Annotated in this window: 383 protein-coding genes, 2 tRNA genes, 1 other RNA gene, 1 pseudogene and 1 riboswitch (1 of these 388 only partly in view); of the genes and pseudogenes, 213 read left to right on the top strand and 174 right to left on the bottom strand. The window is 56.6% G+C overall.

Annotated features, from left to right (window positions below):
- The 4 genes from J0X19_RS06855 to J0X19_RS06840 all read right to left on the bottom strand — a co-directional run.
- Nucleotides 1-295, bottom strand: the start of a protein-coding gene (locus J0X19_RS06855; protein ID WP_206983010.1) for a hypothetical protein. The gene continues 1,949 nt to the left of window position 1, outside the view; the window shows 295 of its 2,244 coding nt (coding positions 1-295); it begins with the start codon at nucleotides 293-295; the stop codon falls past the left edge of the window.
- Entirely contained in the window at nucleotides 292-1,932 is a 1,641-nt protein-coding gene (locus tag J0X19_RS06850; protein ID WP_206983008.1) for a BatA domain-containing protein, read from the bottom strand. Before J0X19_RS06850 ends, J0X19_RS06855 begins: the two co-directional genes overlap by 4 nt.
- 52 nt (nucleotides 1,933-1,984) lie before the next feature.
- The gene (locus J0X19_RS06845; RefSeq protein WP_206983006.1) at nucleotides 1,985-2,857 is read right to left on the bottom strand and encodes a DUF58 domain-containing protein; all 873 of its coding nucleotides are present in this window, start codon (nucleotides 2,855-2,857) and stop codon (nucleotides 1,985-1,987) included.
- A gap of 126 nt (nucleotides 2,858-2,983) precedes the next feature.
- Nucleotides 2,984-3,964, bottom strand: a complete 981-nt coding sequence (locus J0X19_RS06840; RefSeq protein ID WP_206983004.1) for an AAA family ATPase — start codon at nucleotides 3,962-3,964, stop codon at nucleotides 2,984-2,986.
- Between the two features lie 293 nt (nucleotides 3,965-4,257).
- On the opposite strand from J0X19_RS06840, the gene J0X19_RS06835 reads away from it, so the two are divergent.
- Nucleotides 4,258-5,373 (top strand): glycerophosphodiester phosphodiesterase, encoded by a 1,116-nt coding sequence (locus J0X19_RS06835; protein WP_206983002.1) that lies wholly within the window; start codon nucleotides 4,258-4,260, stop codon nucleotides 5,371-5,373.
- A 255-nt stretch (nucleotides 5,374-5,628) separates the two neighbouring features.
- Here the strand turns inward: J0X19_RS06835 and J0X19_RS06830 are convergent, their stop codons facing one another.
- The 10 genes from J0X19_RS06830 to J0X19_RS06785 form a co-directional block, all read right to left on the bottom strand.
- A complete protein-coding gene (locus J0X19_RS06830) occupies nucleotides 5,629-6,585 on the bottom strand; it encodes a 1-phosphofructokinase family hexose kinase (protein WP_206983000.1) in 957 nt (318 codons plus the stop codon).
- Nucleotides 6,586-7,004: 419 nt separating this feature from the next.
- Nucleotides 7,005-7,667, bottom strand: a complete 663-nt coding sequence (locus tag J0X19_RS06825) for a hypothetical protein (RefSeq protein ID WP_206982998.1) — start codon at nucleotides 7,665-7,667, stop codon at nucleotides 7,005-7,007.
- On the bottom strand, nucleotides 7,668-8,438 hold the full coding sequence (locus tag J0X19_RS06820) for an LVIVD repeat-containing protein (protein ID WP_206982996.1): 771 nt from the start codon (nucleotides 8,436-8,438) through the stop codon (nucleotides 7,668-7,670).
- 19 nt (nucleotides 8,439-8,457) lie between these two features.
- Nucleotides 8,458-8,973, bottom strand: coding sequence for an LVIVD repeat-containing protein (locus J0X19_RS06815; protein ID WP_206982994.1), 516 nt, complete (start codon nucleotides 8,971-8,973; stop codon nucleotides 8,458-8,460).
- Between the two features lie 271 nt (nucleotides 8,974-9,244).
- Entirely contained in the window at nucleotides 9,245-10,180 is a 936-nt protein-coding gene (locus J0X19_RS06810; RefSeq protein WP_206982992.1) for an NAD(P)-dependent oxidoreductase, read from the bottom strand.
- Nucleotides 10,181-10,305: 125 nt separating this feature from the next.
- Entirely contained in the window at nucleotides 10,306-10,566 is a 261-nt protein-coding gene (locus J0X19_RS06805) for a YMGG-like glycine zipper-containing protein (RefSeq protein WP_206982990.1), read from the bottom strand.
- Between the two features lie 229 nt (nucleotides 10,567-10,795).
- On the bottom strand, nucleotides 10,796-13,249 hold the full coding sequence (locus J0X19_RS06800; protein WP_206982987.1) for a S9 family peptidase: 2,454 nt from the start codon (nucleotides 13,247-13,249) through the stop codon (nucleotides 10,796-10,798).
- Nucleotides 13,250-13,449: 200 nt separating this feature from the next.
- A complete protein-coding gene (locus J0X19_RS06795) occupies nucleotides 13,450-14,160 on the bottom strand; it encodes a pirin family protein (RefSeq protein WP_206982986.1) in 711 nt (236 codons plus the stop codon).
- A 72-nt stretch (nucleotides 14,161-14,232) separates the two neighbouring features.
- Nucleotides 14,233-14,805 carry a nitroreductase family protein gene (locus J0X19_RS06790; RefSeq protein WP_206982978.1) on the bottom strand — a complete coding sequence of 191 codons (573 nt, stop codon included), beginning with the start codon at nucleotides 14,803-14,805 and terminating at the stop codon, nucleotides 14,233-14,235.
- Nucleotides 14,806-14,978: 173 nt separating this feature from the next.
- Nucleotides 14,979-15,692: a pirin family protein gene (locus J0X19_RS06785; RefSeq protein ID WP_206982976.1), complete on the bottom strand. Its 714-nt coding sequence runs from the start codon at nucleotides 15,690-15,692 to the stop codon at nucleotides 14,979-14,981.
- 446 nt (nucleotides 15,693-16,138) lie between these two features.
- Between J0X19_RS06785 and J0X19_RS06780 the strand changes: the two genes are divergently transcribed.
- Entirely contained in the window at nucleotides 16,139-18,316 is a 2,178-nt protein-coding gene (locus tag J0X19_RS06780; protein WP_394369098.1) for a S9 family peptidase, read from the top strand.
- An 82-nt stretch (nucleotides 18,317-18,398) separates the two neighbouring features.
- Here the strand turns inward: J0X19_RS06780 and J0X19_RS06775 are convergent, their stop codons facing one another.
- Entirely contained in the window at nucleotides 18,399-19,721 is a 1,323-nt protein-coding gene (locus tag J0X19_RS06775; protein WP_206982974.1) for a serine hydrolase, read from the bottom strand.
- 329 nt (nucleotides 19,722-20,050) lie between these two features.
- On the opposite strand from J0X19_RS06775, the gene J0X19_RS06770 reads away from it, so the two are divergent.
- Nucleotides 20,051-20,959, top strand: a complete 909-nt coding sequence (locus J0X19_RS06770) for a glutamate--tRNA ligase family protein (protein WP_206982972.1) — start codon at nucleotides 20,051-20,053, stop codon at nucleotides 20,957-20,959.
- 97 nt (nucleotides 20,960-21,056) lie between these two features.
- Here J0X19_RS06770 and nfi read toward each other — a convergent pair whose 3' ends face one another.
- Nucleotides 21,057-21,746: a deoxyribonuclease V gene (gene nfi / locus J0X19_RS06765; protein WP_206982970.1), complete on the bottom strand. Its 690-nt coding sequence runs from the start codon at nucleotides 21,744-21,746 to the stop codon at nucleotides 21,057-21,059.
- Nucleotides 21,747-21,930: 184 nt separating this feature from the next.
- On the opposite strand from nfi, the gene J0X19_RS06760 reads away from it, so the two are divergent.
- Both J0X19_RS06760 and J0X19_RS06755 read left to right on the top strand, forming a co-directional pair.
- A complete protein-coding gene (locus tag J0X19_RS06760; RefSeq protein ID WP_206982969.1) occupies nucleotides 21,931-22,500 on the top strand; it encodes a DUF1990 family protein in 570 nt (189 codons plus the stop codon).
- On the top strand, nucleotides 22,493-23,218 hold the full coding sequence (locus J0X19_RS06755) for a DUF1990 domain-containing protein (protein ID WP_206982967.1): 726 nt from the start codon (nucleotides 22,493-22,495) through the stop codon (nucleotides 23,216-23,218). The genes J0X19_RS06760 and J0X19_RS06755 overlap by 8 nt, the downstream gene beginning before the upstream one ends.
- A gap of 1 nt (nucleotide 23,219) precedes the next feature.
- On the opposite strand, the gene J0X19_RS06750 is transcribed toward J0X19_RS06755, so the two are convergent.
- Complete coding sequence (locus J0X19_RS06750) at nucleotides 23,220-23,873, bottom strand: cytochrome b/b6 domain-containing protein (protein WP_206982966.1); 654 nt, start codon at nucleotides 23,871-23,873, stop codon at nucleotides 23,220-23,222.
- A gap of 160 nt (nucleotides 23,874-24,033) precedes the next feature.
- Here J0X19_RS06750 and J0X19_RS06745 point away from each other — a divergent pair, with 160 nt between their 5' ends.
- The gene (locus J0X19_RS06745) at nucleotides 24,034-25,074 is read left to right on the top strand and encodes an NAD(P)-dependent alcohol dehydrogenase (protein ID WP_206982965.1); all 1,041 of its coding nucleotides are present in this window, start codon (nucleotides 24,034-24,036) and stop codon (nucleotides 25,072-25,074) included.
- Between the two features lie 230 nt (nucleotides 25,075-25,304).
- On the opposite strand, the gene J0X19_RS06740 is transcribed toward J0X19_RS06745, so the two are convergent.
- The 4 genes from J0X19_RS06740 to J0X19_RS06725 form a co-directional block, all read right to left on the bottom strand.
- Nucleotides 25,305-26,849: a serine hydrolase gene (locus J0X19_RS06740; RefSeq protein WP_206982962.1), complete on the bottom strand. Its 1,545-nt coding sequence runs from the start codon at nucleotides 26,847-26,849 to the stop codon at nucleotides 25,305-25,307.
- 129 nt (nucleotides 26,850-26,978) lie between these two features.
- Entirely contained in the window at nucleotides 26,979-27,473 is a 495-nt protein-coding gene (locus J0X19_RS06735) for a hypothetical protein (RefSeq protein WP_206982960.1), read from the bottom strand.
- Nucleotides 27,474-27,706: 233 nt separating this feature from the next.
- A complete protein-coding gene (locus J0X19_RS06730; protein WP_206982957.1) occupies nucleotides 27,707-28,942 on the bottom strand; it encodes a pyridoxal phosphate-dependent aminotransferase in 1,236 nt (411 codons plus the stop codon).
- Between the two features lie 195 nt (nucleotides 28,943-29,137).
- Nucleotides 29,138-29,854 (bottom strand): hypothetical protein, encoded by a 717-nt coding sequence (locus J0X19_RS06725; RefSeq protein ID WP_206982956.1) that lies wholly within the window; start codon nucleotides 29,852-29,854, stop codon nucleotides 29,138-29,140.
- 580 nt (nucleotides 29,855-30,434) lie between these two features.
- Between J0X19_RS06725 and J0X19_RS06720 the strand changes: the two genes are divergently transcribed.
- Complete coding sequence (locus tag J0X19_RS06720; RefSeq protein WP_206982954.1) at nucleotides 30,435-30,845, top strand: response regulator; 411 nt, start codon at nucleotides 30,435-30,437, stop codon at nucleotides 30,843-30,845.
- 91 nt (nucleotides 30,846-30,936) lie between these two features.
- On the opposite strand, the gene J0X19_RS06715 is transcribed toward J0X19_RS06720, so the two are convergent.
- Nucleotides 30,937-31,128: a hypothetical protein gene (locus tag J0X19_RS06715; RefSeq protein ID WP_206982952.1), complete on the bottom strand. Its 192-nt coding sequence runs from the start codon at nucleotides 31,126-31,128 to the stop codon at nucleotides 30,937-30,939.
- Between the two features lie 285 nt (nucleotides 31,129-31,413).
- Entirely contained in the window at nucleotides 31,414-31,812 is a 399-nt protein-coding gene (locus J0X19_RS06710; protein WP_206982950.1) for a hypothetical protein, read from the bottom strand.
- A 388-nt stretch (nucleotides 31,813-32,200) separates the two neighbouring features.
- Between J0X19_RS06710 and J0X19_RS06705 the strand changes: the two genes are divergently transcribed.
- Complete coding sequence (locus J0X19_RS06705) at nucleotides 32,201-32,728, top strand: DinB family protein (protein ID WP_206982948.1); 528 nt, start codon at nucleotides 32,201-32,203, stop codon at nucleotides 32,726-32,728.
- A gap of 37 nt (nucleotides 32,729-32,765) precedes the next feature.
- A complete protein-coding gene (locus J0X19_RS06700; protein WP_206982946.1) occupies nucleotides 32,766-33,197 on the top strand; it encodes a hypothetical protein in 432 nt (143 codons plus the stop codon).
- A 288-nt stretch (nucleotides 33,198-33,485) separates the two neighbouring features.
- Here the strand turns inward: J0X19_RS06700 and J0X19_RS06695 are convergent, their stop codons facing one another.
- The 5 genes from J0X19_RS06695 to dnaX all read right to left on the bottom strand — a co-directional run bounded on the left by J0X19_RS06695 (nucleotide 33,486) and on the right by dnaX (nucleotide 42,614).
- Nucleotides 33,486-33,749: a hypothetical protein gene (locus J0X19_RS06695; protein WP_206982945.1), complete on the bottom strand. Its 264-nt coding sequence runs from the start codon at nucleotides 33,747-33,749 to the stop codon at nucleotides 33,486-33,488.
- 1,198 nt (nucleotides 33,750-34,947) lie between these two features.
- Complete coding sequence (locus J0X19_RS06690) at nucleotides 34,948-35,487, bottom strand: hypothetical protein (protein WP_206982943.1); 540 nt, start codon at nucleotides 35,485-35,487, stop codon at nucleotides 34,948-34,950.
- Nucleotides 35,488-35,700: 213 nt separating this feature from the next.
- Nucleotides 35,701-36,963 carry an NADP-dependent isocitrate dehydrogenase gene (icd, locus tag J0X19_RS06685; protein WP_206982941.1) on the bottom strand — a complete coding sequence of 421 codons (1,263 nt, stop codon included), beginning with the start codon at nucleotides 36,961-36,963 and terminating at the stop codon, nucleotides 35,701-35,703.
- Between the two features lie 155 nt (nucleotides 36,964-37,118).
- A complete protein-coding gene (locus tag J0X19_RS06680) occupies nucleotides 37,119-40,154 on the bottom strand; it encodes a M16 family metallopeptidase (protein WP_317194757.1) in 3,036 nt (1,011 codons plus the stop codon).
- 282 nt (nucleotides 40,155-40,436) lie between these two features.
- A complete protein-coding gene (dnaX, locus tag J0X19_RS06675; RefSeq protein WP_206982938.1) occupies nucleotides 40,437-42,614 on the bottom strand; it encodes a DNA polymerase III subunit gamma/tau in 2,178 nt (725 codons plus the stop codon).
- Nucleotides 42,615-42,931: 317 nt separating this feature from the next.
- Between dnaX and J0X19_RS06670 the strand changes: the two genes are divergently transcribed.
- The 11 genes from J0X19_RS06670 to J0X19_RS06620 all read left to right on the top strand — a co-directional run bounded on the left by J0X19_RS06670 (nucleotide 42,932) and on the right by J0X19_RS06620 (nucleotide 57,441).
- Nucleotides 42,932-43,411 carry a nuclear transport factor 2 family protein gene (locus tag J0X19_RS06670; RefSeq protein ID WP_206982937.1) on the top strand — a complete coding sequence of 160 codons (480 nt, stop codon included), beginning with the start codon at nucleotides 42,932-42,934 and terminating at the stop codon, nucleotides 43,409-43,411.
- A gap of 187 nt (nucleotides 43,412-43,598) precedes the next feature.
- Nucleotides 43,599-44,336, top strand: a complete 738-nt coding sequence (locus tag J0X19_RS06665) for a LytR/AlgR family response regulator transcription factor (RefSeq protein WP_206982935.1) — start codon at nucleotides 43,599-43,601, stop codon at nucleotides 44,334-44,336.
- A gap of 322 nt (nucleotides 44,337-44,658) precedes the next feature.
- Complete coding sequence (locus J0X19_RS06660) at nucleotides 44,659-46,752, top strand: ATP-binding protein (RefSeq protein WP_206982933.1); 2,094 nt, start codon at nucleotides 44,659-44,661, stop codon at nucleotides 46,750-46,752.
- Between the two features lie 303 nt (nucleotides 46,753-47,055).
- The gene (locus J0X19_RS06655) at nucleotides 47,056-49,191 is read left to right on the top strand and encodes a beta strand repeat-containing protein (RefSeq protein WP_206982931.1); all 2,136 of its coding nucleotides are present in this window, start codon (nucleotides 47,056-47,058) and stop codon (nucleotides 49,189-49,191) included.
- A gap of 39 nt (nucleotides 49,192-49,230) precedes the next feature.
- Nucleotides 49,231-49,767, top strand: coding sequence for a DUF6252 family protein (locus tag J0X19_RS06650; protein WP_206982929.1), 537 nt, complete (start codon nucleotides 49,231-49,233; stop codon nucleotides 49,765-49,767).
- A gap of 60 nt (nucleotides 49,768-49,827) precedes the next feature.
- The gene (locus J0X19_RS06645) at nucleotides 49,828-51,336 is read left to right on the top strand and encodes a hypothetical protein (RefSeq protein ID WP_206982920.1); all 1,509 of its coding nucleotides are present in this window, start codon (nucleotides 49,828-49,830) and stop codon (nucleotides 51,334-51,336) included.
- 32 nt (nucleotides 51,337-51,368) lie between these two features.
- Entirely contained in the window at nucleotides 51,369-52,823 is a 1,455-nt protein-coding gene (locus J0X19_RS06640; protein ID WP_206982918.1) for a T9SS type A sorting domain-containing protein, read from the top strand.
- A 97-nt stretch (nucleotides 52,824-52,920) separates the two neighbouring features.
- Nucleotides 52,921-53,097, top strand: a complete 177-nt coding sequence (locus J0X19_RS06635; RefSeq protein ID WP_206982916.1) for a hypothetical protein — start codon at nucleotides 52,921-52,923, stop codon at nucleotides 53,095-53,097.
- A 113-nt stretch (nucleotides 53,098-53,210) separates the two neighbouring features.
- Nucleotides 53,211-55,391, top strand: coding sequence for a prolyl oligopeptidase family serine peptidase (locus tag J0X19_RS06630; RefSeq protein ID WP_206982914.1), 2,181 nt, complete (start codon nucleotides 53,211-53,213; stop codon nucleotides 55,389-55,391).
- A gap of 196 nt (nucleotides 55,392-55,587) precedes the next feature.
- Nucleotides 55,588-55,958: a transfer-messenger RNA gene (gene ssrA / locus J0X19_RS06625) on the top strand.
- A gap of 208 nt (nucleotides 55,959-56,166) precedes the next feature.
- The gene (locus J0X19_RS06620) at nucleotides 56,167-57,441 is read left to right on the top strand and encodes an acyltransferase family protein (protein WP_206982912.1); all 1,275 of its coding nucleotides are present in this window, start codon (nucleotides 56,167-56,169) and stop codon (nucleotides 57,439-57,441) included.
- Nucleotides 57,442-57,552: 111 nt separating this feature from the next.
- Here the strand turns inward: J0X19_RS06620 and J0X19_RS06615 are convergent, their stop codons facing one another.
- The 8 genes from J0X19_RS06615 to J0X19_RS06580 all read right to left on the bottom strand — a co-directional run bounded on the left by J0X19_RS06615 (nucleotide 57,553) and on the right by J0X19_RS06580 (nucleotide 69,790).
- The gene (locus tag J0X19_RS06615; protein ID WP_206982910.1) at nucleotides 57,553-60,627 is read right to left on the bottom strand and encodes a reprolysin-like metallopeptidase; all 3,075 of its coding nucleotides are present in this window, start codon (nucleotides 60,625-60,627) and stop codon (nucleotides 57,553-57,555) included.
- Nucleotides 60,628-60,854: 227 nt separating this feature from the next.
- The gene (locus J0X19_RS06610) at nucleotides 60,855-62,072 is read right to left on the bottom strand and encodes an alpha/beta hydrolase (protein ID WP_206982899.1); all 1,218 of its coding nucleotides are present in this window, start codon (nucleotides 62,070-62,072) and stop codon (nucleotides 60,855-60,857) included.
- Nucleotides 62,073-62,464: 392 nt separating this feature from the next.
- On the bottom strand, nucleotides 62,465-63,394 hold the full coding sequence (locus J0X19_RS06605; RefSeq protein WP_206982898.1) for a helix-turn-helix domain-containing protein: 930 nt from the start codon (nucleotides 63,392-63,394) through the stop codon (nucleotides 62,465-62,467).
- A 74-nt stretch (nucleotides 63,395-63,468) separates the two neighbouring features.
- Nucleotides 63,469-64,452 (bottom strand): aldo/keto reductase, encoded by a 984-nt coding sequence (locus J0X19_RS06600; protein WP_206982895.1) that lies wholly within the window; start codon nucleotides 64,450-64,452, stop codon nucleotides 63,469-63,471.
- A gap of 144 nt (nucleotides 64,453-64,596) precedes the next feature.
- Nucleotides 64,597-65,646, bottom strand: a complete 1,050-nt coding sequence (locus J0X19_RS06595; RefSeq protein ID WP_206982893.1) for an aldo/keto reductase — start codon at nucleotides 65,644-65,646, stop codon at nucleotides 64,597-64,599.
- 147 nt (nucleotides 65,647-65,793) lie between these two features.
- Nucleotides 65,794-66,579, bottom strand: a complete 786-nt coding sequence (locus J0X19_RS06590) for a DUF2490 domain-containing protein (protein WP_206982891.1) — start codon at nucleotides 66,577-66,579, stop codon at nucleotides 65,794-65,796.
- A gap of 87 nt (nucleotides 66,580-66,666) precedes the next feature.
- Nucleotides 66,667-69,354, bottom strand: coding sequence for an ATP-dependent helicase HrpB (hrpB, locus tag J0X19_RS24750; RefSeq protein ID WP_242582177.1), 2,688 nt, complete (start codon nucleotides 69,352-69,354; stop codon nucleotides 66,667-66,669).
- A 112-nt stretch (nucleotides 69,355-69,466) separates the two neighbouring features.
- Nucleotides 69,467-69,790, bottom strand: a complete 324-nt coding sequence (locus J0X19_RS06580; protein ID WP_206982888.1) for a rhodanese-like domain-containing protein — start codon at nucleotides 69,788-69,790, stop codon at nucleotides 69,467-69,469.
- Between the two features lie 119 nt (nucleotides 69,791-69,909).
- Here J0X19_RS06580 and pnuC point away from each other — a divergent pair, with 119 nt between their 5' ends.
- From pnuC to J0X19_RS06560, 4 genes are all read left to right on the top strand, one after another.
- The gene (gene pnuC, locus J0X19_RS06575; protein ID WP_206982886.1) at nucleotides 69,910-70,527 is read left to right on the top strand and encodes a nicotinamide riboside transporter PnuC; all 618 of its coding nucleotides are present in this window, start codon (nucleotides 69,910-69,912) and stop codon (nucleotides 70,525-70,527) included.
- Between the two features lie 117 nt (nucleotides 70,528-70,644).
- On the top strand, nucleotides 70,645-71,193 hold the full coding sequence (locus J0X19_RS06570; RefSeq protein ID WP_206982884.1) for an AAA family ATPase: 549 nt from the start codon (nucleotides 70,645-70,647) through the stop codon (nucleotides 71,191-71,193).
- 61 nt (nucleotides 71,194-71,254) lie between these two features.
- A complete protein-coding gene (locus J0X19_RS06565) occupies nucleotides 71,255-72,133 on the top strand; it encodes an aldose 1-epimerase family protein (RefSeq protein ID WP_206982882.1) in 879 nt (292 codons plus the stop codon).
- A 2-nt stretch (nucleotides 72,134-72,135) separates the two neighbouring features.
- Nucleotides 72,136-72,570 carry a GNAT family N-acetyltransferase gene (locus J0X19_RS06560; RefSeq protein WP_206982880.1) on the top strand — a complete coding sequence of 145 codons (435 nt, stop codon included), beginning with the start codon at nucleotides 72,136-72,138 and terminating at the stop codon, nucleotides 72,568-72,570.
- 265 nt (nucleotides 72,571-72,835) lie between these two features.
- Here J0X19_RS06560 and J0X19_RS06555 read toward each other — a convergent pair whose 3' ends face one another.
- Nucleotides 72,836-73,105, bottom strand: coding sequence for a hypothetical protein (locus J0X19_RS06555; RefSeq protein ID WP_242582174.1), 270 nt, complete (start codon nucleotides 73,103-73,105; stop codon nucleotides 72,836-72,838).
- A 246-nt stretch (nucleotides 73,106-73,351) separates the two neighbouring features.
- Nucleotides 73,352-73,455, top strand: a riboswitch (TPP riboswitch).
- Nucleotides 73,456-73,513: 58 nt separating this feature from the next.
- On the opposite strand from J0X19_RS06555, the gene J0X19_RS06550 reads away from it, so the two are divergent.
- The gene (locus J0X19_RS06550; RefSeq protein WP_206982879.1) at nucleotides 73,514-75,997 is read left to right on the top strand and encodes a TonB-dependent receptor; all 2,484 of its coding nucleotides are present in this window, start codon (nucleotides 73,514-73,516) and stop codon (nucleotides 75,995-75,997) included.
- Between the two features lie 172 nt (nucleotides 75,998-76,169).
- Here the strand turns inward: J0X19_RS06550 and J0X19_RS06545 are convergent, their stop codons facing one another.
- Nucleotides 76,170-77,915, bottom strand: coding sequence for an APC family permease (locus J0X19_RS06545; protein ID WP_206982876.1), 1,746 nt, complete (start codon nucleotides 77,913-77,915; stop codon nucleotides 76,170-76,172).
- A gap of 214 nt (nucleotides 77,916-78,129) precedes the next feature.
- On the opposite strand from J0X19_RS06545, the gene J0X19_RS06540 reads away from it, so the two are divergent.
- The 3 genes from J0X19_RS06540 to J0X19_RS25220 are packed head-to-tail and all read left to right on the top strand — an operon-like array spanning nucleotide 78,130 to nucleotide 80,741.
- Entirely contained in the window at nucleotides 78,130-79,362 is a 1,233-nt protein-coding gene (locus tag J0X19_RS06540) for an acyl-CoA dehydrogenase family protein (RefSeq protein ID WP_242582170.1), read from the top strand.
- 17 nt (nucleotides 79,363-79,379) lie between these two features.
- The gene (locus J0X19_RS06535) at nucleotides 79,380-80,132 is read left to right on the top strand and encodes a hypothetical protein (protein WP_206982874.1); all 753 of its coding nucleotides are present in this window, start codon (nucleotides 79,380-79,382) and stop codon (nucleotides 80,130-80,132) included.
- Between the two features lie 15 nt (nucleotides 80,133-80,147).
- Entirely contained in the window at nucleotides 80,148-80,741 is a 594-nt protein-coding gene (locus J0X19_RS25220; protein WP_394369097.1) for an acyl carrier protein, read from the top strand.
- Here the strand turns inward: J0X19_RS25220 and J0X19_RS06525 are convergent, their stop codons facing one another.
- Nucleotides 80,742-81,203, bottom strand: a complete 462-nt coding sequence (locus J0X19_RS06525; RefSeq protein WP_206982872.1) for a DUF4268 domain-containing protein — start codon at nucleotides 81,201-81,203, stop codon at nucleotides 80,742-80,744.
- A gap of 155 nt (nucleotides 81,204-81,358) precedes the next feature.
- Here J0X19_RS06525 and J0X19_RS06520 point away from each other — a divergent pair, with 155 nt between their 5' ends.
- The gene (locus J0X19_RS06520) at nucleotides 81,359-81,691 is read left to right on the top strand and encodes an HIRAN domain-containing protein (protein ID WP_206982870.1); all 333 of its coding nucleotides are present in this window, start codon (nucleotides 81,359-81,361) and stop codon (nucleotides 81,689-81,691) included.
- Between the two features lie 145 nt (nucleotides 81,692-81,836).
- On the opposite strand, the gene J0X19_RS06515 is transcribed toward J0X19_RS06520, so the two are convergent.
- Nucleotides 81,837-82,796 carry a hypothetical protein gene (locus J0X19_RS06515; RefSeq protein WP_206982868.1) on the bottom strand — a complete coding sequence of 320 codons (960 nt, stop codon included), beginning with the start codon at nucleotides 82,794-82,796 and terminating at the stop codon, nucleotides 81,837-81,839.
- 300 nt (nucleotides 82,797-83,096) lie between these two features.
- On the opposite strand from J0X19_RS06515, the gene ruvB reads away from it, so the two are divergent.
- The 3 genes from ruvB (at nucleotide 83,097) to queG (ending at nucleotide 86,249) form a co-directional block, all read left to right on the top strand.
- Nucleotides 83,097-84,137, top strand: a complete 1,041-nt coding sequence (gene ruvB / locus J0X19_RS06510) for a Holliday junction branch migration DNA helicase RuvB (protein ID WP_206982867.1) — start codon at nucleotides 83,097-83,099, stop codon at nucleotides 84,135-84,137.
- Nucleotides 84,138-84,231: 94 nt separating this feature from the next.
- The gene (locus J0X19_RS06505; RefSeq protein WP_206982865.1) at nucleotides 84,232-85,092 is read left to right on the top strand and encodes a hypothetical protein; all 861 of its coding nucleotides are present in this window, start codon (nucleotides 84,232-84,234) and stop codon (nucleotides 85,090-85,092) included.
- A gap of 224 nt (nucleotides 85,093-85,316) precedes the next feature.
- Nucleotides 85,317-86,249: a tRNA epoxyqueuosine(34) reductase QueG gene (gene queG, locus J0X19_RS06500; RefSeq protein ID WP_206982863.1), complete on the top strand. Its 933-nt coding sequence runs from the start codon at nucleotides 85,317-85,319 to the stop codon at nucleotides 86,247-86,249.
- 76 nt (nucleotides 86,250-86,325) lie between these two features.
- Here the strand turns inward: queG and J0X19_RS06495 are convergent, their stop codons facing one another.
- The 5 genes from J0X19_RS06495 to J0X19_RS06475 all read right to left on the bottom strand — a co-directional run bounded on the left by J0X19_RS06495 (nucleotide 86,326) and on the right by J0X19_RS06475 (nucleotide 90,224).
- Nucleotides 86,326-86,517, bottom strand: a complete 192-nt coding sequence (locus J0X19_RS06495; protein WP_206982861.1) for a hypothetical protein — start codon at nucleotides 86,515-86,517, stop codon at nucleotides 86,326-86,328.
- Nucleotides 86,518-86,803: 286 nt separating this feature from the next.
- Nucleotides 86,804-87,673, bottom strand: coding sequence for a ferritin-like domain-containing protein (locus J0X19_RS06490; protein ID WP_206982859.1), 870 nt, complete (start codon nucleotides 87,671-87,673; stop codon nucleotides 86,804-86,806).
- A 15-nt stretch (nucleotides 87,674-87,688) separates the two neighbouring features.
- The gene (locus J0X19_RS06485) at nucleotides 87,689-88,396 is read right to left on the bottom strand and encodes a ferritin-like domain-containing protein (protein ID WP_206982857.1); all 708 of its coding nucleotides are present in this window, start codon (nucleotides 88,394-88,396) and stop codon (nucleotides 87,689-87,691) included.
- Nucleotides 88,397-88,546: 150 nt separating this feature from the next.
- Nucleotides 88,547-89,419 (bottom strand): ferritin-like domain-containing protein, encoded by an 873-nt coding sequence (locus tag J0X19_RS06480; protein WP_206982856.1) that lies wholly within the window; start codon nucleotides 89,417-89,419, stop codon nucleotides 88,547-88,549.
- A 31-nt stretch (nucleotides 89,420-89,450) separates the two neighbouring features.
- Nucleotides 89,451-90,224 carry a ferritin-like domain-containing protein gene (locus J0X19_RS06475; RefSeq protein ID WP_317194756.1) on the bottom strand — a complete coding sequence of 258 codons (774 nt, stop codon included), beginning with the start codon at nucleotides 90,222-90,224 and terminating at the stop codon, nucleotides 89,451-89,453.
- Nucleotides 90,225-90,571: 347 nt separating this feature from the next.
- Here J0X19_RS06475 and J0X19_RS06470 point away from each other — a divergent pair, with 347 nt between their 5' ends.
- Together J0X19_RS06470 and aroC are read left to right on the top strand one after the other, a co-directional pair.
- The gene (locus J0X19_RS06470) at nucleotides 90,572-91,963 is read left to right on the top strand and encodes a BatD family protein (protein WP_206982854.1); all 1,392 of its coding nucleotides are present in this window, start codon (nucleotides 90,572-90,574) and stop codon (nucleotides 91,961-91,963) included.
- 165 nt (nucleotides 91,964-92,128) lie between these two features.
- Nucleotides 92,129-93,211: a chorismate synthase gene (gene aroC, locus J0X19_RS06465; RefSeq protein ID WP_206982852.1), complete on the top strand. Its 1,083-nt coding sequence runs from the start codon at nucleotides 92,129-92,131 to the stop codon at nucleotides 93,209-93,211.
- A gap of 80 nt (nucleotides 93,212-93,291) precedes the next feature.
- Here aroC and J0X19_RS06460 read toward each other — a convergent pair whose 3' ends face one another.
- Entirely contained in the window at nucleotides 93,292-94,644 is a 1,353-nt protein-coding gene (locus J0X19_RS06460; RefSeq protein WP_206982840.1) for an HTTM domain-containing protein, read from the bottom strand.
- A 318-nt stretch (nucleotides 94,645-94,962) separates the two neighbouring features.
- On the opposite strand from J0X19_RS06460, the gene J0X19_RS06455 reads away from it, so the two are divergent.
- The gene (locus J0X19_RS06455) at nucleotides 94,963-95,349 is read left to right on the top strand and encodes a hypothetical protein (protein WP_206982831.1); all 387 of its coding nucleotides are present in this window, start codon (nucleotides 94,963-94,965) and stop codon (nucleotides 95,347-95,349) included.
- A 200-nt stretch (nucleotides 95,350-95,549) separates the two neighbouring features.
- Here the strand turns inward: J0X19_RS06455 and J0X19_RS06450 are convergent, their stop codons facing one another.
- The 5 genes from J0X19_RS06450 to J0X19_RS06430 all read right to left on the bottom strand — a co-directional run bounded on the left by J0X19_RS06450 (nucleotide 95,550) and on the right by J0X19_RS06430 (nucleotide 99,907).
- Nucleotides 95,550-95,885, bottom strand: coding sequence for a hypothetical protein (locus J0X19_RS06450; RefSeq protein ID WP_022824248.1), 336 nt, complete (start codon nucleotides 95,883-95,885; stop codon nucleotides 95,550-95,552).
- 43 nt (nucleotides 95,886-95,928) lie between these two features.
- Nucleotides 95,929-96,951: a UV DNA damage repair endonuclease UvsE gene (gene uvsE / locus J0X19_RS06445; protein WP_206982829.1), complete on the bottom strand. Its 1,023-nt coding sequence runs from the start codon at nucleotides 96,949-96,951 to the stop codon at nucleotides 95,929-95,931.
- A 128-nt stretch (nucleotides 96,952-97,079) separates the two neighbouring features.
- Nucleotides 97,080-97,769, bottom strand: a complete 690-nt coding sequence (locus J0X19_RS06440) for a carboxypeptidase-like regulatory domain-containing protein (protein WP_206982827.1) — start codon at nucleotides 97,767-97,769, stop codon at nucleotides 97,080-97,082.
- 105 nt (nucleotides 97,770-97,874) lie between these two features.
- Complete coding sequence (locus J0X19_RS06435; RefSeq protein WP_206982826.1) at nucleotides 97,875-98,504, bottom strand: hypothetical protein; 630 nt, start codon at nucleotides 98,502-98,504, stop codon at nucleotides 97,875-97,877.
- A 161-nt stretch (nucleotides 98,505-98,665) separates the two neighbouring features.
- On the bottom strand, nucleotides 98,666-99,907 hold the full coding sequence (locus J0X19_RS06430; RefSeq protein ID WP_206982824.1) for a metallophosphoesterase: 1,242 nt from the start codon (nucleotides 99,905-99,907) through the stop codon (nucleotides 98,666-98,668).
- A 114-nt stretch (nucleotides 99,908-100,021) separates the two neighbouring features.
- Here J0X19_RS06430 and radC point away from each other — a divergent pair, with 114 nt between their 5' ends.
- The 6 genes from radC to rny all read left to right on the top strand — a co-directional run bounded on the left by radC (nucleotide 100,022) and on the right by rny (nucleotide 106,937).
- The gene (gene radC, locus J0X19_RS06425; protein WP_206982822.1) at nucleotides 100,022-100,777 is read left to right on the top strand and encodes a RadC family protein; all 756 of its coding nucleotides are present in this window, start codon (nucleotides 100,022-100,024) and stop codon (nucleotides 100,775-100,777) included.
- Nucleotides 100,778-100,955: 178 nt separating this feature from the next.
- On the top strand, nucleotides 100,956-101,600 hold the full coding sequence (locus J0X19_RS06420; RefSeq protein ID WP_206982813.1) for a DUF1684 domain-containing protein: 645 nt from the start codon (nucleotides 100,956-100,958) through the stop codon (nucleotides 101,598-101,600).
- Nucleotides 101,601-101,893: 293 nt separating this feature from the next.
- A complete protein-coding gene (gene pheT / locus J0X19_RS06415) occupies nucleotides 101,894-104,344 on the top strand; it encodes a phenylalanine--tRNA ligase subunit beta (protein WP_206982811.1) in 2,451 nt (816 codons plus the stop codon).
- 142 nt (nucleotides 104,345-104,486) lie between these two features.
- Nucleotides 104,487-104,783: a hypothetical protein gene (locus tag J0X19_RS06410; protein ID WP_022824240.1), complete on the top strand. Its 297-nt coding sequence runs from the start codon at nucleotides 104,487-104,489 to the stop codon at nucleotides 104,781-104,783.
- A gap of 31 nt (nucleotides 104,784-104,814) precedes the next feature.
- Complete coding sequence (locus J0X19_RS06405) at nucleotides 104,815-105,105, top strand: cell division protein ZapA (RefSeq protein ID WP_022824239.1); 291 nt, start codon at nucleotides 104,815-104,817, stop codon at nucleotides 105,103-105,105.
- A 134-nt stretch (nucleotides 105,106-105,239) separates the two neighbouring features.
- On the top strand, nucleotides 105,240-106,937 hold the full coding sequence (gene rny, locus J0X19_RS06400; RefSeq protein WP_206982802.1) for a ribonuclease Y: 1,698 nt from the start codon (nucleotides 105,240-105,242) through the stop codon (nucleotides 106,935-106,937).
- A gap of 76 nt (nucleotides 106,938-107,013) precedes the next feature.
- On the opposite strand, the gene J0X19_RS06395 is transcribed toward rny, so the two are convergent.
- From J0X19_RS06395 to J0X19_RS06380, 4 genes are all read right to left on the bottom strand, one after another.
- Nucleotides 107,014-107,496, bottom strand: a complete 483-nt coding sequence (locus J0X19_RS06395) for a hypothetical protein (RefSeq protein WP_206982794.1) — start codon at nucleotides 107,494-107,496, stop codon at nucleotides 107,014-107,016.
- A gap of 129 nt (nucleotides 107,497-107,625) precedes the next feature.
- A complete protein-coding gene (locus J0X19_RS06390; RefSeq protein ID WP_206982793.1) occupies nucleotides 107,626-107,886 on the bottom strand; it encodes a hypothetical protein in 261 nt (86 codons plus the stop codon).
- A gap of 225 nt (nucleotides 107,887-108,111) precedes the next feature.
- Nucleotides 108,112-108,666, bottom strand: coding sequence for a GNAT family N-acetyltransferase (locus J0X19_RS06385; protein ID WP_206982791.1), 555 nt, complete (start codon nucleotides 108,664-108,666; stop codon nucleotides 108,112-108,114).
- Nucleotides 108,667-108,802: 136 nt separating this feature from the next.
- Nucleotides 108,803-110,203, bottom strand: a complete 1,401-nt coding sequence (locus J0X19_RS06380; protein WP_206982789.1) for a mercuric reductase — start codon at nucleotides 110,201-110,203, stop codon at nucleotides 108,803-108,805.
- 235 nt (nucleotides 110,204-110,438) lie between these two features.
- Between J0X19_RS06380 and J0X19_RS06375 the strand changes: the two genes are divergently transcribed.
- Complete coding sequence (locus tag J0X19_RS06375) at nucleotides 110,439-111,110, top strand: hypothetical protein (RefSeq protein WP_206982787.1); 672 nt, start codon at nucleotides 110,439-110,441, stop codon at nucleotides 111,108-111,110.
- Nucleotides 111,111-111,347: 237 nt separating this feature from the next.
- Nucleotides 111,348-112,130 (top strand): hypothetical protein, encoded by a 783-nt coding sequence (locus J0X19_RS06370; protein ID WP_206982779.1) that lies wholly within the window; start codon nucleotides 111,348-111,350, stop codon nucleotides 112,128-112,130.
- A 66-nt stretch (nucleotides 112,131-112,196) separates the two neighbouring features.
- On the opposite strand, the gene sucD is transcribed toward J0X19_RS06370, so the two are convergent.
- Nucleotides 112,197-113,078 (bottom strand): succinate--CoA ligase subunit alpha, encoded by an 882-nt coding sequence (gene sucD / locus J0X19_RS06365; RefSeq protein WP_206982777.1) that lies wholly within the window; start codon nucleotides 113,076-113,078, stop codon nucleotides 112,197-112,199.
- Between the two features lie 229 nt (nucleotides 113,079-113,307).
- On the opposite strand from sucD, the pseudogene J0X19_RS06360 reads away from it, so the two are divergent.
- Both J0X19_RS06360 and J0X19_RS06355 read left to right on the top strand, forming a co-directional pair.
- Nucleotides 113,308-114,282, top strand: a pseudogene (locus J0X19_RS06360) (PLP-dependent cysteine synthase family protein); the annotation flags it as partial.
- Nucleotides 114,283-114,352: 70 nt separating this feature from the next.
- Nucleotides 114,353-114,763, top strand: coding sequence for a response regulator (locus tag J0X19_RS06355; RefSeq protein ID WP_206982773.1), 411 nt, complete (start codon nucleotides 114,353-114,355; stop codon nucleotides 114,761-114,763).
- Between the two features lie 84 nt (nucleotides 114,764-114,847).
- Here the strand turns inward: J0X19_RS06355 and ade are convergent, their stop codons facing one another.
- Nucleotides 114,848-116,521 carry an adenine deaminase gene (ade, locus tag J0X19_RS06350; protein ID WP_206982771.1) on the bottom strand — a complete coding sequence of 558 codons (1,674 nt, stop codon included), beginning with the start codon at nucleotides 116,519-116,521 and terminating at the stop codon, nucleotides 114,848-114,850.
- A gap of 85 nt (nucleotides 116,522-116,606) precedes the next feature.
- Between ade and J0X19_RS06345 the strand changes: the two genes are divergently transcribed.
- The 7 genes from J0X19_RS06345 to J0X19_RS06315 all read left to right on the top strand — a co-directional run bounded on the left by J0X19_RS06345 (nucleotide 116,607) and on the right by J0X19_RS06315 (nucleotide 121,095).
- Nucleotides 116,607-116,768 carry a hypothetical protein gene (locus J0X19_RS06345; protein WP_206982755.1) on the top strand — a complete coding sequence of 54 codons (162 nt, stop codon included), beginning with the start codon at nucleotides 116,607-116,609 and terminating at the stop codon, nucleotides 116,766-116,768.
- An 84-nt stretch (nucleotides 116,769-116,852) separates the two neighbouring features.
- Nucleotides 116,853-117,245, top strand: a complete 393-nt coding sequence (locus tag J0X19_RS06340) for a hypothetical protein (protein WP_206982753.1) — start codon at nucleotides 116,853-116,855, stop codon at nucleotides 117,243-117,245.
- Nucleotides 117,246-117,310: 65 nt separating this feature from the next.
- Nucleotides 117,311-117,769, top strand: coding sequence for a hypothetical protein (locus J0X19_RS06335; RefSeq protein WP_206982751.1), 459 nt, complete (start codon nucleotides 117,311-117,313; stop codon nucleotides 117,767-117,769).
- Between the two features lie 2 nt (nucleotides 117,770-117,771).
- The gene (gene cmk / locus J0X19_RS06330; RefSeq protein ID WP_206982749.1) at nucleotides 117,772-118,500 is read left to right on the top strand and encodes a (d)CMP kinase; all 729 of its coding nucleotides are present in this window, start codon (nucleotides 117,772-117,774) and stop codon (nucleotides 118,498-118,500) included.
- A gap of 112 nt (nucleotides 118,501-118,612) precedes the next feature.
- Complete coding sequence (locus tag J0X19_RS06325) at nucleotides 118,613-119,494, top strand: 4-hydroxy-3-methylbut-2-enyl diphosphate reductase (RefSeq protein WP_206982742.1); 882 nt, start codon at nucleotides 118,613-118,615, stop codon at nucleotides 119,492-119,494.
- A gap of 152 nt (nucleotides 119,495-119,646) precedes the next feature.
- Nucleotides 119,647-120,195: a DUF502 domain-containing protein gene (locus tag J0X19_RS06320; RefSeq protein WP_206982740.1), complete on the top strand. Its 549-nt coding sequence runs from the start codon at nucleotides 119,647-119,649 to the stop codon at nucleotides 120,193-120,195.
- A gap of 108 nt (nucleotides 120,196-120,303) precedes the next feature.
- Nucleotides 120,304-121,095 (top strand): alpha/beta fold hydrolase, encoded by a 792-nt coding sequence (locus J0X19_RS06315; protein ID WP_206982738.1) that lies wholly within the window; start codon nucleotides 120,304-120,306, stop codon nucleotides 121,093-121,095.
- Nucleotides 121,096-121,099: 4 nt separating this feature from the next.
- Here J0X19_RS06315 and J0X19_RS06310 read toward each other — a convergent pair whose 3' ends face one another.
- Both J0X19_RS06310 and J0X19_RS06305 read right to left on the bottom strand, forming a co-directional pair.
- Nucleotides 121,100-121,564, bottom strand: coding sequence for a DoxX family protein (locus J0X19_RS06310; RefSeq protein ID WP_206982737.1), 465 nt, complete (start codon nucleotides 121,562-121,564; stop codon nucleotides 121,100-121,102).
- 88 nt (nucleotides 121,565-121,652) lie between these two features.
- Nucleotides 121,653-122,219 carry an O-acetyl-ADP-ribose deacetylase gene (locus tag J0X19_RS06305; RefSeq protein WP_206982735.1) on the bottom strand — a complete coding sequence of 189 codons (567 nt, stop codon included), beginning with the start codon at nucleotides 122,217-122,219 and terminating at the stop codon, nucleotides 121,653-121,655.
- A 172-nt stretch (nucleotides 122,220-122,391) separates the two neighbouring features.
- Between J0X19_RS06305 and J0X19_RS06300 the strand changes: the two genes are divergently transcribed.
- From J0X19_RS06300 to J0X19_RS06270, 7 genes are all read left to right on the top strand, one after another.
- Entirely contained in the window at nucleotides 122,392-122,694 is a 303-nt protein-coding gene (locus tag J0X19_RS06300; RefSeq protein ID WP_206982733.1) for a 2TM domain-containing protein, read from the top strand.
- Nucleotides 122,695-122,814: 120 nt separating this feature from the next.
- On the top strand, nucleotides 122,815-123,936 hold the full coding sequence (locus J0X19_RS06295; RefSeq protein ID WP_242582144.1) for a PQQ-dependent sugar dehydrogenase: 1,122 nt from the start codon (nucleotides 122,815-122,817) through the stop codon (nucleotides 123,934-123,936).
- A gap of 151 nt (nucleotides 123,937-124,087) precedes the next feature.
- On the top strand, nucleotides 124,088-124,561 hold the full coding sequence (locus tag J0X19_RS06290; RefSeq protein WP_206982729.1) for an ATP-dependent zinc protease family protein: 474 nt from the start codon (nucleotides 124,088-124,090) through the stop codon (nucleotides 124,559-124,561).
- A 60-nt stretch (nucleotides 124,562-124,621) separates the two neighbouring features.
- Entirely contained in the window at nucleotides 124,622-125,569 is a 948-nt protein-coding gene (gene rimK, locus J0X19_RS06285; RefSeq protein ID WP_206982727.1) for a 30S ribosomal protein S6--L-glutamate ligase, read from the top strand.
- A gap of 94 nt (nucleotides 125,570-125,663) precedes the next feature.
- The gene (locus tag J0X19_RS06280; protein WP_242582141.1) at nucleotides 125,664-126,737 is read left to right on the top strand and encodes a succinylglutamate desuccinylase/aspartoacylase family protein; all 1,074 of its coding nucleotides are present in this window, start codon (nucleotides 125,664-125,666) and stop codon (nucleotides 126,735-126,737) included.
- Between the two features lie 393 nt (nucleotides 126,738-127,130).
- Complete coding sequence (locus J0X19_RS06275; RefSeq protein WP_206982725.1) at nucleotides 127,131-127,805, top strand: OmpH family outer membrane protein; 675 nt, start codon at nucleotides 127,131-127,133, stop codon at nucleotides 127,803-127,805.
- A gap of 297 nt (nucleotides 127,806-128,102) precedes the next feature.
- Nucleotides 128,103-131,582: a PAS domain-containing protein gene (locus J0X19_RS06270; RefSeq protein WP_206982723.1), complete on the top strand. Its 3,480-nt coding sequence runs from the start codon at nucleotides 128,103-128,105 to the stop codon at nucleotides 131,580-131,582.
- A 114-nt stretch (nucleotides 131,583-131,696) separates the two neighbouring features.
- Here the strand turns inward: J0X19_RS06270 and J0X19_RS06265 are convergent, their stop codons facing one another.
- The gene (locus J0X19_RS06265) at nucleotides 131,697-132,056 is read right to left on the bottom strand and encodes a hypothetical protein (protein ID WP_206982712.1); all 360 of its coding nucleotides are present in this window, start codon (nucleotides 132,054-132,056) and stop codon (nucleotides 131,697-131,699) included.
- 424 nt (nucleotides 132,057-132,480) lie between these two features.
- Here J0X19_RS06265 and J0X19_RS06260 point away from each other — a divergent pair, with 424 nt between their 5' ends.
- The 3 genes from J0X19_RS06260 to J0X19_RS06250 all read left to right on the top strand — a co-directional run bounded on the left by J0X19_RS06260 (nucleotide 132,481) and on the right by J0X19_RS06250 (nucleotide 136,383).
- Nucleotides 132,481-134,880, top strand: coding sequence for a TonB-dependent receptor (locus J0X19_RS06260; protein WP_206982710.1), 2,400 nt, complete (start codon nucleotides 132,481-132,483; stop codon nucleotides 134,878-134,880).
- A gap of 80 nt (nucleotides 134,881-134,960) precedes the next feature.
- Nucleotides 134,961-135,926 carry a DUF4249 domain-containing protein gene (locus J0X19_RS06255; protein WP_206982708.1) on the top strand — a complete coding sequence of 322 codons (966 nt, stop codon included), beginning with the start codon at nucleotides 134,961-134,963 and terminating at the stop codon, nucleotides 135,924-135,926.
- Nucleotides 135,927-136,104: 178 nt separating this feature from the next.
- Nucleotides 136,105-136,383, top strand: coding sequence for a hypothetical protein (locus J0X19_RS06250; protein WP_206982707.1), 279 nt, complete (start codon nucleotides 136,105-136,107; stop codon nucleotides 136,381-136,383).
- 132 nt (nucleotides 136,384-136,515) lie between these two features.
- Here the strand turns inward: J0X19_RS06250 and J0X19_RS06245 are convergent, their stop codons facing one another.
- The 3 genes from J0X19_RS06245 to J0X19_RS06235 form a co-directional block, all read right to left on the bottom strand.
- Nucleotides 136,516-137,094, bottom strand: a complete 579-nt coding sequence (locus J0X19_RS06245; RefSeq protein ID WP_206982705.1) for a hypothetical protein — start codon at nucleotides 137,092-137,094, stop codon at nucleotides 136,516-136,518.
- Nucleotides 137,095-137,160: 66 nt separating this feature from the next.
- Nucleotides 137,161-137,823, bottom strand: coding sequence for an NAD-dependent epimerase/dehydratase family protein (locus J0X19_RS06240; protein ID WP_206982702.1), 663 nt, complete (start codon nucleotides 137,821-137,823; stop codon nucleotides 137,161-137,163).
- Nucleotides 137,824-137,990: 167 nt separating this feature from the next.
- Nucleotides 137,991-138,578, bottom strand: a complete 588-nt coding sequence (locus J0X19_RS06235) for an HD domain-containing protein (protein ID WP_206982701.1) — start codon at nucleotides 138,576-138,578, stop codon at nucleotides 137,991-137,993.
- A 281-nt stretch (nucleotides 138,579-138,859) separates the two neighbouring features.
- Here J0X19_RS06235 and J0X19_RS06230 point away from each other — a divergent pair, with 281 nt between their 5' ends.
- The 3 genes from J0X19_RS06230 to J0X19_RS06220 are packed head-to-tail and all read left to right on the top strand — an operon-like array spanning nucleotide 138,860 to nucleotide 141,723.
- Nucleotides 138,860-140,251: a sensor histidine kinase gene (locus J0X19_RS06230; protein WP_206982698.1), complete on the top strand. Its 1,392-nt coding sequence runs from the start codon at nucleotides 138,860-138,862 to the stop codon at nucleotides 140,249-140,251.
- Nucleotides 140,252-140,290: 39 nt separating this feature from the next.
- Nucleotides 140,291-140,680, top strand: a complete 390-nt coding sequence (locus J0X19_RS06225; RefSeq protein ID WP_206982696.1) for a response regulator — start codon at nucleotides 140,291-140,293, stop codon at nucleotides 140,678-140,680.
- A complete protein-coding gene (locus tag J0X19_RS06220) occupies nucleotides 140,677-141,723 on the top strand; it encodes an adenylate/guanylate cyclase domain-containing protein (protein WP_206982694.1) in 1,047 nt (348 codons plus the stop codon). The genes J0X19_RS06225 and J0X19_RS06220 overlap by 4 nt, the downstream gene beginning before the upstream one ends.
- 108 nt (nucleotides 141,724-141,831) lie before the next feature.
- On the opposite strand, the gene J0X19_RS06215 is transcribed toward J0X19_RS06220, so the two are convergent.
- Entirely contained in the window at nucleotides 141,832-144,540 is a 2,709-nt protein-coding gene (locus J0X19_RS06215; protein WP_206982692.1) for a cyclic nucleotide-binding domain-containing protein, read from the bottom strand.
- Nucleotides 144,541-144,648: 108 nt separating this feature from the next.
- Nucleotides 144,649-145,488 carry a CvfB family protein gene (locus J0X19_RS06210; RefSeq protein ID WP_206982689.1) on the bottom strand — a complete coding sequence of 280 codons (840 nt, stop codon included), beginning with the start codon at nucleotides 145,486-145,488 and terminating at the stop codon, nucleotides 144,649-144,651.
- 270 nt (nucleotides 145,489-145,758) lie between these two features.
- Between J0X19_RS06210 and fbaA the strand changes: the two genes are divergently transcribed.
- Nucleotides 145,759-146,841, top strand: a complete 1,083-nt coding sequence (gene fbaA / locus J0X19_RS06205; protein WP_206982687.1) for a class II fructose-bisphosphate aldolase — start codon at nucleotides 145,759-145,761, stop codon at nucleotides 146,839-146,841.
- 178 nt (nucleotides 146,842-147,019) lie between these two features.
- Here the strand turns inward: fbaA and J0X19_RS06200 are convergent, their stop codons facing one another.
- The gene (locus tag J0X19_RS06200; protein ID WP_206982685.1) at nucleotides 147,020-148,948 is read right to left on the bottom strand and encodes a BamA/TamA family outer membrane protein; all 1,929 of its coding nucleotides are present in this window, start codon (nucleotides 148,946-148,948) and stop codon (nucleotides 147,020-147,022) included.
- 234 nt (nucleotides 148,949-149,182) lie between these two features.
- On the opposite strand from J0X19_RS06200, the gene J0X19_RS06195 reads away from it, so the two are divergent.
- From J0X19_RS06195 to rfbD, 5 genes are all read left to right on the top strand, one after another.
- A complete protein-coding gene (locus J0X19_RS06195; RefSeq protein ID WP_206982682.1) occupies nucleotides 149,183-150,451 on the top strand; it encodes a putative DNA modification/repair radical SAM protein in 1,269 nt (422 codons plus the stop codon).
- Nucleotides 150,452-150,556: 105 nt separating this feature from the next.
- The gene (locus J0X19_RS06190; protein WP_206982670.1) at nucleotides 150,557-150,742 is read left to right on the top strand and encodes a hypothetical protein; all 186 of its coding nucleotides are present in this window, start codon (nucleotides 150,557-150,559) and stop codon (nucleotides 150,740-150,742) included.
- A 52-nt stretch (nucleotides 150,743-150,794) separates the two neighbouring features.
- A complete protein-coding gene (locus tag J0X19_RS06185; RefSeq protein WP_206982667.1) occupies nucleotides 150,795-151,658 on the top strand; it encodes an alpha/beta fold hydrolase in 864 nt (287 codons plus the stop codon).
- Nucleotides 151,659-151,857: 199 nt separating this feature from the next.
- Nucleotides 151,858-152,766: a TIGR03915 family putative DNA repair protein gene (locus tag J0X19_RS06180; RefSeq protein ID WP_206982665.1), complete on the top strand. Its 909-nt coding sequence runs from the start codon at nucleotides 151,858-151,860 to the stop codon at nucleotides 152,764-152,766.
- Between the two features lie 252 nt (nucleotides 152,767-153,018).
- Complete coding sequence (rfbD, locus tag J0X19_RS06175) at nucleotides 153,019-153,870, top strand: dTDP-4-dehydrorhamnose reductase (protein WP_206982662.1); 852 nt, start codon at nucleotides 153,019-153,021, stop codon at nucleotides 153,868-153,870.
- 99 nt (nucleotides 153,871-153,969) lie between these two features.
- Here the strand turns inward: rfbD and J0X19_RS06170 are convergent, their stop codons facing one another.
- The 3 genes from J0X19_RS06170 to J0X19_RS06160 all read right to left on the bottom strand — a co-directional run bounded on the left by J0X19_RS06170 (nucleotide 153,970) and on the right by J0X19_RS06160 (nucleotide 157,184).
- The gene (locus J0X19_RS06170) at nucleotides 153,970-154,698 is read right to left on the bottom strand and encodes a hypothetical protein (RefSeq protein ID WP_206982660.1); all 729 of its coding nucleotides are present in this window, start codon (nucleotides 154,696-154,698) and stop codon (nucleotides 153,970-153,972) included.
- 79 nt (nucleotides 154,699-154,777) lie between these two features.
- Entirely contained in the window at nucleotides 154,778-156,004 is a 1,227-nt protein-coding gene (locus J0X19_RS06165) for an MFS transporter (RefSeq protein ID WP_206982658.1), read from the bottom strand.
- A 241-nt stretch (nucleotides 156,005-156,245) separates the two neighbouring features.
- On the bottom strand, nucleotides 156,246-157,184 hold the full coding sequence (locus J0X19_RS06160) for an AraC family transcriptional regulator (protein ID WP_206982655.1): 939 nt from the start codon (nucleotides 157,182-157,184) through the stop codon (nucleotides 156,246-156,248).
- 222 nt (nucleotides 157,185-157,406) lie between these two features.
- On the opposite strand from J0X19_RS06160, the gene J0X19_RS06155 reads away from it, so the two are divergent.
- The 3 genes from J0X19_RS06155 (at nucleotide 157,407) to J0X19_RS06145 (ending at nucleotide 159,869) form a co-directional block, all read left to right on the top strand.
- Nucleotides 157,407-158,933, top strand: a complete 1,527-nt coding sequence (locus J0X19_RS06155; RefSeq protein WP_206982653.1) for an aldehyde dehydrogenase family protein — start codon at nucleotides 157,407-157,409, stop codon at nucleotides 158,931-158,933.
- Between the two features lie 151 nt (nucleotides 158,934-159,084).
- Entirely contained in the window at nucleotides 159,085-159,486 is a 402-nt protein-coding gene (locus J0X19_RS06150; protein ID WP_206982650.1) for a DUF779 domain-containing protein, read from the top strand.
- Between the two features lie 71 nt (nucleotides 159,487-159,557).
- Complete coding sequence (locus J0X19_RS06145) at nucleotides 159,558-159,869, top strand: hypothetical protein (RefSeq protein WP_206982648.1); 312 nt, start codon at nucleotides 159,558-159,560, stop codon at nucleotides 159,867-159,869.
- Here J0X19_RS06145 and J0X19_RS06140 read toward each other — a convergent pair.
- From J0X19_RS06140 to J0X19_RS06025, 24 genes are all read right to left on the bottom strand, one after another.
- Nucleotides 159,859-160,323, bottom strand: coding sequence for a DUF4440 domain-containing protein (locus J0X19_RS06140; protein WP_206982646.1), 465 nt, complete (start codon nucleotides 160,321-160,323; stop codon nucleotides 159,859-159,861). The genes J0X19_RS06145 and J0X19_RS06140 overlap by 11 nt on opposite strands.
- Before the next feature lie 191 nt (nucleotides 160,324-160,514).
- Entirely contained in the window at nucleotides 160,515-161,063 is a 549-nt protein-coding gene (locus tag J0X19_RS06135; RefSeq protein WP_206982644.1) for a YMGG-like glycine zipper-containing protein, read from the bottom strand.
- A 221-nt stretch (nucleotides 161,064-161,284) separates the two neighbouring features.
- On the bottom strand, nucleotides 161,285-162,202 hold the full coding sequence (locus tag J0X19_RS06130) for an alpha/beta hydrolase (protein ID WP_206982633.1): 918 nt from the start codon (nucleotides 162,200-162,202) through the stop codon (nucleotides 161,285-161,287).
- Nucleotides 162,203-162,520: 318 nt separating this feature from the next.
- Complete coding sequence (locus tag J0X19_RS06125; RefSeq protein WP_206982632.1) at nucleotides 162,521-164,161, bottom strand: carboxylesterase/lipase family protein; 1,641 nt, start codon at nucleotides 164,159-164,161, stop codon at nucleotides 162,521-162,523.
- Nucleotides 164,162-164,466: 305 nt separating this feature from the next.
- Nucleotides 164,467-167,694, bottom strand: coding sequence for an efflux RND transporter permease subunit (locus J0X19_RS06120; protein WP_206982630.1), 3,228 nt, complete (start codon nucleotides 167,692-167,694; stop codon nucleotides 164,467-164,469).
- A 200-nt stretch (nucleotides 167,695-167,894) separates the two neighbouring features.
- On the bottom strand, nucleotides 167,895-169,046 hold the full coding sequence (locus J0X19_RS06115; RefSeq protein ID WP_206982620.1) for an efflux RND transporter periplasmic adaptor subunit: 1,152 nt from the start codon (nucleotides 169,044-169,046) through the stop codon (nucleotides 167,895-167,897).
- Nucleotides 169,047-169,251: 205 nt separating this feature from the next.
- Nucleotides 169,252-170,613 (bottom strand): TolC family protein, encoded by a 1,362-nt coding sequence (locus J0X19_RS06110; protein ID WP_206982617.1) that lies wholly within the window; start codon nucleotides 170,611-170,613, stop codon nucleotides 169,252-169,254.
- A gap of 264 nt (nucleotides 170,614-170,877) precedes the next feature.
- Entirely contained in the window at nucleotides 170,878-173,289 is a 2,412-nt protein-coding gene (gene pbpC, locus J0X19_RS06105; protein ID WP_206982616.1) for a penicillin-binding protein 1C, read from the bottom strand.
- 112 nt (nucleotides 173,290-173,401) lie between these two features.
- Nucleotides 173,402-173,797, bottom strand: a complete 396-nt coding sequence (locus J0X19_RS06100; protein ID WP_206982615.1) for a SpoIIAA family protein — start codon at nucleotides 173,795-173,797, stop codon at nucleotides 173,402-173,404.
- Nucleotides 173,798-174,126: 329 nt separating this feature from the next.
- The gene (locus tag J0X19_RS06095) at nucleotides 174,127-175,380 is read right to left on the bottom strand and encodes a WcaI family glycosyltransferase (protein ID WP_206982614.1); all 1,254 of its coding nucleotides are present in this window, start codon (nucleotides 175,378-175,380) and stop codon (nucleotides 174,127-174,129) included.
- 3 nt (nucleotides 175,381-175,383) lie between these two features.
- On the bottom strand, nucleotides 175,384-176,217 hold the full coding sequence (locus tag J0X19_RS06090) for a glycosyltransferase family 2 protein (RefSeq protein WP_206982613.1): 834 nt from the start codon (nucleotides 176,215-176,217) through the stop codon (nucleotides 175,384-175,386).
- 42 nt (nucleotides 176,218-176,259) lie between these two features.
- Nucleotides 176,260-176,676, bottom strand: a complete 417-nt coding sequence (locus J0X19_RS06085; RefSeq protein WP_242582138.1) for an LbetaH domain-containing protein — start codon at nucleotides 176,674-176,676, stop codon at nucleotides 176,260-176,262.
- 231 nt (nucleotides 176,677-176,907) lie between these two features.
- Nucleotides 176,908-178,089, bottom strand: a complete 1,182-nt coding sequence (locus J0X19_RS06080) for a glycosyltransferase (protein WP_206982608.1) — start codon at nucleotides 178,087-178,089, stop codon at nucleotides 176,908-176,910.
- A 15-nt stretch (nucleotides 178,090-178,104) separates the two neighbouring features.
- Nucleotides 178,105-179,226 carry a glycosyltransferase gene (locus J0X19_RS06075; RefSeq protein WP_242582135.1) on the bottom strand — a complete coding sequence of 374 codons (1,122 nt, stop codon included), beginning with the start codon at nucleotides 179,224-179,226 and terminating at the stop codon, nucleotides 178,105-178,107.
- A gap of 38 nt (nucleotides 179,227-179,264) precedes the next feature.
- Nucleotides 179,265-180,650: a hypothetical protein gene (locus J0X19_RS06070; protein WP_317194755.1), complete on the bottom strand. Its 1,386-nt coding sequence runs from the start codon at nucleotides 180,648-180,650 to the stop codon at nucleotides 179,265-179,267.
- 105 nt (nucleotides 180,651-180,755) lie between these two features.
- Nucleotides 180,756-182,003, bottom strand: a complete 1,248-nt coding sequence (locus J0X19_RS06065; protein ID WP_206982603.1) for a glycosyltransferase family 4 protein — start codon at nucleotides 182,001-182,003, stop codon at nucleotides 180,756-180,758.
- 34 nt (nucleotides 182,004-182,037) lie between these two features.
- Nucleotides 182,038-182,631: an acyltransferase gene (locus J0X19_RS06060; RefSeq protein WP_206982600.1), complete on the bottom strand. Its 594-nt coding sequence runs from the start codon at nucleotides 182,629-182,631 to the stop codon at nucleotides 182,038-182,040.
- A 1-nt stretch (nucleotide 182,632) separates the two neighbouring features.
- The gene (locus J0X19_RS06055; protein ID WP_206982597.1) at nucleotides 182,633-183,766 is read right to left on the bottom strand and encodes a glycosyltransferase family protein; all 1,134 of its coding nucleotides are present in this window, start codon (nucleotides 183,764-183,766) and stop codon (nucleotides 182,633-182,635) included.
- A 44-nt stretch (nucleotides 183,767-183,810) separates the two neighbouring features.
- Entirely contained in the window at nucleotides 183,811-184,692 is an 882-nt protein-coding gene (locus J0X19_RS06050; protein ID WP_206982595.1) for a glycosyltransferase, read from the bottom strand.
- A 135-nt stretch (nucleotides 184,693-184,827) separates the two neighbouring features.
- Nucleotides 184,828-185,790, bottom strand: coding sequence for a glycosyltransferase family 2 protein (locus J0X19_RS06045; protein ID WP_206982593.1), 963 nt, complete (start codon nucleotides 185,788-185,790; stop codon nucleotides 184,828-184,830).
- A 15-nt stretch (nucleotides 185,791-185,805) separates the two neighbouring features.
- On the bottom strand, nucleotides 185,806-187,107 hold the full coding sequence (locus J0X19_RS06040) for a lipopolysaccharide biosynthesis protein (protein ID WP_206982590.1): 1,302 nt from the start codon (nucleotides 187,105-187,107) through the stop codon (nucleotides 185,806-185,808).
- A gap of 53 nt (nucleotides 187,108-187,160) precedes the next feature.
- On the bottom strand, nucleotides 187,161-189,491 hold the full coding sequence (locus J0X19_RS06035) for a GumC family protein (protein WP_206982588.1): 2,331 nt from the start codon (nucleotides 189,489-189,491) through the stop codon (nucleotides 187,161-187,163).
- A 16-nt stretch (nucleotides 189,492-189,507) separates the two neighbouring features.
- Nucleotides 189,508-190,281 (bottom strand): polysaccharide biosynthesis/export family protein, encoded by a 774-nt coding sequence (locus J0X19_RS06030; RefSeq protein ID WP_206982578.1) that lies wholly within the window; start codon nucleotides 190,279-190,281, stop codon nucleotides 189,508-189,510.
- Between the two features lie 500 nt (nucleotides 190,282-190,781).
- Entirely contained in the window at nucleotides 190,782-196,367 is a 5,586-nt protein-coding gene (locus J0X19_RS06025; RefSeq protein ID WP_206982576.1) for an alpha-2-macroglobulin family protein, read from the bottom strand.
- Between the two features lie 104 nt (nucleotides 196,368-196,471).
- Here J0X19_RS06025 and J0X19_RS06020 point away from each other — a divergent pair, with 104 nt between their 5' ends.
- The gene (locus J0X19_RS06020; protein ID WP_206982574.1) at nucleotides 196,472-197,203 is read left to right on the top strand and encodes a hypothetical protein; all 732 of its coding nucleotides are present in this window, start codon (nucleotides 196,472-196,474) and stop codon (nucleotides 197,201-197,203) included.
- A 4-nt stretch (nucleotides 197,204-197,207) separates the two neighbouring features.
- Here J0X19_RS06020 and J0X19_RS06015 read toward each other — a convergent pair whose 3' ends face one another.
- Both J0X19_RS06015 and J0X19_RS06010 read right to left on the bottom strand, forming a co-directional pair.
- Entirely contained in the window at nucleotides 197,208-197,804 is a 597-nt protein-coding gene (locus J0X19_RS06015) for a Uma2 family endonuclease (RefSeq protein WP_206982572.1), read from the bottom strand.
- Nucleotides 197,805-198,004: 200 nt separating this feature from the next.
- Nucleotides 198,005-200,497, bottom strand: coding sequence for a glutaminase family protein (locus J0X19_RS06010; RefSeq protein WP_206982570.1), 2,493 nt, complete (start codon nucleotides 200,495-200,497; stop codon nucleotides 198,005-198,007).
- Between the two features lie 587 nt (nucleotides 200,498-201,084).
- On the opposite strand from J0X19_RS06010, the gene J0X19_RS06005 reads away from it, so the two are divergent.
- The 3 genes from J0X19_RS06005 to J0X19_RS05995 are packed head-to-tail and all read left to right on the top strand — an operon-like array spanning nucleotide 201,085 to nucleotide 206,797.
- Nucleotides 201,085-204,231 carry a SusC/RagA family TonB-linked outer membrane protein gene (locus tag J0X19_RS06005; protein WP_242582117.1) on the top strand — a complete coding sequence of 1,049 codons (3,147 nt, stop codon included), beginning with the start codon at nucleotides 201,085-201,087 and terminating at the stop codon, nucleotides 204,229-204,231.
- Nucleotides 204,232-204,252: 21 nt separating this feature from the next.
- Nucleotides 204,253-206,121: a RagB/SusD family nutrient uptake outer membrane protein gene (locus tag J0X19_RS06000; protein ID WP_206982566.1), complete on the top strand. Its 1,869-nt coding sequence runs from the start codon at nucleotides 204,253-204,255 to the stop codon at nucleotides 206,119-206,121.
- Nucleotides 206,122-206,131: 10 nt separating this feature from the next.
- On the top strand, nucleotides 206,132-206,797 hold the full coding sequence (locus J0X19_RS05995; RefSeq protein ID WP_206982565.1) for a DUF3823 domain-containing protein: 666 nt from the start codon (nucleotides 206,132-206,134) through the stop codon (nucleotides 206,795-206,797).
- An 87-nt stretch (nucleotides 206,798-206,884) separates the two neighbouring features.
- Here the strand turns inward: J0X19_RS05995 and J0X19_RS05990 are convergent, their stop codons facing one another.
- Both J0X19_RS05990 and proB read right to left on the bottom strand, forming a co-directional pair.
- A complete protein-coding gene (locus J0X19_RS05990) occupies nucleotides 206,885-208,135 on the bottom strand; it encodes a glutamate-5-semialdehyde dehydrogenase (RefSeq protein WP_206982563.1) in 1,251 nt (416 codons plus the stop codon).
- Nucleotides 208,136-208,318: 183 nt separating this feature from the next.
- On the bottom strand, nucleotides 208,319-209,410 hold the full coding sequence (gene proB / locus J0X19_RS05985) for a glutamate 5-kinase (RefSeq protein ID WP_206982562.1): 1,092 nt from the start codon (nucleotides 209,408-209,410) through the stop codon (nucleotides 208,319-208,321).
- Between the two features lie 110 nt (nucleotides 209,411-209,520).
- On the opposite strand from proB, the gene J0X19_RS05980 reads away from it, so the two are divergent.
- Nucleotides 209,521-210,477: a M28 family peptidase gene (locus J0X19_RS05980; RefSeq protein ID WP_242582114.1), complete on the top strand. Its 957-nt coding sequence runs from the start codon at nucleotides 209,521-209,523 to the stop codon at nucleotides 210,475-210,477.
- 98 nt (nucleotides 210,478-210,575) lie between these two features.
- Here J0X19_RS05980 and J0X19_RS05975 read toward each other — a convergent pair whose 3' ends face one another.
- Together J0X19_RS05975 and J0X19_RS05970 are read right to left on the bottom strand one after the other, a co-directional pair.
- Nucleotides 210,576-214,922 carry a DUF2339 domain-containing protein gene (locus tag J0X19_RS05975; RefSeq protein ID WP_206982561.1) on the bottom strand — a complete coding sequence of 1,449 codons (4,347 nt, stop codon included), beginning with the start codon at nucleotides 214,920-214,922 and terminating at the stop codon, nucleotides 210,576-210,578.
- A 444-nt stretch (nucleotides 214,923-215,366) separates the two neighbouring features.
- Nucleotides 215,367-215,819: a VanZ family protein gene (locus tag J0X19_RS05970; protein WP_206982560.1), complete on the bottom strand. Its 453-nt coding sequence runs from the start codon at nucleotides 215,817-215,819 to the stop codon at nucleotides 215,367-215,369.
- A gap of 535 nt (nucleotides 215,820-216,354) precedes the next feature.
- Here J0X19_RS05970 and J0X19_RS05965 point away from each other — a divergent pair.
- Nucleotides 216,355-217,698, top strand: a complete 1,344-nt coding sequence (locus J0X19_RS05965) for an ammonium transporter (protein WP_206982559.1) — start codon at nucleotides 216,355-216,357, stop codon at nucleotides 217,696-217,698.
- A gap of 243 nt (nucleotides 217,699-217,941) precedes the next feature.
- Here the strand turns inward: J0X19_RS05965 and J0X19_RS05960 are convergent, their stop codons facing one another.
- Both J0X19_RS05960 and J0X19_RS05955 read right to left on the bottom strand, forming a co-directional pair.
- Nucleotides 217,942-218,736, bottom strand: a complete 795-nt coding sequence (locus J0X19_RS05960) for a ZIP family metal transporter (RefSeq protein ID WP_206982558.1) — start codon at nucleotides 218,734-218,736, stop codon at nucleotides 217,942-217,944.
- A 242-nt stretch (nucleotides 218,737-218,978) separates the two neighbouring features.
- Nucleotides 218,979-219,254 carry a DUF167 domain-containing protein gene (locus J0X19_RS05955; protein ID WP_206982557.1) on the bottom strand — a complete coding sequence of 92 codons (276 nt, stop codon included), beginning with the start codon at nucleotides 219,252-219,254 and terminating at the stop codon, nucleotides 218,979-218,981.
- 175 nt (nucleotides 219,255-219,429) lie between these two features.
- On the opposite strand from J0X19_RS05955, the gene J0X19_RS05950 reads away from it, so the two are divergent.
- Nucleotides 219,430-221,058 (top strand): lipase family alpha/beta hydrolase, encoded by a 1,629-nt coding sequence (locus tag J0X19_RS05950; protein ID WP_206982556.1) that lies wholly within the window; start codon nucleotides 219,430-219,432, stop codon nucleotides 221,056-221,058.
- Nucleotides 221,059-221,074: 16 nt separating this feature from the next.
- Here the strand turns inward: J0X19_RS05950 and J0X19_RS05945 are convergent, their stop codons facing one another.
- From J0X19_RS05945 to J0X19_RS05915, 8 genes are all read right to left on the bottom strand, one after another.
- Nucleotides 221,075-221,275 carry a hypothetical protein gene (locus J0X19_RS05945; RefSeq protein ID WP_206982554.1) on the bottom strand — a complete coding sequence of 67 codons (201 nt, stop codon included), beginning with the start codon at nucleotides 221,273-221,275 and terminating at the stop codon, nucleotides 221,075-221,077.
- Between the two features lie 140 nt (nucleotides 221,276-221,415).
- Nucleotides 221,416-222,138, bottom strand: coding sequence for an endonuclease III domain-containing protein (locus J0X19_RS05940; RefSeq protein WP_317194754.1), 723 nt, complete (start codon nucleotides 222,136-222,138; stop codon nucleotides 221,416-221,418).
- Nucleotides 222,139-222,318: 180 nt separating this feature from the next.
- A complete protein-coding gene (locus tag J0X19_RS24980) occupies nucleotides 222,319-222,441 on the bottom strand; it encodes a hypothetical protein (protein ID WP_257573064.1) in 123 nt (40 codons plus the stop codon).
- Between the two features lie 229 nt (nucleotides 222,442-222,670).
- Nucleotides 222,671-223,657: a ferritin-like domain-containing protein gene (locus tag J0X19_RS05935; RefSeq protein ID WP_206982545.1), complete on the bottom strand. Its 987-nt coding sequence runs from the start codon at nucleotides 223,655-223,657 to the stop codon at nucleotides 222,671-222,673.
- A gap of 44 nt (nucleotides 223,658-223,701) precedes the next feature.
- The gene (locus tag J0X19_RS05930; protein ID WP_206982543.1) at nucleotides 223,702-224,436 is read right to left on the bottom strand and encodes a ferritin-like domain-containing protein; all 735 of its coding nucleotides are present in this window, start codon (nucleotides 224,434-224,436) and stop codon (nucleotides 223,702-223,704) included.
- A gap of 538 nt (nucleotides 224,437-224,974) precedes the next feature.
- Nucleotides 224,975-225,892, bottom strand: a complete 918-nt coding sequence (locus tag J0X19_RS05925; protein WP_206982541.1) for a hypothetical protein — start codon at nucleotides 225,890-225,892, stop codon at nucleotides 224,975-224,977.
- A gap of 97 nt (nucleotides 225,893-225,989) precedes the next feature.
- On the bottom strand, nucleotides 225,990-226,400 hold the full coding sequence (locus J0X19_RS05920; RefSeq protein WP_206982539.1) for a response regulator: 411 nt from the start codon (nucleotides 226,398-226,400) through the stop codon (nucleotides 225,990-225,992).
- A gap of 141 nt (nucleotides 226,401-226,541) precedes the next feature.
- Nucleotides 226,542-228,029 carry a sensor histidine kinase gene (locus J0X19_RS05915; protein ID WP_206982536.1) on the bottom strand — a complete coding sequence of 496 codons (1,488 nt, stop codon included), beginning with the start codon at nucleotides 228,027-228,029 and terminating at the stop codon, nucleotides 226,542-226,544.
- A 215-nt stretch (nucleotides 228,030-228,244) separates the two neighbouring features.
- Between J0X19_RS05915 and J0X19_RS05910 the strand changes: the two genes are divergently transcribed.
- Nucleotides 228,245-229,054, top strand: coding sequence for a TrmH family RNA methyltransferase (locus J0X19_RS05910; protein WP_206982535.1), 810 nt, complete (start codon nucleotides 228,245-228,247; stop codon nucleotides 229,052-229,054).
- 26 nt (nucleotides 229,055-229,080) lie between these two features.
- Here the strand turns inward: J0X19_RS05910 and nagA are convergent, their stop codons facing one another.
- Nucleotides 229,081-230,199, bottom strand: coding sequence for an N-acetylglucosamine-6-phosphate deacetylase (gene nagA / locus J0X19_RS05905; RefSeq protein WP_206982533.1), 1,119 nt, complete (start codon nucleotides 230,197-230,199; stop codon nucleotides 229,081-229,083).
- A 206-nt stretch (nucleotides 230,200-230,405) separates the two neighbouring features.
- Here nagA and J0X19_RS05900 point away from each other — a divergent pair, with 206 nt between their 5' ends.
- The gene (locus tag J0X19_RS05900) at nucleotides 230,406-230,681 is read left to right on the top strand and encodes an acylphosphatase (protein WP_206982522.1); all 276 of its coding nucleotides are present in this window, start codon (nucleotides 230,406-230,408) and stop codon (nucleotides 230,679-230,681) included.
- Between the two features lie 68 nt (nucleotides 230,682-230,749).
- Here J0X19_RS05900 and J0X19_RS05895 read toward each other — a convergent pair whose 3' ends face one another.
- A complete protein-coding gene (locus tag J0X19_RS05895) occupies nucleotides 230,750-233,590 on the bottom strand; it encodes a DUF7948 domain-containing protein (protein WP_206982520.1) in 2,841 nt (946 codons plus the stop codon).
- 406 nt (nucleotides 233,591-233,996) lie between these two features.
- On the opposite strand from J0X19_RS05895, the gene J0X19_RS05890 reads away from it, so the two are divergent.
- Nucleotides 233,997-235,325, top strand: a complete 1,329-nt coding sequence (locus tag J0X19_RS05890) for a cytochrome ubiquinol oxidase subunit I (RefSeq protein WP_206982518.1) — start codon at nucleotides 233,997-233,999, stop codon at nucleotides 235,323-235,325.
- A gap of 72 nt (nucleotides 235,326-235,397) precedes the next feature.
- Nucleotides 235,398-236,426 (top strand): cytochrome d ubiquinol oxidase subunit II, encoded by a 1,029-nt coding sequence (locus tag J0X19_RS05885; protein ID WP_307788278.1) that lies wholly within the window; start codon nucleotides 235,398-235,400, stop codon nucleotides 236,424-236,426.
- Nucleotides 236,427-236,431: 5 nt separating this feature from the next.
- Here the strand turns inward: J0X19_RS05885 and J0X19_RS05880 are convergent, their stop codons facing one another.
- Both J0X19_RS05880 and typA read right to left on the bottom strand, forming a co-directional pair.
- A complete protein-coding gene (locus tag J0X19_RS05880; RefSeq protein ID WP_206982516.1) occupies nucleotides 236,432-237,175 on the bottom strand; it encodes a YqjF family protein in 744 nt (247 codons plus the stop codon).
- A gap of 126 nt (nucleotides 237,176-237,301) precedes the next feature.
- Nucleotides 237,302-239,110 (bottom strand): translational GTPase TypA, encoded by a 1,809-nt coding sequence (typA, locus tag J0X19_RS05875; RefSeq protein WP_206982514.1) that lies wholly within the window; start codon nucleotides 239,108-239,110, stop codon nucleotides 237,302-237,304.
- Nucleotides 239,111-239,298: 188 nt separating this feature from the next.
- Between typA and msrB the strand changes: the two genes are divergently transcribed.
- The 3 genes from msrB (at nucleotide 239,299) to J0X19_RS05860 (ending at nucleotide 241,229) form a co-directional block, all read left to right on the top strand.
- A complete protein-coding gene (gene msrB / locus J0X19_RS05870) occupies nucleotides 239,299-239,877 on the top strand; it encodes a peptide-methionine (R)-S-oxide reductase MsrB (protein ID WP_206982505.1) in 579 nt (192 codons plus the stop codon).
- 116 nt (nucleotides 239,878-239,993) lie between these two features.
- Entirely contained in the window at nucleotides 239,994-240,788 is a 795-nt protein-coding gene (locus tag J0X19_RS05865) for a DUF3050 domain-containing protein (protein WP_206982504.1), read from the top strand.
- Between the two features lie 87 nt (nucleotides 240,789-240,875).
- A complete protein-coding gene (locus J0X19_RS05860; RefSeq protein WP_206982502.1) occupies nucleotides 240,876-241,229 on the top strand; it encodes a hypothetical protein in 354 nt (117 codons plus the stop codon).
- 95 nt (nucleotides 241,230-241,324) lie between these two features.
- On the opposite strand, the gene J0X19_RS05855 is transcribed toward J0X19_RS05860, so the two are convergent.
- Entirely contained in the window at nucleotides 241,325-241,777 is a 453-nt protein-coding gene (locus J0X19_RS05855; protein WP_206982501.1) for a hypothetical protein, read from the bottom strand.
- Nucleotides 241,778-242,146: 369 nt separating this feature from the next.
- On the opposite strand from J0X19_RS05855, the gene metG reads away from it, so the two are divergent.
- Nucleotides 242,147-244,192, top strand: a complete 2,046-nt coding sequence (metG, locus tag J0X19_RS05850; protein WP_206982498.1) for a methionine--tRNA ligase — start codon at nucleotides 242,147-242,149, stop codon at nucleotides 244,190-244,192.
- A gap of 57 nt (nucleotides 244,193-244,249) precedes the next feature.
- On the opposite strand, the gene J0X19_RS05845 is transcribed toward metG, so the two are convergent.
- The 3 genes from J0X19_RS05845 to J0X19_RS05835 all read right to left on the bottom strand — a co-directional run bounded on the left by J0X19_RS05845 (nucleotide 244,250) and on the right by J0X19_RS05835 (nucleotide 245,951).
- Nucleotides 244,250-244,687, bottom strand: coding sequence for a hypothetical protein (locus J0X19_RS05845; RefSeq protein ID WP_206982488.1), 438 nt, complete (start codon nucleotides 244,685-244,687; stop codon nucleotides 244,250-244,252).
- A gap of 37 nt (nucleotides 244,688-244,724) precedes the next feature.
- On the bottom strand, nucleotides 244,725-245,288 hold the full coding sequence (gene pth / locus J0X19_RS05840) for an aminoacyl-tRNA hydrolase (protein ID WP_206982487.1): 564 nt from the start codon (nucleotides 245,286-245,288) through the stop codon (nucleotides 244,725-244,727).
- Nucleotides 245,289-245,378: 90 nt separating this feature from the next.
- Nucleotides 245,379-245,951, bottom strand: a complete 573-nt coding sequence (locus J0X19_RS05835; RefSeq protein ID WP_206982486.1) for a 50S ribosomal protein L25/general stress protein Ctc — start codon at nucleotides 245,949-245,951, stop codon at nucleotides 245,379-245,381.
- Nucleotides 245,952-246,168: 217 nt separating this feature from the next.
- Between J0X19_RS05835 and J0X19_RS05830 the strand changes: the two genes are divergently transcribed.
- The gene (locus J0X19_RS05830; RefSeq protein WP_206982484.1) at nucleotides 246,169-248,073 is read left to right on the top strand and encodes a CocE/NonD family hydrolase; all 1,905 of its coding nucleotides are present in this window, start codon (nucleotides 246,169-246,171) and stop codon (nucleotides 248,071-248,073) included.
- Nucleotides 248,074-248,156: 83 nt separating this feature from the next.
- On the opposite strand, the gene J0X19_RS05825 is transcribed toward J0X19_RS05830, so the two are convergent.
- Both J0X19_RS05825 and J0X19_RS05820 read right to left on the bottom strand, forming a co-directional pair.
- Nucleotides 248,157-249,086 (bottom strand): ribose-phosphate pyrophosphokinase, encoded by a 930-nt coding sequence (locus tag J0X19_RS05825; RefSeq protein ID WP_022824080.1) that lies wholly within the window; start codon nucleotides 249,084-249,086, stop codon nucleotides 248,157-248,159.
- A gap of 164 nt (nucleotides 249,087-249,250) precedes the next feature.
- A tRNA-Gln gene (locus J0X19_RS05820) sits at nucleotides 249,251-249,323 on the bottom strand.
- A 277-nt stretch (nucleotides 249,324-249,600) separates the two neighbouring features.
- Here J0X19_RS05820 and atpD point away from each other — a divergent pair.
- The 3 genes from atpD (at nucleotide 249,601) to J0X19_RS05805 (ending at nucleotide 252,808) form a co-directional block, all read left to right on the top strand.
- Nucleotides 249,601-251,106: a F0F1 ATP synthase subunit beta gene (gene atpD, locus J0X19_RS05815; RefSeq protein ID WP_206982474.1), complete on the top strand. Its 1,506-nt coding sequence runs from the start codon at nucleotides 249,601-249,603 to the stop codon at nucleotides 251,104-251,106.
- An 88-nt stretch (nucleotides 251,107-251,194) separates the two neighbouring features.
- Nucleotides 251,195-251,440, top strand: a complete 246-nt coding sequence (gene atpC, locus J0X19_RS05810) for an ATP synthase F1 subunit epsilon (RefSeq protein ID WP_206982472.1) — start codon at nucleotides 251,195-251,197, stop codon at nucleotides 251,438-251,440.
- Nucleotides 251,441-251,680: 240 nt separating this feature from the next.
- The gene (locus J0X19_RS05805; RefSeq protein WP_206982470.1) at nucleotides 251,681-252,808 is read left to right on the top strand and encodes a trans-sulfuration enzyme family protein; all 1,128 of its coding nucleotides are present in this window, start codon (nucleotides 251,681-251,683) and stop codon (nucleotides 252,806-252,808) included.
- Nucleotides 252,809-252,929: 121 nt separating this feature from the next.
- Here J0X19_RS05805 and J0X19_RS05800 read toward each other — a convergent pair whose 3' ends face one another.
- From J0X19_RS05800 to J0X19_RS05790, 3 genes are all read right to left on the bottom strand, one after another.
- Nucleotides 252,930-254,078, bottom strand: a complete 1,149-nt coding sequence (locus J0X19_RS05800) for a DegT/DnrJ/EryC1/StrS family aminotransferase (RefSeq protein WP_206982468.1) — start codon at nucleotides 254,076-254,078, stop codon at nucleotides 252,930-252,932.
- 177 nt (nucleotides 254,079-254,255) lie between these two features.
- Entirely contained in the window at nucleotides 254,256-254,939 is a 684-nt protein-coding gene (locus J0X19_RS05795; RefSeq protein ID WP_206982459.1) for an acetyltransferase, read from the bottom strand.
- Nucleotides 254,940-254,959: 20 nt separating this feature from the next.
- Entirely contained in the window at nucleotides 254,960-255,610 is a 651-nt protein-coding gene (locus tag J0X19_RS05790; protein WP_206982457.1) for a sugar transferase, read from the bottom strand.
- 154 nt (nucleotides 255,611-255,764) lie between these two features.
- Here J0X19_RS05790 and ispE point away from each other — a divergent pair, with 154 nt between their 5' ends.
- Nucleotides 255,765-256,586: a 4-(cytidine 5'-diphospho)-2-C-methyl-D-erythritol kinase gene (gene ispE, locus J0X19_RS05785; RefSeq protein ID WP_206982454.1), complete on the top strand. Its 822-nt coding sequence runs from the start codon at nucleotides 255,765-255,767 to the stop codon at nucleotides 256,584-256,586.
- A 105-nt stretch (nucleotides 256,587-256,691) separates the two neighbouring features.
- Here the strand turns inward: ispE and J0X19_RS05780 are convergent, their stop codons facing one another.
- The 3 genes from J0X19_RS05780 to tgt form a co-directional block, all read right to left on the bottom strand.
- Nucleotides 256,692-257,606 carry a DMT family transporter gene (locus J0X19_RS05780; protein ID WP_206982452.1) on the bottom strand — a complete coding sequence of 305 codons (915 nt, stop codon included), beginning with the start codon at nucleotides 257,604-257,606 and terminating at the stop codon, nucleotides 256,692-256,694.
- A gap of 126 nt (nucleotides 257,607-257,732) precedes the next feature.
- Entirely contained in the window at nucleotides 257,733-258,809 is a 1,077-nt protein-coding gene (locus J0X19_RS05775; protein ID WP_206982450.1) for an LptF/LptG family permease, read from the bottom strand.
- 115 nt (nucleotides 258,810-258,924) lie between these two features.
- Nucleotides 258,925-260,055 carry a tRNA guanosine(34) transglycosylase Tgt gene (gene tgt / locus J0X19_RS05770; protein ID WP_206982448.1) on the bottom strand — a complete coding sequence of 377 codons (1,131 nt, stop codon included), beginning with the start codon at nucleotides 260,053-260,055 and terminating at the stop codon, nucleotides 258,925-258,927.
- A gap of 164 nt (nucleotides 260,056-260,219) precedes the next feature.
- Here tgt and J0X19_RS05765 point away from each other — a divergent pair, with 164 nt between their 5' ends.
- From J0X19_RS05765 to rsmG, 3 genes are all read left to right on the top strand, one after another.
- Nucleotides 260,220-261,344, top strand: a complete 1,125-nt coding sequence (locus J0X19_RS05765) for a glycosyltransferase (protein ID WP_206982446.1) — start codon at nucleotides 260,220-260,222, stop codon at nucleotides 261,342-261,344.
- A complete protein-coding gene (locus J0X19_RS05760; RefSeq protein WP_206982444.1) occupies nucleotides 261,335-261,952 on the top strand; it encodes an RNA polymerase sigma factor in 618 nt (205 codons plus the stop codon). Before J0X19_RS05765 ends, J0X19_RS05760 begins: the two co-directional genes overlap by 10 nt.
- Before the next feature lie 162 nt (nucleotides 261,953-262,114).
- Nucleotides 262,115-262,747 (top strand): 16S rRNA (guanine(527)-N(7))-methyltransferase RsmG, encoded by a 633-nt coding sequence (rsmG, locus tag J0X19_RS05755; RefSeq protein ID WP_206982442.1) that lies wholly within the window; start codon nucleotides 262,115-262,117, stop codon nucleotides 262,745-262,747.
- 55 nt (nucleotides 262,748-262,802) lie between these two features.
- Here the strand turns inward: rsmG and J0X19_RS05750 are convergent, their stop codons facing one another.
- Together J0X19_RS05750 and J0X19_RS05745 are read right to left on the bottom strand one after the other, a co-directional pair.
- On the bottom strand, nucleotides 262,803-263,273 hold the full coding sequence (locus J0X19_RS05750; RefSeq protein ID WP_206982440.1) for a hypothetical protein: 471 nt from the start codon (nucleotides 263,271-263,273) through the stop codon (nucleotides 262,803-262,805).
- Between the two features lie 100 nt (nucleotides 263,274-263,373).
- Entirely contained in the window at nucleotides 263,374-264,357 is a 984-nt protein-coding gene (locus tag J0X19_RS05745; protein WP_206982438.1) for a YheT family hydrolase, read from the bottom strand.
- 173 nt (nucleotides 264,358-264,530) lie between these two features.
- On the opposite strand from J0X19_RS05745, the gene J0X19_RS05740 reads away from it, so the two are divergent.
- From J0X19_RS05740 to J0X19_RS05730, 3 genes are all read left to right on the top strand, one after another.
- Nucleotides 264,531-265,217 carry a DUF4142 domain-containing protein gene (locus J0X19_RS05740; protein WP_206982427.1) on the top strand — a complete coding sequence of 229 codons (687 nt, stop codon included), beginning with the start codon at nucleotides 264,531-264,533 and terminating at the stop codon, nucleotides 265,215-265,217.
- 119 nt (nucleotides 265,218-265,336) lie between these two features.
- Nucleotides 265,337-265,597, top strand: coding sequence for a 30S ribosomal protein S20 (rpsT, locus tag J0X19_RS05735; RefSeq protein ID WP_206982424.1), 261 nt, complete (start codon nucleotides 265,337-265,339; stop codon nucleotides 265,595-265,597).
- Between the two features lie 137 nt (nucleotides 265,598-265,734).
- Nucleotides 265,735-267,234, top strand: a complete 1,500-nt coding sequence (locus J0X19_RS05730) for a T9SS type A sorting domain-containing protein (RefSeq protein ID WP_206982422.1) — start codon at nucleotides 265,735-265,737, stop codon at nucleotides 267,232-267,234.
- Nucleotides 267,235-267,329: 95 nt separating this feature from the next.
- On the opposite strand, the gene pyk is transcribed toward J0X19_RS05730, so the two are convergent.
- Together pyk and J0X19_RS05720 are read right to left on the bottom strand one after the other, a co-directional pair.
- Nucleotides 267,330-268,769, bottom strand: coding sequence for a pyruvate kinase (gene pyk / locus J0X19_RS05725; RefSeq protein ID WP_206982420.1), 1,440 nt, complete (start codon nucleotides 268,767-268,769; stop codon nucleotides 267,330-267,332).
- A 108-nt stretch (nucleotides 268,770-268,877) separates the two neighbouring features.
- A complete protein-coding gene (locus J0X19_RS05720) occupies nucleotides 268,878-269,306 on the bottom strand; it encodes an IPExxxVDY family protein (protein ID WP_206982418.1) in 429 nt (142 codons plus the stop codon).
- A 161-nt stretch (nucleotides 269,307-269,467) separates the two neighbouring features.
- On the opposite strand from J0X19_RS05720, the gene J0X19_RS05715 reads away from it, so the two are divergent.
- The 7 genes from J0X19_RS05715 to lgt all read left to right on the top strand — a co-directional run bounded on the left by J0X19_RS05715 (nucleotide 269,468) and on the right by lgt (nucleotide 276,187).
- Nucleotides 269,468-269,704: an acyl carrier protein gene (locus J0X19_RS05715; RefSeq protein ID WP_019948606.1), complete on the top strand. Its 237-nt coding sequence runs from the start codon at nucleotides 269,468-269,470 to the stop codon at nucleotides 269,702-269,704.
- Nucleotides 269,705-269,856: 152 nt separating this feature from the next.
- Complete coding sequence (gene fabF, locus J0X19_RS05710; protein ID WP_206982415.1) at nucleotides 269,857-271,107, top strand: beta-ketoacyl-ACP synthase II; 1,251 nt, start codon at nucleotides 269,857-269,859, stop codon at nucleotides 271,105-271,107.
- Nucleotides 271,107-271,844: a ribonuclease III gene (gene rnc, locus J0X19_RS05705; protein WP_206982405.1), complete on the top strand. Its 738-nt coding sequence runs from the start codon at nucleotides 271,107-271,109 to the stop codon at nucleotides 271,842-271,844. Before fabF ends, rnc begins: the two co-directional genes overlap by 1 nt.
- 147 nt (nucleotides 271,845-271,991) lie before the next feature.
- A complete protein-coding gene (nadE, locus tag J0X19_RS05700) occupies nucleotides 271,992-273,926 on the top strand; it encodes an NAD(+) synthase (RefSeq protein WP_206982401.1) in 1,935 nt (644 codons plus the stop codon).
- Nucleotides 273,927-274,216: 290 nt separating this feature from the next.
- The gene (locus J0X19_RS05695) at nucleotides 274,217-274,771 is read left to right on the top strand and encodes an RNA polymerase sigma factor (RefSeq protein WP_242582111.1); all 555 of its coding nucleotides are present in this window, start codon (nucleotides 274,217-274,219) and stop codon (nucleotides 274,769-274,771) included.
- Nucleotides 274,764-275,069, top strand: coding sequence for a hypothetical protein (locus J0X19_RS05690; protein ID WP_206982394.1), 306 nt, complete (start codon nucleotides 274,764-274,766; stop codon nucleotides 275,067-275,069). The genes J0X19_RS05695 and J0X19_RS05690 overlap by 8 nt, the downstream gene beginning before the upstream one ends.
- 113 nt (nucleotides 275,070-275,182) lie before the next feature.
- Nucleotides 275,183-276,187: a prolipoprotein diacylglyceryl transferase gene (lgt, locus tag J0X19_RS05685; protein ID WP_206982391.1), complete on the top strand. Its 1,005-nt coding sequence runs from the start codon at nucleotides 275,183-275,185 to the stop codon at nucleotides 276,185-276,187.
- A 167-nt stretch (nucleotides 276,188-276,354) separates the two neighbouring features.
- Here lgt and J0X19_RS05680 read toward each other — a convergent pair whose 3' ends face one another.
- Nucleotides 276,355-277,266 (bottom strand): hypothetical protein, encoded by a 912-nt coding sequence (locus J0X19_RS05680; RefSeq protein ID WP_206982388.1) that lies wholly within the window; start codon nucleotides 277,264-277,266, stop codon nucleotides 276,355-276,357.
- Between the two features lie 141 nt (nucleotides 277,267-277,407).
- Nucleotides 277,408-277,629, bottom strand: coding sequence for a membrane protein insertion efficiency factor YidD (gene yidD, locus J0X19_RS05675; protein ID WP_206982385.1), 222 nt, complete (start codon nucleotides 277,627-277,629; stop codon nucleotides 277,408-277,410).
- 203 nt (nucleotides 277,630-277,832) lie between these two features.
- Here yidD and J0X19_RS05670 point away from each other — a divergent pair, with 203 nt between their 5' ends.
- From J0X19_RS05670 to J0X19_RS05650, 5 genes are all read left to right on the top strand, one after another.
- The gene (locus tag J0X19_RS05670) at nucleotides 277,833-280,142 is read left to right on the top strand and encodes a S46 family peptidase (RefSeq protein ID WP_206982377.1); all 2,310 of its coding nucleotides are present in this window, start codon (nucleotides 277,833-277,835) and stop codon (nucleotides 280,140-280,142) included.
- 99 nt (nucleotides 280,143-280,241) lie between these two features.
- Entirely contained in the window at nucleotides 280,242-281,339 is a 1,098-nt protein-coding gene (locus J0X19_RS05665; RefSeq protein WP_206982375.1) for a DUF4357 domain-containing protein, read from the top strand.
- Nucleotides 281,340-281,384: 45 nt separating this feature from the next.
- Nucleotides 281,385-282,236 (top strand): PorV/PorQ family protein, encoded by an 852-nt coding sequence (locus tag J0X19_RS05660; protein ID WP_206982373.1) that lies wholly within the window; start codon nucleotides 281,385-281,387, stop codon nucleotides 282,234-282,236.
- The gene (locus tag J0X19_RS05655; protein ID WP_206982371.1) at nucleotides 282,233-284,338 is read left to right on the top strand and encodes a helix-hairpin-helix domain-containing protein; all 2,106 of its coding nucleotides are present in this window, start codon (nucleotides 282,233-282,235) and stop codon (nucleotides 284,336-284,338) included. The genes J0X19_RS05660 and J0X19_RS05655 overlap by 4 nt, the downstream gene beginning before the upstream one ends.
- Before the next feature lie 348 nt (nucleotides 284,339-284,686).
- On the top strand, nucleotides 284,687-286,384 hold the full coding sequence (locus J0X19_RS05650) for a T9SS type A sorting domain-containing protein (RefSeq protein WP_206982369.1): 1,698 nt from the start codon (nucleotides 284,687-284,689) through the stop codon (nucleotides 286,382-286,384).
- Nucleotides 286,385-286,670: 286 nt separating this feature from the next.
- On the opposite strand, the gene J0X19_RS05645 is transcribed toward J0X19_RS05650, so the two are convergent.
- From J0X19_RS05645 to J0X19_RS05625, 5 genes are all read right to left on the bottom strand, one after another.
- Nucleotides 286,671-290,237 (bottom strand): reprolysin-like metallopeptidase, encoded by a 3,567-nt coding sequence (locus J0X19_RS05645; protein WP_206982361.1) that lies wholly within the window; start codon nucleotides 290,235-290,237, stop codon nucleotides 286,671-286,673.
- A gap of 418 nt (nucleotides 290,238-290,655) precedes the next feature.
- Nucleotides 290,656-292,611, bottom strand: coding sequence for a DUF3857 domain-containing protein (locus J0X19_RS05640; RefSeq protein ID WP_206982359.1), 1,956 nt, complete (start codon nucleotides 292,609-292,611; stop codon nucleotides 290,656-290,658).
- Nucleotides 292,608-294,668, bottom strand: coding sequence for a DUF3857 domain-containing protein (locus J0X19_RS05635; protein WP_206982357.1), 2,061 nt, complete (start codon nucleotides 294,666-294,668; stop codon nucleotides 292,608-292,610). The genes J0X19_RS05640 and J0X19_RS05635 overlap by 4 nt, the downstream gene beginning before the upstream one ends.
- Nucleotides 294,669-294,988: 320 nt before the next feature.
- Nucleotides 294,989-297,016 carry a DUF3857 domain-containing protein gene (locus J0X19_RS05630; RefSeq protein ID WP_206982355.1) on the bottom strand — a complete coding sequence of 676 codons (2,028 nt, stop codon included), beginning with the start codon at nucleotides 297,014-297,016 and terminating at the stop codon, nucleotides 294,989-294,991.
- A 126-nt stretch (nucleotides 297,017-297,142) separates the two neighbouring features.
- A complete protein-coding gene (locus tag J0X19_RS05625) occupies nucleotides 297,143-298,336 on the bottom strand; it encodes an MFS transporter (RefSeq protein WP_206982353.1) in 1,194 nt (397 codons plus the stop codon).
- Nucleotides 298,337-298,514: 178 nt separating this feature from the next.
- Here J0X19_RS05625 and J0X19_RS05620 point away from each other — a divergent pair, with 178 nt between their 5' ends.
- The 3 genes from J0X19_RS05620 to J0X19_RS05610 all read left to right on the top strand — a co-directional run bounded on the left by J0X19_RS05620 (nucleotide 298,515) and on the right by J0X19_RS05610 (nucleotide 301,999).
- Nucleotides 298,515-300,185, top strand: a complete 1,671-nt coding sequence (locus J0X19_RS05620; protein WP_206982351.1) for a catalase — start codon at nucleotides 298,515-298,517, stop codon at nucleotides 300,183-300,185.
- A 341-nt stretch (nucleotides 300,186-300,526) separates the two neighbouring features.
- The gene (gene cmoA / locus J0X19_RS05615; RefSeq protein WP_206982349.1) at nucleotides 300,527-301,273 is read left to right on the top strand and encodes a carboxy-S-adenosyl-L-methionine synthase CmoA; all 747 of its coding nucleotides are present in this window, start codon (nucleotides 300,527-300,529) and stop codon (nucleotides 301,271-301,273) included.
- Complete coding sequence (locus J0X19_RS05610; protein ID WP_206982341.1) at nucleotides 301,274-301,999, top strand: methyltransferase family protein; 726 nt, start codon at nucleotides 301,274-301,276, stop codon at nucleotides 301,997-301,999. It begins immediately after the preceding gene.
- 82 nt (nucleotides 302,000-302,081) lie between these two features.
- Here the strand turns inward: J0X19_RS05610 and J0X19_RS05605 are convergent, their stop codons facing one another.
- The 3 genes from J0X19_RS05605 to J0X19_RS05595 all read right to left on the bottom strand — a co-directional run bounded on the left by J0X19_RS05605 (nucleotide 302,082) and on the right by J0X19_RS05595 (nucleotide 306,941).
- A complete protein-coding gene (locus tag J0X19_RS05605; protein ID WP_206982339.1) occupies nucleotides 302,082-303,611 on the bottom strand; it encodes a hypothetical protein in 1,530 nt (509 codons plus the stop codon).
- 223 nt (nucleotides 303,612-303,834) lie between these two features.
- Complete coding sequence (locus tag J0X19_RS05600; protein WP_206982337.1) at nucleotides 303,835-304,890, bottom strand: T9SS type A sorting domain-containing protein; 1,056 nt, start codon at nucleotides 304,888-304,890, stop codon at nucleotides 303,835-303,837.
- 563 nt (nucleotides 304,891-305,453) lie between these two features.
- On the bottom strand, nucleotides 305,454-306,941 hold the full coding sequence (locus J0X19_RS05595) for a T9SS type A sorting domain-containing protein (RefSeq protein WP_206982333.1): 1,488 nt from the start codon (nucleotides 306,939-306,941) through the stop codon (nucleotides 305,454-305,456).
- Nucleotides 306,942-307,422: 481 nt separating this feature from the next.
- Here J0X19_RS05595 and J0X19_RS05590 point away from each other — a divergent pair, with 481 nt between their 5' ends.
- The 3 genes from J0X19_RS05590 to J0X19_RS05580 all read left to right on the top strand — a co-directional run bounded on the left by J0X19_RS05590 (nucleotide 307,423) and on the right by J0X19_RS05580 (nucleotide 310,581).
- Nucleotides 307,423-309,303 (top strand): ABC transporter ATP-binding protein, encoded by a 1,881-nt coding sequence (locus J0X19_RS05590; protein ID WP_206982323.1) that lies wholly within the window; start codon nucleotides 307,423-307,425, stop codon nucleotides 309,301-309,303.
- 24 nt (nucleotides 309,304-309,327) lie between these two features.
- A complete protein-coding gene (locus J0X19_RS05585) occupies nucleotides 309,328-309,795 on the top strand; it encodes a GNAT family N-acetyltransferase (RefSeq protein WP_206982321.1) in 468 nt (155 codons plus the stop codon).
- Nucleotides 309,796-309,975: 180 nt separating this feature from the next.
- A complete protein-coding gene (locus tag J0X19_RS05580) occupies nucleotides 309,976-310,581 on the top strand; it encodes a DUF4136 domain-containing protein (protein WP_206982319.1) in 606 nt (201 codons plus the stop codon).
- Nucleotides 310,582-310,588: 7 nt separating this feature from the next.
- On the opposite strand, the gene J0X19_RS05575 is transcribed toward J0X19_RS05580, so the two are convergent.
- Nucleotides 310,589-311,509, bottom strand: a complete 921-nt coding sequence (locus tag J0X19_RS05575) for a hypothetical protein (protein WP_206982317.1) — start codon at nucleotides 311,507-311,509, stop codon at nucleotides 310,589-310,591.
- Nucleotides 311,510-311,773: 264 nt separating this feature from the next.
- Between J0X19_RS05575 and J0X19_RS05570 the strand changes: the two genes are divergently transcribed.
- On the top strand, nucleotides 311,774-312,838 hold the full coding sequence (locus J0X19_RS05570) for a glycosyltransferase family protein (RefSeq protein ID WP_206982315.1): 1,065 nt from the start codon (nucleotides 311,774-311,776) through the stop codon (nucleotides 312,836-312,838).
- Between the two features lie 6 nt (nucleotides 312,839-312,844).
- On the opposite strand, the gene paaE is transcribed toward J0X19_RS05570, so the two are convergent.
- The 3 genes from paaE to J0X19_RS05555 form a co-directional block, all read right to left on the bottom strand.
- Nucleotides 312,845-313,924: a 1,2-phenylacetyl-CoA epoxidase subunit PaaE gene (paaE, locus tag J0X19_RS05565; RefSeq protein ID WP_206982313.1), complete on the bottom strand. Its 1,080-nt coding sequence runs from the start codon at nucleotides 313,922-313,924 to the stop codon at nucleotides 312,845-312,847.
- Nucleotides 313,925-314,029: 105 nt separating this feature from the next.
- The gene (locus tag J0X19_RS05560; RefSeq protein ID WP_206982306.1) at nucleotides 314,030-314,611 is read right to left on the bottom strand and encodes a TetR/AcrR family transcriptional regulator; all 582 of its coding nucleotides are present in this window, start codon (nucleotides 314,609-314,611) and stop codon (nucleotides 314,030-314,032) included.
- Between the two features lie 229 nt (nucleotides 314,612-314,840).
- A complete protein-coding gene (locus tag J0X19_RS05555) occupies nucleotides 314,841-316,262 on the bottom strand; it encodes an FAD-binding oxidoreductase (protein WP_206982304.1) in 1,422 nt (473 codons plus the stop codon).
- A 127-nt stretch (nucleotides 316,263-316,389) separates the two neighbouring features.
- Here J0X19_RS05555 and J0X19_RS05550 point away from each other — a divergent pair, with 127 nt between their 5' ends.
- From J0X19_RS05550 to J0X19_RS05530, 5 genes are all read left to right on the top strand, one after another.
- Nucleotides 316,390-316,977, top strand: coding sequence for a C40 family peptidase (locus J0X19_RS05550; protein WP_206982302.1), 588 nt, complete (start codon nucleotides 316,390-316,392; stop codon nucleotides 316,975-316,977).
- Between the two features lie 140 nt (nucleotides 316,978-317,117).
- Nucleotides 317,118-320,357, top strand: coding sequence for a TonB-dependent receptor (locus J0X19_RS05545; RefSeq protein ID WP_206982300.1), 3,240 nt, complete (start codon nucleotides 317,118-317,120; stop codon nucleotides 320,355-320,357).
- A 33-nt stretch (nucleotides 320,358-320,390) separates the two neighbouring features.
- Nucleotides 320,391-321,200: a DUF4397 domain-containing protein gene (locus J0X19_RS05540; protein ID WP_206982298.1), complete on the top strand. Its 810-nt coding sequence runs from the start codon at nucleotides 320,391-320,393 to the stop codon at nucleotides 321,198-321,200.
- A gap of 238 nt (nucleotides 321,201-321,438) precedes the next feature.
- The gene (locus J0X19_RS05535) at nucleotides 321,439-324,963 is read left to right on the top strand and encodes a TonB-dependent receptor (protein WP_206982296.1); all 3,525 of its coding nucleotides are present in this window, start codon (nucleotides 321,439-321,441) and stop codon (nucleotides 324,961-324,963) included.
- A 168-nt stretch (nucleotides 324,964-325,131) separates the two neighbouring features.
- Nucleotides 325,132-325,205 (top strand) — tRNA-Ala (locus tag J0X19_RS05530).
- A 160-nt stretch (nucleotides 325,206-325,365) separates the two neighbouring features.
- On the opposite strand, the gene cysK is transcribed toward J0X19_RS05530, so the two are convergent.
- Together cysK and J0X19_RS05520 are read right to left on the bottom strand one after the other, a co-directional pair.
- A complete protein-coding gene (gene cysK / locus J0X19_RS05525) occupies nucleotides 325,366-326,286 on the bottom strand; it encodes a cysteine synthase A (RefSeq protein WP_206982293.1) in 921 nt (306 codons plus the stop codon).
- Nucleotides 326,287-326,437: 151 nt separating this feature from the next.
- Entirely contained in the window at nucleotides 326,438-327,277 is an 840-nt protein-coding gene (locus tag J0X19_RS05520) for a serine O-acetyltransferase (RefSeq protein WP_206982291.1), read from the bottom strand.
- Between the two features lie 204 nt (nucleotides 327,278-327,481).
- On the opposite strand from J0X19_RS05520, the gene J0X19_RS05515 reads away from it, so the two are divergent.
- Nucleotides 327,482-327,823 carry a cupin domain-containing protein gene (locus J0X19_RS05515; protein WP_206982289.1) on the top strand — a complete coding sequence of 114 codons (342 nt, stop codon included), beginning with the start codon at nucleotides 327,482-327,484 and terminating at the stop codon, nucleotides 327,821-327,823.
- An 83-nt stretch (nucleotides 327,824-327,906) separates the two neighbouring features.
- Here the strand turns inward: J0X19_RS05515 and J0X19_RS05510 are convergent, their stop codons facing one another.
- Together J0X19_RS05510 and J0X19_RS05505 are read right to left on the bottom strand one after the other, a co-directional pair.
- Nucleotides 327,907-329,892 (bottom strand): peptidylprolyl isomerase, encoded by a 1,986-nt coding sequence (locus J0X19_RS05510; protein ID WP_206982287.1) that lies wholly within the window; start codon nucleotides 329,890-329,892, stop codon nucleotides 327,907-327,909.
- A gap of 138 nt (nucleotides 329,893-330,030) precedes the next feature.
- Nucleotides 330,031-330,534 (bottom strand): acyl-CoA-binding protein, encoded by a 504-nt coding sequence (locus tag J0X19_RS05505; protein WP_206982285.1) that lies wholly within the window; start codon nucleotides 330,532-330,534, stop codon nucleotides 330,031-330,033.
- A 121-nt stretch (nucleotides 330,535-330,655) separates the two neighbouring features.
- Here J0X19_RS05505 and asnB point away from each other — a divergent pair, with 121 nt between their 5' ends.
- The 28 genes from asnB to J0X19_RS05365 all read left to right on the top strand — a co-directional run bounded on the left by asnB (nucleotide 330,656) and on the right by J0X19_RS05365 (nucleotide 362,941).
- Nucleotides 330,656-332,572, top strand: a complete 1,917-nt coding sequence (gene asnB / locus J0X19_RS05500) for an asparagine synthase (glutamine-hydrolyzing) (protein ID WP_206982283.1) — start codon at nucleotides 330,656-330,658, stop codon at nucleotides 332,570-332,572.
- A 44-nt stretch (nucleotides 332,573-332,616) separates the two neighbouring features.
- On the top strand, nucleotides 332,617-333,966 hold the full coding sequence (locus tag J0X19_RS05495; protein WP_206982281.1) for a UDP-glucose dehydrogenase family protein: 1,350 nt from the start codon (nucleotides 332,617-332,619) through the stop codon (nucleotides 333,964-333,966).
- Nucleotides 333,967-334,078: 112 nt separating this feature from the next.
- Nucleotides 334,079-335,023 carry a UDP-glucuronic acid decarboxylase family protein gene (locus J0X19_RS05490; protein WP_206982279.1) on the top strand — a complete coding sequence of 315 codons (945 nt, stop codon included), beginning with the start codon at nucleotides 334,079-334,081 and terminating at the stop codon, nucleotides 335,021-335,023.
- Between the two features lie 4 nt (nucleotides 335,024-335,027).
- Nucleotides 335,028-335,432: a sugar 3,4-ketoisomerase gene (locus J0X19_RS05485; protein WP_206982277.1), complete on the top strand. Its 405-nt coding sequence runs from the start codon at nucleotides 335,028-335,030 to the stop codon at nucleotides 335,430-335,432.
- On the top strand, nucleotides 335,420-336,373 hold the full coding sequence (locus tag J0X19_RS05480) for a GNAT family protein (RefSeq protein WP_206982275.1): 954 nt from the start codon (nucleotides 335,420-335,422) through the stop codon (nucleotides 336,371-336,373). The genes J0X19_RS05485 and J0X19_RS05480 overlap by 13 nt, the downstream gene beginning before the upstream one ends.
- Nucleotides 336,374-336,411: 38 nt before the next feature.
- On the top strand, nucleotides 336,412-337,353 hold the full coding sequence (locus tag J0X19_RS05475) for a glycosyltransferase family 2 protein (RefSeq protein WP_206982273.1): 942 nt from the start codon (nucleotides 336,412-336,414) through the stop codon (nucleotides 337,351-337,353).
- A gap of 271 nt (nucleotides 337,354-337,624) precedes the next feature.
- Nucleotides 337,625-339,442 carry a hypothetical protein gene (locus tag J0X19_RS05470; RefSeq protein WP_206982271.1) on the top strand — a complete coding sequence of 606 codons (1,818 nt, stop codon included), beginning with the start codon at nucleotides 337,625-337,627 and terminating at the stop codon, nucleotides 339,440-339,442.
- A gap of 51 nt (nucleotides 339,443-339,493) precedes the next feature.
- Nucleotides 339,494-340,603, top strand: coding sequence for a DegT/DnrJ/EryC1/StrS family aminotransferase (locus J0X19_RS05465; RefSeq protein WP_206982269.1), 1,110 nt, complete (start codon nucleotides 339,494-339,496; stop codon nucleotides 340,601-340,603).
- A gap of 266 nt (nucleotides 340,604-340,869) precedes the next feature.
- Nucleotides 340,870-341,871 carry an STELLO glycosyltransferase family protein gene (locus tag J0X19_RS05460; protein ID WP_206982267.1) on the top strand — a complete coding sequence of 334 codons (1,002 nt, stop codon included), beginning with the start codon at nucleotides 340,870-340,872 and terminating at the stop codon, nucleotides 341,869-341,871.
- 5 nt (nucleotides 341,872-341,876) lie between these two features.
- Nucleotides 341,877-342,863 (top strand): glycosyltransferase, encoded by a 987-nt coding sequence (locus J0X19_RS05455; protein WP_206982258.1) that lies wholly within the window; start codon nucleotides 341,877-341,879, stop codon nucleotides 342,861-342,863.
- Nucleotides 342,864-342,931: 68 nt separating this feature from the next.
- Nucleotides 342,932-343,867 carry a GDP-L-fucose synthase family protein gene (locus tag J0X19_RS05450; protein WP_206982256.1) on the top strand — a complete coding sequence of 312 codons (936 nt, stop codon included), beginning with the start codon at nucleotides 342,932-342,934 and terminating at the stop codon, nucleotides 343,865-343,867.
- A 192-nt stretch (nucleotides 343,868-344,059) separates the two neighbouring features.
- Nucleotides 344,060-344,971 (top strand): ABC transporter permease, encoded by a 912-nt coding sequence (locus J0X19_RS05445; protein WP_317194753.1) that lies wholly within the window; start codon nucleotides 344,060-344,062, stop codon nucleotides 344,969-344,971.
- 30 nt (nucleotides 344,972-345,001) lie between these two features.
- Nucleotides 345,002-346,306 (top strand): ABC transporter ATP-binding protein, encoded by a 1,305-nt coding sequence (locus J0X19_RS05440; RefSeq protein WP_206982254.1) that lies wholly within the window; start codon nucleotides 345,002-345,004, stop codon nucleotides 346,304-346,306.
- Nucleotides 346,307-346,360: 54 nt separating this feature from the next.
- Complete coding sequence (rfbF, locus tag J0X19_RS05435; RefSeq protein WP_206982244.1) at nucleotides 346,361-347,131, top strand: glucose-1-phosphate cytidylyltransferase; 771 nt, start codon at nucleotides 346,361-346,363, stop codon at nucleotides 347,129-347,131.
- A gap of 26 nt (nucleotides 347,132-347,157) precedes the next feature.
- The gene (rfbG, locus tag J0X19_RS05430; RefSeq protein ID WP_206983368.1) at nucleotides 347,158-348,228 is read left to right on the top strand and encodes a CDP-glucose 4,6-dehydratase; all 1,071 of its coding nucleotides are present in this window, start codon (nucleotides 347,158-347,160) and stop codon (nucleotides 348,226-348,228) included.
- Between the two features lie 5 nt (nucleotides 348,229-348,233).
- Nucleotides 348,234-349,148, top strand: a complete 915-nt coding sequence (locus J0X19_RS05425; RefSeq protein WP_206982242.1) for an NAD-dependent epimerase/dehydratase family protein — start codon at nucleotides 348,234-348,236, stop codon at nucleotides 349,146-349,148.
- A gap of 245 nt (nucleotides 349,149-349,393) precedes the next feature.
- Nucleotides 349,394-350,716: a lipopolysaccharide biosynthesis protein RfbH gene (gene rfbH, locus J0X19_RS05420; protein ID WP_206982240.1), complete on the top strand. Its 1,323-nt coding sequence runs from the start codon at nucleotides 349,394-349,396 to the stop codon at nucleotides 350,714-350,716.
- A 29-nt stretch (nucleotides 350,717-350,745) separates the two neighbouring features.
- Nucleotides 350,746-351,777 carry a glycosyltransferase family 2 protein gene (locus J0X19_RS05415; protein WP_206982238.1) on the top strand — a complete coding sequence of 344 codons (1,032 nt, stop codon included), beginning with the start codon at nucleotides 350,746-350,748 and terminating at the stop codon, nucleotides 351,775-351,777.
- Between the two features lie 11 nt (nucleotides 351,778-351,788).
- Nucleotides 351,789-352,712 (top strand): glycosyltransferase family 2 protein, encoded by a 924-nt coding sequence (locus tag J0X19_RS05410; RefSeq protein WP_206982237.1) that lies wholly within the window; start codon nucleotides 351,789-351,791, stop codon nucleotides 352,710-352,712.
- 11 nt (nucleotides 352,713-352,723) lie between these two features.
- Nucleotides 352,724-353,326, top strand: coding sequence for an acyltransferase (locus tag J0X19_RS25100; RefSeq protein ID WP_317194752.1), 603 nt, complete (start codon nucleotides 352,724-352,726; stop codon nucleotides 353,324-353,326).
- A 10-nt stretch (nucleotides 353,327-353,336) separates the two neighbouring features.
- The gene (locus J0X19_RS05400; protein ID WP_206982235.1) at nucleotides 353,337-354,332 is read left to right on the top strand and encodes a glycosyl transferase; all 996 of its coding nucleotides are present in this window, start codon (nucleotides 353,337-353,339) and stop codon (nucleotides 354,330-354,332) included.
- Nucleotides 354,333-354,390: 58 nt separating this feature from the next.
- Nucleotides 354,391-355,482, top strand: a complete 1,092-nt coding sequence (locus tag J0X19_RS05395; RefSeq protein WP_206982233.1) for a glycosyltransferase — start codon at nucleotides 354,391-354,393, stop codon at nucleotides 355,480-355,482.
- A gap of 108 nt (nucleotides 355,483-355,590) precedes the next feature.
- A complete protein-coding gene (locus J0X19_RS05390) occupies nucleotides 355,591-356,619 on the top strand; it encodes a glycosyltransferase family 2 protein (RefSeq protein WP_206982231.1) in 1,029 nt (342 codons plus the stop codon).
- 23 nt (nucleotides 356,620-356,642) lie between these two features.
- The gene (locus J0X19_RS05385) at nucleotides 356,643-357,593 is read left to right on the top strand and encodes a glycosyltransferase family 2 protein (RefSeq protein ID WP_206982229.1); all 951 of its coding nucleotides are present in this window, start codon (nucleotides 356,643-356,645) and stop codon (nucleotides 357,591-357,593) included.
- Between the two features lie 279 nt (nucleotides 357,594-357,872).
- A complete protein-coding gene (locus J0X19_RS05380; RefSeq protein ID WP_206982226.1) occupies nucleotides 357,873-358,967 on the top strand; it encodes a glycosyltransferase family 10 domain-containing protein in 1,095 nt (364 codons plus the stop codon).
- Nucleotides 358,968-359,033: 66 nt separating this feature from the next.
- Nucleotides 359,034-360,122 (top strand): glycosyltransferase family 10 domain-containing protein, encoded by a 1,089-nt coding sequence (locus J0X19_RS05375; protein ID WP_206982224.1) that lies wholly within the window; start codon nucleotides 359,034-359,036, stop codon nucleotides 360,120-360,122.
- 182 nt (nucleotides 360,123-360,304) lie between these two features.
- Nucleotides 360,305-361,417: a GDP-mannose 4,6-dehydratase gene (gene gmd, locus J0X19_RS05370; RefSeq protein ID WP_206982222.1), complete on the top strand. Its 1,113-nt coding sequence runs from the start codon at nucleotides 360,305-360,307 to the stop codon at nucleotides 361,415-361,417.
- 120 nt (nucleotides 361,418-361,537) lie between these two features.
- Nucleotides 361,538-362,941, top strand: a complete 1,404-nt coding sequence (locus tag J0X19_RS05365; protein ID WP_206982211.1) for a lipopolysaccharide biosynthesis protein — start codon at nucleotides 361,538-361,540, stop codon at nucleotides 362,939-362,941.
- Nucleotides 362,942-362,959: 18 nt separating this feature from the next.
- On the opposite strand, the gene J0X19_RS05360 is transcribed toward J0X19_RS05365, so the two are convergent.
- On the bottom strand, nucleotides 362,960-363,925 hold the full coding sequence (locus J0X19_RS05360) for an O-fucosyltransferase family protein (protein ID WP_206982209.1): 966 nt from the start codon (nucleotides 363,923-363,925) through the stop codon (nucleotides 362,960-362,962).
- Nucleotides 363,926-364,117: 192 nt separating this feature from the next.
- Between J0X19_RS05360 and J0X19_RS05355 the strand changes: the two genes are divergently transcribed.
- The 7 genes from J0X19_RS05355 (at nucleotide 364,118) to J0X19_RS05325 (ending at nucleotide 370,992) form a co-directional block, all read left to right on the top strand.
- Complete coding sequence (locus J0X19_RS05355) at nucleotides 364,118-365,020, top strand: glycosyltransferase family 2 protein (protein WP_206982207.1); 903 nt, start codon at nucleotides 364,118-364,120, stop codon at nucleotides 365,018-365,020.
- 25 nt (nucleotides 365,021-365,045) lie between these two features.
- A complete protein-coding gene (locus J0X19_RS05350) occupies nucleotides 365,046-366,266 on the top strand; it encodes a glycosyltransferase (protein ID WP_206982205.1) in 1,221 nt (406 codons plus the stop codon).
- Between the two features lie 26 nt (nucleotides 366,267-366,292).
- Nucleotides 366,293-367,030, top strand: a complete 738-nt coding sequence (locus J0X19_RS05345) for a WbqC family protein (protein WP_206982203.1) — start codon at nucleotides 366,293-366,295, stop codon at nucleotides 367,028-367,030.
- Complete coding sequence (locus tag J0X19_RS05340; RefSeq protein ID WP_206982201.1) at nucleotides 367,027-367,974, top strand: glycosyltransferase family 2 protein; 948 nt, start codon at nucleotides 367,027-367,029, stop codon at nucleotides 367,972-367,974. Before J0X19_RS05345 ends, J0X19_RS05340 begins: the two co-directional genes overlap by 4 nt.
- A 63-nt stretch (nucleotides 367,975-368,037) precedes the next feature.
- Nucleotides 368,038-368,688, top strand: coding sequence for an acetyltransferase (locus J0X19_RS05335; protein WP_206982199.1), 651 nt, complete (start codon nucleotides 368,038-368,040; stop codon nucleotides 368,686-368,688).
- A 73-nt stretch (nucleotides 368,689-368,761) separates the two neighbouring features.
- On the top strand, nucleotides 368,762-369,895 hold the full coding sequence (gene rffA / locus J0X19_RS05330; protein WP_206982190.1) for a dTDP-4-amino-4,6-dideoxygalactose transaminase: 1,134 nt from the start codon (nucleotides 368,762-368,764) through the stop codon (nucleotides 369,893-369,895).
- 29 nt (nucleotides 369,896-369,924) lie between these two features.
- Complete coding sequence (locus tag J0X19_RS05325; RefSeq protein WP_206982188.1) at nucleotides 369,925-370,992, top strand: glycosyltransferase family 4 protein; 1,068 nt, start codon at nucleotides 369,925-369,927, stop codon at nucleotides 370,990-370,992.
- Here J0X19_RS05325 and J0X19_RS05320 read toward each other — a convergent pair.
- Nucleotides 370,989-372,332, bottom strand: a complete 1,344-nt coding sequence (locus J0X19_RS05320) for a hypothetical protein (protein WP_206982185.1) — start codon at nucleotides 372,330-372,332, stop codon at nucleotides 370,989-370,991. The genes J0X19_RS05325 and J0X19_RS05320 overlap by 4 nt on opposite strands.
- Nucleotides 372,333-372,348: 16 nt before the next feature.
- A complete protein-coding gene (locus tag J0X19_RS05315) occupies nucleotides 372,349-373,593 on the bottom strand; it encodes a tol-pal system protein YbgF (RefSeq protein WP_206982184.1) in 1,245 nt (414 codons plus the stop codon).
- 110 nt (nucleotides 373,594-373,703) lie between these two features.
- Here J0X19_RS05315 and J0X19_RS05310 point away from each other — a divergent pair, with 110 nt between their 5' ends.
- From J0X19_RS05310 to dnaJ, 7 genes are all read left to right on the top strand, one after another.
- The gene (locus J0X19_RS05310) at nucleotides 373,704-374,618 is read left to right on the top strand and encodes a M20/M25/M40 family metallo-hydrolase (RefSeq protein WP_206983358.1); all 915 of its coding nucleotides are present in this window, start codon (nucleotides 373,704-373,706) and stop codon (nucleotides 374,616-374,618) included.
- A gap of 123 nt (nucleotides 374,619-374,741) precedes the next feature.
- The gene (locus J0X19_RS05305; protein ID WP_242582108.1) at nucleotides 374,742-376,982 is read left to right on the top strand and encodes a sodium-translocating pyrophosphatase; all 2,241 of its coding nucleotides are present in this window, start codon (nucleotides 374,742-374,744) and stop codon (nucleotides 376,980-376,982) included.
- A gap of 244 nt (nucleotides 376,983-377,226) precedes the next feature.
- Nucleotides 377,227-377,766, top strand: a complete 540-nt coding sequence (gene hpt / locus J0X19_RS05300; protein WP_206982182.1) for a hypoxanthine phosphoribosyltransferase — start codon at nucleotides 377,227-377,229, stop codon at nucleotides 377,764-377,766.
- A gap of 112 nt (nucleotides 377,767-377,878) precedes the next feature.
- Entirely contained in the window at nucleotides 377,879-378,502 is a 624-nt protein-coding gene (locus tag J0X19_RS05295) for an adenylate kinase (protein WP_206982180.1), read from the top strand.
- Nucleotides 378,503-378,695: 193 nt separating this feature from the next.
- Nucleotides 378,696-379,700, top strand: coding sequence for a GTPase ObgE (obgE, locus tag J0X19_RS05290; RefSeq protein WP_206982178.1), 1,005 nt, complete (start codon nucleotides 378,696-378,698; stop codon nucleotides 379,698-379,700).
- A gap of 266 nt (nucleotides 379,701-379,966) precedes the next feature.
- Entirely contained in the window at nucleotides 379,967-380,554 is a 588-nt protein-coding gene (locus tag J0X19_RS05285; RefSeq protein WP_206982176.1) for a nucleotide exchange factor GrpE, read from the top strand.
- A gap of 90 nt (nucleotides 380,555-380,644) precedes the next feature.
- Nucleotides 380,645-381,793 carry a molecular chaperone DnaJ gene (gene dnaJ / locus J0X19_RS05280; protein WP_206982174.1) on the top strand — a complete coding sequence of 383 codons (1,149 nt, stop codon included), beginning with the start codon at nucleotides 380,645-380,647 and terminating at the stop codon, nucleotides 381,791-381,793.
- Nucleotides 381,794-381,886: 93 nt separating this feature from the next.
- Here dnaJ and J0X19_RS05275 read toward each other — a convergent pair whose 3' ends face one another.
- Nucleotides 381,887-383,140 carry a T9SS type A sorting domain-containing protein gene (locus tag J0X19_RS05275; protein WP_206982172.1) on the bottom strand — a complete coding sequence of 418 codons (1,254 nt, stop codon included), beginning with the start codon at nucleotides 383,138-383,140 and terminating at the stop codon, nucleotides 381,887-381,889.
- A gap of 302 nt (nucleotides 383,141-383,442) precedes the next feature.
- On the opposite strand from J0X19_RS05275, the gene J0X19_RS05270 reads away from it, so the two are divergent.
- The 5 genes from J0X19_RS05270 to J0X19_RS05250 all read left to right on the top strand — a co-directional run bounded on the left by J0X19_RS05270 (nucleotide 383,443) and on the right by J0X19_RS05250 (nucleotide 388,108).
- Nucleotides 383,443-383,955, top strand: coding sequence for an RNA polymerase sigma factor (locus tag J0X19_RS05270; RefSeq protein WP_206982164.1), 513 nt, complete (start codon nucleotides 383,443-383,445; stop codon nucleotides 383,953-383,955).
- Nucleotides 383,955-384,581 (top strand): hypothetical protein, encoded by a 627-nt coding sequence (locus tag J0X19_RS05265; RefSeq protein ID WP_206982162.1) that lies wholly within the window; start codon nucleotides 383,955-383,957, stop codon nucleotides 384,579-384,581. The genes J0X19_RS05270 and J0X19_RS05265 overlap by 1 nt, the downstream gene beginning before the upstream one ends.
- An 81-nt stretch (nucleotides 384,582-384,662) precedes the next feature.
- Entirely contained in the window at nucleotides 384,663-385,604 is a 942-nt protein-coding gene (locus tag J0X19_RS05260; protein ID WP_206982160.1) for an ABC transporter ATP-binding protein, read from the top strand.
- A gap of 116 nt (nucleotides 385,605-385,720) precedes the next feature.
- The gene (locus J0X19_RS05255) at nucleotides 385,721-387,085 is read left to right on the top strand and encodes an ABC transporter permease (protein ID WP_206982151.1); all 1,365 of its coding nucleotides are present in this window, start codon (nucleotides 385,721-385,723) and stop codon (nucleotides 387,083-387,085) included.
- 174 nt (nucleotides 387,086-387,259) lie between these two features.
- Nucleotides 387,260-388,108, top strand: a complete 849-nt coding sequence (locus tag J0X19_RS05250) for a ChaN family lipoprotein (RefSeq protein WP_317194751.1) — start codon at nucleotides 387,260-387,262, stop codon at nucleotides 388,106-388,108.
- Nucleotides 388,109-388,207: 99 nt separating this feature from the next.
- Here the strand turns inward: J0X19_RS05250 and J0X19_RS05245 are convergent, their stop codons facing one another.
- Nucleotides 388,208-389,110 carry a hypothetical protein gene (locus J0X19_RS05245; RefSeq protein WP_206982147.1) on the bottom strand — a complete coding sequence of 301 codons (903 nt, stop codon included), beginning with the start codon at nucleotides 389,108-389,110 and terminating at the stop codon, nucleotides 388,208-388,210.
- Nucleotides 389,111-389,190: 80 nt separating this feature from the next.
- Between J0X19_RS05245 and J0X19_RS05240 the strand changes: the two genes are divergently transcribed.
- Genes J0X19_RS05240 through J0X19_RS05225 form a run of 4 tightly spaced genes read left to right on the top strand, consistent with a single transcriptional unit; the run spans nucleotide 389,191 to nucleotide 391,823 of the window.
- A complete protein-coding gene (locus J0X19_RS05240; protein ID WP_206982145.1) occupies nucleotides 389,191-389,826 on the top strand; it encodes a hypothetical protein in 636 nt (211 codons plus the stop codon).
- A 5-nt stretch (nucleotides 389,827-389,831) separates the two neighbouring features.
- Nucleotides 389,832-390,281: a GNAT family N-acetyltransferase gene (locus tag J0X19_RS05235; RefSeq protein ID WP_206982143.1), complete on the top strand. Its 450-nt coding sequence runs from the start codon at nucleotides 389,832-389,834 to the stop codon at nucleotides 390,279-390,281.
- Between the two features lie 17 nt (nucleotides 390,282-390,298).
- A complete protein-coding gene (locus tag J0X19_RS05230; RefSeq protein ID WP_206982141.1) occupies nucleotides 390,299-391,258 on the top strand; it encodes an MBL fold metallo-hydrolase in 960 nt (319 codons plus the stop codon).
- Nucleotides 391,259-391,313: 55 nt separating this feature from the next.
- Nucleotides 391,314-391,823: a hypothetical protein gene (locus tag J0X19_RS05225; protein ID WP_206982139.1), complete on the top strand. Its 510-nt coding sequence runs from the start codon at nucleotides 391,314-391,316 to the stop codon at nucleotides 391,821-391,823.
- 77 nt (nucleotides 391,824-391,900) lie between these two features.
- On the opposite strand, the gene J0X19_RS05220 is transcribed toward J0X19_RS05225, so the two are convergent.
- Nucleotides 391,901-392,254, bottom strand: coding sequence for a HesB/IscA family protein (locus J0X19_RS05220; RefSeq protein ID WP_022823954.1), 354 nt, complete (start codon nucleotides 392,252-392,254; stop codon nucleotides 391,901-391,903).
- Between the two features lie 281 nt (nucleotides 392,255-392,535).
- On the opposite strand from J0X19_RS05220, the gene J0X19_RS05215 reads away from it, so the two are divergent.
- Nucleotides 392,536-393,072, top strand: a complete 537-nt coding sequence (locus J0X19_RS05215) for a DUF7935 family protein (protein ID WP_206982137.1) — start codon at nucleotides 392,536-392,538, stop codon at nucleotides 393,070-393,072.
- 67 nt (nucleotides 393,073-393,139) lie between these two features.
- Nucleotides 393,140-393,670 carry a 5' nucleotidase, NT5C type gene (locus J0X19_RS05210; RefSeq protein ID WP_206982135.1) on the top strand — a complete coding sequence of 177 codons (531 nt, stop codon included), beginning with the start codon at nucleotides 393,140-393,142 and terminating at the stop codon, nucleotides 393,668-393,670.
- 64 nt (nucleotides 393,671-393,734) lie between these two features.
- Here the strand turns inward: J0X19_RS05210 and bshA are convergent, their stop codons facing one another.
- Both bshA and J0X19_RS05200 read right to left on the bottom strand, forming a co-directional pair.
- Nucleotides 393,735-394,874: an N-acetyl-alpha-D-glucosaminyl L-malate synthase BshA gene (gene bshA / locus J0X19_RS05205; RefSeq protein ID WP_206982133.1), complete on the bottom strand. Its 1,140-nt coding sequence runs from the start codon at nucleotides 394,872-394,874 to the stop codon at nucleotides 393,735-393,737.
- A 211-nt stretch (nucleotides 394,875-395,085) separates the two neighbouring features.
- Complete coding sequence (locus J0X19_RS05200) at nucleotides 395,086-398,040, bottom strand: glycoside hydrolase family 3 N-terminal domain-containing protein (RefSeq protein ID WP_206982131.1); 2,955 nt, start codon at nucleotides 398,038-398,040, stop codon at nucleotides 395,086-395,088.
- A gap of 318 nt (nucleotides 398,041-398,358) precedes the next feature.
- On the opposite strand from J0X19_RS05200, the gene mutL reads away from it, so the two are divergent.
- From mutL to J0X19_RS05185, 3 genes are all read left to right on the top strand, one after another.
- Entirely contained in the window at nucleotides 398,359-400,377 is a 2,019-nt protein-coding gene (gene mutL / locus J0X19_RS05195) for a DNA mismatch repair endonuclease MutL (RefSeq protein WP_206982130.1), read from the top strand.
- A 173-nt stretch (nucleotides 400,378-400,550) separates the two neighbouring features.
- Nucleotides 400,551-401,348 (top strand): rhomboid family intramembrane serine protease, encoded by a 798-nt coding sequence (locus tag J0X19_RS05190; protein ID WP_206982128.1) that lies wholly within the window; start codon nucleotides 400,551-400,553, stop codon nucleotides 401,346-401,348.
- Nucleotides 401,349-401,452: 104 nt separating this feature from the next.
- Complete coding sequence (locus J0X19_RS05185) at nucleotides 401,453-402,334, top strand: rhomboid family intramembrane serine protease (protein ID WP_206982120.1); 882 nt, start codon at nucleotides 401,453-401,455, stop codon at nucleotides 402,332-402,334.
- 224 nt (nucleotides 402,335-402,558) lie between these two features.
- Here the strand turns inward: J0X19_RS05185 and mdh are convergent, their stop codons facing one another.
- Complete coding sequence (gene mdh, locus J0X19_RS05180) at nucleotides 402,559-403,500, bottom strand: malate dehydrogenase (RefSeq protein ID WP_206982114.1); 942 nt, start codon at nucleotides 403,498-403,500, stop codon at nucleotides 402,559-402,561.
- Nucleotides 403,501-403,673: 173 nt separating this feature from the next.
- Nucleotides 403,674-405,002 carry a tRNA lysidine(34) synthetase TilS gene (gene tilS, locus J0X19_RS05175; protein ID WP_206982113.1) on the bottom strand — a complete coding sequence of 443 codons (1,329 nt, stop codon included), beginning with the start codon at nucleotides 405,000-405,002 and terminating at the stop codon, nucleotides 403,674-403,676.
- Nucleotides 405,003-405,119: 117 nt separating this feature from the next.
- Here tilS and J0X19_RS05170 point away from each other — a divergent pair, with 117 nt between their 5' ends.
- From J0X19_RS05170 to J0X19_RS05130, 9 genes are all read left to right on the top strand, one after another.
- Nucleotides 405,120-406,007 (top strand): glycerophosphodiester phosphodiesterase, encoded by an 888-nt coding sequence (locus tag J0X19_RS05170; protein WP_206982112.1) that lies wholly within the window; start codon nucleotides 405,120-405,122, stop codon nucleotides 406,005-406,007.
- Between the two features lie 138 nt (nucleotides 406,008-406,145).
- Complete coding sequence (locus J0X19_RS05165; RefSeq protein WP_206982111.1) at nucleotides 406,146-407,858, top strand: OstA-like protein; 1,713 nt, start codon at nucleotides 406,146-406,148, stop codon at nucleotides 407,856-407,858.
- Nucleotides 407,859-407,948: 90 nt separating this feature from the next.
- Complete coding sequence (locus J0X19_RS05160) at nucleotides 407,949-408,773, top strand: outer membrane protein assembly factor BamD (RefSeq protein WP_206982110.1); 825 nt, start codon at nucleotides 407,949-407,951, stop codon at nucleotides 408,771-408,773.
- A gap of 103 nt (nucleotides 408,774-408,876) precedes the next feature.
- Nucleotides 408,877-409,218: a DNA-directed RNA polymerase subunit omega gene (locus tag J0X19_RS05155; RefSeq protein WP_206982104.1), complete on the top strand. Its 342-nt coding sequence runs from the start codon at nucleotides 408,877-408,879 to the stop codon at nucleotides 409,216-409,218.
- Nucleotides 409,219-409,360: 142 nt separating this feature from the next.
- Nucleotides 409,361-409,921: a flavoprotein gene (locus J0X19_RS05150; protein ID WP_206982102.1), complete on the top strand. Its 561-nt coding sequence runs from the start codon at nucleotides 409,361-409,363 to the stop codon at nucleotides 409,919-409,921.
- A gap of 130 nt (nucleotides 409,922-410,051) precedes the next feature.
- The gene (locus tag J0X19_RS05145; RefSeq protein WP_206982099.1) at nucleotides 410,052-410,702 is read left to right on the top strand and encodes a phosphopantothenoylcysteine decarboxylase domain-containing protein; all 651 of its coding nucleotides are present in this window, start codon (nucleotides 410,052-410,054) and stop codon (nucleotides 410,700-410,702) included.
- Nucleotides 410,692-411,618, top strand: coding sequence for a type IX secretion system protein PorD (gene porD, locus J0X19_RS05140; RefSeq protein ID WP_206982097.1), 927 nt, complete (start codon nucleotides 410,692-410,694; stop codon nucleotides 411,616-411,618). The genes J0X19_RS05145 and porD overlap by 11 nt, the downstream gene beginning before the upstream one ends.
- Nucleotides 411,619-411,799: 181 nt before the next feature.
- Nucleotides 411,800-413,473 carry a DNA repair protein RecN gene (gene recN, locus J0X19_RS05135; protein ID WP_206982095.1) on the top strand — a complete coding sequence of 558 codons (1,674 nt, stop codon included), beginning with the start codon at nucleotides 411,800-411,802 and terminating at the stop codon, nucleotides 413,471-413,473.
- Between the two features lie 136 nt (nucleotides 413,474-413,609).
- Nucleotides 413,610-414,428, top strand: coding sequence for an enoyl-ACP reductase FabI (locus J0X19_RS05130; RefSeq protein WP_206982093.1), 819 nt, complete (start codon nucleotides 413,610-413,612; stop codon nucleotides 414,426-414,428).
- Between the two features lie 70 nt (nucleotides 414,429-414,498).
- Here the strand turns inward: J0X19_RS05130 and J0X19_RS05125 are convergent, their stop codons facing one another.
- The 7 genes from J0X19_RS05125 to J0X19_RS05095 form a co-directional block, all read right to left on the bottom strand.
- Nucleotides 414,499-415,707 (bottom strand): porin, encoded by a 1,209-nt coding sequence (locus J0X19_RS05125; protein ID WP_206982091.1) that lies wholly within the window; start codon nucleotides 415,705-415,707, stop codon nucleotides 414,499-414,501.
- A gap of 195 nt (nucleotides 415,708-415,902) precedes the next feature.
- Entirely contained in the window at nucleotides 415,903-416,601 is a 699-nt protein-coding gene (locus tag J0X19_RS05120; RefSeq protein WP_206982090.1) for a hypothetical protein, read from the bottom strand.
- Between the two features lie 150 nt (nucleotides 416,602-416,751).
- Nucleotides 416,752-417,198, bottom strand: coding sequence for a hypothetical protein (locus J0X19_RS05115; protein ID WP_206982088.1), 447 nt, complete (start codon nucleotides 417,196-417,198; stop codon nucleotides 416,752-416,754).
- 5 nt (nucleotides 417,199-417,203) lie between these two features.
- On the bottom strand, nucleotides 417,204-417,884 hold the full coding sequence (locus J0X19_RS05110; protein WP_206982086.1) for a metallophosphoesterase: 681 nt from the start codon (nucleotides 417,882-417,884) through the stop codon (nucleotides 417,204-417,206).
- Nucleotides 417,885-418,000: 116 nt separating this feature from the next.
- The gene (locus J0X19_RS05105) at nucleotides 418,001-418,624 is read right to left on the bottom strand and encodes a hypothetical protein (protein WP_206982084.1); all 624 of its coding nucleotides are present in this window, start codon (nucleotides 418,622-418,624) and stop codon (nucleotides 418,001-418,003) included.
- A 95-nt stretch (nucleotides 418,625-418,719) separates the two neighbouring features.
- On the bottom strand, nucleotides 418,720-419,544 hold the full coding sequence (locus tag J0X19_RS05100) for an alpha/beta fold hydrolase (protein WP_206982082.1): 825 nt from the start codon (nucleotides 419,542-419,544) through the stop codon (nucleotides 418,720-418,722).
- 68 nt (nucleotides 419,545-419,612) lie between these two features.
- The gene (locus J0X19_RS05095; RefSeq protein WP_206982080.1) at nucleotides 419,613-420,620 is read right to left on the bottom strand and encodes a hypothetical protein; all 1,008 of its coding nucleotides are present in this window, start codon (nucleotides 420,618-420,620) and stop codon (nucleotides 419,613-419,615) included.
- A 346-nt stretch (nucleotides 420,621-420,966) separates the two neighbouring features.
- On the opposite strand from J0X19_RS05095, the gene J0X19_RS05090 reads away from it, so the two are divergent.
- Complete coding sequence (locus J0X19_RS05090; RefSeq protein ID WP_206982078.1) at nucleotides 420,967-422,118, top strand: hypothetical protein; 1,152 nt, start codon at nucleotides 420,967-420,969, stop codon at nucleotides 422,116-422,118.
- Nucleotides 422,119-422,679: 561 nt separating this feature from the next.
- On the top strand, nucleotides 422,680-423,027 hold the full coding sequence (locus J0X19_RS05085; RefSeq protein ID WP_206982076.1) for a hypothetical protein: 348 nt from the start codon (nucleotides 422,680-422,682) through the stop codon (nucleotides 423,025-423,027).
- A 53-nt stretch (nucleotides 423,028-423,080) separates the two neighbouring features.
- Here the strand turns inward: J0X19_RS05085 and J0X19_RS05080 are convergent, their stop codons facing one another.
- Nucleotides 423,081-423,695, bottom strand: coding sequence for a YiiX family permuted papain-like enzyme (locus J0X19_RS05080; RefSeq protein WP_242582102.1), 615 nt, complete (start codon nucleotides 423,693-423,695; stop codon nucleotides 423,081-423,083).
- Between the two features lie 520 nt (nucleotides 423,696-424,215).
- Here J0X19_RS05080 and J0X19_RS05075 point away from each other — a divergent pair.
- The 3 genes from J0X19_RS05075 to J0X19_RS05065 all read left to right on the top strand — a co-directional run bounded on the left by J0X19_RS05075 (nucleotide 424,216) and on the right by J0X19_RS05065 (nucleotide 430,500).
- Nucleotides 424,216-427,287: a SusC/RagA family TonB-linked outer membrane protein gene (locus J0X19_RS05075; RefSeq protein WP_206982072.1), complete on the top strand. Its 3,072-nt coding sequence runs from the start codon at nucleotides 424,216-424,218 to the stop codon at nucleotides 427,285-427,287.
- 128 nt (nucleotides 427,288-427,415) lie between these two features.
- On the top strand, nucleotides 427,416-428,978 hold the full coding sequence (locus J0X19_RS05070) for a RagB/SusD family nutrient uptake outer membrane protein (protein ID WP_206982070.1): 1,563 nt from the start codon (nucleotides 427,416-427,418) through the stop codon (nucleotides 428,976-428,978).
- A gap of 160 nt (nucleotides 428,979-429,138) precedes the next feature.
- Nucleotides 429,139-430,500, top strand: coding sequence for a glucoamylase family protein (locus J0X19_RS05065; protein WP_206982068.1), 1,362 nt, complete (start codon nucleotides 429,139-429,141; stop codon nucleotides 430,498-430,500).
- A 148-nt stretch (nucleotides 430,501-430,648) separates the two neighbouring features.
- Here the strand turns inward: J0X19_RS05065 and J0X19_RS05060 are convergent, their stop codons facing one another.
- The 3 genes from J0X19_RS05060 to fabG form a co-directional block, all read right to left on the bottom strand.
- Complete coding sequence (locus J0X19_RS05060; RefSeq protein ID WP_206982065.1) at nucleotides 430,649-431,824, bottom strand: MFS transporter; 1,176 nt, start codon at nucleotides 431,822-431,824, stop codon at nucleotides 430,649-430,651.
- Between the two features lie 179 nt (nucleotides 431,825-432,003).
- The gene (locus J0X19_RS05055) at nucleotides 432,004-432,642 is read right to left on the bottom strand and encodes a hypothetical protein (protein ID WP_206982058.1); all 639 of its coding nucleotides are present in this window, start codon (nucleotides 432,640-432,642) and stop codon (nucleotides 432,004-432,006) included.
- A 92-nt stretch (nucleotides 432,643-432,734) separates the two neighbouring features.
- Nucleotides 432,735-433,484, bottom strand: coding sequence for a 3-oxoacyl-[acyl-carrier-protein] reductase (gene fabG, locus J0X19_RS05050; RefSeq protein ID WP_206982056.1), 750 nt, complete (start codon nucleotides 433,482-433,484; stop codon nucleotides 432,735-432,737).
- Between the two features lie 162 nt (nucleotides 433,485-433,646).
- On the opposite strand from fabG, the gene J0X19_RS05045 reads away from it, so the two are divergent.
- Nucleotides 433,647-434,888 carry an NAD(P)/FAD-dependent oxidoreductase gene (locus J0X19_RS05045; protein WP_206982054.1) on the top strand — a complete coding sequence of 414 codons (1,242 nt, stop codon included), beginning with the start codon at nucleotides 433,647-433,649 and terminating at the stop codon, nucleotides 434,886-434,888.
- A 59-nt stretch (nucleotides 434,889-434,947) separates the two neighbouring features.
- Here the strand turns inward: J0X19_RS05045 and J0X19_RS05040 are convergent, their stop codons facing one another.
- Nucleotides 434,948-435,610 carry a tetratricopeptide repeat protein gene (locus J0X19_RS05040; protein WP_206982052.1) on the bottom strand — a complete coding sequence of 221 codons (663 nt, stop codon included), beginning with the start codon at nucleotides 435,608-435,610 and terminating at the stop codon, nucleotides 434,948-434,950.
- Between the two features lie 367 nt (nucleotides 435,611-435,977).
- Between J0X19_RS05040 and lpdA the strand changes: the two genes are divergently transcribed.
- Nucleotides 435,978-437,372, top strand: coding sequence for a dihydrolipoyl dehydrogenase (gene lpdA / locus J0X19_RS05035; protein ID WP_206982046.1), 1,395 nt, complete (start codon nucleotides 435,978-435,980; stop codon nucleotides 437,370-437,372).
- Nucleotides 437,373-437,453: 81 nt separating this feature from the next.
- On the opposite strand, the gene J0X19_RS05030 is transcribed toward lpdA, so the two are convergent.
- Nucleotides 437,454-438,404 (bottom strand): energy transducer TonB, encoded by a 951-nt coding sequence (locus tag J0X19_RS05030; protein ID WP_206982045.1) that lies wholly within the window; start codon nucleotides 438,402-438,404, stop codon nucleotides 437,454-437,456.
- Between the two features lie 205 nt (nucleotides 438,405-438,609).
- On the opposite strand from J0X19_RS05030, the gene J0X19_RS05025 reads away from it, so the two are divergent.
- Nucleotides 438,610-438,801, top strand: a complete 192-nt coding sequence (locus J0X19_RS05025) for a GldL-related protein (protein ID WP_206982044.1) — start codon at nucleotides 438,610-438,612, stop codon at nucleotides 438,799-438,801.
- A gap of 790 nt (nucleotides 438,802-439,591) precedes the next feature.
- Here the strand turns inward: J0X19_RS05025 and argH are convergent.
- The 3 genes from argH to argB all read right to left on the bottom strand — a co-directional run bounded on the left by argH (nucleotide 439,592) and on the right by argB (nucleotide 442,894).
- The gene (argH, locus tag J0X19_RS05020) at nucleotides 439,592-440,899 is read right to left on the bottom strand and encodes an argininosuccinate lyase (RefSeq protein WP_206982043.1); all 1,308 of its coding nucleotides are present in this window, start codon (nucleotides 440,897-440,899) and stop codon (nucleotides 439,592-439,594) included.
- 154 nt (nucleotides 440,900-441,053) lie between these two features.
- Nucleotides 441,054-442,124, bottom strand: coding sequence for a M20 family metallo-hydrolase (locus J0X19_RS05015; protein WP_206982042.1), 1,071 nt, complete (start codon nucleotides 442,122-442,124; stop codon nucleotides 441,054-441,056).
- The gene (gene argB / locus J0X19_RS05010; protein WP_206982041.1) at nucleotides 442,112-442,894 is read right to left on the bottom strand and encodes an acetylglutamate kinase; all 783 of its coding nucleotides are present in this window, start codon (nucleotides 442,892-442,894) and stop codon (nucleotides 442,112-442,114) included. The genes J0X19_RS05015 and argB overlap by 13 nt, the downstream gene beginning before the upstream one ends.
- Before the next feature lie 622 nt (nucleotides 442,895-443,516).
- On the opposite strand from argB, the gene J0X19_RS05005 reads away from it, so the two are divergent.
- The 13 genes from J0X19_RS05005 (at nucleotide 443,517) to J0X19_RS04945 (ending at nucleotide 456,685) form a co-directional block, all read left to right on the top strand.
- Nucleotides 443,517-444,089, top strand: a complete 573-nt coding sequence (locus tag J0X19_RS05005) for a GNAT family N-acetyltransferase (protein WP_206982039.1) — start codon at nucleotides 443,517-443,519, stop codon at nucleotides 444,087-444,089.
- A gap of 92 nt (nucleotides 444,090-444,181) precedes the next feature.
- Complete coding sequence (gene argG / locus J0X19_RS05000; RefSeq protein WP_206982037.1) at nucleotides 444,182-445,369, top strand: argininosuccinate synthase; 1,188 nt, start codon at nucleotides 444,182-444,184, stop codon at nucleotides 445,367-445,369.
- Entirely contained in the window at nucleotides 445,359-446,339 is a 981-nt protein-coding gene (argC, locus tag J0X19_RS04995; RefSeq protein WP_206982035.1) for an N-acetyl-gamma-glutamyl-phosphate reductase, read from the top strand. Before argG ends, argC begins: the two co-directional genes overlap by 11 nt.
- 18 nt (nucleotides 446,340-446,357) lie before the next feature.
- Nucleotides 446,358-446,825, top strand: a complete 468-nt coding sequence (locus tag J0X19_RS04990; protein ID WP_206982033.1) for a hypothetical protein — start codon at nucleotides 446,358-446,360, stop codon at nucleotides 446,823-446,825.
- A 22-nt stretch (nucleotides 446,826-446,847) separates the two neighbouring features.
- Nucleotides 446,848-448,011 (top strand): aspartate aminotransferase family protein, encoded by a 1,164-nt coding sequence (locus J0X19_RS04985; RefSeq protein WP_206982031.1) that lies wholly within the window; start codon nucleotides 446,848-446,850, stop codon nucleotides 448,009-448,011.
- Nucleotides 448,012-448,885: 874 nt separating this feature from the next.
- Nucleotides 448,886-449,974 carry a glutamine-hydrolyzing carbamoyl-phosphate synthase small subunit gene (gene carA, locus J0X19_RS04980; RefSeq protein ID WP_206982029.1) on the top strand — a complete coding sequence of 363 codons (1,089 nt, stop codon included), beginning with the start codon at nucleotides 448,886-448,888 and terminating at the stop codon, nucleotides 449,972-449,974.
- Between the two features lie 80 nt (nucleotides 449,975-450,054).
- Complete coding sequence (locus J0X19_RS04975) at nucleotides 450,055-450,336, top strand: hypothetical protein (protein ID WP_206982027.1); 282 nt, start codon at nucleotides 450,055-450,057, stop codon at nucleotides 450,334-450,336.
- Between the two features lie 4 nt (nucleotides 450,337-450,340).
- Entirely contained in the window at nucleotides 450,341-450,631 is a 291-nt protein-coding gene (locus J0X19_RS04970; protein ID WP_206982025.1) for a GIY-YIG nuclease family protein, read from the top strand.
- A 105-nt stretch (nucleotides 450,632-450,736) separates the two neighbouring features.
- Entirely contained in the window at nucleotides 450,737-451,105 is a 369-nt protein-coding gene (locus tag J0X19_RS04965; protein WP_206982023.1) for a hypothetical protein, read from the top strand.
- Between the two features lie 95 nt (nucleotides 451,106-451,200).
- The gene (gene carB / locus J0X19_RS04960; protein ID WP_206982022.1) at nucleotides 451,201-454,431 is read left to right on the top strand and encodes a carbamoyl-phosphate synthase (glutamine-hydrolyzing) large subunit; all 3,231 of its coding nucleotides are present in this window, start codon (nucleotides 451,201-451,203) and stop codon (nucleotides 454,429-454,431) included.
- A 39-nt stretch (nucleotides 454,432-454,470) separates the two neighbouring features.
- Nucleotides 454,471-454,938: an SMI1/KNR4 family protein gene (locus J0X19_RS04955; RefSeq protein WP_206982012.1), complete on the top strand. Its 468-nt coding sequence runs from the start codon at nucleotides 454,471-454,473 to the stop codon at nucleotides 454,936-454,938.
- A 397-nt stretch (nucleotides 454,939-455,335) separates the two neighbouring features.
- Nucleotides 455,336-456,280, top strand: coding sequence for an N-acetylornithine carbamoyltransferase (locus J0X19_RS04950; protein ID WP_206982010.1), 945 nt, complete (start codon nucleotides 455,336-455,338; stop codon nucleotides 456,278-456,280).
- 105 nt (nucleotides 456,281-456,385) lie between these two features.
- Nucleotides 456,386-456,685: a hypothetical protein gene (locus J0X19_RS04945; RefSeq protein ID WP_206982008.1), complete on the top strand. Its 300-nt coding sequence runs from the start codon at nucleotides 456,386-456,388 to the stop codon at nucleotides 456,683-456,685.
- A gap of 92 nt (nucleotides 456,686-456,777) precedes the next feature.
- Here J0X19_RS04945 and J0X19_RS04940 read toward each other — a convergent pair whose 3' ends face one another.
- On the bottom strand, nucleotides 456,778-457,707 hold the full coding sequence (locus J0X19_RS04940) for a DMT family transporter (protein WP_206982006.1): 930 nt from the start codon (nucleotides 457,705-457,707) through the stop codon (nucleotides 456,778-456,780).
- A 93-nt stretch (nucleotides 457,708-457,800) separates the two neighbouring features.
- Here J0X19_RS04940 and J0X19_RS04935 point away from each other — a divergent pair, with 93 nt between their 5' ends.
- Entirely contained in the window at nucleotides 457,801-459,138 is a 1,338-nt protein-coding gene (locus J0X19_RS04935) for a replication-associated recombination protein A (RefSeq protein ID WP_206982004.1), read from the top strand.
- A 258-nt stretch (nucleotides 459,139-459,396) separates the two neighbouring features.
- The gene (gene sppA, locus J0X19_RS04930) at nucleotides 459,397-461,157 is read left to right on the top strand and encodes a signal peptide peptidase SppA (RefSeq protein WP_206982002.1); all 1,761 of its coding nucleotides are present in this window, start codon (nucleotides 459,397-459,399) and stop codon (nucleotides 461,155-461,157) included.
- The last annotated feature ends 216 nt before the right edge of the window (nucleotides 461,158-461,373 follow it).

Raw genomic sequence — 461,373 nt, 5'->3', positions numbered from 1 at the left:
GCAAGCCGGTGCTGTCTTCCAGCTCTGGGTATAACCGGTCGAGGCGCTGGGCTAACAACGCTAGCCGGGGTTGCCGCAAGTGGTACAGCCAGAGACCAGCGCCCAGCACCAGCACTGCCACGCCTACTCCGAAAACCAGCGGCCCCGCCGACCAATGCCGCGCCCAAGCACCCAGCGCCAGCACAGCAACAACCAATGGTAGCAGCAACGCTGTAGTGCGCCGGTTGACTTCGCGCCGGTTGATGTCGCGCAGTAAATCCTGGCCGGATATCAAAGAAGTAGCTATAACACTCATGCCGCAGAAACAGAAGGTGTAAGAGTGCCCCGGCGAGCCAACCACCGCTCCAACGCAAACAGCACCAACGCCGCTAGCACCACCCAGGCCCGCAACTCCGTAGTCTGCACCTTGGGGCCAGCCTTCCGGCTTGCTGCGCTTGGGGCAGCCCGGCGGCTGGTGTCGGGCTGCGCGAAGCTGGTAAGCTGGGTGGCATCCAGCTGGCGGGCGTCGTGCGTGGCGTAGGTGGGCGGGGCAACCGGGCGCAGCAGTTGCAACAGCAACTCGGGCAGGGCCGGACTATCGGGCAGGCCGCTCCAGGCGGGTTGCAACCGGGTTTGCAGTTGGTAGAGGCCGCCCGCGCCGTTGGGGTGATGCGTAAGTACCGGGCGCCCAGTGCCATCCTGCCACACCAGCGCGGTGCGGGTTTTGCGTTGGATGGTGGTATCGAGGCGGGTAATGGCAATGGGGGGCGCTACGGCCAGGCCCGCAAGGTCCAGCTCGGTTTGGACGGCTGCGCCAGTGCCCGTGGCTTCCTGCCAAAGCTGAGCACCGCGCGGCACCTGAGCTTGCCAACTGGCAGGAGCAGGTTTTTCGCTGAGCCAAAACAACCAGTCGGGCGGGGGGCTGGTAGAGAAGGTGGTTTCGGCCGAGGCAGTGCGGATTTCCAGCCCCTGCATCAGCCCGATAGAAGCCGCTTGTAAGGCCGCCCGCACGTAGCGCCCCGATTCGGCGTGGAGCGCATCGGTATAGAGCATTACCCGCAGCGGCCCCGGTAGAACAGCCACGGCCGGTTGTCCTGGTTGCCGTAGCGTGGCCGGCCGGCCGGTCGTGCCGGGTTGGTACGGTAGCGCCGGTAAGCCCGGCACGGCCACCGAACCAGCCGCCCGAGGCACCGGGCGTAGTACTGTTTGAAACGTGGTGGCTTCTTCCCGGCTTCGGCCTAGCAACAGGCGCAACGTGTCGGTTCCTGCAAAAGCCGCGCCGGCCAGCCAAACCATTGAATCGGGGAGGGGAACGGGTTGCCACTTTAGTTGCGCCGGCAGCGCCGGCCGTGGCCCGGAAAAGTGCCGCAACGCAGTGCCCGCCACAATGCGCAGGGGCTGATCAGGGAATGAGTCGGCGGCTTGCCGGGCGCGGTGCCAGTAGTTGTCGGGCGGCGGCGGCGGAACCGAAGAGGAAGCGGCGGGAACGGGCGGAGCTGTCAGCTTTGCCAGCGAATCGGGGCTAGCCCAGGCCCGACCGGATACCACCCGAAACCCCGGCGCAAACAGCCGGAGCGCAAAGCCCTGCCGGCGCAACGAGTCTACGGTGGGGCGCAAGGCCGGCAGTACCTCGGGGCGCAGGGCCTCGGGGGCTAGCAGTACTATACCCCGCGGTGCCCGGCTGTTTTGGAAGCGTTGCCACAGGGGCCCGGCCACTGCCAACGCCAGCAACGCCACGATGGCGGCGCGCAGCAGCAGCAACCAAAGCTGTTCGAGTTGGAGGTTGCGCAGCCGCCGGTTGGCCCCCACCACCAGCCACCGCACGCTGCCCACCTGCACCGTTTGGCCCGGCCGCCGGTTCCAGAGGTGAATAGCCACCGGCACGGCTAGCCCCAGCAGGGCCAGCAGGCCAGCGGTGGTGTTTGCGAGGAGAAAGGAAGTGACGGAGTACAACGCGGCTAGGTAGGTGATTCAGGCAAGAAAAACGGCGGTCAACTGTGGGCCGTCACGACAACGCCCGGCGGCGCAGGAACTCGCGCATGGCGCGGTCCAGTGGGTCGGCGGTGTTGAGCTGGTGATAGTCGAAGCCGTGGCGGCGGGCTTGCTGGGCGGTGGTGCTGAGCCAGGCTTGCAGCTGCTCCTGCCAGGAGGCGCGCTGCTGGTCGGCATCAAGCTGGAGGCGCTGGCCGGTTTCCAGGTCCTCGAACGTAACCGGCCCCCGAAACGTGAAGTGTAGCTCGTTTTTGGCCATTAAGTGCAGGAGCAGCACGTCGCCGGATGTGGCCCGCAGGCGTGTCAGCAGGTTCTCTATTTCGGAATTCTCCTCGTACAAGTCGCTCACGCACACGGTGAGGGCGCGTTGGCGGCGGGCGGTGAGGGGCGCCAGTGTACCAGCGTCGGGGAAGGTGCCGGTGGCTTCGGCGGTTTCCAGGGCGTGGTAGAGGCGCGGCAGCTGGCGGGCATCGGCGCGGGGCGGCAGGTGGCGCAGGCCGGCCGGGTGCAGCACCGTAAGGCCCACGGCGTCGCCCTGCTGGGTGGCGAGGTAGGCCAGGGCCGCTACCAGCAGCCGGGCGTAGTCGAGCTTGCTGAGGCCGTTGTCGTCGCGGTGGTTCATGCTGGCGCTGGCGTCGAGCAGCAGGTGCACCGTGAGACTGGTATCCACTTCCGATTCGCGCAGATAGTACCTGTCGGAGCGGGCGGCCAGGCGCCAATCGAGGCGGCGCAGGTCGTCGCCGGGCTGGTAGGGGCGGTACTGGCTGAACTCCATGCCCACACCGTGCCGCCGGCTGGCGTGCTGCCCGTGCAGGAAGCCTTCCGCCGCTTGCTTGGCCGCCAGCGGCAGGTTGCGCAACGCATACAGGAGTTCGGGGGAAAGCATTTTTTAATTAAAAATTGAGAATTACTGAGGCTGATTGATGGTGCCTTTAGATGTAGCCGACGTCTAAAGCAAAGTCCGCAGTCAGTTATGCTACGTGAACAATTTTTAATTTTTAATTCTCAATTTTTAATTGACTTTCACCGCCTTCAGCAACTCCCGCACGGCATCATCAGCGGTGAGGTTTTCGGCTTCGGCGTTGAAGTTGAGCAGCACCCGGTGGCGCAGCACGGCGGGAGCCAAGGCCCGAATATCCTCTAGCGTGGCGGCGAAACGGCCTTGCAGCAGGGCGCGGGCTTTGGCGCACAAAATCAGGGCCTGCCCGGCGCGCGGACCGGCGCCCCAGCGGCCGTAGTCCTTGATGAACTTCACCTCGGAAGTGGCCGGGCGGGTGGCGCGCACCAGCCGGTTGACAAACCCCAGCAGCTCCGCACTCAAGCTGACCTGCCGCACCAATAGCTGCAATTCGCGCACGTCATTGCCGCTGAGCACCGGGCGGACTTCGGGGCGGGCGGTGCCGGTGGTGCCGCTGAGCACGGCCAGCTCTTCCTGCTCGGTGGGGTAGCCAATGCGGATGTAGAGCAGGAACCGGTCGAGCTGGGCCTCGGGCAGCGGGTAGGTGCCGCTTTGCTCGATGGGGTTTTGGGTGGCCAGCAAAAAGAACGGTTTGGGCAGTGCGTGTTCCTGACCGGCGTACGTGACGTGGCCTTCCTGCATGGCCTCCAGCAGCGCCGCCTGGGTTTTGGGCGGCGTCCGGTTGATTTCGTCGGCCAGCACCAGGCTGGCGAAGATGGGCCCCTCGTTGAATTTAAACGAGCGGTGCCCGGTGCCGTGGTCTTCCTCCAGAATTTCAGTGCCGAGAATGTCGGTCGGCATCAGGTCGGGGGTGAACTGGATGCGGCGGAACGGCAAATCGGTGGCCGAAGCCAGAGTGCGCACCAGCAGGGTTTTGGCCAGGCCCGGCACGCCTTCGAGCAGCGCGTGGCCGCCGGCTAGCAGCGCCACCAGCACTTCATCCAGCACCTCGTGCTGGCCCACAATTACTTTGGCAATTTCTTCGCGTAGCGGCGGCAGCTTGGCCAGCAGGCGGGTTACGTCTTGTTCGGTCACGCAGGGAAAGTTGGAAGCAGGTACAAGCTATAGTCAGAAACAGGAGGGGGAAGGCTGCTTAGCGGCTCATATTTCCACGGCAGGCCAGCTAGTAATGAGGTCTTAGACCATCGAAAACACACGCCAGCAACCTGTTCCCTTCTGAAATGAAAACTCATAATACGCACCGCTGCCGGGATAATCAGCAAGCTCACTTAAATCGGTACTGCCCAAATGCCAGCAATTTCGTAATCTGGCCTTCATCTGGAAGTGACATAGGACGCCAACTTTTGCGCTGAACTATTCTGCCAGCTATGCGAAACATTCTTTTACTTTTTAGTGCCACCTGCATGCTAGCTACCAGCGCCTGCCAGGACGACGACAGCACCAACGCCGCCCAATACAACACCCTCGACGGCAAAGCGCCGCTGGTTATTGCCCACCGCGGCGCCTCGGGGTTGCTGCCCGAACACACCCTGGAAGCCTACCAGCGCGCCATCGAGCAGGGCGCAGATTTCATTGAGCAGGACCTGGTGCTCACCAAAGACCAAGTGCTGGTGTGCCGGCACGAGCCCATGCTGTCGGGTACTACCAACGTGGCCGACCTGCCCCAGTTTGCCAGTCGCAAAACCACTAAAATGGTGGATGGTGTGGCCTACAACGACTGGTTTGTGGGCGACTTCACGCTGGCCGAAATCAAGACCATGAAGGCCAAGCAGGCCATGGCCGACCGGCCGCAGCAGTACAACGGGCAGTACACTATTCCCACGTTTCAGGAGGTAATCGACCTGGCGAAAGCGCAGTCGGCGGCTACGGGCCGGGTCATCGGCATCTACCCCGAAACCAAGCACCCCACCTTCCACGAAGCGCAGGGGTTGCCGCTTACCCGCAAGCTGATGGATGCCCTTACGGCAGCCGGCTGGAACAGTAAGGAAGCGCCGGTGTTCGTGCAGTCGTTTGAGGTCAGCAACCTGCGCGCCATCCGCAGCCAGTACAACTCCACGGTGCGCTTGGTGCAGCTCTATGATGCCTACGACGTGGACGCCAACGGCAACATGGTAATGACTGCGCCCAACGGCCAGCCCTACGATTTCGTGGTGGCCGGCGACCCGCGCACCTACAACGACCTCGCCACCGATGCCGGCCTGGATTTCGTGAAAACCTACGCCAACGGCATCGGCCTCTGGAAGCCCTTCATCCAGCCCTACAAAGCCAGTGACATGAGCAAGCTGCCCGCTTCCACGCTGCTTACGCGCGCCCACCAGCGCGGCCTGCTGGTGCACGCCTACACCTTCCGCGACGAAGCCCGCTACCTGCTGCCCGCCTACGCCAACGACCCCAAAGTGGAGTACCGAAACTTCTACGACCTGGGCCTCGACGGCGTATTCTCCGACTACACCGCCACCGCCGTAGCCGCCAAGCAGCAGTAGTAATTGCACTTGCACCAAATACAAAAAAGCCCCAGCCACGCATGTGCGGCCGGGGCTTTTCTGGTTTTAGAAACTAGAGTTAGAAACTAGTTCCCCTCCTCAGATGAGGAGGGGCTAGGGGTAATTGACTCATCGTTGAACGACTAACTAGTTTTAGTTTCTAGCTCTAGCTGTTCAACCACCCCTAACCCCTCCTCATCTGAGGAGGGGAACTAGCTTGCTAGTCTCATAATCCTAGCTTGTAAGTAGCTTCTCTCAACTCACGGCTTTATCCTTGGGCATGATGTCCAGGAGCCAGCGGTAGAGCTTTTCAACGTCGTGCTTCTTGAACAGCTCGGTGCCGGAATTCATGGTGGCGGCCGTGCCGCAGGCCACGCCCAGCCGCACCGCCTCGCGCGCCGACTGCCCGTTGGCCAGCGCGGAAATCATGCCAGCCACCATACTGTCGCCGGCACCCACGGTGCTGCGGCGCTTCACGGTAGGGGCAGGTACGTGGTCCACGAAATCCTCGGTAACCAGGCAGGCGCCCTGCGGCCCCATCGAAACCACAATGATTTCGCACTTGCCGGCCCTGATTAAGCTCTTGGCGGCCTCGCCCACGGCGGCGCTGTCCAGCTCTGATACGCCGGCCATGCGGCACAGCTCACCGATGTTGGGCTTGATGAGGTACACGCCCTCCTGCACCACCCGTTCCAGCGCCGGTCCTGAGGTGTCCACCACCACTTTGGTGCCGCTGGCGTGGGCCATCTGCACAATCTTCACCAGAAATTCGGGGTCGATGCCGGGGGGCAGGCTGCCGCTTATCACCAGAAAATCGGGGGCGGGGTGCAGGGCTTGTAGGGTTTCGAGGATAAGATTCTGCTCGTCGGGAGAAATTTCGCGGCCGGGCATCCCGAAGCGGTACTGCTGATTTGTGGAAGTGTCCACCACAATGAAGTTTTCGCGGGTCCAGTTGATGGTGGTAATCGGGTGCTGCTCGATGCCCTCCTGGGTGAGCAGGTGCTGCAACAGCGTACCCGCCGGTCCGCTGGCCGGAAACACCGCCAACGACTCCAGCCCCAGCCGCTTCAGCGCCCTTGATACGTTGATGCCCCCACCGCCCGGCTCGAACTTGGGCGCGTCGCACCGCAGCTTATGGTCGGGCACAATCTTATCCACTGTGGTGCTTTTATCAACGGTAGGGTTCAGTGTGAGCGTGACGATATGTGCCATAAGAGGGTTATTGGAAGGGCGAGTAAGAGAAAAGTGCCAGCGGCTGCTTGGGGCAGCGGCCGGCCTTGCCGAAACAGGCTAAGCGCCCGGATATCGGGCCCGCAGCACTTCCCCTTACTGGCCATAGCAGGCTACAGTTGCAAAATCAACTGATTTAGCAACAGGCCTTTCAATTCCTCTATACGCAAGGTCGACAATACCCCGCGGCCCAACGTGCCGTGGTCGGGGCGCACGTTTCCGGGGGCGTTGCTGCCGGGGTGGGCTGGCCGGCACACGATGCAGCTAGCCGTTTACAAGAAGCATAGCGCAGAAACTCACAAAAAATTCGCCCTCCATCCTGGTGAGATGGTGAGCTTGCTGCTCAAGTGGCGCCGCCAGAACGTCAACCTCACCATTTCACAATTTCACCACTTCACCATCTACCACGCCACCCCTAATCGGAAGCCGACGGGCAGATAGTGGCCGTCGGCGCCATAGTCGCTCATGCCGCTGGCGTACCGGTTGCCGGCTATTGTGGAGCGGGAGCTGGATTTGCGCCAGCCTAGCCCAACAGACACATCCAGAAATACAGGCAAATCGGGCAGGAAAAACTGGCCACCCAGCACGGCGGCGGCCCCGTACCGGTCTACGGTTTCCTGCTGGCCACGGGAGCGGTACTCGTAGTATGTCAGGCCGCTGGGCGCTACTTCGGGCTCCCAGCTAGGTCCCTGAAATTGCAGCTCGAAGTGCTGGTAGTGCGGCCCGTAACCGAAGTAGAAGCCTTCCAGCGGCGTGGTCCGCTCGTTCAGGTAGATGCGGTGCTGCACGGCCAGCCCGTAGCCGCGCACCCGGTTGCTGCCCTCGGTCAGGTTGGAGGTAATATCTTGAATGTGGCCGCGGTAGAACTGGGGCGTTACCACCAGCGCCTGCCGATACGCCGGCCCCCACACCTTCTCCACGCTCACCTGGTAGCCACTGGCCAGCAAAGGCACCAAGTCGAACTTGGCATTATACGTCCGGGTTGGGGGAGTGGGCACCTGGGCCTGCCCCACCGTCAGACTTCCCGTCACCAGTGCTCCTGCCACTAAAAAACGAAGCCGCATTTACTTGCTTGGCGTAATGGGCAGTACACTTAAAGGAGTAAGCACACCGTTGCGGTAACGGTACTGATGCAGCCCATCGGGCCCGATAGCCAGCAATTGTCCCCGGTGCGGAATTACGTCCGACACGCTCACGTCGAAGGTTTGCAGAGTTTGCAGCGTCGGCGCGTTCTTCGTCCCGAATACCTTCAGCTTGTCTTTGTCGCACACGAATAGCAAGGTGCTATCTACGCCCAAGCCCATTGGGTGCTGCATGGGGTAGGTTTGGGCCAAGCTGGGGGCGCGCAGGTTGGTCAGGTCGATTACTTGCAGCTGGTTGGGGCCGCCGCCGCAGGTGCGGCCGTCGCGCAGGGTTACGTAGGCAAACCGCTCATCCACCACCACTGGGTCGCAGCTCATGACGTGCTCATAATAGGCCACCTGCTGCGGTTGGGCGGGCATCGAGGCATCGAAAATATACATGCCGCGCTGCGTGCCCAGAAACAGGTAAGGTGCCCGCGGGTAAATGGTTTCGATGCCCAAGTTCAGCGGGATTACCTGTCCGCGGGCGGGGGCAGAAGGCGTAGCCAGGTCAAACAGGCGCAGGCTTTGGTTGTCAACTACGTAGAGCGTGTTGTTAAGCACCGTGAAGCGGGCCAAAGAACCACCTTTACCGTCGCTGGCGGCTTGGTCGGCGCTGGCGGGGCTGGCGGCATCGTTGGAGTTGCAGGCACCGAGGCTCAAGGCCAGCACGGCGGCCAGAGAACTAGTGAGGAGGGTAGAAAGGAAGCGCATAAGTCGAGGGAGGATAGAGTTATAGTTTCTGCCAGCCCACCACTACGGCGTCGGCAGGGCGGTTTTCGGGCTGATATTCAGTGGGGACATTACCGGCTTCGGGCATGGGCAACTCCGGCACCGCGTCGCGCACCCGGTTGAGCAGCCGAGCCGCCTGCATGTTCGACACGTCGAAAGTGAGCAGGTCGGAGCCGCTGTCGGCGTAGAGCATGTTGCCTTTCATGGCCACATCCACGTTGCCCGGAATCCGCAGAAACGCCACGGGTTGCGGACTAGCGGGGTTCTGGTTGTTGATGATGTGCACGCCTTCGTACCGCTCGTTGATGAGGATGTACGGGTCGCGGAGGTAGATTTTGCCGGTATTGTGCATCTCCTGGGGTGGCAGCACGGCCACCGCTTGCTCTAGCTGGGTGCGCGGCATCAGCAGCGGCTTGTACATCGGTACCGGAATCTGCTCGAAGGGCTCACCGCCGGGGCAGGCGGTTAAACTAAGCAGCAATGCGCCGCCCAGTAGGCAAGAGTAGAGTTTGTGCATGGCAGGAATAGCTAAGGGTAGATATTCCTGGGAGCCCTAATGGAGCTGGAATGGTTGCATCCTACTGCAAAGAAGAATTTTGCGGAAAAAGCAGCGCCTGCCGTTCCGTAAAAACGAAGTAGGCGGCGTAACAGACGATGTAGCGCGAAGCCTTTGCTTCGCGTATCGTTGCTGAGGTTGTCTATGCGCAACGGCAGTCGTTCAACGATACGCGAAGCAAAGGCTTCGCCCTACACCCACCCCGAAATGAAGTCCACTACTCTAGTTCGGACTAATACCCGCGGCCTAGCTCTACGCTGTTTTCCAGGGGCTGGCCTTGCTGAAAATGGTGCAGGTTACGCAGCAGGATATCTACTTTGCCTGCGTCCTCACCGGGCTGGCCGCCGCCGCTGTGCTGGGTGAGCAGTACGTTGGGCAGCTGCCAGAGCGGATTGTCGGCGGGCAGTGGCTCCTGGCGGGTTACGTCGAGGATGGCGCCGGCGAGGCGGTTGGCTTGCAGAGCGGCTAGCAGGGCGGCTTCGTCGGTGGTGTTGCCGCGGCCCACGCTGGCGTAGATGCTGCCGGGGTGCATGGCGTTGATTAGCTCAGCGGAAAAGAAGTTTTCGGCGCTGCCGGGCAGGCAGTTCACTACAATATCGGTTGCGGGCAGGGCCGCGGCTAGATCTTCTTTGGAATGCAGTTGCGCCTTAGGGTCGGTGCGGGCCAGAAAGCGCACGGCGCAATTAAAACCAGTGAGTTGCTGGGCCACCGCCTGCCCAATGGCGCCACTGCCCAGAATAATCACCCGCTTGTCGCGCAAGAGCCCCAGTTTCAAGCGAATGGGGGCACCTACCCATTTCTGCTCGGACTGCAACACGGCCAGCTCCGGAATGTGCCGGTACCAACTCAGGATGCCGGCCACCATGGTTTCGGCGCAGGGCCACGCAAAAAAGTCGCCGATGTTGGCTACCTGCGCCTTGGTTTGCACCTTTTGGTATCGGTCGATGCCCGCCGAATCTATCTGCCAGAACTGTAGGGCAGTAGGGGGCGTGTTGGCAAACCACTCCGCGGGCGGATTGCCGAGTAGCACCTCCGCTTGCTGAAACGCCGCGGCCTGGTCGGCTTCGGGCAACTCCTGGCGAAAAGTGGCGGTTACGTCGGCGGGGAGCTGGCTGAGCAGGGCCTGACGGGCAGAATCGTTGAGCGAAGGATAAACAAATAAGCGCATACCCAACATACTACCCGTTGCCGGCAAGGTTGCACGAAGGCCTTTATCTTATGGCCGATCTAGTAGCACACAAAAAAGCCCCGCGCCGATGGGCGCAGGGCTTTGTGCATACAAGATTAAGGCGGCTAGTCCTTGCGGGTGTACTGCTCGTAGCGGGCCCGGTCTTTCTTCTTGTCTTTCTTGCGGCCGATGGCACCACCCGCTACCGTACCGGCAGCACCACCAATAATGGCACCTTTGGTGCCACCAACTACGGCGCCACCCAGCACACCGGCACCACCGCCAATAGCGGCGCCTTTGGCTTTCTTACTCCAGCCTTTTTTGGTTTGCGCAGCTACTTCCGGAGCGGCTACCGTACCGCCAAGCATCAGTACAGCGGACAACATGGCGACATATATTTTGAGCGTTTTCATGTGGGCTATTTTTAGAGTACAGGACTTTAAACTGAACTATAGCCTAAAACGCAAACACCGAAAATCAGGTTGTACTTAGAAGGGAATATTGTGTGGAAATCGGGGAAAATGCCTGAAAACAAAGTAAAAACGCAGCCAAAAAATTTAAAAATAACCCCAGACACGTAGCGCATTTGGGGTTACGTGTAAGAGCTAGAGTACCTTACTTCACGGCCGCCTGACCCTCGGCTGCCGTTGACGTGGCACCCACCACCGCCGGGTTCTTCACGTGCTTATCCAGCCAGGTGTTCATTTCCCAGAGCATGTGCATGATGGATTCGCGAGCGGTGTAGCCGTGGCTTTCGGCGGGCAGCACCACGTAGCGCACCGTGGCGCCGTGGCCTTTCAGGGCGTTGTAGAACCGCTCACTCTGGATGGGAAAGGTGCCGGAGTTATTGTCGGCCTCGCCGTGAATGAGCAGAATGGGGGTCTTGATTTTGTCGGCGAAATTGAACGGCGACATGGCGTTGTACACCTCCGGCGCCTGCCAGTACGTGCGCTCCTCGCCCTGGAAGCCAAACGGCGTGAGGGTACGGTTGTAGGCCCCGCTACGCGCAATACCAGCCCGGAACAGGTTGGAATGGGCCAGCAAATTGGCCGTCATGAAGGCACCGTAGCTGTGGCCCATTACCGCCACGCGGCTGGGGTCCACCACGCCCAGGCGCTGCCCTTCGTCGATGGCGGCTTTGGCCGAAGCTACCAGCTGCTCGGTGTAGGTGTCGTTGGGTTCTTTGCTGCCCTCGCCCACAATCGGAATGCTGGTGCCTTGCAGCACGGCGTAACCCTGCGTTACCCAATACACGGGCGTGCCCCAGCTAAGGCGCGTGAACGTGTAGGGCGAGCCTTTCACCTGGCTGGCGTCTTTCTTGTCTTTGAACTCCACCGGATACGCTTCCAGCAGCGTGGGCAGCGAGCCGTCTTCTTTCTTGTAAGTGGGCGGCAGATACAGGTTGGCCGTCAACTCCACGCCGTCGGCGCGCTTGTACTTGAGCACCTGCTTCTTCAGGCCGCCCAGGCTGGCGTAGGGGTTGGCAAACTTGGTGAGCGGCGTGAGGCGGGCGTTGGTGGCGTTGCGCAGGAAGTAGTTCGGGGCTTCCGTCACCGATTCGCGGCGGGTTACGAGCAGGTGCTTGTTGGCATCGAGCAGGGCTATGGGCAACTCGTAATACGGCGCTTCGGAGCGCCACCAGCGGGTGCTTTTTTTGGTGTGCACATCCAGCTCGTCCACAAATGGCCGGTCGCCTTCCGCCGAGGCCCCCGCCCCAAACAGATACACTACGCTGCTTTTGGCATCTGTGGCCAGCACCGGGCGGCCCAGCGCGTTGCGCTTCACGTAGGGCGTGCCGGGGTTGGTGTAGCTGTCCTGCGACGACCTATCGAAAAGCACCGTCAGGGAGTTCTTGGCGCTGGGGTCCAGGGTCCAGGTGGTTTCGTGGCGGTCTGCCCAGCGGTACCCCTGCACCACAGCCAGCTTGTCGGTGCCCCAGTAGATACCGGCGTAGCGCATCGGCAAGGCGGCCAGTTCCTGCGGCGTGTCCTCGAACGGGGCGGGTAAGGTGAATACTTTGTCGCGGATGGGGGCGGTGGTTTTGGGGTTGCCGCCGTCCTGGGCTTCCACCCAGTACACGGTAGCCGGGGCATCTTCGCGCCAGTTGTGGCCGCGCTGGCCAGTGGGTACGGCATCAAAGCTGGTAGGCACGTTGTCGGCCAACGGAATTTCAGCCAACTCTTTCACCACCAAGCCTTCCATGCTCAGCACTTCCACCCGCATCGGAAAGCTGCTCACCGGCAGGGTGTAAGAAAACGGCCGGTGGTGGGTTTTGATGAGGGCAAAGCGCCCATCCGGCGACGGCACAGCCTGCTGAATGATGCCCGGTGAGCCCAGCGGCTGCATGCGGCCATCGGTGCCTACTTTCACCACCTGGGCCTGCGCGTAGTAGTTGAATAGCCGCTCATCGGCGGGGCTTTTCAGCAAATCCTGATAGGTGCGGGCCGCGGCGGCGCGGCCGTTGTTTTCCTGAATGGTAGGGCCCGTGGGGGTGGCCGTAGCGGCCGGAGCCTCGCCGCGCCCGCCCACAATGGCGCGCGCCAGCAGCGTTTTACTATCCGACACCCACTCGTACGACGAGCCAAATACGCCGTTCAGAAACAGGTTGGGCACCAGCCGGGCCGAAGCCGCCGCCACGTCTACCAGCCACAGTTCCACGTGGCTGTTGGTGGTATGGGTGAGGGCAATTTTGGTGTTGTCCGGCGACCAGTTCACTTCGCTGATGCGGGCGTTGGTAGGCAGGCCCTGCACCAGCAGTTCTTTGCCGTCGGGCAGGCGCTTGAGGCGTAGCGCGGTTGCGTAGCTGACCCGGCTCGGGCCGTTGGTGCGCGGGTTGATGCGCAACCCTGCCAGCCGCAGCTCCGGCTGCGACAACTCGGCAATGGTAGGCATATCCTGCACGTTCAGCATCAGCATCCAGTTGCCGTTGGGCGAGATGCTGACACGCGGGGTTGGCGGCGTTTCCGCCAAGGTGGCAATGGCCTTCGGGGGCATCTGGTACGGCAAGTCCTGCGCCCAACCGGCAACACTAATTGTACTGAATGCTAATAAAAGAAGACGTTGTTTCATACAGCGAATAAATCCAATAATTAAGGCGGCTAAGGTCGGGATAATTTTCGAGCTGTAGTTACTGTAGATGCCTGCTTAGGGGTGAAATAAATGCAAAATGCACTGTAGCGCGAAGCCTAGCCTTCGCGCTACAGTGCATTTCAATCAGCTTGTTAACCGGTAATGCAAAAACCGATGGTTTCTGCTAGTGGTCGTCGCAATTAATGGTTGATGGGCGCTTCAATTACAATGAATTTGCTTTTGGTGGAGCAGCTTATTTCCACCGAAGCCGTTTCCCACAGACCAATACTTTCGCGCTGAGCTACTGCCTCGCCATTCACGCCCAAGGCGCCTTCCATCACGAAGATGAATACGCCTTTGTTGAGTGGGTTCAAGGTGTAGGTCAGGGTCTGGCCGGCATCGTAGAAGCCGAGCGAAAGTTTGGCGTTCTGGTTGATCCAGCAATGCGTGGTGCCTTCCTCATTGCTGACAATGGTGGTGAGCTGGTTGCGGCGCTTCTCGGCCGGGAAATGGCGGCGCTGGTAGCGGGGCGTTACGTTTTGCAGCTTCGGCTCCACCCAGATTTGCAGGAAGTTCACCTCGTCGTCGCCGATGTTGTGCTCTTCGTGGCGCAGGCCGCTGCCCGCACTCATAATCTGCACCCAGTCAGTGGAAACTTCTTCCTTGTAGCCCAGCGAGTCGATGTGGTTCATGCGGCCGGCTAGCATCACCGATATGATTTCCATGTTGGCGTGAGCGTGCAGCCCGAACCCGTTGCCGGGCTTTACAAAGTCGTCGTTGAACACGCGCAGCAAGCCAAAGCCGCTCCGCACGGGGTTTGCATACGGCCCGAAACTGAGCGAGAAATTGCTTTGCAGCCAGCCGATGTCCTTTATGCCCCGGTCGGCGGCTTTGATGATGGTGTGTGGCATTGGAAGGTCTGAGGAATGGTGAGAAAGAAACGAAGGCCGCCGCCCAAAGTCTACGCTTCGGGCGGCGGCCAGCTATAGTTTGCCCTCGAAGGCAATTTCGCTGAGGGGCTTGCGCTGGCGGGGCGCTTTCTCGCGGCTCAGGAACGGCTCTTCCAGCTGCTCGGCCCCACCGAGGTAGCCCAGCGCAATCATCACCACGGGCTGCAAACCGTCGGGCAGCTCAAATACCTGCTTGGCCTTTTCCCGGTCGAAACCGCCCATGAAGTGCGTGTATAGGTCCAGGGCAGTAGCTTCCAGCGAGAGGTTGCCGTTGGCCAGGCCCAGGTCGTGGATGGCGGCGCCGTTGGGCGTGCCGTCGTCGTTCAGGGTTTTGGCTAGCGCCAGAATCAGCACGGGGGCGTTTTTGGCCCAGGGCTGGTTGCCGGGCAGCAGGCAGCTCAGCAGCTTCTGGAAGTTCTCCTGGTCGGAGTGGTGGGCGTAGAGGTAGCGCCAGGGCTGGAGGTTCATGGCGCTGGCTGCCCAGGAGGCGGCCTCAAATACCTGGTTCAGCGTGTCGGGCGCAACCGGAGTGCTGGCAAAAGACCGGGGGCTCCACCGTTTGCGGATAGCTTCGAGAACGGGGTAAGTGGTGAGGGCGTGACGCATGATTTGTTAATTGTTATTTGCGGATAGTTGATTGTTGAAACTTAGGCCACTGTAGCGCGAAAATCTGTTTCGCGACGAGCAGAGCGAGTTCCCACGCGCCTGCAACGTCAGCTGACGCTGGATACTCGCGTTGCTCGTTGCGAAACAGATTTTCGCGCTACAGTGGATTGGGCTTAGAACTTCATGGGTACTTCCATCAGCAGCAGGCGCGTGTTGCTGTCGGCTTGGATGGCAAGCGAATTGGTGTCCCATACGCCGAAACCGTCGCGGCGGTGCAGGGGTTGGCCGGCCACCGTGGCGTCGCCTTCCAGCACGAATACGTACACGCCGTTGCCGGGGCGCTTCAGTTGATACTCAGTTGCAAAGCCCGCATCGAAATCGGCCAGGTGAAACCACGCATCCTGATGAATCCAAACACCGGCATCGTCGGGGTTGGGCGACAGAACCTGCTGGAACTGGTTGTGGCGGTCTTCGGCCCGGAACGTTTGCTGGTCGTAGCGCGAAGGCACGTTACGCTGGTTGGGGAACAGCCAGATCTGCAAAAATTTCACTTCCTCGCTGCGGCTGTGGTTTTTCTCGCTGTGCGCAATGCCGGTGCCGGCACTCATTACCTGCACGTCGCCGCTTTGGATAATGCCGTGGTTGCCGGCGCTGTCCTTGTGCTCCAGCGTGCCCGAGAGCGGAATGCTGATGATTTCCATGTTGTCGTGCGAGTGGGTGCCGAAGCCCATGCCGCCGGCTACGGTGTCGTCGTTGAGCACGCGCAACGCCCCGAAGTGCATGCGCTGCGGGTTGTTGTAGCCCGCGAAGCTGAAGCTGTGGTAAGAATTCAGCCAACCGTGGTTGGCGTGGCCGCGCGTGTTGGCGGTATGAAGGAGCGTTTGCATAAGTAGCGAAATTCCAAGTGAGATTTCCTGCCAAAGGTAGGAATATATGTACATACATCAGTTTAAAATTTAAAGTTCATAAATATCTATATAGAGCTAGGTGTGTGGACAGTAAATAAAAGAACAGAAGAACGTCATGTAGCGCGCAGCATCTCGCGTGCTGAAGTCAGAATTACCGGTGCAACATTACCATGCGCGCTGCTGCACTGCGTGCTGCATGACGCTCTTGTTTTGATTACAAATACTTTGGTGTCCACACCCTAGCTGAATAGGAGAGCAGCTTGATGCAACGAAAGCCGGAGAGAAGGGTCTTAGAAACAGAACAGCACCGCCAACCGGTCAGCCAACCTTTGGGAGCCTGTTTCGCTGGCCGCAACCTCGACAAGCAACACCCCGCCGCATTCCGTAATTTCACCCTCACTTTTCAACTGCTTAACCATTCCCACATGCTTAGAATGTGCACGCGGCCACTCGCCGCAGTGATTCTGCTTTTCCAGGTGCTGTTCGTGGCGCAAACTCAGGCGCAGTTCGGCCCCGGCACGCAATGGACCAAAGACGGCTACGGCTACATGGACGCCGACAGCGGCGAAATTGTGCAGCTCGATGCCCGCGACAACAGCAAGCGTACCGTGCTGGTAAGCAAGGCCCTGCTCACACCCCAAGGCCAGCAAGCACCCATCGACGTGCGGCGGTTTGCGTTTTCCGACGACGGCAGCAAAGTGCTCATCCATACCAATACCAAGAAAGTGTGGCGCTACGACACCCGCGGCGACTATTGGGTGGCCGACCTGAAAGCCAACACCCTAAAGCAACTCGGCAAAGGCCGGCCGGAGTCGTCGTTGATGTTTGCCAAGTTCTCGCCCGACGGCAGCCGCGTGGCCTACGTGAGTGAGCACAACATCTACGTGGAAGACCTGGCCTCGTCGGCCATCAAGCCGCTGACTTCGGATGGTACCGTGTCGCTGATCAACGGCACCTTCGATTGGGTGTACGAGGAAGAGCTGGACTGCCGCGACGGGTTCCGCTGGTCGCCGAACGGGCAGAGCATTGCCTACTGGCAGCTCGACGCCGCCAAAACCAAAAACTACCTGATGCTCAATACCACGGACCAGCTCTACCCCTTCACTGTTCCGGTGGAATACCCCGTAGTGGGCGAAGACCCGAGCCGCTGCCGCGTGGGTGTGGTGCCGGCCCAGGGCGGCGCTACCACTTGGATGAACGTACCCGGCGACGCCGTGCAGAACTACATTCCGCGCATGGAATGGGCCGCCAACTCCACCGAGCTGATTATTCAGCAGCTCAACCGCCGCCAAAACGAAAGCAAGCTGCTGCTGTGCACGGCCAGCACCGGCGCCGTAAAGCCGATTTACACCGAAATCGACAAGGCCTGGATTGACGCCAAAGCCGAAGCCATCGGCTGGGACTGGATTGACGGCGGCAAGAGCTTTATCTGGCTGAGCGAGAAAGACGGCTGGCGCCACATCTACACCGTCGGCCGCAACGGCCAGCAGAAGCTGCTCACCAAAGGCAACTACGACGTGATTAGCATGCAGCTCGTGGACGAGAAAAACGGCCTGATTTATTTCACGGCCTCGCCCGAAAACGCCACCCAGACCTACCTCTACAAAGTGGCCCTGAAAGGCGGCAAAGCCGAGCGGGTTACGCCCCAGGACTTAGCTGGCAGCAACAGCTACGATATTTCGCCGAACGGCAAGCTGGCCCTGCACAACTTCTCGAACAGCGCCACCTACCCGGTTTCCGATGTGGTGTCGTTGCCGGCGCACAAGCGCCTGAGCGGCGGCGAAGTATCGGCGCGGGCCAAGAGCGTGAAGGTGCCGAAAGTGGAGTTCTTCCAGGTGAAAACTGTGGACGGCGTGACCTTGGACGGCTGGATGGTGAAGCCCAGCAACTTCGACCCCAGCAAGAAATACCCCATCGTGTTCTACGTGTACGGAGAGCCTGCCAGCCAGACCGTGACGGACCGGTTCGGTACCGGCTTCAACCGCCTCTACACCGGCAGCATGGCCGACGACGGCTACATCTACGCTTCGCTGGAAAACCGGGGCGCCCCGGCGCCGCGCGGGCGCGAGTTCCGCAAGGCCATCTACCACAACATCGGCAAGCTCAACATCCGCGACCAGGCTATGGGCGCCAAGGAAGTAATGAAAAACGCGTTTGTGGATACCAGCCGCGTGGCGGTGTGGGGTTGGAGCGGGGGCGGCTCCAGCACGCTCAGCTTGCTGATGCAGTACCCGCAGATCTACAAAACCGGTATTTCCATTGCCGCCGTGGATAACCAGCTCAACTACGACAACATCTACCAGGAGCGCTACATGGGCCTGCTGCCCGAGGATAAGCACTACTTCGTGGAAAACTCGCCGCTGAACTACGCCAAAAACCTGCGCGGCAACCTGCTGCTCGTGCACGGTACCGGCGACGACAACGTGCATTACAACAACGCCGAGCAGATGATCAACGAGCTGGTGAAGCACAATAAAACCTTCCAGCTGATGGCCTACCCCAACCGCAGCCACAGCATTTCGGAAGGCGAAGGAACCAGCCGCCACCTGGCCGCCACCTACACCAAGTTCCTGAAAGAAAACTGCCCGCCCGGCGCCCGCTAAGCCGCCCGGCCTATCCAAAAAAAAGCCGCTGGAATTATTCCAGCGGCTTTTTTGGGTCTGTAATGCACCCGAATGAACCTGGCTACTGCTTCAGCAGGCGGCGTGAAGCCAATACGCCACCTTCTGCCGATACCCATTGGCACAGGTAAACCCCAGTGGGTAAGCCCGCTACGGATAGCTGAGTGGCAACAGCCTGCTGGTACACGACCTGGCCAGTGGCATCAAGCAAGCGTAGCGTGCGAGTGCCAGCAACCGGCGCCAGGGTAGCGGTGGTAGTGGCGGGGTTGGGGTAAACCAGCGGAGCTTTCAAAGCCGCTTTTGCGTGAGTGGCCAGCGGCCGGCACTGAATAGCGGCCATCAGGTAGCGCCATAGGTCGGTATCGAAAGAGGTTAAGGCCAAGCCCACGTCACCGGCTTCCTTGCCCTGGCGGACCACCACCAACCCCAGGCTGGGCACCACATAAATTTTCTGGTCGTTTTTGCCGAGCGCGGCAATAAGGTCGGCGGGAGCAGTGGGAATGATGGGGCCGGGAAAGGTGATTTGCTGCGGACCAGGTAGCTTGTAGGATGTCTGTCCGTTCAGCCACCACAAATAGCCGTAGCTGCGGTTCAGGGTTTGGGAAGGCGTGGTCATCTGGCGGAAGTAGGCGGTGTCGCGCAGGATGGCAGTACCGTTCCAAGTGCCGCGGGCCAGCGTCAGCAACCCGAACCGGGCCATTTCGCGGGCCCGGCTGTAGTAGATGCCCTGTACCCACAGCCCATTCATGCCAATCCGCGAGGCCAGCCGCTGGTTGGTGTACTGGTTGAAGGTCAGGCCACTGGCATTGGCTACTACGTTTTGCAACAACCGATAGGGGCCGGTGTGGTAGGCCCAGCGGGTACCGGCGTCGGTGCGGTAAAGCAGGCAACTGGCGGTAGTACTTTCGTTGTCGCAGGGTGTGGGGGGCGTGTCGTCGAGGCCGGTGGTCATGGTGAGTTGGTGGCGCACGGTAATCAGCTTCTCCTTGGCCGCTGGCGCCGAGGTCCAACCCCGCCCGAGGGTGCGCGAGGTGCTGTCCGACAGTTGGAGCAGGCCCTCCTGCTGCGCAATGCCCACCAGCGTAGCCGTGAGTGACTTGCTTGCTGAGGCCCAATACCACACCGAGTCCTGCGTGTAGGTGCCGTAGTAGCGTTCCACCACCAAACGGCCATTGTGCAGCACAATAAACGATTTGGTGCGCTTCCGGCCCAGGAAATTCAACAGCGAATCGAGCTGCGGCTGGCACCAGCCCAAGCTTTGCGGCGTAACGCTGGTCCAGGTAGCCGCCGGAGCAAGAGGGGGGAAGTACAGCGCTGACTGTTGGGCCTGGCTTGGCCGGACCCATAGCAGAAGTAGCAGTGTGAGAAAGAGTAGCGAGTGTTTCATGCGGCAGTATACTAAGTGAACTGCCGGGTTGGATACTCTTCAGCTTTGATAGTTTAACTAGTTCTTTATAATATAGTTAGCATGCAAAAAGAAGTGGGAAAACTACTGCGCATCCAGCCTTAGTGAAGCGCTGACTCGGGCCTGCTTAGAGCAGTTTTGAAGGTAGGGGCGGGGCTGGCCCCCGTCCATCGTCGAACGGAATTGTTGAAAAGCGCAGGCGTACTATACCCCGACCCTGAAACCGTTCTGGCTCCGAATTGGTAAGCGCAAGGCCGGGGCAGTATCAACAAACGAAGCAGATGCTGTTAAATTTCCACTCCTAACGCATCATGCTGCTACCTGCTTCCCTTCCTGTTGTATCGCGCCTGGCGCCCACGCCCAGCGGCTTCCTGCACCTCGGCAACGCCGTCAACTTCACGCTGACGTGGCTCCTCACGCGCCGGGCCGGGGGCACGCTGCATTTGCGCATCGACGACCTGGACCGCGCCCGTTTCCGGCCCGCGTATCTGGCCAACATCTTCCAGACCCTGGACTGGCTCGGCCTCAACTACGACCACGGCCCCAGCGGCCCCGACGACTTCGAGCAGCACTATTCCCAGCGCCACTTTCTACCCACTTACGAGGCTGCGCTGCAAGCTGCCCGCGCGGCACATCCTGGCTTGTTTTACGCCTGCCGCTGTTCCCGCACCGAACTGGCCCGCGCCGCTACTACCGGCAGCCACCTCTACCCCGGCACCTGCCGTACCCAGCAGTTGCCGCTAAGCACGCCCGAAACGGCTTGGCGCGCCTATGTGCCCGAGGCCCTTGCCGTGGCCGTACCCGACCTTTGGCAAGGCCCGTACTCCGTGCCTTTGGCCGATGCGCTGGGCGATTTTGTGGTGCGCAAAAAGGATGGAACGGCGGCGTATCAGGTAGCGTCGGTGGTGGACGATGTGCGGCTGGGCGTTACGCTGGTAGTGCGGGGGCTAGATTTGCTGCCCAGCACGGCGGCGCAGCTGTGGCTGGCCGGGCAGCTACCCGGCACCGCGTCGTTCCAGCAAACCCGGTTTCTGCACCACGGCCTGTTGCTGGACGAAGCCGGCCGGAAGCTTTCCAAGTCAACGCAAACCGGCCAGCAGCGCGGTATTCTGGCCGAAGCCGGCACTCCGCAAGTGGTGTATAACGCCGTGGCGCGGCTACTGAGCCTGCCGCCTGCTGCCGCTGAGTCGTTGACCAGTTTGCTGGCGGCCATGCCGTAGCTGTTGGTTGTGAGTTGTCAGTTATGAGTTGCGAGTTGTCAGTTGTTACTGCCGTTCTGAACCAGCAACTGATAACTCGCAACTCATAACTGACAACTCAGCGTAGCTCTTTCTTAAATTCCTCGGCCCAGTGGTCGGCGAGGCGGGTGGGCTCGGGGAGCTTGTAGCCGCGCAGGCAGGCCAGCGTGAGGCGGGTAGCGGTGGCTTGGGTGCAGCGGTGGCCGGGGCTCACGAACAGCGGGTTGATTTTGTCTTTCGAGCGGATAACCTCGCCCAGCAACTCCCCACTACGCGCATCGGTGAGCGGCGAAATACTGCCTTTCAGCATGCCGGGCTCCTGAAACGTACCAGTCAGCTTCTGTTTGGCTACTCCGAAAGTGGGCATGTCGAGCAGCACGCCCAGGTGGGCCGCAATGCCCATGCGGCGCGGGTGCGCAATGCCGTGCCCATCCACCATGATAACGTCGGGCTTTTGGCGCAGCTTTTCGTAAGCCAGCAGCACATTAGGCGCCTCCCGGAACGAGAGTAGCCCCGGAATGTAGGGCACCGGCACCGGCCCTACGTTGTACACTTTCTCCACCACTTCCAACGACGGAAAGCGCAGCAGCACCACCACCGACAAAATGGTTTCGGGAGTAGGAAACGACGAGTCGCAGCCGGCAATGAGCTGCGGCTCTTGTGCCAGCGGCTCCTGCCGGACGCGGGTGCGCATTTCGTCTTGCAGGCGCGTTAGGTCGCGCACAAGCAGTGGGTCGGGAGCGGGGCCGGGCGGGCGGTAGTAAGCCATAGAGTAACTGAGTAACGGAGTAGCTGAGTAAGGGTCATACGGCGCAAATCGGCGCGGGTAGCAACTGCGGCCAGGCCGCGGCTTGTAGCTCGGCCATTAACCTGCTGCTGGGTTACCGCGTTAGGAGGTAGGTACGCCACGCACGCAGTTACTCACTCACTCCGCTACTCAGTTACTCCCGGCCATGCCTAAACCCGAACAACCCGCCGAAACCGGCAGCGGCCCCCATTTCGAGCGCCGCTACTGGGTGGATGTGCAGCACGCACACCACTCCGCCACTGAGCTGATGCAGTACATTCAGTGCAACGTGCCTGACTTTTCGCCGGATTTGCTGGCCGAATTCACGAAATCGAAGGGCGCGGGCACCTGCCTGGAAGTTAATGACGAATTCAAAATCAAGATTCTGGGTCCCTGGAACGGCGACGTGCGCGTATCGGAGCTGGGGCCCGATTACTTCGAGCTGGTGACGCTGGAAAGCCACCCCGAAGCCGGCCGCATCCGGTTTTCGGTAAGCCCCCACGCCTCCCTGCCCGATACCATCCGATTCGAAATTCACTCCTGGGCCCGCTCACGCGACGGGCTGGTGGCTTTCACCTACGACACGCTGGGCATGGGCAAGAAAGTGCAGCAGCAAACCTGGGAAACCTTCTGCCAGCGCGTAGCCTCGTACAGCGGCGGCCTCCAACTGGGCCCGGTGCACGTGGAAACCATCGAGCAAGCCGACTCCGAAACCAACGTCACGCAAGATGCCTAAGCCCCGGCCCCTCAACGAGCGGCAGAAAGCCCGGTTGGCCAGCTATGAAAAAGCCGGCTACAACTTCGACCTCAGCCGTACCCACGAGTACACCCGCGCAACCGGCTGGAACGTGGACGACTACGAAACCGAGCTGCCTGCCGAACAACCTGGCCCCCCCGAACCGCAGGGCTCTTGGGCCGCGGCGCAGGAAGTGTTGCGCAACTACACGTTTCCGCCGCCCAACCTCATTACCGGCATCTTCGTGCCCGACCAGCCGCTGGAAAAGCGCGTGATGGTGCTGCGGGCGCAGTTTCTGGGGTTTTCGTTTTGGTTTGGGGTGCGCATTGGGGGCGTAACCGATGAGCGCCGCACCTTGCCGGAAGGCGGCGAAGAACAAGTGTGGGGCTACAACTACCGCACCTTGGAAGGGCACTTCGAGCGGGGCCAAATCGACTTCACGGTGCATAAAAACCTAACAACCGGCCAGGTGTTGTTTCGCATTCATGCCCTGTCCCAAACCGGCCGCATCCGCAACCCATTCTATTGGCTGGGCTTCAAGCTGTTCGGCCGGATGCTGCAAAAGCGGTTCTCCCGTCAGTCTATGCAGCGCCTGAAAGCTCAGGTGGAAGACATGCTTCAGAAAGGCTGGCAAGCTCCGGTGGAAGGTGGCGCAACGCCGGTTGAATCCACTTCCGCGCATGAGGGCGCCAAAGAGCAATTGAATAAGGCCACCTGAATTATTCCTCCACCGGCTCACCGCCGTGTATCATGTCCGATACGATGCCGGGCTCGGTGGTGACTTCGGCCCGGAACACGCCCACGATGTGTGCTACCACAAAGGCAATGACGAGGTACATCGTGAATTCATGAATTTCCTTCACTGTGTGTTCGATGCTGGGGAAATAGTCTTCAAATACCAGCACCAGGCCTGTTACCACCATTACGGCCAGTATCACATAGAAAACCCGGTAGCTGTAGCGCACCCACACGGCTTTGGTGGCGCCGGCTTCACCCTGGGCGGCGCGGCCCTTGAGGCGGGCCAGTTTGGCATCGGTGCGCTGGCCGCCCCGTTGCAGGAAGCTCACTAGTACGCGGTACGCCAGCAGGCAAGCCAGTGTAATACCAATCCAGATGTGCCAGTCCCAGATGCGGTGCGCCACAATGCGGGTGAGGCCGCGCAGGTCGGCCGGGGGCATGGTCACGCCTTTTTCGGCTAGTGCCTTGCTGAATTCCGGTGCCAGTGTTTTCACCTTAACAATTACAAACAGAAACAGAATGGTAGCCAGCTGCGCCAGCACCAGCGCCGAATTCAACCAGTGCCAGATGCGTAGGCTGCGCGAATTGCGCTTCAGGCTGGTGGCAGATGCGGAAGGAGTGGGTTGTGGGGTCATAGCAGTGTGGGTAGGACGTAAAGGGCTGAAACGAAGTGCTACATACAGGCCGGTAAAAGGTCGAGTTTTCCTGCCGCATTTCGAGCATCCCAAAACCTTCCTTTTGAAAACAGGTTAAACGAATTCGTTCTGCCAGTTTTTTCCAAAACCAACTTTTCTAATGATTGAATCTAAAGGCTACGCCGCTGAAACGGTTAATGCTCCTCTCACACCTTTCCAGTTCGAGCGCCGCGACGTAGGCCCGCACGATGTGCGCATTGAAATCCTGTTCTGCGGCGTCTGCCACTCCGATGTGCACCAGGTGCGCGACGAGTGGGGCGGCTCCATCTTCCCGATGGTGCCCGGCCACGAAATTGTGGGCCGCGTAACGGAAGTAGGCGCGCACGTGAAAGGCTTCAAGCCCGGCGACTTGGCCGGCGTGGGCTGCATGGTTGACTCCTGCCAGCACTGCCCCGAGTGCAACGACGGCCTGGAGCAGTACTGTGACAATGGCTTCGTGGGCACCTACAACGCCAAAGACAAGGACGGCGCGCCCACCTACGGCGGCTATTCCAACAACATCGTGGTAACCGAGAAATTCGTGCTGCGCGTGTCGGAGAAGCTGGACCTGGCCCGCGTGGCGCCGCTGCTGTGCGCGGGCATCACCACTTGGTCGCCGCTACGCGAGTGGAACGCCAAGCAAGGCGACCGGGTAGCTGTAATGGGCCTGGGTGGCCTGGGCCACATGGCCGTGAAGTTTGCCGCCGCAATGGGCTGCGAAGTGACTGTGCTTAGCACCTCCGCCAACAAAGAGGCCGACGCCAAAGCCCTGGGGGCCCACAAGTTTGTGGTAACCAAAGACCAGGATGCCATGAAGTCGGTAGCCAACTACTTCGACCTCATCATCAACACCGTATCGGCCCCCATGGACCTGACGCCCTACGTGGCCAGCCTACGCCGCGACGGAACGATGGTGCTACTCGGCGTGCCCCCGGAAGCGCCGCAGCTGCACGCCTTCAACCTGATTGCCAAGCGCCGCCGCATTGCCGGCTCGCTGATTGGCGGCATCAAGGAAACCCAGGAAATGCTGGATTTCTGCGCCGAGCACAACGTAATGAGCGACGTAGAAGTGATTCGCATGGACTACATCAACGAAGCCTACGAGCGGATGATAAAGTCCGACGTGAAATACCGCTTCGTGATTGACCTGGCCACGCTGTAAGCAGTTCTGGCGGTGCCTCACGGGACCCCTCCGGGGCCGGCCCCCTCTCCGAAAAGGAGAGGGGGAGCCAGTCGTCAAAAACACAAGAGCCGCAGCTGAAAAGCTGCGGCTCTTGTGTTTCTATGCTATGCCACGTTGGTTAGTGGTCATATGTATGGTACTGTGTCGTTAGGCTCCCCCTCTCCTTTTCGGAGAGGGGGCCGGGGGGTGAGGCACCCCACCAGAACTACTTACAGCTTGTTAAACACGTACGGGTCGTACTCCACATAGTCATTCACGCGCAGCTCAACCGTCTTCACCTTGTCGCCATCCACCACGAACTTGGCGGGCATCACGCCGAAGACCAAATCGGAGTAAGTGGCGCGAAACTCCTGACCGTCCATGTAGTCGAGGGTGGCGGTGAGGCCGGGGTGGTTGGGGAGCGTGACGAGCAACTGCTTGCCTTTCTGGCTGACGCTGATGCGGCCGAACAGCGCGTTTTCGTACTCGCCCACGTAGGCTTTGAGCGGCAGCGTTGGTTTATTCTTTTTGCTGACGCGGGCAGCCAGCTCCTTCGTGGGGTCAACTTGGGTGGCTTCAGCCTGTTGTTTGCGTTTCAGGCCCTGCGCGCTCCGGTCCACGTAGGGCATGCCGAGGTAGCTGTCGAGTAGTTGGTAACGCAGCAGCTCGAAGAAACTCTGGTTGTCGTTGTTGGTAAGTACGGCAATGCCCAGCCCGGCTTCCGGCACGAAACACACGTTGCTGACCTGCCCCGAGGCGCCGCCCGTATGCCAGAAAATCTGCTTACCGTTGTAGTCGGCCGCTTCCACGCCCAGCCCGTAGGTGATGAAGTGCATCGGGTAAATCGTGGATTTGCGGCTGGTAATAACGGTATTGGCGTCGCGGGTTTTGCGTAGCGCCGCCCACGGCACCACCTGCTTGCCTTGGTAGCGGCCACTGTCCAGCTGGAATTGCAGCCACTTGGCCAGGTCCGTCACGTTGGATACTATATTGGCGGCGGGGGCCATATTGTCCCAGTTATCAAAGGCTACCTCAGCCAACGGCCCAAAGGTGTTGGAGTACGCGTGGGCAATATTGGGGCGCTGCCCAAAGCCCACCGAAGCGGGGTAGGTGCTGCTCATACCCAGCGGCTGCAACAGGTTTTGCTGCACGTAGGCTTCCCAGGTGGTACCGCCGGTAGCGGCGGGCACTACCTCGCCCGCCGTCACAAAGCCGGAGTTGCTGTAGCCATAGTCGCGCCGGAACTGGCCGCCGGGCTTCATCAGGCGCATGCGCCGCACTATTTCTTTGCGCTCCAGATTAGACTTGAAGAAAGTGAAGTCGCCCTGAAACGTTTTGAAGCCGAAGTGGTGGCTCATCAGGTCGCGCACCGTTACCACTTGGGAAGCCAGCGAGTCGTAGAGCCGGTAATCGGGCAGGTACTTGATTACTTTCTCGTCGAGGTTGATTTTCTTTTCGCCGTCGAGCTTGGCCAGCGCTGTGCCCGTAAACAGCTTGGTGTTGGAGGCAATCATGAACAGCGTGTTGGCATCCACGGGCTCCGGTTTGCCCACCTCGCGCACCCCGTAGCCTTTCTGCACCACCACTTTGCCGTCTTTCACCACCACTATAGCCAGCCCCGGCACTTGCCAGCGCTGCATGCCACGCCGAATGTAGCTATCAAGGCTATCCGTAACAAAGCGGTTGGGCGCGGTGGTTTGGGCTAAAGCAGCGGATGCACTGCCAAGCAGTAAGCCAGCCGCCAGTGTGAGGCGGGGCAGGAAAGAAAGAGGCATAGGAGAGAAGTGACTTTCAAAAAACGAAAGCTACTCAATGAATGTAAATTAGCCTTCCAACGTAGGAGGAATCTGAGTTAAGTTGTTGAGAAATCAATCTGAGTTTTCCTGTAGCCGGAACACAAACACCTACTCTTTCTCCACCGGATACCGAAACGTGCCATCCAGCGTGATGCGCTTGCCGCCGCGGCCCGACTCGCACACGGTACACCGGAAGCTGCCCGCCAGCCAGTGCCGCTCCCCATTGATGGCCGTAATGGTTACCGACCCAGGATTATCAGAACAGGATTTCGAGTAGGCCGCCGTGCTGCCAAACCGGTACGACGCATCCCGGTTGCGCCCACTCAGAATCTCCTGAAAACCATAGGTGCCGGTTTGCAGCGGAAACCGGTCGATAATAATGGTGAGGCCCGCCCCGTCGGGGTCGTCGGCCCGCACCACGTTGAGCGTGAGTGTTTTTGCTTCGCTCAGAAAGAAACGGGAGCTAATCGTGTCGGCGGCTACGGGCTGGCCGTTCACGCGGAGCGTAAGCTGCCGCACCAACGGCCGGGGGGCAGCCGTTTGGGCCCACGTGGAGGCGGGGCTAGCAAGCAAGGCAAACCACAGAAGTGTACTGTATTTCATGGCTTCAGCTTTTGGCAAGAACCACGCCCAACCTACGCAACTTGCCAGTTACAACGCCTAACGCAACGCATGCAAGCATATTGCCGAGCAAAAGCGCCTGGTCACACAGAGCCGACGCCTCAAGCGTGCTGCATTAAGAAGTTGGTAACTCAGCATCAGCACGCGAGATGCTTCGGCGGCGCTCAGCATAACGTTCTAATGGAAATAGTAGAAGTACTTACCAGCACTGCTTCCTACCGGTTTACAACGTCGGCTTCGGCGGGTGTTGTAGCAACGCCAATCCGGCCGGGGTACTGCTGCAAGGCCAGTTCCAGGCAGTCCATAGCCCGGTTGATGGTATCCTGGTTGACTACGTAAGCCAGCCGCACCTGCTGGCGGCCCAAGCCGGGCGTGGCGTAAAAACCCGCCGCCGGCGACACCATCAGCGTTTCGCCTTTGTGGTCGAAGGTTTCCAGCAGCCACTGTGCAAAGTGGTCGGTATCGTCAACGGGCAGGTGGCACAGCACGTAGAACGCGCCGCCGGGGATGGGGCAAACCACGCCGGGCATCTGGCGCAGGCGCGCCACCAGCAGGTCGCGGCGGCTCTGGTACTCGGCTTTGGTGAGGTCGAAGTACGACTCAGGCAGGTCGGTAGCGGCCTCGCCGAGTAGCTGTGCCAAGCCGGGCGGGCTTACCCGCATCTGAGCAAAGCGCAGAGCAGCTTCTTGCAATTGCTTGTTCTTCGTAACGAAAGCGCCAATCCGAGCCCCGCAGGCACTATAACGCTTGGATATGGTGTCGAGTAATACCACGTGCTCATCAGCATCGGGCAGGTGCAGGGCGCTGATGTAGGGCGAGTCGTAGCAGAATTCCCGGTAGGCCTCGTCGGACAGCAAAAACAGGTGGTGCTTGTGGCACAGCGCCAGCACGCCCAGCAGCTCGGCCTGGCTGTACACGTAGCCGGTGGGGTTGTTGGGGTTGCAAATCATAATGGCGCGGGTGCGTGGCGTAATCACCTGCTCGAAATCAGCCAGCGGCGGTAAGGCAAATCCATCTTCGATGTACGACGTGACGGGCACCAGCGTAATGCCAGCTGCTACTGCAAAGGCCGTGTAGTTGCCATAAAACGGCTCCGGCACAATCATTTCGTCGCCGGGGTTCAGGCAGCACATCAAGGCGAACAGGATGGCCTCGCTGCCGCCCGTGGTAACCAAAATGTCCTCGGCCGCCACGTTGATGCTGGCCCGCTGGTAGTAGTCGGCCAGCTTGCGGCGGTAGCTCAGGTGGCCCGCGCTGGGCGAGTACTCCAGCACCCGAATATCGGCTTGCTGCACCGCCGCCATTACCGCCGGGGGCGTTTCAATATCGGGCTGCCCGATGTTGAGGTGGTGCACCTTGATACCGCGCCGCTTGGCCGCGTCGGCGAAGGGTGTCATCTTACGAAACGGAGAAGCCGGGATGTTTTGGCCGCGCTGTGATACTTGCAACATGGGTACAAAGGTAGCCTTGCCGTGCCAAAGCCCTAATACTCACCCAGGGAAAGTGCGTTTTAACCAACCGAAAGCTATGTGTAGCGCACAAATCGGCTCTGTACCCAACCCCCGAAACGTTGCGTGAGTGCCCTTGTAAGGCACGGGCACCCGCGCAACGTTCCGGAAAAGCTGCGGTAAGCTGTTCGTACCAGGCTATAGGGGTTCGCCCGTTGACGGCTCACGGGCGGGGTCGCGCACAATCAGCGTGAGGGTGGTTTGTACGTAGTTGTTCTGCTTGGTTACCTGCGTTTTACCTAGCGTGTCAAAGTCGCCGTTGATGTCGGTAAAGCTGATAACCTGCGTGAAAAGCGGCTTGTCTTCCACGTCTTTCAACAAGTTGCCAACCACCGCGCCTAGTTGCAGCAGCACCTCGGCGGCCCGAGCCGGCGCGCTGGTAATGGCGCCCACCACTTCCGACACCAGGCTGCGGTAGTCGTCGGAGTCGCGGGCCTGGGCCATTACGGCGCCCGTATCGCGCAGGCCCTTCTTGCTTTTCAGCACCGAAAGCAGCACATGCACCTGCGACGGTACCGGGCCGGCCGGCTCGCTTTGCTTCCAGTAGTAGGCGGTTTTATCAACCGGCAAATCTTCCTCGTCGTCGATGCGGGCAAAGCCGGATAAGGTGAGCGTCTGCGGCTCGGGGTTCAGGTTATCGAACACCACCAGCAGCAAATACACATTGGCAAACCCCGGAAAAGGAAAGACTTTGGGGGTGCGGTTGTTCTCAATAAACACCCGCGAGAGGCGCACTTCCAGGCCGGTTACGGTTTGGGAGCTAGGAATGCCGGGCTCCCGAACCAAGGGAGCCACGCGCGCACCGGGCAATGATACAGTATCAATCAGAGCATCAGTCGTCAGGTCAAGAGCCATAGCAAAATAAGAAAAGTGGAAAGGGTAGAATTGAATAGAAAAATACTGAATTTCAATTGGAATACGGCCGCAACCGGCCCTGCGCCTGTGCAGGATTGCGGCCGAAGCACAGGAGCGCCACGCTGGTACTCATCTTCGTAGCAATACGGCACTACCCACCGTACGGAGCAGTTGGTGGTGTGCATGGAACCGTGCCGCCGGCCCGCTGCCGAAACGCTTTTCAGTTTTCAGAAGCAGCCAGAAGCTGCTGTGCACGTTGCGCTACCTCCTGCCGGCTTGTCTGCTTGCTCCGTGTCTTGGGCCCCAGCCATAGCCAATCCCACGGTACCCGCGCAGGTGAAGCAACTGGTGCTGGAAGTATAGGGCAACGGGCTTGGGCTGAGCGAGCAACAGCAGCAACAGCTCCTCCGTATGTTTCGTCGTCTGCACAGCCACGCAGCAGGCTCCGGGGTGGGCCTGGAGATGGTCAAACGGCTGATTGAAAACGCAGTACCATTGCGGTATAGGGCCAGCCAGCTGTGGGCACTACCTTTATGGTCTCTCTCCCCCTGATAAGCGGGCTTTTACCTTCTCCTGGTTCATGGAAAAACTATCGAGCATTCTGCTAGTCGATGACGACTCAACCAATAACTTCCTCAACGAACTGCTTTTCAAGCAACTTGGCGTTACCGACCATCTGGTGACGGCAGAAGATGGCGCTCAAGCTCTAGACCTGCTCACGCAAGCCAATAACCCCGTTAAACCAGCCCTACTGCTGCTGGACGTGAATATGCTGGGCATGAATGGTATTGAATTCCTGGAAGCTTACAAGCAGCTTCCGCAGGCGCAATCCGCCTCAACAGTAATCATCATGCTAACCACCACAATGGATGCCCGTGACCTGGCCCGTCTCGACGAACTAGGCATTGCTGGCTTAGTCAGTAAACCTCTCACTAAGGAGAAAATCAACGACATTCTCCAACTGCATTTCCGCCGCACTCTGCCCGTATAAATAGGCTCCTGCTGCTTAGTGGCTTATCACGCAACAGAAAAGCTCCGCCTAGCGGAGCTTTTCTTATATGTAGAAGTAGGAGTATCGGTTATTAAGCAGCCACGGGTAAGGTGCCGGTAGTTGAGAGAGACCCAACGAACAGGCCGCCGATGAGCACTGCTTGGCCTTGGTGCAAAGCGGCTTCTCCTTCCGCATACGGTATCGTTCGGCCGTCAATAGTAGTGAAGTCGGGGAGGGCTTGCGGGGTGGAAGCCAGAAAAAGAGCTAGGGCGGTGAGTTCCATGATGCAGCTAGGTGGGGTGGTAAGCGCGAATATTGATGGCGTTTATGCCATCAAAGGTCGGGGCGCAGGGCGCTGAGCGAAAGGACATGCATCTTCATTTTGGGACTGGTACTATAATGAGACTACATAATTACTATTATAAGAAATTTCAAGTCGAAGTGCGTCCTATTGAGAATACACCGAGCTGTTTTGATGCGCGTTCAAGCTAAATCGTGACATAGCATCAAGTACCGGCACCAGAAATAATGATGGCGAGCAGTATAAATCCGAAGTGGCACAACTTGGCTATCGTTGGCTTAGCAGCCATTGGGCCGCCTCTGCTTCGTCGTCGAAGAGGCTATAAGGCACCGAACTGCTAGCTTCCTCCCAAACCTGGGTGAACGTGCAATGCGTAGCGGCGCCGGTGGCAAGCAGAACCGCGCTGATAGTGCGCCCAAGGGTGAAGTGGCGAGCCTGCCAATAATTGAGCAGCAGTGCTTGCTCGCTCTCAGTGTAGGGCGAGAGTAGCCGTTGGTCGATAAGCATTTTATGCCAGCGGCGGCGGAAAAGCAACTGCCCGGTGTGGAGCAGGAACTCATGCAAATCGAGCAAGCTGCGAGTACCGGCGTGGTACCGAAGTAAGGCGTAGCCATCAGGATGCGCATACAAGCACCCTGTGGCATTTTGGTAATACAAGGAAGGCATAGGTGGGAGTGGGAAGAGGCGTAATAGGATGCATACGGCGTGGGCCCGCGCGCGGTGACGTGGGCCCCGAACATTACTGAAAAGCCACTCGCCGGAATCATCGGCCGCCAAGCGTTTTTATGCAAAGTAGTTGCAGAGATACAGCTAAGTCTGCCCCGCAAGTGACTTCAGCGCACCCCGTTGCGGCAGTTGCCGGCATCAGTTCTTGGCGCCTTGGTGCTGCATATGAGGTTGGGGGCGGCAAGGAGTTAGGTGGTACTGAGGCAGGCCATGAGCTATACCTTACGCTACGTGTTGTGGCGTAGCTGCTTGTAGACCTGGTTTGCTCTGGCTGCCCAGTGCCCAGCAGTGCACGCCAACAAGCCTGTCTGGTTCGGGTTATGCATGTATGAAGTCACCTGCTACCTCACCGCCCGAATTCTGGTTGCGCGGCCCCCTGCCAGCGGTGCCGCCGTTGCTACAGCCCGTTGCTCACGCGCTGTTGCAAGCCCGCCATGAAGTGGAAACCGCCCTCCACACCTTCCCCGATGCGTTGCTGACGGCGCGCCCGGCCGGGGTAGCGTCGGTGGGGTTTCATCTGCGCCACTTAGCTGGCGTCCTCGACCGGATGCAGACTTACGCCCGCCACCAGCCACTGTCCGAAGTCCAGCTTGCTTACTTGGCCGCCGAAAACGACGTGCCCACTACACCTGGCAGCACAGCAACTCTGGTGCAGCACTTTCATAGCACCGTAGACCAGTTGCTAGCTTATCTGCCCACCGTGCCCGAGGCTACGTTGCCGGAGTTCCGGCCAGTGGGGCGGGCCGGGTTGCCCAGCACCGTTATTGGGCTGCTGGTGCACGCTGCCGAACATACTACGCGCCACGTAGGGCAGCTACTGGTAACGGCGCGGGTGGTGCAGGCCGGAGTAGCGTAAGCAGCGCCGTATGTTTCAGAAACTCGTTTCCCTGCTGATGAAACCGACTCCAGCCCCCGTGCCAACCCCGCCGCCAATTCCGCTTGCCAACACAATAGCGGAATGCCAGCAGCAGTTGCTAGCTAAACTGAAAAGCGGGCAGTTCGCGCTGTCGTCGTCCGACAAGGAAGGCCACCGGACGCTGTGCTACTACCGGGCAACGTTTCTGTTCGTATCGGTGGGGGAGGATGGCACTAGCGTGCTGCGGCTGCCCACCGGGGAAGTGGTGCTAGAGCATCTGTGGCGGCAGAGTGCTTACAAACTCGTGCTCGTAGAAGGCCAATATCAGTGGAACTACAACCTAACCGATGCCGAAAAGCTGGAAGCATGGCAAGGAATTCTGGCTCGCCTCTCGTTTTTCACCGATGGTAATGCGCGTTTTGTGGCCAGCACCTTAGCAGAATTCGCTGAGTTAGCTGCGCCGCAATAGTCAGCGTCAGCGTTTACTGACTAGAGTAAGATGAGTCTGGCACTCTACTGAAACCGGAGCAGGAGTAGCTCGATAATACTTTCGTGACGTATCAGAAGTTGGAAGTAGAGCTATATGTTCCTGTCCGATGACGCTACCTATATCACCGGCCAAGCCCTGCGCTCCAACGGTCGCGAAATCCTGAATACCGTATCCTTAGGTCTTTCTTAAACGCCAGCAAAGCGGATTTTCCCCTGTAACCAGAGGAAAATCCGCTTTGCTGGCGTTTAGCGCGCTATGCGTTGCCGGTTATTGACCGGCTGCTGTCGAGTCGGTGGGGGCTACACCGCTGGTAGTGGTGCCTTCCGAGGTGGTAGGCGCGGTAGTGGCTCCGGCGCTTTCGGGGCTGGTGTTGCCATCCGGAATAGACGCCTTATTGTCGCCCTCCATGCCAGTGGAATCGGAAGCAGAATTAATTTCGGTGGTGGTGGTGGCTTCGGTAGTGTCGGAGTTGCCGCAGGAAGCCAAAGACAGGGAAGCCGCACCCAGGGCGAGGAATAGTGCTTTTTTCATGGGGAAGACTGAAAGTGAGTAAAAAGATAAAAGGCGCTGCCCGTGTGGGCGCTACCCAGCTTAATACCCACTACCAACGCAGGTAACCCGCTTCAGTTGAATCATACACTCCCGCCAGAGCCTACGTGAGCAGAGGAGAGCTGCGCAAGCAGCTATAAACGACAAAAGACCGACTGAAACGGGAAGCTCTTTGCAGAGGCTCTGTGTTTCAATCGGTCTTTCGGGTAAGCTGTAGAAGAAGGATTCGAACCTCCACGGTGTAGTTAGCCGGCCGCCGGACCAGTTTTTCCCGAATCACCACCCCCGAGAGAGGAGGGTATGTCTGCCAGTTTCATCATTCTACAAGATAAATCCCGCGCCGTTTGCGTTGGAGAACAACAAAGGTAGTCCTGAAAATTTAAAAGGCAAGCTTTTGGAACTAAAAAGTTGAAACCACTTAAACAGGATATATCAGAGGTATAGGGCTTTTCTGGAAATGGTTAGCAGGGACTAGGTAGCCGCGGACTTGGGATGCAAAACTACTTTTTGGGCTTCCGCCACAGCCAGAAGGGGAAGCCAGTGCGGGTACTATCATTGAGTGAACGGATATGTACAGTATGAGTCCCATCTGGATTGATTTGCACTGCCGTGTCGTTATGGCGGTGAATCACCGTGTGAGTTCCATTCGAATTGACGACTACGGGAGTTGCACTCTGCGCATTGTGGACGGTTGAATGAGTGCCGTCCGAATTCACAATAACAGCCGTGCCAGCTCCCTGATGTACAGTCGAGTGCGTCCCATCAGGATTGACTACCACGGTGACCTGAGCTAAAGCGCCAAAGTAAAAGAACAGCAGAGAGAAGCTCAATAGTAGGGGTTTCATATACTTATTGCATTAGTTGACAGCGTCTGTGCAAGAATGATGCTAATGCGTATCTGTTACATCAATGCGCCTCAGTATAGGGTACTACCTTTACCCATTCGCACGGTTGTCACCCCGCCAACGCGTCGTCTGTAAAAAGACGAAGCCCCGGCTGCGGCAACAGTCGGGGCTTCAGGAAGTGGGTGGTTAGTAGACCCTCAACCTAGCAGTTATGGGTAAACGTGTGAAACAGAAACCGGTTGGCAAAGCCAATTGGTTTCACGTTGTGCTATTATGTATACAGCATAGAGTAAAGTAAGTCCATAAGTAGATATTAATTATAGTAATTGGTAATACTACAGATCAAGCAATACAGTTTCTGGCAATTGTTTTACTTCTTTATGTCGTTCTAAAATTTCCATTGTTAGATTAACGATACTTCTAGCAGCTTTTATTTCGTTGTTATTATCTTGGCAACCATCATTGTAGCTGATATATTTTATTCTATTATTGGCACGAACTTTTATATGAATCTTGTGAGAAGGTACAATGTCTGATTCACACTCAATTTTCGATGTATCGGGATAAGTGGTATAATTAATTTTTCTTAAAAGAGAATAAAGTTCTTGCTTTTCTTGGATAGTAAATGTTGTATAAACCACTGAATCGGAGTATTCAATTATATTTCTCCCTGTTTCTCTTCCGTTTATTATTTCCTTCTTTTTTGGTTTTTTAACGCCAGAACGCACATAAGTTCCATTGAATGTATCAACCTTATCATGAAACATTCCTTCAATTTTTATAGCAAAATCTGCGGGTATTTCGGATTGGTTCCAAGTGCATGATGAAATTGATAGTGCTACTAGGACTATTATGTATTTAACAGGGCTTTTCATACATTATTAAAATAAAAGGCAGTGGTATAAAGGGAGGTGATGCAGCAGTTTGTTCATTTCGGCGAAGGGTCGTTTTCTAAGTGCTGTTTGCCGTTATCAGTGTTGAGGCAAAAACGTCAATCACCTCTCTTTATACCACCGCCAAATAAAAACCCCGCGTCAGCCTTACAGCCGACGCGGGGTTTCGTTGTTTAATTGGCTATTGCCAAGCTACTACATTCGGTTGATAATCTCGTCGCCGAACTCGCTGCATTTCAGCAGGGTGGCACCTTCCATTAGGCGTTCGAAGTCGTAGGTGACGCGCTTGGAGGCAATGGCGGCTTCGAGGCCTTTGTAGATGAGGTCGGCGGCTTCCTGCCAGCCCAGGTGCTCCAGCATCATGGCGCCCGAAAGGATAACCGAGCCGGGGTTCACCTTGTCCTGGCCGGCGTACTTGGGGGCCGTGCCGTGGGTGGCCTCGAAGATGGCGTGGCCGGTGAGGTAGTTGATGTTGGCACCCGGCGCAATACCAATACCGCCCACAATGGCGGCCAGCGCGTCGGAGATATAGTCGCCGTTCAGGTTCAGGGTGGCTACCACCGAGTACTCGGCGGGGCGGAGCAGAATCTGCTGCAAGAAGGCATCGGCAATGCTGTCCTTAATGAGGATCTTGCCACCGTCGAGAGCGGCTTTTTGCTGGGCATCGGCTACTTCCTGGCCCTGCTTGGCCAATACTTTATCGTACTGGCTCCAGGTGTACACTTTGTCGCCGAATTCCTTCTCGGCCAGCTCGTAGCCCCAGGTTTTGAAGGCGCCTTCGGTGAACTTCATGATGTTGCCCTTGTGCACAATCGTCACCGATGGTTTTTTGTGCTCAATGGCGTACAGGATGGCGGCGCGCACCAGGCGCTCAGTGCCTTCCTTGGAAACCGGCTTGATACCAAACGACGACGTTTCGGGGAAGCGGATTTTCTTCACGCCCATCTCGTCTTGCAGGAATTCCAGCATTTTCTGGGCCTGCGGCGTGCCGTTCATGTACTCGATGCCAGCGTAGATGTCCTCGGTGTTTTCGCGGAAGATGACCATGTCGGTCAGCTCGGGGTGCTTTACGGGGGAAGGCACGCCTTCAAACCACCGCACCGGCCGGACGCAGGCATAGAGGTCGAGTTCCTGGCGCAGGGCCACGTTCAGGCTCCGGATGCCGCCGCCTACCGGCGTGGTGAGGGGGCCTTTGATGCCCACCAGGTATTCGCGGAAGGCATCCAGCGTTTCGTTGGGCAGCCAGTTGTTGCTTTGCTTGAACGACTTTTCACCGGCCATCACCTCTTTCCACACCAGCTTGCGCGCGCCACCGTACGCTTTTTCTACGGCTGCATTGAATACGCGCACAGAGGCCGCCCAAATGTCCGGACCCGTACCGTCGCCCTCGATAAAGGGAATGATAGGCTGGTCAGGTACATTCAGTTTGCCGTTTTTGATGGTGATTTTTTCTGCCATTGGGAAAAGTGTCAGTTGTTAATTGACGGTTACTGGTGTTTTAGTAGTTAGTTTTTAGTGCATAGTGCGTAGTGCCTAGTGCCTAGTGGAGAAAAAGCGGTTCTGGTTTCGAGGAACCGCCTAAGCACCAAGCACGAGGCACTACGCACTAAAAATCAATAGCCGAAAATCTCTTTCAGCGTGAGTTGCTGAAGCTGGCCGTATTTGGCTAGCTCCTTGAAATTGAGACGGTCTTTGGAGCCAATGACCAAGATGGTCTGGTTCTGACCTTTCACGCGGGCCTGCTGAAACTTTTGCAGGTCGGTGAAGCTCATGTTGGGCGTTTGTTCATACACGTCGCGGCGCAAATCGTAGTCGAGGCCGAGGCGCTTGGCCCGCTCGTAGCTGAACAGGATATCCGACTTGGTGATGCGCTCCGTGGCAATGCTGTTGCGGATGGCGTTTTTGGCGATTTGCAGGTTGGCCTCGGCCACCGGCATGTCGTTGAGCAGGGTGTTCATGCCGGCCATAGCCTCGGGCAGCTTGTCGCTCTGCGTGCCGATGTAGCTCATGTTGTAGCTGCTGCGGCCCGCCTTATCGGCATTGGCGAAGCGCGACGAAGCCGAGTAGGCCAGGGCCTTGCTTTCGCGCAGCTCCTGAAACACGATGCTGCCCATACTGCCGCCAAAGTACTCGTTGTAGAGGCTAGTGGTGGGCACAATGCCTTTGTCGTAAACGGGGCCCTTGCTCAAAAACAGGATTTCGGCTTGCACCATGTTGTAGTCCACCCAATAGACCTTGCGCGCGTTCATGGGTTGCTCCGCGAAATCCTTATTGGCCGGTACCGGCGTGAGTTCAGCAGGCGTTTTGTGAAACTTTAATAACACATCTGTAACGCCATTCAGAGTGTCTCTTTTTGCAGGTAAGTTATCATGAGGATAAAGAGTAGTGTTGATGACACCCCATACTTTGCGCGGCCCATAATACAGCACGCGGTGCTGATACGTAGGAATGCTCTTGATGAGTGCCGTGAGCTGTTCGGGTTTCAGGGCCTTCAGCTCTTTCTCGCTGAGCTGGCTGGTGAAGGGGTTCTTGGGGCCGTACTTGGCGTAGTTCACCATGGCCTGGCTCAGAATCACTTGCTTGTTGAGCTTGGCATCCTGGCGCGACTTTAGTACGCCGGCCACCATGTTCTTGAGGGCGGCGGCGTCGGGCTTGGGCGCGTTCAGCAAACTTTCAAACAGCTGCAAGGCCGGCTCCATGTTGCTGTCGAGGCCGCTGAGGCTCACGTAAATCCGGTCCTGGCCGCTGCTTACCGCAAACGAGCAGCCCAGCTTATAGAACTCCTGCTGCAACTGCTCGGCGGTGTACTTATCGGTGCCGAGGTACTGCAAGTAGTCGGCGGCGAGGCCCAGCTTGGGGTCGTTGTTGGTGCCCAGGTCGAGCAGGTAGTACAGGTTGAAGAGGTTGTTTTCGGTGTTGCGGGTGTAGAACACCGGAATGCCCGACGCCAGCTTGGTTTCCTGAATGTCCTTCTTGTAGTCCAGAAACACCGGCTGCAAGTCGGGGGAGCTGAGGCCGGTAACTTGCTTGTAGAAGTCGGAAGCCACCTCACGGTTGACGGGCACGGGCGTAATGGCGGGCTTCACCACCTTCACGGCGTTGGGGTCTTTGCCGGTGCGCTTGTTGATAACGGCGTAGCCGGGGCCGTAGTACTGGTTGGCCACGCGCATCACCTCTTGCTTGGTGATGGTGCCGAAGTCGTTGATTTGCTTGAGGTAATCGGGCCAGTCCTGCCGTGCCACAAAGGCATCGACGAAGGCGCCGGCGCGGGCCTCGTTGCTTTCGTAGCTCTTGGTGCGTTGCAGCTTTTCGTTGTTGATGATGGCCGGAATCAGCCACTCCGGGAAGTCGCCTTTCTTTACTTTGTCGAGCTGCGCGAGGAGCAGGCCGCGCACTTCTTCCAGCTTCTGGCCCTGGCGCGGGGTGGCGTACAGCACGTGGGCGCTGTAGTCGTTGTTGAGCATCGTGAACGAAGCCGCCTGCAACACCTTCTGCTGCTGGTTGAGGTTGAGGTCAATCAGGCCGGCCTGCCCGTTGGTCAGGATTTTGTCCATCATGCGCAGCACCAGCGCCTCGCGGGAGGTAGAGCCGGGGAAGCGGAAGCCGAGCATCACGTTTTCCGCATCGGGGCCCACTATTTCCTTCACGATGGGCGCGGTAATAGGCGCTTCCTGGGCCACCTCAAACGCCGGCACCGGCCGGGCTTTCAGCTTGCCGAAATACTGGTCGATGATGCGGATGGTTTTGTCGTAGTCCAGGTCGCCGCTCAGGCAGAGCGCCACGTTGTTGGGCACGTAGTACTTTTCGAAATACCGCTTAATCTCCGTAATCGACGGGTTTTGCAGGTGCTCAATGGTGCCGATGGTGGTTTGGGTGCCGTAGGGGTGCTTCTGAAACAAGCTGCCATTCAGCGCCTCAAACTCTTTGGAGAAGTCGTTGTCGAGGCCGCGGTTCTTTTCCTCGTACACGGCCTCCAGCTCGGTGTGGAACAGGCGCGGCACCATCTCGCCCAACCGCTCACTCTGGATGGCAGCCCACTTTTCCAGCTGGTTGCTCGGAATATCTTCCTGGTACACCGTCTGCTCGACGGAAGTGTAGGCGTTGGAGCCTTTCGCCCCGATGGCGCCCATCACCTTGTCGTACTCGTTGGCTACGGCGTACTTGGCCGCCACGCTGGAAATCGAGTCGATTTGATGGTAGGTGCGCTTGCGGGCGGCGGGGTCGTTGCGCTGGCTGCGGTACACTTCGTAGAGCGCCTCAATCTTATCCAGCTCGGTTTTTTCGGCCACCCAGTTCTGGGTGCCCAGCTTCGAGGTGCCCTTGAACACCATGTGCTCCAGGTAGTGCGCGAGGCCGGTGGCGGTAGCGGGGTCGTTCTTGGAACCGGCGCGCACGGCCAGGTAGGTCTGGATGCGCGGCGCGTCGTCGTAGTCGGAGAGGTAAACGGTCAGGCCGTTGGCCAGGGTGTAGATGCGGGCTTTGAGCGGGTCGCCATCTACGGTCTGGTACTTGTAGTCTTTCTGCTTGGCTGGCGTGGCATCCGCGGTGGGGGCTGTGGTAGTGGCCGCCGCGCTGGGTTTGCTGGTTTGGCACTGCGTGAGGCCGAGAGTTGCCAGCGCGGGAATGAGAAGCAGAGAAGTTTTTTTCACAAGTTGGCTGGCGCGGCAGGTAGCAGTTCAGAACGGTATTAAGGAGTCAAAGATAGGCGGACCCCCTGGGAATAAAAAGCTCGGCTTATCCCTAAATCCCCCTCCACGGCCTCGAAGTGCGAAATTTTATGTATGGGAAGCACGAATCCGGTTAGAACCGGGGGCTTGTTGGAAAGCTGTGTCGCAAACGTTTGCCTCACACTAAACGAACCGGCTGCACTGAATAGGTTTCAGCACAGCCGGTAAATGATCCAGCTACTCGTTCAGCGCCGGGCGGCGCTTTTAGTCGGCGTCCAGGCCGAGGCGCTGTTGCATTTCCGCCAGCATCGGGAATTTCTCTTTCAGGTATTCCAGCTTGTCGGTGGCGGTGTAGAGCTTGCGGCCGGTACTTTGCTGCTCCACCACTTCGGCCTGCACGTTGAGGCGCGGGTAGCCGGTGCGGCGGCGCAGCTCTCCCAGGAAACCCGCCCGGAACTCGTTGAACTGGTCTTCCTGTACCGGGTTGTCCACGCGCAGTTGAATCAGGTGGTGCTCGTCGGCGGAAATGGGCCGGTTGAGCACGCCGAATTCGCTCATGCTGTGGGTTTTACGTTCCTCGGTTAGCTCTTTCCACACCCGCTGTAGCAGGGCATCATCAATGGGCGGCAAGCCGGTAACGGGGCCGCTGGGTTCGGTATCAGCCACCACTTTGCTGGCGGCGGCTTGCTCGGCCATTTGGGCCTGCATGTCCTTGAGGCTACCCAGGCCGGGCAGCTTGCTGGCAAGGCCCAACGGCTTGCCCAGCAGCGGCATGCCGGGGCGGGGTGGGAGCGGGGCCGCCGTGACGGGCATCTGGCCCGGCTCGTGGCCGGCTATGCTGGGCTTGCCGATTTCCACGTGGGGCACCGTGTCGCGCAGCTGGCTGGTGGTGGGCACTTCCGTAGCCGCCTCATCCTCAATGCTAGGCGTGTCGTGCAGCTCTTCCACGCCGCTGTCTACCGGCACAATCGGCTCGGGGTCGGCAGGGGCGTGGGCGAGTTGGTTGTTAGCTGTTGGTTGTTGGTTGTTGGTTTTCTGAACCGGAGCAGATTGCGCCGTGTCGTTGGAGGAGCCGTACGCAACACGGGTTTCGGCGGTGCCGTCGGCTACGAGCTGGCCGTTGGTGGGAGTTGAGGGCGGCGCGGCAGAGGCAGTAGCCGGGCCAGCACTTACACTACTTTTTTTTTTATCCTCGCCGTTTGATGCGGCGGCCGGGCCGGCCCCCATTTCGCGGGCAAATTGTACGGCGCCGTTGAGGTAAGCCAGCTTCATTAAGGTCAGCTCGACGTGCAGGCGCTGGTTTTTGGCTTGCTTGAACTCCCGGTCACACAAACTCACCAAGTTCAGGGCCGACAGCAGAAACGACAACGACGCGGCCTGGGCCTGCTGCACGTAGCGGCCCCGGATGTTGTCGGATACTTCCAGCAGCTGCACGGTCACGGGGTCTTTGCACACCAGCAGGCCGCGCAGGTGCTCGGCGGTGCCCACCACAAAGTTGTGCAAATCGAAGCCGTTCTGCATCACCTCTTCCAGCAAGAGCAGCGTGGCCGACAGGTTCTCGGTCAGCAGGCCATCTACCAGCCGGAAATAGTATTCGTAGTCCAGAATGTGCAGGTTCTGCACCACGTCCTTGTAGGTGAGGTCGTGGCCCGAGAAGGTCACCATCTGGTCGAACATGCTCAGGGCGTCGCGCAGGCCGCCGTCGGCCTTTTGGGCCAGTAGGTGCAGCGCGTCGTCTTCGGCCTTGATATTTTCCTGGGTGGCTACGTGGCGCAGGTGCCCCCGGATGTCGTCTACCCGAATCCGGTTGAAGTCGAAAATCTGGCAGCGCGACAGGATAGTGGGGATAATCTTGTGCCGCTCGGTGGTAGCCAGGATGAAAATGGCATAGCCCGGCGGCTCTTCCAGCGTCTTCAGAAAGGCGTTGAAGGCCGCATTCGAGAGCATGTGCACTTCGTCGATGATGTACACCTTGAAGCGGCCCTGCTGCGGGGCGTAGCGCACCTGCTCCACCAAACTGCGAATGTCTTCCACCGAGTTGTTGGAAGCCGCGTCCAGCTCGTGCACGTTGAAGGAGGCGTTTTCCTGAAACGCCCGGCACGACGAGCATTTGCCGCAGGCTTCCAGCTCGAAGGGCGTGTTGTCGGGGTCGGCGGCGGCCAGCAGGGCATCGGGCACGATGTCGGGCTGAGCTTCTATCAGCTCGGAAACCGGCCGGCTTTTGCGCACGTGCTCCTCTACAAACTCGCAGTTGATGGTTTTGGCCAGAATCCGGGCGCAGGTGGTTTTGCCCACGCCCCGCGGGCCGCAAAACAGGAACGCCTGCGCCAGATGCTGGCTGGCAATGGCGTTTTGCAGGGTGGTAGTGACGTGCTGCTGCCCCACCACGCTGCGAAACGTGGCCGGGCGGTACTTGCGGGCCGAAACAACGAAATTCTCCATAGCTACTAGCTACAAAGATACGCAAAGCGGTACCCGAATCCGCTGCCGATTAGCAAGGGAAGCGGCAATATCTACGGTAAAAATCTGGCACGGCCACGCTTGCCATGAGCTGTATTAGAGAATGTTTCAGGTTGTTAATCACATGAATATGTGATTGTTATCAGGTGATGATTGCGCGTATTTGCGGATGCTTGGGCAGCGGCTGCAATTGGCCGGCCCGGCTGGTTGTCGCTGGCCGCCTGCTTGTTCCGGCTTTCCGGCAATTTTCTTTCTATTCACCCTTTCAACCGCCTGATTTCGTAGGCTTCCCCCACTTTATGAAACAGTTGCTTTCTGGTTTTTCCGTCCTGTTGCTGCTCGCGCTGGGTTCTGCGGCGGCAGCAACGGCGCGGCCGTACCCCGTGGCTTCCTCTGCCGAAACTGCCCTCACGCCCGATGAGCAGCTGTTTACCAAGCTGGTAGGCGAAGTTGCTGCGGCCATGGAAAAAAAGAATATGCAGGCCTTGGGCGAGCTGATGACTCCCGGCTATACCCATTACAACCCCAACAACGGGACCAGTCACAAAGCCGACGAAACAGCATTCATTGCCACCTGGCCCCCAACCACCATCAAGCTGGTGGGGCCGGTGCAGGTAAGTCGTTCGGGTAATATGGCCGTTACGGTGTCGCAGCACACCTACTCGTCAACTGAAAATGGGCAGGCTACCAGCCGCACGATGCAGCACATGATAGCCTGGACGCTGCATAATGGCAAATGGCAGATGGATATTGTCCAGTCCAAAGAAGTAAAGGCGTAGCATAGCTCAGCACCATGTAGCAATGGCTGAGCAAAGCCCCGGCAAGCGAACCTGCTAGTGGTCCTCTTGCCGGGGCTTTGAAGTTTCCTGGTCTGCCAAGAGTTGCTGCCGGGGACTGGTAGGAACTCGCAAATCCACTTGTTACCCAAGTTGCGCGGTACGCGGGCCGGTACGTATCTTCGCTACTATGCCAGCAGCTTCGCTATCCGGGACGGCCCCAGCGCCCGCGCCTCTCACCTGCGCCGTCGTCGATGATGAGCTGCTGCCCCGGCTGGCGGTGGTGAAGGCGTTGCGCCAGCACCCCGGGTTGCGCTGCGTGGGCCAGTTCGAGAGCCTGGAAGCCCTGACCAGCAGCCTTGATACCCTGCCCGACGTGCTGTTTCTGGATATTGGCATCGGGCAGACGAACGGGCTGGACTATTTCAAAAGCCTGCCCGAGCCTCCCCTGACGGTGTTCATCACCTCGCACCTGGAGTATGCGGTGGAGAGCTTCGAGGCCGCCGCCTTCGACTATATCGTGAAGCCGCTCACCGACGAGCGGTTTGCGCGGGTGGCGGCCCGCCTGCTCGACCACCAGCTCCTGCGCCACAAAGCCACCCTCTACGAGCTGCACGTCGGTGCCGAGTTTATCAGCATTCGGGAGGGGCACCGCACCAGCCGCGTGCCGGTGCAGGACATCGTGTACCTCGAAGCCCTCGACAATTACACCCGCATTCATACAGCCCAGCGCCGCTACCTCACGCTAGCCAACCTGCGCGACCTGTGCGAGCAGCTGCCAGCCGCCCGTTTCCTGCGTATTCACCGCACCTACGCCGTGGCCGTAGCCAAAGTGAGCCAGCTAGCCGGAGCTTCGGTGGTAGTAGATGGGCTGGAACTGCCCGTAGGCCGCACCTACCGGCCGCAGGTAGCAGCGGCACTACTGTAAGCGCCTGATTGCGAAGTGTTAGGCAGGAAGCCCGGCATGCGGAGCTGGTTGAAGCATCTCGCGGGCTGATGGTGTGATGGTAATATTATCTTAAGTGTACTTATACAGACAATAGAGCCGAGTAGGGGCGGGGCTGGCCCCCGCCTTACGCCGGCACCGTTTCAACGATTCCGTTCGACGACGGGCGGGGGCCAGCCCCGCCCCTACCGCCTAAACCGCGCGAGGTTGATAAGTAGCCTTCAACTCTGCATCTTTACCAAGGGCTTATGATGCTCAGGCCGTTGTGGCGGGCAGTGATACTGTTTTGATATTTTGCTCTGGTATGATGCGTGCACTGCGAAACACTTGGCCGCAAGGAGCATTCTTGCTGGCGCTGGCGGCCGGAACAGCCGAGCCAGGGCGTGCGCAACCAACCCAACTAGCGGCTCAGGTTCGTGCCCTCAACCAGCAAGCGCAGCGGCGCGCCGACTTACGGGAGTTTGACGCGGCCGCGCTGCCGCTTTACAACCGGGCTTGGCGCTTGGCGCAAGCAGCCCACAACGATACGCTGGTGGGCCGCCACGCCTACCACGCCGGCCGTAGCTACTACAACTTAGTTCGCCTCGATAGCGCCGTTTTCCTGCTTCGGTTGAGTTGGCAGGCCAGTTGGCGCGCCCAGGATCTAGCCCAGGTTATCAGTGCGGGCAACTTTCTGATGCTCACCTACGGCGACCAGGGCCGCCCCGATTCGGTGCGCGCCATGCTGAGCCGCCTGCGCGCCTTGTACCCGCGCACCCGTCCGCGCACCGAGGCTCGTGCCCGCCTCGACAACGTGCTGGCCGGCCACTACCAGGACCAAGGCAACTACGCCCGCGCCCTCGACTACCGCCTCGCGCAGCTGGCCTATGAGCGCCAAACCCACGATACCGTAGGCACGAGCGTGGCCTTAACCAACATTGGGGAGCTGTTTTACTTGCAGGGCCAGAGCCGGCAGGCCATCCGCTACAAGCTGGACGGCTTGCGGCTGGCCGAACAAACGCCGGCCATGCGTACCACGCTGCCGCAGCTTCACGCCATGCTGGGCAAAACCTATCTGGAGGCTGGCCTTCCCGACTCGGCGCGGCTGCACTACGAGGCGGGTTTGCGCCAGCTGGGCTCGGCCCCCGACCCGGCGGCGTCGGCTTACCTGCACGCCGAGCTGAGCAGTGTGCTAACCCGGCAAGGTAAACTGGCGCTGGCCCGCCAGCACAGCCAACAGGCCGTAGCCGCCGTGGCAAATTCCGAAGACCTTGATACCAAAACTACCGTGTATTTCTACGCCGGCGAAGTGGAGCTAAAGGCCCGCAACTACGCCGCGGCCCGGCGCTATTTGCGGCAGTCGTACGACCTGGCCCTGCGAGTGCAGAACAAAGACCGGTACGAGGCCATTACCCGGCTGCTGGCTGAAGCCGAGGCGGGTACCGGCCACTACGCCGAGGCCTACCGCCTACGCAGCTATTCGGCCGCCCTGCTCGATTCAGCGCACGTGGGGGAGGGGCAGCGGGCTATGGCGGCTATGGAAGCACGCTACCAAAACCAAGACAAGCAGCGCCAGATTCAGCTGCTGAAACTAGAAACGCAGGCGCGGGCCGCCGAGGCCACCCGGCAGCGCCGGGCCACGTATTGGGCCCTGGCCGGGGTGGGCGGACTGCTGTTGTTGCTGGGGCTGATTGGGTACCTATTGCGGCAGCGGCAACGCACGGCCACGCTGCTGGCCCAGCAGAACGCCCGCCTCGCCGAAGCCAACCAGACCAAAGCCCAGCTGTTTTCCATCATCAGCCACGATTTGCGGGCGCCGGTGAGCAGCTTGTTTCAAATGCTGGAAATCATGCTCGACGCGCCCGACTTGCTGGATGAAGAAGCCCGCAACGCTCAGGTTGTGCACCTGCGCCAGACTTCCCGCGACCTGCTGGCCACGATGGACGAGCTGCTGGTATGGTCGAAAAACCAGCTCGACCGACTTGATCTGGTGGGTGAAAACGTGGCCCTACCTGTGCTGCTGGCCGAATTGCACGCTTTGTACGCGCCCCTGGCCCAGCAGAAGCACCTCGACCTGCAAATCAGCTGCCCGCCCAACCTGCACCGCCGCACCGACCCCAATTTCCTGCGCGTAATTCTGCGCAACCTGCTGCAAAACGCCGTGAAGTTTACGCCCCCCGGTGGCCAGGTGCGCCTCGATGCCGAAGCTGGCCCCGGTGCCGCCGTCACCCTGCGCGTCCGCGACACGGGGCCGGGAATGGCTGCCAGTCAACTAGAGCAGATGCTGAATGCTCCCGCTTCTAGTTCGGCACATGGGTTGGGTTTGCGCCTCACCCAGGAGTTTGTGCGCCGCCTGGGGGGTACGCTCCGCGCCGAATCGGTGCCGGGCGCAGGCAGCGTGTTTGCAGTGGTGGTGTAATAAACTACCGAACAATGCGGAGACGCGGCACTTGGCGGCTCGGGGCTGAACGATACCGCGCTAGGTATTTCACCGGGTATCGGAGCCGCCAAGTGCCGCGTCTCTACACCATTCTGGTGGCAGTTCACGCGCTGGAATTGTCGTTTACCAATTTTTTCTGTTGTTCACCCTGGGTACGGGGAGTGGTTGGCGTGAAAGAAGCAGCTTTGGCTATATATCCAATTGCCGAAGTAGTACTGCCTTTCCAACGCCATGTTCCACCTCCTGCTTTCCCATCTAAAATCTCTGCGAAAACTGGCTGCCTTGCTGCTGCTCGTTGGCCTGAACCCGTTGGCCGTGCAGGCGCAGGTAGGCGTGGGCACTACCACGCCCGATGCCTCCGCCGCGCTGCACGTGAGTGCCACCAACAAAGGCGTGCTGTTTCCGCAGGTGAATCTGGCCTCGCTCACTGATGCCGCGGCCGTGCCCAGTCCGGCCCCGAGTGTGCTGGTATTCAACACCAACGCAGCCTTGAGCGGCGGCGTAGGGTTCTACTACAACGCTGGTACTGCTGCCGCTCCCGCCTGGACCCGGCTCAACACGGGCACAACTCCGGCGGGGGCAAACTGGAACCTCACCGGCAATGCCGCCACCGACCCAACTGTCAACTACCTCGGCACCACCGACCGGCAACCACTGGTGTTGCGCACTCAGGGCACGGAGAAGGCCCGGCTGGGCCTAAACGGCGCGTGGTGGCTGGGCGGAGCCCCTATCGGCTCACCTACTTATCCCGATAACAACGTGCTAATGGGCTACCAGGCCGGTAATGCACTGGCAACGGCCGACATCAACAATCAGTTTGTAGGGTACCAGGCGGGATTCAACTCAACCAGCTCGTTCAATCAGTTTACGGGTTTTCAGGCGGGCTACAGCACCACCAACGGCACCGACAACTACTTCAGCGGAATGCGGGCCGGCTATGCCAATACCACCGGCAACTACAACCACTTTGTGGGGTATCAGGCGGGGTTGGCTAGCACTACGGCATCGGGCAACCACTTCGAGGGGTACCGCGCCGGCCAGAGCACCACCACCGGCGACAAAAACCACTTTGTGGGCTACACGGCTGGCATGGCCAACACCACCGGCCGGGAAAACAGCTTCAGCGGGCATGAGTCGGGCCGCAGCAATACCACCGGCAGCCGCAACGTGTTCAGCGGTAGAAGCACCGGCTATGCCAACACCTCCGGCGACGACAACGTGTTTGCAGGAACTAACAGCGGTACCTCCAATACCTCCGGCGACAACAACGCTTTCCTGGGGGCGGGCAGCGGCCACGACAACACCACCGGTAACCGCAACACCTACCTGGGCTTCAATGCCGGCTACCACCTGCGAGGCACCGACAACGTGACCCTGGGCAACGCGGCCGGCTCCGGCGACGTGAGTTCTTCCGTTATCCTACTGGCTGACCAGGTGACGCTGGTGGGCAGCCAAGCCGGCCAAAAAAACACGGCCGATGGCACAGTGGCCATTGGCTATCAGGCGGGGTTGAACAACACTACGGGCCTGGGCAACCAGTTTGTAGGCTACCAGGCCGGCCTCGCCAACACCACCGGCAACGAAAACTACGCCAGTGGCTACCGGGCCGGCCTGCGCCTCAGCTCCGGCGACAACAACAGCCTGGTGGGCAACCTGGCGGGTACCAGCGTCAGTACGGGGTCTTACAACACCGCGCTGGGCTACAATGCCGCTTCCACCCTAACCACCGGCAGCCGCAACACCCTGCTCGGCTATGATGCCGACGTAAACAGTGCTGGCCTGAGTTACGCCGCGGCCATTGGGGCCGGGGCCACCGTAGGGGCCAGCAACGCGCTGGCGCTGGGCGGCAGTACCAGCACCACGCAAGTGCGGGTGGGTATCGGGACGGCTACGCCCAACTCGCGCCTGAGTCTGACGCCCAGCCTTGCGGAGCCCAAAATTACGCTCTTCGACAACGGCAGCACCTCCGCCCACTATGGCTTTGGCGTGAGCACCGGGCAACTCAACTACCACGTCAGCTCTTCGTCTGGCAGCCACGTGTTCTACGCCGGCGGCAAAAACGGCGACGGCACTGAGCTGCTAAGCATTACGGGCAACGGCGAAGTGCAGAAGCCCGCCACCGGTGATGCCAACCTGCTGCCCATTGCCTACGGCCGGGTGGTGGGCAACACGTCCAGCACCTACCCGCAAGCCATAATTACGGCCAACACGATTTCCGGCGAAGTAGACATTCAGTTTCTGGGGGCGCTGGCCGGCCGCAACCTGGGCAATGCTACGGTTATCGTGACCTGCATTACCACGGGCCGTATAGCAGTGGCGCACGGGGCCAGCAGCGGGCACATCATCGTCAACATCAGCAATGCTGCCACCAATGCCGGCGCGGCCGGCGACTTCCAGTTCGTGGTGTACCAGCCCTAGGTTTTCCTCGCAATTCTTCACTCCAATTATCTGCTTACTATGAAAAACTTCCGGTTTCTCACGCGCCCCCTTGCGCCGCTGCTGTGCGGTATGGTGCTGCTTGCTGCCTGCGGCGACGACAAAGACGATGAGGCCACCGCCGCCGGCGACGGTACCGTTACCTGGACGCACAACGGCCAGACCTACACCAGCACCACGTTTTCCAGCGCCATTGTGGATGGCAACAGCAAGCTGATTATTACCGGCTCGTCTACCGACCAGAAGAATGCCGTGTCGTTGAGCTTGCAGGGCATTGATACCAAGGGTGCCAGCGCCTACGACCTGCGCAAAGGCTCGGCGCTGGATAATCTGCCCTCGGCGGCCATTACGCTCAGCACTGGCACCACCGGCACCACCCACAACACGCTGTATGGCCCCAGCGCCAGCAACGGCACCATCACGGTAACGCAGTACGACAAAGCGGGGCAGAAAATCAGTGGCACGTTCAGCTTCACGGCGGGGGCGGTGCCCAACACCAGCGCCACCGGCACCCAGGCCGTCACCAACGGCAGCTTCAGCTTCACCAAGTTCCGGTAGCCCGGCTTTTTGAACCACCTGGTTGTCTTGCTCAGAGCACTTCTCCGGCCCATTCTCGCTATGAAAACGCTGCTACAATTCTTGCTCTTATTCCTGCTGTTGCTTGCCTCCACGGCCTTGCGCGCGCAGGTAGGCGTGGGCACTACCACGCCTGACAGCAAAGCTGCCCTCGACATTCAGGCTGCCGACAAAGGCCTGCTGATACCGCGCCTGACGGCCGGGCAGCGTACCGGTATTGCCAATCCGCCCCAGGGCCTGATGGTGTACCAAACCGACGGCACACCTTCGGGTGGGCTGCAATCGGGCTTCTGGTACTACGCCGGCGCGCCCGCGCAGTGGGTGTTTCTGGACCCTACCCCCAATAGTGGCGGCCTGACGCTGCCGTATTCGGGCACTTACTCGGGTGTTGGCAATGCGTTTGGAGTAAGTAATACGGGTATTGGGGCAGCTATTGTAGCCACCGCAACGCTTAGTGCGGCCGTGAGTGGTACCAGTACGAGCAGCGGGACGGGCGTAGCGGGGGCCTCGGTTGTTGGTACCGGGGTGCGGGGTAGCAGCAGCGGCGCGGGGGTAGGCGTGAGTGGTAGCTCGGCAACGGGCGTGGCCATGCAGGCCCAAAAAGCCGCCGCGGTGCCACTGCTTGGCATCCCTGGCCAAACGGGCCGGGTAGCCGAATTCACCAACAACCATGCTGACAACGACTCCACGGCCCTGTACGCCAGCTCGGTGAGGGAGCGGCCGGCCTTGCGCGCCGTAAATACCTCTACCTCCGGCCAAGCCGCCATCCGGGGGGTGAAGCAGGCTGCCGCCCCCGATGGTAGTGGGGTGGAAGGCGTGATAACCAGCGGCGCCAGCGGCAACGCGGCCGGCGTGCGGGGCCTCGACCAAAGCGGCGCCAGCACGGGCAGCGGCGTACTGGGCCAAACAACCGGCGGCTCAGGGGTGCGCGGCCGGGCCACCGGCTCCAATGGCTACGGGGTGCGCGGCGAGGCGGCGGGCAGCAGTGGCTACGGCGTGTTCGGTACGGCAGCGGGGAGCAACGGCATTGCGGTAGCGGCGCAAGCGGGTGGCCCGGCCACCGCCATATATGGGCTGACTACTGGTACCGGTCGGGCGGGCTATTTCGGGCAGAACAACGCCAGCAGCTCGGCCGCGGTGCTGGAAATCGGGCAGAGCGGTACGGGCCCGGTTTTGCTGCTGAGCGCCGGCACCCGGCCCGCCGAAGTGAACAGTACCGCCACGGGCGCGGCCAACCTGCTGCCCGTGGCCTACGGCCGGGTAGGACCCACGGGCGCCGTGCTCAGCGGCACCGGCAATTTCACGGTGGTCCAGAACGTGACGGGGCTGGGCTCCTACACCATTACCCTAACCGGTATGAGCGGAGTCAACTTCACCAATGCCATCTGCCAGGTAACACCCCGTTTCGGCACTTTATCCAAGCCCAACCAGACCTTCGCGGCCTCTGCCAACGGTGGCCCCAATGGCCGCATCGACGTGCACATCAGCGACCTGACGGCGGGTAATAACCTGGAAGAGCAAGGCTTTTCCTTTGTCGTGTACCAGCCCTGAAAAGCTGTACTGGCTCTTTTCTGCTTATTCCGATGCATACTACAAACAACTTCTGCCGGGCCTTGACCAGCCTAATGGCCTTACTGCCGCTGGCGGCGCCGGCGCAGCTTGCCGTGCCAGCTGGCAGCACCCTGAGCGTAGGTAGCGGCGGCACGCTAAGTGTGCTGGGCGCGGTACTCAACGCCGGAACCATCAGCAACCAGGGCGCCGTGCAGCTTACCGGCAACCTGAGTAGCACCGGTACGCTTAGCGGTACCGCGGGCCAACTGAAACTAACCGGCACCGGCGCCCCCCAAACCCTGAACATAACCAGCCTGGTACCGGCCCTGGAAGTTCTGAATCCGCAGGGTGCCACGCTGGCGGCGCCATTGCGGGTACGGGCGTTGGCGCTTACGGGCGGCGCCATCCGGCTTGGGGCACACACGCTCACGTCCGTCACCGGTGGCAGCATTACCGGCGTTGATGGTGCCGCGGGCCGCTTCATCATCACCGATGGCGCGGGCATGTTGCAACAGTTGGTAGGCAGCACGCCCCGGCTGTTTCCAACGGGCGCCAGCACCACCAGCTACGCCCCGGCCACCCTCACCCGCTCCGCCGGTACCGAGCTGTACGAGTTGCGCACGGCCAATGGCTTCCTGAGCAACGGCAGCACGGGCACCCCACTCACCACCGATGCCGTGGGCCTGCATTGGGAACTGACCCCGCCCGATGCCGTACCGTTCGCCCTCATGGTGCAGTGGCAGGCCACCGACGAGCTGAGCAATTTCAACCGGGCCCAATCGGCGCTGGGGCGCTGGAACGGTACGGCCTACGGGCTGGCAGAAGCCTTCGGGCCGGTAGGTGGTCCGCCGCCCTACGGCCGCACCGTGAGCGGCCTTACCAGTGCCGGCCCCTACGTGGTCCTCGACCGCCAGGCCCCGCTGCCGGTGGAGCTGACGCGCTTTGAAGCCACCCGCCCCGCCGGGCAGCCGCGGGTACTGCTGAGCTGGGCCACGGCTTCCGAAAAGAACAACGCCGGTTTCGAGGTGCAGCGCCAGGATGAGGGCCAGACCACCTTCCGGCGCGTGGGCTTTGTGGCCGGCCGCGGCACCAGCACTGCCGCCACTGAATACACCTTCCAGGACCTCAACGACTTTCGCGGCCTGAGCTACTACCGCCTCCGTCAGCTCGACCACGACGGCACCGAAAGCTTCTCGCCGGTGCGCGCCGTAGCGGGCCTGGCAAGTGGCACCCCGTTCAGCTTGGCCGCGTATCCGAACCCCGTAGCCGCCCAGGCTCCCCTCACGCTGGAAATCACCGGGCCGCTTCCCAAAGACCTGCAACTAACGCTTTATGCCGCCGATGGCCGCGTGGTGTACCGCCTCAGCTGGCCCATTGGCCAAACCCAGCACAAGCTTTCCGCCGACCTGCCCGCCGGGGCCTACTGGCTGCGCTACCACGCTGCCAATGGTACTACCGGCACGTTGCCGCTGCTGGTGAGCGAATAGCTTGCTTCAGTGAATGCGCCGGTGCGGTACCTGCCAGGCACCCGCCGAAGTGCTCTTTTCGCCCCAAGTAGTGCTGCCTCTCTACCCCGTTCAAACCATGAAAACTGCTGCCTTTCTTCTCAAATTCATGTTCTGCGCGCTGCTGATAACCACGCTGGTGCTGGTAGGTTCCAACCTACGGCCTAGCCACCGCCAAGCAACTGCTCCGGCTGCGTTGCAGGCGCAGGGCGCGGCACCTTCGGCATACGCCTACACTCAGGCTGAGCGTCGATGAGCTGCTTGCTCACAACCACATGATTATGTGATTGTGAGCGGGTGCTGATTTTCCGTGCTTAGGTAGTGCTTTCAAGTGCGCCAACCTTGTTCTATCCCCTTTTTGCAGTTGTTATGAAACCAGCTTTTCTCCCCGGTCTTGCCCTGAGTCTGCTAACCGGTACGGCCACCCTGGCGCAACCCACAGCTCCCGGTTTGCCGGCCACGCCCCAGCGCCCCGTCACCGATACCTACTTCGGCAAGAAAGTGGTAGACAACTACCGCTGGCTGGAAAATACCAACGACCCTGAAGTGAAAGCCTGGTTTCAAACCCAGGCCGACTACACCAAGCGCACCCTCGACCAGCTGCCGGGCCGGGACAGCCTGATTAAAACCTTCGAGGCCTACGACAAGCTGCTGACCGTGCGCTACGGCCTGGTGAAAAAACGCGGCAACCGCTACTTCTACCGCAAAACCCTGCCCTCCGAAACCGTGGGCAAGCTGTACGTGCGCGAAGGCAAAACCGGCCCCGAAAAGCTGCTCTTCGACCCCACCGCCTACGACAAAACCAAAACCTACTCCATGACCGGCTACACGCCCAGCCCCGATGGGCAGCAGGTGGCCCTGGGCTTGCAGGAAGGCGGCGCCGAGCTGTCCACGTTGCGTATCCTGACCGTGGCCACCCGCGCGTTTCGGCCCGAAAGCATTCCGGCGGTATTTGGCGGCGAAATCGACTGGCTGCCCGACGGGAGCGGCTTCCTCTACACCCCCAACAACTCCACCGACCCCAAAGACCCCAAGGGCAACCTCGACACCAAAGCCCGCCTGCACCGCCTGGGCACGCCCGTCGCCGCCGACCGGGAATTGTGGTCGAGAATGAAAAACCCGAACATGGGCATCCGGCCCGACCAGTACCCCATCATGGCCTTCGCCAACGACCACACGCAGGTGTACGGGGTGCTTTCTTCGGTTGACCGGCGCATGGATGCCTGGCTGATGAGCCCCGCCGACCTCGCCAAGCCCACTATTGCTTGGAAGCGCCTGGCTGCGCCCACCGACAGCGTGTACAACTTTGCGAAGCTGGGCAGCAAACTGTATCTGCACAGCGTGAAAGGCGCGCCCAAAGGCCAGATTCTGGTGACGGACGCGGCCAGCCCCAACACCGCTAAGGCCACCGTGCTGCTGCCCGAAGGCCCCGGCAACATCACCCGCCTGCTCTCCACCAAAGACTACCTGTTTGTGGTGCTCAGCGACGGTATCAACGAGAAAGTGCGGCAGTACGACCCCCGCACCCAACAATGGGCCGACGTGCCCATGCCCGGCACCGGTACCGCCGGCCTGGAGCCCTATAACCCCACCACCAGCAACGACATCTTCACCTACGTATCCACCTGGAACCGGCCCGAAACCGTGTACGACTACACCCCCGAAAGCCGTAAAATGGTGGTCAGCGCCTTCGACATGCAAGCCCGCTACCCCGGCACCGACGACCTGGTGGTAGAAGAGCTGGAAGTGCCCGGCCACGACGGCGTGATGGTGCCGTTGTCGTTGGTGTATAAGAAGGGCCTGAAAAAGGATGGTAACGCCGTGTGCTTCATGACCGGCTATGCGGCCTACGGTGTGTCGGCCACGCCGTACTTCAGCCGTCGCATGCTGGCCCTGCTCAACCAAGGCGTAATTCTGGCTGAAACCCACCCACGCGGTGGCTCCGAGAAAGGCCAGGCCTGGTACCGGGCTGGCTACCAAACCACCAAACCCAACACCTGGAAGGATTTTATATCCTGCGGCGAATACCTGGTGAAGAACCGCTACACCAGCCCCCAGCACCTCATTGGCGAAGGTACCAGTGCCGGCGGCATCCTGATTGGCCGCGCCATCACCGAGCGGCCCGACCTGTTTGCCGCCGCCATCAGCAACGTAAGCTGCTCCAACGCCCTGCGCATGGAAAACTCGCCCAACGGCCCCGTGAATGCGCCCGAGTTTGGCACCGTCAAGGATTCGGTGCAGTGCATGGGCTTGTATGAGATGGACGCTTTTCAGCACGTCAAGCCCGGCACTAAATACCCTGCCGTGCTCTGCGTAGGCGGCATGAACGACCCGCGCGTGATTGTGTGGCAGCCCGGCAAATTTGCCGCCGCCCTGCAAGCGGCCAGCACTTCCGGCAAGCCCGTGCTCCTGCAAGTCAACTACGACAACGGCCACTTCACCGAAGACAAGAAAGTGACCTTCCGCAACTTCGCCAACATGTACGCCTTTGCCCTCTGGCAAGCCGGCCACCCCGCTTTTCAGCCCAAAAGTGTAGCTGCCGTGAAGTAGCAAGGGTGTTGCGCCAGACTATGCCTAAGCTCGAACCTCATGCTCGGGTTAGCGGAGCACGAGGTTCAGCCAGCTCGAATTTCTTGCTGCTCCTGGCCCGACAAACGGGAACATTTTCACCGGCTCGCAACGTTTTCTGGGGGATGTGCGTACATTCGCACCCCGCTATTCGTGGCGGGTTCGTTCTTTTACAACTGGGGCTGACCGGAATTGACAGCTTGTGCATGTCGCGAGTAAGCGTGTCGGGAGTTGGATGAATCTCCCGCTAAAAAATTGTCCAAACAACAACTGGCGAGTATAGCTACGCCATGGCTGCTTAGTCTAGGTACTAAGTAATTGCCATCGTCCCGCACCCGTAATCCTTCTCACGGGTGAGTTCGGGGCGTCGTAAGAGGTAGGATAGTCTGAGGGGCGCTGCGACGCTCAGGCGAAACTCAAGCAGATAAGGGGAATCCAAGGGCCTGATGTGCGCCTGGCTTCCCTCGAAAATTCAAGCATAGATACACACGTAGAAAGCTCGACGCCTTCCTTGTCTGGACCAGAGTTCGAATCTCTGCAGCTCCACTGAAAACCCCGCTTCCAGTCTGGAGGCGGGGTTTTTGTTTTTCGGGAGAGCAGTTTTCCTAATGGCTATAGATGGATAGCTCGCAGATAGTTAAAGATAAGAGTATGTGCATCAAGTGGCAGTTGGTGAGAAGTAGATTAGACATGAGCTGGTCCAGAGGTTAGAAACGTCTAGTAGCTTTGCATCCCCTGTAAGATCAATCAACTGAATATGCTGTCACAACAATCCTCATTATTAGCCTCTATTCCTGAGAAAAGGAAGGTATTCGATTTCAATTTAGAGGCGCTTCGTGGCGTAGCAGCTCTTTTAGTCGTTTGGCATCATATCGTATATGCTACCAACATACTGGACCCAGCCTTCACACCTACCGGTATCTGGGCATTCGACCCACCAGCCCATTTGTGTGTCTTGGTGTTTTTCGTGCTTTCAGGCTACGTAATAGGAATCTCACACACTGCACCACTTACAAAGGATACAATTCTTGGGTATCTTAAGAAAAGAGCGGTAAGGCTCTATCCTATATATGCCATAAGTATTGCGTTAACTGTTCTGCTTGCAGTAAATTATTATTCTGTCAAAACTATTGTGGGGCATTTTATAATGACCCATGTGCTGTTAGTTCCGGTAATGATGGAAAATGCGCCAGCGTGGTCGTTGCATTATGAAGTATTATATTATATCTTATTTATTTCTGTGTCATATTTTAGACTTAATCCTTTGCTGCTTGCAATTAGTAGCTTTGTTATTGGCTTTAGTAATGCGTATTTATATCCACGCGTTGGCGGCGTGCCGTTACTTAGTGCTTATGCCTTTGGCTTCACCTTCTGGCTAACAGGGCTAACGCTAGCCAAATACATGAAACGGCCAGCTGGAAGCACGTCTTGGAGTCTGATGCTGAGTTTACTATTGCTGCTTTTTTCCCTTGAGAAATTTAATATCTTCTCAACTATACTTAGCAAAGCCAGCATAAAGCTATTTGGATCAGAGCTTTTCTTCAAAAGCCCTGTGCCTTGGTATCAAGCTGCCGTTGCCTTTCAAGATTTCGCTTTCCTTCCGTTCTGCATAATAGTTATGGCAGTGTTTGCTAGCAAGGATTTTCGATATCTAAAGTATGTAACAGCTGTTGTTATTTTGGTGCCAATGTTAACTTTTTACTCGTTTTACAAGCATTACACCACACAAAACAATGCTGCTTTAGTTATTCCATGTATATGTTATATTTTATCAGTATTGGTGTATTTATTCAGAGAAAAATTAGATAATTTTTCTGGTAAAATCATAAATAGATTAATTGTAACGGGTGGTATTTCGTATGGCCTCTACATAATTCACTTTCCTGTATTCTATTTTTTCAATCAAATACAGGAGTTTTCAGGAAGCCTTTTAACATTCGTTATTCGGCTTTTTCTTTATTTGCTGATCGTAGTTGGGCTAGCCTATCTGCTGGAAAAGAAGCTCCAACCTTGGATTAAAAGAATGGTCTGAAATAAGCTTATTGCTTCGTTTGGCTTGTAGTACAGCCAGATAATCTGAAGCCAAAAAATAGCCCCGACACCGGAAACGGGTCGGGGCTATGGGCAAGCGCTGAGACAGGACTTATTTGCTCAGAATCAGGCGCTGCGTGACGGTTTTGCCGGCGCTGATGAAGCGGCAGGTGTAGAGCCCCGCCGTGAGGCCAGCACCGTTGAATGTCCGCTCGTACACTTGGCCTTGCTGGGCAATGCCTTCATAGAGCGTGGCCACCAATTGGCCCAACGAGTTGTATACCTGCACTTGCGCCAAGCCGGTTTGCGCCGCTTCAAAGCGGAAAGTGGCTTGCTCTTTGGCCGGGTTGGGGTACACCTGCAGCTTGTTTAATTCGGCTAGGCCGCTTGCGTTAGTAGCGGCTTTGGCTACGGCGCTGGTGCAGGTGGCATCACCCACTACTACCACGGTTACAGTCTGGGTCGACACGTTGCCGGAGTTGTCGGTCACCGTCAGAGTAACCGGATTCGGGCCCACGTTGGCGCAGGTAAATGTGCTGGGGCTAATGCGCAAGGAGGCAATGCCGCAATTGTCGGTGCTGCCGTAGTCCACGTCATTGGCCTCAATCGTACGGGTGCCGTTTTGGAGACTAACCTGGAAGCCAGCGGCCAAGATGCGCGGCGCTGTGTTGTCTACTACCAACACCGTTACGGTTTGCGCAGTAACGTTGCCCGCGTTGTCGCGCACGGTCAGCGTCACCTGGTTGGGGCCCACGTTGGCGCAGGTGAAGCGGGTTTTGTCGAGCGTCATGGAGGCCACGCCGCAGTTATCGGTGCTGCCGTAGTCTACATCGGCGGCCTCAATGGTGCGCGTGCCGTTGGCTTCCAGCGCCACAATAAAGCCTGCCGCCAATACGGTCGGGGCTTGGCGGTCTTGCACCGTTACGGTGAACGAGCCGGTAGTGGTGCCGCCGCAGCTGGTAGCCGTAACGGTTACCGGGGTAGTGCCCACCGGGAAAACGTAGGGCGAGGTGATGGGCGTGTTGCCGATGGTGTAGCTCACGGTTGGGGCCGGCGTACCGCTTACCGCAACCGCAAAAGGCACGCTGGCGCTGCACTGGTTGGCGTCGGCGGCTACGGTCAGGTTGGTGAGGGCGCCAAGTACCGGCCGCTCGCAAGGCGTGATAGAGAAGTTGGCGTTGGAAATATCGAAGAAGTAGTTGTCGGCCGCTTCCACCATAATGCGGGCCGTGGTGGTGGCTACGTTGGGCACCGTAACCGCAGCCGAGCCATCGTTGGGCGTGTTGGCGAGCAACAGCGTGGGGTAGGTCAGGCCGCCGTCGGTGGAGAGGCGGATATTAACGGTGGCGCAGTTTACGCCGTTGGCATCGGTGCCGGCTACGTCCCACGTAACGGGTTGGGAACTGCCGCCCGTCCAGCTCACCGCCGTGTTGGGCATCGATACCAGAAACGGCCCGGCGGCGCTGGTTGAGCTTAAGCTAACAATGGCGCTGCTATTAAGGCCACCTACTACACCTTGCGCACCGTTGTGTTCGTCGCGTAGCGTCACCCGGAAATTGAGCGGGCGCGTGACGGTAGGCAACCGCTCAACGTTCGTGCTGATGTTGGCAATGATGTCGGTCAGGCGCGGGAAGTAGCGCGTAGGGCTGGTAGTAGGGCTGAACGAGCGAAACAGCGGTATCGTCTGGCCTGATATCTGAGCCGCTACGAGGGTAGCGGCGGCACCCCGGTCGAACTGCTCCCAGTTGTAGGTCAGCGCGTCGCCATCAGCATCCGAACCCACGGCCGTTAGCTTGAAGGGCGTGTTGATGGGCAGCACTTTGCCGCTGGCGGGTAGCTCTACAGAGGGCGGCGTGTTGCCCGTAGCCGTGGTGGTGCCGCAAGTGGCGTTGCTGACAACCGTCTGAATTTCCTCGTAGCTCTCCACGTGGAAATACGGGTCGGAGTTGAGTTGTACGTTGTCGGCGGCGCAGATGCCGGCGTAGGCCATAATGGTGGTGCCGGAGCCAGGCTCGTAGGCGTGCAACGCCGAGCGGTTGCCGCCGGCGCAGCTGCCCAGCGGGCTATTGAACGTGTGGTTGCCGCCGAACTGATGACCCATTTCGTGGGCCACATAGTCGATGTAGAAGGCGTCGCCAATGGGCGAGGTAAGGCCGGTTACGCCCCGCGCCTTCAAGTTGTCACGGCATATCACGCCCAGGCTGGCTACCCCGCCGCCACCCGTGCTGAACACGTGCCCGATGTCGTAGTTGGCCGCCCCAATCAGGTTGGTCAGGTTGGTTTGGTTCTGGCCCAGCATAGTGCTGCCGCTGTTGTTGGTGTAGGGGTCAGTGGCAGCATCGGTGTATACCAGCTGGCTGTTGTTGGCAATCAGTACCAAGCGCACGGCCAGCTCTTTCTCGTACACGCCCACTACGCGGTTAACGGCCGTCACGATGGCGGCCTGGCCCGCGGCTACCGTGCCGCCGTGGAAAGCCGTGTACTCGCCGGTAGCGGCTACGGCCAACCGGAACGTGCGCAGCGTGGTGCCCGCCACGCGTTGGGCCGAGGTAGTGCTTCCGGCGTTGCGTTGGGCAGTGCTACTCTCATTCACGTCGCAGGTGAAGGGCTGCATCTGCATGTCGCGGTGGTAGAAGCTCAGGTAGTGCTGCTGGTCGGTGGTGCTCACCGGGTCGATGTACACCGCACCCTTGCCCGACAACACCTGCGCGTGGAAACCCCGCGGCGTCACGTCGAGCCGAACACTGGCCGTAGGGTCACTCACGCCCACGCCGCTGTAGGTTTTGATGCTGGGGAACTGGGCTGCCAGCCCCGGCTCCATCACCGGCGACTCCACCACCCGAAACTGCTCGGTAGTGCCATTAGGGAGCGGGAGCGAAAACAACAGCGGCGCCGCACCTGCCTGGTTTTCCAGAGGCGCAGCGGCTAGCGCCGCCCGCACGGCGGTAGGATCAAGGGTGAGGGGCCGGGCCTGGCGTAGCGCCGCCAACATCGGCGACTGGGATGCTGCCTGGCGGGCCGCCACATCCTCCTGGAATAGCACCGGGGCCGGGCGGAACTGAGCTTGCGTTTCGGTAGCGCCCAGCAGCGTGAATAGCAGGCCCATTGTGCCCGGCAGCAGCGCCGCTGCTCGGCCCTTCAGGGCTTTGGCACAAGTGGAAAATGGTGATAGGTACGTGTGTTTCATAGATGAAAAAGATAGGTTGGAAGGAAAGGATGTAAATCAGGTAAGTAGCTTGCTGCAAGCTCAACTGTTAGGCCAGTAGCTCCATTGGCGGCTTGAGAATAGAAACAATGTAAGTTTTATTTGGCCTTCTCGAAGAGGTTTCGAGGTATTATTTTATCTGCTGCTAAGCCGGCCTGGCTTCACCAAACCCAACGCACCAGCCAGGCCTAGTGCGAAGCCCACCGTTCCTACGGGTTCAACGTCTGCAACCACGGCAGCACATCGGCCATCATGGGGATGATGCTGGACTCGTGGGTGCCACCGGGAATGGGCGTGAAGGTGACGTTGGTGGCGCCGGCCGTCCGGAACCGGTCGAAGGTGCTTTGGGAGGTGCTGAAGAACACGCTGCCATCGGCGGTGCCGTGGTAGAGGCGGGTGGGGCTGGTGGGCACCCAGTTGAAGAAGCTGTTTTCCTGGAGGCGCTGCTTAAGCACCGGCTCGGCGCTGGGGTTGCTCAGGCTGGCGTAGAAGGTCGGCGTAAACAACGCAGCCGGGCTGGTAGTCAGGGCGGCGTCAATTTCGGCGCGGGTTTTGGTGCCGTTGAGCAGGGCAGGAAGGGCGGCGGCGTACGGGGCCTGGAAGAAGTCGGTGAGTGGGCGGTTCCAGCTGTAGGTGGTATTGTAGGCCTGCAAGAATAAGCCCAGGAAGGCCGGGGTGGCGTAGGTGGGGGTGGCGGCTACGCTGCTGAGCATGCCGGGGAGGTCGTAGCCGCCGGCACCGGCCGCGGCGGCAGTTACGGTCAGGCCGTGCTCGGGCGTGGTTTCAATGGCTTGCTGGGCGGCCATGGTGGCGTAGCCGCCCTCCGAGTACCCCACCAGAAACAGCCGCGGATTGAGGGCCACTTTCTTTTGCTGCAAGTAGTATTTAGCGGCTTTAATCATGTCCACCACGGTGCCGGCCGTAGAAGGCTTGTCGTAGAACGACTGCCGGATATTGCTGGACACACCCAGGCCGATGTAGTCGGGAATGAGCGTGACAAAACCGGCGCTGGCAAACAGCTCGAAGCCCGTAAATGTGGCCGGGAAGTTCGAGGGCGCATCAGCATATTTGAACATGGTGCCGTGCTGGGCGCTGAGCAGAGCCGGCGGCGCGGGCGTGTTGCGCGGCACGGCCAGCATCCCCGATACTTCCAGCAACTGCCCCTGGTAGGTGGTTTTGTACCGGAATCGGCGGAACGTAACGTCGTATTTCAGCTGCGCGGTGAAAGCGCCGAACCCTGCCAGCGTTGCCAACGCCTGCAACTGCGCTTTTGGTACTGTCGTGACGGAATCGGCCGAAACGAAGAGCTGCTCGCCGGTGGGCAGTTCGGGGCTAGGGTCGGGGTCGGGGGAGCTGTTGCAGCCGCCCAGGCACCAAACCGTGAAAAGCAGCAGAAGCCAGCGGGAAGAAAGGAGCGTTGTTTTCATAGCGGGTAGCAAGGAGCGGGAAGAGGCCAGCAACCACGGCAGCGGCTGGTTGCCGGTTGCGGCCGGAAGAAGGCCTCCTGCATCAGGGGGAAGACTGTGTGCAGGTACTTAAATCTCCGGTATTTTTCTGAAAAATCCTGCTATTACTATATTCTATTGCTTGACTTGCCGAGGCGGTTTAGGAGGTAGGGGCCAGGCTTGCCCCCGCCCGGCGTCGAACGGAATCGATGACACGGTGCTGGCGTAGGAGCTCGTTCAACCTGCACCCCGGCCCGGAAACCGCTCTAAAAAACAGCTGCCCTGCAAGAATATGGCCCAGCCTCATAAGCAGCAAAAAGCCCCGTCCTATTCAGAACGGGGCTTGCAACAGTTCATAGCTATGACCTACACCATTAGTGCACCGAGAAGCGGAAAGCGGCGGGCGTCAGGCCGGTTTTGCTTTTGAACAGGCGGCTGAAATACTGCGGGTACTCGAAGCCCAGCTGAAACGCCGTTTCGTTGATGGTGAGGGAAGTGCTCAGCAGCAAGCGTTTGGCTTTCTCAATCAGGGCGTGGTGGATGTGCTGCTGCGTGTTCTGGCCGGTGAGGGTGCGCAGCATGTCGCTCAGGTAAGCCGGCGACACGTGGAGGGCATCGGCAAAGTACTGCACCGTGGGCAACGGCTGTTCTTCCTGGCTGAAATACGCTGTTAGCAACTCCTCGAACCTACTGAGCAAGTCGTGCTCGGCTGAGCGCCGGGTCAGGAACTGCCGGTGATAAAAGCGGTTGGCATAGGTGAGCAGCAACTCCAGCTGCGAAATCAACACGTCCTCACTGAAGGCATCAATAGGCCGCTCGTATTCGCTCTCGATGTTCTGCATCAGGCCGTTCAGCACGGTTTCCTCTTTTTCCGACAAGTGCAGGGCTTCGTGCACCTCGTACGAGAAGAAACCGTAGCTGGCTATTTTCTTACCCAGCGGATACTTGCTCAGCAAATCGGGATGCAGGACCAGCAGCCAACCGCTCAGCTCCGAGGTGTCCAGCGTGGCATCGGCCGCAAAAACCTGGCCCGGCGCCAGAAAAAACAACACCCCGTCCTTGAAATCATACGACTGATGCCCGTAGTACAGCGGCCCATTCAGCCCTCGCTTCAGTGCCACCGTGTAGAATTGCTGCACTATGGGGGTCGTCACTGGCGTCAAGCCCTGGGCTAAGGCCGATTGGCGGGCCTCCGCTAGGTTGATGATGGTGAGCAGCGGATGCGCCGGGGCGGGCAACCCAAAAAACCGGGTGTAATCCGTCACGGTGCTCAACACGCGAATGTCTTTGGGGGCTTTTTTCATGGGTTGGGAGAGAGGATGCGGTGAGGCTGTTTTGCTACACAACACACTAGCCTTTATATTCTTGCAAATAAATTCTACGCGTACGCCGCGCCTGCGGCGCTGCCCACGGGCATGATGGCTTCCAACTCGGCTAGCTCGGTTGCACTCAGCACGAGGCTGGCCGCGGCTACGTTTTCTTCCAGATACTTGCGGCGCTTGGTGCCGGGAATGGCCACCACGCCCTGCGCCAACACCCAAGCCAGCGCCAGCTGCGAAGCCGACACGCCTTTGGCCGTGGCCAGGGCTTTCACTTTTTCCACCAAGGCCAGGTTTTTGGTGAAGTTCTCGCCTTGGTAGCGGGGTAGGTTGCGGCGAATGTCGGTGGCTTCAAAATCCTCGAACTTCGTAATCTCACCCGACAAAAAGCCCCGGCCCAGCGGTGAATAGCCCACGAAGCCAATGCCCATGTCGCGGGTGGCTTGCAGCACGCCGTCTTCCTCCACGCCCCGGTCGAAGAGCGAATACTCGGTTTGTAGGGCGGTGATGGGGTGCACCTGATGCGCCCGGCGAATGATGTCGGCTGACACTTCGGACAGGCCAATGTAGCGCACTTTGCCTTCTTCCACCAGCCGGCTCATGGCACCCACGGTATCTTCGATGGGCGTATTGGGGTCGAGGCGATGCAGGTAGTACAGGTCTACGTAATCGGTGCCCAAGTTGCGGAGGGAGCGGTGCAGGGCTTTGCGTACGTACTCCGGCTGGCCGTTGTAGCCCCAGGTTAACGTTTCGTTGTCGTCTATCTCGAAGCCAAATTTGGTGGCGATGGTGAACTGGTTGCGCCGGCCGGCAATGGCTTTGCCTACCAGCCGCTCATTCAGCAGCGGGCCGTAGAGGTCGGCCGTATCCAGCAGGTTCACGCCCAACTCTTGGGCCCGGTGAATGGTGGCAATGCTTTCCACTTCGTCGGCAGTGCCGTACACGTTCATGCCGGCCAGGGTGGTCATGCCCATGCAGCCCAGTCCTTCCACGGGTACTTCCAGGCCTTGGCTACCCAAGGCTACTCTTTTGAGGGTGCTCATATAAGGTTGCGTAAGAGAGTGTTGAAGATGAAAGCAGACTGCTTTCTGACACTACAAAGGTCCGGTGCCAAGGCCTGGCCGGAAGTATACAAACCACCGCTTCTGCAATACAAAACGTGGGTCTGGCCGCTTGCCGCCCCGCGCTTACTGCCAGCCCTGCACCGTTTTGCCCCCGAATATGGATTGGTTGATTTGGGGCGTGAAGATGCCATAGGGGAAGGGCTGCTCGGGCGCGCTGCCTTCGTTCAAAGTTTGTAACTGCTCGGGCGTGAGGCGTATTGCCAGGGCCGCCAGGTTATCGTGGAGTTGCGGGAGCTTACTGGCCCCAATGATGGGAGCCACCACGCCCGGCTGCGCCAGCACCCAGGCCAGGGCCACTTGGGCCATCGGGCGGTTGGCTTCGGCGGCTACCGTGCGCAACACCTCTACTATTTCCCAATTGCGCTTGGTGAAGAGCGTGTTGCCGAACGGGTTGGCCCCCATCAGGCGGCCTTCGCCGGTGGCGCCGGTTTCAGTTGGCTGATACTTGCCTGCCAGAAACCCCGCCGCCAACGGGCTCCAGGGCGTGATGCTGAGGCCACCTTCGCGGGCGGCGGGCCGGAATTCGTGTTCCAAGTTGCGCTCCACCAGTGAGTAGGCCATTTGCAGCGCAATGGGCCCCGGCACGCCGTGTACCTGCGCCAGCGTGGCCGCTTTGGTGGTGTACCAAGCCGGCATGTTGGAGAAGCCGAAGTAGCGGATTTTGCCGGCCCGTACTAAGTCGCCGAGGGTTTGCAGTACCTCTTCCACGGGCGTTACCATGTCCCAGGCATGCAGCCAGTACATGTCTACGTAATCGGTTTTCAGGCGGCGCAACGAGCCCTCCAGCGCCCGGTAGATGTTTTTGCGGCCGTTGCCGCCCGCGTTGGGGTTGCCGGGGTCGTTGTTCCAGGTGAACTTGGTGGCCAGCACCAGCTTGTCGCGCAGCTGCCGGTCGGCCACCAAGCCACCGACTATTTCCTCACTACGCCCGCCGGCATACACGTCGGCGGTGTCAATGAAATTGCCTTCCGCTGCTATGTAAGCGTCGAAAATGGCTTGGGATACGTCGTCGGGGGAGCCCCAGCGCTGGGTGCCGAAGGTCATGGTGCCCAGCGCGAGTGGGCTGACTACGAGGCCGGAGCGGCCGAGCGTACGAAAAGGAGAATGGCTCATGAATAGGAGGGAGGTACAGAGTGGATGATGGATACCTACAACAGGGTTGAGCTGCAAAGGTCCAAGTACACCTCCCATCCGGGCTATACAAATCCCGGTTTCTGCAACACAAAACGTAGGGTTGCAGCTACAGCAATAGGCTGGCGTTTACTGGCCGACGGGCACGGCCGGCTCCGCGGACCGAGGCCGAAAATCAGGGTTGAAGTTGAGCGTGAATTGCAGCGTGTGGTTGTGCTCGAACACGGTGCCGTTGCCCTGCTGCACCAATTGGTGCAGGTAGCCCGCTTCCAGGGAAGTGGCTTTGCTGACCTGGTACCCCAGTGCCAGATAAGCCCGGTTCTGGTCGAAGGTGTTGCGGGCCACGTTGCGGCCGAAGTTCACGAAGACCTCGTCGTAGGCGGCTACGTAGGGTGTGCGTGGCTGAAGCTGACCCGTTGGCCCCAGCGGCACCGTAAACCGCAGCTGGTAGCGGGTGCGGTTGAGGTAAGTGTAGTCTTCGGCCCCAGGGAAACGCAGCCAGCGCTGTTCCAGCCGGTAGCGGTGCGTGAATTGCACCCGGCCCAGCGCGTCGCGCAGCAACACCTGCTGGTAAAGGCGGTGCTCGGGAAACCGGCTGGCCACCGGATAGTCGCCGTAGGGGTAGGTGAGGGCGTAAGCGTAGCCGGCCGTGAGCATCAGGCGCGGACTCACGTAGTAGTTGCCGCCCACCCGCACGAAGTTCTGCTGCGAGCTGGCTCCCAACTCACTACGCCGCAATTGGGCCTCGGTGTGCACCCCCCAGCGCTCCGACAAACGGGCGTCGCTGAAGTACATCAGCCAGGCGTGCGCATTGTGGTCCTGCAAGCGGTGCGGCTCGGTTTGCGCCCAAGCTTTGGGGGCAGCTAGAATCAGGAATCCGGCAAGGAAAACAGCGTGAAGCTTAGTAAAAAACATGCGGTAACTAAGGCGGGTAACTACCCAATGTTACGCGAATGTTACCAGGCCGGTTCCTCTTAAGCTGCCTCTCTGGCCACCTGCGGGTTACTGCTGGCCGGCTTCAAAACGCTTCTTGGTGAGCTTGGTGGGCGTATGTTCCATCGGTTTGTCGGGCCAGGGGTGCTTGGGGTAGCGGCCTTTCAAGTCCTTGCGCACCTCGAAATAACCTTTCTCCCAGAAGCTGCGCAAATCACGCGTAACCTGCGCCGGCCGGCCGCCGGGGGAAAGCAAATGTAGTAGCAATGGTACTCGGCCCGCTGCCACCGTGGGCGTTTCCGTCAGCCCAAACAGCTCCTGCAATTTCACGGCCAGCACCGGCACGGCGGGGTCGGCGTAGTCCAGCGCCACGCGGGAGCCGCTGGGCACTTCCAGGTGCGAGGGGGCCAGACGGTCCAGCTCCTGCCGCTGGCCCCAGCCGCCGGGCAGCCGTTGCAGCAGCAGCTCGTTCCAATCCAGCCGGCTCACTTCGTTCAGGCTCTTTAACCCAATTAGCTGCGGGCCCATCCAGTCGTCCAGTTCCGCCGCCAGCGCCTCATCCGATACATCGGGCCAGGTATCGGGGGAATGGTGATGCAGAAACGCCAGCCGCTGCCGCAACGCCGTAGCAGCTTCGCTCCACGGCAGGCGTGCAATACCGGCGGTGCGTAAGGCTTCCAGCAGGGCCTGGGCAATCAGCTCGGGGTCGGGTTGGGTGAGTTGAGTGTCGGACAGTACCAGGGCTCCCAGGCGGCGGAGGCGGCGGGCCAGCACCCGGCCGGTGGCGGCATCCCAGCGCACCTCGTCGCGGTTCTCTATCTGGTCGGCGAATAGCTGCTCTAGCTCGGTGCGGCTTACCGGGGCGGCCAGCGCGGCGCGCAACTGGTGCGGCGGGCCTTCCAGGTAGGCTACGGCTAGAAATTGGTCGTCGCGCCCGAAGAACTCGGCGGGTAGCTGCACGCGTTGCCCGGTGGCGAGGCGTACCCGGTCGGCGGTTTCACGCTGGGCAATTCGGTCGGGGTAGGCCAGGGCCGTTAGTAGGCCGGCCGCGTCGGCATCGGTGGAGGTGGCCGCGTCGCGGATGCCGGCGCGTTGGCGCAGGTTGCGGGCGGCGTCCCGTACGCGGTGCAGGGTGTTATGCTGCACCAGCAAGCCCGGCAGCGCCGGCCGGCCGTGCGCAATGGTTTCAAACCGCAGCCGCAAATCGGGCGGGGTAAGCTGGGCATCGGCAGAGCGCAGCACGTCGCGCTCCGACAGCAGAGCCGCCAGGGCCGCCGCGGCCGGACCGTGCCCCAGCTCATGCCCGCGCACCACCAAATGCCCCAGCCGCGGCGCCAGTCCCAGCCGCGCCAGCGCCCGGCCGTGGGGGGTGGGGGTGAGGGGCTTAGGGGCTTGGGGGCTTAGGGACTTGGCTTTTTGTTGGGTTTGCTCAGGGGAGCTGCCGGCTTTTGCAGTGCTGTTATCGGCTGGATTTGGTTGCTCTGGCGCGTCCGGTCCAAGCTCCCAAGCCCCTAAGCCCCCAAGCCCCTCCACGGCTTCCAACCGGCGTAACAGGTCGTTGGCGAGGGCCAGGGCGGGGGTGGGTGGCGTGTCGAGCCAGCGCAGACCGGCGGGGGTAGCACCCCACAAGGCCAGTTCTAGGGCCAGGCCGCTAAGGTCGGCGGTGAGGATTTCGGGCGGAAGATGGGCGGGTAGGGCGTCGTGCTCGGCGGTGGTCCAGAGGCGGTAGCAGGTGCCGGGCCCGAGGCGGCCGGCGCGGCCCCGGCGCTGGTCGGCGGCGGCCTGGCTGACGGGCACGGTTTCGAGGGTGGTGAAGCCGGTACGGGCCTGGAAGCGCGGTACGCGGGCAAAGCCGCCATCCACTACCACCTGCACGCCCTCAATGGTGAGACTGGTTTCGGCAATGGCGGTGCTGAGCACGACTTTGCGCTGCCCGGCCGGGGCGGGGCGCAGGGCCGCGTCTTGCTGTTCCAGCGGCAACTCGCCGTGCAGCAGGTGCAGGCGGGTGGTTTCGGGCAGGGCTGGTTCCAGCTTATCGGCCACGCGGCGCAGGTCGGCGAGGCCCGGCAGAAACACCAGAATGTCGCCTTCGGGGTGGGTGCGCAGGGCTTCGCGTACGGCAGTTGGCACCAGCGTAGCCAGCCGCTCGTTGGGCCGCGTGCCACCCGTGGCGGCCTGGCGCGGGCTGAGGTAGTGCGTCTCGACCGGGAACAGAAACCCGGCGCTAGTCACCACCGGCGCATCCAGCCACGCGCCCAGCCGCTCGGCTTCCAGCGTGGCGCTCATCACCAGAATCCGCAATTCGGGCCGCAATACGGCTTGTACATCCAAGGTGAGAGCCAGCCCGAGGTCGGCCCGCAAGCTCCGTTCGTGAAACTCGTCGAATACCACCGCCGCCACGCCTTCCAGCGCCGGGTCGTCCTGAATCAGGCGGGTCAGGATGCCTTCGGTAATCACCTCAATACGCGTGCGGGCCGATACTTTGCTTTCCAGCCGCACCCGGTAGCCGACGGTTTCGCCCACGGTTTCGCCGAGTAGCTTGGCCAGGCGGTTGGCGGCGGCGCGGGCAGCCAGTTGCCGGGGTTCGAGCACCAGAATCTTGCCGCCTTCCCGCCACGCGGTTTCCAGCAACGCCAGCGGCACCACCGTGGTTTTACCCGCGCCCGGCGGGGCCTGCAATACCACCCGCTTATGCGCTGCCAAGGCTTGCAGCAGGTCGGGTAAGGCGGCGGTTATCGGGAGGTTGGGGAATTGCATGGACTGTTCGGTATCGGTTCCCGCAGAGGGCGCAGAGGTTGGCGCAGAAGTCGCAGAACGTTCTGCGACTTCTGCGCCAACCTCTGCGTCCTCTGCGGGCTAAAAACGGGTGCTAATAGATAGCCACGGTGGGGTCAACCCGGACGCTCCAAGCGTGGATGCCACCGCGCAGGTTCAGCAGGTTGGTTTTGTCGTGGCGGTGCTGGAGGTAGGCCAGGGCCTGCATAGACCGCACGCCATGGTGGCAAATCAGCACGATGGGGCGGTTTTCATCCAGCTCTTCTACGTGGCGCGGCAACTCGCCCAGCGGAATCAGCTGGCTGCCTTCGATGCGGCAATACTCGTATTCCTCGGGCTGCCGCACGTCAATGAGCTGGATGTCTTCGCCGCTCGTGAGGCGGGCGTGGAGTTCTTCGGGCGTAAGTTCGGGCAGCATAGGGCGGAAGCAGCAAAGGCAAAACGCAAAATTAGTCGGTGGCTCGTTAGCTTTGGCCTCGGTTCGGAAGCAGCCCACTGGGCGGCCCAAGCGTACTTCTATCCTCTAAGCTCTGCGTTTTGCTGCATTCGTTGTACGAGTTCCTGACGGCCGCCGTCGGCAATAGTCCGCTGGAATGGGTGGCGGTGCTCACCGGCTTTGCCTGCGTGTGGCTGGCGGCCCGCGAGTCGCTCTGGAATTTCCCCATTGCCATCTTCAGCTGCGCGCTCTACATTGTGGTGTACCGCCGCTCGGGGCTGTATTCCGATTCGCTGCTGCAAGTGATGTTCATTGCTTTGAGCGTGTACGGCTGGTACGAGTGGCTGTACGGCGGGCGCAACAAAACCGAGCTGCCGGTGTCCCGGACGCGGCCGTGGGAGTGGGCGGTTAGCGTGGGCTTCATCGTGGCGTTTACTACCGGGTTCGGCTATTACCTGGCGCACAATACCGATGCCACCGTGCCGTACTGGGACAGTTTTACCACCGCCAGTAGCTTGGCCGCGCAGTACCTGCTGATGCGCAAACGCCTGGAAAACTGGTGGCTCTGGATTATGGTTGACATCATTTACGTGCCCGTGCTTTGGTACAAGCAGCTATATCCCACCAGTGCCCTCTACGCCCTGTATTTGGGTTTGGCCACCTACGGCTACATCCAATGGCGCCGGCAATTGTATAAAGAATTAAAAATTAAAAATTAAAAATGTGCAATTATGTAACCCGGCGAAAACCAGTCGACGTTCCAATTCTTAATTCTTAATTCTTAATTCTTAATTCTTAATTCTTAATTCTTAATTCTTAATTCTTAATTCCAGCTAATGCTCCGCGTTGCCATTACCGGCCCCGAATCGACGGGCAAAACCACGCTCAGCCGGCAGCTGGCGGCGCACTACCACGCCAGCTGGGTGCCGGAATATGCCCGCGCGTATCTGGAAGAAAACGGGGCCGACTATACCCTTGCCGATTTAGAAGCCATTGCCCGCGGCCAGCTTGCCGCCGAAACCCAGGCCGCCGCCGAAGCCCAGGCGCGAGGCCACACCCTATTGTTTGCCGATACCGATTTGCTGGTGATAAAAGTGTGGGCCGAGCACGCCTTCGGCCACTGCCCCGCCTGGATTCTGGCGCGCCTCCAGCAGCAGCGCTACGACCTGGTGCTACTGCCCAACATCGACCTGCCTTGGGAGCCTGACCCGTTGCGCGAGCATCCGCACCTGCGGCAGCACTTCTTCGGGGTGTACCACCAGGCGCTGCAAGACCTGCAAGCGAATTTCGCCGTAATCAGTGATACCGCCGAAGCACGGTTCAAACAGGCGCGGCTACTGGTAGATGCGTTGCTGGCAACGGAGAAGCCGCACTCCGTTATATAACAGCCGTTCGATTCGTACTGCCTTTCGCCTGACTCACAGCATATTTAACTTATTGCGCTTTATGACCACCTACACCCTCGAAAACGACCAGTGCCGCGCCACCATAAATGCCCACGGCGCCGAACTGAGCAGCTTTATCCGCAAAGACCTCGATAACCTGGAGTACATCTGGGAGGCCGACCCGGCGGTGTGGGGCCGCCACGCGCCAGTGCTGTTCCCAATAGTCGGGCGCCTGCCGAACGACACCTACACCTACCAGGGCCAGCAATACCGCCTCACCCAGCACGGCTTCGCACGTGACCAGGAGTTTGCGCTGGTCCGCCAGACGCCAGCCGAGCTGGTGCTGGAGCTGCGCGCCAACGAAGCTACCCGCGCCCTGTTTCCCTTCGAGTTCAGTTTGCTAATCAGCTACCGGCTGGCGGGGCCTATGCTGACTATCGGGTGGGAGGTGATGAACGTGGGTACCGGCGAGCTGCTGTTTGGCATTGGCGCGCACCCGGCGTTTCGCTGCCCATTGCAAGCGGGCGAAACATTTGAGGACTACGACTTTGTGTTCGACCACCCGGTTACGTTTGAGCGGTACTTGCTGGAAGGCGGCTTGCTCAACGGCCAAACCGAGTCCGTACTGACCGACAAAACCACGCTACCGTTGCGCTACGAGCTATTCGAGCAGGATGCCTTGGTGCTGAAGCATTTCGATTTCACCCACGTAACGTTGCGCAGCCGCCGTTCGGGCCGCGGGGTGCGAGTGCGCTTCGATGGGTTTCCCTACCTCGGCCTCTGGACCAAAGGCCCCAGCGCCCAATTCGTGTGCATCGAGCCGTGGCAGGGCATTGCCAGCTCCGTGGGCGACTCCGGCGAGCTAACCGATAAGGAAGGCATACTGAGCTTGCAGCCCGGCCAGGAATTCGCCGTTTCCTACAGCATCACGCTGGAATAGCCGTGGCCGCGCCGCCTGTTATCTGGGCCATTGCTCCCTACCACACCTACGCCCTGCGCCACCAGGTGCTTTGGCCCGATAAGCCACTGGACTACGTGAAGCTGGAAAATGATGCCGACGGCTACCACTACGGCGCTTTCCAGGACGACCGGCTGGTGGCAGTCATTTCGTTGTTCGTGGAAGGCGAAGAAGCTCGTTTCCGCAAGTTTGCCACCGACCCCGCTTACCAGCGCCAGGGCATCGGCAGCGCCTTGCTGCACCACGTACTAGCCGAAGCCCGCCGCCTGGGTGCCACCCACATCTGGTGCGACGCCCGCCAGGACAGCGCCCCTTTCTACGCCCGTTTCGGCTTGCTGCCCGAAGGCCCGGAGTTCTTCAAAGGCCCCGTAGCCTACGTGCGCATGGGCCGCGAATTACAGCCAGAGCTAGAAGTCTAGTTCCCCTCCTCAGATGAGGAGGGGTTAGGGGTGGTTGACCTACCGTTGAACGATACTAGTTCTAGTTTCTAACTCTAGTATTTCAACCACCCCTAACCCCTCCTCATCTGAGGAGGGGAACTAGACTTCTAGCCTATATAGACTAAGCTTCAGATTTAAACTGCAACGGCCCTCCCGGATGCTGCTTCCTGTTGTATCAGCCACGGTGTACAACGGGAAACAGCGCCGGGAGGGCCGTTTTATAAGAAGGCGGAGAAGATGCCTTTTACGTGAGGTGCGGGGCGGTGGGGCGCACCGGGCGCCGGGGGCGGCGGTTGTAGTCAGGCTCCCAGTCGTTGATGGGGCGCGTGATGCCAGGCGGCAGGTCAAGGTCGGGTAGGCCGTCGTCGAGTGGTTCGCCACCATCGTCGTCGTTGTCGGGCTGGGGCGGATTGGGGAAGCGCCGCCGCGGAATCAGCAGGAAATAGACGGTAATGGCAAGAACAACGAGCAGGTACACAAGGGGAGTCATGGCCGAGGGGAACTGGAAAGACATGCGAGCAGACGAGCGATGAGCGTGGAATAAATAACGGAGCCGGGCCAGTTGATGTTTTCGTTGAGGCCAGGGTTTTTGCGAGTGGAAAGCTTTTCTAAGGTAATTGATTATCAACCGAAAGTAAAGTAGCGGCGGCTTTTGTTGTTGCAGCGGCCACTGCAAGCAAAAGGAGCGGGAATCCTCCTAATTTATCCCGGATTGTTCCTCGCTGACAGAAACAACAGACAAAAGCGCCTACCTTTGCTGCCAGAAGTTTAGGGGTGCCCCACGCCACGCAGGCCAAGGCTGAGATCATACCCATTGAACCTGATCCGGGTAATGCCGGCGAAGGGAACAGACGATCCGCGAACGATACAACCGATGCGCCGACCCCTGGCGCGGGTCCGTTCCACTTTTCCGCTTGCATTGTTGAAAAATTTACTGGTTTCCGGGGCGGCGCTGCTGGCGCTACCCTTCTCGGCCTGGGCACAAGGCCCCGTGGCGGGTACCATTACCGATGCCCAAACGGGCACGGCTTTGCCCGGCGCTACGGTACTGCTCGATGGTACGCCCAGCGCCGCCACCGATGCCGCCGGTGCCTTTGCTATTCCGGTGGTACCAGCCGGCACCCACGAGGTGCGTATCACATTTGTGGGCTATGAGCCGCTGGTGCAGCAAGTGCAGGGCCAGGCCGGCGCGCAGCGCCTGAACGTCATGTTGCGCTCCGGCGGGGTGCTCACCGGCGAGGCCTTAGTCACGGCCCAGCGCGCCAACGACCGGACCGCCACGGCCTATACCAACGTGAGCAAGCAGGATTTGGCCAAGCGCAATTTCGGCCAGGATCTACCGTATCTGCTCGACCAGACGCCGTCGGTGGTGGTGAATTCCGATGCCGGGGCCGGCGTGGGCTACACCGATATCCGCATCCGAGGCACAAGCAACACCGGCATCAACATGACCATCAACGGCGTGCCCCTGAACGATGCCGAGTCGCACGGCTCGTTTCTGGTGAACCTGCCGGATCTGGCTTCGTCGGTGAATAGCCTACAGGTGCAGCGCGGGGTGGGTACCAGCCAGAACGGCGGCGCGGCGTTTGGGGCCAGCATCAACATCAGCACCCTCGACAACCGCCGCGAGGCCTACGGCGAAACCCAGAACAGCGTCGGCTCTTTCGGCACCGTGAAAAACACCGCGCAGTTCGGCACCGGGTTGCTCAACGGGCACTTCACGGTGGACGGCCGCTTGTCGCGCATCAAGAGCGACGGATACATGAACCGGGCGGCGTCGGATTTGAAGTCGTACTACTTGGCGGCGGGCTACCAGGCGGGCAACACGCTGCTGAAGTTCATCACCTTCTCGGGCCGCGAGAAAACCTACCAGGCCTGGAACGGCGTGCCCGAACCCGCCCTTACCGGCAACCAGGCGCTGCTCCAGAACTACATAGCCAACGGCGAGCTGAGTGAGGCCGATGCCGAGCGGGTGCGCCGGGAAGGCCGCCGCTACAGCTACTACACCTACGACAACCAAACCGACAACTACCAGCAAAACCACTACCAGCTGCACCTCTCGCAGGGCTTAGGCGAGGACTGGAACATTGGGGCGGCACTGCACCTCACGCGCGGCTTCGGCTATTACGAAAGCTACCGGGCCCGCCGCCGCTTCACCGACTACGGCCTTTCAACCGTAATTATCGGCGGCGACACGCTCACCCGCACCAACCTCGTGGACCGCAAGTGGCTCGACAACTACTTCTACGGCGGCACCTTCGCGCTCAACTACCAGCCCAAAGCCAACGACAAGCTGCAAGCCACCCTCGGCGGCGCCTGGAACCAGTTCGACAACGACCATTACGGGGAGGTAATCTGGGCGCAGTACGCTTCTAATAGCAACATCCGGCAGCGCTACTACTTCAACAACGCCCGCAAAACCGACTATAACGGCTACGCCCGCGCCACCTGGCAGGTGCTGCCCCAGCTGGGCGTGTACGGCGACGTGCAGGTGCGCCACATCGAGTACGACATTGACGGGGTGGAAGACGACCAGAACGACGTCACCACCCGCGCCCGCTACACCTTCTTCAACCCCAAAGCCGGTGCCACCTTCGCCCTGGCCGAAGGGCAGCAGCTCTACGCTAGCTTCGCGGTGGGCCAGCGCGAGCCAGTGCGCTCCGACTTCACCGACCGTCCCGCCGGCGACCAAAGCGCCAAAGCCGAACGTCTCCACGATTTCGAGGGCGGCTACCGCTTCACCCGGCCCGATGGCGAGTTGCTGGGCCCCCACACGTCGTTGCGCTTCGAGGCCAACTATTTCCATATGAACTACCGCAACCAGCTGGTTGCCACCGGCCAATTGAACGACGTGGGAACCGCCCTGCGCACCAACGTGGCCCGCAGTTACCGCCGCGGCGTGGAATTGACCGGTTTCGTGTCGGCCGACGACAAAATCAGTGTCAGCAGTACGCTCACGCTCAGCCGCAACCGCATCCTGAACTACCGCGACGTGACCTACGATGCCGACTATTCGCCCGTGGTGGGAGAAGCGCGCACATCTACCATTTCCTACTCGCCCGGTGCGGTGTCGGCGCACACGCTGGAGGGGCAGCCGCTGAAGAACCTACGCGTGGCGCTGCTCTACAAAACCGTCAGCCGTCAGTACCTCGATAACTCCGAGAACGAGGCTCGCAGCATCAAGCCGTATCAGGTGCTAGATTTCCGGGTGCGCTATTCTATCAAGCCGCAGTTTGTGAAGGAAATCGAGCTGGGCCTGCTGGTCAACAACGTGCTCAACCGCGAGTACGTGGCCAACGGCTACACCTACAGCTACCTCGGTGCCAGCGGCGGCCTGGACACGTTCAACTGGTACTTCCCGCAAGCCACCCGCAATTTCCTGGCTTCGGTGGGGGTGAAGTTCTGAACCGCGGATTATGCAGATTAGTCATTAGTCGGATTCCGCGGATTTCGTGGACGATTGAAACTCAAAAGGGCCTGCCAAGTGGCAGGCCCTTTTGAGTTGGCGCAGCTGTCAGTCGAACGGACAATCGTCACCGAAATCCGTGCAATCCGACTAATCTGCATAATCCGCGGTTCTAGATGATGAGCCGCACCCCGCCCAGCTCGGAGATGCCATAAGGGAACCGGTCACCGGGGGAGCCAATGAACATGAAGTTTTTAGGGATGTTCCATTCCTTGGAGAGCTGGTCGATTAGCTCGGGGCCGAAATGACCGTCGAGGGTTACGAAATCCACCACAATCTGCTCATAGGCGCGGTCGAGTACCCGGATATCGGTCAGCAGCGCCTCGGGGTAGGTTTCGCCTTCTTTGAGCAAGGTCACGATTTTGAGGCGGTTGGTAAACTCGTTTTCCACCACGTAGGCCATCACCTTGTTCAGGTTCGATACATTGTCGCCTTTGGTGAAGAACACGAATTCCTGCCGGTGCAGCTCGCGCAGCTGCCGCCGGATACTGAGCTGCGTAAGCCGCGAAATCCGGGGCGAGTGTTTGGCAAACGACTCGGCCGCGGCCAGCACCAGATTAAGAATGCCGGTGCGGTTGAGCATAACCGATACCACCAGCAAGGTGGGCAGGAAGTATTGCAGGAACACAATCAGGTAGTCGGGCCGCATGCGGATGTTGCCGTAGAGCGCCGTCAGCACCCCTAGTAGGGCCAGCGCCACCGTCAGCAGGCCGGCATAAACAGGCCGCGGCAGCTTCGGGCGTTTGCGCTTGAGCAGGAAGTTGCCCAGCGCAAAAAAGGCCATCACCGACAAAAACGAAATGGTGTACACGCCCGCCAGCGGCCCCAGCTCACCGTTGGTGATGAGCAGCACCGACAAGCACAGCAGGAAGAAGGTGATGAGAATGATGTAGTTGCTGCACCGCTTGTTTTCCTTGAGAAAGAACTGCGGCAGAATCCGGTCCAGGGCCATGCGCTTCATCAGGCCGCTCACGCCCACAAACGAGGTCAGCACCGCGCCGCTAAGCACGGCCACGGCATCCACGGAAATCAGTGTGGCCAGCCACGGGCCACCGGTGCGGTTGCCGAGGTGGGAGAGGAGGGTTTCGGTGTGCTCCCCAACTTCCACCAGTGGTAGCGCCGCAATGGCCAGAAACGCCAGCAGCGGGTTGAACACCGTTACGACCACCCACATGTTGCGCAGCGTTTTCTGAAACACCCCGCGCGCTTGCTCTTCCACAAAGTTGGCCGAGCTTTCAAACCCCGAAATACCCAGCATAGCCGCACTGAACCCCAGAAACAGCGCCGACGAAAGGCTGCCTTTGAGCGGCACGTGCCAGTTGGCCACCAGCGTATCGAGGCCGTGCGTAAACAAATACCAGCCCGTAACGCCCACCAGCAGCGTCAGAGAAAACAGGTGCAGCACAAAAATGCCCACCGCCACCACCGCCGACTCGGAAATGCCCAGGATGGTGAGCAGCAAAAAGAAACCCAGCAGCAGGATGGTGGCCAGAATAATAGGCAGCCCGTGCCAGAGCGTGTGCAGATAGTGCATGGCCTCCGACGCCGAAATAACCGCCGTAGCCATGTACGACAGGATGGTAAGGCAGGCCGCCACTGCCGCGTTGCGCTTGCTGGTGGTGTTCAGCAGCACGTTGTAGGCCCCGCCGTTCAGGGGCAGCGCGCCCACCACTTCGCCGTAGATGCGCCGGAACAGAAACAGCACGGCGCCCACCACTAGCAGCGCCACCCAGGCGTACTGCCCGGCATGCGCAATAGCCAGCGCCGACACGTACAAACACGACGACGAAATATCGTTGCCGCAAATGGCGGTGGCTTCCAGCTCGTTGAGCTTCTTGTGTGGGGTAGACTGGCTCATGGGGTGGCAGAGAGGTAGAAAAGTACTGCTGCTTCTACGCAGCAAACGCAAACTCGAACATCTCCGCCCGTGCCAACCAATTGCAGCAGCCTGCCAGTGCCGGGCGTGGTGCCAGCTGCTAGCCTTGTAGCGCCGCCGAACCATCGGTTGGCGTGGCCGGTTTCACGTATCGAAACCACTATCTTTGAGCTGATTCCACCCAATCTATTTCACCATGTCTTCGCAAGCCGACGTCCTCTCGCCCCAGGCCAAAGCCGCCAAAGCCCACGGTTCCACCAATGCCGCGGGCTTCACCGATTACTATGATATCGACGGACTGCTCACCGAGGAGCACCTGCTTATTCGCCAAAGCATCCGCGACTTTGTAAGAAAGGAAATCAGCCCCAACATTGAAAAATGGGCCCAGGACGCGCATTTCCCCTCGGAAATTGTGCGCAAATTCGGCGACGTCGGCGCGTTTGGCCCCACCATCCCTACCGAGTACGGCGGCGGCGGCCTCGACTACATCAGCTACGGCCTGATTATGCAGGAAATTGAGCGTGGCGACTCCGGTATGCGCTCCACGGCCTCGGTGCAGGGCTCGTTGGTGATGTTCCCGATTTATGCCTACGGCTCTGAAGAGCAGCGCAAGAAGTACCTGCCCAAGCTGGCTAGCGGCGAGTGGCTCGGCTGCTTCGGCCTCACGGAGCCCGACCACGGCTCCAATCCTGGCGGCATGACCACCAAAATCGAAGACAAAGGCGACTATTACCTGCTCAACGGCGCCAAGCTCTGGATTTCCAACTCGCCCGAAGCGCAGGTGGCCGTAGTGTGGGCCAAAGACGACAACGGCCGCATCCGGGGCGTGATAGTGGAGCGCGGCATGGAAGGCTTCAGCACGCCCGAAATCCACAACAAGTGGAGTTTGCGCGCTTCCTGCACCGGCGAATTGGTATTCGAGGACGTGAAGATTCCCAAGGAAAACATCCTGCCCAACATCGACGGCCTCAAAGGCCCGCTGTCCTGCCTCGATTCCGCTCGTTTCGGTATTGCCTGGGGCGCTATCGGCGCGGCTATTGATTGCTACGAGTCGGCCTTGAAGTATTCCTTGGAGCGCACCCAGTTCGGCAAGCCCATCGGCGGTTTCCAGCTGCAACAGAAGAAACTGGCCGAAATGCTCACCGAAATTACCAAGGCCCAGCTCATGGCGTGGCGCCTGGGCACACTCAAAAACGAAGGCAAAGCCACCAGCGCCCAAATCAGCATGGCCAAGCGCAACTCCGTGGATATGGCCCTGCACGTAGCCCGGGAGGCCCGCCAGATTCACGGCGGCATGGGCATCACCGGCGAGTACCCCATCATGCGCCACATGATGAACCTGGAATCGGTCATCACCTACGAGGGCACCCACGACATCCACCTGCTCATCACCGGCGCCGACATCACCGGCATCCAGGCGTTCAAGTAAACGTTGATTTGCCTACCTTGAAACGGCCGTTCTGGAAACAGGGCGGCCGTTTTTTATACGCGCTGTCTACTGTGAATAATACTGCCCGCTTGCTGGTTATAACGCTGTTGTACGCTGTATTTGCGGCAGTGTATCTGCGCGTGGCTTTTCCGGAGCCGCCCGAGCCAAAAATAGAGCGTCGTTGGGCTGCCCCGCGTCTGCTAGTTTCTGATAGTGTTTTGTATGGCTTCGTGCAGGAATTGCTGGCACAATCTAGTTCCGACCCGTCACCAAAAGGAATGGTGCACGCTGATTTTTACATAAGCCAGGTACTGTTCGAACATGCCCCAATACCTAGTCCAGGAAAGCATGTATTCCAGTATGCTGTTCAGGAAGATAACTGGTCGCTAAAGGAGTTATGCAACCGCTACCATCTACTCGCACCTATCGACACAGCCTTCATGCGGCAGCAGATGACGTATTCTACTGGTTTCGGACTGGAACAGCGCTTTTTACCTAACTATAAAATTATCCCGGTTGATACTGTTTGGGCGCTAGTAAGTCGGTTAGGCCACAACTTAAACCATATGCAGGTGCTGCGAGGACGCTACAATACCACTAGTTTTTCTTGGTTGAGCTCTCCTCTTTTCTCTCACGATAAACAGAAGGTTATCGTAGAAATAAACGAAACGTGTGGTGGTGGTTTATGTGGTAGCGGGCAAACATGGCTGCTACAACGGCGCCAGGGCCGATGGCACAAAGTCCGGCTGCTAAGTGAATGGATTAGCTAATGATTGTATCATACTATGGGCCTTGATACTGTTGAGTTAGTTATTGCCTTCGAGAAGTACTTCCAACTCGCTATTCCAGACCAGGAAGCCGAAAAGCTCGGTACAGTAGGGGAAGTGGCCGCTTGTGTAGCCCGGCTCAAAGGCCTTTCCGTTGACCCAGCCCGCACGGCAGCGTATTACACGGTGCTGGCAAAGCTGCTCGGCTGCTTGCAGGCAGTACATCAGGACACGATGGAAGATACCTTGCTGGTTGCTATTTGGCCACCTAGTACCGCCAGCAACACGACACCCCTTGCTACCTGCCTGAAGCTTGAGGTTCCCGCTTTGCCAAACCTCACATCACCAAAATTGCCAGAGCGGCCCACCTGGCTGCAACTGATTTTCGGGCTCAGTTACTCGGCCCCGCAGCCACGAGACTGGTCTACTTGCACCGTGGCCGACATGGCGGATTGGATATTGGCCCAGAACTACGCCAGCTTATTGCCTACACCGGCTACCCTGTACGAAGTGCAACGAGCTACACTAGGCATTACCAGTTATTGTAGTGGGGTAGACGTGCCTGAAATTCAGCTGACCGACAGCTTCACGAATGATTTAGGAATGGACTGACTACCGCAGCTCATCAAACGCGTATTGTGCGGTGCTCCAGAACTCATCTAGGGCCATGAGGCGGGGCTTGAAGAACGAAATCAGGGCGGGCCAGTCGTCGCGGTTGAAGAGGTTGGCCGGGGTTAGCTCGGTGAAGATACGGCTCAGGGGCAGGCCGTTGGCGTCTTCGGCGTGCAACTCCCAGCGCCAAGGCTCACCGAGGCTTTCGTGCAGCATAGCCTTGAGCTGCTCGAACTGCTCGAAAAACAGCTCCCGAATTTCCGGGTCGGGGTGGGTAAGCTCAATGGCTATGGAGGCCCACCGGTTGTCGGCGTGCAGCCGGAAATACACGTGCTTGAGGCCGGTTTTGTAGTTGATCCAGTTGGTGGGCACGCCCTCCGCCGACGGCACGGGGGCCATGTACTGGCCGAACGTGGTCCAGAAGGCTTGGCGGAGTTGGGTGGCTTCGGTTTTGCTGTACATAAAAAACGCTGTGAAACGCCGCTACGGCTGGTGGCCGCGCATGACAAGAGCCGTAAAATACGGGAACAGCAGCCAGTCAGATATGGATTTTCAGTGAACTGCTACGAAGCTGCGCGCTACTGCTTTACTTTACGGCCTCACCAGTTTTCGTTGCTATGGCTGCTCCCGCTTCCGAACCGCTCGTTTTGCTTGAATGCCTGATAGCCGGTACCACCCACCGGGCCGGCCTCGCCGAGTACGAACCGAAATTGAAAGTAGGGCAGCGCCTGGCCCTGGTCCGCGAAGCCGACAGCTCCTACGACGACTGGGCGGTGCGCGTACTCACCACCGACGCCAAGCCGTTCTGGCTCGGCTACCTGCCCGAAGGCCGCAACGAAACCATTGCCCGCCTCCTCGACGCCGGTTTCCCCCTGGAAGCCCAACTCAACCACAAAGCCTGGGAAGAAGACTGGCTGCACCTGGAAATAGAAGTGCTGCTGGTTCGATGATTGGATGATTGAATAAGTAACAAAAGACCGTCATGCTGAGCTTGCCGAAGCATCTCTACCGTTTCGGCTGCACATGTCAGGAGTTAGTGTGGCAGTAGAGATGCTTCGGCAAGCTCAGCATGACGGTCTTCGAAGCCCCTAACCCTTACAACGCGTCGGCGAGGGCAAGTACTTGCTGGCGGGCGGCTAACAGGGCAGGTTCTTCGGGGAAGGTGTGCTGCACCCAGCGGGTGAAGCCGCTCACCATTTCGCCCACGGCCTGCCGGTGGCTAGGAGCCGGCGCGGCAGCCGTTTCCGTTTCGCGCGCCGGAAACAACGCCTCCAGCCCCAGCCGCTCCAGCACCTCCGACACGAACACCATGCCGCACACCTGCATGGCCTGATACAGCTGCACTAGTTCCGGCATAGTCAGCGGCAATTCTTCGGTGGCTTGTAGCTCACCAAGACGGCCAATCATCGGCTCCAGGGCGCTGGGCTGCAAGTTGGGCAAGGCGGCTACGGCCCGTAGAAAGGCATGGTCGCCGGCTTCGGGCAAGGAGTGCACCAGCAGCAACGACAGCCGGACCATTTGCAGCTGCGCCTCCGAAAAGCGGACGGTAGCGGCTGGTGGTGCGGGCGCCGGGTGGGCTTCCACGTAGCCGTGAAATACCTCTTCCACCCGCATGCGGTGCAGCCCCAGCATGAATTCCGCCGGCAAGTGCTGCTCCAGCGTTAGCAGAAACGCGCCGCTTAAGTCCTGGCAATACGTTTTGAGCTGCTGCATCTGCGCAATGCCAATGCCCATCTGGCGCTGCACGTATTCCAGCACCGGCTTGGCCAAACTAGTATCCAGCGTAAGCCGGCCTAACAACAGCAGGTTGTACACAGCAAGAGGCTGCTCCTGCAATGCCGTCAGGAGTTGCTGATGGCTGGCAATAGTGTTCAGCTCGGTTACGCGGGCCGTAGTGAGGCCGGTAAGCGCCATCAGTTGGCGTGGCAGTTCATCCTGTGGGCGACTCAGCAGTTCCAGGCAGGCCATACCATGCAACGACAAACAGTGCGCCAGCTGGTCGTAAAAATCGGAAGGGAGCGTTTCAAGCCAGTTATCAGAGGAAGGCGAAGGCATGCGGCAGCAGTTGCAAGTAAAGCCGCAAGTTACGGCAGGCCGCAACGTACCACGAAGCAAAGCGGTAGACTGCGCAAATCTGCTTTATAGATAACGTGCCAAACACTACACATTAGGCTCCCCCTTTCCTCTAGGAGAGGGGGCCGGGGGGTGAAGCCCCGCCAGAACAGCCAATAAGCCAAACAGTAATTGCTAATCGAATTAGTAAATTATTATACAAGCAAATGTTTTTGCTAAAAAAGGGACAAATTGCCAAAGCAAGATGTTACCTTGCTGAACCCAACTTTTCTTTCGGCTGCTATGCGCGAAACCTATCTAACCGGCGGCTCCGACCATATGGATGCTACCGAAAAGGACATTGACAAGGCCCTCCGCCCACTTTCGTTCGACGACTTTGCGGGCCAGGACAAGGTGGTGGACAACCTGAAAGTGTTTGTGGCCGCCGCCAAACGCCGCGGCGACGCCCTCGACCACGTGCTGCTGCACGGGCCTCCCGGTCTCGGCAAAACCACGCTTTCCCACATCATTGCCAACGAGCTGGAAGCCGGCATCAAAATGACCAGCGGCCCGGTGCTCGACAAGCCCTCCGACCTGGCCGGTTTGCTCACCAACCTGGAGCCGCACGACGTGCTGTTCATCGACGAAATTCACCGCCTCAACCCCGTGGTGGAAGAGTACCTCTACTCGGCCATGGAGGATTACCGCATCGACATCATGCTCGATTCGGGTCCGAATGCGCGCTCGGTGCAGATTTCGTTGTCGCCGTTTACGCTCATTGGCGCTACCACCCGGTCCGGCATGCTGACCTCGCCGCTACGGGCTCGTTTCGGTATCAGTGCGCGTCTGGAGTATTACGATGCCAAGTTGCTGACCAGCATCGTGCAGCGCTCGGCCGAAATCCTGGGCACGCCTATTCATGAGGATGCGGCCTTCGAAATTGCTCGCCGCTCCCGTGGTACGCCACGTATCGCCAACAACCTGCTGCGCCGCACCCGCGACTTCGCCCAAATCAAAGGCGACGGCACCATCACGGTGACCATCGCGCAGTTTGCTCTCAACGCCCTCGACGTAGACGCCCGCGGCCTCGACGACATGGACAAGCGCATCCTCACCACCATCATCGACAAGTTCAAAGGTGGTCCGGTAGGCCTGAGCACCATTGCCACGGCCTGCGGTGAGGAAGCCGAAACCATCGAGGAAGTATACGAGCCCTTCCTGATTCAGGAAGGCTACATCAAGCGCACCAGCCGCGGCCGCGAAGCCACCGAGCACGCCTACCAGCACCTCGGCAAACTCATGCCTCAGCACCTGCGCGGCAACACCGGCGAGCTGTTCAGCTAGAAACTCGGTTTTAGCAGCATATGAAAGCGTCCGAAAGCAGTATCTTTAGCTGCTTTCGGACGCTTTTTTCTTTAATATAAGATAGTTGAAATATATGAAAATTGTACTTGTAATATTATTGTCGTTTATCATTAATAAAGCACTTTGTCAAAACATATTAGTTTCTTGGAGTCAGCAGAATATCGAAGGTTTGACTAAAGAAAAATACGATGAAGCTCAGCGGCTACCTGCTGAACAACTAGCTGAGAAGAATTTGAAAGATGCTAGTTGGTGTGACGTATTTCTAACACTGAATGCATCAGTTAATAATCATAAGCAAAATAAAATATATTTAGAGAAGATAGTTGATCAAATAACAAATGATCAAGAGACGAAGCTTGCTGGTACTAGTCGATTAATTATATGGGATAGGGTAATATCAAACGACATATTATTTGAAGGTAAAGGGTTGGTCATACATAACGATCTGTTTAAAGTTTCTGGGAGAGCAAATGAAATTCTACAAAATCTAACAGGCAAGAATTTTGGATATGTAACAAGCTATTCATCAAATAAAGACGTTATAGATCTGCGAAAGAATTGGATGGATTACCTCTCTAATAAGGAAGTGAAGGAAGTATATTCTGCGACTCAGCCTAATGCTAAAATACCGGAGATTAGTAGTTTAAGTGCATTTCACGCTATAGTTATTTCATTGAATGATAATCCAAAGAAAAGCGAAATAACAAAGAGGTGTTTAAATAATATTTACCAATTAGAAAAAATGCCTAATGATGAAGCATCTCCAGCTCAGTATTGTAATCCTGATAGATATTCTTTTGCCTATTTATCTATGCTAATAGGTGATGAAAAGTTTGATAAAAACAAGGATGCTAAGTGGTGGAATGCTTTCTGGAATAAAAATAAAAGTAATTTGAGTTGGAATAGTAGTAGAGGGTGCTACGAATTAAAATAGGGGAACTTTTTAGGAAGTTGGAAAAGCAAAAAAGGAAGTCATGCTGAGTTTATTGAAGCATCTCTACCGCTTCGTATAAGGCTTTTCAACAAAGCAGAAGAGATGCTTCAATAAACTCAGCATGACCTGCAAACTGAATTTGCAAACACACTCTATGTTGTCAACTCTTGGAACGCTCTGCCATTGGTAGAGCGTTTCGGCTTTTCAGCCGACCTTTGCAGCTCATGCTTCCAACTGCTCACTATACTGCCTTTATCAAGCAACGCGCGGCGGAGCTGGGCTTTATGTACTGCGGTATCTCCAAGGCTGAGTTTCTGGAGGAAGAAGCGCCGCGCCTCGAAAACTGGCTGAACCGCAACATGCACGGCCAGATGGGTTACATGGCCAACCACTTCGACAAGCGCCTCGACCCGCGGCTGCTCGTAGATGGCGCCAAATCGGTGATTTCGCTGCTGCTCAACTACTATCCGCCCCAGGAAACCCAGCAGCCTGGCGACACACTCAAAGTCAGCAAGTACGCCTATGGCCGCGACTACCACTTTGTCATCAAAGACAAGCTGAAAACCCTGCTGGCAGCCATGCAGGAGGAAATAGGGGAGGTCGGCGGCCGGGTATTCGTCGATTCGGCGCCGGTGATGGATAAGGCCTGGGCCAAGCGCAGCGGGGCCGGCTGGATGGGCAAGAATACCAACATAATTACGCCCGGTGCCGGCTCGTTCTACTTCATTGCCGAGCTGATTGTGGACCTGGAACTGGACTACGACGGCCCCATCAAAGACTACTGCGGTACCTGCACCAAGTGCGTGGATGCCTGCCCCACCGGCGCCATCACCGAGCCTTACGTGGTAGATGGCAGCAAGTGCATCAGCTACTTCACCATCGAGCTGAAAGACCAGATTCCGCGGGAAGTGGAAGGCAAGTTTGGCAATTGGGTGTTCGGCTGCGACATCTGTCAGGACGTGTGCCCCTGGAACCGGTTTGCCAAACCCCACCAGGAGCCCCAGTTCAACCCGCACCCTGGCTTAAAGGATTTAAAAGCCTCCGACTGGCAGGAAATCACGCACGAGCTGTTCACCGAGTTGTTTCGGCAGTCGGCGGTGAAACGGACGGGCTATGTGGGCTTGCAGCGCAACATCCGGTTTGTAGCGGGCGAATGAACTGTCAGAAGGCGAACAACAAAAAAGCGCCCTCCCCTAACCTAGGGGAGGGCGCTTTTCATTGGAAGGTTATACGTTAGGCCGCAGGCTGCACAAACACCCGGTTCAGAATACGGTGATAGATACGGGAAAACTGTTCGTAGCACCATACGCGTAACTGCGCTAACTCGGCGGGTACTAGCATGCGAAGAGCCTTGCGTAGCTCTTTCTCGAATAGGATTTTATCGAAGCTCACCTTGAGCAGGATGGTTTTTGCATATTCCAACATGGGAGTAAGCTTGTTTTCTTTTTGGTTGTGGGTGGGAAATAACGGTAGCAGGCATGTATACGGGCCGCTGGGAAAAAGATGCGCCCCGACCGAGGGATAAACTTTAGTGGAAGGGAGAATTATTACAACAATGTAAAGGATTCTCCGCATTTAACGCGTGTAAGATTCCGACGTTGAATTAGTTATATACATTCCGATACTTGCATTATTGCTTTTTAAAGCACAAAAAAAAGAAGCGCTGTAGGCGCTTCTTTTTTGCCAGTAATAGCACGGAAGTCAGATATGGCTAGTAAGTAAACAAGCCCATTATCAATTCTACTTCGGCGGCTGCTAGTGGTTCATCGAAGGCTTCGGGTACACTTTGCGTTAGTAGATTGGCACCCGAGCCAATAGGAAGCAGCCGGAACGGAATGGGCGTGTTGGCAGGGGCCGGTAGCAGCTGAGTGGTAGCGTGTTCGGTGGCATATACCACGGCTGTTCTGCCCGCTATTGTAATGTCGGCATCGGTAGGGCTTGGCCAGGGCTTCACTACAGCGCCCCGCAAGCGGCGCATCGTACGGATACGGGCCGCATGGCGCGCTTCGGTGGAATGCAGCTGTAAGGCAGTTTGCAAAGTGTAGTTGTCTTGCACCAAGAACTCTACAATAGCCTTATAAGCTCGCACACTGGTATCTTCCAGTAATTGAGCCAGCCGTAAAAACTCGTCGAAGTTGCTAAACACGTTCGGGAAAAGGGAGGCCTGCGTGTTGTTCTTACTGCCCGTGAAATCGTAGTTGGGCAGTGTAGGCGTGTCACCGTTCGACGACGAGATGATGCGGGTTAGCAGGGCCACATGCTGTTGCTGGTGTGCCTGCATCTTCACAATGGACGACCGAAAGTTGGCATCGGCCGGAAAAAAGCCGGCAGCCGAAGTGAGAGCACGGCTGTAGAAGGCATTCTGCAACTGCTCGAGGCGTACGGCAAGCTGCAATGAATCGAGCACTGTACGAGTGTCGCCGGCCTGAGAAGGCAGGGCCGCTAGGCTCAGGGGCAGCGCGGCCGCTATGGTTTTCGCCCCAACCCGACGCAGCCCGTCAAGAGCAGCGCGGCGCGAGGCTAGTTGAGTTAAATCGGTAGGCGTTTCGGCCAGATCGGCGAGAAGCTTCAGAATATCCATGGGAGAAAACACGCCTTAGGTGGTCGGCAGGTTCGCCGCCGATAGTTTAATAGGAACAAAGGGCTGAATCAGCACGAATACTTCGGTGGGCGTTTTGGCGTCGTCGAGGCCATCGGCACCAATAGTGGCCCCAAACGAATCGGCCTGTACCATCTCGTGCGCTAATGCCGCATGACGAGACTCGACGGAAGCAATTTTGGCTAAAGCCAGCAAGTTGGCCGTCACAGTCAAGAGCTTGCCTGCCCCATTGTAAGCTGCTGCGCCAATATCTTCCAGCTGCTGCGCCGCCGCCCAAACGCCGGCACGAGTAGTAAGCGTGAACGAAGTGAAGGTAAACTCCAGCGGTGCAGCAGCGCTGCTATCATACGCCTTGCTGCCCAGAATAGCCTTCAGATACTCGCGGTGAATAAGCTCATGGTCGCGCAAGTCGGTGAGGTAAGCCAGTTCACCAGGCTGTAAATCTGCTGGTGGAGCAGCTACCACTTTCAGGTAGAAAGCGGCTTCTAACTGCGTGAGTAGATACGCGTAGTTAAGAATTCCATCGTCGATAGGCTGACCAGTGGAATTAAAACCGCTAAAAGCCAGTACGTTTTCTGCTACAGGAGTTGGCTCAGGGTCGTCGCTGCAACCAGCCAGCACCAGCGTAGACGCTGCCACCGAGGCCCCCGCTACTTTAAAGAACGAACGGCGCTGCATGGCACGCACCAGAAAAGAAGTTGACATACGGAATGCTATGGCAGGGCCGCGGCAAGCGCGGTGCTGAATTCAACAAAGATAACTCGTTATAACCGGATGCTCTAACGGCCCAATAGGTTGCACAAAAAAAGGCATCCCCGGTTAGAGGATGCCTTTTTTGCAAAAAAACCGCGTGCTCTAAAAAGTTACCACTGAGCGGGCGATGGTTGTAACCGTTGTGTTATCGAGGCCTTCATCAAAGGCAGCGCTTACATCATCAGCAGTATAGGTAGCACCCAGCATGGTGGTGAGGCTAGTAATACCACCCTGAGAGATATTGCTTTCAGCTGGGAACGTAGCGGCCGGATTGCCGGCACCGTATACTGCGGCCGGAGCACCATTCGAATCAGCATTCACAATCCACGGCATAATGGTAGTCTGGGCACCAGCCGTAGCATCACGGCGCATGTAGCGGACGTGGGCGGCGTGACGAGCTTCCACCGAGTGGATTTGCAGGGCTACCGTCAGCAGGTTGTAGGTGGTACCACTGAGTGTGGCGCTAGCCGTACGTGGGATATTACCGGCTTGGCCTTTGTAAGCCCGTACCCCAGTGTCTTCGAAAGCCTGCGCAAACGTAAGAAAACTCTGATACGTAGCGAATGCAGAGCCGAAGTTGAAGGTGGGAGATTGCGCGGGACTAGCGTTTGAACCAAGTACGGCGGTGAGCAGGTTTACGTGTGCCAACTCATGGCCCTGTATGGTTTGGATGGCAGTACGCGCAGCACCCGTTAGGGTAGCAGTGAGAGTAGGAGCCGCCAGCGCTTGCGTGTAGAAGCTATACTCCAAACGCTCTAGAAGCAAAGCGTAGTTCAGCACAGCAGTAGGATCAGCTAGGGTCTGCTGACCCATTGCTTTGTTGAAAGCCGAGCCAATAGCAATTGGAGCAGCAGCCAACGCCATTTTCTTGGAAAGGTCGCCCAAGGCATTCAAGGCGCTGCGGCGGTGCGTCAGGCGGTCCATGATTTCCGGATCCACCTTTTCCAACTCAGAGATTATATTGAACAGATTCATAGGAAAGAGAAGTCAGAGATTGGAAGGTTGATTACTTGCCGACGTTGTCGCCGTTGATGGTTTCCTTGATGTAGGTTTGAGCAGCAGCCAATACCGTGGCTACTGGCAGGGCCTGGTCTAGGCCAGCTGCATTTACTACATCACTGCCGGAGAAGCTGCCTGGCGTAAGCAGGTCGCGGATATAGGCTGCGTGACGTGCTTCTACCGAAACAATTTTGCCAGCCAACAGCAAGTAAGTACCACTCTGAATCAAAGCGCCGGCTCCGTTATAAGCACCAACACCCAAATCTTCGAACGTTTTGGCGGCTGTCAGTACCTGCGTCCGGTCAGCGAAATTAATCTTGCTGAAATCTGGCGTCAAACCCGGAATAATCTGGGTAGGTGCAGCAGCCGTAATAGCTGCTTTAAAGAAGTCACGGTGAATGGCTTCGTGCTTGGAAATTGCAGTAAGAGCCGTACGTTCGTCGGTAGTGATACCCGTGTAAGGGGTTGCAATAACTTGCGCATAGAAAGCGGCTTCTAGCTGCTCAAGCGCATATGCATAGTTTAGTACACCAACATCGCCTGAGCCCAAGCTCACCGAGTTAGAATTGCTTCCACCGCTGTCATCATCGTCGCAGCCGGAGAGTAATAGAGCAGTAGCACCGGCAGTTGCGCCAGCATACATGAAGAACGAACGGCGCTTGATGGGGACGTAAAGCGGCTTAGCAAATTCTGCTTCGTCGCTACCCTTTATTAAGTTGTTGGACATGTGGTGGAGGAGATTATGGTAAAGGAAAATTTCGGCAAAGGGATTCCTGTACACAGCTCTGAGTGGGTTGTGTATTGAAGAAAACCTAGATGAGTAAGGGGTATTTGAAGGCACATACGGCGGTGCTTAACAGCAGGATTGCCGAATGCCAGAATTTTATTGCCGGGCTTACTAAACAGGTAAGCTCAACTAAGTAGCTGTTGAGCTCGTGTAGCTGGATAGCTGAGCAGTAAAAGCCCCAAAAACAGCTAGAAACAAGGTTTATGCGTAGCTTTGATAACGTCGTTTTGCACTGTATGCTTCGTTATCTGTTCTGCTGGTTTTTTTTCGTTTGTTGTGTCGGGCAGCCGCGCTGTGGTGAGGCGCAGCAGCCTGCTAAGCAACAAGCGGCAGCTTCGCAGGTGCAGGTTGAACTGGAGTTGAGCGCGGCATCCTTTCCGGTCACCGAGTATTTCACCATCAGCTTTCGGCTGCGTGGAGCGGCGCTGGAACGGTATTCTGCCTTCCCTGACATTGAGGGATTCAAAAAAAGCGGCAAGTCGAGCACCACCACCACGCGCATTGTAGAGGGCCAGACAACCACCGAGCTAATCATCACGCAGCGCTACGCCGCCTATGCCGAAGGCGAGTATGTGGTGAAGCCGTTTACTATGACCATCAATGGGGTGACGGCGCGCTCCGCCGGAGCCACCCTGCAAGTAGGGCCGGCCCCGGCCGCCAATACTGGCCCGGCCCCCAACGGCGGCTTACAAGGCATTGGGTTGCTCGATAAGCTGTTTGGCAAACCGAAACCCCAGGAATACGTAGAGCCTAAAGACAACGCCTTTATGGCCCTGGTACCCGATAAAACCAGCGTGTACGTGGGCGAGGGTGTGCATATAGGGCTGTACTTCTACCTTACACCCGCCGACCAGGGCCTGCTGGCGTTTTACGATTTTGGTGGCCAGCTGCCGGCTATTTTGCAGCAACTGCGGCAGCGCACGGCCTGGGAAGAACCTTTCAATGAGCAGGAAATAGTGCCCGAGCCCGTTACGATAGGGGGCAAGGAGTTTCTGCGCTACCGCCTTTACGAGGCCGAATACTACCCGCTCAACACCGAGCCGCTGGCGTTTCCGGCGGTGGCGCTGCGCATGGTGAAATACCGCCTGGCAAAAAATCCGGCGGAAGGCCTCGATAACCGCCTCGAAGGCTACAAAACCTACCTCAGCACCGCCCGCACCATTACCGTGAAACCGTTGCCGCCGCACCCCTTGCGCGACCAGGTGCCGGTAGGGAGCTACCAGCTGCGCGAGGCCATCAGCCAAACCACCTTCCAGACGGGGCAAGCTTTTACCTACAGCTTTGGGGTGGAAGGGGAGGGCAACTTGGCGGCCATCAATGCGCCGGAAGTGGCACCGCGGGCAGGGCTGGAAGTATATGGCCCCGATGTGCGGCAAGAGCTGACCCGGCAAGCCGGCCGCGTGGGTGGGCGCAAGGTGTTCACCTACCGATTTGTGGCCCGCCGCCCCGGTCAGCTGCCGCTGGACAGCCTGCTGGCGCTGTTGTATTTCGATCCGGCCACCGGCCGCTACGACACGCTACGGGCCGAAGTGCGCCCCACGGTCCGCGGCCCGGTTAGCGCCGCCACCACCTTCCGCGCCCCCTCCGACGACCAGTTCTACCAAAACGTGCTCTTCGACGCCAACAACACCCTGCAACCCCTCGACAGCTACCGCGACGTGCGCCGCTACGCCAACTATATTCTGGCCGCGCTATTGGCTGTGTCGGTGTGGGGGTGGTGGCGGAAGCGGTGAGTTTGTGAAATGGTGAGTTTGTGCGTGGATGTTCTGATAGCTTTGCGGCAGCTTGTGCCAACTAGTATAGAGGCAAGCGCACTGGTGAGTTGATGCGGAGTAGGTTTCCGCAAGTTCAAGTCAACTTACTATTTCACCACTTCACCATCTCACCACCTCACTATTATGTCTAATACCTTCGGCACTCTGTTTCGCATTACCACGTTTGGCGAGTCGCATGGGCCGGGCATTGGGGTGATACTGGATGGCTGCCCGGCGGGGCTGGCCGTAGAGGCCGCCGACATTCAGGCGGCCCTGGACCGGCGCCGGCCCGGCCAGAGCGACCTGACCACCCCGCGCAAAGAAGCCGACCAGGTGGAAATTCAGTCGGGTATTTTCGGGGGCTACACCACGGGTACGCCCATTAGCCTATACATCCGCAACCAGGACCAGGCCAGCCACGACTACTCCCACATCGAGCACGCCTACCGCCCCTCGCACGCCGACTACACCTACGACCAGAAATATGGCCGGCGCGACTACCGGGGCGGCGGCCGCAGCTCGGCCCGCGAAACAGCCGCCCGCGTAGCCGCCGGTGCCATTGCCGATAAGTTGCTGGCGCAGTACGGCATTGTGGTGCGCAGCTACGTGTCGCAGGTGGGGGCCATAGCGGTGCCTGTGGGCTACGAGCAGCTGGATTTGAACCTCATCGACAGCAACACCGTGCGGTGCCCGCACCCCGAAACTGCCGAGCGCATGACCGACCTGATTCGGCAGGTTCGGGACCGGCACGATACGGTGGGCGGCCTCGTAACGGGCGTGGTAACGGGAGTACCAGCTGGCCTCGGCGAGCCGGTGTTCGATAAGCTGCACGCCGAGCTGGGCCGCGCCATGCTGAGCATCAACGCCGTGAAAGGCTTCGAGTACGGCTCTGGCTTTGCGGGTACGCTGCTGTTTGGCTCCGAGCACAACGACGCTTTCTATACCGATGAAGCCGGCGCGGTGCGCACCCGCACCAACCATTCGGGCGGCATTCAGGGCGGCATCAGCAACGGGCAGGATATTTACTTCCGGGTGGCATTCAAACCAGTAGCTACCATTCTGCAACCCCAGCAAACCCTCAACGACCAGAACGAGGAAATTATGCTGGCCGGCCGGGGCCGCCACGACCCCTGCGTACTACCCCGCGCCGTACCCATCGTAGACGCCATGACCAGTCTCGTGCTAGCCGACATGCTGCTCCGGGCGCGGGCGAACAAGGTGAAATAGTGAGTTGGTGAGATAGTGAGTTTGACGTTCTGCTGGTGCCACTTGCGCCGTCGGAACGTCAAACTCACCATCTCACTATCTCACTGTAGCGGCGGCGCGGGCGTTATCCACTTATACAGGCTCAGAGTACGTGGCTCAGCAGCCAGGTTGATGGTAGGCGCCACGATGGGGCGACTGGGACGGCGGTTTAGCTGCACCTGCGACTCGGCGTAGACTGCCACTTGGCCGTGGCCGCGCTTGGCATAGTCTTCGGCCAGAAAGTGCGCGAATTGCAGAATAGCATCCGGCTGCCCGATAAGCTTATTCACCTGCCGCCGGGTAAGATAATTGGCCGGATACACGACGTCGGTGTCGCCGTTGGGCAATACTACCCGGTAGCTGAGCGAGCCGGATTTGGCCCGTAGCATCATGTGCCAGGCAAAATGGTGGCCTTCCTCGGTCCAGTGCACGTCGCCGGGATACAGGAAATGCCGCAAGGGCACCAGCAACTGTACCGCCGCGTACAGGCCGAGGCCTGCCAGCAACACGGGGACGCTACGAGGTATAACCGGCACTGGAGTAGGGGTAGCAGCGGGTAACGGGACGCGGGCAGCAATCCACTGGCGGACGTAGGGCAGACGGCGGGGCCAGTCGGGCGGGAAGAACAGCGCGCCCGTAACCAGCAGCGAAAACCACGGAAACGTGCCCAGCCCAAACACCAGCACGTTGGATATGTGAAAGAACATGGCTGCCCCGAAAGCCCACGGCCGAGTGCGGCGCCACAGCAGCAGCGGCGCCACCAGCAAATCAAACGCCACACCCGCGTAGCTCATCACCCACGGCACGGCCGCACTGCCCAATAGCCCACCAATAACCGGGTACGATGCTTTGGGCGCCAGCCACACCGCCAGGGGGCGGGCCATCAGCCAGTCGGCATTGAGTTTGGCTAAGCCGGCGTAGGAGTACACCACGCTCAGCTGGAACAGCAGCAGGTAGCGGGTCCAGGCGGGCGTGGTGGTAGCGGGTAGCACGCGGCCGGCGCGCACGTCGGCGGAAGCGGCGCGGTGGGCAGGCATCAGGGCCAGCATAGCCGCCACCAAGCAATACAGATAGAAATGGTTGATAAAGCGGGTTTGCTCGGCCAGAAAGAGCAGCGTGTAGCATAAGGCCAGCACCACCGCTGCCCACCGGTACCGCCACCCCGCGGCTACCGCTATGCCCGCCACTATGGCCCCCAGATGCAGCCCAATTATCACGGGCGGCGACCAGTGCGGCATCCACTCGAAAAACAAGTATGAGAAGTGAAACTTCGGCTCGATGTACTCCCGGGTGTAGCCTAGCGCTAGGCTGCCAGCCATTTCCATAGCCAGCATAAACCCAACTACTATACGGGCTACTACCAGCCAGGCAATATCAATCGGACGAAAAAGGGCAGTGGTAAGGCGAGCCAGCATCAAGGCAAGATACGCCAACCAAGCCCCGCCGGGTTTCCGATTTTGTTGGGCAGATACCTTGCCCAAAGCTACCTAACCACTCCTGAAAGCGGCCATGCCAAGCTACGTAGCCCAGAGCCTGCGTTGCTGGCTACTCCACTGAAAGCTGATAAGCGTGCTGCGCAGGTTTTTTAATGGGGTATTAAGTATCTGATTTATAATATGTTGAATTGAATAAGATTCTGGCTTTTATGGCCTTGCCGAGGTGGAGGACGTACACTAGTTCAGAGACGCCCGCCGATTACGGCGCCGTACTCTCCCTATCAAGACCACTTCCCTATGAAAACGAAAAGCCTATTAGTAGCCGCTACCCTGTTCTTCGGAGCCGCTGCTACCACCCAAGCCCAAATCAATCCTACCGCCCCACAAACCGGCGGTACCATGAACCAGACGACCGTACCGGCCGCGCCGCCAGTTAATCCTGGCACCATCGACCAACGGACGCCTACCACCACCAACCCCACGCAAATGGGCACCGGCACCATCGACCAGCGCAACACAGTACCCATGGGTACCAATGTGCCCTCCCAGATGGGCACTGGCGTTGGTACCGTCGACCGCCCCGTAATGGAGCGCTCAACTACCATTGAAGAACGCACCGCCCCCGTGCGCCGCAAGGCCACAACCACCAAGCAGCGGACCGAAACCATGACCACGCGTCCATAAGCTCATATCCGCTACGGTAGCTGTCCTTCGTTGGCAGCCCGCCGGCCAGCCCAGCCCCCGCTTAAGCCTTTCTGGTTTTGGCGGGGGCTGTGGCTTTATAGTATTAGAACCCAGAAAAAAGAACCAAGAGCTTAGAGTAGAGTCAAGGCAGTAACTCTACTCTAAGCTCTTGGTTCTTTTTTCTGGGTTCCGATTTTAGATCAAGCGGCACCCAGCTTGGCACCAAGTTGGAGCAGCAAGTCGCCGAGGGTGCGGAGTTGGGCTTGCGTGTCGGGGGTGGCGGTAGCGGCGGCCTGGTTGGTTTGGGAGCCCAGCATGCTCAGGGAAGCACCAATAGCCTCAGGGTTTAAATTACCGCTGCTCAGCAAGGATTGCAGGTTGCCGATTTCGCGGCCTACATCCTGCAAGGCGGGCTCGCCGCTTTGCAGTAAGTGCTGTTGCCAGGTCTCGGTGTTGTCTTGGGCAGCGCTGAGTGGAATGCTGGTCAGGCCGTTTTGCAGGGCATGTATGGTGGCGCCTAATAGGTCGTTGGTCATGAGGAAAGAATGGTAAGGAAAAAAAAGTGTGACGATTGGAAGGCTATTCGGTTGAAGCCGACGAGACTTTAACGGTTTTGGCGCGGGGCTTCTTCGGCTTGGCTGCCTTGGCCTCCGAAGCGGCCACTACTTGCTTAGGGGTGAAGATGGGCGGCTCGTAGCCCGCCGGCGCCGGAGGCAACAACGACAACTCGCGCATTACGCCGCAGGCCTTGTGGGCGCTAGCTTCTTTGTCCTTGATTTCGAGCATAATGTCTACGTCCAGGTCGCCGAGCTCCTTCAGAAAATCCCGAAACAGGTCTTCCTCAATGGCGGCTACGTGCTTTCCCCGCCGCTCCCCGTGCGACTGAGAGCTGTAGTCCATCATCATGTTGCCGTCGCGGGTGGGGTGCCAGGTGGCGGCAGCCAGGCGCAGGGCCTCGGCCATCGGCTCGCCGTGGTTGAGGCATTCGTGGTGGAAGTTGTCGAAGAGGATGGGGATGCCGGTGGCGGCGTGTAGCTCCAAACAGTCGCGGAGGCTGAACAGCCGGTCATCGTTCTCCACTACCACCCGGATTTGTACGTTGGGTGGCAGCGTGTGCCAGGTGGCAATAAAGCGCGCAATGGCTGTGTCCCGGTCGCCGTAGAGGCCGCCGAGGTGAATTTGCAGCTTGGCAGTACTGTCGAGGCCCATCAAATCCAGCATCGAGCCCTGGTAGACCAATTCGGCAATGCTTCGCTGCACAATATCCGGGTTCGGCGAATTGAGCACCACAAACTGGTCGGGGTGCATGGAAACGCGCATTTTGTGCTCCTTGATAAAGTCGCCGATGGCCTTGAACTCCGGCGCAAACTGGGTTTGCCAGGGGAATGTATTGACGGCGTGCGACCCAAACGGCACGATGTCGGAACCGATGCGGAAGAACAGCAGTCCGTGCTCCAGATTATACTCCAGAATCCGCTTCAGGCAGGCCAGATTGGAGGCTACGGTCTGCTCCACCCGCTCATCGGAGTAAGAAGCCAACCGAAACGTGGACGCCGATGTGCAGTCCAACGAGTTATTCATGCAAGGATACCCGATTTTCATCTTCGGGCTTACGCATGGTGAAAAGTGAAGTTGTGAGATAGTGAAATGGTGAGTTTGATGTTCGAGTTGCGCTACTTGCGCAGTTTGAACAATAAACTCACCATTTCACTATCTCACCACTTCACCTCTTACGGCTCGTAGCCGCGGTTGTCCTTGAAGTTCTTATTGTATTTCTGGCGGGCTTTGCGGGCTTTTTCGGCCGCTTCGGCCGCCTGAATTTCTTCCATCTTGCGGCGCTCCTTGCCGGCCCGGGAAAACTGGTCGTAGATCAAGCTGACGGGGCTGGCCAGCGTCGGGACGGGCGCCTTGGGGGCCGTAGAATCTATCGGGAACAGGGGTTTGGGCGCGGGTGGGCGCTTTACGGCACTGGTAGGCGCGGTGCTGGGGCGCTTGATGTTGCGCAGCGCTTTGTTGATGGCAGCGCGGTCGGGGCGGCCTTCGGTTACGCGCACTTCGCCCAGCAGGATACTGTCGCGCATCAGCGCCACCTGTACCACCAGCTGCGAAAGGCCCGTGCCGCCCAGCGGAACGCGCCGCGTTTTGAAGCCCACCGCCCGGAACACCAGCGTGTCGGTGGGCTGCACCTCAATGCGGAAGTCGCCCTCGGCATCGGCTACCACGCCCCGGCCGCTACGCTGCACCAGTACCGCCGCGCCCGGCACCGGCCGCTGGGTGCCCGCTTCCAGCACCGAGCCCGATACGCGCACCTGCGCCGCGGCACTCAGCGGCAGCAGCAACATCAGCAAACAGCCGGCCAGCCAACCGAGCTGCCAGTAGCGTGTGATGGATATACTTGAAAAAAAAGTTGAAAAGGTCATTGGCTTTAGCAAACGCAAGCAACTCGCAAGTTAGCTCCCAACAGAGCCAAAAAAAGCTCGCACCGTTGCAGATGCGAGCTTCAGGAATTGGTAAGCCGCTGAGAACTACTTAATCTTAACGTCTTTACCGTTTTCGGGCTTGAGTTTTACGGTGCCGTCGTCGCCGTCAATTTTGGCTTTATTACCAGCGGCATCTTTAATTTTTACGTCACCATCGGCTTTCACCTTCATCTTGCCGCCTTCGCCACCATCCATGCTGCTGGTTTCGGTGGAGGCACTAGCCGAGTTGTCCATGCTGCCCGACTCCATGTTGGTGTCGTCCATGTAGGCATCTTCGTAGTAAGTGGGGCGGCTGGTTTCGTAGGCGGTGTAGGTTTCCGCTGGCAGATAGCCTTTCATTTCGGTGTCCGTCTCAGAGTAAGCGCTACGCATAGCAGCAGCCATACCGGTGGTGTCGGAGGTGTACTTGGTGCGCAGGTCGCCGAGGCGCTGGGCGCGGGTGTAGTACGAGTCTTCGAGGCGCGACACCATGGCCGTATCGGTGATTTTCATGTCAGCGGCCATTTTATCGGCAATGCGCTTGGCCCGGCTCCGGTACTGCATGTCCATGTCGCCGGTAGCGGCGGTGCTGGTCGTGGTGGTTTCGGTGGTCGTGGTTTCAGCGGGCTTGTTTTCGTTGCACGAAGCCAAGGAGAAGGCAGCGGCAACTGGCAGGAGCATCAGGAGCTTTTTCATGATAGTAGGTAGACTGTGAGAGGAGAGGGAAGAGAGTAATGGGCGCGTATACGGCTCAGCTATAGCGGCGGTTATTGTGCGGCCAAAACTTTATAACTGAAAAAAAGCCCCGGCAAGTTTTTGCCGGGGCTTCCGTATTGCATAGCCGCTAGTGCCAACTCTTAGGCCCGGCGCAGCTCAATCACCGTTATTTCGGGCAGGAAACCCACCCGGCCGTGGTAGCCGATAAAGCCCAGCCCGGCATTCACGTACAGGTATTGCCGGCCCCGCTGGTACAGCCCGGCCCACTGCTTGTACACGTACTGCACCGGGCTCCACTTCAGAAACGACAGGTTCACGCCGAACTGCATGCCGTGGGTGTGGCCCGAAAGCGTAAGGTCAATATCGGGGTAGCCGTGCACCTGCCCGTCCCAGTGCGAAGGGTCGTGGGAAAGCAGAATTTTGAACGGGGCCGTTGGGTCGGCGGCGGCGTAGGTTTTGGCGAGGTTGCCGTACCGCGCAAAGCCCTGGCCTCCCCAGTTCTGCACGCCCAGAATGGCAATTTTCTCGCCGTTGCGCTCCACCGTGCGGGCTTCATCCAGCAACAATTCCCATCCGATTTTGGCGTGGTTTTGCTTGAGCCGGTCCAGATTGGCCAGCTTCGCTAAGTCGCCGCCTTCCTTGGTCCAGTCCACGTAGTCGGAGTAGTCGTGGTTGCCGAGGATGGAGTAGATGGGTAAGCTGGACTTGATGCCCGCCAGCGTATCAATGTGTTCTTCCACCTCCGTAGCGTAGTTGTTCACCAGGTCGCCGGTCATGAACACCATATCGGCGTTCTGCTGGTTGATGATTTGCACGGCCCGCTGCAACGGCTCTTTGGTGTGAAACGAGCCCGTGTGCAAGTCGGAAATCTGGAGCACCCGAAACCCATCGAACGAGGCCGGCAGGTTGGGAAAGCGCAGCGTAATGCGCTTCACGGTGTAGTCGGTGCCGCCTTTGGCCATGCCCCAAATCAAGGATACAAACGGAATGGCACCCAGCACCAAAGCGGCTTTGCTGATAAACTCACTGCGCGGCATGGCCGGGCCACTACCGCCCCCAGCGGGCCGCGCCTGAAACACCCAGCGGCCAAACCGCACTACGTCTTCCAGCAGCAGCGGCACAATAATGGTCATCTTGGCGGCAATAACGGCCAGCAGCAAACCCCCGAAATACGATTTAAAGGACGGATGCTCGTGGCGGTTGCGCATCCCCCAGATACCCAGCCCCCACACCGCTACCGTCACCACCCAGTATAAAATTGAAACGAGCCGGCGCGTGCCGGGCGCAGCGTGTTGTACTAGCGTCCGGAAGGCTTGATAGCCATACCATTCACCCAACACAACCAGCGCGAAAAACAGAAAAGGAAACGTGCGTCTTGACATAGTTCGATGGCAAACCCGCGCATTTAGATAATAGTTTGTGCCGAGCTACCGGCAAGGTAGTCGGGGATGCGCGGTTTTTGCTTTAAATTCCGCACCCTGCAACCCCTATGCCTTATGTTATCCGTTGACAATCTGTCTGAAAATCAATCCTCCTCAGGCCATACCCCGCTACCCTACGAAACGCCGGCTTCATTCGGCATCAAGAGTTGGGCCGAAGAAGACCGACCCCGCGAAAAGCTGATGCAGAAGGGCCGCGCCGCCCTTTCCGACGCCGAGCTGATGGCTATCCTGCTGGGTTCGGGCACGGCCAAGCTCTCGGCCGTGGACGTGGCCAAGCTGATTCTAAAAGCCGTCAACAACGATTTGAACGCCCTGGCGCGGCTGTCCATCAAGGAGCTGATGCGCCACAAAGGCATCGGCGAGGCCAAGGCCATTACCATTGTGGCAGCGCTGGAACTAGGCCGCCGCCGCAAAGAAGCCGACGCGCCCGCCCGTACCACCATCACCAACTCGCGCGACATTTACCGGGTGGTACAGCCCCATTTGCAGGATTTGCCACACGAAGAGTTCTGGGTGGTGCTGCTCAACCGGGCCAACGTGGTGATGCGCACCGTCAGCATCAGCCGGGGCGGCGTGGCCGGCACCGTCGCCGACCCGAAGCTGATTTTCAAGGAGGCGCTAGAGCAGCTGGCGTCTTCGGTTATACTGGTGCACAACCACCCCAGCGGCAACCGCAACCCCAGCGCCGCCGACATTGCCCTTACCCGCAAGCTCAAAGAAGCCGGCCAGTTCCTCGACCTCCCCATCCTCGACCACCTCATCTACACCGACACCGGCTACTTCAGCTTCGCCGACGAAGGCCTGCTGTAGGGAGTAATTGTTGATTGTTGGGCGTTGATTGTTAAATGTTGGTTGTTGCTTTGTAGGCTGGCTGCAACAAAATCATCTCGCAGTTCCTGTGTAAAAGCTGCATCGTCTGGCTCCCCCTCTCCCCTAGGAGAGGGGGCCGGGAGGTGAGGCCCCCATCAGAACAATCACCACCCAAAACATGCGCCTCAACCCCAAATTGCTTATCGGCCTCGGCCTGCTGGTCGTTTTCGGCTATTTCCTCAGTGACCTGGTGTTCAACGACGACCAGTACGCCGCCCGGCTGCGCAAGGCCCGCCGCGACAAATCCGATAGTTTCCGCCGGGTGCAAGGCTCGCCGCTCAGCGAAACCCAGCGCAACGCCTTCGACAGCCTGCGCTACTACGCCCCCGACAAAGCCTATCGTTTCGAGGCGCAGCTGGAAGCCGTCAGCCAGCCCGACACCATAGACCTTCCGCTGACCACCGGCAAGGCTGATAAATACCTACGCTGGGGCCGGGCTACGTTCATTCTCAACAAGCAGGAGTACAAGCTAACCCTGTTCCAGAAAGCCGACGGTAAGGACTCCACCCTGTTCGTGCCCTTCACCGACCGCACCAACGGCTTTGTCACCTACGGCGGGGGCCGCTACCTCGACGTAGCCAAGCCCGCACCCGGCGACACCGAAGTGCTACTCGACTTCAACGAAGCCTACAACCCGTTCTGCGCTTACAACGACGGTTTCGCCTGTCCCGTACCGCCCCAGGACAACCGCCTGGCAGTAGAAATCAAAGCCGGCGAGCAAGCCTTCCACGACCACGCCGAGCACGCGGGCCAAAGCCATTAAACGTAGCCGCCAGACTCTTTTTGCACGATGTAGAGACGCGACACTTCGCGTCTCGGCGTTGCCGAGGTTGTTTTACGAGGTGTAGTTGTCGTTCAACGCCGAGACGCGAAGTGTCCGTCTCTACATTGTGCTGCGAAATATGACAAGGCTAAATCAGTCGGGTTACATCTCACCATAAGCACTTGGAAAGTAGTTGCCTGCCGGGCCATTGAAGCCGCACGCCCGAATCCGTACCTTTGCCGCGCTGCTGGCTTCCAAGGTCGGCAATCAACAATCAGCTTCCACCAATTCAAATGAAAATATCCCTCGACTGGCTCCGCACGCTACTTCCCACCGACAAACCCGCCGTGGAAATCGGCAAGCTGCTCACGGGCTCGGGGCTGGAAGTGGAGGGCATTGAAGAGCTGGAAAGCGTGCCGGGCGGCCTGCGCGGCGTGGTGCTCGGCACCGTCCTGACCTGCGAAAAGCACCCCGATGCCGACAAGCTCAGTTTAACCACCGTGGACGTCGGGGACGGTACGCCCCGCCAGATTGTGTGCGGCGCGCCCAACGTAGCCGCCTGCCAGCGGGTGGTAGTGGCCCTGGAAGGGGCCATGCTGTACCCCAGCTCCGGAGAACCGTTCAAAATCAAGAAGTCGAAAATCCGCGGGGCGGCCTCCGAAGGCATGATTTGCGCCGAAGATGAAATCGGGCTAGGCCAGTCGCACGCCGGTATTATGGTGCTGGATACCGACCTGCCCAACGGCACCCCCGCCGCCAACTATTTCGGTTTGGGCTCTGATTCGGTGTATGAAATCGGCCTGACGCCCAACCGCGCCGATGCCGCCTCACACTACGGCGTAGCCCGCGAGTTGCGCGCCCTGTTGCGCCAGCCCTGCCACCTGCCCGATACCAGCAAGTTCCACGCGCCCACTGAGGCTGCGCAAACTATCAGCGTAACAATTGAGGACCCGGAAGCCTGCCCGCGCTACGCCGGACTATTGCTGGAGAACGTGCAAGTGGGTCCGTCGCCGGAGTGGCTACAGCGCCGTTTGCGCAGCATCGGCCTGTCGCCCATCAACAACGTGGTGGACGTGACCAACTTCGTGCTGCACGAGTTGGGCCAGCCCCTGCACGCTTTCGACGCCAACCAAATTACCGGTAACCAAATCCGGGTGAAGCGGGCCGAAGCCGGGGAGAAGTTTGTGACGCTGGATGCGGCGGAGCGTACCCTTAAAGCCGAGGACTTAGTTATTGCCGATGCTCACGGTGCGCCTATAGCGCTGGCCGGCGTGTTCGGTGGCAAAACCTCGGGCGTTTCCAACGAAACCACCCGCGTGTTCCTGGAAAGTGCTTACTTCCAGCCCGCCGCCGTGCGCAAAACCAGCCAGACCCACCAGCTCAAAACCGATGCTTCCTTCCGTTTCGAGCGGGGCACCGACCCCAACATGGTGTTGCCCGCCCTAAAGCGCGCCGCCTTGCTGCTCCAGGAAGTGGCGGGCGCCACCATAGCCGCGCCCGTGGTAGACGAGTACCCCACGCATATCGGCCACACGGCTGTGCGCCTGCGCCTGCCCCGCGTGGAGAAGCTGGTGGGCCAGTTCATCGCGCCCGAACGGATTCGCCAGATCCTCACCGACCTTGATATTCTTATCAGCGAAGAGCTAACCGACGAACAACCAACAACCAGCAACCAACAACCAACCTGGATTCTATCGGTGCCGCCGCACAAGGTGGACGTAACCCGCGAGGCCGACGTAATCGAGGAAATTCTGCGCATTTACGGCTACGACCATGTGGCGTTGCGGCCCCACAACTCGGCTACGTTCCTGGCCAACTTCGTGAAGCCCGACCCGGAAATCTTGCGCCAGAACATTTCCCGCTTGCTAAGCGGCATGGGCTTCTCGGAAATCATCACCAACTCCATCACCAACTCCACCTACTTTCAGAAGCCCGGCGAGAAAAACGAGGAACTGGTGCCGCTGCTCAACTTCAACAGCGCCGACCTCGACGTGATGCGCCCGACCATGCTGCACAGCGGCCTGGAAGTGGTGCGCTACAACCTCAACCGCCGCCAGCGCGACTTGAAGCTTTACGAGTTCGGCAAAACCTACCACCGCCAAGCCGACGGTCAGTACCAGGAAAAGAACAAGCTGGTGGTGTACCTGACCGGCAACACCGCCTCCGAAACTTGGCAGCAGAAGTCGGAGAAGGCGACGTACCACCAGTTGGCGGGCGCGGTGCAGCAGGTGCTGGCAGCGCTGGGCTTCGGTTCGCCTACTTCGCAGCCGGTGCAGCATCCGTACCTGGCGGGCGGCCTCACGCTACTCGCTCAGAACCAGCCGGTCGCGCAGCTCGGGGCCGTGTCGGGGGCGGTGCTCAAGCAGCTTGACGTGACGCAGCCGGTGTGGTACGCCGAGCTGGACTGGGATTGGCTGATCAAGAAGTACAAGAACAACCTCGTGGCCCGCGAGCTGCCCAAGTTCCCGGAAGTGCGCCGCGACCTGTCGTTGGTAGTTGATAAGACCATCACCTTCGACCAGTTGCAGCAGATTGCCCGCCGCACCGAGAAGAAGCTATTGCAGACCGTGAATGTATTCGACGTGTACGAAGGCGACAACCTGGGGGCCGGCAAGAAGTCGTACTCGGTGAGCTTCACCTTGCAGGACACCACCCAAACCCTCACTGACCAAGCCATCGACTCGGTGATGCAGCGCCTAATTCAGCAATTCGAGCAGCAGGCCGGTGCGGTTATCCGGCGGTAAGATGCCGTAACGCGGAAGCCACAGGAAATCTGTTCCGCGACGAGCAACGCGAGTACTGAGTGCTGTGCCAACGCGTAGGAACTCGCGCTGCTCGTCGCGGAACAGATTTCCGCGTTACATTCACAAAAAAACTTCTGCTTGCATGGCCTCCTCTCAACAGCTTGCTCAACTAGACCGCCTAGAGCGGCAGGTGAACACCTTAGTGACTGCCTATCAGCGGTTGCGCGAGGAGCTGGCCGATGCCCAAACCACCGTGCAGCAGCTTCAGGCCGACGTGCGCGACCGGGAGCGGCAGCTCAAGGATTTCCAGAATCAGGAGAATATCGTTAAACTTGTCAACACCATAGCCGGCGAGCCGGCCAATGTCAACGAGCTAAAACTGCGCCTCAACGAATACATCCGCGAAATAGATAAGTGCCTTGCCTATTTGAGGGAGTAACCGACCATCCACCCCACCCACGACTGCTCCCATGAGCGAACTATCCATCAAAATCCGCATTGCCGAACGGGACTACCCGATGCGCGTTGAGCCTCAGGACGAGGAACGACTGCGCATGGCCGGCCGCCTGCTAGGCGAGCGGATCAAGGAATTTCGCGAGCTATATGGCATTCAGGACAAGCAAGACCTGCTGGCCATGATTGCTCTGTCCACGATGGCTGACCGTTTGAAAGTCAGCAAGGAAAAAGATGGTACCGACACCGTGCTAACCGAGCGCCTCGCACGCCTCGACGAGCTGCTGTCGGGAGTGGTGCTCGTCTGAGAAGAGAAACAGACGAACGCACCAGCGTATTTTTAGTTTGAAACCCCGAGCGGCGCAGATGGCGCGGCGGGGTTGTTTGGCATGTGGCCTTTGCTGGGTTGTGGCTTCATCATTCCCTTCCAAACCAATAGCCCATGTCCTCCACTATTTATATCGTCTTAGCCGCCGTGCTGTCCCTTGTGGTCGGCATCGTGGTGGGGCGCCTGCTGGCCGGTAAGGCCAACCAGGGCCACGAAGCCGAAGCCAAAGCCCGTGCTCAACAACTGCTGGCCGATGCCGAGCAGCAAGCCACCCGCACCCGCGACGAGCGGATTCAGCAGTCGAAAGACAAGTTTCGCACCCTCAAGCAAGAGTGGGAGCAGGAAAGCCGCCGCCAGAAGCAGGCTTTAGAACAGGAGCTAACCGACCGCCGCGCAACCGTAGTAGAGCAAGAGCAGGCCATCAAGAAGCTCACCGATACCACCCAGCGCCAGCTAGAGCAGATTCAGCGCAAGGAAACCGAGCTGGATGCCACCCGGGAGCGGATAGAAGCCCAAAGCCAAGCCCAGCGCGAAAAGCTGGAAGCCCAGGAAGAAAAACGCCGCGCTACCTTGGAAACCCAGCTGGCCAAGCTCCAGCAGCGCGAAGAAGAAGTGGAAACCGAACTGGAAGAAACCCGCCACCATCTCAACGAGCAGCTCCAGCAAGTACAAGCCAAGCTGGAAACCATTTCCGGCCTGACAGCTGCCGAAGCCCGCGAACAGCTGGTGGAATCGTTGAAGAATGAGGCTCAGATTCAGGCTTCTTCTTATATCAAAGACGTAGTGGCGCAAGCCAAGCTCTCGGCTACCAAAGACGCCAAGAAAGTGGTGCTGGAAACCATTCAGCGCACCGCCGCTGAGCATGCCATCGAAAACTGCGTGTCGGTATTCAACATTGAATCCGACGACGTGAAAGGCAAGATTATCGGCCGGGAAGGCCGCAACATCCGGGCGCTGGAAGCCGCTACCGGGGTAGAAATCATCGTGGACGATACGCCCGAGGCCATTATCATTTCCGGCTTCGACCCGGTGCGCCGTGAGGTGGCCCGGTTGAGCTTGCACTTGTTGGTGAAAGACGGCCGGATTCACCCGGCCCGCATCGAGGAAATTGTGGCCAAAACCCGCAAGAACATCGACGAGGAAATCGTGGAAATCGGGGAGAAAACCATCATCGACCTGGGTATCCACGGTCTGCATCCCGAGCTGATTAAGATGGTGGGCCGGATGCGTTTCCGCTCCAGCTACGGCCAGAACCTGCTGCAACACTCGCGCGAGGTAGCCAACCTCTGCGCCACCATGGCCGCCGAGCTGGGCCTGAACGTGAAGCACGCCAAGCGCGCCGGCCTGCTCCACGACATCGGGAAAGTAAGCACCGAGGAGCCCGAGCTGCCCCACGCCATCCTGGGCATGGAACTGGCCAAGAAGTACAAAGAGCACCCCGACGTGGTAAACGCCATCGGCGCCCACCACGACGAGATGGAAATGACGGCCATGATTTCGCCGCTCGTGCAGGCCTGCGACGCCATTTCCGGCTCGCGCCCCGGTGCCCGCCGCGAGATGATGGAAAGCTACATCAAGCGCCTCAAGCAACTCGAAGAAACCGCCGTGAGCTTCGACGGCGTACTTCAGTGCTACGCCATCCAGGCCGGCCGCGAACTGCGCGTAATGGTCAACGCCGACAACGTATCCGACGAGCGGGCCCAGGAGCTGAGCTATGAAATCTCGCAGAAAATTGAGAAGGAAATGCAGTATCCCGGCCAGATCAAGATTACGGTAATCCGCGAAATGCGGGCTGTGGCCTACGCCAAGTAAGTTTCACAATCTGTTTATTAAGAAGGCCGCCGCAACATATGTTGCGGCGGCCTTTTTTAATTATTTGTTCAATTTATTAAAGCCAATGCCATCTATCCTTATCGTGTATTTGGGCTAGCTCATCATCTATATCACACCAGCCATCACCGTTATATTTATTTTGAAAAAGAAGTGTATGTGTATCGGTTTGTAGCTCAACCCCTGCATATTCTCCTTGTTGGATTACAAATCCTGTTCCTTGAATTTCCAATGAATTGTATCGAGCAAGTCTGATATGCTTTATACTCTCTCCAATAAATAAATTCAACTCATCTTGCTTATTGATATCGTTTAGAATACACTCGTTGAATTCTAAGCCATAATCATCAGCTATTTGTTTGTAATTACTGATTTTCAGATCTATCGAGCGGTTGTTTGCTATTGAAATAATGAATTTTTCTGTAATGCCATTAATCGTGAAAATTATAGCGTATGGCGAATAGTAATAATAATCAATTTCTGAATCGAGGCGATGAATTTTTAAAATTTCTCGCCCTACTAAATTGTTAAATTCATTCATGGTATCTGTGTTATGCGTCTATTTTATAAACAGTACTATTGCCGCTTTAACCAAATGCTTTACCCGAGTTTTCTGCGTACTCGATACGCGTAATAAGTAGGTGAAGCGGCAAAATACGGTATTCGCTCTCTACCGCTGCCGCACCAACTCCAGATACTTCGCGTCGCACTGCTCGAAGCGCGTGTATGGATTCATGGAATTGCCAGTATTCTGGATGACCAGCATGCTGTCTTGCCAAACGGCTTCCACGTCATCTGCTGGATCAGCACCTTTGAGGCCGACGAAGGTGAAATAGGTAGTGGAGTCCTGATGCTGTACCTGCACTTGGCCGTGGTTTGTGCCAGCGGTGTAATTATAGCCGCCGGCTTGCTTTCTGATAGTGATGGACAAGCCGCACACTGCTGTGTCTTGCACCGTGTAGATGCCTGCGTAGGTGGGGTGGACGGGTGTGGCCTTTACGAACGAACGGTCTGCTGCTGCCGGTATGGAGGCTGGGGGCGTAGTGGACGTGGCAGCTTTTTGTTTGCAGGATGATAGTGTTGCAACTAAGCAGGCAAGAGCTACAGAATACACCTTCGAGCGTCTGGCTTTCATTATAGGGAGTAGCAGGGAAGTCTAGCTGAAGCTGCTTGCTGAAACTGTTTCCAGCGCTGGTCTTGTGGCTTCCAGCCAGGCCGTGGGCACACCATTATGGTTGAAAACGCCGACGTGGTGCAAACCAGCCTTGGCCAGCACTGCCCGAGAGGCTAGGTTTTGCATGTCGGCCATGGCGTACAACGTGGGCAGGCGCAGCACTCGGAAACCATAAGCTACCGAGGCTTGGGCGGCTTCGGTGGCAAAACCCTGGCCCCAATAGCGGCGGATGAACCGGTAGCCGACATCATAGAAATCGACGTGGTGGTTGATGGGCTCCCGGACAAGCTTGAGGCCGGCCCATCCAATAAACTCGTTGCTCGCTTTCTTAATAACTGCCCAGCGCCCAATGCCGTTATGCAGATACTGCTGCCGGATAAAGGCTATCATCTCCTGGCTTTGCTCAATGGACAGCACCGGCTTATTGCCCAGGTAGCGGTGCACTTCTGGGTCGGAATCCAGCTCGAACATGCCTTGCGCATCAGTAGGCAGGAATTCACGAAACACCAGCCGCTCGGTTTCCACAACTATCTTCATGAACTGCGGGCTTAGGTGAACTTGCAACCGTCCGAAAGTAGCGGTTCGTTAGGAACTACACGGTAAAAAGCCCGCTATGTGGCAAGGCATAGTGGGCTTTTGAGGTGGTCGAAACCACTGAGCTACTCCTAAACCATTACTCCGGCTTCTTCAACTTCGCAAACACATTGTTCAGGCCCTCGGCCCAACTCGGGTGGGCAATTATCATGTTCTGGAGCTGCTGATATTTCAGCTTGCCCATCATAGCCAATTGAAACATGGTCATGATTTCGCCGCCTTCGGCGCAGAGCACGGTGGCACCCAGAATCCGGTCCTGGGCATCCACCAGCACCTTCCAGAAGCCGCCGGTGCGGCCGGTTTCGCGGGCGCGGCCTATCGTGCTGACGGGCATAGTCGCCACGCGGTACGCAATGCCTTCTTGCTGCGCCTGGCTTTCGTTGAGGCCAATGCGGCCCAGTTGGGGCTCGGTGTACACGCAGTAGGGTAGGGGGCGCTGCTTAGCCGAGCGGCGCTTACCTCGCGTGAGCAGATTGTCGCGGATTACGCGGTAATCGTCGTAGCTGATGTGGGTGAACTGGGGGCCGCCGTGCACGTCGCCGAGGGCGTACACGCCCCGCACGTTGGTTTCGAGTTGGGCATTCACTTCGATGAAGTTTTTCTCATCGAGCTTAATACCCGCCTGTTCGAGGCCGAGCGTATCGGTGTTGGGGGTGCGGCCGGTGGCTACCAGCAAGTGCGTGCCGCGGATGCGCCGCTCGCCCTGCTTGGTGCTGGCCGTGAGCGTGAAGATGCCCTCCGCGTTGCGCGAAACCAGCCGTACTTCAGCATTCAGCACGATTTCCACGCCTTCCTTAGTCAGGATTTCGCTGAGCGACTCGCATACATCGTCATCTTCGCGCTCCAGCAGCTGCTTGCCCGACTCGATGATGGTAACCTCGCTGCCAAAGCGCCGGAACATCTGGCTGAACTCCAGGCCAATGTAGCCGCCACCCAGAATGACAAGGTGCTTAGGTAGTTCTTTAAGATCAAGCAGCTGCGTGGTAGTGAGGTAGGGTAGGCCTTCCAGTCCTTCAATTTCCGGGATGGCGGCGCGGGTACCCGTGTTGATGAAAATGCGTTTGGCGGTGAGCTCCTGCACCGGCCCTTTGGCGGGCGTAAACAACACGTTGCGCGGCCCCGTGAAGGTGGCGTGGCCTTCCAGCACCGTAATGCCTTCGTGCTCCTGGGTGAGGTTGCTCCGCACCCCCTCGCGCATGGCGCCAATGATTTCGTCTTTGCGCGCGACAACCGCGGCCATATCCACTTTGGGTTCGGTGCCCTGCACGCCGTAATCGGAGGCGGTGCGGAGCTGGTGGGCCCGTTCGGCGGAGGCCAGCATGGATTTCACGGGGGAGCAGCCGTAGTTGATGCAAGAGCCGCCCAGTAGGTTTTCCTCGATAAGTGCTACCCGTTGGCCGGCATCGGCAAGAGCAGTGGCAAGCGGGTTTCCGGCTTGGCCGGAGCCAATAATAAGAGCGTCGTAGGAAGTATTGGGCATAAAGCGCGAAGTTTGAACAATGGGAAGCTGCCTCGGTGGCCGCTGCCTTTCAATCAGTACGCAACCCTTGAGCCCGTGGCCACACAACGGCACGAGGTTTCTTGCGTTTGGCTCTTGAATTTTCTGTTTCTGCCCGCCCTCTATGTTTTGTTTGCTTCGTGCGTCCGTTTTGTTGAGCTTACTTTTGTTGGCTAGCTGTTCCTCGCTGTATTTCCCGCCGCCGCCGCAAGTGCCTTTGCTCACTCAAAAAGGGGAGTGGAGTGCCGGGGTGCATACCAATTTCAGCCAAAACACCGCGTTGCAGGGCGCCTATGCCGTGGGTGAACATATTGGGGTAATGGGCTCGGCCTCGTTTCTGCATTCCAATAAGAAAGAAAGCTTTTTTGGCAGCAAAGCCGAGCGCGAATCCGTGGACCACGATTTTGTGGAGGGCGGCGTAGGCTATTTCACCCGCCTGCGCAAAGACCGGCGCGTGCTGGAAGTGTATGGCGGATTAGGCGTAGGCAGCACCAAGCGCACCCGCTTCAACCAGGAAACCAACGTAGCCCCCGAAACGGCAGAAGGCACGCTGCACAAGTATTTCGTGCAGGTAAACTACACCTCCAAAGAAGAGAAAAGCTTCCACGTATTCGGGCGCGACTGGCCGTTCAACTACGGTACCGCCTTGCGGGCCAGCTTTATGCAACTCAACAACTTTAAAGTGAACGGCCTCGACCACGCCCCCGAAGACAACCTGTTTCTGGAGCCTATTACCTACACTCGCATTCAGGTGGTAGGCCCGCTCCAGCTCCAGTTTATCAGCGGCAGCAATTTCGGCTTGCGCACCCGCAAGTTTTTGAAGGCCTCCAATTCAGTGTTTCAACTGGGCATTGTGGTGAACGTGGGCGGGCAGGAAGGACGAAAGTAGCCGCAGCTAATGCAGTATAAGAAAATCAGATTCGCTGACAGGAAATAAGGTTTGGTGGGGCAACAGATGGTTTTTTCAAGCTGGAAACCCGCTTTCTAAAAGTCCAATAGAACAACTTTCTGAGTTGGTGAGCGGAGAAACGCCGGCTTATTTGGCCTCTGTCAATTCCGCATTGAAGTGGCGGCCCAACCGCGCGCCTGCAACCTTTATATTCAGTGTGGTATCAAGTATTTACCTATGGCTATACGTTTACTTATCAGCACCTGTATTCTCTGCACTGTCACGGGTTGTGCCGTGTATGTACCAACCGTGCCCAGCACGCCGCTACTGCGCAATAAGGGCGAAGTGGAAGCTACGGCAGCAATTCGCAGTTTTTCCAGCTTTGAAGCTGGCGCCGCTTGGTCGCCGGCAGGGCGACTGTTGCTAGCTGCTGAAGGAGCCACCCAGTCGAGCCAAGGCAGTGAAACCCGCAACAACGTAACCACCAACTACCGCAACACGCACCGTCAAGTTGGGCTGGGCGTGGGTACGTATCGGTTGCTCGGTCCAGATCAATCGGTGTACTTGGGGGCGCTGGGTGGTATGGGCTATGCCAAAGCCAGAGTCTATGACAACAATATTGAAAGCTTCTACCTCGTCATTCCGTTGTTCGGGCCGCTCGTAGAATATAAGGCCAACTACTTGCGCTACTACGGCCAACTGTACGTGGCCAAGCAGCGGGAACGGGTCAGTTATGGGTTTTCTGTGCGAGGGACAGTGGTGAGCTACACCCATCTTTTGCGCGACAATACTTCCATCCAACCAGTCAACCGGTTTTTTCTGGAGCCTACGGGCTTTGTGCGGGTTGGGCAGGGGCCCATTCAAGGCATGGCAACCATCGGCCTATCCTTGCCCGGCCGCTCCGACCGCCAGAACCCCGACCGGCCGCAATTGGCTCCATCCAGTTCTTTAATTAGCCTGGGGGTAGTAGTGCGGCCTCATTTGTTGCGTCAGCCTCAAGGAAGTGTGGTGCCGAATTAAGCTGTATGGGCAATAAAAAAACCCCGACGCGCGTCGGGGCTTTTTTATTTGTTGAGTAGGCGAAGCTTACTTGCCGCCCAATACGCGCAGCATTGTGTCGCCGATTTCGGCGGGGGAATCCACTACGTGGATGCCACACTCACGCATGATGGCCATTTTCGCTGCGGCTGTGTCGTCGGCGCCGCCTACGATGGCACCGGCGTGGCCCATGCGGCGGCCGGGAGGGGCCGTCTGGCCAGCAATGAAGCCAACTACAGGCTTTTTGTTGCCGGTTTCTTTGATCCAGCGAGCTGCTTCAGCTTCCATACCGCCGCCGATTTCGCCAATCATCACGATGCCTTCCGTTTCGGGGTCGTTCATGAGCAGTTCCACGGCTTCTTTGGTGGTAGTGCCAATGATTGGGTCGCCGCCGATGCCGATGGCCGTGGTCTGGCCCAGGCCGGCTTTGGTGAGCTGGTCAACGGCTTCGTAAGTCAGCGTGCCCGACTTGGACACGATACCGATTTTGCCTTTCGTGAAGATGAAGCCGGGCATAATGCCCACTTTGCACTCGCCGGCCGTCATCACGCCGGGGCAGTTCGGGCCCACCATGCGCAAGCCTTCACGGCCTTTCAGGTACTCTTTCACCGCAATCATGTCCTTGGTTGGAATGCCTTCGGTAATAGTGATAATCACCTTAATACCTGCGTCGGCGGCTTCCATGATGGCGTCGGCGGCAAAAGCTGGCGGCACGAAGATGATGCTGGTGTCGGCGCCGGCCTGCTCTACGGCCTCGGCTACGGTGTTGAACACGGGGCGGTCGAGGTGGCTGGTGCCGCCTTTGCCGGGCGTAACGCCGCCCACCACGTTGGTGCCGTACTCAATCATCTGCTGGGCATGGAACGAGCCTTCGGAGCCGGTGAAGCCCTGCACAATCACTTTGGAATCCTTGTTGACCAGAACACTCATGTAAAGAGGGGTTATAGGTAGGTTGCGGTTGCAGATGAAAAATACTGGCCGCTGCAAGCAGCGGGTGCGCAAAAGTAGGCTTTTTTAAGGCCGCAACAAGGCACTTGTTGTCAATCCGACACAGGATGGATTCAGGCCGCGGTTCCAAGCAAATATCACCGGACCGGGTGGCTCCCATCGGAAATCCGTACCTTTGCCGCCCCCTCTCTCAACAACAATTCCCCCTCACATGTACCTGAATAACATAGTCGAGGCCATTGGCAACACGCCGCTGGTCCGGCTCAACAAGGTCACGGACGGTATCAAAGGTACCGTACTGGCCAAAGTGGAATACCTCAACCCTGGCAATTCGGTGAAAGACCGGATGGCCCTGAAAATGATTGATGACGCTGAAAAGGCAGGTATTCTCAAGCCTGGCGGCACTATCATTGAAGGCACTTCCGGCAACACCGGTATGGGCCTGGCCCTGGGGGCTATTGCCCGCGGCTACAAATGCATCTTCGTGATGAGCGACAAGCAAAGCAAAGAAAAGCAGGACATTCTGCGGGCTGTGGGTGCCGAGGTGGTTATCTGCCCCGTAGACGTGGAGCCCGAAGACCCGCGCTCCTACTACTCGGTAGCGCGCCGCCTGACCGCCGAAACGCCCAACTCGTTCTACCCCAATCAGTACGACAACCTCTCGAACACGGCGGCCCACTACGAAAGCACCGGCCCCGAAATCTGGAAGCAAACCGAGGGTGCCATCACGCACCTAGCGTGTGGCGTGGGCACTGGCGGCACTATCTGCGGTACGGCTAAGTACCTGAAAGAGCAAAATGCTTCCGTCAAAACGGTGGGCATTGATACCTACGGTTCGGTATTCAAGAAATACAAGGAAACGGGTGAGTTCGACAAAAACGAAATCTACCCTTATAAGACCGAAGGCATTGGAGAAGACATTTTGCCTAAAAATGTTAACTTCGACCTCATTGACTTATTCATCAAAGTAACCGATCAGGACGGTGCCCTCATGACGCGCCGTTTAGCCAAAGAGGAGGGGCTGTTTGTGGGCTGGTCGTGCGGCTCGGCAGTTTTCGGGGCGTTGGAATACGCCCGTGAGCACCTCCAGGAAGGCGATACGATGGTAGTGATTCTGCCCGACCACGGCACGCGCTACCTCGGTAAAATCTACAACGACGATTGGATGCGCGCACAAGGTTGGCTATAACATTTGTCGCTCCTAATTTGTCTGCTTTGCGCTGCTACCTTATCACCGAAAACAAGCTCCCTGTCTTATGTCAAAGAAATTGCGCAGTATAGTGCTGGTTGATGATAACGAAACCACTAGTTTCCTAAACAACCGCCTGCTCAGTCGCCTGGATGTAGCCGACAAGGTGCACACGTTTCGGAAAGCCGAGCAAGCATTTCAGTTTCTGTGGGGCGACGACAGCGACGTGGCCGATTCGAGTGCCACGCCCGCGCTGGTCTTCGTCGATTTGAAGATGCCTGGTATGGATGGCTTCGAGTTCCTGAAGCTCTATGACGCGTTGCCCGACCAGTCGAAGGCGAAAACGGTAATGGCGGTGCTTACTACCTCCATGCACGCCGCCGATACGGCCCGCGTGGCCCAGTACCCGAACGTGGAGTATCTGGCCAAGCCGCTGACGGAGGAAAAAATGGATAAGCTGCTGAAAAAGCGTTTCTAAACAGAAGGAGCAAGAAGCCAGGAGCCAGGAGGTGGAAGAATAGGTTATTCTATTCTTCCACCTCCTGGCTCCTGGCTTCTTGCATTACACCACTGCCTCCACAAAACGGAAGGCCTCGCCATCAAATAAGCCTTTGTCGCTCAGCTTCAGGCTAGGAATAACCAGTAGCGCCATAAACGAAAGCGTCATGAACGGCGCACCCAGCGGGGAGCCAAGCTGCCGCGACAGTGCATCAATAGCGGCGTAGGCTTCGGCCACCCGGTAGCCATCCTGCTCCGACATTAGGCCGGCTACGGGTAGCGGCAGCACTAGTTCTTCGCCATTGGCACCTACGGCGGCCAAGCCACCGCGTGCTTCCATCACCAAGTTTACGGCGCGGGCCAGGCTCTCATCGTCGCAGCCTACGGCGGTGATGTTGTGTGAGTCGTGGCCGACGCTGCTGGCCAAGGCTCCGTGTTTCAGCCCGAAGCCTTTGATGAACGCCACAGCCGGCGGGGCGGCGCGGTAGCGGTTTACTACTGTGAGCTTGAGTACGTCCTGCGCTATATCGGGTACCACCAAGTTGTTTTCCAGGCGGGCTGGTAAGTCGTGGCCGGCCGTGATAAGCTGCCCATCGAAGCACTCGATGACTCTAATGGTTGACTGTTGATTGGTGGGTGATTGATTTTTGTTTGAAATGGGAAGTTGAAAATCCTGGGCGCTGACGGTGTGCGCATGGAAGTTGTTGACCACCCGGCCTGGCACCGGCGCAATCAGCGTAGCCCCATTTTCGGCTACCAGCTCGCCGTTTAGGTAAGTCTGGCGCACCTGAAAATCGGTCAGGTTGTCTACCACAATAAAGTCGGCTGGGTCGCCTATGCGCAGTAAACCTACGGGCAGGCCATAATGCTCTACGGGGTTGCGGCAGGCGACGCGCAGCACTTTCAGCACATCCTGGCCGCGCGCCACGGCGCGCTGGACCAGTTGGTTGATATGGCCGAGTACGAGTGTATCGGGGTGCTTGTCATCGGAGCAGAACATCAGGTGCTCGTAGTGCTCAGGCAGCAAGTCAATCAGAGCCTCGAAGTTGCGGGCCGCCGAGCCTTCCCGAATCAGAATTTTCATGCCGACAGCCAGCTTGTCGAGCGCCTCTTCGGCGGTGAAGCACTCATGGTCGGTGCTGATACCGGCTTCGGCGTAGCGCTGGGCATCGGCACCGCGCAGGCCGGGCGCGTGCCCATCTACGGGGCGGCCGTACTGCTGCGCCAGCCGGATTTTTTCCATCACCTGCGCGTCGCGGTTGAGCACGCCGGGCCAGTTCATCATTTCGGCCAGATACCCGATTTCCGGGTTCTGAAATAATTGCTCGATGTCGGCGGCGGTTATTTCGGCCCCAGCTGTTTCAAACGGCGTGGCCGGTACGCACGACGGCGCCCCGAAGCAGAACTTGAACGGCACCTGCCGCCCACTTTCCAGCATGAATTCCACGCCCGCCACGCCCAGCACGTTCCCAATTTCGTGCGGGTCCGATACGGTAGCTACCGTGCCGTGCACCACGGCCAGCCGGGAAAACTCGGCGGGTATCAGCAAGGAGCTTTCAATGTGCACGTGGGCATCAACAAAGCCGGGCAGTGCGTAGGGTAGGCGCGGGTCGGGGGCGGTAGCTCCCGTGGGCTCAATGGCTTGGATGCGGCCTTCGGCTACGCGTAGTACAGCGGGCGTTATCGTGTTGGCAAACAAGTCGATAACGTTGGCTGTGAAATTGAAAGTAGTGGGCATACAGGGAAATGCAAACGGTGATGGACTAGCCGCTCTACGGGGATGAACGGGTAAAGAACTGTATATTTGAGGAAAACCTGCCCCAGTGAAAAAGATAACAACGCTCCTGCTAACCGCTCTTTTCCTGAGTTCTGGGCTCGTGGCTACCAGTTGCGCCAGCCGTACCCCGCAGCAAAAGAAAACCCGCTCGTTCAAGCGCCACCATAAGCCCGGCGACCGGATGCCTTGTCCCACGCACGACTGCTAGCTTCCGTGCTTGTGTCTGGCGGCGCGGCGCCCGAAAGGTTGCCGCCGGTGAATAGATACTTAATCAACTAGCAGCTTCTACTCTGTGTCTGATACCAACCCATTGGCTGCCCTGCGGGCGGCGGCCGAAGCCGTACGCCAGCAACTGCACGCCACCGCGTTTGATGCCGCCGCCGTGCAGCAACTCGCCAGCTTCATTGAAGCCCAGCGTAGCACATTGCCTGCCGCCGAGAAGCAAGGCGTAATTACGGCGCTAGGGTGCTTTTTGGGAGAATGCCTGGTGCAAACCTATAACGGTACCTGGGCTCAAGGGCCCGACGGCACTACCGGGGTGGGCATCAACCACACCAGCTTCTTCAATCCTTTCTTTCGGGTAGCCGAGCAGTTTGAGAAAGGTAATACCGAATCGGTGGTTGATTTTTTTACTTCGGTCCCCATTCGCTTGGCAAACCCGAGTCGTAGACAGTGGATTTCGTGAAATTCGCCTAAAAAAGTAGGGGGTAAGCTCCTTGTTCAGTAGATTAGGATAACCTAGGGGTCTGTATGCAGGGGGCTACCGGCGTTTTAGGCTATATTTTAACTGCTGTACCCATGCGCCATTTGCAAGAAGCGGCCGAAGCCGTACGACAAAACCTCAACCTGACGCAATTCGACGAAGCTGCGGTGCGTCAACTGGCTGAGTTTATTGAGAATGAACGCCCTAATGTGCCGGCCGATAACCGGGCCGCGGTGGTAAATGCACTCGGTTGTTTTTTAGGCGAGTGTATCATCCGTAGCTTTGGGGGCTGGTGGCGGACTGATACCCGTGGCACGGCGGGGGTACAAATCGGGCAAAACCTGTTTCTGCATCCTCATTTCTTTATCGAACAACAGTTTAAGCGGGGAATAGCGGAGTCGGTAGCAGAGTTTTTTGTTTCCTTACCCACTCGGCTGCTGAACCCGCCTCCACCGCGTAGAACTTGGATTCCGGTGCCGGTACCGGTTGTCCGCCGACCGATGTAACTATGAGAAAAATCGTCATTGCCATCGACGGCTACTCCTCGTGCGGCAAAAGCACCACGGCCAAGGCTGTGGCCGCCGAACTGGGCTACGCCTACATCGACACTGGAGCTATGTACCGCGCCGTAACGCTGTATTTGCTCGAACACGATATCCGCTTTGACGATTTGCCGCGCATCGAGCAGGCCCTGCACGAGATGCACATTTCCTTTAAGCGCAACCGCAAAACGGGGCGCAACGAACTGTGCCTGGATGGGCACATTCGGGAAGATGAAATCCGGCAGATGCGCATCTCCAACCTAGTAAGTGAAGTGTCGAGCGTGCCGGCGGTGCGCCATGCTATGGTGGCGCAGCAGCAGCGCATGGGCCGCAAGCGGGGTATTGTGATGGATGGCCGGGATATTGGCACCACCGTTTTTCCGGATGCCGAGGTGAAAATATTTATGACGGCCGACGTGCAAACCCGCGCCGAGCGGCGCCAAGTGGAGCTGGCTGCAAAAGGGGAAGAAGTGGCGGTGGAAGACATTGTGGAAAACCTGCGCAAGCGCGACCATCTGGACTCTACCCGCACTGAGAGCCCCTTACGCCGCGCCGCCGATGCCGTGATGCTGGATACCACGCACATGATGATTGACGAGCAAGTGGATTTCGTGCTGGAGCGGGTGTCGGCCATGCTATTTGCCCTGGCTGCCGACGGCGGAAATGAACGGAACGGCAACGAAGTGGTTGTATAGGATAAGTGCTTGGTGCCTATTGCTTCATATATAGGCATCAACCTTGCAGTACAGTAATACCACACTCTTACCACGCACTACACACCACGCAGGCACCACGCAACTAAAAGCCATGAACGTCATTATCGACAAAAATTCTGGGTATTGCTTTGGGGTTGAATTCGCCATTCAGATGGCCGAAGACGAGCTAGCACATCAGGAAACCCTGTACTGCCTGGGCGATATTGTGCACAACCGCATGGAAGTGGAACGCCTGTACGAACAAGGCCTGCGCATCATCGACCGGGAGCAGCTCGAGCAACTGCACGACTGCAAAGTGCTGATTCGGGCCCACGGCGAACCACCGGAAACCTATCAGCTGGCGTTGCGCAATAATATTGAACTGATTGATGCCTCATGCCCGGTGGTGCTCAAGCTCCAAAACCGGGTGAAGCACGCCTTTGATACCAGCCAGCGCCAAAACGGGCAGATTGTTATCTATGGGCAGCCGGGCCACGCCGAAGTAGCAGGCCTCACTGGCCAAACCGGCAACCGCGCCCTCATTGTAATGACCGAAGCCGACCTCGACCAAATCGATTTTGCTCGGCCCGTTACACTGTTCAGCCAAACCACGAAAAGCACTGCGGGCTTCTATCATATGAAGGCCGTAATCGAGGAGCGCATTCAAGCGGCCGGCGGCTCTCTGGATTCGTTTGATGCCAACGACAGTATCTGCCGGCAGGTAAGCAACCGGGAGCCTGCATTGGCCCGCTTCGCCACGGAGCACGACGTAGTAGTGTTTGTGAGCGGCCGCAAAAGCTCCAATGGGAAGGCGCTGTTTTCGGTGGTCAATAAAACCAACCCGCGCAGCTATTTCGTGGAAAACGAGCAGGAAATTGATGAGGAATGGTTTCACGGAGCCGACTCGGTAGGCATTTGCGGCGCTACCAGCACGCCCATGTGGCTGATGCAGCGCGTGAAAGACCGGATTGAGCAGGTGCCAGAAACGGTGTAGCGGCTCATCAGCAAAAGTGAAAAGCCCCCGACGAAGTTATTCGCCGAGGGCTTTTTGTTGAGCGTGCCGCAGAAAAAGGAGGGAAGCAAGGATAACTTGGGCGTTTCCGGGCAATAGCAGCGGAGCGTTTGCGCGGGTGTTACCTTCGCCTTATGCGCAGATTACTTAACTATTTCCTCAACGGCTTTCTTGTTGTCGCGCCCATTGGCCTGACGGGGTACATCTTGTACGCTGTCTTCTGTTGGCTTGACGATTTGTTCAACATCAAGGGTGTGCCGGGGCTGGGGCTGCTGGTAGCGGTGCTGGTCGTGACGGGCATCGGCTTCGTGGCGAAGTCGTTTATGGTGCGGCCGTTTCTGGTTATTGCCGAGCGAATTTTGCACCGCACACCGCTGGTCAGCATCATCTATTCCAGCCTTAAAGACCTGTTCGATGCCTTTGTGGGCGACAACCAGAAGTTCAACCGCCCGGTGCTGGCCCGCCTCAACGCGCACGACGAGGTGTATAAAATGGGCTTCGTAACACAAGATGCCATGTTGGCTATTGGGCGTGAGGAACTGCTGGCGGTGTATTTTCCGCACTCCTACAATTTCTCGGGTGAACTGGTATTGGTGCCTGCCGCTAACGTCACGTACTTGGAACTGCCGAGCAGCGAGGTTATGAAGTTCATTGTATCGGGCGGCGTTTCGCGGCTGGTGTAATAGTGAGCTAGTGAGGTGGTAAAACGGTGAGTGTATAGCTCATTGTGGTGCACGTACGCGCCAATAGCACGTAAAACTCACCGTTTCACCACCTCATTAGCTCACCCTATGCCTACCAAACTACACTACCGCGCCTATGGCTCCGGGCCGCGCGTGATTCTGGCGTTTCATGGCTATGGGCAGGGCGAGGGGCACTGGCGCAGCCTAATTGCTGAGCTAGGTAGTGAAGTGACGGTGTATGCTTTCGACCTGTTCTACCACGGCCAGAGCCGGCTGGCCAAAGCAGATGCGCCGCTTACCAAAAGCCGTTTAGGTGAACTGCTGCGGGAATTTTTAGCGCAGCACAACATCGAAAGTTTCAGCCTACTAGCCTTTAGCATGGGCGCGAAGTTTGCCCTAACAGCTGTGGAGCATTTTCCGGAACAGGTGCGGGCCCTGTGGTTGATTGCGCCCGATGGATTACAGCGGCAGTTCTGGTATTCGCTGGCTACCTACCCGCCGTGGATGCGCGGCGTGCTGGGCCGGGCGGTGCTGCGGCCGCAACGGTTGTTACAGTTCCTAGGCACGCTAGAACAGCGCCGGCTGGTGCCAGCCAATTTGGTGCGTTTTGCCGAATGGCAACTCGAAAGCCGCGAGAAGCGGCTACGAGTGTACCGCAGTTGGGTAGGCTTTCGGCAACTCACGTTTAGTTTGCGGCAGTTGGCGGGGCTCCTGAACCGGCGCTCTACGCCCGTCACGTTTTTCCTCGGCCGCCACGACCAGGTAATTCCGCACGCCGGGCTCCAGCGGTTTATCGGTCTGCTGCAAGGCGCCGAAACCATTCTGCTGGAAGCCGGGCACGCCGGGCTGATTTACACCGTGGCCAATTATCTGCGCCGGCATCCGGAGCGGCGGTTGTAGCAGCTTAGTCGTGCGACGGAGTTGGGAGGCTGCGGAAGTATTTGTGGTCGATGGAGTACCGGCCGGGGCCTTTAATCAGGAAAAACAGCAGCAGCCCCAGCACCAGCAACGACACCCACAGTTCCCGGTTGCCGGCTTCTACGCCTTGTTGCGGGTTAACCACCAGCGCGGCACCCATCAGAATCGGAATCTGGCACAGCAGCGCCAAACGAGTCAGACAACCGCAGGCAATCATCAGGCCGCCCAACATGTGCACCACGCTAAAGAAAAAAGGCGCTTTGCTTAGCTCACCAATGGTTTGCTGCTGACTTAGCAAATAATACACGTCGCTGCTATTGTTGAGGAACGAAAAGCCTTTGACAAACAAGAACAGGCCCAGAACCACACGCAATGCATCCATCCAAACGGGGTTGCTGGCGCTGTTACGGTTGCGGCGGGCGGGTAGCGAGGGGTGGTTTACAGCTTCCATGGCAGTTTCTTTTTCTTGGGAATAAGTAAATTGAAAGTACTGGAAATCGATTGCATAAACAATCTTCTCACCGGCTCAGTGCCCTTGGTTAGTGTAATTCTTGCTCATAAAGCAGAACGCTAGCCTCGTCGAACACAACAAAAACCACTTCCTGAGGTAGTTCGTGCTGCTGTAGAAACGCCCGCACCTCGCGTACGGCAATAGCCGCTGCTTCCGCCTTCGGGTAACCATAAATCCCCGTGCTGATGCCCGGAAAAGCCACATTATGCATTTCGTTCTCGGCGGCTAACAGCAAACTGTTGCGGTAGCAATTGGCCAGCTTTTCTGGTTCTTGTCGGTTTCCACCGTTCCAAACTGGGCCTACCGTATGGATGACGTGCCGAGCGGGCAGGCGGCCTCCGGTGGTCATAACGGCTTCGCCGGTGCGCAGGCCTTTGCCGTAGTGGCCGGCCCGCAGCTTGCGGCAGGCTTCCAGTATGTCGGGGCCGCCGGCTCGGTGAATGGCCCCATCAACGCCCCCGCCCCCGAGCAAACTAGAGTTGGCGGCATTCACAATGGCATCGGTGTCGAGGTGGGTGATGTCGCCGCGGTAAAGTAGGATGCGGCCGAAGGAGTGAGCTTCGGCGCGCCAATGGGGAAGGGTAGGAAAAGGCATAACGAGTAGCTGATAAGCGGTTTTTATACGCATAAACGAAGTGCCAGGCTGCGCTTCGGAGCTGGTTCTTGCGGTTCTAGGTACCAGAATTGCTGCTTGGGAATGTTTGAATTGAGATAGGGCCGAAGAGGGAATAAGTTTGGTCATCAATCAACCCTAGCACCTTGATGTCATGGAAACTCCGAATCGTGACCCCCAACTCTGGCGCATGGCCAAAGACCGCGCTAAATTCAAGTCGCACTTATTCACGTACCTGGCCGTGAATGCGCTGCTGTGGGCTATCTGGGCTTTCACCAACGACTACACGGGGCATCACCGGCACACCCAGATTCCTTGGCCTATCTTCCCCATGCTGTTCTGGGGCTTCGGAGTGACTATCCAGGGGTTGAGAACCTATGGAGCGCTGAGCCAGCCCAACCTATCGGAGCGTGAGTATGAGCGGCTGCTGCGCCGCCAGCGCGAAGGCCGGATATGAGTTGAGAGTTGCCGGTTGATAGTTTGTTCTGCTAACCATCAACTGGCAACCGGCAACCGGCAACTCGCAACTCATAGCCGGCAACTTTCCAACCCGGCTGGTAGTTGTCAGGCCATGACCATGCGCCATTTGTTTCCTCTGTTGCTGCTGGCTCCGTTGGGCCTGATTTCTTCGGTGCCCACCCGGCCCGCTGCGGCTCCCGACGCCAACCTCAGCAACATCAAGCTGCCGGCTGGCTTTACCATCAGCTACTTTGCCCAAGGTGTAACCAGTGCCCGGGAGCTAGCCGTTGGGCCCGATGGCACCGTGTACGTGGGCACCAAGGACGACAAAGTGTACGCCCTGCCCGACCGCAACAAAGACGGCCGCGCCGATGAGGTAGTAACCGTAGCCACCGGCCTGAACGCGCCCAACGGCGTGGCCGTGCGCAACGGCGCGCTCTACGTAGCCGAAATCAACCGGGTGGTGCGCTACGACAACATTGCGGCCACTCTGCGCAAAAAGCCCAAGCCGGTAGTGGTGTACAACCAGCTGCCCAACAAAGACTGGCACGGCTACCGCTACATTGCCTTCGGGCCCGATGGCAAGCTGTACGTGCCGGTAGGTGCGCCCTGCAACTCCTGCCTGCCCGAAGAGCCCATCTACGGCACCATCAACCGCATGAACGCCAATGGCACCGGCCTGGAGGTATTTGCGCAAGGCGTGCGCAACACCGTGGGCTTCGACTGGAGCCCGCAGGACAAAGCCTTGTGGTTCACCGACAACGGCCGCGACATGCTCGGCGACAACCTGCCGCCTGACGAGCTAAACCGCGCCCCCAGCCCCGGCCTGCACTTCGGGTTCCCGTATTTCTTTGCCGGTGATGTGCCCGACCCCGAGTTTAGCAAGGGCCGCTCAGCTGATACCTACACCAAGCCAGCGCGCAAATTGGGGCCGCATGTGGCAGCGCTAGGAATGAAGTTCTACACCGGCAAACAGTTTCCGGCCGCTTACCGCAACCAAATTTTCATTCCGGAGCACGGCTCCTGGAACCGCAGCAGCAAGCTCGGCTACCGCATCATGCTGGTACGCCTCGATGCCAGTGGCAAACAGGCCCGCAGCTACGAAACCTTTGCTGAAGGGTGGCTGCAAGGCCAGAAACCCTGGGGCCGCCCCGTCTGCCTGCTGGTACTACCCGACGGCTCCCTACTGGTATCCGACGACCAAAACAACGTCGTGTACCGCATCAGCTACAAAGGGTAAGCGGTGAAACGGTGAGATAGTGGAATAGTAAGTTTGATATGGAAGTTGGTTTGTTGAGTTGCGCGAATCTGTGGCATTTGCGTTAGCTACCTTATCAAACCGTCAACCCCCCCATTTCACCATCTCACAATTTCACCGTTACTTGCCTTCCATGAAAAAGCAGCGCATGCCGAAGCGGACCGTGGGACGGTTGGAACTGGTTGACTTTCCGGACTTTCAGCTCTTGGGAGTGGAAGCCAAAGTGGACACCGGCGCCTACACTAGCGCCATTCATTGCTCCAATATTGAAGTGGTAGACGGCCCCGATGGTGAGCCGCGCCTGCGGGTGCTGCTCCTTGATCCTTCGCACCCGCACTTTGATGGTACGCTGATGGAATTCGCCAACTTTACGCTGCGCGACATCAAAAGCTCCAACGGCGACGTACAGGAGCGCTACGTCATTCGGGCCGTTCTGCGGCTTTTCGGCGAAGATTTTAACACCGAATTCTCTTTATCCGACCGTTCCGACATGAAATACCCCGTGCTGCTGGGCCGGCTGCTGCTGCGCCATGGCCGCTTTGTGGTGGATGTGGCACGGCGCAACTTATCCTACCGAACACAGGCAAATCAGTCGTTACAGCCGTAAAAGGCACCCTATCTTCGTGGCCGGTACCAGCCGAGCTATCAACCCTCTCTTTTCCTACCAATGAAACTGGCGATTCTGTCGCGTGAGCCCAAACTATATTCCACCAAGCGCCTCGTGGAAGCCGCCGAACTGCACGGCCACGAAGCCGTGGTAGTGGACCATTTGCATTGCAACCTGGTGCTCGAAAAAGGCAAGCCCGACATCATTTATGAAGGGCAGCGCCTCGTGGGCATTGATGCTATTATTCCGCGTATCGGGGCTTCCGTCACGTTCTATGGCTGCGCCGTGGTGCGGCAGTTCGAGATGATGAAGGTGCGTACCGCCGTGGAAAGCCAGGCCATTGTGCGTAGCCGCGACAAGCTCCGCTCCATGCAGATCTTGGCCCGCGCTGGCGTAGGCATGCCCAAAACGGCCTTCACCAACTACTCTGATGAGGTGCCCGAAATGATAGAGCAGGTGGGCGGCGCGCCGGTCATTATCAAGCTGCTCGAAGGCACCCAGGGCCTGGGCGTGGTGCTGGCCGAAAGTGCCAAAGCCGCCCAGTCCGTCATCGAAGCTTTTCACAATCTTAAGGCCCGCATTATCGTGCAGGAGTTTATTGCCGAAAGCAAAGGCGCCGACCTGCGGGCGTTTGTGGTGAACGGCGAAGTGGTAGGTGCTATGAAGCGGCAGGGCAAGGAAGGCGAATTCCGCTCGAACCTGCACCGGGGCGGCAGCGGCAAACTAGTCAAGCTGAGTCGCGCCGAAAAAGCGGCTGCGTTGCTGGCGGCCAAATCGTTGGGCTTGGGTATTGCGGGCGTGGATATGCTGCAAAGCAAGCGCGGCCCGCTGGTGCTGGAAGTGAATTCGTCGCCGGGCCTCGAAGGCATCGAAAAAGCCACTGGCCTTGATATTGCCGGCAAAATCATCGAATACACCGCCGAAATAGCTCAGAAAAAGAAAACCAAAGCCAAGTCTAAATCCACTGTGGGGGCACTGCCCGACAACCAGCCGGATATGCCCTTATAAAAAAGCTGTTAGCTACTAGCTGTTGGCTGGTAGCTGACGTTCATTGGAAAGCTATCAGTCAACAGACTAGTAGCCAACAGCAAAGCCTAACCTATTGACTCCAGCCACCCGTTCTGCCGCCGATATTTCCCTTAATGGTCTCACTATCAGGCCGGGCGAGAATGTGCAGACGCGGCTGGTAATTTCGCGGCTACCCTCGGGCACTGTTATCGATATTCCGGTGCACGTGTACCGCTCCACGGTGCCAGGGCCCACGGTGCTGCTGCTGGCTGGCATGCACGGCGACGAGGTGAACGGCATCGAAACCATCCGCCGCCTGATTCGGCGGGGGCTGCTGCAACCCCTCAAGGGCACCATTATTGCCATTCCCATCCTCAACATCTACGGCTTCCTGAACTTCAGCCGGGAGGTGCCCGATGGCAAAGACGTGAACCGCAGCTTCCCCGGCAACCCCCGTGGTTCGTTGGCCAGCCGCGTAGCGCACCGCTTCATGCGCGAAATCATGCCGCTCATCGACTACGGCATCGACTTTCATACGGGCGGCGCGGCCCGCTCCAATATGCCCCAAATCCGTTGCATCCTGCACGAAGACGAGGAAACCGACGGGCTAGCGGCGGCGTTTGGAGCGCCTTTCACGCTGCACGCCTCGTTGCGGCCTGGCTCTTTGCGGGAAGCTGCCATGCAGGAGGGCCGGCGCATTATCGTGTATGAAACCGGCGAGTCGTTGCGGCTCGATGAAACGGGGATTGAGCTGGCCATTGCCGGTACGTTTCGGGTGCTGCACCACCTGGGCATGGTGGCGCAAGCGGCGCCCTCGGAGCACGCGCAGGTGGTGTGCGTGCGCTCTACGTGGCTGCGGGCCCGGTATGCGGGGCTGTTTCGCAGCTTGGTGCAAAACGGAGCTTACCTGGAAAAAGGCCAGGTGTACGGCACCATTTCCGACCCCTACGGTGAAGCCTCAGTGCGGCTGGAGTCGCCGGTGACGGGCTACATCATCGGGCTCAACTACATGCCGGTAGTCAATCAAGGCGACGCGCTGGTGCACGTAGGCCGCACCGACGCTGCCCCCAGCCGCACCGACCTCGCCCCGCCATTCGAGGAAAAACCCACGCGCCCCCAGGAAGCAGAAGCCGACGACTCCGAACTATACGAAGACGAGCTACACTAAGCGGGTACTTCAAGCAAGGCCAGCATGGGGAAGTGCAGCTTTTTCATAGAGAATAGAGCAGGGAGACTAGGAAAATTAAAATTTAATATAATTAATATTATAATTAACCCAAGTTGCGGCTAGCCGCGTAGCGGCGAAAGGGTAGTAGCTCAGCGGGCCAAAGACAGGCCGCGCCGCGTAGCGGTGCCAGAGGCACACCACCTTCTGGCACCGCTACGCGGCGCACCGTTCTAACAGAATCCGGTAGCTACCAGCCTTTCGCCGCTACGCGGCTAGTCCGCAACTTGGGTTAATTAAGGTGTCGGGTATTCAGCAGCTCTACAATCCAACAGCCCTTTTTGCGTTTCTTTGGGCTGCCGATTTCGGCTTTGTGTTCTTTTCTCTATTTCTCGCATGAAAAATTCCTTTCAACTGGCGCTCAATGCCGTTCTGGTCATTGCGGTGGCCGTGTTGTTTTATCTGCACTTTGCCAACCAGCCTGCCAAGCCCGCCCGCAAGGCCGTGGCCGTGGTGAAAACCACCGATTCCACGGGCGCCGCAACCACCGCAACCACTGACGATACCGAGGTAACTGACGATACCAACGACCTGGCCGCCGTAGCCGACACCGACAAGGTGGCCTACGTGGAGTCCAGCAAGCTGCTCGATGGCTACAAAGGCATGCAGGATGCCCGCAAAACCTTTGAGGCCAAAGCCAAGCGCTGGGAAGCCGAAAACAAAACCATGGTACAGGGCTTCCAGAACGCCGTGCAGCAGTACCAGAAACAAGCCGAAAGCATGACCGCCGAGCAGCGCGCCGCCACCGAGCAGAAACTGGGCGCCCAGCAGCAACAGGTAGGGGCGGGCCAGCAGAAATTGCAGCAGCAGGCTCAGGAAGAAGAAGCCAAAATGACCCAGAACGTGCTGGAGCGCCTCAACAAGCAAATCGAAAAATACGGCAAAGCCAATGGCTACCGCCTGATTTTGATTGCGGCGCCCAGCGGTACCATTGCCTACGGCCGCAAAGACCTCGACATCACACCGCAAGTGCTGAAATACCTCAACTCCGAGTACAGCGCCAAGAAATAGCCGTAGTCCTTCCGGGCTGTTCCCAAATTGCCACCCGCTTTCCCATATTGGAAGAGCGGGTGGTTTTCTTTTTGCAGTAATATCGGCCCCGCAACTCGTAGCGTACTCGCTCCTTTCCGGAGTTGATAGCAATCAAAGGTCCAGTATTGTGGTTGACTATCTGGTGATTACGGCTCTGAGTGCTAAGGCCAATACTCAATAAAGCAAGCGTAGTAATTGAAAAGAAAGCATACAATGGAATCCGCTGGCTTAGCTGTTGCGTTTTCAAGAGATACTACCCGTTCTATCCAGTAAAGCATGACTCACTACGAACAGCGCATTCAGGAGCTGGAGCAGGAGTTGCAGGCAGCTCGGGCTATGGCAGCTACTGCCAAGCATCAGTTAGCCACGTTGGCTAACTTCCTGCCCGAAGGCATTCTGCTCTATAATAATGAAGGCAACATTATTCTTGTTAACGAGCAATTAGGTGAATTGCTAGGATTGGATGTGCCGGCCCAGCAATGGGTTGGTAAAACGGCCGCCGATATTATTCCGGCCGTGCGCGCCTGCATGTTGGGAGCCAGCACTCTTGATGCCTTTATTCAACAATCTTGGGCTTCGGGCAATAAGTGCATAAGCGCGGAGTTTGCCGTACGCAACGGCCGCACTATCCAGATAGATTACATTCCGGTTGGTTCAGTTAAGCAGGCAGACCGTAACAGCCGGCTCATTTGCATGCGCGACATAACAGAGCGTAAAAGCAACTCCCGCCTACTAAATGAGCAGCGGGAGTTTTACGAAACCATCCTGGATTTTCTGCCGGGCGAAGCCGCCGCCTACGACGTTGACCACCGGTACCGCTACGTGAATGCCAAGTCCATTACCGACCCCGAGCTGCGGGCCTGGATGATTGGCAAGACCGACGCCGAATATGTAGCATACCGCAACCGCAGCCCCGAGCTGGCAACCAAGCGCCGGCAATATATTGAGGAGGCGCTAGCCAAAGGGCAGGTGGTCTGGGAAGAGTCGTTTCGGCTGCCTGATGGCAGTATGCGCTACATGCTGCGCCATTTGCACGCCATTCGGGGCGAGAATCAGCAGCCCCGTATGCTCATCGGCTACGGTACCGACATCACCCAGCGCTACAAAACCGAGGAGCGCATTCGGGCGTTGTTTGCCGCCTTGCCCGACACTATTCTGCTGATTGATGCCCAAGGACTGGTGCGGGATGCCAAGCTCGGCGATACGGCGGTGCTCTTGCCGGAAAATGAGCTGGTGGGCGCGTTGGTGAATGAGGTGTTGCCCGACGTGGCGTTGCGGCCACTGCTGCCCTGCCTGGAGCAGGTGCGCACTACCAGCCAGGCCGGCGCGTGCACCTTCGAGCTGCACACCGAAGGCAATGCCGTTTCCTTTCACGCTGCGCGGGTGGTACCGCTGCCTGATGCGCGGGCCGTGCTGGTTATTCTGCAAAACGTAACCAGCCAGGAGCTAGTGCGGCGCGAACTAGCTGAAAAACAAGAATTTATCCGGCAGGTGATTGATGTTAGCCCCACGCTTATTCATGTGCGGGATGCCAACAACAACGTGGTGCTCAGTAACCAGGCCTTCAAGGATTTCATGCGGCCAAACGCGCATATGTCCATTATTCAGGGGCAGGAGGAAAGCACCGATGCGGCCGTCAGCCAAGAAGTAGCCCGCATCTACAACGTGCACGCGCACGTGATGGCCACCGGCGAAGACGTGCGCTATGAGGCGGCTTTCACGCAGCGCAACGGGCAGGTGCGCTGGCTTCAATCCATGAAGCGCCCCTTCGTGAGCCCCGATGGTACCATGAACGTGCTGAGCATTTCCACCGACATTACGGAAGTGAAGCAGGCCCGCATGGAGCTGGAAAACAGCGAAAAGAAATTCCGGGACCTGGTGCAGTACTCGCAAGCCCTTATTTGCACGCACGACTTGGCCGGCAACATGCTGAGCGTAAACCCGGCTACTGAGCGGATGCTAAACCGGCCCGCCAAGTATCTAGTAGGGCGCAACCTGCGCGAAGTTATGCCTGCCCAGCACCAGACGAATTTGCAGGAGTATCTGGATGAGTTCACGCAGCGGCCCGAACAGCGCGGTGTGATGGCCATTATGACCCGCCAGGGCAAACGCTATTTGCAATACAACAACTACCTGGTGAAGGAACGGAATCAGCCCCCTTACGTGGTAGTTTCCGCCTACGACATCACCGAAAGCGTGCTGAACGAGCGGGTGCTGCGCCAGGCCAAGCTGGAAGTGGAAGAAAGCGCGCGGGCCAAAGACAACTTCCTGGCCAGCATGAGCCACGAAATCCGTACCCCGCTTAATGGGGTGCTGGGCATGGCCGCGTTGCTGGCTAAAACCGAAATGGATACGGCCCAGCGCGAACTGCTCGACACCATGAACCAGTCGGGGCACCACTTGCTGGCCGTGGTGAACGATGTGCTGGACATGGCCAAGATTACGTCCGGCCAGCTTCAGCTCGAACACATTCCCTTCGACCTCTGGGCTTCGGTGAAAGGCGTGGTGCAGAGTATGCACTCCGTAGCCGAGGAAAAGGAGCTGTACCTATCCGTGGTGCCGCTGGCTATTCCGTCGCCGATGGTGCTAGGGGACTCGCGCCGCCTGAATCAAGTGCTGCTCAATCTGCTCAGCAATGCCATCAAGTTCACCGAGTACGGCAGTGTAACGGTGGGCGGCGACGTACTGGAACAAACCTCCGAGGCAGTGCACGTGCGCCTATGGGTGCGCGACACGGGCATTGGCATTCCTGAGCAGGAGCAGCAGCGGATTTTCGGCATCTTCACTCAGGCCAGCGCCGACATTAGCCGGCGCTTCGGCGGTACTGGGTTGGGCCTATCCATCAGCCAGCAGCTGGTGCAGTTGATGGGCGGCACGCTCACCGTAGACAGCAAGCCGGGCCAGGGCAGCACTTTTGCTTTCACGCTACGGCTGCCCCGCACCAGCGGCCAGCCAGTACCAACGCTAACGGAAACTGAATGGCCTGAGCTAGCGGGCCTGCGCGTGTTGCTGGCCGAAGACAACCGCATCAACCAGCGCATTTCCTTGCTGATGCTACAGCCCCAAGGCGTGGTAGTAGACTGCGCCAGCAGTGGGCCCGAGGCGCTGCGCTGCTTCAATGAGCAGCTCTACGACGTGGTGCTCATGGATATTCAGATGCCAGGAATGAGTGGGGTGGAGGTAACGCGCCTCATCCGGCACCACCCCGACCCGCGCCGGGCAGGCATTCCCATCATTGCCCTCACGGCCAACGCCCTGCGCCGCGACCAGGAGCGGTATTTGGCGGCGGGTATGAATGCCTGTCTGATCAAACCTTTTGAGGAGCGTTACCTGCACCAGACCATCATCAATGTGCTGCACGGAAAGCCAGTGCCCACTGCCAGCCAGGCAACCAAGGTACCACCGGACACTACGCAGCACACCGCGCCCTATGATTTGAATTTCCTGCAAGCTTCCGCCAACGGCAATCCGCACTTCACCGACCGGATGCTGTCAGTGTTCGTGCAGGAAACACCGGCTACGGTATTGGCTTTGCGGCAGGCTATTGTAGCTGAAAACTGGCGGATGGTCAGGCAGTTGGCCCACAGTGTGAAGCCGGTGGTGGTATTGCTGCGGATAGAAGGCGGGGCAAAGGCCATCAAGATTCTGGAAAACCAACGTGCGGGAGTAGCCGCCACCAAAGTAGCCGCGCATACCCTTGCCAAGCAACTCGAACTAACCTGCGAAACCCTACAAAAGGAGCTGCGCCCTCAGTGAGTTCTAAAAGCAGCGTGGCGCTTCGTTGAACAGACTGAACTTGCAAACCGATATACAGCAAAGTGCCGCCTCTCTATTGCAGGGAGGCGGCACTTTGCTGTATATCGGGGACGGCTAACGACGACCGTCGTACCGGTCATTGCGGTGGGCGGCTTCCCAGCGGGCGCGTTCCTGGGCCGTCACTTTGTGCTTCTTGTCGTAGCCGTAGTTGAAGTCTCGGTCGTTGCGGTCGTCACGACGGTCGTTGTCGCGGTAATCGTTCCGGTCGTTGCGGTGCGCCGCTTCCCAGCGGGCCCGCTCTTGGGCGGTTACCTTGTGTTTTCTATCGTAACCGTAGTTGAAGTCCCGGTCGTTGCGGTCGTCGCGGCGGGCAATTTCCTTGCGGCGGTTGTCGTCGTGGCCGGGGGCTGGGGCGGCGAAAGCGCTGGTAGCAAGCAAAAGGACAGTGGCGAGGGAAAGCAGGGTCGTTTTCATGATGAATCAGTTTCAGAGAAGTTGGAAGAGAAGAAGTGGGGAGGCCCGTTGCTGCAGGCTGGGCTTCAACCCGTGAAATCCGTTTCGATTTCTGAAAGGAGTATTGCAAACCAGCGGCCGAAAACGCCCATTAAGCCGACCACCCGCTCGTTCTCCCCCGAGTACCGACCAATCTGCCTTCTCAATCGACCAAATGCACAAGCCCGTCATGCAGAGCGCAACAAAGCATGACGGGCTTTAGTGGGTTTCGCTACCGATGAGCTGCCCCATTAGAGCTACCAGGACTACCCGATAGATGGAATTCACTTTATCTGAACCAACCTTTCCCGGTTGAGCAAGCTCTACTATATACCAACTAGCTAATAGTGTGCGTTAGCAGTTCACTAGTGGTTGATTAAGTTCTATTTAGCTTTTAATCCTTTCTATGCATCCAGCTTTTCGCGCTGTTGTAGTACCCTGTTTCCTGTTGAGTGCCGCGGCTGCGCAAGCGCAACAGCCCGCCGCCAAAATCACGATTAGCGGCTACGTGCGCGACGGAGCCACCGGCGAAAACCTGATTGGCGTGGCCGTTGTCAGCCCTACCACCGGCCAGGGCACCGCCACCAACACTTACGGCTTCTACTCGCTCACGCTGCCCGCCTCCGACTCGGTGCGGCTGGTGGCCAGCTACCTCGGCTACGAGCGGACCCGTTGGGCGGCAGCCACCACCCGCAACATCAGCCACGATTTCCGGCTGCGGGCTACCAGCAACGAGCTGGGTGGGGTGGAGGTGGTGGGCAACCGGGAGGAGCGGATTGAGCGCAGCACCCGCATGGGCACCATCAACGTACCCATTGCCCAAATCAAGAGCCTGCCCAAGCTGTTCGGTGAAACCGACGTGCTGAAGGTGTTGCAGCTGCTGCCCGGCGTGCAAAGCGGCGGCGAGGGCCAGAGCGGCTTGTACGTGCGCGGCGGCTCCCCCGACCAAAACCTGATTCTGCTGGACGGTACGCCGGTGTACAATGCCGCGCATTTGTTCGGGTTCTTTTCGGTGTTCAATGCCGATGCCCTCAACAATGTGGAGCTGATTAAGGGCGGCTTCCCGGCGCGGTATGGCGGGCGGCTGTCGTCGGTGCTCGATATTTCGATGAAGGAAGGCAACATGCAGGAGTTCCACGGCGAGGGCGCCATTGGTATTGTGGCATCCAAAATCACGCTGGAAGGCCCTATCAAGAAGGATACCGCCTCGTTTATCATCTCGGCCCGGCGTACCTACCTCGATGTGCTGGCTCAGCCGTTCATCAAGGCGCAGCTTTCCAGCGAAGGCACCAGCGGCTCAGTCGGCTACTTCTTTCATGACCTGAACGCCAAGCTGAACTGGAAGCTGAATAGCCGTGACCGGCTATACCTGAGTGCCTACACCGGCTACGACAAGTTCTACGCCCGCATTCGGGACCAGGATAATTCGGCCGACGACTACAGCCGCACCGCGGCCAATCTGGGCTGGGGCAACCTAACCTCGGGACTGCGCTGGAACCACATCGTGCACGACCAGCTGTTCATGAACACCCACCTCACCTACAGCAAATACCAGTTCAACGTAGGAGCCGAGGACGAACGACGCTACAACAACCAGGGCCAGCGGCGTACCGACAAATATGCCCTGCGCTACCTGTCCAACATCCGGGACTTCAGCCTCAAAACCGATTTCGACTACACGCCCACGCCCGACCACTACATCCGGTTCGGGGGGCAGTACATCCTGCACTCGTTCCGGCCCGGCGCCCTTACCGCCAAAGACAACACCGGCAACCTGGGCAGCCAGCTCAACTCGGGCACGCGCACCCTGGCCAGCGAAATTGGGCTGTACGCCGAGGACGACTACCGCTTCACCGACCGCCTGAAAGTGAACGGCGGCTTGCGCCTGAATGGGTTTGCGGTGGAAGGCAAGTTCTATCCCAGCATAGAGCCACGCGTGGCCGCCCGCTACCTACTCACCGAAGACTGGGCCCTGAAAGCCTCGTACGCCCGCACCACGCAGTTTATTCACCTGCTCACCAACAGCGGCATTGGCCTGCCCACCGATTTGTGGGTGCCGGCTACCAAGCTGATTAAGCCACAACGGGCGCAGCAGGTGAGCGTAGGAGCGGCCCGCACCGTGCGCTTCAAGGAGGAAGACTACGAAGTAAGCTTCGAGAGCTACTACAAACCCATGCGCAACCTGGTGGAGTACCGCGAGGGTGCCAGCTTTCTGGGCACCGTGGACAGCGACTGGGAAAGCAAAGTAACCAGCGGCAAAGGCTGGGCTTACGGCGGCGAGTTTTTCATCCAGAAGAAAACCGGCCGTACCACCGGCTGGGTTGGCTACACGCTGGCCTGGAGCAAGCGCCGCTTCCCCGACCTCAACCAGGGCCGCATTTTCCCCTACAAATACGACCGGCGCCACGATATTTCGGTGGTGGCCATCCACAAGTTCAGCCCTACGCTTACGCTGTCGGGTACGTGGGTGTACGGCACCGGCAACGCCACTACGTTGTCGCAGGGGCGGTTTACGCTGGGGCCGTATCAGGATTTCGAGGACTACGGGGAGCGGAATTCGTTCCGGATGGCCGCTTATCACCGCTTCGATCTGGACCTAAGTAAGACCAAGAAAAAGAAGTGGGGCGAAATCGTGAACAGCTTCAGCATCTACAACGTGTACAGCCGCCGCAACCCCTATTACCTCTACTTCGACCCCGGCTCCACTTATACCTGGAACGGCGTTACGGAAGAACGAAAGTCGGTGTACCGCCAAGTGTCCTTGTTTCCCATTATTCCATCATTCAGCAAAGCCTTCAAATTCTAATTACAGATTAGCGCGGAGTTCAGGCGCCTACCCAGCTTTCGTAGCCGCCTGAATACCTGCCATACCTTGCCTGCTTTATAATGAAAAATATACTTGCTCTTTGCTGTGCTGCCCTGGCCTTCAGTAGCTGCGAAACCATTGTAGACGTAGATGTGCCGCCGCATACGCCCCGGCTGGCCCTTACGTATACGCTTAGCAACCAGCCCCCAGCAAAGTTTTTTGAGGTGCGCAACCTATTCGTGAGTACCAGCCAGGGCGTACTGGAATTGAAAGACCCAGTTGGGCGAGGCGATGCTACGGTGGAAATATTCAATGAGGCCGGGCAAGTGGTGGAACGGTTTCGCTCAAAGGGCCAGCCGGGCTTCAACTCAAGCACTGGCCAGCCTGATAGCCTGTATGGCTACTACGTGCCCACTCGCAACTTTGGTGGGCAGCCCGGTAGCACGTACACCCTGCGCGCCTCGGCACCAGGTGTAGAAGCCGTAGAAGCTACCCTGACGCTGCCGGCTCGCGCCGTTATTGAAACTGGAAGCTTTGTGGCTACTAATCCTGTCAACCCAAATAGCCGGGGTATTAATGGCCGGTTCAGGTGCAGCATCCTCGACAACGCTGCTACTACTGATTATTACTTGGTGTATGCTCGGGTGCTGGACCGCAACGGCGAGTACTGGGGAGAGGTCCAGTATGATTACAACAGTCCTAGTAATGGCAGTAATTCGGATATCAATTTGAATCGGTACCAGCTGTCGGAAGCTCGTGGCCTCTACAGTCAGTATCCGTTTAGTGACGTTGGAGGAAATGGGCAGCGCCTTGCCGTCAGCAATGATGTGTATCTAAACGGTGGGGGGGTACTGGAGCCAGCATTTATCGAAGTAACCGTAAGCAGCATCACCCCCGACACCTACCGCTTCTACCAGTCGTTGCAGCGCTACTACAACACCGACGGCAACCCGTTTGCCGAGCCCGCGCCGCTCTTCTCCAACATCCGCCCCGGTTACGGTTTGTTTGGTGGTGCTACCGATGTTACGTACCGAATTCCGCTGTAAGCCGCCGCGGTGTTGTAGTAGCTGCCGCAACGAGCTTAGAGGTGCCAATTTGGATGTGCTTTGCGTTGACTAGCAGGCTTCTATATAGTTTTTTGCAAACGGGTGAAGTAAACTTTGGGCTGGTTTTTGCGTCTAAGTAGAAGTAGCAGGCCTCTAATGTGTCTTGCCGCTCCTGACTATGAAAAAGCTCCTAAGATTCCCGTTGATACTTGCCCTGCTGGTAGCAGGTACGTTGCTGACTAGCTGTGTTGGGGCTGGTGTTGCGGTAGGCACCGGCCCGGCCGGCTACTACGGCGACCCTTATTATGGTCCCCGGTATCGGTCTTACTACGGCCCCCGGTACTACCGCCCATCGAGAGTGATTGTGCGGCCTGCGCCGGTTATCGTGCATCCTGGCCCCCGTTACTACCACGGCCCGCGTGGCGGTGGCTACTATCGGGGTGGCGGACGCCGCTAATGGTAGAAGTTGCTTCAATAAAAAACCCCACTCAGCTAGCTGAGTGGGGTTTTTTGTGTGGGTTGAGTGGCGGGTTCGGTATTCACTAGAAGGGAAGTTTCCTGGAATACGCGCCATAGCCACTGAACAGATTTAGAGCGTGAAGCGCAGGCTAATGGCGGCGTCGTTGTAGAAGCCGGTATAGCCGTGGAATACTTCAAAGAACGGCTTGTAGTCAACGCCCACCACGAAGGGTAAATCCTCCAGCTTGTACTCCAGCCCCAGAATCAGGTCGGCGCCCACGGCTACGTAGGTGGCATCGTCGTAGCGGTAGTCGCGGTACACGTACACGTCTTTTTTGTGTACCCGGTAGTAGCGCACGTCATCGAAGTAGTAGCGCCCCTGGTAGGCTCCGGCATGGAAGCCAGCTCCGTAATAAAACTGCAACCCTTTGATGTCGGAAATGGCCTTGTGCTTCTCGCCTAGCAGCGTGAGCCGGGCACCACGGGCCTTGTATTCTGTTGTAACCAACGCTTCGAGGGCTACGCCGTTTTTGCCGCTCATGAAATGCTTGATAGTGAGGCCCGAAGAGTAGCCACCGCCGCGCAAGCCAATACCCGTGCTATAGCCGGAACTGCTGCCACCACTGCTTTTCTTTTTGCTTTGCGCTGTTGCCTGCTGGGTGCCACTCATCAGGATTACAGCCAATAGAATAAAGGAAAAATGCTTCATGTTAAAATGGAAAAATGAAATATGAAGCCGTAAATTTAAGTATAAAACCGGACAGGCAACGGAATTTTACAAAGTACCTCGTTGGCTTATCTCATTCGAGGGGTGGGCATGGATGCCAGTGCCATCTTCTTCGGCCGCTCGCAGCATGGCCCGCGCCACCACGGCCCCCGGCACGGCCCGGTACCTGCGCAACGGCCCCAGCAGCAGCGGGTGCAGCAGCCGCAGCAGTACGGCCCCCACCTGCTCGCCGGTTCGTTTCTGCTCCCGCTCCCCCAGCAGCAACGACGGCCGAAAGAAGTGAATGGCCCGGAAGGGTAGTTGGCGCACGGCATCTTCGGCTTCGCCCTTCACCCGGTTGTAGTAAATGCGGGAGGTGGAGTCGGCGCCCATGGCCGATACCAGCATCAGTTGCACCGCAAAATTGCGGGCGGTGAGGGCCGCCAGCGTCACCACGTACAGGTAGTCGACGCGGTAGAAGGCGGCTTTCGAGCCGGCTTGCCGCATGGTAGTGCCCAGGCAGCAGTACACGTCGTCGGCAATTAAGCTCATGGCGTGTTCTTCCAGCGTATCGAAATCCAGCACGCGCTGCTCCAGCTTGGGGTGCACCTGCGGAACCGGCCGCCGCCCCACGGCAATAACTTTGGCATACCGGTCGGAGGCCAGCAGCAGCGGCAGCAACTGTGAGCCAATCAGGCCACTGGCCCCAGCAATAAGCGCGGTTTTCTGCATAAACAGGAGGTGAAATGGCAAGCAGCCCGAAGTACCCTCGCGGCCGCCGAAGCTTGAAGCTGGGTGGTACGTAAAACTGGCCGGCTGGTAGGCAAGTGCGGAAAAGATGAAGCTTTAGGGCGGACCGTTGCCTATCAGTTACGCTTCGGACAACGAAGCCGCACTTGCTACGAAGCCAGCTTCGCCCGAATAGCAGCCAAGCGGGCCTGTTTGCTGGCTTCCCGGTTGGTTATGGCGGTGGTAGTCCAGTAATGATGGGCCACCAGAAACTGCTCCTGCAAGCGGTTCCAGGCGTTTTCGTCGGCCGCCACAATCTGCCGGGCCTGAAACTCCAGAAACAGGGTGTTGGCTATTGGCTCGAAATCGGGGCGGCCCAGGTAGTCGAGGTCGGCGTCGCAGAGAATTTCGGCCAGGTGTGAGTGTGGCGCCTGCGGCAGCTTGGTTGCCGTAATCATGGCGCAAATAGTTTCTATCTGCGCTGGGCTGTACTCGAAACCGGGCAGCACATCGTGTACCAGCTCGCAGCCAGCCGCCTCGTGCTCATCGAAGGTGCGCAGAAAGCCAGCATCGTGAAAAAGAGCAGCCGTGCGCAGCAGTTTCCGTGGTTCTTCCTCGGTAATGCCCTCCGCAGTAGCCAGCTGCATTGCCGCCTGGGTTACGTCCAGCGTGTGGTGCACGCTGTGGTAGTAGAGCGTGGCGGGTAGCTGGGTTTCCAGCGCGTGCAGGATGTATTTTTCGGCAAGCTCCTGATTCATGCGGGGTACGGATAACAATCGGAAAGCACGACAATATATCGATACCAGCAAATATTTGTTGGTTAACGCAGAGAATCAGCTAGCCGGAAAACGCAGCTTCCGGCCCGGCAAAGACAAGCACGCGTGGAAGCCTGAAAAATTCGCCCTTTCTTTACCTTCAGCACCGCAAGCAATACCTGGAAGAATAGCACCCTTTTCCCGACTGCTACCAACAACCCGCGCTGGTAGCAACAGTGCCTTACTTCTACCAAACGAAACGCCTGCACATTCAAAGGCAGATTATGGACTCTAAATCGTTTATAAATATCAACGCCGAGCTGTCATTCTCTGTGCTGGTGGCCTGGGGTATTCTGCGGGCGTACGGCAAGTTTCTGAACCTGTCGGTCCGGGCGCCGCGCTGGGCCGTTGCCGTCAACAAAATCTGGGTGCTGGGGATAGGAGTGGCTGTATTCGGGCTGCTGTTCAACATCAAGAGCGACCATCTGAACGGGATATTCTGGCTGCTCACCCTGGGCGGCACGGTGCTGCTGCTGCTGCGCATCCGGGACTACCGCCCGGCCCGCACCATTCTGCTGGCTATAGCTCCCTTCGCGCTGCATTACCTGCTCGAATTTCTGGCGAAAGTGCTGGGCAACGGACTGCTGGATGAATACGATGATGCCTTCGATACGGCGCAGGGTTTTGCGTTTATCTGGCTGGCCACCTTTCTGTTGATTGCCCGCAGCCAGAAGAAGAACCTGGAGGCCGAGCGCCTGCTGCGCGAAGAAGAAGAGCAAAACAAGCGGCGCATTGAGGCCCAAAACGCCGAGCTGGAACGGCTGGTATCGGAGCGTACGGCCGCCCTTACCCAGCAGGCCGAGGAGCTGCGCTACACCCTCACCGAGCTGAAAACCACGCAGGCCCAACTGATTCAGGCCGAGAAAATGGCCAGCCTCGGCGAACTAACGGCTGGCATTGCCCACGAAATCCAGAACCCGCTCAACTTCGTCAACAACTTCTCGGAAGTGTCGGCGGAGCTGGTGCAGGAGCTGGAAGAGGAGTGCCAGAAGGCGGAGCGGGACCCGGAGCTGGAAAACGAGCTGCTGGCCGACCTCAAGCAAAACCTGCAAAAGATTACGCACCACGGGCAGCGGGCCAGCAGCATTGTGCGGGGCATGCTGGAGCACAGCCGCGCCAGCTCCGGCGAGCGGCAACTCATCGACCTCAACGCCCTCTGCGACGAATACCTGCGCCTGGCTTACCACGGCCTCCGCGCCAAAGACAAAACCTTCAACGCCACCCTCGAAACCCACTTCGACCCAAACCTGGGGCAAGTGCAGGTTATTTCGCAGGACATCGGGCGGGTGCTGCTCAATTTGCTGACCAATGCCTTTTATGCCGTGCAGCAGCGCCAGAAACGCCAGGAAGCCGGCTATTATCCCACGGTTACGGTAAGCACCTGCCACACTAGCGAAGGCAGCGAAATACGGGTGCGCGACAACGGCCTGGGCATTCCGGAAAGCGTGAAGCAAAAGATTTTCCAGCCCTTTTTCACCACCAAGCCCACCGGCGAAGGCACCGGCCTGGGCCTTTCGCTCAGCTACGACATCATCACGCAAGGCCACAACGGCACGCTGACGGTGGATAGTGAGGAAGGCCGGGGCACTGAGTTTGTAATTGTGCTGCCTGAATAAAACCAACTTAATCTGGTAACTGTACTACCTTAGCGTAAGATGAAAATACTGGTTGTTGACGACGAAACCGACGTGCGGACGCTGTTTGAGCAGCGTTTCCGGCGGGAAATTCGCAGTGGTAAATTTGAATTCTCGTTTGCGTATTCCGGTGAGGAAGCGCTGAACTACCTGCATAGTCACGTTTCGGAAGTGGTGCTGATTCTGTCCGACATCAACATGCCGGGCATGAGCGGGCTGGAACTGCTGCGGCTCGTGAAACAGGAGTATGACGCGCCGCCGCCCCCGCCCCCGATGGTGATGATGATAACCGCGTACGGCGACACCGAGAGCTACAACCAAGCTATGCAGCTAGGTGCCAACGACTTCCTAACCAAACCCGTAGATTTTGCTGCGCTCAAAGAAAAATTACTCTCCTTGGAGACGCTATGAAAACGAAGATTCTGGTAGTAGATGACGAAGCAGATTTAGAGCTGCTGATCAAGCAAAAATTCCGGCGGCAGATTCGGGAGGGTATCTACGAGTTCAAGTTTGCTGCCAACGGGCAGGAGGCGCTGGACTGCGTGCAGGCCAACCCCGACCTGGACATTGTGCTCAGTGACATCAATATGCCCATTATGGATGGCCTGACGCTGCTCACCCGGCTCCATGACCTGAATACGGTGGTTAAAACCGTCATCGTATCGGCCTACGGCGACATGGAAAACATCCGCACGGCCATGAACCGGGGGGCTTTCGATTTTGTGTGCAAGCCCGTGGATTTCACCGACTTGCAGGTGACTATGGAGAAAACCGCCAGCCACGTGCAGCAGCTGCGCGAAACGCTGCGCGCCATTCAGGAAAACAATATCCTGAAGATGTACGTCGATGAAACCGTTATCAACTTCATGGCGCGGCCCGGCTTCGAAAACTCCCTGATGCTGAGCGAAACCGTGGAAGCCACGGTGGTCTTCATCGACATCTGCGGCTTTACGTCGTTGTCGGAGGTGCTGCCGGCCGGCACGGTGGTTACGTTGCTCAACACCTATTTCGACCAGATTGTAAAGGCTGTTATTGCGCAGGGCGGCTACATCGACAAGTTTATGGGCGACGCCGTAATGGCCGTTTTCCGGGGCGAATTTCACCTGGACCGCGCCATTGATGCCGCGCTGGCGGTACGAACGGTTATTCAGGCCCAGCAAAACACCCTACCCGACGGCAGCGCCTATCAACCACGCGTATCCATTGGCATCAACACCGGCGAAATGGTGTCGGGCAATATCGGCTCGGCCTCCCTGCGCCGCCTCGACTACACCGTCATCGGCGACACGGTGAACGTGAGCCAGCGCCTGCAATCCTCGGCCAAGCCCAACCAAATCATCATCACCGACGCCATCTACGCCAAGGTGAAAGAGTCGTTTCAATGCCAGGAAGTGGGAGAGGTGCACCTGAAAAACAAGGCCAAACCCGTCATGACTTACGAGGTAGTAGCTTAGAGTCAATTAAAAATTAAGAATTGAGAATTAAAAATTGGCCGTTCAACGGATCCTTTCGGAATCGTTGAACGGCCAATTTTTAATTCTTAATTCTTAATTTTTAATTCCCTAGCTCGCGCTCATCTTCTCGTTCTGGCGGCGCAGGCGCTGGCAGAGCACGCGCAGTACGTTGCGCAGTACCTCGCCGCGCTCCTCCATCACGTCGTAGAAATCTTCCTGGTCGAGGCGGAAGGCTACCACGGGGCCGCAGGCCGCGGCTGAGGCCGAGCGGGGCTCGGCATCGAGCAGGGCCAGTTCCCCGAAAAAGTCGCCTTTCCGGAACGTAGCCAGCTGTTGGGTACCGTTCATGATGCAGACTTCGCCGTCGTACACAATGAACAACGAGGTGCCCAGGTCGCCTTTGGCGAAGATTTGCTCGCCCTCACTGAAGGTCACTTCCTTCATAATCGGGACGATGCTGCTGAGGACGTTTTCCGGCGTTTCGGCGAACAAGGCGGTGTTGTGCAGCACCTGTACCCGCTCCTGAGCAGAAATATGGTCGGCGTGTGCGTGATGAGCCATGCGTTGGGAAGCTATGGTGGAATTCTCGCTTAAAAGCTGCTGATGCAAGGAGTACTGCTGCTGGGCCAGCTGGTCTAGCACCGTAAAGCCGCTTTCCCGCACCAGCAGGCTGGTACTTTGCAAATGCGGCAGCAGTTGGTCGACGGTGCCGGCGGTGGGGCGCCAATGCCGCAGCGCCACACTCACAGTCCAGTCAGAGAATGTGGTTTCCCCTAGCCGGACAATCAGCGGGACAATGGCTACGGGCACGGACGGCGCGCCCAGCAACTGGTCGAAGGTGCGGATTTTATCGGGAACGGGCAGTACATCCAGCAACGCTTGCAGCCCCTGGTAGAGGAAGCGCGGAATGATGTTGTCGAGGATTTCGAGGGCGTTGGCCTGCCGCTCGCGGGCAGCGTGGGCTACGCCGCGCTGGGCATCGGCAATGAACTGCGGCGGGTACAACTGGAGCAGCAAGTAAAAAATGCGCTGCTGCACCTTCGTTAGCTCGTAGTCGAGGGCGCGGCGCAGCTCGTTGGGGGCAGAAGCCAGGCCGTGCAGCAACTGTTGGGTTAATTGCAGCTCCTCGCGCACCAAGGCCTGAAATACGGGTTCGTCGGCGGGTTCCTGGTCGAAATTGCGCAAGGCCCGCAACGCGGCTTCGCGCCCGAACAGGCGCGGCTGCCGGGCCAACGCCACCAGCATCTGTCGGCTCGCCGGGCCCGGAATTCGGCCGCACACCTGCGCTAGGCGCTGGGTCATCACTTCATCGGCGGCGGGGAGGGCCTCGGCCAGCAGAGGTACGGCAGCTTCACCCAGCTGCACCAGCCGGGCTGCTGCCGCGCGCCGTTTGGTACGGTCGGGGAGGGCGGCTAGCAACTGGCGAATCTCGTCGGGGCTGGCGGTAGTGGCGTGGCCGTTGGCGCTAAGCGGCTGGTGCCAACCCGTATCGGCCAGCTCAGTAGTAGCATCACCGGCAAAGCGGCGGCTCACGGCGTGGTGCAGCTCGGCGAGGTAGTGGCCATAGGTGCGGTGCAGAAACACCAGCGCCCCGGCCGCAAACAAACCCATCCACAAGAAGGGAAGCCATTCGTTGGCGCTGGGCAAGTGGTGCAGCGCAAACAGCAGCAAACCGGCCAGGGCCATGCCCAGGGGCTCGTAAAACCCCTTGGCCGTCGTGTGGGCCGCCAGCCGTTCCTCGGCAGAAAGCGCCTGAAACAACACCAGGAACACGGGGTCGAATACGGCGCGGCGCAGCACTTCCAGCACCAGAAACAAGCCGCAGAAGTACAGCAGCATTGTGGCATCGGAAGCGTTGCCGGCGCGCAGGCCCCCAAACAGTAGCACCGCCAGCAGCACCATTCCCGGCAAGGCTAGCAGCATCCAGCGGATGCCCAGCCGCTCTACGGTGAACTGCGAAAACAGCACCTTGAACAGCATGGCTACCAAGTAAGTAAGCGTCAGGACGGTGCCCACGTAGCGCATCAAGGTGGCCTGGTCGTGGAATTTGTGCTTGACGTTGACGAAGAACGAGTATTCTACGGTGGTGGTAACGGCAGCAATGGCCGTCAAGCTCAGGCACATAGCCAGCACCAGTTGGCTGTTCCCGAACCAGCGTTGCAGCATGGGGCGCGTACTTGCCTGCCGCTCCCGCCGCCCCACCGACCGGGCCTCCACCACGTGTGAAGATATGGTGGTGCGCAGTATCAGCAACGCGCCTACGTAGGCCCCAAACGCCAGCAGCAACAGCAGCAGCAAATCGGTGTGGGCGTGTACCAGAATGGCCAGCACCGCCCCCAGCGCCTTGGCGGGCATGTCGCCGGAGCTGATGAGGCTGAACAGGCGCTTGCTCTGCCGCACATCAAACACCACCGCCGATACGCCCCAGAATTCCAGATTAGTCAGCAGATAGATAACGCGGTAGCCCGCCATAATAGCCACGGCCGCCGCCACCGAATGGCCCACCGCCACCAGCACGCCCAGCACGCCAGTGAGAGCCACCACGGCCAATAGCACCCGCACGGCCAGCTTTTGCAGCTGCAAATGGTGCTCGAAATGCGTGTACACCCGGCCCACGCCCATAAGGGCTAGTGCGGCCACTCCATAGGCCAGCGGCAGGTTCCGTTCGGGGTTGTTTTCGAGCAGGATAACGTTGGCCGCCACATACACCAGAATAGTGCCGATGCCCAGCAGGAAGTTGTGCAGAAAGAACAGCCACACCGTCTTTCCCTCATCGGGGCGGATACCCAGAAAGCGGTGCCAAGTGGAAAGAAGCATCAGGTAACCCGTAGTTAGGAAGTCGTAGTGGCAAGTTAGCGGCTTTAATCAATGGGTGAATGGATGATTGGACGACAAACTTCTTCATTCATTCATCCACTCACCCAATCATCCCTTCCTCACCAATTGCGTGTGTTCTGGAAAGAGTTGCACCTCGCCGCGCTTGTAGAGCGTGCCCAACGCTTTCTTGAACACTTTCTTGCTCATGCCGAGGCGGCGGTAAATGTCGTCGGGCTCACTTTTGTCGCCGAGGGGGAGCCGGCCATCGGGGGCTTTTTGCAGGGCGTCCAGCAGGGTGTCGGCGGCGGCTAGGGCTTCGTCGTAGCCGGCGCGCTGGAGGCTGATGTCGAGCTTGCCATCCTCCCGAATCTGGCGGACGTAGCCAGTGGGGGTGTCGCCGAGGCGTAGCGGCTTGAATACTTCGTTGTGGTAGAGCAGGCCCTGATGGGTGCCGTTCACAATCACCTTATAGCCCATATCGGTTTCGTCGGCCACGAACAGCTGCACTTCGTCGCCGGGGCGGCCCCGGAACGGCTCGTCGGTGGGTAGCTGCCGCTCCCATTTGGCGGTGGCCACTATCCGGTCCGAGGTGTCGTCGAGGTACACGTACACGGTTTCGCGCTGGCCCACGCGCAAGCTGCGGCGCTGGTTGCGGTAGGGCAGAAACAAATCTTTTTCCAGGCCCCAATCCAGGAAAGCACCCAGCGGCGTGACGTCGCGCACGGTGAGGGCCGCAAAGTCGCCGACTTTAGCCAGCGGGTTAAGCGTAGTGGCAATCAGGCGGTCCTCGGAGTCGCGGTACACAAACACGCGCAGTACGTCGCCCACGCGGGTACCTTCCGGAATGTACTTGCGCGGAATCAGCATGTCGCCATCATCTGACCTGAGGTACATGCCAAAATCGACCTCACGGTCCACTTCCAGTTCGTTGTAGTCGCCGAGTTGCATAAGTAGCGGGGTAGGGGAGAAGGAAAAACAAAGATACGGCCTCTTCCTACGGCACTGACATATTGCAGGCACTATCCCCTCCGGATAGTGGTTTAAGAAGAGGTAAGCCGCGCTACTTCCTGCGGGCCTAGCCTAATAGTTGTTGGGAGTTTTCGGGTTCTTTTCTTTTGTACACCGCTAGCCCGTAACTTGGCGCGGCAGCCAAAGCTTTCTGGAGCCGCGGCAATTCCTGCTTCGCCCGACAACCCCTTTTTCCCATACTTTTTCCTCATGTCTGAACAAACCTCCACTGGCCTGCGGGCCGGCGTCCTGCACGGCGACGAAGTGCAGGCCCTCTTCCAGAACGCCAAGGCCAACGCCTACGCCCTGCCCGCCGTCAACGTGACCGGCACCAACACGGTGAATGCCGTGCTGGAAACCGCCGCCGCCGTCAACTCCCCGGTGATGATTCAGTTTTCCAACGGCGGCGCGCAGTTCTTCGCCGGCAAATCCATCCCGAACGGCGACCAGCGGGCCAGCATTGCCGGCGCTATTTCGGGCGCCCAGCACGTGCACCAGATGGCCGAGCTGTACAACGTGCCCGTGGTGCTGCACACCGACCACGCCGCCAAAAAGCTGCTCCCCTGGATTGATGGCCTGCTCACCGCTGGCGAAAAGCACTACGCCCAGTACGGCCAGCCGCTCTACAGCTCGCACATGCTGGATTTGTCGGAGGAGCCAATTGAGGAGAACATCGAAATCTGCAAGCGCTATCTGGAGCGCATGAGTAAGATTGGCATGACCCTGGAAATCGAACTGGGCGTAACCGGCGGCGAGGAAGACGGCGTGGACAATTCCGACGTGGACAGCTCCAAGCTCTACACCCAGCCCGAGGAAGTGGCCTACGCCTACGAGCAGCTGAGCGAAGTAAGCCCCCGCTTCACGGTGGCCGCGGCTTTCGGCAACGTGCACGGCGTGTACAAGCCCGGCAACGTGAAGCTGCAACCCGTTATCCTGCACAACTCGCAGGAGTTCCTGCGCGAGAAGCACAACATCACCGAGAAGCTGCCCATCAGCTTCGTATTCCACGGCGGCTCGGGTTCCAGCCAGGAGGAAATCCGTGAGGCCATCAGCTACGGCGCCATCAAAATGAACCTCGACACCGACTTGCAGTGGGCGCTGTGGGAAGGCATCAAGGACTACTACGTGAAGAACGAAGGCTTCCTGCAAGGCCAGATTGGCAACCCCAGCGGTGCCGACTCGCCAAACAAGAAGTACTACGACCCGCGTGTATGGCTGCGTAAAGGCGAAGAAACCTTCATTGCCCGCCTCAAGCAGGCTTTCGAAGACCTGAACGCCATCAACCGCCGGTAGGGCACCTCACCCCTAGCCCCTCTCCTCAGGGAGAGGGGGACTAGTATCTAGTTTTTAGATCATAGAAAAGTCATTTGAGACATCTCAAATGACTTTTCTGGTTTATATGGGCTAGAGTTATATTCCTAAATCTAGTTCCCCTCTCCCTGAGGAGAGGGGCTAGGGGTGAGGTGCCCGGTTATTCGTACTGCGCAATGCCGGGCTGGCCGAAGCTGAAGTCGCTGAAGTCGTAGTAGGGGCGGGAGCTTTCGTAGATGCGGTAGCCGCTGGCATCGGTGAGGCCGCGCGGGTAGTAGCCGAACAGAATCTGGAAGGTGCGAATGGGCATGTACTCGTTGCGGAAGCGCAACCCTACCCCAAAGCCGGTATAGGGCGTTTCGTGGATGGGCAAGGTGCGCTTGGTTTTGGTGTTCAGCCAGGCGGCATCGGCAAACAGCACGCCCGCCAGCCGGAAGCCCAAAAACGATACCGGCGTGTACACCGTGGTTTCGTAGTTGAGCACCAGCCGGCTGGTGCCGCGTAAGTCATACGGCCCGCGGAAACCCCGCAAGCCCCGCTCGCCTTCAATGGACAGCAGCAACTCGCCGGGTCGGCGGTGCAGCCCAATGGCGTTGCGGCTCCACAGAAAATGCCGCCACTGGTAGTTGCCGGTGTGATAGAGCCGCGTAAAATACAGCACCTCCGTACTCACCAGGCCCTGTTGCCAGTCGTTGGTGGCCGACCGTACGAAAGAGCCAAACTCACCGCTCAGGTACAAATAGCCTTTGCGCGGGTTGTAGCTGGCCGTTGAGAGACGGGCGCCGTAGTAGTTGCGGTTACCCTGCTCGTTTAGCTCGTAGCCCAGCGTGGCACTCAGCAGCGTGCCCGTCGGAATGTCTTCGGTGCGCCCGAAGCCAAACAGGTACTTGTCTTTGTAATAGCGCCGCACGCTGTAGCCGATAGTGCCCAGAAATGCGCTGGAACTAACGTAGCTCGGGTCGGGTCGGATGTTATAATCGGTCCGCAACAGGCGGCCCGACACAATCATGCGGCCCGGATTCTCGTACCCCAAATCATAGCTGCGCAGCGGTAAAGACCGGCCCACCCACAAATCCTGGGTGCTGTAGCCGATGGGGGAATACACTGGTACCTCGCCGGGCTGCGGCGGTTTCAGCACCAAGCCGTAATTAATGAAATTCAGCGCCAGCGCCCCGGCGTACTTGGTGTTAATAGAATAAAAGTCGCGGCTGAACGTGATACCGCCAATGCGGCGCTGAAATTCGTTTTCGTAGCGCGCTTCCCCGTAAATAAAGTGTCGGAACGGCACCCGGTAGCTGCCGCGGTAGCTCCAGGTTTGGGGCTGGTTGCGCCCGTACTCGTACCGGTTGCGGAAACGGTGGCCCTGGCCCAGAAAGTTCTGGTCGCGCAGCCCGATGACGCCCGCGCCCACGTCGCGCACTTCAATCGAGCCGCTGAGGCTGAACACGTCTTTGGTAATAACTTCAATATCCACGCTGTCGGCGGTGCTGGTGCGCTCGTTCACAAACACCCGCGCATCCACCAGCTCGTCGGTCTGGCGCAGCAAGCGTTCCGACTCGGCCAAAGCCTGCGGCTCCAGTTCCTGCCCGGCCCGGAACAGCAGCACCTGCCGCACTCGTCCCCGCGAGGTTTTCATGTGGAACGCATTACCGGCTTTCTCCAACACGTTGCGCGGTACCCGGGTGGTATCGGAAATGCTGTAGCCAAACGCCGTGAGGGTACGGATGTTGATGTTCCGCACGATTTTATAGTTGTGCCGGTCGTACTGCCGGTCCAGCAGCGCGGCATCGAGGCCGGCTTGCTCTTCGCGGCGCGGCGTGAAGTTGAACAAAGCCGCCGCGGCTTTACCGGCAATGGTTTTGCGCTTGGTGTACGCTTTAAGGCCGTTAAGCAGCCGTTCCTGGTCGAAGCGGCGGCGCAAAGAGTCGGTGCGCACGGCCGCGCGCCGGACGGTATCGGTAGGCTCGATAATACGGCTGGGGCTGGGTACGGTGGTTTGGGCCAGCGCGGGCAATGCCCCCAGCCACAGCCACACCCACACCCACACCAGCACCACATACTTCATAAATGACGAGCTTACTACGTGCAAGTTACTGGGTTCGGGAGTGGTTTTACGCCTGTTCAGTGAGTTGATTGAACTATCATTCCGACGCAAAAGGAATCTGGGTGAAGCAGTTCAATGATAGTACCCGGCTTCCTTCTGCGCCAGGGTGAAAAGCCACGTAAATAGTCGGGCTCTGGGGAACAATTCCAACGAAATTAGTCTTGATAGATAGTGTTAGTTTCAACACAAGACGCTATTTTTAAGCCCAGATACAGCCCAATGAACGACCAGCGCATTCAGGAAAAGCTAAGCATTTTGGCAGACGCCGCCAAGTACGATGTATCGTGCTCGAGCAGCGGGGGCAAGCGCAAAAATGAGTCCAAAGGGCTCGGCAACGCCGAAGGCATGGGCATTTGCCACAGCTACACCGAAGACGGTCGTTGCGTGAGCTTGCTCAAGATTCTGCTCACCAACCATTGCATTTTCGACTGCGCCTACTGCGTGTCCCGCAAAAGCAACGACGTGAAACGCGCCGCCTTCACCGTGGATGAAGTAGTGGACTTGACCATGAACTTCTACCGTCGAAACTACATCGAAGGGCTGTTCTTAAGTTCCGGTATTTTCTCGTCGCCCGACTATACGATGGAACGGCTGGTGCGCATCATCAAGAAACTGCGCACCGAGCACAATTTCAACGGCTATATCCACGTGAAAGCCATTCCGGGCGCTTCGGAAGAGCTGATTCAGGAAGCCGGCCTGTACGCCGACCGCCTGAGCGTGAACATTGAGTTGCCCTCGGAAATGAGCTTGCAGAACCTGGCGCCCGAGAAGAATTACGAGGAGATTCTGACCCCGATGGCCCAGATTCGGGACGGCATCACCAAGAATAAGGAAGAGAAGGCGCTGTTCAAGAAAGTGCCGCAGTTTGCCACGGCCGGCCAAAGCACCCAGCTCATTGTGGGCGCGTCTGCGGAAAACGACCTTGAAATCATCAACCTCACCGACTCGCTCTACAAAGGCTACGGCCTGAAGCGCGTGTACTACTCCGGCTACATTCCGGTAACCGACGACGCCCGCCTGCCCCAGGTAACGCAGCCACCCCTGATTCGGGAGCACCGCCTCTACCAAACCGACTGGCTGATGCGCTTCTACGGTTTCCAGGCCGACGAAATCCTCGATCCAGCGCACCCCTTCCTCGATTTGGAAGTGGACCCCAAGTTGGCCTGGGCCCTACGCAACCGCCACGTATTCCCGATTGACGTGAATACCGCCGACTTTGAAATGATTCTGCGCATTCCCGGCGTGGGCGCCCGGTCGGCCAAACGGATTGTGGCCGCCCGCCGGTTTGCGCCCATCACCCTCGACCACCTGCACAAGTTTGGGGTGGTGCTCAAGCGCGCCAAGTTCTTCTTGACCTGCCGCGGCCAGGCCCTCTCCACCCGCGACTACGACGAGCAGACCATCCGCCGCCAGATTCTGTTTGGTGCGGGTTCGGTTCGGTCGGCGCTGGTTACGCAGCAGCTCGATTTGTTTGCGCAGGCTTCTTAACTCGTTTTTCGTTGTTGGTTCATCGATTTTCGAGGGAATGAAAAGCCTACTGGTATGACGAAAGAAAACGCGGAAAACCAAACAACAACAAACCAATAACGACCCATGACCATCTCACACCGCGCCGCCGACGCGTCGGCCGCCACCCTCGAAGCCGCCCAGCCCAAGAAAGTAGCCCGCATTGCCTGCTGCTGCAAGCTTTCCGACTTGTTGCCGTTGGTGCAGGAATTGCACCGCGAAGCTGCTCGGGCCAATGCCGCGCAGGTGTCGCAACGCTCGGAGGCCGCCTGAAGGGCAGTGGTTCCACCGCAACTTTACGCCCGGCAAGGGGGTACGCGGTGGTATGGACTTCGAACTTGAGCACCACTATGTTGCTACCAACGGCATCAGGCTGCATGTGGTGCAGTGCGGACCCACCAATGGGCCACTGGTTGTTCTGCTGCACGGCTTCCCCGAGTTTTGGTACGGCTGGCGCCAGCAGATTCCGGCGCTGGCCGCGGCCGGCTACCGCGTGTGGGTGCCCGACCAGCGCGGCTACAACCTCAGCGCCAAACCCCGGCGCGTGGCCGATTACCGCATCAACCAACTAGGTGCCGATGTACTTGGGCTGCTGGATGCCGCGGGCCAAGTGAAGGCCACCGTGGTTGGGCATGACTGGGGCGCGGCCGTAACGTGGTGGCTGGCGGCGCAGCATCCGGAGCGGCTGCAGCGGGTGGCTGTTCTGAACGTGCCGCACCCAGCGGTACTGGGCCAGGCTTTGCGCCGCACGCCCCGGCAGTTGCTGAAAAGCTGGTACGTGTTTTTCTTTCAACTGCCGTGGTTGCCTGAGCGCCTGATTCGGCGGCGGCAATACCGGTTTGGGCGGGGCGCGCTGCGGGGTACCAGCCGCCCCGGCACGTTTTCTTCCGATGAGTTGCGGGAATACGTGCAAGCTTGGTCGGAGCCGGGGGCACTTACCGGCATGGTCAACTGGTACCGGGCGGCTTTTCGGAGCCCCCGCCGCGCCGGCAAGCCTGAGCGCATAGCTGTGCCGGTGCGGCTACTATGGGGCCGGCAAGATGCTTTTTTGGAACCGGTATTGGCGGCACTTAGCGCGGAACTGTGCGCCAACGCCGAGCTTACGTATTTCGATAAAGCCACGCACTGGCTACACCACGAAGAGCCCGAGGCCGTAAACGAATTGCTACTGAAGTTTCTGGGTAGCTAAGCTATTTCAGATAGCGCAGGAATTAGCATTCAGACCGTCATGGTGAGCGGAGTCGAAGCACCTCTACTGCTTCGGCTGCGTACGGCAGAAGTTAGTTTGGCGGTAGAGATGCTTCGACTCCGCTCAGCATGACGGTCTATTACTAATTTCTACTAGCACATTTTAATAGCTGCAAGCCAGCAACCACTAGCCTCCTCCCATGAGCCGCTCCCTGTCGCCTACCAACCGCCGTGCTACTACCGCCGTTGCCACCACTACGGCGGGCCCGCGGCGGCCGGCCCCGGAGCTAAGCCAGCCCCCCCTCGATTACGCGTACGATGGGTCGTTTGAGGGCTTGCTGACGGTGTTTTTCAATGTGTACGACCGGAAGGCGGCGCCCAACAGTATTCAGCCGCTGGGGGCGGTGCAAGGCGGTTTGTTTGCCATGCCCGTGCCCATTGAAACCGACGAGGCCACTGCCGCCCGCGTGTGGGACGGCCTGCTCCGCTACATGGATAAGGAAGCGCGCACGCGGCTGTTCCATACATTTCTGAGCGAGCAGCCTGACCGGGAGTTGCTGATTTTCCGGTACGCCGACTTAGCCATGCGCGCCGGCCGTGACATTTCCGATAACTACGCCGACGACAACGTGCGCCGCGTGGCCAGCATCGCGCAACAGATGTACCGCGAGAAACATCGTATGGAAGCCTTCGTGCGCTTCGAGAAAACGTCGGACGGCTTGTTCCACGCCACCATCGACCCGGATTTCGACGTGCTGCCACTGATTGCGCCCCACTTCACCAAGCGCTACGCCGACCAGCGCTGGCTGATTTTCGACAAGCGCCGCCGCTACGGGCTGTATTACGACCTCCAGCGGACCGACGTAGTGGAGTTTGAAAGCACCGCTCCGCAGCGCAACACGGCTATTTCGGCTACGGTGCTTGATGAGCGGGAGCCGCTGTTCAAGCTACTCTGGCAGTCGTATTTCGACCACGTAAACATTCCGGAGCGCAAAAACATCAAGCTGCACCGCCGCCACATGCCGCTGCGCTACTGGCGCTACCTCAGCGAGAAGCAGCCGCGGGAGCAACGCTTCCAGCCCATCAAAAACAAGCGGCCAATCGGTTAGCGGAATGTAGCATGGTAGTAGCGCGGAAGCCACAGGAAATCTGTTCCGCGACGAGCGGAGCGAGTATCTGGTATTGTGCAGTATGTTCTACCGCGCAGGAACTCGCGCTGCTCGTCGCGGAACGGATTTCCTGTGGCTTCCGCGCAACGTAGGATATGCGCGGCTCGAATGCCCGGCCATAAGGCAAAAGCGGTAATTTGCGGCCCTGATACGGCGCGCCGGTGGTGGCGGGCCGCAACCCAACCTATTGTTATGAGTAGCACCCTCGTTTTCGGAGCCTCGGGCCAGCTTGGTCAGTGTTTGAAGCACGTTGCAGCGGAGAGAAACAACACCGGCCTGGTTTTCCTGCCGGAAGAAGAAGCCAACATCCTGGATATGGGGATGCTGCAAAAGGCGTTCGAGCAGTATAAACCTGCGTATTGCATCAACTGCGCTGCGTATACCGCTGTGGATAAAGCCGAAGACGAGGTGGATATTGCCCGAAAAGTCAACAAAGACGGCGCCGAGAACCTGGCCAAGATGTGCGGTGAATACGGCACCACGCTTATCCACATTTCCACCGATTTCGTGTTTGCGGGCACCGGCAACCAGCCGCTGGTGGAAACCGACGAAGCCGCGCCCATCAGCGTGTATGGCCTCACCAAGCTGGAAGGCGAGCAGGTAATTCCGCCGCATACCAACCAGTATTTCATCTTGCGCACCAGCTGGCTGTATTCCGAATACGCCAACAACTTCGTGAAAACGATGCTACGCTTCGGGCGGGAGCGGGAGGAGATGCGCGTTATCTGGGACCAAACCGGCACGCCTACCTACGCCATCGACCTGGCCGGCTGCATCCTCACCATTATCGAAAGTGAGAACCAGCAGTACGGCATCTACCACTATAGCAACGAGGGCGTTACGTCGTGGTACGACTTCGCGCACGCCATCTTCGAGCTGGGCAACGTGACGGTGCGCACCGTGCCCATCCGTACCACCGAGTATCCCACCAAAGCCACGCGCCCGGCCTATTCCGTGATGGACAAGACCAAGGCCAAAACCCAGCTCGGCGTCGCCATCCCGCATTGGCGCGACAGTCTGAAGGTGTGTATTGGGCGGCTGTAAGAACATTAGCATAGGTAGAATTGTCCTGCTGAGCATCTTAAAAGCGGGACAGTTTTATCTATGCTTTTATACAGAGCCGTTCAGTGCTGTATTGATATTTTAGTTTAATTTCTGAAAGCGGCTACCTGTCCATTCATAAAATTCAGGAATCGGGTAAGCAGAATTTACTAAGTATGTCTGGTCTTCACTGTCTATATAATAATCTGTGATGAGCAGTCGGCTCGTAAGTTGGTAGGATAATCCTAGTGCTGTTTCTGGCGCATCATAAATGCGGCCAGTACGTTGGTCTACAAGTACAGATTGTTGGCAGTTGCTACCGCAACCCCAAGTAACTAAACGGTAGTGTCCAGCAAAGTTGGCAGGCTGTTGAGCACTTTCTTTTATACGAGTGATGTGTCTCTTCGCCTGTTTATTGGTAGTAAAGTCAGGAGCAACAGCATTACTACGGAATGAAGCCTTAGCAGGAAATTCTGCAAAGGAATACCGATACGAAAATTTTCGGGATACATATAAACTGCTTCCTCGTAGAGCAGTATCGCCTATCACAGCAATACTCTCATTATGAAAAAGAGTATCCATTCCACTCCGCAAAGCAGATGATGAGCTACCGGCTCGTACGATGGTCACATGATGTTGAGCAGGCCCTTCTACTATATATTCTTTGTCTTGAAAAAGAATTGTGTTTAATACTCTAGGTTTTGGTAGCGTACTGATCGGTATCTTTTTGACCTTTTTATGTTCGCATCCCAGAAGTAAGTTGGTATAGAAAAGTGTAAGGGTGAATAGGGTAATTCTATTTGGTAATGAAAGAGCAGATACTATTGCCATTTTTGGTATTATTAACCTTATAAATATAACAAAATATATTTTTATATCAACTAGTTATTCTGTGATGACAAAGACTTTATTATTTTAATGCTCTTCCATAAAACCGGTTCACCAGGTACGCCAGCCCTACAAAGCCTAAGCCTACGCCGCACACGCCGGGCCACTGAAAATGGTCCCAGGCGAGGCCGCCGAGGAAGGAGCCGAGCGAAGCACCCATGAAGCTGGCGGTCATGTACACGGTGTTGAGGCGGCTGCGGGCTTCGGGTAAGAGCGTGAAAATGCGGGTTTGGTTGGAAATGTGGGTTATCTGCTGGCCCACATCCAGAATGATAACGCCTACTACCAGGCCCACCAGGTAGTACCCGCCAAACCCGAGCAGCACATACGCCCCCAGAAACAGCAGAATCCCGAGGGTAATGCCGTAGTCGGGGCCTTTGCGGTCGGCGGATTTACCGGCGAAGGAGGCGGCAAACGCGCCGCTGGCTCCAATCAGGCCGAAGAGGCCGGCCACGTCGGCGTGGTAATGGTAGGCGTCGCTTTCCAGGAAGAACACCAGCGTGGTCCAGAAAGCGCTGAAGCCTCCGAACATGCAAAGCCCCACCAGCGCCGAGCGGCGCAACGTAGGCAGCGCGCTGGTAAGCGTGCCCAACGACCGTAGCAAGCTGCCGTAGCTGCCCGCGAAGCTGGGCTGATTGCGCGGCAGCATGCGGTACAGCGTGGCCGTAAGCAGCACCATTATCCCGGCGCCCACCCAAAACATGGTGCGCCACCCGAAATGCAGCCCCACATAGCCGCTGATGGTGCGGGAAAGCAGAATCCCAATCAGCAGGCCGCTCATCACCTTGCCCACCACGCGGCCCCGCTCTTCGTTACTGGCCAGGGAGGCGGCCATCGGAATCAGGAGTTGCGGCACGGCCGAAAAGATGCCGATAAGCAGGCTGGCTACTGCCAGTAGCGCAAAGCTGGGCGCTGCCGCCGCGCCCGCCATGCAAACGGCCGCCGCCATGAGTAGCGCCAGAATCAGGCCTTTCCGCTCGCGCTTGTCGCCGAGCGGTACCACGAAGAGCAGGCCTAGCGTATAACCTACCTGCGTAATGGTGGCCACCAAGCTCACCCGGCTTTCGGAGAGCCCGAAGGTGCGGCCAATTTCGGCGAGCAAGGGCTGATTGTAGTAGATATTGGCCACTACCAACCCGCAGGTAACGGCCATCAGCCACACCAAAGCGGGGGCAAGTGGCGCAGCGGGAACGGTAGCAGCGTGGGTGGTTTGGGTGGGCTGCGGCGCAGCCACAAGTTGGTCTTTCATGAGGCAAATGGTAGCCGCTGCTATACGCCGGCGGCTTTCCTGGCCTCAGGTAACCAGATTCTCAGGTGGAAGGTTGCACAGAACCGCAATGCAGAGGTAGTAGCGCGAAGCCTTTGCTTCGCGGATTGTAGGGCGAGTGGGTGCCGACAATCGGTATACTGACCTGGAAATTGCGCTGGCAGATGGCCTGGAAGCAACGATACGCGAAGCAAAGGCTTCGCGCTACTAAATCTGAAGCTCTTTAGGCGCAGCCGGAAGTGGCGTGCTGCTTTTTATACAGCCCCGGCGTAATACCCTCGTACTGCTTGAACAGCTTCTGGAAGTACGCTGTATTGTTGAAGCCAGCCCGGAAACACACGTCGGCCACCGAGTTGAGCGGGTTGCGCAACAGGCGCTTGGCTTCCGCAATCCGCTCCTGAATGATGTACTCGATGGGCGTGAAGCCCAACTCGCGCTTGAACACCCGGAAGAACGTGGCCTTGCTCATGCACGCCAGTTCGCTGAGCTTTTCCACCGTAATCTGCTCGGTGAGGTGCTGCTTGATGTACTGCACCACGGCCGCAAAGCGGTGGGAAGTAAGGTGCTGGGCGTAGTTATGAAAAATCAGTTGGCGGGCCTGGGTCTGCATGAGGCGCACCAGCATTTCCTGAATGGTAAACGTAGCCAGCACATCCTTCACGCGGCCACTGTCGCGGGAGAGCTGCACGAGGCGCTCCAGGGTGCCGGTGAGTTCGGGCGTGTTCTGGAAGTGGGCGTGGTCGAGGGTGTCGAGCTGCCAGGCCATGTGTGCCTCGGCGCGCGGGTGCTCTTCGTTGAGCAAATCCACGGTCTGCCGGATGGTATCCGTGGGGATGGCCACGGCCAGGCACTGCGTGGGGTTGTTTTCGTCGGCTTCGGGGAAGTCGATAACCATGGTTTCGTCTTCGCCCACAATCACCGACTCGCCGGGCAGATAATCGAAAGCTGGCCGGCCCGCCAGGTGCATCACTTTCTTGCCTTGCAGCATAGTAGTCAGCACCACATGGCCCATACTCAGGGGCACTTGGTGCGCCGTCCGGTGCGTTTCAAATACGTTCAGCTCGAAGGCGTTCAGCGAATACACCGTACGGTTCTCAACCAGCGTCGAAAGCTGATCGGCTTTGTGCAAGGCAATAGGGGCAGGCAGGTGAGACTGGGGCATACGAGCGAGTACACTAGCGTTGAACCGAAAAGGAAAGACAAGCAGCAGTTGTAAATACAAGATAGTGAGTCATTACTTACATCCGGCGGAGGGATAACAGTTCAACGGCAAAAATGGGTTGCAACTTGCGACGATAGGCGGCTTTTGTGAGAGGATATTACAGCTACAACCGCAGGTACACGTGCTAGCTTGGCTTATCCAAACTCAACCCCCTACGCACCAATGGAAACCCTCGAAAAACCCACCACCCTCGTTGGCCGCCCTCAGTTCAAATCGCACTACGACAATTTCATTGGCGGCAAATGGGTAGCCCCGGTGAAAGGGCAGTACTTCGAAAACCCGTCGCCAATTGATGGCAAGGCGTTTTGTAAGGTAGCCCGCAGCACCAAAGAGGATATTGAGCTGGCCCTCAACGCCGCGCACGAAGCCTTCAAGAGCTTCAGCAAAACGTCGGCTACCGAGCGGAGCAACATGCTCAACAAGATTGCCAACGTCATCGAAGAAAACCTCCAGCATTTGGCCGCTGTGGAAACTGTGGAAAACGGCAAAGCCATCCGCGAAACGCTGAACGCCGACCTGCCGCTGGTAGTAGACCATTTCCGGTACTTTGCCAGCGTGATTCGGGCCGAGGAAGGCAGCGCCACCGAGCTGAATTCCACCACCTTATCGATGAACATTCAGGAGCCGCTGGGCGTGGTCGGCCAAATTATTCCCTGGAACTTCCCGCTGCTAATGGCCACCTGGAAGCTGGCCCCGGCGCTGGCCGCCGGCTGCTGCGTGGTGATGAAGCCCGCCGAGCAAACGCCCGCTTCCATTATGGTACTGATGGAGCTGATTCAGGACCTGCTGCCGGCGGGCGTGGTGAACGTGGTGAACGGCTTCGGGCTGGAAGCGGGCAAGCCGCTGGCCTCGTCGCCGCGGGTGCAGAAGGTGTCGTTTACCGGCGAAACCACCACGGGCCGCTTGATTCTGCAATACGCCGCCGAAAACATCATTCCCGTCACGATGGAGCTGGGCGGCAAGTCACCGAACATCTTCTTCAGTAGCGTACTAGCCGCCGATGACGACTTCCTCGACAAAGCCATTGAAGGTGCCGTCATGTTTGCGCTCAACCAGGGCGAAATCTGCACCTGCCCGTCGCGCATGCTGGTGCAGGAAGACATCTACGACGAGTTTATTGCCCGCGTGATTGAACGGGTAAAGGCCATCAAGCTCGGCAACCCGCTCGACACCGACACCATGATGGGTGCCCAAGCCAGCAACGACCAGTTCGAGAAAATCCTGAGCTACCTGGAAATCGGGAAGGCCGAAGGAGCCGAAGTGCTGACCGGTGGCGACGCCTACCAGCAGGAAGACGGCGCGCTGGCCGAAGGCTACTATATTCAGCCTACGGTGTTCCGCGGCCACAACAAGATGCGCATCTTCCAGGAGGAAATCTTCGGCCCGGTGCTGTCGGTAACCACTTTCAAAACCGTGGAAGAAGCCATAGCACTTGCCAATGACACGCTTTACGGTCTCGGCGCCGGCGTCTGGACCCGCGACGCGCACGAGCTGTACGAAGTGCCCCGCGCCATTCAGGCCGGCCGTGTATGGGTGAACTGCTACCACGATTACCCCGCGGGTGCGCCGTTCGGTGGCTACAAAGCCTCCGGCTACGGCCGCGAGAATCACAAGATGATGCTCAGCCACTACCGCCAAACCAAGAACATGCTCATCAGCTACAGCCAAAAGCCGCTAGGTTTCTTTTAAGCTACTTCAGGTAATTGGCTGTCATCCTGAGCTTGCGAAGGACCCTATCACGCCAGCACAAGTCGTTGTTACGTCTGTTGTTCAAGTGTGGTAAGGTCCTTCGCAAGCTCAGGATGACAAATTATTTTATTACTCATTCCCCTGTTGCTACATGACTACTCCCCGCGTCCTAGTAACTCCAGCCGCCGAAGCTACCATCGACGTTCTGCGCGACGAGCACGGCCCGCTGATGTTTCACCAAAGTGGCGGCTGCTGCGACGGTTCCTCTCCCATGTGCTTTACTAAGGGTGAGTTCCGGGTAGGCGCCAACGACGTGTGGCTGGGCCAGATTCATGGCTGCGACTTTTTCATGAGTGCCAGCCAGTTCGAGTACTGGAAACACACCCAACTCACGGTAGACGTAGTGAAAGGCCGCGGCGCCAGCTTCTCGCTGGAAATTCCGCTTGGTGTCCGGTTTCTGATTCGCTCCCGCTTGTTCACGCAGGAAGAAGAACAGAACATGGCCCCCGTGTATGATGGGGAAGAGTACCTCACGCGGCCAATGGAAGCGTAGCAAAAATAATTTTTAGTAACGTAAAAGCCCCCGGCAACTGGTTGCCGGGGGCTTTTCAACGTATAGGGCACATGCCCGAAAATCTTTTGATGCAAGTAGAGAAAAGCGTTGGCCTAACGGGCTTGGGCGTATTGCTGCTCGCTCAGCACGCTACGCCGCTACTTGCAAGCTTCGAGCTGTACACGCAGTGGCGGGTGCAACTCGTGTTTCCGGATGGAGGCCGCCTGGAAGCTACGGCTGGGGTTGAGGAAGTGTCGCGCCCAGCTGGTTCGCTTGATGGAGCTGCCGTTGAAACGCGGGCGTTGCTGCTGGCACAGGACGAGGTAGAATCTGTGCCGGCGGGTACGCAGGTGTATTTGCTAACGCCAGCAACTAGTTTCTAACCCGTACTGGCAGGCCTTCGAGCTGCACGTAGCTGAGCTTCCAGGCGTTTTTGGCGTTCTTCTTCCACAGCAGAATGAAGTTGCCTTCGCCTTCGCCGCGCGGCATGTTGGGGCCTTCGGGCACTACCTCAGTGGAGAAGGTGCCGGCTTCGTAGGCAGTTTGGGTATCGGTGCCGGAGCTGGTGGCGTAGGTTTTCAGGTCGGTGATGGTGCCCAGCGTGGCGCGCACCCACTTATCGGATACTTCCGACTTGCCTTTGAAGTGCGTTTCGCCCTGCGAATACTGAATATCGTCGGCGAGGAGCGTATCGAGCTGGGCCGTGTTGCGGCTGTTCCAGGCCCCGATAAACTGCTGGTTGAGGGCTTGCACATTAACAGCTTCGGCGGGCTTTTTATCCGTGGAGCAAGACGCCAGAGATACTGCCGCGAGTAGCAAGCTGAAATAGGTTTTCATGGGTTCAGGGTTTGGTAGGTGATAAGTAGCAGGATGAAAAACCCCAAGCGCAAGGCTCGGGGCTTTTAGGTAGTTGGTAGTACGTAGTTGGATACGGGACAAGCACCGCGCGTCTAGCATGCAGCTAGTTAATGCCCTAAGTTCAACTACGCACTACCAACTACCTATTTTACAAGAACGAAACCGGAAGACTACCAGCTCTTACGACGCACTTCCGAGCTAGGATAAGCCGAAGCCCGGTCGCCGTACGAAGCGTTGGGCAGGTAAGCACCGCTGGCAGCAGTAGGCGCGTAGGCAGCCTGATTGTTGCTGTTCAGGGTGTACATCACGCCGGCGGCGGGAGCAGCGGCTAAGGCAGCGGCGGCAGCGGGTGAAACAGCCGGAGCGGCCGACGACTTAGCCAGTGCGGTAGCGTTGCCTTTTGCAACCCCGGCGCGGTAGGCCGCTACCCGGCGGGCTTCAGCCCGGTTGGCGGCAGCTACCCGGGCAGCTTCGGCTTTGCGCTTATTGTCGGCATTCTTGCCAATTACGTAGCCAAGGCCGGCACCGGCTGCCCCACCCACGGCCCCACCCACTACTCGGTTACGCTTGTTGATAAGAGCACCGGCAGCAGCGCCACCAAGGCCCCCAATTACGGCACCTTTAGCGTGTGAGCTGATGCGCTTTTGCGCTTGGGCATTGATGCTGAAAACCGAGGCGAAAATCATTACCAGAGCGAGAAGCAAACTGACCTTTTTCATGACAAAGAAATTTAGAGTTTCAAGAAACATTCACTCACTTGAGAGGGAAGTTTACAAGCACCGTGCCATTACGGTTGACGAGCTTACAGGGTTGAGAAAAACTATACAATTTCTGGAACCAATAAATATAGCCAGAATAACAGTTGGTGCTGCTAAATAACAGAGCCCCTGGCTGTTTGGGCCAAGGGCTCTGTTGCGCAATAAAATTTTTGGTGCGGGGCTTATTTCGTAAGCCAGCCGTTGGCGTCCATCCAGTTTTGGAGGCGGTCCGTCCAGTTGTCTTTGGTGGTTTTGTTGTTCATGCCGAAGCCGTGGCCGCCTTGCGGGTAGAGGTGCATTTCGGCGGGCACTTTGTGGTATAGGCAGGCCTCGTAGAAGCGTAGGCTGTTCTGCACCTTCACCGTTTTGTCGTCGGCGGCGTGCACCAGGAAGGTGGGCGGGGTTTGGGTGGTTACCTGTAGCTCGTTGGAATACAGCTTGACCTGGTCGGCGGGCGGGTTGCTGCCGATGAGGTTGGTGCGGGAGCCGCCGTGCATCAGGCTGTCGGAGAAGCTGATAACCGGGTAGAGCAGCATCAGGAAATCGGGCCGGACGGAGGTGTTGGTTTTGTCGTCGCCTACGGGTTTGGCGAAGTGCGTGCCGGCCGTGGAAGCCAGGTGCCCGCCCGCCGAAAAGCCCATCAGCCCAATCCGGGCCGGGTTTATGTTAAACTCGGTGGCCCGCTGCCGCACCAGCCGAATGGCCTGCTGCGCATCCAGTAGCGGCGCAATCGACTTGTCGGGCTGGCTTTGGTCGTTGGGCAGGCGGTACTTGAGCACGAAGGCCGTAACGCCCATTTCGTTGAGGCGCTTGGCTACGTCGTAGCCTTCGTGGTCGATGGCCAGCCGGGCGTAGCCGCCGCCGGGACAGATGATAACTGCCGTGCCGTTGGCCTTTTCTTTGGCCGCCCGAAATACCGTCAGCGTGGGCTGGATGACGTTGGAAATCCGGATTCTGCCGCCCGTTTCCGTCACCATATTCTCCTTCACCTCGCTGGGCTTGGAGTTCGGAATCGTGACGGAATAGATGGAAATAACCTGCTGGGCGTGCAGCAAAACGGACGAGCAGCTAAGTAAGGCAGTCAGGAAAAGCGCTTTCATCGAGAAGTAAGAACAAGTGAGTGGTGCAGCAAGGTACTTCGCCAGTGAATGAAACCATTTAACTCAAGTTGCGAAGTAGCCGCGTAGCGGCAAGAGGTTTGTAGCAGATACAGCGACAGTAGGTGTGCGCCGCGTAGCGGTGCAAGAGGCACCGGCATTCTTGCACCGCTACGCGGCGCTTCGTGCCGAAGACAACCCGTTCTACAAACCTCTCACCGCTACGCGGCTACCTTACAACTTGGATTATTTAGAAAGTCGGCCAGCTTCTTCCAATTGGCAAGCTCAGCATGACAGTCTTTTTTACTAGCAGGCGGAATGTTACTTACTGGCCTGCTGATCCAGGAACAGGTAGCGTGGCCGGTTGGTATCGGGCTCTACGCTGGTGGTTACGTCCACGCGCAGCACCGGGGAGGCTCCGGCTTTGGCCGCGGGCCAGATAGGCAGGCCGGCGCCGTTGGGGTTGCCGGTCTTGATGAAGTTGGCGAAATAACTCTGAAGCGTGGCCGATACTTTGTAGTCGTCGGGCGTCCAGGCGTATACTTTGTTGGTGCCGAGGTTGCCCAGCGCGTACTCGATTTCGGCGGAGTGGACGGCCCCCTTGGCCGGTGGGGCTTTGGGCGCGCTGGCTTCCTGTTTCACTACGCCACCGGCCAGCCCAGCTTTGGCGTTGCCCATTGCTGGGGTCATGGCGGGGCGGGGGCGGGCGTAGAGGTAGCGGTACACAGGCTGCCCGCTGGTTTGCAGGTGCGCGTCGGCCCATTTCCAGGTGCTGTAGGCAATAAACCGGTCACCGGCCAGGTCGGTGGCGGCTTGCTCCACTTGCGCATCGGTGGTGGCGGGGTAGAGCTTCTGGATTTCCGCGGCTTGGTCGCCGTACAGCTTTTGCAGCGCCTTGGTGTAGTTTTCTACGGTTGGTTTATCCGGGCCCAGCATAGACTGATAGCCCATTTCCTGCGAGTTCCAGCCTACCAGCAGCGGCACGCGGGCCTGCTCACCGGCCGCAAACGTAGCGGCGGGTTTCTTCACCAAAAAGTAGTTGTCGAGGATGGGACCGAAGCGCGGGGCGCCGGGCTTGCCGGTGGCTTCCAGTAGCTGCTGCGCCGGCAAGGCACGCAACGCTGCCAGGGAAGTAGCCCCGAGGCTGGTGGCGAAGGTCACTCCGTTTTTTTCGGCTTCCGCCAGCGGCAGCGGGCCAAAGCTGGTGTTCAACATCGAGCCACTTTCGCCAATGGCCCGCGCAAATAGCGTCTTCGCCAGTGGCGAAGCCATTTGCGCACTCACCGACATGGAGCCCGCCGATTCGCCGGCAATAGTTACCTGCCTGGGGTCGCCGCCGAAAGCGGCAATGTTCTGCTGCACCCAGCGCAACGCGGCAGTTTGGTCCAGGAAACCATAGTTGCCGGAAGCCTGATTCGGCGACTCTTTCGACAGCTCGGGGTGCGCCATAAAGCCGAACACGCCGAGCCGGTAGTTTACCGTTACGGCCACAATGCCGCGGCGGGCCATGCTTTCCCCGTCGTAGCGCGGCTCCGACCCGTCGCCGGCCTGGAAGCCACCGCCGTAGAAATATACCAACACCGGCAGGCCTTTTTGCCCGGCTTTGGCGGGCGTCCACACGTTCAGATACAGGCAGTCTTCACTCACGCCGTTGGAGCGGAAGTTCATGTCGCCGAACAAGGGTAGCTGCATGGCGCGCGGCCCGAACTGCCTGGCTTGGCGCACGTTCATCCAGGGCTGGGCGGGTTGCGGCGCCTGCCAGCGCAGGTTGCCCACGGGCGGCGCGGCAAACGGTACGCCTTTAAACACCCGCAACTTATCGACGACGGTGCCTTCCAGGGTGCCCTGCGCCACTTTCACTTGCGCAGGGGCTTGCGTTGAAGCAGTAGTTTTCGAGGATTGCGCAAACACGAGGGCAGGAGTAGGGGAGAGGAGCAGCGGCAAAAGCCAAATCAGTTTCATAGCGGGAGGGAGTTGGTGTTTGTGAACAGGTTGAGCGACACGGTTAGCAAGCTTGGTCGGGCCAATTTTTTCTACTGTTGGTCGGCTTTACACCCAATGTAGCGCGGAAATCTGTTCCGCGACGAGCAACGCGAGTTCCTACGTGTTAGCGCAATACCGGATACTCGCGTTGCTCGTCGCAGAACAGATTTCCTGTGGCCTCCGCGCTACATGCCGCTAGCTGTTTCAACCCTCCGTAAAAGTGAACTGCCCCTGGGCTATATAAATAACTCAGGGGCAGTGTCTTTCAACCGGCGAGAACCAGATTACGCCGGGTTCGGGGCTGCCGAATGGTCGCCTTCGCCGGGGCCTTCTTCTTTGGGGCCGCCGTGCTCTTCGTCGGGCTTGTAGTTGGCTTCCAGCTCGGCCAGCTTCTCTTTGCCGTAGGCGAAGCGGGTAATCAGCACATACAGCACCGGCACAATGAAAATGGCCAGCAGCGTAGCCGAAAGCATCCCGCCAAGCACCGTCCAGCCGATAGTCTGGCGGCTTTGGGCACCAGCGCCGGAGGCGAATACCAGCGGCAGTACGCCGAGAATAAACGCCAGCGAGGTCATTACAATAGGGCGCAAGCGGAGGCGCACGGCTTCCAACGTAGCATCCACCAGCGGCATGCCTTTATCTACCCGCTCTTTGGCGAATTCGATAATCAGAATGGCGTTTTTGGCCGACAAACCAATCAGCGTAATCAAACCAATCTGGGCATACACGTTGTTGGTGAGCTTGGGCAGGAAAATCAAGGCCAGGATAGCGCCAAAGGCCCCCAGCGGCACGGCCAGCAGCACCGAAAACGGCACCGACCAGCTTTCGTACAGTGCCGCCAGGAACAGGAACACGAACGTGAGCGACAACGCGAAGATGTACACCGTCTGGCCACCGGCCAGCAATTCCTCGCGGCTCAACCCCGAAAACTCGAACCCGTAACCCGCTGGCAACGCTTGCGAAGCCGTTTCCTGCAAGGCCTTGATGGCGTCGCCGGACGAGTAGCCGGGGGCGGGGTTCCCGTTGATTTCGGCGGAGCGGAACAGGTTGTAGTGCGAGATGAGCGGGGCACTTTCGGTGCGCTTGTAGCTGGTGAGCGTGCTCAGGGGCACCATGCCGCCCACGTTGTTGCGCACGTAATACTGGCCCAGGTTGCTGATGTCGGCGCGGTACATGCTGTCGGCTTGGGTTACCACCCGGAAGTTGCGGCCGTACACCGTGAAGTCGTTGACGTAGGCCGAGCCCAGGTAGGTGCGCAGGGCCGTGCCCACATCAGCAATGGACACGCCGAGCTTCTTGGTTTTTTCCCGGTCGATGGTGAGCTGGTAGCCGGGTGTGTTGGCCGTGAAGAACGAGAACGAGCCGGCAATTTCGGGCCGCTTGCGCAACGCCCCGAGGAAGTTCTGGAGCTGGGCATCAAAGTTCTTGATGTCGCCGCCCGCTTCCCGCTCCTGCAGCACAAACGAGAAACCACCGGTGTTGCCCAAGCCCGGAATAGCCGGCGGCGAAATTACCACCACGTTGGCTTCTTTGAACTTGCTTAGGCGTTTTTGGATGGTGGCAATCAGGCCCTGCAACTGCACGGCCTCGTCTTTACGCTCTTCCCAGGGCTCCAGCTGGCAGAACACCGTGCCGCTGTTCGACTTCGAGGAGAAGTTAACCGCGTTCAGGCCACCCAAACCAGCGTAGTGCCGGATGCCTTTAATCTGGCCCAGCTCTTTCATGATGCCGTTCAGCGTGTTCACGGTGCGCTCGGTGGAAGATGCTTCGGGCAAGTTGAACGTGACGATAATCCGGCCTTCGTCCTCGGTGGGGATAAAGCCGCCGGGCTTTTTCATGAACAGCAGCACCGTGCCGGCCACAATGCACACCAGAATAATAACCACAAAGCGGGAGTGCTTGATGCCGCGCTGCACGCCGGCGCCGTACTTGCCCGTCACTCTGTCAAACCAGTTGTTGAACTTAAAGAACAGCTTGTCGATGCCGCGCGAGTTTTCGTCGCGCTTGTGGGGCTTGAGCAGCAGCACGCACAAAGCCGGCGTGAGCGAAAGGGCCACAAACGCTGAAATCAGTACCGAAATGGCAATGGTAATAGCGAACTGCTGATACAAACGGCCGGTGATGCCCGGAATGAACCCTACCGGCACGAATACCGCCGCCAGAATCAGGGCAATGGCAATAACTGGGGCCGAAATTTCGCGCATGGCTTCCAAGGTGGCTTCCAGCACCGGCAGGTTGCGTTGGTTCATGTTGTGTTCCACGGCTTCCACCACCACAATGGCGTCATCGACCACAATGCCAATGGCCAACACGAAACCGAACATGGTGAGCGTGTTGATGGTGAAGCCGAGCGGAATAAAGAACAGGAAGGTACCCACAATGGACACCGGAATAGCCAGTACCGGAATAAGCGTGGAGCGCCAGCTTTGCAGGAACAGGAACACCACCACCACTACCAGCAGCAGGGCTTCTACCAGCGTGTGCAGCACTTCCTCGATGGATACTTTCACCACAGAAGCCGCTTCAAACGGTACCACGTAGGCCAGGTCAGACGGGAACTGCTTTTTCAGGCCTTCCATCGTGGCATTCACGTTTTCGAAGGTCTCCAGGGCGTTGGCGCCGGGGGCCTGATACACCAGCAGGTAGGCGGCGCGCTTACCGTCCACAAACGAGTTGCTGGCGTAGTTGAACTTGCCTAATTCCAGGCGGGCCACGTCTTTCAGGTACACCACCGAGCCGTCGGTGGGCTGGGTTTTCACGATGATGTTGCCGAACTCCTCGGTGTTGGTGAGGCGGCCTTTCACGAACACAATGTATTCGAAGGTTTGGCCGGTTTGAGCGGGCGGGGCGCCAATGGAGCCAGCCGCAATCTGCGCGTTTTGCTCCTGAATGGCGGCCGTCACGTCTTGAGCCGTTACGCCCAGCTGCGAGAGTTTATCGGTTTTCAGCCACACGCGCATCGAGAAGTCGTCGGCGCGGGATACAATGTCACCTACGCCTTTGGTGCGCAGCAAGGCGTCCTTAATGAACACGTTGGCGTAGTTGTCGAGGAAGGTGGTGTTGTGGGTGCCTTTGGGGGCATACAGGGCCACCAGCATCAGAATGCTGGGGTTCCGCTTGCGCACAATCAAGCCCAGGCGCTGTACTTCCTGCGGCAGCGTGGGCAGGGCAATGCCCACCCGGTTTTGCACGTCGAGGGCGGCAATGTTGATGTCGGTACCCACTTCGAAGTTCACCGTCATGCTCATCTGCCCGTTGCTGGTGCTGTTGCTTTGCAGGTAAGTCATGCCGGGCGTACCGTTTACCTGCACTTCCACGGGCGTGGCCACGGTTTGCTCCACGGTTTGGGCATCGGCGCCGGTGTACGTGCCCGTTACGGATACCGTGGGCGGGGTAATTTCCGGATACTGCCCTACCGGCAAGTTCAGGATGGCCAGCACCCCAACCAGCACAATCACCAGCGAGGTGACAATGGCCGTAACGGGGCGCCGAATAAAGGTTTCTGCAATCATGTTGTAGTGCTTAGTGCGTGGTGCCTAGTGCTTAGAAGAACGTCATGCTGAGCATGTGGCGCATCAAGCCAGTGTGCGCAGCCGTAGTCGAAGCATCTCGCTGGTATGGTAAACTCTTTTGCTACAGCAACATCAGCAGGCGAGATGCTTCGGCAAGCGGACGCCAGATCAAGCATGATGTTCTGGTACTAGTGGTTGAGTTACTTGGCGGCGCCAGCGGCTGGGGCGCCTGCTTGCGCCTGAGCGGGCGTACCCGTCTGAATCTGGCCACCGTCGCGCAGTTTCTGCACGCCTTCCGTCACCACTTTGTCGCCGTCTTTCAGGCCTTTGATTATCACAATCTGGTCGCGGAGGCGGGGGCCGAGCTGCACTTTGCGCTGGTAGGCTTTGCTGCTGTCGCCGGCCACAAACACGAAGTTCTCACCCATCTGCTCCACAATAGCCTTGTAGGGCACCACAATGCGGCGGCCCGACTGCCGGTTGAGCACGTTGAGCACGGCGCTCATCCCATCCTTCAACTCGCGCTGGGGGTTGCTGAACTGCACCCGAATCTGGACGGTACCCGTACCCTGGGCCACAGCCCGGTCGATGGCCAGAATCTTGCCGGGCTGCTTGTACGCCGTGCCATCGGGCAGCACCAGCCGGAACGTGGAATCGTTGCGGCCGCTCTGGTTCTGCAAGCTCTGGAAGCGGCCCAGGTCCGACTCCGTCACCACGAAGTCAACGCCCATGGGGTTTTCGGCGCTGATGGTGTTGAGCAGCGTGGTGCCGGGGCTCACCTGGGAACCCAGGCGCACCTGCGAAATACCAATGCGGCCCGTAAATGGGGCATTAATTACCGAATAGTCGAGGTCGGTGCGGGCCAAAGCTACGGCGGCCTGGGCTTCGGCTACCTGCGCCTGGGAGGTGGCGTACGTGGTAGCGGCATTATCTACCACTTGCCGGGCAATGGCGTCCTGCTGGGCCAACCGCTGGTAGCGGTCCAGGTTCACCTGGTTGTTTTGCACGGTAGCTCTGGCACTGCGCAAGCCGGCCAAGGCCTGCTGATACGCCGCCTGGTACTTGCGCCGGTCGATTTCGTACAGCGGCTTGCCTTTCTGCACCACTTCGCCTTCCTTGAAATAAATCTGGGTGATGAAACCGGCGACCTGGCTGCGCAGTTCCACGTTGTTGAGGGCCACCACCGTGGCTGGATATTCATCGTAGTACACCGCGTCGGTGGTGCGGGCGTCAACCAGCGTAACGGGGGTGGCGGGCGGCGGACCAGCCGCTTTTTCGTCTTCTTTCTTGCCGCAGGCCGCGAAGGTCAGCAGGCCAACGGTGCAGGCCAGGGCCAGGTATTGCTTGTTCATAAGGGGTGGCGCTAAAGCTTTAGGCCGTCAGGCAGCAGCGGGACCGGGGCCGCGCGCGCACTGAGGTGGTGATTACTTGTTGGTAGTGAGTAGTTGGTATTGGGTAGTGAGTGTGGAGTAGATGGTGTTCGAGGGCAGGTCTGGTGTTTTATTCCCGCTAATCAGTAAGATGATTACCACCTACTCATTACTTAATACTCACTACTTAGTACTCGGTTGGGAGCTGGCCAATGGCGCGTAGCAAATCTACTTTGCTGCCCAGCACCTGAAACAGGGCCGTGTAGTAGTTGAGCTGCGAGGTGCGCAGGGTGGTTTGGGCCACAATCAGGTCGATGTACGCCCGGATACCTTCCCGGTATTGCAGGTTGATAACGTCGTACACTTCCTTGGAGGCTTCCAGGTTGCGCTTGCCCAGCAGGTATTCGGTGTAGTAGCCTTTATAGGTAGCCAGCGCCGTTTCGTACTCGGTATTGATCTGGTTGCGGGTGTTGCTGATGTCCTCGTCGAGGCGAGTGTTTTGCAGGCGCGCCCGCCGGATGTTCTGGGTGCGCCGGAAGCCCGTGAAAATGGGCAGCCCCAGCTGAATGCCGGTGTAAGAGTTGGGGAAACGCGTTTGGTACTGCTCGCGCACCTCGTTGTTCTGAAACACCGAGTTGTAGTTGGCAAACGCCGATACCGACGGCAGGAAGCCGAAGCGGTAGTAATCGACGTTGATATCCTGCAAGGCCTTTTCGGTTTGCAGCTGCTGAATTTCGATGCGGTTGCTGATGTTGAGCGCCACCGTGGTATCCACAATGGCATCCTGTTCCAGCTTCAGCGTATCGTATTGCAGCGCCAGGGCCCGCTCGGGCGGCAGGCCCATCAGCTGCTTCAGATACGCTATTCGCGCTTTCACGGCCTCCTGCGCCTGTTTCTTGCCGGCCAAGGAATTGTTGAGCGATACTTCGGCCTGGAGGTACTCGGTTTTGTCGGCAATGCCGGTTTCGTAGCGCAGGCGGGCGTCACGGTAGTTGCGCTGCAAGCGGGCAATGTCCTGGCTGAACACGTCGAGCTGGCGCTGGGCCAGCAGCACGTCGTAAAACGCCTTGCTCACGTCCGATACGGTGGCAATCTTCACGTTCACCGTGTTCTGCTCGGCGGCGCGGAGGTTGAACCGCTTGCTGCGGGCGGCCAGGTTTACGTCGTTGTTGTAAATCACCTGCGTACCGCTCAGCCCCAGCGTAGTTACGTTGCGCACCCCAATCTGGCGCGGCGACAGTTGGCCGGTGGTAGGATCAGGAAAGATGGTGAATGGCAGCTGCAAATAATGCTGGGCCGTACCCGTGAAGCCCACTTGTGGCAGCCACGCCGACAGCGCAATCTGGTTGGAAGCCTTGGTGATTTCCTGGTCGATGCGCGCTTGCCGGACCAGCGGCTGGTTAACTAGGGCCGTGTTCAAACACTGCGCCAGGGTGAATTCGGTGCCATTGGCCGGCGGAAGGGTAGAGGAGGTTTGAGCTTGCGCCCATAGAGGGCCCAACCAAAGCAGGCCCAGCAGAAGCCGGAGCGTCTGAGTAGTTTTTTTCATACGAAATGGAATACAGCTACTGTGGTACGTAACTGGATTGTTTAGGGCTGGGTGACCCAATAGCAGACAGAGCGGCTTTCCCGGCACAGACACTACCCTTTTGGCAGGGCTGCACAAAAACCAGTATTTCTAGGACTGCTTTTCTGTTCGAAACAGCGAATCAAGCACCAAAAAATACCGATAACTGGGATACAAGGTGGGTAAACCGCAATAACTGTAAAAGGTTATGCAGTCAGCCGAAAAAGCTGATAGCCAAGGCTATGTTTACAGCTCGTTCACCGTTACCAACACATCGGTATTGCGGCCGTGGTCGTCGGCGCACGAGATTTTTAGTGGGCCGGGCGGCGGCTTGAAAAACACCCGCTCGGTAGCCGCCGCCGCCCGCAGAAACTTGTCGTTGACGTACCAATACACCTGCCGTACCTCGTTGTCGGTGGTGCAGCTGAGGAGTAACTGTTGCTGCTCGTGGCGGTTGAGTACGTACTCGGTATTGGCGGTGGGGGAGGTGATGGTAGGGGCCGACTCCCGGCCGCCGCGCACCAGCTGGCATTGCGGGTTGTGGGGTGGCAGCCGCTGGTATGGAATGCCCTGCGCTTCCTTGTATGCTGCCACTTCCGGCAACAGATTCGGGTACAGCGCCCGCCGAAAACCCGCTGCCGGCGCACAAGCCCGGCAATACACAAAGCTGCCATCCTCGGCCAGCAGCACCTCCCGCTGGTGTTGGCAGCGCCGCCCCTCCGATACGCCCGGCAGGAAATAGTCGATTATTTGGTTCGGGCAGGTTTCGTTCGGTACCAAGCCGGTTTCAGCGCATACCAACCGGAAATCCAGAGCGGCGGGCGGTACAAACCAGTCGTTGGGCGAGTTGTAGGCCAGGTCGTTGAAGATGTTGAACAGCAACGGCGTGGCTACGTCGGCACCGGTGAGGGCCGGGCTCCCGTGCCCGCTGAAATTGCCAATCCACACGCCCACCGTGTACTGCTTGTTGTAGCCGATGCTCCACGCATCACGGCGGCCGTAGCTGGTGCCGGTTTTCCAGGCAATTTTTGGTAGCCGCATGCTGCTGGCCGCACCCAACGGCAAATCGGGCCGCGTGAGCTGGGCTAAGATGTCGGTGGTAAGAAAGGCCGCAGCGGGAGAGACGAGCAGGACCTCACCCCCTAACCCCCTCTCCAAAAGAGAGGGGGCACTAGCTTTTAGCTTTTTAGAGCTAGAATTTAAGTCAAGTTCCCCCTCTCTTTTGGAGAGGGGGTTAGGGGGTGAGGTACGGCGTGAGGTCCTCATTAGCCGCAACTTCCCATAATGCCCGCCATTGGCCAGCGTCACGTACAGGTTGGTCAATTCCTCCAGGCTAGCCCCGCAGCCGCCCAGAATACTGCTCAACCCCAGGTGGCCCCGGTTGCGGCTGACGCTCTGAAAGCCAGCCTGCCGCAGCTTATCGGTGAAGTTGGCGACGCCCAATTCGTTGAGCACACGCACGGCCGGAATATTGAGCGAATACGCCAAGGCGCGCTCCAGGGTCACTTCCCCGTTGCAGTGCTTGTCGAAATTTTCGGGGCGGTAGCCCTGGAAATTGGTGGGCACGTCGGGTAGCACCAGCTTGGGCGTAACCAGGCCCCGGTCCATAGCCAGCGCATACAGAAACGGCTTGAGCGTGCTGCCCGGCGAACGAACCGCGGTTACGCCGTCGTTCTGGCCCTGGCTGCCGAAGTCGTGGAAGTCGGCCGAACCCACGTAGGCTTCCACCTGCCGGGTGCGGTTGTTCACCACCAGCACGGCAGCCTGCGTAATGCCCAGCTCGTGCAAGCGGCGTACGTAGTTGCGGGTCAGGTCTTCGGCCTTGGTCTGTTTGTTGCGCTGGAGGCTGCTCTGGATGATGGCCCGCCCCGGAAACTGCTGTACCAGCCGGCGCGAGAGGTGCGGAGCCAGCGTGGGCGCGGCGTGGCGCTGCACCTCCAGCGGTTCCAGCAAGGCGTCGGCCACGTCCTGCCGGGCAAACAAGCCCGCCTCCTGAAACCGCCGCAGCCACCGGTTGCGCTCTTGCAGCACCGCCGCATTGTTCTTGCCCAATACCAGGCCACGCGGGCGGTTCGGAATAATGGCCAGCGTCACGGTTTGAGCCAGGGAAAGGTAGTCGGGGGGCTGCTGGAAGTAGAGCAGCGCCGCCGACTTCACGCCTTCCACGTTGCCGCCGTAAGGCACCAGGTTCAGATACAGTTGCAGAATTTCCGCTTTACTATAGTGGATTTCCAGCTGCGTGGCGCGGGCCATTTCCAGCAGCTTGTTGCCAAAGGTGCGCTCCTTGGGTTCCAACAGGCGCGCCACCTGCATGGTGATGGTGCTGGCTCCTGTAGTACGCCCCGTGCCAAATACATTGCGCCCGGCAGCCTGCACCAAGGCCAGTGGGTTCACCCCGAAATGCCAGTAAAACCACCGGTCTTCCTTCTCAATAATAGCCTTGCGCAGCACCGGCGTAATTTCGCGCAGCTCGGTCTTCATCCGCCACTTCTGGGTGGGGTTGAGGTAAGCGTGCAGCACCGACCCATCAGCGGCCAGCACTAGCGGCGAGTACTGCGGCGCAGCTGGTACCGGAAACAGCCAATCCAGCCCAGCTAGCAACAGGAGTACTGCTACAAGCGCCCCCCCGAAAAGCCGCAAACCAGTCCGCCGATTCATAACCAAAGATACTTGCCAGGGGTATTGCTAGGAACGCCTGGGTAACTTGTGCCCAACAAAAAAGCCCGCTTGAATAAGCAGGCTTCTTGCAGTGGTAACTTTTGAGAATCGGCTACAAGCTAGCCGTTGAATGTGAGGTTTCGGTGGTGCCCGTGGCCGCCCAGTGCAATGCTTGCTCTTTCTGCTCCAGTGGGAAATGGTGTACTTCGGCAGGGCTTACCAGAGTAGCCAACGCCGCCGCCGCCTTAAGTAAGTTGTCATCGTCGCTGGTAATAGCTACGCGGTTGAAGTCGCGCCAGTGCCGGACATCCAGCTTAATGTCTTCCCACAAGGCTGTAGCCGTGATATAATTGAAGCTGCGCACGTCCAGATACAGGTTGATGCGGCCCCAGCGAGCTATTTTCTGCTCCAGTAGCGGAATTATGGCGTCGTAGTGTTCTTTTTCGAGGGTACCCGAGATGGTAAGGGACAGCAGGTTTTGTTCGGGATAATCAATGGTGTCGAACATGCAGGACAGATCAGGGTAAGTGAAAAAATAAGCTCTGGTTTACGGTTGAACGCAGCAGCTAGTTGACTTGTAGCAGTAGTGAGTCGCCACACACGCAAGGTCAGCTGCCAGTTCTGTAAAAACCATGAAGTTGACTGCTTCACCACATAAGTACTGAAGTCTGGTCGTATAGCAGTCAAGTACAGTGCCTATACCATCTTATACTTGTGTGCTTGCCAAGTGGTTGATTGTTCTGTTACGCTCATGTTAGCGTGTAGTAACAGTATTGGTGTAAAACTGTGGTGCTAAAACCTCAACAGAATGGACCCAACTTTTCACTACGGACAGACTTATGCAGGTTGTCTTTCCTGCATCGTGCTTACAAAAGACTGCATGATCTTGTCTATGGAAAGATTACGCTCGGCATAAGTACGAGCGTTTTCAGCAATATGGCTGTTTTGTAAACTCAGCGCCTGCTTGATGCCATCATTCAGGGCTTGCTGGTCCTCAGCGGGTACTAGTATGCCCATGTTGTGCTCTTGCACAAGAGTATGCAGGCTAGAGCCTTCGTTGGCAGTAATAACTGCCAAACCTCCCACTGCTAGGATAGTGGTTACTTTAGACGGCATTACCAAATCACTGGCAGTTGCCTTCTGTATTACTAAATGTATATCAGCCAGGTTAAGAAACTGATTGAATTTATCGAACGGCTGTAGTGGTAAGAACACAATGTTTTGCAGGCTCAAATTCTTGGCCATAGCCTGCAATATATTCTTGTAAGGTCCCGAGCCACAAATGATAAATTTGACAGCAAGCTGGTTCCTAAATTCCTGTGCTGCCTGAATTATATATTCCAGGCCCTGCTTTTCGCCTATGGCTCCTGAATATAAAATAATTCTCTCGTGTTCTTTGAACCCAAATTCTCTCCGTAGGTCTTCTTTGTCTGTAATAGGATAGAATAATTGCGTGTCCGTCCAGTTGGGGAGTGATTGTACCGTTCTTCTAGCTTTTTGCTCTATTCGGCTTATCATGCCGGGGGATATGCTGCTAATTATGTCAGCTTTAGAAAAAATATAATCTTCTATAGTAAATAGAAATTCTACTGCTTTCTTCGATTTAATCAGGTTTAAATCCCTCGCAGCTTCAATCTGCAGGTCTTGGATATGATAGATGAATTTAGATTTTTTTAGTTTTTTATATATTATTCCTAATAAGCCGAAATGAAAAGAGGGAGCTACTACAAATACCGTATCGAACCGATAATTTGGTAGTAGAGAAACTATTTTAAAAAAAGACGATAGTAGAAAAGTGAAATCAAGAAGTATGCGTTTCAACCCCGAAGGCTTGGCTGGTACATACATGGGGCATCGGTGAGTGGTGATGCGGCCACCTGATAAAAATTGCTCATTCTCAGTTGAGTACCCGAATCTTTTCTTGAAATAAGGCTCTTGGATTTTCCAATAAGGATAGTAAGGATATGCTGTAACAACTGTGCAATCATAACCGGCTTCAGCAAGCCAATGTATCATCTCACCATTGTATTTGCCAATGCCAGTCAACTCAGGGTGAAAGTTGTAGCTTATCAGTAGAAATTTATTCTTCATGTGCTACCTGCCGCTTTTGCTTTCTCGGATTTTGCAATATATCTGTGTGAAGTAAGACATTTTTAAAATAGCAAATGATAGCCCTCTAGAACCATCTCGAAAACCACCTAATACCAGAAAACTGCCCAAAAAATATAGTGGCCCGATCCAAATAGTTTGCATCAATTTATACTTGAGCCGTTGTTTCCAAGTGAAATCAGAATTAGTGGTGTTCGTTTTTAAAAAACGTGCGGCTTCCCAAGCAGCGTATTCATTATGCTTTGATACGTAGTGAGAAACTCCACGAAAATCCTGATGGTCAATTTTACTGTGTAAAACTCCAATCTCGCCGTTTAGGATAGGATGTTCATGCACTTCCATGTCTAACTGGCTCCACTGCTGCTCATCAATCCGCTCATACTCACCAGCGCCTACCCGAAAAAGCGCGAGTTTCCGCAACGGATACCCGCCTTTCAGCTGCTTGCCCAGAAAATAGACCGTATAGCTTAGCCAATAGCCTACATTGCTCGAAGAGTTGTCTTGTAAAGCTGTGCGCAACTCCTGCTTGAAACTATCGGTCAGATATTCATCGGCATCTAAAAACAACACCCACTTAGTGGATGGTGTATAGTTACGCAAAAACCAATTTCGTTTCTTAGGAAAATGTCCATTCCAAATGAAGTTAACAACTTCAATACCGGCTTCCCGCGCAATAGCTATGGTAGCATCAGTGCTACCTGAATCAATAATAATGACGCGGCTAGCCAAGTCAGAGCCAATAGCTGCCAAGCAACCCGGTAGATTAGCAGCCTCGTTCCGGACCGGAATAGCAATAGTTAAATCAAGGAGATTATTCATTCGAATAAACCAAGCAAAACAAAATCATATTTTCAATGAAAACTAAGAAGTAGTAAATTCTCTTGGCTTGATGGGTTTGCACGGAAACCCCGCACATACCGTCCAGCTAGGCATGTCTTTGGTTACTACCGAACGAGCCCCGACCACACACCCATCATTAATAGTAACGCCAGGGTGAATAAATACTTCTGCTGCAATCCACGTTTGGCTTCCGATGTGAATTGGTTTTGTAATAAGAGGAAAGCCAGGATGCGAATAATCATGAGTACCGGTAACCAAATGCGCACCTTGTGATATAACCGCTCGTTGCCCAACTATTATTTTTCCTTGCGAGTATAGAATAGCACCGCTGGCAATACCACATTCATCGGCAAGCTCTAAATTCCATGGTGCCCATATTTTCACTCCCGGATATACATGCACGCCGCGTCCTACTTTGGCACCAAAGCATTGCAGCAAAAAAGCCCGCCATTTATGTAGCGGCCTGGGTGAATACCGGAAAAGCAAGAAGGAGCACAATTGCCACGCAACTCTTCCTAGGCGATTGCTCAAAGAAAACGACGGGCCAGTATGCGTATTAGTATTTACACTCATTTTGATTGGTACAGGACTACCACAAAGAAATATTTAATATGGTTGATCATTAGATTGATGATAATATCAAATTCAGAAATATAGATGCTGCTTCTATTATAGTGCGCAAGCTGTTTTTTGGGCTACCGGTCCGACGGCAAAATAGGCATGATAAGCTGCTCGTGCATTTGCTTTCATTTCCTGCTTGTCCGTCGCGCTTAGTTCGCACCACTTTTCCAGTAAGCGTTGCGTGCCTGCAAGGGTGTCATCGTCCACTAGGCCGCCACGAGCATTTTCAATCTCGCGCCAGATATTTACTTGGTTGGAAATTAGTACTGGTACGCTACACGCCAGCGCTTCCACAACCGCAATACCGAAGTTCTCTTGGTGACTTGGCAAAACGAAAGCCTCGCACCCATAGAAGGCTCCCCACTTTGCGTCTCCTTCCAGCATACCGGGAAAGTAAACCATATGTGGTGGCAGCTGCGTGGCCAGTTGCTGGATGTATCGACCGTAGTCGGTGTCTAGCCCCGGCCCAGCAACAACCAGCGCCGGTAGCTGAGCTGACACTGACGGAGAACGGCTCGCCTCGCCGTAAGCTTGCAACAGTAAGTCAACTCCTTTTTTATCGTGAATGCGGCTAATAAACAACAAGTACGGACGGTCGTGCAGTCCAGGACATTTAGCTGTGAATGCCTGCTGCATGGCAGGATGGTAAGGCGTCGGCTCTTCCACCCCAAGGCCTATCACCAACTCGCGTTGCGGGTGGTACGGAATGAAAGGCTGGCGAGCGAGCAAACGCTCCGTTTCGCAGGTGAACAACATCCCCGCGGCGCCATTCACTACGTGACTCTCTATGAGTTTCCAGTACGCCCAGTTGCGCCAGGCTTTCAGCCGCCGACTGGATGCCCGTTGGAAGTAAGGGTCCAGCATACCATGCGGCATCACAAACAAGCGAGGAACTTGTTGGGAGCCTGCTGCATCCAGTTGATGTAACACACGGTGCGTAGCATAGTTGGGATACAACCACAAACCGTGCAGAATAATACAGTCAAAACGGCTTACGTTAGCGGTTAGCCAGGCCGAAAGCAGTCTACTATAAGCCCACGGCCCGCGGCTTGGGCCGAGCGCATGGGTTTGAAAAGCATCGGCAGCCAGGAAAGTGGCAGCAGGTGCATCCAAACTCACTACTTCACTTACTACCCCCCTTGCTGCCAAGCCCGCAATCATTGTGCGCACAGCTTGGCATACGCCCCCCGCTTTAGGGTCCAGACTGGCAACAACGTGGAGCAGGTTCATTGGTGCGCAAAATTATTAAACATGCTGCGGCTGTAAACACTGCTTGTAAATAGCCTCAATAGCATCTAAAGCAGCGGCAGCACTAAATCGTTGAGCATTTTTCAGACCAGCGTCGACAGCCTTTTGTCTTTGAACTGGTGTTAGTGCTACAACCTGTTGAATAGTCTCAGCTGCGGCCGCGGCCCATTCTGTGGCCAACTGATCGGATGGACGACGCGGAATGTAGAAAGAGGCGGTACCGCCTACTTCTGTCATTGGTGCCTCTTGAGTGGTAACAACCAAACAACCAGCAGCCATAGCTTCAGCAATCGGCCACCCAAATCCTTCTGCTAAGGAAGGAAACAAGAAAACTGTGGCCCCTGCGTAAGCTAAGCGAATCATATCGTCATCGAACCCGCTAAGAAAGTGTATGTCCTTTTTAAAGGCTGATGATTCGTATTGACGAAGTATAGCTTCACTTGGGGGTTCACCAACCAGTAGCAATGGTAAGTTGTGACTTTCTTGTGAGCGCCAAGCATTGTACAGCTCTATGCATCCAATTCGATTCTTATACCACTGGTTGCCACCCACGTGCAACAGATATCCTGCAGTGAGTTGCAGGCTGGTGGCTTGGCTCCACAAGGCTCTGGCTTCCTCCTGGCTGTGTGGCGCGAAAATGGGATTCAAACCGTTGTAAACTACTGCCGACGTAGTAGGTGGTGTAGATAGAAAAGCATGCAGGTTTTCCTGAGTGGTTTGAGAAACAGAAATAAAATGCTTGCCTTGCGTATACCCTCGCCGAATAAACGCCTGATACACACGACCAGTCCAACTGGTTGGGTTTTCAGGAATGCGCCCTAGCGCAGAATGTTGAGCCAAGAAATCATGACAGTGAACAACGTGTGGCTTTTTTGCCAGAGTTGGTAGCCAGGGACCTAATGCTTGGTCAGTGAGTACTAAAAGCGTATCAGACGAACACGCTTTCAGGCGCTTTTTTATTGTATAAGGGAAAAGCAAGTATTGATCAATATACCCAAACCATTTTTTCAATGAATTGTGAAAAGCGAATTTGTAAATAAAGGGTGATGTAGTCCATTGTTCTACATGATGGCCGCGGGCCTGCATACCTGCTGCCAGATAATTAGCAAAGCGGGGCATGCTTTGAGAATTCAGGAAACTTGGATGCGTAAGGAATATTATATCCATTGCGCTACTTTTAATGCTTCACTAGGTTTAGGTACTGATGATCTTAATGAGGCAATCATCAGTCCTGCGATAAGAGTGCAAAACCCCAAGGATGTTGGTTGAGCCCATTGAGCCTGTAAAAGTGTTAAGGAACCAAAGCTCAAGAGCATCCAAGGGAGCAAGTCTTTTCTTACAAGCTTACGATAGCTGGCGAATGCAATTGTAAGGTCAAGTCCTACCCGGATGAAAACGACAGCTAAACCTAATATAGGTCCAAGCTCATAAATAGTACGACCCCACTCTTCATCAGGGGTGCCTATAACCTTGCTATTAGTAACTGGATCAGTTAAGACGGCAACAGCCACATTTGTCGCAATGCCCAAACCATTACCTAGCAGTGGAATATCCAATGCACTGGATAAAGCACCTAGCATCCATCCTAAATAACGGTTACCTATTACTCCCTTTACTAGGCCTCCCTCTACTTCATTTGCATCGGTGAAGCGAGACATGAATACTTCAGTTGCAGTCTGAAAGAAACTTATGTTATTCAGTAATATCAAAATAGATGCCACTGCTACGATTGCACCAAGTATGCGGAGCATAAACTTGGGATTTCGCGTCATTGCAAAAACAAGAAACACAACACTTACAATTACCTGAAAAAATAAACCGCGACTAATTGATAGTGGAATAGCTGCTAATAAGCCTATGGTGGCTGCTACTAAAACCAAACGGTTTATACGAACTGGGTGGATTAAGAAGAAAAGGATAAATGTTGCCGAAAGTTGGTAGAATAAAGTGGTACCGTTGGTGAAAGAAAATGTGCCTGGCGGGCGGAAGTAATCCATTGCTCCTCCAAAGCCGGCTCCAGCCATATCGCCACCTACCCCTCGATTAACAAAAGCTGACTGAGGACTATAGAACTGGAGTGCGATAAGTACAGTCATTGGAAAAACAAGCCACAACAATGTTTTACCAATTCTTAGTACATCTTCTCGATTAAATACTCGTCCTATTACAAAAATCAAAGGGAAGTGGATGAGAAGAGGGCGTGCTCCAAAGAGTGCCACGTATATATTACCATGGCCAGCCAGTATAGCAGTATATATTCCTGTAATTCCAACAAAAGCCATTCCGCTCAAAAATATATTTTGAGGAAGTAAGCCCCTTCGCCATGCAGTGAATACCAGCCACAACGCAACAGGGTCACGAATAATAAGTAGAGGTGTTGATAAACCAGGAAGCACCCATTTCCGGAGTGCACCTTCAAAGATCAACAATACAAAGTACAGCCATATACCTTGTTTAAGAGATTTGTTACGGTCAACATTGTGCCATTCCTGTACACCATGCTTGTCGCTCGCTATGAAAGGAGAAAGTGTACGGGTATTCACTGTTGAGTAATGATTAAAATTAGGAGCTAGTTTTGTTGATTGAGGAAAATAGCAAGAGAAACAACAAATATGATCCGGTATAGGATAGCAAGTATGGAGATTGTATTACTGATTTAAGTGCCTTCTTACAGCACTTGACAGTTCTTCGCTATACAGCTCCCAGGGCCTGTTCCGCGCTTTATCCCATGCTTCGCTGCCTGCTTCGGCAATTAGGGTAGGGTGGGTGAGAATATGCTCAATAGCATTTTGAATAGCTGAAGGAGAAGCAGCCTCAATGAGCCAGCCATTCTGGTTATTCATGATAAGGTCGGGTCCAGCTGAGCGGTCGGTGGTAATAACGGGAGTGCCCTGAGACATGGCTTCTGTCATGACAAGCCCGAACCCATCGAAGAGAGAAGGAAAAAGCAATACATCATGAGCGCGCATAAGTTGAAGCACACTTTCATGAGGCAAGGTTGGATACCATTGATGCTTTGCCAGTTCAGCGTCAAGCGCCGGGCAATTATCACTGCCTTTATGCCCTACCAAAGTTAACTCAACCCACTTGCTAAGTGCATTTACAGCAGCAAAGAGGTCGGCAATACCTTTCTGCTGAGAAAGTTTCCCGACAAACAGAAGTTTGATTTTCTGTCCTTCTTTTCTAGTAGGGTACTCACGTCTTGCCCCTACTGTAGGAAAGCCATAAGGTATGATATCAACAGGGGGCAACGCTCCCGGGTATTCTTTTAATGTATTGGCAACGAAGGTACTAGCGACAAAAATTCGGCTTGCTAGTCTTAATTCTTCGTCTTTTATAGACAGCTTTTCTTCTGAATCGTTTAGGCCAGTCATGGTAGAAGCCCACGCTGGCCAGCGTTCTTTCTCTCCCGCAAGTAACCGCCGTGCGGCTCTCCAGTACCCAGTAGGCAAATCGTAAAAGCATTGCAAGCCAAGCTTGTGAGCCTGGCGGAATGATGAAACGGCACCATCTTCGTAGGCATATACTGCTTGGGCACCGCGCTGAGTAGCATATTTAATACTATCTCCGACCCGCTTATCTAAATTGCGGTAAACAGCATCGATACTGAAAATACCCTGCTCGTGCTTAGTAAGCTGATTGAAACCCGCACGGGAAGCGAGTAACCTTCCGGCTTCGAACCAGGGCCAAGGGGTAGTGTGCGGACGTAAACTGGAATCGAAGCGGCGGCGGCGGAGTTCTAATAGGGGGCGTAGTGCTCCTAAACGGTCAAGCAAGGCACCCGGAAACACCGCAATAGTGGTATGAAATTCGGCTAACAATGCGGCATCAGCCAGCCCTTTAGCCGCAGCTCTGACATTGGCATTGCCAGTTGGGTGAGAGAATATGACGCTCATTATAGTGAAAATGAAAATTGTATAATGAACGAGGTTATCCTAATAACCAGGCTCGGTTTGCAGCTAGGAATTCACAAGGATTATAGTCTAATATTTCACATCTAGACTTGGAGATAGGCTTAGCTGGATTGCCAACCACAATGGCGCCAGCAGCAACGGACTTGCTTACCACTGCACCTGCGCCAATAACAGCTCCTCGTCCTATGCGAACACCTGGTAAAATGATGGCCCCAGTACTAATCCAGACGTAATCCTCAATCCTGATTTCAGCACAAGCCAAGCTCCATTTATGGTCTGAAACATCATGCGATGCTGATAATATTTGTACGCCGTCGTTGATGCAAACACGCTCCCCGATAGTTACTGCGCAGTGCAATGCTATAGTAGCTTTGCCAACGAAGGATAAGGCGCCAATTGACAAGTGCTTTTTAGACCCATCAATTTTTGCTTCTCCTATCTCCGCTAACTCATCAATTACAGCTCCTCCTCTCAGCAACTCCCAGCGTCGATAGTTGCGAATATATAGCTCTGAAAACGAGAAGAGACGTTTTCCCCAGGCTCTGTAAAACTTTTTGGAATGGATAGGGAATTTTGCCCTGTTCACCCAAAGAAAGCGTAGGCTTGCCATACTAGTTATTAATTGTTAAATGGCTTAGCAGGCGCTCAGCAATGAATGAAACGGTATTTTCATTGGATACAGGTGCGATGTTAAGGGCTACACAATCCTTGAAATTGCCGGGAGTGTAAACAACTATACCATCTGGCAATTTCAAAGAAATCTTGGTCCTAGGATGCCAAGGCCGGCCCGCACAAATCACTCGTAAGCCGTGCTCTTTCATAGCCGCCGCAGTACCACTCTTCTCTATCAAAGCCGTTGGGGTAGTGGCCAAACCGAAGGTAGCCTTTCGCAGGATTGCCGAGATATAGCTTGGTGATTGCTCGCCTAATACTTCCACGGTCAATCCGGCAGCCTTCCATGCAGAAACCCAATGTTCTGCTTCCGGCCCACAACGACCAACAAGCACTAACGTCAAAGAGGTGCCAGTCGTTTGCGCGTATGCGGCGGCTTCATCGGTGAATGGTTGAACAAAAGAGCTTTGATGAATATTGCCAAACAATACAAGCGATACTGACCGAGACGTATCTGCTATAGTAACGCTATTACAATTTTCACTGTCAACGTTTTCAACCGGGATGTTGCCGAATAGTGGCAAAGAATGAGCTGTAGCGCCCAGCTTGGAAAGCTGTATTTGGTATAGATGAGTCTGAGTATGGATTACTCTAGGTTGTATCAGATTAATCAAGGACTTAATTATGAATTGCTGAGCCTTACCTAATATCCTGAATTTTATAGGTGCCTCATAGTCCATGCCAACCCATAGCTCATGAAACATGATGTGCCATTTTTTGCCCCGGCCAAGGCTGGATAAGTGTTTACCCATATTGTATGGCAATCCTTTTTTGTGGAAAGCAAAAGGCACAAACTGTAGGCTAATGCAATCAGGATTGAATTCATTCACCCACTGTTCTGCTCGTGCAAAACGTTTACTTGACTTCCAAACCGAAGGTAGACGAAGAACTGATAAAGCTTTACTATCGGAAAGCTGGTCGCCAAAATAAGCTTCATGAACATGCTGGTCATACAAAGATATAGCTGATGCATAATGCCCTGCTCTAAGAAGTTCTCCTGATAAACGACGTACATAATCTCCTATGCCGTCACGGCCAGGTTCGAGTGAGCCGCATAAGAAAATTATTTTCATGAATCTTATAGAGTTTCTTTATAATTGGAAAAGATAATACTGGTCTACTTTACTGCAAAATTAATAAAACGACTTGCTAAATATTTTATGCTGCCATTCTCTTTTAATAGGGATAGTGCTAACGATGTTTTGTTTTTAATTGATGGGTCCATCTTTAGTATTCTTAATTTGTCGTCAAAACTCCTGTTTCTGAAAAAGGAATAATGTTCTATGCTTTCATGCATTAGTGATTGATTTACCCATGAGCTACCAATGCTATGATCTAGTTTATTGACGGAGCAGTATGCATCGTTATGCCATCTAAAATTCATAAGATATTCAGGCAAGAAGCCGATTTTTACTTTGCCAAGAATTAGGCGATAAATAAACTCTTGATCAAAGGCTCCTTTTGCATTTATGTTAAATGGACCAAAAGATTTCCATATTTTTTTTCTAATAATACAAGCTTCTAATGGGATAGAATTATTTTCTAATAAAAAATTGTATTCATGATTCTGAATTATTCCTGAACTTAATTTGTCACGGCCGAAATGTTTTGTAAAAGCAAAGCTTTTATCTTTATCGATTAATCCATTTTCGTCCATATGGTATTGATTGCAAAATACTAAATCACATTCGGGGTTGTTTTCAAGGAAGGATATTAATGTTTCTGAATAGTTTGGAGTTAAGGTGTTATCGTCAGCTAAAAAACCAATATATTCAGTGTTTATACAATCTGCTGCAGTATTCCAGCAAGTAACCATTCCAGGATCAGGGTTTCGTAGTATAACTTGAACTCGGTTGCTCTCAAGTTCTTCTGACGAGAAGTTGCCACCGCATATTATATGTTGCGTCTTAATAGACTGTTGATGAACACTAGTCACACACTCTCTGAGGTATTTAGGCTTCCCGAAAGTTGGAGTTGCTATGCTTATCATTTTAGGCATGGTTGAAAATGTGATTTGCTATTTGGTTTAATATCAAATTATAAATAAATATCTAACTAATAGTTTTTTTGCTTATCACAACTCGTGTCTATTTTCAATAAAATTGTAAATAGATATCAAAAAATATTTATTAAATTATTCTGTTGATGTATCAATTTTGGAAAATATAGAGCTTATAAATGCAGATAATATATCACTTGAAGTAATATGAAGTTCTTTTCTTGCTTTTATTATATTGAGTGCACCATAAAATGGATTTGATAAGCCTATAATCTGCTTAATGGCACTGATTTTGTCTGTTTTTTTCTTCTTAGCAAGAGCTACTTGTATTAAAGAGTATTTAAGAAAGTTGTCTTCATCAGAGGGAGGAGTTTCGAGAAACTCTTGAAGCCACTCATTGCATTGTATAAGGGCTTTTGTTTTTAGAGTAATGATTCTAATATTATTGCTAGATGTAATTGAATATCGATTCATACGGTAATTGAAAAGCGTAATATTTGTGTGAGCTATTCCGTTTTCAATGCTAGCTATCCATGCACTTAAGTAATCAGACGCCCATGCTAAAGGAAGTTTATAAAATCCACCTCTAGCTTTTAATGATTCTGTCTTATATACAAAATCTGATACATACTGATGCCTATGTTGTTTAATACATGACAGAATAAAATCATATACGTTCTCGTAATCAGGATTTATTGAAGTTATACTATAAGGCTTTGAGGTTTCGTCGATAATTTTGGAACGACAGTGATATACAGATAATCCAGGATGTTGTTTAATCAACTTTATAAATTCTTGCAAATAATTATGTTGTAGTTTGTCATCATCACCCATTAAAATAAAATAATCTCCCGAAGATTTTTCTAAACAAATATTCCAATTATCAACTACGTGTTCTGCTCCAATATTTGTTTCGTTCTTGAAATATTTTATTCTACTGTCTGAATAGCTAGATACAATTTTGTCGATGGGTTCTGGTGAACAATCATCAACTATTATGAGTTCGAAGTATTGATAATCTTGTTTTAGAATACTGTCTATGCATTCCTTTAAAAAAACGCTCTTAAATGCTGGAATGCCAATGCTGAATTTTATCATGATTGCATTTTATTGTTAGTTAATACTGTTTGATATCTTATTAATTTTGATAAAAGTGTAAAATAAACAATTTGTATATTCCACTGATGCTACAAAAATATTCATATAAAATACGCCTTTAAGGGTCGAAATATTAAATAAAAATAGGCTTAGAACTGTAGCCAAAATGCTGACTGAAATAGAATGAGATGGATGCATAACCCAGCCTTTAGTGGAATACAGAGAATATGTACTGCCAAGCAATAAAATAATGCACGAACTTAACATAGCTAAAAAAAGCTCAGCATGCAACCCCCCATATTTCGGCCCAATGATCCAAAGTAATTCTTTGCTTCCTGCCCAAGTAAATACTAATATTATTCCAACTACAGCTATCAATAGCAACTGTAATCTAATAAAATAAGCTCTGATTATGTTTTTGTAATTAGGTAATCGGGCAAATCTTGGAATAATTAGCATGGTAAAAATAGAAGAAAATAAACTCAAGCCCATTGTTAGTCGACTAATTGCTCCTATAGTAGCAATAGATTTTGTTTGACCAAAAAAAGATATCAACCATATATTAAGTTGGCCTGATAAACAGTAATATATTAAACCTGGTATAGATAATTTGACAATATTTAGCAAAGATTTACGTACTTCTATGTTTGGATGTTCATTTAGTGAAACTCTCTTAGAAGCTATTTTTTTGAGTTTTATATTTCCGTAAATACGTGGTATAGCACCCGCTAATATTACAAGAGATGATAAAGGAGCTATTAATAAGGCAACAATGCTTAAAAAAATTCTTGCGATGCTTACGCTTACTTGATTTTTCTGAAGTGGCTTTATGTCTTGGAATAGCTTAGGTGCTATCTCATATATTGAATCAGACATAGCTGCTAGAAAAGCAGGTATAATGGTAATAATAATGGCGAAAGTATTAATTTTAGAAGCGCCATGATGTAGTAGCAGATAGGCTAATATTGGAGTTGATATAAGAAGACTTACAACAGCAAATTTCCTTCGTAAATCTAACCCAGTTGATAGAACTATGCTGAGTTTTTTGCTGTCTTGCCATACTTTTCCTCCTTCCGACATAACAGCTATATTTATGCCACTATCAGCAAGAATTATTATTGTTGCTAGCATAGTATTAGCTAATGTGTATAAGGCATATTCTTCGGTAGGTAGTAGTCTAATGATTATAATTCCACTAACTAATACTGCTATCTGAACAATAGCTTGACTTCCGCCGGTAATTGCTATTAATTTACCCCATTCAACAAATTTAATATACCTTGGATTGCCTGATATTTGTTGAAAGCCTGTCTTCATGTTAACTTAAAATAAAGTATTTTTTTCAATATTTTATAAATACAATTGTTTTGCTATTGTTTTTTGGCTTCATGGGTTCTGAATTCATACCCATACTCATAGCCGTAGCCATAATTACTTCCATTAACTTCCTTTGCATCATTCAATACAAGCATAAGCTTACCAAGCATCTTGTCTCGATAGATATTCTTAACAATCGTAAGCCAGGCCTTTTGAGTGTAATTGTAGCGTACCAAATAGATGGTGTAGTCGATAAGTGAACTTATAGTGAAGGCATCGGCTACTTGGCCTACTGGGGGAGTGTCGATGATGATGTAATCGAAGCTCGCCTTGAGTTCGGTGAGTAGATGAGTGAACTTGGTACTCATCATCAGTTCAGCGGGATTGGGGGGCAGTGAGCCAGCAGAAATGACAGATAAGTCAGGTGCTTCCTGGGGGAATTGGATAATATCCTCGATGGAAACCGTGTCGGACACGAGGTAGTCGGTAATGCCGGGGCCTTCGCCGAAATGGAGCTTCTTGGCGACTGTTGGGTTGCGTAAGTCTAAGTCCAGCAGCACCACGCGCTTGCCGGTTATAGCTAGACTGGCGGCCAGGTTGATGCTGAAGAAGGTTTTGCCTTCGCCACTTCGGCCCGAGGTAACCAGCAGTGTCAGGTTGTTCTTGCCCATGGTTACAAAGTTCAGATTGGCCCGAACCAAGCGGAACATCTCTGCAATAGGGCTACGGCTGCCTTTGGTTACAACTACCGTATCTTGGGTGTTGTGGGCAATTTCGCCAATGATTGGAGCATCCGTAATGGCAGTTACATCCTGCTGATACTGCACCTTGTTGTTGAGCAGGCTGGCCACGTATAAACCCGCAAATGGAATACCCAAACCTAACAGGATTGCCATCAGGTAAATCGACTGGCCGTTGGGGCTGATTGGGTAGTCGCCACCCATGGCCGGGTCGAGCACTCGGGCTACGGAAGCGGTGGCGGCCAGCGAAATAGCCGTTTCCTCGCGTTTCTGTAGGAGGTAGGAGTAAATACTCTGTTTAATGGACTGCTGCCTATTTATTTGGAGCAGTTCTCGTTCCATACCCGGTACCTTTCTAATCTTGGATTGAAACTGCCCGACGTTGGATTTTAGGTTGTTGCTGGTAATAAGCAAACCCCGTTTAATGTTTCGGAGGTTCTCTAAAATCTTGACGCGCAACCCAATCAACTGCTCGTTTATATTCTGCACCAGCGGGTTGCCCGGCTGGGTGGTGCGTAGCATTCGCTCCCGTTCCAATTGCAGCTGATTGAACTGCCCTATTAAACCTAAAAGGGTTTCATCTTTGATACCCAATGTACTGGGAACCGTAGAGCTTTGGTCGCCAGCTTTTTGCAGGTACTTTTCTATCGATTCTAGCACCTCTATCTGAATAGCCCATTCCGAGAGTTGGGTATTGTAGGTGCTGGCCTGCTCGGTGTAGATGGAAGCCTGGGTGCTGACGTCGGTTAGGTTATTGGAGCTTTTGTATTTTTCTACCGTCTTTTCTACGTCTGATAAGTCGGAGGTAATGTATTGCAGACGTTCATCCAGGAACTTCAGCGTATTGGTAGCCATTAGGTTCTTGTCTTCAACAGCTTCCCGGTTGTAGACATCCATCAGCTTATTGACTACATCCTTTGCTTTTTCAGGTATTGGGTCTGTGAGGCTTAAGTAAAGGATGCTGGCATTTTTATTTATTGGCTGTATCCCAATGGCCCGGCTGTAGTAATCAGCTATCTGCTGGATATTTTGAAAGCGAACTATAATTTTAGTGCCGGCCGTAACTGTAGGCGTTGTTGCCACGACAGTAAATGAACCATAAGGTTTGGTGATAATCTGGCCGTATTTTAGCATGGTACGACCAGTCGCATCCTCTAATTCAAAAGTAGTATTTGATTTCGTATATATTGTTAATGTGTTACCAGGTGAATTGTCCTTTAGTACGGTTGGAATTACTTTTATTGGTAAGCCGCTGCCATATATTTCTTTATCAGTTACTCTCCCTTCTACATAATAGCTGGTAGCCAGACCTAATTCGCTGACCACGCGCCGCATCAGGCTTTTCGACTTTATAACCTCAGTTTCATTATCGATATTCCTCGTTGATTTGAAAGAGCTTAAATCGTTAAGCGCATCGGCGTTTGCTAAGCTTTGGCCGCTTTTATCATCCTTAATTAATAAAGTGCTATAGACATTGTATTGAGGTACTGCGTAATAGCGTAGATATAAAAAAGCAATTGCTATGCTAATTGCTATTCCCAGTAGAAATAGATACCAAAAGCGAGTGTACTGGGAAATGATACGCTTAATATCTTTTGCCTCTGGCTGTTCAGAGCGTAAAGGGAATAATTCGTTGGTAGCCATGATTTTTATCTAAGTATTATTTAGTAAGAAATATCAAGGCCGTTATTACCGAAATTCCTAGCGAAACCAGTGGAATATAAAAGCTGCTGTCGCCGCTTTGGAGCGACTTGATTTTCGCCGGCTCTACATATACTACATCGTTCTGTTGCAGATAAAAAGAAGGCGAATTCAAGGCCTCTTTGCTGGTTAGATTAATTCTGGAAGTGCTTCTAATTCCATTGGTTTCTCGAATAATTAGCACGTTCTCCCGTTTGCCAAACGCTGTTAAATCACCGGCCAGCCCTATTGCCTCCAACAAGTTCACTCTTTCACTGGGAACAAGAAACGTGGACGGTCTATTGACTTCACCGAGTACTGTGATTCTGAAATTGATGAATTTGATATTAACTATCGGGTTTTTAACGCTCTTACTTATTTCAGCAACCATTTTGCTGGTAGCTTCTTCTTTGGTCAGACCACCAAGCTTGACGTTGCCCAAAACCGGGAAGTTAATACCGCCGTCCTTATCAACCAGATAGCCTTCGTTGGTACGACTGGTAGCCACCCCACTACTAGTGCCTCCTATTGTTTGTAGAACGCCATTGTTGAATAAGACATTAGATTCTGGATTAAGGCTGCTTACCGTAATACTTAATAAGTCGTCGGGTTGAATTTTAGGATTGACTTTGTTTTTAACTTCCTCCGTATAGTTGGGGGATTTTTCTAAATCTTTAAAGTAGACTAAGCTTCTGGAAGAACCACAAGAGCTTGCTATTAGAAGGAAAAAAAGATAAAAAAATGTGCTGCGCATTCGTGCGGTAAGTGAAGACAGGAAATAAGAGCTGTATAGTGATTTATTCGGGGATTTGCGCCCTAGTAAGCCATTATTTCAGGGTAAAGGCTGCCTGTTGGTGCCTTTGCATTGATCTAAGTTTAAGAGAGAAGAAATTTCTACAGAAAATCACCTTTAAACCAGATTTACCAGTTGCGAATATAATAGATGAACTTATATAAATGCTTATTACAAGTTTTATAGTAATCCAAACGGTAGGTTTGTTTGATTCAGGGGGCACAGTAAGCTGCCAAAAGGCGTGAAGCAGGGAAAATCCACGCTACAGATCAGACGTATAGTCCCGTTACTTGCTCTGCGAGGAACGATATGTTGGCCAGGCAAGCCCCTGCCCAGTCAGCTAGCTTAGCAAACGGCTTCACAAAATTTTCTAACGCCCCGGATTGCTAATGTAAAAAGCCACCAGCCAGGCGGTGATAAGTGTGAAGGGGCAATGCATAGGTAACAGCTCAACTGCTATTCTACCGCACCCGCACCACGCCGGCGCCGTTGTAGCTGTGATACTCGGCGTTGTACATAGCATCGGCGCTGACGGGGCCGAGCTTGAAGGTGCCTTTGCTGACGGCGCGGCAGAGGTAGTAGAACGACTTAGGCGTGGGGCTGGCCGTGGTGAACAGGTTGAGTCGGTCGTCGCGCACGTCGAGGTAGTCGGGTTGGGCGGCGTCGGTGGCCCAGGTCAGGTCCCGGACCGCCCCGATGCGCGGATTCTCGATTTCCAGGCCGGCGGGCAGCAGGTCGGTAATGGCCACGTTCTGCACTTCCCCGGCGCTTTCCGCGGATTGTAGCGTGATTTTGACCACCACCAAATCGTTCTGCCGGAAGCTGGTGCTGCCCAGGGGCTGGCCGGCGCGGTTCAGGAACTGGCGGCGCACTTGCAGGTAAGCGTCTTCCTCGATTACCTGCCCGTTGCGGCTGATGCCTTCCATTTCCCAGAAGTAGTAGAGGCTGCCCTTGCCGCTGGTGCGCAAGGCCAGCGGGCGGTTGGCCACGTTGTTTACGGTGAGGTCTTTGCCCGTAAAGTTGCCCATGGCCTTCCCGTCAGCCAACACACTTGCTGTGACCGTGCTGGCTGCGTTTTTCTTGGCCAGCTTGCCCAGCGCCAGCAGCGAGAAGGCGCGCTCCTGCGTGTTCAGCCACTGCGCCGATTTCACCTGGCGGCTGAGCTGGCGGGCTAGTGTGTTTATCTGCGGGTTGCTGGGGTCGGCGGCGAGGAGGGCGTTGAGCACCAGGGCTTCGTCGCGGATGGGGGAGGAGAACGAGCCGTCCAGCTCGCGGCTGGCCATGGTTTGGGTGCCGAAGCGGGTGGGCAGGGCTTCGCGGTAGCTGCGTTGGTTGCCACCCACGGCAAAGGCGCAAGCCAGTACCCACCGCGAATCTTCGGCCAGCAGCTTGCGGTTGGCTTTGTAGTAATTGAGCGCCACCGGGTCGGGGCGGCCGGCCAGGGCCAGCACGTAGAGCGAGTACGGAATTTCCTTTTTCGCTAGGGTGAGCTGCTGAATTACGCCGCCGGTCTGGATGATGTTGTAGGTGTTGGTTTCGCGCTTTTTGGTGCGGGCTTGCAGGTAGCCGAGCACTCGGTCGAGCACGCTCTTGTTCACGGTGAAGCCGGCTTGTTGGGCTTCGAGCAGGAAGTGGGCAGCGTAGGCCGTGGCCCACCAGTTGTCGTAGTCGCCGCCGGGCCAGTAGCTGAGGCTGCCGTTGTACATCTGCTGGGCTTCCACCTTGCGGATGGCTTCCTGCACATGATAGTTGGGATTGAACAGGCCGGCCTTGCCCGTTTTGCCGGTTTTCTGCCCCAATGACGCCGCCAAATCCCCGTAGTACAGCTGCGGGAAGGCGGCCGATACGGTTTGCTCCAGGCAGCCGTAGGGGTATTGCAGCAGGTAGCGCAAATCCTTGGCAAACTCGGTCATCGGCGAGCGGCTCACCACCAGGTGGCTCCGCATCGACGACGGCAGGAAGTCACTCGTTAGGTTCAGCTGCTGCGTCGCGCCACCCGCCACCACGCCCGCCCCCGCGCGCTTCTGCAACGGCGAAGCAGGCCGGATGGGTAGCTCGATGGTTTCGGTTCCTAATTGAGGTGGTCCAGAGTTAGTTGACCTTCTATTATAAGATACTCTAGTAGTTAGTTTGGCATTGCCCAAACGAGATGCAGCTACTCGGAATACTATGCGCTGCTCGGTATTTGGCTTTAACACTACTCGCCGCCCTGGCAACTCGGCTTCTTCGTAATGGCCTTCGTCACTTTGATTTGGATCCGTATCAGCGGGTGTTTGAATCCTGATCAGAGGGTCTTCAGAAGTGTGTCTAGATGGAGAAATTCTTACACTGCCAAATAATACGTCTTTCGTTGTATTTGTCAGTGTCACCGGCACGTCAATCGTGTCGCCGGGGCTGAGGAAGCGGGGGAGGGCCGTTGATATGACCACCGGGTCGGCGACGCGCATGGTTTGCTCGGTGGAGCCGAAAGCGTCGTTCTTGTAGGCCACGGCCATGATGCGGACGGCGCCGCTGAACTGCGGCACGCGTAGCTTGTAGCGCACCAGGCCGCTGGCGTCGGCGGTGAGTACGCCGCTCCACTTGGCGAATAATTTCACCCGGCGCGAGGGAACGGGCGTGGTGCGGCGCGAGAGGTCGGAGGCGTCGCCGCCCGACGAGCTGGTGCCGAGTTCGGGCAGCAGGAAGGGGTACACGTCGTAGGCGCTTACTTCGAGGGCGCGCTTCTGGTAGAAATAGCCATAGGGGTCGGGCGTGCGGTAATCCTTTAGTTGCAGGATGCCTTCATGCACGATGGCTAGCGTCACGTTGGCGTTGGGCGCGGTGCGTACCTCCACCGTTTGCCACACTTGCGAGCGGCTTAGCTCAGGCGCTTTGATGGCCACGGCCAGCTTGGTTTCCGGCTTTTCCACCACCAGCGGCACAAAGCCACGCGCTACCGTGAGCGGCAGGCGGTTATCGGTGATTTCGCGGATGGCGGTGGCCGTCACGTAGATGTTCGGGACGTGCCCGCCCTGAATCGGGATGCTGACTTGGGCTGATTTCTCGTCGGTGTTCACATAGAAATGGTTGAGCACCCGGTCCCGCTCCACGGTCACGAGGATGCGGCCGGGGAAGGGCGTTTTCAGCAGCAGATGGGCGGTTTCGCCGGGCTGGTATTTCTCTTTGTCGGCGGCAATAGTCACCTCGCCCTCGTTGTTCACCTCGAAGGCGTTGCTTTGGGTGTCGCCGTAGCCGTAGGCGTACACCTGCTGAGCCACGTACGTATCAGCGCCGGGCCGCGACACGCGCACCTCGTACTCACCGGAGTAGCTGGCCGGGAAGCCCAGGTTGCCAGCGTTGCCCTGCTTGCCCACCGCTACGCGCTGGTCCATCACGGTTTCCTCGCGCCGCTGCGAGTTGTACACGTAGCGGCCGCCCTGGCGCTCAATCACCGTTTCCCACAGCAGCCGCACCACCTGCACGCGGGCCTCGGCGCTGGTGGGCTGCCCGGCCGGCGTGAGGGCCACCAGCTTAATTGGAATGACTTCGCGGGTTTCAAACATTTCGGGCAGCGTTTTCAGCCCGAACATCACCGCCTGGGTTTGCACCTCGAAGGTGGCCAGGCGGTTGACGGGCCGGCCGGTTTCGTCGAACACCGTGGTGAAGGCCGTGCCTTGCAGCGTGCCGAGGTCGGTGTAGTTGGGCAGGTCGTAGGTGGCGGTGCCGCGGCCGGCGGCGTCGGTGGTGCCTTCGCGGGTGGTATTCTCGAAGCGGCTCGCCAACGACGAGGTGCCCGACTCGTTGCCGTAGCGCGTGCGGCGCTGCTCGCCGGTGCTCAGGCTAAAGGTGTAGTCCTCGAACTTCTTGGGGGTGAAGGGTTTTTCTTTCAGCGAGAAGTCCACCTCAAACTTGCGGTCGGCGGCGGGCGGGCCGAATAGGTTGAGGGCGGTAATCTGCGCGGAAACGGTTTGGCCGGGCTTGACTACGGCGGGCGTGGCCTTCACCGTCACCTTCATCCGGTCCGGAATAAACTCTTCCACGCTCACCTGCCGCGAAGTCAGCAGCACGTCGTTGCCGGTAAGCACTTCCATGGTGTAGGTGCCGGTCATGATGCTGGGCGGCAGAATGAAATCGGCCTCGAAGCTGCCGGCGGCGGTTAGCTCCTTGCGCAGGCTGGCGTATTCCTTGCCGGTGGGCAGCAGCAGCCGAATCTTGACGGGTAGCTGGGCCACCGGGTTTTTCCAGTCCTCGGTCCGGATGATGGTGTTGCTGCGGATGGTGTCGCCGGGGCGGTACAAGTCCCGGTCGCCGTAGAGGAAGGCCTGGTAGCGCGCGGCGTTGCTGAGCATGCCGCCCACCTCGAACCGCGACGTTTCCACGCCGCTCCGGGTCAAGTCCAGAAACGTGAAATCCGACTCGCGCTGCGCCACCAGCATGCTCAGCTTGAAGCGCGAGTTGGCGGTAGTGGTGTCGAATTTGGCCACGCCTTCCCGGTTGGTAACGCTGGTGCTAATCACCTGGTTGTTGGAGCTCACGAAGCGCACTTCCACCCCCGACAGCGGCTTGGCCGTGCGGATGGAGTTGGCAAACACCAGCGTGCTGCCATTCTTGCCCTGCTTCACAATCATGCCGATATCCGACACCGATACCAGCTTGCTGACTTGCAGCCACTGCCGCTCGGTGTCCTGCACTTTCACCACGTACAGGCCCTTCAGCCCACCCGAAAACTCCAGGTCTTTCAGGTTCAGGTTCAGCAGCCGTACGCCCTGCGCCTTGGGCAGCCCGGCCACGGTGTAGGTCCGCTCGTTGAGCACGTTGCCGAGGTTCTCAATATCATAGTAGCGGTAGGAGCGGTCCACGTACCCGCCGTCTTCACTTTCGCCTTCGCTCTCCCCGTCTTCGTTGTATTCGGGGTAGCCGTATTGCTGCTCGCCGCGCAACAGCTGCTGGATGTTGTTGGCGTACACTTTGGCAATGGTTACCTGCACCTTGGCCACCTCGTTGATGCGCACGCCCAGGTTGCGGGAACCCAGCGCATCGAGGTACATGGCCTTGTCGGCGCTGGCGAAGCTGATGGTGGGCTGCTCGGTCACGAAGCTCACCGTCTCGGTTACGCTGCTGGCCAACTGCCCGCCCAGCGCCCCGCGCACGCCCTGCACCAGATTAATCTGGTAGACTCTGCCAGCCTCGAACCCGCCTTTCAGCACGAACCCGCTTTCCAGCTGCTCCACCGAGTACGCCACTGCCGGCGACACCGTGAGGCCGTTTTGCAGGTCCGCTTCGTTGACGGGCTGGTTGGTTTGGATGGTTACGATGGGGTCGGCGTTTTGCAGACTGCCCGTAATGGAGCGCACCTCCAGCTCCTGTTGGTCGGGCACCGGTACGGTGGTGGTGTACTCGGTGGTGGAAGCTCGGTCGCTGCCCACGGCCTGCAAGCCCTGCGCCAGCGCCACCGTGAGCGGGCTGCCGGGGCGCACGTCCTGCGTGAGGCCCACACTCACCGTCTGGCCCGGCTCCACGTTGCGCACCTCGAAGGCCACGGGTTGCCCGTCCTGGGTTACGCGCAGCAGCGGCTTCACGTCGGAGGGACGCACGCTGTAGTTGAAGGGCAGATCGATGCGCATTTCGGCGGTACCGGCGGCCCGCGTCGAGCGGCCCCAGAACGCCTGCGGCTCATTCAGGGCCAGAAATGGCGTGTGAAACTTGGTGCGGCTTTCTGGTAGCTTCAGCTTCTGCTTGTTGCTGGGCAGCGCGGCCGGTTGCAGTTCCGCCTGAAACGTGGTGCTCGGCCGGAACGGCGCCAGCGGCGAAAACACCAGTTCCCGGTCGGAAGTCCACTTGAACTTGCCGCGCATGGCCGGCTGAAACTTCACATACTGCACCGTGTCCCAACGGTCCTGCTGCGCCTTGTCCACCACGGCCTCATCGAAGAGAAACACCAGGTTCTGCTGCGGGTCGATTTCCTCGCCGTCGGGGTTGGCGGCGGTATCGGCGCCGGGCTTCGAGCAGGCACATAGCACGGCCAGCAGCACCAGCAGCGGCAGGCGAGAAAGGGTACGAAACAGCATGAGAGGGAGGAGCTTGAAAGGACGCCGGAAGGTATAGTAAAAACGACGTTCTTGCTATGTTATGTATAGATTTATAGCGTTTTATTACATAAGCAATACACTAAATGAGAAGATCTCAAAATAGGTTATTACTCGTTGCGGTTTTGGCAGGGATTCTTTCTTTCTCTGGCTTCTCCTTTATAGAAGTGCAGCAACCATCGGTTGCCACAAATAAGGCACCTGCTTACATATTGGCGTTGAATTCGCTTACTGAGCGTTACCTGCAAAAAGACATTCCGCCGCATAACCGATTACGGAACCTGCATGAGCTTCTCGTCGGTCGGTTAAAGAAAGTAGGAATTGATACAGTGCTCTACTATCAGAGCGGCTGCGTTGGATGTGAGGCACTGCCTGACCTAAATGCTATAGACAAACCAAGCAAGAATTGTCAGTGTAACGAAGAGGAGCTAACTGTCTATTTATTCTGGCGATATAAGGGAAAGACTCTTTCTAAAAAGCTTGATTGCTGCCAGAATCAACCTGTAATGGCAGGAAAGGGAAGTATCATTGATTTCTACTTCCAAAATAAAACTCACTTCATAGCTGGAGAAAAATTCTTCCAGGATTTCGTGGCCTACAACCGTAGTCATCCCAATGCAATAAAGTTTTTACCGCCGACATCAATACACGATGATGTAGTTCATGTGATGTTCTATCTGGGCAGGAAAACCATTCAGTTTCAGGTCAGGGGAGATGAATTTACTACTGCCGGTAATCCGAAACACATGCACTACACCTGGAAGCGCAAGCAATGGGAATGGATGAAGCTGATTGAAAAAGCAGTAGCTGGAAAATAAGATTCTACACCCCCTCAAACACCTCAGTCCACTCAATACCAACTTCTGGCAGCGTGTGGACAGGCACAGGGCCAGGCGTGTAGAACTCGCCACGCACTTGGTAGCGGCCTTCGTGCAGCACATACACGGTAATACTCTTTTCACCGGGCGACACAATCCAGTATTCCGGCACTTCATTTTCCTCGTAGAGGTCGAATTTCTCCTTGGTGTCGCGGGCGAGGTTGCCGGGGCTCAGGATTTCAATAATCCAGTCGGGCGTGCCCACGCAGCCTTTCTCGTCCAGCTTTTGCGGGTCGCACACCACGCAGATATCGGGCTGCACCACCGTTGTAATCTGCGCGTCGCCGTTGGCCGACGTTTTGGTGAGGCGCACATCAAATGGGGCGTGGAAAACCTCGCAGCTTCGGTCGGCCAACTTTGCGTAGATCGTGCCCATTAAGCGGCTGGAAATTCGCTGATGCATGACCCGTGGGGCGGGACTCATGGGCCGCACTTTGCCCTTGATGAGTTCCACCCACTCCGTCAGCTGCCACGTTAGGTAGTCGGCGTAGGTATAGCTTTTGGTGAGGTCGAGCTGGGAGAGGCTGGTAATGGGCGGCATGGCAACTGGATTTCGTGTACAAGTAAAGATACGGGAAGCCCCTGCTTGCAGCCGATGGCGCAGGCAGGAGCTTTGCGCAAAATCATTACTTATTTAACCCAAGCTGCGAGGTGGGTGCCGGTCTGCTGGCTTTTTTGCCAGCGGACCAGTCGTTGTCAGCACGTATGACAAACCAGTTGCCTGCTACTCCGCAGCGTAGGTTACTTAGCCAGCCGTTTTTCCAGCAGCTTGATGAAGTAGGCGCCCACCACCGAGCGGGCCTGAAAGCCGACCTGCCGGGCATTGGTGGTTTCGTGCCAGTCGTTGAGGGGGACGCGGGAGGGCGTGTCGTTGGCAAATTGCCACACCGGCTGAATCAGGGCGCGGAAGTCGGCGTCGCGCTCGGCCAGCGTGGCCGTCCACACAATCCAGTCCGACTTGGTGTAAGTCTTGCGGCTGTCCAGCGGCAATCCGTAGCGCTGCTGGTGCTGGAGGTAAAAGGCCAGTTCCTGCTGGGCCACTTCTTTGGGGAATACGTTTAGCCCCAGCAGCTTATCCCACACCAGGTTGTACTTCTGGCTCCACGAGCCAGCGGGTTTATCGAAGGTGAGGGCATAATGGTCGCCGTCCTGGGCCATGGTTTGCCAGCGTTTGGCCAGGTCGCGGGCCAGGGTCAGGTACTCGGTGGCGGTGGCTTGGTCGCCGAGCTGCTGGGCAAGCTGGCCGTAGCTGGCAATGCCCATGATGGCCTTGACGGAGAGGTTGGTGTTGCGGGCAAGGTGGCCGGCAAAGTCGTCGGTGCTGAGTTGGCTGGTCGGGTCAAATCCGTCGCGCTTCAGAAAGCCCACCCACTTGGTAAGCGTAGGCCAATGCTGCCGCGCGAAGTCGGGCTTGCCATCCATCTTCACGACGGCAGCCGTCAGAATCAGCATGTTGCCGGCTTCTTCCACGGGCATATCTTCCCCGTAGGTCTGGCCGTTGGCCAGCGGGTAAGTACCGATATCGTGCGCCGGAAAGTCCTTTTTCCACCGTCCCGATTCACTGTAATCGAAGATGAAGCGTAGCAGGCCCTTGGCCAGCTCGTTGTTGTAGAGCAAAAACAGCGGTGCCGACGGGTACGTTATGTCTACGGTGCCAATGGAGCCGTTGCTGAAGTTCTCTTTGGACAGGAAAAACACTTCGCCCTTGGGCCCGGCTACAATCTTATGCGCCGCAATAGCCTGCCGATACGCCAGTTGGCAGAGGTCGGCGTACTGCTGGCCGCCGGCCGCCTGGGCATCAGTATAAAGCTGCTTATCGAAGGCGGTGCATTTCTGACGGAGACGGGCATAGTCGGCTTCGGCAGTCTGTAGGGTTTTGGGCATGGTGGTAGCGGGGTCGCGGCGCCACCAGCCCCGCAGGTTCTGCCCGAAATACTGCACCGAGTACAGGTCGTCGTAGCCCAATAGTACGTGCTGCTCGGTGGTTTGCGCGCCCACCCGGCCCAGGTCGAGTACAGCGGCTATTGCGGTGCGCTGTGCCTGCCCGGTAGTAGCTGTAGTAGTAGCCGCCAGCTTGCCCGACTGCACAAACGCGGTTTTCAGGGATACTGGCGCGCCAGTGCCCGTTTGGGCGGTTAGCGGGGCCGCCAAATACGCATAGCCCCAGTCGATGCGCACATTGTCGCCGGCCTGGCCCAGGATGCGTTGGTCTTTGGTGCCGATGTTCTGCCAGGCGAGAGTACTGCCGCGGCCGGCCTGGGTTGTTACCTGCTGGTAAGGCGTGTTGGCGGCGGCCGTACCCGCTTCCGTCAGTAGCACCTGCACGGCATGCGGCTGGCTGTTGCTGGAAGCGGCCCCGAACGTAACGTAGCTCACCGGCCGGGCCACGGTTTCCAGCTCGTCCAGCAGCAACGGCGAGAGGAAATTGACGGTCAGCTGAACGGCGCCGGCCGTGAAGGAATAGGTGGTTTGGGTGGCCGTAACCGTTACGGCTGTTTGCGTGGCGGTGGGCAGTAGTTGCTGCGGCAGCTCCTCGTACAGTCCGGCATCCAGATGCTCGCCCCCCTGGGGGCTGGTGCAGTGCATGGCCAGCAGGTTTTCGCCCGGCCGTAGCGCCTGCCGGGCCGCTTCCGGCACCGGGAAGTACTCGTACCGCCCGTTGTAGTTGGTGCGCTTGAGCAGCAGCACGCCGTTCAGGTACACTTCCACGTCGTCGTCGTGCCAGAGCATGAGTGAGAGTTTGCCCTTGGGCAGCGGCCCGGTTACCGTTACGGTGCGCCGCACCCATACGTCGCCGCCGGTCCAGGTGGTGCCGCGCAGGGTGGTGTTGTCGGTGAAGGGGGCTGGCCCGGTGGCCCAGCGTTGGGCGGCCGCAAACCCCGGTTTTTCCCAACCTTCCGCCGGCTTTTTAAACGTGTAGCGCGCGGTGTATGGCTGCTCCTGCACCGTGGGGATAATAGCGCGGTAGGTAGGTGCCGCTTTGCCCAGAAACTGGTAGGCTTTGCCATCCACCCGCACCACGCCTTCCAACGACTGCGGCTGCCCGGTCCAGTGGCGCGTGGGGGCCGCCGTGAGCGTATCGTTGAATGCCCAGAAACTGAAATAGGGGTCGTGGGTGATGAGCGGGTAAGCGGGCGGGCGGACCTGCTGCGCCTGCGTACTTGCTGCCACGAGCAGCACGACAGCTAGCCCCACAAGGGTACGCCGGCAGGAAGAGAGAAAAGGTAAGCGCATAGAGAAGGGTGGAAGCTGAATGGGGGAAAGGACAATAAGTGGGAATAGATGAAAAAACGAACTCAACAGTAAGAAACCGGAAGGGTATAAGGCAGACAATGCATAACACAAACGTTTTACTGCCTTCGCTTATGGATGCAGTACCTGCTATATAGAAGATGAGTTGAGTGTGAATATGATGAAGAATGCGTAAATTTTTTTCTTCGTAAACGTTTGTGTATTACTTTATTTCCATAATATTGAACACTCCGATGCTGAAACAGTGAGAGGATGCCTTTCATGAGGCAATAGTAGAAACGCAAAAAGGCTGTTCGGACAACCTGATTTTTCACTCAACTAGCAACTAAATGACGCAAACGTTTGCCTTCTTGTATTTCACAAACGATTGTGTGCAATAATTCTCGCTCAACTCAATGGATTGGCCGCTCATGACATAGTATGCAGACAAAATATGGGAGTTCCTCCGCTCCTAAAGAAAACCAGCAAACAACTTACAAAACCCACCAGAAATGAGAACAGATCTACGAATGCAAAGCAGATGGTTCGGAGTGCGGCGCACCTGGCTTCCAGCGGCCCTATGCGCTACTTTGAGCCTGGCCACCGAGGCCTCAGCTACAGCCTTTTCAGCTTCGGTCGAGTCCCTGACACCTGCCGCCGACGTGGTAGTGCGCGGGGTGGTTACCGACGATAAAGGGGAAGCCCTGCCCGGCGTGAACGTGGTAGTGAAGGGCACCACCCGCGGTACTACCACCGATGCCCAGGGCATGTTCAGCATCAGCGTACCGCAAGAGGGAGCCGTATTGGTATTCTCCTTTATTGGGTTCACTACGCAGGAAGCGACCGGCAGCTCTACCGCGCGAATGTCGGTGAAACTGAGCGCCGACGACAAGTCCCTGGACGAAGTGGTAGTAGTAGGCTACGGTACCCAATCGCGCGCTACCGTAACAGGGGCCGTAGGCAAAGTGGAAAGCACCGACCTGCTGCGTACACCCGCCGTAACGGCCACTAGTGCGCTGGTAGGGCGCATTCCGGGTATTACGGCCCGGCAGCCCGATGCGCGCCCCGGCAACGGCACTAACATCCAGATTCGTAATCTGGGCGACCCGCTTTACGTTATCGACGGCATCGTGTCGGACGTGGGGCAGTTCAATAACTTGGGCATCACCGACATCGACAACATCTCCATCCTGAAAGATGCCTCGGCGGCCATCTACGGGATGCGCGCAGCCAACGGGGTAGTGCTGGTTACCACCAAGCGGGGCCGCGCCGGCAGCAAGCCGGTTATCAACCTCAACGGCTACTACGGCGTTCAGAACTTCACGCAGTTCCCGAAGCCCGCCAATGCCTACCAGCACCAGCGCGGGCTGGTGGAAGCCGAGCAGAACCGGGCGCAGCTGGAGCGCCGGGCTCCCAACGCCGTATCAGACCCCGTAACGGGTATCCGGCTGACGGCAGAGGAGCTGGAAAAATGGCGTGTCGGTACCGAGCCGGGCTATAAGAGCTACGACTACCACGACATGGTATTCCGCAGCAACGTGCCACAATCCTTCGTAAACGCCAGCGTATCGGGTGGTACGGATAACGTGACGTACTACCTGTCGGGCAGCTACCTGTCGCAGCAGGCCCTGATGAAGGACTACCATTTCAAGCGCTACAACCTGCAGTCCAACATCGAGGCCAAAGTAACGCCGCGCCTGAAAGTGGGCACTCAAATCAGCACCCGCTACGAAGACCGGCACCAGGCTGGCGTACCAGGCCTCGACGACTACTTCAACCCGCTGCTAAGCGTGTTTTCGATGTGGCCTACGGAGGCGCCCTACGCCAACGACAACCCCCGCTACGTCAACCAGACCCACAATATTAACGTCAACCCGGCCACGTACGCCGAGGACATAACGGGCTACATTCAGGAAGATTGGCGCGCCGGTAAAATCAACCTGTTTTCGGAGTACAACTTTGATTTCGGCTTGACGGCCAGAGTTACGGGTTCCTATAACTACACCAACTTCAACTTCGACGGCTTCGAGTACACCTACAACGGGTACCGCTACGATAAGGCCACCGATACCTACAACATCGTGCAGGGTGGGGGCAACCAGAACCCCTGGCGCGAAACGCGGCGGCGCAACGTTATCGACCGGTTCGGGCAGGTACAATTGTCCTACAACAAGCAGCTCGGCGACCACGGCATTGCGGCGGTAGCAGCCTATGAGCGCTACGACACCGATAATCGCTACAACATTGTACACACGGTTCCGCCTAACAACTACATCCCACTGCAGTTTTTCGCCAACCAGGATTATCTGCTCGACGAACGGTTTGAGACGGCCCGGGCCGGCTACGTGGCCCGCGTAGGCTACAACTACAAGCAGAAATACATAGTGGATGTGCTGGGCCGCTACGACGGCTCCTGGCTGTTTGCGCCGGGTAGCCGCTACGGCTTCTTCCCAGCGGCCACAGCGGGCTGGCGCGTGAGCGAAGAACCCTTCCTGAAAAACAGCATCGGCAACACGCTCACCGAGCTGAAGCTGCGCGGCAGCTACGGCCGGACAGGCAGTGACCCAAGTGGCCTGAATGCCTACAGCTACTTGCAGGGCTATGATTTCAACAGCGGCAACGCCATCTTCAACGGCGTGTATACCAGTGGCGTCCGGCCGCGTGGCCTGCCTATTACCACACTCTCATGGGTACGCAACACCACTGCCAACATCGGTCTTGACTTTGGACTGTGGGGCGGGAAGGTGTCGGGCGCATTCGATATTTTCGAGCGCCGCCGCGACGGTCTGCCTGGTGCCCGCTACGACGTAGTGGTGCCCAACGAAGTAGGCTACGGCCTGCCCGCTGAAAACCTGAACTCGGATGCCACCCGGGGCTTGGAAGGAGTGCTGACCTATGCCAGCAACGCTGGGGGCCTAACCTACTCGGTGAGTGGACACGGTACGCTGGCCCGCCGCCGCGACATCCTCTTCTACAAGCAGCGCTTCGGTAACTCATGGGAAGAATACCGCGGCATATACACAGACCGTTGGGCTGATGTAGGCTGGGGCTATCAGGTAGTAGGTCAGTTCCAGTCGGAAGAACAGATTGGTGATTACCAGATTGACAACGACGGCCAGGGTAACCGCACCCAGTTGCCCGGCGACCTGATGTACAAAGACGTCAACGGCGACAAGGTTATCAACTACCTCGATGAGCGTCCCATTGGCTATCGGCAGGGGGGGACGCCGCTCGTGACTTACGGCTTGAATACCAGCCTGGGCTACAAAAACTTTACGCTCAACTTCGACATTGTAGGGGCGGGTATGCAAACCTACCAGCGGGAGTTTGAGTTGCTGATTCCGTTCCAGAACAACGGTACTTCGCCTAACTACACCTTCGAAGACCGGTGGCACCACGAAGACCCCTACAATGCCGACAGCCCCTGGATACCCGGTAAGTACCCGGCCATCCGCCGCGACAATGCCGGCCACGCCAACTTCAACCGGCGCAATGATTTCTGGATTCGCAACGTGAGCTACATCCGGCTGCGCAACGTGGAACTGGCCTACAACCTGCCCAAGCCTTGGCTAAGCAAGATTGGCGCCTCTGGCCTGCGGGTGTATGTAAACGCTACTAACCTGTTCGTCATCAGCTCTCTTGATGATATCGACATCGACCCGGAAGTGGCGTCCGGTAACGGGCTGGCGTATCCGCCGCAGCGCCTGGTTAACACCGGCTTCTCCATTTCTTTCTAAACGCCATCCACCCGCTTACTCATGAAATTCTCATTTAAAACCTTGGTGGTAGGGGCTGGTCTGCTAACGGGCCTCTCAGCTTGCGAAAAGGATTTTCTGGAACGCAATCCACCTAATATTATCGTTGACTCCCAGCTCTGGAACGACCCGGTGCTGATTACCGGGGTGCTGGCCAACTACTACGACCGGCTGCCCTCGCATACCCAGATTGACGGCGGTTGGGACCAGTACGCCGCTTACGATGAGGCCATGTGGTCGGGCAACGGCAACGGCCCCAACGACCAGTTCACCTTCGATGCCTTCCGGTGGAGCTACTGGGACTATGGCCTCGTGCGCGACATCAACCTTGCGCTGGAAAACATCGACAAGCTGAGTACCAGCCTTTCCAATGACCAGAAAACGCAGTTCAAGTCGGAGCTGCGGTTTCTGCGGGCCTATGTGTATTTCGAGCTGACTAAGCGTTACGGCGGCGTGCCGCTGGTAACCACCCAGCTGATTTACGACTTCAGCGGCGACACCACGCCGCTACAAGTGGCCCGCAGCAAGGAAAGTGACGCCTATGACTTCATTGCTAATGAGTTGGACGAAATAAAGGCCACGCTGGGTAACAACGGGAGCAACACGCGCGCCAACCGCTACACGGCTATGGCTCTCAAGAGCCGCGCTATGCTCTACGCCGGTTCCTTGGCCAAATACAATGCCCAGTCGGGCCTGAATATTCAGACGGCGGGCGGTGAGGTAGGTATTCCGGCCAGCCGGGCTGCGTCCTACTACCAGAAGGCCTTAGACGCGGCCAAAGAAGTAATGACCGGGCCTTACTCGCTGTACCGGGTAAATCCGAACCTGGGGGAGAATTTCTTCGAGGCGCTGACCAAGAAAACCAACAACCCCGAGGTAATTATGGCCAAAGACTTCCTGACCGCCAAAGACCGTCGGCACTACTTCAGCTACGACAACATCCCGCGTGGTATCCGTGAGGACAACCTCGGGTCGTCGGCCCTGTCCCCGATCCTGAATCTGGTGGAGGCGTACGAAAACTACAACGGTACGCCCAGCCAGATTGCCACCCGCAACGCCACGGACACCGACTACATTTATTACAACACCCTGAATGAGCCCTTCGCAGGGAAGGATGCCCGCTTGTACGGTACCATCATCTACCCCGGCACCACCTTCAAAGGGCAGGAAGTGCAGCTACAGGCGGGAGTAAAAGTCTGGAACTCGGCAAACAACGCGTACCAGACGATTGAGGGAGGCTTGGGTAGCGTGTATGGCGGAACGCCTTTCCCCAATGGTGACAATGGATTGCTAACTGGCACCTCGGGGCCAATAGCCAACCAGCCCGAAGTATCAAACAGCGGCTTCTACATCCGCAAGTACCTCGATCCAGCGGGTGGATCCAGCACCCGGGGTATCCGTAGCGACATTTGGTGGGTACGTTTCCGATTGGGCGAAGTATTGCTCAATGCCAGTGAAGCAGCCTTCGAGCTGGGCAATACCACCGAGGCGCTAACCTATGTGAACCGGGTGCGGGAGCGGGCGGGCTTCCCGGCCAACAGCCTCACCACCCTCACGCTGGCGCGCCTGCAAAATGAGCGCCGCGTGGAGCTGGCTTTTGAAGACCACCGGGTATGGGACGTGAAACGCTGGCGCATTGCGCACCAGATTTGGGATGGTAATGCCAACAACTACAACGCTGTAGCTTATGTGCTCTACCCATATCGGGTAGTGCGCCCCGGTAGCCCCCAAAACGGCAAGTACGTGTTCGACCGGAAAGTGGCACCGCGTTTCCGGACCCCGCGCAACTTCCGGCTGCTTAACTACTACACCTTCATCGGGAATGGTATCCTCAACAACAACCCCAAGATTGTTCGCAATCCTTTCGAATAGCCTTCCACTCATGAAACAACTACTAACTCTTCTGGCTGGTCTGTTCCTTTTGGCAGGCTGCGAAACAGACAACTTCGATCCGCCAAAGTCGCAGCTGACCGGCCGGGTAATCTATCAGGATGAAGCCGTGGGCGTGCGCACGCAAGGTGTGCAGCTGGAACTGTGGCAGCGGGGCTACGCCTTCTTCAACAAGATTCCGCTGAATGTGGCCCAGGATGGCAGCTTCTCGGCTTCGCTGTTTGATGGCACCTACAAGCTGACGCGCCTGCGCGACAATGGCCCCTGGATGAACAACACGGATAGTATCACGGTGGAGGTGCGCGGCAACACTATTGTGGATGTGCCGGTGCAGCCCTACTATGTAGTGCGCAACGTTACGTTCAACAAATCGGGCAATGTTATAACGGCCAGCTGCCAAGTGAGCCAGGCCACGGCCGGCCGCAATATCGAATCGGTGACGCTATTCGTGAATACCACGCAGTTCGTAGATACCAACAACAGCCTTGTGGGTCAGCAAGCTAAAACCGGTGCAGCGTTGGGCAACCTGAGCCAGCCACTTAGCTTCTCTTATACGCTGCCCTCTAACGTGCGTAGTGTATGCTATGTGCGTATTGGAGTGCGGACGCAGGGCGTGGGTGAACTGTATTACTCACCGGTGCAGAAAATAGTACTCTAACTAGCACTCAGCATTCAGCAAAACAGGCGGCCAGTGGCCGCCTGTTTTTGTTTGTGGGGTATTGAAATACGTGGCAGCAAACGGGCTCTATACTGACCGTACCTGTCCGTTGCCGCGAACCAGCCACTTGTAGCTGGTAAGCTCCTCCAGGCCCATGGGGCCGCGGGCGTGCAGCTTCTGGGTGCTGATGCCAATTTCGGCACCTAGGCCAAACTGGCCGCCGTCGGTGAAGGCGGTGGAGGTGTTGGCGTACACAGCGGCGGCATCCACACTGTTCAGGAACTGCTCGATATGGGCGGCGTTTTCGGAAATAATGGCTTCGCTGTGTTTGGAGCTGTGGGCGGCAATATGGGCCAGGGCTTCATCGAGGCCGGCCACGGTTTTGATGGCCATTTTCAGCGACAAAAACTCGGTGCCGAAGTGCTCGGGCTCGGCGGGTTGTAGCAACTGGCTGGGGTAAAGTCCACGCAGGGCGGCATAGGCGGGCTCGTCGGCGTAGAGAGTGACGCCGGCTTGCGCCAGAGGCGCGGCCAAGGCAGGCAGGTCAATCAGGCGGGCTTCGTGGAGCAGCAGGCAGTCCAGGGAGTTGCAGACACTCACGCGCCGGGTTTTGGCATTGGCCACAATGGCGCGGCCTTTGGCCAGGTCGGCGGTTTCGTCGAAGTAGGTGTGCACAATGCCCGCGCCGGTTTCAATGACGGGTACTTTGGCATGCTTGCGCACATAGTCAATCAGGCCCTGGCTGCCCCGTGGAATTAGCACATCAACATATCCTACAGCCTGAAGCAGGGCTTCGGTGGCTTGGCGGTCGGGGGGGAGCAGGGTGGCGCAGTGGGGCAGCAGGTCGTGGCGGCATAGCACCTCGTGAATAACGGAAATGATGGCCTCGTTGGAAGAGCTGGCATCGGAGCCGCCTTTCAGCAGGCAGGCGTTGCCGGTTTTCAGGCACAGCGCCACCACGTCGAAGGTCACGTTGGGGCGGGCCTCGTAGATGATGCCTACCACGCCGAGCGGCACCCGCAGTTTGGAAATGTGCAAGCCGTTGGGCATCTCCTTTTCCAGCAGCACCGTGCCCAGCGGCGAGGGCAAAGCCGCTATGCTTTCCATGTCTCGGGCAATACCTTCCAAACGAGCAGTCGTGAGTTGCAGCCGGTCGTAGTTGGGGTTGTCGGGCGCCATGCGGGCCAGGTCTTTCGCGTTTTCGCTGAGCAAAAACGGCGTTTTGGCAAGGATGGCGCCGGCTAAATCGAGCAGAAGCGCATTCACCTTGGCCGGCGCGAGCAGGCCGAGGGTGCGGCTGGCTACCTGGGTGGCTTGGAAGCTGGCTTGTAAATCCATGGCGAGAAAATGTGGAAGAAGCTGCAATAGCGAGGTTAGTAATCTAGATAATAACCAGAACGTCATGCTGAGCTTGCCGAAGCATCTCGCGTGCTGATGTTGGGTTACTAATCTGGCGTCAGCACGCAAGATGCTTCGGCAAGCTCAGCATGACGGCCTTTTATCGATTGTTTCATCCATACCCTAGCTGATTGCGGTGCTCAGGAACAGATAATCGTAGTGTACGAGGGGTTTCTGGTGTTGCAGGCCGAGGCGCTCCAGGGCTTTGTCGGCGCCGTATTCCGCAACACCCAGGCCGATGGTTTTGCCGGCTTCGTCGAGCAGCTTGATGATGTCGCCTTTCTGGAACGTGCCCACGATGCCCAGCACCCCCACGGGCAGCAGGCTAACGGCTTTGCCGGGCGTGGTGAGGGCGGCTTTGGCGCCGGCATTAAGCTGCACCGCGCCTTTGGCCGCCGGTTCGGCGTGGGCCAGCCACTTCTTTTTGCGCGACGCGGTGCGGTTGGCTACAAACCGGGTGCTGACCACGTTTTCGCTCAGAATGCGCGGCAGGATGTTTTCGGTTTTGCCGTTGGCAATGTGTACGGCAATGCCCAATTGCGCCACCTTATGGGCCATGTGGCACTTGGTAATCATGCCGCCGCGCCCAAACTGGGAGCGTTGGGTGGTTACGAAGCTGGAGAAACTGGTGGTGCCGGGCTCGATGACGGGAATCAGCTGGGCACCGGGCGCTTTCGGGTCACCGTCGTAGATGCCGTCCACGTTGCTGAGGATGAGGAGCGCGTCGGCATCCAGCATGGAGGCTACCAGGCCGGCTAGCTCGTCGTTGTCGGTGAACATCAGCTCGGTCACGGAAATGACGTCATTCTCGTTGACCACCGGGATGATGTTGTTCTGGAGCAGCGCCTGAAAGCAGTTTTGCATGTTCAGGTAATGCTGCCGGTCGCGGAAGTCTTCTTTGGTTACGAGCACCTGCGCGCACACCAGTTCGTGCTGCCCGAACAGCGCGGCGTAGGTGGCCAGTAGTTTCACCTGGCCCACGGCGGCCAGCAGCTGGCGGTTGCTCACGGCATCGGCTTTGTCGGACACCTGCACCAGGCTCCGCCCCGCCGCCACCGCCCCCGATGACACCACAATTACCTCCTTGCCCACTTTTTTGAGCGCGGCAATCTGGTCGACCAAGTGCTGAATGCGGGCTTGGTCGGGGAGGCCGTTTTCCTGGGTGAGGACGTTGGAACCGATTTTAACGATGATTCTCTGGTAAGGAAGCGCCATATTACAGGAGGTTTCTGCGCTGTTAAGGTAGGCACAGAATGCAACGACTGCCTGCAAGATGTCCGTGTTACCTGCTTATGTGCTGTTTTAGAAGCTTAGCCTGGGGCCTGTTGCTTACTGCGTTCGGGGCCGGTGCCTGCGAGCAAACCGGCTCGTCTCGGAGCGCCACTACTCCCGTTGTTTCCTCCCATACTCGTTCTGCCATGAAAGCCGATGCCAAGCAGTTGCACGCCGATGTCGAGTTCCTGACCACGCTGCAACCCGCCCGCCACTACCGCAACCTCAAGTCGCTCAACCAAGCCGCCGATTACATAAAAGGTGCTTTCGAGAAGCTGGAAAACGGCCATGTAGAAGAACAGACTTTCAAGGCCGACGGGCGGCAGTACCGCAACATCATCGTGTGGTTTGGGCCGCCTGATGCGCCGCGCCTGGTGGTAGGGGCGCACTACGACGTGTGCGGCGACCAGCCCGGCGCCGACGACAATGCCAGCGCGGTAGCCGGGCTGCTGGAAACGGCCCGCCTGCTGCAACAACACGGCTCCAACCCGAAATACCGGGTGGAACTGGTGGCGTACCCCAACGAGGAGCCGCCGTATTTCGCCACCGAGCACATGGGCAGCGCCGTGCACGCCAAGTCCTTGCACGATGCCAAGGTGCCCGTGCGGGCCATGCTGTGCTACGAAATGATTGGCTACTTCCGCGACGAGCCCGGTTCCCAACGCTTCCCGAACGAGCAGCTGGCGGCGCTCTACCCCAATACCGGCAACTTCATTATAGCCGTGGGCCGCACCGGGCAGGAGCGCTTCACCCAGCAGGTGCAGGAACTGATGCAAACCAAGGCCGATATTGACGTGCAGCGCATCAATCTGCCCGCCGAAATGGGCCTGGCCGGCTTATCCGACCACCGCAACTACTGGCGCTACGGCTACGAAGCCCTGATGATCAACGACACGTCGTTCCTGCGCAACCCCAACTACCACCTCCCCTCCGATACCATCGACACGCTGGATTTCAAGCGCATGGCCGAGGTAGTGAATGGCGTGTACGCGGCCATCTTGGGGCTGTAGGGCCTCACCCCCCGGCCCCCTCTCCACGGGAGAGGGGGCCGGGGGGTGAGGCCCTACAGCCCCCTCTCCACGGGAGAGGGGGCCGGGGGGTGAGGCCACTACTCCAAGTGTTCTTCCGATTCGTTGGCTGTTGTTGCGGTAGCAAAACGACCTTTGAAGCGGGCGTACAGCGCATTTACGGCCAGTAAGAGCAGCCCCATCAGGATGAAGACAATGGCGCGGGTGATGGTGCCGCTCTGCTTCAGATCATAAAGACCCAGTCGGGCTAAGCACGCTACCAGACCCACCAGTGACGCATAGCGCAAATCTTGGCGGCGCAGCATCAGGCTACTGATAAAGGCGGCCATTACTTCCAGCATCAGCAGTACGGTCAGCACCGAGTGGTCGAAGGACTGCACCAGCAGCACCATGAGCGCCACGAATGAGGGGTAGAGCAACGTGGGGACAAGCACCGGCAAAGAGAGTTGGCCGAGGCCAGCCAGCGGAGCCAGCCACGCCGGCCAGTAGGCTTCGGCGGGGGCTAGCGGCGGCTTATTGAAAGCTACGGCGGCATACACGAACAGCAACCCTACGGTGGCGGCGGTGGCCAGCCAGCGGGCCGTCAGGAGCTGGCCCGGCTCGATATATACCAGGGCCACGTAGCTGCTCCACACCACCGCCGCGCCGAAGAAGAACACCCCGTACACTTGCAGCCGCCGCAGCCGGTACGGCAGGTATTGGCCGCCTACAGTGAGTACCAAGGCCGTGGCTATCCAGAGTACGGATTGCCAATCCGTGGCTACTTCCCACCACAGGGTGAAGGCCGAGAAAAGCAGCGTTAGCTCTGGCAAAATGGGTTGTAGGTACTGCGTGGAACGATACAGCGGTTCGGTAGTGGGGCGGCGCTGCCCTGCAAAGCCTGCCAGCGCCAGCACCAGAGCCGCCGCCGTAAACCGCCGGGCAGGCAAGCCCAGCAGCAACTCGGTAGGATGAGCTGCTAGCAAGTCGAGGTGGCCGAACAGTGCCAGCGCCAGCAAGGCGTAGGTGATGTGCAGCAGAAACCGGTCGGGGTGACCGTGGCGCGCCAAGGCTTCGGCGGTGGTCAGGCGCTGGCGTACTGTACGAGCGGTGGTAGCAGCCACAACGGCCAGCAGTATCCAGAGCAGTACGGGTATGGCTTCGAGGCGCGGTGCAAACGCCACCCAAACGGCTAGTATAGCGTGCAAACCCAGCAGATACAGCCACGGCCAGCGCACATGCTGCTGCTGGCCTTCCCACCACGAGCAAAACAGCCCCGCCCCCGACAGCAGCAACAGTGGCAGCAAGTACACCAGCATTGCCACCGGCCGGAACGAAGTGCCAATTGGAAGGACGTGGCTCCATTGCAGGCCGTGGTAACCTATACTCAGCAGCAGTATTCCCAGCCACAACCCCGGCACGGTTACGTGTTTGCGGAGCAGCAACAGAGTAGCCCCTAGTCCGGCCAATGCCCAACCCGCCCAGGTATGCTCGTACACCAGGCCGCCCGCGGCCAGCAACAGCAGGCCTGCTACTGTGCCCAGCACCCGCAGCCGGTACAAGGGGTTGTAGGAGAGCGGCACGGCATCGAGCACCGGCGCCTGCCAGCGGTGCAGCAACCCTTGGGCGCCCACTGTAGCCAGCGCAGCGCCCGTTAGCAGCAAGGCACGCAGCGCGTCAGGCAGTAAGCCCGAACTAGTACGATACACCAGCGGCATCAAACCCGCCGCCAGCACTACTGCGCTATAAAACAGCACCCGGTACACCAGCCACTCTTGGCAACGGGCCAGCAGGAGCGTGAGGGCCAGGGTTTCGAGGTAGAGCAACGTGAGCGTGGCGGGCCAGGAGAGGCCAGCTTCGTGCAAACCCAGCAGGGCTATGGCCAACAAAACTTGCCCCAGCAGCAAATGCAACGGCCGGAACCAGCCGGGGCTGCCGCGCATCCACCAGGCCAGCCCAAACAGGCCGCCCGCCGTGGCCGCTGCGCCCCCAACCAGGGCCATTACCGGGGGCATATCGATGTCAAACAGGGCTTGCGTAAACAACAGCGCCGCCCCTAAGTAAAACACGCCGGTTATCACCCGTAGGCCGGTGAGTAGGCTCCGGTCGTTGGGCTCAAACAGCAATGAAGCCAGCTGCGGCAGACGACTCACCAAGTGCAGGGCAACGGAGCTGCCGAAGGCAGGCAGCAACAGTAGCAGGATGTTGCGGTGCAGCTCGGGGCCGGTGAGGCGTAGTGCCAGCGTGGTAGTGGCCAGCAGCAGCCAGCCCCCGCTAAGTACCGCCGTTACGAGCAGCGTACGATAGGTGGGTAGCTCGTTGCTGCAACCTAAAACACCGGCTAGCAGCAGGCTTTCCAGATACAGCACCATAGCCACGGCCGGCCATACCAGCCCCAGTTTGTGCAGCCCCAGAATAGCCACGAGTAGCAATGCCTGGCCACACAGCAAGTGCATGGTGCGAAACCACCCTTTGGCGGAACGCAGCCACCAGGCCACTCCGAAAACAGCTCCGGCTGCTGCTACCGTACCGCCTAGCAGCCCGGCTACCGGTGGCCTCGAAACCCCGAATAGTGCCTGCATCAGCAGCGCCGCGCCGCCCAAATACAACGCCCCAACCAAGCCCCCGAAGCCTCGGTAGAGCTCTTGGCCGCTGGTATCATCGGGGTGGCCGAGTAGCCCTTGGCGTTCTACCAAGCGGTAGTAGCCGGCCCCCAACCAGCCGGCCAGCAGCAGCAAAAAGGCGTTGCGGTGTAGCTCAGTGGGCGTGTAATTCGTGATTTGCGAAATGTTCAGAACCAGCAGGCCCACGCCAGCCAGCAGTGCCCCGGCCGAAGCCACCTGAAACACGACGGTTTCCCGCTCCCGGGCCATAATGAAAGCCACCAGCAGCGTTTCGAGCAGCATAAACAGCAATACCAACGTGCCCGTAGCGTGCCAGCCCTGCAAAGAGAAGGCCGTGAACAAGCCCAGCATCAAGGAAATAATGCTGTCGGTGCGGAACAGCCACCGAATGCCCAACTGCCGCGCCTGCCGGGCCACCCAGAACGTGAGCAAGGCACCAAGGCCCAGCGGTATGGTTTTCCAAGGCGAGCCGGTGCTGTACTGGTACAGGTTGATGCCCAGGCAGGTCCAGTTGAGGAGGTGAGCCGCAAACAGCAGCGCATCAAACCGCACGCTGGCGTACACCTTCCGGTATTGCACCACGGCCGCGGCCACCCCCACCAGCAGCACCAGCGCCATAGCACCCAGCCGCACAAAATTTGCCGGCGGCGCCAGGGCTACCAGGGAGTAGTGCCAGTACTGATGGAAAACGAAAAAGCTGACGATGCTCAGCAAGAGCTGGTATTTCCAGCGCTGGCGGTAGGTAATGGCAATACTGAACGCCGTAACGCCCGCCGCTGCGGCCAACGTCAGCAAATCGTGCGGCAGCACGGCCAGGGCCACCAAGCTCAATACGCCGTGCAGCGTGGCTACGGCCTCACGGCTGGCGTCCCAGGCCAGCCATAGGTTGGCGGCCACCCCAGCCAGGAGCAGCAGGTAGCTAAACGGGGCTTCCACCCATTGCAACCCCGGCACACGTACGGCCCCCACGCAGGCAAACAGAAACACCGCCGCCGCGCTGCTTTGCAGCCACACGTGCAGCTGTGCCGCAAAAGGCTTGGGCTTCAGGTAATAATGTAGCCCCAGTAACGCTGCGGCAAAGGCGGTAATCATCCCGAAGCGTACCGGCGCGCTAACCCGCAGCGCTGTGTACACGCCCAGAAACCCGATACCCGTCACGAGTACTACCGCCCCCAGAATACCCGTCCAGTTATCGAGAAAGAGCTGTTCCACCCGGTCCCACCACGTAGGGCCTGCCGGGGCGGCAGGCACAGGAGCAGGAATGTGCCGTGGCGCTTGGCGCTGGGCAATGGCCGGGGCCGGCAGTGGCCGCGGCGCTGGCGCCGGAGCAGCTTTAGGAGCAGCCGGAGTTGGTGCTTCGGCGGGGGCAGGAGAGGAGGGCGGGGTAGGGGCCTCTGTGGTGAGTGGCGCTATTGGCGGCGCGGGTACCGGAGCGGGCTCCGGAGTTGGAGCTGGGGCTACGGGAGCGGTGGGTGCTATTGTGGGCGTTTCCAGAACGGGCGGGGCAGGAGCGGGCGGAGCAACCGGCTGCGAAGAGGCGGGCACCTCCGACCGATACCACTCCAGCGCGGGAGGAGGAGCGGCTACCACGGGCGGCGGCGGAGCCACTGGCGCGGGCGCTTCCGCTGGTTGCAGCGGTTCGGGGTGGGTGGTTGCCTTGAGTTGGTGCAGCTCCTGGCGTAGGCGTTCTACGGTTAAGGAGAGGGCCAGGTGCTCGTCCTCGCGCTTTTGCAGGCGCTGGCTCAGCTCCCGCACGTGTTTGGTAAAGGCCTGATACAGCAAACCGCCAACAATAGCGGCCAGCATCAGCAGGGTAGTTTCCATACCGGTAATGGTTAAGAATAAAACACAAAGTGGCCGCCGTCAAGCGGCCGATAATGGCGCAGGGCGGGCGCGGCGGGTAGCATAAGAGCGGCGACCAACACCCTGCAATAGCATAGGGACCGGAACTTACAGATTGTTATTTAAATACAGCGCAAGTGAATGACAAAATTTTACACAAAATATACGAACGTGGCTTTTCTACCCCCCCAAACACCATGGCAGCAAACACTTACCAATCAGGTAGACCGAGTGACTATAGCAACGGAATAGGACGTGTTGCTCCGGGCATCATCCTTAAAGCGAAGAGCGGAGCCATCATGTGTTGAATAACGAATGGGCGCGTTGCTGTTGGCAGGGCAGTTGGCAACAGCAGCAAACGAAAAACGCGAGCTTCCCAAATGGGAAACTCGCGCTGTAAGTACCTCCTGAAGGTGCCTGAAGCTACTAATAAGCAAACATCACCCGGCGTAAAAATTTCACTCTGAATATAACCAGCCAGCAAACAAGGCCCGCCACTACCCCGCCGGTATTAAGCAGCACATCATCAATGTCGGGGATGCCAATTTGAAAAATGTACTGCGTTAGCTCAATGGCAATGCTCAGGCCCGCCCCGAGCAGGATAATCGTGTATTTGTTGGTGATTCTGAACAGAACAATAAGGATAAACGGCAGCGGCATAAACAGCACCACATTGCCGAATAGGTTGGTGAAAAAGTCCCACTGACCCCTTGGGGGCATATAGTGCAACTGATGGTAGCCTTGGATGGTGTGAACAAAAGGCACCAGATTCAAAAAATCATCGTGCCAAACAAGTTGCTCCCTTCTCCTGGCAAAGAAAACAATGTAGGTGAGCAGTGAAAAGTAAAGTGCTGAGAGAAACCATTTTAGTGCTTTCATTAATCTTCCGTTAGGTGGCAATCAATAAATAAGAGTTTGGTATAGAGCAGTTTCGCAAACGGTATGTGTGCCGGTCCGGCAGCTTTTCTCAGGTGTCGGGCCAGTCGCCGCCGGACCGGCAGGAGCCAGCCGCCACACCGTTTGTGAAACCGCAATAGCATAGCGTGGGCAAGCCGCAAAATTACGCCAATAAAATTTCAGGGGTTTTGGGCTGTGTGAATAGGAGTTGAATCAGGTAGGGAGTTGAAGCAGTACGGCAGTTGCTGCACCGCTTGCCACCACCTGAGCAGTGGCAACCAATCGTCCTTCGAGTCCATAGCTGGAACAGTAACCATACCCCATAACTCCAACTAACGCCTGTTAGTATTTGAAGGTAGTAGAAGAGTAAAATAAGATGTTTGCGAGGCAGTGGCATGAAAAAGTAAGGGGGTAGTGCAGAATTTACATTGATTCTGTCTATTTTGCCTTTCGAAAAGAAGGTGTAAACGAGAAATATGCTATGGATTCTGCTTCCAAAAGGTTAACCAGCTTAAGTATGTTTTCCTTAGTCACCCTCGTCGTCTTGACGGCGGTAGCGGCCTTTGTTGATGTACCGCACCCGGTAGCAGCTGCCGGCTCCATCAACGGCGCCGATGTGGCCTGGATGCTGACTGCTACGGCTTTGGTACTGCTGATGACGCCCGGCTTGTCGTTTTTCTACGGCGGGATGGTGCGGCCCAAAAACGTTATCAGTACCATGCTGCAAAGCTTCGTGGCCATGGGCGTTATTACGGTGCTGTTCTACTTTGTGGGGTTCTCGCTGGCCTACGGCGACTCCTGGCACGGCCTTATTGGCAACCCGCTCACATTTATTATGCTGCGCAACGTAGGCACGGCGCCTAATCCGGCCTTTGCCGCTACCATTCCGTTTGTCCTCTACTTCGCGTTTCAGCTGAAGTTTGCCATCATCACGCCGGCCCTGATTACGGGGTCGTTTGCTGAGCGGGTCCGTTTCAAAGGCTATCTGGCATTCATGGTGCTGTTTTGCCTACTGATTTACTGCCCGCTGGCCCACTGGACCTGGCACCCCGAGGGTTTCCTGCACAAGTGGGGCGTGCTCGACTTTGCGGGCGGCACGGTGGTGCACATTTCGGCGGGAGTGGCTGCCTTAGCGGGGGCCACGGTGCTGGGCCGCCGCGCTACGCACCTCACCAACACCGTTTTCTCGACGCCAAACGTGCCCTACGTGTTGCTTGGTACGGGGCTGCTGTGGTTCGGGTGGTTCGGCTTCAATGCTGGTTCGGCGCTGGGGGCCAACGAGTTGGCCGTGTCAGCTTTCGTGAATACCAACTTGGCCTCTGGCGCGGCGCTGGTCGCCTGGATGCTGGCCGACTTGGTGCGGGGTGGCAAGCCTACGGCCATGGGGGTATGCATTGGGGCGGTGGTAGGGCTGGTGGCTATTACGCCGGCGGCCGGCTACGTTACGTATGGCCAAAGCCTGCTGATTGGCGTAGTGGGCAGTCTGATTAGCTACGCTGCCGTGCACTGGCAGAACAGCCGCACTACTATTGATGACACGCTGGATGTATTTCCCTGCCACGGGCTGGGGGGCATTGTGGGCATGCTGCTCACGGGTGTTTTCGCCGATAAAGTAGGCTTGGTACACGGCTCTGCCACCGTATTTGGCTACCATGTGCTGGGGCTGCTGATTGTGGTAGCGTATTCGTTTGTGGGTTCCTGGCTACTGCTCAAGCTCACCGACCGAGTGTTTGGCCTGCGCGTGAAACCCCAGGAGGAAAAGCTGGGCCTCGACCTAAGCCAGCACGAAGAATCCACCTACCACATTGATGAAGATTTCGAGCGCACTTACCGCAAAGACCTGGTAAAGGAAAGCGCCTAAGTACCTCTTGTGTGCCAGCAGTGCCTGAGGAGTGGGTACGGCACCGGAGCGGTTGAGTGAGGGGGAGACAGGGGAGAAAAAGCCGTCAGATGGGGGATCTGACGGCTTTTTCATGCCCGGGCGGTAGAGGTGGTGAGGTGGTAAAATGGTGAGGTGGTGAGTTTGATGTTCGGCTGGCACCAGTTGCGCGGCTCAGACAGCCAACTCACCACCTCACCACCTCACCATTTCACCACCTCGCCGCTAATCCATCTTGCTGAGGAAGAAGGAAACCAGAAAGCCGATAACCGTAATCAGGCCGGTAAAATTGTGGGCTACTTCAAACGCCTCCGGAATCATGGTGTCGGCAATCATGGCTAGCACGGCGCCGGCCGATACGGCCATGGTGGCGGCAACTACCTCGTCGGAAAAACCGCTGAACAGGGTGTAGCCCAACAGCGACGACACACCCGAAATCAGGGCAATGCCGGCCCAGAGCAGAAATACATAACGAGCCGAGCGGCCGGCTTTCTTCATGCCCGCCGCGCTTGAAAGGCCTTCGGGCAGGTTGGACAGGAAGATGGCCACCACGGCCACCATGCTCACGGCTCCGCCGGCCAGCATGCTCAGCCCAATCACAATACTTTCCGGAATGCCGTCGAGCAGCGCTCCAATGGCTAGCGCCAAGCCATTGTCGTCGCCCGCATCGTTGCCGCTGGTTTCGCCTTGCTGCACGGCGGTGCGCTCCTGGCTTTGGTGCTCACCGGAGCGTTTGCGGTGCTTGGCCCCGTAGCGAGCCAGCAGCCAGTTGGCCAGCGTGTAAGCCGCTGCCCCTCCCACAAAGCCCAGGGCCGTGGCCGGCAGTCCACCTTTGCGGTAGGCTTCCTCCATCAGCTCCAATGAAAGCGTGGAAATCAGGACCCCGCTGCCAAACGCCATAACCGCCGCAATAAGCCGCTGCGGCACCTTGGCAAAATACCCCAGCGCCGCGCCCAGCAGCAGCGCCGACCCCGATACAAGCCCCCAGAAACCAGCTACTGCCCAAGTAGGAAACGCCATGGATAGAAGAATAAGCACCAGAAATAGTGTGCCCGCTTATACGCAGCGCCTCGGCAAAATAGCTAGCTGCTTACTGTTCAGTAAGGCCGCAACAAGCTGATGGTCAGGCTAAGAAAATTTATTGAGTGAGGTATTTGTAAAATATATATTATACTATATTTAATAACTCCTTGGACGCTGTTCCTTTCACCTACACATGCCTGTACGCAGGAAACAGAAGCCAGGAAATTAAGCTGAAATGCTTATCGGGCAGCTACTTGTTGCAGCACAGCCTGAAAGGTATTTTCCTCCACACCGTTGATTTCCACCTTCTTGAACGGAGTTGTATGGCCACTAAGCAAGACCACCGCCGATTTACTCACGCCAAATACCTGCGCCAGATAAGCCACCAGACAGGCATTGGCCTTGCCATCCTGAGCGGGGGCTTTCAGGCGTACCGTTAGGGTGCCATCAGGTGCAAGCAGCAGCTGATTGGCGCGGGCGTTGGGCTTGGCCTTGAGGTGCAGAAAAACGGGCACAATGAAAACAGCTGACTGATTGAACTAACGACGCGACAAAGATTGCGCTATGTGCTGGATACCCCGCTTAATCTAGAACGGCTTTATGACCTGTGAAAGCCACTGGCAACTCTGGCCACTAGGCGGGCCGCCCAAGGCTCGCCAGCTTTTGTTCCACTTCTAAAACTCCCGCCCGATGCCCGATAAAACCAAACTCATCCAGTTTGCGCCGCCTTACTACCCCATTGTATACGTGCGGGGCTATGCCATGACGCCCGGCGAGCGGGAGGAAGTGTTTCACGACGGCTACTACGGCTTCTCGGCTACGTCGGTGGAGAAGCGGCAGGCGCCGGCCGTGCCCGGCGACCCGCTTAACGCGCCCGGCAACAACCGGCAAGTAGCCGACATTTTCGAGGGGCAGCTGATTCGGTTCATGAAGCTCGACCAGTACCGCTACCTCGATTCCGTGAACGAAGGGCTGAAAGCGGCCGACCACCCGGAGCGCAGTATCTGGGTGTCGCGCTTCTACGACCAGGACTTTATCAGTGGCCAGACGCGCACCATTGAAGACCACGCCCGCGAGCTGGCCGATTTGATCCTGACCGTTATTCCTGCGCAGCTGCGAGCTTCTACCGGCAACCCCACCGACCCGCTCACCGGCTACAAAGTTATCTTGATTGCGCACTCCATGGGCGGGCTGGTGAGCCGGTGCATGCTCCAGAACATTCTGCCCAACGAGCGAAAACGAGCCGCCAAAGATGTGGTACACCGCTTGGTAACCATGGGTACGCCCCACCGTGGCATCGACTTGGGCCGGGTGCCCGATTTTCTGGAACAGGCCATTGTGCAGGCGCTAAACCCCTTCGATGCCAATATTTTTCAGGAGCCCCGGATGCGCCAATACCTGAACCTGGAAAAGTCCAATGCTGCCAGCAAGAAAAACAAAAAAGACTACGTGTACGACGTGCACAGCCTCGGCGAAAGCAACTTTCCTATCAAGCGGTGCTTAAGCATCATCGGCTCCGATTATGCCTCGTACGGTTCCGTACGCAATGTTACGGGGGCTTACTCCGATGGCCTCGTGCGCCAAGACCGGGCTTACGTGGTGGCTGGCCCGCGCCCCACCTACGGCGACTACGAGGACGCCAACCGGGCTTTCACGGCCAACGTACACCGCGCCCATTCCGGCAACCGGGGGATTGTGAACAGCTACGAAAGCTTCGAGAACATTCAGCGGTTCTTGTTTGGCGATGTGAAAGTGGATATCTGCCTGGGGGGCCTGCAAGTGCACACGCCCGCCCCCGACAAGAATGTGGAGGTGTTCTACGATTTCGAGTTCAAGCTTTCGGTGCGGGGCACGGGGGCTTTCCTGCATCACCGGGCCCAGAATCCCTGCGAAAACGCCATCCGCCTCAACCGCAACGCCCTGAATGCCGGTACCCAGCTCAAGCTCCATACTGCGTTTCTGAACTCCAGCCTGGCCCGCGCCGGCGACCCGAGCCTGCACTTTCTGCTGGCGTTTCGGGTGGTGGAGTTCCGGGTGAAAGATGGGTTTCTCTTCGATAGGAGCTACCCGGAGCGCCCGATTTACGGCGAATCGGTGGAGCTGCGCCTGACTGATGCCCAAACGCCCGGCAAGCTCACGGTGGTGGAATACCGCTGGCTGTCTGATGCCGGCACCGTCTGGACGTCGGTACCTGTTACTGACGATGATACGAACGATACCCAGGCGCTGTACCAATTCAATTTGCGGGGTACCGGCTCCCTCGATGGCTACGTGCAGCTACGAGCCAGCCCCTGGCCCGATGCTTCGGTGCAGGATTGATGCGTTGTCACTCTAATTAAGCAGGGTCGTTGTAGGCATCGTACACGTTCCAGGCCCAGATAACGAAAGGCACCACGAAAGTCCAGGCCAGCAAAAAGCCCACAACCCCACCTACAGCCCAAATCAGAAATGCCTTCAGAATCTGACCTTTGATGAGCTGCCCCAGGCCGGGGATGAAAAAGGATAGCAAAGCTGGTACGCCGTAAGTCGTTTTCATTGCAAAAGGATTGGTGTGAAGTGACCGGTTCAACGAATTTGGCCATACATACGTGGCTACTGACTTTTCGCTCATCCGCAATGGCCCTACGCCCTCTTGGCTACTGCCCTAGCACCAGCTCACGGGGCGCACAGGAGGCATTACTGCTTCACTCGTTCCTGCCCGAACGGGCACTGATCCAGCACCACGCACCGGCCGCAGGCCGGCGTGTGGAAGTAGCAGCACTTCTGGCCGTGATACATAAACGCCTCGTGGTGGTCGTACACCTGCTGGGCGTCCCAATCGGGCGGTAGCAGCGCTTCGAGCAGGGCGTGCGCGGCACCTTCGCCCACTTTCGGCCCGATGAGGCCCAGGCGTTGGGCCACGCGGTGATGGTGACTATCAACGGGCATGGCGGCAATGCGCAGCTTGCTGAATAGCAGCACGGCGGCGCTGGTTTTAGGCCCCACCCCGGATATGGATTCCAGCCAGGCCCGCGCTTCTTTCACCGATTTGTCGGCCAGAAACGCCAGGTCGCAGGGGCCACCACACCGCTCACTTATTTCGCGTAGCACGGCTTGGATGCGGGGGGCTTTCTGCTCGGGCCAGGTGCAGGGGCTGATGGCGGCCTGCACGTCCTCGGTGGGGGCGTCGCGCACCAGCTCCCAGGTCGGGAAGCGGGCCACCAACTGCTGATAGGCGCGGTGCGAATCCTGGTTACGGGTGCGGTGGGAAAGCAGGGCGCTAATCAATTCGCTCAGCGGGTCTTTGGTACTGAAGAATGGAAATGGCGCCCCGTATTCCGCGCACAAGCGGGCATGAACCAGCAGCGCCTTCTCTTGGCGGCTCTCAAAGGTGGTATCGGGGGCTTTGGTGGTAGGCACACCTGTTGCTACGAGAATGCCGGTTGCCAGTTGCCAGTAGGCCCAGCTTACGGTGCACAGATTCCGGCAGCTATTCAGCGTTAAACCTAAAAAGCTAGTTGCCCTCCGTAGTCAAGGGAGGGCAAAGGTAGTTGAGCCGCCGTTGGTGGCTTTAGTTTCTAATTGAGCCTGTGTACTATTCTAGCGCAGAACAACTCCACCGTCGCCGGTGCGGGGGCGGTGCGGGTGGCTGCCACTTAGCATCAAACCAGCACCGAGGCGGCCTTGCAATTGCCCCATGCAGCCATCAGTGCTGGTGGCCACGGCTGCGTTGGTATGCTGATGTGGCGCCAGCTATGGGGCGTACCGGGTTTTGTTGCCGCAGGCGGGTATAGCAACTGGTATACCTGCCTATACAGCACGGAAACTATGGTTAACAGAGAATTTTAAAAATATTGAGCAGCAAAAGGCCTCAACCCTGCGCTCTGTAGGGCGCGAAAGGCTGAGGCCGTTGAGTGCTGCTAGCCAGAACTAGCGGGCAGGAGCCAGCATCTTAGGTGAACAATGCCGAAGAAGCTACCACAAAATTGCGCGCAATGCTTTTCACCGTAGCTGCATCCAGGGGCTCATCAAAAGCTTCGGAGGCGGCAGCGGGCGTAATGCCGGCCGTGTTGGTGGTAATATCAACTCCGGCTTGTGTGGTGTTGCTTTCAGCGGGGAAGAAGATGGCCGTAGGCGCACCCGTAGCGGGGTTGCCGGCACCGTATACCGGAGCTGTAGAAGGAGTGGTTCCGGGGGAAGGTCCGCCACCATCAGTACCCGAAATCCAACTCTTAGGCCGACCAGTTTTGCCGCTCAAGTTGCTTGGGTCGCCAGCAATGGTGGTAGCCCCTTGGCCACTCTGGCCAGCTGCCAGGCCGCGGCGCACCGTACGTACGTGCGACGAGTGCCGGGCCTCGACGGAGTGGATGTTAAGCGCCGCTTCCAGCAAATCTTTGTTTGGCATCAGGATAGGAGCGCCCCCTTTGTAAGCGCGCACTCCCGTGTCTACGAAGGCCTGCGACGAGCCCAGAAACAAAGCGTAATCATTCACCAAAGCTGCGGCAAAGGGACCAACCATGCTGCCACGGCCACCGCTGTAGTCGAAGGCGGCGCGAGTGGGGTCGGCAATGGCCTGGGAACCCAGCGCCTCCCGCAATACCTTGATGTGGCCGGACTCGTCGTTACGGATGGTTTCAAACGCAGGCCGGTCGGCGCTAGGAATCAAGCCAGTAGCTTTCAGACCACTATCGTAGAAGTAATATTCCAAATACTCCAAGCTCAAGGCCAAGTTTAGCACGGCCACAATATCCGGCGACAAGCTAGCCGTTTGGCCGTAGGCGCGCTGAAAAATGCCGCTCACCAAGCCGGGCAGCATGGCCGCCGTTACAGCTTTGCCAGCCAGCCCAAAGTGCTTGAACACGCGCCGCCGCGAATCAAGACGGTCGTAAATCTCAGGGTCAACCTTCTCGATTTCGGTGATAATTTTAAATAAATCCATGATGGCAAAGACGATTTGAAAATGAGGAAATAAACGCCGCTGGCTTAGTTGAAGCTTCTGGCGCTGAGCTTGGAGCCTTCTTTCAGGTACTGATTGGCCGCTTCCAGCACTTCGGCGGGCCGCTTCGACTTCTCTTTGCCCGTGCCTGAGCCTGCACCCGGCGCTGAGGTGGCGGAAGTCGGGGTGAACAGGTCCACCACGTCGCCACCCACAAAGGTGTTGTAGCCGCGCAAATCACGGATAAGAGCCGCGTGCCGGGCTTCCACTGATACAATCTTACCAGCAATAACTAGGTTGGCTGCCGACTCGATGTAACGGCCAGCGCCGTTGTAAGCGGCTACGCCCAAATCCTCGAACGTTTGAGCAGCTTGGAGTACCGCGTCCCGGCTGTCGAAGTTGATAGCCCCAAATTCGGGTTCCAGCGCCTTAATGGCACTGCCACCCAAGGCCGCCTTAAAGAAATTGGCGTGTGCCAACTCGTGCAAAGCCAAATCGTCAAGGATTTGCTTTTCAGCAGCATTAGCCCCAGCATAGTACTGGCCGGTTTTCACCCGCGCATAAAAAGCGGCTTCCAGCTGCTCAAGCGCGTAGGCATAGTTCAACACGCCCGTGTCGCCGGAGCCTACATCGAGGCGGTTATCATCTTCACTGTCATCGTCGCAGCCGGCCAGTAAGAGGCCGGTAATGGCCATGCCGGCGCCGGTATAGCGTAAGAAGGAACGGCGGGAAGGAGAGGGCAGCTTGTCGGCTGGCTCCAGAGGAAGGAGAAGCTTGGTCATAGCAAAGTGGTACATCAGATGTGAAACATGCCAGATGTACGGCCCGTGCTATAGCCTTTGCCGCGCAATACCGGGTAATTACGTGTTTATTGGTACGGAATTACGTGTTTACTACAATAGCCAATTATGTTCTTGTATTTTGTGTATAAAATTTTTGCTTCGTATTCTTATAGGACGGCGTTGAAATGTGCTACTGCACTTTCAGATATGTCCCTTTAAGCTCTTCTGTAAGCTAGTTTTAGCTTAAAAAGCGGGAGAAAGGGCGGCGCAGAACAACTGTGATTCAGAAGCTCGGCAATAGGACTATTAATGTGTAGCAAACTCAGCAGTAAACCCGATAAGCCGAAATACAAGACGTATTGCAGCTTGTTGTGTCTATCAACAAGCTAAGGCAAGGAGCTGCGGTGAGTGCCGCATGAGAAGAAGCTAAACGTTGGTACGGCCACCCAACCGGGCACATCAGTGCGCTGCATTAAGGCGCTTTAGGAAGTAAAGCAGCGTAACACCGGCAGGATGACTAACAAAGGAGGCCGCGCACTCACAGGCCCCGGTTGTAGATGCTGATGGCTTGCCGCGTGTTGTTCTGGCTTTTGCCACCCAATACCAACGGCACCAGCAGAAACGGAATACTGCCGTAGATCAACGGCGAAATAGTGGGGCCGGTGTTGGAGTTGAGCGTAGAGGCCAGCCCCGCTATAATCAGGCCCCCGGCGGCTACGTAGCTAAGCGTGGTGTAGCGCTGGTAATTGCGGGCTTGCAGCAGCAGGTTGGTAGAGGTTTGGTTGTCGGCGGTGGCCAGCAGCAGATTGCGCACGCTCAGGTCTTCAATCGGGCCGTTGTCTTTGCTGAAATACTCGGTTTTGGTGGTGCGGTACATGGGCCCGCCATAGCCATACGGGCCGCCAAAGCCGCCATAGCGCCCGTAGCCGCCATAGCCGAAAGGTCCGCCAAAGCCATTACCGGCGTATTGCGTGCTGGTGATGGAATACAAGCTGATGCGGCCCACTTTGTCGCGGCGCAGGGTGGTTTCGCGCTTCGAGCGGCCGGGCAGGGTGGTGCGCACATAAAAGCCGGTTTCGTCTTCGTAGTAACGCACGGCATCCAGGTCGAGGCGTTGCTGCCCATCAAGGAGCAGAAACGAGCGGCCCAGCAACGGCTGCTTCACCAGTACATCGTAGGCCCGGTATACCTGCCCGGTTTTCAGCCCTACGGCGTAGCGGGTGGTATTGGCCGGTGGCAGCACCGCCTGCTGCTGCCGTTGCTGCTCCCGCACCGAATCGGGTAGCGCGGGGGGAGCTGCTAGCTGGCGCGGGGCCGCGCGGCGGGTGGTATCGGGGCGGGTTGGTGCGGCGGGCGGTAGCGTATTGAGCTGGCGCGGAGCCTCCTGCGCCTGCGTGGCAACGGGCAGCGCCAAGCCCACACTTACCACCAACAACAAAGCCGAACGGTGCATCATGGCAGGCAACAGATTTAAAAGAAGGTGCGGAGAAAACAGCGTAACGCCCAACAAGCAACGGCTGGTATCCTGCTTGAGTTGGAGCGCAACGGCAGTGCTATTTTAACAGCTTTTCCAGTAAACTCATGCTGTCCACCATGTCGGCCGACGTCTCGAAGTCCAGGGGCTTGAGAATATAGCCGCTCACGCCCAGGTTTTGCGCGTTCAGCCGGTCCATATCCAGCGCCGACGTAGTGGTGATGAACACCGGAATATTTGCCAGCTCAGGATTCTTGCGGATTTCGGCCAGAAACTCGTGCCCGTTCATTTTGGGCATGTTCAGGTCCAGCAGAATCACCTCGGGCAGCGGCCGGATGGGCTCCACGCCGTTTTGCCCCAGCAGCAAATCCAGGGCCTCCAGGCCGTTGAACGCCGTGTAGAGCTGGTGCTGCACACTGAATTTCTCGAAAGATTTCTTGACGGTCATCGTGTCAAAAAAATCATCTTCAACAAGCAGAACAGAACGCATAAGAGAGAAAGATTGGATGAGAGAATGATTGAATGAGTGGATGACCGGGTGTTTGGATGAATGAGCTTACCGGCCAAGCCGCCTAAGCGAAATGACAGGTTTTATTCATCCGGTCACCCAATCACCCACTCATCCAATCAATTACTTGGGCCAGGTGAAAACGAACGTGGTGCCTTGGTTGGGGGCCGATTCGACGTGGATGGTGCCTTTCTGCTCGTCGATGATTTTCTTGACAATACTAAGCCCAATGCCGGTACTTTCGGCGGTGTGCCGGTCGCGCAGGGTCTGGAAAATCAGAAATATTTTCTCATGATACTCCGGCGCAATGCCCGGCCCGTCGTCCTGCACCCGAAACTCGTAGCAGCGCCCCACGTCGTGGCAGCCGATGGTGATGGTGCCGGTGGGCTGGTGGTGGTACTTCACGGCATTGCCCATCAGGTTGGTGAACACCTGTTCCAGGCCCAGCCGGTCGGTCAGGAAAGTGGGCAGCGGGTCGGGGCGCAGCACCCGGAAGTTATTGGGTACTACCATATCGGCTACGTTGCTCACCAGCTGATCCACGTTTACTTCGGTGGGCTCCTGGTTGGCCCGGCCAGCCCGGGCGTAGGCCAGCAGCCCGTTAATAAGGTCTTCCAGTCGGTTGAGCCGGCCCTTCATCATGCCCAAATACTGGCTCATCTGGGCGCTCAGCTCGTTGGCTAGCTCGTCTTCAATCCACTTCACCACCGTGGTTACGCCCCGGAGCGGCGCCTTCAGGTCGTGGGCGGCTACGTAGGCAAACTGGTCGAGCTCCTTGTTGCGGTTTTGCAGCGCCGTGAAGTTCTCTTCCAGCGTCTGGGTCATGCGGTTCAACGACGTAGCCAGGTTGCCGAGGCTGTCCTGCTGGTCTTCGTTCCTGATTTTCACGGTGTAGTCGCCCTGCACCACCCGGTCGGCCAGCTCCTCGATAATATCAATGCGGCGCGCCGTATCATCATTAACGCGGCTCAGCTCAACTTGCAGGCGCTGGTTGGCTTTCAGCTCATTGGAAATCTTAACGAACAGCCACAGCACAATCACAATAGCCAGCACCGCCGCTACCACAATGGCTACCGGCGTGGTATTCTCATAGAAATCCTGGTTTTGCATCCGCTCCCGCAGTAGCACTTCCTCGGTGCTGCGCATGCGGGTAAGCACCCTTCTCAGTTGGTTGAGGTTGTACTGGTCGGCGCGTACCAGGTCACGAGCGGTAAAGGGGGAAGGCGCCATCCGGGCCCACCGCGCCAGAAAAACCCGTTCGTTGGCAGTCATGCGGCGCAGGCTGTCTAGCCGGGCCTGCTGTTCGGGGTTGTCGCGAACGAGCAGCTGGAGCGAGTCGAAGTTTTCTTTCGATGCCTGAAAACCGTCGCTGAAGGGCAGGAGGTAGGTGGCGTCGCCGAGCAACAGGTAGTTGCGCACGGCGTTTTGCGCATCCCGAATCTTGGTGCGCAGGTCGGAAGTATGTTGGAGCACCTGGTTGGTGTGCTCGACTTGCCGCGTGTAGAAAGAAAGCTGCTGAATGCTTTTGTACGCCCCCAGCGAGGTAAGCAGCAGAACCGACAAAGCAAGGCCAAAGCCCAGGATAATTTTGGTGTTGAGCTTTAGGCGCATCGAGGCAAAAGCATAGAAACGAAGGTGAAGGCGCTTACGCACCCGCAAGGATAACGGTTCAGCCTGAACCCTGGGGGCTTGAGTCCGGTAGGCCTTCAGAAGGAAGCCGGGCGTGTATCTTCGCCCTTTGTTGCGGCAGCCAGTGCCGTTTTCTGCCCGATGACGGATGCCTTGTTGGGCATTCTGCCGCCCTTGCTTTTCGTAAAGTAGCCGCTATGCCTGCCCCCGACCCAATTACCAGCCCCCAGAACCCGCGCATTAAAAATCTGCTCAAGCTCCAGCAAAAGTCGTCGGAGCGGCGCGCACAGGGCCTTACCATTGTGGAAGGGCACCGCGAGCTAACCATTGCCCACGGCGCGGGCGTGCGTATTACGGCGCTGTTTGTGTGCCCCGAGCTGGCCGGCGAAACCCAACTGCGCGAGCTGCGGGGCCTGCTCGGCAGCGGCACCACCGAGTGGTTTGAGGTGTCGAAGGCGGTGTTTGAGAAAGTGGCCTACCGAGAAGGCTCCGACGGGGTGCTGGCACTGGTGCAGCCGCCGCGCCGCACCCTGGAAAGCCTGCCGCTGCCTGCCGCGCCGCTGCTGCTGGTGCTGGAATCGGTGGAGAAGCCGGGCAACCTGGGGGCCATCCTGCGCACTGCCGACGCCGCGCAAGCCACCGCCGTTATCGTCTGCGACCCGCGCACCGACCTTTACAACCCCAACGCCATCCGCTCCAGCATCGGGTGCAGCTTCACGGTGCCCACGGTGGCTACCACCCGCGCCGAGTTGCTGGCTTGGTGCCAGCAGCACAACATCCAAACCTACGCCGCCGCCCTCACCGACCACGCCGTACCTTACACCACCTGCGACTTCCGCGGCCCCACGGCCCTCGTGATGGGCACCGAAGCCGACGGCCTCACCCCCGAGCTGATGCAGGCCTGCGACCATACCATCATTATTCCCATGCGCGGCGCCATCGACTCACTCAACGTCAGCACTGCCACGGCCATTCTCACGTTTGAAGCCGTGCGCCAGCGGCAATAGGGAGGCAACATCGTGGCGGGGTGGCGCTAGTGCCACTGCAACTCGCCCGCCCGCGCCGTGGCAAGTGGGTGTAGCTGCTCATCAAACAGCCAGAAGTCGGCTTGGTAGCCGGGCGCCAGCGCGCCCAGTTCGTGCGCCAGCCCCAGTACGCGGGCCGGGTACAGCGAGGCCATGCGCAAGGCTTCTGGCAAGGGCAACCCCACGTGCTGCACGCAGTTACGAACCGCCAGCGGTAAGGTAAGAGCCGACCCCGCCAGTACGCCTTGGGTGTCTACGTAGTGGTTGGCTTGGCGGCGGAACTGGTAGGCACCCTGTTGGCTGTCGGTTACGGCGTCGGTAATCAGAAACAGCCGCTCCCCCAGTATTTTCTGGCTGATGCGCACCGCCGCAAAGTCGCAGTGCACGCCGTCGGCAATGATGCTGGCGTGCGCCGACTCGGCGTCGTACACGGCCCCCACCAGCCCCGGCTCCCGCCCCTGTAGCGCCGACATGGCATTGAACAAGTGCGTAGCCGCCGTGAAACCCGCTTGGAAACCCGCTGCCGCCTGCGCATACGTAGCATTCGAGTGGCCCGCCGATAGCACTACGCCGGCTTCCAGCAGCCGCGCCACCACGCCGGGCGTGGCTACTTCGGGCGCCAGGGTCATCATCTTCAGCACGCCTTCCCCAATCTTCAGCAGCTCCTCAATTTCCGCTACCGTAGGCACTTTAATGAACTCCAACTGGTGCGCGCCCTTCTTCACTGGGTTGATGTACGGCCCTTCCAGATGAACCCCCAGCAAGCCAGGCTGCTGCCGCTGAAAGTCCCGGCCCACTTCCAGCGCCGTCCGCATCATGGCGCTGGAGTTAGTGGGCATGGTGGCCAACGAGCCGGTAGTGCCGTGCCGGAAGGCGTAGGTCGTGAGCGTAGTCAGGACATCCAGGCTGGGCTGCACCGAAAAAAGCTGGCCGTTGGCACCATACACCTGCAAATCGAGCAGCGCCGGCGCCACATTTAAGCCGCGGCCGTCTACCGTTGGCACATCGGCAGGCGCCGCCGTTTCGGGCAGTACGGCCACTATGCGCCCGGCTTCAACCAGCAGCGCATGCTGCTGGAGGACGGCAGAGCCAGTGTATAGGGTGCAGTTGCGAAGCAGGTAGTGCATAGCAGGTTAGATGGGGGGGAGGATAAATATGCTGTGCAACAGATGACTGTTGCAGGTGAAAACAGGTGATGCTAACCACCCGGGGGAGGCTGCTAGATAGGCGTCAGCCCCACAAATAAACGCCTCAACCGCTATAAACCACGTATGAGTACAACGCCGCCACAACATTGCGGTTTGATTTGCCATCTACAAAAGCCGGTTTCTGCATGACCATCGAACACCGCACCTACCAAGTTCACGGGCGCGTACAGGGCGTATTCTACCGCCAGAGCACCCGCACCGAAGCGCAGCGCCTAGGCCTCACCGGCTTTGCCCGCAACAACCCCAACGGCACCGTCACGATTGAAGCCGAAGGCTCCGCCGAAGCCCTGGATGCCCTTGAAGCCTGGTGCCACCAAGGGCCGCCCGCCGCCCGCGTCGACAAGGTGGAAGCAGCGCCAGGTAAGGTACAGGGCTACACCGTATTTGAAGTGCGCCACTAAGCGCCAGCCGAAGCAGGCACCCAGTGGCGCAGTTTTTTTGTAGGGCTAAGCGGCAGTGCTACAGCTGGCTAACGGGTGATTTCCAGCCAGCCTTTGTACGTGATGCCACATTCGGGCCGGGTGGCTAGGTAGTAGTATATACCAGCCGGCTGCGAGTCTGCCTGCCACGTGTTGTCATACTGGCGGGAGTGGAATACCTCTTTGCCCCAGCGGTTGAACACGCGCAGCTCAGCACCCTGCAACGGCCCCAGCAGCTTGAAGTAGTCGTTTTTGTCGTCGTGGTTGGGCGTGATGATGTTCGGGGGGCGGCGGAAAGTCAGAGGCTTTATCTCGAACCGCTGCTCGGCTATGCACTGGCCAGGCGTAGCGGTAGCCACTGAATAGCTGCCCGGCTCAGATACAGTAATGGTGCGGGTGGTTTGGCCGGTATTCCATAAGTAAGTACCCGTGCCACGGGCATCAAGCTCAAGAGGTTGGCCACACTTCACCGAGTCGATGTGCACCACAGGAGGCAAGGCTGTAGTAGCCACTACCAGCACAGAGGTCGTATCGGAGTTGTTGCTGCACTGCGCAGGCGGCCGGACTTCCAGCCGTACTCGGTAGCGCCCCGCCGTTGCGAAGCTGTGCAAAGGGGAAAAAGAAGTGTCGATGGGAGAACCATCACCGAAATTCCAGCGGTAGTGGCTCCCCCCCATGCTGGTGTTAGTAAACTGGATGAGGTGGGGCGCACAGCCCGGTAGTACCGGGGCTATTGACGCCCGCAAAGGGGCAAGGCCACCCGAAAACGAGAATTTGAAGATGCCGCCCGCATTGTTGGAAGTGCCTATCCGAGCGGGCGCATATACGCCAGGCGTGGTTGGGAACTGGTTGGAAGTGGTGCATTCCACATGGTACAGGTCGCCGGTACGGGTAATCTGGTTGGACGCGGCAAAGTGCAGGTGCGTCTGAGAAAAATTGGAACCTCCTCCTTGCGGGCCCCCAAAGTAGGAGCCGTACACCAGCGTTCTGGCATCACCCGACAGCGCGCACAGGTACAGGCTGCGCGGGTTGCGCTGTAGCGCATCAGTGGAAAGAGGAGCCTGTTGCAGGGTTGTGTAGGCACTGAACAACAGCCGGCCGCAGGCATCAATGCCAAAACCCGTAATGTAGTTGGAGTCAAGGAAGGTGGTAGCGTTGTTGAGCCCGATTTGAGTGGCAAATGCGGTTTGCGTGAGGGCCGGGTTCAGGCAGTGAATAAACACCCGCCCCGTGGCCGTGAGCGACTGAAACACTCCCGCGGTAGTAGGATAGCCCCCCAGCGTGGCCCCCGCCACCAGAATGCGGCCACTGGCATCAATGTCCACGAAACGCGCTATATCTGCCTGAGTGGTGCCCAGGTACGTACCGCTCACTATGCTATTGCCGGTTCCGCTGAGGTTCAGCACGAAGCCATCCGTATTGCCAAATGTTACGCGGTTGAGGCCGGCTGCTCCCAGCGGAAAATTGGGGCTGTTGGTGGAGCCGCACACGTATAGCGAGCCATTGGCAGCCAGTACGATATCATTGATTTGGTCTTCCCCGCTGCCCCCCAGGTACGTCGACCAGATGAGCGTGTTGAGGCCACCATCCAGCCGGGCCACAACCCCTTCGATGCTCGTGCTGCTGGGGCGGGTGTTTTGAACACCGTTACGGGTAGGAAAGTCGCTGGAACCGGTAATGCCACCCACCAGCACGTCGCCGTTCGGCGCTACTGTAATGCTGGAAGCATTGGACGACAGCGAGCCTCCCTCCGTGCCGGCGCCGCCCAAATAGGTGGAGCCCCGCAGCTGGGTACCGGTGGTGTTGAGGCGGGTAATTACGTAATCCTGGTTGCCCCCTTTGGTTCGGTCATACCCACCACTCGGCAGCAGCGGATAGTTGAGTGCACTGGAAATGTTCAGCAGGATGGGCTCCTGGTTGCTGCCAAAGGCCATATCAAGCGGATACTCCTGGCCGCTACCTCCCAGATAAGTAGCAAACAAGAGAGCCGTACCCGTCGGATTCAGCTTCATCAACCCAATGTCGGCCCCCTGATCTTGCGTTTGGTAAGCCCCCACCGTAACGGGAAAAGGAGGAGTAATTGTGTACCCCGCCGTATACACCTGGCCCTGCGCGTCGGCGGCGGCCACGTTAGCCGATAACCCCCCGCTGGCGCTGGAATACGTGCTGAATATCAAGGCCGGGTCGATGGTGAGTGCCCAGCGCGGGTTGCGCTGGCGCACGGCAAACCGTACCTCCTGCCCGGTTAGCACATAGTGGCACTCCACGGGGTGGCGCCGGCCGCTGGCATCAGTCTGCCAGGCTACGGGTGCCTGCTCTGTAATTACACCCAGCGAAGTATGCAGTTGCAGCGCTCCATTCACTACTTCCAGCCCGTCGAGGCCTTCGTATTGCAGCCGGATTAGGCTGGGGTCGGTGCCAGGGGTTAGCTCGTAATCGTACTTCAGCTGGCGAGCGGCCGTGTGCCACACCATATCCACGCCGGGGTACAGCTGCCGGTAACGCACCGCCTCGAATAGCGGCACCTGCGTAGCCCACTCACTGGGCTGGTTGCCAATAAAGTAGTTGTGGTAAGTTGGCAGCAACAACTCACCTACTGCCGGGCTTACCGATTGCGCCCCTAGCAGCCGCGTCCGAAACGAGTGCCCCCGGATTAGTTGCGGCGTGTTTGGGTCGTCGGCGTGGTGGCCGGCATCCTGCGCCTGCAAATTGTAAGAAAAGCCAGTTGGTTCGAGGAAGAGCCGACCGCCGGGCACATCGGCGGCAAACCGCACCTGAGTTGGCCATTGTCCTTTGTTGGCAATAAACTGGTAGGGGGGAGCCATCAACTCAGCGGCATGCGCGCTGAGCCCCATAATCACGGCCCAAAGCGTGAATAGAAGTTTTTTCATTGGAACTGTCCTAGCCGATTGCCAGAAGATTATAGTAGTTGGGGGGAAGGATGTAGCGTATCAAAGATAAAGGGATACCGTCGCTCAAATTTCATTCCGAAATAGTATTTAGGGCATAAAACCGCGGCGGGTACTTACGCACCAACTACGCAGTGCGAAGTGGATGCTGGCCGCCTACGCGAAGCACAATAAGTGCCACGCGTAACAACTGCCCGGATTGCGCTGGCCGCTCCCGAAAAAGCTTCTCCCAGCACAATTAATCCGTTTTATTGCTTCCGAAGCACGGCTTGCTACCTGATTGGGTACTACCTTCGATAGGTTGTAAGAGTAGGCCGTGCCTGAAGGCAGGCGCCGGCTGTTGCCACCGCCGCAGGGTGGTGGTTCACGCATTAAAAACTCCTGTACGATGGACGATTTTATTGCTGCCCGCTCGCAAATGGCGTTGTCGCTGGGCTTCCACATCATCTTTTCGTGTATTGGTATGGTGATGCCGTTTTTCATGGCGGTTTCGCACTTCCAATGGCTCCGTACCGGCGACTCCAACTATAAAAACCTAACCAAAGCCTGGAGCAAAGGCGTCGCCATTTTCTTTGCTACGGGCGCGGTTTCGGGCACGGTGCTGTCGTTTGAGCTGGGCCTGCTGTGGCCGAAGTTCATGGAGCACGCCGGCCCGATTTTCGGCATGCCCTTCTCGCTGGAAGGCACCGCTTTCTTTATTGAAGCCATTGCCCTCGGCTTTTTTCTGTACGGCTGGGGGCGGTTTCATCCGTGGTTTCACTGGTTTACGGGCGTAGTAGTAGGCCTGAGCGGCTTGGCTTCCGGTATTCTGGTGGTAGCCGCCAACGCCTGGATGAACAGCCCTGCCGGCTTCGATTTCGTGAACGGCAACTACGTAAACATCGACCCCATGCGCGCCATGTTCAACGATGCGTGGTTGTCGCAGGCTATCCACATGTCGCTGGCGGCGTTTGCGGCCACTGGTTTTGCTGTGGCTGGCGTGCATGCCCTCATGATTCTGCGGCGGCGCAACGTGCAGTTTCATACCCGCGCCTTCCGGATTGCGGCTTTGTTTGCGGCCGTGGCGGCCGTGCTCCAGCCCCTGAGCGGCGACTTTTCGGCCAAAGATGTTGCCCGCCGCCAGCCAGCCAAGCTAGCAGCTATGGAGGCGCACTTCCACACCGAAAAACGTGCCTCATTGGTGCTGGGCGGTTTGCCCGATGAACAGGGCAAAAAGGTGGATTACGCCATCAAAATCCCTGGTATGCTGAGCTTTCTGGCGCACGGAAACTTCGAGCAGGAAGTCACCGGCCTCGATAGAATTCCGGTGGCCGACCAGCCGCCCGTGCTGGTACCGCACTTAGCATTCCAACTGATGGTGGGGCTGGGCATGGGCATGGTGGCGCTGTCTCTGCTCTACTTTCTGGCTATCTGGCGCCAGAAACAGTGGTTGCGCAGCAACTGGCTTTTGAAGCTATTTGTGGCTGCCACGCCCGCCGGTTTTATTGCCGTGGAAGCCGGCTGGACCGTAACCGAAGTCGGCCGCCAGCCCTGGATTATCAACGGCGTGATGCGCACCGCCGACGCCGTAACGCCCATGCCCGGCATAGCTTACTCGTTCTATCTGTTTTCGGCGGTGTACGTGTCGCTCAGTCTGGTGGTGATTTTTCTGCTGTACCGCCAAATCAAGATGGTGCCAGAACTCTACGACCGGCCCGCGCAGCTGGTGGCCGCTTAGCGCCATTTTACACTGCGTGATGCCTTTCAGGCTTGTAGCATTACCCTCAGCGTACTCTAACGCCTTCTTGCCATGATGCAATACGTCGTCATAACCTATCTGTGCTTAGCTATTTTGCTGTATCTGCTGCTCGGTGGCGCCGATTTTGGGGCGGGCATCATGGAGCTATTCACGCGCAGCAAAAACCGCAACGCCGCCCGCCAGACGATGTCGCACGCCATTGGGCCCATCTGGGAGGCTAACCACATGTGGCTTATCATTGCCGTGGTGATTCTGTTTGTGGGCTTCCCGCGCATCTACAGCGTAATGTCGGTGTACCTGCACATTCCGCTGCTGATTATGCTCATGGGCATCATTGCGCGCGGTACCGCCTTCGTTTTCCGGCACTACGACGCGGTGAAGGACCGGATGCAGCAGTTGTATAACCGCATTTTCGCGCTTTCCAGTGCCATTACGCCGTTTTTCCTGGGAGTTATTGCCGCCAGCGTGTTGGCAGGGCATATCGAGTCGGCGCCCTCCGATTTTTTATCGGCTTACGTGTTCAGCTGGCTGCACTGGTTTGCCGTGGCAGTAGGCGTGTTTACCGTGGCCTTGTGTGGCTATCTGGCCAGCGTTTACAGTATCGGAGAAGCCCAAACGGAGGCCGATAAGCGCTATTTTATTCGTAAAACTCGCACCATGACGGCCATTGCTTTTGCGGCAGGAGGGCTGGTATTTCTAGCGGCCTACGTGGATGGGGTACCGCTCTGGCAGTGGATTTTTGGCAATGCGGTAGGTTCAACGGCTGTAGCTTTAGCCACGGTTTCGTTGGGGGTATTAGCTTATGCCGTTGGCCGAGGCTGGACGGTTCTGCCGCGTCTGCTGGCGGGGTTCCAAGTCACCATGATACTGCTGGCTATTGGCTACTGGCACTTCCCCGATTTCATAGTAGTGCGCAACGGTGCCAATCTTTCGTTGCTGAACAGCCAGGCTCCTTTAGCTACTATAACTGCGCTGGGCTGGGCGCTGCTGCTGGGCAGTGTTTTCATTCTGCCCGCGCTGTATTACCTCTACTACAGTTTCCAGCGCGAAGCCGAAGAAGTGGCCGAAGCCGCTCACTAGCTTATTTATACGCGCCGCAGCTCCTTGATCCATACGTCCAGCGGTTCCGCGGCATGCAACACCGGTGCTCCCATGGGGGTTGGCAATCCGTGTGCCTCCACCAGGGTCGAGTCCCACTCACTCAGTGTTGCGTCGCGCAACGTCCAGGGCTCGTGGTACAGTTGACCGCGCCATAAGTTGGTGCCGCGTATATCTTGTAGCAAATCAGGACCTGCCGTGTACAGAAAATACCGCTCCGTCAGGAAATGAGCCAATGAGCCGGGCTGGGCCGCTGGCCGCAATTCGCCTGGTGTCCAAGTGGCCGCAAACGTAGCCGGCGCCGCGCCGCGGTGGGTACGTTCCGCCACGGCCCGAAACGTACCGTTGGTTTCCTGTAGGCTGATGCGGGCGTGCAGATAGGGGAGGTGGAACAACGTGCGGGCCGCCCAAACGCCTACTGGATTAGTGGCATCAAGGGAAAGAAACCACACGCCCGGCACGCCATCCAGCCGAGCATAGGTGCGCACATTCAACTCGTGCAAGTGGTTCAGGCCCGGCACAGCGGGCAGCCCCAGCGGCCGAATACCGCTCATCGTGAAGGGTACCACACCTAGCCACGCCTGCCCCTCGAACAAGTCCAGTTCCAGCCGTTCCGGTAAGTACGGCCTCAATAGTTCCGACGCTACCGGCCAGTGCGCAAACAGCAGCTCACTCCACCGCTGCCGCATCAGGGGGAAGTTAGAACGGGTAAGGTCAGAGTTGACTGGCATGAAATGGAATGGAATAGAATGAGTTGCGGCCACTGCTACAACACACAGAAGTGCACATCTCTCTTGCTAGCAAACAAAAAGGGACGACCAGTGGCCGTCCCTTTTTTTATTATGACTTTCTAAAACCTAGTCTACTTTCTTGGCGTAGCGCAGACGCTCGTTTTCGTCGAGCAGAATCTTGCGCATCCGCACCGATTTTGGCGTTACCTCCAGGTACTCATCCTTCTGGATGTATTCCATGGCTTCCTCCAGCGAGAACTGACGCTTCGGAACAATTTTCACGTTGTCATCCGAGCCCGAAGCACGCATGTTGGTGAGCTTCTTGCCTTTCTGAATGTTGATGGTCAAGTCGTTGGGGCGGGTGTGCTCCCCGATAACCTGGCCCGCGTACACTTCCTCACCTGGATCCACGAAGAACTCGCCACGGTCCTGCATCTTGTCGATGGTGTAGGCCGTACCGGCACCCGTATCCATCGAAATCAGCGAACCAGAGATACGGCCCGGAATTACACCTTTGTACGGCTCGTAAGCCGAGAAGCGGTGGTTCATGATGGCCTCACCAGCCGTAGCGGTCAGTACGTTGTTACGCAGACCAATCAGGCCACGAGCCGGGATGTTGAACTCCAGGTGCTGCAAGTCGCCTTTCGGCTCCATGATGGTCAGCTCGCCTTTGCGCATCGTCACCAGTTCAATCACCTTACCGGCGGTTTCCTCGGGTACGTCTACTACCAAGTGTTCAACGGGCTCCAGGCGGTTGCCATTGTCGTCTTCTTTGAAGAGAACCTGGGGCTGACCAACCTGCAACTCGAATCCTTCGCGGCGCATGGTTTCAATCAGTACCGACAAGTGCAGAATACCGCGGCCGTACACCAAGAACGTGTCTTCCTTGTCGGTTTCCTTCACGCGCAGGGCCAGGTTCTTCTCGGTTTCCTTGAAGAGACGGTCCCGCAAGTGGCGCGAGGTTACAAACTTGCCTTCCTTACCGAAGAACGGCGAGTTGTTGATGGTGAACAGCATGTTCATCGTCGGCTCGTCGATGCTGATGGTAGCCAAGCCTTCGGGGTTGTCGGCATCCGCCAGCGTATCTCCGATGTCGAAACCTTCGATACCAGTTACGGCGCAGATTTCGCCGGAGCTAACCTCCGAAACCTTGGTGCGACCCAAGCCTTCGAATACTTGCAGCTCTTTGATTTTTACTTTCTTAACCGTGCCGTCACGCTTTACCAAGCTCATGTTGGCGCCTTCTTTCAGCGTACCGCGGTGTACCCGGCCAATAGCAATCCGGCCCACAAACGACGAGTAGTCGAGTGAGGTAACCTGCATTTGCGGGGTGCCATCCAAGGTAGGAGCCGCTGGGATAGAGGCCACTACGGCGTCGAGCAGCGGGATGATGCTGTCGGTTTTCACTTTCCAGTCGGTGCTCATCCAGCCCTGCTTCGAAGAGCCGTACAGGGTCACGAAGTCCAGCTGGTCTTCGTTGGCACCGAGGTTGAACATGAGGTCGAACACCTGCTCGTGCACCTCATCGGGGCGGCAGTTTTCTTTGTCCACTTTGTTTACCACCACAATCGGCTTCAGGCCCAGGTCGATGGCTTTGCCCAACACGAAACGCGTCTGGGGCATGGCGCCTTCGAAGGCATCAACGAGCAGCAATACGCCGTCGGCCATCTTCAGTACGCGCTCCACTTCACCCCCGAAGTCGGCGTGACCAGGGGTGTCGATGATGTTGATTTTTACGTCTTTGTAGCGAACCGAAACGTTTTTCGAGACGATGGTGATGCCCCGCTCGCGCTCCAGGTCGTTGTTATCCAAAATCAAGTCGTCGAACTGCTGGTGGTCGTCGAAAAGCTTGGAAGCGTGAATGATCTTGTCCACGAGCGTGGTCTTGCCGTGGTCAACGTGCGCAATGATTGCGATATTCCGGATGTTCTGCATACAATGGGTTTTCCGGGTGCAAAGGTAAGTAATTCCGACCGCAAAAACCTGTGTACTCGAAAAGTTAACTTCCTGACACAGAAACCAAGGCGCTGCGGCACGAACCGAACGTATAGCCGGTTGCGTATGTTCCTTCATAAGCCCGACACTACTGTTTGGCTTGCTGAAATTCTTATCTGCTTCACCACATGCGCTCTTCTCTTCTGATTCTGCTCTTGTCAGCCCTAACCTTGAATTCGGCTTGCTCGCAGAAAAAAAGCAACCGCGACGCCAAAATGGATGCGTCGGATTCGCCTACTAACGGGGCCACGCCAGTGAAGGCCGTGGCCGCTAAATACCCCGCTCCTAAACCCGTAACGGGCAAGCCCGACGAGTTTCCGGTGCGCAAAACCGACGCCGAATGGAAAAAGCAGCTCACGCCGGCTCAATACTTCATTCTGCGCGAGCAAGGCACCGAGCGGCCCTTCGTGAACAAGTATGCCAACAACCACGAGAAAGGCAACTACTACTGCGCCGCCGACCACAACCTGCTGTTCTCTTCGGAAACCAAGTTCGAGTCGGGTACCGGCTGGCCCAGCTTCTGGGCCCCGGCCACTGAAAACAGCCTGAAAGTAACTGCCGACAACAGCCTGGGCATGAGCCGCGACGAACTGGTATGCGCCAAATGCGGCGGCCACCTCGGCCACGTTTTCAACGACGGTCCCAAGCCCACTGGTCAGCGGTATTGCATGGATTCCGACGGAATGGTGTTCGAGAAAGCCAAGTAATTCGGTGGTCCGTAGCTTTGAAGGCCCATTGGCAGCCCAAGCCAATGGGCCCCTTTGTTTGTTGCTAAGCGGAAGCGTAATCAACTGCGTTACCCAGCTCTTATTCTTTTCCTATAATGCACACCCAAGTTCAAGACCCTATTCTGCATTTGCAGGAGCAGTTGGCCCCCGTGCGGGCACAGCTGGTAGCCCACGATGTGTACCGCGCCTTACACTCTCTGGAAGATTTGCAGGTATTCATGCAGCACTACGTGTTTGCGGTGTGGGACTTTATGTCGCTCCTGAAAGCCTTGCAGCGCGACCTGACCTGCGTGACGGTGCCGTGGGTGCCACAGGGTAATCCCGCCACGCGCCGGCTCATCAACGAAATAGTGCTGGAAGAGGAAACCGACGTGGACCAGCAAGGGCAGCCGGCCAGCCACTTCGAAATGTACTTGCGGGCCATGGAAGAATGTGGCGCCGATACTGCTCCCATGCACCGCCTAATTGGCGCCTTGGCCGTGGGCGAAACCATTGAAAGAGCCCTGGAAATAGCTGATGCGCCGCAGTCGGTGCGGCAGTTTGTGCTGGAAACATTTGCCATCATCAAGTCCGGTCAGACGCATGCTGTTGCGGCCGCCTTCACGTTTGGCCGCGAAGACGTGATTCCCGACATGTTCCGCCACCTCGTCAATGATTTGCGCCAGCGTTTCCCCAGCCAGCTTGACACGTTCACGTACTACCTCGACCGGCACATTCAGCTGGATGAGGAAGTGCACACGCCACTAGCTCAGCAAATGGTGCGCGAACTGTGCGGTACTGATGCGCAGCGCTGGCAAGAATGCCAGGATGTAGCCATTGGTTGCATGCAGGCCCGGCTGGCCCTTTGGGATGGTATTCGGGCGGCCGTGTCGCAGCCGGTAAGCAAGTAAATACCAATCGGTAAGCCAACCCCACAGGGGGCTGATGCGTTGTAGGAAAGCCGCTCCAATCGTTGGGGCGGCTTTATTGTTCAACCGATGAAAAACGTTTTCTACCGCCTGTTTACAATTGCGCTCCTGTTGGGCGTTTGCAACCTCACCACTGCCTGCTTTACCACGCAGGAAAGTGCCGCCGAAGTGGACCGCCCGCGCGTGCCGAGCCAGATTACCACCGATGCCGAACGGCAGGCTGCGTACAACAGCGGCGCTGGCTACGGCGGCTCGGTACCCGATGCTACACCCGGCCGCGTCCGGCTCGGTGAGCAGGCCAGCGGCATCAACTCGCGCAAGCGTCCCGAAAGCCTGAACACCAACGACGCCAATACTACCACCAACGAAACGCGCCTGCGCCGCCTCAATGGCGCCCCCACTGATACAATCCGGCGGCCTTAGCTCCAATCAGCCCGAAACGCTCAACGGCCCGTTGCTTTCACTTGGAAAGCAACGGGCCGTTGAGTTATACTGTCTGTCCGACACTTACCGGCAAATTATTGCGAGTCGGTGGCAGTAGCTGGGTTATCGGTAGCCGTGTCGAGGTTGGCGGCGGCAACTGGCTTGGGTGCTACTTTAGCACGGCTGGGGCGGCTGCGCCGAGCAGGGGCAGTGGCGGCTGGCTTTGCAGCAGGTGCAGCTGCCTTGGTAGCAGAGCTGGTTTTTGAAGCCCGGCCATTGTTGCTGAGGGTGGCAGCTTTGGGCTGTGTGCTAGGCTTTGCTTTGGTAGAGGCAACGCTAGTTGGAGTAGCAGCAATGCTGTCGGAAGCGGCGGGAGTGCCATTGTCGCGGTGCTGCACAATGGAGTGAAGCGCTTGCTCAAACAACTGCGCCGTATCTACGTCGAGGCGCTGCGTGGCTTCTTTCACCACTGCTTTCAGTTTGTCTTTTGTTTCTTTGCGGATGCGCTTCACCACTTCACTCATGCGCTGGTCCAGTTCCTTTTGCAATTGCTTGGCTGCCAGCTTCAACGCTTTCTTTTGATTAGCCTTCTTGCCAGTACTAGAGTCTGAAATAGCATCTGTGGCTTTAGTCGCCGCTTTTTCTGCTTTCCGCTGCGCTTTCTCTTCGGGAGTTTTCTTGGCAGAAACTTTTTTGGCCTTTTTCTCCGGCTGTTCTTGTTCAGACTTTTTCATTAGTAGCAAGTGTGAGTGAGGTTTTCTTGGGAAGACGCAATTAACAGTCGAGCTGCTCAAATATAGAAGAAATTCTGGGCGGCTTTTATTGTTGTGTACAGTGCCCTTTACGCTTACCAGCCGCTTTTCTGATTTCGGCTGGTTTCCTTTCTGATTCTCTGTTTTCTTTCTTCTCTTTTCTAAATGCAACCTGATCCTCAACGCTATACCGTCACGGCGGCGCTGCCCTACGCCAACGGGCCGGTGCACATTGGCCACCTGGCGGGCGTGTACTTACCGGCCGATATCTACGTGCGCTATCTGCGCGCCGCCGGCCGCGACGTGAAGTTTATTTGCGGCTCCGACGAGCACGGCGTACCCATCACCATCCGGGCGCAGAAAGAAGGCGTTACGCCGCAGCAAGTGGTAGATAAGTACCACGCCATCATCCGCGACTCGTTTCAGGATTTCGGCGTGTCATTCGATATTTACTCGCGCACTTCCTCTAAAACCCACGCCGAAGTAGCCAGCGGCTTTTTCAGGAAGCTCTACGAGGAAGGCAAGTTCGTCGAGCAGGTGTCGCAGCAGTACTACGATGAGAAAGCCGACCAGTTTCTGGCCGACCGCTACATTGTAGGCACCTGCCCAAACTGCGGCAACGAAAACGCCTACGGCGACCAGTGTGAGCGGTGCGGCTCCTCGCTCAGTCCCACCGAATTGATTAACCCGCACTCCATGCTCAGCGGCAATCAGCCGGTGCTGCGCGAAACCAAGCACTGGTACCTGCCCCTCGACCAGTACGAACCCTGGCTGCGCGAGTGGATTGTGGAAGGCCACAAGCAGGACTGGAAAACCAACGTGTACGGCCAGTGCAAATCCTGGATCGACCAAGGGCTGCATCCCCGCGCCGTAACCCGCGACCTGGATTGGGGCGTGCCCGTGCCGGTAGCCGGGGCCGAAGGCAAGGTGCTCTACGTGTGGTTCGATGCGCCCATCGGCTACATTTCGGCCACCAAAGACCTGCTGCCCGACACTTGGGAAACCTACTGGAAAGACGCCGGTACCAAACTGGTGCACTTTATCGGCAAGGACAACATCGTGTTCCATTGCATCATCTTCCCCACGATGCTCAAGGCCCACGGCGACTATATCCTGCCCGATAATGTGCCCGCCAACGAGTTCCTGAACCTGGAAGGCGACAAAATAAGCACCAGCCGCAACTGGGCGGTATGGCTGCACGAGTACCTCCAGGATTTCCCCGGCAAAGCCGACGTGCTGCGCTACGTGCTCTGCGCCAACGCCCCCGAAACCAAAGACAACGACTTCACCTGGAAGGATTTCCAGGCTCGCAACAACAACGAACTGGTTGCCAACCTCGGCAATTTCGTGAACCGCGCGTTGGTGCTCACGCACAAATTCTTTGGCGGTAAAGTGCCCGTCTCTGCTGGCTTTACTCCCGAAGACGAAGAAGTGCTGCGGCAACTAAGTGAGTTTCCGAAGCGCGTAGGTGAGTTGATTGAGAACTATCGGTTCCGCGACGCCCTGAACGAACTGATGAACCTGACGCGCCTCGGCAACAAGTATCTGGCCGATACGGAACCCTGGAAGCTGATCAAAACCGATGAAGCCCGCACTGCTACCGTGCTGCATGTGGCATTGCAACTAGCGGCCAGCTTGGTTACGCTGCTCGAACCGTTCCTGCCTACTGCCGCCAGCCGACTAGGGGAGATGCTGAACACGGAAAAGGGCACCTGGCAGCAAGCCGGCCGCCCCGATGCGCTGCCAGCAGGCCATCAAATCAAAGAAGCTGCTTTGCTCTTCGACAAGATTGAAGATGCCACCGTGGAAGCCCAGGTGCAAAAACTGCTCGACACTAAAAAGGCCAACGAGCTAGCCAACGCCAAAGCCGCGCCACCCAAAGATGACATCAGCTTCGAAGAGTTTCAGCGGCTTGATTTGCGCGTGGGCACGGTGGTAGCCGCCGAGAAAGTGGCCAAAACCAAGAAGCTGCTCAAGCTAAGCGTAGATGTGGGCCTTGCCGAGCCCCGCACCATCGTAAGCGGCATTGCCGAACACTTCATTCCTGAAGCCCTGATTGGTCAGCAGGTGCAGGTGCTGCTCAACCTCGCCCCGCGCGAAATCAAAGGCATCCAAAGCCAAGGCATGCTCCTGATGGCCGAAAACGCCGATGGCTCCCTGGCCCTGATGCAGCCCGGCCACGCCGTAGTACCCGGCTCGGGCGTGGCGTAAGTATCCAACGGACCAATGAAAAGCGCCGTCCCTGCTTTTAGGGGCGGCGCTTTTTAGTTATTGATTGAAACTGAATGGCTCCGAGCAATGGTCGGGTTTAGGAATCCGTTGCAGGCGACCCTTGGCATATTCTGCGGGTACGATTGCCATATCCAGAGCGCCCGACCAATATCTGGGATTCGTTTGTATAAAGTAAGTTTCTCCTGCTTGGGCTTGAAAGCGTATAAGTCGCTCTTCTTTTACAAATCCGAGCCCCATAATGTGGGAGCGAAGAACGACGGAGCCAGTCGGCACAGTCATGACCAAGTAGCGGCGGTTGCTCAGCCCACATACTCCCTGCCCTTCGTGGTAGATACCGTAGTTGACTCCCCAGCCAAAGAGCTTGAACGGTCGATACATTACAACTTTGGCCGTAGCGGCAGGCGTCTGTGCCAGTGCTAGGCTTGGTAGTGAAGTCGCGAAAACAGTAAATAAAGAATAAAGCTTAGTTGCCATACTCTCCAAACGTGCCCAAGTGCAGGGGTAGTATGAGCTACTTCGTGTTCACCACATTCATTGTGCGCTCCAGCCCAATCGTGCCGAAGCTCAGGATGGCGTCGGCGGCTTTTGCGATGTGGGTGGATAGGTCGATCCGCTCATCAGCAGAAAACTGTTCCAGCACGTAATCCACTTGCCGGCCTTTCGAGAAGTTGGCGTCCACGCCGAAGCGCAGGCGGGCGTACTCGTCGCTGCCAATGGACTCCTGAATGCTTTTCAGGCCGTTGTGCCCGCCGGCTGAGCCTTTGCCTTTCAGGCGCAGCTTGCCGTAGGGCAGGGCCAAATCGTCGGTTACTACTACCATGCTTTCCTTTTCCAGCTTGAGGCTGCTCAGGTAATGCGCCGCCGCCTTGCCGCTCAGGTTCATGTAGGTGGTGGGTTTCACCAGCACGAAGGTTTTGCCTTTGTGCTTGATTTCGGTGGTGAAGGCGTGGCGGCCCAACTCGAATCGGGCGTCGTGCTTGGCGGCCAGAAAATCGGCTACCATAAACCCAATGTTGTGGCGGGTGTCGGCGTATTCCGGCCCAATGTTGCCGAGGGCGAGAACCAGGTATTTCATAGGTTGTCTGACGAGGAAGGTGAAATAAGAAATCCTGTCTTGCCAAAGCAAAACAGGATTTCCATTCAATGCAACAAGCAGCTAGGAAGCTTACTTGTCGCCCTGCATCTGGCCTTTCAGTGCACGTGGGATGGCCACGGTAGCAATGGGAGCCTGCGCGTTGGTCAGGATGGTAAAGCCTTTCTCTTCCACCTTGCTCACTTTGATGGATTTGCCGAGGCCGAGGTCCGAAATGTCAACTTCCACGAAGTCGGGCAGGTTTTCGGGAGTAGCTTTCACCTTCAGCTTACGCAGCTTGCTCACCAGCTTGCCACCAGCCAGTACGCCCGGCGAAACGCCTACGTACTTCACGGGCACATCCATTTTCACTTCTTTGCCGTCAGCCAGCTCCAGGAAGTCAACGTGCAGCAGCATTTCGTTTACGGGGTGGAACTGCGCATCCTGCACAATAGCGCGGTAGTGCGTACCCTCCACGTTCAGGTCCACGATGTGAACTTCGGGGGTGTACAGCAATTCGCGGAAGAGGATAGCGGGGGCCGTAAAGTGCACCTGCTCAGCGCCACCGTACAATACGCACGGCACGTACGACTCAAGGCGAACCGCCTTGGAATCCTTCTTACCGAGATTCGCTCTTTTAAACCCTACAATCTCGAGGCTTTTCATAAAAGAAGTTTTTTGAAGAAATGTAACCGCTTGCCAAAGCGGCAAACGGGCCGCAAAGATAGACAATCAATAGTAGAGTTACTATGCCTGGCAACTTATTAAAGCGTTGATGCAGCGCCGAGGTACAATTGAAGTGTCTTTAAATAAGCTTTCTTTGGCTATCATCTAGCGCCATTTACATCTCACTTCCTATCCCACACTTGCTTTCCCTCCACTTATGAAGAGACTCACGCCATTGTTCTGGCTGTTTACCCTCTGTTGGGGGCCGCTGGCCGCCCAAACTCCTGCCGCGCCGAGCTACGCGCAGGAACACTACACTAAAAAGGAAGTATACATCCCGATGCGCGACGGGGTGAAGCTGTTCACGGCCATCTACACGCCCAAAGATGTGGCTGGCAAGAAGTACCCCATTATGATGCAGCGCACCTGCTACAGCGTGGCCCCCTACGGCCCCGGCAAGTATCCCGCGCGCCTTGGCCCTTCGGAAACTATGATGAAGGAAGGCTACATTTTCGTGTATCAGGATGTGCGCGGCCGCTGGAAGAGTGAAGGCACCTGGACCAACATGACCCCGGTAATCGACAAAAAGAAAAGCAAGAAAGATGTGGACGAAGGCTCCGATACCTTCGATACCATTGACTGGCTGGTCAAGAAGGTGGCCAGCAACAACGGTCGGGTAGGGCAATGGGGCATTTCCTACCCGGGCTTCTACACCGCCGCCGGCATCCTGTCCGACCACCCAGCTTTGAAAGCCTCTTCCCCGCAGGCACCAATATCCGACTTCTTCTTCGACGATTTCCACCACAATGGCGCCTTTCTGGAGTCGTACATCTTCACGTATCCGGTGTTTGGGGTGCAGAAGCAGGATACCACCAGCAAAGCGTGGTACAGCGCCCAAAACATCAAAGCCAATACCAAGGACGGCTACCAGTTCCTGCTGGACTTAGGCCCGCTCAAGAATGCCGATAAGTACTACGCCAACAATTTCTTCTGGCAGGAAACCGTCAACCATCCTAGCTACGACGAGTTTTGGCAGAAGCGCGGCTTGCCTGAGCATTATACTTCCGGTGTAAAGCCCGCCGTCATGACCGTTGGTGGCTGGTTTGATGCCGAAGACCTCCGCGGCCCGCTCACTATCTACAAAACCATCGAGAAGAAGAGCCCAGGCACCTACAATACCATTGTGATGGGCCCCTTTGGGCACGGCCGTTGGTCCAGGGAAACCGGCCACACCCTGCACAGCAATGTGTACTTCGGCGACAGTATTGCCACGTTCTACCAGCGCAACATCGAGGCGAAGTTCTTCGCGCACTTTCTGAAAGGCAATGGCGACAAAAACTCGGGCCTGCCCGAAGCCTATATGTTCGACACTGGCAGAAAGCAGTGGGAAACCTTCCCGAAATGGCCCGCCACCGAAGCCACCCACCTCAAGTTCTACCTGAGCGCCGACGGTAAGCTAGACAAACAGCCCGCCGCTACGCCCGGTACCAAAAGCTTCATCAGTGATCCGCTCAAGCCGGTGCCCTACACCGAAGACCTGACCACGACCATGGGCTTCACGCCGCACAACTACATGAGCGAAGACCAGCGCTTTGCCGGCCGCCGCCCCGATGTGCTCGTGTATCAAACCGACGTGCTGACCGATGACGTAACGCTCGGCGGCGAAATCATGGCCAACCTCAAAGTAGCTACCTCCGGCACCGACGCCGATTGGGTGGTGAAGCTCATCGATGTGTATCCGCCCGACGAGCCCAACCACGACTACATGCCCAACAAGAACATCACCCTCAGCAACTACCAGCAGATGGTACGCTCCGAGGTGATGCCCGCTCGTTTCCGCAACAGCTTCGAGAAGCCCGAAGCTATGGTGGCCAACCAGAAAACCGACGTAAACTTCCGGTTGCAGGACGTGCTGCACACCTTCAAGAAAGGGCACCGCATCATGGTGCAGGTGCAGAGCACCTGGTTTCCGTTCATAGCCCGCAACCCCCAGAAATTCGTGGAGAATCCCTACAAGGCCAACGAGAGCGACTACCAGCAGGCAACTCACACCGTGCACGGCGACAGTTTCATTGACGTAGAAGTGCTGCCTGCCAGCAGCACCAAGCAGCAGATTCCATAATTCCTGTAGTGCCAGCTAGCACAAAAGAAAAGCGCCGCCCAACTCTACAGTTGGGCGGCGTTTTTCTTTTGTGAAGCTATGTTCTACACGAACAACGAGCTAATCGACTCGTGCGTCACCACGTTGCGGATGGCGCTGGCAAACAGGTTAGCCACGGAAATCACCCGGATTTTGTGGTTCTCTTCTTTCAGCGGAATCGTGTCGGTAATCACCAGTTCTTCCAAGGCCGAATTACGAATCCGCTCGTGGGCCGGGCCGCTGAGCAGGCCGTGCGTAATTACCGCCCGCACCGATTTGGCGCCGCGCTCCATCAATAGCTCTGCTGCTTTGCAGATGGTGCCGGCCGTATCCACAATGTCGTCTACCAGCACCACGTTCATGCCCGTCACGTCGCCGATAACCTGCATCGACGCAATTTCATTGGCACGCAGGCGCATTTTGTCGCAGACCACAATCTCGGCTCCAAACTTTTTGGCGAAAGCCCGGGTCCGCACTACACCGCCTACGTCGGGCGAGGCAAAGATCAGGTCATCGAGGTTCAGCGACTTGATGTAGGGAGCAGTCACGGTGGCGCCGTCGAGGTGGTCAACCGGAATATCGAAGAAGCCCTGAATCTGGCCGGCGTGCAGGTCGCAGGTCATCATCCGGTCGGTACCCACGCTCTGAATGAAATCGGCTACCACCTTGGCCCCGATGCTCACACGCGGCTTGTCTTTGCGGTCCTGGCGGGCATAACCCATATAGGGCATTACAATATTCACCTTGTAAGCCGAGGCCCGTTTGGCCGCATCTACCATCAGCATCAGCTCCATCAGGTTTTCGGCGGGTGGGGTAGTGCTTTGAATCAGGAACACCGCGCAGCCCCGCACGCTTTCGTTGAAACTCGGGCCCAACTCAGTGTCGGCAAAGCGCTGAATGCTCAGGTCGCCGAGGGGCTGGCCGTACGCGGCGGCTATTTTTTCACCAAGATCATGAGACGCGTTGCCCGCGAAGATTTTTACCTGCTGTGCCATGAAGACAATTAAAAATTAAGAATTAAAAATTAAAAATTGCGCTGATGGAGCTACGAAAGAAGCAAACTGGGGCACGTTGCTGAGGGCGGACGCCGAAAACTAAAAAAGCGAAAGGCGCTAACTCTTCGGAAGAAGAATCAGCGCCTTTCGCTTACTTTAGTCGGTTGTCCGACCAGGGCTCGAACCTGGACTTTCTTGAATCAAAATCAAGCGTGTTGCCAGTTACACCATCGGACAATTTCCCCAGCGGTTATCGGTGTAGATGTGCCGTTTGGGTGTGCAAATGTACTAGGGCTTTTTATCAAGGCAAACTTTCGTGGAAATATTTTTCAGAATTTTTTTCGCCCTATCCTCGTCTAATGTCCCTTTTTAAGGCCTGAGTGGCTGATTTTCAGGCCGGCAGCCTTGAAGTTGGAGAAGGCAAACTTTCGTGGCAGCTCTGCTTTGGTTAAGAGGGGATTAAACTGTAGTTTTGCGGCCTGAAAACCTTGCCCCACTACCTATAAAGAACGCAATGGCGAATACCGGCAAAATCACCCAGGTTATTGGTCCCGTCGTGGACGTGAGCTTCGCGGGTGAAAACGCAAAGCTTCCTAATATTCTCGACGCCCTCGAAGTTACAAAAGATAACGGCCAGGTGGTAATCCTGGAGTGTCAGCAACACCTGGGCGAAGACCGTGTGCGTACCATTGCTATGGACTCCACGGAAGGCCTCACCCGCGGCGCCGAAGTGCGCAGCTTGGGTGCCCCCATGTCGATGCCTACCGGCGAAGGCGTGAAAGGCCGCCTCTTCAACGTAATCGGCCAAGCCATTGACGGCATTCCGCAGCCTAAAAGCGACGGTCCGCTGCCGATTCACCGCCAGCCGCCACCTTTCGAGGACTTGGCTACGTCGTCGGAAATCCTCTTCACTGGTATCAAAGTAATCGACTTGCTGGCTCCTTATGTAAAGGGCGGTAAAATCGGTTTGTTTGGTGGTGCCGGGGTAGGTAAAACCGTACTCATCATGGAGCTGGTAAACAACATCGCCAAAGCCTACGAAGGTCTGTCGGTGTTTGCCGGGGTGGGTGAGCGTACCCGCGAGGGCAACGACTTGCTGCGTGAATTCATTGAGTCCGACATTATTAAGTACGGTGAGGAGTTCAAGCACTCGATGGAAGCCGGTGGCTGGGACCTGACCAAGGTTGACCAGAACGAACTGCTGAAGTCGCAGGCTACCCTCGTGTTCGGCCAGATGAACGAGCCCCCCGGAGCCCGTGCCCGCGTGGCCCTGTCGGGTCTAACGATTGCCGAGAATTTCCGCGACGGCGACGGTTCCGGTGCCGGCCGCGACATCCTGTTCTTCATCGACAATATCTTCCGCTTCACGCAGGCGGGTTCGGAAGTATCGGCTCTGTTGGGTCGGATGCCTTCGGCCGTAGGATACCAGCCCACGCTGGCCACCGAAATGGGTGCCATGCAGGAGCGGATTACGTCTACTAAGCGCGGCTCTATCACGTCGGTACAGGCCGTATATGTGCCTGCCGATGACTTGACTGACCCAGCTCCGGCCAACACCTTTGCTCACTTGGATGCTACAACGGTATTGAGCCGTAAAATCGCCGAGCTAGGTATCTACCCTGCTGTTGACCCGCTGGACTCCACCTCGCGCATTTTGTCGATTGAGGTGCTGGGTGCCGAGCACTACAACACCGCTCAGCGCGTGAAAGAGATTTTGCAGCGCTACAAAGAACTGCAAGACATCATCGCCATTCTGGGTATGGACGAACTCAGCGAAGAAGACAAGCTGACCGTAACGCGCGCCCGCCGGGTACAGCGTTTCCTGTCGCAGCCGTTCTTCGTAGCCGAGCAGTTCACTGGCCTTGCCGGCGTGCTGGTTGACATCAAAGACACCATTAAAGGCTTCAATGCCATTATCGATGGTACTTATGACCACCTGCCCGAGGCTGCTTTCAACCTGGTTGGTACCATTGAGGATGCTATTGCCAAAGGGGAAAAGCTGATTGCCGAAGCGAAATAGTTATTAATTATGAGTTACGAGTACGAGTTATGAGTTGACAGAACGGCAACTCATAACTCGTAACTCATAACTCATAACTCACAAAGCCATGCATTTAGAAATCATCACGCCGGACCGGAAAGTATTTGAAGGCGAAGTAACGTCGGCACAGTTTCCGGGCTCTGATGGCTTATTTGAAGTGCTGAACAACCACGCGCCCCTAATTTCGGCGCTGAAAGCCGGTGACGTGGTGCTGACTAGCACTACGGGCCGCACGGCTTTCCACATCGAAGGTGGCGTGGTAGAGGTACTGCGCAACAACGTAATTGTGTTGGCTGAAGGCGCTAGCGCATAGCCAAGCTCATTGCCGTAACTAAAACAAACCCCGCTACCAGCTTTGGTGGCGGGGTTTTGTGTTTTGAAGGCAAAGCCAGAAAGGCTAGCTTGCTGCGGTTTCAACGGAAGCAAAATAGAAGCGCAGCATTATCTGGCCCGGTTATACAAAATGCCGGATGCAAACGAGGCGAGTAGTAACAGGGTGAAGGATTTTCCTTGCAGCAACGCTGTCTTTTTCTCGCTTGCCCAACACAGCCCTATGGACATCAAGCCCAAAATAACCCCCATCTACCAGTCGTCGGTTTTCAAGTTCGAGGACCTCAATGAATTGGAACTATACTTCGGCGAGTCAGGCAGCCGCTACCTGTACTCCCGCAACGGTAATCCCAATTCCGATGAACTGGCTGACATGGTAAACACGCTGGAGGGTGGGGCAGGCGCGGTGGCTACGGGTTCAGGTATGGCGGCCATTTTCGCGGCGCTATTGGTGTGCTGCCAGGCCGGCGACCATGTGCTGTGCGCGGCCGACATCTACGGTGGCTCCTCGTCATTGATTGACAAGGAACTGAGCCGCATGGGCATTTCGGTGACGTATGTGCCGTTCGAGCAACTGTACGACCTCGCGCAGTTCGTGCAGCCGACTACCCGCCTGCTGCTAGCCGAAACCATGAGTAACCCGCTACTGCGCGTGGCCGACCTGCGCCGCTTGGCGGATGAATGCCACCGGTTAGGCTTGAAGCTGGTAGTCGACAATACGTTTGCAACCCCTATTCTAACCAAGCCGCTCAGCTTAGGTGCCGATTTGGTGCTGCACAGCGTTACGAAATACATTGCCGGGCACTCCGACGTGACGGCCGGCGTGGTAGTGGCTGCGGACCCGGAAATAGCAGCGCGGCTCAAACAGATGGGGGTACTATATGGTCTTACCCTAAGCCCGATGGAAAGCTGGCTGGCGGTACGGGGCCTCAAAACGTTGCACCTGCGCATGCCAGCTCACAGCCAGAACGCACTAACTGTTGCCAATTTTTTGCAGGAGCAACCCGCCGTGCGCGCTGTGTATTACCCCGGCTTGCCCGACCATCCGCAGCACGAATTGGCGAAGCAGCAAGGCGGCGGGCTATTCGGCGGCATGATGTCGATTCTGCTAGCCGATGACGCCGAAACTGTGAATCGGTTTATGCAGCGGAGCCAGCAGTTTCCGTTTGCGCCGTCTTTGGCCGGGGTGGATTCTTCGTTGTCGTATCCGCTGGGTACCTCGCACCGCTACCTCACGCCGGAGCAGCAAACCGATTTAGGCATTACTGTGGGGTTGGTGAGGCTGTCGGTAGGTATCGAGCCGGTGGAAGGTTTACTGGCCGACTTGCAGCAAGCCTTGGCTGCGGAATAAAAGCAGCGCAGTTGTACTAACCCAAAGAGCGTTGTACTGCTCTCAATGCTTTTTGTACGGCTAGTACTGGATATGGAACTTTATGTACTATTTGAGTGGACTTTGTACTGAATTGAAGTTGCTAGGCTAGTGGTAGTATTTCTTGTATGGCCTCTAAAACCCGCCGTAAGTCCTGTTCCGTAATGGCAGTGCCCGAAGGCAGGCAGATACCTTGAGTAAATAAGTTGGTACAAACAGCTCCGCCATATATGGGGGCGTCCTGAAAGAGCGGCTGTAAATGCAGGGGTTTCCAGAGCGGACGGCTTTCGATGTTGTGCGTTTCAAGATGAAGCCGCAGCTGCTCCGGCGTGACGCTGGTTTCGGCGGGGTTGAGTAGTACAGCCGTGAGCCACCTATTGCTGTGCCCGCCTTGTGGTTCGGTTTGGACGAACTTCAAAGCGGGCACGTCAGCAAGGTGTGTTTGGTACCAGCTGTAAATTTCGCGCCGCCGTTTCACCCGGTCAGCCAGCAGTTCCATCTGGCCCCGGCCGATGCCGGCCAGCAGATTGCTGAGGCGGTAATTGTAGCCAGTAACAGAATGTTGATAGTGAGAGGCAGGGTCTTTGGCTTGGGTGGCTAGAAACCGGACCTGCTGAGCCCACTCAGGGTTGTTGGTTACCAAGGCGCCGCCGCCACTGGTGGTCAGGATTTTGTTGCCATTGAAGGAGAAAACGCCCACCGCCCCGAATGTGCCCAACGGCTGGCCTTTGTAGCGGCCACCCAATGCTTCGGCGGCATCTTCCAGCACCGGGATGTTATAAGCAGCGGCCACGGCCAGCAACTCGCGCAGCTTGGCCGGCATCCCGTATAGGTGCACTAGTATCAGCGCCTTGGGCCGGCGGCCTTGCCGAATCCGGTCCTCAATGGCTTCGCGCAGCAAGTCGGGGCAGATGTTCCAGGTAGTCGATTCGCTATCGATGAAAACCGGTGTGGCGCCCAGGTAGGTGATAGGGTTGGCGGTGGCTACAAACGTGAATGAGGGGCACAGCACTTCATCCCCCGGCCCCACACCTAGCACGATAAGGCCCAAATGAATGGCCGCCGTGCCCGAGGTGAGAGCAACGCAATGCCTGGCCCCAGTGAATTCGCAAATATCCCGCTCGAACCCATCCAGGTTAGGACCGATTGGTGCCACCCAATTGTCTTCAAGCGCTTTGTGCAGGTAGTTGATTTCGTGGCGGCCGAGGTGCGGCGGCGACAGGTAAAGACGGTCGTAATCCTGACTACGCATTAGCTAAATAGGGCCGAAGCCGTAGCTTGTGCCGAGAGGGAATAAAGAAGATAGTTGGTGCAAAGGTGATGATATGCGCTTTAGCAACCGATTAAAAGCTGACATGCTCAGCGCGTAAATCCGGACGAGAAGCTACCGGTAATCGGTAGCAACACACAAGCACCGGAAACGCAACCGTTACACCTGATACTGCCTGGATTTAATGACTTGCGCTGGTACGCCAACTGCGGTACAATGGGCCGGCAGGTCGCGGACGGCTACGGCTCCGGCGCCCACAATAGTATGCGCGCCCACCCGCACCTGGTTGATGACGGTGGCATTGGTGCCCAAGTACACGCCAGATTCCAGGTGTGCCGCGCCGCCGATATTGGCATGGGGCATCAGGGAGCAAAAATCTTCCAGCACGGCATCATGCCCAACGGTGCAGCCCAGGTTGAGCAATACGTGTTGGCCCAGCACAATATCAGTGGTCAGAATGCAGCCCTGGCTGATAATACAGCCCGCGCCAATTTGCAGCTGTTGGTATGGCGCGCAAGCCACGCTGGGGTGTATGAGTGTAGCAAACGACAACGCTGACGCCGTGAACTGCCGCACCACCGCCGCCCGGCTCTGGCTGTTGCCCACCGCTACGGCCACATGCAGCGGCGAGGTTACGGCATTGAGGTCGGTGGTGGTGCCCAGGTACGGCAAGCCATGCAGCGTACCAGCGGCCGGCCGAACGTCATCATAGAAGCCCGTAAGGCGCCAGGTGGGCCGTTGCTCGTTTATTTGGTGGACCAGTATCAGCACCTCCCGGCCCAAGCCGCCCGCCCCAAAAATGGCCAGGGGTTGCACTGAAGATGTAGCACCATGCGGTTCCATAGGGAAAGGGGGCGGCGTCATTAGGAAGCAGAAGAAGCGGGAGAGGAGGGAGTGGAACCACGAAACGGCTCGGTGGTAGCCTGTCCGGGTGCGGTAATGCCGCGGGCTCCAAGCACCCGTAAAGCCGTGCGAAACAGGATCCGCAGGTCCAGCACGAAGCTGTAATTATCAACGTACCACGTGTCGTACAAGAACTTTTGCTCCCAGCTGATGGCATTGCGGCCGTTCACCTGCGCCCATCCCGTAAGGCCCGGCAACACCAAGTGGCGGCGGGCTTGCGCAGGGGAATACAGGAGTAGATACTGGGGAAGCAATGGCCGAGGGCCTACCAGGCTCAGGTCGCCGCGAAGTATGTTCCAGAGCTGCGGCAACTCGTCGAGGGAGGCGGCGCGCACCCAGCGGCCTAGGCGTGGCAGGCGCTGTGCATCCGGGAGTAGCTGGCCCTGCGCGTCGTGGGTGCTGGTCATGGTTTGCAGCTTGTAGAGCGTGAACAACCGCCCGTGCAGGCCTGGCCGTGGTTGCCGAAACAGCCACGCCCCCCGGTTCTGAATGGCCAGCGCGCCGGCTGTTGCCAGCAGTAGCGGCAGCGCAAGCAGGAGCAAAGGCGTGGCTAGCCCCACATCCAGCACACGCTTGCCCCAGCGGCCGTACCAGTTAATGGGTTCAGACATACGAGTTGGCGGAGCAGTTTGGGTTGCAAGTTATCAGTTGTGAGTTGCCGGTTGTCAGTTGCCAGTTGTCAGCATACTTCCAATCAGTCACACTGACAACCGGCAACTGACAACTCGCAACTGACAACTGGCAACTGACCACTACCTTTAGCCCATGCTCGTTTTTCCGAACGCCAAACTCAACCTCGGTCTGTACGTCACGGGGCAGCGGCCCGACGGCTTCCGCAACCTCGAATCGGTGTTTGTGCCCCTGCCGTGGTGCGATGCGCTGGAAGTGCTGCCCACCCCCGAAGGCACCGAAACCACCCTCGCCCTGACCGGCATTCCCATCCCCGGCGACCCGGCCACCAATTTGTGCCGCCGCGCTTACGAGTTGTTGCGGGCCGATTTCAACCTGCCGCCAGTACAACTACACCTGCACAAAGTGGTGCCAATTGGGGCCGGCCTGGGCGGCGGTTCGGCTGATGCGGCCTTTGCCCTACGAGCTCTGAACGATTTGTTCCAGCTGAATCTGCCCAACGAGAAGCTGCAAGCTTACGCCCGCCAGTTGGGTTCCGACTGTGCTTTTTTTGTGGTCAACAAGCCGGTGTTTGCCTACGAGAAAGGCGACGTGTTCGAGGAAATCAGCCTGGACCTGACCGGCACCGCCTGCAAAGTGGTGTACCCCGGCCTGCACATCAGCACCGCCGAAGCCTATGCCCGCGTAACCGCCGCCGCGCCGCGCCACGACCTACGCCAGGCCCTGAGTCAACCCCTGGAAACCTGGCGCAATACTGTCAGCAATGATTTTGAAGATGCCCTGACGCCAATCTATCCGGTGCTGGGCGAAATCAAGCAGCAACTGTACGCGGCCGGCGCAGCCTACGCCAGCCTCTCCGGCTCGGGTTCGGCGGTGTACGGCTTGTTTCCCGGCCAGGAGCTGCCCCCGAAGCTGGAGTTGCCCGCGCAGTATCTGGTCTGGGACGCAAGGTTGTAAAGATTGTGAAATTGTGAAGTGGTGAAATGGTGAGTTGATGCTCAGGAGTGCAAATGCGCGCAGCTCCGAACATAAACTCACCACTTCACCACCTCACAATTTCACCTATACCAATACTTCCGCGGCTTCTTTGCGCCGGGCGCGCCGCTGGTTCCATTGGTCGAGGACGGGGTGGATGAGCACGCTGAACAGGATAACCAACGTGCCGAGGTAGAACCCTAGTGACATTTTCTCTTCGCTGCCGAGCAGCAGCACGGCCAGCAAAATGCCATACACCGGCTCCAGATTAATAGTCAGGTTCACCACGAAAGCCGATAGGCGCTTCATCAGCTCCACCGAGGCCGAGAAGGCATACACGGTACATACGCCCGCCAAAAGACCCAGCCACAGCCAGTCGTAGCCGTGCAGCGCAAGTTGTAGGCCGCGGCCTTCGGTGAAATAGTGGCTATAGAATGGGAAAAACAGCGCAATGCTGAGGCACGCCCCGCCCATTTCGTAGAAGGTAAGCCGCAGCGGCGCGTGTCGCTTCACCAACTGCGAGTTCAGCACGCTAAACAGGGCCGAAAGTCCCGCCGACAAGATGGCTACCAGCAGCCCCGCCAGCTGGTCCAGCTCGGCCCTCGATACCAAATACAGCCCCACCATCGTCAGCAGCCCCAGCCCAACTTCATAGAGCCGCACCCGCCGCCACAGCAGCAGCGGCTCCAGCAACGAAGTCCAGAGGGCCAGTGTGGCCATGCCCGCCAGGCACACGCTCACCGACGACAGGCGCGCCGCCAGAAAAAACGTAATCCAGTGCGCCGCTACCAGTGCGCCCACGCCCAGCAGCCGAAATACCTCCGTAGGAGCCACGCGCCATGCCACCTTACGGCCCACCAGCAATACGCCCAGCCCTACGGTTGCCAGCAAGGTGCGCCAGAACACCAGCTCCACCGGCGGCACCGAAATCAGCTTGCCCAAAATGGCCGTGAAGCCCCAGAGCAACACAATGAAATGCAGGCGGAGGTAGTCTTTTAACATAGGTGAAATGGTGAGATGGTGAAATGGTGAGTTTGGTGGTTTTGATTGCGCGAGTCTGTGCTACCTGTACCAATGGCACCAGCTGAACATTAAACTCACTATTTCACCATCTCACCATTTCGCCATTTAGCGCGGTACTACTCGGTAGAGCACCAGCCCGATGCAGGTGAAAACAATGCTGGGAATCCAGGCGGCCAGCATGGGATTCAGGTCGCCGACTTGGGCGAAGTTGCGACTCAGAATCACGAAGATGATGAACACGAAAGCCAGCACGAAGCCCAGCGCAATCTGCCCGCCCACACCGGCCCTGCTCTTGCGCGCACTCATAATCACCCCGATGATGGTGAGGATGAACATGGCGTACGGGTAGGCGTACCGCTCGTATTTGTCACTCAAATAAATCTGCGTGTCGGAGGCGCCCCGGTCTATTTTCTGCTTGATAAAGCGGTTCAGCTCGGGCAAAGTGAGCGTTTCGCTGAGGCGGTAGGTGCTGGCAAAATCCTTGGGGTAGAGGTTGAGCGTGGTGTCGCGGGCGGGCAGCGTCAGCAGGGTTTCTTTGGGGCCGTTGATGATGCGTACGAGTTGCGGCGAAAGCAGCCAGGCCCGCTTGGTGGAATCCCAGGTAATGGCTTCGGCGGTCATGCGGCGCTTGAGCAGGGTACCTTCCACGGTTTCCAGCGCAAACTTGTAGCCCACGTTGCTCACGTTGTTGTAGCTCTCCATGTAGGCGTAGCTATTGGGCCCGATTTTGATGTGCACGTTGCGCCCTTTGTACACGTAGGGGTTCTTGGTGTACTTCCGCTCGAAGTTGACGCGCGTTTTGTTGGCGTACGGGATAATCCAGCCGGTCAGGGCAATGGTAACTACTGCCAGGATGGCGCTACCCATCAGATACGGCACCAGCAGCCGCTTGAAACTCACGCCGCTGGCCAGAATAGCCACAATTTCGGTGCGCGCCGCCAGCTGCGCCGTCACAAACACCACCGCAATAAACACGGTGATAGGGGAGAGCAGGTTGGCATAGTACGGAAACAAATTCACGTAGTATTCCAACATAATCTGCTTGATCCCCAGATTATGCTTAAGAAAGTCATCGTTCTTCTCAGTGAAGTCAATCACGCAAATCACCATCACCAGCACCACCACGGTGAAGAAGAAGGCCGTGAGAAATTTCTTGAGAATGTATTTATCGAGCAGTTTCACTTCGTTTTTCGTTATTGGTTTTTCGTTTTTCGCTGCTGGTTTTCTGCTGGAGATAAGGCATTTGTTTCGAGTGGTCGAGAAACGAAAAACAAAAAACCAACAACGAAAAACGAACCTACAGCCGCGTCATCACCTGCTTCACCATCCGGTCTTTCCATTCGCGGAAGGTGCCGGCCAGAATCTGCTGGCGGGCCTGCTTCACCAGCCACAGATAGAACGTGAGGTTGTGGATGGAAGCAATTTGCGGGCCGAGCATTTCCTTGCTGTGGAACAAATGGCGCACGTAAGCTTTTGAGTAGAACGTGCTGACGTAGCCGCCTAGTTCAGCGTCAATCGGCTCGAAGTCGTCGGCCCATTTCTTGTTGCTGATGTTGATGATGCCTTGGGTGGTGAAGAGCATGCCGTTGCGGGCGTTGCGGGTCGGCATAACGCAGTCAAACATATCTACGCCCAACGCTATGTTCTCCAGAATATTGGCCGGGGTGCCCACGCCCATCAGGTAGCGCGGCTTGTCCTGGGGCAGGATGTCGCACACTAGCTCAGTCATTTCGTACATCAGCTCGGCCGGCTCACCCACGCTCAGGCCGCCAATGGCGTTGCCTTCCCGGCCCTGCTCGGCTATGAACTCTGCTGACTTCACGCGCAAATCCTTGAACGTGCTGCCTTGCACAATCGGGAACAGGGTTTGGGAGTAGCCGTAGTGCCCCTCGGTGCTGTCGAAGCGCTGAATGCAGCGGGTCAGCCAGCGGTGCGTCATATCCAGGGAGCGGCGGGCGTACTCGTATTCGCAGGGCCAGGGTGTGCACTCGTCGAAGGCCATGATGATGTCGGCCCCGATGGTGCGCTGAATGTCCATCACGCCTTCCGGCGAAAACAGGTGCTGGCTGCCGTCAATGTGGGAGCGGAATTTCACGCCCTCCTCCTTGATTTTGCGGGTGCCGCTGAGCGAGTACACCTGATAGCCACCCGAATCGGTGAGGATGGGCCGGTCCCAGCCATTGAACTTGTGCAGGCCGCCGGCCTTCTGTAGCACTTCCAGGCCGGGGCGCAGGTAGAGGTGGTAGGTGTTGCCGAGGATAATCTGGGCCTGCACGTCGTCTTTCAGGTCGCGCTGCTGCACAGCTTTCACCGTACCAGCCGTGCCCACGGGCATGAAGATGGGCGTTTCAATAGCGCCGTGGTCGGTGTGCACGACGCCGGCGCGGGCTTTGGTGTGCGGGTCTTGGGTTACTAGGTCGAAGGTCATGCGGCAGTGAGTTGCCGGTTGTCAGTTGTCAGTTGTCAGTGAGCAGGAGTCCTTGAAAGAACAACCCAACAACTAACAACCAACAACCAACAACCGATAAGACCACAAAGGTACTTCGCCCACCTCGAATGCCTACTTTTGCGGGCTAATTCACTACTCGCGTTTTGCCTGTTCATTTTTCCCCGGCCATCTGGCTGCTCCTAGCTACCGTTTTGGTGCAGGTTGGCTACGTTACCTACTACTTTTTACCCTTCGCCAACCGCCCCCCGGAGCCCGAGCCAACCGCCGAACTGGCCGAGGCGGTATCCATCTTGGTGTGTGCCCGCAACGAGCTAGACAACCTGCGCCGCCTGCTGCCGCTGCTGCTCAAGCAAGAGTATCCCGCCGGCTTTGAAATCATTCTCATCGACGACCGGTCCGGCGACGACACCTACTTATATGTGCAGCAGCTCACCCAGTATTATCCGCACGTCCGCCTCGTCACCATCGACCGTACGCCCGAAGGCCTGGCCCCCAAGAAATACGCCCTGACCCTGGGCATCAAAACGGCGCGCTACGGCCAGCTGCTCTTCACCGATGCCGACTGCATACCCGCCACCAACCACTGGCTGCAACACATGCAAGCCGGTTTCCAGCGCCCCGCCGATATGGTGCTCGGCTATTCAGCGTACGCCGAAGCGCCCGGATTTTTGAATAAGCTGATTCGGTTTGAAACCTTACTTACCGGCGCGCAGTATCTGTCGTTCGCGTGGCGGGGCAAACCCTACATGGGCGTGGGCCGCAACCTGGCCTACACGCCGCAGGTCTTTCGTTCCACCAAAGGCTTTGCCTCCCACATCCGTAGCCTGAGCGGCGACGACGACCTGCTGGTGCAGGACGCCGTGGCACAAGGCGCGCGGGTGGTGGTGGTAGCCGAGCCAGCGGCCCATACTCTCAGTGAGCCAGCCCAAACGTGGGCGGCCTGGTGGCGGCAGAAAAGGCGCCATTTGTCGGCGGGAAGGCGTTATCAGGCGTCCGACCGGTGGCGGATTGGAACCTTTATGGGAAGTAATATGCTTTTTCATGGTATTAGTTTGATTTTGCTGTTTTCCCGCCCCGATTGGATACCTTTGGCCGGCCTATGGACCGTGCGTACTGCACTCGTTACGGGCACCTATCAGCGCCTTAGCCGGCGCCTCGATGACCCACTGCCGGGGGTTCTGCTGCCGGTATTAGACCTTGTCTACTTTTTTTATTATCTCGCTTTAGGAATCTCGCTGTTCCTCTACCGTACCCTCAGATGGAAGTAAACAACCCGGAAAAACAGTTTTCAGCAAAGGCCAAGCACGACTTCAAGTTGATTCGGGCCGCCGTAGAAAACGCCGATGAAAAGGCGTATGCTGAGCTAATGCATATCTATAAAAAGCCGGTGTATCATGTGGTGCTGAAGATGGTGCGCAACCCCGATGACGCCGAGGACCTCACTATCGAGGCGTTTGCCAAGGCCTTCCGCAACCTGCACAAGTTCAACCCGGAGTTTGCGTTCAGCACCTGGCTGTTCCGGATTGCCACCAACAACTGCATCGACTTTATTCGCAAGAATAAAATCAAGACGATGTCGATTGACTCGGCCATCAAAATCGACAACGGCGACGAAATCACCATCGACTTCCGCGACCAGAACCTGAACCCGCAGGAATCGACCATCAAAAACCAGAAAATCGAAATCATGCAGCACGTGGTATCCCGGCTGCCCGATAAGTACCAGCGCCTCGTCACGTTGCGCTACTTCGATGAGCTGAGCTACGAGGAAATTGCTCAGGAGCTGAAAGCCCCCCTCGGCACCGTGAAAGCCCAGCTGCACCGCGCCCGTGAGCTGCTCTATGACATGGTGAAAAACAAGAAAGAAATCATCTAGTGAAAAGCCCCGCCGCAAGCCGGGGCTTTTTTTATGTAGCGCGGAAATCTGTTCCGCGACGAGCGGAGCGAGTAGCAAGCGTATACTAACGTTGCAGGCGCGTAGGAACTCGCTTCGCTCGTCGCGGAACAGATTTCCGCGCTACGTTACCTTTGCCGCATCATGGATATCATCAACCACTACTTCCCGCACCTCACCGACCACCAGCGCCAGCTGTTCCAGCAGCTCGATACCGAGTTTCGCAGCTGGAACGAGCGCCTCAACCTGGTGGCCCGCACCGACGTGGACAACCTAGCGGAGCGCCATTTCCTGCACTCCCTGGGCATTGCGAAAGTGGTGGAGTTTCCGGCCGGCGCCTCGGTGCTGGATGTGGGCACGGGCGGCGGCTTACCCGGCTTGCCACTGGCCATTCTGTTCCCGGAAGTGAAGTTTCACCTGGTCGACAGCATCGGCAAGAAAATCCACGCCGTGCAGGAAATGGCGCGCGACTTGGGCCTCACCAACGTGACGGCCGAGCAAATCCGCGCCGAGCAGCTCCGCCCCAAGTACGACTACGTAGTGAGCCGCGCCGTAGCCCGCCTCGCCACCTTCCACACCTGGATTGCGCACCGCTACAAGCCCCACGCCAGCGCCACCAGTGGCCTCTACTACCTCAAAGGCGGCGACCTAACCGAAGAAATTGCCGAGTCCGGCCTCAAAGCCACCGTCACCGACCTCAAGGACTTTTACACGGAGGAGTTCTTCGAGACGAAGAAGGTGGTGTTCGTCCCAACTAACTCGGGTGGGCGGGGGTAAGGAGGCTTGTGCTATTTTAAGAGTATAGTTTGGATAACGTTACGGGCTGAGAGGCTTAAGAGACAGAACCTTTACTAGAAGCTTTAAGCACTTGCTTTGCAGACTTGTAAATAGTTGCTATGATCACTAAATGGATCATAATGGTTACTATCAACGGCCGTCTCTTATCTAATTCTTCTACTATAGCATGCTCTGGGAAGTAGCTAGGATAAAGCGCGGTAAGCGTATGGGATGCTCTAAGTTTTTGGTAGTCAGAAGAGGATAAGTCTCGTTGAAAGGCGTATGTCTGCCCATCAAACGTGTTTTTGTATTCCCAGGTGAGGCGAGTACTATCGAGCGCGCTAACAGTGGCTTTACTTGTTCTATAGTTCAGGTGTAGAAAATAGTTGGGTAAGGTCCAGTAAATCAACCCCAGTGCAGCTACCGTGACAATCAGTAGCCCTGCTACAGAGGGCTCATTGTTCCTATTACTCATGTGTGTAATCAATTCTTGCGGATAGTCTAATAAAAGTACTGCTTTGGTCACATGTGATGGACAAGCTTGAATATGCACTTTTTTGACAAATCTGCTATAACTGCTATTACGTTAAATAGATACTTCAAGCCATCAGTAACTCTAACAATCCTTACCCCGGCACCGCAGCCGTCAGAAACTCCACCGCTCGCCGTTCCGAGTAGTACTCGCCATCGGGCGTGCCCTCGCCAAAACCGACGTGGCCGCCTGCTTGTGGGGTTTCCAGGAACACGAACTTGCTGCGAGATGCCACTTCCCGCGGGTAGCAGCTAGGAGCCAGAAACGGGTCGTTTTGGGCGTTGACGAGTAGCGTGGGGATGCGGATGGCGCTGAGGTAGCGGCCCGAAGCTGAGTGCTCGTAATACTCGTCGGCCGATTTGAAGCCGTGCATGGGGGCCGTAAACCGGTCGTCGAACTGCGGGAAGTCGCGCAGCAAATCCAAGCCTTCCAGGTTCACTTGGCCGGGCAGTAGCGCGGCCTTCTCGCGCATCTTGCGCCGCAACGATTTCATGAAGCGGTTCAAGTAAATACGGTTTTCGGGACGGGCAATCTGGTGGGAGCTGGCTTTGAGGTCGGTGGGTACCGAAAACACGGCGGCGCGCTGCACTTCGGCGGGTACCCGGTCGGGGTTTTCGCCGAGGTACTTGAGCGTGACGTTGCCGCCGGCCGAAAAGCCCGTGAGGTACACCCGCTGGTAGCGGCCGGTGGCCAGGGCGTGGCGCACCACAAAATCCAGGTCGTCGGTGTCGCCGAGGTGGTAGGAGCGGAGCAGGCGGTTCATTTCGCCGCCGCAGCTGCGGTAGTTCCAAGCCAGCGCATCAAAGCCGGCCCGGTTGAGGGCCCGCACCATGCCGCGCACGTACGGCCGGCTGGCGTCGCCCTCCAGCCCGTGCGATACTATGCAGAGTGTGTCGGTTGTCTGGCCGTGCAGCCGCGACCAGTCCAAATCCAGAAAGTCGCCATCAGTGGTTTCCACTCGTTCCCGCTCGTAGCGCACCTCGGGCACTGTGCGCAGTAGGCTGGGCACGATGGTTTGCAGGTGGCCATTGAACAAGTAAAACGGCGGCTGATAACGGGAGTGCGCAACAAGGGGCATAGGAATACACAGTAAAAAGCAGCTCTATAAAGCCATTCAAACCCCAATAAGTTTGTTTTCGCCGCAGAATACAGGTTTATGCAAGTATAAGTACGAGTTATGCCAACCAGCACTGACCTGACCGCCAAACTACCGTATAGGCAAGAAACGTTCTGCTTTTCAACCCTATACCTATGAATACGACGAAAGCACTTTCTCCCATCCTGCTTGCCGGCACTATGCTGCTGGGTTTCGGGTGCAGCACCACCAACACCGCCAGCGACCCGGCCGCAACAGCCACTGCCAACAGCAGCACTATGCCCGGCCCGGCCGGCAACGTAGGCGACGCCACCACTACCCCCGCAGTCGTCAGCAACTCAGTTGATGCCCCTACCGGCGACAATACGGCTCCTACCACCGCTATGGAAAGCTTCACGGCCAGTTTGCCTACCATGCAAGACCCGGTTTTCTTGCTCACGGCGGGCAGCAGCAACCTATTGGAAATTCAAACGGCGCAGTTGGCTTTGCAGAAATCAACTAGCCCGGAGGTAAAGAAATTCGCGCAGATGATGCTCGACCATCATACCAAAGCAACCCAGGAGTTGAAAACTATTGCTACGCCGCTGAGCGTGACGCTGCCCGAAGCCATGATGCCCATCCACCAAGCCATAGCCGACAAGGTGAAGAACACGGAGGGTAAAAAGTTCGATGAGGCCTACATGGATGCCATGGAAACCGCGCATCAAATGGACATTGCCATGTTTGAAACCAAAAGCCGTACGGCCACCAATGCTACCGTGAAGGCCTATGCTACCAAAGCGCTGCCTATGTTAAAGTCGCACGGCGCCATGGCCACCGAAATCGAAGACAAGGTGGATTAACGCTCACAATGAGCCAGGTAAGAGAAGCGGGACGCAAGTATTTGTTATTTCCCGCCAAAGCCTTACCTTTGCCAACCCAATTGAACTGAATTCGAGCAGAAGAACCTTTTTTCTACCCCATGGCAAATCATAAGTCGGCCCTCAAGCGCATCCGTTCCAACGAAGCTAAGCGCGTGCTGAACCGTTACCAGGCTAAATCTACCCGCACCGCCGTTAAGAAACTGCGTGCTACCACCGACGCTACCGCTGCGCAAGAGCTGCTGAAGAAAGTATCGTCGATGCTGGACCGTCTGGCCAAAAAGAACATCATCCACAAGAACAAAGCCGCCAACAACAAGTCGAAGCTGGCTAAGTTCGTGAAGTCGCTGGCTGCCGCTTAAGCAGCAAAAGCTACTTCTGCTCTTTTATACAGGAAAGGCCCCGTGCGCAAGCGCGGGGCCTTTTCGCATTCGTGGGCACTGTATTACTTATTAGATATTATCTATCTTTTCCTCGCTCTATCTCTAAATTCTTTTCTATGAAATACCTGTACCACTTGTTACTTGTGTGCGCTTGCATCGGCTGGCTACCAGCGCAAGCCCAAAACTGGCGCCCTTTTCGCCCTAACGGCGACGTCCACGCCTTCCGCGGCGCCTCTCCCGATACCATTCTAACCCTGCGGCTGGATTCGGCGGGTGTAACCGGCCCCGATTCGGTGTACTACTTCAACCGCATCATGCGGCGCACTGGTAATTCTCCTTGGCAGAAAGCCCGCAACAACCAGTTCGGGCAGCAGATGCGTTACAACGCGGCGCAGCGTACCTACGCGCTGTTTTGGAACGGTGGCTCCACTATGGGCTTTATCCTCGACTATTTGCTTGTATTAAAGCCTTTCGCGCAACTAGGCGAAACGTGGAGCAGTGCCTTCACTGATTATGGCGTAACCACCACTCTAGTTTCGCGCGGGACTATGCTGCTCGATGGTGTGCAAGACTCAATCGTAACATTTAGAGCTGGTACTAATCCTGGCGTACTGATTGTGCTAAGTAAGAATAATGGGCTAGTATCAGGACCAGCCAATTTGCTGTTCGGCGTGCCTAATGCTCGGCTACTCACCCTGGCCCGCCGCCCCGCGCCCGCCGGCCTCAGCTACTACAACCCACTCACTATACTGGATTTGCAGCCCGGCGACGAGTTGGGATACGAGCAAACGCCATACACCGCTAGTCCTTTTGCGTGTTCCACTGGTTATACTCTGTACCGGATACTCTCGCGGCAGATTACCTCTGATAGTATTGCATACACGATGCAGGCACAAGGACGCACTGTGAATAGCGGTGCGCCCAACTGTGGACCAGCGGGTGTTACAGTTTCGGGCATATACACAACACGTATTGCTGCCTCACGCCGGACAGGGCAGTGGCAAGGTAGTTGGACTTTTAAGCCTCTGGGCACTTTGCTGACGTATGCCTACCGTTCGCCGGGTAGAACTGGTAGCGCAAACAGTGTTTTTATAGGTCTGCCAATTGTGCCAGCACGGTACGGAACATCTTGTAGTGGACCGGCTGCGTTGCTATCAGAAGCCTTGTACTCGAACCCGCTAAGCACTATGTACAACCCTGGAATAGATGCCTTGGGCTGGCAGCAAGCTGTGGCGCAAGGCGTAGGGGTAGTAAGGCAAGGCGAGCATCAGTTGGTCTACAGCCGCCGCGCCATCAACGGCACTGTGCAAACCTGTGGCAGCCGCGCCAACTTTGCCACGCTGCTGCCTACTAAGTCGGCCCAACGTGCAGCTATGTTCCAACTGTATCCTAACCCAACTGCTGGCTCAGTGACACTCACGTTGCCGGAACCCGCCCGCGCAGGCACTATGGTGCGGGTGCTCGACGCGCTAGGCCGTGCCGTTGCACGTCAGCCACTTGCCAGCGGCCAAACTACCGCCCTTTTGCCACTGTCAGAATTGGCAGCGGGCCTGTATGTGGTGGAAGTACAGGCTGCCGGAGAGGCACCGCAGCAGCTACGTCTGCAACATCAGTAGCTTCTGATAACACGAGTACATGAAAACGCCCGTCTGGATTGCCAGACGGGCGTTTTTGCACGGTATGAGGTTACGCAAAGCTTAGCGTTAGGTACTTAAGCCACGCTCACCTTCACCATGTTGGCTTTGCCTTTCTCGTTGATGGGCATGGAAGCCGTGTTGATGAACACATCCCCTTTCTGGAGGTGGCCCATCGTGGTCAACACGTATTTGATGTCGGAAACGGTGTTGTCGGTGCTCACCATCCGGTCGTAGTAGAAACCCCGCACGCCCCAAATCAAGCTCAGGGTGGTAAGCAATGGGCGGTTGTCGGTGAAGACGAAGATGTTGGCTTTCGGGCGGTACTTGGCAATCTGGAAGGCGGTGTAGCCGCGGTGCGTCATGGCCGTAATGGCCTTGGCACCCGTGTTCTTCGCCAAGTGGCACGCCGCCGACAACAGGCTGTCCACCATGAAGCTAGGCGCCGTCGGGTCAATCGGGAACCAGTGGTTGTAGAGGCTCGGCATGCGGGTTTCCACGCTCAGAATGGTAGCTACCATCGAGCGGATAACCTCGGCCGGATAGGCTCCAACCGCCGTTTCTGCCGACAGCATCACGGCATCCGCCCCGTCGATTACTGCGTTGGCTACGTCGGAGGTTTCGGCACGGGTTGGGCGCGGAGCCGAAATCATGCTTTCCATCATCTGAGTGGCTACAATTACGGGCTTGCCGGCTTTGTTGCACTTCTCTACAATCTGCTTCTGCGCCATCGGCACCTCTTCCATCTTCACTTCCACGCCCAGGTCGCCGCGGGCTACCATTACGGCATCGGTAATGGCAATGATTTCGTCGAGGTTCTTCAGACCTTCAGGCGTTTCGATTTTGGCAATTACACGGGTGGATTTACCGGCTTCTGCAATCAACGACTTGATGAAGCGGATATCCTCGGCCCGGCGCGCAAACGACAACGCAATCCAGTCTACGTCGTGCTCCAACCCAAATTTCAAGTCCTCAATGTCCTTCTCCGTCATCGAGGGCGCCGACACTTCGGAGTCGGGGAGGTTGATGCCTTTGCGGGGTTTCACGAGGCCGCCGTACACCACTTCCACGTCCACTTCGGTTTCGCGGTCAGTAGCCAGCACTTTCAGCTCAATCTTGCCGTCGTCCAGCAGAATCATGTCGCCGGGCTTCACGTCGCGGGCCAGGCCCATGTAGATGGTGCTCAGGCGGGTAGCCGTGCTGATTTCCTTTTCGCCGCACACCAGCTTGATTTTGTCGCCGCGCGTGATTTCCACGCCGCCGCCCTCCACATCACCGAGCCGGATTTTCGGGCCCTGCAAATCCTGAAGCAGGCCCACATTAGTGCGCAAATCTTTGTTCAGCCGCCGTACCGTGTTGATAACCGACAAATGGTCTTCGTAGGAACCGTGCGAGAAATTGAGGCGAAACACATCCACACCCTCCCGGATGAGCATAGCCAGCCGCTCGTACGTGTTGGAGGCGGGGCCCACCGTGGCCACAATTTTGGTTTTATTGAACTGAGCGCGTGATTCCATAAGTGAGTGACGCCAAACTCCAGCTTGGCGGGTTGTTGAACGAGTGGCAGAGAAGTGCCGGCACAGGCTGCCGACGGTTCGCCAAGCTGGAGCTTGGCGCTACAATCCTCAAAAGAGCAGATTTTCTTTAAACTTCAGACTATTCGGGTCAAATTGACAGACGTACTGCACCACTGGCAAGGCCGCAAGTTCCTGCACTAAGGTATCCGCTGCCAATAATCCGGTGCCGTTGCTTACCTGAATCAGGTAGTCGTATTCTTTGATATCAGGCGCCAGGAAGGGTTTTTTCAGTACAGAGGGGTCGAGGGAGCGGTTGCGCAGGAGCCGCAGCGTGAAGTGCTCGGTGGCGTGAAGATAATTGCTGATAACCAAGCGGCCCTGGCTCAGTAAATCGTAAATCAGGTCCTGCTGCTTCACCAGGCGCAGGCGCAGCAACTGGTTGAGCTGCCACGCCAGCATGTGCTCCCGGCTCGACGAAACCACCCCGAACAGGTCGAAGTTGCAGTCGTATTCTACGTCCAGCGTAAGCGTTTTCATGAGCAAATAGCAAGGTGAGAGCCAGCAAAATTACAGACCTAGCAGTCGAAATGAACGGATGAGGTCAGAATCTTGTACTCGGAAGTTTAGGGCAACGATGTTTGAAAATGTTAGGGAAGATGGTGTTATTTGTGGCGAGTTTTCTCTAAACCCCCACGGAAATGTCTGAAATTGCAGAAAAAGTAAAAGCCATTATCATCGACAAGCTAGGCGTAGAAGCATCGGAGGTAACTCCAGAGGCAAGCTTCACCAACGACCTGGGTGCCGACTCGCTCGACACGGTTGAGCTGATCATGGAGTTTGAAAAAGAATTCAACGTGTCTATCCCCGACGACCAAGCCGAAAACATCGGCACCGTGGGTCAGGCTATCAGCTACCTAGAGGAGCACGCTAAGTAGTATTAAGTACTTGGTATTGAGTATGGAGGCGCCCTGAATTTGGGCTTATCTCAGTACTCAATACTTACTACCTAAAACTCAATTTGCGCATTCGGCCGGCCTGCCGCCGGCCGTTTTGCTTTTCCATTTTTTCGTAATCTCTGCCCATTCTTATGGCTTTTCGGAGAGTTGTCGTTACCGGGTTGGGTGCCATCACGCCAGTGGGCAGCACCGTCCCGACTTATTGGGACGGCCTGCGCCAGGGACTGAGTGGGGCCGCCCCCATCACCCGCTTCGACGCCAGCAAGTTCAAAACTCGCTTCGCCTGCGAAGTGAAGGATTACAGTCCCGATAATTACTTCGACCGCAAGGAAGGTCGGAAAATGGACCTGTTCACGCAGTTTGCCGTCATTGCCAGCGACGAGGCCATTAAAGATGCCGGGTTGCTGGAAGGCGTCAACAAAGACCGGGTTGGCGTGATTTGGGGCTCCGGCATTGGCGGCCTGAAGACTTTCCAGGAGGAGAGCTTCAACTTTGCCAAAGGCGACGGTACCCCCCGCTACAACCCCTTCTTCATTCCGAAGATGATTGCCGACAGCTCGTCGGGCAACATCTCCATCAAAAACGGTTTCCGCGGCCCCAACTTTGTAACTACTTCAGCCTGTGCATCTTCCTCGGATGCCATTGTAGCCGCTTACAATTACATTCGCCTAGGTATGGCCGATGTGGTAGTAACCGGTGGCTCGGAAGCAGCGGTTACGGAAGCTGGCGTGGGGGGCTTCAACGCCCTGAAAGCCATGAGTGAGCGAAACGACGACGCCCTGACGGCTTCCCGGCCTTATGACAAAGACCGGGACGGTTTCGTGCTGGGCGAAGGCGCTGGGGCGTTGGTGATTGAAGCCTACGAGCACGCTCAAGCCCGCGGCGCTAAAATCTACGCCGAAATCATTGGCGGTGGTCTTTCTTCGGATGCCTACCACATCACGGCTCCCGACCCAACCGGCGAAGGTGTGGTGCTGGTAATGCAGAACGCGTTGCAGGATGCTGGCATCAAGCCGGAGGAGGTTGATTACATCAACACCCACGGAACCAGCACGCCCCTCGGCGACGGTGCCGAAATCAAGGCTATTCAGAAGGTTTTTGGCGAGCACGCCTATAATCTCAACATCAGCTCTACCAAGAGCATGACCGGCCATTTGCTGGGTGGTGCGGGTGGTATTGAGGCAGTAGCCAGCATTTTGGCTATTCAGCACGGCATTATTCCACCCACCATCAACCACGTTACCGACGACCCGGAACTGGATGCTCGTTTGAACTTCACGTTCAATGAGGCGCAGGTGCGGGAGGTGAACGTGGCCATGAGCAACACGTTTGGTTTCGGCGGGCACAACACGTCGGTGGTGTTCCGCAAATTCAAGGCGTAATGAGTGGCCTGCCCTTGTTCGGGTTTTTCCGGCGCATGCTGGGCCAGGATCAGGCGTTTATCCGGGCCATTGCAACGATAACGGGCCGCACGCCTTCCAACGTGCGGCTCTATCGTTTGGCCTTCACCCACTCATCAGTGGTGCGGCAGCAGGGCGAGCAGGGCCGGCAGCAAAGCAACGAGCGGCTGGAGTTCTTGGGCGACGCGGTGCTGGGCACGGTGGTAGCCGAATACCTGTTCCGCAAGTTTCCGTACGAGCAGGAAGGCTTCCTGACCGAGATGCGCAGCCGCATTGTGAACCGGGAAAGCCTGAACGCCTTGGCTTTGAAGTTGGGCTTGGATAAGTTGGTGCAGCTCGACCCCGGCCAGGGGCGGGCGGCCCGTTCCCGCTCCGTGAACGGCAATGCGCTGGAAGCGCTGGTAGGCGCCGTGTACCTCGACCAAGGCTACAAAGCGGCTCGTCGGTTTGTGCTGGGGCGCATTGTGAAGCCCTACGTGGATGTGAAATCCATGACCCAAACCACTGCCAACTTCAAGAGCAAGCTCATTGAGTGGGCCCAGCGCAACGGGCGCGTTTTGCGCTACGAGCTAAGCGGGGAGCCTCGGCCAGGCGGCGTAATGGAGTTTTCGGCCACGGTGCTGCTCGATGAAGAAGCCGTAGCCACCGGCATGGGCCTCAGTAAAAAACAGGCCGAACAGCTGGCCGCCGAACGGGCTTTGGAAGTGCTGGGCGTGTAAGCACAACGTTGCGCTTGCTGCGTTTCATCGGCGTCTTCTGCCGGCTAAAATCGTAACAACGACTTGGCTGGCAGAAGACGCCGCCGTTTCGGGCAACCCAAAGTCAGGAAAAGGAGTTGTTTTGCAAAATCATCTTTATTCCGACTTATGCGAATTGCCGGCGCCGCCCTCAACCAGATACCATTCGACTGGACCCACAACCTGCGGGTTATCCGCGAAGCCATTGAACAGGCCAAAGCGGCCGGCGTAGAGCTGCTGTGCTTGCCGGAACTGTGCCTGACCGGCTACGGCTGTGAAGACCTGTTTCTGAGCGACTGGCTGCCCGAGGCGGCATTGGAGCACTTGCAGCAGGTGCGGCCTTGGACCGATGGTATTTGCGTGGTGGTGGGGCTACCCATCCGGCTCAATCACCGCACCTACAATACGGCCGCCGTGCTCCGCGACGGCCAGATTCTGGGCTTTGCGGCCAAGCAGTTTCTAGCCAACGACGGGGTGCACTACGAGCCGCGCTTTTTCCATCCCTGGCCGGCTGGCAAAACCACCACCGTAAGCTGGGAAGGGGAGGAGTGGACGCTCGGGGATATGATTTTCGAGCACCAGGGTGTGAAGTTCGGCTTCGAAATCTGTGAGGATGCGTGGCGGCCCGACGATGTGCGGCCTGCCTGCCGGTTGCGGGGCCGGGTGGATTTGATTGTGAATCCGTCGGCCAGCCACTTTGCCATGAGCAAAACCGATTTGCGCTACCAGCTGGTGCTGAAAGCTTCGCGCAATTTCAATTGCACCTACCTCTACGCCAACCTGCTTGGCAACGAGGCGGGCCGCATTACTTACGACGGCGAGATATTGGTGGCGCGCAACGGCCATTTGCTGCTGCGCAACCAGCTGATGAGCTTCAAGGAAGTGGATATGGAATGCGTGGACGTGGATTTCACGGTGCCGCTGGAGCCCGTTGAAGCCATTGCGCCACTACCCACACCCGATGAGTACCGGGAACTGAACCAGGCGCTGAGTCTGGCCCTGTTCGACTACCTGCGCAAAGCCCGCAGCCGAGGCTTCGTGCTGAGTTTGAGCGGCGGCGCCGATTCGTGCATGTGCGCCATAGCCGTGGCCGAAATGGTACGCCTGGGCACTACCGAGCTAGGTACGGCCGAATTTATGCGGCGTAGCGGCTGCTTCACCACTGAGGATATTGAGCAGCTGGCTGGAGCAGTAGTGCCCACGACCGATCAGCAACAGCCCGGCCCCAAGGATGCTTCCCTGAATGAACCCGACTCAACACAAAAAACGATAAACAAGAAGCTAACGACGCGGCTGCTCACCTGCGCTTACCAAGGAACCGTCAACTCGTCCGATGATACCTTCAACTCGGCTAAAGAGCTGGCAGATTCCATTGGGGCGGTGTTTTATAATTGGGAAATCGACCAGGAAGTAACCGGCTACGTGGGCAAGATTGAGCACGCGCTGAACCGGGAGCTGACCTGGAAAACCGACGACCTGGCCCTACAAAACATTCAGGCGCGGGTGCGGGCCCCGGCTATTTGGTTGCTGGCCAACGTGCAGAATTGCCTGCTTATCACCACCTCCAACCGCTCCGAAGCCTCGGTGGGCTACTGTACCATGGACGGCGACACGGCCGGCAGCATCTCGCCCATTGCCGGTGTTGACAAGGACTTTGTGAAAAAGTGGCTGCGTTGGGCGGAAACCGAGTTGAGCTACCCTGCGCTGAGCCACGTGAACGGCCTGCAACCCACCGCCGAGCTACGCCCATTGGAGGAAAAGCAAACCGACGAGCGGGACCTGATGCCCTACATCCTGCTCAACCGCATCGAGCGGCTGGCGTTCTACGACCGGCTCAGCCCACGGCAGGTGCTGGCCACGCTGGTGCACGAAGAACCTGATACCGACCCGGAGCAGCTGAAAACCTACGTGAAACGGTTCTACAGCCTTTGGAGCCGCAACCAGTGGAAGCGCGAACGGTACGCTCCTAGCTTCCACCTCGACGACTACAACGTGGATCCTCGCTCGTGGCTGCGCTTCCCTATCCTGAGTGGCGGCTACACCGAAGAACTGAACGCGCTGTAGCTGCTTGGTAGCTTATAGCTAAGCTTCAACAGGACGGGTAATACCGCTTTTACAAGATATTGCCTTGTAAATCAATGTGCTGTGAAAAAGATGTGAGGGTGGGCGCAAGTATTGCGTGCTAATGTGGCCTAAGCAGATGTAACCTCAGTAGTCGCGAGAAAGGGCGGGTGCTGAGCGGGTGTCGTTTCTATCCTTCAGTTCTCGCTTCACTGGTGTATATACTTTCGTTACCTGCCCCTCACAGCGTCGAGCCGCTTGCGCAACTGTGCATTGCTTCTGCCGATGCTGAATTGGTAGCGCAATTGCAAGCGGGCAGCGAGGAGGCATTTCGCACGCTGGTGGAACGCTACCAAAATCGTATCTACCGCACCATATTGGCGCTGTTACGCTCGCCGGAAGATGCCGAAGATGTGGCTCAGGAAGTATTTGTGGAAGTCTATCAAACAATCGGCCGGTTTCGGGGCGAGGCCGCGCTAAGCACGTGGCTGTATCGGCTGGCCACTTCACGGGCTCTGAAACACCAGCGGTGGGCCCGCGCCCAGAAGCGGTTTGCTTATTTCACCAGTCTGCTGGGCTTCAACAACCAAGTGCTGCACGAGCCACCGGACCATGCGCACCCACAGGCACAGCTGGAGGGGCAGCAGCAGGTGGAGCTTTTACTGGCGCACATTGCCCGACTACCCAGCCAGCAGCAAGTGGCCTTCACGCTACGCCACGAACAGGAATTGAGCTACGAGGAAATTGCGGCGGTGCTGGAAACCACCGTGCCGGCCGTAGAATCCCTGTTGTTTCGCGCCCGCAAAACTCTTCGCACGCATCTAACGCTTCCTTCGCCCCATGTCTGATTCCGCCACCCGCCCCACTACCGACGAAGAATGGGAAAACCTGCTGGCCCAATGGCGTACCCAGCAGAACAACCAACCGCAGCCCTTCTTCTACAGTCGAGTACGCGCCCGGCTCGTTGGCGAAGTATCCGTGGAGCCGCAGTTGCTGCCTGCCTGGCTGCGCTGGCCTAGCTACGCCGTGCTGCTAGGTATCATCCTGCTGCTTAGCGGCGACGGGGCAATGGTGCGCTCAGTTGAACCCGCCAGCCACTACCAACTTCAGCCTGATATTCAGCCAGTAGCCTTACCCACTCGCTGAGTAACTCAGGGCCGTGCTGTTGCCACTTACCCATATCAGAGTGGGAAAGAAGGCGGCAAAATCGAAAGTCGAATGTCTGAGTACCTTTGAGTCCGTTTCATCTTCTCGTAATCATGCTGTCTTTTCTTGCTTTCATCACCTGGAATGTCGACCCCATACTTGCTAAAATCGGGCCGCTGACGTTGCGCTGGTACGGGCTGCTGTTCATGTCGGGCTTCGTATTTGGCACGTTCATCCTCTCCCATATCTATAAGTCGGAGCGGACGTCGCCACGGTGGGTGGACGTTATTACCATCTACATGCTGGTGGGTACCATTCTGGGGGCACGGCTGGGGCACGTTTTGTTTTATGACCCGGCCTATTATCTGACCTCGGAGCACTTTCTGGAGATATTCAAGATCTGGGAAGGCGGCCTGGCCAGCCACGGTGCTACTTTGGGTATCTTGCTGGCCTGCTGGCTGTTTGCGCGCAACAACAAGTTCGATTACCTCTGGGTGCTCGACCGGATTGTGATTGTAGTGGCCTTAGGCGGCTGCATGATTCGACTGGGCAACCTGATGAACTCGGAAATCGTGGGGGAACCCACCGACAAGCCCTGGGCCTTTGTGTTTGTGCGCGACGCCGACCATTTAAAGCCCGTAACCCGGCCCTTACCGCCCGGCGCGGTGCAGGTAGCGGCTCAGCCCGTAACGCGCGTAGACGGCTCCGAAACCTACCGCATGCTGCCCGAAGGCACGCCCGTAGCGCCCGACTCGCCGATGGCCGTGCCGCGCCACCCCACCCAGATTTACGAAGCCGCGTTCTGCATCTTTTTGCTGGTGCTGCTCTACTCCATGTGGAACCGGACTAAAGACCGGACGCCCCGCGGCCTGTTGTTTGGCTTGTTTGTGGTGCTCTTGTTCACGCAACGTTTTCTGGGCGAATTCCTGAAAGAAAACCAGGAAGTGTTCGAGGATAAATTGCCGCTGAACATGGGCCAGATTCTGAGCCTCCCGTTGATTTTGGTGGGTTTGTGGGTACTGCTCCGCGCTGGCAAAGACCCCAAAAACCCCTACGGTTATGCTCCCCGGGACTTGAGCGAAGAGGAAGCCAACGGCACGAAAACCATAAAAGTGTAACTCTTTAGGAATCCAAAAAGAAGCACAAAAAGCCCCGCCAGATCACCTGGCGGGGCTTTTTATGTATTATAAGATTCAACCAGTTTCAGAACCGTTGTAACCGGTTCGACGGCCGAAAAGCCGTCGGACCGGAGCAACTGAAACAGGCCCCACTATTTATGAATGCGCTACAGCTTGTAGCGGTAAAGCGAACCTTGTTCGGTGCTGATTAGCAGGGTGTTGTTGTCCAGAAACAGAACGCCTTCGGTCTGGCCGGCCCCTTTCAGCGAAACGGTTTTCACCGTGGCCTTTAGCGCGCCGGCCAAATCGTTGCCCTCATACAGATAAAGCATCTCCCGGCCGACTAACGCCAGGTGCCGGTTATCCGGGCTCAGGTCGGCGCCGGTTACTTCACCGCTGACCGACAGCTCGGTGAGCAGTTGAGCCGTTTGGCTGCCGGGCTGGGCGGTGAGGGTGTACACCTTGCTGGTGCTTTGCTGGGCGCGGTCCTTGGTGAAGAGGTACAGTTTGCCCGCGTGCCACAGGGAGGCCTCGCAGTCGAAGTTTCGGTCTTCTTTGGTGGGCGGAAACTCCTTTTGGTCGGCGTAGCGGAAGCTGATTTTATCAACTTTATCGGGCTGCTGCGGCTTGACGCGGTACACCACTAGGTCGCGGCGCGAGTTGTTGTTGTTGCCGGCGTCCACCACGTACACGTTGCCTTGGTTGTCTTCGGCCAAGCTTTCCCAGTCAACATTAGTTACGGGCAATTCCCGTTCGCCCAACAGCTTGCCTTGCTCGTCGAAAAGATACAGCACGGGCGGGTTGCCGGCGTCGGAATGCGTGTAGTAGGTGCCGGGCCGGCCGCCGTGGGCTAAGCCCGAGCTTTCCCGGATGTTGCCGTCGAGGGTAGCTATTTTCTCCAGGCCGGCTACAGCCTTCTCGCCCTTGTTCTTGTCACCCTTGCTTTTCTTGCCCTTTTTGCCTTTCTGCTTTTCGGTAGGAGCGGTTTCCGAATTGTTGGTTTGGTCGCTTTGCGCCTGTGAGCAGGCCGCGCTAAGTAGAGTGGTTAAACCGAGAGCTAGCAGAAAGGATCTGGGCATCAGAACAGGGATAAAATGAAAAAAAGCTGCCGCGCTCATAAAGCGTAAGCAGCAACGAATGCGCTGTATACGACAAAAGCGCAAGAAAGTGCTGAGCGAGTCGCTTACTGCCTTACTCCGTTGCTCAGCTGCTCAGTTACGCTACGGCACCGGGTCGTAGCCGTGGCCGCCCCAGGGGTGGCAGCGGCTGATGCGGCGCAGCGCCAGCCGGCCGCCGCGCCAGGGGCCGTGCTTTTCAATGGCCTGCACGGCGTAGGCTGAGCACGTGGGCGTGTAGCGGCAGCTGGGCGGCGTCAGCGGCGAAATCAAGTGGCGGTACACCCACAGCAGGCCTAGCAGTACGTGGCGAAACAACTTCGACATAGAAGCAAAGAACCGCAAATGCAGCGGAAAGATTGCACCCTCACGGAGTGGTGCCGTCTGCCACGCCCCAGGTTGCGGCAGGCGCCGAGAATAAACCATGCTTGTCGGCCACGGAATACACTTAAGTCCTAGTGCACCCGAGTCTTTTCGTAAATTCGCCGACCGGCCAAGCCGATTATCTATCCCCATTTTCCCTCCAACTTATGCGCACAACCAATTGGGCGAAAGCCCTGCTGCTAACGCTGCTCATGCCCCTGGCGGCCCACGCCGACGAAGGCATGTGGCTACCGTTGTTTGTAAAGCGGCTCAACCAGGCCGACATGCAGAAAAAAGGCCTCAAACTCACGGCCGAAGAAATCTACGACGTTAACAATGCCAGCCTCAAAGACGCCGTGGTGCAACTCGGCGGCTTCTGCACCGGCGAGTTTGTGAGCAGCCAGGGCCTGATGCTCACCAACCACCACTGCGGCTACGACGCCCTGCAAACCCACAGCACGCCCCAGAACAACATTCTCCAGAACGGCTTCTTCGCCACCACCCGCGCCGAAGAAAAAACCAATCCGGGCTTGTTCGTGGATTTGCTGGTGCGCATGGAAGACGTAACCGGCAAGGTGCTGGAAGGCATTACGCCCACCACGCCCGAGGCCGAGCGCATGGCGATGGTGCAGAAGCGCCAGAAAGAAATGGCCGACGCCGCCAAGGAAAACGGCCAGTACGTCGCCTACGTGCGCGACATGTTCGGGGGCAACGAGTTTTACCTGTTCGTGTATCAGCGCTTCGGTGATGTGCGCCTGGTAGGCGCGCCGCCCGAAGCCGTGGGCAAGTTTGGGGGCGACACCGACAACTGGATGTGGCCCCGCCACACCGGCGACTTCTCGATGTTCCGGGTGTACGCCGACAAAAACAACAAACCCACCGCCGGCCCCCAGGCCGACAACGTGCCGTACGTACCCAAAAAGCACTTGCCCGTGAGCTTGCAAGGCGTGAGCGAAGGCGACTTCGCTATGGTGTTCGGTTTCCCTGGCCGTACCCAGCGTTTCCTGCCCGCCGCCGGCCTCCAACTCACCCTCGACCAAAGCAACCCGGCCCGCATCAAGCTGCGCGACACCCGCCTGAAGCTGTGGAAAGAGGACATGGACCAGGACCCCGCCCTGCGTTTGAAATATGCCTCGAAGTACGCCAACATTGCCAACTACTGGAAGTATTTCATCGGCCAGAATGAGGGCATGAAGCGCCTGAAAACCGTAGACGCCAAGAAAGCCGAAGAAGCCTCCCTCGACCAGTGGATTCGGGCCGACCAGGCCCGGGTGCAAAAATACGGGGAGGCGCTGCCGATTATCAACCAGGCCTACGCTGGTATGCGCGAGTACAACCTCAGCTCACAATACGTGAATGAAGGCGCGTTCGGGACGGAAATCGTGACGCTGGCCTCGCGCATGATGCCGCTTTACGCCACCCTCAAAGCCACGCCAACCGACAAGGCCGCTATTCAGAAAGCGGTGGAAGGCCTCAAAGAGCCGGTAGCCGAATACTTCAAGGACTACAGCGCCCCCACCGACAAGAAAGTATTCACGGCCCTGATGACGCTTTATGGCAAAGACGTACCGGCTGCCCAGCTGCCCGATGTGTTCCAGACTGTGCAGAAGCAGTACGGCAACTCGTGGGCGAAGTACGCCGACTACGTGTTTGCCAACTCGTTCCTGACTTCGGAAGCGAAAGTGAATGCCTTCCTGGCCAACCCCACGCTGGCCAAGCTGGAAGCCGACCCCGGCTTCAAGACGTTCAACTCGGTGTACACCAACTACGTGCAGACCATCCTGCCGAAAATGCAGGGCCTGCAAGCCGGCCTGATTCGTGCCAACCGCCTGTACGTGGCGGCGCTGCGCGAGAAGAACACCCAGAAAGTGTACTCGCCCGATGCCAACTCCACCATCCGGCTCAGCTACGGCACCGTGCGCCCCTACAAAGGCCGCGACGCCGTGCGCTACGACTACAAAACCTCGGCCCAGGGCATTCTGGAAAAGGAAGACCCCACCAACGACGAGTTTGTGGTGCCGAAGAAAGAGCTGGAGCTGCTCAAGATGAAGGATTACGGCCGCTTCGCCGACAAAGACGGCAACCTTCCCGTAGCCTTCATCACCGACAACGACATCACCGGTGGCAACTCCGGCTCGCCGGTTATCAACGGCCGCGGCGAGCTGATTGGCATTGCCTTCGACGGTAACTGGGAAGCCATGACCGGCGACCTGGCCTACGACCCCGAGCTGAAGCGCTGCATCAACGTAGATATCCGCTACGTGCTCTGGTGCATCGAGAAGTTGGGCGGCGCCCGTAGCATCGTCGATGAAATGACCATCGTTAATAACGGCCCGAACCCTGGTGTGGGACCCGCTGCCACGGCCTCGGCCACTGAGCTAGGTGACGTGGAAAAGATGAAGGTGAAAACCGACGACGGTCAGAAAACCAAAATCAAAAAGAAGAAAGGCAAAGACAGCGTATCAGCTGGCATGTAAGCCACCTGCTCCGGCGTTTTCCGGCCTTCAACGCAAGCCCTGGCACTGGTTCGGTGCCAGGGCTTTTTGTGGCTGCGAGTAAATGCCTAAACTTGGTTTATGATTGAGCTATTAGAGGATATTCGGCGGCGTTTGCTAGCTAATGAGTATAAAAATGAAGAGCATGTCCGCCTGTCATTAGTAGCGCGAATTGTGCAGGCAGTCGGCTGGAATATCTGGAATCCAACGGAAGTTTACACCGAGTTCAAGGCCACCGAAAAGGAGGATAACACGCGGGTAGACGTAGCATTATTCGCTAATAATTTTGCGGCTGACACTATTTTCATCGAGTGCAAAGGCATCGGGCGAATAGGGGATGACCTAGCGAAAGTGGAGCGCCAATTGCGTGACTACAACCGCAACCATTCGGCCCTGTTTACCATCATCACCGACGGGCAGCACTGGCGCTTCTACTTTTCGCTGACCAGCGGTGAATTCAACCAGAAGCTATTTGGGCGGCTTAACCTGTTGCACGACGAGCCCGCCGAAACAGCCGCTTATTTTCAAGAGTTTCTGGGTTGGGAAAATATTCTGAACGGGTCGGCACGAGTGGCAGCGGAAAACTACCTGTTACTTTCCCGCAAGGAGCGCGCCATGAAAGACGTGCTGCCCGAAGCTGAGAAGCGCATCACGCAGCCGCCGTTTCCAGCGTTGCCCGATGCACTGGCGGCCTTATTGGCAGCAAAAGGATTGGTGGTTTCCCGTGAAGAAGCCACTGCTTTTCTGGCCGGGGAGGCGCTGCCTAAGCCCAGCGCGCCAGTGCAAGTGGCGCGCAGTGAAGCTGCTGCACTGTCAGCCACAGTTGTAGAAGCAATTTCAGCCCAAGTGAGCGAGCTGCCTACATTCTATTTGCAACTGAAGCGAAGCGGGATATCCGCTACTGCACAATGGAGTGATGCTGAGCGTACAAAATTTGTAGTGAAAGCCAGTTCTACGGCCGCGTTGGAAGCAAAGGATAGTTTGAGCAAAGGACACCGTAGCTTGAGGCAAGACTTAATTCAACTGAATATTCTGGTGAAAAATGGTGATAATTTAATATTTACTAAGGATTATTCTTTTGTGAGTGCTGGAGCGGCAGGCGACGTTATTTGTGGTTATTCAGTAAATGGAAGGACTATTTGGGGAGATAAGAAAGGAAGGGCATTGGGGGATTATTAATAGTTGATTTTAGGATATATTGTAGCTTGGTTTCAAGCTGCAATTATGTTAAAACGATACTTATTCTCTGGATTCTTATCTCTAGCAATTACTGTCACTCACGCCCAAGGTAGCGGGCCCGGTACCCGCGGCGCCAGAGCGGCCGCGCTAGGCAATGCCTCCGTTACGCTGAGCGACGTGTGGGCCGTTGGCAACAACGCGGCGGGGCTGGGCCAGTTGAGCCGGCCGGTGGTGGGCGTGTACGCCGAAAACCGCTACCTGCTCAGCGCCCTGAACACAGTGGCCGTAGCAGCGGCCATGCCCGTGGGCGCGGTGGAAAACGACAAAGCCCAAAACGGCGTGGTAGGCGTGGAGCTACAGCGCTTCGGCGGCAAGCTCTATAATGAGCAGCGCGTAGGCGCTGGCTACGGCTACCGGGGTGGGTTGGTGAGCATCGGCGCTAGAGTTGATATGTTGCAGCTTAGCATGGAGGGGCTGGGCAGTCGGCGAGCCGTGGCAGTATCGTTGGGCGGGCAGGCAGAGTTGGTACCGAAGCGGCTGGTATTCGGAGCTTACCTCTATAACCTCAATCAAGCCAAGCTAGCCGAATACCAGGATGAACGGGTACCAACTGTGCTCAAAGCCGGCCTTTCGTACCGGCCTACGGCCAAGGTGAGTTTCCATATCGAAACCGAGAAAGACGTGGAGCAGGATGCCGACTTCAAAGCCGGCCTTGAATACCGCATCATCGAGAAGCTGGCATTACGGGCCGGGTTTCGCACCCTCACCGAAGAAACTACCGGCGGCCTCGGATTTCAGGCGGGTGCCCTGCAGATTGATTACGCTGCCGCCTGGCACGCTGCGCTAGGACTAAGCCAGCACGTAGGCATCAGCTTTCAGTTCGAGAAGCAGCCATGAGCCGCCTTTTAAAGCTGCTGCCATTCTTGCTGCTGCTGGCATCAGGCAGCCACGCGCAGGAATACGTGCGCCCCGCCGCCGACCTCGACCGGCTGACGCAGGAGCTATTCGCTGAAATCCAGAGTGACCAGGTGCCGTACGAGGAGTTGTACGAGACGCTGCTGCAATACTACCAGACCCCGCTTAACCTCAACACCGCCACCCGCGAGGAGCTACGCGGTCTATTGCTGCTCTCCGAAACCCAGATTACCAGCCTGCTCGACTACCGCCAGCAGCGTGGAAATCTACTTACGCTTTACGAACTGCAAATAGTGTCCGGCTTCGATGTGCGCAGCATCTACCGGGTGGCGCCCTTCGTGACGGTGCAGACGCTGGGTGGCAATAACGCCTTGCGTGGCCCGCTGTGGCAGCGCGTACTCAAGGAAGAAAACAACGCGCTGTTTGTGCGCTACGAGCGGGTGCTGCAAGGCCGCAAAGGCTATTCTACCGCGCCGCTCGATAGCCTGGGCCACGGCCCAACGCGCTACGCCGGCTCGCCGGACAAGCTGCTGGTGCGCTACCGGGTCAGCCATACCAAAGATTTCAGTTTGGGCTTCACCGCCGAAAAAGATGCTGGCGAGCAGCTCGTTTGGAACCCCAATGCCCGCCGCTACGGCCCCGATTTCCTGTCGGGGCACTTGGTAGTGCAGGAGCGGGGGCGGCTGAAAACCTTGGCCGTGGGCGACTATCAACTGCAATTTGGGCAGGGGCTGTTGCTGTCGTCGGGGTTGCAGGTGGGGAAGGGGGCCGAAACCATTACCAGTTTGCGGCGCAGCTCGGTAGGGGTGCGGCAGTACTCGTCGGTGCTGGAAAGCACGTTTTTCCGGGGTGCGGCGGCTACCGTTAGCGTCACGCCCACGGTGCGGGCCACGGCTTTCGTGTCGCGCAAGCGGGTGGATGCCAACGTGCAGCAAGCCGCCGACTCCCTGGCGGAATTCGACGAGTTTTCGTCGGGCTTCTTGCTAACGGGCTTTCACCGGACCCCGAGCGAACTGGCCAACCGGCAGGCGCTGCGTGAAACCGTAGCGGGCGGCAACCTCGGCTATACCAGCCGCAACAGCAATTTCGCCGCCGGCCTCACCGCCGTGGATACTCACTTTGATAAAGCCATTCAGCGCCGCCCGGAACTCTATAACCAGTACGAGTTTCGGGGTAAGCACAACTTGGCGCTTGGCGCACATTATAGCTACGTGCGCGGCAACGTGCTGCTGTTCGGCGAAACGGCGCGTAGTAGCTCCGGCGGTTTTGGTACCGTGAATGGGCTGCTGGCCAGTGTTGCACCCACGCTGGATGTGTCGGCGCTGGTGCGGCACTACACCCGCAATTTCCACACGCTCTACGGCAACGCGCTCAGCGAAAACACCCGCAACATCAACGAATCGGGGTTGTATCTGGGGGCGAAGCTGCGGCCGGTGGCGCGTTGGGAAGTGTCGGCTTACTACGACCAGTTTTGGTTTCCGTGGCTGAAGTATCAGGTAGGTGCGCCCTCACGCGGCCACGACTGGCTGCTGCGGGTAGCCTACGCGCCCACCAAAACCAGCCTGCTCTACGCCCAGATTCGGACCCGCGAAAAGCAGTATAATGCCGCCGGTAACCGGGCCGTACCGCTGCCCGTGCCCACGGTGCGCCGCAGCCTGCTGCTCTACTATGATGCCAGTCCCACCACCGCGCTGGGGTTGCGCACCCGCGTGCAGGGTACCCGCTACCGCGAAAACGAAGGTAGTTGGCGCACTGGCTACGTGCTGGCTCAGGATGCCACGGTGGGCGTTGGCCGCCGGCTGCGCCTCACGGCCCGCTATGCTGTTTTCGACACCGATGATTATGATACCCGGCAATACGTGTTCGAGCAGGACGTACTGTATGCCTTTTCGGTGCCGGCACTTTCCGGGCAGGGCACCCGCGTGTACGGCCTGGCCGAAATCAATTGCAACCGGCACCTCACCCTGTGGCTGCGCCTTTCAGAAACGCACTACCGCCACCAGCGCACGGTTGGCTCCGGGCTAGAGGAAATTCAAGGACCGCGCCGCACCGAACTGAAAGCTCAGGCCCGCTACCGGTTCTGATTTTCAGTGCCAAAGCAACTGTTGTCGTTGGAAAGGCAAGTTTGGAAACAAGCGTATGAAAGCCGGCTACCGTATGAATTGAGGAGCCGATAAGGTGGTGGAGCTCAGTGTGAAAGGTGTAATATGGGATTAATATAATATTCCAAGAGCGTGCGTGCGTGAATCGGGGATTGGGTGAGAAGAAGTATTTATAGATTATATTGGTCTAATCCTCGTTTTCAGAGAGACGTATAGTTTCCTGTACGAAGTGTCACGCCTTATTTTCCCCCATTCGATTCTTGCTGCTAAATGAAAACACACATACACGCACGGCTTGTTTGCCGGCGCCTGCTGGCTTTAGCAACTGGTGTGGTCCTAACGATTGGGGCCGCCTCTGCTCAGGTTAACAATTACACGTTTACGCCGGTGGCCGGCACCTTCACGCCCTTGGTGGGCGGTACTATCGTTTCGGATTTAGCCACTGACGATGCTGTTTCACCTACCATTCCTATTGGTTTCTCTTTCACTTACGATGCCGCGGTTTTTACGCAGCTTCAAGCATCTTCCAACGGCTTTCTGACTTTCAATACGGCCAATATCGAAGTAGCCCAAACCAATACGTTGGCAACGGGCACCGCCGCTAACCCCTCGGTAGCAGACAGGCTGCGCCCGCTCATTGCGCCACTCTGGGACGATATTAGTGGCGACGGTGGTACGGCGTCGTACGCCACCACGGGCACGGCACCAAACCGGGTATTTACCATGGAGTGGCGCAATTTTCTGTGGGATTTTGATGCCACCACCCCAGTGGTATCATTCCAGGTGAAGCTTTATGAAACCACCAACGTGGTGGAGTTCATTTACCGGCCGGAAGGAGGTACCCTGAACGCTCCTTCAGCCTCTATTCTGCTAGCAGGAATAGGTGCTGGAGCAGGCAGCTACCTGTCGCTCAATAACGCAACGGCTACGCCTACGACCAGCTCCACCGTTGAAACCCGCACCATTGCCACCGTGCCTGCGGCCGGGCAAGTGTACCGTTTCACGCCACCGGCTGTGGTGTGCGGCAACCCGCGCAACATTACGGTTAGCTCTATCAGCAATACGTCGGCTACGGTTAGTTTTACGGGCGGCCTAGGCAACACCAGCTACACCGTAGTGTATACGCCAACCGGTGGCACTGCTACTACTCTCACGCCAGCACCCACTAGCTCGCCCTTTGTTATAAGTGGCCTTACGCCTAGTACTGCCTATACCCTCACCATGCAGCCCAATTGCACCGGAGGCGTAACCGGCAATACAGTATCTACTACTTTCACAACCAGCACAACGGCTGCTCCCGCCAACGACGACCCCTGCACGGCTATTCAGCTGCCGGCTCTTTCGGCCACCTCAGCCCCGGTGAATGCCACCAATGTGGGCGCTACCACTACCGTGGGCAGTGTAGCGCCTGGCTACACTACGCCGCCGCCCCAAGGCTGTGGCGTAGCCGTAAACCCGAAAGATGTGTGGTTCCGCTTCACTACCAATGCCAGCGGTGCGGGGAGCACCAACGCAAGTATTTCAACTACGGGCACGGCCGCCGGTTCCATTCGGGTGTTTTCGGCTACTTCCTGCTCATCAGGATTTGTACAGGTTGCCTGCAAGGGAGGCGCTACCAACAACACCAATGCTGGCGCGTTGAACGTGAGCGGACTAGTTCCCAACACCACGTATTACGTGGCCGTGTCGCCTTATGCTACGTCTGATGTGCAAGGGGCTTTCACTATTACGGCTAGCAGCCTGATACTGGGTATCCAGCAGCAACTGGCTGGCGGTGACGTAAGCGTATTCCCGAACCCAACTGCTACCGGGCAACTGACGGTGCGCCTCAGCGGGGCAAGCAGTTTGGCGGCAGCCCACGCCACGTTGTACAACACCCTCGGGCAAGCAGTAGTGAAGCGGGCCTTTTCCGTGCGCGGTGGCGTAGCCGAACAGTCTTTCTCTACAACAGGGCTGGCCAAAGGCATCTACACGTTGCGGGTGGAAGCTGGCAACCAAAGCGTAGTTCGTAAAGTAGTGGTGGAGTAGCCGCGGCTGCTTTCAAATAAAACAACCAAACAGGCCCTTCCGATACCGGAAGGGCCTGTTTGGTTACGGAGCAAGCTGGGGCTGCTGTTAGGTCTTCTGATCTGGTACTTACTTATTAGGGCAGCCGAAGCAACAAGCCCAGGCGCACCGCTTACGTAGGCAGCAGTTTCGGTAATATGGTCTGCTAAGGCACACTAAAGAGTGCCTCACACTTCATAGTGTAGCATAACAAAAACGGCGGCTCCCAACCTGGGAGCCGCCGTTTTTAGGCTAAAGCAACTAGTGACTACTCCTTCAACAGCTTCACTACTGCTGTGCCCTCAGGCATATCAAGGTGCAGGTGATAGAGGCCGTTGCTGAGCTTGCTCAGGTTGAGCGAGTGGTGCAGTGGCGCGCCGTTTTTGTTGAGCGTTACTTGCTCTACCGTGCGGCCCAGAGCATCGGTTACGCGCAAAGTGAAGGCACCGCGTTGCGCGTTATCTACGTTCACCTGGAACAAGCCGGTGCTTGGGTTCGGGAAAACTTCCACGCCACGCAGCAATGCCGTATTCTGGTTGCCCAGAACGGTAATGGTCACGCAAGACTCGTTGGAATACGGCGAGTTGCCGTTGGCGTTGGTGCCACGCACGCGGTAGCAATACTGGCCGTTAGCGCCCGAAATTTGGTCACTGTAGAACGTGGTATTGGCGGGCAGGGTGGCAATAACTTGGTAATTGGTGTTGCCCGCGCCTGTGCGTTCCAGCTGATAAGCCGTTTCATTGGTAGCGTTATCAACCCATACCAGCGTTACGCCGGCCACGTTGTTGGTCACCCCAGTCGGAATGGCAGTCAGTGGGTTTGGTGCAACCGGGGCCTCGCCGAAGGTGCAAAGCTCCAAGGCCCAGCCGGTCAGGTCGCCGCCATTGCCAGGCGTGTTGTCGGCAATGGTTAAAGTCCAGTTACCGTTGGCGGGGTCGTTGAGCAGTGCGGCCAGCGAGTTAGCCGGGCGGTAGGTAGCGTTACCCGTGAGTGGGCAGGTAAGAGCCGTAGCAGCCGCGTCGCTCAGGTTGAGAGCAATATTGGCCGTGCCGGGGCACACATTCGCCAGCAATACGGCCGTCCGGCCAGCCGGGTTGGTCAGCGAAATAGTTAGCTCCCCAACGTTGGGGTGCGTAACAGCCAGGTTCCGGATGCGGATGTCGCCTACGATGTCGGTGTTGGTTACAGTGAGTACCGACGTTACGGGGGCATTGCCACCAGCCGGAATGTTTACTGGCACTTGCGTAGCGGCAATAGTGGTGCAACTCAGGGTAGCCACCTGGAAAGTAGTACCAGCCGAATACGGAGCCGGACCGCACGAGCTAACCCCCCGTACGCGCCAGTAGTAAGTGGAGCCGGCCGTTAGAGTGAGAGAAGATGCCGTGAAGCTGGTAGTTGTAATGCCGGTCTGGTTCAGAAGCACCGTGGCGAAGTTGGCATCCGAGGCAATTTGTACCTCATACGTAGCCGCGTTGGGCACTGCATTCCAGCTAAACCGTGGGCGTGGGCTCACGCGGGCGGCTGCTAAAGGGCTAACCGGTACGGCGGCCGTAGTGGCAGCCGGCAGAATCTGGAAAGCATACTCCTGGGTCTGGCTCTCGGTGCCGCTGACGCCGTTCAAAGACACAGTGTACGTACCCGAGGGAGTAGTGGCAGTGGACGTAATGGTGGCCTGAACGGTAGCACCCACGGCGGCGGTAGCAGCGCTGTAGCTCACCGTCACGCCGGCGGGCAGGTTGCTAGACGATAAGGTTACGGTGCCCGTGAAGCCCTGAATCTGGCCAATGGTGATGGGAACAGTGATAGAGGCGCCAGGGCAGGCAGCAGCCAGTTGAGTGCCCGTTGTGCCCAGGAAGAACGTAGGCGTACCGCTGTTACGAATGGTGAAATTCTGGTTGGAAAGGTCGAAGAAGATGTTGCCCGACGCCTGCACCTTAATCCGGGCAGACGTGGTGGCCGCCACCGTGGTGGGTACGGTTACGTTCTCGAAACCATCGTTGGGCGTGTTGGCCAGCAGCACGGTGGGGAAGGTCAGACCACCATCGGTGGAAAGCAGGATGTCAACGTTGGCAGCACTAACAGGCGCGGCCGTGGTATTGGCTACATCCCAGGTTACTTGCTGAGGAGCGCCCACCTGCCACGAGGTAGTTGACGTGTTGGGCTGCGTTACCAGGAATGGGCCGGAGTTAGCGGCTACCACCACGTTTAGCGAATCATAATCGACGCCGCCGCCAACAGCGCGGTTGTCGCGAGCTACCAAGCGGAAAATCAAGCGCCGGCCGTAAGTGGGCAGAACCTCTCCTAGCGAAGGGGTATTGGCCACCAGGTTGGCCAGGCGCGGGAACGTGCGCGACGGCGACGTTACCGGTGCGAAAACCCGAAAAATAGGAGCATCACCAACCGGGGCAGTAGGGGCACCTGTGGGCCCCAGGTTGTATTGCTCCCAAGAATAAGTGAGGGCGTCACCATCGGCATCAGTTGCCGAGCCGGTGAGCGTGAACGGCGTGCCGAGCGGAATGCGGTAGTTGGCCCCGGCATTCACTACGGGTGGAGTATTGCCGGTAGGCGTGTTTACGCCGCAGCTGCCAGCACCCGTGATATGCGCCACAATCTGGTCGTAGCTGCGGGAGTGGAAATACGGGTCGCTGTTGTTCTGAATGTTCTGCGGTGCACAAATGCCCGCGTAGGCCATGATGGTAGTACCACTACCAGGTTCGTAAGCCGATGAAGCCGAGAGGTTACCACCAGCACAGTTGCCGGAGTTGGAGTTGAACGTGTGGCTACCACCAAACTGATGGCCGATTTCGTGCGCCACGAAGTCAATATCAAATGCATCCCCCGTAGGGTTTGGCAAACCAGTTACCCCACGCGCTTTGCCTGTACCGCACACCGAAGCAAGTTGGGCAATGCCGCCGCCACCCGTGCTGAACACGTGACCGATATCATAGTTGGCGCTGCCAATCCGAGCGTTAACCGTGGTCAGGTTCTCGTTCAGCATCGTCGATCCACTGTTGTTGGTGTAGGGGTCGGTGGTGCTGTTAAGGAAAATCAGCGTGTCGGTTTTCGGAATCAAAACCAGCCGGACGGCAAGCTCTTTCTCGTAAACCCCGCTTACCCGGTTTACCGAGGCCACTATACCGGCCAACGCGCCGGCAACGGTACCCCCTTTGGTAGCTGCGTATTCACCGGTGCAGGCCATAGCCAGGCGGTAGGTGCGCAGTGTGGCTCCGTTTGGTATCTGAGGCGCGGTTGGAGCGGCGGAAGCAGCAGTGCCAGGCGTAGAGCAAACCCAGCTTTGGGTTGCCATGTTCATGCTGCTTTTATTGAATACGAGGTGCTGTACAGCGTTGCCATCCGCAGCCGGATCAATAAATACGGTTCGGCCGGCTCCCTGAATCATGGCGTGAAAGCCAGCCGGCGACACATCCAGCCGAACACTGGCGGTGGCGTCATCAAGGCTCTGTCCCACGTAGGTCTTGATCATGGGGTAGCGCTCAGCTAACCGCGGAGCCATTACTGGCACCTGAGCTATCCGGTACCGCTCCGATGTGCCATCGGGCAGCGGCAGCGAAATGACAGTGGAGGAAGTACGCAGGCCGTTTTCTGCTGGAGCAGTAGCCAGAGCGGCCCGTAGGGCTGGCAGCTGCACGCTCACGGCACGGTACTGACTTAATGCCTGGGTGGTAGCGCGCGAGGCAGCTGGCAGGGGCTCGGTGTCGTTGGCCCACAGCACTCGTTGGGCAGTTGCTGCCAGTGGCACCCCGGCCGTTAGCAGTAGCCCGCCCAGAAGGGCCGACCGCCAGGCACGACGCGAGAAAGTAAAGGGTGGTAGCATAGAAAGAAAAAAGAGGTGGAAAAGGAGGAAAACACACTTTGTTGAAGGCGCCTAAGATACTGTTTTTTAGTCGCCTCGAAATGAAGAAACCAATCCAATTCACCGTCAATACCTCGTAGGAAAACCGTGGATGCTAATTGCCGCACTGTTACAAGAGTTCTATCTACTCGGGGTATGGTGCTACCGGGTACTGACAGCAAATGCAATTCATTGAATAATGCATATAATAAATTGTAATTGTTGGTGTTCAGCCAGAACGCGCTATGCGTAGCTTAGTCAGGCATTCGACCCTGTACCCCGCCCCACAATGTCACCTGTTGCCATAGCACACTTGCTCGGCCATATTAGCTGAGGGCACAACACAAAAAAGCCCATCCACTGCCAAGTGGATGGGCTTTTTTAAGGCTACTCTATAGCACTACGCTTCTGTTTTCACCAGTACAATCTGCGCCTTGTCGGCATTGCTGATGCGCCGGCGAAAATCCTGATAAGCAGGATATTCGGTGCGCCCGAAACGAGTGCGGGGCATTAGCAGGCGGCGTACGTATAGCAATGTGCCATCAGGCAGGGTTTGCACCTGGCTGGAATACGTACCAAAGGCCGTGGTAAGCTGCACGGTAGCAGGCAGGCTTTCGGGCTTGAAGCCGGCTGGCACGTGAATTCGCACTGTATCAGCATAGCTGAAAGGATTGTCCAGCCAAATGTCGGTGCGCCGCTCACCCACGCTAGCTGGCAGGGCGTTCCAGCGGCTGAGCAGGTTGGGCGTTAGGAAAGCACGCTTGCCCGATACGTTGGCCCAGCCTGGCAGCATAAGGCCCAGTGTTTCGGTGAGAGTGGGTACGGTGCCGCGGTGGTCGGCGGCATAGGCGAGCTTGCTGATGGTGAAATTGGCTAACGGCAGGCGTTCGGACAGTACTTTCTTTTGGTCGGCTACATTGAGCGAACTGGCCAGCGCGGCGTAGTTGTCTTGTTCCAGGCCGGTACGCTTGGTTCGGATGCTGGCCGTTGCGCTGCCTTGGGTATCAAGAAACACATCGGCGAGCCGCTCGCGGCGGTTTTCGGGGGCTCCGTAGCGGGGTGTGCGCACTATCATGCCGCCCTGGGGCGTGATGAGCAGGGCGTGGCGGTTGCCAGTGAAGCTGCTCATGTATCCAAAGGCGTTGGTTTGGCTGGTGCATTCCAGCCAAACGGTGTCGCGCTTGGCTGCCTTCAGCAGCGGTACGCACAACACCACGTGGTTGAACTGCTGGCTAGGAAATTCGGTGCGAATATCTTCTTCATCAGCCCGTACCAGCGCGCAATGGGCTGTAATACCAGCTGCCTTCAGCAGGGCCTGGCAATAGTTGGTAAGGGCCTTACAGTCGCCGTAGCCGTTGGCCGCCACACTGGAAGCCGGAAAGGTCTGCCAGCCTCCAATACCTAATTGCACCGATATATAACGCGTATTGGCCTGAAGCCACTCGTACACCTTTTTCACGCGGGCCCGCTCATCGGTTTCGCCTTGCACCAGTGCGGCTATTTTGGCCTGCACAGTAGCCGGTAGCTCGTCGCGGCCCGCATTGAGCTGGTAATTCCAGAGGCCTAAGGTCTGCCAGGAGGTGAGCATGCCTAAGTGCCCTTGCACTTCAAACTGGCTGGGCGCCGTGAAAACCACGGGTGTCGTTTCGGATACGGGCGGGCTGTCGGGTTCGTCTTCTATTGCCGCCAGATTCTTTATCTGCCACTCGTAGGCCTGCAAGTTGCCCGTTTGGCTGGTGCGCGCTACGGCGGTACCAGCCGGTAAGTTCCGTTCCTGATAGCGCAACGGCAACTCGGTGGGAGTCAGAACCCGGAAGGAAGCCTGTTCTACGGCTACTTGCTCTGCCGGCTGGGGGCGCCAAGTAGAGTAGAAAAGCGTATTAGTGGAATTGATTTCGTACTCGAAATCCACCGTGTAGGGGTAGGTGGGCTGTCGTAGGTCGGCAGTGCGGCCCCGGCCGTCGTTGGCTAAGCTAAACCCATCCGACAACGACACATCCTTGATGTCCGAAGGTTTCAGGACCCGCAGCAGCCGACCGTCGGCGTCGTATACGGCACCGCGTAGGTAGCTTACCGTGTTCAGCTGGTCGTAGTACACCAGGGTGCGGCCGTAGTCGGCCCCGGCATCATCAAAAATGGTGACGGCCCGCCGAACGGTTTCAATGGTGCGGCCCGCCGACTTCACCAGCAAGGTTTCATCGGAGAGGCGCACTACGGCATGTGCGTTTTCGCGCAGGGTGGCGGGCATATCTGCCACTGCGTACTTGGGTGCCGGACCAGCCGCGGCGCTAGCTACGCTGCCACTCAGGAATAGCAGCGCCCAACAAGCCGATTTTACGAGCAGCATAGTCTTCATGACTTCTTTTTCAACACGATTTGTTCGGCCTGCTTAGCCACTACCAAGCGGTAGAACTCGCGCAATGATTTATACTCTTCCGCCGAATACACGGGCCGGGATAGGTTGAGGCGGCTGGTCAGCTGAATAGTACCAGTGGACACTGCCTGCGCCACGAACACAAAACGGCCTCCGTTTTCGGGCAGGCTCATGTTGGTAGGCTTGGGTAGCTCATCAACCACGTAGCCGTCGGGCAGCGTTAGGGTCATAACCAAAGTCTCATCCATGGCACAGCCGAAATCCACTGGAAACAGCCGGTCTTCGTGCACGAAAGGGTTGCGGGAGTTGCCAAAGTGCTGCAACGGCTTCAGGTACATTGTGCCCACCGGTGCATCGCCGCCGGCTACCGTCAGCTCGTAATCCAGGGCCAAGGGCTTATCCAGCACGTCGCGCTGGCTGAACTGATATTTGCCCAGGTTCCAGCCTTCGCGGCCACTCAGCATTTCTTCCACAAATTTTTTCTCCCCTTTTTCCCGTAGCCGGTCGCGCTGCTGCAAGCCAGCGTAGCCGCCGTGCTCGGAGTGTACCTTGCCCGTGTAACCACCCTTCTCATCGAAAGTGAGCTGCACTTGCTGGTATTCGGTGAGGCGCTGCTGGGGGGCAAGGCTGATCCAGCGCGAATCCGCTTCTTTGGGCATAATGAGGCGGCCGCTACCATTGAGGCAGCGCGTAGGCAGCATGCCGCAGGGCAGCAACTCTTCGGTGGCATCTACCAGCATTTCCTTGCCCTCTGGCAGAGCTACGTGCGCCACTACATAGTTGAAGCGCGAGAGCATCGGCATATATTCTGTGCTAACGAAGCCGTTTTCGCGGGTGCTTAGCAATACGGGGTTGGCCTGGAAGCCAGCCTCGCGTAGTGCCGCAATGAGCAACAGGTTCACGTCGGCGGCCGAGCCGCGGTGCAAATCGTAGGCCTTGCGCACTGTAGCGGTGCTATAAAGCCGGTTGTGCCCATCGAACTTTACGGCTTTGCGCACCAATGCGTGAATGGCCGCTACGCGTGCGGCCGGGTCTTTTTCGGCGGCCAGCAGTGGGGTAAGTTGCTCTTTCAGGAAGCCGGCGCGCTTGAGCTGCACTCCAAATCCTTCGTGCGCCAGCAACTCATTATTGATGCCCTGCCAAGAGGCAGCTACGGCTTTGTAGCCCTGGTTGGGCCATTTCAGGCCTGCCAATTCAAAATCCAGGCGCGAGATATAGTCGCGGGAGGACGTCATGAACGGCTCGTTGCGGAAGGCTGGCACGTTCTGCGCAGCCCACCGGTGGTTTCTTACCTGCGCCGAAACGGTTTCGGAGCCCCCGGCAGTACGGCCTCCCTGCATGCCTGGCTCAATAGACGAGCTCCACCGCACGGTAAATTGCGTGGTGCTCGACAGATGCTCGTTCACGGCCAGTGGTACGTAGCCCTGCATCAGCATCTTGTAATCGAAATACTCCGGAATCTGCGCCCGATACTCGCTCCAGCGCACCGGAATGCTGTATTGAAACTGCCAGTCGGGAAAGTTGAACAGAAAGTCGGAGCTGACCGAGTAGCTGTACTCGATAACGGCGCCTTCCCGAACGTTGGGCAGCGTGAACTTGCGCGTAGTTACGTTGGCGCTGCTTTCCTCCCGAAACACGGCCGTAGATTCCAGCTTTTCCTTTACAATCTGGCCATTTACCAGATTGTAAGTGAAGCCTTTCAGATTGACGAGCTTCTCCTCCTCGGTGCCTTTGTGGTAAAGTGGCACTTCCACCGTGGCGCGGTCGTAGCCGGCTTTGGTGAGAATCTTGATGCGGGTAACCCGCTCAAACACGGTCTTGAAGCCTTCATCGGTGGTACCGGTTTCAAAGCGCGAGCGGCCAAAATCGCACAGCACCACGGCTTCGGCAGCGCTGTCGGCCACGAAGTTTTTGGGGTCGAAGTCTTTGAGGTCGGGCTTACCGAATTTGATGGGCTCAACTTGGCTGAAGGCGGGCGACACAATGCCGCTGCTTACTACAGCCAGCAGCGCGAGCCGGCGGAGTATTGCTGGTATCATATAAGTAAGAAGAGAAAAAGGGCACTGATAAATAAATCTTCGGTGTGCGGGCAGCACAGCCCGGAAGCAACCGGAAAGAATAAGAAAGGCGGCAGATTAACTCAGAGCAGTAGTAGGATAGGCTAAATATCAGAGTTTTTACTATATCTACCAGTGGCTATTATGAAGAAAAAATGAAGCGCGCTCAGCTCTTACTCCTGCCTGCCTGGTCAGTGGTATTTAGCCAGTAGCAACAGGCTGAATACCACGCGGTAAATAGGCGGCTCTGTATGGTAGTATAAGCGTACTAGCTCGGCGGTTGGGCTGCAACATCACTAATGCTACTGCCGGCGCACCACAAGCATTTCTGCGTACTTGGCCACTGCCCGCTGATGAAATTCGCGCAGGGAAGCATATTCATCAGGGCTATATATAGGTTTATATAGCTGAAGCCGGGTGGTAATCTGCACGGTTTCCGGTGTGGGCTGGCTGGCCTGGTATAAAAAGCGTCCGCCCCCATTGGGCAAAGCCAGCGCTACGTTGGCAGGTACTTCCACCTTGAAATTGGCCGGGAGCGTCAGGGTTACTAGGTCGGTGTAGTCGTGCGGCATCCCTAAATCGACGGGGAACACACGTTGTTCCGACTGAAACGGGTGCGACGTATTGGCTAGCACTTTCAGGAGCGGCAAGTAAAACAGGGCAGCATCAGGATTGTCGGCAGACAGACTGATGCCTAATTCCACAGCTACACTGTTGTGTGTCGAGTCGTCCGCAAGCAGTTTCATGTTAGTCGGCTGCCAGTCCAGCCAGCGGTTTCGTACCCGCCCCAGGTATTCACCCGATGAGCTTTCCCGAATCTGCCGGCTCGCCTTCACGGCGGCGTAGCCGCTGTATTCGAGTTTGGCGGTGCCTTCCAGTTGGCCCTTCGGGGTCAGCTGGAGTCTAGCCGTTCGTAGTTCTAGGTGGCTGGCGGTGGGTTTCAGCGGCAGCCAGGTGCCATCGGCGTTGGCCAGGCAGCCTTCCCCGTTCAGGCAGCGTTCCGGCAGATACCCCATAGGGAGTTGTGGCTCCGTGGCATCCAGAAACACAGCGGGCTTGTCGGGTAAGGTAAGGTGCGCCACTACGTAGTTGAACTGCGTGATAACGGGCATACTGGTTTGCACCTGGCCATGGTCGCGGGTACTAAGCAGGAGCGGAGTGGCGGGCAGGCCGGCTTCGCGCAGAGTCTGTACCAGCAGCAGGTTCACATCGGCCGAGTTGCCCGAATGCTTCTCGAAAGTATGGCGCAACGACTGCGACGCGTACACCCGCTGTTGCCCGTTGTAGCGCACACTACGCTGTACCAACGCTAGCACGGCTGCTGCGCGGGCCGCCGGTACCGGGTATTTCAGCTGAAGCGCTTTGGCTTGGGCAGCTAATGGCGCCGAAGCCGTTAAGGCCTTGCCAAATTCTTCATCCTGTTGCAGGGCTTTCCACAGCGTTTCCCATTTGCCACTCAGGTCGTGGTAGTTGTTGCCGGTGAAGTCGCTGCCCGCCAACTCGAAATGCACGCTGCGCACGTAGTCGTAGGGCGTGGTCATGAACGGCTCCGAACGGAACGCGGGTACCTCTTTCATTACCCACCGCAACTGCAACGCTACACCGGTCAGTAGGGCGTCTTGGCTGGGCGCCATGTGGTTCTCAGAGGACATGTTGTACGCCGTGCTGTAAGGTATCGTGGTGGATTCCTGCACGGCAAAAGGCCGGTAGCCCCGGGTAACGGTTTTGTAGCGGTAAAACTGCGGAATAGCCACCCGATATTCGCTCCAGCGCACCGGAATGCTATGCTCGAAGCGCCATTCCTGAAGGTTGAAGATGAAATCGGAGGTGATGGTGTAGCTGAACTCCACAATGGAGCCCTCTCGCACGTTCGGCATGGTGAAGGAAACCTGCACGTGGTTCTTGTCCACCTTCTCACGAAACACGGGGTCGGGATTCAGCTTGACCTGCGCAATCTTACTGTCCTGAAAGTTGTAAGTGAAGCCTTTCAAGTTGGTGAAACGCTCCGCGCTACCATCTTTGAAGTAAAGTGGTACGCGTACTGTGGCGTACTCATAGCCGGCTTTGCGGTTGATGCGCAACCGGGCCGTCCGCTCGAACACCACCTGGAAATGGTCTTTGGCCCCAATAATCTTGGTAGTACCAAAATCACACAGGTATTCGGCGGCTGCCGTGGTAGTATCGGTAGCGGCTGGGGCGTTGGCAAAGTCGGCGGGTACCACGCTACCAAAGCGGATAGGCATAACAGGGGCTTTCTGGGCCGCCAGAGGGCCGGCCAGCAGCAGGCAGAATAATAGCACTTGCCAGCGGCGGATAACGGATAATACCATGGTAGATACCAGGCTAGAAATACAGGTAATTATGGGGCGCGACCAGCTTGGCTAAGCTTGTCGTTTCAAATTTGCATGAAAACCAACAGCCTGCCAAGCGTAAGCGGGTAGCTGTACTGCTATATTTTATTCTGCCTCAACAGGCTGGGTTTTCACCCCGAAAAACAAGTAGATGGCAGCCAACAGGATCAGCACCATGCTCAGGCCGTGCACGTAAGGGAGGCGTTCGGTTTGGTTGGCGAAAATCCAGCCGGCGGCCAGCGCGCCCACGCCAATACCAAGTTCCAGCGCAATGTACATGGTGGCTACGCCCCGGCCGCGCCGTTCGGGGTGGCTCCGGTCGATGGTCCAGGCGTAGAGGGCCGGCGAGTTCAGGCCCGTGGAAATACCGAACAGCACCGCACCCCCCAGAAACAACGGTACCGAGTGCGTGGCCAGCATCAGCACGCCCAGCGCCACCGTCAGCAGCACCGTGGACACGCGCAGCACCGGCAGGCGCCCGTATGTGTCGGATACGCGGCCGGCCAGCAGCCGAATCAGGAGGGAAGCCAGCGTAAAGCACAGGTAAAACAAGCCTTTGTCGGCGGCCTTGAGGCCCAGGGCGGTGCTTTGGTCGGGTACCACCGTCAGGATGGCGCCGTACGGGAACAAACACAGCAGCGTGACTAAGGCCGGCTGCATCACCTGCGGCTCCAGTATCTCGTTCCATTTCAGCTTGAGTAGCTTCCAGCTAAACCGTTGGCGTTGCGCTAGCGGCAGGGTTTCGGTGAGGGTGCCCTGCACCAGCAAGCTCAGCAAAGCCAGTCCCGAGGAGCAGTAGAATAGCGTGTTCAGCGAGAAGGCGGCCGTAATGCGCGGGCCCAGCGCCGGCCCGGCGGCCATGCCCAACGAGCCCGCCACGCCCAGCAGCCCCATGGCTTCGCCGCGCCGGGCCAGCGGAATAATGTCACTGATGAAAGCGGCTGTGGCGGTGGGTTTGAAGCCGGTGCTGAAGCCGTGCAGCAGCCGCAGCCCCATAAAGCCCGCCACGGTGGCCGTCCAGGGGTAGAAAAAGCCGCACACAAAGCACACCAACGACCCGAACACCATCACCGGAATGCGGCCTACTGTATCAGCCAGCTTGCCGCTAAACGGCCGCGAGATGCAGGCCGTGAGTGTGAAAAGAGCAATAATGTAGCCTTTGTAGTCGGCGCCGCCCAGCCCGGTGAGGTAAGCGGGCAGCTCGGGCAGCAGCATATTGAAGCTGGCAAAAAACAGGAAAGAGGACAAACACATCAGCCAGAAGCCGGTGCTGTACGTACGGGAGGCAGTAGCTGACATAAAGCCCAAAGGTAGCACCGGCGGGCGGTTGGCGGCGGGCACGCTGGCCCGAGAAATACTAGCTCAACCGTGTGAATCCCGAAATTTTATAGCGAAACTCGCAACTATAGCTTCGTTCAGGGGGTTGTTTTCAACCACTGAGCTACGGCTCTCATTTAACCTTCAACCCAAACTTCTCATGGATCAGGACCAGAATCAGAATGGTGCTTCCGATGCCCTTTCGGGTACGGGCACGGCTGTAACGGGCGCCGGTACTTCTCACGACACGCGCACGGCCGACGGCGAAAACGCCCAAACGCTCACCACTCGGCAAGGCCATCCACTCACCAACAACCAGAACCTGCGCACGGTAGGCAACCGCGGGCCGGCTACGCTGGAGAACTACCAGTTTCTGGAAAAAATCAGCCACTTCGACCGGGAGCGGGTTCCGGAGCGGGTGGTGCACGCCCGCGGCGCCGGGGCGCACGGCGTATTTGAGGCGTACGGCAAAGTGGGCGACGAGCCGATTGCCAAGTACACCCGTGCCAAGCTGTTCAACACGGCCGGCAAGCAAACCCCCGTATTCGTGCGCTTCAGCACGGTAGGTCACGGTGGCCACTCGCCCGAAACCCTGCGCGACCCGCGCGGCTTCGCGGTGAAATTCTACACCGAAGACGGCAACTGGGACCTAGTAGGCAACAACCTGAAGGTGTTCTTCATCCGCGACGCCATGAAGTTCCCGGACCTCATTCACTCGCAGAAGCCCGACCCGGTGCACAACCGCCAGACCGGTGAGCGTATCTTCGACTTCATTGCCAACACGCCCGAGGCCATGCACATGGTGTCGTTCCTGTTCTCGCCGTGGGGCATTCCTGCCAACTACCGCCAGATGCAGGGTTCCGGCGTGAACACCTATAAGTGGGTGAATGCGCAGGGCGAAGCCGTGCTGGTGAAATACCACTGGGAGCCGCTGCAAGGCATCAAAAACCTGACGGCTTCCGAAGCGGAAGCCATTCAGGCCAAGAACTTCAACCACGCCACCCAGGACCTGTACGAGCACATCAAAGCCGGCGACTTCCCGCAGTGGGAGCTGTGCGTGCAGATTATGTCCGACGGGGAGCACCCCGAACTGGACTTCGATCCGCTGGATGACACCAAGATCTGGCCCGAAGACCAGTTCCCGTTCCTGCCCGTAGGCAAGATGACGCTCAACAAAAACCCCGAAAACTACTTCGCCGAGGTAGAGCAGTCGGCGTTTGGTACCGGCGTACTGGTGGATGGCCTGGATTTCTCCGACGACAAGATGCTGCAAGGCCGCACGTTCTCGTACTCGGATACGCAGCGCTACCGGGTAGGCACCAACTACCTGCAACTGCCCATCAACGCGCCGAAAAAGCACGTAGCCACCAACCAGCGCGACGGTCAGATGGCCTACCACGTTGATTCGGCGCCCAACCAGAACCTGCACGTCAACTACGAGCCCAGCAGCCTGAATGGCCTGAAAGAAGCGCCCCGCACTGCCCCCGACCACACGCCGGAGTACCAGGGCCGCCTGCTGCGCGAAACCATCGACCGCCAGAACAACTTCAAGCAAGCCGGTGAGCGGTACCGCCTGCACGAAGACTGGGAGCGTGACGACCTCATCAGCAACATGGTAGGAGCCCTCACCGACGCCGACCACAAGGTGAGCGACAAAATGGTGGAGCTGTGCACCAACTGCGACCCTGATTGGGGCCGCCGCTTGGCCGAAGGCTTGCAAGCTGCCCGCGCCGGCAAGCAGGCCGAAGGCGGTAACCAGTACAACCAAGGCAAAACGTCGGCCGCTGTGCAGGAAGCCGAAGCAATGGCCCACGACGCAAAGCCGTATTAAGACCTTCTTAGGCTAGTTTCTGTAGCTGGTCGTTTTTCAAAAAGCAGCCTCCTTTACAACCCGTAAGCGGTTTCATGGGGGGGCTGCTTTTTTGTGCTTATGGGCTTTAGGAAGTTGAAAGTAAGCGAAGTTTCAGGCGGATAAGTTCGGCTAGATAAGCCGCTTCTGGAACCAAGGAATTAAACGCTTAATTTGCCCGCTCTCCTACGTGAGTTTTTGAGTTAAGGAGACCAGCGCAAAAGTAAAAGGGCTGACAGGTAGTGCGTACAGTGCGCACTGCCTCACTACAGAATTAGCACAGATTTATCACCCATTTTTGAGTTTTTCAGAAAGAAAAAGCCATGCTCGAAAAAACCGATAAAGAGACGGACGAAGTCTTCAAGGAAGAAATAAAACAAGCCTCCGACTTCAAATTCAGCGCTAAAGTAGCGGGGGTCTTCGATGACATGGTAAGCCGGTCGGTGCCGTATTATGGCGAGGTGCAGCGGATGATTTCCGAGCTGGCTGCCGACCACGCCCAGGAAGGCACCGCCGTATACGACTTAGGCTGCTCCACCGGCACCACCATGATTGGCATGGATACTATGGTACCCGCTGATATTAAGTTCGTTGGAATCGACGATGCGGCGGAGATGCTGGAAAAATGCAACGTGAAACTAAAGGAAGCCGGCTTTGTGCGTCCCTATGAGCTACGGGTTGCCGACCTGCAACAAGGTGCCGAAATTCAGAATGCCTCCGTGGTTGTGCTGTGCCTGACACTACAATTCATTCGGCCCATTCACCGCGAGAAATTATTGAAGACAATATTTGAAGGGATGGTGCCCAACGGGGTTCTAATTCTGGTGGAGAAAATACTGACTGAGGACAGTGTTTTCAATCGGGACTATATCAAATATTATTACAACTATAAGCGCCGGAATCAATATAGCGAGATGGAAATTTCGCAAAAGCGGGAGGCATTGGAAAATGTGCTTATTCCATACAAGCTCAGTGAGAACATTCACATGCTCAGAGAAGCAGGATTTGCTTCGTGTGAGATATTTTTCAAGTGGTATAATTTCTCGGGCCTCATTGCAATAAAGAAATAGATGATTTCAATTGGCAATTTTTTCTTTAAGTACAGGAATCAGCTTTTTATTTTCCTGTATATAGCGCTGTTCATTCCTTCGCCCAATATTTTTACACCCCAGGTATTCGGTCCACGCTATTATCTGTGGCCCATTATTATCGGCTTGTTTGTAACTGTAACGGGGCAACTTATTCGGGGGGCATCCATTGGGCTTGTGTATATTGTGCGAGGCGGCAAAGACAAAAAAGTTTACGCCGAAGACCTGGTAACGCAAGGCATGTTCAATCATGGGCGGAATCCATTGTACGTAGGGAATATTCTGATGCTGGTAGGCGTAGGTATTCTTTCCAATTCCTTGCTCTACATGGCCGTATTTATTCCGCTGTTTTTGTTTATCTACCAAGCCATTGTGCTAGCCGAAGAAAATTTTCTGCGAGGTAAATTCGGTGCTCAGTTTGATGCGTATTGCACGCGGGTAAATCGGTGGCTGATAAATCCAGTAGGCCTCGGTCATACATTTCAAACGCACGATTTCAATGCCGCACGCTGGATTCTTAAAGAATACAATACGCAATTTGTGTGGCTGATAGGTATTACGCTTATTCTGTTGTTCAATTACCCTGAATTAACCAACAGTAATACCGATTTGCGGAATACGTTGCTAGTAGCTATTCTGGGTTTGCTAACGGCGGTTTACTTGTTTGTAAAGTATTTGAAAAAGTCACACAAATGGGTTGCAGAATAATATCAAGTGGCAACAAAAAGGCGGCCTTATTAAGCCGCCTTTTTGTTGCCACTTGATATTATTTGCGCTCGAAAACAAGTTTCTAATTTCCTGACTCGCTGGAGTCTGTTGCTTCTGGTTCTATGGGGCCTTCGGGCTCTTGGTACAGTGTGTCGTGAGTGGCGGGAACGGTCAACTGTTCGTTTTCCGAGCTAACGGGAGTTGTCTCCGAAGATGGCGTAGTAAGCGTATCCGAATCCGAAACGGCCGCAATTTCGCGGGTAATCGTGTCGGTTAGTGCATCAAGCGAGGGTTCGGAATTAGGCATTTCATCTGGTTGGTTGTCGTTGCGGGCTGCGGAGCGGTTAAGCTGAACTTCCTCTTTGTTCTTAACATAGCGGGTCAGGCCCCATGTGCCCAACCCAATACCTGCCGCCGCCCCTACTACCACCGCCACGCGAGGCCACCGTAGCTGTGTGGTGGGCCGCTTAACCAGATTGTGGTGAGTGGTAGCCTTGGCCGCCGGACGCGTAGCGGCGGGCCCAACGCCACCGGTAGGTGGCACCTGCGGCTTGGTCTGAAACTGCTCGATAAGCTGGCCAAGCTGCTGAATACGAGCATCTAGCTCCTGATTGCGTGAAGCGGCCTCCGCGCGGGAAGCGTGCATGGCCGCTTCCAATGCTTCTTTCTCACGGGTTTCGGTTGCCAGCCGTGCTTGTAGCGCGGCAGCATCGGGCGCGGCTGTTGGCACTTGAGCTAGTTGTGCCCGGAGCACCGCAATACTTTTTTCGCGCTCCGCTTCGCGGGCTTCCATTTCTTGGCGTTGCTGGGCCAGTTCGCCTCTGATTTGCTGGCGCATCTGCTCTAACTGCCGCTTTTCTTCGCTGTTAGCGGCTACGGCGGCTGCGCTGCCATATGGCTCATCGTGCGGCACATCTTCGGCGCCTAGCCAGTGCCAGAGCTGCCGCGCCTTCTGGGTCCAGAAGCCATTAGCGGGTTCATCGGAATAGTCAGTTGGGGCGGTATCGTTTGCCGCGGTTGTTTCCGGATGCTCATCGGCCAAATCTTTTGCCCATGCAGTTAGCTCGGCGTCGCTGAGTTGTATTTCAGGGTGTGCTGCTTGCCGGAGCCGCCGTGGCAACTGGCTAGAGTCGCTGAGCAACTGAAAGCTGTCGGCGCCGGGCTGGGTGCGTAAATACTGTTCAACGCCCGGCCCAAACGTAACCGGCCTGGCAAACAGCGCAAAGCCGGTAAGAAGCTCCGCCGGTACGTGGCCGGGTTCTAGTTGCGAATCCAGCCAAGCGGCCAAGGCACCCTTCAAGCGGCGGAATTGCCCGAACGGATTGTTGGCAGTGCCACTTACCTGAACTGGCTGGCCGTCGAGCTGCCAGGGGCCGGCGCCCTGCGTTGGAACCGTTAGTTGCCCACCATTAGTCACAAAAATCAGCACCGATACACTGTGGGGCCGCACCAACACCGCATCGAATACTTCGCCGCCTTCTTCTACTGCAAAATTGCCCAGCAGCAGCGAAACCGGAGCAGCAGGCTCCGCACCCAGCGCCGCTTGCAGCGCCTCAAACTGGGCCTGCTTTACCGGATCGGCGAATGGGGGATGTAGGAAGGTGTGCAACATAGCTGGCAAATAAGAAAGCAAGTTACGGGCGTTGTTGGAAGCTGTTTCAGCTACTAACGTACGAGCTATATAAGTAGCTATGCAAGCACCAAGGTGGTGGCATGGAGTAGGGGGTACTGCCCATAAACGCAGAAAAGCCTGCACGTTGCGGCGCAGGCTTTTGCTGATTAATTAGGTAAGGTGGTGCAGGAAAGTAAAACGAAAACGAGAGTTGAACTAGGTATTATTTGCGAATTTCGATGCGCGTGGAGCTGGCTTTCTGGCTACTTTGAACGCGCACCAGATAAAGACCTTCGCGCAGGGTGGGGTTGTTTACGGAAAACTCGCGCTCCTCACCGGCTTTCAGGTTGCCCTCGAAAAGTTGAGCTACGGAGGTGCCCTGCATATCAATCAGGCTGATTTGCACGGGACCATCGGTATTGGCCAGTACGTGCACCCGGAAATAGCCATTAGGGGCTGGGTTCGGCACGGTTTCCACGGCCACCGGAGTAGTAGCAGTAGCGCGGCTGCTGGGGCAAGCGCCATAGGTGTCGCCGTGGCCTAAGTGGCCTGCCAGTGCAGCAGCATCCACGCACAACTGGCGGCCATTATGGCATATATTGTATTTTTCACCGCTGCCACAGCGGACATCCACCACGTTGACGGTCGTCGGCGTTGCAGAACTGATGTTTCCGCAGGCATCAGTGGCAATCAGGGTAGCAGTGTGTTGGCCCGCCGTAGTGAAAGTAACCTGGCTGGAGGCATAAGAAGCTTTTATTGCAAGCCGCTTTTTGGTGCCGCCGCATGGGTCGCCAAATACTTCAAATACATCGGTATCAGCAAACGAATACGAGCTACGGCCCAACAGCTTCGACTCTACGTACGACTTACTATTGGCGGCGTGGCAGTTAGAGTTGATGGTGTACGTGCTGCCATTGATGAACGGCGTGCCGTAGCTGGCAAAATCTACAGAAACAAAAATAGTGTTGGCAGGTGCAGTTACAGTGGGGCCGTCTAGAGTATTAATGTTGCCATTATAATACTCGTTGCCAACCACAGACACTGTGCCTGCTGGCATACCATCTTTCAGCAAGCTTAAAGTGACGGGGCCGCAACTGGTAGTAGTGCTGCTGCCTCGGTTAAGTTGCGTGGTAGAAACGGTTACTTGCCCGGTATTGGTCAGGTACACCGTAATGGCAGATTCAGCAGCGGCAGTAGTTACTTGAGCAGAGGCTCGAAAGCTGAGGCTTGCCAGCAAGGCTAGCAACAAGGAAAAACGATAGTAGAAGTGGGTTTGCATAATAGTGGTGAACTAAGGTGTAATGACGCTTAACTCCTCGTCAGAAAGGACACTGACCTTCTTGCGGAAGCAATCAGCATTATCAAATTATATAAAATATTGTGTAATAAATTATATGATTTATCATTAATAAAAAGAATGCAATCCATTGCACAGCTTAGTAATTGAGTATTTTATAATTTTATATATTCGGTATGATATATACAGGTTTTCTGACCTGTTGCTATACAATTGCTTTAAATGTGTTATTGGAATATTTATAATTAATTGATAGTGCCATTACCATTACAAGTGCTTTGTCATTACCTATGTACACCCACCAATAACCTTGCAACTGGCTGGTTCCGGAATGCAGTACAGCAGGAGCAGGACAGGATAATGCATGTCGTGGCCCTGTTGCTTTAATTTGTAGTTAAAATCGACAAGCAGAGCTACACCAAGTCTAGCCATATTAAAAAAGGAGGCCGAGCTAAGCTCGGCCTCCTTTTTTAATATACAGCATAGAACTCCTGTACTACCAGCAAGCAAGGCTTCTAGCAGTGGGTGCGTTCCTGCATTAGCTACTACTTGCTTACCAACAGACGCTTGTTTACCACTTTGCCGTTGGTGATGAGCTGGCAGTTGTACACGCCACCGAGCAAAGAGCCACCATTCAGTGTCATGCTATAGAGACGGTTCCCTTCTACCTGACCGTCGTAGAGAGTAGCTACCACTTTGCCCATCTGATTGTAAACTTTCACCTGTGCCTTGCCAGCTTGTGTAGCGCGGAACGAAATAGCAGACTGTTCGGTGATGGGGTTTGGATAAGCTTGCAGCTGCAAGTCATCTTCAGCAGCCAAGGCCTCGGTGGTGCTGTTGCGGGTAGCAACGTTGCTGTTGGTGCAGGTTGCATCTGCATCGATAATTACAGTAACCGTCTGGGTTGAGACGTTGCCTGAGTTGTCGCGCACAGTGATGGTTACTGGGTTAGGACCTACGTTGGCGCAGGTGAAGGTGTTGCGGCTGATGGTTACTGAGGCAATGCCGCAGTTATCGGTGCTGCCGTAGTCGATGTCAACAGGGAAGATAGTGCGCGTGCCGTTCTGCAATTGGGTCCGGAAGCCAGCAGCTAGGATGCGTGGGGCCGTGTTGTCAACTACCAATACCGTTACGGTCTGCGAAGCCGAGTTGCCAGCATTATCGGTAGCCGTGAAGGTCACTTGGTTCGGGCCAATGTTGGCGCAGGTGAACGTACGAGGGCTGATAGTCATAGACGCTACCCCGCAGTTGTCGGTGGTACCGTAGTCTACGTCGGCAGCTTCAATAGTGCGCGTGCCATTAGCTTCCAGCCCTACAATGAAACCAGCAGCCAGAATAGTTGGTGGCTGCGTGTCGTTCTGGCAAGGATTGTTAACGTTGGGCAGTACGGTTACGTTGGTAGTAGCAGCAGTGCTTTTGTTGCCGCAGGCGTCAGTGGCAATCAGCGTAACAGTGTGGGGGCCGGCCGTAGTGAAAGTAACCTGGCTCATGGCGTAGGCAGCTGTAATAGCCAGTTGCTTTTTCTGACCACCACAGGGGTCACCGAAGACTTCGAATACATCCGTACCCGCAAATGAAGCCATGCTACGGCCTAGCAAACGTGACTCCACGTAGGACTTGCTGTTGGCGGCGTTGCAGTTGGGGTTGACAGTGTAGGTGTTGCCGTTGACAAACGGCGTACCGTAGCTGGCAAAGTCTACGTTCACGAACACTGAGCTCATTGGTGCTGTCAGTGTCGGGCCGTCGAGTGTGTTGATGTTGCCATTGTAGAACTCTGAGCCTAGGCCAGATACCGTACCAGCTGGCATGCCATCTTTCAACAAGCTCAGGGTAACGGGGCCGCAGCTGGTGGTAGTGGTGCTGCCGTTGTTTACCGCAGTGGTAGTAACTACTGCTTGGTTGGAGCTGTTCAGCGTAACTGTCAGGCTCGGAACAGCCGAGGCAACGATGGTGGATTGAGCAACAGCACTGCCGCTTAACGCGAACAGAGAGGCGCACGATAGTAACAAGTGCTTGTAACGGTGGGCTTGCATAAAGGTGAGTTTGGAAGGTAAAAGTGGCACAAGTATCCTTGCCATTTAGGAATGCCAAAGCGCCTGATGTGCTTTAGGTAGAGCGAATTTATATAAAAAAATATAAGTTTATTAACATAATTCTGCTCTATCAAAAAGGTGCAATTGCCTTTGCTGGTCTTGGCATTAAATCAAAATAAAGTATGATGAATTACAGATAGTTACTGCATTTACGACGGACATCTGTTTATAATAAATCACTTATATTTCATATAATATTTTTTCAGTGAAATTCTGAATTGGTATCCTTCTATCACCAGTTGTGGGCATGTACCCATCACCTGGCTCTACTCTGCTGTATCACTTCGGCAGTTCCACTCCAGCAGAAGCCAGTGCTTCAAAAGCGTTGCCATGGAGTATGGGGTGCGCTTAAAACCTTGACAATTAATGCCAAAACGGCAACCTTGCTACTTCGGTCCGATGGTTGCCGTGTAGTAGGCGTATGTCTTGGATAACCTCTTTATTAACTAGCATTTCCGCCAAAAAGCCGCGTCCCGATGGTAAGCCGGCCCTCACGGTACGGGAGCGGTTTTCGGCCCTCAAAAATCTGCCAGAGTTTTTACGCCTTATCTGGCAGACCAGTCCAGCGCTTACCGTAGGCAACGTTGGGCTGCGTTTGCTACGCGCCGCACTGCCGGTAGCCATGCTCTATGTAGGGCAGCTGATTCTGGATTCGGTGCTGGCGCTAAGTCGGGCCGAGTACCGCCCCGGCCTGCTGATGCCCGTTTCGGGGTACGTGGCCCTGGAATTCGGCTTGGCTATTCTCTCCGATGCGCTGGGACGCGGCGTGGCCCTGCTGGATTCTTTGCTCGGCGACCTGTTTGCCAACCAAACCTCGGTGCGGCTGATGCAGCACGCCGCCGAGCTCGACCTCGACCAGTTCGAGGATAGCGCCTTCTACGACAAGCTGGAGCGGGCCCGGCGCCAAACCCTGTCGCGCACGGTACTGATGGCGCAGGTACTGAGCCAGGCGCAAGATGCCATTACGATGGCCTTTCTGGCCGTGGGGCTGGTGGCCTTCAATCCGTGGCTGCTGCTGCTGTTGCTGGTGGCCGTTATTCCGGCGTTTCTGGGCGAGTCGCACTTTAATGAGCGAAGCTATTCGCTGGTGCACGGCTGGACCCCCGAGCGGCGCGAGCTGGATTATCTGCGCCAGACCGGAGCTTCCGACGAAACGGCTAAGGAGGTGAAGATTTTCGGCCTCTCGCAGTTCCTGATTGACCGTTTCAAGCTGCTTTCCGACGAGTTTTATCAGCAAAACAAGGCCCTCGTAATAAAGCGGGCCAGTTGGGGCACCTTCTTCGCGGCTGTGGGCGCGGCTGGCTACTACGCGGCTTACGTGTACATTATCATGCAGGCGGTGTACGGGCGGGTCAGCATTGGACAGCTTACGTTTCTGGCGGGCTCGTTCGGGCGGATGCGGGGCTTGCTGGAAGGCATCCTGAGCCGTTTCAGCAGCGTGGCCGAGGGCGCCCTGTATTTGCAGGATTTTTTCGATTTTTTCCACCTCAAGCCGCGCATCATTCGGCCTGATGCTACGCAAGCCGTGCGCCCGTTTCCGCAGCCGATTCAGGAGGGCTTCGTGTTCGAGAATGTGGGTTTCAAATACCGCAATGCCGAGAAGTGGGCCCTGCGCAACCTCAGCTTTCAGCTGCGGGCCGGCGAGAAGCTGGCGCTGGTAGGTGAAAACGGAGCCGGCAAAACCACGCTGGTTAAGCTGCTTTCCCGCCTCTACGACCCCACCGAAGGCCGGATTCTGCTCGATGGCTACGATTTGCGCGAGTACGACCCGGCCGAGCTACGCCAGGAAATCGGGGTGATTTTTCAGGATTTCGTGCGGTTTCAGCTACCGGCTGGCCAGAACCTAGCGGTAGGCCGCATCGAGGAAAAGGAAAACCAACCCCGCATCGAGCAGGCGGCGGCCCAAAGCCTCGCCGACTCAGTAATTGCCAAGCTGCCCCAGGGCTACGACCAGATGATTGGCCGGCGCTTCAACGGCGGCGTAGACCTGAGCGGCGGCGAGTGGCAGAAGATTGCGCTGGGCCGAGCCTACATGCGCGACGCCCAGCTGCTCATCCTCGACGAGCCCACCGCCGCCCTCGACGCCCGCGCCGAGTACGAAGTGTTTCAGCGTTTCAACGAACTAACCAAAGGCAAAACCGCCGTACTAATTTCGCACCGGTTCAGCACCGTGCGCATGGCCGACCGTATTCTGGTGGTTGAACACGGCAAGGCGGTGGAAATTGGCAGCCACGAGGAGCTGCTGGCTCGTGGGGGCCGCTACGCCGAGCTGTTTCAGCTGCAAGCCGCCGGCTACCGATAAAAGCAGCGGCTATCTTCACGGCCTATGGAACCTATAACGTATTCATTCCTGCCCGAGCTACCCGCAGCTGGCCCTATACGTGAGGGTTTACTGGCATTGCTGAGCGCCGCGCTGGAAAGCCCCACCGCCGAATTAGAATCGGATTTGGCGTATCATCAGCAGCGCGCACCCCTCCACCTTTGGCTGGCTTTGGCTGATGAGCAGGTGATAGGCTGCAAGGTGGGGTACGAGCGTAAACCAGGCCATTACTATAGTTGGCTGGGCGGTGTGGACAATAGGTTCCGGGGCCGCAGCATTGCCAGAACGCTCATGCAGCAGCAACACGGCTGGTGCCAGCAGCAAGGCTACCACCGCATCCGTACGCAAACCTACAACCGCTGGCGCGCTATGCTGTTGCTGAACCTGCGCGAGGGGTTCGATATTGTGGGCACCGTGCAGGGAGCGCACGGCTTGGCCATCGTGCTGGAAAAACAACTTCAGTACCAGCTGTAGCCTAATTGTTCGGGCATTGCCGAAGCCGCTGCAAGCGTTGAGCTGACGCTGGGCGGCTCTTGGAGATACTTGCTTGAAGTACCAGAAAAAATGCGGGCTTCACCCTGACCCCCAGCATCTAACCTTTAAATTGTTTCGTAACTTAAAGCCGGTGATTCCCTCTCACATGTTCGCTTGTTTATGAAACTGCTCTCTACTCTTTTCGTTGGTTCCACCTTAGCCTTGGCCTTATCGGGCTGCTTTGCGGCGCGCGAAGCCCGTATCGAGTCTGACTACAGTTATGCCGGCGCTTTCCGGCGCTACCGCACCTACGAGTTTGTAACGGGCGACGGCCTAGCCGCCGACTCCAGCAAGCTAGGCGAGGTACTCCGCGACGCCATCAGAACGCGCATGAAAGTGCAGGGCTATAAGCCCAGCAAGCGCCGCCCCGATTTGCTGGTGAACTTCCGAGTGTATGAGGGCGACATGCGTTTCCGTGGCTACGCCCAGGAAGACATTGCCCGCTGGGTGAATGCCGAAAAGATAGAAGACGATGAAACCCCCGCCGAGCAGCGCACCGGCTACCAGCCCGTACGTATGCTACTGGCTGAAGGCACGCTGCTTATTACACTCATTGATAACCGCACTAATCGCGCCGTCTGGAATGGCTATGCTTCCGGCGTGACGGTACCCAATGGTACGCAGGGCGAGCTAGTGCTACGCCGCTCCGTCCGTTCCATCTTCGACCAGTACCGGGTATTCACGCAAGGCTACCTGGAAGGCAACAACCAAGAGAGCGGCGAATAGCCCGGCGCTACCGCCGGCTTGACGGTATCCGGAACTGTACGCCCACGCTTGGTACAATGGTCAGCCCACTCAGGCTGGCCGTTTTGTTGTTGAGCAGCTGGTAATTGCCGTATTTCTGGTAGTAGATGCCGAGGGACGGGATAAAGTAAGCGTACCGGTAGCCCAATTTGGCGTTGACGAAAGCACCAAACGACGGAAAATTCACTTTCTGGCCTAGCAGCACCGGCACCTTCGCGCTGCCATTGAAAATCTTGCCGGGCTCGAAGCCGTAGCGCATGAAGGTGTGCGTATACACCGCACCGTACGAAATAGCACCTATTTCCTCTTCCGCCCCGAGGGAGTGGCTGAAAACCAGCGGGATGATAATGTCGCGGCGGGTGGCTCGGAAGCCTAGAATATCATCGATATTATCCAGAAACGGCAAGCTAGGCAGGTTGGCCCGCTGCGTGGCAAATTGCAGCCCGATGCTGGCGTACGTGGCGCCGGCCGGGCCACCGGGCCGTTCTACTGTGCCCGTGGGCCCCAAAAATTGGTAAGCTGCATCAAATACGTGCGAGCCAAACGCATACTTATACCCCACGTCGAGGCGCTCGAGGGCACCGTAGCGCACGTATAGGTCGGAAGAAGGGCGCACTGGGTCGAGCACGTAAGCCAGGGCGGCCACCTGAAGGTTGTCGATGGTGCCCGAGTAGCCGATAGTGTCCTTGCGCACGGTGGCTTCCGCCGCCGATTTCAGGGCCGAACCAGTTTTGCTGATGGTTTCGGTGGCCACGTTGAAGGCGAGGTTGCCGCCGGCCCGGAATTCGCCCTTGGGGGTAACCTTGCCAGTGCTAACAATGGTACGGGGCGCGGTGCAGGCACCAGTGAAAAGGGTGGCCGCCGCCAGAGCCAGAACAGCAACTCGGCTGGAAGTAGAAAACCGGAACATATGAGCTAAGAGAAAGAGGAGTCGATGGCACGTTACTAAAACCGCGCCGAAAGTAAGGAATCTGGCAGGCAAACCGATTGGCGCAATGAAAACACAGGGCCCCGCACACATGCCAAGCTGCTAGTGCAGGTGCTGCATTCACCGGGGCGGCGCCTGCGCCGGGCGGGTACCTGAAGGCCTTGAGCCAATGGTTGCTGCGGAGTTGCACGCGAAGTTGTTACTTCACGGCTTACAAGTCAGCATGCAGATTAACGGCTCACAGCAATGAACATTTTATACGGAGTGCCCGGCGAGGGAATGGGCCACGCCACGCGCAGCAAAGTGGTTATCCAGCATCTATTGGAAGCCGGGCATGAGGTGCAGGTAGTCAGCAGTTCGCGGGCCTATCAATTGCTGGCGCGCACGTTTCCGGGCCGCGTGCACGAAATCCGGGGCTTCCATCTGGCGTACCGGGAGCTAACCGTTTCCAAGTTGCGCACCGCCGCCCTTACCCTGCGCACGGCCCCGGAAAACCTGGTCGTTAACTTCCGGAAGTACCGCGAAATGTTCTTCGGCATCGAGTTCGACGCGGTAATATCCGATTTTGAATCCTTCAGCTACCTGTTCGCCAAATCCAAGCGCCTACCCGTAATCAGCATCGACAACATGCAGATTATCAGCCGTGCCAAGCTTGACGTAACGGTGCCGCCCGATGAGTACGGCAACCTGGAAGTGGCGCGGCAGATTGTGCGGGCCAAGCTGCCACGCAGCCAGCACTACTTCGTTGCCACGTTTTTCCCGCTGCCCGTCAGCAAACCCGATACCACGCTGGTACCGCCCATCATCCGCCCCGAAATTCTGGCCGCGCCGCCCACCACGGGTACGCACGTGCTGGTGTACCAGTCGGCCACTACGCAAAGTAACCTGGTGGCGCTGCTGCAAAACCTGCCCAAACAGGAGTTTCGGGTGTACGGCTTCAACAAGGAAGAAAGCCACGGCAACGTGCAGCTGAAGGCCTTCAGCGAGCAAGGATTCATCGACGACCTGGCCAGTGCCCGCGCCATTATCACCAACGGCGGCTTTTCACTCATCAGCGAAGCGGTGTTTCTGCACAAGCCCATCTGCGCCATTCCCATTCCCGCGCAGTTCGAGCAGTTTCTCAACGCCGCCGAAGTGGAGAAGCTTGGCTACGGGCGTCACTTCGGGGCCTTAACCCCCGACAACCTCAAAGCCTTCTTCTACGACCTGACCGGCTTTGAAAGCATCTTGGCTAACTACCAGCAAGAAGGCAACACGCAGCTTTTCCAACAGTTGGATACTTTGCTGGCCAAGCTACACGCTGGGTATTGACGTGCTTTACTGGTCGAAATCTACCGTTACCTGCTCCGAGGTGGGGCGGGCCTGGCAAGTGAGAATGTAGCCTTTCGCCACTTCAGTCTCGGAGAGGGAGTAGTTTACGTCCATTTCCGTGGTGCCGTGCGTGACGCGGGCCCGGCAGGTGCTGCACATGCCGTTTTTGCACGAGTACGGCGCATCGGCCCCGGTTTCCAGCAACGCATCCAGCACAGTATCACCGTAGTACGACATTTCCAGTACCCGCGTGCTGCCATCGAGCTGCACCGTTACCTGGCTGTGCTTGTCGTCGGTGCCGCTGGGGTGTGGTTTGGCGGGGCCCGTCTGAGCTTGGCGGCTGCCGGCCGAAGTGAACATCTCGAAGTGAATTCGGTCGGCGGGTACTCCGGCGGCAGTGAGGGCAGCGCGCACACCCTGAATCATTTCCTCGGGCCCACAGATAAAGCACTCATCAATCTGGCTGGCGGGCAGCAGCTTGTCCAGAAACTGCCGGGTTTTCACTTCATCAATGCGGCCGAATAGCAAGTCGGTATCGTTTTGCTCCCGGCTCAGGATATGGTAGACGCTTAGCCGCCGCAGAAACTTGTTTTTCAGGGCCTCAATGGCTTCCTTGAAAATGATGGAATTGCGGCCCCGGTTGCCATAAATCAGCGTCACTTGGCTGTGGGGCTCGGTTAGCAGAATGGTCTTGACGATGGAAAACACCGGCGTAATGCCGCTGCCCGCCGCAAAGGCCACGTAGTGCTTGGCGTTGGTGGGGTGCAGCTCGGTGTAGAAGCGCCCGGCCGGCGGCATCACCTCCAGTTCGTCGCCTACCCGCAGATTTTCCACCGCCAGCGACGAAAACCGGCCTTCCGGCACCTTCTTGATGGCCACCTGCCACTCGCCGTCCAGGGGGCTGCTACATATAGAATAAGAGCGGCGCAGTTCCTCGCCGTTGTGCTCGCGCCGGAACGTGAGGTACTGCCCCTGCGTGAACCGGAACGTGTCGGTCAGCTCGGCGGGTACGTCCAGGACCAGCGTCACGCAATCGGGCGTTTCCCGCTGAATCCGCTTGATTTTTAACGTATGAAAACGACTCATGTAGTCAGTTGCCAGTTGTGAGTTATCAGTTGCCGGTTACCAGTGGCCAGTTGCTAGGCTGGCTATGAGTTGGCAACTCACAACCGACAACTGGTAACTGGCAACTCATTTTGCTAGGCCATTCAAGAGCATGGTGAGGATGTTTTGCTCCAGCTCGTCGGCCGAAACGCCCCGGCCCGGCCGGTACCACAGTTCCACCCAGCGCACCGCCGACAGGATAGTAAACAGCGCCACCGATACGTTGACGGGTTGCAGCTCGCCGGCCGCAATGCCCTGCTCAATGAGGGCCGCGAAGCCGTGCTCGTAGCGTTTGCGGGCGTCTTTGAAGGCCGTGAGCTTGTCGCCGGTCAGGTATTTCCAGTCGTTGTTGGCCACTGATACGGCTGCGCCTTCTTCCAGCATCAACCGGATGTGCTGCCGGATCAGGGTTTCAATCTTTTCCCTGTAAGGAGTGGCCGTCTGCTCTACTTCGGCAAGCTGCGAAATGTAGGTGTCGGATATGTAAAAGCAGATGCTTTCCAGAATCTCGTCTTTGGACTTGACGTGGTTGTAGATGCTGGCCGCTTCCATGCCTACTTCGCCGCCCAGGTCGCGCATGGAAGTGCCGGCAAAACCTTTGGACTTGAACAGTTTAGCGGCTTCTTCCAGAATCCGTTGGCGCTGGTTGATCTTACCCCGTTTGGCCATTGGTGGGAATTGTCAGGGTGGGAGAGGAGTTCGGTGCGGGCAGGACTCAGCCGGATGTATGTAGAAAGAAATGCGGCTGCGCCCTGAAGAAAACAAAGCTACTATAAAAACTAACAAACGTTAGTTTATGGTGAAAGTGCCTGGAAGAGCATCTACCCAAACTAAAAATCCCCCACCGGAAACCACTTTCCGATGGGGGATACTTAGATAGCAAGAAGCTGCGGCTGGGCTAGAATATTTTGCCAGGGTTCAGAATGCCGTGCGGGTCGAAGACCTGCTTGATGCCGCGCATCAGGTTCAGGTTAGCTTCCTTGAGAGCAATGCCGATGTAGCCTTTCTGTACCAGCCCAATGCCATGCTCGCCGGAAATGGTGCCGCCTAGCTTCACACACAGCTCGAATATTTCGGAAATCGGCTGGCGCAGGCCCACGTTCCACTGCTCGTCGCTCAGCTCGCCCCGGATGATGTTCACGTGCAGGTTGCCGTCGCCGGCATGGCCGTAGCACACACTCTTGAACCCGTAACGGGCCCCGATTTCCTTTACACCTTTGAGCAGCGTGGGCAGTTCGGCGCGCGGTACTACCGTGTCTTCCTCCTTATATACCGAGTTGTAGCGCACCGAATTGCCAATATTACGGCGGATACGCCACAGGTCGTCCTTTTGGCCGGCTGTATCGGCCAGCAGGATTTCGTCTACGTCGTAATTTTCCAGCACGCCATACACTTGCTCGGCCTCTTTATACAGTTGGTCTAGGTCCTGCCCGTCCAGCTCGATCAGCAAGTGCGCGTGAATATCCTCGGGCAGCGTAAGCGGAATTTTCAGGTAATCCGACGACCAGGCAATGGCCTCCCGCTCCATAAACTCCATGCCCGACGGAATGATACCCGCCCGGAACACCGCCGACACGGCTTCAGCGGCCTGCTCTGTCTGCCGGAAAGGTACCAGCATCAGAATGTTGTGCTGTGGATAGGGGAGGAGCCGGAATACCACTTTGGTGATAATGCCGAGCGTGCCTTCCGAACCAACCATCAGCTGGGTAAGGTTATAGCCGGTGGAGTTTTTCAGCGTGTTGGCCGCCGTCCAGATAATATCGCCGGTGGGCAGTACCACTTGCAGGTTCAGCACATAGTCGCGGGTGGTGCCGTATTTCACGGCTTTGGGGCCGCCGCTGCTATGGGCCAGGTTGCCGCCCAATGAACAGCTGCCTTTGCTGGCCGGGTCGGGCGGATAGAACAAGCCGACCTCCTTCACCGCATTCTGGAATACCTCGTTTATCACGCCCGGCTCTACGGTGGCTTGCAGGTTTCGCTCGTCAATCTGAATGATGCGGTTGAGCCGCTCGGTGCTCAGTACCACGCCATGGTGCACCGGCAGCGCTCCGCCACTTAGGCCAGTGCCCGCGCCCCGCGCCGTCACCGGAATATGGTGCTCGTTGCACAGCCGCACAATCTCGCTTATCTCTTCAGCGTTACCGGGGCGCAGCACCACATCGGGGGCGAAGTGCAGGTCTTCGGTATGGTCGCGGCCGTAGTCGGAATAGGCATCGGCGGTGGCAGTGGCTTCGGCGCGGGCCGCCGTAAGAACGTGCGCCGGTCCAACAATGGCCTCGAAGGCAACGACCAGCTCGGGGGTAAGGGCTTGATAATTCATTGACGGAGGAAGCATTAACGCTGATTCGCGTATCTTTGACCCAATGCGGGAATACATGACGAAGGTACATCATTCAACGCACAGACGTTTTTGGTGGCCACTATTACTATTGGCGCTGGTAGTAGGAATGGCTAGTTGCGGCGGTTCCAGAAAAGTAAACTACCGCAATGGCCGGTACTATTCGGCCCGCGACATGGCCCGGATAAAGGCTGCCGAGCGTAACCGCCGCGGCCGGGTGCCAGTCAGCAAGGCCAAAACCAAAACCACTACCCCAACGGGCCGGGCCAAGATTGTAACCAAGCGGAGCAGCACCCCCCTGAACGCCAGCCGCGAGATGGTGACGGTTATTGAAACGGCCCGTTCCTACCAGGGCACTCCTTATAAGTATGGCGGCACCACCCGCATGGGCATGGATTGCTCGGGCCTACTATACAATGCCTTTGCTGCCATTGATGTGCCCATCCCGCGCTCCAGTAATGAGCAGGCGCTGTGGGGCAACCCCGTAAAACCGCAGGATTTGAAAGCCGGCGACTTGCTGTTCTTCGGCGCGTCGCCGGGTAGCAGCACCATCACGCACGTGGGCCTCGTGACGGAAGCCACACCGGAAGGGGTACAATTTATCCATTCCTCCAGCTCGTCAGGCGTTATCGAAAACAGCTTAGAAACGGATTACTATTTGAGCCGCTTCATTAAAGCGGTACGGCCGCCATTGTAGGATTTCGTTTCGCTGCTGCATTATTCTCATTAGTTGACTTTTAATGCAAAATCAACAATGATATGGTAACAGTGTAGCGGAAACCGTGCAGTACTTTTGCGGCTTCTTTCAAAAACGCTTTTTCACCTTTTCCCTTTTATATGAGACAAATACTACTGCGCAGTATGTATATGCTGCTGCTCCTGCTTGCCGCGCACACAGGCTGGAGCCAGGGTACAACTACATCGGCCATGAACGGTGTCATCACCGACAAGCAAGGTGATGGTCTGCCAGGGGCTACTGTTATTGCGGTACACACTCCCACGAACACGCAATATGTAGCGCCCACCAACTCGGAGGGCCGATTCAACATTCCAAACATGCGCGTAGGTGGTCCCTACACCGTACGCGTGACGTTTGTTGGTTATCAGGACATCACTCGGGAAGGTATTTTCCTAAGCTTGGGTCAGAACCAGCGCTTAGACCTGAACCTGAGCGAAACTACCACTCAGTTGGAAGGCGTAACCGTAACGGCTACCCAAGACCCCGTAATCAACGCAGGCCGTACGGGTGCAGCTACCACGGTGCGTCGTGAGCAAATCGAGCGTCTCCCAACCATCTCACGGAGCTTCCAGGATTTCACGCGCCTGACGCCTCAGGCTAACGGCAACTCGCTATCGGGTCGTAACGGCCGTTTCAATAACGTACAGATTGACGGTGCTTCCAATAACGATTTGTTTGGTTTGGGTAACTCCGGCACGCCAGGTGGACAAGCTGGTACCCAACCTATTTCGCTGGATGCCATCCAGGAATTCCAGGTAGTAATTGCTCCTTATGACGTACGCCAGGGCCGCTTCAGCGGTGGAGGTATCAATGCTGTAACCCGCTCCGGTACCAACGAATTTTCTGGTTCGGCATTCGCTTTCGGTCGTAACCAAAATACAGCTGGTAAAAGCCCGACTCCCGACGCTTCTGGTAACCGCACTAAACTCGCTAAATTCAACGATTACCAGACAGGCTTCCGTTTAGGTGGTCCAATCATTAAAGACAAACTCTTTTTCTTCGTTAACGGAGAAATCACTCGTCGTACCGCGCCGCTATTGTTCCGTACGGGTAGCCTAGAGCAAATCACTGGTAATACAAGCTCTGACTTACTGACTTTTGTCAACACTGCTCAGCTTCAAGAAATTTCTGACAAGCTCCGTAGTTATGGCTATGACGCAGGTACTTTCGGTGAAATTAACGCTGAAACCCGCAGCAACAAGGCGTTTGCTCGCCTAGACTGGAACATCAATCAGAATCATCAGCTTACGCTGCGTCACAACTTCGTAGACGCTTCAGATGATAACATCTCCCGTAGCCTAACCAACTTCCGCTTCGGCAACAACGGGTACCAGTTCCTAAGCAAAACCAATTCTACGGTACTTGAACTGAAGAGCCGCTTCGGCAACCGTTACGCCAACAACTTGCTGGTAGGCTATTCTACTATCCGAGACAGCCGCTCCACTGTAGGTGATCTGTTCCCATCTATTACCATTACGGCTGGCAACGGTACTATTTCTGCTGGTTCAGAGTTTAGCTCAGTGGCTAACCGCCTTGATCAGGACATTCTCGAGATTACCGACAACTTCAACGTGTTTGCTGGTAAGCACGTGCTGACCTTGGGTACAAATAACGAGATATTCCGTTTCGATAACCTGTTTGTGCAGAGCACGCAAGGTCGTTATGACTTTCCGAGCATTACTGCTTTCCTAAATAATGATCTTACGGGTAACTTCCGTTACCGCCAGAACTTTGCACTGCCCGGTGGCAACCCAACAGCTAAGTTCGGTGCTGCTCAGTTTGGCGTTTATGCTCAGGATGAATATAACATCACGGATAATTTCCGCTTGACTACTGGCTTGCGCCTTGACCTACCCGTGTATTTTGATACGCCGTCGTACAACTCTCGCGTCGATTCAACTTTCGCGGTTGCCACTGCTCAAGGTCCTGCTTATGACGTAAAAACTGACCGCCTGCCTAAGTCACGGATTCAGTTCTCGCCCCGGATTGGTTTCAACTGGGATGTGCGTAAAGATCAAAGCTTCCAGGTACGTGGTGGAGCTGGTATTTTCACCGGCCGCCCAGCTTATGTGTGGATTTCCAACCAATACGGCAACACTGGCCGCGACTTTGCTACGTTTGATTCCAACAACAGCACCACGCGCACGGGCCTAGAGTTAACCAACAACTATGCTACCCTCCGCGACCGGATTGCTGCTACTCCAGCTACCGCGGCTAAGGGTAGTATCGCTGTAACCGACAAAGACTTCCGCAACCCGCAATTGCTGCGTACCAACCTCGCTGTTGACTACCGTCTACCGGCTGGTATTGTTGCTACTCTAGAAGGTATCTACTCTAAGACGCTGAATGACGTACTACCGCAAGATATCAACTTGGTAAACCCAACGGGTGTTCTGCAAGGCGATGGTCGTCCGGTATATCCTGCTGGTACGGCTCGTTACCGCAATAACCGTGACTTCAACAACGTGATTTTGCTGACTAACACCAGCAAAGGCCATCAGTATAGCATCACGGGTGAACTAAAGAAGCAGGTTAATAGCGACCTGTTCGCTACGGCCGCCTATACGTATGGTCAATCGCGCGACTTGTACTCGGGCACTAGCTCAACAGCCGTATCTATCTGGGAATTCAACCCGCACGCAGGCAATCCTAACAACTTGCCGCTGTCGTATTCTAGCTTTGATCTACGCCACCGGGTAATTGGCTCGCTCTCGTATCGTAAAGAATACGCCAATCACTTTGCTACCACCGTTTCGGCCTTTTACAACGGTCAGTCGGGTTCTCCCTTCTCGTATACCTACTACGGTAACGATATCAACAGCGACGGTGGCAACCCTTCAGGTAGCTCGAACGATCTGATTTATATCCCCCGCAACCAGAGCGAGATTGTACTGGTAACGGATGGCGTAAACGACCGTCGGACTGTTGATCAAATCTGGAATGAGCTGAATGCATTCATCGAGAATGACGACTATCTGAAAGAGCATCGTGGCGAATACGCCGCCCGTAACGGTGCCCGTACGCCTTGGCAGCACCGTATTGACGTGCGTCTGCTACAGGATATCTACACGAAGATTGGTGAGAAAAATCACACTATTCAGTTGTCGGTTGATGTTATCAACTTCGGTAACATGCTGAATAAAAATTGGGGTCGTGATTACTCGGTAGCAAACGGTAACTATGGTTTGCTTCGTTACCAGGGGCTGGAGAATACCACCACCGGCCGCCCAACTTTCAGCTACGGTACGGGTACTGCTACCACGCCAAATGTAGCCTATCAGATCAGCCAGTTGGCTTCGCGCTGGCAGGCCCAGTTTGGTGTTCGTTACCTGTTTTAATCAGTCAGCTGGCTTCGATAAACGCTTCAACTTATGAAATTCTCTTTTTCTTCGTTTCTGACCAAACTCACGCTGACTGCTTCGGTAGCTTCGGTGCTGGTTGGTTGCGACGAGCCTGAATACGCCACTCCTACCCCGGTAACCGAATCTACGGTTGGTCAAGCTCGGGTATTGGTGGTGAATGCAGCGCCCGGTGCAACAGGTACAGCTGTGACAGTAGACAATGCCTCATTTGGTACCGCACTGCCGTATCTGGGAGCTTCAGCTATTACTCCAATTGCTGCAGGATTGCGGTTGTTCATCTTCAATGAACCAACCAATATTCCAAGTAATGCCCCTGCTGGTTCAGCAGCTCGTCCATTAGTGTCGCGCACTTCTTTCTTGGGCGGTACTAACTATACGGTGTTTCTGACGGACCCTACCAACCGTGCTTTAATCGGTACAACAGATCAAGGCGGCATCCGCTCATTGGTATTGACAGATAACCTAGCCGCACCTGCAGCAGGTAATGCTAAGGTTCGTTTCGTGAATCTGGCCCCGTCGGGTACGTACGGTATCTTCAACGGTGCTACCTCGTTCTTCCCGGCAGCACCGCTACGTGGTTTCCGAGCCTTGAACAGTGGCACTACTGCTCCGGTGACCACCTATGCTAACTTCACAGAAGTAGCAGCGGGTACTTATAATCTGGATGTGCGTAGTGTTGCCACTACTCCACTTGCCGGAACTGCACAGTCTTTGACATTCACTGCTGGCAAGATCTATACACTGTACGTACGCGGTGTCGCGGCTAGTGCTACTCCTACTGCTACTTCCCTAGGAATTTCAGTGGTGCAGCATAACTAAACTAGCTGAAGTTTAAGCTGAATTTAGAAGCGGGTGGAAATTCTCCACCCGCTTTTTTGTGCCCTATTTAGACTGCAGCCATAGTACCAGTTTAGTAGTAAAATGTTATATGTAAATGATTGCAAAGTATTTATGGTATAACATCAAGGTGTAAATTATTTTTTAATAATGTTTTAATAACATCAGAATAGTGTGCATGCCTATTACTTTTGTAGTTGGGTTTCATCAACTACTTCACATGAAAAACAGTTTTTACCGTCAACTTCTATACCTGCTTTTGGCGGTTCTTTCCGTCCAGCAGGGGTGGGCACAAGGCACCACTACCTCGGCCATGAATGGGGTCATCACTGACAAGGACGGTGCCGGCCTACCGGGGGCAACCATCATTGCTATTCATACACCTACTAACACGCAGTACGTTGCACCTACCAACTCCGAGGGCCGCTTCAACATCCAGAACATGCGGGTGGGGGGGCCTTACTCAGTGCGTATCACGTTTGTAGGTTATCAGGAGGCTACTCGCGAAGGTATTTTCCTAACGCTGGGCCAGAACCTCCGCCTCGACATCAACCTAAGCGAAGCCAGTACGCAACTGGCGGGCGTAACGGTTTCGGGCCGGCAGGATCCGGTAATTAATGCGGGCCGTACAGGGGCGGCTACCACGGTGCAGCGCGAACAAATTGAGCGTTTGCCCACGCTCAACCGTTCGCTCAACGATTTCACCCGCCTCACGCCGCAGGCCAACGGCCAGAGCTTCGGCGGCCGCAACAGCGGTTTCAACAACATCACCGTTGACGGTGCCATCTTCAACAACGCTTTCGGTTTGTCGTCGACCGTGGGTGGCCAGGCCAGCGCCCAGCCTATCTCCCTCGACGCCATCGACCAGATTCAGGTGAGCATTGCACCCTTCGACGTGCGGCAGGGCTCGTTTACCGGTGCTGGCATCAACGTAGTGACGCGGAGCGGTACCAACAAATTCTCAGGTTCGGTGTACGGTTTCTACCGCGACCAAGACCTGGTAGGCAGCAAGGTTGGCGACTTCAAGCAGGACTATCCAAACTTCAAGCTGAAGAACTATGGTTTCCGTTTCGGCGGGCCAATTATCAAGGACAAGCTGTTCTTCTTCGTGAATGCCGAGCAGGAGCGCCGCACCGACCCGCCGACCGGCAACTTCACGGCCAACCGCGAAACCACCACGCCACCCGCCGGCTCGCAAACGTCGCAAGCTTCAGCTCGTGAACTAGATTTTCTGAGCAATTTCCTGCAAACGCAGTATGGCTACAACCCAGGGTCGTACGAAAACTTCAAGCTGCGCTCTAACAGTGATAAGGCTACGATAAAGGTTGACTGGAACATCAACCAGAACAACCGCTTCAACATCAAGTACAACTACCTGAAATCGTACGCTGATATTCCACCGAGCACCTCGGGCGCTATTGCCGGCCAACGCTCTCAGTCGCAGTTCGGCTTGCCGTTCTCGTCGTCGTACTACGTTATCAACAACAACCTGAACTCGTTTATTGCTGAACTGAACAGCACACTAGGCGGTGGCAAGTTCTCCAACAACCTAACCGCTGGCTATTCCGCTTTCCGCGACTTCCGCGAAAGCCGGGGCGGCAACCCGTTCCCGCTGGTTGATATCGGAACCTCGGTTGGCCGCAGCACTACAACTGTCCAACTCAATGGTATCAACGCTACCAACTCCCTCACCTCGTTCGGTTACGAGCCGTTCACGGCTTTCAACATCCTGAACTCGGACGTATACCAGATTGGCGACAACTTCACGGCGTATTTAGGCAAGCACAACGTAACGGTTGGTACCTACAACGAATTCTACAAGTTCCAGAACGGTTTCGCGCCTAACTACTACGGCAACTACTCCTTCAACTCCTTGGAGGATTTCTATGCCTCGGCCGGCTTTGCGTACGACCGTGCTAACGTGAGCGTGTCACCTCTGACCGGTACTCGTCCGGGTCCAGCCCGCTACAATCTACAGTATACCACGCCTGGCCAATCGGCAGTGGTTGAATTGAAGGCCGCACAGTTGGGCCTGTATGCACAGGATGAATGGTCGGCTCTCAACAACCTGAAAGTGATTTATGGCCTGCGGGCTGATTTGCCTTTCCTGACGTCGGACTTGTTGCAGAACGAAAATGCGGCGGCCTTAACCTTCCGCGACGGCGTAAAACTGAATACGGGTGGGGTGCCTAAGAAATCGGTGTTGTTTTCGCCCCGCGTTGGTTTCAACTGGGATGTGAACGACGACAAGCAGACGCAGGTACGCGGTGGTTCGGGCATCTTCACTGGTCGTATTCCGTTCGTGTGGCTGTCCAACCAAGCCAGCAACAACGGCCTGCAATTCGGCTCGTTCAGTACTTCAGGTTCTGTCCCAACGACTACCAACGGCGTTACGAACGTCAATGCTTCTATCTATCCGTTCAGCCCCGACGTGGATGCATATCGTCCGCAGAACGCCGCGGCTAATACCTCCTACAACCTGGCCGTAACGGCCAGCGACTTCAAGTTCCCGCAGGTGTGGCGCACCAACCTGGCCGTCGACCAAGTGCTGCCTGGTGGCGTTATTGCCACGCTGGAGGCTTTCTACACGAAAGACATCAACGCCGTTTATCACCAGAACGTGAACCTACCCGGCAGCGAATCGGCAGCTTCTGCCCGGTCGCAGGGTGCCGATACCCGCCCTATCTTCTACACGCTGGGTGCGGCTCAGGCCGCTCCGAATGCTGATTTGCGCGTGGCAACCCGCAACTACCAGATTTACGGTTCGGTACCTGCGGCTCAGGGCGGCAATACCGCTGCTCGTCCCAACATCAGCGACGCCATTCTGATGAAGAACACCAAGAAAGGCTATTCGTATGCGGCTACGGCACAGTTGCAGAAGTCTTTTTCCAGCGGTTTCTACCTGAGTGCCGCTTACACCTATTCCAATTCGCGTTCCGTGAACGACGGTGGCTCGATTGCCCAGTCGATCTGGCGCGACCGTTCTATCTCCGGCGACCCGAATGCTGAAGCCCTCAGCTACTCGCAGTTCCTGCAGCAGCACCGCGTCATTGCTTCGGGCTCTTTCCGCAAGGAGTATCTTGGCCACCTTGGTACTACGGTTTCGCTGTTCTACGAGGCTGCCCCGGTTAGCCGCTTCTCTTACGTGTACTCCGGTGACATGAACGGCGACAACCAGACGTCGAACGACCTGATGTACATCCCGCGCAACCCAAGTGAAATTAACCTGCGGGACATCATCTATACCTACACGCCGGCAGGATCAACGACGGCAGTGGAATACGCCCGCTATACTGCCGCGCAACAGTCTGCTGACCTGGAAAACTACATCAACCAGGACAAATACCTAAGCAAGCACCGCGGTGAGTATGCCGAGCGTAACGGTGCCGTGCGGCCGTGGCAGCAGCGCCTGGATGCCCGTTTGCTGCAAGATATCTTCACCAACCTCGGTGAGAATCGGAACGCCCTTCAGCTGAGCATTGATATCTTCAACATCGGTAACCTCATCAATAAAGATTGGGGCGTGTTGCAGACGCCGAACCGGACCAACCCGCTGACTTTCGCTGGCTACAATGCCACTGGCCAGCCTGTTTATACCTTCCCGAACTTCGTGAATCCAACCCGTAACGCTGCGGATGGCGTAGTAACGGCGGGTACGCCTCTAACCAAGACCTTCCGTAACGATACAGGTGGTTTGGGTTCCCGCTGGCAAGGACAGATTGGCTTGCGCTACATCTTCAACTAAGCCAGTAGGTTAGCTGCTTGAAAAGTGGGTTGGCACTAGTGCCAACCCACTTTTTTTTAGTGCGTAGACTAATTTTTTCAGTGTTTTTTTGCGCTTGGTCTTGTAGATCCCAAAACCTACCGTACTTTTGTCCCACTCAAACGCAAGCGGCGAATGAGAAACGAAAACGGGGGATTAGCTCAGCTGGCTAGAGCGCTTGCATGGCATGCAAGAGGTCATCGGTTCGACTCCGATATTCTCCACGTTTGAAAGCCCAACCGAATAGGTTGGGCTTTTTTTATGCATTGCGTTTTGCCAGTTTTGCTTCATACAACTGGCTTTACTAACTGACAAGCCACAGCAACGGCTTGCCATCTGGCAAGCCGTTGCTGTGGCTAAAAGCTTGAGAGTTGAAACCGTGCGTTACACAAACAGACCTTCTACCGACAAGTACCGTTCGCCGGTGTCGTAGCAGAAGGTGAGGACGCGGCTGCCTTGGGGCATTTCATCGAGCTTCTGAGCTACGGCGGCCAATGAGGCACCGGATGATACGCCCATGAAAATGCCTTCTTCGCGGGCGGCGCGGCGGGCCATGTCGAAAGCGTCTTGCTGCGAAATTTGGATGGTACCGTCTAGAATTTCGCGGTGCAGGTTGCCGGGCACGAAACCCGCGCCGATGCCCTGAATAGGGTGCGGGCCAGGCGCGCCACCGCTGATTACCGGCGACAGTTCAGGCTCTACGGCGAAGGTTTTCATGTTAGGAAAAAGTGGCTTCAGCACCTCCGTTACGCCGGTGATGTGGCCCCCGGTACCTACGCCAGTGATGTGATAATCGAAGCCTTCGGGAGCGTCGCGCAGAATTTCCTGAGCGGTGGTTTCGGCGTGTACTTTGATGTTGGCGGGGTTCTCAAACTGCATGGGCATCCAGGCGCCGGGCGTGCTCTGCACGATTTCGTGGGCCTTCTCGATGGCGCCTTTCATGCCTTTCTCGCGGGGGGTAAGCTCCAGGTTGGCACCGTAAGCAGCCATCAGGCGCCGCCGCTCAATCGACATGGATTCGGGCATAACCAGCGTCAACTTATAGCCTTTCACGGCGGCTACCATAGCCAAACCGACGCCGGTATTGCCGGAAGTTGGTTCCACAATCAGGCTATCAGAGTTCAGGATGCCGTCTTGCTCGGCTTGCTCGATCATGCTCAAGGCAATCCGGTCTTTGATGCTGCCGCCGGGGTTGGCGCGTTCTAGCTTCACCCAAACCTCTACGTCGGGCCGCTGGGCGAAAAGTTTGTTGAGGCGCAATAGCGGCGTGTTGCCGATGGTGTCTAGGATGGAATGGGCTTTCATTACTTGGCGTGTTTGAGTGGTAGCTAGTGGTTGATGCTAAGTGAGATTAGTTGGTATGAGCTACTTGCTGTGCTGAGTAATCAGCAAACTGAGTGTTCAGAGGAACCCAGTCACAATGAATAGCTAACAATAAGCAATCAGCTCCCAACAATCAAATGGAAAAGGTGAGGCCCTCAGTGGGGTCTTCGGTACGGGTGACGTGAATTTGGGCCCGATGGTACACACGGGAGTGCGAAGGAACACTCTCCGTGAGCCATACATTGCCGCCAATGATGCTGTGGCTGCCTACTACCGTATTGCCCCCCAAAATAGTAGCTCCGGCATATAGCACCACATGGTCCTCAATGGTAGGGTGGCGCTTGATGCCCTGCAAATCCTTGTTTACGCTAAGGGCACCCAGGGTTACGCCCTGGAATATTTTCACATGGGCCCCAATGACGGTGGTTTCACCCACCACAATACCAGTGCCGTGGTCGATACAAAACGAAGGACCAATTCTGGCGCCGGGGTGAATATCAATGCCGGTAAGCTGATGCGCATATTCGCTGATAAGGCGCGGCACTAGCGGCACGTGCAACTGGTGCAGCGCGTGGGCCAGCCGGTGCATCGCCGTTGCGTAGAAGCCGGGGTAAGTGGCAATAACTTCCTCGGTACCCTGCGCGGCGGGGTCGGCGGCCAGAATAGCGGCGGCATCATACAGCAACATCTCCCGCAGAGCGGGTAGCCGAGCCATAAAGTGAGTTGCTACAGCCGCTGGCGCGTCGGGCATGGGTACGCGCATGAGCAAGGCTGCCAAATCGGTTTGGAGCTGGCTGAGGGTAGCGGCTATGGCATCGGGACGAACAATGGGCCTGTGGGCACGCTCAGGAAACAGCAGCTCCAGCAACTGCTCGGCTAGCTGGCAGAAAGCCGGACCGGGTAGTGGCGTGGCCGCTTGCTGATGTGCCCGCACCAACGTGCGCACAAAAGGAGTATCGGCAGAAAAAGACATGCGTAATCAGGCAAGACCAGCAATACAGCCAGCGGGCAGAAATAGTAGCGGCCAGAAATAGCCACAGTATAGTTCAACTATCTATGCCGCGGAAAGTTCTGGCAGTGGGAATCAGTAACCGCAACTGCCTGGTACGCGTTAGGAAAGAAAGTCTTCCGTGAAGACGCTACATCTTCTTCCTTCATTTCTCTACGCTACCTTTCCATGGCTGATACCACCATCACAAAAATCGACTCCGCTCATTCACCAAAAGGCGACGACGGGGAAAAATACCTGGCTTCCGGCGTGCACGTGTCCATGCGCCTCTGGGAAAACGAAGAACCCAGTGAGCCCAAAGAACCTACCAGCCGCGCCTACGAAACGGTTGGGTATGTATTGAAAGGCCGGGCAGAACTGCACTCCGAAGGCCAAGTGGTAGTGCTGGAACCCGGTAACTCGTGGGTGGTGCCCAAAGGCGCGTCGCACACTTACAAGATTCTGGAAACTTTCTCGGCAGTGGAAGCTACCACGCCACCCGCCCAAGCCCACGGCCGCGACGATAAGTAAGGTGTGAGTTGCCAGTTATGGATTGTGAGTTGCTGGTTTCTGGAACGAACTGGCAACTCACAACCCACAACTGGCAATTTGTTTTAACGGACTAGCTCTACCCGCACTATTTTGTCGCCGATATCAAGCCGGTGTGCAACGTTCATGCCTTGTATTACCTGCGCGAAAATGGTGTAGCGACCATCTAAGTGCGGAGTGGGAGCGTGGGTTATAAACCACTGACAGCTTTCGGTGTCTTTGCCGGCCGAAGCCAGCCCCACGGCGCCCTCGCCGTAACGCAAATCCCCAAATTCGGACCGCAGGTTATAATCGGTGCTGCCAGAGCCGTCGCCCCGTGGGCAGCCGCCCTGTGCCACGAAATTGGGGACCACCCGGTGAAATGTTTTGTTGTTATAAAAGCCCTGCCGCACCAATTCCACGAAACTAGCTACCGAGCCAGGCGCATCATTAACGTGCAATTGCATGGTGATATCGCCCTTGGTGGTAGTAAGTAGCACCCGCTGACCCGCCGGAATAGTGCCTACCACCGCCCAGTTGATAGGGTGGCTGGCAGCCTTGGCAACCGGCGTAGGTGTGGCCGGCTTGTTGTTCAGATAATCGAGCGTTTGTTGCAGGGCCTGCCAGGCTTCCAGGTCGCGGGGGAGAACCAGCTTGTCGCGGGCCGTGGTAATAAAGCTGAGGTCGGGTAGTAAGCGCCGCAGGTCCAGCTTCGGGTCGCGCAAGGCTTCGGCGGCCGTGCTCATAAGGGTCACGTCGCCGCTGGCCATAGCCCGGCGCATAGTGAGGGCAAATGCTGCGTGCTGCGCAACCGGGAAATCGGGCAGGCGGCGAATAGCAACCAAAGCTTCTATGCCGTAAGACCCGACCACCAACGGCTGACCAGCGGCAAAAGTAGCTTTCTGCACAAACTCATATGCGGCTGGGTCTTCGCTTAAGGCTTTCAATAAATAGCCTTTCTCGTACGGGTCAGAGGCGGCAGTATAGCGCTGCTCAATGGCGTTTCGGATAGCGCCCCGCTCGGTACCGCCTACCTTGAGGGCAGCGGCCAGCAACGTGGCCCGTACCCGCCAGTTGCTGAGCTTATTGGCTTTTTCCAGAAACAGAATGCCCTGTTCGCCGCTGGCATGAGCCAGAAAGAATTCGGCAGCCGTAAGGGCTACCTGGGCGCTAGGGTCGGTGGTGGCTTCCCAGGCTGCTTCTTTCACTGGCCCATACATAGTAGCATTCATGGCCCGCAGAGCACTTACTCGCACCCGGTAATCTGGGTCGCGCCGCGCTAGTGCTACGAGCGCGGGCGCAATGGCGGGGTTTTTCACTTTGCCCAAGGCCGTAGTAGCCGCCGCCCGCGTTATGGCATCGGGGTCGGTGGTAGCGGTGGTGAGGGCAGCTTGGTAGAGCGTGAGGTCGAGGCGCGGTGTGCGAGCCAGCGTGAAAGCCGCCCCGCGCCGGGCAGCCAGCGGGTTACGCTGATCCAGCAGCGCAACCGCGCGGCTGACTGCTGCTTCCGAGGTTACCCCCCGAATACCGGCCCGCAACAACCCCCAAGCCTGCCCCGCCAGCGCAGCCGTATCGGCAGAACTGGCACCTGCTCGTACTAATTGCCGCAGGGAAGTAAGGGTTGCGCAACGCCCAAGTGCCTCATAAAAATAGCGTTGTCCGCTAGTTGGCGTTGCCGCAACACGGGCTGCAAGAGCTACCACTGCTGAACTGTCGCCGGTTTGCCCGAGGGCGTAGGCGGCGGCTCGTTGCACGGCAGGGTCGGCATCGTTCAGCAGAGGCTGCAACCCCAATGTCGCCGTTTTATCCTGCACCGAGGCCAACGCCAATGCTGCCGCCTGCCGGTAGCGGGCTTCCGGGTGCGTGAGGTAAGGCAGCAGCGCCGTGGTATTGCGCTCATCCTGCGCTGTGGCAATCAGGCGGTGCCTGGCATCATCGAACTGATTAACTGCGGCTGTTGCCGTCGGCGTTTGGGGCGCATTGGAAGAAGCACAGCCCGATAAGAGACTTGCCGCTATACAAGCCGAATAAAACAGGGTCTTCGGCTGGGCAGAGAAAGGAAATTGAGTCATGGCTGGCCCAAAATAGCCAAAATCCACTAGCTCTATTCAGTGCAACGGTAACTAGCCGCGCCACTCCCCAACCCCTGAAACGCCAACCGACCCGCCCCTTGAAGTAAGGAGCGGGCCGGCATAACGAAAAGATAACAGCTACTTCTGCTCGTCTTTCAGGTGGTCTTCACCGCCATAGGGGGCGCCAGCTGTAATGTCGCCTTGCAGGCCGCCCTGCGAAATACCAGGGCCGGTACCAGGCTGGGGCGCCGTGGTGCTGTTTTCTTCCGTGGGCGGGTTCACCTGTGAGCCGGTGGCGGGCTGGCCGTTGCCGGTAATAACGGTGGTTTTCTCACCTACCGGGCCTGCCAATTCTGTTACCTTTTGCACATATTGGCGGCGCGCTTCATCCTGGTCGGTACCCTTAAACTTGCTCCAGGAGTCCCATTGCGCCTGCGACATACCTTTTGGGCCGTTGGGATTGTCGGGCGTATCGTCGCCTACTTCGTCGCGCTTGGCATCATGGTCGCCTTCGGTGGCTTGCTTGTAGAGGCCATACAGCTCGTTCATGTGCGCCGCCGCTTTGTCGCCGGGCAGGCTGTCTACGCGCGACACGGCCGCTTCAAACTGTTTTTGCAGATCTATATTGTCCTGAAGATTCATGAGCAGTTGCTAAAGAGTGGAAATCTAAACAGTGTACTAAACTGACCTGGCTTTGGTTGCGAGGCGCGGTTGCTACATTTTTACCGAACAAGTCTTCTTCCTTCGTACTTTTACCCGCCTTATGTGTGGAATAACCGGACTATTTGCTTTTACCGATACGGGTCGTAGTGCGTTGGCCGCCCTACCTGCCTCTACCGACGCTATTATCAGCCGTGGCCCCGATTCGCAGGGCCACTTTGTATATGACCGCTGCGGCCTGGGTTTCCGGCGCTTGGCCATCCTCGACCTTTCCGCCGACGGCAATCAGCCCATGACCGATGAGTCGGGGCGCTATACCATTGTTTTCAACGGCGAAATCTTCAATTTCCGGGAGCTGCGGCAGCGCCTCATCAAAAAAGGCCACCAGTTTCATTCCCAGACCGATACCGAAGTAATTCTGCGCCTCTACATCACTGAAGGGCGCGGTTTCCTGAAAAAGCTGAATGGCTTCTTCGGTCTCGCCATCTACGATAAAGAGGAAGATTCGCTTTTCATTGCGCGCGACCGGATGGGGGAGAAGCCCATTCTGGTGTACCGCGACGAAGACAAGTTCCTGTTTGCTTCCGAAATGAAGTCGTTGCTGGCGCTGGGCATTCCGCGAAAGCTTGATTATGTGGCACTGAGCCATTATTTGCAACTCAACTACATTCCGGGGCCCGCTACTATTTTCAAGGGAGTGCGCAAGCTGCTGCCCGGCCACTACCTCTATATAAAAGGCAAAAAGGTGGTGCGCAAGCGGTGGTACAAAATCCCGTACGACGCCAAGAAAGTAAGCAAGAACAAGCTCACCTATGAGGAGCAGCAAAAGAAGCTGGTTGACTTGCTCGACGACGCCACCGCCCGCCGCCTTGTGGCCGACGTGCCCGTGGGCGCTTTCCTGAGTGGCGGCATCGATTCGAGCGTGATTGTGGCCCTCGCCTCGCGCCATACCGAGCACCTGAACACGTTCAGCATCGGCTACCGCGACGAGCCGTTCTTCGACGAAACCAAGTACGCCAAGCTGGTTGCCGAGAAGTACAAAACCAACCACACCGTCTTTTCGCTGTCCAACCAGGACCTCTACGACCATATTTTCGACGTGCTGGATTACATCGACGAGCCCTTTGCCGACTCGTCGGCGCTGGCGGTGTACATCCTCAGCAAACGCACCCGCGAAAAAGCCACCGTGGCTCTTTCCGGCGACGGGGCCGACGAACTATTTGCCGGTTACAACAAGCACATGGGCGAGTTTCAGGTGCGGGAAGGTGGTTTCAAAGCCGAAGCCGTAACCGGCCTGAATTTGCTTTGGGACATCCTGCCTAAGTCGCGCAACTCGTTTTTCGGTAACCGGGTACGGCAGTTTCAGCGGTTCTCGCGGGGCATGCTCAGCGGCCCCAAAGACCGGTATTGGGATTGGGCTACGTTTGCGTCGGCTGCCGATGCGCGCGGTTTGCTCAGCGCCGCATCGCGCCGCAAAGTAGGCAAGAAGCTAGCCGAGAAGCGCCGCAAAGACATCCTCGAAAACCTGCACGCCGACGGCGACCTGAACGAGGTGCTGCTCACCGACATGCAGTTGGTGCTGCCTTACGACATGCTGGCCAAGGTGGATATGATGAGCATGGCCAACTCGCTGGAGGTTCGGCCGCCCTTCCTCGACCCCAACGTGGTGCGTTTCGCGTTTTCACTGCCCGTTGAAAGCAAAATCGACGCGAAAATGAAGAAGCGCATCGTGCAGGATGCCTTCCGGCCATTATTACCCGAAGAATTATACAAGCGCCCTAAGCACGGTTTCGAAGTGCCGTTGCTGAAGTGGTTCCGCGGGGATCTGCGCCCGCTAATTGAGGACGATTTATTATCTGATGGATTTATCGAAGCACAAGGTATATTTGATATTGACGCTATTCGGGGCTTAAAGACTCAGCTCTTTTCTCGCAGCCCTGGCGACGTGCACGCCCGTATTTGGGCGCTTATTGTATTCCAGCATTGGTGGAAACGCTATATGATGGCCCCCGAAGTTTGATCCCACGCCCTTAATCATATTCTCTCCACTTTTTACGCTCTTCTATGAAAGTAGCAGTAGTTGGCACCGGCTACGTCGGGCTAGTAACAGGTACGTGCTTTGCCGAAGTCGGCATGGACATTACCTGTATCGACATTGACCAGAAAAAAATTGATAACCTTAAACAAGGTATTCTCCCGATTTACGAGCCGGGTCTGGAAGAAATGGTGACTCGCAATGTGGCCGCTGGTCGTTTGCACTTCACCACTGATATTGCTGAAGGCGTGAAAGACGCTGACGTAGCCTTTATTGCAGTAGGTACTCCTCCCGGCGAGGATGGCTCAGCTGATTTGAAATACGTGCTAGCCGTAGCCCGCGGTATCGGTGAAAACCTCACCGATTATTGCGTGGTAGTTACCAAAAGCACCGTGCCCGTAGGTACGGCCGCCAAGGTCCACAACGAGTTGACCCAGGCGTTGGCCAAGCGCAATTCCAGCATTGAGTTCGATGTGGCTTCCAATCCTGAGTTCCTGAAAGAAGGTGCCGCCATCGACGACTTCCTCAAGCCTGACCGGATTGTGGTTGGTGTGTCGTCGGAGCGGGCTCAAGACGTGATGAGCAAGCTCTACAAACCGTTCTTGCTCAACGGTCACCCCATCATCTTCATGGACATTCCATCGGCTGAGATGACGAAATACGCCGCTAACTCCATGCTGGCGACCAAGATTTCGTTTATGAACGACATTGCCAACCTGTGCGAAATCATGGGTGCCGATGTGAACATGGTACGCAAGGGCATCGGCTCCGACGCTCGTATTGGCACCAAGTTCATCTACCCCGGCATTGGCTATGGCGGCTCTTGCTTCCCGAAGGATGTGAAGGCACTCATCAAAACGGCCGCCGAAAATGGCTACCAGATGCAGGTGCTGAAAGCCGTGGAAAGCGTGAACGAGGCCCAGAAAGAGGTGCTGTTCGACAAAGTGAAGAAGCACTTTGGCGGCGAACTACAAGGCCGCAAGTTTGCTCTGTGGGGCTTGTCGTTTAAGCCTAAAACCGACGATATGCGCGAGGCCCCTTCGTTGGTTATCATCGAGAAACTGCTGGCCCACGGTTGCACCGTATCGGTGTACGACCCGGTAGCCGTACCCGAAGCCAAGCACTCGCTCGGCGACACGGTAACATATGCCAAAGACCAGTTTGAGGCGCTGGTAGATGCGGATGCGCTGTTGGTTATCACCGAATGGCCGGAATTCCGCTCGCCGAGCTTCGGCGTGGTAGGTAAACTCCTGAAGCAGAAGGTTATATTTGACGGCCGCAATATTTATGATCCGCAGGAAATGCAAGAGGCTGGTTTCGCCTACCACTGCATTGGTATCCGCACGGCCCACCAGGAACCAGCCCAGGTTAGTGCTTAGTTGGTAGTGCTTTGTGCTTGGGCTGTTCTGTTCATCAGTAATAGAACGGCCTAAGCACTAGGCACAACGCACTAGGCACAACGCACCAACTACGCATCAAGCAATAACCAATATGTCTGACAAGAAACGCATACTAATTACCGGTGGCGCTGGCTTCCTGGGTTCGCACCTCTGCGACCGGTTTCTGGCGGAAGGGTACCATGTCATTGCCATGGATAACCTGGTAACCGGCGACATCGGCAACATCGAGCACCTGTTCGGCCGCGAAGATTTCGAGTTTCATCACGCCGATGTGTCGAAGTTCGTGTTCGTACCCGGCAAGCTGGACTACATCCTGCACTTCGCCTCGCCGGCCTCGCCCATCGACTACCTCAAAATCCCGATTCAGACCCTGAAAGTGGGTTCTTTGGGTACACACAACCTGCTCGGCCTGGCCCGGGTGAAAGGGGCCCGCGTACTGATTGCCAGCACCTCGGAAGTGTACGGCGACCCGGAAATTCACCCGCAGGTGGAAGAATATTTCGGCAACGTAAACCCCGTAGGCCCACGGGGTTGCTACGACGAAGCCAAGCGCTTCCAGGAAGCCATTACCATGGCCTACCACAACCACCACGGCTTAGAGACGCGCATTATCCGCATCTTCAACACCTATGGCCCCCGGATGCGCCTCGACGACGGCCGCGTATTGCCAGCCTTCCTGTCACAGGCGTTGCGCGGTGAGGCGCTGACGGTGTTTGGCGACGGTTCGCAGACGCGTTCCTTCTGTTATGTAGACGACTTGGTGGAAGGTATTTACCGCTTGCTACTGAGTGATTACCACTTGCCCGTGAACATCGGCAACCCGTCGGAAATCACCATCAAGGAGTTCGGGGAAGAAATTGCGCGTCTGACTGGCGTGGAGTTCAAACCCACCTACCAGGCTCTGCCCGAAAACGACCCAATGAAACGCAAGCCAGACATCACCAAAGCCAAGGAGATTCTGGGTTGGGAGCCGAAAGTAGATCGGGCCGAAGGCCTGCGCCGGACGCTGGAGTATTTCAAAGAGCACGTGAAGTAGACGGATGGAAGGCCCCTACCTGATTGAGTTCCCCAAGGTGGGGGCTTCTGATATTGGTTTTATTTCAATAGCTGAGTGTCCTCAGCAGATTCCTTTCGAGATAAAGCGCACTTTCTGGACGTATTACACGCCGGAAAGTGTGCTACGCGGCCGGCACGCCCATCATCGCACCGAGCAGGTGCTGGTGGCCGTTGCCGGCCGCATTATCGTTACTACCGAGCTGTCCAACGGGGAAGTAGAGCTATTTCGCCTCGAAGACCCGCATGTAGGGTTGTATATTCCGCCGTATGTGTGGCATACCATGCAGTATTCGCACTCGGCGGTGCAGTTGGTGATGGCCTCGCTGCCTTACAATGCCGAGGACTACATCCGGGACCATTCGGAATTTCAACGGATATGGAAGAGCTGAATGCTGGCTTGCTAGCCAAGCGGGCCTCGGCACTTTCTTTCTACTCGCCTTATAGCTTCATGCGTGGAGTAGCGGCCGACCGGCAAGATCAGCTTTTCGGAGCGGGCCGGTTTGCCCGGTTTCCAGCCGCACCGCATGAGCACCTCGCAACCCTCCAGCCGCAGCACCAGCCGTTGCAGCTACTGCTGGCCGATTTACCCTGGGATTCCGAATTCTTCGGAACCCGCACTATCAAGCTACTGACTGCTCTTTTCAACCCGACTGCGCCCCTGGCTGGTCGGGTTTCAGCTATACGGGCCTGGCAGCAGCAGCAGGCGGCTACCGGTAGCTTTTATTGCTTCAGCGAAGTGCCAGCCGAGGATACTGCCTTGCTGCAAACCCTAACGGCCAGCGGCTGGCGGTTAGTAGAAACCCGATTGCAGTTCTACCACGACCAAGTGGCCGAATTCGAGCAGCCACGCTACCCGGTTCGTTTCGCGCAACCCAGTGAAGCTGAACATATTGGCCAAATAGCCGCCGCGGCCCGTAACCCTTACGACCGGTTTCATGCCGATCCGTGGTTTGGGGAAGCACAGGCCGACGCGTTTCTGGCACGCTACGCTAGTGCAGCCGTGCAGGGCTATTGCGACGCGGTACTTGTGCCCGATGGGCTTGGTCTACCAATTGATTCGTTTTTAGCTATCAGTGACTTAACTGATGACGCCCGCCAGCTGGGAGTAGGCTTGTCGAGGGTGGTACTGACGGCGGTGGGGCCGCTAAACCGGGGCTGGCATCTGCGTTTAGTGTCGGAAACAGTGCAACGGGCTCGCGCTAAGGGCGCTAGCTACGTGCTGATGACCACGCAGGCTACCAATCGGGCGGTATTCCGGACCTGCGAAAAGCTGGGGTTCAAGCTGGGCGGTAGTACGCATGTGCTAGCATACCACTACCCAAGCCGCTAAGCGCTACCTTGCGGCTAAATTCCACTCCGAAATTCCCCATGCCCACGCTTTCTGTTGTTGTTCCCTGTTACTTCAATGAGGATAACATTCCGGTAACTGTTCAGGAACTGATTGCCAACGAAGTCCGCTTTCCGCCCGAAGTAGCCTTCGAGTATATCTTTGTGGATGACGGCTCGCGCGACCATACGTTGCAGGCCCTGCTCACGGCGCAGGCCCAGTACCCCGACCGAATTCGAGTGGTGGAGCTAGTAGGCAATGTGGGGTCATACAACGCCATAGTGGCAGGCATGGAACAGGCTACCGGCGACTGTATGGCCATTATTACGGCCGATATGCAGGACCCGCCCGAGCTGATGGTACAGATGTACAGCCACTGGCAGCAGGGTTTCAAGCTGGTTATTGGTAACCGGCAAGACCGGCAGGAAACCGGCTGGACGAAACGCACCGCCGAGCTGTTTCACTGGCTGATGAAGCATCTGGCCCTGCGCAACATTCCGGATGGAGGCTTTGATTTTGTGTTTTTCGACCGGCAGGTGCGCGATGATATTGTGCGGATGCAGGAACGCAATAGCAACATCTTCTACCTGATGGTGTGGCTGGGGTATTCTTACGTCAATATCCCATACGTGCGCCGCAAGCGGGAAATCGGGAAGTCACGCTGGACGTTGCAAAAGAAGCTCAAGCTCTTCATCGACTCGCTGCTGTCCTTCTCCTTTTTTCCGATTCGCGTCATATCGGTAATAGGCTTGCTGTTGGGTTTCGCGGCACTGCTATTCGGCGTTTACGTAATAGGACTACGGATTTTCGCTCCTCAAGGCCCCGCCGGCTGGACTACGCTGATGGTAGTGGTGCTGTTTGTGTCGGCGTTTCAGATGATAGCCTTGGGTATCATTGGCGAATACGTATGGCGTGGCATGGATGCTGCCCGTAACCGGCCGCTTTACGTGGTCAAAAAAGTATACGAAACCACCACGGAATAGGTGCCTGCGGCACTGGCGGGAAGTATATGGCTAGCATCAAGCAAGGAGCATGTAGTAAACCAGCTTTCCTGGCAATATGACGTTATTTCTACAGTTAGGGTCTCTCAACTTGGCGGCTATACTAGCTAGCTATGCGGTAGGGGCGGTGCTGCTAACGTGGAGTAAAACTGCACGGCGAGAACCGTGGTTGGCCCTGTTTATTGCTCTGGTGTTAGGCAGTAGCACACTGAGCTGCTGCTATGCTATATACTGCACGCGGGGCGCTACCATCATGCTGCCCGTGCTAGTGCTGCTAGGTGGGCTGTTGTGGCTGTTGCGCCAGCCCACTACCGCCTACATCCGCTTAAGTGCGGCCAACTCACGTAGCGGCGGCCGTCGGCTGCCGGTGGTGCTAGCCTTGGGCACGTTCATCTTCCTAACGCGGTATCCACTGCTTTTCGATGCCAGTTCTGAATTCCTGCGGACCCCTTTTCAGGACTATGTTTTCTATGCGCGGCTAACCACCCCGCTGACTTTGCGGGGCGTGGAAACCAACTCACTGGAAGTGCTTTATCCGCAGTTTCTGGCTCCGTATCCATACCACTACTTGGAAATCTGGTGGAATGCCCTGCTGGTTCAGCTAACCGGCTTGCCTTCCGTGTGGTGTATGTTCCTCTGCGCTTTCTCAGTGATGATAACCATAGTTGGGGTTGGGTTTGCTGCTATTTTCGCGCATTTCGGGCTGCCTAGCAGATGGTTGCTGGTGCTAGCCGTGCTCTTCCTGACCGTTACGGGTGTGGTGTGGCCGTTTTTGCAGCATATTTCCCTAGTGCAGAATGGGGCGTTGCTGTCCAGCCTGCTGCTGCCGTTGCAGCCCAAACTAGCGCCGGTGTACTGGTTTATGCTGTTGGGTACGGCATTGTTACTGTCGCGCCAATACGTTGCGGCGGCGGTGGCTCTGGCCATAGTAGCAGTGGTGTTTGTGGCGGCCGCGCCGGTGGTTGGGGCAGGAGTGGTGGTGGTGGCCCTGTATCTGTGGCGTACCCAGCAGCTTCGCTTAAAGGAGAGCATGGCAATGGTTGCTCCGGTTGTGCTGGCTGGTGCCTGTATCGTGCTGTTCTACGGTTTGCAGCCGGCCGCTTATACTTTGCCTGGTACCGGCGAGCATGCACTGTTGCAAGCGGTTATGCCACGGCTGGCAGAAGCAAGAACACTAATCAACATTGGGCTAGGAGTGTTGCTCAACTTCGGAGTTTATTTCCTGGGATATGGGCTAGTGGTGGTAGCCGTGCTGCTCGCTAGCCAGCGGGTGGTAGCCATAGGAAAGCAGTACCAGGTGGTGCTGGTATGGTTTGCCGCCAGCCTGTTGGCCGCGGCTGTTATGAGAACCTTAGCCCACCATTTCCTGGATGGGTTTCAGTTTTTTTCCAACCCCATGGTGCCCCTTACGGCTATCGTGCTGGCTGTGTTTCTGGGCGCTGGCCTACAAAATGCCCGTCGTCGCACCTACGTGCTGAGCGTGGTAGCGCTGCTGGGGCTGTTGCTAGTCAATAGCTATAAGCTACTTACCGATTCACACGACGGTCACGTAACTACTCGTTATTCTCCAAAGTTTTTGCGCCAGATGAAGCAGGTAATGCCTACGCTTGGCTCCCGGGGAGGCTATATCTTGGCCGATGCCGAATACTCTAGTGCCTACACCTTGTCCTCCGACTCCTACACTGCGGGCAATTACGTATCCAATTTCAAGAACGATTATGCCCTGCTTTCCTTGTCGGCTCTGGATGCAGACAGCCTCACGACGGACCCGCGCTTTGTGCGGGATTCTACGCAAGCCGAACAGATTACGCGGCAGTCTACACTCTACCGCTTCGCTAAATTTCAGTCCCTTCGCCACCGTAGCACCTCGCTCGATAGTGCCAAATATGAGTTGGTTCGAGAGGCCGGATTGTCTTTTATTTGTGCTTCACGGCGGGCGCAACTACCAATTATCTTGCGGCCATTGGTAATCAAAACGTACGTTGACTCCTATTCCGGCGAGAAACTGTACGTGCTGCGTGGCCGCCAGTTTCCACAACCCACCGACCCGTACCAGCCTCGGTCGTGGTAAGTATGCCTTTTGGTAGTTCACTCACTTTCTAAGGCCATCCCAAGTCTTGTCATGCGCATTCCGTTTCTCTCGTTTTCTCCTCAGCATGACCCATTGCGTGCCGACATCCTTGCGGCTATAGCCGCTGTGTATGACAAGCAATGGTACGTTCTCGGTGACCAGGTCAGGGAGTTTGAGGCGGCCTATGCTCGCTTCAATGAGGTGCAGCACTGCGTAGGAGTAGCCAACGGGCTCGATGCCCTTCATCTGGCCTTGGAAGCTCTACAGGTAGGACCCAGCGACGAGGTGCTGGTGCCCAGCAACACCTACATTGCCACTTGGTTAGCGGTGTCCTTTGTGGGCGCAACGCCCGTACCCGTAGAGCCGAACCCGGCCACCTACAACCTCGACCCCGCCCGCCTGGAGGCGGCTGTTACGCCCCGTACCAAAGGCATCATGCCCGTGCATCTGTACGGGCAGGCCTGCGAAATGGGGCCGATACTGGCCTTAGCGCAAAAGCACGGATTGTGGGTGGTCGAAGACAATGCCCAGTCGCAGGGCGCGCAGTGGGAGGGAAACCTCACCGGCAGCTTCGGCGACGTGAATGCCACCAGCTTCTACCCCGGTAAAAACCTGGGGGCCCTTGGCGATGCCGGGGCCGTAACCTCTAACCGCGCCGACCTGGCTACCCGCATTCAGACGCTGCGCAACTACGGTTCCCAGCGCAAATACTACAACGAAATAATCGGCCACAACTCGCGGCTCGATGAACTGCAAGCCGCTGTGCTCAGCGTAAAGCTGCCCCATTTGCTTTCCTGGACCCAACAGCGCCAGGAAGTAGCGCGTCAGTATCACAAGCAATTAGCTGGTATCGGTGACTTGGTGCTACCCGCCGTGGCCCCTGGCGCGACACACGTGTATCACCTGTACGTAATACGTACTCGCCACCGTGACGCTTTGCAGCAGTATCTGACTGAGCAAGGCGTTGGCACGCTTATTCACTACCCCATACCTCCCCATCGGCAGCAGGCCTACGCGCATCTGCAAATACCAGCCGGCGCATACCCCATTGCCGAGGAACTGGCTGCCACTAGCTTGAGCCTGCCCATGTGGCCCGGTATGCAACCCAATGATGTAACAATTGTGGCAGATGCCGTGAGAAGTTTTTTCGCCAGTTGGTAGGCTACACTAGTAGTGAAATAGATAGTAAAGAGTGGATTATAACGGCAATAAGCGGTTGGCCACCGTTTAGGTTAAGCGTTGAAAATCAAGCTGACAACAGGCAGCCGACTAGCCCAAAGAGAGAATGTTGTAAATCTGCTTGCTGAAAATCAGCTACCTTTGCGACGCCAAAAGCAGCCTACGCGCTACCTAACCAGTTTTGCTAGGTTGTTTTGGCTGTTACGTTGCCGGTAATGGCCGGCGGCTTACCCTACTTTACTAGTTGCATGAGTACGACTACAAGCATCGTTATTACCTCCATTTTCGCGCCGACCAAGGCGGTTACCAAATTCGCCGGCTTGCCGGAGTATCAACTGGTTGTGGCCGGTGATAAAAAGTCGCCTGCTACCTGGAGTGAACCAAACGTTGTGTACTTATCGGTGGCCGACCAGGAAGCTATGGGCTTTCAGATGGCTACCAAGCTGCCTTTCAACCACTACGGCCGCAAAATGATGGGCTACCTGCACGCCATTAAAAACGGGGCGCAGGTTATTGTGGACACCGACGACGACAACATCCCGTACGACGACTGGACGTTCCCGGCCATGGAAGGCGAGTTTGCCACGTCGCCGGCCGATAAAGGCTTTGTCAACATCTATAAGAACTTCACCAGCCACCACATCTGGCCGCGGGGCTACCCGCTCGACCTCATCCTGAATACAGAGCACAACCTGAAAGAGGAAGAGCTAACCACCGAAATGGCAAAAATCGGTATCTGGCAGGGCCTGGCCGACAGCGACCCGGACGTGGATGCCATCTACCGCCTCGTAGATAACACGGAGGTGTTCTTTGATAAGCGTACCCCAATTGTACTGGCGGAAGGCACCTTGTGCCCCTTCAACTCGCAGAACACTGCCGTGCGGCGCGAGCTGTTTCCGCTGCTCTACCTGCCGGCCTACGTAACGTTCCGCTTCACCGACATCCTGCGTGGCTTGGTGGCCCAGCCCATTCTGTGGGCGCACGGCTACCGGCTGGGCTTCACCGAGGCCACGGTGCTTCAGGAACGCAACCCGCACGACTATGTAAAGGACTTCGAGTCGGAAATTCCTTGCTACCTGCACCCCAACAGGGTTATTGCAGCTGTTACCCGGGCCATTGACAAGTCGGTGACCGTAGGCGAGAACCTGCGCCGGGCGTACGCCGAACTGGCCAAAGAAAATATCGTAACGGAACAGGAAATTGAGCTGCTCGATTTGTGGCTGGCCGACGTAGCTTCCCTGACCAAATAACTTCCATGCAGGAATTTCCCTCCTTATCCATCGTCATTCCGTCTTGGAATCAGGGCCGCTTCATTGAGCGGACGCTGCTAAGCATTCTGCGGCAAGACTATCCCGGCACGGTACAGGTAATCGTATCGGACGGGGGCTCGAATGACGAAACCGTGGACGTGCTCAAGAAGTACGATGGGCAGATCGAGTGGTGGTCGGCGCGGGATAAAGGCTTTGTGGATGCTGTAACCAAGGGTTTGGCCCGCGTTACGGGCGAAGTGGTAGCCATTCAGAGCAGCGACGACTACTATTTGCCAGGCGCATTCCGACGCATGGCCGAAGCGTTTCAGCAGTATCCGGAAGCCAGCTTTATTTCCGGCGGTGAGTACGGAATTGACTTGCAAAACAACATCGAGTACGCCAACTCCTTCACTGGTCCGATAACGCCCCGCTCTATTCTGTTTGAGTTTGTGCCCGCGCAGCACGCCACGTTTGTACGCCGCGAAGCCCTGGAGAAAACCGGCGGTATGCGCGTAGAAGTGGATATGTGCGCCGACATTGATTTGTGGTACCGCGTGGCCCACTTTGCGCCCGGTCGGGCCATTCCGGCTATGCTGGCTGCCTACCAGCTGCACCCTGATCAGCGCACTGCTACCTCGCCCAAGTGGTATCCTAATCTGGTGAAGATGGTGGAGAGCTGTGAGCAGAACCCTACGTACGGCTCGCACTTCAAGCTCACCGACGAAGAACGGCGCAACCTCTACACCTACTGGGAAATCAATTGGACGGCCAAGCGGGATGCTGCCGCAGCCAAGCCTATTGCCTGGGCCAAGCTGCCCGGTTTGCTGAGCTACAGCCCCCGCACCCGCCGCATGATTTTGGGCTCAACCGTCAACCCACTAGTGAAACAGCTATTGCCTAGCTCTTTAGTTCAAACCCTGCGCCCACAGGCTACGCCCGCTGCTGCTGGCACGTCGGCGCCAGTGGACCTGAACTGGTGGAAGAACAGCTAGCTCGCCTCTTACAACCCATCCGAAACCCGGTCTGCACTGACCGATAGCCACGGATACTGACTACAACTATGGAACAAAACGCCAAAATATACATAGCAGGCCACCGCGGCATGGTGGGCTCGGCCATTCTGCGCCGCCTCGAAAAAGCTGGTTACCATAACTTCGTTACGCGCACTTCCTCGGAGTTGGATTTGCGCAATCAGCAGGCCGTAACCGAGTTCTTTGCCGAAGAAAAACCGGATTACGTAGTATTGGCCGCTGCCAAAGTAGGAGGTATCAATGCCAACAACATCTACCGGGCCGAGTTTCTGTACGACAACCTGATGATACAGAACAACGTCATCCACAACAGCTACCTCAACGGGGTGAAGAAGCTATTGTTTTTGGGGTCGTCCTGTATCTACCCCAAACTGGCGCCCCAGCCACTCCAGGAGGATGCTCTGCTGACGGGTACTTTAGAAAGCACCAACGAGCCGTATGCCATTGCCAAAATTGCCGGCATCAAGCTCTGCGACGCGTACCGGAGCCAGTATGGCTGCAATTACATTTCGGCCATGCCCACCAACCTCTACGGGCCCCACGACAACTACGACCTTAAAAACTCACACGTACTGCCGGCCCTGATTCGGAAGTTCCATGAGGCCAAGCTGGCCGGCACCCCCGAAGTGGAGGTGTGGGGCACGGGCACTCCCCGCCGGGAGTTCCTGCACGTCGATGACCTGGCCGAAGCCTGCTACTGGCTGCTGGAAAACTACAACGAGCCCGGCCTCGTGAACGTGGGCACCGGCACCGACCTCAGCATCCGGGAGCTGGCCGAGCTGGTACAGCGCACCGTAGGCTACGAAGGCACCATCCGCTTCAACACCGACTACCCCGACGGTACCCCGCGCAAGCTGATGGACGTAAGCAAATTGGCCGAGAAAGGCTGGAAAGCTACTATCGGACTGGAAGAAGGAGTGGCGGCTGTATACGCTGATGCGTTTGGCGTAGAGCGCCCCGCTTAAACAACGAAAAGGATCCGCTCTTCTGCTACTGCGTGAGGAGATGGATAGGTGCGCCCGGTTTGTGTCATTTGGGCTACCTTTGCCCGTGCAGTCCAAGCAGGCACTCAGACAGAGTAAGTGTTAGTCTGCAACTTAGGAGAGAGACTGATTCAGGTTTTACACTCCGTCAGAAATTTTGTTAATCCATTCACTGTGCAAACTACGGAAGCTCTGAAGCATACCGAGTCATCGACTATTCCCCCCGCTACTAAAGACTGGACGGAGGTCATTGAGCCCCGAACCAGCCTGCTGGATCTGCGCCTGGGCGACGTGTGGCGCTACCGCGACTTGGTAATGATGTTCGTGAAGCGCGACTTCGTTTCCACGTACAAGCAGACCATCCTGGGGCCGCTCTGGTTTTTCATCCAGCCGCTGCTCACTACCATTACCTTTATAATTGTATTTAGCCGGGTTGCCAATCTGTCCACTGATGGATTGCCGCCGGTTGTGTTCTACTTGGCCGGCATAACCGTGTGGAGTTACTTTTCGGTAACGCTCACCACTGTTTCCACGGTGTTCGTGGCCAATGCAGCAATTTTTGGTAAAGTGTACTTCCCGCGCCTGACCATGCCGGTGTCCATTGTGGTGTCCAACATGGTGCGGTTTCTGATTCAGTTCGGCTTGTTCCTGGCTATCTGGCTGTTCTACGTAGTGCGTGGCGGTACCACCATCCAGCCGAACTGGGTTATTGCGCTAACTCCCATCCTCCTGATTATGATGGGCCTGATGTCCCTCGGGTTAGGGATGATATTCAGCGCGCTAACCACTAAATACCGCGACTTGGCTATGCTGCTGACGTTTGGCATTCAGCTGCTGATGTATGCTACCCCCATTATTTATCCCTTGTCCAGCATTCAAGGCGAGATATACGGTATTTCCTATAAGTCTATTATCCTGGCTAACCCGATGAGCTCTATTGTTGAGACATTCAAATATGGCTTTCTGGGCTCCGGAGCCTTTAACTGGGGATACCTTGGCTATAGTGCTGCCTTTACGGTAGCCATTCTGCTTATCGGTACTATCATCTTCAATAAAGTAGAAAAGAGCTTTACCGATACGGTGTAAGCACTTTTACCTGAAACAGCCCCGCAGTACATGAGCAATATTGCCATACGAGTAGAGGATTTAGGTAAGCAGTACCGCCTCGGTGAAATAGGTACCGGCACCCTGAGCCACGACCTAAACCGCTGGTGGTCAAAGATGCGGGGTAAGGAAGACCCCTTTGCCAAGGTAGGGGAGGCCAACGACCGCACCAAGAAAGGCAACAGTGACTACGTGTGGGCCCTGCGCGACGTCAACTTCGACGTAAAGGCCGGAGAAGTGCTGGGTATCATCGGCCGCAACGGGGCTGGCAAATCCACGCTGCTCAAGATACTCTCCAAGGTGACGGCACCCACTACCGGCCGCATCAAGATTCAGGGGCGGATTGCTTCACTGCTGGAAGTGGGCACCGGCTTTCATCCGGATTTGACGGGCCGGGAAAACGTGTATCTAAACGGTGCCATCCTGGGTATGTCGAAAAGCGAGATTAGCCGCAAGTTCGACGAGATAGTAGACTTTTCCGGCGTGGAGCGCTATATCGACACGCCCGTAAAGCGCTACTCATCAGGTATGTACGTGCGCTTGGCGTTTGCCGTATCGGCATTTCTGGAGCCCGAAATTCTGATTGTAGACGAGGTGCTGGCCGTTGGCGATGCCGAATTCCAGAAGAAGTGCCTCGGCCGGATGGAAGACGTGAGCAAAAACGACGGGCGGACTATTCTGTTTGTGAGCCACAACATGGCCGCCGTTTCCAACCTGTGCACTAGTACCATATTTATGCGCAACGGCACCCTGCAAAGCATGGGCCCTACCGATAAAATAATAGAGGAGTATATATCATACGGTAAGTTCAATACTGGTCAAGTATTAGCGGAAGATATTCAGTTTACGCGGCGCTGCACCAAAGCCTCTTTCGAAGAAATTAGTATTATCTCAAACGGTGAGATTACCAGCAGCGTAGACATCAAGAATGAGGTAATTGTTGAAATGAATTATCGAGTTCTTGTTGATGGGGCAATGGTATATCCCAGCATACACGTACTTGATAATATGGCTACTTGTATACTGGCCACATTCCCCGCAAAATCGGCTACCATCGGTGTTGACGAGTTTTATGGGAAACCACTGAGAAAAGGCTTGTACAAATCTAGGGTTGTAATTCCAGGTAGTTTCCTCAATGAGAAAACGTATAGTATTAGTGCCTTCCTAGTTCCTGAGGATGCGGCGGATATGGAAATTGCTGAAGAAGTACTATCCTTTTCTGTTACCGACACTGGAGAGATGAGAAAAGAATACGGAGGGGACTGGTGGGGTCTTATTCGTCCGAAAATGGCTTGGTCAACCGAACGGGTTAGCTAACTAAGACAGAGTAATTCCGAGAAATGCATACTGCATAATCTGACATAAAAAATCATGAAAGTAGTAATATTAGCTGGCGGTTTGGGCACACGTCTTTCCGAAGAAACCGTGCTTAAGCCAAAGCCAATGGTTGAAATCGGGGATATGCCCATTTTATGGCATATAATGAAAATATATTCTTCCCATGGCTTCAATGATTTCGTAATCTGCCTGGGTTACAAAGGATATGTTATCAAGGAATATTTCGCCAACTACTTTCTGCATAAATCAGACGTAACAATTAATCTGAAGGAAAATTCGCTTCAGGTGCATGACACCTATGCCGAGCCTTGGAATATCACGCTGGTTGATACCGGCTTGGAAACCATGACCGGTGGGCGTATACGGCGGGTTGCTTCGCATCTAGGTAATGAAACCTTCCTGCTGACGTACGGAGACGGAGTTTCCAACGTGAATATTCGGGAGTCCGTAGAGTTTCATAAGGCGCACGGCAAGCTATGTACCGTTACGGCAGTGCAGCCCAGCGGCCGGTTCGGAGCTATTAATCTAGGCGATGCAGACGAAGTACTTTCATTTGCTGAGAAGCCACGCGGTGATGGTGCCTGGATTAATGGGGGCTTTTTTGTGTGTGAGCCCGAAGTAGTGAAGTACATCGACAACGATAGCACTATCTGGGAACGAGAGCCGATGGAGGCTATTGCGCACGATGGTCAGATGCAGGCGTACAAGCACGAAGGCTTCTGGAAACCAATGGATACCCTGCGTGATAAAGTAGAACTGGACAATAGCTGGAACACCAAACAAGCTCCCTGGAAACTGTGGTAGAGAACAAGCCTTCTGCTTTGGCAGACATGCTAGGTACCTGTTATACTGGCAAGAAAGTATTTCTGACCGGGCATACCGGTTTTAAAGGCAGTTGGCTACTTGCCTGGTTACATCTGCTGGGAGCTGAAGTAACAGGGTATGCGCTTGCGCCCGAAGGTGAGCCTAGCCTATATAATTTGCTGAAAGGCGATGAACTCTGCAAGTCAATTATTGCGGACCTCAACGAGCGCGAAACCTTAGAGCAGGCATTACTTGAGTGTCAGCCCGACTTTATATTTCACTTAGCGGCTCAGCCGTTGGTGCGCCTATCCTACCAACGGCCCACCGAAACATTTCAGGTAAATGCACTTGGGACGGCCCATCTGCTTGATGCTGTCAGGCGCTTAAACAAACCTTGCACTGTGGTACTTATCACTACCGACAAGGTGTACGAAAACAAGGAATGGATTTATCCTTACCGCGAAACAGATAGGTTGGGCGGCTACGACCCGTATAGCGCCAGTAAAGCCTGCGCGGAGATAATAATTAATTCGTATAGTCAGTCATTCTTCAACCCGGCAGCGTATGAGGAGCACCGAAAAGGTATTGCCGTAGGGCGAGCCGGCAACGTCATTGGTGGTGGCGACTGGGCCCTCGACCGCATCATTCCGGATATTGTGCGAGCCTTGGAGAAAGGAAAGATAGTGCAGGTGCGTAACCCAGCGGCCGTGCGGCCGTGGCAGCACGTACTGGAACCTTTGGGCGGTTATCTGCTGCTTGGGGCCCGCCTAGCCGAACATCCCGTGGCGTATGGTGGCGCCTGGAATTTTGGTCCGCATCTAGAAGATGCGCTGCCAGTTTCCGCGTTGGTAAACCTTAGCCTCGCGGCTTGGGGAGAGGGGGAGTATGAAACTCCTGCTGCGGCCGGTCAGCCTCACGAAGCCGGATTGTTGAAGCTAGATATCAGCAAAGCGGTAAATGAGCTACAGTGGAAGCCGAAATACAATGCGCAGGAATCAATTCATAAAACTATAGCTTGGTATAAAGCCTTGCAGCAAGGAAACGAAGCCTACGCGCTGGTGAAAAGCGACATCGAAGATTTCCTGCAAAATAGCTAAGGTGTGTGGGCAAGATAATTTCCATTATTGGGTCAAACTCGTTCCTAGCCTCTTATCTTATTGAGGAGTTTGGGGATGATGAGACTATCGAGCTGAATTTATTTGCACGTCGAAAAACCGAGCACGCTGTCTGTAAAGCCCGGGTTAATCAGCTGCCATTCAATTATCCCGTCGATGACCTTAATTTGGCTAGCCTGCTTGCCAGCGACGTAATTATATACTGCGCTGCTGCGGGGGTGCAGGCCGCATCTAGCCTAACAGATATCGATGAGGTATATGCAATTAATGCGTTCCTGCCTATCAGAATAATTACTTATCTGAGCGCCAATTCATTTAGCGGTAAATGGATTAGCTTCGGTACCTATTTTGAAATAGGAGATAATGCGGCGTTACAATCTTATTCGGAAGAGGAAATAGTTGCCAGCAACTTGTCTGTGCCTAATCATTATTGCTGCTCTAAACGTCTGCTGACAAAGTTTATTGATTGCAGACAGTTCACCATCCAGGCCTGGCATTTAGTATTGCCAACAATATATGGTGCGAAAGAAAATAAGCAGCGGCTGATTCCTTACGTAATAGAAATGCTGAAAAAGCAGGAACTGCCGTTGCTGAGCGCTGGTACGCAAATCCGGCAATACGTACATTGCTTAGATGTGGTGAAGCTGCTGCGTATTATCATAGATGAGAACCCTCCCTATGGTATTTACAATGTTACCGCGGCTGAAACGCTAGCCATAAAAGATTTGGTTAAGGCCATGTTCTCGCTCTTCGGTCAAGACCCAAAGGGTTCTTTGGGGGCCAGAAACTCACGGGATGAAAGTATGCAAGTGCTGCAACTCGAATCAACTAAGATTGGCCGCGCGATACCAAGCTGGAGCCCACGTATTAGGTTGCAAGAAGGCTTGCAGGAGTACTTGTAGTGTAAGGTAGCCATACCTCGGGGCGGTGAGGCAAGGGGCTACGTATAAGGAGAGTTGACTTTAAAAGCAGCCAACTTACTTGCCTCGTTGCTGTTTGGAATTTGATGAGGGGTTGGCTTTACAAATAGGTAAGCCAGATTGAGTACTCGCTTGGCTTAAAGCACGTAACTGACCTAAACCGGACATCAGCCGGACACCTAACACAATTCCCTTTACCTTTGTAATAATCAACGCCCGCTAATTCGATGCAAAAACTGGATCAGAAGTATAAGAACATCAATGAAACGCTGGAAGCTCATCTAGAGCAAGTCATTACTCCAAACGTTACAAAGACTATCGTGCCCGGCCAAGATTACATTCCGGTTACTGGTAAAGTTCTTGACGTAGAGGATCTTATGTATGGCGTTGACGCTACAATTGATGGCTGGCTGACCACCGGCCGCTTCGGCCCCAAGTTCGAGCAGAAGCTGGCCAAATGGTTTGGCTGCAAATCGTCGATTGTGGTTAACTCGGGTTCCTCGGCCAACCTAGTGGCATTCTACACCCTCACCTCGCCCAAGCTCGGCGACCGGGCCATCAAACCCGGCGACGAGGTAATTACCGTAGCGGCGGGCTTCCCCACCACCGTAAACCCCATGATTCAGTTTGGGTGCGTGCCGGTGTTTATCGATGTGGACATTCCCACCTACAACATCAAAGCTGAGCTGCTGGAGCAGGCCGTAACGCCCAAAACCAAGGCCATTATGATGGCCCATACCCTGGGCAACCCCTTCAACCTGGAAGAGGTGATGCGCGTGGCGCAGAAATACAACCTCTGGGTGATTGAAGACGACTGCGACTCATTGGGCGCTACCTACAACGGCAAGAAAACCGGCACCTTCGGCGACCTGGCTACCCTGTCGTTTTACCCGGCCCACCACATTACGATGGGCGAGGGTGGCGCAGTGCTCATCAACAACATCCGGTTGAAGATGATTGCTGAAAGCTTCCGCGACTGGGGACGGGACTGCTACTGCGAGCCGGGCAAAGACAACACCTGCAACAAGCGCTTCTGCTGGCAGCTGGGCGAGTTGCCCTACGGCTACGACCACAAATACACGTATTCGCACATCGGCTTCAACCTGAAGGTAACGGATATGCAGGCCGCCATCGGTCTGAGCCAGCTCAACAAGGCTGATTTCTTTGTGCAGCGCCGCCGCGAAAACCACGCCATGCTGCTGGCCAAGATGAAGCAGTTCGAAGACCACTTCATCCTGCCCGAGCCCACGCCCAACTCCGACCCGAGCTGGTTCGGCTTCCTGCTGACCCTACGCGAAAACAGCCCCATCGACCGCTCGGAGCTGGTGCAGCACCTCGAAGACCACAAGATTGGCACCCGCCTATTGTTTGCCGGCAACCTGCTGCGCCAGCCCGCCTACGTGGGCATCGAGCACCGCGTGGTAGGCGACCTAACCAACACCGACACCATCATGAACCGCTCGTTCTGGCTGGGCGTATGGCCCGGCTTACAGGAAGAGCACTACGACTATATGGTAGACGTAATCAAGCAGTACATCCAGGCGCTGTAAGGCAGACTGAGGCTATATAAAGTTCCTGTATGCCTGCACTCACCATTGCTATTCCCACCTACAATAGAAACGACGCCCTAAAGAACACTATTGAATTACTTTTGCCGCAGCTGGAACCGGCTGTTTGCGTGAAAGTATTTGATAATTGTTCGGATGTAGCGGCGGCGGATACGCTACGAGCGTATGCGCAAGCCAACGTTACTGTGGTCAGGAATGAGGTGAATGTGGGCATGTCGGGCAACTTTATTAAGTGCTTCGAGCAGTGCGAGTCGGAATGGCTATGGGTGCTGGGGGATGATGACTTGCCGGCGCCCAATGCCGTGGAAACGATTTTGGGCTACACGCGCGCTTACCCCGACGTTGTATTTATCAAGTTCGATTCCAACCTGAGCGAGTACGAAGAATACAACGTAGAAGACGTAGTTTCTGTAGGACAGGAGCAGCTGATTGAGAATATGAAGAGCTTCGGCAACTTTCTCTTCCTGTCTTCGGGGGTGTATCGAGTGAGTAGTATCACGGAGAGCATCAAAAACGCGTACTACTTCGCAGCCACGTATGCTCCGCAGGTGGCATTGGTACTGGATTACACCAGAACTCATCACAACAGCAAAACCTTGTATTCGCGTCACTCTATTGTGGAGTGGAAGAAGCCGGTGCAGGAGCAGAAATGGAACGATGCGTTGCTAAATAAGTCCTTACCCGATTTGGTGTTTCTAGTTGCGTCTGATAGCGTGCGGAGTGTATTCCTTCGCAAGATGGCTGTATGCCATGCATATAACTATATTTCCGGCGCTGATACGTTTAAATCATACGTACACGCCAACGAAAAGGAACGGTATAATCTAGCCGCAGATTATTTTTCCAGCCATTCCTTTGTAACCTGGGCGGGGCGTTGGCACAGGGCCAGCACACTGTTTAGCTTCTTTAAAGTATCGGCTCTGATGCTATTATGTGAGAGTAGGCTTGCAAACAAATTGATGAAGAGTATTATTCCTTTTAACAAAATGGATAGGAGTATTTATAATAAGTTTTTGTATTCAGTTAAAGATACTCGGCTCTAATCTACAAAAAAATGTCTTCTCCTTTTTTGACAATTGCAATTCCTACTTTCAATAGAGCTGGCTACTTGTATAAATGCTTGCAAAGCTTACTTGGTCAAGTGGAATGTGATATTGAGAATGACATTGAGATTGTGGTTTCAGATAATGCTTCTACTGATAATACTTGCGAGGTTGTAAGGGATATAAATAAATGCAAAAACTTTTATTACTATAGAAACGAGGAGAATTTAGGAATGGATGGAAATTTTCTTGCTTGCTACCGTTATGCTAAAGGGAAATTTGTGTGGATATTCTCTGACGACGATTTACTGAGGCCAAATTCGCTTAAGCTAATTCTAAACTTGCTGAAAGAAAATGATAATTGCGGAGCTTGTTACATAGATAGTGAGTGGTTTGAAGAAATTGATATTCGTAAAATTTCACCTATTGGAAGCTTAGAATATAAAATAAATACTTCATCAATAGGCTTTCTTGAAAGTGTTAACTACTGGGTTACATTTTTGACAGGTAATATAGTGAATAAAGATTTAGTAGATAGAAAAGTATACACTGAGGAAAATATGGGAACTATGCTTGTTCAGCTCTCATGGGTCATTCCGGCTATATTTTCTTCAAATAAAAATATATTTATTTCAAGTAAACTTATACTCTGCAAATTAGGAAACACAGGTGGATATAAATTATTTGAGGTTTTTGGTAAAAATTTTAATAAAATAATTGATTCTTTTATTAGTAAAGGATATGATAGTAAAATAAAAACAATAATAAATAATAAACTTATTCGTAACTTTTTTCCTGTTTTTATTTCCTCTGATAGATCATCATTTAATAATGAATCTGTCTTTAAATTGTTGTTCTCTTTGTATTGGAATTATTCTGCGTTTTGGAGCGTAATAATTCCGATTTTTGTTAAAAAGCAATTTAAAAAAATATGATATTGATAAGTGTGAAGCGTAAGCTTGTTGAGTTTATTTACAAAATAATAAACTCGCAATTTTACAAGGATCTATATGATCAAAATAATAGGAAGGCATTTCTTGGTGAATTTAAGTTTTTGGGTGAATCTCATAGCTTTCCTGATAATATGATTATTAAAAATCCAAAATACATTTCTATAGGAAATGGATTTGCTGCAATGTATAATTTGAGAATAGAAGCATGGGATAAATATGGAGAGCAAAAATTCTTTCCTGAAATATATATAGGAAACAATGTTGTATTTAATACTGATGTTCATATTGGATGTATAAATAAAATATTTATTGGTGATAATGTTCTATTAGCAAGTAGAATTTATATATCTGATCATTCTCATGGTGAGGTCAACTCTGAGGCGCTTAAAGTAGCTCCGGTACATAGAAAATTATATTCTAAGGGACCTGTGATAATAGAGAATAATGTTTGGATAGGCGAGAATGTATCAATTCTTCCAGGTGTAAAAATAGGCTCAAATGCCATAATAGGTGCTAATGCAGTTGTAACCAAAGATGTCCCTGCAAATTCAGTTGTTGGAGGAAATCCTGCAAGGATAATAAAAGTTCTCGTCTAACATATAATACATGAAAGTCGCGTTTACGCTCTGTTCAAATAATTACTTGGGTGCTGCTAAGGTATTAGTAGACTCTTTTAAATTATTTCATCCTGAGTATAATTTTTTTATTGGGCTAGTTGATAAGCTCAATAATCAAATTGATTACTCATTATATGGTTGTGATATTTTGTTGGCTGAAAATATTTCAATGCCAGATATTAATAGCCTCAGTGAAAAATTTAATATCATAGAATTGAACACTACAGTAAAGCCTTTCTACTTTAAACATTTCTTTGATAATTTACAAGCAAATGAGGTAATCTATCTTGATCCTGATATTCAATTGTTTGCTCGTTTAGATGAAGTAATGTACGGGCTTTCTACTTCAATGGTAACTCTGACGCCACACTTATTATCTCCTATTGACGACGAATTTGGGCCTAATGATAGGCACATACTTCCTACAGGTATATTTAATTTAGGTTTTATTGCTTTATCGAAGCATATTCAACTTTCATTCTTTCTTGATTGGTGGGCAGATAGATGTGTTAAATACGGTTTTCGTAAGGATGATGAAGGATTATTTTATGATCAAATTTGGATTAATTATATACCTGCTTTTTTTGATTCATACTATATTATCCGTGATCCTGGATATAATGCTGCAAACTGGAACTTGCACGAGCGCCTACTAACTGTTGATGATAAAGGAAATTGGCTAGTCAATAATAAATATAAGTTGGCCTTTTTTCACTTCAGTCACTTTAATATTAATATTCCAGACAGGATAAGTTCTTATAACACACGCATTACATTTGAAAATCGTCAGGATATAAAACCTATTTTTGAGCAATATCGTAGTAAGGTTGTCCAAAATAATGGAATTGAATTAAAGAAAATAGTTCCTTATTATAAAATAAAGAATGACGAAGTTAAAAATAAAAAGATAAAAGACTATTATACATTTAAAAGAAAACTTATCAACAAAGTGACAGGTATTCTGAACAGTATAGTTCCTGATTAATAGCGTAATAATATAGATTTATTCAGGAATAGAGTGCAAAAAAATAAAAGTACCTGCAATGTCTTTTCTCAATGGCGTTTCATTTCTCATTTGTACTTATAATAGTGCATCTCGCATAACCGAAACTCTTCGTCATTTAGCGGAGCAGGAATTGTCAGCTGGTATAAAATGCGAAATAATCCTTGTTGACAACGCTTGCACTGATGATACTGCTCTCATAGCTGAAAACTATTGGAAACAGTCTGACAGAGCAATGCCGTTGCGAATCTTTAGAGAGCAACGACCTGGTAAAAATTTTGCTGTCGAGTTAGCTTTTCAGAAAGCTCAATACTGCTATGCCTGTATTGTAGATGATGATAATCGTTTGAATAATGATTATTTACGAATTGGCTACCATCTATTAGAAAGTAATGCTAAAATTGGGATTATAGGTGGGCCTAATGCAGCTTCATTTGATATTGTTCCTCCTTCATGGTTTCCTGCTTATCAGCACTGCTATGCTGTAGGTGAGCAAAAAGGATACAATAATGGTCGTTTTGAAGTATTCGCTGATGGCAATATTGGCCGAAACGCTTTATGGGGCGCAGGTATGTTCGTCCGGACTATAATCTGGCATCAACTATATAGTCTTGGTTTCAAAAGTCTGTTCATAGGCCGACAAGGAAGTAAGAATTTGACAGCTGGGGAAGATGATGAGTTGTGCTATGTAGCACAGATGTTGGGCTACGAAATATGGTATTCCTCTAAGTTGTATTTAATTCATCATATGACAGCAGTTAGATTGACCAAAAGTTACCGAAATCGACTATTTTATTCTTCTGTTTGGAGCCAAACTAGAATATTTGCTTATATTAATACATTGTGGGGCAATCCTATTAAGTATTTAAGTATTTCGAATCATTTGAAAGATACAGCTTATATGATAAAAGGTGTATTGAAGCGTATGATAACCTTGCAATACGTAAAAGATTTAATCAAATGGAATGAAGTATCTATTATGAACGTCAATAGAGATATGCTCATTATATATGCTCGAATTAAAGATATGAAAAACGTTAAAAACTACTATTTAGATGTTATGGATTTAAAGAAAAGGATAGATAAAAATGCTCACAATATTATTCAAAGCAATATTGCTGACAGGATGTAATTGTCGATATCTAATTCAGTAGGAATGCGTTGAATTTTAACGCACTGCAGCTCAAGCACAATTATGACTTCTTTTCCGTCTTTACCATCAACTCCTATTGGTAAAACAATGTGGCCTTGGTTGTACGCAGAGTCTGCTAAGCATGATATACGTGATGCATATCTTCCTAAAATTTCCATCATCACACCCAGCTATAACCAGGGGCAATATTTAGAGGAAACTATTCGCTCGGTTATAGCCCAAGACTACCCACGCTACGAGCTGATTATTATCGACGCAGGCAGTACCGATAACACGCTGGACGTAATCCGGCAGTACGAGCCTTGGATAACATACTGGGTGAGCGAGAAAGACCGGGGCCAGAGCCACGCCATTCAGAAAGGGCTGGCTCAGGTGACGGGTGATATTGTTAACTGGATCAATAGCGACGATTTGCTGGCGCCTGGTGCCTTTTATAGTCTGGCCCGCGAGTTTGACTTGGCGCATTACGACGTGCTGTGCGGCGGTTGCGACTACTTCCTGAACGACATCAGCCAGCTGGATACGCGCGGAATGCGTATGGGACTGGATGCTACTGTTGGTGACACCTTGAACCGTCATCAAATCAACCAGCCTTCCACGTTTTTCAAAGCTAGTATTCTGAAGCAGCTAGGCGTTGACGAGCAATTTCGCTACACCATGGATCTGGATCTGTGGTTTCGCTATTTGCTGCAAGCCGGTCAGGAGAAGGTGCTGCTGTCTGACAGCTTGCTCACGTATTTCCGACTGCATGAGGCGTCAAAGACGGTAGCGGAAGGCACCCATTTTGAGCAGGACATTCAGCGGGTTTTCTACAACGTGCTGTATAGTACTGGGCAGCCGGCGGTGTTGCTGGATGCCGTTCGGCAACTCATTGTGGAAAAGGCCACGCCCTTTGTGCCTACACGCTACCCGGTACGGGTGCCGAAGCAAGAACTGGCTGCTTTCGTTCGCCACCAAGCGTGGCTGGCCGTGCACCGCTACAACGACGCCGGCCACTATGCTGCGGCGCGGGCTTGCCTGGCTATTGCCCGTCAGCATGGATTTCCGCTCAACTGGGTGGTGCTCAAGCAACTGATCCGGCTGTATGTGCTGCCGCAGAGCCTGCTGCGGCATTAGTTCGCTCATTTTCCTTCAAGCACATGAATCTGGTAAGCATCATTATCCCCTGCTACAACTACGGCTGGCTGCTGCCCGAAACCCTGGATTCGGTGCTAACTCAAACGTATCCGCACTGGGAGTGCATTATCATCGACGACGGCTCGACCGACAACTCTCGGGCGGTAGGCGAGGAGTATCAGGCGCGGGATACTCGGTTTCGGTACATCTACCAGGAAAATAAAGGTATGTCGGCGGCCCGAAATACGGGGGTGGCCGCTGCAAAAGGGCAATACATTCAGTTTCTGGATTCCGACGACCTACTGGTGCCTCGCAAGCTGGAAACCCAGGTTTTGTTGCTGGAAGCCCACCCGGAGGTAGATATTGTGTATGGTGATGTGCGCTGTTTCCGACAGGGGCAGCCCGATAGTTTAAGCCGCTCGTTCGATATGCAGGATAGCGCCTGGATGCCGGAAGTAAGCGGTTGCGGCGCGGTAATGATAAATGCGCTGGTTAAAAAAAATATAATGGCTGTAAACGCAGCTTTAATTCGCCGGGAGCTGTTGCAACGAGTGGGGCCGGTTGCGGAACACCTGCGCAGTGTGGAGGATTGGGAGTACTGGGTTCGGTGTGCTTTGGCCGGCGCTTGTTTCCTATACGACGGAAATCCGGCTGCCTGGGCTCTAGTGCGAGTACATCCGACAAGTACCAGCCACAACATGCTGCGGATGTACGAGCATGAGGTGCTCGTTCGCAATGAATTGGCAACCAAACTGCAACAGCTAGGTGCCACAGAAGCGCTGCACGACAACGAAATGGCAATTGTGAATGGCGCCAGCCGAATAGCCATGCACGATTTGATGAATGGCAACAGCCTGGATGGAATTAAGCGGCTGATACAACTAGCCTTCCGAACGGGCCGATATGCATACTACCTGAAAAGCATTCCGTATGGGTTTAAAATGCGGCTCAAGTCGGGTAGCAAAACAGGATAATAGGCAGCAAGTCTCCAAGGCTGGGTAGCGAGAGAGTTCTGGAGGCTCTATCGGGAGTGGTTTATTGCCTAGCTTTGTACTTTCCTTGCTATCTGGAGCGTATCCCACTGAAAAGTTCTGCCAATTTCCCAGTGTGAGCTGACCTACCGGAATGGGCATGCCTGATTGTAGAGTATTCGAGCAGCCCTGACGGATATGCAGCCTGATAGATGGGAGCCACGAGTGTCGGGCACAAGAAAGAATCAGGATATTACTCTTTCGTGCGCTAAATATTACTAAATGAAAGCTACGTTTTTCGTGCTCAATGAGCCGGACTTTTTACAAAACCGTATTTTCTCAGGTGAGTCTATCAACGGAGTTAAGAACTACGGCTTTCTGTTTACCGACCTGCGTACCATCCTGGCCGGGCGCGGCATCGATTTGGCCACGCAGGACATTCATCCACCAGCCGAAGCAGACCTTATTATTGCGCTGGACCAAACAGTGGCATTGCAACAGATAAAGCGCAAGCCAACCGCTAAAGTGTATCTGCTGCTAAACGAGCCGGATACGTATTATCCGGAAAACTGGGCCAAGGAAAACCACGCCATTTTTGACCGGGTATTCACCTACGATTATACCCTGGCCGACGAGAAAAAGTACATGCATCACTACTTCGCTATCGACTTGGACGGTACGCCGGCTTTTCAGCCGGTATCGGAAGCGGAGTTCAATGAGCGGCGTTTGTGCGTGCTGATGGCGGGTATGTTTCAGCCAACCAAGCCTACCGGCGACTCCACCTCACTGCTCTACGAGCGGTACCAAACCGTGAAATGGTTTGCCCGCCACCACCCGCAGGAGTTTTCCTTGTACAGCCGGGGCATTAATCCGCGTTTGTTGCAAAGCTTCCGGGGACTGGGGGTGCTGCAACGGGTGCTGCCGGCTCCCATCGTAAAAAAAGTAACGAATTCGGTGGTTGAGCGCCGGCAAACTATCTTCAAGGCTGTAAGCCGTGGCCCAGTCGGTCCTAATGATAAAATCAAAACGTTCCGTAACTACCGTTTTGCTATTTGCTACGAGAACACCAAACTGGCCGGCTACATCTCGGAAAAGATATTCGACTGTTTCGGAGCAGGCTGTGTGCCCATCTACTTGGGCGAGCCGGAAATAGAGCGTTTCATTCCCAAAGAGTGCTTCATCGACCGGCGTAAATTTCAGTCGTACGAAGAACTGTACAAGTTCATCAAAACAATGCCATACTCCCAGTATCAGGGATACATGCAGGCTATAGCTGATTTTACGAAGGGGGTAGAGCAGGAAAAATTTGGCTCCGAGGCCAATGCCCAGCGAATAGCCCACGTTATTATGCAGGATTTGCAGTCAGCCACTCTCTAACTACCCAACTTATTGCTGCTCTTGCTCGCCACACCGGAGCAGGCAGAATCATCCATTGCACACCGAATGAAAGCCACTCTTTACGTCGTAGAAGACCCTGCGCTGCTGCAAAATGGCATCTTCCTGAACGAGTCCTTCTATGGCATGAAGAACAGCGCCTTCATGTTTTCGTCGCTGCGCGACTATCTGGCCCGGCATGGCATTGAGCTAGGGACGCAGGATATTCACCCGCCCGAAGAGTCGGAGCTGGTCATCGGACTTGATAACTGCCTGCCCTTTCAGAACGCTCCTTGGCGCGAAGGGCGCAGCAACTATCTGATTCTGAGTGAGCCAGCTACCTACTATCCGCACAACTGGAACCCAGCCAACCACCAGGTTTTCGACAAGGTGTTCACCTACAATTATAATATGGTGGACAACCAGCGGTATTTCCACTACCATTTTGCCATTGATTTAGAAGAAAACAACAGTTTTCGGCCGACCAGTGAAGAAGAGTTCAACAACCGGAAGCTGTGCGTACTCATGGCCGCCAGCTTTGGAGTAGTGAAGCCCCCCAAAGGCTCTACGTCGTTGCTGCACGAGCGGTACCTGACCCTCAAATGGTTTGCCCAGAATCATCCCGACGAGTTTGATTTGTACAGCCGGGTGATTCACCCGAAAACGTATGAGAGCTTTCGGGGCCTGGGCGTATTGCAGAAATTGGCACCGGTTGCCCTCACCGAGCGTATAACCCGCACGGTAGCCGCACGCCGCAAAGCCCTGTTCGATATTGTGAACCGCGGCCCGGTAGCCCACGACCAGAAAATTCCGGTGCTGCGCCAGTATCGGTTCAATATCGCCTATGAAAATACTGGGGGCCTGCCCGGCTACCTCACCGAGAAGATTTTCGACAGCTTTGCCGCGTGCTGCGTGCCCGTATATTGGGGCGACCCCGACGTGGCTAAGTCCGTGCCGAAAGCCTGTTTCGTTGATCGGCGCGACTTCAGTTCCAATCAGGAATTATATCAGTTTCTGAAACAGATGCAATACGCTGAATACCGGCAGTACACCGATGCCATCACCGCCTTTGTGGAAGGGGTAGAACAGGAAAAATTCGGGTCGGAAGCTAATGCTCGCCGCATTGGTGACGTGATTCTGAAAGATCTTGCTCGATAATCAACACTTTTGCTAGCAGAGGGATTGAGGAAAGGGGAATAGTTGGGAGCCTGTTTTTTTGCTATTATCTTTGCCGCCTCAGTTAGTTGAACTTTCGCCTGCGGCACCTTTACGGCTGATTCCTGTTGCCTGAGCGGGAATGCCCCGCATACCACGACTCATTTACTACCAACCATATACCAATGAAAGTAGCCCTGATTACGGGTATCACGGGCCAGGACGGCGCGTACCTGGCCGAACTCCTGCTGGAAAAAGGATACGAGGTGCACGGCCTGAAACGCCGCTCCTCGCTCTTCAATACGGACCGGATTGACCACCTGTACCAGGATCCGCACGAAACCAACGTGCGCTTCAAGCTGCACTACGGCGACTTGTCGGACTCCACTAACCTGATTCGTATCATTCAGGAAGTGCAGCCCGACGAGATTTACAACCTGGGCGCCATGTCGCACGTGAAGGTGTCGTTTGATACGCCCGAATACACGGCCAACGCTGATGGTATTGGTACGCTGCGGTTGTTGGAAGCCATCCGGATTCTGGGTTTGACCAAGAAGACCCGCATTTACCAGGCCAGCACCTCGGAGCTGTACGGCTTGGTGCAGCAGGTTCCCCAGAGCGAAACCACGCCGTTTTATCCCCGCTCGCCGTACGCCGTGGCCAAGATGTATGCTTACTGGATTACGGTGAACTATCGGGAGGCGTACGGCATGTATGCCTGCAACGGTATCCTGTTCAACCACGAGTCGCCGCTGCGGGGCGAAACGTTTGTAACGCGCAAGATTACCCGTGGCGTAGCGCGCATTTCGTTGGGCTTGCAGCAAAAGATTTTCCTGGGCAACATCGACGCCAAGCGCGACTGGGGCCACGCACAGGACTACGTGGAGGCTATGTGGCGCATCTTGCAGCAGGACACCCCCGAGGACTTCGTAATTGCCACTGGCGTGACTACTACGGTGCGTGAGTTTGTGCAGCGTGCCTTTGCTGAAGTAGGTATTGAGGTGGCCTTCACTGGCGAAGGGGTAAACGAAAAAGGCCACGTAGTGCGTTGCGGCAACCCAACCGCCGGCCTGGAAGTAGGGCAGGTGGTATTGGAAATTGATCCGCGCTATTTCCGCCCAACCGAAGTGGAACTGCTGATTGGCGACCCTACCAAAGCCAAAACCAAGCTGGGCTGGGAGCCAAAGCATGACCTCAACTCGCTGGTGAAAGACATGATGGCTGCCGACGTGGCCCTGTTCCAGCGCGACGAGTACCTGCTCAAAGGTGGCCACAAAGTGTACAACTACCACGAGTAGCCCCCATCCGCCAACGCCGCCGTGTTGTGTAGGCCTTTGCGGGAATAGCTTTTAAATTGTAGATAGTGGCAGAAGTCGTCCGGGTGGCGGTTTCTGCCACTTTTGTTATATCCCTCCCGCATGTATAAGCGCCTTCGGCACACGGTGGACGCCAGCATTAGGCAATTGCGACAGAAGGGCTCATTCGCGCAGAATTTTGCCATTACCTTTTCTGGCACGGCAGCAGTGGCGGTGCTGGGCTTCGCTGTATCTCCCATTATGACGCGGCTGTACGAACCGCAGAGCTACGGGCTATTCGCAGTATTCAACGCTATTGTCAGCAACGTTAGTTTGTTCTCTACGCTGGGGTACGCGCCGGCTTTTCTGTTGCCGCGGCAGCGTAGCCGATTTCTGGCCTTGGTGCAGTTGACGGTGCTACTGAGCGTGGTGGCGCTGATAGGAATGCTGCTGGCTTTCGGGCTGCTGCATGAGCCGTTGCTGCGCTGGCTGAAGGCCGAGGCGCTGGGCGGGTGGTTTTACGTTATTCCGTTTGCGGTATTCGTCTTCAACCTGAACGTAGTGATGAGTGCGTGGTACCTGCGCACCAAGGATTTCAAGAAGCGCGCGGGTATTGACGTGGCAACGGCTGTAGCGGGCCGCAGCCTCACCCTGGGCGTAGGGTGGCTGGGTAATGGGCCAGTGGGCGGCCTACTGCTGGGCGACCTGTTTGCCAAGCTCACTATGTTTGGCAGTATGCTGTTCAGCGGCATCCACCGGCAGCTGCACGAGGTGCGACGCCCGTTTTCGTGGGTCCGGATTAAGGCAGTGGCTTGGCAGTACCGGGAATACCCCTTCTATGTGATGCCGACGGCTTACCTCAGTAACTTGGCCGGGCAGCTACCCATCTTCTTTCTGACTACGGGTTTTGGTGCCGGGGCCGTCGGGCTGTACGCCTTTTCCACTAGCTTGCTGGAGCTTCCCCTCAACCTGATTGGCAATGCGGTGGCCCCGGTGTTTCTGCAAAAAGCCACCGAAACCTACCAGCAGGAACCCGCGCGCCTTCGGCACATTTGCCTCGACCTCTACAACCGGCTGTTTTACCTGGGCTTGCTGCCCTTTGGCATTATCACCGTGTTCGGCGACTGGATATTTGGCTTTGTGTTTGGGGCCAAGTGGGAGCAGGCAGGCGTCTTTACTGGGTACCTGGGCTACTACTATGTGTTTAGGCTGGCCTCGTATGCCACCAGCCCGGTGTACGCGGTGCTGCACCGACAGCGGTTGGCCTTGGCTGGTACGGCCCTGCTGGTACTGGTTCGGGCGGCCAGTTTGTTGATTGGCATAGTTAACCACAACCTGAACCTGGGGATGCTGCTCTTCGGGCTGAGTAGCCTGGTGGTTACCTTCTTGGTGGATATGAACATCCTGTATCTGTTGAAGCTGCCGGTGCTTAGGCTGGCTGCGCGCAGCATAGCACTGGTGTTGGCCACGCTGGCGTTCCTGTGGGGCATACGAGCCATAATGGAGCAACTGGTAGGGGGCGCTTAGATAAGACCAGCCAGGGCCTCACCAAATCAGCCACTTGTCGAAATCCAGGCAGAAGCACCGCTCTGGCCCAATGCGCATCCCCATGTACATGCCAGGATTGGAGCTGTAAGTGCCAATAAATTTGGTGGAGCCAGCGCAGACGTCCATGTTGGCAAATAGCTTCAAATGTTGCATGTACTTAAACTGCTTGTCCTGCTTCACAAAGTCGCGGTGGAAGTAGCCGCGCTCGGTAGGCGCGCACAAGGTGTGAAATCGCCAGGCCGGATATTGCACCTGGAGCTGCTCTATGACGGTATAGTCATCGGTGAGAATAAACGCTTCTTGATTGCGGGAAAAACGGGCCGCCGGAATCATGTACTCACTGAAGTCGTACATCTCAGTTTCCGTGAATTTGTCGCCGGCGCGTACGTGCAGGCTGATGTATTCGGCGGGAAGTTGCAGGGTATCGAGGAAGGACGCCACCAACGGCGCGCTCTGCTCATTATAGTGCCACAGCGCTTTAATAACCTGCTGGGTGGCTTCCAGTAGAGGCGTCTGATGAAAGCCCAGCTCTGGAATATCAAAAGTGGCCTGCGCGAAGGCTTGGTCTCGATGGTGAGGCCATAAATCCTGGGTCATGTAATCAACCCCGAACAAGAGTTGGTAGGCTCGCTTTATGTAGGTGTACTTTACCGTTTTCTGCAAAGGCGCTTCCTTGCTTTCCTCGATTATGTAGGGCCGTAAATTATAGTCTTTGTTGATGCGTTGGGTATTTACGGACTTGAAAGGAGCAAAAAAGTCGTTCCAGCCGTCGCGCAACGCAAAATGGGTATGATCAGAATACAGCTCGAACCGAATGCCGTATTTCAGGCAGTATAGTAGCGCCAGAATCATGTTGTTGTATTCCGAGAAAAACCCGGAATCAACGCCTAAACGGAATACCAGCCGTTTCTTAAAAGAATTGTTGAGGCTATAATATCTATCGAGCCACTCTTCGGTCGTCATCAGGAAAAGAAGTTAAGGCAGGCTGCCGAGTAAAATCATGGGCAAAGGTACCGGCTGGCCTGCCAACAACCCAGGTTCCGGCTATGGATAGCCAAAGTCCGGCTACCTTTGCAGTCCAGTCTGGAAAGCTTGATGAAGCGCAGAATAGCTGCGGCGGCATGAGCTTTCGAGCCCGATTCTCAACTAGCCGGCATGCCTACTCCGTTTTTCAGCGTTATCATTCCCACCTACAACCGCGCCGGTTTCATTGCCGATACGTTACGCTCGGTCTTGGCTCAAACGTTTACTGCGTTTGAAATTATTGTGGTGGATGATGGCAGCAAAGACAACACCGCCAACGTAGTGCGCCAGTTGCCCGACCCGCGCCTGCACTACTATGCTAAGGCCAACGGCGAGCGGGGCCTGGCCCGCAACTACGGGCTGGCGCGGGCCCAAGGCGAGTACGCCCTGTTTCTGGATTCCGACGACTTGTTGCATCCGACGCACCTGGCCACGCTGCACGAGGCCATTCAGGCACAAAACCAGCCCAATTTCATTGCCACCAAGTTCGATTTCAACCGCAACGGGCAGCGCAGCGCCAGCGACCTGGCTCCGTTGCCGGCCGGCCGCTACGGGCTCGATTTTTTTCTGAGCGGCAACGCGCTGGCTTGCAACATTTGTGTGCGCCGCCAGAACCCGGAACTGAAGCGGTTCGAGGAAGACCGTACGTTTGCCGCCGTAGAGGACTGGATGTTCATGCTGGAAAACACGCAGCACGACTCGGTGTACCTCGTGGATGCCGTAACGCTGACCATGAACGACCACGACGGCCGCTCGATGCGCGCTGACAACCAGGGCCTGATCCGGCGCTGGCTGAAGCTTACAGACTGGGTAAACACGCATGTGCGGCTTACCACCGCCCAAAACCGGCAGCTCCAAGGGCATATTTATTATCTGTGCGCCATTCATGCCTACGCTGATAGCAACCGGACCCAGGCCATCGGGTTCTTGCGGCGGGCCTGGCCCCGGCTGCCCTTGCGCAAGGCGCTGCCGCTGGCTGGCCGTATTCTGGCGGGGCCGCAGCTTATTGGCCGGCTGAAAGGACTGCGCGGCTAGCAACTGACTCTACGATACTCCGCTAATGAATCTGCTTTTTCTAAGTTATTGGGGCCTTGAAGACGGGCTTACGGTTTCCACGGTATTTCCACATCTGCGCCTGCTTCAGGAAACACCCGAAATCAAGCGCATCCTATTCGTAACGATTGAACGGGGGGCTAGCGCCAGCCGGGAACTACGCTTTGCACCAGGTTTCGTCACCGATAAAATTACGTTTGCGCCGCTCCGCAGCCGGCAGAACCAGCCGTTGCTGCTCAACAAAATCGACGACTTCGTGCGTTTTCCTAACGAGTTGATTGCGTTGGTGAAAGCGCACCGTATTGATGTGCTGTTGGGCCGGGGCGCACCGGCCGGGGCACTGGCGTATCTGGTGTGGAAGAAAACCAAGACGCCTTTCCTGGTAGAATCATTCGAGCCGCACGCCGACTACATGCTGGAATCGGGGGTGTGGAAAAGCTATGACCCTCGGTATCTGTTTCAGCGGTATTGGGAAAAAAAGCAAAAGCAGTTGGCCGTGGGCCTCATGCCGGTGGCCGAAAACTACCGGCGCCAGCTGGTGCAGGAGGGCGTGCCTGCGCCGCGCATCGTAACGGTGCCCTGCTCCGTAAACGTGCCCGATTTCAGCTTCGACCCCACCCGCCGGCAACAAGTGCGCGCCCGGTTGGGCATCAACCAAGCCGCGCCGGTTGGTATCTACGTGGGCAAGTTCGGCGACATCTACTACGATGCCGAAGCCTTCGACCTGTTCCGGGATGCTGCCGCGCATTTCGGGCCGCAGTTCCGCTTGCTGGTACTCACGCCCAACCCCGAAGCGGAAGTGCGCGCCAAGCTGGCCAAAGTAGGTTTCGGCCCCGAGCAGGTGTTCGTGACCAAAGCGCCCCACGCCGAAGTGCCGGGGTATTTGTCGGCGGCTGATTTCGCCTTCGCCACCATCAAGCCTGCCGAGTGCCGCCGGTTTTGCTCACCCATCAAAGTAGGCGAATATTGGGCGGCTGGCCTGCCGGTGCTGCTTACCGAAGGCGTCGGCGACGACAGCGACATTATTCAGCAGGAAGGCGGCGGCGCTATCTTCAACCTCGAACGGCCCGCTACCGTGCCCGCTGCCTTGCAGCAGATTTCAACGCTGTTGCAGCAGCCCAAGTATCGGGTTGATATTCGGGAGTTGGCGGTGCGGCACCGTACGGTGGCCAGGGCGCAGGAAGCGTACGAACAGCTACTATTGCCCCTGGCCAGCCAAACGGCGTAAAATCCGCCACGCCTAGTTGCTAAACGATGCCCGAGCTACTCAAGAAAGTTGCTGTTCTGCAATCCAACTACTTACCGTGGCGGGGATACTTCGATTTGATTGCCAGCGTCGATGAGTTTATTGTGTACGACGATATGCAGTACACCAAAAACGACTGGCGCAACCGGAACCGTATCCGCACGGCGCACGGCACGCAGTGGTTAACTGTGCCGGTACGCCGTAACACGCTCCAGCAGCGCATCCGCGACACGCAGGTGATGGACCGCCGCTGGGCTGATAAGCATTGGCGCACCCTTAGCCAGGCATACGCGCGGGCCTCGCATTTTCAGTTTGGGCGTGAGGTGTTAGCCGACTTATATGCCCAAGCGGCTGAGCTGGAGTATCTAACCGATATCAACGTGCTGTTCCTTACTGCCATCTGTGACAAGCTGGGCATCCGCACCCGCATCAGCCGCTGTTCCGACTACGCCTACGATCCTACTGCTGATCGGAGCACCCGGCTGGTGCAGTTGGTGCAGGCGGTAGGCGGTAACAGCTACCTGTCGGGGCCGGCCGCGCGGCAGTACCTGGCCGAAGAACAGCTGACGAAAGCAGGTATCGGGGTAAGCTGGATGGAGTATGCCGGCTACCCCACGTACCCGCAAGTACACGGCGGGCCGTTTGAGCCGGCGGTATCCATTGTAGATGTGTTGTTTAACATGGGGCCAGCGGCGGCGCAATACGTATGGAAAGCCGGTCAGGCAGTGGCCACTGAAATACAATGAATACCAGCTCCACACACTCGCTCGACTATTCCGTGGTGGTGCCCGTTTTTCAGGGCCAGGAAACCCTGCGGCCGTTGGCGGAGCAGGTGCGGGCGTTTTTCAAGGAAGCGGGCTATTCGTATGAGCTGATTCTGGTGCACGATGGTGGCCACCCGGAGGCCTGGGAGGTAATGCAGCAGCTGCGGCAGGAACTAGGCGCGGCTACCGTGAAGCTCATCCGGCTCTCGCGCAACTTCGGGCAGCACAACGCGCTGCTTTGCGGTTTCCGGCACGCCACGGGGCGGTTCATTGTTACGCTCGACGAAGATTTGCAGCACGTGCCGGCCGACATTACCCAGCTGATTCAGCGGCAGGTGGAAGGAAATTTCGACGTGGTGTATGGCTGCTACGCCGTGCGGCAGCACGCTGGCTGGCGCAACCTTACATCGGGTCTGCTGCGGCAGATGCTGCGCCTGGGCATCCCGGAGCTGCACCCCGATTATTCTGCATTTCGCCTGCTAAAAACCGAGGTAGCCCGGCATTGCCTGAGCATGCGCAACTCCTACACATTTCTGGATGGCTACCTGACCTGGGTAACGAGCAGCGTAGGCAGCGTGCCCGTAACGCATCAACCACGCTCGACGGGCCGCAGCAGCTACACGTTGGGCCGATTGATAAGGCACTCCATCAATATCTTCGTCACCTTTTCCGATGTGCCGGTGCGGTTGCTGTCGTATGCGTCGTTGTTGGTGTTTGTGCTTACCACGCTGTATTCCAGCTACATCTTGTTGCGTAAGCTGCTCTACAACGACTTGCTGCCGGGCTTTGCCTCACTTATTGTGGCTATTGGAATAGGGGTAGGGCTGTTGCTGCTAGGCATGGGTATTTTGGGCGAGTACATTCACCGCATCAACCTCAAAACCACTCGTCGCCCCGATTTTATAGAGGCCGAAACGCTGGAATAGTTTGCCAGTGCAGGCTGCCTTTTTCGTTGCAAAACACTTGTCCGCATTATAATTCCTTTCCCTATGCCGCATCTACCACGCCGTACGGCCATACTTGGGGCTGGCGCTATGGGGCAGCAAATAGCGCAACACCTGCGGCAGACCGATGGCTGGCTGGTGGCGGGTTTTTTCGACGACTGGGCAACGGAAACTATCAGTCCTGAGCCTGTATTAGGAACGATGGCCGAAGTGGAAGCAGCCTATGCAGCGGGCCAGTTCAAGGAGTTGCTGCTGGGCATCGGGTATCAGCACATGGCTTATCGGCAGCAGGTATTCAACGAACTCATGGCGGCCGGCATCCCGTTTGCTCAATTCGTGCATCCGGCGGCCTACGTGGATGCCAGTGCCGTGCTTCAGCCCGGCGTATTTATCTCGCCGGGCTGCGTGCTCGATTTGAATGTGCAGCTTGAGCCCAACGTATTTCTGTACCCCGGCTGCATTATAGCCCACGACACTCGGGTGGGCGCGCACAGCATGCTGGCGCCGGGCGTGCGCCTGGCAGGCCGGGTGCGAGTGGGAGAACGGTGTTTTCTGGGCATCGGTACTACCGTTATGGATGGCCTTACGCTGGCCGCTGAGGTACGCACTGGGGCGGGGGCGGTGCTGGTGCGCAGCCTGGATGAGCCGGGCACCTACGTAGGAGTACCTGCCCGGCCCCTGCCGCCTCCCCTGTAAGAGCGCCAGACCCTGATTCGCCGGAATCCTGCTAGTTTTGCCGCCCTACCTCCGGGTGGTTTACGCTGGCCTTATGCTCATTCCGTTCAACAAGCCGTACTTCATAGGCACCGAAACCCGCTACATCGAGGAAGCCGTGCGTTCCGGTAAGCTCTCCGGCGACGGGATATTTACCCGGCGGTGCGAGGAGTGGCTACAGCACCAGTTGGGTGTGCCCCGTGTGCTGCTTACCACCTCGGGTACCGACGCGCTGGAACTAGCCGCCCTACTACTCGACCTTCAGCCCGGCGACGAAGTACTGCTCCCTAGCTTCACCTTTTCCTCCACGGCCACGGCCTTTGTTCTGCGTGGGGCCAAACTCATCTTTGTTGACAGCTCGGCCGACGGTCCGGCCTTCGATACAGCACAGCTGGAAACCTTGGTTACGCCCCGTACCCGCGCCATTGTGCCAGTGCACTACGCCGGTTTGGCCTGCGACATGGATGCGGTGCGCGCCGTAGCAGAGCGCCACCACTTGGCAGTGGTAGAAGATGCGGCGCAGGCCCTCGGGGGCGGTTTTCGGGGGCGGCCACTTGGTACGCTCGGCGCACTCGGCGCATTTTCTTTCCACGAAACCAAAAACGTGACGGCCGGCGGCGAAGGGGGCATGCTGGTAATAAACGAACCGCAGCTGATAGCACGGGCCGAAATTCTGCGCGAAAAAGGCACCAACCGGGCCGCTTTCTTTCGGGGCGAAGTAGCCAAATACAGTTGGGTTGATGTCGGCTCTTCATTTCTGCCCGCCGAAATAAACGCGGCGTTTTTGTGGGCTCAGCTAGAAGAGCTGGAAATTATTCAGCAGCGCCGCCAAGCTATTTGGGCGCGGTATTTCGCCGAATTGCAGCCGCTAGCGCAACTCGGCGTACGGTTGCCGTTCGTGCCCGACTACACCACCCAGAATGGCCACTTGTTCTATCTGGTGTGCCGTAGCTTAGCAGAGCGCACTGCCCTGATTGCCGAATTAAAGCAGCAAGGCATCACCGCTATTTTCCACTATCAGCCCCTGCACAGCAGCCCCTACTATGCCCCTCGCCACGATGGCCGCCTATTGCCTTGGGCCGAGCACTACGCCGATTGTCTGGTTCGGCTACCTTTGTACACGGAACTGGAAGAAAGTCAGCAACAATGCATCGTTCGGGCGGTGTTGCGTTTCTACCAGATAGTATAGTTTGTTTTCTGTTTGCCTCTCTGCCGCGTATGCGCATTCTTTTTGTGGTTCCTTACCCGCCTGGCAAGGCCCCGTCGCAGCGGTTTCGGTTCGAGCAGTATCTCGACCTGCTCACTGAAGCTGGGCATACGTACCAGCTAGTGTCATTCCTGTCTGATGCTACCTGGGCTATTCTTTACAAGCCCGGGCATACGGTAGCCAAGGCCTTAGGTATTGTTGGTGGTTTTTTGCGGCGGGCCGCCTTACTCTTCACGGTGCCCGGCTACGACTACGTGTTCATCCACCGCGAAGCGTCGCCGATTGGGCCGCCATTCTTTGAGTGGATTGTTGCCAAGGTTTTGCGAAAACGAATCATTTACGACTTCGATGACGCCATCTGGATTCCTAATACGTCGGAAGCCAACCGAATAGTGGCCGGCGTGAAGTGGCACCATAAAGTGGGCAGTATCTGCCGCTGGGCTTATAAAATCAGCTGCGGCAACGCCTACCTGCGCCACTACGCCCTGCAGTTCAACCCCGCGGCCGTAGTGAACCCCACCACCATTGACACCGAGCACCTGCACAACCGCATCCGCGACCAGCGGGCCCCCGGCCCGCTGGTTATCGGCTGGACCGGTACGCATTCCACTTTAAAGTATATCGAGCAGATTGTGCCGGTGCTGGCCGAGTTGGAAACCCGCTACACGTTCGAGTTCCGGGTGATTTCCAACCAGCCGCCGGTGTTGCCGCTGAAGTCGTTGCGGTTTCAGCCGTGGCGCAAGGAAACCGAAATCGAAGATCTGGCTGGCTTGCACATCGGGCTTATGCCGCTCGAAGACGACCCCTGGGCGCAGGGCAAGTGCGCGTTCAAGGCTCTGCAATACATGGCCTTGGGCATTCCGGCGCTGGTGTCGCCAGTGGGGATGAACACAGAATTGGTGCAGTCCGGTGTGAACGGCTATGTGTGCGGCAGTGCTGCGGAATGGCGGGAAGCCCTGGAGCAGCTTCTGCTCACCCCCGAACTACGCATTCGGCTGGGAGAAGCGGCGCGTGCTACGGTAGTAGAGCGCTATTCGGTGCTGGCCAACCGCCAGAACTTTCTGAGCCTGTTCTCTTAAGCGGCTACGGCCCGGCGCCGAGAGGCTGGCTGGGCGGCGCGGGTGGCCTCGCTGTAGAGGATATACAGCGCCGACAGGTAGAACGGCATCAGCGGAATTTTGTAGCGCACCAGCGTACCAAAGTTGCCGCTGTTCACGCCCACGCCCACGGCGAAAATAACCGTGAAGATGATGCAGAAGGAGATAATAGGGCGCGCGGCAATCAGCCGTAAGCTGCGCATTAGCCCCGCCCGAAACAGAATGCTGCCCGTGAACCAGGTAAACCACAGCGCCTCCAGCGCCGACAGTAACATGATGGGGTTGCGGGCCTCCCAAATGAAAGGCCGGTAAAGCGTAACAAATACGGCCTGTGGTGCTACCCGCACAATGCTGCCCAGGCTGCCATCTATTTCTCCAATATTGTAAGCCGAACCATTTTCCTTGGTGCGCAGAAACAGGGCCTGCTGCGTAATGCGGCTTCTTTCCCCAATCTTCTCGACGTCAAACCGCTCGTCGCCTTTAGTTAGATTGACAGAGCCAAGGTAGCCCACGCCCAGGCCAATAACTACTAAGAAAGGCTTAAGTAGCGTGCGCAACAAGGGGTTACCAATGCGCTGACTGTTCTCATTAAACACCCAAAACAGTGCCGGCGCCAGAAACGACATCAGGATGTACACTTTCACCATGACAAGCAAGTAAGCGCCGAGCCCGCCAAACAGTGCCGAACGGAGAATATTGCGCTTCAGAATCAGGCCGTAATAGAAGCCGTAGAACACCCAGCCGAGGGCTCCCAGGCATAAGGAATCCTTCATCAGGCCCGAGCCCCAGAAAAAGACCGAAGGCAGGAAAAAGGCCGCAATAGCCAGCTGCTTATAGGCCGCCGGATATACCCGAATGAATACCAAGTACATGGCCCATACGCCCGTAAAGCTGATCATTGCGAAAAACAGCGCTATTACGGTGTAGGAATTAAAGCACAGCAGCCCCAGAAAGGCCGCAATGCGCACCACAAAAAACTCGGTATTGTCGCCGCCATTGCCAAACCAGAACATGCGCGCGGTGTAGGGCGCTATGTCCGGCGAGTTTTCAGAGGCGGTTAGCAGTTTCAGGCCCGTGCTGAACGAGGCACCGAAAGCCTCATGAATAATGGTGGCGTGGTAATGGTAGTTGAACGTGTCCCCTCCTTTGTAGTAGAACTGGTAAATCAGCCCCAGCCCAATTGCTCCCATAAACTTGAGCGACAGAGCAGGAATGAAGTATTTCTTGGTGTAGAAGTTGGTGACCTTTGGCCGCACGGCATAGGCCAGCGCATAAAACAGCGCCAGATAAAGCGGGGTAAGAAAAAGGTCGGTTAGCTCCATAAGTGATTCGGAAAGCCTACTTCTTATTTTTCTTCAGGTAAGCCTTGGCCTCGCGGTAAGCCGCCGACTTTTTGTCGGCAATGTCGGCTACAATCAAGTAATAGCGCCGGGCGGCGGCTTTGTCTTTCTCCTTGTCGGCTATCCGGGCCAGGTTGTAGTTGGAGTGCAGGTAAAAGCCGCCCTTCACTTCGTCGGTCAGCTCCGAGAAAACGATGCAGCGCTGGTAATAATCCTTGGCTTTCTCCAAGTCCTTATAGCGGTTCTGCATCAGCCAAGCCAGAAAGTAAGTGGCGTAGCGCCCACTGGTAGCCTCGTAGCCGGGCAGGCCCTGGTTGAGCTTCGTCAGTATCTCCAGACTCAACCGCTCACACTCCCGGAAGTCGCCTAAATTAAAGCACGACAAGGCATAGAACCGTTGAAAGTAGCCGTTGTCGGGATATGTTTTGGCGAGGTTGCGGGCAATGGGTGCGGCGGCCTCCCAGTTGTTTTCCTCGTTGTTGAGAATGCGCATCAGGAATACTTTAGCCTCCGGGCCCACGTAAAAGCCATTGTCGGCCACGCTGCGCAGCTGTTGCAGCCCTAGCTGCTTGTTGCCCTTTGGGAAGAGCAGCAACACTGGCTTGAGCAGCGGGTAGTTGTCGGGAATCCAGACGGCGTAGTAGTTGAACAGCGCCTGCCCAAACAGGAACTCTGGGCTCAATCCGTTGGCTTCCTTGCTGATTTCCAGGTACTTCAACGCCCGTTTGGCGCTTACCGTAGCCTTGGGCCAGTTAGACCGTTCGGCGTGCAGGCGGCCATCAAATCCATAGGCCGCCGCCAGAAAAAAGCAGGCCTCATAGTTCCGGTTATCAGTATCATACAGTGCTTCACCCTTCTGGATAGTAGAATCCATATAGGCGAAAAACAGTTTGTCGTACTGCTTGGTCTTGATGTTGGTGGGTACAATTTTCCACCACTGGCTCAACCCCATCAGGAAATAAGGCATGGGGTGCTGCGGATAGCGCCGCCGCAAAGAGCGAAACTGCTTTTCAGCCCGCTCATACTTGCAGTTGTATAGGTTTTGCACCGCGCCTTCCAGCTCCGTTTGAATGTCCTTGTCCAGCAGCAGCCACCCTTTGGTATTAGCCGTGGGCAGCACATCCACGTTACCGGTTTCGATGTTGCGGATGGGCGACGACGAGCGAGTGGTATCAGGCTGCTGGGCGAAAACCAGCGTGGGAGCCAGCAGCAGTAACAGGATAAATCGGAGGCGGAGAATCATAAACACAGTTACTTGCAAGTGCGTCGCCGATGATAGATCAGTGCCGCGCCGCCCAGTGGGAGAACTAAAGTATGGCTTTTGTCCTAGTTTCAACTAGATAACGACTTGTGATGGACCTTTTGCACACCTTATGTCGGATTGCGGCCCCCGCCGGAAACGAAACAGCGCTTACCCAGTACGTGCTCAGCTACATTGAACAAGAGCAACACAGCTGGCGAGTGCAACCCACCGTACTGGCCGGCGACGGCTGGCAGGATTGCATTCTGCTGGTCTTTGGCGCCCCGCGTACCGCTGTTTTCGCGCATCTGGATAGTATTGGCTTTACGGTGCGCTACGGTCGACAACTGGTGCGCATCGGGGGGCCGGTGCTGGAAGCGGGGTCGCGCTTAGTGGGGCGCGATGCACAGGGCGAAATTGACTGTCGGTTGACCATAGACGAAGAAACGGGGGAAATCGGCTATGAGTTCACCCGCGAGATAGAGCGTGGCACCGAATTAACATTTCACTGCGACTTCCGCGAAACCGAAACTACCGTGCAAAGCTGCTACCTCGACAATCGGTTGGGCGTTTGGAACGCGCTGCGCCTCTGCGAAACTCTCGAAAACGGCATTGTGGCCTTCAGTTGCTGGGAAGAGCACGGCGGTGGCTCGGTGGCTTATCTGGCCAAATACATCTACGAAACCTACGGCGTGCGGCAGGCCCTGATTTCCGACATCACCTGGGTAACCGAAGGCGTGCAGCCCGGCCAGGGCGTGGTAATCTCCCTGCGCGACTCCCTGATTCCGCGGCGCGCCTACGTAGAGCGTATCCGCCGCATTGCCGAGGCGGCGGGCATTGCGCACCAATTGGAAGTGGAAGGCAGCGGCGGCTCCGATGCCAAGGAACTCCAGCACGGCGCGCAGCCCTGGGACTGGTGCTTCATCGGAGCCCCCGAGGACAACGTGCATTCCCCCGATGAAATAGTGGACAAGCGCGACATTGCCAGCATGCTGGCGCTCTATCAGGTGCTGATGCGGGAGATGTAAGCAGCGGCAGGGGAGGGCGTACGGCCGATTCGGGTTGAAAGCGAGAAGCTTGAATATTAGGTAATAAACTCTATTTTACCCATTCGAATCCAGTTTCTCTCCCACTTCCAACCCCACCACTTTATGACAGGTTTTCTATACGTTGTGCCCATACTCGGGCTGCTGGCTTTGGTATACACGTGGCTGCGCTCCGGTTGGGTGAGCCGCCAGGATGCCGGCGACGAGCGAATGCGCACCATTGCCGGTTACATTGCCGACGGCGCCATTGCCTTTCTGAAGGCGGAGTACAAGGTGATGGCCATGTTCGGGTTGATTGCCTGCGCCTTTCTGTTTTACCTGGGCAGCACCGGCGAGAAGTCCAGCCCGGTTATCGTGCTGGCTTTCATTATCGGGGCGCTGCTGTCGGCGGGGGCGGGGTATATCGGGATGAAGATTGCCACCAAAGCCAACGTGCGCACGGCGCAGGCTGCCCGCACCAGCCTGTCGCAGGCCCTGAACGTGTCGTTTTCGGGTGGCTCGGTGATGGGCATGGGGGTAGCGGGTTTGGCCGTGCTGGGGTTGGGCTCGTTGTTTATCGTGTTCTACCAGCTGTTTGTGGTGAGCAAAAACGGCGGGGCCAACGGAATTGAGATGGAAACGGCGCTGGAAGTGCTAACCGGCTTCTCGCTCGGGGCCGAAAGCATTGCCTTGTTTGCCCGCGTGGGCGGCGGCATCTACACCAAAGCCGCCGACGTAGGTGCCGACCTGGTAGGCAAAGTGGAAGCTGGCATCCCCGAAGACGACCCCCGCAACCCCGCCACCATTGCCGACAACGTAGGCGACAACGTGGGCGACGTAGCCGGCATGGGCGCCGACCTGTTCGGCTCTTACGTGGCTACTATTCTGGCTACTATGGTGCTGGGCCGCGAGGTGGTAGCCCGCGGCGACCAGTTTCAGGGTCTTTCGCCCATTCTGCTGCCCATGGTGATTGCCGGGATGGGTATTGTGGCCTCACTGATTGGGATTCTGTGCGTGCGGGTGAAGGAAGGAGGCAACGTGCAGGCGGCCCTCAACACCGGCAACTACATATCGGTCATCGTGTCGGCCGTAGCTTCTTACTTCCTCATTCGCTGGATGCTGCCCACGGGCGACTTGATTATTGGGCGGCCCGGCTCGGTGCCGTTTACTTCGTTGGATGTGTTTTGGGCGGTAGTGGTAGGCCTTGTTGTGGGCACGCTGATGAGTATCATCACCGAGTATTATACCGCCATGGGCAAGCGGCCGGTGCTCAGCATTGTGCGCCAGAGCAGCACCGGCCACGCTACCACGGTTATCGGCGGTATTTCCGTGGGTATGGAATCCACGGTGCTGCCCATCATCGTGCTGGCGGCGGGTATCGTGCTCAGCTTCGAGTTTGCGGGCCTCTACGGTGTGGCAATTGCCGCGGCCGGCATGATGGCCACCACGGCCATGCAGCTAGCCATTGATGCCTTCGGGCCCATTGCCGACAACGCCGGCGGTATTGCCGAAATGAGCGAGCTACCCAAGGAGGTGCGCGAGCGGACCGATATTCTCGACGCCGTAGGCAACACCACCGCCGCCACTGGCAAGGGTTTTGCCATTGCCTCGGCGGCGCTTACTTCACTGGCCTTGTTTGCGGCCTTCATGGGCACGGCCAACATCACGGCCATCGACATCAGCAATGCGCGGGTGCTGGCCGGCTTGTTTGTGGGGGCCATGATTCCGTTTATTTTCTCGGGTTTGGCTATTGCGGCAGTGGGCCGTGCGGCTATGGCCATGGTGCAGGAAGTGCGTCGGCAGTTCCGCGAGATTCCTGGTATTATGGAAGGCACCGGCCGGCCCGAATACGAGAAGTGCGTGGCTATTTCCACCCAGGCCGCCATCCGCGAAATGATGCTGCCCGGCGCCATTGCCCTGATTGTGCCCATCATCATCGGGTTTGCTTTCGGGCCCGAAGTGCTGGGCGGCACCCTGGCCGGCGTTACGGTTAGCGGCGTGCTCATGGCCATCTTCCAAAGCAATGCCGGCGGCGCCTGGGACAACGCCAAAAAATCGTTCGAGAAAGGCGTGATGATTGATGGCACGATGCAGTACAAAGGCTCCGACGCCCATAAAGCCTCCGTCACGGGCGACACCGTGGGCGACCCGTTCAAGGATACGTCCGGCCCATCCATGAACATTCTTATCAAGCTCATGAGCATTGTGTCGCTGGTAATTGCGCCTCACATTGCCGCTCCGGAGCGTGGCGTAGCGCCTGCGCAAGGCCGGAATCAACTGGAAATGAAGGTGCGCCCGTACGTCCGCTACGCCCAACTGCCCGAGCAGGCTACGGAGGCCGTTACCACCCTGCTACGCAACCTGTAGGCACCGTTTTTTGTGGTTGGTTTTTCGTTTTCCGATGTTTGCTGCCCGAACTCGCACTGCTTATTGGTTTCTGTCGAAAGCAGTTGGAATTCAAGCGAAAGTATAATTCCGCAAGCGGTAGTAGGCGGCAAACAGCAAAGGTTTCTTGCTGAAACGAAGCCAAAACGAAAAGCAAAAAACCAACAACAAAAAACGAAAAAGCTACCTTTGGTGGCCCGCTCCCCTGCGGCCCAACCCCCTACGGATGAACCCGGATTATATTTCGCTGCACGACAAGCAGTTCAAGCCTTATCTATCGGCTGCGCGCTTGGCAGAAGTTGAGCAGGAACTGGCCGCGCGCCTCAACCAAGACTACGCCGACAAAAAGCCGCTCTTCCTGGCAATCCTCAACGGCTCGTTCATGTTTGCGTCCGACCTGCTGAAGCTCGTGCAGATTCCTTGCGAAGTGTCGTTTATCCGTGTTGCTTCCTACCAAGGCACCAGCAGCACCGGTGAGGTGAAGGAAGTGCTGGGCCTGACCGAAGAACTCGCCGGCCGGCATGTGGTGCTGCTTGAAGATATTGTAGATACCGGCCACACCATGCGCATGCTGCTTGATAAGCTGGCCACCAAGCAGCCGGCTTCGCTGGAAGTGGCTACCTTGTTCATGAAACCCGAGTGCCTACAACACGAACTAGCCATTCGGTACGTGGGCCTGAGCATTCCCAACGACTTCATTGTGGGGTACGGCCTCGATTACGATGGTTTGGGCCGCAACTACCCCGACGTCTATAAAGTCGTATAGCGCACATCATAAGATTAACCAGTGAAAATTCGCTGGCGGGTATATAAGCTTTAACTTTCCTTGCTTATCTTTCCCAACCCCACACAATTTTTTCTTCGCAAAACCCCAAGTTATGCTGAATATCGTGCTTTTCGGCCCTCCCGGTGCTGGCAAAGGAACGCAAAGTCAGAAGCTCATTGCGCGTTACAACCTAGTACACCTTTCCACCGGCGACCTGCTTCGCTCTCAAATTGCGCAAGGCACCGAGTTGGGGCTCCGTGCCAAAAAGCTCATGGACGAGGGCCTGCTTGTGCCCGATGAAGTGGTGATTGGCATGATTGAAAGCCAGCTGGCCGGCAACACCGAAGCTAACGGTTTCATCTTCGACGGTTTCCCGCGCACGGTACCCCAGGCCGAAAGCCTCGATGCCCTCACGCAGCGCTACGACACGGGCGTGTCGTGCATGATTGCGCTGGAAGTGGCCGAAGAAGAGTTGGTGAAGCGCCTCTTAGAGCGCGGCAAAACCAGCAACCGCCCCGACGATCAGGACGAAACCAAAATCCGCAAGCGCGTAACGGTTTACAACACCGAAACCGCGCAGGTGGCGGGTTTCTATGCTGCACAAAACAAATTTCACGCCCTGAACGGCATCGGTGAAATTGATAACATCTTCGAGCAAATCTGCGCCGTTATTGACAAGCACCAGGCTGCTACCACTCAAGACACCAAGCAGGCAACCAACGAAGTAAAAGCGTAACTTTGCGGCTGCTACCTTATTGGGTAGCGGCAGAACTCTCTGTCATCCTGGATTTGCATTGTCTCTTCGGTTGAAGACACGACGCAAATCCAGGATGACAGCCGTTTTTAGGCCTTACCTCAGGAATTAGAAATCAAGAACAACTCAATTCTTAATTCTTAATTCTTAATTCTGAATTTTTAATTCAACCAAAGTGGCTTCCAATAACTTCATCGACTACGTCAAAATCAATTGCCGCTCCGGCGCGGGTGGGGCGGGTTCGCACCATTTCTTCCGCGCCAAAGGCCTGCCCAACGGCGGCCCCGACGGCGGCGACGGCGGCCGTGGGGGCCACATCATTCTGGAAGGCAACTCCCAGCTTTGGACGCTGCTGCATCTGCAATACCAGAAGCACCTGATTGCCAAACCCGGCCAGGGCGGCGGCGAAAATCTGCGCACGGGTGCCCAAGGCGACGATATTATCATTCAGGTGCCGCTCGGTACCATTGCCCGCGACGCGGAAACCGGCGAGAAGAAACTGGAAATCACCGAGCACGGCCAGCGCCTCATCCTCACGCCCGGCGGGCGCGGCGGCCTCGGCAACGACCACTTCAAATCCGCTACCAACCAGGCCCCTACCTACGCTCAGCCCGGCGAGCCCGGTATTGATGAGTGGGTGATTCTGGAGTTGAAGCTGCTGGCTGATGTAGGCCTAGTAGGCTTTCCTAATGCTGGCAAAAGCACGCTGCTCTCAGTGGTATCGGCGGCCAAACCCAAGATTGCCGACTACGCCTTCACTACCCTCACGCCCAACCTGGGCGTGGTAGCCTACCGCGACTACAAATCCTTCGTGATGGCCGATATTCCGGGTATTATCGAGGGAGCGGCCGAAGGCAAAGGGCTGGGCACGCGCTTTCTGCGCCACATCGAGCGCAACTCCATCCTGCTGTTTATGATTGCCTGCGACAGCCCGGATATTGCGGCCGAGTACGAGGTGCTGCTCAGCGAGTTAGAGCAATTCAACCCCGAGCTGCTGGAGAAAAACCGCCTGCTGGCCATATCCAAATCCGACATGCTGGACGAAGAATTGGAAGCGGAAATCCGGGAAACGCTGCCCACCGACTTGCCAACCATCTTCATTTCCAGCCTCACCAACAAGAATATCCAGCCCCTCAAGGATATGATTTGGCAGGCGCTGCACGTGGAGGGAGTGGTGTAACTACCACCTGTCTTCCAGCCAGAGCTAACACAGATGCATGGTGCTGGCGAGCAGAAGCAAAAGGCCTGGATAGGTTGCATGTGCTTCGTGCTAAACCCTTAAGCCTCTTATTCAATTTGCGCCAGCTCGTCTGAACTAACTGCCTGGCTTTCCAGGTTTCTGTGCCACAATGGCAGCCGCAACTGCTTTGGCAAGTTCCTTGCCCCCGCGCTTTTGCCCAACGGCCCAATCCAGTGAAAAACCCATTCCGAAGATTCTTCGCAAACATGGCTGACGATAAATATCCAAACCCCGACGAAACGCAATTCGACCAGAACGCTCCTGCTGACCAAGTAGCCGGCGAGCTTCCTGAAGAACCCAGTGCTCCCGAACTTGGGGAAGTGGAAGGCACAGAAGCTGACACGGCAACCGGCTCTAAAGATGGTGCCGAACTGTCTGATTTGAAAGACAAATACTTGCGTCTTGCAGCTGAGTTCGAGAACTATAAGCGCCGCACTACCAAGGAGCGCGCCGACCTGTTCAAGACGGCCAACCAGGAATTGATGGTAGCCTTGCTGCCGGCTCTCGACGACTTCGACCGGGCCCGGCACCATACCAAAGACACCGACGACGCCAACGCCGTACGTGAAAGCATTGAAATTATTTACAACAAGCTCCAGAAAACGCTCAACCAAAAGGGGCTTGCCCCAATGGAAGTGAAGGGTACAGCGTTTGACCCAGAGCTGCACGAGGCCATCACGCAGATTCCGGCCCCGTCGGAAGACCTGAAAGGCAAAATTGTGGACGAGGTGGAGCGCGGCTACTACCTCGGCGACAAGGTAATCCGCCACGCTAAAGTGGTGCTGGGCCTGTAGTATTGAGTAGTGGGTATTAAGTAGTTAGATACTGTTTTACGCTATGCAATACCTGTCTCAATACTCAATACTTACTACTCACTGCTAATCATGGCAACGAAGCGAGATTATTACGAAGTGCTGGGCGTAGCCAAAAACGCGGCGGGCGACGAAATCAAGAAGGCCTACCGCAAGGTAGCCATCAAGTATCACCCCGATAAAAACCCCGACGACCCGACGGCCGAAGACAAGTTCAAGGAAGCTGCCGAGGCCTACGAGGTGTTGTCGGACCAGAACAAGCGCGCCCGCTACGACCAGTACGGCCACCAGGGCATGGGCGGCAACGGCGGCGGCCCTAGCATGGAAGATATCTTCAGCCACTTTGGCGACATCTTCGGTGGGGGTGGCCAGGGCGGCTTCGAGGGCTTCTTTGGCGGCGGTGGCCGCGGACAAGGAGGCAGGCGCGTGCGCAAAGGTTCCAACCTGCGCATCAAGCTGAAACTGGACCTGGAGGAAGTAGCCAACGGCGTCGAGAAGAAAATCAAAGTGAAGCGCTACGTGGCCTGCAACACCTGCTCGGGCACCGGCGCCAAAAACGGCACCGACCTAAAAACCTGCCAGACCTGCCAGGGCCAGGGCCAGGTGAAGCGCGTGGTGAATACCATGCTCGGCCAGATGGTCAGCGCCAGCACGTGCCCTACCTGCGACGGCGAAGGCAAAGTGGTAACCAGCAAGTGCGACGTGTGCCACGGCGAAGGCCGGCAGCTGCACGAAGAGGTTATTCCCATCAATATTCCGGCGGGGGTGGCCGAGGGCATGCAGCTGAGCATGAACGGCAAAGGCAACTACCCCGAGCGGGGCGGCGTGGCCGGCGACCTGCTGATTCAGATAGAAGAGGAGCCGCACGAGCAGCTCAAGCGCGACGGCAACAACATCATGTTTGAGCAGTACATTTCGTTCGTGGATGCTGCCCTTGGCGCTAGTATCGAGGTGCCCACCATTGAAGGCAAAGTGAAAATCAAGGTGGACCCTGGTACGCAGCCGGGCAAAATCCTGCGTTTGCGCGGCAAAGGCATCAAGGACATCAACGGTTACGGCCGCGGCGACCAGCTCATCCACCTCAGCGTCTGGACTCCTAAAAACGTGACGGGGGAAGAGCGGGAGTTGCTGGAAAAGCTGCGCAATGCCCAGAATTTCACCCCGAACCCCGGCAAAAACGAGAAGGGCTTCTTCGAGAAAGTGAAGGAGTACTTCCAGTAAGCCAGAGGCTCGGTAGAGATACTATAGCACACTAAAAAGGCCCGCTTAGCACAATGCTAGGCGGGCCTTTTTAATGTACTATGGCTTAAACGGTTATTGCTTTACTACACGCTTGGCAACGGTGCCTTCGGTGGTGTGCAAGCGCACAGTATATACGCCAGCGGGGTAGCTTGCTAGGTTGATTTGTTGCTTAACACCGCCTTGCTGCACACGAACTGAAAACGTCTGCACAACTTGGCCGAGGGTGTTCAGCACTTCGGCTTGCACTGCGCCTTGCTCACGCAAACCACGCAGGCTGATGGTAGCAGCATCAGTGGTAGGGTTGGGGTGGAGGGTAGCTGTTGCTTCAAAGCCACTGGCCCGGCGGGTACCCAACGTAACGAAATTGCTGTAGGTAGTGACGTATGAATTCACGTACCGATTCAGGGAGGTGTTGTAATCTTGCTCCACGGCGCGCCGGACTTGGTTGGCAGCAGTATAGGAAAGCAACGTTCGGTCGGCACCTACAATAACCCAAGTATTGCTGCTGTTCCAGGATTCATACTGATCCAGAATCAGGTTGCCGAAATTATCATAGGTAGTGGTAATCCGGTCGTCGTTCACCCAAGTGTTGGGAGCCGTGGATTGCTGCTGCACCTCAACGTTGCTGCCGTTGGGCTGGTAGGTTATGGTGCTGCGCTGGTCATCAACCCAAGCCCCACCGACCCACTCCTGGTCTTCCAAATAGCTAGGTAGTAGTTTGCTCCAGTCGTACCATGTGATATTGCGAGTGCGCTCATCGTTTACGTACGCTCCATTGCTCCATTCCTGATAAACCGCCTCGCTCCATTGATTATTGCTGTTGAGCGTGAAGGTGATGCGCCCGTCAGGTTGCCAGGTGTTGTTGTTGATGTTCAACTCCTCGTACACCCGGCTGGTTAGCACGTTGGCCGAGTTGTAGGTGTTTGTGGTGCGGTAGCTGGACTGAGTGGTCCAGGCCGTACCGTTCCAGGTTTGGTAGGTTTCCAGCGTAATGTTGCCTTGGGCGTCGTAGGCGTATTGCTCGCGCTGCTCATTCACGTAAGCTGAGCCAAGCCAACTTTGGTAGGTTGATTCCGTGACCTGATTGCGCAGATTGTAGGTGTATAGCTCTCTGCTCCTAGGCTGGGAAGTGACGGAGTCAGTGTATACAATTTGCGTAGCGTTGGCTCTGGCGTCGTAGGTGTGGGTGCCAATGGTGCCCTCTACCCACCGATTGGTGGTGCTGTTCCAGTCGTGCCCGACACTGCGGCCCGGTACAGTTACCGTAGTGGTAATGCCCCGGTGCGCCGTGCCAGCAGATGCTGCCCTAGGGGAGTGCTGAGGCACGCTGAAGAGCAGTTTAGCGGAATGTGTTGGGCGCTGGTTTTGCGCATGGCTGTCCGGAATTGCAAGCACCAAACCGAATAAGCAGGGGAGTAAAAAGTTTTTCATACTAGAATACGTAAATGATTAGATATGCTAGTTATAGATCATTATGGCTACTCGGTAATAAAACCGGTCAAATGATATGAAAATACCTAGAAGTAGGTATGTCTAACTTGAAGAAAGCACGGCAGTAAAATAAATTCGGCTAGCTGATGTAATGCCAGGCATAGGCTGTCGATATAGAAGGTGAAATTGCTGCCCGCATGAGCCCCGCTGCACCCTCTACTGATTTTGTTGCCGTCGTGAACCAGTACCAGCCGCTGCTACGGCGGGTGTGCCGCCTGTACTGCGCCGACGCCGACGACCGGCAGGACTTATTCCAGGAAGTGGTGCTGCAACTCTGGCGGGCCTGGCCGAAGTACGTGCCCCAGCCCAACGCCAAGCTCAGTACCTGGCTCTACCGCATTGCCCTAAACGTGGCCATCAGCAACCTGCGCCAGCGCACCCGCCGGCCCCAGCCGCTCAGCCTCGATGGGCAGGCGCTGCACCTAGCGCAGGAAACGGAAGCCGCCGGCTACGAACCCGAGGAAATGGCGGCCCTATATACCGCCATCAACCGGCTTTCCGACGTGGATAAGGCCTTTGTGCTGCTCTATTTAGAGGAGCGCACCTACGAGGAAATGGCCGACATCCTCGGCATCACCCAAAACAACGTGCGCGTGAAAATGCACCGCGTGCAAGACAAGATTCGCCAACTACTTACCCGCCCCGCCTGATGGAACTTGATGATTTGCGCCGCCAGTGGCAGCAGTCTGTGCCAGCTGCTGCGCCCCCTGTGCTCGATGCCGCGGCAGTGGCTCGGCTGCTGGCCGTTGGCTCGGCCTCGCCCGTGGCCAAGATGCGCCGCAATGTTTGGGTGGAAATAGGCATAGCCGTCGTGTGCCTGTTCGGATGCGTTGGGGCCGCCATTACCGCCCACGATACCTACTACCTGACGATGGCGGCATGGCTGGGGCTGGTGTGCGCACTCAGTGGGTTGTATTTCCGCCGCAAGCTGCTGTTGTTGCGCAGCCTCGGCGACGCCAGCGGCGGCGCGGTGCGCGAGTATGTGCAGCAGCAGCTCCAGCAGCTACGCAGCTTAGTTGCGCTGTACTACCGTGCTACCATGTGGTCGATACCGGTGTCATTGGGTATTGCTATGCTGTTCATTGGCGGGCGCATTGCGCAGCAGTTTTCCGGCCATAAGCTCTTGGTCGGGCTCGGTATCTTGGGGGCGTGCTGTGCGGTGCTGGGCATTGTAACCTATTGGCTAATGGGCCGATTCACCCGCTGGTACCTGCAACGGCTCTACGGCCAGCACCTCGACCGGCTCGAAGGGCTGTTGCGGGAACTGGAAGAATAAGCAACCCTTCTTAATTTCCTGCTTCACTAGCATAGCAAAACCTCTACATTTAGCTTCCCTTTCCACTCTCACTTTCCAGTTGTGCAACCTATTCTACAAGCAATTGATGTGCACAAGGCCTACGCCGCGCACACGGCCCTCAATGGCGTCAGCCTCGACATTCCGGAGCGCAGTATCTTCGGGCTGCTTGGTCCCAACGGGGCCGGCAAAACGTCCCTCATCCGCATCATCACGCAGATTACCGCCGCCGATTCCGGCGAAATCAGGGTGCGGGGCGAGAAGCTGAACCCCAGGCACATCGGCCAGATTGGTTACCTGCCTGAGGAGCGGGGGCTCTATAAGAAGATGCGAGTAGGGGAGCAGTTGCTGTACCTGGCGCAACTCCGGGGCCTCTCGAAAGCCGATGCCACGCAGCGTATCAAGAGCTGGCTGGACCGGCTGGAGCTGAAGCCCTGGGTGAGCAAAAACGTGGAAGACCTCAGCAAAGGCATGCAGCAGAAGGTGCAGTTTATTGCCACCGTGTTGCACGAGCCCAGCATTATCATTCTGGATGAGCCGTTTTCGGGCTTCGACCCCATCAACGCCAACCTTATCAAAGATGAAATTCTGGCCTTGCGCGAACGGGGAGCCACCATCATCTTCAGCACCCACCGCATGGAATCGGTGGAAGAACTGTGCGACAATATTGCCCTGATCAACCGCGCCCACAAGGTGCTCGATGGCTCGGTGCGCGACATCAAGAACACCTTCAAAACCCAGACCTACGAGGTGGAGGGCCGCGGCCGACTAATGGTCACGCACCCCGATTTTGAAGTGCTGGAGCACAAGGAGCGCGAAAACGGCCACTTCTACGACCGAATCAAGCTGCACGCCGGCACCACGCCCAACGACCTGTTGCGCTACCTGATTGGCACCGTGGAGGTGCACGCTTTCCGGGAGCAGATACCCAGCATCAACGACATTTTCATCCGGCGCGTGCAGGAAACCATGCCCGAAAGCCTTCTGGAAGAAGCTAGGAGCTAGAATACAGAAGGCGGAAGGTGAGGGCATGACTCGCTATGCTCAACTCCTTTCCTCCTGATTTCCAACTTTCACACTCCTGACTTCTAGTTTCTAACCCCTAGCTTCTACTACTTCTCATGGATAAAATCTGGTTGATCGTACAGCGCGAATACCTGACGCGCGTTCGGAAAAAGAGCTTTCTGATTATGTCGTTGCTGGCGCCGCTGCTGCTGGCGGGCACCACCATCGGCATTGCCAAGCTGTCGGGCTCGTCCGATACGGAGGTGGTGGCCGTGCGCGACGAAAGCGGGCAGCAAGTATTGGCCAATCTGGCCGGCAACGACGATGTGCGCTTTGTGCCGGCCGCCGGCAACTCCCTGGCCGAAGCCACGGCGGCTTTCAAAAAAGCCAAGCCCAAGCAACAGGCCCTCCTGTATTTTCCGCCCACTTTCTCCCTCGACAACAGCAAAGGAATTCAGCTGCTGGCCGATGGCAACGTGAGCTTGAAGCGCCAGAACAACATTCGCAAAGCCGTTAATAAAACAGTTGGCGAGTTGAAGATGAAACGGTCGGGCCTCAACCAAACTGTTATTGAAAATCTATCGGCCAACGTGGAGCTGGATGCCGTGGACCTGAGCCAAGTTGGCGGCCGCAAGAACAGCGTGGGCGCTACTACTGGCGCAGCTTACCTGCTCTCGATTCTGGTGTATATGTTCATCTTCATCTATGGCGTGCAGGTGATGCGCGGGGTGAGTGAAGAAAAATCCAGCCGCATTATGGAGGTAATGTTGTCGTCGGTGAAGCCGTTTCAGCTGATGATGGGCAAGATTTTGGGCATTGCGGCCGTGGTGTTCACGCAGTTTGCCTTATGGATTGCGCTGTCGTGGGGGCTCACGACGGTAGCGGCCCCGCTGCTGGCAGATAGCATGAAAAAGTCGCCGCCCGCGGCTGCCGCAGCTGGGGTGCAGGAAGCAGCCAAGGCGCGCGAAACAGCCACGTACGATGCCACTACAGCCACTGCCCCCGAAGCTCCAGCCACTGACGCCGGCCCGCTGGATTTCCTGGACGGTTTGCCTATCGGGTCGATTATCGGAGGCTTCCTGTTCTTCTTTCTAGGCGGCTACCTGCTGTACTCGTCGATGTTTGCCGCCATTGGTGCCGCCGTCGACGACCAGACCGACGCCCAGCAGTTTATGTTTCCGGTTACTATCCCCTTGATTTTAAGCTACATCGTCAGTATCAACGTCATCATCAACGGCGACCCAAATGGACCCTTGGCGTTCTGGCTGTCGATGATTCCGTTTACCTCACCCATTGCCATGGTGATGCGCCTGCCGTTTGGGGTACCCTTGTGGCAACTGTTGCTGTCGGCAGTGCTGCTGGTGGGCGGCTTCATTTTCACTACGTGGGTGGCCAGCCGCATCTACCGCGTGGGCGTGCTGATGTACGGTAAAAAGGTGAACTACCGCGAGTTGTCGCGCTGGATGTTCTACAAAGGCTAGCGCGGCGCAAGCCCCGGTTAGCAGTATGTTTGAAAGCCCTGGTGCCATAAAGTACCGGGGCTTTCTACGTAGAGCCAAAGCCCACTTACAACGATTCCTGCGGCGCAGAGCCTATCTTCGTGCATGCATCCACAACGCGTTCAACCGTTTCTTCGGCCGCTTGCGGTCTGGCTGGTGCTGGTTCTGCTTAGCAGCTTCACCGCGGCCGACAAGCCCGCCTACCGCCTGTTTACGGCCACTGGCAAGCCCGCCGACTACGACAAGATGCTGCGGGAGCTGGCCACAGCCGATGTGGTGTTCTTTGGCGAGCAGCACAATGACCCCATCGGGCACTGGCTGGAATTGCAGCTCACCAACGACCTGGCCCGCCTCAAGCAAGGGCAGTTTGTGCTGGGCCTGGAAATGCTGGAGCGCGACGTGCAGCCCCTGGTAGACCAGTACACCACCGGCGAGCTAGACGACAAAGCCTTCGAGGAGCAAAGCCGCCCCTGGCCCAACTACGCCACCGACTACAAGCCGCTGCTTCAGCTGGCCAAGCAGCAGAAGTTTCGGGTAGTGGGCACCAACGTGCCGCGCCGCTACGCCTCACAGGTAGCCAAAGGCAGCCTCACCGCGCTAAACACCTTGCCCGCCGAAGAAAAAGCCTGGATAGTGCCGTTGCCCATTACCGTTGACTACGAGCTGCCCGGCTACAAGAACATGGCCAAGATGTTCGGCGGCGACGCGGCCCATGCGGCGGGCGTGCAGAACATCATTCAGGCGCAAGCGCTGAAAGATGCCACGATGGCCCATTTTCTCAACCAGGCCCGCCTCGACGGCCAGCTGTTGCTGCACCTCAATGGCAGCTACCATTCCGACAACCACGACGGTATTCTGGCCTACTTGCGTCAGCTCAACCCGAAGCTAAAGGTGCTGACAGTAAGCACGGTGTCGCAGGAGAACGTGAACAAGCTGGACAAGGATAATCAGCAGAAAGCTGATTTCGTGTTGGCCGTGCCCGCCGACATGACCAAAACCTATTAGTGGTTGAATCTGGCTAGGGGAGTGACTGCCCGCGGCCATCCACCCGAAGCGCCAGCCGGCTCCCTACCACGGAGCGAAATTGCGCCCCCCGGTTTACTATTACGCCAGTTTTTTGCTACCCAGACACGTTTCGTCGTGCAGCATGATGAGGCATTCAACTTCGGGAAGAACGTAGCCGCTGCCGTATTCACCCACCCATTCGCACACTGAAAACGCCTCACTTCGAGCAGTGTACTGCTGCTCCCATTCTTGTTGTTGTACTTGCTGCTCGGCCGTATCATACGGGAAAGGGTGCGTCGGCCGCATCCAGCCGATGCGCCAGGGCTTCGGGCTCAGCCGGGCGCGGTAGCAGTCCTGCATCTGGCACAGGCGCACGTAGATTGAGTCGGTGCGCAGTGCCGCAAACACTTCCTGCGCCTGCGGGCTGTTAGGGTCTAGCAGTTGGTGCGTAACGATGAGCCGAAAGCCCAAACGGGTGCGGTAAAGCCGAAAATTCCAGTCGGGGTACAGGTGCAGCCAAGCTGCCAAACGCAGCTGCACTTGTGCAAGCAGCTCTGGAGGCAAGAGTGAAGGTAGCGGCGAGACGGGCGGTGGTGTACTGAAAAGATTGCGAAGGAATCCGCTTAGGCTGAATGGCTTGCTTGGTGCTGGTTCCGGTTTGGGCTGCAAGTTCTGGTTGTCCACGTCCAGGATCATGAGGCGCGGGGCATTCAGGACGATGCTGCCATAACGGTTGCGGGTGAGGGCACCTAGCAGGTTGCCTTGCTTATCATGAATGCGTTGCACCAGTTGTTCGCGCAAAGGAGTAGCGCCGGTGGGGTACTCTCCCAACCTTTCGTCGGCGAGTAAGCGGGCGTAGCGCTCCTGAAGCAGCTGCTCAGCAGATGTTTGAGCCGCCGCTTGGCTAGTGTCGCTGCCCGCGTACGATATGAGTGAATAGGCGTTGCCATCGGCGTCGTGGCAATTAAGCGTGGCGCGGGCCCAGTAGGAGTATAGCTGCATAGTAAAAATAAGAAAAGCCAATGTAGCTTATTGGCTCTACTTTAGGCCCCGTAAAAGCAGCTTCCACCAACCACACCGCTATGATTTCCACTCAGAACCACGCTGGTCTGCCCGACAATAAAGCGCTGCAACGCCTGTGCAAGGCGCTAGCGGTGCTGGATGCCATCAATTCGCCGGAACCCGAGTACCGCTACTATTCCTATGATGCCACTTGGGACGTAGGGGAGGAGTTTTTCGAGATGAACGACGGCGAAGGTGACCAAATGCTGGTACTGTTCCGGCCGGAGGGCTGCGTGATAAACGGCTATGCCGATGGCTTGGAGCAGCCCGAAAAATCGCGCATCACCCGCGGTTTGCCCGAGGTGTTCGATGAATTTGTGTTCGGCGAGCCGGTCAGTTCTATCGGTACCACGTTTTGCCTCTGGCACACGCTGCGCTACGGCTGGCAAACCGGCCCTCTCGATAATGAGGACGACGGCTCAGAAGACCTGCTCGATATCTTCGACGGCAACCCCGACACCTACGCCGAGTGGGCCAACGAATATTACCTCGACGAAACCGAGCGGGAACCCATCGAAACCGAAGCCGTAGCCAGCATCTACCGTCATGAGCCGCTTACGAAGGCTTTGGCCTTGTCCATCAACAGCGAGCTGGACGACTGGACCGCACTGGAAGTGGACTTGCAAGCCATCGGCTACCCCTACGATTTCAGCTAGCTTCCATGCTGTTCCGTGAAGCCAACCTCTCGGATATTCCCGCCCTGTTCGAGGTGCGGTACGCTGTGACGGAAAACGTGCTGCGTAACCGGGCCCTGGTAACCACCGAAAATACCGCCGACTACCTGACCCGCCGCGGCAAAGGCTGGCTGTGCGAAATGCAAGGGCAGGTGGTTGGGTTTGCCATTGCCGATTCGCATGACCACAGCATCTGGGCGCTGTTCGTACGGCCTGAGTGCGTGGGGTACGGCATTGGTAGGCAGCTGCACCACCTGATGCTGGCGTGGTACTTCGCGCAAACCTCGGAAACGGTGTCACTCAGCACTGCCCCCAGCACCCGCGCCGAAGAGTTCTACCGCCGCCAAGGCTGGCAGGAAACCGGCCGCACCAGCAGCGGCGAGGTGCGGTTCGAAATGACGCAAGAGCAGTGGAAAGAGGGTTTTAACGACGTCTGATATATAGCTGTACTGGTATGCGCCTTCGTTGTGGTTTTTGGCTGTTCTTGCTGTTAAGCTGCTGGCTGAATGTTGCGGCGCAATCAACAGCCCCCTCCTTCACGGTAGTACCGCTGGGCGTGAAAGGTGGGCTGGCAGAAAACAACCTGTCCGCCTACCTGGTGGCGCCAGCTGGTTCTACCAGGTATGTGTGTCTGGATGCGGGTACGGTGTATAGCGGCGTGGAAAAGGCCGTGGCCAACAAGGTGTTTGCCGCGCCAGCCGGTGACGTAGTACGCATCAACATCAAGGCCTACCTTATTTCACACGCTCACCTCGACCATGTGGCCGGCCTGCTGCTCAACGCCCCCGACGATACGCCCAAGAGCATCTACGGCCTTGAAAATTGTCTGACCACCATCCAGAACGACTACTTCAACTGGCAGGCCTGGCCCAACTTCGGCAACGGCGGCAACCCGCCAGCCTTAGGCAAATACCATTTGCGGACGTTAGTGCCCCAGCAGGAAGCGGCCATTGAAAATACGCCGCTTTGGGTGCAGGCATTTCCGCTCAGCCACGGCAAGCCCTACCAAAGCGCGGCGTTTCTGGTGCGCCACCAAAACAGCTACCTCCTCTACCTCGGCGACACCGGCGCCGATGCCGTGGAGCAGAGCCACAACCTGTACGCGGTATGGCAAGCGGTGCAGCCGCTGGTGAAAGCTCGCCAACTCAAAGCCATTTTCATCGAAGCCTCTTACCCCAACGAACAGCCAGAGAAACAGTTATTCGGCCACCTGACGCCCACTTGGCTGATGACGGAAATGCAGGCGCTAAGTCAGCTGACAGGGCCAGCGGCCCTGCGTGGGTTGCCGGTGGTTGTCACCCACATCAAGCCCACACCCGGCAACGAAGCCACCATCAAAAAGCAACTCCAGGAAGCCAACAAGCTGCAACTGAAGCTGGTATTTCCGGAGCAAGGACAGCCGCTGAAATTCTAAATTCTAGGTGTACATTCAGCCTCAACCACATTTATTTCCCACTATCTATCAGAGTATGAAAAAACAGTTTCTCTTACTAGCCTTCGGACTCGTGCTTGCTGGCACTGCTGTTGCGCAAACGTACCAAGCACCCACTGGCTACACCCTGAAAGCTGCGGAAGATTATGCCCGCTATAATGCGCAGGTTATAGAAGCAGTCAATTGGCTGGAAGCTACCCCGCCTACCAAAGAGGCAGCACAGCGCCAGCCAACAAACCAGTTTCTGATGCAGTGGATGACGGGTACGCCGGCTGTTTCAGTGCAGCTACAGGAGTATACAGCAGAAATAACGGCTAAAGACCCCAACTTACTGATGTTGTTTCTGGGTGGCTGGTCGCGCTACCAACTCCAGCATCCTGAAACCAAAGATGCCGTGTTGTTGAATACCGAAGCCGTAAAAACCGTTTTAAAAGGCTATCAAGCCGGAGGCTATAAACGCAACAAAAAAATAGAGTCGCTCATCGCTCTGAACGATAAAGGCACACTAACTGACTGGGTGAAAGCCCAGATGAAATCCAAGGGATAAGTCGATGCAGTAGACATACAAAAAGCCCCTGCCAACTACTTGGCAAGGGCTTTTTGTATAAAATAAGCTGACCGTTACTACGACGAGAATGAGGAGCCGCAGCCGCAGGTGCTCTTGGCCTGGGGGTTGTTGAAGACGAAACCGCGGGCATTCAGGCCGTCCTGAAAGTCAACTTCCATGCCTAGCACATACATAGCGTGCTTTTTATCCATGATGAGCAGCACGCCATCAAGGTCGAAAACTTCATCCTGCTCTTTAGGCTTGTCGAAGCCGAGTAGGTAGCTCATACCCGAGCAGCCACCACCCTGCACACCTACGCGCAGGCCGTATTCGCCGGGAACGTTCTTTTCAACTAAAATATTCCGCACCTCTTCCAGCGCGCGGGGCGTGAGGCTGATAGGAGCAAGTTTGGTGGAAACGGCGGTTGCCATAGTGTGTTCTGATTTAGGGAAGTAAGGCCGTAAAGATACAAAGCCAGACAATAGTGTGAAGCGTTGACTATTCCAAGGAGTATCCTTGCAAAGGCCTCCGCTGACTACAACAGTGTAGAGGTGGCTGCGGTTCACGGTGTATCTTTGGCGGTAGAAAAATCGTGCCAGCTTGCCCAAAAGCCCGCATGCAGCGCCTGCGCCGCTTTGCTACGCCCCAACCATCGGCGGCTCCGGGTCGTAGCTTTCACCATACCCTACTTTCCAGTTCGTAACCTCTGCTGATGGATACCACCGCTTACCTCTTCGATTTGCTTAAGATTATTTTGCCGGCACTCCTTGTGGCCGGTTCCATTTTCTACCTGATTCGGCAGTACCTAGAGAAAGAGCAACAGCGCCGCCTGATTGAGTTGCGCCTGGAAGCCACCAAAACCACGCTGCCGCTACGGTTGCAGGCGTTGGAGCGCGTTACGCTGCTGTTGGAGCGCATCACGCCCAATAACATGCTTGTCCGGCTGGGCAGCGCCGGCCAAACCGCCCCCGACTATCACCGGCTGCTGCTGCAGGAAATCCGGGCCGAGTATGAGCACAATCTGTCGCAGCAGCTCTACATGAACCCCGACACCTGGGCCGAAGTAAAAACGGCCAAAGAACACATCCTCACCGTTATTAATAAGTCGTATCAGGGGCTTGCGCAGCCCCAGCAGGCGCGCGGCACCGAACTGGCCAAGCGCATTCTCGAAACGCTGATTAACGAGGAAGTAGAGCCTACCGAACGCGCATTGGATGCCGTAAAGCGAGAAGCGGCCGGTCTGTTCTAAGTTCGTTTTTCGTTATCGGTTTTTCGTTGTTCGACAGCATTACCAGTTCTTTACGTGTAGTAGCCCGATGGCAAAAACCCGGATTGCAATAGATATGGATGAGGTAATTGCCGATTCTATAGCTCGGTTTCAGGAGTGGTATGGCCTTGACTTTCAAATCGCAATTACCCTGGAACAGCTGCAAGGCAAAAATGCCTATGAGGTGGTAGCGCCCGAGCACCAGGCCGCGTTGCGGGAGTACCCGAACCGGCCCGGCTTTTTCAAGGATTTGCCCATTATGGCTGATAGCCAGCGCGTGTTGAGCGAAATGGCGCAGCGCTACGAGTTGTTCATTGCCACGGCCGCCATGGAGTTTCCCAACTCGTTTCTCGACAAATACAACTGGCTGCAACAGCACTTCCGCTTCATTCCGTGGCGCAACTACGTGTTCTGCGGCGACAAAAGCATCCTCAACGCCGACTACCTCATCGACGACAACGCCTTCAACTTCGACAACTTTCGGGGCGAGGGTATCCTGTTCAATGCCCCGCACAACGTACACGAAACCCGCTACCGCCGGGTGCACAGCTGGCTGGAAATAGGGGAGATATTTCTGTAATTCGTTTTTCGTCTGCTGGTTACAAAAAGCCGAATAACGAAAAACCAACGACGAAAAACGAAGCTTACACCGCCGCTAATTGCGCATCAATGGCGCGCTGGTAGCAGGCTTCGTAGCGCGGTACTATTTTATCGGTGGCGAAGGTTTCGGCATGGGCGCGGGCGGCGGCTTTGAACCGGGGCAGGTTCTCGTCTTCCAGCACGTAGAGGGCATTTTTCACCATATCCTCTACGTCGCCCACGTTGCTTACCATGCCGGTGATGCCGTGCTCGTTTAGCTCCGGAATGCCGCCGGCGTTGGTGCTGATAACCGGGACCTCGCACGACATGGCTTCCAAAGCCGCCAAGCCGAAGCTTTCCTTTTCCGAAGGCATCAAAAACAAATCCGACACGCTGAGCACTTCCTCCACGGCTTCCAGCTTGCCCAGAAACCGCACATCATTGCTGGAGAGGCCTAAGTCGCGGCAGATTTTCTCGATGCGGGGCCGGTCCGGTCCATCGCCGACGAGCAGGAGCTTGGCGGGTATCTGCTTGCGCACCCCATCGAAAATATGCACCACATCTTCCACCCGTTTCACCGAGCGGAAGTTGGAGGTGTGGATGAGCAGCTTCTCGCCATCGGGAGCAATGGCGGCCTTGAAGTGGCTTTTGTCCTGCTTCTTGAACCGGTCGAGGTTGATGAAGTTCGGAATCACCTCAATGTCCTTCTCAATGGCGAAGTACTCGTAGGTTTCCTTGCGCAAGTCGGCCGAAACCGCCGTTACGCCATCCGACTGGTTGATGCTGAACGTTACCACGGGCTCGTAGCTGGCATCTTTGCCCACCAGCGTAATGTCGGTGCCGTGCAGCGTGGTAATTACGGGTACCCGGATGCCTTTGGTAATCAGAATCTGCTTGGCCATGTAGGCGGCCGAGGCGTGCGGAATGGCGTAGTGCACGTGCAGCACGTCCAGCTTCTCGTTCTGCACAATGTCCACCATCTTGCTGGCCAACGCCAGCTCGTAGGGCGGGAACTGAAACAGCGGATACGGCGGAATATATACTTCGTGGTAAAACAGGTTCTCGTTGAAGAAATCGAGGCGAACCGGCTGGCTGTAGGTGATGAAATGGACGCGGTGACCTTTGAGGGCCAGGGCTTTACCAAGTTCGGTGGCTACGACGCCGGAGCCGCCGAAGGTAGGGTAACAGACGATGCCGATATTCATGAGAGGGGGAGAGGGGAATTGCGAAGGCAATTTGTTGTTCCGACGCCGGAGGAATCTGAATGGATTTGTTGAACGTTTACCAGATTCCTCCGGCGTCGGAATGACAGCTTGTACCAGGGAAGACAACAAAATAAAAATTGGCGGCAAGCACCCCGGTTGGATGCCTTACCGCCAATTGCAGGTCAAGGAACAGACAGCGTGAAACAACAAATCATGACTTGATGAGTGACTTGTAGATGACGTCGTGGATGCGGGTGCGAATGTTGTACTGACGCAGCTTGTTGTTGCCGGCATCGGGGTACACACGGTTGGAAAGAAAGATGTAGAGGATTTTGTTTTCGGGGTCCATCCAAACGCAGGTGCCGGTGAAGCCGGTGTGGCCAAATGTGCTGGCCGGCGAGAGGTTGGACGTCGGGCCTTCGGGCTTGCTTGGGTCGCCATGGTCCCAGCCCAGGCCGTGCCGGTTGCCGGCTACCGTGCTACGCGCAAACTCGGCTACTACGGGAGCCTGGAAGTAGTTGCGCCCACCGTAACGGCCATTTTGCAGGTTCATCTGCATCAGAATCGCCAGGTCGTTGGCATTAGCAAATAAACCCGCGTGGCCGCCTACGCCGCCAATCATGGCCGCGGTCTGGTCGTGCACGGTGCCTTGCAGCTGGGCACGGCGGTAATACGTGTCGTTTTCGGTGGGCGCAATGCACGACTGCGGAAACTTAGCCAGCGGGTTGTAAGTCATGGTGCCCAGTCCCAGTGGCTTGTAGAACTGCTGATCCAGGAAGTTTTCCAGCGGCTGGTTGAGCAGCTTCTCGGCCACACGCTTCAGAATGATGAAGCTCAGGTCGGAATACTCCACCGGATACTTGCCTTTCACTTTCGGCAGCAAGCCGGAACGCTGCACCCAGGTCCACACCGAATCTTCGGCGGTTTGCACGCTGAACAGAGTAGGGGTCACCTCATTCGGGAAGCCGGCCTCGGCAGTGCTGGCGTAGAATGTGGGCTTGGGGCCGGTTTTGGTGATGGTCTTCTCCCAGGTTGGGATGCCCGCTTTCAGGCCAGCCTGGTGCAGCAGCACCTCCCGCACGGTCATGTCGCGCTTGTTGGTGCTTTTCAACTCCGGCAGGTACGCCGCTACTTTGCTGTCCAGGTTCAGGGTGCCCTGGTCTTTGAGGTACATAATGGCCTGCAAGGTGCCCGCCACTTTCGTCACGGAAGCCAGGTCGTAGAGCGTACTGGCATTCACGGGCTGCGACTTGTCGTAGGTGCAGTAGCCGTAGCTTTTGTCGAACACCACCGCGCCGTCTTTAGCTACCAGCACCTGGCAGCCGGGAGCCGCCGCATACGCCACCGATTCCAGCGCCACGTTGTCGATTTGCGCCAGGATTTTCGAATCCAGCCCTTCGCTTTCCGGCGTGGCGTAGCGCAGGCGGCGCAAGTCGGGCGTGGGCAGGCCCGTCCCGATTTTTAGCTCGGGCGTCACGGTTACGGGCAGGCGGCCCTTGGCGGGTAGTGCCCCAAACAGAATCTGCGGTACTACCAGCTGTGCGGCGTACGTGTCTTCGTAGCCACACACCAGCGTCCGGGCGCTGGCTAGGTGTTTCAGGGAGTAGGCGTTGCCCATAGCCACCACCACTGTTTTAATTTTCGGGTTGGCTTGCAGCTCTTTAATGAACTTCAGCGCCCCGTCGCCAATACCGTAGTTGTGGGTGGGTGTGTTGTTCATATTATGCAGCGTCACGACCACCGTATTGTAGGGGGCAAGGCGCGGCAGAATTCGGGCAAACGTAGAGTCGGGGGCGTAGCGGTTGGGCACCGGGTACACCGGACCGTTCTGGTACTTGCCCATAATCTCGCCCAGCGTGCTGCCGGTAGCCGCGCCAATGGTAACGGTGGCAACGCGCAGCGTGTCGAGGCGCACGAAGGGCAGGAGGTCGTCTTCGTTTTTAACGACGGTGGTGGCGTGCTCGAATATCTCCTGGGCCACCGTGCGGCTTTGCGGCCGGTTGAGGCTGGTCATCAGGTTGGGCACATCAATGGGCTGCCGGCGGTTCAGGCCCGCCCAGAACTTGGCCCGCAGAATCTTGCGAATCCGCTGGTCCACGTCGTCCTGCATAATCGAGCCGGCCGCAAGGGCTTCCTTGATTTTGGCGAGGGCCACCGGCACATCCTCCGAAAACAGCAGCACGTCGTTGCCGGCCAGTAAGGCCAAAGCATCCAGCTCGCCGGGCTTGTAGAGGTTGGCCACGCTTTTCATGTTCAGCGCATCGGTGAACACCAGCCCCTTGTAGTTCATCTTCTCTTTCAGCAGCCCCGTTACGAGGTTGCGCGAAATGGTGGCACTGGTGGAGCGCACCGTATCGAAAAGCGGCATGTAGAGGTGCCCCACCATCACGCCCATCACCCCCGACTGAAACGCCTGCTGAAACGGGTACAGGTCCATGTTGGTGAGGTGGGCCAGGTCGGAGTTGATAACCGGCAGCGCCACGTGCGAATCCACGTCGGTGTCGCCGTGGCCGGGGAAGTGCTTGGCTACGGCCACAATGCCGTGGTCTTGCAGCCCGCGCACGTACTGCACGCCGCGTTTGGCTACCTGCTCTTTGTCCTCGCCGAACGAGCGGTTACCAATAACCGGGTTGTCGGGGTTGGAGTTGATGTCCATCACCGGCGAAAAGCTGACGTGCACACCCAGCGTTTTCATCTTCAGGGCAATTTCGCGGCCCATCTGGTAGATGTACTGGTCGTCGTCCATGGCGCCCAGCGTCATCTGCTTGGCAAAGTGCATGCTCGAATCAAGGCGCATGTCCAGGCCCCATTCGGCGTCCAGCGCAATCAGCAGCGGCACTTTGGCGGCGGCTTGGTAGCGGTTGGTGAGGATAGCCTGCCGGCGCGGGCCGCCCTGCAAAAACATCAGCCCGCCGATGTGCTGGTTGCGCACCAGATTCTCGATGCTTTGGGCGTGGCGCTTGTCTTTGTTGGAGTACGCGGCCACCATAAACAGCTGGCCCAGGCGCTGGTCGGGCGTGAGCGAATTGAACACGCTGTCCACCCAGTTTTGCTCGGCCACCGACCGGGGGCGGGCCGCATCTTCGTAGGGCACTGCCGATGTAATGAGTAGACCCGTCGCGGCCAAGAGCAGCAGTAAGAGTCTAATCCGAAAATCCTTGAGCATCGGCTCCCGTAGTAATGGCTGGCGTGACAGGTAAGGTTGAAAGCAAGCGGAATTCGCCCTACTTTTGCTTGAATCCGTGAGGGAAAAGAAGGGCCGGCCGGATAGTCCGGCGGTCGGTAGTACGGATCCGCGGCATCCTTTCGTTCAACTCTTTCTAAACGTTGTTTCGGGGTTCCGAGCAGCGCTTCACACACGAATGTTGGCCGCAAACTTACGGATATTTTTTGGTGGCCGGATGCACAAGCGCCGCCGGAATGCAACGGTTCAGCCACTTAACGTGTTCATTTTCACCTTTCGTATCTTGTTTTTCTTTCTGGCATGGCCGACATAATTCAGCTGCTTCCCGAATACTTGGCCAACCAGATTGCCGCTGGCGAAGTGGTGCAGCGCCCGGCCTCGGCGGTGAAGGAATTGCTGGAAAACGCCGTTGACGCGGGCGCTACGCAGGTGCAGCTCATCATCAAAGACGCCGGCAAGCAGCTGGTGCAGGTGGTAGACAATGGCGCCGGCATGAGCCCAACCGATGCCCGCATGAGCCTGGAGCGCCACGCCACCAGCAAGATCCGCACCACCGACGACCTATTTCGTATCCGTACCCTCGGCTTCCGGGGCGAGGCGCTGGCCTCCATTGCCGCCGTGGCCCAGGTGGAGCTGCGCACCAAGCCCCGCGACCAGGACACCGGCACGCTGTTGCTGGTGGAAGGCTCCCAGATTACCAGCCAGCAGCCCGTAGCCTGCCCCGACGGCACCAGCATCAGCGTGAAGAACTTGTTCTTCAACGTGCCGGCCCGCCGCAACTTCCTCAAGAGCAACGCCGTGGAGATGCGGCATATCTTGGATGAGTTTCAGCACATTGCGCTGGCCAACCCGCAAATTGCCTTTTCGCTGTTCCAGAACGACCTGGAGGTGTTCAATCTGCCGGCCGGCAAGCTGGGGCAGCGCATCGTGAGCTTGCTCGGCAACGGCTACAAAGAGCAGCTGGCGGCCTGCGAAGAAGTGACGCCGTTTATTGCGGTGCGCGGCTTCATTGGCAAACCCGAGTCGGCCAAGAAAAGCCGCGGCGACCAGTTTTTCTTCGTCAATAACCGCTTTATCCGCTCGGCCTACCTCAATCACGCCGTACTAACGGCCTATGAGGGCTTGTTGCCCAAGGATACTTTCCCGTTCTACGTGCTGTTCCTGGAACTCGATCCGAAGTCCATCGACATCAACGTGCATCCCACCAAAACCGAAATCAAGTTCGAGGACGAAAAGACCGTGTACGCCATTGTGCGCGCCGCCGTCAAGCAAAGCCTGGGCTTGCACAATATGGCCCCGTCCCTGGATTTTGAAGGCGACGTGAACTTTGCGCCCATCCAGCCACTGCGCCTTTCCGGTGACCAGAAAAGCTCGTTCGATGCCGCCAACTTCCGGCCCGACGCGCTGGCCTCGGCGGCTTCGGCCGCGGCCCAGCCTACGCCGCGGGAGCCGCGCAGCAACTCGGGCAGTACCGGCCGTTCCGACGCCTACGAGCGGCAGGTGCCACCACGCCCCACCGACCAGGCCAAGCGCGAACTGGAAGAGTTCTACAGGTCGTTGAGTGAGCTGAACGTGCCCGACGTAGAGCGCGAAGCCACGGCCATTGGTGTGCCGGTGCCGTCGGCGGCGGCCTTGGAGGCCGCGCAGGCCGCGGCAGAAATGCCCGCTGTGCCGCAACCACCGGTTACGCCAGTAGTTCAGACCACGCCGCCCACGCCCCAGCTGCCGTTGCGCGACGCCAGCGCCGGCGTCGGGAGCAAGGTGTTGCAGTTGCACCAGCAGTACCTGTTGGTGCCCGTAAAGTCGGGGCTGATGCTGATTGACCAGGCTGCCGCGCGGGAGCGGATTCTGTACGAGCAGTACGCCCAGGAGTTGCAGCGCGAAACCGGTACTTCCCAAACGCTGCTCTTCCCACGCACCGTCACGTTTTCGCCCCAGGATTTTGCAGTGCTCCGCGAAGTGGAAGAAGCTCTGCGGGCTTTGGGTTTCCGCTTCACCGATTTCGGCAAGCACACCATTGCCGTGGAAGGCATACCGGCCGATGTGCCTGCCCGCGACGAGAAAGAGCTACTCGAAGGCCTCATCGAGCAGTTCCGCAACTCGGCCGGTCCCGTGAAGCTGGAGCGCCGCGAGCAGATGGCCCGCGCCCTAGCCCGCCGGGTAGCCTCCACGGCCGCCACCGCCCGCCTCTCCGATACCGAAATGACCGCCCTCGTAGACCGGCTTTTTGCCTGCCAAGTGCCTGGCTACACGCCCGACGGCCGCCGCACGCTGGTTATGCTGGAAATGAATCAGCTGCAATCCTTTTTCACCAGTTAAGGCGCGCCAACCAAGCAGGTTTTCGTTGGTTTGCAGTTCGTACGAAACTTATGATAGCGCAGAAGCGCGCAAGTTTACGGCTTGGCGTCAGCTGGCGCGTCGAAATCTTCCTATTCAGCGTATGGCAGATTAACCCTTTTGCAACCTCTTTCACCAGCGCAACTTCGCGATTCATGTTCCGACTTACTCCCACCGTCCGCGTCCTGCTCATCATCAACGTACTGGTGTTTTTCTTGCAAACCCAGTTTGGGGCACAAGTAGACGTTCTCGGCGCTTTATACCCGTTCAGTTCCATCTATTTCAAGCCGTGGCAGTTTGTAACCTACATGTTTATGCATAGTGGCTTCGGGCACTTATTGTCCAACATGCTGGGCCTCGTGTTTATTGGCGCTTCGCTGGAAGATGTGTGGGGGCCGAAACGCTTCCTGACGTTCTGGCTGATTTGTGGTATTGGGGCAGGAGTGCTGTATCAAGGTGTGCGCACTTATGAGATTCACCAGATGAATGTGGACCGAATAGAATTTCGGGAAAATCCTTCGGGTATTGCCTTCGTTGACTTCTTCAGTAAGCATTTTCCTGCTTATGAGCAGGCAGCTAAGTCGATGGGCGTTTCGCTGGATCGTAATCCGGGAAATGCTTCTATGATAGACCAAGCCGCTGATGCTATTGATGATGCTTATAGCAGCGTTCAAACCAGCCCTAATTCCGGCATGTTGGGAGCTTCGGGCGCTTTATTCGGGGTGTTATTTGCCTTTGGATTTCTGTTTCCTCAAAGCACGCTTATCATTTTCCCAATTCCGGTGCCTATTAAGGCCTGGTTATTTGTATTTCTATACACTGCCTATGAGCTATACGCCGGACTTCACCAAACGCCCGGCGACAATGTGGCGCACTTCGCGCATTTGGGCGGAATGTTGATTGGGTTTATCGTGTTGAAAATCTGGCAACGGAATGGCACGCATTATGGTTGATATAGAAACCATTGTTCAGGTGCTCGGCTCCTGAAGTGCCGCGCTACCCAAGCGCAGTTCCTGCCTGGCTTCAGGCTTCGTTTTCTGTCTAAGCTTCCTCCTTTATGAGTTTCATTGATGACATTCGCACTGCTTTCAGCCGCCGCGACAACGCCCTGAATCAGCTGCTGCTGATTAACGCGCTGGTGTTTGTGGCGCTGATTCTGTTTGGGGCGGTCATGTTTGTAAGCACCGGCTCTAGCAACCACGGGATAGTGTTGGAGTGGATTGCCGTTCCCTCGGAACCGATGCGCTTGCTCACCCGCCCCTGGACCCTGCTAACCTATAGTTTCACCCACATAGCCTTCTTTCACATTCTGTTCAACCTGCTGAACCTGTACTGGTTTGGGTCCTTGGTGCGAGAATATCTTGGCGACCGAAAGCTGGTGAGTATCTATGTATTGGGGGCGTTGGCTGGCGTGGTGCTGTATCTACTGGCATTCAACTTGTTGCCAGTATTCAAAGGCCAGCCTTCTGTACTGTATGGGGCTTCGGCTAGTGTGGTGGCTATTATTGTAGCCGCCGCTACGCTGCTGCCCGACTACACGTTCAGCATCATCCTGATTGGGCCGGTCAAAATCAAATACATTGCTGCCGTAGTAGTGCTGGTTTCGGTGGCAAGTCTTGATAGAGGTAATGCCGGCGGCGAAATTGCTCACCTAGGTGGTGCACTGCTGGGCTTCCTATATATCAAGCAGCTCCAGGCCGGCCGTGACCTGGGCACCCCCGTACAAGTCGTCGGCGACTGGGTGGGTGGGCTGCTCTCGGGGCGGCCCCGCCTGCGGGTAACGCACCGGGGCGGCAGCGCTCCGGCTCCCAAAAAAGGCACTATGCCCAAGCCCGAGCAGAACGACATCGACACGATTCTCGACAAGATTTCCCGCTCCGGCTACGAAAGCCTCTCCAAAGACGAAAAGCAGAAGCTGTTCCGCGCCAGCCAGAAGTAGGAACACGGATTTTGCAGACGATTCACTGGTTGCTAAAGATTACCAGTAGGGAGCGGGGCTTGTCCCCGCCCGTTGGTGCACGACAGTGGCAGAGCAGCCCCAATAATAGGCGGAGGCAAGCCCCATGCCTACACATTTTTCACCTCGTAGTGGGTATAGCTTCAACTAAAACGGCCACTCTGCATGTGCAGAGTGGCCGTTTTAGTTGAAGCTAAAATCCGGAACTAAGCTGAGGCTTTGCTCATGGTGTCCAGGGCGTCCATCACTTCTTTCACGTGGCCGCGCGAGGTTTCCAGCAGGGCTTTTTCCTCGTCGTTGAGTTGCAACTCGATTACCTTCTCAATGCCGTTTTTGCCGAGAATAACCGGAGCGCCCAAATACACGCCGTTGATGCCGTATTCGCCTTGCAGCTCTAGGCACACGGGGAATACGCGGCGCTGGTCGCGCACAATGGCTTCTACCATTTGCGCGGCGGCGGCGCCTGGTGCATACCAAGCCGAAGTGCCCATCAATTTCACCAGCTCACCGCCACCAACGGCCGTGCGCTGCACAATGGCGTCCAGCTCAGCTTTGCCAATCAGCTCGGTTACCGGGATACCGCCCACGGTGGTGTAGCGGGGGAGGGGTACCATGGTGTCGCCGTGGCCACCCATGAGTACGGCCTGAATGTCTTTGGGGCTCACGTTCAGGGCTTCAGCCAGGAACGCGCGGTAACGGGCGGTGTCGAGGATGCCGGCCATGCCAAATACCTTCTCGCGGGGCAGGCCCGAAGTGAGGTGCGCCTGGTAAGTCATTACGTCGAGCGGGTTGCTCACTACGATGATGATGGCGTTGGGCGAGTGTTTTACCACTTGCTCGGTTACCGTTTTCACGATGCCCGCGTTAGTTGAAATCAGGTCGTCGCGGCTCATGCCGGGCTTGCGGGGCAGGCCCGACGTAATTACCACCACTTCCGAATCTGCGGTGCGGCTGTAGTCGCCGGTAACGCCTACGGTGCGGGAGTCGTAGCCAATGATGGGTGACTTCTGCCAGATATCCAGAGATTTGCCTTCGGCGAAACCTTCTTTGATGTCAACCAGAACAATTTCATTGGCGATTTCGCGGGTGGCTAATACATCGGCGCAGGTTGCGCCCACGTTGCCAGCCCCAACTACGGTAACTTTCATCGGGTGATGGGTTGGGTTTACGGATTGGGTTCAGGGGTAAATATAGTGCCTAGTGCCTAGTGCTTCATGCATAGTTTGGTCTTTAAATAATGACTTGGGTTGTTTAGAGTAACCACTGCTAGCATGTGCAGAACAACCTAAGCACTAAGCACCAAGCACTAAGCACCAAAAAGCTACATCCGCTTCACCGTCAGTACCCGCTCGGTTGCGTCCGTCACTTTAAACCGCTCGTCGGGCCGGAAGCCGATAACCCAAGCAATTTTGCCGTCGGCAGAAACCAGCACAAACACGTTGTCTTTCAGATTGAGCGGCACCTTCTGGTCAATCAGGAAGTCGGACAGCTTTTTCTTGCCTTTCATGCCAATGGGCATAAACCAGTCGCCTTCCTGCCAAGGACGCACAATGAGCGGAAACTTCAGCAGGTCAGCATCCAGCGCAGCCACTGCTTTACCACGCGGAATATCGAGGCCAGCGGCTTCAGCTAGTTCCAGGCGCAGGTGCAAACCGTCAATTTTCAGCACCTCTTGGCCGGCCTGAATCTGGTGGGTGCCGAACTTGGTGACAATTTTCCGAGTGATAACCAGTTGCTCCCGGTCTTTTACCAGCCGGTGCGTCGGCGACTCGAAGCGGCGGCCCGGCTCGGCAAGGAAGGCCGCTACAATGTCCTTTACCACCGGAAAGCTGAACCCAAACGGCCGCAGTAACTCGTGCAGCACCAGCGTAGTAGCGGCTGTGCGTTGCAGCGTGGCAATGTTCAGGTACGTTGCGTCGGCCTCGGTACGCTGGGCTTCGGCGGCGGTATCAGCCACGTAGCGCCGCACAATTTCCTCGGCGCCACCCACCCGCTCGGCCGTGAACTGTAAGGTCTGGTCAAGGTTGGGGTTGATGTCGCGCAGCACCGGCAGCACCTCCTGGCGCAGGCGGTTGCGCTGGTACACCGGGCTGTCGTTGGAGGCATCTTCGCGCCAGATCAGGTGGTTTTCCACCAGGTACTCGAATAGCTCCGGCTTGCCGATTCCCAGCAAGGGGCGCACCAGGTAGCCGTTTTTGGGCGGAATGCCGTGCAAGCCCGCCAGGCCGGTGCCGTGGGTGAGGTTGAGCAGCATGGTTTCGGCGGCGTCGCGCTGGTGGTGGGCGGTGGCAATGTAGGCCAGGTTTTGGGTCTGGCGCAGCCGCTCAAACCACTCGTAGCGCAGCGCCCGGGCGGCCATCTGGGTGGAAATGCCTTCCTGCTCGGCAAAGGCTTTGGTCTGGAAGAACTCCGCGAAGTAGGGAACTTCGTATTTCTTAGCCAGCTTGCGCACAAACTGCTCGTCGGCATCTGCTTCTTCGCCGCGCAGCCCGAAATGGCAGTGGGCCACGGCAAACGGCACGCCTAACCGGTGCAGCACATCGGCCAGCACCACCGAGTCCTGGCCGCCGCTCACGGCTACCAGCAGCGGGTCATCGGTGAGTGAAAAAAGCTGATGTTGTTCTATGTACTGGCGGACCTGGTCGAGCATACGAATTGGGAATACGAGTGGCAAAAATACAGATGCCGCCTCATTGGGCGTTACGCCTGCGAAGTGAAAGCAAATAGAATAGCAATGATTGACTCACTGGAAATGTTGCCTGCGACTATGCACTTCTCCGCCCGCTGGTTGCGGCACAGCTTCGTTCTGTTGATAGCGCCGCTGCTGCTAGCCAGTTGCGGACCGGCCAGCAAGCCGCTCCCGCGCGACCAGCAGCCGTTGGTAATCGGGCACGCTGGCTCAGGCTTTTTTGCGCCCATCAACCCGTTCAATCCGCTGCCCCCGAGCAGTTTTGCCAGCCTCAAAAAGGCACTGGCCCGCGGGGCCGATGGGGTGGAAGTGGACGTGCAGCTCAGCCAGGATAGCGTGCTGATGCTCTACCACGACCAAACGCTGGAATCGATGACCAACGGCAAAGGCTGCGTGTACGAGCTACCGTCGGCGGAAATCCAAAAGCTGGAGTACCGCGGCGGCTGGTTCTATGACTTGTGGCACGAGGAGCGCCCAATCACGCTGCAACACCTGCTCGACACGCTCAGCAAACGCCCCACGTTGCCCTACCTGCACTTCGACCTGCACGAAACCAACGTTTGCAATGCAGAGCAGCCACTAGCCAAAGCGCCGGCGTTGGCGCGGGCACTGGGCCGGTTGCTGAAGCAATACAACTGGCCGCCAGACCGCCTGCTGGTGCTCACCATCAACCAGTCGTCGTTGACGGCGCTGCGGCAGGCGCTGCCGGGCATACCGCTGGGCCTGGAAATCACCGACGATTTCGACAACCAGCTGCAAGCAGCCAAAGCGGAAAAGGTACAGGCCATCATCGTTCGGAAAGACTTGATAACGCCCGAGCGTACTGCGCAGGCCCACGCGGCCGGCTTGCAGGTGGTGACGTTCGGGGGCCGCGCCTCCGGCACCGTGCAGCGCCTGATTGACTGCCGGCCCGATGCCATTGAGGTTGACAATGTTCCGACCATGTTGTCGTTGCTAGGGCGGTAGCGCGAAGCCTTTGCTTCGCGTATCGTTGCTGACAACCGCGCACGTGCAATTCGTGCAACGATACGCGAAGCAAAGGCTTCGCGCTACCGCGTAACCTGTCGTGCGGTGCGCACCCAGATTTCCTACCTTTGCTCTTAAATGCCTTTCCTTCGATTTCTCTCTCTTATAGTATTGGCTTGGTTGCCGCTGTTTGCCACGGCCCAGCGCAAACCTGCCACCCAGCCCACGCCCGCCAAAGGCCAGCGCATTGAGCTGCTGCCGGGTACCAACGAACTGATTGGGGGCACGTTCAACGGTGTTGAGATTCGTAAGCTGATTGGCAACGTGAGCTTCCGGCAGGGTACTACCTTGCTTTACTGCGACTCGGCCTATCAGTACACCGACAAAAATGCGCTGGAAGCTTTCAGCAACGTGCGCATCATCCAGAACGACACCATCACGATTACCGGCGACCGGGCCACCTACGACGGCGACACCCGCAAGGCCCGCATGATTGGCAACGTGACCATGCGCGACCCGCGCATGACGCTCACCACCAAGCTGCTTGATTACGACCTCAACAACAACCTGGCCTACTACAGCACCGGCGGCCATATCGTGGACCCCGAGAATACGCTGGATAGCCAGTATGGCTACTATAATACCACCAGCAAAATCTTCAGCTTCAAGCGCAACGTGAAGGTGCTCACCAAAGACAACACCATCGACACCGACACGCTGCAATACAATACCATATCGAAGGTGGCGTATTTCTTCGGCCCAACGCACCTCACCGACAAGCAGAACCAGACGCTGTACGCCGAAAACGGGGTGCACAACACCATCACCGGCAAGTCAGTATTCCAGAAGAACGCCAAGGTGGAAACGCCCAATTACCTGCTCACCGGTGACAAGCTGATCTACGACCAAATAACGAAATACGGCGTAGCCACCGGCCACGTCTCCATGACCTCGAAGAAAGACAACGTAGTAATCAGGGGGGACGTGGGGCGGTATTGGCGGCTGCTGGGGCGGGTGAAGGTGTACGGGGCGCCGGTGATGCGCAACATCTCCGGCAAAGACACGCTGTATCTGGCCGCCGACACGCTCATCAGCCAGGAAGGCAAGGCGCCGCTCAACAACGCCGGCGTCATCTACGCCTTCCCGAAAACCAAGATTTTCCGCACCGATTTGCAGGGCCGTTGCGACTCGCTCACCTACAACCGGTTGGATTCCATCATTTACCTCAACAAGCGGCCCATCCTTTGGAACAACAAAAACCAGCTCACCGCCGACAGCATGGAAATCCGGCAGCGCAAGGGCAAAGTGGACCAGATGCGCCTGTACGCCAACTCGTTTATCATCGGGCAAGACACGCTGCTGAACTTCAACCAGGTGAAGGGCCGCCGCATGATTGCCTACTTCCAAAACAACTCGATAAAAAAAGTTGACGTGCTTGGCAACGCCGAGAGCCTCTACTATGCTCTTGAAGGTGATACGGCGGTGAGCGGCATGAACAAAGCCCTATCGGCCACGATGGTGCTGCGCTTTGCCGAAAGCAAGCTGCAAACCATCAGCTTCCTGACCAACCCCGACGCCAGTTTTATCCCGCCGCATGAGCTGAAACCTGAAGACGAGAAGCTAAAAGATTTCAGCTGGCGGCCCACGGAACGTCCCACCCGCCGGGCGGTGTTAGGCAGGCACTTTGCCTTACCCGTGAAGGCCAAGCCGAAAGCCCGGCCGAAATCGAAAACGAAAACCAAGGCCGCCCCTAAAACCAGTTCGAAGGCAAAAGCCAAGTCCAGTGTCAAGCCAGCCACCGGCACCCAAACTCCGAAGACTGCCGCGCCGAAGCCTCCAGTGAAAAAATAGCGGTTTGCTGGGGCTGCGGCCAGTAAGCTACAATTGCCAATCATCAATCAACCAGTGATTCGGGCAGAATCCGTTACCTTTGCGCCCCTTATGCAATCATTTCGCCCAACCCTTTTTGTTCTTCTGCTTAGTGCGTTGCTTTTCGGCTCCTGCACCGGCTACCAAAAGCTGCTGAAGAGCGGCGACGTGAACAAGAAGTACGAAGCTGCCATCAAGTACTACGATAAAGGCGACTTCTTTAAAGCGGGTACCCTCCTCGAAGATTTGGTGCCCCTGCTCAAAGGTCGCCCGGAAGCGGAAAAAGCGCAGTTCTACTTCGCCAACACCAACTTCCGCCAGCGCAACTATACGCTGAGTGCTTACTATTTCAAATCCTTCGCCGATACTTACCCGAACTCGGCGTACACCGAAGAAGCTTCGTTTCTGCAAGCCAAGTCGCTGTTCCGCGATTCGCCGGAGTACGAGCTAGACCAAACCAACACGTATTCGGCGCTGGAAACCATTCAGGAATTCCTGAACCGCTACCCCGAAAGCAAGTTCCGGCCCGAGGCTGAGGGCATGTCGCAGGAGTTGCAAAAGAAACTGGAGAACAAGGCCTACCAAGGCGCCAAGCTCTACTACAGCTTGCGTTATTATCAGTCGGCGGTGGTGGCCCTTACCACGTTTCAGCAGCAGTTTCCCGCTTCCGCGTTCAACGAAGAAGCCGAGTACCTGAAAGTGAGTGCGCAGTACGACCTCGCCCGCGAAAGTGTGGAAGAAAAGCAGCGCGAGCGGTATTTGGATGTCGTGGCGTTCTATCAGCATTTTGTGGATACCTTCCCGCAGAGCCGCAACCTGAAAGACGCCGAGCGGATGTACACCGACGCCACAGCGCAGATAGCCAAGCTCAAACCCAAGGACGCGGCTGCAAATTAATTTTCAATGGCTGAATTGTTTGATTGTTAAATAGCTGACTTTATTAAACAGCCATTCAGAACAACCAACAATTAAGCAATTCAACAATTTAACCATTCACATCATGAAAACCCCCAGCAACCTGTCTGCTTCCATCGTGACCCGCAACATGTCGGAACTTGCCAACGACACGGGTAACGTATATGAGTCTATTGCCATCATCTCGAAGCGCGCCAACCAGCTGGCCCTCAAGCTGAAAGAGGAGCTGAACGGCAAGCTGGCCGAGTTTGCTACCACGGTTGACAACCTGGAGGAGGTGTTTGAGAACCGGGAGCAAATCGAAATCAGCAAGCACTACGAGCGGCTGCCCAAGCCCACCAACCTCGCCATTGAGGAGTTCCTGGAAGGCAAAGTGTACTACCGTACACCTGAAGAAGAAGCTCCTGCTGCTCCGAAAGCTGAGTAGTACCTATCAGTCATAAGTGAAGACCGTCATGCTGAGCTTGCCGAAGCATCTCTGCCGCTTTGTTCGTACAGGACGTTCGGTAGAGATGCTTCGGCAAGCTCAGCATGACGGCCTTTTTGTTTACTATTTATAAACCAGGGCAATGCCTTCAGCACTACAAGGCCGTAAAGTACTACTGGGCGTGTGTGGGAGCATAGCCGCCTATAAAGCCGCGCCGCTGGTACGGTTGCTGGTGAAAGCCGGCGCCGAAGTGCAGGTTATTCTAACCACTTCGGGCGCTGCTTTTGTTACGCCGCTCACGCTGGGCACACTGTCTAAGCGGCCAGTGCTGCAAGGGTTTTTGAAGGACGAGCAGGCCGGCGAATGGCACAACCACGTGCATCTGGGTTTGTGGGCCGACGTGCTGCTGGTAGCTCCAGCCTCGGCCAATACGCTGGCCCACTTTGCCAACGGCTTCTGCGAGTCGTTGCTGGATGCCGTGTACCTCTCAGCCCGTTGCCCCGTGGTGCTGGCCCCGGCCATGGACCTGGATATGTACGCCCACCCCGCTACTACCGCCAACCTGGTCCGCCTTCGTTCTTATGGCAACACCGTGTTGGAGTCGCCGGCCGGCGAGCTGGCCAGTGGCCTTTCCGGGCCGGGGCGCATGCTGGAGCCCGAGGAGATAGTAGCGGCGTTGGGAGAATTAAGAATTATGAATTAAAAATTATGAATAGGCTGCTATCAATGTGTTTTAGCTCATAATGCTTTGTAGGCGAAGTCGCTGAATGATTACTCTGAACGTCGGGAGAGAACAGCCCGCAATTCATAATTTTTAATTCTTACTTGCTTTCATGCGCGTTCTTGTCACGGCCGGCCCCACCTACGAACCGCTTGACCCGGTACGGTTTATTGGCAACCATAGCACCGGCAAAATGGGCTACGCGCTGGCTGAGGCCTTTGCGCTAACCGGCGCCGACGTAACGCTCGTCAGCGGCCCCACCAGCCTGCCCGACCCAACCAATTCGCGCATTGCAATCCAGCGCGTGGAAACCGCCGACCAGATGTATGCCGCCGCCGCTGCCGTGGCCCCAGCTGCCGATGTGTGGGTGTTTGCCGCCGCCGTAGCCGATTACAAACCAGCCCACGTAGCGGAAAACAAGATCAAAAAGCAGGGCGACACGCTCACGCTAGAACTGGTCAAGAACGTTGACATTGCCGCCACCCTCGGGAAAAATAAGCGGCCCGAACAATTTTCGGTAGGTTTTGCGTTGGAAACCAACAACGAGGAAGAAAACGCCCGCGAGAAGCTGCACCGCAAAAATTTCAACTTGGTCGTGCTCAATTCTTTGCGCGACGCGGGGGCGGGCTTCCGGGTTGATACCAACAAAGTAACGCTCCTGGATGCGCAGGGCGAAATGATTATCTTTGAAGTGAAGCTGAAAGCCGCTGTGGCCCACGATATTGTTCAAGCTGTTCTTGCCCGCCTGCCCCGTGAAGCGTAATTCTCTGCTGTCGTCTGTTCTGGTTTGCTTGGTTTCCTTGTTCACGGCCCAGTCTGGGCAGGCGCAGGAAATTCAGGCGGAAGTGCGTATCACCACCGAAAACGTCACGATTTCGGATCAGTCGCTGAAGCAGCAAATGCAGAACGATATTCAGGGCTTCCTGAATACCCGCTCGTTCACCAGCCAAACGTACCGCCCCGAGGAACGCATCAAAATGCGCCTCTTCATTGGTATCACCAGCATTCCGCAGAACGGGCAGTACCTGGCTACGGCCCGTATCGTGACCACGCGGCCGGTGTATGGCACTGGCTTCGAAACCAACCTGATGAGTTTCTCAGACCGGAATTTTCTGTTCAATTACTCGCCACAGAACCCCATTGATTTCTCGCAGAACACTTTCGTAGGCAATCTGTCGTCGTTGCTAACTTTCTACGCCTATTTAGCCATCGGCCTCGACCAGGACAGCTTCGCGCGGCTGGGTGGCTCGCCGTACTACGACCAAGCCCGGATTGTACTGCAAAATGCCGCGTCTCAAGCCGTAACCAACGAGGGCGACAAAGGCTGGAAAGACACTGAATCCCGGAACCGGTACTGGCTGCTCAATAACCTGCAAGACCCGCAGCTGGAAGCCTTGCGCACGGGCAGCTACGCCTACTACCGGCAGGGGCTGGACGTGTTCATCGAAAAGCCCGATGCAGCTCGTACCAGCATCTTCTCGGCGTTGCAGGGCGTGCAAGCTGCGGCCGTACGCCGGCCTGGTACGCTACTAGCGCGGGCCTTTTTCGACACCAAAGCCGACGAAATTGCTAACATCTTCCGTAGCAGCACTGATCAGCAGCAGAAACAGAATCTCACTAACCTACTTACGGAGGTTGACCCCACCAATTCGGCCAAATACCAGGCCATGCTGAAGTAGCCGAAGTGCTTTGCGCGCTTGGGATGGCAATTTGGCTGTTCATAAAAACTTGATGCGAAAATAGTTGGCATAAGCCTAAAGTAATTAGTAGGTTTGTAAAACCCGTCTTGTCTGGCTAGTAGCCGGCGGGGCGGGTTTCTTCTTTGTCAGCTACGGCCGGTGCCGGCCTTCATTCCTTTATATGCTGGTTGATCTTCGCATCCGCAATTACGCTCTGATTGAGCAGCTGGAGCTGCGGCCCTCAGCGCTCCTCAACATTATTACCGGCGAAACCGGCGCCGGTAAGTCCATTATGCTCGGCGCCATCGGGCTTCTGCTCGGTAACCGCGCCGACTCACGCATGCTTTTCGACACCGAGAAGAAATGCGTGATTGAAGGCCAGTTCGACATTAGCAGCTACCAGCTCCAGGACATCTTCGAGTCCGAAGACCTCGACTACGACACCCAGTGCATTCTGCGCCGCGAGATTAGTCCGGCGGGCAAAAGCCGGGCCTTCGTGAACGACACGCCCGTGACGCTGGAAACGCTGCGGCACATCGGGGCCAACCTGATGGATATCCACTCGCAGCACGACACGCTACTCCTCGGCGACGCGGTATTTCAGCTGAACCTGTTGGATTTGTACGCCGGCTTGGTGCCCACGCGGGGCCAGTACAGCAGCGCCTACCGCCAATACCGCAAGCTGGAAGCCGATTTGAAATCGGTGGAAAACCAGGTGGCCCAGGCCAACAAGGAACTAGACTACCACAGCTTTCTGCTGAACGAGCTGGAAGAGGCCCGCCTCGACAACGAGCAGCAAGACGAACTGGAGCAGGAAGTGAAACAGCTGGAACACGCCGAGGAAATCAAGTTCAAGCTCACGCACGCGCTGCACAGCCTCAGTGAAGGCGAGTATTGCGCCACTAGCAGCCTCAAGGAAGCCGCCACGTTGCTGGGCCAGATTGCGCCCTACGCCGACGTGTTCGGCGACTTGAAAGCCCGGCTCGACAGCTGCCTCATTGAGCTGCACGATATTGCTGCCGAGGCCGAAGCTGCCGAGCGCCGCACCGAAGGCGACCCGGCCCGCATTGATGAGTTGCAGAGCCGCCTCAACGTTATCTACAACCTCCAACGCAAGCACCAAGTGCGCGACATTGTGGCCCTGCTGAACCTGCGCGACGAACTGCGCGACAAAGTGGGCTCGGTGCTGAACCTAGATAAGCAGATTTCGCGCCTGCGCCGCGACGCTGATGCTGCCTTGGCTACCGTTACCAAGCTGGCCACGCGCCTGTCGGAAGCTCGCCGCAAGAGCTTCCCGAAGTTTGAAAAGGAACTGGTGGCGCTGCTAGCCGACCTGGGCATGCCCAACTCGCGGCTGGTAGTGCAGCACCAGACCGGCGCCCCCAGCACCAGCGGCATCGACATTATCAGCATCCTGTTCACGGCCAACAAGGGCGCTCAGCCCCAAACCCTGAGCAAAGCAGCGTCGGGCGGTGAATTCTCACGGTTGATGCTGTGCATCAAGTACATGCTGGCCGACAAAACTGCCTTGCCGACGATAGTATTCGACGAAATAGACACTGGTATCAGCGGGGAAATTGCGGTGAAAGTGGGCCGTATGATGCAGCAGATGGCTCAAAAGCACCAACTCATTGCCATTTCGCACCTGCCGCAGATGGCCGCCGCCGGCGACGCGCACTACTTCGTGTACAAGCAGGACCGCGCCGACCGTACCGTGAGCTGTATCCGGCAGCTGAACCTGGAGGAGCGCATCAGCGAAATTGCCCACATGATTGCCGGCGCCAACCCCAGCCAGCACGCCTTCCAGAGTGCCCGCGAACTGCTGGCTATGCGCGGCGAAGAATTGGTGGGGTAGGTTGGTTTGTAGTTTTTGGTTTTTGGTGGGTGGTTATTCGTAAACTTGGGCTACGAAACCGGAGTCCTCGCGTACAGCCTGCGCTTAACGCTGGTCGTGACCGACCAAAAACCAAAAACAAACAACCAAAAACCACATGGCAAATTTACTAGCTGGCAAGGTCGGCATCATTTCTGGTGCGCTCAACGAAGAATCCATTGCCTGGAAAGTGGCCCTGAAAGCCCACGCTGAAGGCGCCCGCTTCGTGCTCACCAACGCCCCACTGGCTATGCGCATGGGCGAAATCAACAAGCTGTCGGAGCAGTGCAACGCGCCCATCATCCCGGCCGATGCCACTTCGATGGAGGATTTGGAGAAGCTCTTCAGCGGGGCGCAGGAGCAATTGGGCGGTAAGCTCGATTTCGTGCTGCACAGCATTGGCATGAGTGCCAACATCCGTAAAGGCAAGCACTACGGTGAGCTGAACTACGAGTGGTACCAGAAAACGCTGGACGTGTCGGCGCTGTCGTTCCACAAGATGCTGGCTGTGGCTGAAAAGCAGGACGCCTTCAACGAGTGGGGCTCAGTGGTAGCGCTAAGCTACATTGCCGCCCAGCGCGCCTTCCTCGACTACACCGATATGTCGCAGGCCAAAGCGGTGCTCGAAAGTATTGCCCGCAGCTACGGCCAGCGCCTCGGTAAGCTCAAGAAAGTGCGCGTAAACACCATCAGCCAGTCGCCCACCAAAACCACGGCGGGCACCGGCATCAGCGGCTTCGATGCGTTTTACGAGTACGCCAACCGTCTCTCGCCGCTCGGCAACGCGCCCGCCGAAGCCTGCGCCGACTACTGCGTAAGCTTGTTCTCGGACCTGACCCGCTACGTAACCATGCAGAACCTCATGCACGACGGCGGCTTCAGCACCACCGGCATTTCCGAGGAAATAGTGGAACTGATTACGAAAGCCAATTCTTAGATTTTCAACCTCTTGAAAAAAGAAAGCCCGGCCTATATGGCCGGGCTTTCTCTTTTCAATGGATTACTCCCTAAAAATTCAGCTGGGCTTGCAGCCGGAGCAAACCGCCGCGCTGCCAATTGTTGGACAGCTGAAAATCCTCGTAGCGGCGCGACGACAGCGTGTACATCGTTACGAACTCGAAGCTGGGCAGGGGCTGCCATTCCACGCCGAGCTCTGCCTCCCGAACGGTGTAGCTGCGGGCGTCGCGCTCATGCTTCTTGCCGCCGTCGTAATAATGGCCGCGCAGGAAGGGGTAGAATTGGTGCTGGCCCACCTGAAGCTGGTAGTTGAGCAGCACGTAGCCACCGTGCAGGCGTTGCGTTTCAATGCTATCGGTGCGGGGGTTGAATTCCGGGCCGCGCCCCACATTGTATTCAACCTGTACGCCAAAGGGCTGGGGATAAAGCACGAACGTAGCCGCCACGCGCTGGTCGGGGTAGCTTAAATTGGCGCGGTGCTTCACGCCGCTGGAAAGCTGGTCGCGGTTGACCATATACTGCCCGGTGTAGGCTTGCAGGGAAGGCTCGATAATCTGCTTGCCCACCGCTACCGGATACGTAACGCGCGCCACCACGTGGCGCTGGTTGTTCAGCTCGGGCCGGTTGGCGGTTTGGCCATTGAACGCGCCAATACCAACCACGCCATAGTCGCCGGAACCTTTCAGGCCATCTTTCACCAGCTTACTGAACAGCTGCCGGGTGGCAGTAGGCGCCCAATATAGAAAGGCCCCTAGGTCCCGCTCGTTGGAAAAGGCGCTGTTGATACCGTCGCTACGGTCGAGCGCCAGGCGGTTTTGGCTGGACTGCATGTTCTCGAACCCGAACGGAATCTTGCTTTGGCCGACCCGCACCCGAAACTGGCTGGCTTTATCGAGGCCCACATCCAGATAGGCGTCGCGGAGCAAGGCCACGTGCTGGGTGGTGTTGCCGCTGAGGGTGCTGGCAAAATCAGGCTGGAGGTAGAAGTAGATGCGGTTGTGCAGCTGCCCGAAGAAAATCACTCGAATCCGCCGCAACGAAAAGCCACCGTTGTTGCCCCACGACCGGTCGCACTGCTCACACGTCAGGTTGGGGTTGGTTTCAAGTAGCCGGTTGTAGCGGGCCTGCACGTACCCCCGGATGGACACCGATTGGTACCACTGCTTGGCTGGAACCGGCTCCGAGGAAACGGCTTCCGTGGCCTGCCCAAAGGCCCGGCCCGCGCCTAATAGCAGCAGACTGATTAACAGTTTCTTCATGAAATAATAACGTTGGCGCAAAGTGCGGCATCAGTTGTTATTTCAATGTGTCCAATACATTACCGGAATGTTATCAATCGGAATGGTTAGGTATAAGAGGCATCGTGGCTATACATAAAAAAGCTCTGCGAACTACCACGTAGTGTCGCAGAGCTTGAGGCAGGTTTTCCGAATTGTTGGCCGGTGCACGCAGGCTTACTCGGCGGTTTCCTCTACTGTATCGGGCTGGGTGGTGGCCGCATAGGAATCGGCGTATTTGAAATCGTCGAGCCAATAAGCTGAACTCACGACATCAAACACCACGCTGCTGTCCGTCTTTTTCACGGGGCTCAGCTGCCACACAATGCTGGCCGCTTCGGGGAAGCTGGTGCCATCAAGCTGCTCGTGAAACAGGCGTTTGAGCAACGTATTATCAGGCATGCCTTGGGCCAGCAAGCGCAGGAGCGGGGCTTCCGGCTGCGTATCGAAGATGGTGAGGTCTTCCGCGTTTTCGGCGGTAAGCTGCACCTGAAACTGCACCGCTTCGGCCCGCGGAAATTTGCCGTTGTAGGCTTCATAAAGCAGCTGGGTGGCTTTGTAGAAACCTTCGTGCTGGCTTAGCTCGGGGTTTTCTTCCCACAGTTTTTCCGTCAGCATCTGGTGCGCCAAGTTTTCGATTTGGCCAGTGGTAAGCTGTTCGGCAAACAGATGGCCCAGTACCAACTGGGCTGCCTCGGCCGGCTCCAAGTCGGTGAGCGACATCAGGGCCATGGCTTTCAGCTCGGCCGGCTCTATTTCGTCGGGGTTGTCGTAGCCGGTTTCCGTGAGCAGGGCTTTGTAGTCCTGGGGCTGCCAGGAGTTGGGTAGCTCGGTCAGTGCATCGAAGGAAAGGCGCTCTACAGTGAAGTTCTTCATGAGGTGGGTAGCTAGTGGCAGGCCACGCGTGACCCGTAGCGGCGGAAAGTCCGCGCTATGCCTGTTGTTTACGGCTGAGTTTGATAAGCGCCTACGCTTTGCGCGAATAAAGCGCATCATCCCTTCGCAAGGCCCGTCTTGACACTTACATTAGCCCTCCGGATTGCTTGGTGTTATTTCAGAGCCAACTGGCTCGTTGCCATACAGCATAGCCTGATACCAAGCTGGCCGAGCATTGCACGGCGCATCGGTAACGAAGGCCTCCAGCCGCTGTTGCGTAATCGTTTGGTTGTCCCAGTAGAACGGCAGGGGCATTTCGTGGCAATTCAGGGTGGCATCTGACTGCGCGCTGAGCCAAGCGACAAACGCAGACTGGTCGGGGAAGTCAACTATGAAAGCCTCCCGGTTTTCCAGCGTGTTCCAGTCCCGCAACCGGCCGTCCCATACTTCGCCATAAAAAAACTGGCCGCCAACACATTCCAGCCCCATGCCGCAATAGTCACGGTGGTAAGCGGCCAGCGTCCGGCCCGTCTGCAAGGCGGCAGCTACCTGTTCGGCCAGCATCCGGGAGTACAACTGCTTTTTACCTAATGCCATCGGGCTCAGCGGCCTTTAATACCTGGGTAAAGCTCCTGCACAACGTCACTCTGCACGAACTCCTTGGTGCGTACATTCATCATGCTGAGGCGACCCTGGAAGCCCGCGCCCTGGTCGAGGTTCCATACGTTGGCACGCTGGCAGGGTATTTCGTTTTCCAGCCAAGTAGACGTGTGGCCGATAAAGCACTCCTCGTAGCCCACAGCCGCCAGATGCTCCCGCCACAGGGTCCGGCTCCAAATCAGGTCTTCGGGGGCCTGCTCGGTGATAGGCAGCATGGGGTCGTAGCTGGCATGCACGTAGAGGTTGCCCGATTCATCTTCAAAATAAGGAAGCTGCTTGCCGAAAAAGTCGTGGAAATGTCGTTTGCCCACCTCGGCCGGCTGCAGCATATAGGCGTTGAACGTAGCCTTGCCTCCCTGCTTGTACCAGAATTGGTCGAGCGTGGTGCGAGGCAGGCGGTGGAGCAGCCATTCGGCGGCCCACCAGTCATGGTTGCCTTGCAGCCAGATGCTGTTCGGAACACTTAGCAGCAGCTCCACGCACTGCGGCGTTTCCGGCCAGCCGTCGGCCACGTCGCCCAGCTGAATGAGCCGGTCGAGGCCGGGGCGGAAGGGGCTGCGCTCCAGTACCTGCTGGAGTGCCCGAAAAGCACCGTGTATGTCACCAATTACGTAGGTTTCCATACAGGCAGTACGGGCAAAATGCGCCCAGGATGTGCGAAAACCGGCTTGTTTTTGGGTCTATTAGATGGAGGCTTCAGCGGGCGGGCCGTGCGATGCTACGGGCCTCGTTGCCAGAGCTATTGAATCGGGACCAGCATACTGGACTCCTGTACGGCCAACGTGTCGCCGGTACCGATGCGGGCACTGCTGGCTTGGTTGAACTCGTTGAAAAGCAAGCCCGACCGTTCGCTGAAACTGCCAGAAGAACCGGTCCGCTTCAGCCGGTAGTGCAGCCGTGAAATACGCAGATTGTCGCCCTCGACATACCCAACCCGCACCTCTTTGGTTAAATAGGAAAACCCCGTTGCAGTGGGTATCGGAACCAGCGGTGAGGTGTGCTTCAGTAAGCTGTGAATGATGTCGTTGGGGTCGGATATCCGCACCACTAAGGGCGAGTAGCACAGATACTGCCGCCCCGACTTAACCACCGCAAACGGGATAGTGGAAGCGCCAAATAAAACGGTGTCGGGCTTGATAAATCGCACGGATTCAGGAGATACCTGCGTGCTGGGCAGAACTGTGAAGGGAACACCTGCTCGCTCAATGAAGCGCTTTTTCACTTGCTTGTCGGTGATTTCCCGGCCGGCAGTGAATACCCACTGCCGCACTTCGCTGTCTGGTTTGGCTTCTTCGTCCTTGCGGCAAGACCAGCAGCCGAGGAGCACTGTTGAAAACACTAACGTGCGGTATATGTACGGCATAGCGGTGTAAGATTCGGAATAGAAATACAAGGCATAAAAGGTACTGTAATCCCCCGGTAAACCTACCACATTGGCGAAACAGCTGTAGCCGGGCTTCAGCGGGTGGGCCGTGCGATGTTACGGGCCTGAAAAAACGCCTCCACTTTGCGGTTGAATTCGTCGGCGTACTCGTGCAGGGTGGCGTGGCCGCTGTTGGGCACTATCCAGAGCCAGGCGCGGGGTAGGTTCTGGTAGATGGCCACGGTGTGCTCGGGGCGGATAACGTCCCGGTCGCCGGCAATAATGAATGCCGGCGCTTTCACGCCGGCCAGCGCTGTAAGGGGTATGTGGGGGTGCCGCCAATCCAGCAGGAATACCTTCCAGTCGTTGCGGCGGGTGGGGTCGGTGAAGGTTTGGGTGCGGCCTTCCTGGTAGCCGCGCTTCATCTGCTGCCACAGTTCCGGCATCAGGGCCGTGGAATCGGGCCAGAGGTTGGCACCGGTGGCCGCCAAGCGCTTCACTTTTTCGGGGTGGCGCAGGGCCAGTACCAGGGCCGTAATGCCTCCGTCGCTCCACCCCAGCACGTACGCCGAATCCAGGCGCAATTGGGTGAGCAGGGCGGCGCAGTCGTCGGCCAGCTGCTCGAAGCTCAGCGAATCGGTGCGGTCCACGGATTTGCCGTGGGCGCGGCTGTCGAGGGCAATAACGCGGTATTTCCTGGCGAAGTAGGGAATGGTTTTCGCGAATTCCTTGCTGCTGCCGCCGTTGCCGTGTAGCAGCAGCAGGGGCGGGCCCGCGCCGTAGGTTTCGTAGTACAGCTTCACGCCCCGCACCTGGGCATACTTACCGGCGGCGGGGTTGTTGCCGTACGGTACAGGCTGTTGGGCCAGCGCAGAATGGCCAAGCAATAGCAGCAGCGCAAAAAGCAAGGAGCGGAACATAAGCCAAACCTAAACCTAATGGTAAGTGAAACCCGTTGAACTGAGCGAACTGGAAAAAGAAAACGCCCTTATTTCTTTTGAAGATACAGCAAGGTAGATTGATTGGACGGGCCGTATTTATCGTTGATTAGGAAATAGCCACCCCGGTAGGCTGCCAGCCCTTCCCAGTTGTAGAGCATGTATTCCTTGGGCAACTCAAACAACGGTTTCCAGCTGATTCTGCCGTGTTTGTACCGTAGGCTAATTAGCCGGCAGTAGTTCTGGTAACCAGCTTCTGAGCGCACAAACTTAGTGTTGGGGTCGGTGGGGGCGGGGCGGTACACGCTGTCGTCGGGGCCGCTGAAAAAGTAGTTGATGCCGATGAAGCGGTTTTTGCCGGTGGGCACCATATCCGTCACGCGGAAAGGCAGGCGCTTTATGGGCACGTACTGCGGAATATCGGGCGCCGTTTCGGCAGTAGGCAGGGTGAAGGCGTAATTGTCGTGCGCGAAATAGTTGTGCTCGTAGAGCAGCAGCAGGTTCTGGCCGTAGCTCGCCATGGCCTCGAACCCGGCATTGTAGATGTGCGTGCCGTTGGTAAGGGTAGGCTTGGCCAGCGGTACCAAGTAGTGCGTATCGAGCGTGATGGTGTTACGGGCATCATCAATCGGGCCCTTCAGCACATAGCAATACGCCGACGACGTAGCCGTTTCAACCGAGAAATACGCCACGTTGCCCAGTACCGTCAGGGCTTCCAGGCCTTCGTAGTGCTGGCCGGTGCTATCAATGCGGGCCCGCAGCTTATCGAGGTTGCGAAGCAGGTACTTTTTGTAGGGTAGCTCGGTGGTTTGCTGCGTGGCAAGCTGGGCGTCGAGGCTGGTGAAATCCAGGGCATACACTTTGGCTTCGGCGTTTTCCTGCAAGCGGCTTTCTGAGAGCAGCAGCAGCTGGTTGCCATACCGGCACAACCCTGAGAACTGGTTGTCGCGGTCGGCAATTTCCGCCGGCAGGTTAATGGCACGAGCCGTAAAGGCGGATTTTTGGGCGCTGGCGAGGGTGGCAGATAGTGCCAGTAGTAGGAGCAGAAGTTGTTTCAAACAGAAGTTCAATTGGCGAGGAAAAGGAAGCAGGTTGCGTCGGCAGCGGCTACGTGCAAAGGTCGCCATAGCTGGCTTGAATCACAGGCCTTACTGCTTCGGTAATGCCAGACAGCCAGAAAATATACTAGGCGCTGAACAACTGCTGTGGACTGTCAAAAGCGTTCTGCCCGCTGGAAGCAGGCTGGTTGTAGTATTATTTCACTACTTCCATACTTATAATAGTCAAGCTTGCCCGCGCCGGATTTACATGGTGTAGTCGTAAAGTGGTCGTTTGCCGCTGAATAAGAATGCTTAATTTTGTTAGATAGCCAAGAAGCCTCGCCTTCCCCGACCTTACGATAACATGATTAAAGCTTTTCTGGTAGCAGCTATAACGGCGGTTGTATTATTTGGGTGTGCTCCTGCCTGGGCGCAAGGCCATATCGTGAAAATTAAGCTCAATGATGGCTCGGCTTCGCTGAACGGCAACCTGCCCAAAGACTACACTAACCGCACCTTTATCAAGGGGCTGGCCATGTACCGCAACAAGATTGACGACCTGGCGGGGTGCCTCATTTTGCTGGAAGAGAAGGACAAAGCCAGCATTATTGGGCAGTTTTTGCGGCCCGGTGAGCCGCCGCTGCGTAACGCGGCCCTGGCCGATGTGCTGTACAGCTCCAAAATCAGTACTTCGTTCAAGATGAATGGCAGCTATATGATTGCCTCGGCCGGGGCCTCTACCGGCTCTGTCGTCGAGCTGATTCTTACCGACGTAAACGGCGTGCTGGTACCCGAAACGTCCATTCCCTACCTCGACATCTGCAAGGCCGCGCGCAATGTGGATAAGGAGCTGAAAAAACGCATTTACTACATCCGGTCGGCCAAGCTCACCAGCGTACACAGCCGCGTGTACCAGGAAATCGGCTCCGAGGCGGGCATCAGCGGCACGGTGTTCAGCGCCGGCGGCAAAGTGTACACTTCATCGGACCAGTTCAAAACCGACTACGTGGTGTCCGTTGACCTGATTAGCCTTACCAACCTACTGCTCACCCGCAACTGCGACGGCCTCATCAGCAACAGCGAATTGGCCGTGCGCCAGCAGAACGACCGCGCCCGCCAAGACGCCGACCGCGCCGAGCAGGACCGCCGCAACAAGGAATCGGAGCTGCGCGGAGCCAAATCCGAAGTGGACGACCTGAAGCGCAAAGTGGCCGAGATGCAGCAGACGCTCCGCAAGCAGCAAACCACCTCCGACGAATACAAAGGCCAGATCGAGAACCTGCGCAAAGACCTGGTAAGCGCGCAGCAGCGGGTGAATCAGGTGAATATTGAAATCAAACAGCAGGTGGAAAGCAACAACCGAGTGGTAATGGCCAACTCGGAGCAGCAGAATAAATCGGCTGGTGAGGAGAAGAACAACCTGGTGCAGAAATCCGATGTGGGCGTAATTTCCGAGGTGAAGAATTTATCGGAGGAAGAGGTGAAGAAGATGGGGTTTAAGGAGGTGAAGCAGTGATTTTTGGCGCTGCATATACCGGTTTACGGCTGGTGTAGAGACGCGTATTCGCGTCTGGTCGGCTGTGTCGTCTGCACGATTTCGGTCAACGATAAGACGCGAATACGCGTCTCTACATCGGGGACTACGGTTCGCGAAACCGCTATAAATTGAATAATTGTAATCGGAGTGATGAATGAGAAACAACTAATTGCCCTACTAGCGGAAACGCTTCCTCACTGGAAATTAATGATTGATGAAGCTTCCAACGGAATTTACCGGATTCGACTTACGGACTCATTTGGACGAATAGCGGAAACGAAGGATACAAATTTGACTCAAGGGTTGGCGCAGGTCCGACAGTTTGCGTTGGATATTGAATAGGTCTGGAATGCACCAGAATTAGTAGATGACGCGTTTCGATTACCTTATTCTATCGGTATGCAAGACACGCGTAAATGGTGTTTTAGGCAATGGCCCATCTATTCCTGCTTTCTGCTGCTAGGCCTGTTTTTTGGCCTGTTGTTGTCGAGTAGGATGTGGAACATACTAGAATATCGAATTCTACCCGACGAAATAGTTGTGCAGCCTCCTTTAAGTGGCACTACTTGGTGCTTTCCCAATACAAGTCTACGTGGCGCTGAAGCTGTGCGGGCGGCGCTTGTGGGCAAACTGCACAATAATTCTGCTGCAAAATCATCTGATAGTACGTTAATACAGAATACCATTCGGCAACTCAACGATAGTACCAACTCCTATACTCTAGCGTTGTTGCGGACGAATAAGACACACTATGAAATTGTGTCGCATGGTATCGAAGACGAAGAAATAACACTAGCTACCGAAGAAGGAACTTTCTATTTGCACCAAATTCCAGAGCGGTTCCACGAGAAATATGACAGCCTCGCTGATGCATATTTCAAACACTAATCCAACGGTATACCCCTGTAACCAGATACTACTCAGTAGAAGGAATCACCATCCTACCGCTCCACCACCGTCACCAACTCCTTGCTCTCAAACATCCTGACCGGGGAAATAACCTTCTCGTTCAGCGAAATTCGGTTGCCGTAGCGCTCCTTGAGCTTGGCTTGCACGGCGGGGTGGGTGAGGTCGAATTCGCGGAGGGTTTGCAGCTGGCCAATTGCACGGCCAGTGGCTTGCTGGTACATCTTCCAGAGTAATTCCGAGCAGTAAATCCGGTTGTCGGACCAGCCGAAATACAAGTCGTAGTTTTTGCCGCGGTATTGCCCGCCGGCGGCTTGCAGGCGTTTTAGGGTGGCGGGAGTCAGCACCGTTTCGGCATCACGCAGGCGCTTCACTACAAACTTTCCGTTCTTACCACGGGCAACCCAAGCGGCCAGAGAAGTTTCGCTCACGGGCTGCACGGCTTCAAATACGCGCCACTCGTTGCCGCGCCGGAATAGAATACCGCAGTGGCTGTAAGGCGAGTGAGTAGCGAGTTGGATGGCCCGGCTTTGGGCGGAAGTAGACGTCTGGAAAATTAGGTCGCCGTTGTGGAGCCTGGGGCCAAGGCGCACCACAGCGGCTTCTGCTTCGGCCCTATTGGCCTGCTGAAAGCTAGACAGTCGCTCCATTATCGTTCTGCGCTTCATATAGGGCCTGAACCAATGAAGAAACCCGAACAGCAACAACGGCAACAGGAACAGCAGATATTTCAACTTCATAAGCGGAGCGCGTTGCTTCATTAGCACCGGCACGCTGTTGTGCTGTGTTCTGTGAATCGCACAGGCAAGCTACGCCGAGATGCAGCGTTTTCCTTGGCTATCAGTGGTGTTGCTGCAACTAAATGCCCACTTATTCCAAACTCGTTTTCCTGTTCAGTTCTCTGATAACGACAGAACTACAGGTTACCGCAAAAATTAGCAGCTTCTACACACATCATTTTGTAGCGCTAGCCGTAGCAGGCTGTATATGCAATCGATTCCGGATGGTTGCTATGTACGCTGTTCCTCTTCTGCCTATGCCTTGGTAGCTCTGCCCATTGCGGTTCCTCGTTGCTGCCACCCCGCCCGTCAGGGCGTAGCGTCGGCGGCGTTTGCTGTTCGCTCTGTTGCCTGCCTCATGGCAAGGACCCATCAAATTCCCACCTACTATATGACCCCTCCCTTACCAAACCCCGCCCGTACCGGGCTTTTCCGGCGTGCTGCTTCGTTACCGCTGCCCGGCGTGGCACTCCTCGGTACGCTTAGCCTGGCCGCTCCCCAAACCGCCACAGCAGCCTTGCTCACGCCACCTTACACAACCGCCACCGTTGCCGACATCACCGTCACGGGGCGTGTGCTGGATGAAACCGGCGGTGGCTTGCCCGGCGTGAACGTGGTAGTACGCGGCACCACCAACGGTGCCCAAACCGACCCCGACGGCCGCTTCACCATCACGGCGCCCGACAACGGCACGCTGGTGTTTTCCTACGTGGGCTACACGGCGCAGGAGGTGCCCATCAGTGGCCGGACCACCGTGGATGTTACCCTGGCCCCCGACAGCAAAGCGCTGAGCGAAGTGGTGGTAGTGGGGTACGGCACGCAGAGCAAGCGCGACCTGACCGGCGCCGTGGCGCGGGTGGAAGGCACCGAAATTGTCAATCAGCCGGTGCAAACTGCCACTCAGGCCTTGCAGGGTAAGATTGCCGGCGTGCAAATCACCAACGACGGTACCCCCAACTCGCAACCCGTGGTGCGCATCCGGGGCACGGGTACGCTGCTGGCCGGTGCCAACCCGCTCTACGTGGTGGACGGGGTGCAAACCACCGACATCCGCAACCTGAGCAACGCCGACATTGCCACCATCGACGTGCTGAAAGACGCGTCGGCGGCGGCTATTTACGGGGTGCGCGGGGCCAACGGCGTCATCATCATCACCACCAAACAGGGCAAGCAGGGCAAACCCATACTCAGCTACAGTGGCACCGGCGGCTTCAAGCAGGCGGCCCGCCTCGTAGACATGGCCAACTCCGGCCAATACACCAGCTACCTGCGCGACATTGCTCCCAACCAGGTAATTCCTGATTACGGCAGCACTTCCACCAACTGGTACGACGAGATTCTGCGCCGCAGCACCTTCCAGAACCACAACCTGGCTGTGTCGGGGGCCAGTGAGAGTGTGCGGTATTACTTCTCGGGCAACCTGTTGCAGGATGATGGCATCGTTATCAACAACCGGTTCAAGCGCCTGACGGTGCGCTCCAACACCGCCTTCGACTTGTCGGAGAAAGTGACGATTAGCTCGCAGGCCTCGTTCAGCCACGCCGACACGCGCGACGTGAACCTGGGTGCGGCCTACGGCAATGCCTACCGCGCCGCGCCCATCATTGTGGCCAAGCAGGGCGGGCTGTACGGCAACACCTCGGCGTTTGGCAACGTGGGCAACCCCCTGCTCGACATCGAGAAGAACAACAACCGCTCCCGCGAAAACCGCTTGCAGGGCAACGTGGGCGTGGATGTGAAGCCGGTGAGCGGCCTCACGCTGCGTTCAGCCATCAACGTGGATTTGAACTACAACAACCGCCGCGTCTACAACTATCAGTACCTCAACGACCAGAACACCTTCCTGACGGCGGGTGGCAACCAGCGCAACCAGCGCAGCTCGTTGTCGGTGGAGCAGAACAACAACTACCGCTACCTCTGGGAAAATACGGCCACCTACCAGAAAGTGCTCGGCGAAGACCACAACCTGACTGTGCTGGTGGGCAACGTAGTGGAAGAAGGCCTGAACGACCAGTTTTCGGGCTTGCGGCGCGACGTACCCACCGACCCCAACCAGTGGTACCTCGGCTCCGGCGACCCAAACTCATCTACCAACGGCTCGGCCGCTTCCAAGGACCGGCGCATTTCCTACCTGGGCCGCATCAACTACGCCTTCAAGGACCGCTACCTGTTCACTACCAACCTGCGGCACGATGCCACCTCGCGGTTCAACCGGGACCGGCGCAACGGCTTCTTCCCGTCAGTGGGTTTGGGCTGGGTGATGTCGGATGAGGCGTTTTTGCAGGATAACACCGTGCTGAACTTTCTGAAGTTGCGGGCCAGCGTCGGGCAGCTCGGCAACGACCAGATTCCGGCCGACTCTTACATCACCACGGCCAACACCAACATTCCGTACGTGATAAACGGGCAGCCTGTGCTAGGCGCGACCATCACCCAAATCAAGGACACCGACGTGCGCTGGGAAACCACCACCGAGTACGACGTGGCTGTGGAATTTGGCTTGCTGGATAACCGCCTGACCGGTGAAGTGACCTACTACGACAAGCGCACTTCCGATGCCCTCATTCCGATTAACATTCCTGGCATCCTCGGAGACCCTGACAACCAGCTCATTACAAACGCCGCCGACATCACCAACCGCGGCATTGAAGCGGGCCTGAACTGGCGCACCAGCATTGGCGACAGCCAGGACTGGAGCTACAACATCGGGGTGAATGCCACGTTCAACAAAAACCGCATTGCCAACCTGAACGGTGGGCAGGCCTTGTTCGGCGGTACCAACCTCGTTACACGCTCCGACAACGGCGTGGCGGCCGGCAGCTTCTACCTGCTCGATGCCATTGGCGTGTATCAGTCGGCCGACGAAATTGCCAGCGGCCCCCGCTCCACGTTCAACCCCCAGGTCGGCGACCTGAAATACGCCGATACCGACGGCAACGGCACCGTGGATTTGCGTGACCGGTCGTACTTCGGCTCCTACCAGCCGCCGGTGTATTACGGCATCAACGGCGGGCTGAATTTCCGCAACGTGGACTTCTCGTTCGTGTTTTCGGGCAACCTGCGCAACAAGGTGTACAACGCCAAAAAGCAGCTGCGCACCACCAACACCGACAACGTGGAAGCCAGCTTCGCCAACGACCGGTGGACGGCCAGCAACCCCTCCAACACCAATCCCCGGGCCTTGATGAGCAGCATGCCCAACTCCACGTATTTCCTGGAAAAAGGCGACTTCCTGCGCCTAACCAACGTGGTAATTGGCTACACGATACCCGGCGCCGCGCTAGAGCGGTTGCGCATGACCTCCCTGCGGGTATTCGCCTCGGCCCAGAACCTGTTCACGGTCACCAGCTACACCGGTTTCACGCCGGAGCTGCCCGGCGGCCCCCTAGATTCGGGTATTGAGGCCAGTACGTACCCCACCACCCGCACGATTACGCTGGGGCTGAATGTCAACTTCAAATAAGCAGAACGTCATGCTGAGCGCAGTCGAAGCATCTCGCGTGCTGATGCTGGATTACTAACTCAACGGCAGCACGCGAGATGCTTCGACTGCGCTCAGCATGACGATTCTTCTATTTCAATAGAAAGCACATGAAATCGAGATTCCTTCCCACTTCCTTCCCGCGCCGCGCTGGCACGGCCGCGCTAGCTTGCACCTTGGCCCTTTTCAGCGGCTGTAAAGATTTTCTGGATGTTGCGCCGCAGGGTCAGCTCAGCGAAGACGCCATTCGGACCGACCCCGCCGCCGCCCAAAAGCTGGTAGACGGCGTGTATAACGTAATGTACCTCGGCGGCTTCGGCCCCGATGTGCACGGCTTGCAGTTCGTCATCCTCACCGATATTGCCTCCGACGACGCCGACAAGGGCAGCACCCCGAGCGACTACGCCGATGCCGCCGCCGTGGACAATTTCACCCTTACGTCCACCAACAGCAACATCAACAACTGCTGGAACGGCTACTTCCAAGCCGTGGGCCGCGCCAACCAGGCCCTCGACAAAATTCCGCTGAGCCCTGCTTCCGACGCCGAGAAAAACCGGCTGCTAGGGGAGGTGCGCTTTCTGCGCGGCTACTTTTACTTCAACCTGGTACGCCTGTTTGGCGGTGTGCCCAAGCTGGACCGGGTGCCGGCCGCCTCGGAAATCAACAGCCCCGAGTTCCAGCGCCGCGCCACGGCCGAGGAAATCTACCAGTTCATTGTTAGTGACTTGCAGTTTGCGGTGGACAACCTGCCGCTGAAAGCGGCCACCCAAACCGGCCGCGCCACCAAGGCTGCCGCGCAGGGCATGCTGGCCAAGGTGTATCTGTACCAGAAAAACTACCAGCAAGCCTACGCCCTCACCAACGAAATCATCCAGGGCCGGTCGGGGGCCTACGCGCTGTACCCCACCTACGCCGACATCTGGCGGACGGCCGGGGCCAATAGCTCGGAGTCTATCTTCGAGGTGCAAACCGGTGTCAACGCGGCCTGCAACAACTCGGCTATCGAGCTGTACACCGTCAGCCAGGGCCCCCGCTCCGGTGGCCGGGGTGGCTGGGCCGATTTGGGCTTCGGGTTCAACACGCCCACTCAGGCCCTAGTGAATGCCTACGAAGCCAACGACGTACGCCGGGCCGGCAGTATCATCTTCATCAACCCCACCGCGCCAGCCGGGCAGCGCTCCACCGGCACCGTGCTCTGGGACGGGTTCCGGATTCCAAGCAAGGACTCAGTAGAAGGCCTGCGCTACAGCTACAAGGCATACCACAGCCGCACCCGCGAGGCCAATTGCGGCAACAATGACTTCCTGCCCAAAAACGTCCGGGTGCTGCGCTACGCCGAAGTACTGCTCATCAACGCCGAAGCCGCGCTGCAAACCGGCAACGCTACTGCTGCCGCTACCAACCTGAACCTGGTGCGCGCCCGCGCCGGTTTGGCTGCCATTACGGCCCCCACGCTCACCCAAATATGGCAGGAGCGCCGCGTGGAGCTGGCTTTGGAGCACGACCGGTTCTTTGACCTGGTGCGCCAGGAAAGCGTACAGCCCGGCCGTATCGTGCCCATTTTCGCGGCGCAGGGCAAGACGTTCACCAAAAACAAGAATGAAATCTTCCCCATTCCACAGCCCCAAATCGACCTCAGCGGCGGCCAGTTGACGCAGAATCCAGGGTACTAGGTTCGTTGAGTGTACCTCACCCCCTAGCCCCCTCTCCTCAGGGAGAGGGGGACTAGCTTCTAGATTTCTAATTCTTACTCTCTTACTAAGTCTAGCTCTAAAGCTAGTCCCCCCTCTCCCCGAGGAGAGGGGGCTAGGGGGTGAGGTTCTTTCGTACGCTATGAAACCATACCTCCTGTTCCTCTGCCTGCTGCTGCCCGGCCTGCTTTTCGCGCAGCAAAAGCCCGCTGCCAAAAAAGCACCGGCTGCCACCGCCAAGTTCAACGCCAAGCAACGCCCCCGTAACCTCTCCGACGAGCAGCTGCTCGACCAGGTGCAGCGCCAGACGTTCCGCTACTTCTGGGACTTCGGGCACCCGGTGTCCGGCATGGCGCGGGAGCGAAGCAACCGGTCCTTCGACTACGGCGACGAGGTGGTGACGACTGGTGGCACGGGCTTCGGCATCATGGCCATTATCGTGGCGGCGGACCGCAAGTGGATTACGCGAGAGCAGGCCGCCACGCGCATCCTCAAAATCGTGAAGTTTCTGGAGAAGTCCGATTCGTTTCACGGGGTGTTTCCGCACTGGCTGAACGGGGCGACGGGCAAGACCATCCGGTTCAGCCAGAAGGATGATGGGGCCGATTTGGTGGAAACTTCGTTTCTGTTTGAGGGCCTGATTTGTGCCCGCCAGTATTTCACCCAGGAAACCCAAACCGAGCGGGACGTGCGCAACCACATTCTGTGGATGTGGGAAAACGTGGAGTGGAACTGGCACACCCAAGGCGGCCAGAATGTGCTGTACTGGCACTGGAGCCCCAACAACGGCTGGAGCATGAACCACCAGATTCACGGCTGGAATGAGTGCCTGATTACCTACGTGCTGGCCGCGTCGTCGCCGAAATACGCTATTGATAAGAAAGTGTACGACCAGGGCTGGGCCACCGGCGACTACTTCAAAAACGGCAAGGAGTTCTACAAAATCAAGCTGCCGCTGGGCTTCGACTACGGCGGGCCGCTGTTCTTCTCGCACTACTCGTTCATGGGCCTCGACCCGCGCGGCCTCAAAGACCAGTACGCCGATTACATGCAGCAAAACCAGGCCCATACCCGCATCAACTACGCCTACTGCGTCGATAACCCCAAGAAATACAAAGGCTATGGCCCCAACAATTGGGGCCTCACTGCCTCCGACAGCTACAAAGGCTACGCCGCCCACTCGCCCAGCGAAGATTTGGGCGTGATTTCGCCCACCGCCGCCCTGTCGGCCATGCCCTATGCGCCGCAGGAATCAATGGCCGCGCTGAAACACTTCTACAACGACCTTGGCGACAATATCTGGAGCGAGTACGGCTTTGTGGACGGCTTCAGTGAGCACCACAACTGGTACGCCAAGTCGCACCTCGCCATCGACCAGGGCCCCATTGTAGTGATGATAGAAAACCACCGGACCGGCCTGCTCTGGAAGCTGTTCATGAGCAGCCCCGATGTGCAGCGGGGCCTTAATAAGCTTGGTTTCGAGAGCCCGCAGCTGAAAAAGTAACAAACGGAACCTCAACCTCCAGTCCCCTACACTCGCTTGATGCGCGACATGAAAAGGAGAGGGGGAGCCCGACGAATTGTTATTTGCTGACCGTTGAACGCACTCCTCTCCACGGGAGAGGGGCCGGGGGTGAGGCCCCGTTAGAACGCTACTGAAGAGCCAGTTGCACTCTAACCTTGTTACGCCGCCGGAAAACCAGCGCCACGCAAAACGCAATACCGCTCAGCACCAAAGCCGCGCCCACCCAATCGGGCGAAGTGTAGCCCAAGCCCGCCGCAATGGGCAAGCCGCCCAAATACGCGCCCAGCGCATTGCCGGTGTTGAAGCCCGATTGGCTCAAGGAGGACGCCAGCATCTCCGAGCCTTTCGCCGACCGGATCATCAGCATTTGGATGGGGGCGGCCGTAGAAAAAGCCAGCGCCCCGGTCAGCATGGTGATGAGAATGGTAGTTGCCTGATGCTGCGCCGCCAGCGGAACCAGCAGCAGCGAAGCCGTCATGGCCAGCAGCAGCCAGGTGGTAGCCCGTAGCGGCGACATTCGGTCGGTGAGCCAGCCGCCCAGCAGGTTACCCAACGACATGCCCACGCCCGCCAGCACCATCAGAAACGTAACGGCGTTGTTGCTGAACCCCGCCACTTCCGTAAACAGCGGCACGATGTAGCTGAACCACGCAAAAAAGCCACCGTTGCCCAGAATCGTGATGCCGATAATCATCCAGGGCTCTAAGTGCCTGAAAGCCTGAAACTCCTGCCGCAAGTTGGTTTCCTTGGCGGGCAGCACCGGTAACCAACGCCACACACTCAGTACCGTGAGGGAGGCCACCACCACAATCAGCACAAAGGGAATCTGCCAGCCGTAGTTGTGGCCCAGATACGTGCCAATCGGCACCCCGATGATGTTGGCAAACGTCAGGCCCGCAAACATCATCGAAATGGCCCGCGCCTCTTTGCCCGGCTCGGCCAGCCGCCCCGCTACCACCGCGCCTACCCCGAAAAACGCGCCGTGCGGCAGCCCCGACAGAAACCGGGTCAGCAGCATGAGGTGGTAGCTGGAAGCCAGCACCGACAAACCGTTGCCAAAAGCAAACAAGGCCATCAGCAAAGCCAGAATCCGCTTGGGCGGCATTTTTACGGTAAGTGCCACCAGCAGCGGCGCCCCCACCACCACGCCCAGCGCATACGCCGAAATGAAGTGCCCGGCCGCCGGAATGGTAATGTGCATGGCCTTGGCAATATCCGGCAGAATGCCCATCATGACGAATTCCGTCATGCCGATGCCGAACCCGCCCAGCGTGAGGGGAACCAGTGCTAGTTTTGATTTCATGGAGGGGTTGTTTGCGCGTTCAGGAAGAGGCGCAATAGAAAACGTGTCGGGCCGCGCAGGCCCCTAATGGAAGCCTACACAACCCGACACGTTGGAATGTTGTTTGAAAAAAGCGGACGATAAGCCGAAAGAACGTCATGCAGAGGCGCAGCACTTCTATCTTCTCACTAAGCTGATAATCATTGCTTCTTTATTACTTGAACCTTAACAGGATATTTCTTCCTGAATTCGTAGTAATAAGTTGCTTGCTTTTCAACAGCAGCTTTGGAAATAGTAGGACTCCATGACTTATCCAATAGGTATCCGTCTTCCGAAATAGTGGGCTGATTGAAATCAATAGCCATCTTTTCATCGTCTGGAATAAAGTAAAAACTTTGTTCCAAATTAATTAGTGAGTCCAAAGTAGATATACCTGCTTGACGCATTTCATCTTCAGTCAACTCTATACCGCAGTTGTCGCAGGACTTTTCTTGTGACCTGTAAGCGACATAGCCACAGATGGGACAAGTGGAATACTTGACACCGTCTTTACTCATGAGTGCATCAGGATGCGGCAAAAAGACCGTGGGTAGTGCCGCAACCACAGCTAGCATCATTAATACTGCAAGACGGAATATAGGTTTGCGTTTTTCAGTGAAGTAATAGCAAGCAATACCAATCGCACCCGCTACTCCTCCCGCTAAGCCACTGTAAAGCACGCTCATTCCTTTATCCACAGTGTACGCACTGCCGAACTGCATGGAACAGATTACCGGAATCAGTAAGAAAGCGGTAAGCCAGTATTGGCTGTTGTTAAGATTTGATTGAGTTGGTTTCACTCTTTTCAACTCAAGTTGATATTAGTTACTGCAACGTTAGCACGCGAGATGCTTCGGCTGCGCCTCTGCATGACAGTTCCGGTAGATAAGTTCTACGTCAGCATGCCGCCATCCACCTGCAACACTTGGCCGGTGATGTAGCTGCTGTTGTCGGAGGCGAGGAAGGCGGTGGCTTTGGCTACGTCTTCGGGCGAGCCGCCGCGCTTAAGCGGAATTGCCTTGCGCCACTCATCTACCTGCTTTTGGTCGAGGGCATCGGTCATTTCGGTTTCAATGAAGCCCGGCGCAATGGCGTTGCAGCGGATATTGCGCGAGCCCAGTTCCAGCGCCACCGACTTCGTGAAGCCGATAATGCCCGATTTTGAAGCCGCATAGTTTGCTTGGCCGGCGTTGCCTTTGATACCGACCACCGAGGTCATGTTTACGATGCTGCCGGCTTTGGCGCGCATCATGGGCTTGGTGGCGGCTTTGGTAAGGTTGAACACCGATTTCAGGTTAACGGCCATTACCTGGTCCCACTGCTGCTCGCTCATGCGCATCAGTAGGCCATCCTGCGTGATACCGGCGTTGTTGACCAGAATATCCAGCTTGCCGAACTCGGCTACCACGTCTTCCACCAGCTTTTCAGCCTCCGCGTACACCGAGGCATCGGAGCGGTAGCCTTTCACTTTGGTGCCGTGGGCGGCCAGCTCTTCTTCGAGCTGCTGGCCTTTCTCCACGCTGGAGAGGTAGGTGAAAGCCACCTGAGCGCCCAGTTGGGCGAAATGCACCGCAATGGCGCGGCCGATTCCTTTGGAGGCACCCGTAATGAGGGCCACTTTTCCGTCGAGCAGTTTAGTCATGGGGCGAAGATAGGATTTTGGTTTTTTGGTTGGTGGTTTTTGGTTTTTTGAAGAGTGGCCGCGCGAATCTGCCCGTCAACTGTCGGCAAGTTGCCATCTTCGTAGTTGGAAATCTGCCAATCAGGCGCAAAAAACCAAAAACCACCAACCAAAACCCACCGCGTGGAAGTCGACATCTGTATTCTGGGCGCCGGCCCCGGCGGTGCCACGGCGGCGCTGCACCTCGCCAATGCCGGCCAGCCGTGCCTGCTCCTCGACCGCGCCACGTTCCCGCGCGACAAAGTGTGCGGTGATGCGCTCAGCGGCAAAGTGCTGGCCGAGCTGCGCCGGATCGGTGTCAGCCTGCCAGCCCAGCTGGAAGTTGCGCCCATACAGCTGCCTTCGTGGGGTATCGACTTCTACGCCCCCAACGGCCGCCGCCTATCGGTGCCGTTCAAGCCGCGCTACAACCCCGCCGCCGACCAAGCCGCCGGCCACATCAGCAAGCGCATCGACTTCGATAATTTTCTGATAGAAGAAGTGCGCCGCCGCCCCGAAATCGAGTTGCGCGAAGGCATCGAAATCAGCCAGCACGAGCAGCAGCCTGATGGCCGCTGGCTGCTCAAAGACGGTACTGGTGCCCCCGTAGTGCTAGCCAGGCTGCTGCTGGTAGCCAACGGTGCCCAATCCACATTTGCCCGCCAGATTGGGGGCCACGCCTTGGAGCCAGCGCACCATTGCGCCGGCCTGCGGGCCTACTACCGAGGCGTAACTGGGCTGCATCCTGATAATTTCATCGAGCTGCACTTCATCCAGGACTTTCTGCCGGGCTACCTGTGGGTGTTTCCGCTGCCCAACGGCGAGGCCAACGTGGGTGTGGGCATGCTCACCGAAGCCGTATCCAAGCGCAAAGTGAACCTGCGGGAGCAACTCGCCGACATGCTAGCTACGCACCCCGCTCTAAAAGACCGGTTTGCTACAGCCGAACGGCTCGGGCCGGTGCGCGGCTTCGGCTTGCCGCTGGGCTCGAAGCGCCGCCAGCTTTCCGGCCCCAACTACCTGCTGCTCGGCGACGCCGCCTCCCTCATCGACCCATTTAGTGGCGAAGGCATCAGCCACGCCATGGTATCGGGCCGCCACGCCGCCGACTGGGCCGGCCGGGCTCTGGCCGCCCGGCAGTTCACCGCGCAGTTTCTGGCCGGCTACGATAAGGCCGTGTACAACCGCCTAGGGCAGGAATTACGCCTAAGTGGCGTGATGCAGCGGCTGCTCAACTACCCATGGCTGTTTAACTTCATTGCCAACCGTGCGGCCAACAACCCCACCATTGCCGAAACCCTGTCGATGATGTTCCTGGACATTGATATGCGCGAACGGCTGCGCAAGCCTAGCTTCTACCTCAAGCTGTTGGTAGGCAGTAAGTAACCGTAAGCGCTGGATTAGCAACGCAACTGTTTTGTGCGCTATGCCGCAGCCATGTGCTACTACTCCGTGTAGCGGCGCAGGCTTTTCTCGGCCTCGGGGTTGAGCGAAAAAGCCTTTGCCAAGTCGGCTTTGGCTTCGGTGGGCTTGTTGAGCGATGCATGGCTGATGCCCCGGTATTCGTAGGCATCGGCAAACTCTGCATCCAGATTGATGGCAGCCGTGAAATCGGGAATGGCGGCCCGGAAATTGAGGGTTTGCATTCGAGCCACGCCGCGCCCGAAATACGCCTCCTTGCACTGCGGGTTGTATTGGGTGGCCTTCGTGAAATCGGTAATGGCGGCGGGGTACTGCTTGAGCTTCAGCCGGGTCAGGCCGCGCTGGTAGTACGCATCGGCATTGGTAGGAGCGAAGCGGAGGGCCATGTTCAGGTAGGCAATGCCGGTGGTATACTCCTTTAAGTGGCACTTGGCCCTGGCCCGCGCCAGCAAGCCGCGCACATCGGCCGGGGCGCTAACGGCTACAGCTTCCGGGGCAGTAGCAGCATAGTCGGTATTTGCCGCCGGGTCAACTTCTGTGTCGGGTGCCGCTACCGTGGCGCTGGCCGTAACCAGCGGCGTGGTATCCGGCATAACCAGCGGGGCCGCCCGCTCCAGCCGAAATGCCCGCTGCGAGGCAGGAGTTAATCTTTCTTTTTCGGAGGTAGCACACTGCGTGCAAGTCAATACAAGGCCGGCAGCAGAAAGAAGTAAAAACAGGCGGCAAATCATAACAGAGCAAAGGGGCGCGAGAGGGAGGGAGAACGGAGCGTAGAAGATACGGATTTCAACGAAAACCACCAGATTTTGCTACGATATGTTATACGTGCTAATCTGGTGAAAGTGGCTGCGAGCCTGCGTATAGCTCCAAATCAAGCTTTATACGGGGTGTAGCGCGGCTTCGGCTACCGCAGGCCCGAGCCTGGGAATTACCGGCGGGCTGTAGCTGTTGGGGAGACGCGCCGCCTGCCTATCTTTGCCGACCCCTTGGCGGCATACTTAGCTGGCAGCGGGACTCTATATTCTCCATTCTCACCTTCAACCTGAATACACTATGGCATTGCAATACGACCTGGTCGTGGTCGGCTCTGGGCCGGGCGGCTACGTAGCCGCCATCCGCGCCTCCCAGCTTGGTCTGAAAGTTGGCGTCATCGAGCGGGAATCCCTCGGCGGCATCTGCCTCAACTGGGGCTGCATTCCCACCAAAGCCTTGCTCAAAAGTGCTCAGGTGTTTGAATACCTCAACCACGCCAGTGAATATGGTCTGAAGGCCGAAGGCGTAAGCTTCGATTTCAACGCCGTGGTAAACCGCAGCCGCGGCGTGGCCGATGGCATGAGCAAGGGCATCAACTTCCTGTTCAAAAAGAACAAGATTGACGCCATCATGGGCACTGGCAAGCTGCTGGCCCCCGGCAAAGTGGAGCTCACCAAAGCCGACGGTACCAAGGATACGGTAGAAGCCAAGCACATCATTCTGGCTACCGGCGCCCGCGCCCGCCAGCTGCCCAACCTCCCCATCGACGACAAAAAAATTATCGGCTACCGCAAAGCCATGAGCCTCGAAAAACAGCCCAAGCGCCTGGTGGTGGTGGGTTCGGGTGCTATCGGGGTTGAGTTTGCCTACTTCTACCGCGCTATGGGTTCGGAGGTGACGGTGGTGGAGTACCTGCCCCGCATCGTGCCCGTGGAGGACGAGGAGGTTTCGCGCCAGATGGAAAAGTCGTTCAAGAAAATGGGCATCAACGTGCTGACCAGCGCCGAGGTAACCAAAGTGGACACCGCTGGCGACGGTTGCAACGTGACCATCAAAACAGAGAAAGGCGAGCAGCAAATTGCCTGCGACGTGGTACTGAGCGCCGTGGGCGTGAGCACCAACCTAGAGAACATCGGCTTGGAAGAGCTGGGCATCAAGGTGGAGAAAGGCCGCGTCATCGTCGACGACTACTACCAGACCAACGTGCCCGGCATTTACGCCATCGGCGACATTGTACCTGGCCCAGCCCTGGCGCACGTGGCGTCGGCTGAGGGTATCATCTGCGTTGAGAAAATTGCCGGTCATCACCCCGAGCCGCTCAACTACCAAAACATCCCCGGCTGCACCTACGCTACGCCGGAAATTGCCTCGGTGGGCCTGACCGAAGCCGAAGCCAAAAAGCAGGGCTACGACGTGCTGGTGGGTAAATTCCCCTTCTCAGCCTCCGGCAAAGCTTCCGCAGGCGGCGTGAAAGATGGCTTCGTAAAGGTCATTTTCGACAAGAAGTACGGCGAGTGGTTAGGTGCCCACATGATTGGCTCGAACGTAACCGAAATGATTGCCGAAGTGGTAGTAGCCCGCAAGCTGGAAACCACCGGCCACGAAATCATCAAGTCGGTGCATCCGCACCCAACCATGAGCGAGGCTGTAATGGAGGCCGCCGCCGCCGCCTACGGCGAAGTGATTCACTTGTAGGAAAGCTGGTAGCTTCCAGTTGCCGCCCAAAAAACGCCCCGGAACCATGCGGTTTCGGGGCGTTTTTGTGTGGTTGCAGTGCTATTTGGGCACGGACAGCACCGCATCGGCAAAGCCGAGTTTGCGGTAAGTTGGGTTGATGCGCTTCTGGAGGGCGGTTTCGTCGGGCCGGAAGCTGGGTTGTTGCGGTGTGCTAAAATCCCAGGTGCCCACGTAGTTTAGCTGCCCGGCTTGCACTGTAAACACGTAGCGAGTGGCAGCTATGGTGCCTATTTGGTTGCTAGGTTTGCGTAGCTCATCGTTGCCATAGCTGTAATAATACTGATATAGCGCATAGGTGCCGGCTGGCAGTGCCACGCAAAACTCATTCTCTTTGCGGCTTTTCATAGTGGGCTTCACTATCACCCGCAGCACTTTGGGAGTGGCAAGATCAACAAGCAGTACATGTTGCGGAAGCCCGCCGCTACTGAACCCTAGGCGCTGGATGCAGCTGCCATAAATCAAGCCTTTACCAGCAGGCAGCGGGCCCCGACTGGCGGTCCAGGTAGCAACTGGCAGCAGAAACGTTGGCACCGGTAGTTGGTCGAGCGAATCAGCGGTGAAGCCGCCGGGGCCGTTGTTAATGCTGAACGTAAGCGGCACGGTATACGATACCGTAACCGGCTTTCGGTTTTGGGTGCCTGGCTGCCACTGCACCTGCGTTAGGCGCTTCGCCACACGCAGGGCTTCCGCGTCTAGGTCGGCCCGGACGCCTTGCTTCACTTGAATGTCAGTCGTGCGGCCCTCCGGATTCACCAGGAATGATATAAATACTTTGTCTTGCACCTGGTCACGCAGCGCCGATTTAGGGTAGCGCATGCTGTCGGAGAGAAACTTCAGCAGCGCGGAGGGGCCACCCGGAAACACCGGCATGGTTTCCTCATACCGGTAGGGCTTGTTGCGGCTGGAATCGGACGGAGCAGCATGGGTTTGTGCCCAGCTGATAAGAGTGCTGCCTAACAGGCAGATAGCGAGAAAAAGGATGCAGCGCATAGAGGAAGGAAAGATAAAGGTTCTTTTCTTCCTTGCCTGAGCTAGTGCAGCCCAAAACAACTGGGTACCCGGTACCTATATGTATGCGCGAAACACTGGCCACGCGCAGCCGACATGAGCGAGCAAGAGCCAGCCCCGCTGAACAATGAGGTTTTCCAGCCGTATCCTTGCATATTCAGTTCTGATTCTGCTGCCCCGCACCCTTATGAAGCTTTCCTATCGTTTGTTGATTACCCTGCTCCTGATTGGGATGGCATTTGTGCTGATGGCAGCGTTTTTCAAGATGCAGCACTACCCTGGCAGCGACTGGCTGATTCGGGCAGGGCTGTTCGTACAGTTTGTGGCGGGCGTACTGGTGGTCTGGAAATTTGCCAACCGCCTCGATAAGCGCGAATAGCAGCCTCAAACAGATAGAACAAAGCAAAACCCCTATAAAGCAGAAGCCGGTCGCCTCGAAACAGATCGAAGCGGCCGGCTACTTGGATTCGGGTACCTGTGGAACAACTCGACTGAACTAGCTGCCCCGTATCCGAAGGTTTTACAGGCGGGGTGGGGTCGGCACCTGCATAAACGGAGCGTGGGAATTGGTTATCAGCTGATGGGGGGGATTCATTAGCTGATAACGGGAGCAATATTACAAAATATTTTCAACTAGTAAGTGTTAGCTCACTAATATTTAGTGAGTATATGCTCACTTTTTTTGACGTAGAAGTTGTAACTGCTTGTTGGTTAGAGTAGAAGCAATAGTTGGATTTTGATGATGAGGAAAAATATTTTTCACATTATTAGCGCTTCACTATCCTTTGAGTGAAAAAAGGCTCATGAAAAGCGCCAGCATTTGGCTGCATGTCCCATTGCAAGAGCTACTGGTTAAGTGAATTGCTTGACCAGTAGCTCTTGCTGATACTTGTCACGGCTAAGCAGGATACACGGCCCAGCGGCTTCGATAGTGAACAAGCGTTGGAAGAATTTCCAAACTCCTCAGCTGTTGAAATGCCGCGGCCCCTGCGTTTCCTGATTCGTGTTTTTTCGGTCACATTTCAGGGTTGGCCTCGAATTCAATGAAACAGCAAGCCACTTCCTCGGGAATAACGGGCATTGCATACCTTGATATTCCGTCGTGCGTCAGCTGTAGCAGGAGGGGGTATTCATCGTACGTACCGGATCCAGCTATTATTTCAACCAGACTATCTTTTCAGTAGCACCCGACTTTGCTGCTGTACCCGCGCCACTTTCTCCCGGATTTCGGCTAGGCCCAGGTTGTGCACGCTGCCCAGGTGGGTGGTATGAAACTCACGATGCGGTACGTAGCGGCCCTGGTCCACGGCTTGGCCCACCTGCACGTACGCCTCCCGGAACGGCACGCCGGCCTGGATGAGTTGGTTGATATTTTCCACCGAGAAAATGCCGTCGTACTTCGCTTGGTTCAGCAAATCGGGCTTGATTTTCAGCTGGGGCAGGGCAAATAGTAGAATGTCGAGGATGTCGAGAAACTGCATCATCGGCTCGAACAGGATTTCCTTCAGAATCTGAAAGTCACGGTGGTAGCCGCTGGGCAGGTTGTTGGTGGCCAGCATGATGGTGGTGGGCAGGCCTTGCAGCGCGTTGCAGCGGGCCCGCACCAACTCAAACACGTCGGGGTTTTTCTTGTGCGGCATGATGCTGGACCCCGTGGTGAAAGCCGCCGGCAGCTCCACAAACGCTAAGTCCTGGCTGTTATATAGGACCAGGTCGTAGGCCAGCTTCGAGAGAGTAGCCGCCACACCCGCTAGCGCAAAAGCCACGGTTTTTTCGGTTTTGCCGCGTAGCATTTGGGCGCCCACTGAGCTAACGGCGAGGTTGCTGAACCCCATTTGCTGAGTGGTTTGTTGCCGGTCGATGGGGAAGCTGCTGCCGAAACCGGCGCCGGAGCCCAGCGGGTTTTGGTCAGCTACTGTGTGGGCGGCTTCCAGCAAGGCCAAGTCTAGGAGCAGGTGTTCGGCGTAGGCCGAAAACCACAAGCCGAAGCTGCTGGGCATGGCGGCCTGGAAGTGGGTGTAGCCGGGCATCAAGTCGGCTTGGTGGGTTTCGGCTTTTTGCAATAGCACGTCCACGAGGGCCATAATTTGGGCGGCGGCCTGCTCGGTGTAGTCTTTCAGGAACAGCTGGATGGCGGTTAGCACCTGGTCGTTGCGGGAGCGGGCCGTGTGGATTTTCTTGCCTGCGTCACCAAACTTCTCGGTCAGGTAAAACTCGATTTTTGAGTGCACGTCCTCGAAGTTTTCGTCGATAGTGAAAGTACCCGCTTCTATCTGCGCGGCTAGCTCGGTAAGGCCTTGTTGGAGTTGCTGGTTTTCTTCCTCGGAAATCAACCCCACCGATGCCAGCATGGTGGCTTGCGCCTGGGAAGCTTCCACATCGAACCGCGCCAAATATCCGTCCAATTCCCGGTCACGGCCTACCGTGAACTGCTCTATTTTCTTATCGACGGCAATGCCTTTCTCCCAGATTTTCATGCGTGTTGCGGTGTACTGCGAAGCATCTACTTCGCACATATTATAAGAGTGAGGTAGTTGGGCTGTAGAGACGCAATACTTTGCGTCTCTTTGTTGCTGAGGTGGTGCGGTTTCGCTCGTCCAACGATGAGACGCAAAGTATTGCGTCTCTACATCATAGCGCTAGCCCGTGCAGTAAAGCTACGTAGCCCCGGATTCCTGCCCGGATTTCACTGAGCAGAATGTACTCGTCGGGGGTGTGGGAGCGGGCCGAGTCGCCGGGGCCGACTTTCACGGTGTCGAAGGGCATCATGCTTTGGTCGGACAAGGTGGCTGAGCCGAACGTGCGGCAACCTAGCGCCAGCCCGCGCTGCACCACCGGATGCGTGAGGGCAATGCGCGACGAGTTGAGGTGAGTGGAACGCGGCGTTACGTCGGCGGCTACGTGCTGCCGGACGAGCTGTACCACTTCCTCGTTGGAATACAGCTCGTTGGTGCGCACGTCCACCACGAAACGGCAGGCATCGGGCACTACATTGTGCTGCGAGCCGGCCTGAATCTGCGTGACGGTGGTTTTCACGGCCCCCAGCAGCTCCGATACCTGCGGAAACTGGTACTGCTGAAACCACTGGATGTCGGGCAGGGCTTTGTACAAGGCGTTTTCGCCTTCTTCGCGGGCGGCGTGGCCGGTGCGGCCGTGCGCTACGCAGTCCAGCACCACTAGGCCTTTTTCGGCAATGGCCAGGTCCATTTGGGTTGGTTCGCCCACGATGCCTAGGTCGATAGGGGGGAGCAGCGGCAGCATGGCCCGGATACCGTTGGCGCCTGAAACTTCCTCCTCGGCCGTAATGGCACAAATCAGGTTGAACGGCAGGTTGGCTTGCTGGTGGAAGTACAGAAACGTAGCCAGCAAACTCACGGCCGAAGCTCCCGCGTCGTTGCTGCCGAGCCCGGTGAGCTTGTCGCCTTCCACTACTGCCCCGCATGGGTCGTAGGTCCAGGTGCTGCCGGGCTTCACGGTGTCGTGGTGGGAGTTGAGCAGGATAGTGGGCTTGCCGGCGTTGAACGGCCGGGTGGCGGCCCACACGTTGTTTTTGTCGCGCTGCGGCTGGGCACCGTGGAACGCCAGAAACCGAAAAATCAGGTCCGCCGTCTGGTCTTCTTCCCGCGAGAAAGAGGGCGTCTGAATCAGCTGAATCAGCAGCTGAATGGCCTCTTCGGTGAGCCGCTCGATTAGCTCCGGCATAGGATGGTCTTAACGGGTTCATTGATGCGGAGCGCATTTTCAATCACCACGCGCTCCACGCCGGCTTCCAGCGCGGCAAAGGCGTTGTCGAGCTTGGGCACCATGCCGGCCGCAATGACGCCTTCGGATTTCAGTTGCTGGTACTGGTCGGCGGTAATCTGCGGGATAACCGAGGCTTCATCGTTGATGTCAGCCAGCACGCCGTCTTTCTCGAAGCAGAAGTGCAACTCCACCGTGTAGGAGCCGGCCAGGGCCCGCGCCAACGAGCTGGCAATGGTGTCGGCGTTGGTATTAAGCAGCTGGCCGTGCCCGTCGTGGGTAATGGCGCACAGCACCGGCGTAAGGCCGGTTTCCAGCAATTGTTCCAGCAGCTTAGTGTTGACGCTATGCTCGTTTAGGTCACCCACAAAACCGTAGTCGATGGTGCGCACGGGCCGCCTGGTGGCTTGAATGACGTTGCCATCAGCGCCCGACAAGCCTAGCGCATTCACTTCTTCAGCTTGCAGCAGGGCCACGATTTGCTTGTTGGTTTTGCCGGCGTAAAACATCGTTACGATGTCGAGGGTGGCGGCGTCGGTGATGCGGCGGCCTTCCACCATCTGGGGCTCGATGCCGAGGCGTTGCAGCATCTGGTTGGCCCCTTTGCCGCCGCCGTGCACCAGAATTTTGCGGCCGGATACCTGCGCCAGTTCCGCCAGAAACTGCCCGAGTTGAGTGATGTCGTCGATTATGCCGCCGCCGATTTTAAAGATTTTCAGGACTTCGCTCATAGGTAACGAAAAGATAAAATGCAGCGCTCAGGCGGGTGCAATTGCTAAAACAGCCCCTGAAGTGGCCAAATAACCTACGCAGCACGGGGCCTGGCAGGTGGTTTTTGAAGGAAGAGGGGCAAAGTTTCCGAAAAAAAACATCTAGTTTTGCAACGATTTAGCGGCCCACTGCATTTTAAAGCCGCAGAAACCACTTCTCACCGCTCAGCGGTGCCTGTCATGATTCGTCTCTCTTCTCCTGTATGCTTGCTGCGGCCCACGACGGCCCTGCGAACAATGCCAGCTTAACCGCTGGCTGCACTACTTTGGCTGTGTTTTTGAATAGTGAAAACCAGCACGGGGAAGTCAAGGACACCCCACAGAAGAGACTTTCAACGAATTAATCTGCCTGACACGAGTGTAAGCCCTAGTGCGCCTTTTTCCGGATACTTGCCGGACTAACCCGCTCCCCCGACCCTAGCTGCTGGTCTTTTATAGCCTCCTGAGGTCTCCGTTATTTTTCGGGCTTATTTCCCCTCTGGCGCTGCCAGTTGCCGCGTAGCTTGTTACGCAAGCTTCACATTCCCATATCGTCTTTCCAAGCTTGTTGCCGTATACGAAGGCAACTAACTGAGCTTTGACCATGCTTTTACGAGTCGCCGATGCTGCCGATGCGCAGTATGTGGAAACCCTCTGTCAGTGGTACGCCGAATCCGCCAAAGCGCGCGGCGTCGGCATCGCCAAGCGCGACCCCAACTATCTGGTAAAGAAGATGGTGAAAGGCGACGCCATTATTGCCTTCATTGATGAGCAGCTGGCTGGCTTCTGCTACATCGAAACCTTTGAGGACAACAAGTTTGTCGTCAACTCGGGCCTCATTGTGAATACCGAGCTGCGCAAAGAAGGCCTGGGCCGCGCCATCAAGCACCGCGTGTTCGAGTTGTCGCGCACAAAATACCCGGCGGCCAAAATCTTCGGTATCACGACCTCAGCGGCCGTGATGAAGATCAACAACGAGCTGGGCTACCGCCCGGTCACCTTCCCCGAACTAACCCAAAGCGACGATTTCTGGAAAGGCTGCTCTAGCTGCAAAAACTATGGCATCCTGATGGAAAATGAGCGCAAAATGTGTTTGTGCACCGGCATGGTCTACGACAAGCTCGACGACCAGTATGGCCAGGTTGTGCAGGAGTCGATTGAAATTTTAAAGTATTAAGTAGTTGGTAGTACGTATTGAGACTGATTTGCAACCGTGAAAAGCTCAATGCAGATACCAACTACTCAATACCCAATACTCAATACCAATAAATGAAAAAGGTAGTTTTAGCTTACAGCGGCGGCCTGGATACTTCCTACTGCGTTGTATATCTGACCCGCGAGCTGGGTCTGGAAGTTCACACCGTCATCGTCAACTCCGGCGGCTTTTCCGAGGAAGAGCTGGCCGCCATCGAGAAGCGCGCCTATGAATTGGGCTCGACCAAGCACGAGGTAATTGACGTGACCCAGCGATTCTACCAGGACTGTTTGCGCTACCTCATTTTTGGCAATATTCTCAAGAACGACACCTACCCGCTGAGCGTTAGCGCAGAGCGCATGTTCCAGTCGCTGGCTTTGGCCGAGTACGCCCGCGAGCACAAGGCCGACTACATTGCCCACGGTAGCACCGGCGCCGGCAACGACCAGGTGCGTTTCGACGTGGCTTTCTCGGTGATTTCGCCGAACACGGAAATCATCACGCCCATCCGCGACCTGAAATTGTCGCGCCAGGCCGAGATTGATTTCCTGAACCAACACGGCTTCGAGATGAGTTGGGAAAAGGCCAAATACTCCATTAACAAGGGTATCTGGGGCACCAGTGTGGGCGGCGTCGAAACCCTGACTTCCAATCAGGCCCTGCCCGAGTCGGCGTACCCCACGCAGATCAGCGCAACCGAGCCCACCAGCATCGACATCACCTTTGAGAAGGGCGAGCCAGTGGCGCTGAATGGCAAAACCATGAACCCGGTGGAGCTGATTCAGGCCCTGAACGACCTAGCCGGCACCTACGCCATCGGCCGCGACACGCACGTAGGCGACACGATTCTCGGTATCAAAGGCCGCGTCGGTTTCGAGGCGCCCGCGCCGCTGATTCTGCTGAAAGCGCACCACCTGCTGGAGAAGCACACGTCCAGCCGGTGGCAGCTGCTGCACAAAGACTACATCGCCAACTGGTACGGCACCTTGCTGCACGAGGCGCAGTACCTCGACCCAGTGATGCGCGACATGGAAGCCTTCCTTACGTCGTCGCAGGAGCGGGTGTCGGGCAAGGTGTTCGTGACTTTGAAGCCGTATCAATTCGAGTTGCAAGGCATCGAGTCTCAGTACGACATGATGCGTTCCAAAGTGGCGACCTACGGCGAAGAAAACGACGCCTGGGACGGCCGTGACGCCAAGGGTTTCATCAAAATATTCAGCAACCAGTTGCGTATTCATAGCTCGTTCAACGATGAAAATTAAGGTCGGCATTGTAGGCGGCGCCGGCTATACGGCTGGGGAGCTGGTCCGTATTCTGCTGCACCACGAATATGCGGAGCTGGGGGCCATTGTCAGCTCCTCCAACGCCGGCAACCCCATTCATCAAGTCCACGACGACTTGGTAGGCGAAACGGACCTCGTGTTTACCTCGGAGCTGGCCGGTGACGAAGACGTAGTGTTTCTGTGCCTAGGCCACGGCAACTCCAAGGCGTGGCTGGAGAAACACGAGCTATCCGAAACAGCGCACATCATCGACCTCAGCAACGACTTCCGTTTGGAAGCTGACGCGGAGTTTGGGGGTAGGGAGTTTGTGTACGGGTTGCCGGAGTTGAACCGGAGCCGCATCCAGCAGGCCCAGAGCATTGCCAACCCCGGCTGTTTTGCCACGGCTATCCAGCTGGCGTTGCTGCCGCTGGCCCAAGCGGGCAAGCTGACGGACGATGTGCACGTGTCGGCCATTACGGGCAGTACGGGCGCGGGGCAGAGCTTGTCGGAGACGGTGCACTTCTCGTGGCGTACCAATAACGTGTCCATCTACAAGCCCTTCACGCACCAGCACCTCGGCGAAATAGGGGAGAGCCTGGCGCAGCTACAGCCGCAGCTGGACAGCGCCATGCACTTCATCCCGTACCGTGGTAACTTCTCGCGGGGCATTTTCGCCAGCGTTTATACGCCGTCGGATTTAACCCAGGACGAAGCACGGGAGCTGTACCAGAAGTTCTACGCCGATGCGCCGTTCACCACGGTATCAGATAAGGAGATTCACTTGAAGCAGGTAGTCAACACCAACAAGTGCCTGTTGCACGTGCAGAAATTCGGTAAGCAGCTGCTCATTACCTCGGTAATTGATAACCTGATAAAAGGCGCGTCGGGCCAAGCGGTACAGAACATGAATCTGCTGTTTGGCTTGCCGGAAACTACTGGTCTTGGGTTGAAGGCGGGGCTGTTTTAAGCTACTTGGTTGATAATCATGACAGCTTATAACCTTAGAATCCTGGTATTTATCGCTTTGTCAGGACTGCTGGTCTGCGCATTTGTCTTATCGATAAGAGGAATAATAAAAACCAAAGCATATCGAAGAGTTTTCTGGATACTAGGCTTTGTAGCGCTCATCCCATTTGCCCTACTAGATGCTTTTGTTGGGTTCCTATTTCTGCTCTCTTATTATCCACACTATAGTTTTGATAGAGCAGATTGGGCAAATGATGTGCAGCAGCGTTATACTATGGCTGATGATTTGGTTGATTCTAAATGGCTCATAGGGCTCACGAGAAGTCAAGCTATTGACTTACTGGGTAAGCCTTACAGAGGATGGGATAACACTATTCGTTTTGATATTGGTGACCGACCAACTATGGGTTTGGATCTTGATCCTGACGAGTTGGTTCTTGAATTGAAGGATGAAAAAGTGGTTAACTGCTACTTAAACGAAACATAAGGTACACTGTCAGAATTCATACATGGAGCTTTTCAATGTATATCCGCTCGTCAACATCACGCCGGTAAAGGCGTTGGGGGCGAAACTGTGGGACGACAAGGGCCAGGAATACCTGGATTTCTACGGCGGCCACGCCGTTATTTCCATCGGCCACAGCCACCCGCACTACGTGCAGCGCCTCACCGAGCAGTTGCAGAACATCGGTTTCTACTCCAACTCGGTACAGATTCCGATTCAGCAGGAGTTGGCCCGCAAACTAGGTCAAGTGTCGGACTACGAGGACTACTCGTTGTTTCTGTGCAATTCTGGGGCTGAGGCCAACGAGAATGCACTGAAGCTGGCGTCGTTCCACACCGGCAAAAAGCGCGTACTCGCCTTTAAAGGTGCTTTCCACGGCCGTACCTCCGGCGCGGTAGCCGCTACCGATAACCCCAAAATTGTAGCTCCCTTCAACGCCGCCCACGCCATTTCCTTCGTGGAATACGACTTGGCGGCGGTAGAGCAGGTGCTGCAAGGCGGCGACGTGTGCGCGGCCATCATCGAGCCCATCCAGGGCGTGGGGGGCATTATTATGCCATCCGACGAGTTTCTGGGGGGGCTGGCGGCGCTGTGTAAGCAGTATGGTGCCCTGCTGCTGGCCGACGAGGTGCAGAGCGGCTACGGCCGTAGCGGCAAGTTTTTCGCGCACCAGCACGCCGGTATCCGCCCCGATGTTATTTCCATAGCGAAAGGCATGGGCAACGGCTTTCCCATCGGTGGCATCCTGATTGCACCGGAACTGAAGGCGTCGTATGGGTTGCTGGGCACTACGTTCGGTGGCAACCACCTGGCTTGCGCGGCGGCGCTGGCGGTGCTGGAGGTTATCGAGCAGGAAGACTTGCTGAACCACGCTACTGAGCTAGGCCACTACCTCCGCGCCGAGCTTGAAGCCAACGCTGGTGCCGAGGAAATCCGCGGCCGTGGCCTGATGGTGGGCATCAAGTACGACTTCCCTATCAAGGACGTGCGCGACAAGCTGCTTTCAGATTTCCACATCTTCGTCGGCAACGCCTCCGACCCCACGGTGCTTCGGCTGCTGCCCCCGCTCAACATCACCAAGGCCGAAGTTGACCGATTCCTACAGGCGCTATATGCATTGACCGAGAAAGCAGTAGAGGAGATTCAACAGGCTTCGGCCCTGGACTAGAATCACTGATGCCATCAATAACGTGTAAATGTGGCAATCGAATTGGATTCGGAGAAACTCCTAACTCAATGGAGTGGCTTATGATATCTGATGTTGTTTATGACAGTTACACCGGAATGATTGATGCAGAGGTTCTTTACAAAGACATGAAATCCACTTTTGTCTGCAACCAGTGTGAGAGGCTTTGGATTTTCTGGAATGGATTTCAAACCGATCCTATCTGCTACTCGAAAGACAATTGATTCAGCAAGTGGATAACAAAAAAGTAAAGCTAATCCTCAAAAAGGCACTAAATACCAGCGCTGTACGCAATTATTCCGGCCGGGGTAAGAAAGTAAACGACTTGTAACCTAACTTGCAGCCTTAATGAGTAGCACGACGAAGTTTACGAGCCAGGCTCCCCTTCTGATTAGCTGCACGCTGCCATTGGCCACTATTGCGCAGCAACCGGCTGGTTCTTTCCGTGAAAGAACGGCCACCTACGTTTCCTTTCAGCAGCCGAGCCCGCCAGACTTCCCGATGCCTGACATCCGGAAGCGGTATTGTACGGAACTGATTGACTTACCTTCTTTCGCCTTCCGCTTAACTTACCTCCTGCTTCGGCTGGAACAGACCCCTGATTTACGGTCCTGTTCCAGCCGAAAAAGTATCGGGTCGGTTCCAGCAGTGGGCCGTAGCGCGAAAATCCGTTTCGCGACGAGCCGCAGGCGAGTTCCGGAGCTTTGGGAGGTGCCGTATTGGCGCCGCAGGCGCCACGCGGAACGGAAGCCACAGGGTTTCCGCGCTACCGCTTCGCCCGTCGCAATGTTAAAAGTAGCTGCGGGCCTGACTACAGAAAATCAATAATAGGGTAAACCTTTTTTCGCATAACAGAGTGGAAAACGCTAAATCGGTAAAACTCATTCTCGAAGACGGCACTGAAATCCAGGGCCAATCTTTCGGCGCCTTTACCTCCGCCGCGGGCGAGGTGGTGTTCAGCACGGCCATGACCGGCTACCCCGAAAACCTCACCGACCCGTCCTTCGCCGGCCAGATTCTGGTGCTGACCTACCCGATGGTGGGCAACTACGGCGTGCCCGGCGAGGAACTGTACGAGTCGATTTCCAAGATTTTCGAGTCGGACAAGATTCACATTGCCGGCCTCGTGGTGAACTACTACTCCGAGGAGCACAGCCACTGGAATGCTGCCAAAAGCCTCGGTGACTGGCTCAAGGAGTACAACATCCCCGGCATCTTCGGCGTGGATACCCGCATGCTCACCAAAATCCTGCGGGAGAAAGGTGCTATGCTGGGCAAGATTGTAGCCGAGGAAGATGTGGAGCTCCACGACCCCAATCAGGACAATCTGGTGGCCCAGGTGAGCCCTACTGAGGTAAAGCACTACGGGAACGGCCAGCACAAAATCGTGCTCGTCGACTGCGGCACCAAAACCAACATCATCCGCTGCTTCCTGCAGCGCGACGTAGAGCTGATTCGGGTGCCCTGGGACTACGACTTCACCCAGCTCGACTACGACGGCCTGTTCCTCAGCAACGGCCCCGGCGACCCGAAGATGTGCACCGCCACCATCCAGCACTTGCAAACCGCGCTAGGCCAGGACAAGCCCATTTTCGGCATCTGCCTAGGCTCCCAACTGATGGGCCTGGCGGCGGGCGGTGACACGTTCAAGCTGAAGTACGGCCACCGCAGCCATAACCAGCCGGTGAAACTTACGGGCACCCAGCGCAGCTACATCACCAGCCAGAACCACGGCTTCGCGGTGGATACCGCCACGCTGCCCGCCGAGTGGGACATGCTGTTCGAAAACCTCAACGACGGCACCTGCGAAGGCATCAAGCACAAGACCAAGCCGTTCTTCTCCACCCAGTTCCACCCTGAAGCCGCCGGCGGCCCCGAGGATACGGAGTATTTGTTCGATGACTTCCTGAAAGCCGTAGCTGAGCATAAGGGCGCGACGAAATAAAAGAACGTCATGCTGAGCTTGCCGAAGCATCTCTACCGCTTCGTTGATAAAGTAACTCTCAAACAATTTGTCAAATGAGCTTGCAAAAGATTGCTGTTTGGGCTGATGGTAGAACCGAACCTATAATTGCCTCGGGAACGGCAATAATTCTAGTTCAAAACCGGAAGACAGAAGTTGGTAGGCTTATTTTAGAAGACGACGATTACGGCAGTTTTTCTATCGAGCACCCGGTCAATTCTGAAGAATTAAATACAGCCGCACTCAACGTCATCAATCAAGAGCCTGAATTACTAGACTCACAATCTTCAGTAATCGTGCTCTGTCCGCAAGATATTGCCTCTAAGATGTTCTGGCCAGCTTGACAGCATGTACGTCTACATTCTGACCAACCAAACCCAAACTGTTTTATATACAGGCGTCACCAACGACCTCACGCGACGACTTTACGAGCATAGTAACGGCCGTGGTGATGTAGATAAGTTTACTGGAAAATATCAAACGGATTTGCTGGTATACTTTGAAGTTTGCCCTGATGCTATACAGGCTATAGCACGGGAAAAGCAGTTGAAAGGCTGGACGCGCCAGAAAAAGGATGCGTTAATTAGTGCGTTCAACCCAACTTGGCAGGCCATTGACTTAGAAACGTGGGCTGGTTGATTTTGCAACGAAGCGGTAGAGATGTTTCGACTCCGCTGCGCTCCGCTCAACATGACGTGTTGCCAACTTGCTCCTCTCACCCATCACTCCCAACGCACTACTCTTATGCCAGCAAAACGCAGAGGTTTTCCGAACTGGGGGTATCTACTGTTGGGCGCACTGGCTTTCGCGGGGTTCTATTTCATCAAGAACATGGGCCAGCAGACAGTTTTGAAAGCTATACTGGGAGAACCAGCCGACTTGGTCAACAAGGCCATGAATTCGGCCCGTGTTTCACCGCGGATAACCAATAAAACGGGCCCTATAACTGCTAAAAAATTCAAGGTGGAGAAACTCGGCGCTACCAAAGATTCTCTCTCCTTCCGCTTCTTCCTGGATGGTGAGCGGGCCGATGCCACCGTCCGGCTTTGGATGGCCCGGCGCCCGTCGGGTGAATGGCACATAGTGAAAAGTGACACCGTCTTTACCGAATAGAAACTTCCCTCACCTAAACCACCGGCTGTAGCCGACTTAGTACGACTGCCTTTTGAACATGACCGCACCCGCGGCCTGTTACCCCAACCCTTAGAATGGAAAAACCCAACAAAGTTCTCATCCTCGGTTCCGGTGCCCTCAAAATTGGAGAGGCCGGTGAGTTCGATTACTCCGGTTCTCAGGCCCTCAAGGCGCTGAAAGAGGAAGGCATCCGCACCATCCTCATCAACCCCAACATTGCCACCGTGCAGACGTCGGACAACATTGCCGACGACGTGTACTTCCTGCCCGTGACGCCCTTTTTCGTGGAGGAAGTCATCAAGAAAGAGCAGCCCGATGGCATTCTGGTGGCGTTTGGGGGCCAAACGGCCTTGAACTGCGCCGTGGCCTTGTTTCGCGCCGGCGTGTTTGAGAAGTACAACGTGAAGGTGCTGGGCACGCCCGTGCAAAGCATCATCGACACCGAGGACCGGGATATTTTCAAGGAGAAGCTCGACCAGATTGGTGTACTCTCGGCCCGCAGCGTGGCCGTGACCAACATGGACGACGCGCTGGCGGCGGCCGAGAAAATCGGTTTCCCGATTATCGTGCGGGCGGCGTTTGCGCTGGGTGGCTTGGGTAGCGGTTTCGCCAACAACATGGACGAGCTGCGGACCCTGGCCCAGAAATCCTTCACCACCTCCGACCAGATTCTGGTGGAAGAGTCGTTGAAAGGCTGGAAGGAAGTGGAGTACGAAGTGGTGCGCGACCAGTATGATAACTGCATCACGGTCTGCAACATGGAGAACTTCGACCCCATCGGGATTCACACCGGGGAGAGCATCGTGGTAGCTCCGTCGCAGACGCTGAGCAACCGCGAGTACCACAAGCTGCGCAGCATCGGTATCAAAACCATTCGCCACCTCGGCATTGTGGGCGAGTGCAACATTCAGTACGCTCTCGACCCGGTGTCGGAGGACTACCGCGTGATTGAGGTGAATGCCCGCTTGTCGCGCTCCTCGGCGCTGGCTTCCAAGGCCACGGGCTACCCGCTGGCTTTCGTGGCGGCCAAGCTGAGTTTGGGCTACTCGCTGTCGGAACTGAAAAACAGCGTGACGCAGACGACTTCGGCTTTCTTCGAGCCGGCGCTGGACTACGTGGTGGTAAAGCTGCCGCGCTGGGACTTGGGCAAGTTTGAGGGCGTGAACCGGCAGATTGGCTCGGCCATGAAGAGCGTGGGCGAGGTAATGGCCATCGGCAAATCCTTCGAGGAAGCCATTCAGAAAGGCTTGCGCATGTTGGATACCGGCAAGCGCGGCTTCGTGGCCAACAAGCCTGAAACCGTGGACAACGCCACGATTGACAAGCTGCTGAGCGAGCCCAACGAGGAGCGCATCTTCGCCATCAACTTGGCCTTCGAGGCCGGCTACACCCTGGCGCAGGTGCACGACCTGACCAAGATTGACCACTGGTTCCTGCAGCGCCTCTACACCATCTTCGAGCTAAGCAATCAACTCGCCGCCAAGCGCGGCAACGGCCTGGATGCGCTGGAAACTGGTCTGCTGCGCGACGTGAAGAAGGCCGGTTTCTCGGACCAGCAAATTGCCGTGAAGCTGCTGGGCGAAGGCGACGTGAAAGCCGACGAGCTGCTGGTGCGGGCCCGACGCAAGGCCTTGGGCGTGCTGCCCGTCATCAAGCAGATTGACACGCTGGCCGCCGAATTTCCCGCCAAAACCAATTACCTCTACAGCACCTACCACGGCACCGAAAACGACTTGGCGCAAGAAACCGACAAGTCGATTGTGGTGCTGGGCTCGGGCGTGTACCGCATCGGTAGCTCCGTGGAGTTCGACTGGTGCGGCGTGAATGCCGTGCAAACGGCCGCCGAGGAGGGCTACAAAACCATCATCATCAACTACAACCCCGAAACCGTTTCCACCGACTACGACGTGTCGGACCGGCTGTACTTCGAGGAGCTGAGCTTCGAGCGGGTGATGGACATTCTGGAGTTCGAACAGCCCCAAGGCGTAATTTTGAGCACCGGCGGCCAGATTCCGAATAACCTCGCCACTCGTCTGGCCGACGCCCAGGCGCCCATTTTGGGCACCGCGCCGGCTCGCATCGATGAAGCCGAGAACCGCCACAAGTTCAGCAGCATCATGGACGAGCTGGGCATTGCGCAGCCTCGCTGGAAGGAGCTGACCTCCCTGGAAGCTATGTTCGAGTTTGTAGGGGAAGTGGGCTACCCGGTGCTGATTCGCCCGAGTTACGTGCTGTCGGGGGCGTCTATGAACGTGGTTTCCAACGCTTTCGAGATGGAAGCGTTCCTGAAAGCCGCCGCCGAAGTAAGCGCCGAATACCCGGTGGTGGTGTCGGAGTTTATGCAGGAAGCCAAGGAAATTGAGCTGGACGCGGTAGCCGACAAAGGCGAAATCGTGAGCTACGCCATTTCCGAGCACGTGGAGTTTGCCGGTGTGCACTCCGGCGACGCCACCATGTACTACCCGCCCCAGCGCGTGTACGTGGGCACGGTGCGCAAGCTCAAAATCATTGCCGAGAAGATTGCCAAGCGCTACGAAATCAGCGGGCCGTTCAACATCCAGTTCCTGGAGAAAAACCGCGAAATCCGGGTGATTGAGTGCAATATCCGCGCTTCCCGCTCCTTCCCGTTCGTGTCGAAAGTATCGGGCAACAACCTCATCAAGAAAGCCACCCAGGTACTGCTGGGCAAGAAAGTTGAGCGTGATGCGAGCGAGCTGGTCTACGACCTGCCCTTCGTGGGCGTGAAAGCCCCGCAGTTCTCGTTCACCCGCCTGCCCGGCGCCGACCCCGTGCTGCGCGTCGACATGGTGAGCACCGGCGAAGTCGGCTGCCTGGGCGACACGGCCGAGGAAGCCCTGCTAAAGTCGATGCTGAGCGTGGGCTACAAGATTCCGCAGAAGTCGATACTGATTTCCAGCGGCCCCATCATCTCCAAGATAGCCCTGCTGGAATCGGCGCGGTTGCTGGTGCAAAGCGGCTACACCATCTACGCCACGCAGGGCACGCACCGCTTCTTCGCCGAACACAACGTGCCCAGCTCCCTGGTCTTCTGGCCCGACGACCACCAGGAGCCCAACGTGCTGACCTACCTCAAGGAAAAGAAAATCGACCTGGTCATCAACATCCCCAAGAACCTCTCGAAGGGCGAGCTGGACAACGACTACAAAATCCGCCGCACCGCCATCGACTTTGGGGTTGGTTTGCTGACGAATGCGCGGTTAGCGAAGGCGTTTATCCAGGCCTTCTGCACCCTGGAAATGAAGGACCTGAAGATCAAGAGCTGGAACGAGTATAAGGCGATGTAAATTGACAGAGCGGGCCCGATAGGGCTCGCTCTATTTTATATGGAACAGCTTCTTCGTTTAAAAGCTATTTGGGAACGCAGAAAAATCAGGTCTGAATGGACGGTAAGCGAATCTGATATTCTAAAATTTGAAACCGACCGCAACGTAAGATTTCCGGAAGATTTACGTAGCTACTTCACCCTTGTAAATGGCATGGACGGCGAAGTAGATGACGGGTGGTATGAATTTTATTCATTGAATAAAGTAGATGATGTCGTTACTCTATTAGGGAATTACGGAATCCCGAGACATGGTGAATCAATAGCCATTATAAAGAATCCAGAAAATTGTTTCGTACTCGCCGATTACTCAATCAATCTTATAGCATATGTAATTAGGCTGAATCCTATTGATTCAGAACGAAACGAAGTATATGCCATATGTGGCGGTGTTCATAAAGTCATAGCAGAGTCATTTTCAGATTTTATTTCTCTGTACCTGAATAGTCCTGATAAATTAATGATTTGACTTAAAGCGAGTTGCTTTTTTGGCATTACTCGTGATAAAGTAGTTGCATTACCTTCGCCGTACCGCACGGTTATTCCACCTCACCACACGGCCACCTTAAAAAAGGTGAAGCCCTAGCTGGTGGAACAACTAGGGCTTCGAGAAGCAGGTGGAACAAGCACCTAACTTCTTGCTGCTATGAGAAGAAATCGTGCGTCGAAGGTACGGAAGAAATCCGTCCTTCGTAAACCTATACCGCCGGAAGCTCCGAAAAGTTTCTGGCGGTGGCTGATGCTGGAAACGGTCAAGGTGGCACTCGCCGCTGCGGCCCGTCACTGGCTCGGCTAATCGGTTGGCAAGGGGCTGGGCCGGCAGGTTCGGCCCCTTGTTTTTACTTCTACATCCTGAATCACACCCTATGAAAAACTTCACCTCCTTCGCCGATGCGGGCGACTATAAAGCGCTATTGCAGCAGGCCCTGGAAATCAAGGCCAACCCGTTTGGCTACCAGCACATCGGGCGCAACAAAACCGTTGGGCTCATCTTCTTTAACCCCAGCCTGCGTACCCGCCTGAGTTCGGTGAAGGCGGCTTATAACCTGGGCGCGCAGGCCTGGGTGCTCAACGCCGGCGCCGACTCCTGGACGCTGGAAATGGCCGATGGCGCGGTGATGAACGGCGGTACGCAGGAGCACATCAAGGAGGCCATTGCCGTGATGAGCCAGTATTGCGACGTGCTGGGCGTGCGCACTTTCCCCACGCTCAAGGACCGGGAGGCCGACTACAGCGAGGAAGTCTTTAACAAGATTCTGAAGTACGCCACCGTGCCCGTTATCAGCCTGGAAAGCGCCACGCTGCACCCGCTGCAAAGCTTCGCCGACCTGATTACGGTGGCCGAAACCAAGCAGAAGGAGCGCGTGAAAGTGGTGCTCACCTGGGCCCCCCACGTGCGCGCCCTGCCCCAGTGCGTGCCCAATTCCTTTGCCGATTGGTTTTCGGAAGTGGACTGGGTGGACTTCGTGATAACCCACCCCAAGGGCTACGAACTGGACCCCAAGTTCACGAAAGGCGCCCGCATCGAGTACGACCAGAAGAAGGCCCTGGAAGGCGCCGACTTCGTGCAGGCCAAGAACTGGAGCAGCTACCAAGATTACGGCCAGGTCATCAGCAACGACCCCAGCTGGATGCTCACGCCCGAGCACATGGCCGGCACCCACGATGCGAAATTTCTGCACTGCCTGCCTGTGCGCCGCAACGTGGAAGTATCCGACGCTATTCTGGATTCGCCAAATTCATTGGTGATTCAGGAGGCCGGTAACCGGGTATTCTCCATGCAAACTGTGCTGCACGAGCTGCTGAAGTAATGGTGCATAATTCGGGCAAAATGAACCTTACTGCGGTAGTAGTGTTTAGGGCTACTCGATTTGGCTGGTCAGCCAACTCTGAATAGTTCACCAAAACCCCAGTTCATGAAAAAGCTACTTGTTCTCGCCGCTGTGTTTGTAACAGGTGTTTCTGCCGCCAACGCACAAACCACCAATACCACGACCACGACGACCACCACGGAGCCTCAGCAGAGCACCACCACGCAGACCCAGCCTGCCACGGGAACTATCAACTCGACCACCACCACCACGCCTCTCAGCACGACTACCGTAGAAACTCAGTCTACCACTACCGCCGCGCCAGCTACTACCATCCCGGCTGATACGGATGTGAAGGCGAAAGACAAAAAGAAGAAGTCGAAAGTAAAAGCCAGCCCGTACTAGGTCTGCAACCGGTGCTTTGGCACCACCCAACAAAAAACCCGGTTGCCACATTGGCACCGGGTTTTTTGTTGGGTGGTAGGCGTAATCAAGGGCTACTTCTGGGCCGGTTCAAGCGGAAGTACGGCGGGCGTTACTTTGCGGGGTTTGCGGCTCATCAGAAACACGCCCCCGAAAATGAGCAGCGCCTGTATGGCCTTGGTGGTGGTGAGGCTGTCTTTGCCCAGCGCCACGGCAATGCCCACGGCCAAGGCCGGTTGCAGGTAGATGTAGGCCCCAAGCAGAGCTGGGGAGGCGTACTTCAAGGCCCAGTTATTGAGCAGATACGCCAGAATAGTCACGCACACCACCATGAACACGATGGCTGCCCAGATACTGGGCGGGAAGCTGGCGTAGTCGGGGGTGCGGACCTGCTGCCAGCCGGCGGGCACCGCCAGCACCAGCCCCACCTGAAAAATGCGGGCCAGCACCGTAAACGGCTGGTACGTGCGCATGAGCGGCATTACCAGCACCAAATACAGCCCGAAAGCCGTGGCGTTGAGCAAGATAAACAAGTTGCCGAGCACCACATTCTGGCCCGCGGCGCCCGGCGTCCGGCCCAGAATGATAAGCGCAGCGCCCATGCCCGCCATGCCCAGCCCCAGCACCCGCGGCACCGTCAGCCGCTCACCCAACAGCACCACCGAGGCCAGCACTGTCACGACGGGCGTAATGGTTTGGATGAGCGAGGCGTTGATGGGCGTGGTCAGGTTGAGGCCCGAGAAAAACAGCAGCTGATTCAGCCCGATACCCAGCACGCCGCACGCCACCGCCCGCAGGTTGTCGGCGCGGCCCCGGATACGGTCGTGAGGTGCTACTAGGCGGCTCAGGACCGTGAAGAATAGCGTGGCCCCCACAATGCGCAGCAGCACCAGCCCAAAGGGGCCCATGTAGCGCGGCATTACATCCTTGGAAATGCTGTAGTTGGCGGCGTAAATCAACGCTACCACGAATAAGGCCGCGTGGACCTTGACGGAATTTTTCATGCGCCGCAAAGGTACGCCGGGATGTAACGCGGAAGTCCTGTGGTTTCCGCGCTACTTCCTGCCGTACTTTTACAACCTGATCTTGCTTTCCTTATGTCTACCGGCTCCCTTTTCGATTCCGAACCTACCTTAGCCTCCAACCTGCGCCCTAAAGCTGCCGACAACGCGCCGCTGGCCGAGCGGCGGCGGCCTCGCACCCTGGAGGAATACGCCGGGCAGCAGCACCTCATCGGGCCTGAGGGGGTGCTGCGGCGTTACCTGAATGCGGGCCGCTTGCCCAGCCTGATTCTGTGGGGCCCGCCGGGCGTAGGCAAAACCACCTTGGCGCACCTGTTGGCCGAAGAGCTGCACAAGCCGTTTGTGGCCTTGAGCGCCATTAACGCGGGCGTGAAAGATGTGCGCGAGGTGATTGAGCGGGCCAAAAAGCAGCGGGGCACCATTCTGTTTATCGACGAGATTCACCGCTTCAGCAAAAGCCAGCAGGACGCCTTGCTGGGTGCCGTGGAGCAGGGCATTGTCACGCTAATTGGAGCCACCACCGAAAATCCGTCGTTCGAGGTGATTCCGGCCGTGCTGAGCCGGGCGCAGGTGTACGTGCTGGAACCACTGAGCAAGGAAGTGCTGACCGACCTGGTAGACAAAGCCCTGACCGAAGACGAGCAGCTGCGCCAGAAAAAGGTGCGGGTGCAGGAATACGGCGCGCTGCTCACCATTTCGGGCGGTGATGCGCGCAAGCTGCTCAACCTGCTGGAAATCGTGGTGGAATCCAGCCGGCCCGACCCGGAAACCGGTGAAATCAGTATCACCGACGACGGCGTGCAGCAGCTCGCCCAACAGCACCTCGCGCGCTACGACAAAGGCGGCGAAATGCACTACGACGTTATTTCGGCCTTCATCAAGAGCATCCGCGGCTCCGACCCCAACGCGGCGCTGTACTACCTGGCCGTGATGCTGGAAGGCGGCGAAGACCCCAAGTTCATTGCGCGCCGCCTGCTTATTCTGGCCTCCGAAGACGTGGGCATGGCCAACCCCAATGCCCTGATGCTGGCGCAAAGCTGTTTCCAGGCCGTAACGGTCATCGGTATGCCCGAAGGTGACATTATTCTGGGCCAGACGGTGGTGTACCTCGCCACCTCGCCCAAGAGCAACGCCAGCTACAAGGCCATCCGGGAGGCACGGGCGCTGGTGCGGCAGCAGGGCGTGCAACCGGTGCCCATTCCGCTGCGCAACGCCCCCACCAAGCTCATGAAGGACCTCGGCTACGGCGGCCAGTACCAATACTCGCACGATTACCCCGGCAACTTCGCCTACCAGGAATTTCTGCCCGATGCCCTCAGCGGTACCACGTTCTACCACCCCGGCCACAACCCCGCCGAAACCAAAATCCAGGACCGCCTGCGCCAGCTCTGGGGGGAGAAGTACGGGTATTGAAAGGAAATGGTGTAGCGCGAAGCCTTTGCTTCGCGTATCGTTGAACAACTGGCAGACGACGTGGAAGTCAGCAACGATACGCGAAGCAAAGGCTTCGCGCTACAGCCACCAAAGAACTGTGCCTTTTTCTATATCTGTTCGCACTTCCAGCGGCTTGAATCAATAACTTGCTTGCGGTTTATTGTTCTGTCAAAGCAAAACGCAACCTACACCGTCTGCTTTGGTGTCCTTCGCCTACATTCATTCACTTCGTGATTTATGAGACAATTTTTTAAGTACGTGCTGGCCACCGTCACGGGCCTGTTTGTGTTTGGCCTGCTCAGCCTCCTGGTGCTGGTGGTGTTTGTGGCGGCGCTGGCGTCTTCCGACAACAAGGAGGTAACCGTCGCCAGCGACTCGGTGCTGGAACTCAAGCTCGATAAGCCCATTGCCGAGCGGGAAAGCCGCCATTCGTTCGGGGCCATGTTCAGCAGCCAGGCCGACGACATCGGGCTGGACCAGCTGAAAGCCAGCATCCGGCGGGCCAAAACCGATGCCGACATCAAGGGCATTTTCCTGAACGTGGAGCTGGTGCAGGGCGGCATGGCTTCGCTGGAAGAAGTGCGCGACGCGCTGCTGGACTTCAAGAAGTCGGGCAAGTTCATTGTGGCCTATGCCGATGCCGCTTCCGAGAAGAGCTACTATTTGACCTCGCTGGCCAACCGTATTTACCTCAATCCGCAGGGTACGCTGGAATTCAACGGCTTGAGCTCGGAGACGATGTACTACAAAAACCTGTTCTCCAAGGCGGGTATCGAGCCCCAGATTTTCCGCGTGGGGTCGTTTAAGAGTGCGGTGGAGCCGTTTTTCCGGGAGAACATGTCGGATTCGGCGCGTCTGCAAACCACCTCGTTTCTGAACTCCATCAACGACTTCACCCTGGGCCACGTGGCCGAAGCCCGTAAGATTTCCCCGGCCCGCCTCAAAGTCATTTCCGACTCCATGCTGGTACACAACGCCGATGATGCCAAGCGCCTCGGCCTCGTGACGCACCTCGGCTACTACGACCAGGCCCTCGACTACATGAAAGGCAAGCTGGGCGTGGAGAAAGACGATAAACTGAGCCTCGTGAGTTTGGGCGACTACAGCAAAGCCGACGACGAGGAAGGCAGCACCAGCGGCAACCGCATTGCCGTCATCTACGCCGATGGCGACATCGTGACCGGCAAAGGCTCCGATGATAACATCGGCAGCACCAAGTTCGCGGAAGCCATCCGCAAAGCCCGCCTCGATGATAAGGTGAAGGCCGTAGTACTGCGCGTGAACTCGCCCGGCGGCTCGTCGCTGGCTTCGGATATCATCTACCGCGAAGTGCTCTTGACCAAGAAAGTGAAGCCGATTGTGTGCTCGATGTCGGATGTGGCGGCCAGCGGCGGCTACTTCATTGCCATGGGCTGCGACACGATTGTGGCCCATCCGAACACCATTACCGGCAGCATCGGCGTATTCGGGGTACTGCCTAACATCGAGCCATTGCTGCGCGACAAGCTCGGCATCACCACGGACCGGGTAACCACCGGCATGTTCTCGGACTTCCCCACTGTTACCCGTGCCCTCACGCCGTTCGAGAAAACGCAGTTCCAAAACGAAATCAACCGCATCTACGCCGACTTCACCACCAAAGCCGCCCAGGGCCGCCACATGCCAGTGGAAAAGCTGCGCGGCTATGCTTCCGGCCGGGTATGGTCGGGCTCCGAGGCCAAAGCCCGCGGCCTGGTAGACGTGCTCGGCTCGTTCGACGATGCCTTGCGCATTGCCGCCCGCCGTGCCAAGCTCAGGGAAGGCGACTACCGCATCCAGAAGCTGCCACGCCAGCGCACCTTCGCCGAGACAATCTTCAGCGGCTTCAGCGAGGAAGTGAAGCTGCGCATGGTAAAGGAGGAAATGGGCCCGATGTACCCCGTATATCAGCAGTACAAGAAGCTCTCGGAAATGAAAGGCGCCCAAATGCGCATGCCGTTCGAACTGAATATCAACTAGATTATTACAAGCTAGTTCCCCTCCTTTTTCAAGGAGGGGTGCCCGCAGGGCGGGGTGGTAAAACCGTTAGAACGAGTACTAGCTTTAGTTTTCTAATTCTAGTCGACCACCCCGCCCTGCGGGCACCCCTCCTTGAAAAAAGGAGGGGAACTAGCTTTTAGAGTCAATTTCAACAATAACCTTCATGCAGCACCTTCACCAAGCCGCCGACTACCT

It is taken from the genome of Hymenobacter telluris (assembly GCF_017313265.1).
Classification (GTDB): Bacteria; Bacteroidota; Bacteroidia; order Cytophagales; family Hymenobacteraceae; genus Hymenobacter; species Hymenobacter telluris.
The sequence above is the reverse complement of the archived record's forward strand: the minus strand, read 5'-3'. Positions and strand labels throughout refer to the sequence as shown.

Bases quoted from the DNA above. Each gene is read 5' to 3' on its own strand.
- J0X19_RS06845 (WP_206983006.1), bottom strand. From the start codon at position 2,857: ATGCTTTCCCCCGAACTCCTGTATGCGTTGCGCAACCTGCCGCTGGCG.
- J0X19_RS06835 (WP_206983002.1), top strand. From the start codon at position 4,258: ATGCGAAACATTCTTTTACTTTTTAGTGCCACCTGCATGCTAGCTACC.
- J0X19_RS06830 (WP_206983000.1), bottom strand. From the start codon at position 6,585: ATGGCACATATCGTCACGCTCACACTGAACCCTACCGTTGATAAAAGC.
- J0X19_RS06825 (WP_206982998.1), bottom strand. From the start codon at position 7,667: ATGCGGCTTCGTTTTTTAGTGGCAGGAGCACTGGTGACGGGAAGTCTG.
- J0X19_RS06820 (WP_206982996.1), bottom strand. From the start codon at position 8,438: ATGCGCTTCCTTTCTACCCTCCTCACTAGTTCTCTGGCCGCCGTGCTG.
- J0X19_RS06815 (WP_206982994.1), bottom strand. From the start codon at position 8,973: ATGCACAAACTCTACTCTTGCCTACTGGGCGGCGCATTGCTGCTTAGT.
- J0X19_RS06810 (WP_206982992.1), bottom strand. From the start codon at position 10,180: ATGCGCTTATTTGTTTATCCTTCGCTCAACGATTCTGCCCGTCAGGCC.
- J0X19_RS06805 (WP_206982990.1), bottom strand. From the start codon at position 10,566: ATGTTGTCCGCTGTACTGATGCTTGGCGGTACGGTAGCCGCTCCGGAA.
- J0X19_RS06800 (WP_206982987.1), bottom strand. From the start codon at position 13,249: ATGAAACAACGTCTTCTTTTATTAGCATTCAGTACAATTAGTGTTGCC.
- J0X19_RS06795 (WP_206982986.1), bottom strand. From the start codon at position 14,160: ATGCCACACACCATCATCAAAGCCGCCGACCGGGGCATAAAGGACATC.
- J0X19_RS06790 (WP_206982978.1), bottom strand. From the start codon at position 14,805: ATGCGTCACGCCCTCACCACTTACCCCGTTCTCGAAGCTATCCGCAAA.
- J0X19_RS06785 (WP_206982976.1), bottom strand. From the start codon at position 15,692: ATGCAAACGCTCCTTCATACCGCCAACACGCGCGGCCACGCCAACCAC.
- J0X19_RS06780 (WP_394369098.1), top strand. From the start codon at position 16,139: ATGCTTAGAATGTGCACGCGGCCACTCGCCGCAGTGATTCTGCTTTTC.
- J0X19_RS06775 (WP_206982974.1), bottom strand. From the start codon at position 19,721: ATGAAACACTCGCTACTCTTTCTCACACTGCTACTTCTGCTATGGGTC.
- J0X19_RS06770 (WP_206982972.1), top strand. From the start codon at position 20,051: ATGCTGCTACCTGCTTCCCTTCCTGTTGTATCGCGCCTGGCGCCCACG.
- nfi (WP_206982970.1), bottom strand. From the start codon at position 21,746: ATGGCTTACTACCGCCCGCCCGGCCCCGCTCCCGACCCACTGCTTGTG.
- J0X19_RS06760 (WP_206982969.1), top strand. From the start codon at position 21,931: ATGCCTAAACCCGAACAACCCGCCGAAACCGGCAGCGGCCCCCATTTC.
- J0X19_RS06755 (WP_206982967.1), top strand. From the start codon at position 22,493: ATGCCTAAGCCCCGGCCCCTCAACGAGCGGCAGAAAGCCCGGTTGGCC.
- J0X19_RS06750 (WP_206982966.1), bottom strand. From the start codon at position 23,873: ATGACCCCACAACCCACTCCTTCCGCATCTGCCACCAGCCTGAAGCGC.
- J0X19_RS06745 (WP_206982965.1), top strand. From the start codon at position 24,034: ATGATTGAATCTAAAGGCTACGCCGCTGAAACGGTTAATGCTCCTCTC.
- J0X19_RS06740 (WP_206982962.1), bottom strand. From the start codon at position 26,849: ATGCCTCTTTCTTTCCTGCCCCGCCTCACACTGGCGGCTGGCTTACTG.
- J0X19_RS06735 (WP_206982960.1), bottom strand. From the start codon at position 27,473: ATGAAATACAGTACACTTCTGTGGTTTGCCTTGCTTGCTAGCCCCGCC.
- J0X19_RS06730 (WP_206982957.1), bottom strand. From the start codon at position 28,942: ATGTTGCAAGTATCACAGCGCGGCCAAAACATCCCGGCTTCTCCGTTT.
- J0X19_RS06725 (WP_206982956.1), bottom strand. From the start codon at position 29,854: ATGGCTCTTGACCTGACGACTGATGCTCTGATTGATACTGTATCATTG.
- J0X19_RS06720 (WP_206982954.1), top strand. From the start codon at position 30,435: ATGGAAAAACTATCGAGCATTCTGCTAGTCGATGACGACTCAACCAAT.
- J0X19_RS06715 (WP_206982952.1), bottom strand. From the start codon at position 31,128: ATGGAACTCACCGCCCTAGCTCTTTTTCTGGCTTCCACCCCGCAAGCC.
- J0X19_RS06710 (WP_206982950.1), bottom strand. From the start codon at position 31,812: ATGCCTTCCTTGTATTACCAAAATGCCACAGGGTGCTTGTATGCGCAT.
- J0X19_RS06705 (WP_206982948.1), top strand. From the start codon at position 32,201: ATGAAGTCACCTGCTACCTCACCGCCCGAATTCTGGTTGCGCGGCCCC.
- J0X19_RS06700 (WP_206982946.1), top strand. From the start codon at position 32,766: ATGAAACCGACTCCAGCCCCCGTGCCAACCCCGCCGCCAATTCCGCTT.
- J0X19_RS06695 (WP_206982945.1), bottom strand. From the start codon at position 33,749: ATGAAAAAAGCACTATTCCTCGCCCTGGGTGCGGCTTCCCTGTCTTTG.
- J0X19_RS06690 (WP_206982943.1), bottom strand. From the start codon at position 35,487: ATGAAAAGCCCTGTTAAATACATAATAGTCCTAGTAGCACTATCAATT.
- icd (WP_206982941.1), bottom strand. From the start codon at position 36,963: ATGGCAGAAAAAATCACCATCAAAAACGGCAAACTGAATGTACCTGAC.
- dnaX (WP_206982938.1), bottom strand. From the start codon at position 42,614: ATGGAGAATTTCGTTGTTTCGGCCCGCAAGTACCGCCCGGCCACGTTT.
- J0X19_RS06670 (WP_206982937.1), top strand. From the start codon at position 42,932: ATGAAACAGTTGCTTTCTGGTTTTTCCGTCCTGTTGCTGCTCGCGCTG.
- J0X19_RS06665 (WP_206982935.1), top strand. From the start codon at position 43,599: ATGCCAGCAGCTTCGCTATCCGGGACGGCCCCAGCGCCCGCGCCTCTC.
- J0X19_RS06660 (WP_206982933.1), top strand. From the start codon at position 44,659: ATGATGCGTGCACTGCGAAACACTTGGCCGCAAGGAGCATTCTTGCTG.
- J0X19_RS06650 (WP_206982929.1), top strand. From the start codon at position 49,231: ATGAAAAACTTCCGGTTTCTCACGCGCCCCCTTGCGCCGCTGCTGTGC.
- J0X19_RS06645 (WP_206982920.1), top strand. From the start codon at position 49,828: ATGAAAACGCTGCTACAATTCTTGCTCTTATTCCTGCTGTTGCTTGCC.
- J0X19_RS06640 (WP_206982918.1), top strand. From the start codon at position 51,369: ATGCATACTACAAACAACTTCTGCCGGGCCTTGACCAGCCTAATGGCC.
- J0X19_RS06635 (WP_206982916.1), top strand. From the start codon at position 52,921: ATGAAAACTGCTGCCTTTCTTCTCAAATTCATGTTCTGCGCGCTGCTG.
- J0X19_RS06630 (WP_206982914.1), top strand. From the start codon at position 53,211: ATGAAACCAGCTTTTCTCCCCGGTCTTGCCCTGAGTCTGCTAACCGGT.
- J0X19_RS06620 (WP_206982912.1), top strand. From the start codon at position 56,167: ATGCTGTCACAACAATCCTCATTATTAGCCTCTATTCCTGAGAAAAGG.
- J0X19_RS06615 (WP_206982910.1), bottom strand. From the start codon at position 60,627: ATGAAACACACGTACCTATCACCATTTTCCACTTGTGCCAAAGCCCTG.
- J0X19_RS06610 (WP_206982899.1), bottom strand. From the start codon at position 62,072: ATGAAAACAACGCTCCTTTCTTCCCGCTGGCTTCTGCTGCTTTTCACG.
- J0X19_RS06605 (WP_206982898.1), bottom strand. From the start codon at position 63,394: ATGAAAAAAGCCCCCAAAGACATTCGCGTGTTGAGCACCGTGACGGAT.
- J0X19_RS06600 (WP_206982895.1), bottom strand. From the start codon at position 64,452: ATGAGCACCCTCAAAAGAGTAGCCTTGGGTAGCCAAGGCCTGGAAGTA.
- J0X19_RS06595 (WP_206982893.1), bottom strand. From the start codon at position 65,646: ATGAGCCATTCTCCTTTTCGTACGCTCGGCCGCTCCGGCCTCGTAGTC.
- J0X19_RS06590 (WP_206982891.1), bottom strand. From the start codon at position 66,579: ATGTTTTTTACTAAGCTTCACGCTGTTTTCCTTGCCGGATTCCTGATT.
- hrpB (WP_242582177.1), bottom strand. From the start codon at position 69,354: ATGCAATTCCCCAACCTCCCGATAACCGCCGCCTTACCCGACCTGCTG.
- J0X19_RS06580 (WP_206982888.1), bottom strand. From the start codon at position 69,790: ATGCTGCCCGAACTTACGCCCGAAGAACTCCACGCCCGCCTCACGAGC.
- J0X19_RS06570 (WP_206982884.1), top strand. From the start codon at position 70,645: ATGCTCCGCGTTGCCATTACCGGCCCCGAATCGACGGGCAAAACCACG.
- J0X19_RS06565 (WP_206982882.1), top strand. From the start codon at position 71,255: ATGACCACCTACACCCTCGAAAACGACCAGTGCCGCGCCACCATAAAT.
- J0X19_RS06555 (WP_242582174.1), bottom strand. From the start codon at position 73,105: ATGTCTTTCCAGTTCCCCTCGGCCATGACTCCCCTTGTGTACCTGCTC.
- J0X19_RS06545 (WP_206982876.1), bottom strand. From the start codon at position 77,915: ATGAGCCAGTCTACCCCACACAAGAAGCTCAACGAGCTGGAAGCCACC.
- J0X19_RS06540 (WP_242582170.1), top strand. From the start codon at position 78,130: ATGTCTTCGCAAGCCGACGTCCTCTCGCCCCAGGCCAAAGCCGCCAAA.
- J0X19_RS25220 (WP_394369097.1), top strand. From the start codon at position 80,148: ATGGGCCTTGATACTGTTGAGTTAGTTATTGCCTTCGAGAAGTACTTC.
- J0X19_RS06525 (WP_206982872.1), bottom strand. From the start codon at position 81,203: ATGTACAGCAAAACCGAAGCCACCCAACTCCGCCAAGCCTTCTGGACC.
- J0X19_RS06520 (WP_206982870.1), top strand. From the start codon at position 81,359: ATGGCTGCTCCCGCTTCCGAACCGCTCGTTTTGCTTGAATGCCTGATA.
- J0X19_RS06515 (WP_206982868.1), bottom strand. From the start codon at position 82,796: ATGCCTTCGCCTTCCTCTGATAACTGGCTTGAAACGCTCCCTTCCGAT.
- ruvB (WP_206982867.1), top strand. From the start codon at position 83,097: ATGCGCGAAACCTATCTAACCGGCGGCTCCGACCATATGGATGCTACC.
- J0X19_RS06505 (WP_206982865.1), top strand. From the start codon at position 84,232: ATGAAAATTGTACTTGTAATATTATTGTCGTTTATCATTAATAAAGCA.
- queG (WP_206982863.1), top strand. From the start codon at position 85,317: ATGCTTCCAACTGCTCACTATACTGCCTTTATCAAGCAACGCGCGGCG.
- J0X19_RS06495 (WP_206982861.1), bottom strand. From the start codon at position 86,517: ATGTTGGAATATGCAAAAACCATCCTGCTCAAGGTGAGCTTCGATAAA.
- J0X19_RS06490 (WP_206982859.1), bottom strand. From the start codon at position 87,673: ATGGATATTCTGAAGCTTCTCGCCGATCTGGCCGAAACGCCTACCGAT.
- J0X19_RS06485 (WP_206982857.1), bottom strand. From the start codon at position 88,396: ATGTCAACTTCTTTTCTGGTGCGTGCCATGCAGCGCCGTTCGTTCTTT.
- J0X19_RS06480 (WP_206982856.1), bottom strand. From the start codon at position 89,419: ATGAATCTGTTCAATATAATCTCTGAGTTGGAAAAGGTGGATCCGGAA.
- aroC (WP_206982852.1), top strand. From the start codon at position 92,129: ATGTCTAATACCTTCGGCACTCTGTTTCGCATTACCACGTTTGGCGAG.
- J0X19_RS06460 (WP_206982840.1), bottom strand. From the start codon at position 94,644: ATGCTGGCTCGCCTTACCACTGCCCTTTTTCGTCCGATTGATATTGCC.
- J0X19_RS06455 (WP_206982831.1), top strand. From the start codon at position 94,963: ATGAAAACGAAAAGCCTATTAGTAGCCGCTACCCTGTTCTTCGGAGCC.
- J0X19_RS06450 (WP_022824248.1), bottom strand. From the start codon at position 95,885: ATGACCAACGACCTATTAGGCGCCACCATACATGCCCTGCAAAACGGC.
- uvsE (WP_206982829.1), bottom strand. From the start codon at position 96,951: ATGAAAATCGGGTATCCTTGCATGAATAACTCGTTGGACTGCACATCG.
- J0X19_RS06440 (WP_206982827.1), bottom strand. From the start codon at position 97,769: ATGACCTTTTCAACTTTTTTTTCAAGTATATCCATCACACGCTACTGG.
- J0X19_RS06435 (WP_206982826.1), bottom strand. From the start codon at position 98,504: ATGAAAAAGCTCCTGATGCTCCTGCCAGTTGCCGCTGCCTTCTCCTTG.
- J0X19_RS06430 (WP_206982824.1), bottom strand. From the start codon at position 99,907: ATGTCAAGACGCACGTTTCCTTTTCTGTTTTTCGCGCTGGTTGTGTTG.
- radC (WP_206982822.1), top strand. From the start codon at position 100,022: ATGTTATCCGTTGACAATCTGTCTGAAAATCAATCCTCCTCAGGCCAT.
- J0X19_RS06420 (WP_206982813.1), top strand. From the start codon at position 100,956: ATGCGCCTCAACCCCAAATTGCTTATCGGCCTCGGCCTGCTGGTCGTT.
- pheT (WP_206982811.1), top strand. From the start codon at position 101,894: ATGAAAATATCCCTCGACTGGCTCCGCACGCTACTTCCCACCGACAAA.
- J0X19_RS06410 (WP_022824240.1), top strand. From the start codon at position 104,487: ATGGCCTCCTCTCAACAGCTTGCTCAACTAGACCGCCTAGAGCGGCAG.
- J0X19_RS06405 (WP_022824239.1), top strand. From the start codon at position 104,815: ATGAGCGAACTATCCATCAAAATCCGCATTGCCGAACGGGACTACCCG.
- rny (WP_206982802.1), top strand. From the start codon at position 105,240: ATGTCCTCCACTATTTATATCGTCTTAGCCGCCGTGCTGTCCCTTGTG.
- J0X19_RS06395 (WP_206982794.1), bottom strand. From the start codon at position 107,496: ATGAATGAATTTAACAATTTAGTAGGGCGAGAAATTTTAAAAATTCAT.
- J0X19_RS06385 (WP_206982791.1), bottom strand. From the start codon at position 108,666: ATGAAGATAGTTGTGGAAACCGAGCGGCTGGTGTTTCGTGAATTCCTG.
- J0X19_RS06380 (WP_206982789.1), bottom strand. From the start codon at position 110,203: ATGCCCAATACTTCCTACGACGCTCTTATTATTGGCTCCGGCCAAGCC.
- J0X19_RS06370 (WP_206982779.1), top strand. From the start codon at position 111,348: ATGGCTATACGTTTACTTATCAGCACCTGTATTCTCTGCACTGTCACG.
- sucD (WP_206982777.1), bottom strand. From the start codon at position 113,078: ATGAGTGTTCTGGTCAACAAGGATTCCAAAGTGATTGTGCAGGGCTTC.
- J0X19_RS06355 (WP_206982773.1), top strand. From the start codon at position 114,353: ATGTCAAAGAAATTGCGCAGTATAGTGCTGGTTGATGATAACGAAACC.
- ade (WP_206982771.1), bottom strand. From the start codon at position 116,521: ATGCCCACTACTTTCAATTTCACAGCCAACGTTATCGACTTGTTTGCC.
- J0X19_RS06335 (WP_206982751.1), top strand. From the start codon at position 117,311: ATGCAGGGGGCTACCGGCGTTTTAGGCTATATTTTAACTGCTGTACCC.
- cmk (WP_206982749.1), top strand. From the start codon at position 117,772: ATGAGAAAAATCGTCATTGCCATCGACGGCTACTCCTCGTGCGGCAAA.
- J0X19_RS06325 (WP_206982742.1), top strand. From the start codon at position 118,613: ATGAACGTCATTATCGACAAAAATTCTGGGTATTGCTTTGGGGTTGAA.
- J0X19_RS06320 (WP_206982740.1), top strand. From the start codon at position 119,647: ATGCGCAGATTACTTAACTATTTCCTCAACGGCTTTCTTGTTGTCGCG.
- J0X19_RS06315 (WP_206982738.1), top strand. From the start codon at position 120,304: ATGCCTACCAAACTACACTACCGCGCCTATGGCTCCGGGCCGCGCGTG.
- J0X19_RS06310 (WP_206982737.1), bottom strand. From the start codon at position 121,564: ATGGAAGCTGTAAACCACCCCTCGCTACCCGCCCGCCGCAACCGTAAC.
- J0X19_RS06305 (WP_206982735.1), bottom strand. From the start codon at position 122,219: ATGCCTTTTCCTACCCTTCCCCATTGGCGCGCCGAAGCTCACTCCTTC.
- J0X19_RS06300 (WP_206982733.1), top strand. From the start codon at position 122,392: ATGGAAACTCCGAATCGTGACCCCCAACTCTGGCGCATGGCCAAAGAC.
- J0X19_RS06295 (WP_242582144.1), top strand. From the start codon at position 122,815: ATGCGCCATTTGTTTCCTCTGTTGCTGCTGGCTCCGTTGGGCCTGATT.
- J0X19_RS06290 (WP_206982729.1), top strand. From the start codon at position 124,088: ATGAAAAAGCAGCGCATGCCGAAGCGGACCGTGGGACGGTTGGAACTG.
- rimK (WP_206982727.1), top strand. From the start codon at position 124,622: ATGAAACTGGCGATTCTGTCGCGTGAGCCCAAACTATATTCCACCAAG.
- J0X19_RS06275 (WP_206982725.1), top strand. From the start codon at position 127,131: ATGAAAAATTCCTTTCAACTGGCGCTCAATGCCGTTCTGGTCATTGCG.
- J0X19_RS06270 (WP_206982723.1), top strand. From the start codon at position 128,103: ATGACTCACTACGAACAGCGCATTCAGGAGCTGGAGCAGGAGTTGCAG.
- J0X19_RS06265 (WP_206982712.1), bottom strand. From the start codon at position 132,056: ATGAAAACGACCCTGCTTTCCCTCGCCACTGTCCTTTTGCTTGCTACC.
- J0X19_RS06260 (WP_206982710.1), top strand. From the start codon at position 132,481: ATGCATCCAGCTTTTCGCGCTGTTGTAGTACCCTGTTTCCTGTTGAGT.
- J0X19_RS06255 (WP_206982708.1), top strand. From the start codon at position 134,961: ATGAAAAATATACTTGCTCTTTGCTGTGCTGCCCTGGCCTTCAGTAGC.
- J0X19_RS06250 (WP_206982707.1), top strand. From the start codon at position 136,105: ATGAAAAAGCTCCTAAGATTCCCGTTGATACTTGCCCTGCTGGTAGCA.
- J0X19_RS06245 (WP_206982705.1), bottom strand. From the start codon at position 137,094: ATGAAGCATTTTTCCTTTATTCTATTGGCTGTAATCCTGATGAGTGGC.
- J0X19_RS06240 (WP_206982702.1), bottom strand. From the start codon at position 137,823: ATGCAGAAAACCGCGCTTATTGCTGGGGCCAGTGGCCTGATTGGCTCA.
- J0X19_RS06235 (WP_206982701.1), bottom strand. From the start codon at position 138,578: ATGAATCAGGAGCTTGCCGAAAAATACATCCTGCACGCGCTGGAAACC.
- J0X19_RS06230 (WP_206982698.1), top strand. From the start codon at position 138,860: ATGGACTCTAAATCGTTTATAAATATCAACGCCGAGCTGTCATTCTCT.
- J0X19_RS06225 (WP_206982696.1), top strand. From the start codon at position 140,291: ATGAAAATACTGGTTGTTGACGACGAAACCGACGTGCGGACGCTGTTT.
- J0X19_RS06220 (WP_206982694.1), top strand. From the start codon at position 140,677: ATGAAAACGAAGATTCTGGTAGTAGATGACGAAGCAGATTTAGAGCTG.
- J0X19_RS06215 (WP_206982692.1), bottom strand. From the start codon at position 144,540: ATGCTTCTTTCCACTTGGCACCGCTTTCTGGGTATCCGCCCCGATGAG.
- J0X19_RS06210 (WP_206982689.1), bottom strand. From the start codon at position 145,488: ATGCAACTCGGCGACTACAACGAACTGGAAGTGGACCGTGAGGTCGAT.
- fbaA (WP_206982687.1), top strand. From the start codon at position 145,759: ATGTCTGAACAAACCTCCACTGGCCTGCGGGCCGGCGTCCTGCACGGC.
- J0X19_RS06195 (WP_206982682.1), top strand. From the start codon at position 149,183: ATGAACGACCAGCGCATTCAGGAAAAGCTAAGCATTTTGGCAGACGCC.
- J0X19_RS06190 (WP_206982670.1), top strand. From the start codon at position 150,557: ATGACCATCTCACACCGCGCCGCCGACGCGTCGGCCGCCACCCTCGAA.
- J0X19_RS06185 (WP_206982667.1), top strand. From the start codon at position 150,795: ATGGACTTCGAACTTGAGCACCACTATGTTGCTACCAACGGCATCAGG.
- J0X19_RS06180 (WP_206982665.1), top strand. From the start codon at position 151,858: ATGAGCCGCTCCCTGTCGCCTACCAACCGCCGTGCTACTACCGCCGTT.
- rfbD (WP_206982662.1), top strand. From the start codon at position 153,019: ATGAGTAGCACCCTCGTTTTCGGAGCCTCGGGCCAGCTTGGTCAGTGT.
- J0X19_RS06170 (WP_206982660.1), bottom strand. From the start codon at position 154,698: ATGGCAATAGTATCTGCTCTTTCATTACCAAATAGAATTACCCTATTC.
- J0X19_RS06165 (WP_206982658.1), bottom strand. From the start codon at position 156,004: ATGAAAGACCAACTTGTGGCTGCGCCGCAGCCCACCCAAACCACCCAC.
- J0X19_RS06160 (WP_206982655.1), bottom strand. From the start codon at position 157,184: ATGCCCCAGTCTCACCTGCCTGCCCCTATTGCCTTGCACAAAGCCGAT.
- J0X19_RS06155 (WP_206982653.1), top strand. From the start codon at position 157,407: ATGGAAACCCTCGAAAAACCCACCACCCTCGTTGGCCGCCCTCAGTTC.
- J0X19_RS06150 (WP_206982650.1), top strand. From the start codon at position 159,085: ATGACTACTCCCCGCGTCCTAGTAACTCCAGCCGCCGAAGCTACCATC.
- J0X19_RS06145 (WP_206982648.1), top strand. From the start codon at position 159,558: ATGCCCGAAAATCTTTTGATGCAAGTAGAGAAAAGCGTTGGCCTAACG.
- J0X19_RS06140 (WP_206982646.1), bottom strand. From the start codon at position 160,323: ATGAAAACCTATTTCAGCTTGCTACTCGCGGCAGTATCTCTGGCGTCT.
- J0X19_RS06135 (WP_206982644.1), bottom strand. From the start codon at position 161,063: ATGAAAAAGGTCAGTTTGCTTCTCGCTCTGGTAATGATTTTCGCCTCG.
- J0X19_RS06130 (WP_206982633.1), bottom strand. From the start codon at position 162,202: ATGAAAGCGCTTTTCCTGACTGCCTTACTTAGCTGCTCGTCCGTTTTG.
- J0X19_RS06125 (WP_206982632.1), bottom strand. From the start codon at position 164,161: ATGAAACTGATTTGGCTTTTGCCGCTGCTCCTCTCCCCTACTCCTGCC.
- J0X19_RS06120 (WP_206982630.1), bottom strand. From the start codon at position 167,694: ATGATTGCAGAAACCTTTATTCGGCGCCCCGTTACGGCCATTGTCACC.
- J0X19_RS06115 (WP_206982620.1), bottom strand. From the start codon at position 169,046: ATGAACAAGCAATACCTGGCCCTGGCCTGCACCGTTGGCCTGCTGACC.
- J0X19_RS06110 (WP_206982617.1), bottom strand. From the start codon at position 170,613: ATGAAAAAAACTACTCAGACGCTCCGGCTTCTGCTGGGCCTGCTTTGG.
- pbpC (WP_206982616.1), bottom strand. From the start codon at position 173,289: ATGAATCGGCGGACTGGTTTGCGGCTTTTCGGGGGGGCGCTTGTAGCA.
- J0X19_RS06100 (WP_206982615.1), bottom strand. From the start codon at position 173,797: ATGTTCGACACCATTGATTATCCCGAACAAAACCTGCTGTCCCTTACC.
- J0X19_RS06095 (WP_206982614.1), bottom strand. From the start codon at position 175,380: ATGAAGAATAAATTTCTACTGATAAGCTACAACTTTCACCCTGAGTTG.
- J0X19_RS06090 (WP_206982613.1), bottom strand. From the start codon at position 176,217: ATGAATAATCTCCTTGATTTAACTATTGCTATTCCGGTCCGGAACGAG.
- J0X19_RS06080 (WP_206982608.1), bottom strand. From the start codon at position 178,089: ATGAACCTGCTCCACGTTGTTGCCAGTCTGGACCCTAAAGCGGGGGGC.
- J0X19_RS06075 (WP_242582135.1), bottom strand. From the start codon at position 179,226: ATGCCCCGCTTTGCTAATTATCTGGCAGCAGGTATGCAGGCCCGCGGC.
- J0X19_RS06065 (WP_206982603.1), bottom strand. From the start codon at position 182,003: ATGAGCGTCATATTCTCTCACCCAACTGGCAATGCCAATGTCAGAGCT.
- J0X19_RS06060 (WP_206982600.1), bottom strand. From the start codon at position 182,631: ATGGCAAGCCTACGCTTTCTTTGGGTGAACAGGGCAAAATTCCCTATC.
- J0X19_RS06055 (WP_206982597.1), bottom strand. From the start codon at position 183,766: ATGAAAATAATTTTCTTATGCGGCTCACTCGAACCTGGCCGTGACGGC.
- J0X19_RS06050 (WP_206982595.1), bottom strand. From the start codon at position 184,692: ATGCCTAAAATGATAAGCATAGCAACTCCAACTTTCGGGAAGCCTAAA.
- J0X19_RS06045 (WP_206982593.1), bottom strand. From the start codon at position 185,790: ATGATAAAATTCAGCATTGGCATTCCAGCATTTAAGAGCGTTTTTTTA.
- J0X19_RS06040 (WP_206982590.1), bottom strand. From the start codon at position 187,107: ATGAAGACAGGCTTTCAACAAATATCAGGCAATCCAAGGTATATTAAA.
- J0X19_RS06035 (WP_206982588.1), bottom strand. From the start codon at position 189,491: ATGGCTACCAACGAATTATTCCCTTTACGCTCTGAACAGCCAGAGGCA.
- J0X19_RS06030 (WP_206982578.1), bottom strand. From the start codon at position 190,281: ATGCGCAGCACATTTTTTTATCTTTTTTTCCTTCTAATAGCAAGCTCT.
- J0X19_RS06025 (WP_206982576.1), bottom strand. From the start codon at position 196,367: ATGCTGTTTCGTACCCTTTCTCGCCTGCCGCTGCTGGTGCTGCTGGCC.
- J0X19_RS06020 (WP_206982574.1), top strand. From the start codon at position 196,472: ATGAGAAGATCTCAAAATAGGTTATTACTCGTTGCGGTTTTGGCAGGG.
- J0X19_RS06015 (WP_206982572.1), bottom strand. From the start codon at position 197,804: ATGCCGCCCATTACCAGCCTCTCCCAGCTCGACCTCACCAAAAGCTAT.
- J0X19_RS06010 (WP_206982570.1), bottom strand. From the start codon at position 200,497: ATGCGCTTACCTTTTCTCTCTTCCTGCCGGCGTACCCTTGTGGGGCTA.
- J0X19_RS06000 (WP_206982566.1), top strand. From the start codon at position 204,253: ATGAAATTCTCATTTAAAACCTTGGTGGTAGGGGCTGGTCTGCTAACG.
- J0X19_RS05995 (WP_206982565.1), top strand. From the start codon at position 206,132: ATGAAACAACTACTAACTCTTCTGGCTGGTCTGTTCCTTTTGGCAGGC.
- J0X19_RS05990 (WP_206982563.1), bottom strand. From the start codon at position 208,135: ATGGATTTACAAGCCAGCTTCCAAGCCACCCAGGTAGCCAGCCGCACC.
- proB (WP_206982562.1), bottom strand. From the start codon at position 209,410: ATGGCGCTTCCTTACCAGAGAATCATCGTTAAAATCGGTTCCAACGTC.
- J0X19_RS05975 (WP_206982561.1), bottom strand. From the start codon at position 214,922: ATGGAAACTACCCTGCTGATGCTGGCCGCTATTGTTGGCGGTTTGCTG.
- J0X19_RS05970 (WP_206982560.1), bottom strand. From the start codon at position 215,819: ATGAAAGCACTAAAATGGTTTCTCTCAGCACTTTACTTTTCACTGCTC.
- J0X19_RS05965 (WP_206982559.1), top strand. From the start codon at position 216,355: ATGTTTTCCTTAGTCACCCTCGTCGTCTTGACGGCGGTAGCGGCCTTT.
- J0X19_RS05960 (WP_206982558.1), bottom strand. From the start codon at position 218,736: ATGGCGTTTCCTACTTGGGCAGTAGCTGGTTTCTGGGGGCTTGTATCG.
- J0X19_RS05950 (WP_206982556.1), top strand. From the start codon at position 219,430: ATGCCCGATAAAACCAAACTCATCCAGTTTGCGCCGCCTTACTACCCC.
- J0X19_RS05945 (WP_206982554.1), bottom strand. From the start codon at position 221,275: ATGAAAACGACTTACGGCGTACCAGCTTTGCTATCCTTTTTCATCCCC.
- J0X19_RS05935 (WP_206982545.1), bottom strand. From the start codon at position 223,657: ATGGATTTATTTAAAATTATCACCGAAATCGAGAAGGTTGACCCTGAG.
- J0X19_RS05930 (WP_206982543.1), bottom strand. From the start codon at position 224,436: ATGACCAAGCTTCTCCTTCCTCTGGAGCCAGCCGACAAGCTGCCCTCT.
- J0X19_RS05925 (WP_206982541.1), bottom strand. From the start codon at position 225,892: ATGATGCACCGTTCGGCTTTGTTGTTGGTGGTAAGTGTGGGCTTGGCG.
- J0X19_RS05920 (WP_206982539.1), bottom strand. From the start codon at position 226,400: ATGCGTTCTGTTCTGCTTGTTGAAGATGATTTTTTTGACACGATGACC.
- J0X19_RS05915 (WP_206982536.1), bottom strand. From the start codon at position 228,029: ATGCGCCTAAAGCTCAACACCAAAATTATCCTGGGCTTTGGCCTTGCT.
- J0X19_RS05910 (WP_206982535.1), top strand. From the start codon at position 228,245: ATGCCTGCCCCCGACCCAATTACCAGCCCCCAGAACCCGCGCATTAAA.
- nagA (WP_206982533.1), bottom strand. From the start codon at position 230,199: ATGCACTACCTGCTTCGCAACTGCACCCTATACACTGGCTCTGCCGTC.
- J0X19_RS05900 (WP_206982522.1), top strand. From the start codon at position 230,406: ATGACCATCGAACACCGCACCTACCAAGTTCACGGGCGCGTACAGGGC.
- J0X19_RS05895 (WP_206982520.1), bottom strand. From the start codon at position 233,590: ATGAAAAAACTTCTATTCACGCTTTGGGCCGTGATTATGGGGCTCAGC.
- J0X19_RS05890 (WP_206982518.1), top strand. From the start codon at position 233,997: ATGGACGATTTTATTGCTGCCCGCTCGCAAATGGCGTTGTCGCTGGGC.
- J0X19_RS05885 (WP_307788278.1), top strand. From the start codon at position 235,398: ATGATGCAATACGTCGTCATAACCTATCTGTGCTTAGCTATTTTGCTG.
- J0X19_RS05880 (WP_206982516.1), bottom strand. From the start codon at position 237,175: ATGCCAGTCAACTCTGACCTTACCCGTTCTAACTTCCCCCTGATGCGG.
- typA (WP_206982514.1), bottom strand. From the start codon at position 239,110: ATGCAGAACATCCGGAATATCGCAATCATTGCGCACGTTGACCACGGC.
- msrB (WP_206982505.1), top strand. From the start codon at position 239,299: ATGCGCTCTTCTCTTCTGATTCTGCTCTTGTCAGCCCTAACCTTGAAT.
- J0X19_RS05865 (WP_206982504.1), top strand. From the start codon at position 239,994: ATGCACACCCAAGTTCAAGACCCTATTCTGCATTTGCAGGAGCAGTTG.
- J0X19_RS05860 (WP_206982502.1), top strand. From the start codon at position 240,876: ATGAAAAACGTTTTCTACCGCCTGTTTACAATTGCGCTCCTGTTGGGC.
- metG (WP_206982498.1), top strand. From the start codon at position 242,147: ATGCAACCTGATCCTCAACGCTATACCGTCACGGCGGCGCTGCCCTAC.
- J0X19_RS05845 (WP_206982488.1), bottom strand. From the start codon at position 244,687: ATGGCAACTAAGCTTTATTCTTTATTTACTGTTTTCGCGACTTCACTA.
- pth (WP_206982487.1), bottom strand. From the start codon at position 245,288: ATGAAATACCTGGTTCTCGCCCTCGGCAACATTGGGCCGGAATACGCC.
- J0X19_RS05835 (WP_206982486.1), bottom strand. From the start codon at position 245,951: ATGAAAAGCCTCGAGATTGTAGGGTTTAAAAGAGCGAATCTCGGTAAG.
- J0X19_RS05830 (WP_206982484.1), top strand. From the start codon at position 246,169: ATGAAGAGACTCACGCCATTGTTCTGGCTGTTTACCCTCTGTTGGGGG.
- J0X19_RS05825 (WP_022824080.1), bottom strand. From the start codon at position 249,086: ATGGCACAGCAGGTAAAAATCTTCGCGGGCAACGCGTCTCATGATCTT.
- atpD (WP_206982474.1), top strand. From the start codon at position 249,601: ATGGCGAATACCGGCAAAATCACCCAGGTTATTGGTCCCGTCGTGGAC.
- atpC (WP_206982472.1), top strand. From the start codon at position 251,195: ATGCATTTAGAAATCATCACGCCGGACCGGAAAGTATTTGAAGGCGAA.
- J0X19_RS05805 (WP_206982470.1), top strand. From the start codon at position 251,681: ATGGACATCAAGCCCAAAATAACCCCCATCTACCAGTCGTCGGTTTTC.
- J0X19_RS05800 (WP_206982468.1), bottom strand. From the start codon at position 254,078: ATGCGTAGTCAGGATTACGACCGTCTTTACCTGTCGCCGCCGCACCTC.
- J0X19_RS05795 (WP_206982459.1), bottom strand. From the start codon at position 254,939: ATGGAACCGCATGGTGCTACATCTTCAGTGCAACCCCTGGCCATTTTT.
- J0X19_RS05790 (WP_206982457.1), bottom strand. From the start codon at position 255,610: ATGTCTGAACCCATTAACTGGTACGGCCGCTGGGGCAAGCGTGTGCTG.
- ispE (WP_206982454.1), top strand. From the start codon at position 255,765: ATGCTCGTTTTTCCGAACGCCAAACTCAACCTCGGTCTGTACGTCACG.
- J0X19_RS05780 (WP_206982452.1), bottom strand. From the start codon at position 257,606: ATGTTAAAAGACTACCTCCGCCTGCATTTCATTGTGTTGCTCTGGGGC.
- tgt (WP_206982448.1), bottom strand. From the start codon at position 260,055: ATGACCTTCGACCTAGTAACCCAAGACCCGCACACCAAAGCCCGCGCC.
- J0X19_RS05760 (WP_206982444.1), top strand. From the start codon at position 261,335: ATGGAAGTAAACAACCCGGAAAAACAGTTTTCAGCAAAGGCCAAGCAC.
- rsmG (WP_206982442.1), top strand. From the start codon at position 262,115: ATGGATATCATCAACCACTACTTCCCGCACCTCACCGACCACCAGCGC.
- J0X19_RS05745 (WP_206982438.1), bottom strand. From the start codon at position 264,357: ATGCCCCTTGTTGCGCACTCCCGTTATCAGCCGCCGTTTTACTTGTTC.
- J0X19_RS05740 (WP_206982427.1), top strand. From the start codon at position 264,531: ATGAATACGACGAAAGCACTTTCTCCCATCCTGCTTGCCGGCACTATG.
- rpsT (WP_206982424.1), top strand. From the start codon at position 265,337: ATGGCAAATCATAAGTCGGCCCTCAAGCGCATCCGTTCCAACGAAGCT.
- J0X19_RS05730 (WP_206982422.1), top strand. From the start codon at position 265,735: ATGAAATACCTGTACCACTTGTTACTTGTGTGCGCTTGCATCGGCTGG.
- pyk (WP_206982420.1), bottom strand. From the start codon at position 268,769: ATGGAATCACGCGCTCAGTTCAATAAAACCAAAATTGTGGCCACGGTG.
- J0X19_RS05720 (WP_206982418.1), bottom strand. From the start codon at position 269,306: ATGAAAACGCTTACGCTGGACGTAGAATACGACTGCAACTTCGACCTG.
- J0X19_RS05715 (WP_019948606.1), top strand. From the start codon at position 269,468: ATGTCTGAAATTGCAGAAAAAGTAAAAGCCATTATCATCGACAAGCTA.
- fabF (WP_206982415.1), top strand. From the start codon at position 269,857: ATGGCTTTTCGGAGAGTTGTCGTTACCGGGTTGGGTGCCATCACGCCA.
- rnc (WP_206982405.1), top strand. From the start codon at position 271,107: ATGAGTGGCCTGCCCTTGTTCGGGTTTTTCCGGCGCATGCTGGGCCAG.
- nadE (WP_206982401.1), top strand. From the start codon at position 271,992: ATGCGAATTGCCGGCGCCGCCCTCAACCAGATACCATTCGACTGGACC.
- J0X19_RS05690 (WP_206982394.1), top strand. From the start codon at position 274,764: ATGTCTGATTCCGCCACCCGCCCCACTACCGACGAAGAATGGGAAAAC.
- lgt (WP_206982391.1), top strand. From the start codon at position 275,183: ATGCTGTCTTTTCTTGCTTTCATCACCTGGAATGTCGACCCCATACTT.
- J0X19_RS05680 (WP_206982388.1), bottom strand. From the start codon at position 277,266: ATGCCCAGATCCTTTCTGCTAGCTCTCGGTTTAACCACTCTACTTAGC.
- yidD (WP_206982385.1), bottom strand. From the start codon at position 277,629: ATGTCGAAGTTGTTTCGCCACGTACTGCTAGGCCTGCTGTGGGTGTAC.
- J0X19_RS05670 (WP_206982377.1), top strand. From the start codon at position 277,833: ATGCGCACAACCAATTGGGCGAAAGCCCTGCTGCTAACGCTGCTCATG.
- J0X19_RS05665 (WP_206982375.1), top strand. From the start codon at position 280,242: ATGATTGAGCTATTAGAGGATATTCGGCGGCGTTTGCTAGCTAATGAG.
- J0X19_RS05660 (WP_206982373.1), top strand. From the start codon at position 281,385: ATGTTAAAACGATACTTATTCTCTGGATTCTTATCTCTAGCAATTACT.
- J0X19_RS05655 (WP_206982371.1), top strand. From the start codon at position 282,233: ATGAGCCGCCTTTTAAAGCTGCTGCCATTCTTGCTGCTGCTGGCATCA.
- J0X19_RS05645 (WP_206982361.1), bottom strand. From the start codon at position 290,237: ATGCTACCACCCTTTACTTTCTCGCGTCGTGCCTGGCGGTCGGCCCTT.
- J0X19_RS05640 (WP_206982359.1), bottom strand. From the start codon at position 292,611: ATGAAGACTATGCTGCTCGTAAAATCGGCTTGTTGGGCGCTGCTATTC.
- J0X19_RS05635 (WP_206982357.1), bottom strand. From the start codon at position 294,668: ATGATACCAGCAATACTCCGCCGGCTCGCGCTGCTGGCTGTAGTAAGC.
- J0X19_RS05630 (WP_206982355.1), bottom strand. From the start codon at position 297,016: ATGGTATTATCCGTTATCCGCCGCTGGCAAGTGCTATTATTCTGCCTG.
- J0X19_RS05625 (WP_206982353.1), bottom strand. From the start codon at position 298,336: ATGTCAGCTACTGCCTCCCGTACGTACAGCACCGGCTTCTGGCTGATG.
- J0X19_RS05620 (WP_206982351.1), top strand. From the start codon at position 298,515: ATGGATCAGGACCAGAATCAGAATGGTGCTTCCGATGCCCTTTCGGGT.
- cmoA (WP_206982349.1), top strand. From the start codon at position 300,527: ATGCTCGAAAAAACCGATAAAGAGACGGACGAAGTCTTCAAGGAAGAA.
- J0X19_RS05610 (WP_206982341.1), top strand. From the start codon at position 301,274: ATGATTTCAATTGGCAATTTTTTCTTTAAGTACAGGAATCAGCTTTTT.
- J0X19_RS05605 (WP_206982339.1), bottom strand. From the start codon at position 303,611: ATGTTGCACACCTTCCTACATCCCCCATTCGCCGATCCGGTAAAGCAG.
- J0X19_RS05600 (WP_206982337.1), bottom strand. From the start codon at position 304,890: ATGCAAACCCACTTCTACTATCGTTTTTCCTTGTTGCTAGCCTTGCTG.
- J0X19_RS05595 (WP_206982333.1), bottom strand. From the start codon at position 306,941: ATGCAAGCCCACCGTTACAAGCACTTGTTACTATCGTGCGCCTCTCTG.
- J0X19_RS05590 (WP_206982323.1), top strand. From the start codon at position 307,423: ATGTCTTGGATAACCTCTTTATTAACTAGCATTTCCGCCAAAAAGCCG.
- J0X19_RS05585 (WP_206982321.1), top strand. From the start codon at position 309,328: ATGGAACCTATAACGTATTCATTCCTGCCCGAGCTACCCGCAGCTGGC.
- J0X19_RS05580 (WP_206982319.1), top strand. From the start codon at position 309,976: ATGAAACTGCTCTCTACTCTTTTCGTTGGTTCCACCTTAGCCTTGGCC.
- J0X19_RS05575 (WP_206982317.1), bottom strand. From the start codon at position 311,509: ATGTTCCGGTTTTCTACTTCCAGCCGAGTTGCTGTTCTGGCTCTGGCG.
- J0X19_RS05570 (WP_206982315.1), top strand. From the start codon at position 311,774: ATGAACATTTTATACGGAGTGCCCGGCGAGGGAATGGGCCACGCCACG.
- paaE (WP_206982313.1), bottom strand. From the start codon at position 313,924: ATGAGTCGTTTTCATACGTTAAAAATCAAGCGGATTCAGCGGGAAACG.
- J0X19_RS05560 (WP_206982306.1), bottom strand. From the start codon at position 314,611: ATGGCCAAACGGGGTAAGATCAACCAGCGCCAACGGATTCTGGAAGAA.
- J0X19_RS05555 (WP_206982304.1), bottom strand. From the start codon at position 316,262: ATGAATTATCAAGCCCTTACCCCCGAGCTGGTCGTTGCCTTCGAGGCC.
- J0X19_RS05550 (WP_206982302.1), top strand. From the start codon at position 316,390: ATGGCTAGTTGCGGCGGTTCCAGAAAAGTAAACTACCGCAATGGCCGG.
- J0X19_RS05545 (WP_206982300.1), top strand. From the start codon at position 317,118: ATGAGACAAATACTACTGCGCAGTATGTATATGCTGCTGCTCCTGCTT.
- J0X19_RS05540 (WP_206982298.1), top strand. From the start codon at position 320,391: ATGAAATTCTCTTTTTCTTCGTTTCTGACCAAACTCACGCTGACTGCT.
- J0X19_RS05535 (WP_206982296.1), top strand. From the start codon at position 321,439: ATGAAAAACAGTTTTTACCGTCAACTTCTATACCTGCTTTTGGCGGTT.
- cysK (WP_206982293.1), bottom strand. From the start codon at position 326,286: ATGAAAGCCCATTCCATCCTAGACACCATCGGCAACACGCCGCTATTG.
- J0X19_RS05520 (WP_206982291.1), bottom strand. From the start codon at position 327,277: ATGTCTTTTTCTGCCGATACTCCTTTTGTGCGCACGTTGGTGCGGGCA.
- J0X19_RS05515 (WP_206982289.1), top strand. From the start codon at position 327,482: ATGGCTGATACCACCATCACAAAAATCGACTCCGCTCATTCACCAAAA.
- J0X19_RS05510 (WP_206982287.1), bottom strand. From the start codon at position 329,892: ATGACTCAATTTCCTTTCTCTGCCCAGCCGAAGACCCTGTTTTATTCG.
- J0X19_RS05505 (WP_206982285.1), bottom strand. From the start codon at position 330,534: ATGAATCTTCAGGACAATATAGATCTGCAAAAACAGTTTGAAGCGGCC.
- asnB (WP_206982283.1), top strand. From the start codon at position 330,656: ATGTGTGGAATAACCGGACTATTTGCTTTTACCGATACGGGTCGTAGT.
- J0X19_RS05495 (WP_206982281.1), top strand. From the start codon at position 332,617: ATGAAAGTAGCAGTAGTTGGCACCGGCTACGTCGGGCTAGTAACAGGT.
- J0X19_RS05490 (WP_206982279.1), top strand. From the start codon at position 334,079: ATGTCTGACAAGAAACGCATACTAATTACCGGTGGCGCTGGCTTCCTG.
- J0X19_RS05485 (WP_206982277.1), top strand. From the start codon at position 335,028: ATGGAAGGCCCCTACCTGATTGAGTTCCCCAAGGTGGGGGCTTCTGAT.
- J0X19_RS05480 (WP_206982275.1), top strand. From the start codon at position 335,420: ATGGAAGAGCTGAATGCTGGCTTGCTAGCCAAGCGGGCCTCGGCACTT.
- J0X19_RS05475 (WP_206982273.1), top strand. From the start codon at position 336,412: ATGCCCACGCTTTCTGTTGTTGTTCCCTGTTACTTCAATGAGGATAAC.
- J0X19_RS05470 (WP_206982271.1), top strand. From the start codon at position 337,625: ATGCTGCCCGTGCTAGTGCTGCTAGGTGGGCTGTTGTGGCTGTTGCGC.
- J0X19_RS05465 (WP_206982269.1), top strand. From the start codon at position 339,494: ATGCGCATTCCGTTTCTCTCGTTTTCTCCTCAGCATGACCCATTGCGT.
- J0X19_RS05460 (WP_206982267.1), top strand. From the start codon at position 340,870: ATGAGTACGACTACAAGCATCGTTATTACCTCCATTTTCGCGCCGACC.
- J0X19_RS05455 (WP_206982258.1), top strand. From the start codon at position 341,877: ATGCAGGAATTTCCCTCCTTATCCATCGTCATTCCGTCTTGGAATCAG.
- J0X19_RS05450 (WP_206982256.1), top strand. From the start codon at position 342,932: ATGGAACAAAACGCCAAAATATACATAGCAGGCCACCGCGGCATGGTG.
- J0X19_RS05440 (WP_206982254.1), top strand. From the start codon at position 345,002: ATGAGCAATATTGCCATACGAGTAGAGGATTTAGGTAAGCAGTACCGC.
- rfbF (WP_206982244.1), top strand. From the start codon at position 346,361: ATGAAAGTAGTAATATTAGCTGGCGGTTTGGGCACACGTCTTTCCGAA.
- rfbG (WP_206983368.1), top strand. From the start codon at position 347,158: ATGCTAGGTACCTGTTATACTGGCAAGAAAGTATTTCTGACCGGGCAT.
- rfbH (WP_206982240.1), top strand. From the start codon at position 349,394: ATGCAAAAACTGGATCAGAAGTATAAGAACATCAATGAAACGCTGGAA.
- J0X19_RS05415 (WP_206982238.1), top strand. From the start codon at position 350,746: ATGCCTGCACTCACCATTGCTATTCCCACCTACAATAGAAACGACGCC.
- J0X19_RS05410 (WP_206982237.1), top strand. From the start codon at position 351,789: ATGTCTTCTCCTTTTTTGACAATTGCAATTCCTACTTTCAATAGAGCT.
- J0X19_RS05400 (WP_206982235.1), top strand. From the start codon at position 353,337: ATGAAAGTCGCGTTTACGCTCTGTTCAAATAATTACTTGGGTGCTGCT.
- J0X19_RS05395 (WP_206982233.1), top strand. From the start codon at position 354,391: ATGTCTTTTCTCAATGGCGTTTCATTTCTCATTTGTACTTATAATAGT.
- J0X19_RS05390 (WP_206982231.1), top strand. From the start codon at position 355,591: ATGTGGCCTTGGTTGTACGCAGAGTCTGCTAAGCATGATATACGTGAT.
- J0X19_RS05385 (WP_206982229.1), top strand. From the start codon at position 356,643: ATGAATCTGGTAAGCATCATTATCCCCTGCTACAACTACGGCTGGCTG.
- J0X19_RS05380 (WP_206982226.1), top strand. From the start codon at position 357,873: ATGAAAGCTACGTTTTTCGTGCTCAATGAGCCGGACTTTTTACAAAAC.
- J0X19_RS05375 (WP_206982224.1), top strand. From the start codon at position 359,034: ATGAAAGCCACTCTTTACGTCGTAGAAGACCCTGCGCTGCTGCAAAAT.
- gmd (WP_206982222.1), top strand. From the start codon at position 360,305: ATGAAAGTAGCCCTGATTACGGGTATCACGGGCCAGGACGGCGCGTAC.
- J0X19_RS05365 (WP_206982211.1), top strand. From the start codon at position 361,538: ATGTATAAGCGCCTTCGGCACACGGTGGACGCCAGCATTAGGCAATTG.
- J0X19_RS05360 (WP_206982209.1), bottom strand. From the start codon at position 363,925: ATGACGACCGAAGAGTGGCTCGATAGATATTATAGCCTCAACAATTCT.
- J0X19_RS05355 (WP_206982207.1), top strand. From the start codon at position 364,118: ATGCCTACTCCGTTTTTCAGCGTTATCATTCCCACCTACAACCGCGCC.
- J0X19_RS05350 (WP_206982205.1), top strand. From the start codon at position 365,046: ATGAATCTGCTTTTTCTAAGTTATTGGGGCCTTGAAGACGGGCTTACG.
- J0X19_RS05345 (WP_206982203.1), top strand. From the start codon at position 366,293: ATGCCCGAGCTACTCAAGAAAGTTGCTGTTCTGCAATCCAACTACTTA.
- J0X19_RS05340 (WP_206982201.1), top strand. From the start codon at position 367,027: ATGAATACCAGCTCCACACACTCGCTCGACTATTCCGTGGTGGTGCCC.
- J0X19_RS05335 (WP_206982199.1), top strand. From the start codon at position 368,038: ATGCCGCATCTACCACGCCGTACGGCCATACTTGGGGCTGGCGCTATG.
- rffA (WP_206982190.1), top strand. From the start codon at position 368,762: ATGCTCATTCCGTTCAACAAGCCGTACTTCATAGGCACCGAAACCCGC.
- J0X19_RS05325 (WP_206982188.1), top strand. From the start codon at position 369,925: ATGCGCATTCTTTTTGTGGTTCCTTACCCGCCTGGCAAGGCCCCGTCG.
- J0X19_RS05320 (WP_206982185.1), bottom strand. From the start codon at position 372,332: ATGGAGCTAACCGACCTTTTTCTTACCCCGCTTTATCTGGCGCTGTTT.
- J0X19_RS05315 (WP_206982184.1), bottom strand. From the start codon at position 373,593: ATGATTCTCCGCCTCCGATTTATCCTGTTACTGCTGCTGGCTCCCACG.
- J0X19_RS05310 (WP_206983358.1), top strand. From the start codon at position 373,704: ATGGACCTTTTGCACACCTTATGTCGGATTGCGGCCCCCGCCGGAAAC.
- J0X19_RS05305 (WP_242582108.1), top strand. From the start codon at position 374,742: ATGACAGGTTTTCTATACGTTGTGCCCATACTCGGGCTGCTGGCTTTG.
- hpt (WP_206982182.1), top strand. From the start codon at position 377,227: ATGAACCCGGATTATATTTCGCTGCACGACAAGCAGTTCAAGCCTTAT.
- J0X19_RS05295 (WP_206982180.1), top strand. From the start codon at position 377,879: ATGCTGAATATCGTGCTTTTCGGCCCTCCCGGTGCTGGCAAAGGAACG.
- J0X19_RS05285 (WP_206982176.1), top strand. From the start codon at position 379,967: ATGGCTGACGATAAATATCCAAACCCCGACGAAACGCAATTCGACCAG.
- dnaJ (WP_206982174.1), top strand. From the start codon at position 380,645: ATGGCAACGAAGCGAGATTATTACGAAGTGCTGGGCGTAGCCAAAAAC.
- J0X19_RS05270 (WP_206982164.1), top strand. From the start codon at position 383,443: ATGAGCCCCGCTGCACCCTCTACTGATTTTGTTGCCGTCGTGAACCAG.
- J0X19_RS05265 (WP_206982162.1), top strand. From the start codon at position 383,955: ATGGAACTTGATGATTTGCGCCGCCAGTGGCAGCAGTCTGTGCCAGCT.
- J0X19_RS05255 (WP_206982151.1), top strand. From the start codon at position 385,721: ATGGATAAAATCTGGTTGATCGTACAGCGCGAATACCTGACGCGCGTT.
- J0X19_RS05245 (WP_206982147.1), bottom strand. From the start codon at position 389,110: ATGCAGCTATACTCCTACTGGGCCCGCGCCACGCTTAATTGCCACGAC.
- J0X19_RS05240 (WP_206982145.1), top strand. From the start codon at position 389,191: ATGATTTCCACTCAGAACCACGCTGGTCTGCCCGACAATAAAGCGCTG.
- J0X19_RS05235 (WP_206982143.1), top strand. From the start codon at position 389,832: ATGCTGTTCCGTGAAGCCAACCTCTCGGATATTCCCGCCCTGTTCGAG.
- J0X19_RS05230 (WP_206982141.1), top strand. From the start codon at position 390,299: ATGCGCCTTCGTTGTGGTTTTTGGCTGTTCTTGCTGTTAAGCTGCTGG.
- J0X19_RS05225 (WP_206982139.1), top strand. From the start codon at position 391,314: ATGAAAAAACAGTTTCTCTTACTAGCCTTCGGACTCGTGCTTGCTGGC.
- J0X19_RS05220 (WP_022823954.1), bottom strand. From the start codon at position 392,254: ATGGCAACCGCCGTTTCCACCAAACTTGCTCCTATCAGCCTCACGCCC.
- J0X19_RS05215 (WP_206982137.1), top strand. From the start codon at position 392,536: ATGGATACCACCGCTTACCTCTTCGATTTGCTTAAGATTATTTTGCCG.
- J0X19_RS05210 (WP_206982135.1), top strand. From the start codon at position 393,140: ATGGCAAAAACCCGGATTGCAATAGATATGGATGAGGTAATTGCCGAT.
- bshA (WP_206982133.1), bottom strand. From the start codon at position 394,874: ATGAATATCGGCATCGTCTGTTACCCTACCTTCGGCGGCTCCGGCGTC.
- J0X19_RS05200 (WP_206982131.1), bottom strand. From the start codon at position 398,040: ATGCTCAAGGATTTTCGGATTAGACTCTTACTGCTGCTCTTGGCCGCG.
- mutL (WP_206982130.1), top strand. From the start codon at position 398,359: ATGGCCGACATAATTCAGCTGCTTCCCGAATACTTGGCCAACCAGATT.
- J0X19_RS05190 (WP_206982128.1), top strand. From the start codon at position 400,551: ATGTTCCGACTTACTCCCACCGTCCGCGTCCTGCTCATCATCAACGTA.
- J0X19_RS05185 (WP_206982120.1), top strand. From the start codon at position 401,453: ATGAGTTTCATTGATGACATTCGCACTGCTTTCAGCCGCCGCGACAAC.
- mdh (WP_206982114.1), bottom strand. From the start codon at position 403,500: ATGAAAGTTACCGTAGTTGGGGCTGGCAACGTGGGCGCAACCTGCGCC.
- tilS (WP_206982113.1), bottom strand. From the start codon at position 405,002: ATGCTCGACCAGGTCCGCCAGTACATAGAACAACATCAGCTTTTTTCA.
- J0X19_RS05170 (WP_206982112.1), top strand. From the start codon at position 405,120: ATGCACTTCTCCGCCCGCTGGTTGCGGCACAGCTTCGTTCTGTTGATA.
- J0X19_RS05165 (WP_206982111.1), top strand. From the start codon at position 406,146: ATGCCTTTCCTTCGATTTCTCTCTCTTATAGTATTGGCTTGGTTGCCG.
- J0X19_RS05160 (WP_206982110.1), top strand. From the start codon at position 407,949: ATGCAATCATTTCGCCCAACCCTTTTTGTTCTTCTGCTTAGTGCGTTG.
- J0X19_RS05155 (WP_206982104.1), top strand. From the start codon at position 408,877: ATGAAAACCCCCAGCAACCTGTCTGCTTCCATCGTGACCCGCAACATG.
- J0X19_RS05150 (WP_206982102.1), top strand. From the start codon at position 409,361: ATGCCTTCAGCACTACAAGGCCGTAAAGTACTACTGGGCGTGTGTGGG.
- J0X19_RS05145 (WP_206982099.1), top strand. From the start codon at position 410,052: ATGCGCGTTCTTGTCACGGCCGGCCCCACCTACGAACCGCTTGACCCG.
- recN (WP_206982095.1), top strand. From the start codon at position 411,800: ATGCTGGTTGATCTTCGCATCCGCAATTACGCTCTGATTGAGCAGCTG.
- J0X19_RS05130 (WP_206982093.1), top strand. From the start codon at position 413,610: ATGGCAAATTTACTAGCTGGCAAGGTCGGCATCATTTCTGGTGCGCTC.
- J0X19_RS05125 (WP_206982091.1), bottom strand. From the start codon at position 415,707: ATGAAGAAACTGTTAATCAGTCTGCTGCTATTAGGCGCGGGCCGGGCC.
- J0X19_RS05120 (WP_206982090.1), bottom strand. From the start codon at position 416,601: ATGAAGAACTTCACTGTAGAGCGCCTTTCCTTCGATGCACTGACCGAG.
- J0X19_RS05115 (WP_206982088.1), bottom strand. From the start codon at position 417,198: ATGGCATTAGGTAAAAAGCAGTTGTACTCCCGGATGCTGGCCGAACAG.
- J0X19_RS05110 (WP_206982086.1), bottom strand. From the start codon at position 417,884: ATGGAAACCTACGTAATTGGTGACATACACGGTGCTTTTCGGGCACTC.
- J0X19_RS05105 (WP_206982084.1), bottom strand. From the start codon at position 418,624: ATGCCGTACATATACCGCACGTTAGTGTTTTCAACAGTGCTCCTCGGC.
- J0X19_RS05100 (WP_206982082.1), bottom strand. From the start codon at position 419,544: ATGTTCCGCTCCTTGCTTTTTGCGCTGCTGCTATTGCTTGGCCATTCT.
- J0X19_RS05090 (WP_206982078.1), top strand. From the start codon at position 420,967: ATGATTAAAGCTTTTCTGGTAGCAGCTATAACGGCGGTTGTATTATTT.
- J0X19_RS05080 (WP_242582102.1), bottom strand. From the start codon at position 423,695: ATGGAGCGACTGTCTAGCTTTCAGCAGGCCAATAGGGCCGAAGCAGAA.
- J0X19_RS05075 (WP_206982072.1), top strand. From the start codon at position 424,216: ATGACCCCTCCCTTACCAAACCCCGCCCGTACCGGGCTTTTCCGGCGT.
- J0X19_RS05070 (WP_206982070.1), top strand. From the start codon at position 427,416: ATGAAATCGAGATTCCTTCCCACTTCCTTCCCGCGCCGCGCTGGCACG.
- J0X19_RS05065 (WP_206982068.1), top strand. From the start codon at position 429,139: ATGAAACCATACCTCCTGTTCCTCTGCCTGCTGCTGCCCGGCCTGCTT.
- J0X19_RS05060 (WP_206982065.1), bottom strand. From the start codon at position 431,824: ATGAAATCAAAACTAGCACTGGTTCCCCTCACGCTGGGCGGGTTCGGC.
- fabG (WP_206982056.1), bottom strand. From the start codon at position 433,484: ATGACTAAACTGCTCGACGGAAAAGTGGCCCTCATTACGGGTGCCTCC.
- lpdA (WP_206982046.1), top strand. From the start codon at position 435,978: ATGGCATTGCAATACGACCTGGTCGTGGTCGGCTCTGGGCCGGGCGGC.
- J0X19_RS05030 (WP_206982045.1), bottom strand. From the start codon at position 438,404: ATGCGCTGCATCCTTTTTCTCGCTATCTGCCTGTTAGGCAGCACTCTT.
- J0X19_RS05025 (WP_206982044.1), top strand. From the start codon at position 438,610: ATGAAGCTTTCCTATCGTTTGTTGATTACCCTGCTCCTGATTGGGATG.
- argH (WP_206982043.1), bottom strand. From the start codon at position 440,899: ATGAAAATCTGGGAGAAAGGCATTGCCGTCGATAAGAAAATAGAGCAG.
- J0X19_RS05015 (WP_206982042.1), bottom strand. From the start codon at position 442,124: ATGCCGGAGCTAATCGAGCGGCTCACCGAAGAGGCCATTCAGCTGCTG.
- argB (WP_206982041.1), bottom strand. From the start codon at position 442,894: ATGAGCGAAGTCCTGAAAATCTTTAAAATCGGCGGCGGCATAATCGAC.
- J0X19_RS05005 (WP_206982039.1), top strand. From the start codon at position 443,517: ATGCTTTTACGAGTCGCCGATGCTGCCGATGCGCAGTATGTGGAAACC.
- argG (WP_206982037.1), top strand. From the start codon at position 444,182: ATGAAAAAGGTAGTTTTAGCTTACAGCGGCGGCCTGGATACTTCCTAC.
- argC (WP_206982035.1), top strand. From the start codon at position 445,359: ATGAAAATTAAGGTCGGCATTGTAGGCGGCGCCGGCTATACGGCTGGG.
- J0X19_RS04990 (WP_206982033.1), top strand. From the start codon at position 446,358: ATGACAGCTTATAACCTTAGAATCCTGGTATTTATCGCTTTGTCAGGA.
- J0X19_RS04985 (WP_206982031.1), top strand. From the start codon at position 446,848: ATGGAGCTTTTCAATGTATATCCGCTCGTCAACATCACGCCGGTAAAG.
- J0X19_RS04970 (WP_206982025.1), top strand. From the start codon at position 450,341: ATGTACGTCTACATTCTGACCAACCAAACCCAAACTGTTTTATATACA.
- J0X19_RS04965 (WP_206982023.1), top strand. From the start codon at position 450,737: ATGCCAGCAAAACGCAGAGGTTTTCCGAACTGGGGGTATCTACTGTTG.
- carB (WP_206982022.1), top strand. From the start codon at position 451,201: ATGGAAAAACCCAACAAAGTTCTCATCCTCGGTTCCGGTGCCCTCAAA.
- J0X19_RS04955 (WP_206982012.1), top strand. From the start codon at position 454,471: ATGGAACAGCTTCTTCGTTTAAAAGCTATTTGGGAACGCAGAAAAATC.
- J0X19_RS04950 (WP_206982010.1), top strand. From the start codon at position 455,336: ATGAAAAACTTCACCTCCTTCGCCGATGCGGGCGACTATAAAGCGCTA.
- J0X19_RS04945 (WP_206982008.1), top strand. From the start codon at position 456,386: ATGAAAAAGCTACTTGTTCTCGCCGCTGTGTTTGTAACAGGTGTTTCT.
- J0X19_RS04940 (WP_206982006.1), bottom strand. From the start codon at position 457,707: ATGAAAAATTCCGTCAAGGTCCACGCGGCCTTATTCGTGGTAGCGTTG.
- J0X19_RS04935 (WP_206982004.1), top strand. From the start codon at position 457,801: ATGTCTACCGGCTCCCTTTTCGATTCCGAACCTACCTTAGCCTCCAAC.
- sppA (WP_206982002.1), top strand. From the start codon at position 459,397: ATGAGACAATTTTTTAAGTACGTGCTGGCCACCGTCACGGGCCTGTTT.